At 46.0% G+C, this 461,373-nt stretch carries 378 protein-coding genes and 4 tRNA genes (2 of these 382 running past the window's edge); 191 read left to right on the top strand and 191 right to left on the bottom strand.

Going from position 1 to position 461,373, the window contains the following annotated elements; translation table 11 throughout:
- The 4 genes in view from L0659_RS11955 to L0659_RS11940 are tightly spaced (at most 51 nt apart) and all read right to left on the bottom strand, a layout consistent with a single transcriptional unit that may run on beyond the window.
- Positions 1–630, bottom strand: partial view of a glycoside hydrolase family 18 protein gene (locus L0659_RS11955; protein ID WP_235126249.1) — the 5' portion only. Its footprint begins 495 nt before the window's first position; only the first 630 of its 1,125 coding nucleotides appear in the window; its start codon is at positions 628–630; the stop codon falls past the left edge of the window.
- Between the two features lie 20 nt (positions 631–650).
- Positions 651–1,832 carry a fibronectin type III domain-containing protein gene (locus tag L0659_RS11950; RefSeq protein WP_235126247.1) on the bottom strand — a complete coding sequence of 394 codons (1,182 nt, stop codon included), beginning with the start codon at positions 1,830–1,832 and terminating at the stop codon, positions 651–653.
- Between the two features lie 51 nt (positions 1,833–1,883).
- Entirely contained in the window at positions 1,884–2,786 is a 903-nt protein-coding gene (locus L0659_RS11945; RefSeq protein WP_235126246.1) for a CorA family divalent cation transporter, read from the bottom strand.
- 3 nt (positions 2,787–2,789) lie between these two features.
- On the bottom strand, positions 2,790–4,046 hold the full coding sequence (locus L0659_RS11940; protein WP_235126245.1) for an NAD(P)/FAD-dependent oxidoreductase: 1,257 nt from the start codon (positions 4,044–4,046) through the stop codon (positions 2,790–2,792).
- A gap of 247 nt (positions 4,047–4,293) precedes the next feature.
- On the opposite strand from L0659_RS11940, the gene L0659_RS11935 reads away from it, so the two are divergent.
- Complete coding sequence (locus L0659_RS11935) at positions 4,294–5,151, top strand: SDR family oxidoreductase (RefSeq protein ID WP_235126244.1); 858 nt, start codon at positions 4,294–4,296, stop codon at positions 5,149–5,151.
- A 36-nt stretch (positions 5,152–5,187) separates the two neighbouring features.
- Here L0659_RS11935 and L0659_RS11930 read toward each other — a convergent pair whose 3' ends face one another.
- Complete coding sequence (locus tag L0659_RS11930) at positions 5,188–8,688, bottom strand: PAS domain S-box protein (protein WP_235126243.1); 3,501 nt, start codon at positions 8,686–8,688, stop codon at positions 5,188–5,190.
- Positions 8,689–8,993: 305 nt separating this feature from the next.
- On the opposite strand from L0659_RS11930, the gene L0659_RS11925 reads away from it, so the two are divergent.
- From L0659_RS11925 to L0659_RS11880, 10 genes are all read left to right on the top strand, one after another.
- Entirely contained in the window at positions 8,994–10,328 is a 1,335-nt protein-coding gene (locus L0659_RS11925) for an amidohydrolase family protein (RefSeq protein WP_235126242.1), read from the top strand.
- Between the two features lie 26 nt (positions 10,329–10,354).
- Positions 10,355–10,723 carry a VOC family protein gene (locus tag L0659_RS11920; RefSeq protein ID WP_235126241.1) on the top strand — a complete coding sequence of 123 codons (369 nt, stop codon included), beginning with the start codon at positions 10,355–10,357 and terminating at the stop codon, positions 10,721–10,723.
- 195 nt (positions 10,724–10,918) lie between these two features.
- A complete protein-coding gene (locus tag L0659_RS11915) occupies positions 10,919–11,920 on the top strand; it encodes a hypothetical protein (protein WP_235126240.1) in 1,002 nt (333 codons plus the stop codon).
- The gene (locus L0659_RS11910) at positions 11,920–13,065 is read left to right on the top strand and encodes a glycosyltransferase family 4 protein (RefSeq protein ID WP_235126238.1); all 1,146 of its coding nucleotides are present in this window, start codon (positions 11,920–11,922) and stop codon (positions 13,063–13,065) included. The genes L0659_RS11915 and L0659_RS11910 overlap by 1 nt, the downstream gene beginning before the upstream one ends.
- Positions 13,066–13,101: 36 nt before the next feature.
- Positions 13,102–14,250, top strand: coding sequence for a glycosyltransferase (locus tag L0659_RS11905; protein ID WP_235126236.1), 1,149 nt, complete (start codon positions 13,102–13,104; stop codon positions 14,248–14,250).
- Between the two features lie 59 nt (positions 14,251–14,309).
- On the top strand, positions 14,310–15,236 hold the full coding sequence (locus tag L0659_RS11900) for a glycosyltransferase family 2 protein (RefSeq protein ID WP_235126235.1): 927 nt from the start codon (positions 14,310–14,312) through the stop codon (positions 15,234–15,236).
- Positions 15,193–15,759: a WcaF family extracellular polysaccharide biosynthesis acetyltransferase gene (locus L0659_RS11895; RefSeq protein ID WP_235126233.1), complete on the top strand. Its 567-nt coding sequence runs from the start codon at positions 15,193–15,195 to the stop codon at positions 15,757–15,759. The genes L0659_RS11900 and L0659_RS11895 overlap by 44 nt, the downstream gene beginning before the upstream one ends.
- The gene (locus tag L0659_RS11890) at positions 15,756–16,499 is read left to right on the top strand and encodes a glycosyltransferase family 2 protein (protein ID WP_235126231.1); all 744 of its coding nucleotides are present in this window, start codon (positions 15,756–15,758) and stop codon (positions 16,497–16,499) included. The genes L0659_RS11895 and L0659_RS11890 overlap by 4 nt, the downstream gene beginning before the upstream one ends.
- Positions 16,500–16,650: 151 nt before the next feature.
- On the top strand, positions 16,651–17,859 hold the full coding sequence (locus L0659_RS11885) for an MraY family glycosyltransferase (protein ID WP_235126229.1): 1,209 nt from the start codon (positions 16,651–16,653) through the stop codon (positions 17,857–17,859).
- Positions 17,860–17,953: 94 nt separating this feature from the next.
- On the top strand, positions 17,954–20,224 hold the full coding sequence (locus L0659_RS11880; protein WP_235126228.1) for an NADP-dependent malic enzyme: 2,271 nt from the start codon (positions 17,954–17,956) through the stop codon (positions 20,222–20,224).
- Between the two features lie 200 nt (positions 20,225–20,424).
- Here L0659_RS11880 and L0659_RS11875 read toward each other — a convergent pair whose 3' ends face one another.
- Positions 20,425–22,287 (bottom strand): glycoside hydrolase family 2 protein, encoded by a 1,863-nt coding sequence (locus L0659_RS11875; protein ID WP_235126226.1) that lies wholly within the window; start codon positions 22,285–22,287, stop codon positions 20,425–20,427.
- Positions 22,288–22,401: 114 nt separating this feature from the next.
- On the opposite strand from L0659_RS11875, the gene L0659_RS11870 reads away from it, so the two are divergent.
- The gene (locus L0659_RS11870) at positions 22,402–23,466 is read left to right on the top strand and encodes an isoaspartyl peptidase/L-asparaginase family protein (RefSeq protein WP_235126224.1); all 1,065 of its coding nucleotides are present in this window, start codon (positions 22,402–22,404) and stop codon (positions 23,464–23,466) included.
- Positions 23,467–23,604: 138 nt separating this feature from the next.
- Positions 23,605–24,708, top strand: a complete 1,104-nt coding sequence (locus L0659_RS11865) for a T9SS type A sorting domain-containing protein (protein ID WP_235126222.1) — start codon at positions 23,605–23,607, stop codon at positions 24,706–24,708.
- A 189-nt stretch (positions 24,709–24,897) separates the two neighbouring features.
- On the opposite strand, the gene L0659_RS11860 is transcribed toward L0659_RS11865, so the two are convergent.
- Positions 24,898–25,821 (bottom strand): alpha/beta fold hydrolase, encoded by a 924-nt coding sequence (locus tag L0659_RS11860; protein WP_235126220.1) that lies wholly within the window; start codon positions 25,819–25,821, stop codon positions 24,898–24,900.
- Positions 25,822–26,014: 193 nt separating this feature from the next.
- On the opposite strand from L0659_RS11860, the gene epsC reads away from it, so the two are divergent.
- Positions 26,015–26,845: a serine O-acetyltransferase EpsC gene (gene epsC / locus L0659_RS11855; RefSeq protein WP_235126218.1), complete on the top strand. Its 831-nt coding sequence runs from the start codon at positions 26,015–26,017 to the stop codon at positions 26,843–26,845.
- Here epsC and L0659_RS11850 read toward each other — a convergent pair.
- Positions 26,838–27,431, bottom strand: coding sequence for a TetR/AcrR family transcriptional regulator (locus L0659_RS11850; RefSeq protein ID WP_235126217.1), 594 nt, complete (start codon positions 27,429–27,431; stop codon positions 26,838–26,840). The genes epsC and L0659_RS11850 overlap by 8 nt on opposite strands.
- A gap of 207 nt (positions 27,432–27,638) precedes the next feature.
- The gene (gene ppk1, locus L0659_RS11845; protein WP_235126215.1) at positions 27,639–29,735 is read right to left on the bottom strand and encodes a polyphosphate kinase 1; all 2,097 of its coding nucleotides are present in this window, start codon (positions 29,733–29,735) and stop codon (positions 27,639–27,641) included.
- Positions 29,736–29,878: 143 nt separating this feature from the next.
- Between ppk1 and L0659_RS11840 the strand changes: the two genes are divergently transcribed.
- Positions 29,879–30,901, top strand: a complete 1,023-nt coding sequence (locus L0659_RS11840; RefSeq protein WP_235126213.1) for an aldo/keto reductase — start codon at positions 29,879–29,881, stop codon at positions 30,899–30,901.
- A gap of 64 nt (positions 30,902–30,965) precedes the next feature.
- On the opposite strand, the gene pyrE is transcribed toward L0659_RS11840, so the two are convergent.
- Both pyrE and L0659_RS11830 read right to left on the bottom strand, forming a co-directional pair.
- Positions 30,966–31,607 (bottom strand): orotate phosphoribosyltransferase, encoded by a 642-nt coding sequence (pyrE, locus tag L0659_RS11835; RefSeq protein ID WP_235126211.1) that lies wholly within the window; start codon positions 31,605–31,607, stop codon positions 30,966–30,968.
- A 2-nt stretch (positions 31,608–31,609) separates the two neighbouring features.
- Positions 31,610–32,914: a hemolysin family protein gene (locus L0659_RS11830; protein WP_255727155.1), complete on the bottom strand. Its 1,305-nt coding sequence runs from the start codon at positions 32,912–32,914 to the stop codon at positions 31,610–31,612.
- 101 nt (positions 32,915–33,015) lie between these two features.
- Here L0659_RS11830 and L0659_RS11825 point away from each other — a divergent pair, with 101 nt between their 5' ends.
- Complete coding sequence (locus L0659_RS11825) at positions 33,016–33,705, top strand: NUDIX hydrolase (protein ID WP_235126209.1); 690 nt, start codon at positions 33,016–33,018, stop codon at positions 33,703–33,705.
- A 33-nt stretch (positions 33,706–33,738) separates the two neighbouring features.
- On the opposite strand, the gene coaD is transcribed toward L0659_RS11825, so the two are convergent.
- The 4 genes from coaD to L0659_RS11805 form a co-directional block, all read right to left on the bottom strand.
- Positions 33,739–34,215: a pantetheine-phosphate adenylyltransferase gene (coaD, locus tag L0659_RS11820; protein ID WP_235126208.1), complete on the bottom strand. Its 477-nt coding sequence runs from the start codon at positions 34,213–34,215 to the stop codon at positions 33,739–33,741.
- A gap of 17 nt (positions 34,216–34,232) precedes the next feature.
- On the bottom strand, positions 34,233–35,138 hold the full coding sequence (locus tag L0659_RS11815; RefSeq protein ID WP_235126207.1) for a DUF3822 family protein: 906 nt from the start codon (positions 35,136–35,138) through the stop codon (positions 34,233–34,235).
- Between the two features lie 22 nt (positions 35,139–35,160).
- Positions 35,161–35,664 carry an NUDIX domain-containing protein gene (locus L0659_RS11810; RefSeq protein WP_235126206.1) on the bottom strand — a complete coding sequence of 168 codons (504 nt, stop codon included), beginning with the start codon at positions 35,662–35,664 and terminating at the stop codon, positions 35,161–35,163.
- 68 nt (positions 35,665–35,732) lie between these two features.
- Positions 35,733–36,173, bottom strand: a complete 441-nt coding sequence (locus tag L0659_RS11805; RefSeq protein ID WP_235126205.1) for a CBS domain-containing protein — start codon at positions 36,171–36,173, stop codon at positions 35,733–35,735.
- A gap of 147 nt (positions 36,174–36,320) precedes the next feature.
- On the opposite strand from L0659_RS11805, the gene L0659_RS11800 reads away from it, so the two are divergent.
- Positions 36,321–37,748 carry an ATP-dependent RecD-like DNA helicase gene (locus tag L0659_RS11800; protein WP_235126204.1) on the top strand — a complete coding sequence of 476 codons (1,428 nt, stop codon included), beginning with the start codon at positions 36,321–36,323 and terminating at the stop codon, positions 37,746–37,748.
- 9 nt (positions 37,749–37,757) lie between these two features.
- Here the strand turns inward: L0659_RS11800 and L0659_RS11795 are convergent, their stop codons facing one another.
- On the bottom strand, positions 37,758–38,714 hold the full coding sequence (locus tag L0659_RS11795; protein WP_235126857.1) for an L-threonylcarbamoyladenylate synthase: 957 nt from the start codon (positions 38,712–38,714) through the stop codon (positions 37,758–37,760).
- Between the two features lie 179 nt (positions 38,715–38,893).
- Between L0659_RS11795 and L0659_RS11790 the strand changes: the two genes are divergently transcribed.
- Together L0659_RS11790 and L0659_RS11785 are read left to right on the top strand one after the other, a co-directional pair.
- The gene (locus tag L0659_RS11790; protein ID WP_026630293.1) at positions 38,894–40,633 is read left to right on the top strand and encodes a GMC family oxidoreductase; all 1,740 of its coding nucleotides are present in this window, start codon (positions 38,894–38,896) and stop codon (positions 40,631–40,633) included.
- Between the two features lie 28 nt (positions 40,634–40,661).
- Complete coding sequence (locus L0659_RS11785; RefSeq protein ID WP_235126203.1) at positions 40,662–41,297, top strand: gluconate 2-dehydrogenase subunit 3 family protein; 636 nt, start codon at positions 40,662–40,664, stop codon at positions 41,295–41,297.
- A gap of 76 nt (positions 41,298–41,373) precedes the next feature.
- On the opposite strand, the gene L0659_RS11780 is transcribed toward L0659_RS11785, so the two are convergent.
- The 5 genes from L0659_RS11780 to folP form a co-directional block, all read right to left on the bottom strand.
- Entirely contained in the window at positions 41,374–42,987 is a 1,614-nt protein-coding gene (locus L0659_RS11780; protein WP_235126202.1) for an ABC-F family ATP-binding cassette domain-containing protein, read from the bottom strand.
- Positions 42,988–43,120: 133 nt separating this feature from the next.
- The gene (locus L0659_RS11775; RefSeq protein WP_235126200.1) at positions 43,121–44,401 is read right to left on the bottom strand and encodes a lactonase family protein; all 1,281 of its coding nucleotides are present in this window, start codon (positions 44,399–44,401) and stop codon (positions 43,121–43,123) included.
- Positions 44,402–44,574: 173 nt separating this feature from the next.
- Positions 44,575–44,838, bottom strand: a complete 264-nt coding sequence (gene rpsT / locus L0659_RS11770; RefSeq protein WP_235126198.1) for a 30S ribosomal protein S20 — start codon at positions 44,836–44,838, stop codon at positions 44,575–44,577.
- Positions 44,839–44,943: 105 nt separating this feature from the next.
- A complete protein-coding gene (gene cdaA, locus L0659_RS11765; RefSeq protein ID WP_235126196.1) occupies positions 44,944–45,747 on the bottom strand; it encodes a diadenylate cyclase CdaA in 804 nt (267 codons plus the stop codon).
- 38 nt (positions 45,748–45,785) lie between these two features.
- Complete coding sequence (gene folP, locus L0659_RS11760; RefSeq protein WP_235126194.1) at positions 45,786–46,634, bottom strand: dihydropteroate synthase; 849 nt, start codon at positions 46,632–46,634, stop codon at positions 45,786–45,788.
- A gap of 84 nt (positions 46,635–46,718) precedes the next feature.
- On the opposite strand from folP, the gene L0659_RS11755 reads away from it, so the two are divergent.
- From L0659_RS11755 to L0659_RS11745, 3 genes are read left to right on the top strand one after another with little or no spacing between them, the layout of a single operon-like run.
- Positions 46,719–47,264, top strand: a complete 546-nt coding sequence (locus tag L0659_RS11755; RefSeq protein WP_235126192.1) for a DUF1599 domain-containing protein — start codon at positions 46,719–46,721, stop codon at positions 47,262–47,264.
- Positions 47,265–47,303: 39 nt separating this feature from the next.
- Entirely contained in the window at positions 47,304–48,395 is a 1,092-nt protein-coding gene (locus tag L0659_RS11750; protein WP_235126190.1) for a BT_3928 family protein, read from the top strand.
- Between the two features lie 5 nt (positions 48,396–48,400).
- Positions 48,401–48,904: a shikimate kinase gene (locus tag L0659_RS11745; RefSeq protein WP_235126188.1), complete on the top strand. Its 504-nt coding sequence runs from the start codon at positions 48,401–48,403 to the stop codon at positions 48,902–48,904.
- A gap of 72 nt (positions 48,905–48,976) precedes the next feature.
- On the opposite strand, the gene L0659_RS11740 is transcribed toward L0659_RS11745, so the two are convergent.
- Positions 48,977–50,530 carry a hypothetical protein gene (locus L0659_RS11740; RefSeq protein WP_235126186.1) on the bottom strand — a complete coding sequence of 518 codons (1,554 nt, stop codon included), beginning with the start codon at positions 50,528–50,530 and terminating at the stop codon, positions 48,977–48,979.
- Positions 50,531–50,644: 114 nt separating this feature from the next.
- Positions 50,645–51,916, bottom strand: a complete 1,272-nt coding sequence (locus tag L0659_RS11735) for a hypothetical protein (RefSeq protein WP_235126185.1) — start codon at positions 51,914–51,916, stop codon at positions 50,645–50,647.
- 187 nt (positions 51,917–52,103) lie between these two features.
- Here L0659_RS11735 and proS point away from each other — a divergent pair, with 187 nt between their 5' ends.
- Together proS and L0659_RS11725 are read left to right on the top strand one after the other, a co-directional pair.
- Positions 52,104–53,579, top strand: coding sequence for a proline--tRNA ligase (gene proS / locus L0659_RS11730; protein ID WP_235126184.1), 1,476 nt, complete (start codon positions 52,104–52,106; stop codon positions 53,577–53,579).
- A gap of 72 nt (positions 53,580–53,651) precedes the next feature.
- Complete coding sequence (locus L0659_RS11725; RefSeq protein ID WP_235126183.1) at positions 53,652–54,080, top strand: peptidylprolyl isomerase; 429 nt, start codon at positions 53,652–53,654, stop codon at positions 54,078–54,080.
- Between the two features lie 63 nt (positions 54,081–54,143).
- On the opposite strand, the gene L0659_RS11720 is transcribed toward L0659_RS11725, so the two are convergent.
- Entirely contained in the window at positions 54,144–54,776 is a 633-nt protein-coding gene (locus L0659_RS11720; protein WP_235126182.1) for a helix-turn-helix domain-containing protein, read from the bottom strand.
- On the bottom strand, positions 54,777–55,901 hold the full coding sequence (gene dprA / locus L0659_RS11715) for a DNA-processing protein DprA (protein ID WP_235126181.1): 1,125 nt from the start codon (positions 55,899–55,901) through the stop codon (positions 54,777–54,779).
- 84 nt (positions 55,902–55,985) lie between these two features.
- On the opposite strand from dprA, the gene L0659_RS11710 reads away from it, so the two are divergent.
- Entirely contained in the window at positions 55,986–57,809 is a 1,824-nt protein-coding gene (locus L0659_RS11710; protein WP_235126180.1) for an alpha-amylase family glycosyl hydrolase, read from the top strand.
- Between the two features lie 52 nt (positions 57,810–57,861).
- Here L0659_RS11710 and lepB (L0659_RS11705) read toward each other — a convergent pair whose 3' ends face one another.
- From lepB (L0659_RS11705) to L0659_RS11670, 8 genes are all read right to left on the bottom strand, one after another.
- On the bottom strand, positions 57,862–59,040 hold the full coding sequence (gene lepB, locus L0659_RS11705; RefSeq protein ID WP_235126855.1) for a signal peptidase I: 1,179 nt from the start codon (positions 59,038–59,040) through the stop codon (positions 57,862–57,864).
- Between the two features lie 136 nt (positions 59,041–59,176).
- Positions 59,177–60,313: a signal peptidase I gene (gene lepB, locus L0659_RS11700; RefSeq protein ID WP_235126179.1), complete on the bottom strand. Its 1,137-nt coding sequence runs from the start codon at positions 60,311–60,313 to the stop codon at positions 59,177–59,179.
- Between the two features lie 32 nt (positions 60,314–60,345).
- Positions 60,346–61,059 carry a 4-hydroxy-tetrahydrodipicolinate reductase gene (dapB, locus tag L0659_RS11695; protein WP_235126177.1) on the bottom strand — a complete coding sequence of 238 codons (714 nt, stop codon included), beginning with the start codon at positions 61,057–61,059 and terminating at the stop codon, positions 60,346–60,348.
- Positions 61,060–61,084: 25 nt separating this feature from the next.
- Positions 61,085–61,780 (bottom strand): DUF5683 domain-containing protein, encoded by a 696-nt coding sequence (locus L0659_RS11690; protein WP_235126176.1) that lies wholly within the window; start codon positions 61,778–61,780, stop codon positions 61,085–61,087.
- Between the two features lie 3 nt (positions 61,781–61,783).
- Positions 61,784–62,698: a ParB/RepB/Spo0J family partition protein gene (locus tag L0659_RS11685; RefSeq protein ID WP_235126853.1), complete on the bottom strand. Its 915-nt coding sequence runs from the start codon at positions 62,696–62,698 to the stop codon at positions 61,784–61,786.
- A gap of 27 nt (positions 62,699–62,725) precedes the next feature.
- On the bottom strand, positions 62,726–63,523 hold the full coding sequence (locus L0659_RS11680; RefSeq protein WP_235126175.1) for a ParA family protein: 798 nt from the start codon (positions 63,521–63,523) through the stop codon (positions 62,726–62,728).
- 165 nt (positions 63,524–63,688) lie between these two features.
- Positions 63,689–64,711: an SPASM domain-containing protein gene (locus L0659_RS11675; RefSeq protein ID WP_235126174.1), complete on the bottom strand. Its 1,023-nt coding sequence runs from the start codon at positions 64,709–64,711 to the stop codon at positions 63,689–63,691.
- A 76-nt stretch (positions 64,712–64,787) separates the two neighbouring features.
- Positions 64,788–65,249, bottom strand: a complete 462-nt coding sequence (locus L0659_RS11670; protein ID WP_235126173.1) for an Lrp/AsnC family transcriptional regulator — start codon at positions 65,247–65,249, stop codon at positions 64,788–64,790.
- 183 nt (positions 65,250–65,432) lie between these two features.
- Between L0659_RS11670 and ald the strand changes: the two genes are divergently transcribed.
- The 3 genes from ald to L0659_RS11655 all read left to right on the top strand — a co-directional run bounded on the left by ald (position 65,433) and on the right by L0659_RS11655 (position 69,369).
- Positions 65,433–66,548: an alanine dehydrogenase gene (ald, locus tag L0659_RS11665; protein WP_235126172.1), complete on the top strand. Its 1,116-nt coding sequence runs from the start codon at positions 65,433–65,435 to the stop codon at positions 66,546–66,548.
- Positions 66,549–67,009: 461 nt separating this feature from the next.
- Positions 67,010–68,788, top strand: coding sequence for a DEAD/DEAH box helicase (locus tag L0659_RS11660; protein WP_235126171.1), 1,779 nt, complete (start codon positions 67,010–67,012; stop codon positions 68,786–68,788).
- Between the two features lie 62 nt (positions 68,789–68,850).
- A complete protein-coding gene (locus L0659_RS11655) occupies positions 68,851–69,369 on the top strand; it encodes a DinB family protein (RefSeq protein ID WP_235126170.1) in 519 nt (172 codons plus the stop codon).
- Here L0659_RS11655 and L0659_RS11650 read toward each other — a convergent pair.
- Positions 69,366–70,397 carry a zinc dependent phospholipase C family protein gene (locus L0659_RS11650; RefSeq protein ID WP_235126168.1) on the bottom strand — a complete coding sequence of 344 codons (1,032 nt, stop codon included), beginning with the start codon at positions 70,395–70,397 and terminating at the stop codon, positions 69,366–69,368. The two genes, L0659_RS11655 and L0659_RS11650, sit on opposite strands and share 4 nt — an antisense overlap.
- A gap of 349 nt (positions 70,398–70,746) precedes the next feature.
- Here L0659_RS11650 and L0659_RS11645 point away from each other — a divergent pair, with 349 nt between their 5' ends.
- Positions 70,747–71,151, top strand: coding sequence for a Dabb family protein (locus L0659_RS11645; protein WP_235126167.1), 405 nt, complete (start codon positions 70,747–70,749; stop codon positions 71,149–71,151).
- A gap of 65 nt (positions 71,152–71,216) precedes the next feature.
- Here the strand turns inward: L0659_RS11645 and ung are convergent, their stop codons facing one another.
- Complete coding sequence (ung, locus tag L0659_RS11640) at positions 71,217–71,882, bottom strand: uracil-DNA glycosylase (RefSeq protein ID WP_235126166.1); 666 nt, start codon at positions 71,880–71,882, stop codon at positions 71,217–71,219.
- 150 nt (positions 71,883–72,032) lie between these two features.
- Here ung and apaG point away from each other — a divergent pair, with 150 nt between their 5' ends.
- The 12 genes from apaG (at position 72,033) to L0659_RS11580 (ending at position 83,723) form a co-directional block, all read left to right on the top strand.
- The gene (apaG, locus tag L0659_RS11635; protein ID WP_026630324.1) at positions 72,033–72,419 is read left to right on the top strand and encodes a Co2+/Mg2+ efflux protein ApaG; all 387 of its coding nucleotides are present in this window, start codon (positions 72,033–72,035) and stop codon (positions 72,417–72,419) included.
- A gap of 43 nt (positions 72,420–72,462) precedes the next feature.
- The gene (locus L0659_RS11630; protein ID WP_235126165.1) at positions 72,463–73,239 is read left to right on the top strand and encodes an O-methyltransferase; all 777 of its coding nucleotides are present in this window, start codon (positions 72,463–72,465) and stop codon (positions 73,237–73,239) included.
- Between the two features lie 101 nt (positions 73,240–73,340).
- Entirely contained in the window at positions 73,341–74,312 is a 972-nt protein-coding gene (locus tag L0659_RS11625) for a DUF2157 domain-containing protein (RefSeq protein WP_235126164.1), read from the top strand.
- Positions 74,309–75,454 (top strand): hypothetical protein, encoded by a 1,146-nt coding sequence (locus L0659_RS11620; protein WP_235126163.1) that lies wholly within the window; start codon positions 74,309–74,311, stop codon positions 75,452–75,454. The genes L0659_RS11625 and L0659_RS11620 overlap by 4 nt, the downstream gene beginning before the upstream one ends.
- Before the next feature lie 53 nt (positions 75,455–75,507).
- Positions 75,508–76,485 carry a glycoside hydrolase family 43 protein gene (locus tag L0659_RS11615; protein WP_235126162.1) on the top strand — a complete coding sequence of 326 codons (978 nt, stop codon included), beginning with the start codon at positions 75,508–75,510 and terminating at the stop codon, positions 76,483–76,485.
- Between the two features lie 76 nt (positions 76,486–76,561).
- Positions 76,562–78,607: a T9SS type A sorting domain-containing protein gene (locus tag L0659_RS11610; protein ID WP_235126161.1), complete on the top strand. Its 2,046-nt coding sequence runs from the start codon at positions 76,562–76,564 to the stop codon at positions 78,605–78,607.
- Positions 78,608–78,694: 87 nt separating this feature from the next.
- Positions 78,695–79,753 carry an endonuclease/exonuclease/phosphatase family protein gene (locus tag L0659_RS11605; protein WP_235126160.1) on the top strand — a complete coding sequence of 353 codons (1,059 nt, stop codon included), beginning with the start codon at positions 78,695–78,697 and terminating at the stop codon, positions 79,751–79,753.
- 127 nt (positions 79,754–79,880) lie between these two features.
- A complete protein-coding gene (locus L0659_RS11600) occupies positions 79,881–80,663 on the top strand; it encodes an EcsC family protein (protein WP_235126158.1) in 783 nt (260 codons plus the stop codon).
- A 48-nt stretch (positions 80,664–80,711) separates the two neighbouring features.
- Positions 80,712–81,500 (top strand): ABC transporter permease, encoded by a 789-nt coding sequence (locus L0659_RS11595; RefSeq protein ID WP_233796077.1) that lies wholly within the window; start codon positions 80,712–80,714, stop codon positions 81,498–81,500.
- A gap of 1 nt (position 81,501) precedes the next feature.
- Entirely contained in the window at positions 81,502–82,266 is a 765-nt protein-coding gene (locus L0659_RS11590; RefSeq protein WP_235126157.1) for an ABC transporter ATP-binding protein, read from the top strand.
- A 95-nt stretch (positions 82,267–82,361) separates the two neighbouring features.
- Positions 82,362–83,279, top strand: coding sequence for an MlaD family protein (locus L0659_RS11585; RefSeq protein ID WP_235126156.1), 918 nt, complete (start codon positions 82,362–82,364; stop codon positions 83,277–83,279).
- Between the two features lie 72 nt (positions 83,280–83,351).
- Complete coding sequence (locus L0659_RS11580; RefSeq protein ID WP_235126155.1) at positions 83,352–83,723, top strand: Hpt domain-containing protein; 372 nt, start codon at positions 83,352–83,354, stop codon at positions 83,721–83,723.
- 39 nt (positions 83,724–83,762) lie between these two features.
- Here the strand turns inward: L0659_RS11580 and L0659_RS11575 are convergent, their stop codons facing one another.
- Positions 83,763–84,935 (bottom strand): glycosyltransferase family 2 protein, encoded by a 1,173-nt coding sequence (locus L0659_RS11575; RefSeq protein ID WP_235126154.1) that lies wholly within the window; start codon positions 84,933–84,935, stop codon positions 83,763–83,765.
- 3 nt (positions 84,936–84,938) lie between these two features.
- Positions 84,939–85,856, bottom strand: a complete 918-nt coding sequence (locus L0659_RS11570) for a glycosyltransferase family 2 protein (RefSeq protein WP_235126153.1) — start codon at positions 85,854–85,856, stop codon at positions 84,939–84,941.
- 188 nt (positions 85,857–86,044) lie between these two features.
- Between L0659_RS11570 and L0659_RS11565 the strand changes: the two genes are divergently transcribed.
- Genes L0659_RS11565 through L0659_RS11545 form a run of 5 tightly spaced genes read left to right on the top strand, consistent with a single transcriptional unit; the run spans position 86,045 to position 89,770 of the window.
- Entirely contained in the window at positions 86,045–86,590 is a 546-nt protein-coding gene (locus tag L0659_RS11565; RefSeq protein WP_235126152.1) for a hypothetical protein, read from the top strand.
- Positions 86,587–87,744 (top strand): response regulator, encoded by a 1,158-nt coding sequence (locus tag L0659_RS11560; RefSeq protein WP_235126151.1) that lies wholly within the window; start codon positions 86,587–86,589, stop codon positions 87,742–87,744. The genes L0659_RS11565 and L0659_RS11560 overlap by 4 nt, the downstream gene beginning before the upstream one ends.
- 6 nt (positions 87,745–87,750) lie before the next feature.
- A complete protein-coding gene (locus L0659_RS11555) occupies positions 87,751–88,089 on the top strand; it encodes an STAS domain-containing protein (RefSeq protein WP_235126149.1) in 339 nt (112 codons plus the stop codon).
- Between the two features lie 3 nt (positions 88,090–88,092).
- Positions 88,093–88,659 carry an anti-sigma regulatory factor gene (locus L0659_RS11550; protein ID WP_235126147.1) on the top strand — a complete coding sequence of 189 codons (567 nt, stop codon included), beginning with the start codon at positions 88,093–88,095 and terminating at the stop codon, positions 88,657–88,659.
- 1 nt (position 88,660) lies between these two features.
- Complete coding sequence (locus L0659_RS11545) at positions 88,661–89,770, top strand: acyltransferase (protein WP_235126145.1); 1,110 nt, start codon at positions 88,661–88,663, stop codon at positions 89,768–89,770.
- A gap of 26 nt (positions 89,771–89,796) precedes the next feature.
- On the opposite strand, the gene L0659_RS11540 is transcribed toward L0659_RS11545, so the two are convergent.
- Positions 89,797–91,137, bottom strand: coding sequence for a lipopolysaccharide biosynthesis protein (locus L0659_RS11540; protein ID WP_235126143.1), 1,341 nt, complete (start codon positions 91,135–91,137; stop codon positions 89,797–89,799).
- A gap of 160 nt (positions 91,138–91,297) precedes the next feature.
- Between L0659_RS11540 and L0659_RS11535 the strand changes: the two genes are divergently transcribed.
- The 4 genes from L0659_RS11535 to L0659_RS11520 all read left to right on the top strand — a co-directional run bounded on the left by L0659_RS11535 (position 91,298) and on the right by L0659_RS11520 (position 96,432).
- Positions 91,298–92,170, top strand: a complete 873-nt coding sequence (locus L0659_RS11535; protein WP_235126141.1) for a glycosyltransferase family 2 protein — start codon at positions 91,298–91,300, stop codon at positions 92,168–92,170.
- A 17-nt stretch (positions 92,171–92,187) separates the two neighbouring features.
- Complete coding sequence (locus L0659_RS11530; RefSeq protein WP_235126140.1) at positions 92,188–92,961, top strand: glycosyltransferase; 774 nt, start codon at positions 92,188–92,190, stop codon at positions 92,959–92,961.
- A gap of 22 nt (positions 92,962–92,983) precedes the next feature.
- Positions 92,984–93,751 carry a glycosyltransferase gene (locus tag L0659_RS11525; protein WP_235126139.1) on the top strand — a complete coding sequence of 256 codons (768 nt, stop codon included), beginning with the start codon at positions 92,984–92,986 and terminating at the stop codon, positions 93,749–93,751.
- 62 nt (positions 93,752–93,813) lie between these two features.
- Positions 93,814–96,432, top strand: a complete 2,619-nt coding sequence (locus L0659_RS11520; RefSeq protein ID WP_235126138.1) for a response regulator — start codon at positions 93,814–93,816, stop codon at positions 96,430–96,432.
- 2 nt (positions 96,433–96,434) lie between these two features.
- Here L0659_RS11520 and L0659_RS11515 read toward each other — a convergent pair whose 3' ends face one another.
- Both L0659_RS11515 and L0659_RS11510 read right to left on the bottom strand, forming a co-directional pair.
- Entirely contained in the window at positions 96,435–97,628 is a 1,194-nt protein-coding gene (locus tag L0659_RS11515; protein WP_235126137.1) for a glycosyltransferase, read from the bottom strand.
- Positions 97,629–97,694: 66 nt separating this feature from the next.
- Positions 97,695–98,546: a beta-1,6-N-acetylglucosaminyltransferase gene (locus L0659_RS11510; protein WP_235126136.1), complete on the bottom strand. Its 852-nt coding sequence runs from the start codon at positions 98,544–98,546 to the stop codon at positions 97,695–97,697.
- Between the two features lie 127 nt (positions 98,547–98,673).
- Between L0659_RS11510 and L0659_RS11505 the strand changes: the two genes are divergently transcribed.
- Positions 98,674–99,738 (top strand): acyltransferase, encoded by a 1,065-nt coding sequence (locus L0659_RS11505; RefSeq protein WP_235126135.1) that lies wholly within the window; start codon positions 98,674–98,676, stop codon positions 99,736–99,738.
- Here L0659_RS11505 and L0659_RS11500 read toward each other — a convergent pair.
- The 4 genes from L0659_RS11500 to L0659_RS11485 all read right to left on the bottom strand — a co-directional run bounded on the left by L0659_RS11500 (position 99,725) and on the right by L0659_RS11485 (position 105,423).
- Complete coding sequence (locus L0659_RS11500; protein ID WP_235126134.1) at positions 99,725–101,245, bottom strand: O-antigen ligase; 1,521 nt, start codon at positions 101,243–101,245, stop codon at positions 99,725–99,727. The genes L0659_RS11505 and L0659_RS11500 overlap by 14 nt on opposite strands.
- Before the next feature lie 157 nt (positions 101,246–101,402).
- Positions 101,403–102,581 carry a glycosyltransferase gene (locus L0659_RS11495; protein ID WP_235126133.1) on the bottom strand — a complete coding sequence of 393 codons (1,179 nt, stop codon included), beginning with the start codon at positions 102,579–102,581 and terminating at the stop codon, positions 101,403–101,405.
- Positions 102,578–104,758, bottom strand: coding sequence for an exopolysaccharide transport family protein (locus L0659_RS11490; RefSeq protein ID WP_235126131.1), 2,181 nt, complete (start codon positions 104,756–104,758; stop codon positions 102,578–102,580). The genes L0659_RS11495 and L0659_RS11490 overlap by 4 nt, the downstream gene beginning before the upstream one ends.
- Positions 104,755–105,423, bottom strand: coding sequence for a TolC family protein (locus L0659_RS11485; protein ID WP_235126130.1), 669 nt, complete (start codon positions 105,421–105,423; stop codon positions 104,755–104,757). Before L0659_RS11485 ends, L0659_RS11490 begins: the two co-directional genes overlap by 4 nt.
- Before the next feature lie 111 nt (positions 105,424–105,534).
- On the opposite strand from L0659_RS11485, the gene L0659_RS11480 reads away from it, so the two are divergent.
- On the top strand, positions 105,535–106,152 hold the full coding sequence (locus tag L0659_RS11480; RefSeq protein ID WP_235126129.1) for a DapH/DapD/GlmU-related protein: 618 nt from the start codon (positions 105,535–105,537) through the stop codon (positions 106,150–106,152).
- A gap of 45 nt (positions 106,153–106,197) precedes the next feature.
- On the opposite strand, the gene L0659_RS11475 is transcribed toward L0659_RS11480, so the two are convergent.
- From L0659_RS11475 to L0659_RS11460, 4 genes are all read right to left on the bottom strand, one after another.
- Positions 106,198–107,412 carry a sugar transferase gene (locus tag L0659_RS11475; RefSeq protein WP_235126128.1) on the bottom strand — a complete coding sequence of 405 codons (1,215 nt, stop codon included), beginning with the start codon at positions 107,410–107,412 and terminating at the stop codon, positions 106,198–106,200.
- Positions 107,413–107,424: 12 nt separating this feature from the next.
- Positions 107,425–107,814, bottom strand: coding sequence for a response regulator transcription factor (locus L0659_RS11470; RefSeq protein WP_235126127.1), 390 nt, complete (start codon positions 107,812–107,814; stop codon positions 107,425–107,427).
- A 419-nt stretch (positions 107,815–108,233) separates the two neighbouring features.
- The gene (locus L0659_RS11465; protein ID WP_235126126.1) at positions 108,234–109,247 is read right to left on the bottom strand and encodes a hypothetical protein; all 1,014 of its coding nucleotides are present in this window, start codon (positions 109,245–109,247) and stop codon (positions 108,234–108,236) included.
- Complete coding sequence (locus tag L0659_RS11460) at positions 109,234–109,854, bottom strand: RNA polymerase sigma factor (protein WP_235126125.1); 621 nt, start codon at positions 109,852–109,854, stop codon at positions 109,234–109,236. Before L0659_RS11460 ends, L0659_RS11465 begins: the two co-directional genes overlap by 14 nt.
- 137 nt (positions 109,855–109,991) lie before the next feature.
- On the opposite strand from L0659_RS11460, the gene L0659_RS11455 reads away from it, so the two are divergent.
- Positions 109,992–111,845, top strand: a complete 1,854-nt coding sequence (locus L0659_RS11455; RefSeq protein WP_235126124.1) for a von Willebrand factor type A domain-containing protein — start codon at positions 109,992–109,994, stop codon at positions 111,843–111,845.
- Between the two features lie 14 nt (positions 111,846–111,859).
- On the opposite strand, the gene L0659_RS11450 is transcribed toward L0659_RS11455, so the two are convergent.
- The 4 genes from L0659_RS11450 to L0659_RS11435 form a co-directional block, all read right to left on the bottom strand.
- A complete protein-coding gene (locus L0659_RS11450; RefSeq protein ID WP_235126123.1) occupies positions 111,860–112,444 on the bottom strand; it encodes a DUF4202 domain-containing protein in 585 nt (194 codons plus the stop codon).
- A 25-nt stretch (positions 112,445–112,469) separates the two neighbouring features.
- A complete protein-coding gene (locus tag L0659_RS11445) occupies positions 112,470–112,943 on the bottom strand; it encodes a hypothetical protein (RefSeq protein ID WP_235126122.1) in 474 nt (157 codons plus the stop codon).
- Positions 112,944–113,013: 70 nt separating this feature from the next.
- Complete coding sequence (gene treY / locus L0659_RS11440) at positions 113,014–117,225, bottom strand: malto-oligosyltrehalose synthase (RefSeq protein WP_235126121.1); 4,212 nt, start codon at positions 117,223–117,225, stop codon at positions 113,014–113,016.
- A gap of 73 nt (positions 117,226–117,298) precedes the next feature.
- On the bottom strand, positions 117,299–117,676 hold the full coding sequence (locus L0659_RS11435; protein ID WP_235126120.1) for a response regulator: 378 nt from the start codon (positions 117,674–117,676) through the stop codon (positions 117,299–117,301).
- Positions 117,677–117,997: 321 nt separating this feature from the next.
- On the opposite strand from L0659_RS11435, the gene L0659_RS11430 reads away from it, so the two are divergent.
- From L0659_RS11430 to L0659_RS11410, 5 genes are all read left to right on the top strand, one after another.
- A complete protein-coding gene (locus L0659_RS11430) occupies positions 117,998–119,959 on the top strand; it encodes an alpha-1,4-glucan--maltose-1-phosphate maltosyltransferase (RefSeq protein ID WP_235126119.1) in 1,962 nt (653 codons plus the stop codon).
- Positions 119,952–123,305, top strand: coding sequence for a maltose alpha-D-glucosyltransferase (treS, locus tag L0659_RS11425; protein WP_409018964.1), 3,354 nt, complete (start codon positions 119,952–119,954; stop codon positions 123,303–123,305). The genes L0659_RS11430 and treS overlap by 8 nt, the downstream gene beginning before the upstream one ends.
- A 10-nt stretch (positions 123,306–123,315) precedes the next feature.
- Entirely contained in the window at positions 123,316–125,247 is a 1,932-nt protein-coding gene (glgB, locus tag L0659_RS11420) for a 1,4-alpha-glucan branching protein GlgB (protein WP_235126118.1), read from the top strand.
- Between the two features lie 29 nt (positions 125,248–125,276).
- Positions 125,277–126,074: an SDR family oxidoreductase gene (locus L0659_RS11415; protein ID WP_235126117.1), complete on the top strand. Its 798-nt coding sequence runs from the start codon at positions 125,277–125,279 to the stop codon at positions 126,072–126,074.
- 250 nt (positions 126,075–126,324) lie between these two features.
- Positions 126,325–127,080, top strand: coding sequence for a LytTR family DNA-binding domain-containing protein (locus L0659_RS11410; protein ID WP_235126116.1), 756 nt, complete (start codon positions 126,325–126,327; stop codon positions 127,078–127,080).
- A gap of 1 nt (position 127,081) precedes the next feature.
- On the opposite strand, the gene L0659_RS11405 is transcribed toward L0659_RS11410, so the two are convergent.
- Both L0659_RS11405 and L0659_RS11400 read right to left on the bottom strand, forming a co-directional pair.
- Positions 127,082–127,468: a DUF3037 domain-containing protein gene (locus L0659_RS11405; RefSeq protein WP_310590700.1), complete on the bottom strand. Its 387-nt coding sequence runs from the start codon at positions 127,466–127,468 to the stop codon at positions 127,082–127,084.
- Complete coding sequence (locus tag L0659_RS11400) at positions 127,443–128,240, bottom strand: HipA family kinase (RefSeq protein ID WP_235126115.1); 798 nt, start codon at positions 128,238–128,240, stop codon at positions 127,443–127,445. Before L0659_RS11400 ends, L0659_RS11405 begins: the two co-directional genes overlap by 26 nt.
- Before the next feature lie 416 nt (positions 128,241–128,656).
- On the opposite strand from L0659_RS11400, the gene L0659_RS11395 reads away from it, so the two are divergent.
- The 4 genes from L0659_RS11395 (at position 128,657) to L0659_RS11380 (ending at position 133,649) form a co-directional block, all read left to right on the top strand.
- On the top strand, positions 128,657–129,031 hold the full coding sequence (locus L0659_RS11395) for a hypothetical protein (RefSeq protein WP_235126114.1): 375 nt from the start codon (positions 128,657–128,659) through the stop codon (positions 129,029–129,031).
- Between the two features lie 61 nt (positions 129,032–129,092).
- The gene (locus L0659_RS11390; protein WP_235126113.1) at positions 129,093–130,001 is read left to right on the top strand and encodes a LysR substrate-binding domain-containing protein; all 909 of its coding nucleotides are present in this window, start codon (positions 129,093–129,095) and stop codon (positions 129,999–130,001) included.
- 104 nt (positions 130,002–130,105) lie between these two features.
- Complete coding sequence (locus L0659_RS11385) at positions 130,106–132,757, top strand: HEAT repeat domain-containing protein (RefSeq protein ID WP_235126111.1); 2,652 nt, start codon at positions 130,106–130,108, stop codon at positions 132,755–132,757.
- 43 nt (positions 132,758–132,800) lie between these two features.
- A complete protein-coding gene (locus L0659_RS11380) occupies positions 132,801–133,649 on the top strand; it encodes a hypothetical protein (RefSeq protein WP_235126110.1) in 849 nt (282 codons plus the stop codon).
- Between the two features lie 12 nt (positions 133,650–133,661).
- Here the strand turns inward: L0659_RS11380 and L0659_RS11375 are convergent, their stop codons facing one another.
- Positions 133,662–134,921 (bottom strand): ATP-binding protein, encoded by a 1,260-nt coding sequence (locus L0659_RS11375; RefSeq protein ID WP_235126109.1) that lies wholly within the window; start codon positions 134,919–134,921, stop codon positions 133,662–133,664.
- Positions 134,922–135,080: 159 nt separating this feature from the next.
- Here L0659_RS11375 and L0659_RS11370 point away from each other — a divergent pair, with 159 nt between their 5' ends.
- The 4 genes from L0659_RS11370 to L0659_RS11355 all read left to right on the top strand — a co-directional run bounded on the left by L0659_RS11370 (position 135,081) and on the right by L0659_RS11355 (position 140,153).
- The gene (locus L0659_RS11370) at positions 135,081–136,031 is read left to right on the top strand and encodes a DUF1080 domain-containing protein (protein ID WP_235126108.1); all 951 of its coding nucleotides are present in this window, start codon (positions 135,081–135,083) and stop codon (positions 136,029–136,031) included.
- 510 nt (positions 136,032–136,541) lie between these two features.
- On the top strand, positions 136,542–137,072 hold the full coding sequence (locus L0659_RS11365) for a gluconate 2-dehydrogenase subunit 3 family protein (protein WP_235126107.1): 531 nt from the start codon (positions 136,542–136,544) through the stop codon (positions 137,070–137,072).
- A gap of 43 nt (positions 137,073–137,115) precedes the next feature.
- Positions 137,116–138,846, top strand: a complete 1,731-nt coding sequence (locus tag L0659_RS11360) for a GMC oxidoreductase (RefSeq protein WP_235126106.1) — start codon at positions 137,116–137,118, stop codon at positions 138,844–138,846.
- A gap of 170 nt (positions 138,847–139,016) precedes the next feature.
- The gene (locus tag L0659_RS11355) at positions 139,017–140,153 is read left to right on the top strand and encodes an MFS transporter (RefSeq protein WP_235126105.1); all 1,137 of its coding nucleotides are present in this window, start codon (positions 139,017–139,019) and stop codon (positions 140,151–140,153) included.
- A 13-nt stretch (positions 140,154–140,166) separates the two neighbouring features.
- Here the strand turns inward: L0659_RS11355 and L0659_RS11350 are convergent, their stop codons facing one another.
- Positions 140,167–141,300, bottom strand: coding sequence for a BamA/TamA family outer membrane protein (locus L0659_RS11350; RefSeq protein WP_235126103.1), 1,134 nt, complete (start codon positions 141,298–141,300; stop codon positions 140,167–140,169).
- A gap of 149 nt (positions 141,301–141,449) precedes the next feature.
- Between L0659_RS11350 and L0659_RS11345 the strand changes: the two genes are divergently transcribed.
- Both L0659_RS11345 and L0659_RS11340 read left to right on the top strand, forming a co-directional pair.
- The gene (locus L0659_RS11345; protein ID WP_235126102.1) at positions 141,450–143,552 is read left to right on the top strand and encodes a family 10 glycosylhydrolase; all 2,103 of its coding nucleotides are present in this window, start codon (positions 141,450–141,452) and stop codon (positions 143,550–143,552) included.
- A gap of 31 nt (positions 143,553–143,583) precedes the next feature.
- A complete protein-coding gene (locus L0659_RS11340) occupies positions 143,584–144,057 on the top strand; it encodes a group II truncated hemoglobin (RefSeq protein ID WP_235126100.1) in 474 nt (157 codons plus the stop codon).
- Here L0659_RS11340 and tnpA read toward each other — a convergent pair.
- The 5 genes from tnpA to L0659_RS11315 form a co-directional block, all read right to left on the bottom strand.
- Entirely contained in the window at positions 144,047–144,532 is a 486-nt protein-coding gene (gene tnpA / locus L0659_RS11335) for an IS200/IS605 family transposase (RefSeq protein ID WP_235126099.1), read from the bottom strand. The two genes, L0659_RS11340 and tnpA, sit on opposite strands and share 11 nt — an antisense overlap.
- Positions 144,533–145,123: 591 nt before the next feature.
- The gene (locus L0659_RS11330) at positions 145,124–146,314 is read right to left on the bottom strand and encodes a DUF1624 domain-containing protein (RefSeq protein WP_235126098.1); all 1,191 of its coding nucleotides are present in this window, start codon (positions 146,312–146,314) and stop codon (positions 145,124–145,126) included.
- Between the two features lie 102 nt (positions 146,315–146,416).
- Positions 146,417–147,316, bottom strand: coding sequence for an ROK family protein (locus tag L0659_RS11325; RefSeq protein WP_255727145.1), 900 nt, complete (start codon positions 147,314–147,316; stop codon positions 146,417–146,419).
- Positions 147,317–147,394: 78 nt separating this feature from the next.
- On the bottom strand, positions 147,395–148,639 hold the full coding sequence (gene fucP, locus L0659_RS11320; RefSeq protein ID WP_235126097.1) for an L-fucose:H+ symporter permease: 1,245 nt from the start codon (positions 148,637–148,639) through the stop codon (positions 147,395–147,397).
- Positions 148,640–148,704: 65 nt separating this feature from the next.
- A complete protein-coding gene (locus L0659_RS11315) occupies positions 148,705–149,538 on the bottom strand; it encodes an alpha/beta hydrolase family protein (RefSeq protein WP_235126096.1) in 834 nt (277 codons plus the stop codon).
- Between the two features lie 168 nt (positions 149,539–149,706).
- On the opposite strand from L0659_RS11315, the gene L0659_RS11310 reads away from it, so the two are divergent.
- Positions 149,707–149,871: a lmo0937 family membrane protein gene (locus tag L0659_RS11310; protein ID WP_157486687.1), complete on the top strand. Its 165-nt coding sequence runs from the start codon at positions 149,707–149,709 to the stop codon at positions 149,869–149,871.
- Between the two features lie 92 nt (positions 149,872–149,963).
- On the opposite strand, the gene L0659_RS11305 is transcribed toward L0659_RS11310, so the two are convergent.
- On the bottom strand, positions 149,964–150,650 hold the full coding sequence (locus L0659_RS11305) for an arylesterase (RefSeq protein WP_235126095.1): 687 nt from the start codon (positions 150,648–150,650) through the stop codon (positions 149,964–149,966).
- Between the two features lie 104 nt (positions 150,651–150,754).
- Here L0659_RS11305 and L0659_RS11300 point away from each other — a divergent pair, with 104 nt between their 5' ends.
- From L0659_RS11300 to L0659_RS11285, 4 genes are all read left to right on the top strand, one after another.
- On the top strand, positions 150,755–151,423 hold the full coding sequence (locus tag L0659_RS11300; protein ID WP_026630386.1) for an ABC transporter ATP-binding protein: 669 nt from the start codon (positions 150,755–150,757) through the stop codon (positions 151,421–151,423).
- Positions 151,420–153,966 (top strand): FtsX-like permease family protein, encoded by a 2,547-nt coding sequence (locus L0659_RS11295; RefSeq protein ID WP_310590699.1) that lies wholly within the window; start codon positions 151,420–151,422, stop codon positions 153,964–153,966. Before L0659_RS11300 ends, L0659_RS11295 begins: the two co-directional genes overlap by 4 nt.
- 330 nt (positions 153,967–154,296) lie before the next feature.
- Complete coding sequence (locus L0659_RS11290; protein ID WP_235126094.1) at positions 154,297–157,380, top strand: SusC/RagA family TonB-linked outer membrane protein; 3,084 nt, start codon at positions 154,297–154,299, stop codon at positions 157,378–157,380.
- A gap of 10 nt (positions 157,381–157,390) precedes the next feature.
- A complete protein-coding gene (locus tag L0659_RS11285; RefSeq protein ID WP_235126092.1) occupies positions 157,391–159,085 on the top strand; it encodes a RagB/SusD family nutrient uptake outer membrane protein in 1,695 nt (564 codons plus the stop codon).
- A gap of 70 nt (positions 159,086–159,155) precedes the next feature.
- Here the strand turns inward: L0659_RS11285 and L0659_RS11280 are convergent, their stop codons facing one another.
- The 5 genes from L0659_RS11280 to L0659_RS11260 all read right to left on the bottom strand — a co-directional run bounded on the left by L0659_RS11280 (position 159,156) and on the right by L0659_RS11260 (position 163,684).
- Complete coding sequence (locus L0659_RS11280; protein ID WP_235126090.1) at positions 159,156–159,311, bottom strand: hypothetical protein; 156 nt, start codon at positions 159,309–159,311, stop codon at positions 159,156–159,158.
- Positions 159,312–159,337: 26 nt separating this feature from the next.
- Positions 159,338–159,637: a hypothetical protein gene (locus tag L0659_RS11275; RefSeq protein ID WP_235126088.1), complete on the bottom strand. Its 300-nt coding sequence runs from the start codon at positions 159,635–159,637 to the stop codon at positions 159,338–159,340.
- Positions 159,619–159,789, bottom strand: coding sequence for a hypothetical protein (locus tag L0659_RS11270; protein ID WP_235126086.1), 171 nt, complete (start codon positions 159,787–159,789; stop codon positions 159,619–159,621). Before L0659_RS11270 ends, L0659_RS11275 begins: the two co-directional genes overlap by 19 nt.
- 125 nt (positions 159,790–159,914) lie before the next feature.
- Positions 159,915–162,578 carry a DUF3857 domain-containing protein gene (locus L0659_RS11265; RefSeq protein WP_235126085.1) on the bottom strand — a complete coding sequence of 888 codons (2,664 nt, stop codon included), beginning with the start codon at positions 162,576–162,578 and terminating at the stop codon, positions 159,915–159,917.
- A gap of 74 nt (positions 162,579–162,652) precedes the next feature.
- Entirely contained in the window at positions 162,653–163,684 is a 1,032-nt protein-coding gene (locus L0659_RS11260; RefSeq protein ID WP_235126084.1) for a LacI family DNA-binding transcriptional regulator, read from the bottom strand.
- 127 nt (positions 163,685–163,811) lie between these two features.
- Here L0659_RS11260 and iolB point away from each other — a divergent pair, with 127 nt between their 5' ends.
- The 10 genes from iolB to L0659_RS11210 all read left to right on the top strand — a co-directional run bounded on the left by iolB (position 163,812) and on the right by L0659_RS11210 (position 177,595).
- On the top strand, positions 163,812–164,678 hold the full coding sequence (gene iolB / locus L0659_RS11255) for a 5-deoxy-glucuronate isomerase (protein ID WP_235126083.1): 867 nt from the start codon (positions 163,812–163,814) through the stop codon (positions 164,676–164,678).
- Between the two features lie 33 nt (positions 164,679–164,711).
- Entirely contained in the window at positions 164,712–165,719 is a 1,008-nt protein-coding gene (iolC, locus tag L0659_RS11250; protein ID WP_235126082.1) for a 5-dehydro-2-deoxygluconokinase, read from the top strand.
- A gap of 78 nt (positions 165,720–165,797) precedes the next feature.
- Positions 165,798–167,264 carry a CoA-acylating methylmalonate-semialdehyde dehydrogenase gene (locus L0659_RS11245; protein ID WP_235126081.1) on the top strand — a complete coding sequence of 489 codons (1,467 nt, stop codon included), beginning with the start codon at positions 165,798–165,800 and terminating at the stop codon, positions 167,262–167,264.
- A 48-nt stretch (positions 167,265–167,312) separates the two neighbouring features.
- Positions 167,313–168,341 carry an inositol 2-dehydrogenase gene (gene iolG / locus L0659_RS11240; protein WP_235126080.1) on the top strand — a complete coding sequence of 343 codons (1,029 nt, stop codon included), beginning with the start codon at positions 167,313–167,315 and terminating at the stop codon, positions 168,339–168,341.
- Positions 168,342–168,393: 52 nt separating this feature from the next.
- Positions 168,394–170,007, top strand: a complete 1,614-nt coding sequence (locus L0659_RS11235) for a sodium/sugar symporter (RefSeq protein WP_235126079.1) — start codon at positions 168,394–168,396, stop codon at positions 170,005–170,007.
- 7 nt (positions 170,008–170,014) lie between these two features.
- Complete coding sequence (locus L0659_RS11230) at positions 170,015–170,965, top strand: class II fructose-bisphosphate aldolase (protein ID WP_235126077.1); 951 nt, start codon at positions 170,015–170,017, stop codon at positions 170,963–170,965.
- Between the two features lie 25 nt (positions 170,966–170,990).
- Positions 170,991–172,856: a 3D-(3,5/4)-trihydroxycyclohexane-1,2-dione acylhydrolase (decyclizing) gene (iolD, locus tag L0659_RS11225; RefSeq protein ID WP_235126076.1), complete on the top strand. Its 1,866-nt coding sequence runs from the start codon at positions 170,991–170,993 to the stop codon at positions 172,854–172,856.
- Between the two features lie 3 nt (positions 172,857–172,859).
- The gene (iolE, locus tag L0659_RS11220) at positions 172,860–173,762 is read left to right on the top strand and encodes a myo-inosose-2 dehydratase (protein WP_235126075.1); all 903 of its coding nucleotides are present in this window, start codon (positions 172,860–172,862) and stop codon (positions 173,760–173,762) included.
- A 235-nt stretch (positions 173,763–173,997) separates the two neighbouring features.
- Entirely contained in the window at positions 173,998–175,452 is a 1,455-nt protein-coding gene (locus tag L0659_RS11215; RefSeq protein ID WP_235126074.1) for a S41 family peptidase, read from the top strand.
- A gap of 151 nt (positions 175,453–175,603) precedes the next feature.
- A complete protein-coding gene (locus L0659_RS11210) occupies positions 175,604–177,595 on the top strand; it encodes a gliding motility-associated C-terminal domain-containing protein (RefSeq protein WP_235126073.1) in 1,992 nt (663 codons plus the stop codon).
- 60 nt (positions 177,596–177,655) lie between these two features.
- Here L0659_RS11210 and L0659_RS11205 read toward each other — a convergent pair whose 3' ends face one another.
- Positions 177,656–178,639: an acyl-ACP desaturase gene (locus L0659_RS11205; protein ID WP_235126072.1), complete on the bottom strand. Its 984-nt coding sequence runs from the start codon at positions 178,637–178,639 to the stop codon at positions 177,656–177,658.
- A gap of 141 nt (positions 178,640–178,780) precedes the next feature.
- On the opposite strand from L0659_RS11205, the gene L0659_RS11200 reads away from it, so the two are divergent.
- A complete protein-coding gene (locus L0659_RS11200) occupies positions 178,781–179,518 on the top strand; it encodes a 1-acyl-sn-glycerol-3-phosphate acyltransferase (protein ID WP_235126071.1) in 738 nt (245 codons plus the stop codon).
- Positions 179,519–179,648: 130 nt separating this feature from the next.
- Positions 179,649–180,053, top strand: coding sequence for a hypothetical protein (locus tag L0659_RS11195; protein ID WP_235126070.1), 405 nt, complete (start codon positions 179,649–179,651; stop codon positions 180,051–180,053).
- A gap of 68 nt (positions 180,054–180,121) precedes the next feature.
- Here the strand turns inward: L0659_RS11195 and L0659_RS11190 are convergent, their stop codons facing one another.
- Together L0659_RS11190 and L0659_RS11185 are read right to left on the bottom strand one after the other, a co-directional pair.
- The gene (locus tag L0659_RS11190; protein WP_235126068.1) at positions 180,122–180,574 is read right to left on the bottom strand and encodes a GNAT family N-acetyltransferase; all 453 of its coding nucleotides are present in this window, start codon (positions 180,572–180,574) and stop codon (positions 180,122–180,124) included.
- A 9-nt stretch (positions 180,575–180,583) separates the two neighbouring features.
- The gene (locus L0659_RS11185; protein WP_235126066.1) at positions 180,584–181,942 is read right to left on the bottom strand and encodes an acyl-CoA dehydrogenase family protein; all 1,359 of its coding nucleotides are present in this window, start codon (positions 181,940–181,942) and stop codon (positions 180,584–180,586) included.
- Positions 181,943–182,120: 178 nt separating this feature from the next.
- Here L0659_RS11185 and L0659_RS11180 point away from each other — a divergent pair, with 178 nt between their 5' ends.
- Positions 182,121–182,333: a hypothetical protein gene (locus L0659_RS11180; RefSeq protein ID WP_235126064.1), complete on the top strand. Its 213-nt coding sequence runs from the start codon at positions 182,121–182,123 to the stop codon at positions 182,331–182,333.
- Positions 182,334–182,337: 4 nt separating this feature from the next.
- On the opposite strand, the gene L0659_RS11175 is transcribed toward L0659_RS11180, so the two are convergent.
- Together L0659_RS11175 and L0659_RS11170 are read right to left on the bottom strand one after the other, a co-directional pair.
- A complete protein-coding gene (locus tag L0659_RS11175) occupies positions 182,338–184,116 on the bottom strand; it encodes a glycoside hydrolase family 9 protein (protein ID WP_235126063.1) in 1,779 nt (592 codons plus the stop codon).
- Positions 184,117–184,228: 112 nt separating this feature from the next.
- Entirely contained in the window at positions 184,229–184,642 is a 414-nt protein-coding gene (locus L0659_RS11170) for a Dabb family protein (protein ID WP_235126062.1), read from the bottom strand.
- 173 nt (positions 184,643–184,815) lie between these two features.
- On the opposite strand from L0659_RS11170, the gene L0659_RS11165 reads away from it, so the two are divergent.
- Entirely contained in the window at positions 184,816–185,256 is a 441-nt protein-coding gene (locus L0659_RS11165; protein ID WP_235126061.1) for a cupin domain-containing protein, read from the top strand.
- A 19-nt stretch (positions 185,257–185,275) separates the two neighbouring features.
- On the opposite strand, the gene L0659_RS11160 is transcribed toward L0659_RS11165, so the two are convergent.
- The 8 genes from L0659_RS11160 to L0659_RS11125 all read right to left on the bottom strand — a co-directional run bounded on the left by L0659_RS11160 (position 185,276) and on the right by L0659_RS11125 (position 195,854).
- Positions 185,276–185,431: a hypothetical protein gene (locus tag L0659_RS11160; RefSeq protein ID WP_235126060.1), complete on the bottom strand. Its 156-nt coding sequence runs from the start codon at positions 185,429–185,431 to the stop codon at positions 185,276–185,278.
- A 32-nt stretch (positions 185,432–185,463) separates the two neighbouring features.
- Positions 185,464–185,946 carry a DUF6934 family protein gene (locus L0659_RS11155; RefSeq protein WP_235126059.1) on the bottom strand — a complete coding sequence of 161 codons (483 nt, stop codon included), beginning with the start codon at positions 185,944–185,946 and terminating at the stop codon, positions 185,464–185,466.
- Positions 185,947–186,042: 96 nt separating this feature from the next.
- Positions 186,043–187,080 carry a PmoA family protein gene (locus L0659_RS11150; RefSeq protein WP_235126846.1) on the bottom strand — a complete coding sequence of 346 codons (1,038 nt, stop codon included), beginning with the start codon at positions 187,078–187,080 and terminating at the stop codon, positions 186,043–186,045.
- 21 nt (positions 187,081–187,101) lie between these two features.
- On the bottom strand, positions 187,102–188,442 hold the full coding sequence (locus L0659_RS11145) for a Gfo/Idh/MocA family protein (RefSeq protein WP_235126058.1): 1,341 nt from the start codon (positions 188,440–188,442) through the stop codon (positions 187,102–187,104).
- Between the two features lie 123 nt (positions 188,443–188,565).
- Positions 188,566–189,933 (bottom strand): DUF1080 domain-containing protein, encoded by a 1,368-nt coding sequence (locus L0659_RS11140; RefSeq protein WP_235126057.1) that lies wholly within the window; start codon positions 189,931–189,933, stop codon positions 188,566–188,568.
- Between the two features lie 170 nt (positions 189,934–190,103).
- The gene (locus L0659_RS11135; protein WP_235126056.1) at positions 190,104–191,765 is read right to left on the bottom strand and encodes a RagB/SusD family nutrient uptake outer membrane protein; all 1,662 of its coding nucleotides are present in this window, start codon (positions 191,763–191,765) and stop codon (positions 190,104–190,106) included.
- Positions 191,766–191,807: 42 nt separating this feature from the next.
- A complete protein-coding gene (locus tag L0659_RS11130) occupies positions 191,808–194,990 on the bottom strand; it encodes a SusC/RagA family TonB-linked outer membrane protein (RefSeq protein ID WP_409018953.1) in 3,183 nt (1,060 codons plus the stop codon).
- Positions 194,991–195,464: 474 nt separating this feature from the next.
- Positions 195,465–195,854, bottom strand: a complete 390-nt coding sequence (locus tag L0659_RS11125) for a hypothetical protein (protein ID WP_235126054.1) — start codon at positions 195,852–195,854, stop codon at positions 195,465–195,467.
- A gap of 286 nt (positions 195,855–196,140) precedes the next feature.
- On the opposite strand from L0659_RS11125, the gene alaS reads away from it, so the two are divergent.
- The gene (gene alaS, locus L0659_RS11120; protein ID WP_235126053.1) at positions 196,141–198,798 is read left to right on the top strand and encodes an alanine--tRNA ligase; all 2,658 of its coding nucleotides are present in this window, start codon (positions 196,141–196,143) and stop codon (positions 198,796–198,798) included.
- 128 nt (positions 198,799–198,926) lie between these two features.
- On the opposite strand, the gene L0659_RS11115 is transcribed toward alaS, so the two are convergent.
- From L0659_RS11115 to L0659_RS11110, 3 genes are all read right to left on the bottom strand, one after another.
- Complete coding sequence (locus L0659_RS11115; RefSeq protein ID WP_235126052.1) at positions 198,927–199,409, bottom strand: CHRD domain-containing protein; 483 nt, start codon at positions 199,407–199,409, stop codon at positions 198,927–198,929.
- A gap of 150 nt (positions 199,410–199,559) precedes the next feature.
- Positions 199,560–199,964: a hypothetical protein gene (locus L0659_RS26535; RefSeq protein ID WP_409018951.1), complete on the bottom strand. Its 405-nt coding sequence runs from the start codon at positions 199,962–199,964 to the stop codon at positions 199,560–199,562.
- Positions 199,861–200,961 (bottom strand): hypothetical protein, encoded by a 1,101-nt coding sequence (locus L0659_RS11110; RefSeq protein ID WP_235126051.1) that lies wholly within the window; start codon positions 200,959–200,961, stop codon positions 199,861–199,863. Before L0659_RS11110 ends, L0659_RS26535 begins: the two co-directional genes overlap by 104 nt.
- A gap of 251 nt (positions 200,962–201,212) precedes the next feature.
- On the opposite strand from L0659_RS11110, the gene L0659_RS11105 reads away from it, so the two are divergent.
- Entirely contained in the window at positions 201,213–201,476 is a 264-nt protein-coding gene (locus L0659_RS11105; protein WP_235126050.1) for a hypothetical protein, read from the top strand.
- Entirely contained in the window at positions 201,433–202,101 is a 669-nt protein-coding gene (locus L0659_RS11100; protein ID WP_235126049.1) for a zeta toxin family protein, read from the top strand. The genes L0659_RS11105 and L0659_RS11100 overlap by 44 nt, the downstream gene beginning before the upstream one ends.
- Positions 202,102–202,104: 3 nt before the next feature.
- On the opposite strand, the gene L0659_RS11095 is transcribed toward L0659_RS11100, so the two are convergent.
- From L0659_RS11095 to L0659_RS11080, 4 genes are all read right to left on the bottom strand, one after another.
- On the bottom strand, positions 202,105–203,925 hold the full coding sequence (locus tag L0659_RS11095) for an STN and carboxypeptidase regulatory-like domain-containing protein (protein ID WP_235126048.1): 1,821 nt from the start codon (positions 203,923–203,925) through the stop codon (positions 202,105–202,107).
- A 15-nt stretch (positions 203,926–203,940) separates the two neighbouring features.
- Positions 203,941–204,933 carry a FecR family protein gene (locus L0659_RS11090; protein WP_235126047.1) on the bottom strand — a complete coding sequence of 331 codons (993 nt, stop codon included), beginning with the start codon at positions 204,931–204,933 and terminating at the stop codon, positions 203,941–203,943.
- Between the two features lie 12 nt (positions 204,934–204,945).
- Positions 204,946–205,515: an RNA polymerase sigma-70 factor gene (locus L0659_RS11085; RefSeq protein ID WP_235126046.1), complete on the bottom strand. Its 570-nt coding sequence runs from the start codon at positions 205,513–205,515 to the stop codon at positions 204,946–204,948.
- Positions 205,516–205,632: 117 nt separating this feature from the next.
- Positions 205,633–205,956 (bottom strand): hypothetical protein, encoded by a 324-nt coding sequence (locus L0659_RS11080; protein ID WP_235126044.1) that lies wholly within the window; start codon positions 205,954–205,956, stop codon positions 205,633–205,635.
- Positions 205,957–206,129: 173 nt separating this feature from the next.
- Here L0659_RS11080 and L0659_RS11075 point away from each other — a divergent pair, with 173 nt between their 5' ends.
- Together L0659_RS11075 and L0659_RS11070 are read left to right on the top strand one after the other, a co-directional pair.
- On the top strand, positions 206,130–206,960 hold the full coding sequence (locus L0659_RS11075) for a KilA-N domain-containing protein (protein WP_235126042.1): 831 nt from the start codon (positions 206,130–206,132) through the stop codon (positions 206,958–206,960).
- A 131-nt stretch (positions 206,961–207,091) separates the two neighbouring features.
- The gene (locus L0659_RS11070) at positions 207,092–208,024 is read left to right on the top strand and encodes a hydrogen peroxide-inducible genes activator (RefSeq protein ID WP_235126041.1); all 933 of its coding nucleotides are present in this window, start codon (positions 207,092–207,094) and stop codon (positions 208,022–208,024) included.
- 68 nt (positions 208,025–208,092) lie between these two features.
- Here L0659_RS11070 and L0659_RS11065 read toward each other — a convergent pair whose 3' ends face one another.
- Positions 208,093–209,811: a DNA polymerase/3'-5' exonuclease PolX gene (locus tag L0659_RS11065; protein ID WP_235126040.1), complete on the bottom strand. Its 1,719-nt coding sequence runs from the start codon at positions 209,809–209,811 to the stop codon at positions 208,093–208,095.
- Between the two features lie 172 nt (positions 209,812–209,983).
- Between L0659_RS11065 and L0659_RS11060 the strand changes: the two genes are divergently transcribed.
- The 12 genes from L0659_RS11060 (at position 209,984) to hslV (ending at position 223,721) form a co-directional block, all read left to right on the top strand.
- Entirely contained in the window at positions 209,984–211,255 is a 1,272-nt protein-coding gene (locus tag L0659_RS11060; RefSeq protein WP_235126039.1) for an AGE family epimerase/isomerase, read from the top strand.
- 155 nt (positions 211,256–211,410) lie between these two features.
- A complete protein-coding gene (locus L0659_RS11055) occupies positions 211,411–211,608 on the top strand; it encodes a CsbD family protein (RefSeq protein WP_234612382.1) in 198 nt (65 codons plus the stop codon).
- A 133-nt stretch (positions 211,609–211,741) separates the two neighbouring features.
- Positions 211,742–212,725, top strand: a complete 984-nt coding sequence (locus L0659_RS11050) for a 3-hydroxyacyl-CoA dehydrogenase family protein (RefSeq protein ID WP_235126038.1) — start codon at positions 211,742–211,744, stop codon at positions 212,723–212,725.
- Positions 212,726–212,854: 129 nt separating this feature from the next.
- Positions 212,855–214,168, top strand: coding sequence for a cytochrome ubiquinol oxidase subunit I (locus L0659_RS11045; protein WP_235126037.1), 1,314 nt, complete (start codon positions 212,855–212,857; stop codon positions 214,166–214,168).
- Between the two features lie 19 nt (positions 214,169–214,187).
- The gene (locus tag L0659_RS11040) at positions 214,188–215,210 is read left to right on the top strand and encodes a cytochrome d ubiquinol oxidase subunit II (protein ID WP_235126036.1); all 1,023 of its coding nucleotides are present in this window, start codon (positions 214,188–214,190) and stop codon (positions 215,208–215,210) included.
- A 122-nt stretch (positions 215,211–215,332) separates the two neighbouring features.
- Positions 215,333–216,082, top strand: coding sequence for a LytTR family DNA-binding domain-containing protein (locus L0659_RS11035; protein WP_235126035.1), 750 nt, complete (start codon positions 215,333–215,335; stop codon positions 216,080–216,082).
- Positions 216,083–216,182: 100 nt separating this feature from the next.
- Entirely contained in the window at positions 216,183–217,436 is a 1,254-nt protein-coding gene (gene fucP / locus L0659_RS11030) for an L-fucose:H+ symporter permease (RefSeq protein WP_235126034.1), read from the top strand.
- Between the two features lie 33 nt (positions 217,437–217,469).
- Complete coding sequence (locus L0659_RS11025) at positions 217,470–218,258, top strand: SDR family oxidoreductase (protein WP_235126032.1); 789 nt, start codon at positions 217,470–217,472, stop codon at positions 218,256–218,258.
- A gap of 39 nt (positions 218,259–218,297) precedes the next feature.
- Positions 218,298–219,314: a zinc-binding alcohol dehydrogenase family protein gene (locus L0659_RS11020; protein ID WP_235126031.1), complete on the top strand. Its 1,017-nt coding sequence runs from the start codon at positions 218,298–218,300 to the stop codon at positions 219,312–219,314.
- A gap of 137 nt (positions 219,315–219,451) precedes the next feature.
- Complete coding sequence (gene lepA / locus L0659_RS11015; RefSeq protein WP_235126029.1) at positions 219,452–221,239, top strand: translation elongation factor 4; 1,788 nt, start codon at positions 219,452–219,454, stop codon at positions 221,237–221,239.
- A gap of 137 nt (positions 221,240–221,376) precedes the next feature.
- Entirely contained in the window at positions 221,377–223,086 is a 1,710-nt protein-coding gene (locus L0659_RS11010) for a pyruvate dehydrogenase complex dihydrolipoamide acetyltransferase (protein ID WP_235126027.1), read from the top strand.
- A gap of 95 nt (positions 223,087–223,181) precedes the next feature.
- Complete coding sequence (hslV, locus tag L0659_RS11005) at positions 223,182–223,721, top strand: ATP-dependent protease subunit HslV (protein WP_026630438.1); 540 nt, start codon at positions 223,182–223,184, stop codon at positions 223,719–223,721.
- A gap of 2 nt (positions 223,722–223,723) precedes the next feature.
- On the opposite strand, the gene dacB is transcribed toward hslV, so the two are convergent.
- Positions 223,724–225,196 (bottom strand): D-alanyl-D-alanine carboxypeptidase/D-alanyl-D-alanine-endopeptidase, encoded by a 1,473-nt coding sequence (gene dacB / locus L0659_RS11000; RefSeq protein WP_235126026.1) that lies wholly within the window; start codon positions 225,194–225,196, stop codon positions 223,724–223,726.
- Positions 225,197–225,316: 120 nt separating this feature from the next.
- Between dacB and L0659_RS10995 the strand changes: the two genes are divergently transcribed.
- From L0659_RS10995 to L0659_RS10975, 5 genes are all read left to right on the top strand, one after another.
- Positions 225,317–226,741: an MBL fold metallo-hydrolase RNA specificity domain-containing protein gene (locus L0659_RS10995; RefSeq protein ID WP_235126025.1), complete on the top strand. Its 1,425-nt coding sequence runs from the start codon at positions 225,317–225,319 to the stop codon at positions 226,739–226,741.
- Between the two features lie 34 nt (positions 226,742–226,775).
- On the top strand, positions 226,776–227,729 hold the full coding sequence (locus tag L0659_RS10990) for an acetyl-CoA carboxylase carboxyltransferase subunit alpha (RefSeq protein ID WP_233795971.1): 954 nt from the start codon (positions 226,776–226,778) through the stop codon (positions 227,727–227,729).
- Positions 227,730–227,737: 8 nt separating this feature from the next.
- Positions 227,738–228,373 carry an HAD family phosphatase gene (locus L0659_RS10985; RefSeq protein ID WP_235126024.1) on the top strand — a complete coding sequence of 212 codons (636 nt, stop codon included), beginning with the start codon at positions 227,738–227,740 and terminating at the stop codon, positions 228,371–228,373.
- Complete coding sequence (locus L0659_RS10980; RefSeq protein WP_235126023.1) at positions 228,363–229,565, top strand: site-2 protease family protein; 1,203 nt, start codon at positions 228,363–228,365, stop codon at positions 229,563–229,565. The genes L0659_RS10985 and L0659_RS10980 overlap by 11 nt, the downstream gene beginning before the upstream one ends.
- A gap of 161 nt (positions 229,566–229,726) precedes the next feature.
- Entirely contained in the window at positions 229,727–230,674 is a 948-nt protein-coding gene (locus tag L0659_RS10975) for a phosphotriesterase (RefSeq protein ID WP_235126022.1), read from the top strand.
- Here L0659_RS10975 and L0659_RS10970 read toward each other — a convergent pair.
- The 10 genes from L0659_RS10970 to L0659_RS10925 all read right to left on the bottom strand — a co-directional run bounded on the left by L0659_RS10970 (position 230,671) and on the right by L0659_RS10925 (position 241,358).
- Positions 230,671–231,966 carry a PAS domain-containing sensor histidine kinase gene (locus L0659_RS10970; RefSeq protein WP_235126021.1) on the bottom strand — a complete coding sequence of 432 codons (1,296 nt, stop codon included), beginning with the start codon at positions 231,964–231,966 and terminating at the stop codon, positions 230,671–230,673. The genes L0659_RS10975 and L0659_RS10970 overlap by 4 nt on opposite strands.
- Positions 231,963–233,336 carry a sigma-54 dependent transcriptional regulator gene (locus tag L0659_RS10965; RefSeq protein WP_235126019.1) on the bottom strand — a complete coding sequence of 458 codons (1,374 nt, stop codon included), beginning with the start codon at positions 233,334–233,336 and terminating at the stop codon, positions 231,963–231,965. Before L0659_RS10965 ends, L0659_RS10970 begins: the two co-directional genes overlap by 4 nt.
- 8 nt (positions 233,337–233,344) lie before the next feature.
- On the bottom strand, positions 233,345–233,758 hold the full coding sequence (locus tag L0659_RS10960) for a putative toxin-antitoxin system toxin component, PIN family (RefSeq protein WP_235126017.1): 414 nt from the start codon (positions 233,756–233,758) through the stop codon (positions 233,345–233,347).
- A complete protein-coding gene (locus tag L0659_RS10955; protein WP_235126015.1) occupies positions 233,755–233,976 on the bottom strand; it encodes a hypothetical protein in 222 nt (73 codons plus the stop codon). The genes L0659_RS10960 and L0659_RS10955 overlap by 4 nt, the downstream gene beginning before the upstream one ends.
- 59 nt (positions 233,977–234,035) lie before the next feature.
- Positions 234,036–235,202, bottom strand: coding sequence for an ABC transporter permease (locus L0659_RS10950; RefSeq protein WP_235126013.1), 1,167 nt, complete (start codon positions 235,200–235,202; stop codon positions 234,036–234,038).
- A gap of 90 nt (positions 235,203–235,292) precedes the next feature.
- Entirely contained in the window at positions 235,293–236,537 is a 1,245-nt protein-coding gene (locus L0659_RS10945; protein ID WP_235126011.1) for an ABC transporter permease, read from the bottom strand.
- Between the two features lie 21 nt (positions 236,538–236,558).
- Positions 236,559–237,221: an ABC transporter ATP-binding protein gene (locus L0659_RS10940; RefSeq protein ID WP_235126009.1), complete on the bottom strand. Its 663-nt coding sequence runs from the start codon at positions 237,219–237,221 to the stop codon at positions 236,559–236,561.
- 3 nt (positions 237,222–237,224) lie between these two features.
- A complete protein-coding gene (locus L0659_RS10935; protein WP_235126008.1) occupies positions 237,225–238,670 on the bottom strand; it encodes a TolC family protein in 1,446 nt (481 codons plus the stop codon).
- Positions 238,671–238,675: 5 nt separating this feature from the next.
- A complete protein-coding gene (locus tag L0659_RS10930; RefSeq protein ID WP_235126844.1) occupies positions 238,676–239,920 on the bottom strand; it encodes an efflux RND transporter periplasmic adaptor subunit in 1,245 nt (414 codons plus the stop codon).
- Between the two features lie 175 nt (positions 239,921–240,095).
- The gene (locus L0659_RS10925; protein WP_235126843.1) at positions 240,096–241,358 is read right to left on the bottom strand and encodes an asparagine synthetase B; all 1,263 of its coding nucleotides are present in this window, start codon (positions 241,356–241,358) and stop codon (positions 240,096–240,098) included.
- A 104-nt stretch (positions 241,359–241,462) separates the two neighbouring features.
- Between L0659_RS10925 and L0659_RS10920 the strand changes: the two genes are divergently transcribed.
- The 6 genes from L0659_RS10920 (at position 241,463) to L0659_RS26415 (ending at position 252,041) form a co-directional block, all read left to right on the top strand.
- A complete protein-coding gene (locus tag L0659_RS10920; RefSeq protein ID WP_235126006.1) occupies positions 241,463–242,707 on the top strand; it encodes an ABC transporter permease in 1,245 nt (414 codons plus the stop codon).
- Between the two features lie 115 nt (positions 242,708–242,822).
- Positions 242,823–242,906: transfer RNA gene (locus tag L0659_RS10915), tRNA-Leu, on the top strand.
- Positions 242,907–243,105: 199 nt separating this feature from the next.
- Positions 243,106–247,242 carry a right-handed parallel beta-helix repeat-containing protein gene (locus tag L0659_RS10910; RefSeq protein ID WP_235126005.1) on the top strand — a complete coding sequence of 1,379 codons (4,137 nt, stop codon included), beginning with the start codon at positions 243,106–243,108 and terminating at the stop codon, positions 247,240–247,242.
- Positions 247,243–247,440: 198 nt separating this feature from the next.
- Positions 247,441–251,301 carry a GEVED domain-containing protein gene (locus tag L0659_RS10905; protein ID WP_235126004.1) on the top strand — a complete coding sequence of 1,287 codons (3,861 nt, stop codon included), beginning with the start codon at positions 247,441–247,443 and terminating at the stop codon, positions 251,299–251,301.
- A gap of 22 nt (positions 251,302–251,323) precedes the next feature.
- Complete coding sequence (locus L0659_RS10900; RefSeq protein WP_235126003.1) at positions 251,324–251,626, top strand: phage tail protein; 303 nt, start codon at positions 251,324–251,326, stop codon at positions 251,624–251,626.
- Positions 251,627–251,663: 37 nt separating this feature from the next.
- Positions 251,664–252,041 carry a tail fiber protein gene (locus L0659_RS26415; RefSeq protein ID WP_310590698.1) on the top strand — a complete coding sequence of 126 codons (378 nt, stop codon included), beginning with the start codon at positions 251,664–251,666 and terminating at the stop codon, positions 252,039–252,041.
- Here L0659_RS26415 and L0659_RS10890 read toward each other — a convergent pair.
- Both L0659_RS10890 and L0659_RS10885 read right to left on the bottom strand, forming a co-directional pair.
- Positions 252,022–252,654 carry a response regulator transcription factor gene (locus tag L0659_RS10890; protein ID WP_235126002.1) on the bottom strand — a complete coding sequence of 211 codons (633 nt, stop codon included), beginning with the start codon at positions 252,652–252,654 and terminating at the stop codon, positions 252,022–252,024. The two genes, L0659_RS26415 and L0659_RS10890, sit on opposite strands and share 20 nt — an antisense overlap.
- 101 nt (positions 252,655–252,755) lie before the next feature.
- Positions 252,756–255,872 (bottom strand): two-component regulator propeller domain-containing protein, encoded by a 3,117-nt coding sequence (locus L0659_RS10885; protein ID WP_235126001.1) that lies wholly within the window; start codon positions 255,870–255,872, stop codon positions 252,756–252,758.
- A gap of 349 nt (positions 255,873–256,221) precedes the next feature.
- Here L0659_RS10885 and L0659_RS10880 point away from each other — a divergent pair, with 349 nt between their 5' ends.
- Positions 256,222–257,205: a ScyD/ScyE family protein gene (locus L0659_RS10880; RefSeq protein WP_235126000.1), complete on the top strand. Its 984-nt coding sequence runs from the start codon at positions 256,222–256,224 to the stop codon at positions 257,203–257,205.
- A gap of 32 nt (positions 257,206–257,237) precedes the next feature.
- Entirely contained in the window at positions 257,238–258,206 is a 969-nt protein-coding gene (locus L0659_RS10875; protein WP_310590697.1) for a c-type cytochrome, read from the top strand.
- Between the two features lie 2 nt (positions 258,207–258,208).
- On the opposite strand, the gene L0659_RS10870 is transcribed toward L0659_RS10875, so the two are convergent.
- Positions 258,209–259,366, bottom strand: coding sequence for an NAD(P)-binding domain-containing protein (locus tag L0659_RS10870; protein WP_235125999.1), 1,158 nt, complete (start codon positions 259,364–259,366; stop codon positions 258,209–258,211).
- 185 nt (positions 259,367–259,551) lie between these two features.
- Between L0659_RS10870 and L0659_RS10865 the strand changes: the two genes are divergently transcribed.
- The 6 genes from L0659_RS10865 to L0659_RS10840 all read left to right on the top strand — a co-directional run bounded on the left by L0659_RS10865 (position 259,552) and on the right by L0659_RS10840 (position 270,941).
- On the top strand, positions 259,552–262,668 hold the full coding sequence (locus tag L0659_RS10865; RefSeq protein WP_235125997.1) for a TonB-dependent receptor: 3,117 nt from the start codon (positions 259,552–259,554) through the stop codon (positions 262,666–262,668).
- A gap of 19 nt (positions 262,669–262,687) precedes the next feature.
- On the top strand, positions 262,688–264,145 hold the full coding sequence (locus L0659_RS10860) for a RagB/SusD family nutrient uptake outer membrane protein (protein ID WP_235125996.1): 1,458 nt from the start codon (positions 262,688–262,690) through the stop codon (positions 264,143–264,145).
- A gap of 67 nt (positions 264,146–264,212) precedes the next feature.
- Positions 264,213–265,664 carry a sulfatase gene (locus L0659_RS10855; RefSeq protein ID WP_235125995.1) on the top strand — a complete coding sequence of 484 codons (1,452 nt, stop codon included), beginning with the start codon at positions 264,213–264,215 and terminating at the stop codon, positions 265,662–265,664.
- Between the two features lie 19 nt (positions 265,665–265,683).
- Positions 265,684–267,507, top strand: coding sequence for a sulfatase (locus L0659_RS10850; RefSeq protein WP_235125994.1), 1,824 nt, complete (start codon positions 265,684–265,686; stop codon positions 267,505–267,507).
- Positions 267,508–267,509: 2 nt separating this feature from the next.
- Positions 267,510–269,024 carry a sulfatase gene (locus tag L0659_RS10845; protein ID WP_235125993.1) on the top strand — a complete coding sequence of 505 codons (1,515 nt, stop codon included), beginning with the start codon at positions 267,510–267,512 and terminating at the stop codon, positions 269,022–269,024.
- Positions 269,025–269,033: 9 nt separating this feature from the next.
- Positions 269,034–270,941 carry a sulfatase gene (locus L0659_RS10840; protein ID WP_235125992.1) on the top strand — a complete coding sequence of 636 codons (1,908 nt, stop codon included), beginning with the start codon at positions 269,034–269,036 and terminating at the stop codon, positions 270,939–270,941.
- A gap of 74 nt (positions 270,942–271,015) precedes the next feature.
- On the opposite strand, the gene L0659_RS10835 is transcribed toward L0659_RS10840, so the two are convergent.
- A complete protein-coding gene (locus tag L0659_RS10835; RefSeq protein ID WP_235125991.1) occupies positions 271,016–271,201 on the bottom strand; it encodes a hypothetical protein in 186 nt (61 codons plus the stop codon).
- 72 nt (positions 271,202–271,273) lie between these two features.
- Positions 271,274–272,716 carry a hypothetical protein gene (locus L0659_RS10830; RefSeq protein WP_235125989.1) on the bottom strand — a complete coding sequence of 481 codons (1,443 nt, stop codon included), beginning with the start codon at positions 272,714–272,716 and terminating at the stop codon, positions 271,274–271,276.
- Positions 272,717–273,040: 324 nt separating this feature from the next.
- Between L0659_RS10830 and L0659_RS10825 the strand changes: the two genes are divergently transcribed.
- Positions 273,041–273,313: a hypothetical protein gene (locus L0659_RS10825; RefSeq protein ID WP_235125988.1), complete on the top strand. Its 273-nt coding sequence runs from the start codon at positions 273,041–273,043 to the stop codon at positions 273,311–273,313.
- A gap of 143 nt (positions 273,314–273,456) precedes the next feature.
- Here the strand turns inward: L0659_RS10825 and L0659_RS10820 are convergent, their stop codons facing one another.
- Genes L0659_RS10820 through L0659_RS10805 form a run of 4 tightly spaced genes read right to left on the bottom strand, consistent with a single transcriptional unit; the run spans position 273,457 to position 279,166 of the window.
- Complete coding sequence (locus L0659_RS10820) at positions 273,457–274,173, bottom strand: DUF4198 domain-containing protein (protein WP_235125986.1); 717 nt, start codon at positions 274,171–274,173, stop codon at positions 273,457–273,459.
- A 33-nt stretch (positions 274,174–274,206) separates the two neighbouring features.
- Entirely contained in the window at positions 274,207–275,469 is a 1,263-nt protein-coding gene (locus L0659_RS10815) for a PepSY domain-containing protein (protein ID WP_235125985.1), read from the bottom strand.
- 46 nt (positions 275,470–275,515) lie between these two features.
- Complete coding sequence (locus L0659_RS10810) at positions 275,516–276,763, bottom strand: DUF4374 domain-containing protein (protein WP_235125983.1); 1,248 nt, start codon at positions 276,761–276,763, stop codon at positions 275,516–275,518.
- 33 nt (positions 276,764–276,796) lie between these two features.
- Positions 276,797–279,166 (bottom strand): TonB-dependent receptor, encoded by a 2,370-nt coding sequence (locus L0659_RS10805; protein ID WP_235125981.1) that lies wholly within the window; start codon positions 279,164–279,166, stop codon positions 276,797–276,799.
- Between the two features lie 349 nt (positions 279,167–279,515).
- Between L0659_RS10805 and L0659_RS10800 the strand changes: the two genes are divergently transcribed.
- The gene (locus L0659_RS10800; protein WP_235125980.1) at positions 279,516–280,820 is read left to right on the top strand and encodes a Gfo/Idh/MocA family protein; all 1,305 of its coding nucleotides are present in this window, start codon (positions 279,516–279,518) and stop codon (positions 280,818–280,820) included.
- An 8-nt stretch (positions 280,821–280,828) separates the two neighbouring features.
- On the opposite strand, the gene L0659_RS10795 is transcribed toward L0659_RS10800, so the two are convergent.
- The 4 genes from L0659_RS10795 to L0659_RS10780 are packed head-to-tail and all read right to left on the bottom strand — an operon-like array spanning position 280,829 to position 284,995.
- Positions 280,829–281,857, bottom strand: a complete 1,029-nt coding sequence (locus L0659_RS10795; protein WP_235125978.1) for a glycosyltransferase — start codon at positions 281,855–281,857, stop codon at positions 280,829–280,831.
- A complete protein-coding gene (locus L0659_RS10790; RefSeq protein ID WP_235125976.1) occupies positions 281,857–282,915 on the bottom strand; it encodes a glycosyltransferase in 1,059 nt (352 codons plus the stop codon). The genes L0659_RS10795 and L0659_RS10790 overlap by 1 nt, the downstream gene beginning before the upstream one ends.
- A complete protein-coding gene (locus L0659_RS10785) occupies positions 282,912–283,934 on the bottom strand; it encodes a glycosyltransferase (protein WP_235125975.1) in 1,023 nt (340 codons plus the stop codon). The genes L0659_RS10790 and L0659_RS10785 overlap by 4 nt, the downstream gene beginning before the upstream one ends.
- The gene (locus L0659_RS10780; RefSeq protein ID WP_235125974.1) at positions 283,931–284,995 is read right to left on the bottom strand and encodes a glycosyltransferase; all 1,065 of its coding nucleotides are present in this window, start codon (positions 284,993–284,995) and stop codon (positions 283,931–283,933) included. The genes L0659_RS10785 and L0659_RS10780 overlap by 4 nt, the downstream gene beginning before the upstream one ends.
- 87 nt (positions 284,996–285,082) lie before the next feature.
- Here L0659_RS10780 and L0659_RS10775 point away from each other — a divergent pair, with 87 nt between their 5' ends.
- Positions 285,083–285,991 carry an Rpn family recombination-promoting nuclease/putative transposase gene (locus tag L0659_RS10775; RefSeq protein WP_235125973.1) on the top strand — a complete coding sequence of 303 codons (909 nt, stop codon included), beginning with the start codon at positions 285,083–285,085 and terminating at the stop codon, positions 285,989–285,991.
- Between the two features lie 75 nt (positions 285,992–286,066).
- Here L0659_RS10775 and L0659_RS10770 read toward each other — a convergent pair whose 3' ends face one another.
- The 4 genes from L0659_RS10770 to L0659_RS10755 form a co-directional block, all read right to left on the bottom strand.
- On the bottom strand, positions 286,067–287,401 hold the full coding sequence (locus L0659_RS10770) for an MFS transporter (protein ID WP_235125972.1): 1,335 nt from the start codon (positions 287,399–287,401) through the stop codon (positions 286,067–286,069).
- Positions 287,402–287,428: 27 nt separating this feature from the next.
- The gene (locus L0659_RS10765) at positions 287,429–288,856 is read right to left on the bottom strand and encodes a SusD/RagB family nutrient-binding outer membrane lipoprotein (protein ID WP_235125971.1); all 1,428 of its coding nucleotides are present in this window, start codon (positions 288,854–288,856) and stop codon (positions 287,429–287,431) included.
- 20 nt (positions 288,857–288,876) lie between these two features.
- Positions 288,877–292,173, bottom strand: coding sequence for a SusC/RagA family TonB-linked outer membrane protein (locus L0659_RS10760; RefSeq protein WP_235125970.1), 3,297 nt, complete (start codon positions 292,171–292,173; stop codon positions 288,877–288,879).
- A gap of 211 nt (positions 292,174–292,384) precedes the next feature.
- The gene (locus tag L0659_RS10755; protein WP_235125969.1) at positions 292,385–293,017 is read right to left on the bottom strand and encodes a metallophosphoesterase; all 633 of its coding nucleotides are present in this window, start codon (positions 293,015–293,017) and stop codon (positions 292,385–292,387) included.
- 137 nt (positions 293,018–293,154) lie between these two features.
- Between L0659_RS10755 and L0659_RS10750 the strand changes: the two genes are divergently transcribed.
- Positions 293,155–293,733, top strand: a complete 579-nt coding sequence (locus L0659_RS10750; RefSeq protein WP_235125968.1) for a hypothetical protein — start codon at positions 293,155–293,157, stop codon at positions 293,731–293,733.
- A 3-nt stretch (positions 293,734–293,736) separates the two neighbouring features.
- Positions 293,737–295,863, top strand: coding sequence for a cation:proton antiporter (locus tag L0659_RS10745; RefSeq protein WP_235125967.1), 2,127 nt, complete (start codon positions 293,737–293,739; stop codon positions 295,861–295,863).
- A 48-nt stretch (positions 295,864–295,911) separates the two neighbouring features.
- Here the strand turns inward: L0659_RS10745 and L0659_RS10740 are convergent, their stop codons facing one another.
- The 12 genes from L0659_RS10740 to L0659_RS10685 all read right to left on the bottom strand — a co-directional run bounded on the left by L0659_RS10740 (position 295,912) and on the right by L0659_RS10685 (position 314,573).
- A complete protein-coding gene (locus L0659_RS10740) occupies positions 295,912–296,724 on the bottom strand; it encodes an AraC family transcriptional regulator (RefSeq protein ID WP_235125966.1) in 813 nt (270 codons plus the stop codon).
- The gene (locus tag L0659_RS10735; protein WP_235125965.1) at positions 296,725–297,696 is read right to left on the bottom strand and encodes an aldo/keto reductase; all 972 of its coding nucleotides are present in this window, start codon (positions 297,694–297,696) and stop codon (positions 296,725–296,727) included. It abuts the gene before it with no gap.
- Positions 297,697–297,778: 82 nt separating this feature from the next.
- Positions 297,779–298,345 carry a dihydrofolate reductase family protein gene (locus L0659_RS10730; RefSeq protein WP_235125964.1) on the bottom strand — a complete coding sequence of 189 codons (567 nt, stop codon included), beginning with the start codon at positions 298,343–298,345 and terminating at the stop codon, positions 297,779–297,781.
- 123 nt (positions 298,346–298,468) lie between these two features.
- A complete protein-coding gene (locus tag L0659_RS10725; protein WP_235125963.1) occupies positions 298,469–300,841 on the bottom strand; it encodes an alpha-xylosidase in 2,373 nt (790 codons plus the stop codon).
- 379 nt (positions 300,842–301,220) lie between these two features.
- Positions 301,221–302,387, bottom strand: coding sequence for a glycan-binding surface protein (locus L0659_RS10720; protein WP_235125962.1), 1,167 nt, complete (start codon positions 302,385–302,387; stop codon positions 301,221–301,223).
- Between the two features lie 19 nt (positions 302,388–302,406).
- Complete coding sequence (locus tag L0659_RS10715) at positions 302,407–304,032, bottom strand: RagB/SusD family nutrient uptake outer membrane protein (protein WP_235125961.1); 1,626 nt, start codon at positions 304,030–304,032, stop codon at positions 302,407–302,409.
- A gap of 37 nt (positions 304,033–304,069) precedes the next feature.
- Positions 304,070–307,288: a TonB-dependent receptor gene (locus L0659_RS10710; RefSeq protein WP_235125960.1), complete on the bottom strand. Its 3,219-nt coding sequence runs from the start codon at positions 307,286–307,288 to the stop codon at positions 304,070–304,072.
- A gap of 301 nt (positions 307,289–307,589) precedes the next feature.
- Positions 307,590–311,786, bottom strand: coding sequence for a two-component regulator propeller domain-containing protein (locus L0659_RS10705; RefSeq protein WP_235125959.1), 4,197 nt, complete (start codon positions 311,784–311,786; stop codon positions 307,590–307,592).
- Positions 311,787–311,833: 47 nt separating this feature from the next.
- A complete protein-coding gene (locus L0659_RS10700) occupies positions 311,834–312,787 on the bottom strand; it encodes a hypothetical protein (protein ID WP_235125958.1) in 954 nt (317 codons plus the stop codon).
- 168 nt (positions 312,788–312,955) lie between these two features.
- Positions 312,956–313,690: a subclass B1 metallo-beta-lactamase gene (bla, locus tag L0659_RS10695; RefSeq protein ID WP_235125957.1), complete on the bottom strand. Its 735-nt coding sequence runs from the start codon at positions 313,688–313,690 to the stop codon at positions 312,956–312,958.
- 95 nt (positions 313,691–313,785) lie between these two features.
- Positions 313,786–314,154 (bottom strand): hypothetical protein, encoded by a 369-nt coding sequence (locus L0659_RS10690; protein ID WP_235125956.1) that lies wholly within the window; start codon positions 314,152–314,154, stop codon positions 313,786–313,788.
- Positions 314,155–314,156: 2 nt separating this feature from the next.
- Complete coding sequence (locus tag L0659_RS10685; protein ID WP_235125955.1) at positions 314,157–314,573, bottom strand: hypothetical protein; 417 nt, start codon at positions 314,571–314,573, stop codon at positions 314,157–314,159.
- 173 nt (positions 314,574–314,746) lie between these two features.
- Between L0659_RS10685 and L0659_RS10680 the strand changes: the two genes are divergently transcribed.
- Positions 314,747–315,376, top strand: a complete 630-nt coding sequence (locus L0659_RS10680) for a response regulator transcription factor (RefSeq protein ID WP_235125954.1) — start codon at positions 314,747–314,749, stop codon at positions 315,374–315,376.
- Positions 315,377–315,467: 91 nt separating this feature from the next.
- Positions 315,468–318,479, top strand: coding sequence for a HAMP domain-containing sensor histidine kinase (locus L0659_RS10675; RefSeq protein WP_235125953.1), 3,012 nt, complete (start codon positions 315,468–315,470; stop codon positions 318,477–318,479).
- A 41-nt stretch (positions 318,480–318,520) separates the two neighbouring features.
- Here the strand turns inward: L0659_RS10675 and L0659_RS10670 are convergent, their stop codons facing one another.
- The 3 genes from L0659_RS10670 to L0659_RS10660 all read right to left on the bottom strand — a co-directional run bounded on the left by L0659_RS10670 (position 318,521) and on the right by L0659_RS10660 (position 324,479).
- Complete coding sequence (locus L0659_RS10670) at positions 318,521–320,704, bottom strand: xanthine dehydrogenase family protein molybdopterin-binding subunit (RefSeq protein ID WP_235125952.1); 2,184 nt, start codon at positions 320,702–320,704, stop codon at positions 318,521–318,523.
- Positions 320,705–320,781: 77 nt separating this feature from the next.
- On the bottom strand, positions 320,782–321,708 hold the full coding sequence (locus L0659_RS10665) for an NmrA family NAD(P)-binding protein (RefSeq protein ID WP_235125951.1): 927 nt from the start codon (positions 321,706–321,708) through the stop codon (positions 320,782–320,784).
- Positions 321,708–324,479, bottom strand: coding sequence for a DUF6797 domain-containing protein (locus tag L0659_RS10660; RefSeq protein WP_235125950.1), 2,772 nt, complete (start codon positions 324,477–324,479; stop codon positions 321,708–321,710). The genes L0659_RS10665 and L0659_RS10660 overlap by 1 nt, the downstream gene beginning before the upstream one ends.
- A 275-nt stretch (positions 324,480–324,754) precedes the next feature.
- On the opposite strand from L0659_RS10660, the gene L0659_RS10655 reads away from it, so the two are divergent.
- The 5 genes from L0659_RS10655 to L0659_RS10635 all read left to right on the top strand — a co-directional run bounded on the left by L0659_RS10655 (position 324,755) and on the right by L0659_RS10635 (position 330,924).
- Positions 324,755–325,852, top strand: a complete 1,098-nt coding sequence (locus tag L0659_RS10655) for a hypothetical protein (RefSeq protein WP_235125949.1) — start codon at positions 324,755–324,757, stop codon at positions 325,850–325,852.
- A gap of 24 nt (positions 325,853–325,876) precedes the next feature.
- A complete protein-coding gene (locus L0659_RS10650) occupies positions 325,877–326,935 on the top strand; it encodes a C1q-like domain-containing protein (protein WP_235125948.1) in 1,059 nt (352 codons plus the stop codon).
- 46 nt (positions 326,936–326,981) lie between these two features.
- Positions 326,982–327,989, top strand: coding sequence for a T9SS type A sorting domain-containing protein (locus tag L0659_RS10645; protein WP_235125947.1), 1,008 nt, complete (start codon positions 326,982–326,984; stop codon positions 327,987–327,989).
- Positions 327,990–328,235: 246 nt separating this feature from the next.
- Positions 328,236–328,883 (top strand): 2'-5' RNA ligase family protein, encoded by a 648-nt coding sequence (locus tag L0659_RS10640; RefSeq protein ID WP_235125946.1) that lies wholly within the window; start codon positions 328,236–328,238, stop codon positions 328,881–328,883.
- A gap of 205 nt (positions 328,884–329,088) precedes the next feature.
- Positions 329,089–330,924, top strand: coding sequence for a gamma-glutamyltransferase family protein (locus L0659_RS10635; RefSeq protein WP_235126840.1), 1,836 nt, complete (start codon positions 329,089–329,091; stop codon positions 330,922–330,924).
- On the opposite strand, the gene L0659_RS10630 is transcribed toward L0659_RS10635, so the two are convergent.
- The gene (locus L0659_RS10630) at positions 330,906–331,736 is read right to left on the bottom strand and encodes a GNAT family N-acetyltransferase (RefSeq protein WP_235125945.1); all 831 of its coding nucleotides are present in this window, start codon (positions 331,734–331,736) and stop codon (positions 330,906–330,908) included. The two genes, L0659_RS10635 and L0659_RS10630, sit on opposite strands and share 19 nt — an antisense overlap.
- A gap of 137 nt (positions 331,737–331,873) precedes the next feature.
- Here L0659_RS10630 and L0659_RS10625 point away from each other — a divergent pair, with 137 nt between their 5' ends.
- Positions 331,874–333,172, top strand: a complete 1,299-nt coding sequence (locus tag L0659_RS10625; RefSeq protein WP_235125943.1) for an NCS2 family permease — start codon at positions 331,874–331,876, stop codon at positions 333,170–333,172.
- Between the two features lie 5 nt (positions 333,173–333,177).
- Positions 333,178–333,984, top strand: coding sequence for a 5'-methylthioadenosine/adenosylhomocysteine nucleosidase (locus tag L0659_RS10620; RefSeq protein WP_235125941.1), 807 nt, complete (start codon positions 333,178–333,180; stop codon positions 333,982–333,984).
- 92 nt (positions 333,985–334,076) lie between these two features.
- Here the strand turns inward: L0659_RS10620 and map are convergent, their stop codons facing one another.
- From map to L0659_RS10600, 4 genes are all read right to left on the bottom strand, one after another.
- Positions 334,077–334,841, bottom strand: coding sequence for a type I methionyl aminopeptidase (map, locus tag L0659_RS10615; RefSeq protein ID WP_235125940.1), 765 nt, complete (start codon positions 334,839–334,841; stop codon positions 334,077–334,079).
- 66 nt (positions 334,842–334,907) lie between these two features.
- Entirely contained in the window at positions 334,908–335,441 is a 534-nt protein-coding gene (locus L0659_RS10610) for a restriction endonuclease subunit S (protein WP_235125939.1), read from the bottom strand.
- Between the two features lie 153 nt (positions 335,442–335,594).
- Complete coding sequence (locus L0659_RS10605) at positions 335,595–336,353, bottom strand: LytTR family DNA-binding domain-containing protein (RefSeq protein ID WP_235125938.1); 759 nt, start codon at positions 336,351–336,353, stop codon at positions 335,595–335,597.
- A complete protein-coding gene (locus L0659_RS10600; RefSeq protein ID WP_235125937.1) occupies positions 336,350–337,453 on the bottom strand; it encodes a sensor histidine kinase in 1,104 nt (367 codons plus the stop codon). The genes L0659_RS10605 and L0659_RS10600 overlap by 4 nt, the downstream gene beginning before the upstream one ends.
- A 230-nt stretch (positions 337,454–337,683) precedes the next feature.
- On the opposite strand from L0659_RS10600, the gene L0659_RS10595 reads away from it, so the two are divergent.
- From L0659_RS10595 to L0659_RS10580, 4 genes are all read left to right on the top strand, one after another.
- A complete protein-coding gene (locus L0659_RS10595; RefSeq protein ID WP_310590696.1) occupies positions 337,684–338,091 on the top strand; it encodes a helix-turn-helix domain-containing protein in 408 nt (135 codons plus the stop codon).
- A 249-nt stretch (positions 338,092–338,340) separates the two neighbouring features.
- A complete protein-coding gene (locus L0659_RS10590; protein ID WP_235125936.1) occupies positions 338,341–339,813 on the top strand; it encodes an ankyrin repeat domain-containing protein in 1,473 nt (490 codons plus the stop codon).
- A 5-nt stretch (positions 339,814–339,818) separates the two neighbouring features.
- On the top strand, positions 339,819–340,313 hold the full coding sequence (locus tag L0659_RS10585) for a DUF2271 domain-containing protein (protein ID WP_235125935.1): 495 nt from the start codon (positions 339,819–339,821) through the stop codon (positions 340,311–340,313).
- A gap of 15 nt (positions 340,314–340,328) precedes the next feature.
- The gene (locus tag L0659_RS10580; protein ID WP_235125934.1) at positions 340,329–342,524 is read left to right on the top strand and encodes a PepSY domain-containing protein; all 2,196 of its coding nucleotides are present in this window, start codon (positions 340,329–340,331) and stop codon (positions 342,522–342,524) included.
- Here the strand turns inward: L0659_RS10580 and L0659_RS10575 are convergent.
- The 4 genes from L0659_RS10575 to L0659_RS10560 are packed head-to-tail and all read right to left on the bottom strand — an operon-like array spanning position 342,518 to position 346,340.
- Positions 342,518–343,507, bottom strand: a complete 990-nt coding sequence (locus tag L0659_RS10575) for an FAD:protein FMN transferase (protein WP_235125933.1) — start codon at positions 343,505–343,507, stop codon at positions 342,518–342,520. The genes L0659_RS10580 and L0659_RS10575 overlap by 7 nt on opposite strands.
- Positions 343,508–343,546: 39 nt before the next feature.
- Complete coding sequence (locus L0659_RS10570; RefSeq protein ID WP_235125932.1) at positions 343,547–344,029, bottom strand: CinA family protein; 483 nt, start codon at positions 344,027–344,029, stop codon at positions 343,547–343,549.
- Positions 344,030–344,047: 18 nt separating this feature from the next.
- On the bottom strand, positions 344,048–345,373 hold the full coding sequence (locus L0659_RS10565) for a glycosyltransferase (protein ID WP_235125930.1): 1,326 nt from the start codon (positions 345,371–345,373) through the stop codon (positions 344,048–344,050).
- Positions 345,345–346,340: a glycosyltransferase family 4 protein gene (locus tag L0659_RS10560; protein ID WP_235125929.1), complete on the bottom strand. Its 996-nt coding sequence runs from the start codon at positions 346,338–346,340 to the stop codon at positions 345,345–345,347. The genes L0659_RS10565 and L0659_RS10560 overlap by 29 nt, the downstream gene beginning before the upstream one ends.
- Before the next feature lie 233 nt (positions 346,341–346,573).
- Between L0659_RS10560 and L0659_RS10555 the strand changes: the two genes are divergently transcribed.
- The 3 genes from L0659_RS10555 to L0659_RS10545 are packed head-to-tail and all read left to right on the top strand — an operon-like array spanning position 346,574 to position 350,255.
- Positions 346,574–348,286 (top strand): carbamoyltransferase C-terminal domain-containing protein, encoded by a 1,713-nt coding sequence (locus L0659_RS10555; RefSeq protein WP_235125928.1) that lies wholly within the window; start codon positions 346,574–346,576, stop codon positions 348,284–348,286.
- Positions 348,286–349,266: a glycosyltransferase family 2 protein gene (locus tag L0659_RS10550; protein WP_235125927.1), complete on the top strand. Its 981-nt coding sequence runs from the start codon at positions 348,286–348,288 to the stop codon at positions 349,264–349,266. The genes L0659_RS10555 and L0659_RS10550 overlap by 1 nt, the downstream gene beginning before the upstream one ends.
- Positions 349,263–350,255 carry a glycosyltransferase family 9 protein gene (locus L0659_RS10545; protein WP_235125926.1) on the top strand — a complete coding sequence of 331 codons (993 nt, stop codon included), beginning with the start codon at positions 349,263–349,265 and terminating at the stop codon, positions 350,253–350,255. The genes L0659_RS10550 and L0659_RS10545 overlap by 4 nt, the downstream gene beginning before the upstream one ends.
- A 1-nt stretch (position 350,256) precedes the next feature.
- Here L0659_RS10545 and L0659_RS10540 read toward each other — a convergent pair whose 3' ends face one another.
- The 5 genes from L0659_RS10540 to L0659_RS10520 form a co-directional block, all read right to left on the bottom strand.
- Entirely contained in the window at positions 350,257–351,540 is a 1,284-nt protein-coding gene (locus L0659_RS10540) for an amine oxidase (RefSeq protein WP_235125925.1), read from the bottom strand.
- 36 nt (positions 351,541–351,576) lie between these two features.
- On the bottom strand, positions 351,577–353,412 hold the full coding sequence (locus L0659_RS10535; protein ID WP_235125924.1) for a glycoside hydrolase family 2 protein: 1,836 nt from the start codon (positions 353,410–353,412) through the stop codon (positions 351,577–351,579).
- A gap of 57 nt (positions 353,413–353,469) precedes the next feature.
- A complete protein-coding gene (locus L0659_RS10530; protein WP_235125922.1) occupies positions 353,470–354,546 on the bottom strand; it encodes a glycosyltransferase in 1,077 nt (358 codons plus the stop codon).
- Positions 354,547–354,756: 210 nt separating this feature from the next.
- Complete coding sequence (locus L0659_RS10525) at positions 354,757–355,251, bottom strand: hypothetical protein (RefSeq protein ID WP_235125921.1); 495 nt, start codon at positions 355,249–355,251, stop codon at positions 354,757–354,759.
- A gap of 7 nt (positions 355,252–355,258) precedes the next feature.
- Positions 355,259–356,416 carry a zinc-dependent alcohol dehydrogenase gene (locus L0659_RS10520; RefSeq protein WP_235125918.1) on the bottom strand — a complete coding sequence of 386 codons (1,158 nt, stop codon included), beginning with the start codon at positions 356,414–356,416 and terminating at the stop codon, positions 355,259–355,261.
- A gap of 158 nt (positions 356,417–356,574) precedes the next feature.
- Between L0659_RS10520 and L0659_RS10515 the strand changes: the two genes are divergently transcribed.
- Complete coding sequence (locus L0659_RS10515) at positions 356,575–357,489, top strand: LEA type 2 family protein (protein WP_235125917.1); 915 nt, start codon at positions 356,575–356,577, stop codon at positions 357,487–357,489.
- 45 nt (positions 357,490–357,534) lie between these two features.
- Here the strand turns inward: L0659_RS10515 and L0659_RS10510 are convergent, their stop codons facing one another.
- The 4 genes from L0659_RS10510 to glgX all read right to left on the bottom strand — a co-directional run bounded on the left by L0659_RS10510 (position 357,535) and on the right by glgX (position 361,830).
- Positions 357,535–358,131 (bottom strand): hypothetical protein, encoded by a 597-nt coding sequence (locus tag L0659_RS10510; RefSeq protein ID WP_235125916.1) that lies wholly within the window; start codon positions 358,129–358,131, stop codon positions 357,535–357,537.
- An 82-nt stretch (positions 358,132–358,213) separates the two neighbouring features.
- Entirely contained in the window at positions 358,214–358,900 is a 687-nt protein-coding gene (locus L0659_RS10505; protein ID WP_235125915.1) for a DUF421 domain-containing protein, read from the bottom strand.
- Entirely contained in the window at positions 358,897–359,613 is a 717-nt protein-coding gene (locus L0659_RS10500; RefSeq protein ID WP_235125914.1) for a DUF421 domain-containing protein, read from the bottom strand. Before L0659_RS10500 ends, L0659_RS10505 begins: the two co-directional genes overlap by 4 nt.
- A gap of 15 nt (positions 359,614–359,628) precedes the next feature.
- Complete coding sequence (glgX, locus tag L0659_RS10495) at positions 359,629–361,830, bottom strand: glycogen debranching protein GlgX (RefSeq protein WP_235125913.1); 2,202 nt, start codon at positions 361,828–361,830, stop codon at positions 359,629–359,631.
- 281 nt (positions 361,831–362,111) lie between these two features.
- On the opposite strand from glgX, the gene L0659_RS10490 reads away from it, so the two are divergent.
- A complete protein-coding gene (locus L0659_RS10490; protein ID WP_235125912.1) occupies positions 362,112–362,555 on the top strand; it encodes a hypothetical protein in 444 nt (147 codons plus the stop codon).
- Between the two features lie 108 nt (positions 362,556–362,663).
- Here the strand turns inward: L0659_RS10490 and L0659_RS10485 are convergent, their stop codons facing one another.
- The 8 genes from L0659_RS10485 to L0659_RS10450 form a co-directional block, all read right to left on the bottom strand.
- On the bottom strand, positions 362,664–364,151 hold the full coding sequence (locus tag L0659_RS10485) for a family 43 glycosylhydrolase (RefSeq protein ID WP_235125911.1): 1,488 nt from the start codon (positions 364,149–364,151) through the stop codon (positions 362,664–362,666).
- Between the two features lie 52 nt (positions 364,152–364,203).
- Positions 364,204–365,274, bottom strand: coding sequence for a family 43 glycosylhydrolase (locus L0659_RS10480; protein WP_235125910.1), 1,071 nt, complete (start codon positions 365,272–365,274; stop codon positions 364,204–364,206).
- A gap of 37 nt (positions 365,275–365,311) precedes the next feature.
- Positions 365,312–366,856 carry a RagB/SusD family nutrient uptake outer membrane protein gene (locus L0659_RS10475; protein WP_235125908.1) on the bottom strand — a complete coding sequence of 515 codons (1,545 nt, stop codon included), beginning with the start codon at positions 366,854–366,856 and terminating at the stop codon, positions 365,312–365,314.
- Between the two features lie 31 nt (positions 366,857–366,887).
- Positions 366,888–369,989: a TonB-dependent receptor gene (locus tag L0659_RS10470; protein ID WP_235125907.1), complete on the bottom strand. Its 3,102-nt coding sequence runs from the start codon at positions 369,987–369,989 to the stop codon at positions 366,888–366,890.
- Positions 369,990–370,146: 157 nt separating this feature from the next.
- Positions 370,147–370,629, bottom strand: coding sequence for a hypothetical protein (locus tag L0659_RS10465; protein ID WP_235125906.1), 483 nt, complete (start codon positions 370,627–370,629; stop codon positions 370,147–370,149).
- Between the two features lie 167 nt (positions 370,630–370,796).
- Positions 370,797–371,822: a YsnF/AvaK domain-containing protein gene (locus L0659_RS10460; protein ID WP_235125905.1), complete on the bottom strand. Its 1,026-nt coding sequence runs from the start codon at positions 371,820–371,822 to the stop codon at positions 370,797–370,799.
- 47 nt (positions 371,823–371,869) lie between these two features.
- Positions 371,870–372,298: a YsnF/AvaK domain-containing protein gene (locus tag L0659_RS10455; RefSeq protein ID WP_235125904.1), complete on the bottom strand. Its 429-nt coding sequence runs from the start codon at positions 372,296–372,298 to the stop codon at positions 371,870–371,872.
- A 2-nt stretch (positions 372,299–372,300) separates the two neighbouring features.
- Complete coding sequence (locus tag L0659_RS10450; protein ID WP_235125903.1) at positions 372,301–372,660, bottom strand: YtxH domain-containing protein; 360 nt, start codon at positions 372,658–372,660, stop codon at positions 372,301–372,303.
- Between the two features lie 213 nt (positions 372,661–372,873).
- On the opposite strand from L0659_RS10450, the gene L0659_RS10445 reads away from it, so the two are divergent.
- Positions 372,874–373,296, top strand: coding sequence for a response regulator (locus L0659_RS10445; RefSeq protein ID WP_235125902.1), 423 nt, complete (start codon positions 372,874–372,876; stop codon positions 373,294–373,296).
- 81 nt (positions 373,297–373,377) lie between these two features.
- Positions 373,378–374,670: a sensor histidine kinase KdpD gene (locus L0659_RS10440; protein ID WP_235125901.1), complete on the top strand. Its 1,293-nt coding sequence runs from the start codon at positions 373,378–373,380 to the stop codon at positions 374,668–374,670.
- A 58-nt stretch (positions 374,671–374,728) separates the two neighbouring features.
- Here the strand turns inward: L0659_RS10440 and L0659_RS10435 are convergent, their stop codons facing one another.
- From L0659_RS10435 to L0659_RS10425, 3 genes are all read right to left on the bottom strand, one after another.
- Entirely contained in the window at positions 374,729–375,133 is a 405-nt protein-coding gene (locus L0659_RS10435; RefSeq protein WP_235125899.1) for a response regulator, read from the bottom strand.
- Positions 375,130–377,931, bottom strand: a complete 2,802-nt coding sequence (locus tag L0659_RS10430) for a PAS domain S-box protein (RefSeq protein WP_235125897.1) — start codon at positions 377,929–377,931, stop codon at positions 375,130–375,132. The genes L0659_RS10435 and L0659_RS10430 overlap by 4 nt, the downstream gene beginning before the upstream one ends.
- A gap of 220 nt (positions 377,932–378,151) precedes the next feature.
- Positions 378,152–379,681 carry a SulP family inorganic anion transporter gene (locus L0659_RS10425; RefSeq protein ID WP_235125894.1) on the bottom strand — a complete coding sequence of 510 codons (1,530 nt, stop codon included), beginning with the start codon at positions 379,679–379,681 and terminating at the stop codon, positions 378,152–378,154.
- 432 nt (positions 379,682–380,113) lie between these two features.
- Between L0659_RS10425 and L0659_RS10420 the strand changes: the two genes are divergently transcribed.
- From L0659_RS10420 to L0659_RS10395, 6 genes are all read left to right on the top strand, one after another.
- On the top strand, positions 380,114–380,632 hold the full coding sequence (locus tag L0659_RS10420) for a phage tail protein (RefSeq protein ID WP_235125893.1): 519 nt from the start codon (positions 380,114–380,116) through the stop codon (positions 380,630–380,632).
- 42 nt (positions 380,633–380,674) lie between these two features.
- On the top strand, positions 380,675–381,190 hold the full coding sequence (locus L0659_RS10415; protein ID WP_235125892.1) for a phage tail protein: 516 nt from the start codon (positions 380,675–380,677) through the stop codon (positions 381,188–381,190).
- 49 nt (positions 381,191–381,239) lie between these two features.
- Positions 381,240–381,758, top strand: a complete 519-nt coding sequence (locus tag L0659_RS10410; protein WP_235125891.1) for a phage tail protein — start codon at positions 381,240–381,242, stop codon at positions 381,756–381,758.
- A gap of 40 nt (positions 381,759–381,798) precedes the next feature.
- Positions 381,799–382,302 carry a GNAT family N-acetyltransferase gene (locus L0659_RS10405; protein ID WP_235125890.1) on the top strand — a complete coding sequence of 168 codons (504 nt, stop codon included), beginning with the start codon at positions 381,799–381,801 and terminating at the stop codon, positions 382,300–382,302.
- Positions 382,284–382,592 carry a DUF6916 family protein gene (locus tag L0659_RS10400; protein ID WP_235125889.1) on the top strand — a complete coding sequence of 103 codons (309 nt, stop codon included), beginning with the start codon at positions 382,284–382,286 and terminating at the stop codon, positions 382,590–382,592. Before L0659_RS10405 ends, L0659_RS10400 begins: the two co-directional genes overlap by 19 nt.
- Before the next feature lie 77 nt (positions 382,593–382,669).
- The gene (locus L0659_RS10395) at positions 382,670–387,598 is read left to right on the top strand and encodes an Ig-like domain-containing protein (protein ID WP_235125888.1); all 4,929 of its coding nucleotides are present in this window, start codon (positions 382,670–382,672) and stop codon (positions 387,596–387,598) included.
- Between the two features lie 824 nt (positions 387,599–388,422).
- On the opposite strand, the gene L0659_RS10390 is transcribed toward L0659_RS10395, so the two are convergent.
- The 10 genes from L0659_RS10390 to L0659_RS10345 all read right to left on the bottom strand — a co-directional run bounded on the left by L0659_RS10390 (position 388,423) and on the right by L0659_RS10345 (position 395,801).
- Positions 388,423–388,499: transfer RNA gene (locus L0659_RS10390), tRNA-Ala, on the bottom strand.
- Positions 388,500–388,623: 124 nt separating this feature from the next.
- Positions 388,624–388,800, bottom strand: a complete 177-nt coding sequence (locus L0659_RS10385) for a hypothetical protein (protein WP_169720042.1) — start codon at positions 388,798–388,800, stop codon at positions 388,624–388,626.
- Positions 388,801–388,870: 70 nt separating this feature from the next.
- Entirely contained in the window at positions 388,871–389,398 is a 528-nt protein-coding gene (locus L0659_RS10380) for a PolC-type DNA polymerase III (protein WP_235125887.1), read from the bottom strand.
- A gap of 112 nt (positions 389,399–389,510) precedes the next feature.
- Positions 389,511–390,533: an energy transducer TonB gene (locus L0659_RS10375; RefSeq protein WP_235125886.1), complete on the bottom strand. Its 1,023-nt coding sequence runs from the start codon at positions 390,531–390,533 to the stop codon at positions 389,511–389,513.
- Positions 390,534–390,571: 38 nt separating this feature from the next.
- Positions 390,572–390,925, bottom strand: a complete 354-nt coding sequence (locus tag L0659_RS10370) for a PadR family transcriptional regulator (protein WP_082213318.1) — start codon at positions 390,923–390,925, stop codon at positions 390,572–390,574.
- 97 nt (positions 390,926–391,022) lie between these two features.
- Positions 391,023–391,493 (bottom strand): Lrp/AsnC ligand binding domain-containing protein, encoded by a 471-nt coding sequence (locus L0659_RS10365; protein WP_026630987.1) that lies wholly within the window; start codon positions 391,491–391,493, stop codon positions 391,023–391,025.
- Between the two features lie 453 nt (positions 391,494–391,946).
- Positions 391,947–394,772 (bottom strand): PVC-type heme-binding CxxCH protein, encoded by a 2,826-nt coding sequence (locus L0659_RS10360; RefSeq protein WP_409019073.1) that lies wholly within the window; start codon positions 394,770–394,772, stop codon positions 391,947–391,949.
- A gap of 241 nt (positions 394,773–395,013) precedes the next feature.
- Entirely contained in the window at positions 395,014–395,376 is a 363-nt protein-coding gene (locus L0659_RS10355; RefSeq protein WP_235125884.1) for an iron chaperone, read from the bottom strand.
- 243 nt (positions 395,377–395,619) lie between these two features.
- Positions 395,620–395,693 (bottom strand) — tRNA-Asp (locus L0659_RS10350).
- Between the two features lie 31 nt (positions 395,694–395,724).
- Positions 395,725–395,801, bottom strand: a tRNA-Asp gene (locus L0659_RS10345).
- A 163-nt stretch (positions 395,802–395,964) separates the two neighbouring features.
- Here L0659_RS10345 and L0659_RS10340 point away from each other — a divergent pair.
- The 4 genes from L0659_RS10340 (at position 395,965) to radC (ending at position 400,275) form a co-directional block, all read left to right on the top strand.
- On the top strand, positions 395,965–397,065 hold the full coding sequence (locus L0659_RS10340; protein WP_235125883.1) for a Nif3-like dinuclear metal center hexameric protein: 1,101 nt from the start codon (positions 395,965–395,967) through the stop codon (positions 397,063–397,065).
- A gap of 101 nt (positions 397,066–397,166) precedes the next feature.
- Complete coding sequence (locus L0659_RS10335; RefSeq protein WP_235125881.1) at positions 397,167–397,913, top strand: zinc ribbon domain-containing protein; 747 nt, start codon at positions 397,167–397,169, stop codon at positions 397,911–397,913.
- 63 nt (positions 397,914–397,976) lie between these two features.
- The gene (locus tag L0659_RS10330) at positions 397,977–399,512 is read left to right on the top strand and encodes a tetratricopeptide repeat protein (RefSeq protein ID WP_235125879.1); all 1,536 of its coding nucleotides are present in this window, start codon (positions 397,977–397,979) and stop codon (positions 399,510–399,512) included.
- A 58-nt stretch (positions 399,513–399,570) separates the two neighbouring features.
- Positions 399,571–400,275 carry a RadC family protein gene (gene radC / locus L0659_RS10325; RefSeq protein ID WP_235125878.1) on the top strand — a complete coding sequence of 235 codons (705 nt, stop codon included), beginning with the start codon at positions 399,571–399,573 and terminating at the stop codon, positions 400,273–400,275.
- Here the strand turns inward: radC and L0659_RS10320 are convergent, their stop codons facing one another.
- The 4 genes from L0659_RS10320 to L0659_RS10305 all read right to left on the bottom strand — a co-directional run bounded on the left by L0659_RS10320 (position 400,276) and on the right by L0659_RS10305 (position 403,715).
- Positions 400,276–401,091: a DUF3298 and DUF4163 domain-containing protein gene (locus L0659_RS10320; protein ID WP_235125877.1), complete on the bottom strand. Its 816-nt coding sequence runs from the start codon at positions 401,089–401,091 to the stop codon at positions 400,276–400,278. It abuts the gene before it with no gap.
- A 25-nt stretch (positions 401,092–401,116) separates the two neighbouring features.
- Positions 401,117–401,851, bottom strand: coding sequence for a LytTR family DNA-binding domain-containing protein (locus L0659_RS10315; RefSeq protein WP_235125876.1), 735 nt, complete (start codon positions 401,849–401,851; stop codon positions 401,117–401,119).
- 47 nt (positions 401,852–401,898) lie between these two features.
- Positions 401,899–402,966 carry a sensor histidine kinase gene (locus L0659_RS10310; RefSeq protein WP_235125875.1) on the bottom strand — a complete coding sequence of 356 codons (1,068 nt, stop codon included), beginning with the start codon at positions 402,964–402,966 and terminating at the stop codon, positions 401,899–401,901.
- A gap of 104 nt (positions 402,967–403,070) precedes the next feature.
- Positions 403,071–403,715 carry a histidine phosphatase family protein gene (locus L0659_RS10305; RefSeq protein ID WP_235125874.1) on the bottom strand — a complete coding sequence of 215 codons (645 nt, stop codon included), beginning with the start codon at positions 403,713–403,715 and terminating at the stop codon, positions 403,071–403,073.
- A gap of 85 nt (positions 403,716–403,800) precedes the next feature.
- Here L0659_RS10305 and L0659_RS10300 point away from each other — a divergent pair, with 85 nt between their 5' ends.
- The 7 genes from L0659_RS10300 to L0659_RS10270 all read left to right on the top strand — a co-directional run bounded on the left by L0659_RS10300 (position 403,801) and on the right by L0659_RS10270 (position 414,742).
- The gene (locus L0659_RS10300) at positions 403,801–404,226 is read left to right on the top strand and encodes a hotdog fold thioesterase (RefSeq protein ID WP_235125873.1); all 426 of its coding nucleotides are present in this window, start codon (positions 403,801–403,803) and stop codon (positions 404,224–404,226) included.
- Between the two features lie 45 nt (positions 404,227–404,271).
- Complete coding sequence (locus L0659_RS10295; RefSeq protein WP_235125872.1) at positions 404,272–405,519, top strand: chorismate-binding protein; 1,248 nt, start codon at positions 404,272–404,274, stop codon at positions 405,517–405,519.
- 146 nt (positions 405,520–405,665) lie between these two features.
- Complete coding sequence (locus tag L0659_RS10290) at positions 405,666–406,763, top strand: efflux RND transporter periplasmic adaptor subunit (RefSeq protein ID WP_235125870.1); 1,098 nt, start codon at positions 405,666–405,668, stop codon at positions 406,761–406,763.
- Between the two features lie 38 nt (positions 406,764–406,801).
- Positions 406,802–409,897: an efflux RND transporter permease subunit gene (locus L0659_RS10285; protein ID WP_235125868.1), complete on the top strand. Its 3,096-nt coding sequence runs from the start codon at positions 406,802–406,804 to the stop codon at positions 409,895–409,897.
- A 90-nt stretch (positions 409,898–409,987) separates the two neighbouring features.
- Positions 409,988–411,271, top strand: a complete 1,284-nt coding sequence (locus L0659_RS10280; protein WP_235125867.1) for a TolC family protein — start codon at positions 409,988–409,990, stop codon at positions 411,269–411,271.
- A gap of 176 nt (positions 411,272–411,447) precedes the next feature.
- Positions 411,448–413,853, top strand: coding sequence for a TonB-dependent receptor domain-containing protein (locus tag L0659_RS10275; protein WP_235125866.1), 2,406 nt, complete (start codon positions 411,448–411,450; stop codon positions 413,851–413,853).
- 49 nt (positions 413,854–413,902) lie between these two features.
- Complete coding sequence (locus tag L0659_RS10270; RefSeq protein WP_235125865.1) at positions 413,903–414,742, top strand: S1 RNA-binding domain-containing protein; 840 nt, start codon at positions 413,903–413,905, stop codon at positions 414,740–414,742.
- A 39-nt stretch (positions 414,743–414,781) separates the two neighbouring features.
- On the opposite strand, the gene L0659_RS10265 is transcribed toward L0659_RS10270, so the two are convergent.
- A complete protein-coding gene (locus tag L0659_RS10265) occupies positions 414,782–416,038 on the bottom strand; it encodes an amidohydrolase family protein (protein ID WP_409019071.1) in 1,257 nt (418 codons plus the stop codon).
- A gap of 91 nt (positions 416,039–416,129) precedes the next feature.
- Positions 416,130–419,156 (bottom strand): amidohydrolase family protein, encoded by a 3,027-nt coding sequence (locus L0659_RS10260; RefSeq protein ID WP_235125863.1) that lies wholly within the window; start codon positions 419,154–419,156, stop codon positions 416,130–416,132.
- Between the two features lie 168 nt (positions 419,157–419,324).
- Here L0659_RS10260 and L0659_RS10255 point away from each other — a divergent pair, with 168 nt between their 5' ends.
- The 4 genes from L0659_RS10255 to L0659_RS10240 all read left to right on the top strand — a co-directional run bounded on the left by L0659_RS10255 (position 419,325) and on the right by L0659_RS10240 (position 421,574).
- The gene (locus L0659_RS10255; RefSeq protein ID WP_235125862.1) at positions 419,325–419,612 is read left to right on the top strand and encodes a hypothetical protein; all 288 of its coding nucleotides are present in this window, start codon (positions 419,325–419,327) and stop codon (positions 419,610–419,612) included.
- Between the two features lie 115 nt (positions 419,613–419,727).
- Positions 419,728–420,366: a SatD family protein gene (locus L0659_RS10250; protein WP_235125859.1), complete on the top strand. Its 639-nt coding sequence runs from the start codon at positions 419,728–419,730 to the stop codon at positions 420,364–420,366.
- Entirely contained in the window at positions 420,363–421,106 is a 744-nt protein-coding gene (locus L0659_RS10245; protein WP_235125858.1) for a DUF3307 domain-containing protein, read from the top strand. The genes L0659_RS10250 and L0659_RS10245 overlap by 4 nt, the downstream gene beginning before the upstream one ends.
- A gap of 66 nt (positions 421,107–421,172) precedes the next feature.
- Positions 421,173–421,574 (top strand): DUF4890 domain-containing protein, encoded by a 402-nt coding sequence (locus tag L0659_RS10240; protein ID WP_235125857.1) that lies wholly within the window; start codon positions 421,173–421,175, stop codon positions 421,572–421,574.
- 76 nt (positions 421,575–421,650) lie between these two features.
- Here the strand turns inward: L0659_RS10240 and L0659_RS10235 are convergent, their stop codons facing one another.
- The 12 genes from L0659_RS10235 to ligA form a co-directional block, all read right to left on the bottom strand.
- Complete coding sequence (locus L0659_RS10235; protein ID WP_235125856.1) at positions 421,651–423,246, bottom strand: peptide chain release factor 3; 1,596 nt, start codon at positions 423,244–423,246, stop codon at positions 421,651–421,653.
- Between the two features lie 99 nt (positions 423,247–423,345).
- Entirely contained in the window at positions 423,346–423,957 is a 612-nt protein-coding gene (locus L0659_RS10230; RefSeq protein ID WP_255727121.1) for an inorganic pyrophosphatase, read from the bottom strand.
- A gap of 55 nt (positions 423,958–424,012) precedes the next feature.
- On the bottom strand, positions 424,013–424,981 hold the full coding sequence (locus tag L0659_RS10225) for a glycosyltransferase family 2 protein (protein ID WP_235125855.1): 969 nt from the start codon (positions 424,979–424,981) through the stop codon (positions 424,013–424,015).
- A 60-nt stretch (positions 424,982–425,041) separates the two neighbouring features.
- Positions 425,042–425,764 (bottom strand): tRNA1(Val) (adenine(37)-N6)-methyltransferase, encoded by a 723-nt coding sequence (locus tag L0659_RS10220; protein WP_235125854.1) that lies wholly within the window; start codon positions 425,762–425,764, stop codon positions 425,042–425,044.
- A gap of 7 nt (positions 425,765–425,771) precedes the next feature.
- Positions 425,772–426,407, bottom strand: coding sequence for a viroplasmin family protein (locus tag L0659_RS10215; RefSeq protein ID WP_235125853.1), 636 nt, complete (start codon positions 426,405–426,407; stop codon positions 425,772–425,774).
- Positions 426,407–427,642 carry a peptidase T gene (gene pepT, locus L0659_RS10210; protein ID WP_235125852.1) on the bottom strand — a complete coding sequence of 412 codons (1,236 nt, stop codon included), beginning with the start codon at positions 427,640–427,642 and terminating at the stop codon, positions 426,407–426,409. Before pepT ends, L0659_RS10215 begins: the two co-directional genes overlap by 1 nt.
- Before the next feature lie 36 nt (positions 427,643–427,678).
- The gene (locus L0659_RS10205) at positions 427,679–428,143 is read right to left on the bottom strand and encodes a nucleoside triphosphate pyrophosphohydrolase family protein (RefSeq protein ID WP_235125851.1); all 465 of its coding nucleotides are present in this window, start codon (positions 428,141–428,143) and stop codon (positions 427,679–427,681) included.
- A gap of 41 nt (positions 428,144–428,184) precedes the next feature.
- Positions 428,185–428,754: a MarC family protein gene (locus L0659_RS10200; RefSeq protein ID WP_233795800.1), complete on the bottom strand. Its 570-nt coding sequence runs from the start codon at positions 428,752–428,754 to the stop codon at positions 428,185–428,187.
- An 88-nt stretch (positions 428,755–428,842) separates the two neighbouring features.
- Complete coding sequence (locus L0659_RS10195) at positions 428,843–429,556, bottom strand: NrtR DNA-binding winged helix domain-containing protein (protein WP_235125850.1); 714 nt, start codon at positions 429,554–429,556, stop codon at positions 428,843–428,845.
- Between the two features lie 73 nt (positions 429,557–429,629).
- Positions 429,630–430,688 (bottom strand): aminotransferase class V-fold PLP-dependent enzyme, encoded by a 1,059-nt coding sequence (locus L0659_RS10190; RefSeq protein WP_235125849.1) that lies wholly within the window; start codon positions 430,686–430,688, stop codon positions 429,630–429,632.
- Between the two features lie 6 nt (positions 430,689–430,694).
- A complete protein-coding gene (gene dapA, locus L0659_RS10185) occupies positions 430,695–431,585 on the bottom strand; it encodes a 4-hydroxy-tetrahydrodipicolinate synthase (RefSeq protein ID WP_235125848.1) in 891 nt (296 codons plus the stop codon).
- Between the two features lie 62 nt (positions 431,586–431,647).
- Entirely contained in the window at positions 431,648–433,738 is a 2,091-nt protein-coding gene (gene ligA, locus L0659_RS10180) for an NAD-dependent DNA ligase LigA (RefSeq protein WP_235125847.1), read from the bottom strand.
- A 200-nt stretch (positions 433,739–433,938) separates the two neighbouring features.
- Here ligA and L0659_RS10175 point away from each other — a divergent pair, with 200 nt between their 5' ends.
- From L0659_RS10175 to L0659_RS10095, 17 genes are all read left to right on the top strand, one after another.
- Entirely contained in the window at positions 433,939–434,460 is a 522-nt protein-coding gene (locus tag L0659_RS10175; protein ID WP_235125846.1) for a Uma2 family endonuclease, read from the top strand.
- Between the two features lie 29 nt (positions 434,461–434,489).
- Positions 434,490–435,137 (top strand): ribulose-phosphate 3-epimerase, encoded by a 648-nt coding sequence (gene rpe / locus L0659_RS10170; protein ID WP_235125844.1) that lies wholly within the window; start codon positions 434,490–434,492, stop codon positions 435,135–435,137.
- Between the two features lie 55 nt (positions 435,138–435,192).
- Positions 435,193–436,476, top strand: a complete 1,284-nt coding sequence (locus tag L0659_RS10165; RefSeq protein WP_235125843.1) for a DUF4038 domain-containing protein — start codon at positions 435,193–435,195, stop codon at positions 436,474–436,476.
- Positions 436,473–438,527: an OmpA family protein gene (locus L0659_RS10160; protein ID WP_235125841.1), complete on the top strand. Its 2,055-nt coding sequence runs from the start codon at positions 436,473–436,475 to the stop codon at positions 438,525–438,527. The genes L0659_RS10165 and L0659_RS10160 overlap by 4 nt, the downstream gene beginning before the upstream one ends.
- 78 nt (positions 438,528–438,605) lie before the next feature.
- Positions 438,606–440,474 (top strand): glycosyltransferase family 39 protein, encoded by a 1,869-nt coding sequence (locus L0659_RS10155; protein ID WP_235125839.1) that lies wholly within the window; start codon positions 438,606–438,608, stop codon positions 440,472–440,474.
- Between the two features lie 114 nt (positions 440,475–440,588).
- Positions 440,589–441,416 carry a transketolase gene (locus tag L0659_RS10150; RefSeq protein ID WP_235125837.1) on the top strand — a complete coding sequence of 276 codons (828 nt, stop codon included), beginning with the start codon at positions 440,589–440,591 and terminating at the stop codon, positions 441,414–441,416.
- A complete protein-coding gene (locus L0659_RS10145) occupies positions 441,409–443,403 on the top strand; it encodes an NAD-dependent epimerase/dehydratase family protein (protein WP_235125835.1) in 1,995 nt (664 codons plus the stop codon). The genes L0659_RS10150 and L0659_RS10145 overlap by 8 nt, the downstream gene beginning before the upstream one ends.
- A 78-nt stretch (positions 443,404–443,481) precedes the next feature.
- The gene (locus L0659_RS10140; protein ID WP_235125833.1) at positions 443,482–443,775 is read left to right on the top strand and encodes a type II toxin-antitoxin system HigB family toxin; all 294 of its coding nucleotides are present in this window, start codon (positions 443,482–443,484) and stop codon (positions 443,773–443,775) included.
- Positions 443,776–443,786: 11 nt separating this feature from the next.
- Positions 443,787–443,978 (top strand): hypothetical protein, encoded by a 192-nt coding sequence (locus L0659_RS10135; protein WP_235125831.1) that lies wholly within the window; start codon positions 443,787–443,789, stop codon positions 443,976–443,978.
- A 21-nt stretch (positions 443,979–443,999) separates the two neighbouring features.
- On the top strand, positions 444,000–444,920 hold the full coding sequence (locus L0659_RS10130) for a transketolase family protein (RefSeq protein ID WP_235125830.1): 921 nt from the start codon (positions 444,000–444,002) through the stop codon (positions 444,918–444,920).
- Complete coding sequence (locus L0659_RS10125; RefSeq protein ID WP_235125829.1) at positions 444,917–446,611, top strand: hypothetical protein; 1,695 nt, start codon at positions 444,917–444,919, stop codon at positions 446,609–446,611. Before L0659_RS10130 ends, L0659_RS10125 begins: the two co-directional genes overlap by 4 nt.
- Positions 446,612–446,613: 2 nt before the next feature.
- Complete coding sequence (locus tag L0659_RS10120; RefSeq protein ID WP_235125828.1) at positions 446,614–447,732, top strand: acyltransferase; 1,119 nt, start codon at positions 446,614–446,616, stop codon at positions 447,730–447,732.
- A gap of 76 nt (positions 447,733–447,808) precedes the next feature.
- Positions 447,809–448,552, top strand: coding sequence for a glycosyltransferase family 2 protein (locus tag L0659_RS10115; RefSeq protein ID WP_235125827.1), 744 nt, complete (start codon positions 447,809–447,811; stop codon positions 448,550–448,552).
- Between the two features lie 11 nt (positions 448,553–448,563).
- Positions 448,564–451,248: a DUF3352 domain-containing protein gene (locus L0659_RS10110; protein WP_235125826.1), complete on the top strand. Its 2,685-nt coding sequence runs from the start codon at positions 448,564–448,566 to the stop codon at positions 451,246–451,248.
- 5 nt (positions 451,249–451,253) lie between these two features.
- On the top strand, positions 451,254–452,282 hold the full coding sequence (locus L0659_RS10105) for a hypothetical protein (RefSeq protein WP_235125825.1): 1,029 nt from the start codon (positions 451,254–451,256) through the stop codon (positions 452,280–452,282).
- Between the two features lie 80 nt (positions 452,283–452,362).
- Positions 452,363–453,520: a lipase family protein gene (locus L0659_RS10100; RefSeq protein WP_235125824.1), complete on the top strand. Its 1,158-nt coding sequence runs from the start codon at positions 452,363–452,365 to the stop codon at positions 453,518–453,520.
- 23 nt (positions 453,521–453,543) lie between these two features.
- Positions 453,544–455,274 (top strand): M14 family metallopeptidase, encoded by a 1,731-nt coding sequence (locus tag L0659_RS10095; RefSeq protein ID WP_235125823.1) that lies wholly within the window; start codon positions 453,544–453,546, stop codon positions 455,272–455,274.
- A gap of 6 nt (positions 455,275–455,280) precedes the next feature.
- On the opposite strand, the gene L0659_RS10090 is transcribed toward L0659_RS10095, so the two are convergent.
- Positions 455,281–456,099, bottom strand: coding sequence for a hypothetical protein (locus L0659_RS10090; RefSeq protein WP_235125822.1), 819 nt, complete (start codon positions 456,097–456,099; stop codon positions 455,281–455,283).
- Positions 456,100–456,275: 176 nt separating this feature from the next.
- Here L0659_RS10090 and L0659_RS10085 point away from each other — a divergent pair, with 176 nt between their 5' ends.
- Together L0659_RS10085 and L0659_RS10080 are read left to right on the top strand one after the other, a co-directional pair.
- Positions 456,276–457,418: a DEAD/DEAH box helicase gene (locus L0659_RS10085; RefSeq protein ID WP_235125820.1), complete on the top strand. Its 1,143-nt coding sequence runs from the start codon at positions 456,276–456,278 to the stop codon at positions 457,416–457,418.
- A gap of 2 nt (positions 457,419–457,420) precedes the next feature.
- On the top strand, positions 457,421–457,726 hold the full coding sequence (locus L0659_RS10080; protein ID WP_235125818.1) for a rhodanese-like domain-containing protein: 306 nt from the start codon (positions 457,421–457,423) through the stop codon (positions 457,724–457,726).
- A gap of 114 nt (positions 457,727–457,840) precedes the next feature.
- Here L0659_RS10080 and dapF read toward each other — a convergent pair whose 3' ends face one another.
- Positions 457,841–458,620 (bottom strand): diaminopimelate epimerase, encoded by a 780-nt coding sequence (dapF, locus tag L0659_RS10075; protein WP_235125816.1) that lies wholly within the window; start codon positions 458,618–458,620, stop codon positions 457,841–457,843.
- 110 nt (positions 458,621–458,730) lie between these two features.
- A complete protein-coding gene (gene rplS / locus L0659_RS10070; RefSeq protein WP_233796335.1) occupies positions 458,731–459,093 on the bottom strand; it encodes a 50S ribosomal protein L19 in 363 nt (120 codons plus the stop codon).
- A gap of 131 nt (positions 459,094–459,224) precedes the next feature.
- Between rplS and L0659_RS10065 the strand changes: the two genes are divergently transcribed.
- From L0659_RS10065 to L0659_RS10055, 3 genes are all read left to right on the top strand, one after another.
- Complete coding sequence (locus L0659_RS10065; RefSeq protein ID WP_235125815.1) at positions 459,225–460,721, top strand: NAD(P)H-hydrate dehydratase; 1,497 nt, start codon at positions 459,225–459,227, stop codon at positions 460,719–460,721.
- 71 nt (positions 460,722–460,792) lie between these two features.
- Positions 460,793–461,020 (top strand): DUF433 domain-containing protein, encoded by a 228-nt coding sequence (locus L0659_RS10060; RefSeq protein WP_235125813.1) that lies wholly within the window; start codon positions 460,793–460,795, stop codon positions 461,018–461,020.
- On the top strand, positions 461,020–461,373 hold the 5' portion of the coding sequence (locus L0659_RS10055) for a DUF5615 family PIN-like protein (RefSeq protein WP_235125811.1). The gene runs 3 nt beyond the window's last position; the window shows 354 of its 357 coding nt (coding positions 1–354); its start codon is at positions 461,020–461,022; the stop codon falls past the right edge of the window. The genes L0659_RS10060 and L0659_RS10055 overlap by 1 nt, the downstream gene beginning before the upstream one ends.

Here is a 461,373-nt window from a genome sequence, read left to right as displayed (position 1 = left end):
ATAATCCAGAAATGGCTGTGCAAGTCCCATTTCGGTGTTTTCGACAAACGATTTTGAGCCTCCTACTGCCGTTGTGAGCTGGAAACTCCGGCTTTTTTCCTTTTGCAAAAGATCCAGCTCTTCGCGGATGGCTTTGAACATTAATGTAAAGTTCTGCTTGTCTTCGGGACGGAAAATGTTGCCTTCTTCCCCGCGCATGGCAGGATATTCCCAGTCAATATCCACGCCGTCGAGGTTGAACTGGCGCACAATGTCCACGCTTGACTTTGCAAATTTTCTTCGGGAAGTTTCGGTTAAAACGGCATCCGAAAAGTTTTCACTCCAAGCCCATCCACCGATGGAAATGAGGATTTTAAGATCGGGGTTTTTGGCCGCTTTCATTTCGTTCAGCTTTCGAAAATTTGTTGAATCCGTTGCCAGATTGGTCAGCACGGCGAGGCTGTCCTGCACATTCACGAAGGCGTAATTGATGTGGGTCAGCTTTTCAACGTCAATTTCCTCAGTCTTAACCAAGCCGCGGAAACCGCCTACATAGGCATTTACTATATATTTTTTCTTCTTTTGGGCAAATGTTGGTGCAAGGCAGAAAATAGCGAGCGCGAACGGCAGTAGATATTTGAAGGATTTCATGGGTCAGGAATTGGTATAGTTTAATCAAAAAGCACTATTCTGCGCGATATTACTTCTTTATCTGTCTGAATGCGAACAATATAGATTCCGGTAGCGAGCCGTGACAGGTCTGTTCGGGAATTTGATGTGATTTTAATTTCCGTTTGCTTTATTCCGCTGACATTATAGAGCTGCATTTGAGCAAAAACAGGCCTGTTCAATTCGACAACGAGCGTTCCTTGGAATGCATAAATAATGTGTTCGGCGGCCTGAGGCTCATTTCCAGTAATGATCGTATTTGCTAATACAATCGATATCAGGCTGTAAGGCGAACTTCCACCTGCATTAACAGCCTTGATCCGATAAAAATAATTGGTGTTCGCCAGCGAATCGGTGTCCCGAAATTCCAGCACATTCGGGGCCACTTTTCCGATCTGCACATACTGCGTAGTAACGCCTTGGGAGCGCTCTATGATCACCTCATCGGCATTGGCCGACACCGCAGACCAGCGCAATTCCACCACATCCGGCGCGATAGGAACGGCGGAAAAGTTCTGGGGCATATCCGGGACCGGAATGTTATCCGTGGTTGCCGAACCTACATTACTATATGCCGAAGCACCCGCCGCATTAACGGCACGAACACGGTAATGATACTCGGTGGCAGGCTTTAAGCCGGTGTTTTGATAGGATTTAATGTTCGCCGTAAGGTCAGCAAGCTTTGTAAAGTTAACTCCATCTAATGATCTTTCCAGTTGGAATCCGCTTTCATTCAGCGAGTTATCTTGCCAGCTTATGTTGATTTGGGTTGTGGAAATGGAAATAGCAACGAGGTTTTCAGGGGCATTTGGGGGAACGATGAATGTAGTTGCACTCGCGATGTTGCTATAACCCGATTTGCCAGCGGTATTTTTGGCCAGAATCCTGAACCAGTATTTGGTAGCGGGCGTAAGACCTGTGTTGGAGAAAGTTTTGACATTAACCGTCAGATCGGTGATTTTGACAAATTTCAAACCGTCGGTTGACCGTTCAAGCTCGAAACCTGTTTCATCTGCCGCATTATCAACCCACGTCAGATTGATCTGGGTTGCAGAAATGGCAGTGGCTGTCAGCATCGACGGCGCCCTAGGAACTACTGCAGCCTTCACTTGGAGTTGAAAGAGCAGAACGAAAATGGCAAAAAGGAAGCGGAATGTAAACGTCTTAGTATAAGTAAAATTCATATGTTGAGTATAAAGCGACAGCTTCTTCAATAATATTCATTTATAACACGATCACAACCAGGACTTTTTCTTGAACCAGGCATAAATCCCGACTGTGATAAGGCCCATAACGATCATGACAACCGGGTAACCAAACTTCATCCGCAGTTCTGGCATAAAGTCGAAGTTCATCCCGTAAACCCCGACGATGAATGTTAAGGGCATGAAAAACACCGAAAACAAGGTCAAAACGCGAACGATTTCATTGGTGCGCTGGGATGAAATGGAAAAATAGATCATGACCAGCTGATTCATATTTTCAAAAAGCGTGTCATAAATGTTCTGCATTTTCACAAAAAGGTCCCGCGTATCCCGCGTATAGGCATTAGAATGGTCGGGTGCGTCCATTTTGTCCACAATCTCGTGCGATAGCATAATGATGCGGCGGGTCACTTCTACCCTGCGTCGAAGATAATAAAGCCCTTTGAGCAGCGAAGGTTTGCGGTTTTTGAGAAACATATTTTCCTCATAGAACTCAATGTCGCTCGTCAGCTTCACAGAAGGCGCCTCATAAGTAGCAAGACAGCTCTTAACAATCTCATTTACAAGGTGTAATGTATCTTTGCATTGATGCTGTTCAAGCTGATTTTCGGCTATGTATCCCGGTGCATCCCAGGGTTTCCTGTGTAATGTGATGACTTTCTCGGGAAACATAAAAATGGCGACCTTATCAGTCAGTTCGGGAACTGTATCTGCCTCTTCGCCAACGGTTTCCGAATGCAACCGAAAGATGATGAAGATATAGTCGCCTACTTTTTCATATTTGGGAAGATGGTCGGGCTGCCCCCAGTCCTTAATGGACGATTTATGCAGTGAATGTTTTTCGGTAAGTTCTTTCAACTCTTCCTCATTGGGATCCGTAATATCCAGCCATTCAAATGGATATTTATCTTTCTCGGCAATCGTATGGATCATAATTTATTTGTCGGGCTTTGCATCCATGATGAAGCGCAATGACTGATCTCTGGTAAAAAACCGAACCATCCAGTTATAAAAAGTTTTCACCTGGTTGCGATAGCGGATCAGCGAGAACAAATGTACGACCAGCCACAGAAAGTAAGCTATAAAACCTTTGAAATGCAAGCCGGGCAGGTCAGCAACGGCCTTGTTGATGCTGATAATAGCCATTGTGCCTTTGTCCACATAATGGAAATCTTTGAGCTCCCTGCCATCGGTAAGACGCGGGAAATTGGCTGCCAGATTCTTACCCTGCTGAATGGCAACCTGCGCAAGCTGCGGATGGCCCTTCGGGAATTTTTCGTCGGATGTCATCAGGCAAATGTCTCCCAATGCAAAGATATTCTCAAAGCCGAGCACCTGATTATGCGCATTCACGAGCACACGTTTTCCTTTCCCGAGCGCTTCCTCAGGCAGGCCGGGCAACGCTGTGGCCGTTACGCCGGAGGTCCATATTAATGTAGATGTTTCAATTGTCCTTCCATTCTCAAATGTGACAATGTCGTTCTCAAAATCCTTGACGGCATGGTCCAGGAGCACCTTGATGCCCAGCTTCTGCAATTCTTTCAGCGTTTCTTCCTGCGATTTTTTGGACATGGGATTGAGGACTACGGGCAATGCGTCCACGAGATAGATCTGCACTTCTTCCCGGTCGAGTTCCGGGTAATCCCATTTGAAAATATTTTTATGCATTTCGGCCAGCATTCCCGAAACTTCCACGCCCGTGGGGCCCGCACCGGCTACTACGATGCAAAGGAGTTTTTTGCGCTCATTGGAATCCTGCATTTTCGCTGCTTTTTCTTTATTCAAAAGAATGTGGTTGCGCAGGGCGAGCGCGTCCCGAATGGTTTTCATCGGAACGGCATTCTTCTTGACATTCTCCATCCCGAAATAATTGGTTTCGGTGCCGGTGGCGAAAACCAGGTAATCATAATAAATGTCCCCGCTGTCGGTAGCAATGCGCTTTTCGTCTGGAAAAACTTCCTGAAATGCTCCGAGGCTAAACCTGAGGTTTGGTTTTTCCTGAAAAAATTTCCGGAACGGGTAACTGATATTGGACGCTTCCAGAAAACCCGTCGCGACCTGATAAAGCAAAGGCGGGAAAAAATTGTAGTTGTTTTTATCAACCAGCACGATATCAAACTGCTTGTCTTTGGAAAGCTTCTGCGCAAGATTGATCCCGGCAAAACCACCACCTACGATGACCACTTTTTTCATAGTTATGATCTTTTTACTGATGCCTTAATGTGTGAAATCCGCTATTATAATTGTGCCGACTGCATGGAAGGAAGCATTAAGGGCATTTTTCACGCACCGGCAATGTGCAAAACGTTGCTCATGCACATTCAGATTGTGATGAATTTTAAAAAATAGACTGCAATCCGCGTCAGTCTGTTTCATTGGCACATGGTTTTAGAGGTTGGCCGCATTCACAATAATTGAACACATTAACATTACTAAAACCATGGATTACAACATAGATACGAAAGGACAAACACAAGATTCGCAGCCTGGTATGGAGCACATTATGGATCCGGCTCCTATCATTATCCGTGATAATTATCGCGGAAGCGGCAAGCTGGAAGGCAAATCGGCATTGATCACGGGCGGGGACAGCGGGATAGGAAGATCTGTTGCGGTCCATTTCGCCCGTGAAGGCGCTGATGTGGCGATCGTTTATCTGGAAGAAGATCAGGATGCGCAGGAAACAAAAGCATTGGTAGAAGCTGAGGGAAAAAGGTGTTTGCTCATTCCCGGCGACATTCGGGATGAATCATTTTGCAAAGAGGCGGTTACTCAGGTCGTGAGCGAGTTTGGTAAGCTAAACGTTCTGGTTAATAATGCGGCCGAACAGCATCCCAAAGAGGACATCCGGGAAATTACTGCTGAGCAGCTTCATGTAACATTCGCCACCAACATTTACTCGTTCTTCTTCTTCACACAAGCTGCATTGCCGCATTTGTCCGAGGGCGACAACATTATTAATACAACATCGGTAACTGCGTATCACGGAAGCCCCGCATTGCTGGATTATTCGTCTACAAAAGGAGCTATTGTTGCTTATACAAGATCGCTGGCACTCGCGCTGGCCGAAAAGAAAATCAGGGTTAACGCCGTTGCGCCGGGACCGATCTGGACACCGCTGATCCCTGCAACATTTGATGCGGAGAAAGTTGAAAAATTTGGAAAAGACACGCCTATGGAGCGTCCCGGTCAACCTGCTGAGGTTGCGCCGTCTTACGTTTTCCTGGCATGCGAGGATGCGTCCTACATCAGCGGACAAGTCCTGCATCCGAACGGAGGGCAGGTTGTGAATGGATAATATGAATTAAAAAAGGGGGCAGATTTGCCCCCTTTTTTAATTCAGTTCAACTTCCGAGCGTTGTGAAAGCCACTTCACAATGGTGTCATGCAAAGTATCCTTTACGACAGGCTTTGTAAGATAATCGTCCATTCCGGCGTTGAGGCACTTCTCGCGCTCACCCACCACCGTTCCGGCCGTAAGTGCAATGATAGGGATCCTCCTGCCCGATTCCAGCCTGCGGATTTCCTGCGTGGCTTCATAACCATTGACCTCGGGCATCTGGATATCCATAAATATAATGTCAGGATTTGTCTCCGCGTATAGTTTTACGGCTTCCTTCCCATTCACGGCTTCGATCATGGTTACATTGGAGAGGATCTTTCCTAACATGGTCTTAACCAGCAACATATTGATCTTATGATCTTCGGCAATCAATACTGTAATGGCTTCTGACAATGCCTGCGCACTCATGTTGTTTACATCGACGGTCAATTTGCGGACTTCCTGAATTTTAGGATGAATCCGCGATAGCATTGAAAACAACTGCTTGATTTTTACAGGTTTTACCAGAAAATGCGGAACATTGAGTTCGGACATTACGGCCGTAAGCGTTTCCTCCTCAAAAGAATCGTTAAGCAGGATTATAGGCAGATCTTTCAGGTCCTGATCATTGCTGTTCCGGATCTTGCGAATCGTTTCAATGCCATCCATATCGGGCATCTGGCAATCCATCAGGACAACATCGTATTTTACATTTGAAAATAATTTTTCCAATGCTTCCTGCCCGCTCGACACGTAATCGGAATCTATGTCTTTGTTGATCAGGACGTCCGTCAGGATCTTTCCGTTGTGGATGTTGTCGTCAACCACCAGGACCCTTTTAATATTGTCTGTATTGTCCCAGAAGAACTCATCGCCATCCGGGATGATCTGGAATGTTACGTCAAAAAAGAATGTGCTGCCCACGTTGGTCGCACTGTTGAGCTGCAATCCGCTGTGCATTAATTCAAGCAGGCTGTTTGAAATCGTCAACCCCAGTCCGGTTCCGCCGAAACGTTTGGTTGTAGAAGAATCTGCCTGCGCAAATGCATCGAATATCTTACGCTGGTTTTCCGGCTCGATCCCGATCCCGGTGTCTCTCACCATAAAACGGATCGCTACTTCATCATCGCGCCGCCCCAGCAATGCTATTTTAAGCTCAACCTCACCATTCATTGTAAATTTCACTGCGTTGCTCAGCAAATTGGCCAAAACCTGCTTCAGGCGCAGCGGATCTGCCAGCACATAATGCGGGATATCAGCCGGAATGTTCAAGAGCATTTCCAAATGTTTCTGCTGCGCCTGGTAAGTGAGCATATCCGCTACTTGTCCGCAGATCGTCAGCAGGTCGGTTTTCTCATAACGCAGTTCCAGCTTGCCAGCCTCGATTTTGGAAAAGTCTAAAATGTCATTGATGATTTCCAACAGCGAATTGGCGGAATGGAAAACCATGGACATGTATTGCTGCTGCGTTTCGTCCATGTCGGTCTTCATCAGCAGGTCCGTAAATCCGACCACACCATTCAGCGGTGTCCGTATCTCGTGGCTCATATTGGCCAGGAATTCGGATTTTAATTTACTCGCCGACTCAGCCTGTTCGCGAGCTTCCAGCAATTCCAGTTCGGCCTGCTTCCTTTGGGTAATGTCCCGGATCACAGCCTGAATGATCTGGGAATCATTGACATTGATCAGATTGAGCAGGACTTCTGCCACGAAACTATCCGTTTGCTCCCCGAAGCGCTTGAAAACCCATTCGAAGCTGTGACTGCCCACTTCATAAACAGTTTCCAGGTTCTCCTTGGCAATGCCCGCAAGCTGGTCATAAGTTGTATAAGTCGCCGCAGCGAGTTCTTCATGCGTTTTGCCGATGAGGCTGTCGACGGAATCCAGGTTGAACATTTTGAGCGCAGCGCGGTTACAATCCAGATAACCTTTCCGGTCGAGGAGCACCACTGCGTCACTTGTCGAATCGTACAGGCTTCGAAACTTGGCTTCTGAATCCAGAATTGCCTCTTCCGAGCGTTTCCGGCGGGTTATATCCTGAAATGCTCCGTACACCCGCTCGCAGGCGCCTTCTATCATTTCCGCCTTCCCTATCGATCTGACCCAAATTTCGTTTCCTTTCGAAGTAATAAGCTGTAATTCAACATCCCAGGGCGTTCCATGCGTAAGCCCTTCTAGCACCACTTTGTTGATCGTATCACGACTGCTGCCTTCCTTATAGAATGCGATTGCTGTGCTTGCATCCGGAGAAAAATCCTCCTCTACTTCGTGTATTTGTTTTGTAATCGAAGACCAGTACAGTTCGCCGGTTTTAGCGTGCAGTTCCCAGCCGCCAATCCGGGCAACGCTGTTTGTCTGTTCCAGAAGATCTCTCATCCGCTGCATTTCGTCGTCCGACTTTTTGCGGGCGGTGATGTCCCTTTCTATGGCTATATAATTGGTACAGTTGCCTTCGTCATCAAAAACAGGTGTAATTTTTAAATCCACCCAATAACATTCCTTGTTCTTTTTATAACACAATATTTCAACCTGTATGATCTTTTTCTCGGTGCTGGCCTGGTAAATTTTCTCGATCGTCGCCATATCCGTTTTAGGCCCGCAAAGCAGATCCGCCGGCCTGCGGCCTTTCACTTCTCGCCGGGTATAGCCGGTTTGGTTTTCGTAAGCTTTGTTTACCCAGGTTATTAATCCCCTGTTGTCTGTTATAACAATGTAATCTGTTGTGTTAGAAGCAACAATAGCGAGTTCTTTCAGGCGCTCCCGGGAACGGCGGAGTTCGGTGATGTTGTGACTGGTCAGGATGATCTCGTTTCCCCGGGTATCAATGCTCGCATTGGTATTACTCCACGACCACGTCCCGTTCTTGTGCAGGATGCGGTGCTCAATCCCGCCGCGGATCGGTGCATTGGTTTCAACAACTTTTAATAGCGAAGCCGTGCATAAGTGGAGATCATCGGGGTGTATATAATCTGTAAATGATTGCCCGAGCGTTTCCTTGATCTGATACCCATATACTCTGGTCCAGCTGGGCGAAACATAGGTGAATGTCAGTGTGGGTGATAATGTAAAAAGCACGTCCTGGACATTGGAAACCAATACGGACAGATCCTGTTCTGTTTTGATCTTTTGCGTAATGTCGTAACCCAGGCAAAATATTTCTTTTACCGTTCCCGATTCGTCCGTCAGGGCGGTAAATTCCCATTGGGTTGTGGCGATCGTGTTTTGGCTTGAGCGTTTTCTAAGGACTACTGAATGAGGTTTTCCAGGATTCAAGAGACACATTTCTGCCACTTTCAGGCATTTATCGATATCCTCGGTAATCACACCCATCAAGGAGGATTGACCAAGGACTTCGTCCCGTTGCATGCCGTAGAAATTGCAGAAATAGTCATTAACGAAAACATAATTTCCGTCAAGATCCGTACGGACCACGTACATGGAATGGCTGCCCAGGAAAGTCTGAAATAGCTGAAAGTCGCTTGCGTAATGGGGTCCGCCCTGTTCCTCGGACATAGCGTTACCTGGTGTATTCATTAATCAAATTTCCTTACAATTAAGCGTCAGTGGTACAAACACATATATCCGTACAAGATAGCTTTTATTTAATTACTTTAACGGTTACAACAGGATAGTTTGTAATACTTTTATTAATAAAAGTGAGGTACTTCGACATCTACATGTAGAATGCAGATTTTTGGAATAAAAAGTCGTTTTTTGCGCTTGAAAATGATTCTCCGTTTTATACAAGAGCTGTACCAGCAAGTGGCCGGTCGTTGGGTCGGTACGGTTATAGTGCAATTAATTTAAAAAGCGTCTTTATGAAAAATCAGGTCAATCACTTTTTCTTACTTCTGCTGCTGATACCAGGCTTTTCTGCCAGCAGTCAGCCGCAGTCTGTCATATTGAAAAACGCAACGGTCATTGATGGCACCGGCGAAGAGCCGCGCGACGGAACCGACATTCTGATCATGGACGGACGGGTCGTAGCGGTAGAATCCAATATCAAGCTGAAAGGTGCGAAAGAGATTAATCTGACTGGAAAAACGGTGATCCCATCGCTCATATGTGCGCATGCGCATGTGGGAACACTATTGGGAACCACTTCATCCGCAGACAATTACACGCGGGATAACATTCTCCGTCAGTTGAAAAAATATCAGGATTATGGCGTAGGTGCAGTGCTTGCTATGGGAACCGACCGGCCTTTGATCTTCGATGGCATGCGGGATTCGACAGTGGCGGGCTTACTTCCCGGCGCTCGGCTCTTTTCAGCTGGATATGGGTTTAATACACCCGATCCGAATCCAGGCTCCTGGATGAATTTACTGTTACGCCCGGAAACTCCTGAGGAGGTGCCTGCTATGCTGGATAAGCTTGTTCCGCTAAAACCGACGGTTGTGAAAATCTGGGTGGACGACCATGGCGGCAATGCGCAGAAAATGAAGCCGGAAATATATCAGGCCATTATCACGGAAGCGCATAAACGGAACATCCGCGTGGCAGCACATTTGTTCTACGCTGAAGATGCGCGGCTCCTGACCGAAGCCGGCATTGATATTATTGCGCACAGCATTCGTGACAGGACGGTGGATGCAGAGCTTTTGAATAAAATGAAAGAAAAGAATGTGATCTATATCCCTACGCTGTCGCTGGACGAATATCAGTTTGCCTATGCCAGCGAGCCGGACTGGATCAATGATGATTTTTTCAAAAAATCGCTGGAACCAGGCGTCTTCGAAATGATCACCGACCCGGCTTATGCGGAAAAAATAAGGACATCCGCTGATTATGAACGGAATTCTGCTGCATTTAAAACGGCTTTAATTAACCTGAAAAAGATCATGGACGCTGGCATTACCGTGGCGCTCGGCACCGACTCCGGCGCATTTCCGATCAGAACGCAGGGTTTTACCGAGCATCTGGAATTGGAACTGATGGTCCAGGCGGGCCTTACGCCGGTACAGGCCATAATGCTTGCAACTCAGAATGCAGCAAAAGCGTTAAAAATAGATAATGAGCTTGGAACACTGACACGCGGCAAAAAAGCCGATCTGATCATTCTGAGCGAAAATCCGGCCAATGATATCAAGAATACGCGCAAGATTGAGGCAGTGTGGAAAGACGGCCGTGAAGTGAGCAAAGGCCCTTTGTGAATTTATAAAAATAAAACACTCCTGACATGAAAATTGAATTTGAAAGGCTGAATCACATCATGATTTGCATTCCCAAGGGAGCCGAACAGGCGGCCAGGGAATTTTATGGCGGTGTGCTGGGCCTGGAAGAGCTGAATGATATGGGATACCCGCTCCCGAATGGCGCAATATGGTTTGCAATGGGCGATATTGAGCTGCATATCCGTGCCGAAGAGCCTTCGGAACAATCACAGCGGCATCCTGCTTTTGAAGTAAAAAATCTGGAAGCTGCGCGGAAAATCCTGGAAAAGAACGGGATCGCGATCCGCAATGATAGCCCCATCCCCGATCGGAAACGCTTTTCATTCCGCGATCCGTTTGGTAACCGCATCGAATTAATAGAATTGTTAGCCTGAAACCACATTCCGGTTCCAGGCTAACCGGACATTTCGGTCAGCAGGTGCCAACCCTATCATTATGGACTCAAAGAACTATTCCTGTGTCCCTCACTGGTGTTAAATTATTCCTGTACTGTGTGAAAAAGTCGTAAATGGGAAAAGTAATTCTAAATTTGCATGCGCATTTGCAGCGGACACACAGCGTTTTCCTTGATGTTAAAATATTTTTATAGATTCTTAATCCTCCTGTTGATCCTGGCGATTACCGCGGAAGTTGTGTTAAGATATAAATATGGCTTCTGTAACTCTCCGCTTTACGTATCGGATCAGGATTTTGAATACATATATGCGCCAAATCAGGATGTGAAAAGATTTGGCTACCGCGTGCAGACCAACAGTTTTTCGATGCGCAATGAAGAAGTCCAGCCTTCGGACAGCATTGTGATCCTGCTCATCGGCGATTCGGTAGTGAACGGCGGCAGCCTGACCGACCAGGACAGCATTGCGTCTACATTACTTGAAAGGCGTTTTTTAAAAGATTTCGGCAAACGCGTCCGCGTCCTGAACATTTCGGCCGGCTCGTGGGGACCGGATAACATTGCTGCCTATCTCAAAAAATACGGAACGTTCAAAGCGAGGCTGATGTGCCTGGTTACCAGCAGCCATGATGCGTACGATATCATGTCGCACCAGAGTCCGGTGGGCATTGATCCGGGCTGGCCCGACAAGCAATATAAAGTGGCGCTTTACGAGCTTTGGGACCGTTACCGCTGGATATTCTTTTATTATTTCAATACCTGGTTCTTTGCCCCGAACATTGAACAGAACCCTGAAAAGGCACTTCTGGACTCGATGAAAAAGGATTCTGTAAAAAAAGAAGAACTTAATGACGCCGGGATCAGAAAGCCTGGCTTAACCTTCAATCCGGGTTACGAGCAGATCTACGAAATCTCCAAGAAGGATTCTATTCCGCTTTTTATTTACCTCCACCCGGAAACTTCGGAAATAGAACTCGGGCATTTCAATGATCAGGGTGATGAAATTATGGCTTTCGCTATCCAGCGGAATATCCGGCTTGTGAACGAGTTCAGCCTCGGCATTGATCCGAAATATTACCGGAAGCTGGATGTTGTACATTATAACAGTCAGGGACAGCTTTTTTTGGCAAATAACCTTTATCCATTGTTTCAGGAATATATAAATCTGAAAAAATAATGCGCGTCCTCGTTGTACACAATCAATTATGGGCGCACTATAAGTCGCGGCTTTTCAGCGAAATTCATCGTGCATTCAAGGAAAAATATCCTGAAAGTGATTTCCTGGTGATCCAGATCGCACTTTACGAAGCGAGCCGCAGCGTGATGCAGAGCGACGACACCATTACATACGATTATCCTTATAAGGTGCTTTTTGAGCGGAGTTTGGATGAAGTTGGTTTTAAAGAAAGGCGTGAAGCGCTATTTGCGGCTTTCGATGCTTACAAGCCTACTGTCCTCAACATTACGGGATATTTTGATCCTGCACAGGTTTTGCTCATGTTTTATGCCAGGATGAAAGGTGTAAAAGTTGTGCTTTCTTCCGAATCGTCATCGGCGGATAACAGCCGGTCATTTATAAAGGAATTTTTGAAAAAACTGATCGTTAACCGGGCTAATGCATTTTTCTGTTTTGGCAAAACTTCCGCGGAATATCTGGAAAGCCTGGGAGTAAAACCCGCTCAGATCCCGGTAAGAAATGCGGCCGTAATCGATGAAGAAGTGGTTAGTTCCCGCTATCATGCTGGTAAGCAGGAGAATGTGAATATCGCACGGGTAGCACGGTTTGTTTTCGTGGGACGGTTGGCGCCTGAGAAAAATCTCGAAACATTATTACGGGCCTTTGCGAAGGTTGTGCCTTTGGACGCAGTGTTGTGGCCGTGGGAACTTATGTTTATCGGTGACGGCCCAGAACGGTCCTCGCTCGAAAAGCTAACAAAGGAGCTGCAACTGGAACACAAAGTCCTGTTCATGGGCGGGCTTCCCTGGTATAAGGTTCCTGATATGCTGGTACATTGCGACGTACTGGTTTTACCAAGTAAATCGGAGCCCTGGGGATTGGTTGTAAACGAAGCCATGGTTTGCGGACTGCCGGTGATCGTGTCAAAGAATTGCGGTTGTGTGGCCGATTTGGTTGAAAATGGCGTGAACGGTTTTACTTTTGACCCCGACAGCCAGCAGGAGCTGGAAACTGCAATGGCTTTTTTTATAAGAAATTTAGACAAAATAGCCGTCTTCGGTCAAGCGTCACGGCAGCTTATCGAGCCGTTTTCATCCACCCAAGTGGCGCGGCAAATGGCCGACTGTTATCACACGTTAGCATAACACCTTAATGTTCAGACTTATACACAAAATGCACGCATGCGGATTTTAAATATATGCGCTTACACCTGGGAAATCGGCGGCCCGGCCCGGATTATATATGACCACACCACGGAGGTTTTGAAGCAAGGTCATCAGGTGGATATCCTGAGCCCGATGACGCCGGGGGATGAAATGTATCCCGCCCCAGATGGCGCGCGGCTGTTTCCTGTGGCCCGCACAACGCCGGTCAGCAATTATTACAGGGAATTTTCCATTGAAATGTATCGCTTCCTAAGGCATCATATTCATGAATACGATGTGATCCATATGCATGGCATATGGCATTTTGGAAGTCTGGTGCCATTTTTGATCCCAAACAATGCGGTTAAGGTGATCACCATTCACGGCTTGCTGGACAAATGGGCTGTTGCGCATCACAAATGGAAGAAAGACCTTGTGACGTTGCTTTATCAAAAAAGGATCCTGGGAAAAGCCGATCTGATCCAGATCAATAACACAGACGAAGAAGCTGACGTGATCCGTTACCTGGGTTATCGCCCAAAAAACATGGTGATTGTTCCGAATGGCATGAAGTTGTCGGAATATTCCAATTTGCCAGCAAAAGGCAGTTTCCGCGCAAAGCATCAGGTTCGTGAGGATGAGCAGGTGGTGCTTTTTATGGGCAGGCTGAACATTAAAAAAGGGCTTGACCTGCTGCTTCCAGCATTTAAAAAAGTTGAAAAACAGCTTCCGGATGCCACACTTTTTCTCGCGGGAGGCGACGACGGTTACCAGCAGGAAACGGAAGATTTTATCAGGAAAAATAATCTGCAAAACCGGATCAAACTAGTAGGATTACTGACAGATACAGCTAAAAAAGAGGCACTTGCCGACGCCGATGTCTTCGTCCTGCCCTCCTATTCGGAAGGGTTTTCCATTGCAGTCCTCGAAGCGATGACTTCAAAGGTGCCGACCATCGTATCGGACCGTGTGGGTTTCGGGGATTATATCAAGCGCTATGATGCTGCCTTTCTGACGCCGCTTACCAGCGATGGCGTGGTAAAGGGGCTTCTTAAAATATTACAAGATAAAACCTATGCGCAGGATCTCGCAAATCGCGCTCACAAGATGGTAACGGAAAATTTTGACATCCGTAAGGTGGCTAATCAGTTATTGGAAGAATACAAGAATGTTACGAAAAAGTAATTATCTTTGGCCGTTTCCAATAACCGCAAATTGGTAATTTTTGACTGTTGCTCCCGGGTATGATTGATTTGTCCGTCATCATTTTAACACACAATGAATCGAAGCACATTGCACGTTGCATAGAAAGCTTGCTTCTGGTGACCGATAAGATTTTCATCGTTGATTCATTTTCCACGGACGACACGGTGGCCATTGCCCAAAGCCTGGGCGCCACGGTAGTCCAGAATCCCTGGGTTTCCTATTCTTTCCAGTTCAATTTCGGCATTCAGAACATTCCTTTCGGCACCAAGTGGCTTATGCGCATGGACGCCGATGAATACATTACGCCCGAACTGGCGACTGAGCTGAAAAACACATTGCATCTCACACCTGCGGAAGTTTCCGGGCTGTATGTCAAACGCCGGGTGTTTTTTATGGATAAATGGATCCGTCGCGGGGGCTATTATCCGATCTGGCTGCTTAGGGTGTGGCGAAGTGGCATTGGACATTGCGAAGAGTTGTGGATGGACGAGCACATTAAGCTCAGCAGCGGCACCACCGCCCAGTTACAGCACGACATTGTGGACCATAACCTCAATAACCTGACCTGGTGGACCCAAAAGCATAACAATTATGCAATAAGGGAAGTCATTGATCTATTGAACATTAAATATAATTTTGATAGCAAGGAAACGGTAACCCCAAGCTTCTGGGGAAGTCAGGAACAGCGTACAAGGTTTTTGAAAATCAAATACGCAAGCCTGCCTTTGTTTACGCGGCCGTTCATCTATTTCATTTACCGTTACATTTTCAAAGGCGGCTTTCTGGATGGCATGAAGGGATTGATCTGGCATTTTCTGCAGGGATTCTGGTATCGCTTTCTGGTGGATGCCAAAATTTATGAAGTTTATTATCGCGCAGGAAGAGACAAGCAGGCCATCATAACACATTTTAAGACAGAATATGGAAAAGACCTTAAAAGCCCGAACCGATCTGTCAAAGTATGATAACAGCTGGTACAAGCCGGGCGGTTTTTTGAAACAACTGCTCTGGTATTTTGCCAATCGACTGTTCATCAACACATACTTGCCTTTTCCGATGGCGATCAAACGGTTTGTACTCGAAATGTTTGGCGCTAAGCTCGCCAAAGGCGTTGTGATCAAGCCTAAGGTGAATGTTAAATATCCCTGGTTTCTGGTGATCGGTGAAAACACCTGGATCGGCGAGAATGTGTGGATCGACAACCTCACTATGGTGACAATCGAATCAAATGTCTGTTTATCACAAGGTTGCCTGTTGCTGACTGGAAATCATAACTTTACGAAAAGTACATTTGACCTCATCGTGAAGCCGATAACGATTGAAAGCGGCGCATGGATTGGGGCTAAAGCAACGGTTTGCCCCGGAGTTCGTGTCTATTCCCATGCAGTGTTAACCGTCGATTCCGTGGCCACGTCCGATTTGGAAGCTTATGGGATTTATCAGGGAAATCCGGCTAAATTTGTCAAAACAAGAAACTTGTCCAGTTGAAAGTAAGTATCATCACCGTCGTTTATAATGGTGCGAAGACCATCCGGCAATGCATTGAATCTGTTCTTGCCCAGGATTTTTCCAATATCGAATACATTGTAATCGACGGAAATTCCAAGGATGGAACGCAGGAAATTATTGGGGAATACGGAAGTAAAATTGCAGCTTTTGTTAGCGAACCCGACGGTGGAATTTACGATGCGATGAACAAAGGCATAAAATTAGCAACAGGAGATATCATTGGCATCCTGAACGCGGACGATTTTTACGCGTACAATGCGGCGATCAGCGATGTGGCGGCAAAAATGGATTTTCCTGATATTCAGGGTTGTTATGGTGATCTTGTATATGTGGATTCAGTGAACGAGGTGGCGATCAAGAGGAAATGGATCTCCGGGAATTACAAGGAAGGTGCTTTTCTCAATGGCTGGATGCCTCCACACCCCGCATTTTTTGTAAAAAAAGAACTTTATGAAAGGTTTGGCTTGTTTCGTTTGGACCTGGGCAGCGCAGCCGATTACGAATTGATGCTTCGGTTTATTCATAAGGCGAAAGCAAAAATTGCTTATGTACCAAAAGTGCTCGTGAAAATGCGGACCGGCGGCGTAAGCAACAGCAATCTCAAGAACAGGATTGCGGCGAACAGGAATGATCTGAGGGCCTGGAAGGAAAATAATTTGAAACCACATTTTTATACATTGTGGTTGAAGCCGTTAAGAAAAATCTTACAGTTTCGCTAAAATAGAAAACATAAAACAGCATCCAACCCGCATAATAATTATTTTGATTTACAGCGGGTTAGCTATTTAAAATATAAATATAAATTGCGACTTTTGATTTAAAGGTCGCTAACTACTACAACGTTATCAGGCTATTACATTGGCAGGCACTATGGAATTAAAGTTACCACTACATATATTGAGCGAAGGAAACTTCAACAACATTATTCACCATGATGTTTACCAATGCCTCCTTTCGTTTCTGATCGCCTGTTTCCTGTCTATCATCAGCATTCCGATCATCATTAATTTGTCGAACCTGTTGCATCTGACAGCAAAACCTGGTTTCAGAAGCTCACATGAAACAGAAACCCCTACTTTGGGTGGCATAGCGATATTTGCGGCAACGCTGATCGCTTATTTTTTATGGCCGCATTCTGAAAATATCCTGGATTCCAATCTGATCAGCCTGGCCATGACGGGTGTGATTATCCTGTTTTTCCTCGGTATTAAAGATGATATCCTGGCTGTTGATCCAACCAAAAAGCTGATTATCCAGATATTTGCGTCACTGATACTCGTGGCGATGGGTAATTTCAAGGTGGATAATTTTTACGGGATCTTCGGCATTCATGGCGTTTCTGACTTTATAAGCATTCCGCTTACTGTATTTATTTTCATCGCGATCATTAATGCCATTAACCTCATCGACGGAATTGATGGGCTTGCCGGCGGCATCAGCCTGATCGCAGGGCTGGGCTTTGGGATCTGGTTTATTGCTAATGACCATTTTTCCTTCGGTTGTCTGGCCTTTGCCATGTCGGGTTCGCTACTCGGTTTTCTGCGTTTTAATTTTTCCAAAACAAGCAAAATCTTCATGGGCGACACCGGTTCGCTGATTGTCGGTTACCTGCTTTCTATTTTCTCAGTCGAATTTCTATCCTTGAATGTGGGCTACCTGCACGATCCAAGCGCTTATTTCAATGCGCCGATCATCGTTATGGTTTTGTTGATCGTGCCTATTTTCGATACACTCAGAGTATTCATTGTCAGGATTTTCAAGGGCGGATCTCCATTCGTCGCTGACCGGAATCACATGCACCATATCCTCATCGATAATGGCCTGAACCATTTCTGGGCATCCTGCTCGCTCTGGATGGTAACGATCATGAATACGACGCTGTTTTTTACATTTCACGGCAACATTACCAACACCGCTTCGCTTTACATATACATAGGGATGTTCGGCGCGTATATGATTTTTGCGCACTTCCTTAAAAAGCGTGTCGTGTCTGTAAAAAAAAGGAAGAACCTGGCAAATAGTCCTTCTTTCAATGGGGATGATCTGAGTTCTTCGAACAACATTCTCAGGGATTTGTAAAAATTTGACTTCAAAAACAGCGTTTAATACCGCCGTAAATTCATTGCGTTGCACCTAATGTTTGTACCTTAGCACGAAATAATCGTCAACAGGTATGAATAAAAAGATCAGAAAAGAAGACGCCCTATACTACCACTCAAAAGGCCGTCCTGGCAAGATCCAGGTAATCCCAACCAAAGAAACCAGCACCCAACGCGACCTTTCACTCGCCTATTCTCCCGGTGTTGCTGAGCCATGTCTCGAAATCGCTGCTAATGTTGAAGATGCTTATTTGTATACCGCAAAAGGTAATCTCGTGGCTGTTATCAGCAACGGAACGGCTGTGCTCGGACTGGGCGACATCGGCCCGGAGGCCTCGAAACCAGTGATGGAAGGAAAAGGACTTCTCTTTAAGATATATGCGGACATTGATGTTTTTGATATTGAATTAAATACAAAAGATGTCGACGAATTTGTCAGGACGGTTAAAATCCTGGAACCAACATTCGGCGGAGTCAACCTGGAAGATATCAAAGCACCGGAATGTTTCGAAATTGAGGAGCGCCTCAAAAAAGAACTGAACATTCCTGTCATGCACGACGACCAGCACGGAACGGCCATCATCAGCGCCGCAGCCATGCTGAATGCACTTGAATTGGTTAACAAAAATATTAACGATATCCGTGTGGTGGTTTCCGGTGCGGGCGCTTCGGCGGTTTCCTGCACAAAACTTTACCTGGCGTTAGGCGCGAATCCTAAGAACATTGCCATGTTTGACACCAAAGGCCACATTCACAATGGCCGGACTGATTTGTCAGATATGAAGCGGCAATTTGCAACGGAGGTGGCTTACGAGTCTCTGGAAGATGCAATGGTTGGTGCAGACTTGTTCCTGGGGCTTTCTACTGCGGACATTGTTTCAAAGGACATGGTGAAATCGATGGCGAACCACCCTATAGTGCTTGCTATGGCCAACCCTAACCCCGAAATTCCTTATCCTGATGCTGTTGAAGCACGTGAAGACGTGATTATGGCAACGGGTCGCTCCGATTATCCCAACCAGGTGAATAATGTGCTTGGTTTCCCTTACATTTTCCGGGGTGCACTTGATGTGCGCGCAACGGAGATTAATGAGGCCATGAAACTTGCAGCTGTTCATGCATTGGCTGATCTTGCCAAAAAACCGGTTCCGGACATTGTGAATCTTGCCTACAATGAAACAAACATTGTTTTTGGTAAAAATTATATCATTCCAAAACCTGTTGATCCAAGGTTATTAACGACTGTTGCGCCGGCTGTGGCAAAAGCAGCCATAGAAACAGGCGTTGCCCGTAAAACGATCACAGATTGGGACGCTTACGAACAGGAACTTTCCAGCCGTTTAGGCCGCAACGAGCAAATTTCCCGCGTGATACTGAACAAAGCGAAACTGGCTCCAAAACGAGTTGTTTTTGCTGATGCAGAGAACATTCAGGTGCTTCGCGCAGCGCAACAGGTTCGTGATGAGGGCATTGCGATCCCGATCCTGCTGGGCAGCAAAGACATTGTTTTAAATCTGATCAAAGAAAGCAAGCTGGATCTGGGTGATGTTTCAATTGTTGATCCACGCGCAGATGAGAATGAAGAAATTATCAATACTTATGCCAATTTGCTTTTTGAAAAGCGCAAAAGAAAGGGCTTAACGCCGATTGAAGCGCACAGAAGCATTTATTTCAGAAGCTATTTCGGGTCGATGATGGTGGAAAACGGAGAAGCCGACGCGCTCATCTCCGGTCTTACGCGGACTTATCCGGACACGATCCGTCCTGCATTGCACGTAATCGGCAAAGATCCGGGCGTGAACAAAGTGGCGGGTATGTACATCCTGCTTACCCCAAAAGGCCCATTGTTCTTCTCGGATACAACCGTTAACCTCGACCCAACCGTTGACGAAATCGTTGAAATTACTGAACTGACGGCAAAAGCCGTTGAGCGTTTCAATATTCAGCCTCGCATAGCATTGGTAACATATGCCAACTACGGAAGCGCAGACGGAACAGACGCAGTAAAAATGCGGGAAGCAACGGCCATCCTGAAAAAGCGAAATCCGACAATGATCGTCGAAGGTGAAATGCAAGCGCACCTTGCCTTCAATACAGCGCTTTTAAAAGAAAACCACCCATTCAGCGACCTTGTTGATGGCGGCGCTAACACGCTGATTTTCCCCAATTTGTCAGCAAGTAACATTGCCTACAACTTGCTGAAAGAAGCAGCCGAACTGGAAACCATCGGACCCATCCTGCTCGGAATGAAAAAACCGGTTCACGTATTGCAATTAGGAAGCTCTGTAAGGGAAATTGTAAATATGGTAGCGATAGCGGTCGTAGAAGCGCAGATGAAGAAGTAGACTGTCGTTAACATAAACCCTGTCACACTGAGCGGAGTCGAAGTGCGTTACTGCTAACACTTCGACTGCGCTCAGTGTGACAGGGCATTGTGCTCGTCACTTCGACTCCGCTCTGTGTGACAGGGCGTTGTGCTCGTCACTTCGACTCCGCTCAGTGTGACAAGTGGACGCTCAGTGTGACAAGGCTAATGTAACCTTCCCTACGGCTTCAACTTCACCCATTCTGCGTTATAAAGCGGCATATGGATTGCTTTTAGCTTTGCTTCGGGGAATTTGATCACTTTGCGATCGTAGGTCATCAGACCATTTGTTTCTATCTCAACGTCAGTTGTTTGCGTGTAAACTGCGGCTGATAGGCCTTTTTTGATCAGAGGTTCGAACCTTTTTACGAAAGACTCGTAACGGGCGTAAAGTTCTTCAGGGTTTTTGAAACTCTGATATCCCCAGTTATCTTTTTGCTGCCACACGTGACCGTCGATTGGCAAGCCTAAGCCGCCGAATTCACCGAGTACAATGATCTGTTTTGCACCGAAGATGTCTGGTCGCGGCATCACTGGCGCAGGATAATTGTGCATGTCAATAATGTGGCCGACTGGGAAGAAATTCCCGCCGCTGGCGCTGTTTACCAGGCGACTAGGGTCATATTGCATGGTCCAGTTGGTGATTTCTTCTGTTTTGAACTGTCCCCATGCTTCATTAAAAGGAACCCAGACCACGATAGACGGAAAGTGGTCATTGGCATCCATAATCGCCTTCCACTCGGTTTTATAAATGTTCTCTGATTCCGGCGTGCGCTGCTTTTCTGTTTCATCGCCCGTAATGCCGGGGCGCTGCTCCCAGTTATTGCCCATATCGCCGCTTGGCATGTCCTGCCACACCAGCATTCCCAGCTCATCACAATAGCGATACCAGCGCGCAGGCTCCACTTTCACGTGTTTTCTGATCATATTGAAGCCCATTTCTTTGGTTTTCAAAATGTCGAATTTCAATGCTTCGTCTGTTGGAGCGGTGTAGAGACCGTCGGGCCACCAGCCTTGATCCAGCGGGCCGTATTGGAATAAGAACTTGTTATTCAATGCCATGCGCTGAATGCCGTTGGCATCGGCTTGCATCGAAATTTTACGCATCGCGAAATAGCTCTTTACTTCATCAACCACTTTCCCATTTCGGGTCACTGTAATCAGCAAGTCATACAGGAATGGGTTTTCAGGTGACCATAATTTTGCATTGGCAATGTTCAGCACCGCATTTTCGCCGAATGCGATTTCCTGCTCGGCCACTTTGGTCGGGCCATCCAAAGCAACAACCTTGATTTTGTCGGTTGCGCCTGCATTTTTGAGCGTTGTCGTAACGGTCAGGGTTTGCTTGTCAATGTCAGGAACTTGCTTAAAATCAGCAATATGCGTGGCTGGAACGGTTTCCAGCCAAACGGTTTGCCAGATCCCTGTTACAGGCGTGTACCAGATCGCGTGCGGATTTTTGATCTGCTTGCCTCTCGGCTGCGGGCCGTCGCTGCTCGGGTCCCAAACGCGAACGCTGATGTCCTGCTGTTTTTTCTTCACCAAAAGGTCCGTAATGTCAAAAGAGAATGGATCATAGCCGCCCTGGTGCGAGCCCGCTGGCTTTCCATTAACAAACACGTCACATTTCCAGTCCACAGCCCCGAAGTGCAGGAGCACTCTCTGATCTTTTAATTTTGGTGCAAAATCAATGTTCCGCTGATACCAGAGCACACTATCTTTCCCCACCGTCTTACCTACGCCCGACAATGCCGATTCCACTGCAAAAGGAACCAAAATCTTTCCGTCAAAAGTTGCAGGTTTGGTTTCCGACGCTTGCTTTGGAACAATTGAAAAATTCCATAGACCATTGATATTAACCCAATTCTGGCGAACCATTTGAGGCCGCGGATATTCCGGATGGACATTGGCTGCATTTACCTTTTCCGCCCAGGGCGATACGATTTTCCCTTCAACATATTTCCATTCGGGAGACTTCTGCGCAACCGAGTCGAAGCTCAGGACGCATGATAGTAATCCCAATCCTAGCAGTGCTGTTTTCATTAAATTTGAGTTACTGAACAAGATGTTAATTAAATTCAAATTTAAAAGGTTTGCAGGAAACGGCTCTACTATCATTTTGCTTAGCTTTGAAATAACTCACTCAAAGCCCAACCTATGAAAAAGCTCTTCTATGTGGCTATTTTGCTGCTGACCGGCTCGTCTGCATTTGCGCAGGACTATTCGGATAAAATTACGCTCGTCCTTCACGGCGGGGCTGGCACCATTACCCGTGCCAGCATGTCGCCGGAGCAGGAAAAAGCTTATAAGGAAGTACTTAACACCGCATTACAAAAGGGTTACGGCGTGCTTAAAAGTGGCGGGACAAGCGTGCAGGCGGTGGAAGCAACGATCAGGGTAATGGAAGATTCGCCGCTTTTCAATGCAGGTAAAGGCGCAGTTTTTACCAATGAAGGCAAAAATGAGCTGGATGCTTCGATTATGGAAGGCAAAACCCTGAAAGCTGGCGCCATAGCAGGTGTTACCACGATCCGGAACCCAATCAGCACGGCCATAGCAGTGATGGAAAAGTCCCCGCATGTCATGATGGCTGGTAAGGGAGCAGAAACATTCGCAAAAGAGCAGGGCCAGGCCATTGTCGATCCCTCCTATTTCTACACCGAATCCAGGTTTAAAGCATTGCAGCGCGCCAAAGAGCAGGAAAAAACAGAACTGGATCATGATGCAAAAGAAAAACAGGAAGTAAAAAAAGCACCGAAAACGGGCTCGGTTTTGCATGAGGATCTGATATTTACAGAAGGCAAAAAATTTGGGACAGTAGGCTGTGTCGCGCTGGACAAATTCGGGAATCTGGCTGCGGGAACGTCTACCGGCGGCATGACCAACAAGAAATACGGCCGCATAGGCGACGCGCCCATCATTGGCGCTGGCACATATGCCAACAATGCTACTTGTGCAGTTTCCGCAACAGGACATGGCGAGTATTTTATCCGCTCTGTCGTTGCTTACGATATTTCTGCATTAATGGAATATAAAGGCATGACATTACAAGATGCTGCTAATGAAGTGGTCATGAAAAAACTGGTGGAGCGCGGCGGTGAGGGCGGCATTATTGCAGTGGACAGAAACGGTAATATCGCAATGCCCTTCAACAGCGAAGGCATGTATCGCGGTTATATCAAAAGCGACGGAAAAAGTGAGATCCTGATTTATAAGGACTGATTTGAAGCATTTTCGGCAGTCGGTTTTGCGCCGGTTACAAAAAGGTGTTTTAATGCACTTGTTTCTTATTCCCGTAATACAAAACAGGCGCGTTTCGTCGTTTGGATTAAGTAATGTAACATTCAGCTTCCTTACTCTATGAAATCAGTTTACAAGGTTTTTCTTCTGATCTTACTGGCTTCTCCGCTTTGTTTTGCGACGCATATCCGGGGCGGTGAGATCATGGCTTCGCATATTTCCGGCCAAAATTATAAGATCAAAGTTCGGTTATACTTTGACAGGAACGTCGGTGAAGCAGCTGCAACGGCTCAAACAAATGTGTTGGTGTGTTTTGGTGATGGTTCTACCAAAGAATTTCAAAGATCGAAAACGGAAGCGCTGTCCGGTGATGTGCTGATGTCGGATTATGACGGAACGCACACCTATCCTTCTTCCGGAACATTCCAGATTTCTGTTTCAATGGAAAACCGGTCTCCAGGAATTCTGAATTTGCCAAATTCTCTTGATACGAAAGCCTTTTTCTGGACGGTTATTAACACACAGGTTTCTAATTCCACGCCTGTCCTTCCTAATCTGGTCTTTGAAGCGGGTGTAAAACAGTTATTCAAAATTGATCTCAAACCAACTGTTGCTGATGCCGATAGCATTACCGTAAAACTTCCCAAACTAAGCAAGCCTTCGCCGGGCGAGTGCGGCGTTCGTATGTTGGAACACACTTATATGTATCCCAATGAAGTGAGCAGCACCGGAACATTTAAAGTCGTTCCCTCTGTGAATCAGCTCATTTGGCAGGCTCCTGAGATTTTGGGGAATTACATATTCGCAATGGTCGTGTCCGAATGGCGGGACGGAGTTGCCATTTCTGAATCTTACCGTGAAGGCCTGATTACCGTGGTCGATAAGCCCGGCCCGACTGTTGAGATTCCTCCTTACGAATCGGCGGCCAATGGCGGCCTGATCACTTCAACGCCCAATGTAAAGTCTGCGGAAGTTTCCATGGCCATTGAAGCTTATCCTGTTCCTACTGAGACGTTTATAACAGTAAAAGCATATAGCAAAAAACGCTCTGTCGTAACATTGCAACTTATTGATATCCGGGGAAGGGTTATTAAAGAAATGAAGAGTGGCGGGCCAGTAATTTCAGTTCAGGAGGAATTTGATATGCGCAATCTTGCCAAAGGCATTTATATTATCAAAGCAGCAAACGAAAATGATGCCGTGTCACAAAAAGTACTGCGATAATCTTATTTAGCATTCTTTATTAAATCCTACACTACATTGTAATGGTATAAAACAGAAATTTCGTCTAATGTAAATATGGCTCTTGTATCAAGCATTTGATCTCCGTATTTATCATAGGTTAATTATAATTCAGAAAAATGGCTGATCATATGATCAGCCATTTTCTTTGTATCAATATGTAGTTCGATCTTAATTCGCCGCCTGCCCGGTCGCATTAGACATATCAATTGACGTGATCTTGTCTTCGAACAACTGGCTTTTCAAAAGCATTTCTTTGATCATCGACAAATGCGTATAGGTGATCATATGCCCTGCTTTATGCAGAAAAATGTATTGGGCACGCTTACTTTTAATGTGTTTTTTAGCAAAATCAATGTTAGCCGGATCTGCTATCCAATCGTTTCCCCCTTGGATTACGGTTGTGGGAAGGTCGAGATTATGCCAAACGGGCAACAATTTCCTGAGCTCATCCGAATGGCTGTATTTCTCGGCCGTGGCCGTATTAAATTCACCGGGTAAGAATAACTGTATAAATGAATTCCTGCCCCATTTCGAAAACCAGTAAAATTTCTCTTTTTCCGGATCTATCACAGGCGAAACCATAATCAGTTCCTTAACCTTGTCCGGTTCCAGCGAAACCAGCTTGGCGGCAATGGGTGCACCATAGGACCTGCCCAGCACAGTTACTTTTTCTTTGCTTTTATTTAATTCAAAAACCGGTAAAAGTGCGTTGGCTTGCGTTGCGATGGAAGTTACATAACGGCGCTTTTTCTTCATTTTAAGGCGGGATTTCCCATAACCTACGCGGTCTACGGAAACAATATGAAAACGCTTTTGCAGATCCTCGTCATCCATCAAATTCATATAGCCCCACAACGAACCCGGCGCGCCGTGGATGAGCAGTAACATCGGCAATGTATCCGCCCCGACACTCGCAATACAAAGTGCAAGCGTGTCATTTTTTATAATGCGTTCCTCGGGTTTTACTTTCTTCGCTGCATAATGTTTCCTTACCTGTTTGGCTGAGATAATGTACCGGGAAAAGCAGGAACTTAGCGAAATGGATATGAAAAAAACGACAATTACAGATCGCAAAAATTTAAAACTTGGCATACATTCAGTAATGTTACTGTAATTTATAACTTCACAGGATATTTCAATATACGATTATAATTAGACAAAGTGTGAAATTTAGGACGTGTTTCTTAAAGAACCAGCCTGAACTAAATTTTTCCGGTCAATTATGTGTTCAGTATAAAAATTGATGCCAGGATTCCGGGCTATCTAAGTCAAATTTCTACTGTTGATGACAACCAACCAACAAAACCAGTTCTTCCAGCGCCTGGCAGAGCAAAATGAGCAGTATCGCTATCAGTTACCTTCGAGGCAGGATGCGGGTAAGTTTATTCAGGACCTTATTAATTTCCTTTTTCCGATCAGTAAGGATTGTCCGAGCTGCCCGAGCAAAGACATTGCGATGAAATATGCTGATTTACGCAACAGTCTGAACTGCATGCTGGAACCGCTGCTACCTGAACTGGAAAAAAGCAAGGAAGAAATTTTGGACGATGTGTTTGGACAGATCCCCGGGATTTATGAAAAACTGCTGCTGGATGCCAAATCCATTACGGATAATGATCCTGCTTCGGTGAGCATTGAGGAAGTTATTTCGGTTTACCCGGGCTTTATGGCGATTGCTACTTACCGTTTTGCCAACTCGTTTGCGCTTGCCGGCATCCCACTTTTGCCCAGAATGCTAACCGAGTTTGCACATAGCCAAACTGGTATTGACATTCATCCGAATGCTACGATCGGACATTCATTTTTTATTGATCACGGAACCGGCGTTGTAATCGGCGAGACGACGCACATCGGTAACAATGTGAAACTGTATCAGGGTGTAACATTAGGGGCAACATTTGTATCCAAATCACTTGCTTCGAGCAAGCGCCATCCGACCATTGAAGACAATGTGGTGGTGTACGCCAATGCGACGATTTTAGGTGGAGAAACCGTGATAGGCCACGATTCAATTATCGGCGGGAATGCCTGGCTGGTGCGAAGCGTACCTCCATTTTCGCAGGTTTATCACCAGAGCAAAATAGAGATACGCCAGCAGACACCGTCTATTACATAATACTTCTTATAAATCTGCGAACGCCTTCCATATACACGGGCTCAGCTTGCGGGAACGCATATCTGGGCTGTGTGGTCATGGTAATGCTGATAAAACCGTAAGTAAGGCACCACCATTCATAGTAGGTTTTGGTGACCATTTCGCCCGATCTCGGACGCAGGCTTGCGATCATTTCCCACACCGGATTGCCCTTAATGCTCATGGCTTTTCCGTACACATTCTTGGAATCGCAATAAGCGCCTTCCAGATTGAACATTACCTGAAAAACCTCCGGATTTTCGATAGCGAACACCCAGATGCGCTGCGCTACTTCTGCCAACTGCTTCTGAGGATTGCTGAAATGGGTCTTGATTTTTGAAAACTCCGCCTGTAAAACATCAAAGCCTTCCATGCGGATCGCTTCAAGCAACTTATCCTTGCTCTCAAAATATTCATAGAGAATCGGAGGGCTGTATTCAATCACTTCAGCAATTTTGCGGATAGAGACCGCTGTCCACCCGTCCTCACGAGCTATTTCTTTTGCTGTTTTGACGATATCCGAACGTACCTGTATTCTGAGGCGTTCTCTTCGCTCTACTATTCCCATACTATAATGCTGATTTTAAGATGGAGTCAGAATGATATGCATTCAAATATAAACATATAGTCCTTACCGCTCAAGAGGATTTTGGCCCGTTTATTCAAAAAATTTCCTGTCTTCATTTATTTGTTTCTACAAACACGCCAGATTAAATCTAACAGCGGATTATAAAATTTTAGCGTAAAAAAATTTTTTTAAACGCCTGAAAATGTTTTATTCAGCCCTTTTCGACGGCCCGGTTTTCTCAATTTTTTCGACCAGCCGGTAATTCGATTCCTGCGCGCGAATCTTGCCACGGGAGTCATCGGTGATCCTCAAATTATTCTGATAAAGATCCAGCCTGACCGATTTTTGGTTGTCATTTGCATAGTTCCGGAGTACAAGACGCATTTGATTTTTGAGCGATTCATCCAGGATCGGAAAACATACATCAATGCGGCGGTGCAGGTTGCGGTGCGTCCAGTCGCAGGAAGACAAATACATTTCATCGTTGCCGCGATTGGCAAAATGAAAGATGCGCGTGTTCTCCACATAACGGTCCACGTGGCGGCTGACGACGATGTTATCACTGATCGATGGTAACCCCGAAATGAGCCCGCAACTTTCACTGACGATCACATGCACCGGAACGCCGGCCTGGCCAGCCTGATAGATCTTATCGATCAGCATATGGTCTTGAAGCTGATTGATCTTGATCGTCACAAAGGATTTCAGTCCGGCATTACAATTTGCAATTTCGCGGTCTATCAGATCCAAAAGCCGTTTTTGGAGTGTAAATTGTGTTACAAATAGATTGTTGAATGGTAAATATTTATACTTTTTCGGCTCATCCTGTGTTGACAAATATCCAAAAAGCAGTTCCAGCTCGTTGGTCAGTTCCCTATGGCTTGTTAGCATTGCGTGATCCACAAGTTCCCGGCTGGTAAGCCTGTAAAAACCTCCGGTTCCGAAAAATGCATATCGTTCCCAGCCTTTGTGAACCTTGCGTTTGACCAAAGCAATTTTAGCATGCACTTTCAGGCCCGGCACGCTCAGAATGATCTTTACGCCTGCATCCCGCATCTTTTTTGACCAATGCAGATTCTCCTGAATGTCCAGCTTCGTATTGAGTTCCACATAAGTCGTAACCCGCTTACCATTGCGGGCAGCGCTGATCAGTGAGTTCAGTATAAAGGAATTAGGGCTGATCTTATAAAGCGAAACATGGATTTCCCGCACATGCGGATCAACGGCAGCCTCATTAAAAAACCGGACAATAGGCTCGTAAGAATGGTAAGGCAAATGCAGCAGCTGATCTGCCTTTTGTATGGATTCAAAAACGGAAGTTGTGTCGTCGAAATCGGGGTTCTGGATCGGGCGCTGAACGGGATAATCCAACCGCCGCGATAGTTGCGGAAAGGTCATCAGGTCCTGCATATAAATGTAATGTCCACGCTCGTAAAACTCGTTCATCGGGATCCCGGCCTTGCTGACTAGATATTCCCGCATGTACAACGGCATACCCGACTCATAAAAATACTGGGCTGGCTGAATGAAATTTCGTTTTTCGAGCTGTTTCAATATACGCTGGGCAAGCTGCATCGGATACTCGTCTTCTATCGAAAGCTCTGTGTCCTTTTCAACCCGCAATGCGTAGCTTTCCAAAACATCATAACCCGGAAAAAGCAATGGCAAATTTTCCCTGATCACGTCTTCCAGGAAAGTAACCTGTTTCTTGCCATCAAGTTCCGGCAATTCTACAAACCGTCCGAACGGCTCAGAAGGGATGTTTACAATGGCATACCAATCTTCTTCCGTATCGTCCCTATGCTGCAACCTTACGACCAGATACAATTGTTTGGATTCGAAAAAAGCCATTTTCGAGCTTCTCCGGCTGTCCAGAAAAACGGGTTGCAAATGCCTGAAAAGCTTGTCGACAAAAAATTTCCTGAGAAAATTCAGATGCTCATTCGCAAATGTTTCCCGATAATATAAATGCACGCCCTGCTCATGCAGCGCCGGAAGTATTCCTGTAAGTAAAATGTCGTTGAACTCACGCAGCTGGTTTTCAACCGTTTCGTAAACATGTTCCAGCAATGACTCAGGGAAAAGATTGAGTTTGGTACGGATATCGTTGCTCACCTCCCCCATGGCCAGCAGGCTGGGAACACGTGCGCGGAAGAATTCTTTGGTTTGATATGCGTAAATGCCAAGAAAACGTAAACGTTCCCTCACCGGTACAGTTTCGTCATTGGCTTCCAGTAATAATCGGTAATTATTGGATAGCCAGCTTAGATTTGTATCGAAGTAGGGATAAGCAACATCTATCATTGATTAAGGTAAAAAAGATTCAAAATTTGCTACAATATAAATACATTTGGCCGGTAAGGATCTAACTTTGCGGCACAAAGATTTAACAAAGTTCGGTAAGCATCCGGTGTTATTTCTTTCATTCAAAACTTAATTACAGTACTATGCAATATCAATTATTGGGCCGGTCGGGTTTACGTGTTTCGGAAGTTTGCCTGGGCACAATGACCTTCGGAACTGAGTGGGGATGGGGAGCGGATAAGCATGAAAGCTTTAAAATATTCGAAAGTTTCGCAGGCGCAGGAGGCAATTTTATCGACACAGCCAATCGCTATACAGAAGGTTCTTCTGAAAAATATGTGGGTGAATTCATTGAAAATGACCGTGATCACTGGGTTTTAGCAACCAAATTCACACTGAAAGACCGGAACGACGACCTTAATTTTGCCGGTAACCACCGCAAAAACATGATGCGCTCGGTGAGGGCCAGTTTGAAGCGCCTGAATACGGAATACATTGACCTGCTTTGGGTCCACCTTTGGGATAACACAACGCCCGTTGAAGAAGTAATGCGCGGCCTGGATGACCTGGTTACAAGGGGATTGGTCCATTATGTAGGCATTTCGGACACACCTGCATGGGTGGTTTCACAAGCCAACACCATTGCTGATTTTCGCGGTTGGAATGCATTTGCAGCCATTCAGTTTGAGTATTCACTCATCCAGCGCACGCCGGAACGCGACTTACTTCCGATGGCGAAAGCACTCGGACTGGCAGTAACTCCCTGGGGCACAATTGGTGGCGGTGCGCTTACCGGGAAATATTTGCGTGGAGAAGCCGGCCGCGTTCCGGATCATAGCATTCGCAGAAACGAACATAGTAGCATTATAGCACAAACTGTGGTGGATGTCGCCAGTGAACTGGGCGTAACCCCGGTGCAGGTTGCGATCAACTGGGCGCGTCACAGGGACCAGGTTATGATCCCGATCATTGGTGCTTCAAAAGAAAAACAGCTTACAGATTCGCTTGGCTGCCTATCGTTCAAGTTGCCGGATGATATGATCGCCAAGCTTAATGAGGTTAGTAAAATCGAGCTTGGTTTCCCGCATGAATTTCTCAAATCCGAAGGCGTGAAGGAAGAGGCGTTCGGAGGACTTTATGAAAAGTTAGAGAATCACAGGAATTGAAAATGTGAACATTCGGCCAGTAGTTTTACAACTATGTTAAAGCAAACCCGCTGGCCGAATGCCTTTATTTGCCCCAGCTTTCAGGAGCAAGGCGCCATGCACTCAGACTTTCCAGTTGAGAACTGTCAATGTAATTGTGTTCCAATGCAGTCTCTATCAATGCATTGTAATTGCTTACGGTGCTGAGCTTTACATTTTTCTCCTTGAAATTATTTTCCGCAACTGCGAACCCATAAGTAAAAATCGCAACCATTCCTGCCACTTCAATTTCCGCTTCCCGCAGCACATCCACCACTGTTAAGGAGCTTCCGCCGGTTGAGATCAGGTCTTCAATGATAATCACCGACTGACCTTTTTCCAGTCTGCCCTCGATCTGATTGCCCATTCCGTGCTTTTTAGGCTCCGGACGAACATATGCGAAAGGCAATTCCAAAAGATCTGCTACTAATGCGCCTTGGGCAATCCCGCCCGTTGCAACACCTACAACTGCCTGCACATCAGGATATTCCTTTTTGATCAATGCTGCGAGTGTCTTTTTGATAAAAGTCCGTGTATCAGGGTAAGATAACGCCACACGGTTATCGCAGTATATCGGGGACAGCCATCCTGAGCTCCATTGAAACGGCTTGTCAGGACTTAGTTTGATTGCTTTGGCTTCAAGCAGCAATTCGGCGATTCTTTTGGTAATATCCTGTTGGTTTAGCATTGCTAGTCTTCGGATTCTTCGTTTTTACTATGATTGATTACTAATAATTTATCGATCCGGCTCCGGTCCATATCGATCACTTCAAATTCAAAGTGCTTCCATTTGAACTTTTCACCTGTCGTAGGAATGTTTTCGAGAATGTGAAGCACAAAACCGCCCAGCGTATTGAACCCGACAAACTCACGGCGCTCTGCTTCCTGAATGTTGAGATTGAAATATTGAATAAAATCATCAAATGGCAACTGCGCATCGATCAGGAAGCTGCCATCTTCCCTCCGGATCACTTCGGATGCCTCTTCAATGTCCTCTGAAATATCACCCACAAGCGCATCCATAATGTCGTGCATCGTTAAGACGCCCAAAATGCCGCCGTACTCATCCACTATGATGCCGAAATAAACCCGCTGTTCTTTGAATTTTGCCAATGCCTGATATGCACGGTTGCTTTCGGGCAGGTAAACGGGATCTTTTACAACCGCATTCATATTTGCTAACTGCGCTTCTATATCCGTCGCAATGAGGTCTTTCACATAAACCAAACCCACCACATCGTCGACAGCGCCACGGCAAACGGGATAAATCGAATGTCTTGCATCGAAAATCTTGGCCTTATTTTCCTCAACAGAATCTTCCAGGTCCAGCCAAACGATCTCCTGGCGATTGGTCATGAGTGACGTCACTTTTCTGTCTCCCAGCTGGAACACATTATGCACGATCTCCTGCTCAATTTCCTCAAAAACACCCCCGGAAGTTCCTTCCTGTATCAAACTTTTGATCTCCTCCTCTGTAACTGAGTTTTCGCTTTGTTTGATATTTAAAATCTTGATAATGAAGTCGCTGGAAAAGCCTAGCAATGCGATAAAGGGCGCTGTGGCTTTCGAAAGCAGGTTCATAGGCATGGCCATGAACTTGGAAATGGCTTCGGGATTAGCCATTCCGATCCGTTTCGGAACAAGCTCACCAAGGACTAATGATAAATATGTTATAAACACAAGCACGGATCCAACAGCCAGAGAATGGGCATATGGCATCAGAAACGGAATGGTAGCAATGTATTTTTCGAAATCACTTGTAATGTTGTCACCACTGTACATACCCGTCAACAGACCAATGAGGGTTATGCCGATCTGAACGGTGGACAGAAAACGGGTGGGCGAATTAGCGAGATGAAGGGCGGCTTTTGCACTGGAATCCCCATTTTTTGCAGCAGCTTCGAGACGGGATTTGCGAGATGAAACGAGTGCTATCTCAGACATGGAAAAGACACCATTGAGCAACACAAGAAGTAGAATTATCAGGAGTTCCAAGAACTGTATATTTGATACAAGCACAAATTTATCAATAATAATCACTGTCTAAACTAAACTCTTTACTTAATTTTGGCATCGATTCACGTACCATTTGAAAAATGATCATTTTTTTTGACGACCGTCCTTTGCGAATTGTACGGACCAATCAGCTTTCTGCAACGGAAACTTCCGCCTTCGATCACATTGTAGACCTGAGACTTGATAAGCTGCAAAAAAAGATGCTAACCGGCCACGTGCTCTTCCTGAACACCACTGCGGCATCGGCTATGCAACTCATTGAGCTTTTGGAAAAGGCGGTGCCTGCGGACATGTTGTCGGTGACAATGGCGACGCGCGAAAAGTCGGAAGTGGAGGAAAAAATTAAAGGCAGTTACAAAGTTATCAAGGCCGCGGGAGGCGTTGTTGTGAAAGAAGGCAAGTGGCTCTTCATGTTCCGCCGCAAAAAGTGGGACCTGCCCAAAGGCAAGCTGGATAAAGGTGAAAATTCCAGAACGGCTGCTATCCGGGAAATTGAAGAAGAAACCGGCGTAAAAGCACTGGTTAAGGATAAGATCGTCACCACCTGGCACACTTACAGCCTCAACAACAACCGCATTTTAAAACGGACCAAATGGTATCTTTTTGACTGCATTGATGACTCCAACATGCAGCCGCAGGCCGAAGAGCAGATCGAAAAACTGGGCTGGTATACGCAAAGCGAGGCCAAATCGATCCTAATAAATTCTTACAGCTCAATCCGTTATGTGATTGAAAGCCTCAATAAGACCCACGACATTAAAGAACAATAATATCGCAAGACTTTACATTTGATAAACTCAGCCTTAATGGTTGAGTTTATTCAGTTCAGAAAGGGAATAGGGAAGAAAATCGTCCACCCGCTGTCCATAGCGATGCAAATCGCGGATAATGCTCGAACTGATAGGCGCCAGCATGGGCGATGTAATCAGGAATACCGTCTCAATTTCTTCATAGAGATATCGGTTGACCTGTGAAATGCCGTTTTCATACTCGAAATCCGTCGTATTACGCAATCCTCTCAGCAGGAATGTGGCTCCTAGTTCACGCGCTGTATGCGCAGTAAGGTCATCATAAGTAACTACTTTCACATTGGTCTGATCCGAAAATGTCTTTTCGATCATTTCCTTCATGACATCCAGCGGGAAATAGCGCTTCTTAGTTGCATTGTTCCCGATGCCGATGACCACTTCATCAAAAAGCCGTAATCCGCGTACAACAATGTCTTCGTGCCCTTTTGTGAATGGATCAAACGATCCCGGAAATAGTGCTATACGCTTCATAAGAGCAGTATTTACAATTAAGATGATACGAGGTAGGTATTAAACAGGCCAAAATAACGATGTCCCGGGACATCCGCACATTGCCTGTTGTATTTCAGCGTTGTGGGCCCGTTGCCGATCTGCAAATTGGGGAAAAATCTTGAAAGCTCGGTGTAAGCATCAGCAGAAGATGCGATTTCGCCATAACAAAGCACTTTCATCTCCTCAGGCAGGAAATTAAGCTGACTTAATGTAAACAGGATAATGTAGGCAAGCTCCTGCGTTTTCGAAAACCGGAAACGGTTGCATAGTATGAGTTGCTGACCCTCTGTAATAACCAGCGTAAAATAATCTTTTTCAAAATAAACGGAAACCATCCTGATCTGCTGATGTTCCAGATGGCTTACCAGCGCGCCAATGATCAACGGGCTGGTTAAATGGTAGAATGTAATCTGTGAAGAACCAAAATGGTTGATCATCCAGTCATACCAGATCTGCGGAACGCTGAAAACATTGTGCGCACGGACTAGCGGCAGATCGTGATAAAGTACTTTCTCATCCTTAGGAACCGGGTTACCCAATGCAAATGCCAGATAATCGGCCGCCGAACCTTCCTCAAAAATCAGGTTAGGAATTAAGCTGAATGCATGGGAATTAATCGAAATCCTGACATTTTTCCAGCTGTGCGATGACCAGAGCAAATGTCCCGTAAAAACCTTTTTGAGCCTTTCGAAAATCTCTGTGGGGTTCAAAACGGTTTCAAAGCTGTAATCTTCCAGCCAGATGCACTCCATATTTTCATCGCGGACAATGCAAAACCTGATGCGCCTTTCATCCACTTCAATGCACAATGTGCACAACGGGATACTTGACGCGTCGAATGAGTTATCGCCTACAAGCAGCGTAGGAATAATTTCAATGACCTGGTTTTCAGAATTAGCCACAATAAACGGGTAAAGTTAAAATCTATATTAATGTTTCAAGCTGGGATAAAAACTTGTCCAACCTGAACAGCTCTTCCAGAGATTGCACCCTGCTGAAAATGCTGTGATAGGCGCCCGGCGGAAAACTTCGGATTTCTTCGAGCCGCAGGAACTGCACGTCCTCAATGATCTGGTTTGCTGGCGAAATCTCAGGATCAGCGCCTTTGCTTATCTTGCCACGAACTGATTTTATTCCAAAAAAAAGCTCGATTGCGTGAAGCGGAGGCCTTACATGTTCGTTTACAAACAGGAAATCCCCGATTTCAGCTTCAAGCCCGGTTTCTTCCCGAACTTCCCGTGTCAAAGCCTCCACAGCAGTTTCCCCAAAAAGAATCCCTCCACCAGGCGGGCTCCAAAATGGCTGTTCCTTGCCATATAATGAATGATTCACCAAAAGAACCTGGTCCTGAACAATATATATGCCGCTCACACGGACACGCACATTACCCCCGTACAAATTCTTTACTTCATCATTCAAAGTCTGCACCAGCGCTCACTTTTTTGGAGCGGCAAAGATAACCAACCTCGGAGAATTGACAAGATATAATATAAGGATCAGGAATAAGGACTTCCTGAAATGTAGCTTTCGAGCGTATTAATGTGCTCTTTTTGTTCGTAGATAATAGCCGAAACGATGTCATTGATAGAGATGATCCCAATAAGCTTTCCGTCCTGATTTACAGGCAGATGTCGGATATGTTTGTCAGACATAATCTGCATACATTCCTCAATTTTCTGGTCCGTTTCAACCGTGATCACCTTACTTGTCATAACCTCCCGGATGCGCGTGTCGCGCGAACTCTTTCCTTGAAGAATAACCTTTCTGGCATAATCCCTTTCGGAAAAGATCCCGATCAATTCATTATCTTCAAGAACCAAAACTGCACCGATGTTCTTAGCGGCCATGAGTTCCAGAGCTTCAAACACCGTATTGTCCTGCGTTACCGACCAAAGCGCATTGACAGGCTTGTTGCCCATTACATGTTGTACTAGCATAGATGATTGAGGTTTTGGAGTGTAATTGATAAACTTTGGAAATCTAATATATGCAATTACGCCTTTAAAATGCAATAAATTCTAAGTATATTTTTGTAACTGAGGCACACTTTGATTTTAGTAATCCATGCCTTAGCTTTCGGCATTATGGAAACAGATAAAATTTTACCTTCCCAACTTTTACGCAAGCGTTTTCCTTTCAAACCTACCGAAGGCCAGCTCCGGTTTTTTGAGCAGACCAATGATTTTCTCGTCGAAGAAAAAGGCCTGGAACGTTACCGCGACTGTTTTTTGCTCAAAGGTTACGCCGGAACCGGAAAAACCACCATTATCAGCACATTGATCAAAGTGCTGAAAAATTTTGGCTACAAATCCATCCTGCTCGCCCCGACTGGCCGCGCCGCGAAAGTAATGTCAGGCTATTCCGAAAAGGTCGCATTAACGATCCATAAAAAAATATACAAACAAACCGCCGACTCGTTCTCCGGCAACCTGACATTCCAGCGCCAGAAAAATTACCATGACAATACGCTGTTTATCGTCGATGAAGCTTCCATGATCACCGATGATGCCGATTTTGGTAATAAAAGTCTCCTGGCGGATTTGATTGAATTTGTCTTCGAAAATCCGGGTAACAAGCTCATGCTCGTGGGCGACGTAGCGCAGCTCCCGCCTGTTGGTAAAGAATTAAGTCCTGCTTTGGATGGTGAATACCTGGAAAAGACATTCTATATGTCTGTGTTTCAGGAGGAATTGAAGGAAGTTATGCGGCAGGATGAGCAATCGGGCATTTTGTTCAACGCAACATTATTAAGAAACCAACTGGTCGCCGAAAAACCGGAGATCCAGATCACCACACGCTCCTATCGCGATGTTTTCAAGATGACGGGTGAAAAACTGGAAGAAGGACTTCGCTATGCTTATGATAAATATGGCCAGGAAAATTCCATCATTCTGACGCGCTCCAACAAATCGGCGGTTCAATACAATGAATATATCCGGCGCACCATTAACTTTTCCGAAGAAGAACTGGATGCAGGCGACCGGCTCATGGTGGTTCGGAACAACTACAACATTCTGGACGAAGATTCGCCGGCGGGTTTCATCGCCAACGGTGATTTTGTTGAATTATTGAAAATCCGAAAAACTCAGGAAATGCACGGTTTCCGCTTCGCAGACGTCACATTACGCCTGACAGATTACGAAAAGCAACCCGAATTTGACGCGAAAATCTTCCTCGACACATTGCATTCCTCCTCTCCTTCCCTATCCTCTGAGGATAACAAGAAGCTCTATGAAAGCGTCCAGAAAGATTATTTTGATATCGCTTCAAAAAAAGAAAGAATGGAAGCATTACGGAAAGATCCGTTCCTGAACGCATTGCAAGTGAAATTCGCTTACGCATTAACCTGTCACAAGGCCCAGGGAGGGCAGTGGAGCTCCGTATTTATCGACCAGGGTTATCTGCCTGAAGAACAGATCAATGTTGAATTCATCCGCTGGCTGTACACGGCCATCACCAGAGCAACCGACGAAGTTTTCCTAATGAACTTCCACCAGCATTTTTTTAAATGAAACGGTAAGTTATTCCTTTGCAGCGGCGCGTTGCAGCCGGTCATTGATGGCCAATCCCAAGCCATTCATTGGAACGAATTCAGCATGGATTTGCTGGATTGGCAATGTGTCCAATTCTCTTAGATAGGCGAACAAATTATGCGCGGCTTCCTTCATATCGCCACTTTTGCTTAAAATCCGCTGATACTCGGGATCAATGTTGTCCAAATATTGATCAAAAAGCAAATAGCCCGTCAGCTTGTCTTCACTGGCCGGAAATGTTTCTCTTTTATCGAGATAAAGCGGCTTTCTGGGCGCATAATGGCTTTTTAACATGCCCGGTGCTTTTGGATTTGATGAAGAATGCGGCATGAGTCTCACTTTTCCAACAACCGCCTCTATCTCCTCAACAGCCAATCCGCCGAGCCGATAAACCACAGGCTCATCGTTCTCAAAACCGACAATGGTTGACTCAATGCCCACTTCACTTTCTCCTCCATCCAATATATAAGGTATCTTTTCTCCCAATTGCGCATTCACGTGCGCAGCATTCGTTGGGCTAATGTAGCCGAACGGATTAGCACTAGGCGCGGCAAGTGGAAATGGCAATGCCTTCAAAAGTTCAAGCAGCAAAGGGTGATTAGGAACGCGTACGGCAACATTATCCAACCCGGATGTTACCAGATCCGGAATGATCTGTTTTTTTGGAAGCAATAAGGTCAGCGGGCCGGGCCAGAATTTCGCTGCCAGATGGCTTGCTTTTTCAGGAAAACTTGAAACATAATGTTCCACTTTTTCCAAAGAATCCGTGTGAATGATCAGGGGATCAAAGGCCGGCCGGTTTTTTACCTCGAAGATAGACAGCACTGAACTGTCGTTCAATGCATTACCTGCCAATCCATAAACTGTTTCGGTAGGAATAGCCACCAACTCCCCTTTTATGAGAAATTCTTTTGCAACGTCAATATCAATTCCGGTAATGGCCAAAATAGGAGCTGTTTTTTCAAAATGCAAAAGTACGGCGATGAATGTTAAGAGCAAATGTCGGGGCGCGTCATTTAGATTGTTTTTAAATAACCCTTAAAATTGAGATTGCAGGCTCCTGGTATATAATCCGTGTTTATATTTATTAATTAAATAGCATTTTCTAAACTACCCTTTTACTTATGTTTCAAATCAAAGAACAACCTGCCGTTTTTGACGTCTGCATCATTGGCTCAGGAGCGGGAGGCGGAATGGCAGCACTTCAACTTGCCCAACAAGGAGCTAAAGTGGCTTTATTAGAGGCAGGTGGATATTTCGATCCTGCTGATCCTAAATATATTACACAGCTTAAATGGCCGTACGAGTCGCCACGCCGCGGTGCTTCCAACCACCGCCCGTTTGGGGATTTCGATGCCGCCTGGGGAGGCTGGGAACTGGAAGGGGAACCTTACACAAGAAAGAACGGAACACAATTCGACTGGTTCAGGTCACGGATGCTGGGTGGCCGTACCAATCACTGGGGCCGCATTTCCCTGCGTTTCGGACCAAAAGATTTCAAAAGAAAAAGCATTGACGGACTTGGCGACGACTGGCCAATCGGTTACGACGATGTAAAACCATATTACGACAAGGTTGATAAGCTGATCGGCGTTTTCGGAACGGTTGAGAACATGGACAATGAGCCGGACGGGATTTTCCTTCCTCCGCCAAAGCCACGTTTGCACGAGCTGTTCATCAAACAAGCTGGAAAAAAAGCCAACATTCCGGTTATCCCTTCGAGGCTTTCAATCCTGACAAAGCCCATTAATGATCAGCGCGGCGTTTGCTTCTATTGCAGCCAATGCTCTCGCGCCTGCCAGGCATATGCGGATTTTTCATCGTCATCTGTTCTTTGTATCCCTGCTGTAAAAACCGGCAATGTTACATTGATCAACAACGCGATGGCGCGTGAAGTGCTTACCGATCCGGTTACCGGACTTGCAACAGGCGTTTCTTATGTTGACAGCCAAAAACTTACCGAGCATACCATTAAGGCAAAAGTTGTGGTTCTTGCTGCCAGCGCAGGGGAATCTGCAAGATTGCTTTTGAACTCAAAATCAGACAGACACCCGAACGGACTAGCCAATTCAAGCGGCGTTGTGGGAAGATATCTGCACGATTCAACAGGTGCATCGCGCGGCGCATTCTTACCACATTTGATGGACAGAAAACGTTACAACGAAGACGGCGTAGGCGGAATGCACGTGTACACGCCTTGGTGGCTGGATAACAAAAAACTGGATTTCCCAAGAGGTTACCACATTGAATACGGCGGTGGAATGGGTATGCCGAGCTACGGATTTGGTGCCGGAATTGAAAACATGAATGGTAAATATCCGACAGCAGCAGGCGTTACTAAGCCAGCAGGTGGATATGGTTCATCATTGAAAGAGGATTACCGTCGTTTTTACGGAGCCTATGTCGGCATGGCCGGTCGTGGAGAAGCGGTTCCAAATTTTGACAATTACTGTGAAATTGACCCGAATGTGGTGGATAAGTTTGGTATCCCTGTGCTTCGTTTCCATTACAAATGGACGGATTACGAGATCAAGCAGGCGAAACACATGCATGATACTTTTGAAGAGATCATTCATGCATTAGGTGGTGTTGCAAGCGGAACCAAGCCTGGCGCCGACACAAATTACGGCATTGCAGCTCCTGGTCGTATCATTCACGAAGTAGGAACAGTAAGGATGGGTAACGATCCGAAAACTTCTGCACTCAACAAGTTCTCACAAGCACACGACGCGAAAAACGTATTTGTGGTTGACGGTGGTTCTTTCGTGTCACAAGCGGACAAAAACCCTACATGGACCATCCTTGCGCTTTCGATGAGAGCTTCGGAATACATTACAGAACAGGTTAAACAGAAAAATATCTAATATTTGAACACGGTTTCAAATCATAACTATGAAACGTAGAGATACATTAAAAGCATTAACGCTCAGCTCATTAGGCATTACTGCGCTTAATCCGCAGATTGCTATGGCGGAACAAAGGGAGCTGGAAACGCAGATGCCACCGGAAACCCCGATCAAGATTCCGGGCGGAAGGACCAAGGACGAAGCGATCAGGGACGCGAAATTGATGAAGGAAAAATTCCTTACCGTGGCGGAACTGGCAACGATAAAGGTTTTGGTGGATATTATCATTCCAGCCGACGACAAATCGGGCAGCGCCTCACAAGCGGGTGTTCCTGAGTTTATTGATTTTATTGTTAAGGATATGCCTCAAAACCAGGTTCCATTGCGTGGTGGTTTGAAATGGCTTGATATAGAATCAAATAAGAGATTCACAAAAAGCTTCACATTGTTGACAAAAGCGCAGCAATTACAAATTGTGGACGACATCGCGTATCCTGAAAAAGCAAAACCGATGCACAGCCAGGGCGTTGCATTCTTCAATCTGATGCGCAATTTAACAGCATCCGGTTACTATACATCTAAAATCGGCATCGCTGATTTAGGTTATATGGGCAACACGCCGAATGTTTGGGAAGGTGTTCCCGCAGATGTTCTGAAGCAGTACGGTTTGAGCTACGAATAAGATTTTGTTCTTAATATCAAAAAAGCCCCGGTTACTTTACAGTGACCGGGGCTTTTCCTTTATTATTACTCAGATATCAGTAAAGTTTCTGACGCTGCTGCTTCACAGTTTCGTCTTTCAGGAACTCATCATAAGACATTAATTTATCCAAAATCCCTTTCGGCCCGATTTCAATGATCCGGTTCGCAATGGTGTGCACGAACTGGTGGTCATGGGAATAGAACAAAAGGCAGCCTGAGAAATCGATCAGCCCGTTGTTCAAAGCCGTAATCGATTCAAGGTCAAGGTGGTTGGTAGGGTCATCCAAAATCAATGCATTCGCACCGGAAAGCATTGTTCTTGAAAGCATACAACGCACTTTTTCACCTCCGGAAAGCACTTTCGCTTTTTTCAGAGATTCTTCGCCTGAGAAAAGCATTCTTCCCAAAAACCCACGGATAAAGCTTTCATCTTTCTCCTCAGAATATTGACGCAGCCAGTCAACCAGGTTGAGGTCTACATCGAAAAACGAAGTTGGATCTTTTGTGAAATAGGATTTCGTAATGGTCACGCCCCAGGTGTAATTTCCTTTATCAGCTTTCTGTTCTTCATTAATAATGTCAAAGAAAGAGCTGATAGCCATTACATTACGGCTTACAAATGCGATTTTATCCCCTTTATTTACATTAAAACTGACATTCTCAAAAAGCTTCGTGCCGTCATCAGCGGTTTTCGACAGGCCCTCAACACGCAGAAGCTGATCTCCCACTTCCCTTTCAGATTTGAAAGCGATGTATGGATATTTACGCGAAGATGGTTTAATGTCATCAATGGTAAGTTTATCCAACAGTTTGGCGCGGGAAGTCGCTTGCTTTGATTTGGATGCATTGGCGCTAAATCTCCTGATGAAATCTTCCAATTCCTTACGCTTATCTTCCGACTTCTTATTCTGGTCCTGACGTTGCTTCAAAGCCAGCTGGCTTGATTCATACCAGAAAGAATAATTACCCGAGAACATTTGCACTTTGCTGAAATCGATGTCTACAACATGTGTACAAACTTCGTCCAGGAAGTGCCTGTCGTGAGAAACTACGATCACAGTGTTTTTGAAATCGGCCAGGAAGTTTTCCAGCCAAAGCACCGTTTCAACGTCCAGGTTGTTGGTAGGCTCATCTAAAAGCAGCACATCCGGATTGCCAAAAAGTGCCTGCGCAAGCAAAACCCTTACTTTATCATTGGCATTCAAATCGCCCATTGTGGCCGAATGCTGTTCTTCCGTCAGGCCTAATCCGCTCAATAACTGTGCAGCCTCGGTTTCGGCTTCCCAACCATTCAAGTCAGCGAATTCGGCTTCCAGATCCGCTGCCTTTTCACCATCGGCATCGGTAAATTCTTCTTTTTCATAAATCGCCTCGCGCTCCTTCATGATCTTATAAAGGCGCTCGTGGCCCAGGATCACCGTATCCATCACCGTATATGCGTCGAATTCGAACTGATCCTGTTTCAGGAAAGTCATCCTTTCCCCCGGATTCATGCTTACATTCCCTGTTTGCGGTTCTATTTCGCCTGAAAGGATCTTCAAGAATGTAGATTTCCCCGCGCCATTCGCTCCGATCACACCATAACAATTGCCGGGAACAAACTTTATATTAACCTCATCGAATAATACCCTTTTGCCGTATCGCAATGATACGTTCTGAACCGTAATCATTTTAAAATAAATTTTTTATGAATGAAAGCGCAAAACTACGAAATTCAGAATGAATTCGCATGTTGAACGAACTAAAACAAACGAAGCGGACCGGTGATTACCAGCCCGCTCCATAGAAAATATGTGAATGCGATCAAGGAATAACCCTTAATGTGTGGGCACCTTTTCCCACGCTGATCATCGCTCCCTGTTTTTTGAGCGAAGGTGAGTCGCCTTTTGCAACCGTCCAGAACTCAACTCCGCCATTTCCTGTGCCATAGGCCAGATATTCAAATACAGAAACGGCAATGTTTGAACCATCCTTATCGAACGCTACGCTTTGCGGATAAATTCCTTCAAACGGATAGTCGGCCACTTTGGTCAATGCGCCAGTCGGCGTTGCGACCTTATATAATGTTAGCGAAGCGCCCGTCCCCGACCCTGCTTCTGTCCAGGGCGCACCGCTTTTGCCGGCATTGACAGTCACCAGTATAGAGCCGTCCGGGCTTATTGCGAACGAACCCGAGTTGGTTCCGGCAGGAACCTGAGCCGCTACTTTGTGTTCGATTGCACCGTCCATCGAGAAATTTACAACATGGATCTCGCCGTCGCCCGCGCCTTTCCCAGGCGTTGCCGTTTTCGTATCCAGCACAAAATAATGCTTTCCATCCGGCGAGAACCTGCCAAAAGAAGGCTCCGCTCCTACCTTAACCGGCTTACCCACCATTTCCACATTCTTGAACTTGCCTGCTTCGCGGATTACCTTATAAAGTCCAACTTCATTGGAGTTATCAAGCGTAAATGCAATGAAATCACCCGACGGATGCCAGGTAATGTCAATGATTTTATTGGTGGTATCAATGGCTGCGGGTAAGTTCAGGAAACGCGCCGGCTTGCCATCTGGCCCGGCTTCAATGAATACCAGTTCTTTTCCTACATCATTCGTAGTCAGGATCAGCTCGTTTTTATTTACATCAATGGCATTCGGTTTGCGTCCAACCGGGAATCCAAACTTTGCTTTTGGCGCCGCCAGATTGGTAATGTCTACCACGAACAGTTTTTCTCCCGCAGGAAATTCAGCGGATGCGTCTTTATATTCACTAACACCGTCCTCTGGGCGCAACCTGCTGTCGAGCACGTATGCGAGCGTTCCCGTGGCGGGTACGGCCAGTGTTTTTCCCGAAGCCAGCGCAGAGTTCGAAACCAAAGCGCTGCCTAGCCCTTTACTTCCGCGTTCGACAGGGAATTTAATTGTAGTGAGAAGATCCTTTGCAGTGTTGTCCCTAAATAGCTTTCCATCAACGAGTGCCGATGCCGCCATATCAGCATCCGAAACAACAACCAAACCCCTGGCATTGAAGTTGATAGGTGATTGGGCAATCGTGGGAACCGCTCCCAGCGCCGCCAAACCTGCAATTAATGCGACTTTTTTCATAGAAAAGAATTTAAGTTATAGGTGGTTTAAAAATGAAATGCTTTTATACCAAAAGAAACCTTGTAAAGCATCTTAGCCTTACAAGGTTTCCTCTTGAAAACGCAATATACGATAAAAATAGAAAACCCCGATAACAGTGTTACCGGGGCTAAATTCTTTGTCGCAGGAAAAAATTATGCTGCTACTGAAAGTGAATTAACCAATTTGGCCAATTTCGACTTCTGGTTAGAAGCTTTTTTCTTGTGGATGATGTTTTTCTTTGCCAAACGATCCAACATTGAAGATACAGTTTTGTAAACTTCAACAGCTACTGCCTTATCGGTCGTATCACGCAATTTCTTTATGTATGAACGTGTAGTTTTGTGTTGGTAGCGATTACGCAAACGCTTTGTTTCGTTAGCGCGGATTCTTTTTAATGCTGATTTATGATTTGCCATTTTGTAATGATAATTTTCTCTTCTTCTATTCGGTTTGCAAAAATAGAAATTGCTGGTTGAAATGCCAAATTTAGCTGTAAATATATTTGCTAAACCTCACAATACTTACTTGGGCATACGTTGCACATCCGAATTCAGATATTCTTCAATTCGGTTTTCAAGCTCGGAATAAGGAATGTTGCTATGCAGCTCGCCTTCCACGGCCAGCGAAATCTTGCCTGTTTGCTCAGAAATAACGATCACAATGGCATCCGTCGCCTCGCTCATGCCCATGGCTGCGCGGTGCCTGAATCCTAATGAAGACGGAACATCGACACCATCGGCCACTGGCAAAACACATCTGGCCGCTTTCAAAACGCCATCCACAATAATAATGGCCCCATCATGCAGCTCGCTGTATTGATTGAATAAGGACACAAGCAGCGGCTTGGAAACACGCGCATCCAGCAGTTCACCCGTTTCAACAAATTTGCTCAGGTCATCACGCTTGTTGACGACGATCAGTGCGCCGGTGAAATTGGAAGCAATGGTTTTGGAAGCATCCACGATTTCCCTAAGATTTTTGCCTTTCATATCCAGCACCGAACTGCCCATTACTTTTTTCAGCAGGCCATTATTCGTATAAATCGTGGATTTACCTATAATGAGCAAAAACCGCCGGATCTCCTGTTGAAAAATAACAATCAAGGCCACGGCACCGACGCCCATGAAATATTGAAGGATCGCGGTAAGTAAGCCTAGTCCGAGTCCTTTTACTACCAGATAGAACACGTAAACAAACAAGTAGCCCAGAAAAACCCGGCTTGCAATGCTTCCGCGGACAAGTGTAAAAACCTGATATAGAAGAACGGCCACCAAAAAAACATCCAGGACGTCGGCCCAATTGATGTTTAGAAAACCCACACGCATAAGAAAATCAATATTATTTCGCGACTAAATTACTATTTTTAATTCATACTCGAGGTGGCCATCCACAGTTTCACAACTTCCATAGCAGGCCTTACATCGTGCACCCTAATGATCGAAGCACCTCGTTCCAAAGCCATTGTATTCATTACAGAAGTGCCATTTAATGCTTCCTCTGCCGATACATTCAGCGTTTTATAAATGGTTGCCTTGCGCGAGATGCCGACCAGAAGCGGGCAATCCAACAGGCTGAATTCAGACAAGTGATGCATTAATTCAAAATTCTGCTCCGTGTTCTTGGCAAATCCAAAACCCGGATCCACGATAATGTCTGCAACGCCCAATGATCTCAGCTTATCCAGCTTCCCCTTCAAATCTTTCAAAACATCCGGAACGAGCTGATTGTAAGCGGTCATTGTACTCATCGTTTGCGGCGTCCCGCGCATATGCATTAATATGTATGGAACGCGCAATTGACCGACAACTTCAAACATCTGATCATCCAAAGTCCCACCGGAAACATCATTAACGATGTGCGCACCTGTTTCTATTGCACGCCGCGCCACTTCGGACCGAAATGTATCGACAGAAATAATAAGTTCAGGGAAATTCTTATTCAATGGCGCCACCGCCGACTCTACCCTGTCCGACTCTTCGGCTGCCTCCACTTCCCGTGCTCCGGGACGCGTGGAATATCCGCCAATATCGATCATTGTAGCGCCCTCGGCCAGCATTTGGCCCGCTTTCGTGATCAACTCATCTTCCGACCGCATCCGGCTTCCTTCATAAAATGAATCGGGTGTAATGTTGAGAATTCCCATCACGACCGGTGTGGACAGATCAAGGAGTTTGCCCCTGATGTTGAGCGTTTTTTTGCTAACTTGCAACATAAAATCTTGTTAAATCCAGACAAGGAAGTGATTATCAAACCGTTTGATTTTCTTGTCTATTAAGCAGTAAACCAATTTTACGCAGTGAAATCCACAGAATCGGAATATCAGGAAATCATTCAGTATTGCCAAGATCTTTTCGCAAAAAAAAATAAAGATTACGGGACGTCGTGGCGCATTTTACGCATCCCTTCCCTTACCGACCAGATATTCATCAAAGCGCAGCGCATCCGGACCATTCAGGAAAAAGGCATGCAAAAAGTGGATGAAGATGTTTCCTCGGAATTCATCGGCATCATCAATTACTGCGTAATGGCATTGATCCAGATCGCCTCTATTGAGCAGAAGCAGGAAATCAATGACGCCGAACTGACGACATTATACAATCAGCAAGTGAACGAAGTAAAGGAATTGCTGTTTAATAAAAATCATGATTATGGTGAAGCCTGGCGCGATATGCGTGTTAGTTCTATGACGGACATCATCCTCATGAAGTTATTAAGGATCAAACAAATCGAAGATAATCAAGGATTGACCCTTGTTTCTGAGGGCGTAAAGGCTGGATATCAGGACATTATCAATTATTCTGTTTTTTGTTTGATCAAATCCAATTCCTTGCAAACCAATTGATCCAATATCGTCGTCACTGGCATTCCTAAAATTTTTGAAATGAAAATCCTTGCTCAGATCTCACGCGTCATTGTTGGCTTACTCTTCATTTTTTCCGGTCTGATCAAACTGAACGATCCCGTTGGAACGCAATACAAACTGGAAGAGTATTTCGAAGTCTTTGCCATGGACCTGCCCCAGTTTCACGACTTCTTTATGGCGCTTGTCCCGCTGGCGCTTTACTTTTCCGTATTTTTGTGTACGGCCGAAGTGGTTTTGGGCATCGCATTGTTGGTCGGTTATAAACCCAGGACCATAGCCTGGTCACTGCTGCTGATCATTGTTTTCTTTACATTTCTGACATTCTATTCTGCTTATTTCAATAAGGTTACGGACTGCGGCTGCTTTGGGGCGGCGATTAAACTTACGCCCTGGACTTCTTTTGGAAAGGACATTTTCCTGCTCGCATTGATCCTGATCATCGTTTTTTACCGAAAGAAATTCAAAGCGCTGCCCACCGGCATTATCGTTGTTATTTCAACCGTTGCTTCACTGGGCATTGCCGTTTACGCATTAAGACATTTGCCGATCCTGGATTTGCTGCCTTACCGCGTTGGGGCCAGCATTCCTGCGCAGCTTAAACCTTCCGAGCCGTTGCGCTATCTGTATATTTTTGATAAAGGTGGAAAAGAAGTGGAGTTTGAAAAATATCCCAGTGATACCACATTGGTTTTCAAAGAAATGGTGGTGCTGAATGAAGATGCCAAACCAAAAATCACGGATTACAAAGTCTGGAACGACGCGGGCGATTATACGGAGGAAACATTCAAAGGCACAAAGCTTTTCCTGATCATTAAGAACCTCACCGACATTAATACGGCTGCGTTACCAGACATTAACAAGCTCATTAACAGCGTTAGAACAAAGGGCGTTGAACCCATTATCCTAACTTCAGGGAATAGCGAAGAGATTGTTAAATTCCTTTCAGCACACCAGCTCAATGCACCTTACTATTACGTGGATGCGACGGTTTTAAAAACGATTTCCAGGTCAAATCCGGGTTTATGGCTTTTGAAAGATGGCGTTGTAAAGGGAAAATGGCATTATAATGACACGCCGGAAGCAGCGGAAGTAATTGAATTGGTAAAATAATGAGCATGAAGAACGTCATCTTGGTCGGTATGATGTCGTCCGGCAAATCAACATTGGGTAAAAAACTGGCAAGGCTTCTTAATTACAAGTTTGTTGATTTGGATAAATTGATTGAAAAAGATCAGCAAAGCGACATTCCTGCATTGTTTGCGCATAAAGGTGAGCCCTATTTCCGCGAAGTAGAAAGTAGACTGTTGAAAGAACAGTCCTCTCAGCAAGGCATTGTGCTTGCATCGGGCGGTGGCACACCTTGTTTTCATGATAATATGGCATTTATTAAAACAATGGGGATCAGCGTATTTTTGGACGTTCCCGCCGCGAATCTTGCCAAACGGATTCGCAGCCACGGTAAGGACGACCGGCCGATCCTCTCGGGAGCGCCGTCACTTGAAGAAACATTACAGAGCAAAATCAATGAGCGCTTACCTTATTATTCGCAAGCCGACATTGTCATAAAGGGCGAAGTTGAAGCCAATCATTTGCTTGAAATGCTGCACCCGTTATTGTAAGAGCTGCTAATAAAAATGCCCTCAAAAGCGGTTCGCTGATTGAGGGCATTTTCATTGGCATTAATATGCTTCTTAAAAATTCACGCCGAATGTCATCACCACATTAACCGGCTTATGCGTCACTTCGACAGATGCATAATTCGCAGGGTTGTTTAAAACATAAGGTGTGTAAATTGATTTGAATGTGCTCATCGTCCCGCTCAGGTCTGCAAAAAACCTGTCTTTCCGGATGCCCACCCCTGCCGAGAAAAGCAACTTATCTCTTTTAAAACCAACATTCTCCTTATAAGGATCGCCAATGTAAGCAGCCCCAAGCCTTGCACGGAACAGATTCGCCCGGAACTCCCCGCCTAACCTGAAATTATAGGAGCTATGGAATGTGTCATTGATTTCCGCTTTTGTATTTGACTTGAAGGCAGAGTTGTCGCTGCTGCTCAGGTAATTGGTACGAACACTCATGATGCTGTAATCCTGATACTCGACCGAACCGGTTATAAAACCTCTGTCACGCACAAAGAACGTCGCGCCAACATTGGCTTTCAACGGACTTCTGAGTGAATACACAAAATCGTTAGGGGCAATCGGCAGGGTCAAATATGGTGGCTGGATCAATGTTCCATCCGGACCGGTTACCAGATCATCCACGAACTCAGCGTTAACATTCTGCGTAAATGTTTCTTTGATAGAGCTGAATGTCGGACTGGTAATGACGCCTCCCAATTGAAAAATTGGATTAACCTTATAAATAGCTCCTAATGCAAAGTTGATCCCATTGCCGCTAACTGTTAGTGCCTCATTTTGCTGGGTATAGATCAGTTCCGGGCTGTTCACATAGCTGTCCCGTAATGTGCGGTCGTACGTGTATCTCAATCTGCTAAAACCGAAATTGGCGCCAATGTATAATTTGTCGTTGTAGTTTCCAGCGTAGGCAATGGTCCATTGTGTATTTGCACCTGTTGAGGTATAAGTTCCAAACTGATCCACGACGCTGTTTTTATCGAGTGCGCTGTAAGGAGGGCCGGCTGCTGAGGATGGGTTGATGAGATACATCCTGTAATAAGCTGCTGGCAAGGAGTAAGCCATCGGTCCTCCATTGGCAGGAGCGGCTTCAAAATCTGCATCAAGCTGTTCGACAGAAACACCGTCGAAGTTGGCATCCTGAATGACTTTATCTACAAATGCACTTTTGTCATTCGGACCCGAGAATGTGTAATGATCACGGAATGACTGTTGCCGCGAAAACGAAATCCCTATTGAAGAGCGTTTCCATTTGCGCTGGAACCCGGGCTGGCTGGCTATGACCAGCGAAGCCTGTGCAATGTTAAGATTCCCTTTGTTTGCAGAGTTGTTATCACCCAGATAGCTCGTTTTCGTATTCGTAGGCGTAATTCCCGGACTGAATGTAAATTCGGACCTGTTATAAAATCCTAACCCGGCAGGGTTACCATGAATCGCACTGGGATCACCGCCTAGTGCAGCGTGGTTGCCGCCTAATGCCTGAAACCGCGCCGATCCGGTCTGATCACTTTCTGAATATCGCAAAGCGTCGGTCGCGTATTGCGCGTAGGTTGTTGAGGAAGTTAAAAGAGCACAGAACGCAGCGCTCCAAAGAAGTGGTTTAGTCATGTTTCAAATAAAGAAATGCGACGGTTATTTCAAATACTAAGTAAACGAAAACCCTGCAAAATTATGACATCTTGCAGGGTTTGAAATTCATTTTAAGCGCAATTATAGAAGCAATTATCTTGGTCCTCTTGAAGAAGAACGAGTTGCCCCGCCACCACCGCCGCCGCTGCTTGCAGGCGCGCTGTAACTTCTGGATGGCGCACTATAACTTGGCTGGCTGTATGTTCTCTGAGGAGCTGTATAAGACTCACTTCTGCTCGGTGTTGAATAATTTCTCGACGGAGCTGTATAGTCTGACTGGCTTCTGGTAGGCGCAGTGTAAGAACTGCTTCCTGAACCTCTCGAAGACCTTGGCGATGTATTGTAACTTCTTGTGTTCACGCCATCAGAAGAATAATTGCTTCCGGTGCTTGCACGTGGACGAGAGTAATATACATTATTGCCTTCGCTTGATCCTCTGCTGCTGTTGTAAGATGATCCGGCTGCCGTTCTGCCACCTGCGTCCGCAACGCCTGTTCTGTTACCAGATCTTGAAGAGCGTGGAGAAACGTAAGTGTCGTTCGCTGAAATCGTGCTGTTTGCTGCACTTCTGCCAGATCTGTTGCCTGATGTATTGCGTGGAGATACAACGTAATTTCCGCTACCATTCGAGCGGCTATTGCCTCTTGAACTCGTTCCCGCAACAACACGCGGACCCGCTGTCCTGGTTAAACCTCTGCTTTCATAATTGTTAACCACAACCACCGGACGGCTGTAAGCCCATGGATTATAACCATAGCCACCGCCGTAGAAACTGTCGTAACCGTAACCATACATGCTGTTATATCCCCATGGAGAATAACCGAACCCGTTGTATCCGAATGGATCATAGCCGAATCCGTACATGCTGTTCATCCCCCAGGGCGAATAACCATACCCCATCATTGAACCCATTCCGTATCCCATTCCCAAGCCCATGTAAGGACGAATCCTGCCGTATCCTAATTGGAAACCAACACTCATCATGCTACCTGGCCAGTAAGAACCCAAGCCTCCAAAACCGTAAGGATTAGCAAACCGGGACGCGCCGCGATCGTAACCGTCAGCAAATCCGGCATTATAACCCGGATCCGGCGACAAAGCACGGTTTACACTTCGTGAGGACAAATAAGATTCGTCGTAATAGTCACTTGTTCCCTCATCCGCATTGCCTGTGTAGGCATAGTCGGGATTGTCTGAGCGGGAAATATCTTGATCTGCACCCTGGTCTCCTCTCACTATGCCAGGGCCGGTGTTATTGCCGTAGAGGTCATCATAACCGCCTGATCGTGAAACATATTGATTTGTGGTACATCCCCAAGCTCCCAGCAACACTAGCAAAGAAAGATATTTTGCTTTATTGATCATCGTCATGGCTTTTAAGGATTAAAAGTTTGTTGCTAATATATATAAAAATCCGTTCCTAATCACTAAGTAAACGTCCGTTACAATACATTAATTCCAAAGTTAACATAAAAAACTATCTTTGCAACTCTTGAAAAAACAGGGTGAGCATAACGATATACTCCTTTTCATTTATCAAATAATCCTAATAATGAGTAAAGCCTTACCAACCCGTAGTGAAAATTACTCCGAATGGTACAATGAGTTAGTAAAAAGGGCCGACCTGGCCGAAAATTCCGCGGTGAGAGGCTGTATGGTGATCAAACCGTATGGTTATTCGATCTGGGAAAAAATGCAGCGTGCATTGGATGATATGTTTAAGGAAACAGGCCATTCCAATGCTTATTTCCCGCTTTTTATACCCAAATCGTATCTGAGTAAAGAAGCTTCCCACGTGGAAGGCTTCGCCAAGGAATGCGCTGTTGTGACGCATTACCGACTCAAAAATGACCCCAACGGAAAAGGAGTGATCGTAGATCCTGATGCGAAACTGGAAGAAGAACTGATCGTTCGTCCGACCTCGGAAACGGTCATTTGGAGCACTTATAAGAACTGGATCCAGTCCTACCGCGACCTTCCTTTGCTGATTAACCAGTGGGCGAATGTGGTGCGCTGGGAAATGCGTACGCGGCTGTTTTTACGAACTGCGGAATTTCTCTGGCAGGAAGGACATACAGCGCATGCAACCTCCACCGAGGCCATCGCTGAAACCGAACAAATGCTGGATATCTACGCACAATTTGCCGAGGAATGGATGGCGCTTCCGGTTGTAAAAGGCGTTAAAACAGCCAATGAAAGATTTGCAGGCGCAGTGAACACGTATTGCATTGAAGCATTAATGCAGGACGGAAAAGCATTGCAAGCCGGAACTTCACACTTTTTAGGACAGAATTTCGCGACTGCATTTGATGTGAAATTCCAGGATAAGGACGGTAAACTGGAATATGTCTGGGGAACTTCCTGGGGTGTAAGCACGCGTTTAATGGGCGCATTGATCATGGCACATTCAGATGACGCCGGATTGGTTTTGCCTCCTAAACTGGCGCCTATCCAGGTGGTCATCGTTCCGATTTATAAGAATGAAGAACAACTGAATTTAATTTCAGAAAAAGCAGGCGAAATTTCAAAGGCACTTAAAAAACTGGGGATCAGTGTGAAATTTGACAACAATGATGCCTACAAACCTGGTTATAAATTTGCCGAATATGAACTGAAAGGCGTTCCGGTTCGTCTTGCTATGGGCGCTCGCGACCTTGAAAACGGAACGGTGGAGGTTGCACGCAGGGATACGAAAACGAAGGAGACGGTTTCATTGGAAGGCATCGCCGAGTTTATCCAAACATTGCTGAATAATATCCAGGAGGCCATTTACGACAAAGCGCTGGCATTCCGAGAAGAAAATACAACGAAGGTAGATTCCTTCGAAGAGTTTAATAAAGTGCTTGATTCCAAAGGCGGGTTTATCCTCGCACACTGGGACGGCACATCAGAAACTGAGGAAAAGATCAAAGAAGAAACAAAAGCCACCATTCGCTGCATTCCATTGGATCAGGTGAAGGAGTCGGGCATTTGTATTTACTCAGGAAAGCCTTCGGAGGGAAGAGTGGTTTTCGCCCGGGCATATTAATTTTATTCAATCCGAAAGCAGTCAATTATTCCGCTGTTAGTAAGGCATTTTTAACCATTTAAGATTTACAAGATGAAGCAGGCGCAGGCAGGTGACAATGTACAGGTCCATTACAAAGGGACTTTGACAGACGGACAACTTTTTGATTCTTCGGAAGGACGCGATCCCCTTAATTTCAAGCTGGGAAGCGGTCAGGTTATCAAAGGTTTTGATGACGGTGTTACAGGCATGGAAATCGGCGATAAAAAGACCATCCACATTCCTAACGCAGAAGCTTATGGCCCTGTGAACGAGGATATGGTCATCAATTTCGAACGCTCACAGATTCCGGCTGATATTCCCCTGGAAGTTGGCGGAACGCTTAATATGCACCAGGACGGCGGACAGGTTGTTCCTGTTGTTGTAAAAGAAGTTACAGAACAATATGTAATCCTGGACGCAAATCACCCACTGGCAGGTCAGGACCTGATCTTTGAGCTGGAACTTGTCGGGATTAACTAAGGAGTTTAAAGTTTAGAATTTTTTAGAGCAGAAAGTCGAACGAATGTGTTTGGCTTTCTGCTTTTATTTTGCCCATTTTAAACTGAATGCTTCGGGCTTATGCCTGTTAAGTTTAAGCAGCACCTGTTTCTCTGCCAGATCATGCAGCATTCTTTCGGCTCGTTTTTCGGAGATATTGATGATTCTTGAAAAAACTTTGGCTGTTACTGAATCCTGTTCCCTCAGGTAGGTGATCAGTGTTTTTACATGCCGGGATGCCAGCAGCTTTTCAAGGTCTGCGTCCGTTTCCCCTTGCATCAGAAGTTTTGGGATCGGGATGCTTTTGTCTTTCATGCGAATGTAAATGATCCTCATATCCTTTTCATTCACAGCATAATGCGGCTTATCAGGACTTTCGTCAATGTCAATTTGCATCACTTTCAACCCATCCAATAAGACCGACTTGATTTTCACCGTCAGCACGGGTTCAATCAACTTGCTTGTTGCGGTTTCGAGTTTTTTCAGTTCCGCCAGCTCCGACGAAACGCCTATAATGCTGCCCGCGTCGGAAATGCCGATCAGCAGGCTGCCACCCGAGGTGTTCGCAAACGAGACAATGGTTTTGGCAATTTTAAAAGGGCTGTCAATCGTCCTTTTGAATTCGGTCGTAAGCCCCTCCCCTTCTTTGATGATTTGAATAATGCTTTTTTCCTGCATTTAAATTAATCCATATTTTTTCCCCGGCAACGACCGCACCATTCCCTGAAATTCCAGGTTAAGCAGCAATGCCGCAAGCTTGTTCAAGTGCATCCCAGCCTGCCACGAAAGTTCATCCACTTGCATGACGCCTTTTTGTTTCAGCAAAGCCAATATCTGGCCTTCATCCTGCGTAAATCCTTCAAAGCTCGTCTGCATCTGGATCGGGCGGACTGGTTTAGGGTCACTTCCGCTTTGTTCCCAGCCCATCGCCGCCGCCATATCTTCAACAGAGGTAAAAATGGAGGCTTTGTTGTCCCGAATCAAAAAGTTACAGCCTTCCGAATGCACGCTGCCCAGCATTCCAGGCACCGCATAAACATCCCTGTGGTAATTCTGAGCAAACTCAACTGTGATCAGGCTGCCGCCTTTCCGCGCCGACTCTACAACAATAGTAACATCACTCAGCCCTGCAATGATTCGGTTACGCGCCGGAAATCTCATAAAATCAGGTTTGGTAGCCAGCGCATTTTCTGTAACCAGGCCGCCGTTTTCCTGCATTTCGAATGCAGTTTTTTTGTGGGAAAACGGATAGATAACGTCCAGGCCGCTGGCCATCACACCAATGGTTGGCATATTATGCTTTAAACAAGCGCGGTGCGCCGTAATGTCGACACCAAATGCCAGCCCGCTTACTACCAGCACATGATAAGTTTCGAGCTCCTTGATAATTGTCTCTGTCACCGATTTACCATATTCACTCACCTGCCGTGTCCCAACAATACCTACTGTCCGGCCCATATTAAAGTCGAATTTCCCTCGCGAGTAAAGGACGATAGGTGAATCGTATAGTGATTTCAGTCTGGCCGGATAAGCCGGGTCTGTAAAAAAGTGGAGATTGGTTGCGGTGTTGCTGCAGTTGCGGAATTCCTTTTCGGCCATTTCAAGCGATTCCCTGTTCAATATAGCCCTGGCTACTCTTTCGCCTACGCCGGGAATGTGGATGAGCTTCCGGTAATCGGCACGGAAAACTTTATCTGCGCCTCCGCAATGGCTGATGAGTTGTCTGATGGTGACAGCGCCGACTCCTGGGGTGTGTATAAGCGCAAGCGTACAGATCTTTTCGTTCTCTGTTAATTCCGACATGATAGTGTGTTTTAAAGTGGCATGCGATTTGCCAATATACGTAATGAATATAAATCAAAAATAACAATAATCCTTAAAGGGAATATGGATAATTTACAGACGGCTGAAACAGAACCGGTTCAGAGTTTTGAAGGAATGGGTGCGATCTGCCACCCCGAAGGAGTATATTACAGAGTATGGGCACCACATGCAGAAAGTGTTAGTGTAATTGGAAGTTTTAATGACTGGAAGGAAGACGCAAATCCCCTTTCACCGGAAGAAAATGGGCATTGGGGCGCGTTAATTGAAAATTCAAAAGAAGGTGATGAGTATAAATTTTTATTAAAAACACCATCCGGAGTTCTGCACAGAAATGATCCCTATGCATTGAAAGTGACCAACTCTGCAGGAAACTGCGTGGTTTACAATCACGCAAGCTTCGATTGGCAGGACGTTGGTTTCCAAATTCCGAGCTGGCATGAACTGGTTATTTATGAGCTGCACGTAGGCACTTTTAATGTTAAGGAAGAAGGGCAAGTCGGCACATTATACACCGCCATTGAAAAGTTACCTTATCTAAAAGAAATGGGCTTCAACGCTGTTGAATTAATGCCCTGTTCTGAGTTTCCCGGATCACGCTCATGGGGATATAATCCCGCAAGTCCTTTTGCGATAGAATCCGACTACGGCGGCCCCGACGGCTTGAAAGCATTTGTAAAAGCAGCGCATGAGGCTGGTATCGGAGTCATCCTGGATGTAGTTTACAACCATTTTGGCCCTTCCGACCTCGATATCTGGCAATTTGACGGCTGGCATGAGAACGACGGCGGCGGCATTTACTTCTACAACGACTGGCGCGCAGAAACGCCCTGGGGAAGCACACGCCCGGATTATGGCCGCGGGGAAGTAAGGCAGTATATTCATGATAACGCGCTAATGTGGCTTCGTGATTATCATGTAGACGGGCTGAGAATGGACATGGTCCCATACATCCGCAATGTAAAGGCAGACGGCAACCCTGGAAACGACATTCCGGAAGGAATTTCATTAATGCAATGGATCAATAAAGACATCCGCGACTGCTATCCAAACTGCATTACTATTGCAGAAGATATGCATTCCCTGGATTTCATTACCGACTCGGTTGAAGATGGAGGCCTGGGCTATGGTTCTCAGTGGGATGCCCGGTTCGTTCATTCGATCCGTGAGGCCATTATCACAGCCAATGACCAGGATCGCAATATGGAGGATGTTGTTGAAGCGATTACACATCGTTATAATGAAGATTCATTTCAACGCATTATTTATACAGAATCACATGACGAAGTGGCCAATGGTCAGGCGCGTGTGGCCGAAGAGATTGCGGATGGCGATGTAAATAATTGGTATTCCAAAAAACGCGCTGCCCTGGGTGTTGCGCTGGTACTTACTTCACCAGGCATTCCAATGGTATTTCAGGGACAACCATTGCTAGAAGATAAATGGTTTTCCGACAGTGACCCGATTGACTGGTCAAGACTGGAAAAATTCAGTGGATTCGCGACTTTACACCGTGATATGATCCATATGCGTCGGAACTGGTTCGGTGTGACAAAAGGGTTGCAAGGCCAGAATGTCGAGATCATTCGGGCTGACAAAGACAAGAAAGTGATCGTGATGCATCGTTGGAGTGAGGGCGGGCCAAAAGACAGCGTTATTGTGGTATTGAACTTTTCAATTGAAACATTCCATGACTATAAAGTCGGTTTTCCAAGAGCCGGCAAATGGAACCTGAGATTCAACAGCGACAATGAACAATATGATCCGGAATTCTCACATTTGGGCGTATTTGACATTGAAACAATGGATGGTGAATTTGACGGTTTGCAGGCTTATGCCACATTGCAAATCCCGCCCTATTCAGTGCTTGTATTCTCCCAGGAAGATTAAAAACAGACCTATGATAATAGCAAAAAGACCGGCTCATCACCGGTCTTTTTTGCTATTCAATAATCCTGAAAATCCTGTCCCACCGAATTTTATTCAAAAAACTGACCGGATCAGGATCCAGCGACATCCATACAAAAACTGCTTTCCCTACAATGTGGTCTTTGGGCACAAACCCCCAATATCTTGAATCGGCCGAGTTGTGGCGGTTATCGCCCATCATGAAATAATAATCCTGGCGAAATGTGTAGCTCGTAAGCACCTTGCCGTCTTGCAGGATCTTTCCATCCTTCATTTCAATGTTGTCATTGCCCTCATAATTTTGGATAACCTCACCGTAAAGCGCAATGTTTGCCGCCGTAAGAGTGATGGTAACGCCTTCTTTCGGAACATTGATCGGCCCGTAATTATCCTTGTTCCAATACAATGCATCAGACGCAGGAAACAGATAGGGATCCTTTAAACCCTTGCTGGTCAGAACGGGCTCAATTCTCTTTACAAAATCAAAACCCTTTATTCTGTCAACAAGCGCGCTGGTTGTTTTGATGATATAGCCCGACTCGTCATTGGCAGCAATTGTGTCGTTAAAGGTCTCTGTGAATTGTGCAAAATCTGTGATGCCGTTTTTATGAAACACATTCTGCTCGTTCACGGACGTCGTGGTAGAAACAAAATACTCACTCTGCATACGCGGCGGATTTTTTTGCTCCACCCCATTCACAAACACCTGCCCGGCCCGAACTTCAAGCTTATCGCCAGCAACGGCCACACATCTTTTGATATAATTTGAACGGAGATCCAGTGGGTGCGGATGCAGATCGGGCAAGACTGAACCATATTTATTGTAAGCATTGGGATGTTCGACTGGCAGGTTGAACACGACTACATCGCCGCGTTTGACATCACTGAAACCCGGAAGTCGGTATTGCGGCAACTGTATCCAGTCGAGATAGGAAGGAATGCTGGTTCCCCAGATTGTCTGATGCGTAAGCGGCACCTGCAAGGGCGTAACGGGCGTTGTAGTGCCGTAATGCAGCCTGCTAACAAACAAATAATCGCCTACCAAAAGCGAATTCTCCATCGAAGGTGTGGGAATAACAAAGGCGCTGAAAAACAGCCAACGGATCAATGTAGCCGCGATTACAGCAAACAGCACCGAATCCAGCCATTCCCGGAACCCGGATTTTTTAGGTTTAACTTCTTGCGGTTTTTTAAGAATAGAAGTGACAGACATCATGCCGGTTTATTAATTTCCAGCAATATAATGTTTATCTTAATACCAAACGAACAGTGATATGATGTTTATTTATATATAAAAAATAAGGAGCACTGTTTGCGCTCCTTATCAATTTAAATAATGCCTGGCCAGCTTAGTTGATCACCCGGAATAACCGGTTCCATCTGATCTTGTTGAAGAAACTCGTTGGACTTGGATCAATGGACATCCATACAAAAACGGCTTTCCCTACAATGTGGTCCATAGGCACAAAGCCCCAATAGCGTGAATCCGCCGAATTATGACGGTTATCACCCATCATAAAATAATAATCCTGCTTGAATGTATAACTCGTAATTGCTTTACCAGCAACCTTGACAGATTTTTCATCCACTTCAACAAGTTCAAGTCCTTCGTAATTTTTGATAACCGGACCGTAAGTGGCAATGTTTTCCGGCGTTAGTTGGACAGTCACACCTTCCTTCGGAACGGTGATCGGGCCGTAGTTATCGCGATTCCATTTGAAAAGGGATGAATTAGGATACAACATCGGCTCACTAATGTCCTTTGAAGATTTAACCAATGTAATGCCTTTTACAAAATCGTAGGTTTTCAGTTTCGCAGCAATTTCAACGGTCGTGAAAACCAGGTAACCCATTTGATCGTTGGATGGGATTGTATCATTAAAGCTCTCAGTATAAGCATTGTATTCCGATACGCCGTTTTCTTTAAATACTTTTTCCTCATTTACGGAAGTTGTAGTCGCTACGAAATATTCATTCTCCATCCGAACGGGATTTTCGACTGCCGTACCATTGGCATAAACTTGCAAGTTCCTCACTTCCAGCTTGTCGCCCGGCAATCCCATGCAACGTTTAATGTAATTAGTTTTCAAATCAACAGGATGCTGCAACTCAGGCGGGTAATTAAATACGACAACATCCCCCCGTTTCACTTCACTGAAACCAGGCAAACGATATTGAGGCAATTGAATGGCATCGCTATAAGAAGGAATGCTGGTCCCCCAAATGGTCTGATGCGTCAGAGGCACTTGCAGAGGTGTTTTGGGCGTCCTGGTGCCGTAATGCAGCTTGCTAACAAATAAGAAATCACCTACCAGAAGGCTGTTTTCCATAGAAGGCGTCGGGATCGTAAATGCTTCGAAAAACAACCAGCGGATCAGGGTTGCGGCAACAACAGCAAAAAGTATGGAATCGAACCATTCCCTGACCGGCGACTTTCTTTTGCCGGAGTGAGCAGTTCGGGAAGTCATTTCTTTATTAATAGCCATGCTATATTCAATTGATAGTTAAGAGTTTGTATTTAAATTTTCAGGAGGTCATTCATGCTAAAAACACCGTTTCTGCCCGGAAGCCATTCCGCGGAAACGACCGCGCCCAGGGCAAAACCTTTGCGGCTATGTGCGGTATGTGAAATTTCAATGGTATCCACCTCCGATTCGTAACGGACAATGTGCGTTCCCGGAACCTCTCCCTCTCTTTTCGAGATGATTTGCAGGTAACCGGTCTCATTTTCAGGGGCTAGTTTCCAGCCTTCAAGGTTATCGATTTCGTCTGAAATGCCTTCTGCAAGTGTGATAGCAGTTCCGCTGGGTGCATCCAGCTTGTGAATGTGGTGAATTTCGGTCATGGATTGCTGGTAACCGTGGCCGTTCATCAACCGGGCTAGCTGGCGGCTGAGACGGAAGAAAAGGTTTACACCAATGCTGTAATTGGAAGCATAAAAGAAAGCGCCGTTCTGTTGTACGCAAAGATTTTCAATTTCTGCGCGGTGTTCGAGCCAGCCGGTTGTGCCGCTTACGACAGGCCATCCTTTTTTCAAACATTCTGTAATATTGTTATAGGCAGCTTCCGGGGCGCTGAATTCTATGGCAACATCCACGTCGCCCGGTTGCAATGCATCCAATTCCGAACGGTTATTGACATCTATCTTACCCACGATCGAATGCCCTCTTTCAATGGCAATATTTTCAATCGTCTTTCCCATCTTTCCATAACCCAGTAATAAAATCCTCATCAAGCGTAAATTTATTCGGTACTTATTATTTTAAGTTAAAAACAAGCCTTAATCCGGGTGTAGGCGTCAGCATGGCAGGCTGATTCAGTTTTGGCTCAACACGCAATGTCAGGTCGTCCGACAGATCAAATGTCTTTAAATGTGCCGCAACATTCGCTTCAACAATAGACAACGTATAAATCAACCCGGATACAATTAAAGCGAACCCGCGGTTACGCCGCCAGTAATTTTTCCCTCTTGCCGCCTGGTCTCTTTTGGTAACCGTGTAAACACTATTTGTATTCAACAGATTGCGAACCCTGATTGTCCGCGTTGAGTCTGGCGTGAGCCCCGCTTTTATATTTCCATAATTGGGACTGTCCGGATTCAAATCATAGAAACTTCTGTATGCATCCAGGTAATCGTGATATTTCAATGAGTTGAGATAATATGCGTACAACCCACCTCCAAATGCAATGTAAACAATGGGAAGTTTCCAGTAATCCCGGTTGTAAATCTGTCCGCCGCCCGGAATCAATGCAAGTCTGGTTGCCGTTTTAGGAACCGGGAAAAACTTCTTCTCCTTTTTCTTACCGGTCAAAGAATCCACTGCCGAAATAATGGTGCTGTCCGCCGGAATAACCTGAACTTGACCCTTTTGTAATGAATCCTTTGCTGTTTGTTGCGCTATGGCCTCCTCAGAAAACAACACAATGACGATAAGCCAAAACCAGTTTTTCAATTGTTATTTAAATTTCAGTGTTTCCAGAATCTTTTTCAGTTCGTCCTGCGATCCGAAAGGAATTTTAATTTCCCCTTTGTTGTCATTATTACTTTTCACGGAAACCTTTGCCCCGAAAAAGGACGATAATTGAAACTGTAACGACTTAATTTCTTGATTAATTGTTGCCTGTTTTTTGCTCGCAAACGAGATATTACTCATCATTCCCAGCTTTCTGACCTCCTCTTCCACTTTTCGCACCGACCAGCCCTCTTCAATTATTTTGTTAAAAATCTTTAATTGACTCTGATCGCTGTTAATGGTAATAATAGCCCGGGCATGTCCCATACTAATCTGGTTATCCCGAAGCGCAGCCTGGATTACCGGCGGCAGTTTCAGTAACCTTATATAGTTGTTGACTGTCGTGCGATTTTTACCAACCCGGACGCCCAATTCTTCCTGTTTGAGATTACATTCTAAAATCAGCCGTTGATAGCTGAGCGCAATTTCAATGGAGTTGAGATTTTCACGCTGAATGTTCTCGATCAGCGCCATTTCCAGCATTTGCTGGTCATTTGCAGTCCTTATATAAGCAGGGATTGCGGTCATCCCAATGGACCGGGAAGCCTGCAAACGCCTTTCTCCGGAGATCAGCTGATAGCTGTCTTCTGATAATTGTCTTACGGTAATGGGTTGGATAATGCCCTGAACCCGAATGGAGTCCGCAAGTTCCTGCAATGATTCCTGGTCAAATTTCGTGCGGGGCTGGTAAGGATTGGCCTCAATCTGGCTGACATCTATCTCGCTCATCGAACCGACCACATCTGTGGAAGACGGCCGTTCTTTTGTCCTGTGCGTATTTACTTTTTCAGAATCCTGAAGAAGCGCTCCAAGGCCTCTCCCCAATCCTGTCATTTTCTTCGCTTTGCTGTTCTCCATTGCTTTCTCGCTATTCAAACCATTTATTTAGTTTACACCCAGCTGTTTATCAGAAGATAGCAAACCGTTTTTACTCAGAATTTCCCGGGCAAGATTTAAATAGCTCACCGCTCCCTTACTGTCTGCATCCTGCGCCATAACAGGAATTCCATAACTTGGCGCCTCACTGATACGTACATTTCGAGGGATAATGGTGTTGAAAACAAGTGATTCAAAGTGGCTGGTCACCTCATTCACAACCTGGTTGGACAAGCGCAAACGCAAATCATACATCGTCAGCAAAATGCCTTCGATGATCAGCCCGGTGTTCAGCCTGGATTGGATAATGGTGATGGTATTCAAGAGCTTACCAAGTCCTTCTAATGCAAAATATTCACATTGAACCGGAATAATGACCGAATCGGCCGCAGTAAGGCTGTTGATGGTGATAAGCCCGAGTGAGGGCGAACAGTCTATAATGATAAAGTCGTAGTCGTCACGGATCTCGGCAATCGCATCTTTCATGCGCTGCTCGCGGTTTTTGAGATTGATCATCTCTATTTCAGCGCCTACGAGATCAATGTGTGAGGGTAATAAATTTAAATTCGGGAAATCGGTTTCCAGGATAATATCCGCCGTTTTGGCCTGCTCCACCATGCATTCGTAAATGCTGTTTTCCATCTCCTGCGGATTAAAACCAAGCCCGGAAGTTGAATTGGCCTGTGGGTCCGCATCGATGATCAGCGTGCGGAATTCAAGCGCGGCGAGGCTTGCCGCAAGATTAATGGCAGTTGTCGTTTTCCCTACTCCTCCTTTTTGGTTTGCAATTGCAATTACTTTGCCCATGTATTCATTTGAGTTACCCAAGGTCAAATTTCTATTATTCGGGGCAATTCACCAAAAAATGTTCCACGGAGTTTTAAATAAATCATTTAAATGACTAGTATTCAGTTACTTATTTAAGATTATTATTTAATTAAAAATAAAAACGATGCCTTTTTTTGAAGTGTTTCACGCCCAGACCTGGGTTCCTTCAGTGCAGTTTTTGCACATTTCGATCTCGGATCGGGAACGGATCAATGACGCCCGGAAGTCGCTATACTTTTTGCCTTTCCAAAGCTGACGGAATGTTTCCCGCTTCATATCACCGAGCTGATATTCGGCGTCTTTATCAAAACAGCAAGGCACCACAGCACCGTCCCAGGTGATGACACAGGAGTGCCACATTTTCCAGCAATGGTCTACAAATTTATTTTTGATAGAATAGCGCCCGGTTTCGGCTTTTTCGTAGCGGGAATATTTTTCAATGGTCGGGATCAAATCCGAGCCTTCTTCGTAATCATAGATCTGCGCCGTTTTCAAGCCCACTTCATCCACGCCCATTTCCTCAGCCAACTTCTTCACATCCTCAATCTGATGTTCATTGGGTTTCACCACCAAAAACTGGAAGATCACATGCGGCGTAGCCGATTTCAGTTCTTTTTTCCATTTGATAATGTTGCGCGTTCCTTCCAGAACCTTTTCCAGATTGCCGCCAATGCGATATTGCTGGTAAACGTCCTGCGTAGTGCCGTCAATGGAAATAATCAAACGGTCCAAACCGGACTCAACTGTTTTCTTTGCCTTTTCGTCCGTCAGATAATGTGCATTGGTTGAAGTGGCTGTGTAAATGCCCTTATCATGCGCATACTGAACCAGTTCAAAGAATTTGGGATGCAGATAAGGCTCTCCCTGGAAGTAAAAAATCAGATATAATAATGTATCGGCAAGTTCGTCAATGGTCTTTTTGTATAATTTCTCTTCCATCATCCCCGTCGGGCGCGTGAATGAGCGCAGGCCGCTGGGACATTCGGGACAACGTAAATTGCAGGAAGTGGTGGGCTCAAATGAAATGGCGATCGGCATGCCCCAATGGACCGGGTTACCTGTTGCTTTTGAATAAAAATAGCTGCTCAATATCTGGATGGCATTCCAGGCCCTTTTGGGTGTAACCTTGGACATCAGGTTAAGGCCATCTTTAAAATTTTTATTCATTATCTGTGGCTTTGGGCAATTCGCTGATGCTAGCCGCCTATTAATCAGGAAATTCAAAAATACGCTGGCAGTAAACTTACACCACCGAGATTCCCGTTGTGTACTTGATTTCGGAAATTACGAAATAACTGCTGATGTGTAACACACTTTTAAGGGCAGAAAGTTTGTGCTGGTAAAATTGATTGTAAGCTTCGGCATCTTCCACGATCACTTTCAACATATAATCGAAGTTCCCCGAAACAACCGAACATTCCAGCACTTCGCTCATTTTCACAATGGCCTGATTGAAATCTTCAAAGCTTTCTTTTCGCTGTTTATCCAATGTAATATTGCAATAAACGACCAGCGCTTTTCCCAGTTTGCGGCGGTTAAGCAGGCAAACATATTTATCAATAATTCCCTCTTTTTCCAATTTCCGGATGCGTTCGTGGACCGGCGTCACCGACAAATTGATCCTGCTCGCTATCTCCTTGATTGTCAGCTGGGAATCCGCTTGCAGCAATTCCATTATTTTACGGTCTGTGAGATCGGGCTGCATAAAGTATTTTTTATCGGCTGTTTAATATTAAGAAGAATGTATGCCGAATATTTTTTTACATATATGACCAAAAATAGTTTTTTTTCCTGTCCTTACGGGAAGACATAGCATCTTTTTTCTACAAAAAGTACTTTTGTCAACTTCGAAAATTAAAATTCCTACACATCACAAACTGACTATCCAATGATCATTGGTGTTCCCAAAGAAATCAAAAATAATGAAAACCGCGTTGCCGTAACGCCCGCCGGAGTAACAGAATTTCGCAAGCACGGACATACTATATATGTGCAGGCAGAAGCAGGCAAAGGCAGCGGTTTCAGCGACGAACTATATGCAGAAGCCGGTGCAGTGATCCTTCCAACCATTGAGGAAGTTTACGCCATCGCCGAAATGATCATCAAAGTAAAAGAGCCGATCGCCAGCGAATACGGACTCATTAAAGAAAACCAATTGCTGTTTACATACTTCCACTTTGCTTCTTCCGAACCATTAACGCATGCCATGATCGAGCGAAAAGCCGTTTGTCTGGCCTACGAAACGGTTGAAAAGACAGACAGAAGTCTGCCATTGCTCGTTCCTATGAGCGAAGTTGCGGGCAGAATGGCCATTCAGGAAGGCGCCAAATATCTGGAAAAACCAATGGGCGGTTTTGGGATCCTTCTCGGCGGCGTTGCGGGCGTTAAGCCTGCTAATGTGCTCGTATTAGGTGGCGGGATCGTAGGAACTCAGGCTGCAAAAATGGCCGCCGGCCTGGGTGCCAATGTAACAATCGTTGACATTAGTTTGCCTCGGTTAAGATATCTGGAAGACATTATGCCTGCGAATGTGGACACGGTGATGTCCAACGAATACAACATTCGTGAGCTGATCAAAAGCACTAACCTGATCATTGGTGGCGTGCTGATCCCGGGCGCCAAAGCGCCGTCGCTGATTACACGTGATATGCTTAAATTGATGAAGCCCGGCACGGTGATGGTGGATGTGGCCATCGACCAGGGCGGATGTTTTGAAACATCCAAAGCAACAACCCACGAAGATCCGATCTATGAAGTTGACGGCGTCGTACATTATTGTGTGGCCAACATGCCCGGCGCAGTGCCTTACACATCTACCCTCGCTTTGACCAATGCAACATTGCCTTATGCGCTGCATCTTGCCAATAATGGCTGGAAAAGTGCCTGCTCAACAAATGAAGAGCTGCGTAAAGGATTGAATGTGGTGAATGGAAAAGTGGTTTTCAAAGGTGTTTCCGATGCCTGGAACCTTCCGTACACCGATGTGAAAGAAGTATTTCAATAACAAACCTAGCTAATATGACCTGGCTGGCTGAAAAGCCGGTCAGGTTTTTTCGTTTCCCGAAATATTACAATTATTTTGACGCCAGCATTGTTATTTCGAAACATTTCCTTACTTTTGCATAAAATTTGAACGAACATCCGTTCGTCTCTCTGCTTCTTACACGGTTTAGCACTTTTAGATTCGCTACCAACCTTAAAATTCGCCCGGTTGGCTCACACCGTTCTCATGCAGGACCCCACGGATGGTTTGTGGTGGGCTTTGCGCAATCCCCTTTTGAATTAGTTTAAAATTTGGCTTTGAGTTTTTGGTTATGGGACAATTTTATTGTTTCTGGCTTCAACCCATCGAGCCTGTTGACCTACGATACGTTTTCTGTTACGGCGATCCGGAGCAGCATTCAAATAACCGTAACAATTTGACTATCTTTTATTTACCCAAGAATTAATACAAAAATAAATATAATGACTACTGAAAATTTCGAAACTTTCGAAGAGCTTGGCCTCTCAGAAAACATCCTTAAAGCCCTTACTGAAATGGGTTTTACTAAACCCTCACCCATACAGGCACAAGGAATTCCCGCAGTAATGCAGGGATCTGACGTGATCGGACAAGCACAAACAGGAACCGGAAAAACGGCAGCGTTTGGTATTCCCGTATTGGAAAGAATTGACGTATCTAATAATGCCGTTCAGGCACTTGTGCTTTGCCCTACCCGCGAATTGGCGGTGCAGGTTTCCGAAGAAATTGGCCGTTTGGCTAAATATGTAAAAGGACTTAGAATTGAAGCAATCTACGGTGGCGATTCTATCGATCGTCAGATCCGCTCGCTTAAAAAAGGCGTTCATATTGTTGTAGGAACGCCTGGGCGTGTAATGGACCATATGGAACGCAAAACTTTGAAATTTGACGAAGTGCGCATGATGGTGCTTGACGAAGCAGATGAAATGCTTGACATGGGTTTCCGCGAGGACATCGAAAGCATTCTGGCCGATATGCCATCTGACCGTCAGACGATCTTGTTCTCAGCAACAATGTCCAAGCCGATCATGTCGATCACAAAACGTTTCCAGACTGATCCTATTTTGATCAAAGTGGTTCGTAATGAGTTGACTAACGTGAACATTGAGCAAGTTTACTTTGAAGTGAAGCCACAGGCGAAAGTTGAAGTAATGACGCGCCTGATCGACATGCACCATTTGAAATCACTGCTTGTTTTTTGTAATACCAAAAGAAAAGTGGATGAAATCGTTGAAGATCTTCAATTGAGAGGTTATGCTTCGGAAGGAATCCACGGCGATTTGCGCCAGCAGCAGCGTAGCAATGTAATGAGCAAGTTCAAGGCGGGTGTAACAACCATTCTTGTGGCTACGGACGTTGCAGCACGCGGAATCGACGTAAGCGGACTGGATGGTGTGATCAACTTTGACATTCCATTGGACGAAGAATATTACGTACACCGTATCGGCCGTACTGGTCGTGCCGGATTGTCCGGAAAAGCATTCTCACTGGTTGCCCGCGATGAAAAATATCGTTTGAAAACCATTGAAGGCTTTACCAAAGTAAAAATTGAAAAAGGAGTAATTCCTTCTTACGAAGATATCGTAGGTGTGCGTAAGGCACGTTTCGTTGAAAGCATTTCTGCATCTATCAAAGAAGGCGACGATCAGGAGCTTTTTGGCGATGTGTTGGAAATGTTGCACCACGCAGGTTACTCTACCGAGCAGGTTGTAGGCGCTATGGCTAAGCAGATCATGGGCGTTCAGAAGAACGAATATGCAGATGCTAACCTGGCTTGGGAAGAAAGACGCGGCGAACGCGACGGACGCAGAGAAGGCGGCAGCAGTGACAGGTTTGAGCGTCGCCCATCGAGCGGTGGCCGTTTTGGAGATCGCAGAGAAAGCGCTCCACGCGGAAATGACCGTTATGCACCCGCAGCTCGTGGTGAATCACGTCCAAGATTTGAAGGCAGCCGCGACGAATCAAAACGTTCTGCAACACCGGAAGCAGGCATGACTCGTTTGTTCCTGAGCCTAGGCCGTAAGGATCACATTCTACCAAAAGATATCGTAGGAGCCATTGCAGGCGAAGCGAACATTCCTGGTAAAACGATCGGAGCAATTGACATTTATGACAAATTCACATTTGTAGACGTTCCTGAGCGTGATGCCCGTGCGGTTTTGCGTGCGATGGATGGCAACACCATTAAAGGAAAGCCGGTACAAATTGATATCGCTAAATAATTTATAGCAACAGATGGAAAAAGGGACTTGTAACAAAGTCCCTTTTTTTGTTACTTTTCGCGATGCAAATTCACCCAAAACCCGAAGTCTGGCTCAGAGGTCCGCTTCCTGAGATCTCCGATTATCTGCAACCCGTGGCCCACGCACTCATGCAGGCCCAGGAAGAAATCAATGCAGGGCTCAGCGATTTTCCTGTTGCATCGTTATGGGAACGCCCGGCTGATGTGGCTTCCGTTGGCTTTCATTTACAACACCTTACCGGAGTGCTCGACCGCCTTTTCACTTACGCCAGGGCAGAATCTTTAAGTGAAAATCAGCTTGCATACCTGAAATCCGAAGGTCAGCCATTACCAACAGAATCAGCTTTGACCGAATTGCTGGACACATTTAACAAGCAAATTCAAATCGCATTGGTTCAGCTTAAACATACTGATAAAGAAACGCTTACACATATCCGTTATGTAGGTCGGGCCATGTTGCCGTCCACACACCTGGGTTTGCTTTTTCACGCCGCCGAACACACGCAAAGGCATACGGGCCAGCTGCTGGTAACCGCCCGCATTTTGAAATCAAACCGTTAATCTTCACTTTCCGGCCGGATATGCAACAGACGTCTGATCCATGACTGGCTTTCGGTCTGCTGGTCCTGCTTGTCTGCTTCCGGAGAAGAATCTTTCAATGTGCCCAGGTCCGGCTGCCCGGCATTGATCCAGCACGTGAACCAGATATCGGCCACCATTTTTACAGAAGCTTTCATGCGCCGCTCGACTTGCCGGTTGAGCATTTCATGATATCGGGTTGAGAATTCAAGTGAATAGGTTCGGGTAAGGACATTGTTGCGAAGTTCGTAGCTAAACTTTTTGTCAGCAGCAAACGAAGCACTAAGCTGCTTCTCAAACAAAAAAACCGAATCTGTGGCAGCATGCGAGTCGGCCACGGTTTGCCAGGCCGCATTGGCGACATTGTCCTGATATATTGCCTTGCCGACCCATAGGTCGTAATTTTCAGCAAATAACTCCGGCAGCCTCGATTCCCAGAAGCCATGAATTCCTTCCTGACCGGTGAGTTGTCCGTTATAATTCCGGGTTGTGTGCAAAGGCACGTGGGCATCCGCAATGTAATGTCCCAAGTCGGCTGATATTCTTAGGATCCTGCGCGCATCTTTTTCCTTGAACGCCTCAGTCAGTTGATATGCGCCGGTTTGAATGTACCAGGGAACAATGCCATGCTTGCGCAAACTATCCTCACCCACGCGCTTCACCGCCTCGTTCCAGAATTTGGGCAAGATTTTGAAAGCGCTGTCGCCATAAACATCCAGATCAATGTAATGCCGCTCGGCCTCTCCTACCACGGCGTATCTCCGGCGATCGGGGTTGACGGCATTTTCTGTTATAAAATCAATGTTCTTTTTATAAAACACCTGCATTTCCGGCGGCAGTCGGAACACGGCCAGACGATTGATCCGCTTATGCGCCCAGAATCCCCAATGCGGTTTAGCAGAGATCAACAAGAGAAAAGTAAGTGTCCCCAAGCCGATTTTCAGCCGGATTCTTCGCCAAAAGGCATTTTTTTCTAAAAAAACTTTTTTACCACCAGATTTTGCTTCCATATAAAGTTTTGAAGGGCATTTTTAGCCCCTGTAACCTCTTTATACGGTTTTTGCAAAAAATAGTAACGCAGCGAAGCTTTTAGAGTATGACGATCATTACCATTCTTCAAAATTGACCGGAAAGTAACCTCAGTTACATCTGAATTTGTAACAACCGCAAATCTTACGGTAGTGATAGGCTCCAAAGAAAATTCTGCATTCAGGAGATTGGGATAGCATTCGTTTTGCTAATCAATCTAAAATCCAAAGAAGTTATATTTTATATATAAATAATACAATTATTGATTATTGCTTTATCTTTGTATCAAGGTATCAAGAAAATTTAGAATGATTATTAGATTTTGAAATAATGAAAACCAGAAATAAAACATTAGGATATTTAATACCCGTTTTTGCATTATGCGTGTTTATGCTTGTGATTTACGGCGCGTATGTTCCACACAAACCAGCTGAAATACAGCGCGTTGTTTGTATCAAGTTCAAGCCTGGAACAACTAACGAAGATGTTGAAAAACACTTACGCGATTTTGCTTCTATGAAAAATGCGGTGAAGGATGTTGTTGCTTACTCAGCAGGACACGTTCAGAAACTGGCAGGAAGCGAAGAGCAGTTTGATGTGATCCATTACCTGACATTCAGAACCAAAGAAGGCGCAGCACAATATGCCGCCAATGCCGACCGCAAACAATTTGTGAAGGCTAATGAAGGAAATTGGGACAATGTATTGGAAATGAATTCCAACATTGAAAAGTAATTGAAGATAGTAATAGGAGTGAAAATCTTAAAAAGAGTCGGGTATCCCGGCTCTTTTTTTCGTTCCTACCAATTGATCGGCTCCAAGCCCTGGCTTTGCAGATATGCATTTGTTTTGCTGAAATGCGCATTGCCAAACCAACCTCCCCCGTTTGCAGACATAGGCGACGGGTGTTTTGATTTCAGCACATAATGGTCGGCCGCTTTTATAATGCTGCCTTTATCCTGTGCATAGCGCCCCCAAAGCATAAAAACCACATGCTTTTTTTCATCGGACACACATTTAATGACGGCATCGGTGAAGCGTTCCCAGCCTTTGTTCTGGTGCGACCCGGCTTTTCCGCTTTCCACTGTTAATGTGGCATTCAGGAGCAATACGCCTTGTTTCGCCCACCTTTCCAGATTACCGGAATTGGGAACGGGCTTGCCGAGGTCACTGTTGATCTCCTTGAAAATATTGACCAGCGAAGGCGGGATACGAACCCCGTCATTCACCGAAAAACAAAGTCCGTTGGCCTGTCCGAAACCGTGGTAAGGATCCTGGCCGAGTATCACCACTTTGCAGTCGTCAAAGCTGCAATAATTGAATGCATTAAAGATTTGTTTAGCAGGCGGAAAGATCTGTTTTGTGCTGTATTCCTGTTTTACAAAGTTCACGACCTCAGTGAAATACGGTTTTGCAAACTCAGGTTCCAGCCTCTTTTTCCACGATTCCTCTATTTTTACGTCCATCTCATCGTTTTTAATTCCAAACCCAAATTATATTATTTTGTTTTGGTTTTATCAGTAATTGATTGTTATTTTCGTTTTAGCAGAAGTAATGCAAATACAGCTCCGGCTGCTTCCCCATACAACGCAAAACGCCCAAACACCCTCATCCATATGGTATCCAAAGTGACAGATGGTGTGAAAGTCACCGTATTAACTGAGTATCAACCCGATTATTCCAACCCGGGACAAGATCATTTTGTATTTACATATAAGATCCTGATTGAAAATCACAGCGAGCACACCGTCAAACTTTTAAGAAGGCACTGGCTCATTTACGATGCAAACGGAACCGTACGCGAAGTGGAAGGGGCCGGGATCGTGGGACTGCAACCGATCCTGGAACCGGGGGATGTGCATGATTATGTATCGGGATGCAACCTGCGGACAGACCTCGGCAAAATGGCCGGAACGTATTTGATGGAACGTGTGCTCGACGGCCGCCAGTTCCGCGTGATCATTCCTGCATTTTCACTGATCGCACCTTACAGAATGAACTGATAACCGGCCCGATTGCGGTTTCGGTTTACTAAATATCTTACCATTGATTGCTGCCTATTTAAAGTATTTGCTCCGCTCCGGTAACGAGCATTCCATTCACTCGCCTTTTCTTTTTGAACTTTACACGCAGGTTATTGCGGCTAAAAAGGATCAGAATCCGGATTATGCTGCTTTGAAAAAATTGCGTAAAGAACTGCTGGCATCCCGAGAGCAGATCAACATTCTGGATCTCGGTGCGGGCTCCCGCGTGAATAAATCCAACCTCCGAAAAATTGGTACCATTGCGAAGAATGCCGAAAAGCCCGAAAAATTCGGGAAGCTTTTCAACCGCCTCGTGCAAAGATTTCAGCCAAAAACAATCCTTGAACTGGGCACCTCGCTTGGTTTAACAACATTATATTTATCAAAAGCCAAGCCGGATGCGAAGATCCTGACTTTCGAAGGCTGTCCGGCTACGGCAGAAGTTGCGCAACAAAATTTTGCAAAACTGGATGCTGAAAACATCGATATCATTCTCGGAAACATTGACCAAACATTGCCGGAAACATTAAAAAAGCTCAATCCAACCCTGGATTTCGCCTATTTCGACGCGAATCACCGTTATGAGCCAACGGTCCGATATTTTGAGGATTGCCTTCCTTATATGCACAATGATTCCGTCTTTATTTTCGACGACATTTACTGGTCAGATGAAATGACACAGGCCTGGGAATTTATTAAGAAACATCCTCGGGTAACAATAACAGTGGACTTGTTCTGGATTGGGCTGGTTTTTTTCAGGCAGGAGCAGGTTAAGGAGGATTTTATACTGAGATTTTAATAAAACTACAGCATAAACCACCTGCTCCGCTGAATAAATAAGCAATGATCTTGTAAGCAATCTTCTTATTATTGCCGGCACTACCCATCCTTTTTCACGGAATGAACACACAAACCATCTTGAAAGCCTTTGTCGACAGGGCCGTTATATCCGACGAACAAGCTTCGATCATAGCCGATTACGAGAAAAAAAAGGCGTTTTCACTACATTGGGAGCTGCGCTCGATCCTTTATCTGGGAATCGTTCTTTTCAGCTCCGGCATCGGGGTTATTATTTATGAAAATATTGATACCATTGGGCATCAGGTAATTATCGCCCTAATTGCCGCTTTTACCGCCTGGTGTTTTTATTACACTTATAAACATGCGCTTCCTTACAGCCACCAAAAGGTAAACAATCCCAGGAAACTCGCGGATTACGTTCTACTGCTGGGATGCACCACGTTCCTGATCCTCGAAGGCTATCTGCAATTTCAATACAACATTTTTGGAACACGTTACGGGCTTGCGATCATTATCCCGACACTTATTTTCTTTTTCTGTGCTTATCGTTTTGATCACAAAGGCGCGCTTTCACTGGCCATAACAGGGCTTGCATCCTGGCTTGGACTTACTGTGGCGCCGCTCGCTGTGCTTTCTCAGAATGATTTTACAGACAGCCGGTTACTTGCAACCGCCGTGATTCTTGGCTCGATCCTGTGCGTCGTTGGCTGGGCTTCTGAAAAAAAGAACATTAAACCACATTTCGCATTCACCTACATATTTCTGGGGGGCAATCTGGCGGTACTGGCTGCAATGACCGGAATTTTCAGCGACCGGGCAGAATTCATTTACATGCTTTTGGGACTTACCCTTTCTGCATTTTTCGTTCAGCGCGCACGCCTCACCCAATCATTAATTTTTCTGCTGATGGGCGTGGTTTATGGCTACATTATCATCACGCATCTCATTTTCTCTAACATCGTTTCAGCAGATGCATCCGTTGTCTTTGGCACTTTTTATTTCACATTTACGAGCATAGGCGTCGTCTATTTTCTGCTTCACTTTAAAAAATTCCTGGGGATCAAAAAATGAAAAAGGCCTACAACGAAACCTGGATAGAAAATCTGCACATTCTGAACAAAGCGGAACATTGGTCAGCTAAAAAACTGCTTACAAAAGAGCAGCTCGAACAGGTTGAAAAAGCATTTCCACAGCATTTTTACCGGCCAGGTATTTTCGTGAAAATCGGGCTTTTTATTTTTACACTCATCGCCTGCTCTTTTGCTTCCGGATTCATTTCAATGTTTATTATTGGTGACGGTGGTCAGCAAAATATTTCCATTATCAGCCTTTTTTGCATGACAGGCTTCATTTTCTTCCTCGAATTTCTGATCAAAAGCAGGGGCTTATATCATTCCGGGACCGACAATGCACTGCTTTATGCTGCCATGGGCGCGGCGGCCATCCCTATCCTATCATTTTTTCCTGATATGCAAGTTTGGCAATACTGCATGCTTTCCATTGCTGTTTCCTTTGCGGCGACGCTTCGTTATGCAGATTTATTAGCTGCGGCGGGCTCTTTCCTCGTGCTCATTTTAATGTTAGGCGATATCATGATGAAATTTCCGATTGGTAAAGCAATTCTTCCTTTCGCGGTGATGATCCTCTCAGCATTGGTTTATATGGTTGTGAGACAAATCAAAAGCACATATTACTACGATTGCCGAAAATTGATCGAAATTTTGTCGTTGGCAACATTTTATCTGGGCGGCAACTATCTGGTTGTCAGAGAAGGCAACGCTTTGCTGAATGACCTGAATCTTCCTTTTGCGCCGCAAATCCCTTTCGCCCCGGTATTTTATTTCCTTACACTCGGCATTCCTATTGCTTATATATTTTTCGGATTAAAGCGACACGACCGGATTCTGCTCATTACCGGCCTACTCGCCTTCGCATTATCCGTTTACACTTACAAGCATTATTTTAGTCCGTTTACACCTGCGCAAGAATTGGTAATGGCCGGAATCGCCATGATCATCCTTTCCGCAGCAATGATCAAATATCTGCACACGCCCAAACACGGATTGTCGGATGAACAGGAAGGAAAGCGCAGGCTGGGGAATCTGGAAGCGATTTTGGTAGCGCAACACCTTGGGCAAACGCCTGGTGACGACGGGAATGTGGAATTTGGCGATGGAAATTTTGGCGGCGGCGGCGCGGGAGAGACCTATTAATTGGGCAAAAATTCAGAACTTAGCCCGATTCTTTTCTTGCTTAGTCCTAAAAAATGAAAACTACTATTTTATCCATTGCACTGCTTTTATGCAGCGTCAGCGTTTTCGCTCAAACCATTCAAAGAACCGCCGGCAACCCTGTATTTCCAGGATGGTATGCTGATCCCGAGGGGATTATCTTAAACAAAAAGTTTTACATCTACCCCACATTCTCAGCTCCTTACGAAAAGCAGGTTTTCTTCGATGCTTTTTCATCCGAGGATATGATCACCTGGAAAAAACATCCTGCTATCCTTGATACGGCAGCCATAAAATGGGCTAAACGGGCAGTCTGGGCGCCTTCTATCATTGAAAAAGACAAGAAATATTACCTCTTTTTCGGTGCCAACGACATTCAGAATGATCAGGAAAAAGGCGGGATCGGCGTTGCGGTTTCAGACAGTCCGGAAGGTCCTTTCAAAGATCATTTGGGAAAACCGCTGATCGACAAATTCCACAATGGTGCGCAACCTATCGATCAGTTTGTATTCAAAGACAAAGACGGTCAGCATTATTTGTTTTACGGCGGCTGGAAGCATTGCAATGTAGCGAAGCTCAACAAGGATTTCACAGGCTTCATCCCTTTTGAAGACGGCACGATTTTCCGTGAAATCACCCCCGAAAACTATGTAGAAGGCCCATTCATGTTCATCAGAAATGGAAAATATTACTTCATGTGGTCGGAAGGCGGCTGGACAGGCCCTAACTATTCCGTTGCCTACGCCGTTGCCGACTCTCCTTTCGGGCCTTTCAAAAGGGTTGGTAAAATATTACAGCAGGATCCCAAAGTCGCAACCGGAGCAGGGCATCATTCTGTTATTCAGATTCCCGGAACCGAGCAATATTACATCGTTTACCACAGGCGGCCATTAACGGAAACCGACGGTAACCACCGTGAAACCTGCATTGATGTGATGACATTCAATGATAAAGGTGAAATTAACCCTGTCAAAATCACCAAAGAAGGCGTCGGCCCTGTTAATTTGAAATGATTAAATCGACTTTAAGTTACTAATCCACAGCGCAACTGACTATATTTGCTTATTACCAATAAAAAGTCAGTTGCCTGTGAAATTGAATGTTCTGCCTCAAAGAATTCTGAGACCACTTTCTCTTTTTAAATTCCAGTTCCTTCTATTTCTTGCTGTAACCTCATTATCAGGCAACATTGTATGGGCGCAACGCTTCTCTTCCGTTGTTTTCAGCAAACTTCCACAGGATTTACAGCTATATCCCCGCAATGCCCAAAGCGAAGCTGCGATCCCGATCTCAGGCTTTACAGAAACTGCTGGTTATAGTTATGTTTCTGTGCAGGTTTTCAGAAATGACGCCTTGCAAAAATACCTGCGGAGCGATCTCAAATATGACAAAGGCTTTGGATCCTTTTCCATTGAAGCGAAAATTAAGGCCGAACTTGCCAATTATCATTTCAAAATATTCCTCTGCAAAGCCAACGACTCCACATTGGTTGTAGAAAGAAAGAATGTCGTCAGCGGCGATGTGTATGTGCTTTCCGGACAGTCTAATTCAACCGGTTTTTTTACTGAAACAGACACCAGCACTTTTTCCCGCACCTTTGGCAAAATAACGACCAATCTCAACACAGGCACCTATGATCAGGCAGACACCCTATGGGCGTTTTCCAATCAGCATCATTATGATTATGGTGTGGGAACCATGGGACTGGAAATCCAGAAACAGCTGATCCTGCAATCCGGTGTCCCTAACTGCCTCATTAATGGAGGCTTTCACTGGTCCTCGGCTTTCGCACATGCACAAAGAACCGAGAGCAACCCGGCTGACCTTAACAATGGTTACGGGCGAATGCTTTACCGACTCCAAAAAGGCGGCTTAGCCAACTCTGTCAAAGCATATATTTTTCGCCAGGGCGAAACAGAAGCTTACCACGAAGGCGGAAACTGGCCCGAAAACTTCGCCGTGCTTCGCAGCAACTTAAAAAAAGACCTGCCTGACCTGTCAAAAATTTACGTATTCCAGATCGACGTGATCTATTTTGCTTCCTCTGTGGGTGCAGAGGTGAGGGATTACCAGCGCAGGCTGCCGGGCATTTACCCCGAACTTCGCTCCCTGGCAACGGTGGGCACGCTGGAATTCGACGGACTGCATTATGGAAGAGAAGGGAATAAGCAGGGTGGCCAGGAATTATCCAGGTTAATAGCCCGGGATTTTTATGGGTTAAAAGACACGGCCAACATTAACTCGCCAAACATTCAGAAGATATTTTATAAAACAGCAGAGAAAAAGCAAGTGGTTTTGGTCTTCGATGAAGGCCAGGATCTTCTATATCCCGAACCCTACAAGCCCAATGGCCAGGTTACCCTGGACATGAAGGATTTTTTCTATTTCAATGGTGAATCCGGGTCTGTTGCTTCTGGAAAAGCCGACGGCAATCGCATCATTCTGGAACTAAGAGCTCCCCAGCAGGCGACCACCATGGATCTTATGCCCATGTATACGCCAGAAAAAGGCCCTTACTATCCGCTAAATGGCCCTTTTATTAAAAATACTTTGGGCATGCGCGCATTTACTTTCTTCAGAGTGCCCATTGGGGAAAGCCTCGCTACGCCTGAGTTGGCCGCAGCATTGCAAGCCGATGGCGGTGTAAAACTTACCTGGAAAACAGTGGATGCAGTTTCTGAATATGTGCTGGAAAGAAAGCTCGAAGGCGAGCCTGATTACAAAATGATCGCACGGCTGGACAGCGCTACTGATGTTTACGTTGATAAAAATTCGTCCGACGCCCAAAAAGCTTATTTCAGGTTAAAAGGTATAAGCAAATCTTCTGAATCAGCGGATTACGGTTATGCAGATATTGAAAAATCGGTTGTTACAGGCGTTGAAAAGAATGCAGAAATCATGTTTACGGTGTTTCCTAACCCTGCCCGCAAAGGCGAACAGGTGACCGTTCAGATGAAAAAGCCGGTTGAGGGAACATTGTCAATGTTGAATGTCAATGGCCAGTCAATGAGCGAAGCGCGGATCTTGCACAGGAATGAAGCATTTATCCGAATTCCTGAAAATGCGGCGGGTTATTATTTTATCAGACTGAAGGCCGGAGACAAGACTTGGTCTAAAAAAGTGCTCGTACATTAGCCTGGCCAGGAAATGGGTGTTGCAGGCACAACAATTTGTTTGTGGGAAATTAAAAACGATATTTAGAAAAATTTTTTGCACCCACAAATGCACTCTTTAAAATACGCACTGGAAATCCTTGGCGTTATCATCGTCTTGTTTTCCATTATCCCGCTCATTCGCAACGACTTCTGGGCATTTCGGGTTTTTGAATATCCCAGGATTCAGAAACTGTTCCTTAACCTGCTGATCGTTATCCTCTACGTTTCGCTATTCCAGATCCGCGGCAATTTTGAAAAAATTTTTACCGCTGTTATCAGTGCAAATGCGGTTTATTTGATGTACCAGATTTTTCCGTTCACATTTCTGGCCAAAAAAGCACTTCTCAAAGTATCCAATCAGGATCAGGAAAACCAGATCAGCATCATCTCATCCAATGTTTTTCAGGACAACAGAAATACTGCCGGATGCATCGCCATGTTGAAAAGATACGACCCCGATCTCATCCTTTTGCTGGAAACGGATCAGTTCTGGAACGATGGAACGCAGGAATTGAAAGAAAAATATCCCCATCAGGTGCTCGTGCCTTTGGAAAATACCTATGGTATGCTGCTATATTCCAAACTGGAACTGGTAGGTCCGAAAGTCCAATATCTTGTTGATGAAGAGATCCCGTCCATTAAGACCCAGGTAAAACTTCCGTCCGGAAAACTGGTCCAGCTTTACTGCGTACACCCTACCCCGCCAGTTCCGGGCGAAAACATGTATTCCACCGAGCGCGACAAGGAATTGCTGCTGGTGGCCAAGGAAGTAAAAGGCAAAAAGGACCCGGTCATAGTCGTGGGGGACCTTAATGACGTCGCCTGGTCGTATACTACGAATTTATTTACCAAGATCAGTGGATTGCTGGACCCGCGGCGTGGAAGAGGTTTTTTCAATACGTTTCATGCCAAATATCCTTTCCTCAGATTCCCGCTCGATCACGTTTTTTGCTCCACGGATTTTAAGTTACTGCACCTGAAAAGGCTTGAAAACTTCAATTCAGATCATTTCCCCATCCTCATTGCATTGCAGTATGAAGCAATCGCGGATCTCCAGCAGGAAGAGCCAGAAGCAGATCAGGAGGAAAAAGAGCTTGCCGAAGAGAAGATTAATAAGCCTACTTGAGCGGTGGTCGCCCATGCGGGAGTGGGTAAAATCCTATTCTGCCAGGATTGGAATGATTTTTGTAACGCTACATCAAGATTACAAAAAGTACAATTCCCTTCTATCCCACTTTAATCTTTGTTGAAATATGCATTATCAGACATATGAGGAGACAATAACGCCTGAATTGCATAAATGGCAGCAAAAGATGCAAAAGCGGCCAAATCTGGTAGATCGGACATCAAAAGCGGTGCAGGACAAAATCAATGATATTATTCCGGATAGGGTCCACGCTGTAATTACTTCCACAATTAAGCAAATGACGCGGGCCGTGCTCACGGGCGCAGAATTTACCACATCGCTTCCGGCACCAAAGACTTCGCTGGAAGAAATTGAAAGGGAAGTCATCAAACGCATTGAATTTTACAAAAAAGCCGGAGCGGCAGAAGGCGGCATTATCGGTGCAGGCGGGTTTGTACTCGCATTAGCTGAATTTCCGATCCTGATCGCCATTAAGATGAAATTGCTGTTTGAAATTTCCGCATTATACGGACATTCCGCAGAAGACTACCGGGAACGGCTTTTTATACTGCATATATTTCAACTGACATTTTCCAGCCAGAAACAACGCCAGAAAGTGTTCGAGCAGATCATCCAATGGCAGGAAAAGAGCCAGGAACTGCCTACCGACATTCACCAGTTTGACTGGAAAACATTTCAGCAGGAATACAGGGACTACATTGACCTGGCCAAAATGGCGCAGCTTATTCCGGGGATCGGAGCCGCTGTGGGGGTCATTGTAAATTACAGGCTTCTAAACCAGCTAGGCAAAACGGCCATGAATGCATATCGTATGCGCTGGTTTGAGGAGCGGACATTGCAGGCTGCTAAAAGACAAGAACAATTGCCGTCACCGGCTCACAATCAATAAAGTATACCAATAAGAGTTACCCTTTGATCCACTTTGCATAAAAATTGAATGAGCGCCAATCAAAAGGAAAAAGTTTATACAAAAGGCCTGGATTCGGCTTTACTGGCAGTTTACAATGGTTACATGTTTTTCCTGCGTTTTTTCCGGGAAGCCTTTCGCGGCCGGATGGAATTTCAGGAACTGGTCAAACAATGTTACGCGATCGGCAATAAATCATTGTTGCTGATCGGGCTTACAGGCTTCATTACCGGGATGGTATTTACCAAGCAATCCCGCCCGTCACTGGCCGAATTCGGCGCTGTTTCCTGGCTGCCGTCACTGGTTGCGATCGCCATTGTGCGTGCCCTGGCCGCATTGGTTACAGCATTGATCAGTGCAGGAAAGGTTGGGTCCAGCATTGGCGCCGAGCTGGGTTCCATGCGCGTGACCGAGCAGATCGACGCTATGGAGGTTTCGGCTGTTAACCCTTTCAAATTTTTGGTCGTAACCCGCGTGCTCGCATCCACGATCACGATTCCAATCCTGATGTTTTATTGTACGGGCGTAGCGCTTATGGGTGCGTTCCTGAACGTTACATTGAACGAGGGAACGAGTTTCAGGGCGTTTTTTGAAAATGCTTTTGAACAGATCACCTTCCTGGATGTAGGAACGTCGCTCGTAAAAGCGATTGCTTACGGCTTCACAATCGGAATTGTGGGTTGTTACCAGGGTTACAATGCGAGCAAGGGAACGGAAGGCGTGGGTAAGGCTGCAAATTCAGCGGTTGTAATCTCCATGTTCCTGATCTTCATTGAGGAGGTCATCATTGTTCAGGTATCGAATTATTTCAGAATATAAAATGGCAGAAATCAATCCAAACGAAGAACCGGTCATTGAGATCAAAGATCTTTACAAATCATTTGGTGATCTGCACGTGCTTCAGGGAGTCAATTTGAGAGTGGATAAAGGCGAGAATGTCGTAGTTCTTGGCCGGTCCGGAACTGGTAAGTCGGTTTTGATCAAGATCATAGCTGGGTTATTAAAGCAGGATAGCGGAATGTGTAATATGCTCGGCAGGGAAGTGGCCGAACTGAACCAGAAAGAGCTGACGGACATTCGTCTGAAAATCGGCTTTTCATTCCAGAACAGCGCATTGTACGATAGTATGACGGTGCGGGAAAACCTGGAATTTCCGCTGGTAAGGCACGTGAAGAATCTTTCGAAGGCAGAAATTAACGAGCAGGTGGAATATGTGTTGGATGCTGTCGGCCTTTTGCAGACCATTAACCAGGTTCCTTCGGAATTATCCGGCGGGCAACGGAAGCGGATCGGGATTGCCCGGACGCTTATTCTCAAACCGGAAATCATGCTTTACGATGAGCCTACGGCTGGACTTGACCCCATAACCTGCCTCGAAATTAATGAGCTCATCAATGAAGTGAAAGAAAAATACCACACCAGCTCCATCATCATTACCCACGACCTGACCTGCGCCAGAGAAACCGGCGACCGGATCGCGATGTTGCTCGACGGCAAGTTCCTGAGACAGGGCACATTTGAAGAAGTATTTGCCACAGACGAAGAAAGAATCAAGAGTTTTTACGATTATAATTTTATTCAATAATGGAAACATCAGCCAGAAAACGCTCCATAACAGTCGGACTTTTTGTTATAATAGGCTTAATTATCTTCATAGTAGGGATTCTGACAATCGGAAGTATGAAGAAAGTATTTTCTTCGACCATCTCCGTAAAAACGTTGTTCGATGACGTGAACGGATTGAAACAAGGCAACAATGTCTGGTATTCCGGGGTGAAGATCGGGACGGTGAAAACCATCCGCTTTTTGTCTAATTCCAAAGTGGAGGTGATCCTGCACATTGAGGAAAAGTCACAGGAATTTGTCCGTAAGAATGCCAAAGCAAAGGTCAGCACGGATGGGCTGATCGGTAATAAGATCATTGTCATTTACGGCGGAACACAGAAAGTGCCTTCGATTGAAGATGGTGACGAGCTCGTAGTGGAGAAAATGGAAAGCACGGAGGAAATGCTGGCGGTGTTGTCTGAAAACAACAAAAACCTGCTGGGCATCACGAGCGCTTTTAAAACGATCAGCAAAAATATCCTTGAAGGAAAAGGAACGGTAGGAATGCTTTTGAACGATGAGCGACTATATAATGATGTGGATCAAACGCTTGCCGCCCTGAAAAAAGCTTCGGTAAATGCACAGACTATGACTGCTTCCTTATCCGGGTTTACAGAAAAATTAAACCAAAAAGGCGGCTTGGCCAATGATTTCGCAACAGACACAGTCATCATGCGGGATTTGAGAACCACTATTGGCAGACTGAATGAAACAGTAACTTCTGCCAACGGAATGGTCGACAATCTGAAAACGGCCAGCGAAAACCTGAACTCAAACAGGACAAGCCCGCTAGGCGTGCTGCTACACGACGAGGCTACTGCGACCAATCTGAAAGGAACATTGCAGAACCTGGAAAGCAGTACAGAAAAGCTTGATGAAAATATGCAGGCGCTCAGATCGAATTTCCTATTCCGCAGGTATTTTAAGAAAAAAGCGAAGGAGGAAGCAAAACAACCTGAAAAAGAGGCGGTAAAAGATTCAGTAGGTCAATAAATAATTTTTATATTTTTGTACAGATATTTCGTAAACCACAGCTCAAATTGAAACAGCTATAACCTCTATTTAATGGACTTACAACTTAACCCTGCTCTCGATCTAACTTACATTGACCAAGTTTACGGAGACGACCCCGTTATTCTGTACATGATATTTGACGCTTTTCTGAGCGATTCCGTGCCTCGCTGGCACACTTTACGCACTGCGCTGGAAAATGTGGATTTGAAGGAATCTGCAAGCATTGTACATGGATTGAAACCATCGTTCACCATGGCCGGACTTACTTGGATCCGCCCGAAAGTAGAAGTGCTCGAAAAAGCCATCAAGGAAAATGAAACGCCGGAAAACCTAATGGAAATGTACAAGTCTATTTCAGCAGAACTGAATGAGTTGCTGCCGATCATCGAACAAGAATCGGAGCGGTTAAAATCGATTCAATAAGATAGAAAAGACCTTTAATTGACGAGCGTGTGGCATTTGCTACACGCTTTTTCTTTTGGATTTGTCCCATGCCGCGCTCTGGGTTCCTTTGTAGAAGCGGATAATGCCGGCAATTACGGCATAGTTCATGATACAAAAATAGTAGGGAACAAACAATGCCTTGACCTTGATCTTTCGCTTTTCGAGCAGCCACCCGGCCAATGCTGCGGCGTAAAATGCAACTTGTGCAAAAAGAATCAGCCCATATAATGCATTGCCGGAATTGACCACAATGATGACATTGAGTATAAATGCCAGGATCATCAGGAAAGGAGTAACCGTCCAGCGCAGCACCCTGTGGCTGATGTATTGAAATGACAACATTGGAAAATGGAACGGGTTAAGCAGTTTTTTCAGCCGCAAAATCGATTGAATCCCACCCGCCGCAATCCTGACTTTCCTCTTTAACTCCTCCTTAATGTTCTCGGACGAAAGCTCCGAAGCATAAGCCTCAGGCTCATAAATGATGCGATAACCTTGCTGCGCAATGAGCATGGAAATCATAAAATCATCGAGGATCGTGTCCGGTTCCACCTGCCTGTAAAGGGAATGTCTCACACTGAAAAGTTCACCCGCGGCGCCCACCACCGAATAGAGTTCCGAGTCCCATTTTTTGAGCGTCGATTCGTATTTCCAGTAAAAACCCTCCCCTGCCGTGGCGTCCGACACGGCATCTTGCATGACTCTTTTTTCTCCCGACACCGCCCCTACTTGCGGGTCGGCGTAATGTCGGGCAATGAGTAACAATGCGTCCGGGTTCAGGTAAGTGTTTGCGTCGGTAAATACAACGACTTCCGTATCAACCTCATGCATGGCGCGGTGCATAGCCAGGATTTTTCCGCTACGCACGGGCGTATGCAGTAATTTGATCTGGCTGTAAGCGCTCACCAGCTCCGGCGTGCGGTCCGAGGAGCCGTCGGTAACGAAGATCAGGCGGAGCTTGCCGTGTGGATAGGAAAGTGCCAGCGTATTTTGGATTTTTTCCTCGATAATGCTTTCCTCATTATAGGCCGCAATGATGAGCGTTAATGTAGGCATTTGCTGTTCCAGCGACGGAACGGGCCGTTTTCCTTTTACCGCACGTCGTATCCTGACTAAAATGTACAGGACGATCCCATAACCCAGGAATGTATAAAAAACGATGAAGAGACTGAGCCAGAAGAGTAATTCCATAAATTATCGGGTCAGGGGAAAGCCCAGGTTATCACTATCCGCCTTGTTTGTAAAATGCCAGGTGATTGCTTTGAGAAAAACAGGGATGAATTTGTATTCTTTATTCCGAATGTATTGTATCAGATTTCTCGGCACTACTGCGAGCGTGAAATAGCAGCAAAAGATCAGAAACTGAATCGCTGAGCCATTTTTACGGATAAACAAAATGCGGTTGCGGTTCATAAAAAACTCTTTCAATGCAGATCTTTTGCCTACAGCGACGGACTCTTTATGGTATATCAATGCAGAAAGGTCCACATGGATTTCGTAACCCGCTTTCCGTATCCGCTCACACCAGTCGAGTTCCTCGTAATATAAAAAGTAGTTTTCGGCCATCACGCCTGCTTTTTCAAGCGCTTCTCGCCGAATCATCATAGCGGCCCCGTGCGCATAGCCCGTGACACCACTCAATGAATCATACTGACCGCTGTCCTGCTCAAATTGACCAATGCAAGCATTCCGCGCCGTGTAGTAATTCATAGGCGTATAACCCGTGTATTGCAACATTCCAGGCTGATCGAAATAGTGTATTTTGGGGGAAATCATGCCAATTTTCGGATTGGCATCTATGGTAGCGACGAGTTTACCGATCAGCCCGGCAGTTACTTCCGTGTCGTTATTGATCAGAAACAAATAGTCGCCCGCAGCATATTTTAGGCCGATATTGTTGCCTCCTGCAAAGCCCGTGTTTTTCTCTGATCTGATAAATTTAATGTCAGGATACCGCACAATCCAGCCGGGAACCGGATCAGGCTTGCTTCCATTGTCCACCACAATAATTTCCAGGTTCGGATAGGTGTTAACTTCTTTCAGTGACCTTAGTAAATCTTCCGTAATCCCAGGCTGATTAAAATTGACAGTTACTATGGAAACACTTTTCATCGGTTTGGAGCTGGGCACTTGGAAGCAGTCTGAATTGAAGGAATATTTGTATCAACTTGTAGAACTATTTCAAAATTAACAATTTAAATATAGCTTTAAACAAAATGTAATTTTTGCGCTTACAAATTGTTGACAGCCTTATCAAAAGCCGCGACTATATAACTAAAATCTAATTCGATATTTATAAAGTGAAAATAACGCGTCTGTTAGATATTAAAAAAGTTTCCCACATTCCCGACGCTGCCAAACTTTCTCCGGAAAGCCCGCTTATCAGAAAAAAAGTGGATGAATTGATTGACATTATTGCACAGTCGGCCGTCAACAACACGCAGGCCAGTGCCTATCAGCAGGAAATAGAAGAAGCTTTCAGACGCTCAGCAGTTAAAGCCAAAGCGGTAGCCCCTTTCCGGGCGCTGGACCAGGATAATAATCTTTCGCGTGAAGAGCTTTTGGAAGGACTGGAAAAACTGCTTTCCGAAAACAAGATCGACAGCAAGATCAGCAGCGCGCATTTAAGAAGGAATGCCGCCCAAAAAGCAGTCATGTTCATTCTGGCCATTTTACTGATCGTTGTTGGTTTCGCAATGATCATTATGCCTGCTCCGCCGAGCTTTGAGATCTTTACCGTTTATTATTTCAATGCAAATGACGGCGTCACGATCATGGATCTGGTGTCGTTACTCATTATTTTTGGCGGAGTGCTTTTATTTGTGCTAAACTTCAATAAAAAATGATCTCGTTTTCCGAGCCTCCGACCAACGTCAAAAAAATCTTGCTGGTAGAGGATAACCTTATGTTTCGAAGGGTTTTCGAAGCGTCCCTGATCAAGGCAGGATATAGCTGCATGGCTTGCGAGTCGGGTACGGAAGCATTGGCATTGCTGGTAGACGAAACCCCGGATCTGATCCTTTCCGATTATGATATGCCCATCATGAACGGCTTTGATTTCCGGCAGGCCATTTTGCTTAATCCTAAAATCAGCGACATTCCGTTCGTGTTTCTCACATCTTTCACAGATAACTCCCTGATACTGGAAGGTTTGAGCATGTACGCCATTGATTTTATCAATAAGGAAACACCCATTCCGGTGATCATTTCCAAGTTGGGCAACATCATTAAGTCACTTCAAAACGAACATGTCAGGTCCGTTCGCGAGCTAAGAGTTGCGGCCGAAACGCTCAATGTGAAGTCGATACCCACACACAGTCCTACGGTGCACGGCTTTCGCCTGCATTACTGGCATAAGGGCTATCTGGGTTACCCTGGCGGCGATTTTATCGACTTTGTGCAGGCCGATCAAAGGTTCTGCTTCGCCTTTCTGGGTGATATTATGGGAAAAAAGTGGACGGCATGGTTCTTCACTTTCGGTTTCCTGAGCTACATCCGCGCCGCCATCCGCTTTTGTGTCCTCGACAATGATCTGACGCTCGATAACATTGTCCAGAAAATCAATAAGCTGATTTGTATGGATGAAAGTTTACAAAATATCCTGTCGAGCCTGTCGCTGCTCTTGCTGGATAGTGAAACCGGTGAGGTTCATTATACAGGAGCGGGCGATCTGCCGCTGATCAGTTACAGCCCGGAAACCGGGAAAGCGACAACGGTCCTTTCGTCGGGCTTGCTGTTGGGCTTAATGGAAGAAGGATTTTACGATAAGCAGATTATCCGGATGAAAACGGGCGATCAGCTGGTCATTTTTACGGATGGCATGATCGACATTCCTTCGGCCGGCTCGAAAAAGAGCGACTATCCATTTTTTGTTTCCAAAATCACGCCCTATCTGGGTGAGGACGAAAGCTTTGAGCTGATCAAAACGAATGTCCTGGAAAGCATCAATGACACCAATCAAATGGATGATGCAAGCATTATTTTTATTGAAAAAACATAATCCCTCATGATACTAAGAGTAAACCAAATTGATCACGTAGCGCAGGCAACGATCTTGCCGCAGGAGGCAAGCCTTGCCAACGCCGAAATGTTTAAAGAAGAAATGATCACCCTCGTAGCCAATGGTGCGCGGCTGATCATGGTGAGTTTCGAAAATGTAAATTATATCGACAGTTCATTTCTCGGCAGCCTCGTTGTGGCGCTGAAATACGCGATGCCCAGGAATGTCGACATTTATCTCGTTGCATTAAAACCAGACGTAAAAAACCTGCTCACGCTAATCAGGATGGATAAAGTCTTTAAAATCTTTAAAGACTTCGAAGAAGCAATGGAGGCATCCCAATAATCTATGGAGCACGATCGGATAAGAATTCAATTTACCAGCAACCGGGAAGAAATTCCCGGCATTTTAAAGATTTGCCTGGACCATGTCGTGCAAAACACAAAAAACACATCCCTGTCCCCGGAAACATTTTCCAAAATAAAATGGGTCATTACCGAGCTTTTAACCAATGCGGTAAAACATTCAGGAACAGGACATTGCACACTGAACATTAAGGTTGACAGCAACCAGCTTATTCTTGAAAAGGAAGACCAGGGGAATCCATTGTCGCTTTACGAGCAAGAGACTGGGACAATATTCACCTGGCCCATAGCAGATCTTACAGGCAGGCTAGAGTTCCAGATTTATCACAATGGTGTCGATTCACTGAATGTAAGATCAGACGCTGCCCATCTCGCAAAATTCTATATAGAGGAACTGAAAGGCATGGAAATTCCGGGGCTGCTGCTCGATACCAGCGAACATTTCGGCTTGTTGATCCTGACCAAAGCATCGGACGAATTTTGGTATGAATATGATCCAAAAACCAGGGTTAACCGCTTTGTGAGCCTGTTTAATCTTCAAAGTAACTAGCATGAAACACCGGTTCGAAGTCCTGGATATTTTTCGTGGGTTGTTTGCAACATTAGTCTTTGCGTTTCACCTCCTGCCCTTTGCAAACACGCCAATCCTCAACAACCAGTTTGTTGAAAACTCCGATATGTTCGTGGATTTCTTCTTCGTACTCAGCGGTTTCGTGATTGCTTACAGTTACCAGTCGCTTTCGGACGGCCCGCAGCTTAAATTGTTTTTGACCAAAAGGGTTTACCGGGTCTATCCACTCCATTTCGCCATGCTAATTGCCTTTTTGGGAATAGAAGTTGCCAAAAATATACTCAGCCCCTACATTCAGGTGAATAATCTTGTAAATCCTTCCAACAATGTTTTCACTTTTTTCACTTCATTATTTCTCGTAAACTCAACGCCTGTCCCGGGGGTCAGGGATGTGAGCTGGAACATTCCAAGCTGGTCCATCAGTGCTGAAATGATCGCTTATGTGGTGTTTGGATCGCTGCTGGTTTTCATTCATTCTTCCGGCCAGTTTACAAGGCGGAATTTCTATTATGCGCTGGTCATTCTGGTTTCCCTCACGGGACTTTGGTTCGTTTCCAATAGTTTTCAGATCAATTACAGCTTTGACTACGGATTTTTGAGAGGCATTCTGGGCTTTTTTACGGGCGTGCTTTGTTTCAATCTTTTCAGTAATACACACACGTTTGTGAGGACAAAACCTTCCTGGCTGTTCTCTTTGGGGGAATTGCTGACGCTGTCACTGATCGCCCTTGCCATTTACTACGGCGAAGCAATGAAACCTTGGGGTGCTGTTTTTGAAGTTTTGTTTTTCGCCTGCATTTACACTTTTGCATTTGAAAAAGGCATTATTTCTGCCGGAATGAAGCGCGTTGGCCTTTTTCACAAGCTAGGCCAGTATTCGTATTCTATTTATATGACACACGCTTTGCTCGTGAGTCTTTTCAATGTGCTTTTTATCAGGATTCTCAAATTCCAGCCGGAAGATTACGCGTATCTGGTGTTTCTGAACTTCTTACTGATCTACATCGTGTCGGCCTGGACTTACAAAAATATTGAAACGCGCTTTCAGTATAAATCCAAAAAAAAGGCAGTAACCGAGGAGGTGAAGTAAATAAGTTGTTCTGACTTAGAACGTATCTATTTGACGGCAAGTTTGAGCCAATAAGTTCTTAACAGGCCAATTGCCTCCGCATAACCCACCGCAAACACGCTGAAAATGCTGAACGGATGAAAACGGTTCAGTCCCCAGTAACCAATGCTCACGGCAATTAATGTAGGCACAACACCTGCGATGGCCACTCCGTAGATGTTTCCAGTGATGTAAATACCTAAAAATGATGCCGAAACGCTTCCTACCAGCATGATCAGCACTTTAATAAAGTTGATTTTAGGCTGATGGATCACATCCAGGGTCAGTGCGAAAAACCGGTCAAGCGGGTATAAAAGCGCGAAGGTCATAAAGAGCCGCATAATGTTGGCTGCCTCGGAATGCACATATTTACTGCCTCCAATGATGCTGATGGCAACATCTGCAAAAATTACGGCCACAATGCAGGCTGGCAATAAAGCCATGGTAATGAGCCCCGTATAACGTTTCATCGTCATGATCACCTTTTCGCGATCACCCGCATTATAAGCTGCCGAAAGTTCGGGCATACCCGTTGCAGCGAAGCTTCTGAGCGGGATTTCTATGATCTCCATCAGCCGTTGCCCCAGATTGAAAACAGCCACAGCGGCTGGCCCGAGCATGAAGTTGATGATCATGGTGTTGGATGTGCCGAAAAGGTTGGAACTCAGAGTAGTGCCGACGCTATATTTGCCAAAATGGAAAATTTCGGTGATACACTTCCAGGTCCGGTTCTTGAAATCGGGCAACCGTGCCCAGCCGGTGATAATGGTAAAAAGACTGGTAAAACCAGCCCCGGCGAGGTAAGCGTAAATAATGTTCTGCAAACTGGCCGTTTTGGTAACAGCCATAATGATCACAAAAAGGATAAAAACGCCCTGGCTAAGAAATCGGATGCAAAGCAGCTGGTCAAACCGCTGCTCAGCTTGAACCACGCATGAAGCGATAAAGTAAGGAAGCGACGCGATATATATGATCCCAAACCATTCCAGGAAAAGGACCATTGAAGGATTTTCAAAATAAGACGAAAACAAGAATGCCGGAATGTTGATCAGCGCTAAAATGGCGGTGATAGCTCCTCCTATGAACCATGCGGAGCCCACAACTTCGGCTTTCCTTTCCGGGCTCGCTCCTGCGTAAAACTTGATAAATGCCGTCGTGAGAAAACCGGAACGGAATGTATCAACCAGCAAAAGGATCGATAAAAAAAACACCCACATCCCAATGCTGGCCACCGGCAATGCGCGGTAAAGGATGATCATATTCAACATGCCCAAAACGGACATGATCCCATTTCCGGCCAGTGAGAGAAAATGTTTGTTCTTTACCTTTTGTAGAAGCTGAAATGCCATTAATGTTTTTGCCAGATAAAATCTATCTGCGATAATAGAACTAATTTTACAATTTTTTGCGCAAACCCGGATTAAAGTTTTAACTTTCAACCGGAACCGCACTTGCAGTGACAGCACATTATTTCATTAAAGCGTATCGACTCCACTTTACTATCTGGACATGAGTTTATTTGGCTTGCCGAAATGGATTTTTCCCCATCTTTTCACAAACAAGCGGTTTCAGGATCTTACCGGCGAAGAAGTTGAACGTCTCCGGACGGCCATCAGCCGCTTTAAAGAAGAAAGCCCGGATGTATCCGTGGTAATCCCCGCCTGGAACGAGGAAAATAACATTTACCGCACGCTTTCGTCGTTATCGGCCAGCAAGAGCAAATACAAGGTTGAAATCATCGTCATCAATAATAATTCGACCGACGGCACGCAGAAAGTCCTGGAAACGCTGGGCGTCCGCACATATCTGCAAACCATTCAGGGAACTCCTTTTGCCCGGCAAATGGGCCTGGAACTGGCCCGCGGCAAATATCACCTTTGCGCCGATTCCGATACATTTTATCCGCCCGACTGGATAGACCTCATGGTTGCCCCCATGGTGAAGGACGCCGGGATCACGGGTGTTTACGGAAATTATGCTTTCATTCCGCCAGAGAACCAGGGACGCTTCGGACTCTGGATCTATGAAAAATTTGCAGGCATAATGATCCGGATCAGGAAGAAAAACCGTGAATATCTGAATGTCTACGGCTTCAATATGGGCTTTGTCACGGAAATAGGCCGTGCTATGGGCGGCTTTAAAGTGAGCGGGTCCCGCGTTTACGCCAACATTGTCGGAAGCGATTTTCAGAATGAAGCAGAAGACGGCCGTATGGCCCTGAACCTTAAAAAAGCCGGAAAACTGGCCATGGTAGCCGATTCCCGGGCGAAGGTTTTCACTTCTCCGCGCAGGTTACTGGATGATGGAAGCATTACCAACGCCTTTTTCAACCGCGCCAAAAGACAGTTGCAAGGAATGCGTGACTATCTCTCGATGTTTTGACAAAATACCATTATCCTATGCATATTTTTCCTGATACTACGCTGCTCATTACCCATTACAACCGCAGCAGTTCCCTTGAACGACTTTTAAAATCATTTGAAGACCTGAATTGTCAGTTCGGAGATATCGTCGTTTCCGATGACGGCAGCAAGCCCGAGCATCTCGACAGAATCAGGGCCATGAAAGTCCGTTACCAGTTTAACCTCGTGACGACGCCTGTGAACCGGGGATTAGGCGATAACATTAACAAGGGGCAGGAAGCTGTGAAAACGCCTTACACACTTTATGTTCAGGAGGATTTTAAACCAAGGGAAATTTTTCCGGCACATTTTGAGGATGCGCTGGCATTTATGAACGAAGATCCGCAGCTGGATATAGTCCGTTTTTACGCCTATTTCTCCTATCCCAACCTGAAACCTTTTAAAAAGGGTTTTTCAGAAATGGTTTATTCGTTCTGGGACATGAACCACATCAAATTCTACTATTACAGCGATCACCCGCATTTAAGGAGAAGTGATTTTCTTCAAAAGTTTGGAAAATACCCGGTGGGACTGAATGTGAATGTCACAGAATTCAAAATGGCGCTCAGCTTCCTGAAAAAGAAAGGTAAGGGCTTGTTTTTCAATGAATTTACAACATTATTCGACCAGCTGAATTCCTCTCAGGAACCCAGCACATTTGCCCGGGCGGACTGGAAGCTCAGCTCAAATCCTTTTATCAAATTGAGCCGGCTTGTATATCTTCGCTATCGCTGGTTAAAAAATACGGTCGATCTGATGTTAACGAAATAACCGGAATGCGCAGCCACGGCATATGAAAAACGATTACTTTTTTAAAGATGTAACATTGCTGGTTACACATTACAACAGAAGCCGGTCACTGGAACAGCTGCTGAAATCCTTTGCCGACCTGCATTGCAGCTTTGAAGACATTGTCGTTTCCGATGACGGCAGCAAACCCGAGCATATCGATTACCTGCACGCATTGCAGTCACAGTTCAGTTTCAGATTGATCACAACGCCCAAAAACAAAGGGCTTGGCAATAATATCAATAAGGGCCAGGATGCGGTAAAAACGCCCCTCACATTATACGTGCAGGAAGATTTCACGCCGGCACCTATTTTCCCTGAGAAGTTCCGGCATGCATTGCAACTCATCAACACCAGACCGGAGCTGGATATGGTGAGGTTTTACGCCTATTTTGAATATCCCTATCTTATAAATGCCGACAATGGATTTTATGATATGGACTTCAATGTGTGGAAACCGGGTTACCGGAAATTTTACATGTACAGCGACCACCCGCATTTACGGCGCACGAGCTTTTTCCAGAAGTTTGGCCGATACATTGAGGGCCAGAAAGGGGATTTTACGGAATACAGCATGATGATGTCATTCCTTAAAAAGAAAGGAAAGGCCGTTTTTTATAAAGATTTTACAGCTTTGTTTACCCAAAAAAACTCCGAAATCGAGCCGAGCACCATGACGCGGGAAGACTGGCGGCAAAGCGAAAACTTTTTTCTTTCTAACCTGAGGCATCTTTACCGGCATTTAAAATTTAACTTTGATTACCTTACCTGATTTCCTGCTTATCAAAAGCGGATACCCAAGATCAATTACAGCGCCCCCAATTGTTTAAGCTCATGCCAACTTCTTTAACAAAAGACACTTTTCGGTGGTATTATGCTTGCATTTACCTCGGCCTTGCGTTGATTTTTGGTTCTCAATATTTTACTTACAAAAACGTCCGCGACCTTTCCCTCAATAACGAACGCCTCAACCGCACGATCGGCGTTCTGAACCAGACTGCGAATTTTGGGCTGGTAACAAAGGATTTTCAGTCCAATATGCGTGGTTACCTGATCACGCAGGACAAAAACCTGCTGGCCGATAATTACAATAAAAAAATTGCGCTGATAGGCATTACAGACACGCTTTTTAACCTTGTAAAAAATGATGCAGCCCAGACCGTCAAGGTGCGTCAGCTGTTGTCCATATCCAGTAACATTGTTGCTTACACACAGGGGATTGTCACCATTAACAGGACGATCGGCTCCGACAGCGCTTTTGCAAAAATCCGGGAAGGCGAAGGCATAAGGCTTAATAACTCGCTGACCAACAAGATCAAAGAGATTGAATATCACGAAAACTACAATCTGAACCTGCGACGGATGCTGGTGGCGCGTACGCAGAAAAACTCCGTGCTGTTTATCATTGTTACCGGCGTAGTTGGCCTCTTCCTCACCGTGCTTTCCATTGTTTTCCTGAACCTCGACAAGCAAAAACAAATCCTTTTACAAACGGAGATCAATGAGAAAGAGCGGCTCGTCACGCAGTATCTTGAAGCCATTCCGGACGGTGTGATGGTGATCAATAAGGAAAAAGAAATTGTGTTTCTGAACGGGTCCGGCCGGGAGATTTTAGGGTTCAAACCAGGCAATCGAATCACACTCGAAGAAGAGCTAAGCCAGGTCACTTTGCTTGATCCTATGCGCTCCCACGAGCGCTTCACGCCAGACACATTGCCCGTTGCGCGCGGTCTGAAAGGAGAAAAGCTGGCCAGCAATAAAATTGACCTGATCAAAAACGATAAAATTTATCACCTGGAAACCAATGTTCAGCCTGTGATCGGGATGGATGGCGAGATTTCCAGCGCAATCACCGTTTTCAGGGACATTACCGAGCGGGCGAATTATGAAGCTACGCTTGAAAAAGCAAGGGCGCTTGCCGAGAAATCCGTGCGCGTGAAGGACATTTTCCTGTCGAATGTGAGCCACGAGATCCGTACGCCGCTGAATGCCATCATTGGTTTCACCAACCTGCTTGTAGGAGAAGTAAAAGTGCCCAAAAGCATTGAATACGTAGAATACATCCAGTATGCAGGAAGGAACCTGCTGGAACTGATCAACGACATTCTCGATTTCTCCAAGATCGAAGCGGGCCAGGTGCATCTGGAAAAGACCACGGTCTCGCTCAAAGAAGTGGTTGATTCCGTGTCTGTTATCGTAAACCAAAAAGCCGTTGAAAAAGGTATCTCTTATCAGCACAAGCTAGCCGACGACCTGCCAGAATTTGTGGAGGCCGACAAGCTCAGGCTTACGCAAATCCTGCTTAATGTGTGTGGTAATGCGGTTAAATTCACCGAAAAGGGCAGTGTTACCCTACACGCCGCCCCGATCCGCGAAGTGATCAATGGCGTACAAACCGTCCGCATCACCGTAACCGACACAGGAGTCGGCATTGCCAAAGATAAGCTGAATGATGTTTTTAACCGCTTTGTGCAGGCGGCGGAAAGCACCACGCGGATCTTTGGAGGAACCGGGCTTGGCCTGAGCATTGTAAAATCGCTCGTCGAGCTCTTCGACGGAACATTGAAGCTGGAAAGCGAGCTCGGAAAAGGCACTACTTTCACAATGGATTTCCCATTCCAGATCATGCAGGCTCCCGCCCAAACCACGGAAAAGGAACTCGTAATCGATCCCAAGCAATCCATTTCATCCCTCAAAGTGCTTGCCGCTGAGGACAACACATTAAATCAGAAATTACTGCATGCTATATTTGAAAGATTGAAGATACCTTTGCGCATCGTTAACAATGGTCAGGAGGCGCTGGACAAGTTAAAGGAAGAAGACTTTGACATTGTTTTAATGGATATCCAGATGCCCGTCATGGACGGTTATACTGCAATCAAGGAGATCCGCAAATCCATTTCGAAAACAATCCCGATCATTACCATGACGGCCCATGCAATGGTTGGGGAAAAAGAAGAATGCCTTAGCATTGGCGCTAACAGCTACATTTCCAAGCCTTTCAAGGAAAGTGAATTATTAAATACAATCGCATATCTGGGAAACAGAGGCAATATGAATCCCAACATCACAACACCACAAAACACAGAAGTAAATCCTCAACAACGGAACGACATGGCAGATAGTTTGCTTAATCTTGAATACCTGGCAGAAATCACAGGCGGTGATATGGAGCTTCGCGGGGAGCTGATTCAAATGTTTGAAAACGACAGTAAAACACAGTTGCAGGCCATTGAAGAATCATCTGCATCCGGTGATCTTGAAAGGCTGCGCCAGTCCATTCACAAATTCCGCTCGTCCCTCTTTTCAGTTGGAATGCTCGCAACAGCCAACCAGTACAAAGAGCTGGAAGCTATTCTCAAACAAGGAAACTGGGACAATGCGCTGAGCCAAAAGCTGACACTTCTGAAAGCGGAGTCCGAAGCGGGGCTTGTCCAGCTGAAATTATTGTAATGCTAATGGGTCCTGCCGGACCCTGACAAATCGATTGCCTTGTAAATTTCGGCGACGCTATTCTCCCAGGTATGTGAGCTCGCAAATTCCCTGCGGGCCGCAACCCGCGCTTCCGAGTTTTCTGAAAGTGCCTGCGCGATCAGGGAAATGTAATCTTCCTTCGTTTTTCCCAGATAAACATGCTCTGCAAAAACGCTCATCGCATCGGTTCTAGTGGCCACTACCGGCTTTCCCACAGCCAGATATTCATCTATTTTCCTAGGATAATTTCCAATGGTAACTTTATTCAAAAGCTGCGGATTAATGCATACGTCAAACGAATTGATATAAGCGGGCAAATCACTGATATCACGTGACCCGGTGAATTTCACATTCGGCAGCTGGTGTAATGTGCTGGCCAGAAACGCATTGTCTTCCGGCCCCACCAGGATAATGTTCCAGTCGGGCCGCGTTGCTGCAATGTGCTGCAACAGGTCCATGTCCAGCCGGATGCTTTGCAGCGCTCCCACATAGCCTATACGCGGACGAGGCACATTGCGCATATCGTCTGGTTCGGAAGTCTTGCTTCCTTCAAGGAAAATTTCCAGATCGCAGCCTTGCCCCACATAAAAGGAATTGGGATTGAATTTCCGGCAATAATCCGCCAGATAGGTTGAGTTCGCTACACAAATGTCACTCTTGGCAATAAGCTGTGGTTCGAGCAGATCGCCATGTTTTTTCCAGTAATCCACAGCCCGCATGTAATCCCGGGAATAGTAAATCGACAATTTTGGTTGGAGCAGATCTTTGAGATAAAAGCTCCGGAACATGTCATTGTCATTGAAATGAATGATATCCCGAAAGCCCAGCTTGTCAGCCGAACGCCGGATACTGTCAGCAAAAGTTTTATTATTACGCTTATTAAAAAAACTGAAAATGGCGTCGGAAGGGATCCAGTTTATCGATTCTGTGATTTGGTCCGGATAGAGCACCCAGAGGTTTTCTTGTATTTTTTCCAGGCCATCGCGCTTTTTTTTGATCACTTCCTGGCGCTTCACAATCTTCGGGTCGCTGCTGCTTCTGAACAATGTGGCACGGTCGAGGGCAGAGTTGACGTATAAAACACGATGCTGTTTGCTGAATTCCAGTGCAATGTTTTTGCAATTGCTCCCAATTTCCACATCCCAGGCCTGTTGTCCGGTAATGATAATGTCCATAAATGATTTACCGATAGATTAAAAAAGTTTTCTGCACGTGTTTGCGGAAATACTGGGAATTGAAAGCTAAGTAAGATTAAGTATTTGTCTGTCGAGCCGGTCTAATAATCCGGACGACTTTGACGGATCCATTTTTCTGGCAAAAAAAGCCCCGGAGTTTAACAGATCTTCCAAATCATTTTTAGTCAATATTTCAGGACTCGCCTTTCCTTCCAGCCATTTGGTGTAGCGCAGATTGGAATTCACCATACTTGCCTTCATATTGGAATTATATAAAATGGTCTGGAAAATGATCTCATCAGGCGCCCACGTGTGCTTGAAAAATCGCACAACCTCGGGATGCGTGTCCAGATATTGCAGAATATACCTGACCGCATCCATTGTCAGGCTCATCCATTGCGAACGTCCGACCGGGATCAGATGATCCGGCATTTGCCTTGCGGGCAGTATTCTGTTCATCCATTTCTGGACAAAATATTTACCGGGAAATGAGTAATTGGTTAAATGATAAGCTGTTAACCTGGGTATCGCCTCTTTCCATTCCTCCATCACCAGCTCATAATGCATGAAATTCTGGCCCTGATGTTCCTGAAAAAACCGGTTCATTTCCGAAGGATCTTTCAACGGATAGTCCGAACCGCTTAACAGGTTAACGTAGTCAATGTCAAGTCCCGAGTTGGCTATCGCGCGGAAACCGTTGATCGTCGCCTGCACAATGCTGTATGCGCCCCACCCTACTTTTATACGGTCATTCACAAAATGCACGCGTTCCTGAGTGCTTAAAAATAGGAACGGATCCAATGTCTTTTTGGCATCGATATGGAGAAAAATGTAAGCATCAGGATGTTCAAGAGCGCGAATGAGCCGCGCCAGTTGCCCGGGTTCGGAGTGAGCCAGAATAAGATGGGCAATTTTCATAAACTTATTTGATGCATAGCGTTTTCAGTTAATTTTTTTCCTCAGGATATCTGTATTTGCATGACTTAAAGATCGCATAATTTAATATTTTTGTACAAATAATTTTACCCAGCTCCCTCAATTTATAATGACTAAATCGTCGGTAAGGATTCACTCCCTTGATTATTTGCGTGGCCTCGCAGCACTTGGAATCATGTTATACCACATGCACCTGCTCAATTTTGGCGAAACCGATTCCTCATCCCCTCTGGCTGTCATCAAGATCTACGCAGTAACGATATTCTTCATTCTGAGCGGCTTGACATTGTACAAGGTTTATTATCACAGCCTTTCCTACGAAACCATCAGGATCTTTTTCATCAAAAGGGTTTTCCGGATCGTACCGCTTTTATGGCTCGCTACGCTGCTGACATTCCTGCTGTCCGAAGAGGCGTATACACTTAAAAAGATGGCGGTTAATATGCTGGTTTTGCCTGGCATCCTGAAACCGGAGACTTTCATCGCCAATGGTGCCTGGTCCATCGGGAATGAGCTGGGATTTTACCTTTTTTTTCCGCTCATTATTTTGCTTGTCCAAAGGAACGTCAATTACCTGATCGCCCTGTTCCTCGGATCATTGGTCCCGTTTTTATATTTCACCTATTTTGTGCTGGACCCGGAAGTCCCGCTCGGTCTGCAATGGAGCCGTTATGTGAGTCCGTTTAACCAATTCACCTTCTTTCTGGTGGGAATGGGATTGGGCGCATTAAGACAAGCCCCGGCGTCACTCGTTCGTGCAGCGCCTTATCTTTTTCTGGTGACGCTGGCGATGCTTTTCGCTTACCCTGTTTCCGGTGAACCCATTCACCTTACATCCGGCAACAACAGGATAGTCCTTTCCATATTGACCACATTGCTCTGTTACTTCATCTACATTGCCGATTTTTCATTCCTCCCATCGGCCGCACAATGGGCGCTATCTACATTAGGCGAGATCAGTTACTCGGTTTACCTGATCCACCCCATCGTATACGCCTTGATCCGGATTGCAATGGGTGAGGCCGCAGTTTCACAGCCTTATATCCTGATTGCGAGCACCGTCGTTGCGTCATTGGTTGTAAGTTATTTTGTATATCAATACTTCGAAAAGTACTTCATGAACCTTGCGAAATATTTCAATGTCAGCAAGAAATCGACTGTTACTGTGAAATAGCGGCCTCTTTCATGCGTTTTTCCTCCTCTTTATCGTCGATCCTTTTGGTGATATTAATGACCGCTACAACGAAATAGAAGTAAATGTTCGAAGGGAATTGCACCAGCGCTTCCTGAGGGTAATTACCAATGTTATAGGCAAATACAATAAGCAGCATGGCCATGCAATAGGTTTTCAACTCGGGATTTCGGATCGAAAAGTAGTTGTTAATCCCTTCCCTCAAAATAAAGAACATCAGTAAACAGAAAATGGCAAGGCCGATCCAGCCCAGCTCTACCGCAATCCGGACATAACCGCTGTCTGGCGGGAAACTGGCCAGATATGACTGTGGCGCAAAGCGTTGTCCCCACGCGCCGGTTGCACCCAGGCCACCGCCCATGGGATGGGTTAAAATGTAAGGCTGTATCCTTTTCTGGTTGTTTTTCCGCGCCTGAAACGAAATGTCTTCATTGGGTTTGAATGCAGTTTGAAAGCGGACAATGTTCGAATTACTTGTGGGGACCAGGATCAGAAACAATATCCCCACGCCCGCGATAGCTGTTCCGATAAGCACCTGCCTGCTGAATTTTAAGATAACAAACAGCACCATTGCGGCCGGAAGCAACACATATGCGCCCCGCGTACCGGAAAATAGCATTGCCGTAAACATGATAATGGTAAGCCCGCTCAAAACGTACTTTTTCCATTTCTGCTTCACATAAGATAGCAATGCAATGCACAGAATGCTGCTCACGACCATATTATAGGAAAAAGCCACAGGGTCGGAAAAGATCGAAAACTTACGCCAGTGCCCGGATATAAAAAGCAGTTCTTTGATATTAGGGTCAGAATACAACCATGCTTCTTCTGATGCTGAAAATCCTATAAACTCCTGTTTAAAAGCATACAAAGCCGCAAAAGCCGCCAGTCCGATCCACATTTTCAACAAAAACCGGATCTGCTGCACAGTTTTGATCTGATACATAAACACAAAATAAGTGAGCATCACAATCGCCACCGCCCTGATCGTATACACCCAGGCCAATCGGGATTCGGCAACCGGGTTCGCCACCTGAGCCATGTTATAAGCGATCCAGATCAGGATCAATGTCCCGATCGGCCCTCTGAACATGGTCCAGTCGGGGTTGCGTTTCTGGCGGATGAAGAATCCCAGAATGAGCAGTCCCTGGATCCCGTCCATAACCGTCCCGAGCGGGAAGTCGATGCCGAGCCGACCTACAAAAAAAAGCAGGTAAGCAAGCATCAACAATACGGTAATCCCAAACTGCGGATAAGCCACAATGGCATAAACAAAAGGCGGCCCGATCATCAGCACAAGGATCAATGCCCCTGCCAGGATGCCCTGGTAGGCGATTAACGCGCCAATTCCGGCAGAAAGTATGAGCAGGATGATCAGCCCCGTGGGACTGCTGAGCTTATCGACCAAAAACAATTTGCGGAGCTTGCCTTTAAAGGTCTGCTCAGCCGCATTGCTGTTGGAAATGAAAAGTTGTAAATCGTTCTCCATCAAAAGAACAGGATTTTAAAGAAAAAAATAAATGTGCTTACCAGGGCCAGAAGCAAGGCAACCTGCCGCGTTTTTTTTTGCAGCGGCGAAAGATGATCAAATGTCTCCTTCTTTTTTATCTCCTTCTTAACCGGATAAATCTTCATGGTGCAGCAGGCTAAATCTGTTTTTGGTCTGTCTGGCTACTTCGTGTTGCCACAGAAATCTGATTGGCCTTCCGTGCATTCAGCAGGGCGAGCAGTTGAAAAGCAATGAATTTGGGAATGTTGACCAGCGAATGGTAAATTTTCGGGTCCGTATGAGATCTTTTTAATGAAATATAAAATCCTATGACAAACACACACAAACCCAGGAACCAGGTAACCGCCACAGGAATGGAAATGAACAGGTTGATCAGCATGAAAACCACCGACAGGATCAGGAAAATGAACAACGGCGGCCTGAGCAGCACAAGCCCGAAAATCGTCTGGTTCCAGTTGAAACTTGTCAGGCCATTGAAAAAGATCTTAAACCCAAGTGCAAAATATTTGAACCAGGTATTGATCCAGCGCGCCCGCTGTTTTACCAACTGATCGCTTCCGGTCGTTTTTTCATCATATACAATAGCCTTTTCAGCAAATGCAATGCGGTATTTCCGGCTAACGATCCCTTCCTGCAACACTTTATCAAAACCCGCCCCGGTAACATCCAGATGCCCCAGGCATTCTTGATACAATGCTGTTGTAAAGGCCATGCCCGATCCCGCTAATGTTGCAGAAGAACCCGCACCGAAAAGCACTTTTCCATCATAAAAATGGTAATAAATGTCCCGAGCGGCATCCAGGCAAGCGTAAGTGCTATCCAGGTTTTTAGCCTCCCGTACGCCCTGAACGGCCTGAAATCCAGCTTTGAAATAAATATTCAGTTCATTCAGATATTGCGGGTCTGTAAGGTTATCACTGTCTATAATGGTCAAATGGGAATGAGGCCTGATAAAATTCTGGATTGCGTAGAAATGCGAACGGGTGTTACTGCCCAGCACCTGGGGCGGGCGGAGCAATGAAACCCGGTCTGTTGGAAAATGCAGGCCGGTAATGTCGCATTTATCCGCAACAACATAAATATGAAAGCGCTGATAATCTAATGCTAGCAGCGAGCTCACCACCGCAGGAAGCTGCTGCGTGTATTCATAAGCTGTAACAATAATGGCGTAATCCGGTAATTCTGAGCCTGATGCATTGCCTGCTAACTTATCCTTACCCCGGATGCCGTAAATTATAAGCAGCAACACGGGAAAGACCAGGTTATACCAGATCAGGAACTGAATCAATAGCCAAAGCGCTTCCACTATTTTCATGCTTCTACCGGTTTGCCAATTTTTCCAGCTTGTTCCGGAATGTCCTCAGTGTTGGTAAGCACCCATCCGGAAAACTTGTCATCCAGACTATTCAGATACTGAATTTTAGACTGGTCATCGTCTGAAATAGATCTTCCCGCTGCAAAAACCGCTACAACGCGATCAGAAAATGTGATCCATTCCTTCGCCTTATTCATAGCTGTGAGGGAGTCGGCTTCAACCAGTATGATATCAAATTGCGTTTTCAGCACTTGCAAACGGTCACTTACTGATTTTTCGTCTGCCAGTTCGAGTAGGGAAATGTCCCCGCCTTTATTGCCCAGGATGCGGATCTGTCCCGCGCTGGCTTCAAGTACTGCATTGCTTTTCACAAAGTTCTCAATCAGGGTCGTTTCCGGGTTTAGTTTTGAGATATCAGGCTGCCCGAAGTTTCCGTCAATGATCAGGACGGATTTATTGATTTTAGAAAAAGCCCACGCAAGCGCAACCACAAAAGACGTCTTTCCCACTCCAAAGGAAAGGCTGGTAACGGCAATGATCTTGGGATCATCAATCTCATTATCAAGCTCATAGCGAATCGAGCGGACCAGATTTTTGTAAAGTCTGGTGGACTTATCATCCGAAGCATTCATCCCCGACAAGCTCAGGTTTGCGCCTTTGTCCAGCACATTGAGATAACCCAGCACAGGGCGTTCGGTGGCATTGGCAAGCTGCATGGGGTAGCGGATGGATTTGTCAAGATAAAACAGGATAAAGAACACGAACACGCAGAATACCAAGCTGATAACACCTGAAAGAATAACCAGGACCATTTTTTTGGAAGCCTGCACTTCACCCGGCATGGCTCGCTCGATCAGGCGCAGGTAAACCGGAAAACTAAATTCCAGACTGGCCTCATTATAGCGTTGAAGCGCCTCAATGTATTCTTTGCTCGCAATGTCGATAGAAGTTTCGTATTCCTGGATCGTGGCTTCGTTGGGCACCAGTCCGTCGAATTTCCTGTTCAGCCTGTTCAGCTCTCCCTGAATCGACGCAACGCTGTTTTTCGCCAGTTCCAGCGAAATTTCCATAGACAATTTTTGTGTTACCAGGTCCTGTTTAAGTGCCATCGGATTGTAGGCATACTTATCCGTTGCCTCATCAATTTCTGCCGTGAGCTGGTTTCTCAGCGAATCGAGGCTGAATTTAATGCGCTGATCGAAGTTGCTTAGCACATATCTTTCGTTCAATGCCCTCAGATTATTTTTCGAGGCAATGATCTTCTGATTAATGCCCGTCAGTGCGCTTTCGAAATATTTGCGCTCGGTTGGGTCAAACTTCTTGTCAATGTTATTGATCGCCGCTGCCAATGCAATGATATCCTTCTGCGCAACTTCTCTCCTGGTCTCATAATCAGCCATTTGACCGTAAATACTCTTTGCCTGCTCATTCAGATTCAAAACCCGGTTCTGGATCTTGAAATTTCTCAGCGTATTCATCCGGCTATTCAATGCGCCCAGCTTTTGCAGCATGAATGTTTGCAGGAAATCAATTGTCTTTTTATTGTTGCCGACCACACGCGACGAGTTGTCGGAAATGAACTCTTCACTGAGCGTATTGATCACATAAGCAGCCAGTTCGGGATTTTCTGCTTCAAATTCAATGTCGATATAATCACCTACACCGGTTCGGTAAATGATGAGTTTTTCGCGCAGTGTATTGGCTCCGTAGCCCATATCCACGATAATGTCGTTCAGATCATTTTCATAAGGTTTTGATAAAAACAGCTCCTCACGGTTCTTGTGCTTCTGCGTGATCAGGGCAATGGCTTTGGCTTTATCGGCTTTGCTCATTTTTTCCAGCTCTTTCACAGGCTCGCGCCATGTGGAATCTTTCACGCCTTTCAAATGGTTCAATATCAACCTATAAGACACCTGGTCAATGGTCCTCTTCAAACGCATTACCTGGATCAGGCTTTCAAACTTACGGGCGATCTGCTGCTCCTGTTCGTCTTTGGCTTTGGTCACGACCTGGTCCGTTTTATCGACAAGCCCGGTTGCAATACGCGCGTGCGATTCAAATGTGTCCGGCAAGCGCCTGACCAGAAAATAGCAAAGGATAACGGTGATCAGCGGGACCAGGATCAGCGTCACTTTATTGCGTTGCAGTAATCTCAGAAATTGTACAAACTCGCTCATTTTATATCTTCTAATTTTTGTCCCAACAATTCTTCCAGGCTGCTTTTCGCGATCAGAATGTCGCTTTCTGCATTCAGCAGGTTTTGGTAGTGGTCGGTCTGCATGACCAGTGTCTGATTATATTTTTCCAATGTCTCCTGTCCCATTTCAAACCGCTTTTTTACACTGGAAACCATGCTTTCAACATCCAGCGCCGCATTGGACCGCACTTTAAAAACCGCGCGCTTCTGGATGAGTGTGAAATACCGCTTTTTCACTTCCGCAACCATACTCAGGTCAAATGCTTCCTTGTCATGCTGTGTCACCGAAAGCTCTCCCTTCGCTTGCTTGATCTGGCTGGGCTTTTGCAGAATAGCACCAATGTTTACAAAGAAACCAAGCTGATAACCGCTCAGCAATGTTGGCGAAATGGTTGCGGTGTTGTTGTTTGGACTATACAGGTAAGAAAAATTGAAAATGTCGAAATAGGAAAGCTTGGCTTTTTTGATCGCATACTCGGCCACTACAACCCGGTCCTCGTACATTTTGATCTTGGGATAGTTCGCTCTGGTAATGGCAATAAGTTTTTCGAGATAAGCATAGTCTACATCTTTGCTCAAAGACTCCTGTGCGTGGGTTGTGAGGGTAATCAAAAACAGAGGAATTAAAAACACTGCGTATCTCATTGACATTAAATTTTTTAAAAAAATAGTTATTTAAAATGAATTTTGCTTGATTATGTAGTTATAGGAAATACATTTGACCAAAATTACTTCTACTTTTCTCTGCCCTACCCAATGGCATTTTCAGACCAGATCAAGAGCAACCCCCGTTTAAAAAAATTTTTTCACTGGCTCCTTATCCCTACCAATCAGGCGCGACCAAGACTTTGGGTAAGGGTGATACTGAACCGCTTTTATCATCAGAAGGGTAAAAATGTCATTATCAGGAGCTGGGTCAGAATGGATGTGCTGCCATTCAATCCCTTTTCAATCGGAGACAATTCTATGATTGAAGACTTTACTACGGTTAATAATGGTGTGGGGGAAGTAAGGATCGGCAATAACTCGCTGATTGGATTGGGCAATGTCATTATTGGCCCTATTACGGTCGGTAATAATGTGATCCTTGCGCAGAACATCGTCGCCAGCGGATTGAATCACAATTATTCGGACATCGGGCAACCTATTCACCAGCAAGGGGTCAGCGTGGCGCCGATTGTGATTGAAGACGATTGCTGGATTGGCGCTAACACGGTTATCACGGCCGGGGTTACCATTGGTAAACATTGCGTCATCGCCGCTGGGGCCGTTGTTACTAAAAATATCCCTCCTTACTCTGTCGCCGTGGGCAATCCTGCCCGGGTTATTAAACAATACGACGCGTCTCGCAATGAATGGATCAAGACCATTTAACATAAGCGTGTAAAAGTAATTTCAATAATGTTATAGTAAGGTGGGTTAAACGTTTTCTGATTGCAAGAGGGCCGGGAATGTTTTCAGGATAATCTGCATATCCATTTTGAAGGAAAATTCCTTCGCGTAAGTAATGTCCAGCTGGGTCCTTTCCTCTTCCGACATGTCTGCTTTTCCCTTTCCGCGTTTGGTCACCTGCCACAGGCCGGTAAGGCCCGCCGGGCCTGCAAAGCGAAGGATTTTATCGTCAGTAGTCATTTTTTCGGCTTCGTAAAGCGGCAACGGACGGTTACCCACCAGCGACATATCGCCTTTCAGAATGTTGATCAATTGAGGCAACTCGTCCAGACTGCTGTTTCTTAAAAACTGTCCGAATCGGGTGATCCGCGGATCATTCTGGAATTTCATAAAAGCTGCTTTCTGGTCTTTCTGAAAGTGATAGAGCTTTTCACAGATCTCCCTTCCGTCATGGAACAGCAAGCTTTTGCATTGGTTCCCCGCCATACATTCCTCACATAAACCATTGCTTTCAAACTGGTTAACAGGCTCCGCCACCTTGTTATACATGCTCAGCGCCGCCATTTTGCGGATCAGCTGATCGGCATCCGTCCGCATGGTGCGGAATTTATAGAGGTCAAATATCTTGTAACCACTCCCTACCCTTTTGGATTTGTAAAAAACAGGCCCTTTGGAATCCATGCGGATCAGAAGCGCTACCAACAGGAACACGGGAAGAAGCAGGATTACCGCGCCGCCCGTTGTGATAATGTCAATTGTTCGTTTCCAGAGAGGGGTTCGCGTGTTTTCCGCGCTGATTTTTTGAGAAGCTTTGCTGGCCACATACCATTGCCGTTTTTTGAAATAACGTATGCGGGTAATGAGGTCGCCGTCATCGAACCGGACCGAGAAAACGTCATCCGCATGATGCCTGCGTGCCATATCAATCGCCTCACTGCTCAGGTTATCCACCATGAGCACAAAAGGAATGTTCCCAAAACCGGCGCTGCTCCTTATCGTGTCCAATAGTTCAAGGCCGCCGCTTTCGGTGTGGGCCAGGATAATATCTGCGGGGTAATTTTCTTCAAGGGCGCGCAAAACGCCTTCTTTTGAATCGAAATATTCGACCTGCAGCGTATTTGCATATTGCTCGGAAAATTTCAGATATTGTTCCAGATCCTTGTTCAGATAGATTACCCGGAACAAAGCAACATAGGATTTTGACTCAACAACCATTCCTGCGGACGTGCTTGCCAATTCCATATTATATTACGATTAAGAGTAGCGTTTACTTCGGCGAAGGATAGCATTGATCTTGGCGTGAACCTCCATCGGATTAAATGGCTTGACCATGAAATCGTCCGCGCCCAGGTTCAGGCACTGGATACGTTCACTGCTTTCGTCAGATCCGGAAAGAATGATCACGGGAATATCAGCATATAAATTGCTGGCCTTGGCAACCTTTAAAAACTCTTTTCCGCTCAGATTGGGCATATGCAGGTCTGCAATGATCAGGTCGGCCTGATTTCCCTCTTCGAGCCAAAGCATCCCCTCTGATCCGTCACTTTTTATAACAACATTAAAGTCTTTCTTCAAAAAATGCTCCAATATCTTGGTGATGCTGGGTTCATCATCTAAAATCAAAAGATTTCTTCTACTGCTCATAGGTAGAGTAAAATTATTCAAATTATCAGGCTGTTTTAATGTGCTGCCGGTGAGGGCTTTTGCCTGGGTAAAGCTGGATTATTCCTAAACTTATAAAATAATAGCCAATTATTTCGTAGAATTAGTAATAATACTTCCCATTGCAAAATTCATCCGGAAAATTTTTAAGAGAACCCTCATTGCTTCGCTTCCAAATAGAAAAAGCATTAATTATTGGCGTTATCAATGGATTTTTCAGAAGTTACTATTAAGGGTAAATGTTTGACGGGCGTGTGATGCAGATAGTAAAATTAAGTACTACAATCCAATTCACAAAAGATAAAGGTTCTAAATTGGAAAATAATGCAAAGTAGTTCTACGAGAGTAGTGTAACTTCCTGACCCTCTGGGAAGCACCGGGAAACATCCTGAAATTTCGGCCTATTTTTTGAATTGCAACCGGAGCGTTACGGCTGTGCTTAGCGTGGAGTCATTCTGTTTGGCTGGCACCCATAGCGGCCCTCCGCTTATGATGCGGATCGCCTCGGGCTGCAATTGTTTTTTGCCGCTGGCCGTGAAGCCGGATAATGTACCATCCGCGTTCACCCTGAAAGTTACGATCACTTCACCATTGCTCCTGGCGGCGCTCGTTTGCTGATCCAGGTAAGCATTGTATGCGTCCCAGCCCATCAGCGGACTGGCCTGCACAGGTTGCAAGGATTTGACTGCGGCCGCCAATGGCACCAGTTGCCTGGCAGCTGCTGCTTCTGAAAGCTGATAATCGCTCTTCTTATACATAGGTTCTTCACGCACGCTGCTGGCCGCAGGTGACGACCTGACCTGACCTCGCGCCGAATAGCTGCGTGCAGGCTCGACCGTTTGGGCCGGTGCAGGAGCATTCGCCTGATCTGTATTTTCAGCAACCCTGATTTCCTTTTCAATTTCACGTTCTGCCGCTGCGAGATTCGGTTCAGGAACATTGTTAGGCCTTGGTTTTGGCGGAGAATACGGCGCAGGCTGTGCTGCCGACACGGAAACCTCCGGAGCTTTTTCGAGTGTCGGTAGAGGCTCCGACTTTGGCGCCATCAGTGGCTTTTCAACCAGATTTTGACGGGCTTCCCTGAGCTCACTTTTTTTCGGATTTGAAATAAAGACAAGCCAGAATGTGCCGGCTGTGATGATCAGCGAGGCCGCGGCGCCGTAAGCCCATATCGGGATGGTTCGCTGGCGATCAGCCGAAATTCTGCTTTTTAGTTTTTCGGTAAGATCCTTTTTAATGTTTGCAAGATCAATATCATCCTGCTCCAAAGCCATAAATCCCTCATAGGCATCTGCGAGCAAAGGATTTTCAAGCATTTCCTTTTCCAGCAAGTGCCGCTCACGGGGTGACATCTCACCGTTCTGATAGCGGCGAAAATCTTCAAACCCTGATATATCTGATCTACTTGCTTTCATTTTTTTCAATACAAATTTTCAGGTTCCGCTTTCCGTTCTGAATGTAACTTTTGACTTTGCTGACTTCAAATCCCGTTTCTTCGCAGATCTCCTTATAACATTTTTCCTCTATATAAAACAGCTGGATCGCCTTTCGCTGCACGGCCGGGAGTGTCCCTAAACACATTTCCAAAGCATCAAATTTTCTCTCGCCAAAAAGTGGCTCCTCCGGTTCGTAGGCTACAAACACAGACTCAACATCATCATTTTCAATATTTTCGGCTGCCACAAACGTTCTCTTAGCTCGAAGCTGCATCAGGCAGAAATTCCGGCAAACACTGTGGAGCCAGCTTTTGAAATGCTCCACTTCATGGGTTTTCAATTCAACCAATAGTTTTTCAAAGATCTGCATCACCGCGTCTTTGCTGGCATCTTCATCCTGCAAATACTTATAGCACAATGCAAAAACCATATGCATATAAGGTTCATAAAGCGCACCCAATATGCCCGCGTCACCTGCGCCGCGTTCGGCCGCGCCGCGCTCGGCCGAGCGGCGATAGGCAGCGAGTTGCTGTGCTTCCGAAAGCGGTGCCGCGATATCTTTTTTGAATATTTTTAAAAACCCCACATGAGTCGAAAATATGAATGACCTCGGTTTGTTAACCCTTAGATGCCGCTTTTTCAAAATTCCATAAAAAAAATCGTAAAACTTTTATGGAATCTGTGTGGCGCATGCATCCACTCAGCAAACAAATTCTATTAGCCATGAAAATCAAAATTGCATTGCTGCTCATTTTTGCCCTTACTGCATTCTCCATGCTGCCAACCCGGAAAATCACAGGGATCGTAACCGACGAGAACGGAAAACCAATCCCTAATGTGACGGTAATGGTCGAGAAAACAATGATCTCTACCAAAACTGATTCTCTGGGAAAATACGCAATCCAAGTCCCTGCATATGCGTCGACGCTGACTTTCGTTATTGCCGGCTACATGTCTCAAAAAATGACATTAGGAACCTCTCATGTTGTGAACGTAGTTTTCAAAACGGGTCAGGTTGATTTAACAGATGTATTGAGCCAGCGACGGTTTCCCCAACGCAAGGTTACAGGGACTTATGCCAACATGGAAATGGGTACGGCCACCTTCGCGGCCCCTAGCCAGCGTTACCAGCCTCTGGAAACTGAAAATTACAATCCGGTCAACGAAAATGGCTTTCAGGTTGCATCCCAAACGCCGGTTACGACATTCTCGGTGGATGTGGACAGGGCTTCGTACAGCAACACGCGCCGTTTTCTGAATACCGGCCAGATGCCTCCGGTGGACGCCGTGCGCATTGAAGAAATGATCAATTATTTTGATTACGAATACGCCGAACCATCTGGCAATCATCCGATTGCCGTTTCCACCGAAATGACTGATTCGCCATGGAATCCGGGATTAAAGCTTTTGCACATTGGTTTGCAGGCAAAAACTATCCCAATGAAAAATCTGCCTGCTTCGAACCTCGTTTTCCTGATCGACGTTTCCGGCTCCATGTCCGATCAAAACAAGCTTCCCTTGCTAAAACGGGCATTCAAACTACTTGTGGACCAGCTGCGGCCACAAGATAAGATTTCGATCGTCGTGTATGCCGGGGCTGCCGGTGAGATTTTGAAACCTACATCCGGAAGTGAAAAAATGAAGATTAAGGTAGCGCTCGACGGGCTTGAAGCGGGCGGGTCAACGGCTGGTGGCGATGGCATTGAACTGGCCTACAAAATGGCGAAGGACAATTTTCTGGAAAATGGAAATAACCGCGTGATCCTGGCGACCGATGGTGATTTTAATGTCGGCATTTCCAGTGAGGCAGCATTGCAGCGGCTCATTGAGGAGAAACGCAAAGAGGGCATTTTCCTAAGCATTATGGGATTTGGAATGGGAAATTATAAAGACAGTCACGTTGAAACTCTGGCAGATAAGGGCAACGGCAACTATGCCTACATTGATAACATTCAGGAAGCCCGGAAAGAGTTTGTTCAGGAATTTGGCGGAACGCTTTTCACGGTTGCCAAGGACGTAAAAATCCAGATCGAATTTAATCCGCGCCATGTAAAGGCTTACCGGCTGATCGGCTACGAAAACCGCGCGCTGAAAAATGAAGAATTTCATGATGACAAAAAGGATGCAGGAGAAATGGGCTCGGGACATACCGTAACGGCATTATATGAACTTGTCCCTGCGGGCTCGGATAGCCAGTATCTGTCCAAGAATGATCCATTGAAATATCAGAAAACGAATGCTTCCGAAATAGGTAATTCAGATGAAATGCTGACATTAAAGATCCGCTACAAAAAGCCGGACTCCGAACAAAGTACGCTGTTTGATCTGCCGGTCAAAAATGCTTCCAAATCTTTTGCGTCGTGTTCGGAAAACCTTCGGTTTGCCAGTGCGGTCGCTGAGTTTGGCTTGCTATTACGTAATTCGGAATTCAGGGGAAAGGCTGCGTATCAGAGTGTGATTACCCGGGCGAAAACGGCATTAGGCAAGGATGAGGAAGGGTACCGTGCCGAATTTGTCCAGCTTGTCAAAACTGCGGACGCATTGAGTTCAGGAAAAGAGACGGTGAGAAGGGATTAACCATCCGCATTACATCAGGCGGCGCTTAACGCCATATGAATAAGGCGCTTTCCCTCTTCGCTATAATGCAGGGAAAGCGCCATATTTTGGCCCGGCTCACTCATTTTTGCCCAGGTTTTTTGCAAAATGTTGACCATCTTCTCTTCACTCGTCTTGGCAATAAGATCGTCGTATTGATATTGTAAAAAGACAAGGCATAGCGCATTTTCCATGGTTTGCACTTCATGATCGTCTTTGATGCGTTGCTTCCGAATAATTTGCTGGACGCGCTGGATGATTTCTTCCTCATAACCAATCGATTCCAGGATTTCGGCAGCTTTTGAGGCATGGAATTTAGACAGATCCGTGCGCCATTTCAGATAACCTACCCTTCCGTCCGGGTAACTGCTGCGAGCAATTTCCCAGCGTCCGATATGCTGTGCCCGCGATGCCAGTAATAAGCTCTCGCTTGCATCCGGGGCGAGTTTGGTAACCCATTCATGCAACTTTAAAGCGTAAAAGTATTCTGACGGATACTCGGTGCCTTCGTGGATCAAATGCTCCGATGCATTTCGGTTATAGTCGTCAAAAAGTTCAAAAGCTTTTTCCAGGTTTTTCATTTCAAATGGTCAGGATGTGGAGGGTTTACTTTACAGCCATGAATTTCAGTGAAATCCGGGTCATTCGTGGGTAGTCGTAAGCGGTGCTCTGCGTTTTCATGGTGAAGAACCCGGTGCTTACATCTTTTGGATCAATGGTCCACTCTCCTCCCTTTGACACTCCATCAGCCGCTCCGACTGTCAGGTTTGTATCGTTTAGCTTCCATTTCAGAATAAATGGTTTTGCATCACCTTTAAATACACCCGAAAATGTTCCGTCCTTACGCAGCTCCACCGTTTCCATATATCGTTCAAAATCAATCCCGCCAAACTGAGTGGTCATTTTTCCATCCTTGAAAGTAACGGCATCATTGACTGAAATTTCAGCAATTTTCCATTGCTTCACCCCCGTCAGCAATGCAGCCGCATCCGCCGGATTATCAGCCCCGTTTTTACAAGCAGCCAGATTGATCAGAAAAAAACCAGCGAGAAATATTGAGACAACGTTTTTTACAAACATAGAAGCACACGATTGCTGTATTTTACAAATATAACCACAACACAACATTCACAATCATTTTCCCGAAAGCCTAGTCGCGGTTGTACATGGTGGTCAGGTTCAAAAGATATTGCTGAGCCTCTTCCGTGATCTGCCCTGGCGTGAGCCTCCATGACCAGTTGTTTTCGTTCGAACCGGGAATATTCATAATCGCTGTCTCGTCGAGCCGCAACACATCCTGCATCGGCAGTATGGCCGCTTTGGCAACAGAAGAATAAGTCAGGCGTGCCAGCACGTCACAAACATTCTCCTCAGTAACCTCATAGCCAACATACTGCCCCATCAGCTCTTTAATGTCATCGTCCTTCGCCGCTTTGAACCAGCCTAGTGTGGTGTTATTATCATGCGTGCCGGTGTAAGCGTAGAAATTCGAATTGAAGTTATGCGGAATGTGATCCGACTGCGCCATATTTTCACCAAAAGCAAATTGCAGCACCTTCATTCCCGGCAGCTTGAATTTATCCCTTAACTTATAAACCTCAGGGCTGATTTCACCAAGATCTTCGGCAACAAACGGCAAGTCGCCCAGGGCGGACTCCATTTTTTTGAAAAACTCCTCATCAGGCCCGAGCTTCCATTCTCCGCTTACGGCCGTTTTCTCCCCACCCGCAACTTCCCAGTAATCCGCAAACGCACGGAAATGGTCGAGCCGGACAATGTCAAACAATTCGATGTTTTTGGCTAAGCGGTCAACCCACCATTTGTAATCCTGTTTTTTAACCGCGCCCCAGTTGAATACTGGCATTCCCCAAAGCTGTCCATCATCCGAGAACGCGTCCGGCGGCACACCTGCAATGCCCGTGATCTTCCCTTCTTCATCCACACAAAAAAGCTCAGGATTCGCCCAAACATCTGCCGAATCGTAGCTCACATAGAACGGAATGTCGCCCAAAAGCTTAATATCCTGCTCGTTACAATACGATTTCAACTCTTTCCACTGCTTATCAAAAACATATTGCTGCCATTTAATAAACTTCAATTTCTCAGGATCAATCCCGTCCAGCGCACTTGCATCGCGCTTTCTGAATTCCTCCGGCCAGGTGTACCAGGGCTTGCCATCGTGTATCTGTTTCAGTGCAATGTAAATGGCAAAGTCTTCCAGCCACTCTTCATTTTTTTGACAAAAGGCGTCAAACGCTTCATTGGCTTCTGCAATGTCCAGCGCGAGAAATTTTTCGTAGGCTTTGGTTAAAAACTCGTGTTTTAATTTCCCTGCCTGCTCATAATCCGCTTTACCGTTTTGCGGCAGCATATGTTCGCCCAACACTTCCAATTCAAGAAGCCCTTCCTTAGCCAGCATCTCAGGGCTGATCAGCAATGGGTTACCGGCGCGACTCGAAAGCGCGCTGTACGGAGAATTGGACTGCGCGGCTTCAACGGGATTAAGGGGCAGGATCTGCCATAATTTCTGGCCGCTTTTTGCCAGAAAATCTGCAAATGCAAAAGCTTCTGAACCCAGATCGCCTATTCCAAATGGTGAAGCTAGGGATGTAATGTGTAGTAAAACACCAGCTTTTCGCTCGTTATCAGGCTTTTTACCTTTTAAAACGGCAATCGGCAGTCCGTTAAAAATTTCGGACGGTGTTAGTTTACCTTCATATTTCCCTTCTTTTCCGGTCAGCATTTCTGTCCATGCTGCCTCCATGTTATCGGGTAACACTACGGATGTATCCTTCCAATCGAGATCGAAAAAGGCTTTTCCTTGTTCTTTGCAAAGCATTGCGCTGTGCAGGGGAATTGCTACGACAAGAAATTCCTTTTTGTGTTTGCGGGCAAATGCCAGCATGTGCTCTTTATATGCGCCACGGATTTTAAGTGGCACATATTCACCTTCCGAGAAAAGGACAGGATTCGTTTTTCTAAGGTTATAAAGCTGGTGCGTGAGCCAAAGTTTGATCTGCCCGGAATTCCTCGTTTCCCAGAGTTTTTCCAGCAGCCGTTCTGTATCGTAATCCTCAAATTCCTTTAACCAGGTTTTACGAATTTCATAGTCAAAAGGCCTGCGGTTGTCGGGATCCACAAGACTAAGGTCCCAAAGCTCAGTTCCCTGGTAAACATCCGGAATGCCCGGACAAGTAAATTTCAATAGCACCTGTGCCAGTGAGTTCACAATTCCGGCATCTGTAATGGTTTTTAAGTATTCCTGGAAATCCCGGAAGAATGGCGACTGCGGATCGAGCAGGCTGAGCGCGAATTCCTCCGTGCTTTTTTCATACACTTCATTCGGTTCGGCCCAGGTTGTGTCGGTTTTTGCTTCGCGAAGCGCTTTTTTGAGGTAATCGCCCAATCGTTCTGCAAAGTCGCTCGCATCTTCACCCGGCATCGGATAAGCGCCTGTTAATGTCTGGTAGATTAGATATTCATCATTATCGGTCGGGCCGTCCGCCTTTTTCAGGGGCTCATTCAGCTTCCGCCATTCATTAACTTTGGCGATCCATTCTTCGCGCAAATCGGTAAGTACATTAAGCCTTGCGCGCACATCCTCACCCCTTTTCGTATCGTGTGTGGAAGTGGTGTTCATGGATAGCGGCCATTCCTTCTGACGCACTCGCATTTTATGATGAAAGTCTTTAACCGACATGCCAAAGCGGTCCGGAAAATCTCCAACATCATTATGACCTACAAAGCGATTATATGTATACATTAATGTGTCCTCCCCACCCTTGGCCATCAGCGGCCCTGTAAATTGCATCCAACGCTGATAAAATTCCAACGCTTTCGCGTTATAGGCTTCGTCGCCATCAGCCGTTTTAAGCAAAATGGCCTGATCCAGGAGGTCAGCTGCGTCTTTCAGATCGGGATGATGTTCCTTAACCTCTTCCAGTACAGCCCTCACCGCCTCTGTTTCCGTTTGGGACAAAGGCATTTCCTTTCCATAATAGCGATAAATGGGGCAATGGATCAGGAATTCGCCGATGGCCGCTTTGACCTTTTCTTTTCCAACAGATTCCAATTCCTGCAAATCGACCAGTTCCAGATCTGTAAACAACTGATACAAATTATCCAGCTCCCCGCCCATATGGTTATTCAGGATCCCTGATTTTTTCTCCAAAAGTTGCTCCCTGATCGAGTCGTCGGTTTCAGTCAGTTCATGATAAAAGTTTGAAAAGAGCTGCTCGGCATTTGCATTGGTCAGCACATTATTGACATCGGCCAGAAACTCATAACCTGATGTGCCCTGAATCGGCCATTGCGTGGGCATCGACTCATCTTTTTCAAGGATTTTTTCAACAATGATATATGTATCCTGTCCCCCCAGTTCACGGAGCTTATCCAGATAACCGGCAGGATCGTAAAGACCGTCGATATGGTCTACGCGGAGGCCTTGGAAAATGCCTTCATCCACGAGCTGCTTGATAAATTCATGATATTTTTCAAAAACGGCATCACTTTGCATATTTAGACAGATGAGGCCATTCACGGTAAAAAACCGTCGGAAATTGATCTTCGAGTCGGTTTCCTGCCAGAAACAAAGCAAATATTCCTGTCCCTTTACAAGCGTGTTAAGCTTTTCTTTATCACTATTAATAGCGCCCACAACCTGATCGATCCAGCTTTTGATCTTCTCGTTTTTCATTAGAGAAGAAAGTTGAAGCAAAAACTCACTCCAACGCTGCGAAAACACCTTTGCACTTTCGGCTTCATGAATTTCGTTGAGCTGTGTGACCAGTTGATGGATCGTTTCGGGAGCATTATCCTGGTCAGTGCCCAAAATGTTCATGTAAGAACGAATGTTCAACGGAAAGGTCGCCCCTTCGTAATTGATCACCAGCCTGTTTCCTGCGTACTCAACTTTTAGCTGTTCATTATCAATAACCTCGTCCAGCGCAGCGCCCAGAAAAGGAACCATTAATTTGCCCTGAAAGAGCTTGCTGTTCCATGCAATGTCAAAAAATGAAGCATACTCTGACTGCTGCCCTTTTTCAAGCACGTCCATCAACCATTCGTTTTCGGAATGGAATGCCATGTGATTGGGAACAATGTCCTGCAACCAGTCTATATCGAGTTGCTTCAACGTCTCACTAATTTTTTTCAACTGCTCCAAAGTCCCGATTTCCGGGTTGATAATCTCTGGGCTGATGCCGTCGTAACCGTGCGTACTGCCCTTCGTGGCGGCTAAAATAGGAGAAGCGTAGATGGTCCGGACGCCCAGTTTCTGCAAATACGAAATCTGGTTCTCGAAGTCTGAAAAGGAAAAATCTTTATGAAATTGTAAACGGTAAGTAGCTGTTGGATTCTTCATAATGGCTGAATGTTATTTTTCAACCACATTAAATATTGTGCCACCCGAACCGCTTGCGGCGCAGCAAGCCGATTTACTGACTCATAAGCGCGCGTAAAACAGGAATTTCCAGGGGTTTTGAAAGCAGCTGGATCACATAAGGATTGGAACGCACCTTGGCAATGTCGTCCGTGTCCACGGTTGAAGAAATCATAAAGATCTTGATTCGCTGCCGCAAGGCCGGCGAGAGATGGGCATATTGCCGGGTAAACTCAAACCCGTTCAGGCCGGGCATCTGAATGTCGAGCAGGATGATGGTTTCGGGAAAATTCTCTGTTTGTTCTTCAAGAAAATTCATCGCCAGCTGGGCCGAACTAAATGCCTTTACAGAACGCGCCAGACCGCTCTTTAAAAGCAGCTTTTCTTGCGTAAACAAGTCAAAAGCACTGTCGTCTATCAGAATAAACTCCATCGGTCCGGCTGAGAAAATATATGATCAGAAAGAAGCTAAAAATATTAATTCACGCAAAACTCAAAAAAATTAACCATTATAATCAGCATTTCGGCCCAGATATTGCCGGGCCGGATTTGATATAAGAAAAAAGTGGCGGTATATGCATTGAGAAGTCGCTGAAATTTACGGGATTACAATAATTAAACCAAACCGATAACTATATAATAACTGCAATATTAGCAGCTATAATGCTCAATTATAAGGCTCTGAACATTACTCCAGGCATGGTTTTGATTGTTTGAGTAGCCATTCAAGAATGGAAAACTAAAATTCGGATCGATGCATATTCAGGACGGCAGAAAGCGGGTCGTGATTTCCAACGTTACTCCCCAGATTGAAAGTGGCAGATTTCCTGCAAAAAGGGCCATAGGCGAAAAAGTGGTCTTGACAGCAGACATTATTGGGGATGGCCACGACGTGGTAGCGGCAAGCGTAATTTACAAACACGAATCAGCAGCTCTTTGGGAAGAAATTCCCATGAAATACATGATCAACAATCAATGGGAAGCGACCTGGAAGCCCGATCAAACAGGTTTTTACGAATATCGCTTCACAGGCTGGATTGACCATTTTACAACATGGAAAAATGGTTTGGTCAAAAAATTCGATGCGAACCAGGACATTTCGGTTGAAATACTTATTGGCGCAGAACTGCTTGAAGAAGCATTGGCGCTGGCCGATAAGGACGAAAGACCGGCATTCGAAAAATGGATCGACGCGCTGAAAACCGGCTCAAATCCGGAAACTGCGGTGCATTTGTCGGTGAGTGACGAAGTGGCTAATGCCATGAAAAAAATTCGCTACACGGATCGCATTACGGTGTATGAGCATACTTACAAATTGGAAGTAGAGCGCAAGAAAGCGGGTTTCAGCAGCTGGTACGAACTATTCCCGCGCTCTGCCTCCGCATTGCCGGATACGCACGGAACATTCAAAGACGTTGCAAACCTGTTGCCGCTCGTTGCGAAAATGGGTTTTGATACGCTTTATTTCCCGCCGGTCCACCCGATCGGTGAAATGAAGAGGAAGGGCAAAAACAACTCGCTGACGCCATCCGAAACGGATCCGGGTTCGCCCTGGGCAATTGGTAACCGGCTCGGCGGACACAAGGCTATTCATCCGGAATTAGGCACAATTGAAGATTTTGCCGAACTGGTTGCGGAAGCAAAAAACCTCGGCATTGAAGTTGCGATGGACATTGCATATCAATGTGCGCCTGACCACCCTTATGTGAAAGAACATCCACAATGGTTCAAATGGCGTCCGGACGGAACGGTCCAATATGCAGAAAATCCCCCCAAACGATATGAAGACATCCTGCCGTTCGACTTCGAAACGCAGGATTGGCAAAATCTTTGGGAAGAACTGAAAAGCGTGATCGATTTCTGGATTGGTAAGGGTGTTAAAGTTTTCAGGATCGATAATCCGCATACGAAGGCTTTTGCATTCTGGGAATGGATGATCGGGGAAGTGCGGAAAGTAAACCCCGAAGTCATATTTCTGGCAGAGGCATTTACAAGGCCGCGCGTAATGGAGCGGTTGGCAAAAATCGGCTTCAACCAGTCATACACCTATTTTACCTGGCGGAACAGCAAATGGGAGATAGAAAAGTATATGGAAGAGCTCACCAAAACCGGCCAGCAATACTACTTCCGTCCTAATTTCTGGCCCAATACGCCGGATATCCTTCCGCATCACCTGGCAGAAGGCGGTGAGAATGCGCACATTATGCGGCTGATTTTAGCAGCAACATTATCCTCCAACTACGGGCTATATGGTCCCGTGTATGAATATGGGGTCAACAAGCCGCATCCCGGGAAGGAAGAATATACCGATAATGAGAAATACGAGATCAAGCAATGGGACTGGAAACAGTACAGCCGCACCCGTGAGATCATCACCCGCATAAACAGGATACGCAAAGAAAACCCTGCATTACAATCTACCTGGAACATTGATTTTGCAGAAACCAACAATGATATGGTGATCTGCTATCTCAAACAGGATGAGGATGCGAACAATGCATTGCTTATATCAGTGAACCTGGACGTGTTCAACACACAAGGCGCGCACATTAAAGTGCCTATCCACCGTTTCGGCATTCATCCCGACCAGACTTACAGGGTGATCGATATGCTTAGCGGTGAAAAATACTACTGGCAGGGAGAATACAACTTTGTCCAGCTAAACCCATACGAAATGCCTGCGCACATATTTAAAATTGAAACGCTCAATGGATAAAATAATGGAAGACAAAAACGGAATACTCGATAAGAATCTGCATTGGTACAAAGATGCCATCATATATGAGTTGCACATTAAAGCATTTAAAGACGGCAATTGCGACGGGATCGGCGATTTCAAGGGGCTTATGGAGCAACTTGATTACTTGCAGGACCTTGGCGTAACGGCCATCTGGTTATTGCCTTTTTATCCATCACCGCTCCGCGACGATGGTTACGATATTGCTGATTATTACTCGATTAACCCATCTTACGGTGATCTGACCGAGTTTCAGGATTTCCTGAAAGAAGCGCATCAGCGCGGCCTGAAAGTGATTACCGAGTTGGTTATCAACCACACTTCCGACCAGCATCCCTGGTTTCAACGTGCGAGGAAAGCGCCGAAAGGTTCTCCTGAACGCGAGTTTTATGTTTGGACTGACGATCCGAAGCAGTTTAAAGATGCGCGGATTATTTTCCAGGATTATGAGAAATCAAACTGGACCTGGGACAGCGAGGCTGAGCAATATTACTGGCACCGCTTCTTCCATCATCAACCGGATTTGAACTATGATAGTCCACTGGTGCAGGAAGAGATTTTGAAAATTCTTGAATTCTGGTGCGAAATGGGTGTTGACGGCTTCCGCCTGGATGCTGTCCCTTACCTGTTTGAACGGGATGGAACAAACTGCGAAAATCTTCCCGAAACCCATGAGTATTTGAAAAAACTCAGGGCGTATGTAGACGAGCGCTATCCGGGCACATTGCTGCTGGCCGAAGCAAACATGTGGCCAGAGGATTCTGCTGCTTATTTTGGTGACGGCGATGAATGTCAGATGAACTATCATTTCCCGATCATGCCGCGGATGTTTATGTCGCTGCAAATGGAAGACCGCTATCCGATTACGGATATTTTTGACCAGACTCCTGAGATCCCTGAAAACTGCCAGTGGGGAATTTTCCTGAGGAACCATGATGAGCTGACGCTGGAAATGGTTACGGACGAGGAACGTGACTATATGTATAAAGTATATGTCAAAGACCCCAAAGCCAGAATTAACCTTGGAATCAGGCACAGGCTTGCGCCGCTGATGGAGAATAGCAGGAAGAAAATTGAGCTGCTTAATTCGCTGCTGTTTACATTCCCCGGCACACCGATCATCTACTATGGAGATGAAATCGGCATGGGTGACAACTTCTATCTGGGCGACCGTGACGGCGTTAGAACGCCGATGCAATGGAACCCCGATCGTAATGCCGGATTTTCACAGGCTAACCCACAGCGACTTTATCTGCCATTAATTCTGGATCCTCAATATCATTACGAATCGGTGAATGTGGAGTTGCAGGAACGTAATTCTTCATCCTTATTATGGTGGATGAAGAGGGCGATCGCTACGCGGAAAAAATATGATGCATTCAGCCGTGGGGATATTAAGTTTTTGAATTCGGAAAATTCCAAAGTGCTTGCTTTCACAAGAACATTCAAGGATGAAACCATGCTTGTGATTGCTAACCTCTCACGCTTCCCGCAACCTGTGGAGCTTGATCTGGACGCATACAAAGGTTTCCAGCCTGTTGAGATATATAGTAAGAACAAATTTCCGTCGGTTAAGGATAACACCCCGTATTTCTTCACATTAGAGGCTTATGCTTGTCAATCTTTCGTTATGCAAAAAACGCATCCGGAAATCGATCAGAATGAGGAGCTTCCATTGCTTGAACTGAAAGAGTGGAGTGATCTGCTTAAACCGGAAGTCCTGGAAAAACTGGAAAACAAATTCCTGCCTGCTTACCTCATGAAAATGCGCTGGTTTGGCGGAAAAGGGAAAGGTCTGGATAGTATCAAAGTCGTTTCACAGGCCACAATTCCATTGGGACAAAATCCCCCTGCTTACATTCTGTTGCTGGAAATGGCGTATCAGAATGATCTTCCTGAAATGTATCAGCTTCCTGTGGCATACGGCAAAGAGCAATTCTCGAATCGCGTAAAAGAGGACTGTCCGCAAGCCGTGATTGCCCGGATCAAGGTTGGTGATGAGGAGGAAGGTGTGCTGTTTGACGCAATTTACGGACTGGAATTGCAACACGCATTACTCGTTAATATGGGTGAAAATGTGAAGCTGAAAGCCAAAAACAGCGAGATCCATTTTACCGGAAATGCAGATCTGGCTGCGCACATTAAGGAAACAGATAAGTTTAAACCGCGTGTTCTTTCAGGCGAACAAAGCAATACATCCATTACTTACGACGGAAAGTATTTCTTCAAGCTTTACCGGAAAGTAGACAGGGCGATCAACCCGGATATGGAAATCACTCATTTCCTTACACACGAGGCGGAGTTCAAAAATATTCCGGCATTTGTTGGCGCCGTTGAGTGGAAACACAAAAATGACAGCATGGTGCTTGGTATGATGCAGGAAATGGTCGTAAACAGCACCGACGCCTGGGCCAATATGCTGGACAGACTCGATAGTTTTAATGAAAAAATCCTTTCGACCAGCGAAATCCAGCTGCCTACCGAACTTGTGGGCACATTGACAAACCCCGTGGGTTACGAAGACATTCCGGATGCATTGAAGGATTTGCTGGATGTTCCCGTTGCAGAACAGGTTGCACTCCTCGGAACCAGGACAGCAGAAATGCACCTGGCGCTGGCATCAGGCAAAAATAATCCGGATTTCAAGCCTGAAGAATTTTCGCTGCATTATCAGCGCTCGGTTTACTCGTCACTGCAATCACTTGTGCGGGTGGCATTCCAAAGCCTTAACCGGAACACCAAGAAACTGACTCCGGAAGCACAGCAGGAAGCCGCAGACGTGCTGCAAATGAAAGATGAGATTCTCACAGAGCTTAAAAAAGTATATAGCCGTAAAATTGATACCGACAAGATCCGGATCCATGGCGACTATCACTTAGGGCAGGTTTTGTTTACGGGAAAAGACTTCATTATTCTCGATTTCGAAGGCGAACCCGCACGCAGTTATAGCGAAAGAAGGCTGAAACGCTCCGCGCTGAGGGATGTTGCCGGGATGTTGCGGTCATTCCATTATGCTGCCTATGGCAGTCTGCATCTCGACAACCAGGTTCGTAAGGAAGACATTGGGAAACTGCTGCCTTTCGTGGAACAATGGTATCACTATATGAGCGGGTTTTTCATGAAAGCATATCTGGAAACGATCAAAGACAGCCCGATCATTCCGCAGAAAAAAGAAGATCTGGAAGTGCTTTTACAGACCTTCTTATTGCAAAAGGCCATTTACGAACTGAACTATGAGGTCAATAACAGGCCTACATGGGTGATGGTGCCATTAAGTGGTATAAAAGCACTCATGCACAAATCCGAACCCCTGGTAACAGCTTAAAATTTTGACCATGACAGATCAGCGCAGCGATGCATTGCCAATGCTATCCGGATTTGACATTGACTTGTTCAAATCCGGAACACATTATCATATTTATAATAAACTCGGCTCGCACATTATTGAGCGGGACGGGGTTAAAGGAACGCATTTTGCCGTTTGGGCACCCAATGCACAAGAGGTTTCAGTGGTTGGGAATTTCAACGGCTGGAACAGGGAATCACATCCATTAAATAATAGGAATGACGGTTCGGGAATCTGGGAAGGCTTTGTTCATGAAATTGGCCGTGGAGAATATTACAAATATTTTATCCGATCCAATAATGGTTACGAAGTTGAAAAAGGAGACCCTTATGCATTTCACTGGGAAACTCCCCCGCACACCGCAACCGTAGTTTGGGACCTTGATTACCAATGGAATGATGCCCAATGGCTTGAAAAACGCCGCAGCGCGCCGCCGCTCAGCAAGCCCATTTCCATTTACGAAATGCACATTGGTTCCTGGCGCCGGGTGGAGGAAGAAGAAGGCCGGTTTTTAACCTACCGCGAGCTTGCGGCGGAATTGCCCGAATATTGCAATTATATGAATTTCACGCATGTGGAATTTATGCCGGTCATGGAGCACCCGTTTTACGGTTCGTGGGGCTATCAGCTGACGGGTTACTTCGCGCCCAGCAGCCGTTTTGGAACACCTCAGGATTTTATGTTTCTGGTTGACGCGCTGCACCAGGCTGGCATAGGCGTGATCCTTGACTGGGTGCCATCCCACTTCCCTACCGATGAACACGGCCTGGGATATTTCGACGGAACACATTTGTATGAGCATGCTGATCCAAGAAAAGGATTTCATCCGGATTGGAAGAGCTTCATATTTAATTACGGCCGGAATGAGGTGAAGGCATTTTTGATTTCAAATGCTATTTACTGGCTCGATAAATTCCACATTGATGCATTACGGGTGGATGCTGTGGCTTCCATGCTTTATCTGGATTATTCCAGAAATGAAGGGGAATGGATCCCTAACCAGTATGGCGGACGCGAAAACCTGGAAGCGCTTGATTTTTTAAGGGAATTCAACAACGCAGTGCATACGAATTTCCCGGACGTCCTCACCATTGCCGAAGAATCAACGGCATGGCCCGGGGTAACTAGTCCCACCAGCCACGGCGGCCTGGGCTTTGACATGAAATGGATGATGGGCTGGATGCACGACACATTATCCTATTTTCAGCGCGACCCGGTTCATCGGTCGCATCACCAGGGACAACTGGCGTTTAGCATTCACTATGCGTTTTCTGAGAAATTTACATTGCCGCTCTCGCATGATGAAGTGGTTTACGGTAAAAATTCGATGATCAATAAAATGCCCGGTGACCATTGGCAACAGTTCGCCAACCTGCGTTTGCTTTACGGTTATATGTTCGGGCATCCGGGTGCGAAACTGCTCTTTATGGGCGCCGATTTCGCGCAACGGCATGAGTGGAGACACGATTTCAGTTTGGATTGGAATGAAAACAACAATCCATCCCATACGGGCATTCAGTTGCTGTTAAAAGATCTGAATGGTTTCTATCAGTCACAACCTGCTCTCTATGAAAATAACTTTTCACAGGACGGCTTCGAATCGATTGATAATCAGGATGGCGTAAACAGCATTATGAGCTGGATACGGAAAGGACAGAATGAAGAAGACGATTTAATTTTTATCGGAAACTTCACTCCTGTTGTAAAAAGTAACTACAGGGTCGGCGTTTCGAAACCCGGATATTACCAGGAAATTTTTAACACCGATGACCTGAAATATGGTGGATCAGATGTGGTGAATAGGGATGAACAGGAAAGTTATCCTGTCCCAAAACACAGCAGGGTTCATTCGCTTCCGCTCGTTTTACCACCATTGGCCATCGTTGTACTGAAATATGTGCGGGAATTTGAATGGCTGTAAATTAAACTTTCATCAATAAACTATCATTTATGTCATCTGGCGGAAAATATGCGCTGATAACCGGCGCAACAAGCGGCATAGGCTACGAGCTAGCGTTGCTGTTTGCAAAAGATCAGTATAACCTGGTCATCGTATCACGCGATGAACAGCAACTTGCAGTAAAGGCCCAGGAATTCAGGCAGCATGGTGTAGAAGTGATCACCATTGCCAAAGACTTCTTTAACCGGGAAGAAACATTGTCGGTTTATGACGAAGTGAAAAGTAAGGGAATCACCATCGACGTGCTTGTTAATGATGCCGGACAAGGTGTTTACGGATTGTTTCAGGACAACGAGCTGGACAGGGAACTGGACATCATTGAGCTGAACATTTCAGCTGTGGTCATCCTGACCAAGCTGTTCCTTAAAGACATGGTGGCGGCGAATTCCGGAAGGATCCTTAACCTGGCCTCCATTGCGAGCAAAACCCCAGGCCCATGGCAGGCGGTTTACCATGGTACCAAAGCATTCGTGTTGTCTTTCAGCCAGGCCTTACGCGAAGAACTGAGCGAGACAGATATTACTGTAACCGCATTACTGCCAGGCGTAACCGATACGGATTTCTTCAACAAGGCAGATATGAACAGCAGCAAGGCAGTCCAGGATGAAGACGCAAAAGCGGATCCGGCGGGTGTAGCGAAAGATGGTTATGACGCGCTGATGGCAGGAAAAGATAAGGTAATATCAGGGCTCAAAAACAAGCTGCAAATGGGCATAAGCAATATCACGCCGGATAGTATGGTAGCGCACAATATGAATGAAATTCAGAAGCCTGTGGACGAAGAATAATCGATAGGATTCTGATCATAAGGCCATATCATCAATGTGATGATATGGCCTTTTTGCTTTTAGCCTTTAAATAAATCAAACCCGCCTTTAAATGGTTCAAAAATCACATTCTTCTTCTTTTCTCTTAATTATACTTCCGGATTAAACCGGATCGGCGTAGCAAATCTCACAACCAGACGCTCTGTAATTGATGCAGTCTGACGTTGATCATGTTTTCGTATACTTACATCACCTTTACATTGAGAACGTTATGATAAATGCGCTAATTATTGATGATGAAAGAAAAGCCCGTTACATTCTCGCCAATTATCTGGAAACGGTGATCCCGGAAGAAATGACCATCATGCATGCACAATCCGTGGATCAGGCTGTGGAAGTGATGAAAACCTTTAAACCAGGAATCATTTTTCTGGATGTGGAGATGCCTGGAAAATCCGGATTCGATTTGCTTGTTGAACGAAAAAACCCTGATTTCGACATTGTCTTTACAACCGCTTTCAACAAATATGCGATCCAGGCGATCCGGTTCAGCGCGCTGGATTACTTAGTGAAACCCATTTGTGTGGAAGAACTAAAATTTGCCATTAACCGGCATCTTGACAAGGTAAAAGAGAAAAATGCCCGCCCTAAGCAAGTCCTTTTAGATAACCTGATTGATAATATCAAGAAAAAAGACATCAAGGATTTCCGTCTGGCCGTCCCTTCCAGCGAAGGCGTTTTCTTCTTTATGCTCGACGAAATTCTCAGGCTGGAAGCTGATAAAAATTACACTTCCATTCATTTAGTCGGCAAAAGGCCATTCGTTTCCAGCAAAACATTAAAGTTCTTTGACGATATGCTGGGAGAGTTTAATTTCATCCGTACACATAAATCACATTTGGTCAATTCCCGGTATATTAAGCAGGTGACGCACAACAGTCAGTATGTGCTCCTTTCGGACGGGTCGCAAGTGGAAGTATCCAGAAGAAAAAAGGAAGAAGTCCAACAGCAGCTGAACCTGCGCTAAATTACCTTACCATTTGATCAAACAATTTACTTAAACTTAATTCCGGCTCCCGACAAAATCCAGGATGAACTTTCGAACACTGTACAACAGTGCTTCTTGTGGCGGTGAGCCAGCGAAACCGGGAGGCAGGCGGTAGCGCAGCAATGGTGCCGCCTTCTTTTTTGCCCAAACAAATTAACTTCAATGCATTCAGATATGCGCTTACCTCATCCAGATCCAGACTTTCGGAAAGCACGCGTAATTTGGCAGCATTCAACTCGATAACACATTCCAGGAAACGCTTCGACGGACAGAACAAAATAACACCCACATTAACAAATTCTTCGCGCTCGACCCTGGGCACGACGCGAATTACGGCGTACTCAAATAAGTGCTGCTCTTGCATCATTCGCTCCTTTAACAAATATATCCGACACGGAGAGCCGCGACGCTAAAAATTTCACATAAGCCTGCCGGTGATCTTCGGCAGTTTCAAAAGGCGCATCGCGCAAAAGCCAGTCATCCGGGATCAGGGATACAACAGCCTCGATTTTTTCAACATTCAAAATTGATTTGAATTCAATATCAACAGACTCAATTTCAGAGGCAGAGCGAATCAACACGTGGTCTTTTACCTGTGCAAATGGCCGTTTGGCCTGTTCCTCCCAGTTATCCCATGAATGGTGAAAATACAATGCTGCACCATGGTCAATGAGCCACAACTCTTTGTGCCACATGAGCATATTGGTATTTCTGGCAGTGCGGTCGACATTGGTAATGAGGCTGTCCAGCCAAACAATGGCGGATGCAAGCCGCGGATCGACATCTGTTACAACCGGATCGAAAGTAATGGCACCTGATAAATAATGAATAGCCAGGTTCAATCCTGTGCTGGCCCTGAGCAGGTCCTGAATTTCTTCGTCAGGCTCGGTCCTTCCAAACGCTTCGTCCAGATTGGCGAAAACAATTTCGGGCACTTTCAAACCCAGTAACCGTGCTATTTCCCCTCCTATCAGTTCCGCAATAAGCGCTTTGGTTCCCTGGCCGGCGCCACGGAATTTCAGGACATAGAGAAAATCGTCGTCGGCTTCCGCAATTGCAGGCAGCGAACCGCCTTCCCGGAGCGGGGTAACATATCGGGTAACATTTACAGTTCTGGGTTGTGGCGGATGACCATTCATTACATGACGCTAACGATTCAAAGACGTCAATATAGGGATTTTTCAGAAAACAAGTCCCATTCCGGCGCGCAGCCGCGTAAGTGAAAGCGAATCTTATCACCTCGATATTTGTCCCTTAAAATGCGGCAATGAGCCAGCGCCGAATGAGTTTGAAGGTCAATGTTCCGTCAGGGGTAACGGAATAACCGTATGCAAATGCCTCGCAAGTATCTTTTTTTTAAATTAGTAGTCCAAATGTTAGCGTAGATGTACGGTTTTAGCTTAGGTAGTTTTACTGAATTTAGGTTGATTAGCGAGAGGCTCTATTAAATAAAAACAGTTTGTTCAAACGCGACCTGGCTTCTGATAGATGTTGGAACGGTATTTTATGCTTTGTCTTTATATAAAACAAACTAACAACCTAATCCAGGAAGCCGATGAAAACGCTGAAAATATTGACGATCATGATGGTGTTAACTGCACCGACGATTGCTTTTTCCCAATCGCGGGACAACAAAACAGAATCAAAACGATCAGAGCGAACATTCCAGAAAAAGTCATCCCGCGTGAGCTCTACGACAGACACATCCGATGTATCTGCGATCATTAAGGACTCGTCCAATGCAGAAAGCGGGCCTATTCTCAACGACAACGGAACCATAAGCACCAGCGGAACGATTAACGGAAGAAGCAGCACCGGTCGCCCCGATGCCGATACAACCACATCGTACTCAGTAAAACGCAACAAGAAAACAATCCGAAGCGGCGGCGCAGCAATGCCCGACTCTACAAAGCCAAAAAGAAAGCCCTAAGCACATTTGTCTTGCATAGACGCTGTTTTTGAATTTGGACTTTTAACAGCGAACTTGCAATATGGTCTTTGATTTTCGGTTACAGGTTTTTAACACAGTGGCCCGCCGGCTCAACTTCACAAAAGCGGCCGCGGAGCTCTACATTACACAACCTGCCGTAACGAAGCACATCCACGAGCTGGAAAATCAGCTTAATACCAAGCTTTTTGAACGGAACGGCTCGCGGGTAAAGCTCACACAAGCCGGTGAAATCCTGTTGCATCATAGCGAACAGATTTTCGAGATTTACCGCAACATTGAGTTTGAGATCAACAACTTAGCACAGCGCCAAGGCGGGAAGCTGCGGTTAGGCGCCAGCACCACCGCGGCGCAGTACATTCTCCCTCCTATCCTGGCTGCTTTTCACAGGAAGTTTCACAACATTCAGGTAACGCTTACAATCAAGAACACCGAAGAAATTGAGCAAGCGCTTCAAAACAAGGAGATTGACCTTGGTGTGATTGAAGGTTTCTCCAAAAATGCTGCCATTAAATATATTGAGTTTCTAAAAGATGAAATCGTTCTGGTGGCGGCCAGCAAAAACCCTACGGCCGTAACCGGCACCATTTCATCGGAAAAGCTCAAAACAATCCCCCTGCTCATGCGCGAACCGGGTTCGGGCACATTGGAGGTGATTGCACATGCCCTGAAAACGATCGGTGTCAGCATTGCCGACCTGAACATTGAAATGCAGCTGGGCAGCAGTGAAAGCATGAAATTGTACATGTTGCATTCCGATTCCATGGCGTTAATGTCTGTTCATGCTGTTTTGAAAGAATTGCAAAGCAAGGAATGCCGGATTGTGGACGTGGAAGGCCTGAACATTGACCGCTATTTCTATTTTACGATCCTGCACGGGCAGCACGAAGCCTTACCAGACCTTTTTATGAAATTCGCACGCTTTCACAGAGAAGCGGACCGCGCGAAATGAATTGGCCTATTTTGAGTAGTTATTTCGATTATCCCATTTATTAAGTTGAGTTAGTATCCATTTTTCATCTGGCACCCGACGGAATATTTTTCTGAAATTAAATTATGTTAAAGATTACTTTTAGTCTTGTCTCTGCCTTCCTGATTCTCTATTGGAGTCAGGCAGTTACCGATCGCTCCCAACCCGTTAACACTTCATTAAGCGCTATAAAAGCAGATTCTCTGCCCAATGCAGCCGCCTGGCCTGCCGAGCTTAATGTTACCCATTTTGCAGGATCAGATCTGACGCCAAGCCCTGCCTGCCTCGCAGTGGCAGCCAGCGGGGAAGTTTTTGTGGGTGTTGACATGATCGGATCATTGGGTAAAACGCCTGGAAAGGGTCGCATTGTAAGATTAGTCGATTCCGATCATGATGGGAAGGTTGATAAGAACACCACATTTGCAGAGGTCGATAACCCACGCGGCATCATTGCGATGGGTGACCGCGTTTTTGTTTTACACACCACTTTTTCAAAAGAAACACAGAAAGCATCGGGCATGGACCTGGTCGTTTTTGAAGATAAAAACCGGGATGGCGTGGCCGACGGAGGCCCTTCTCCATTGATCCAGAACATCAGCTCACCCAAATTTCTCCAAAGCCGCGGAACAGATCACTCAACGAACGGGATCAGGATGGGGATTGATGGATGGATTTACATTGCAGTCGGTGATTTTGGTTTCCATGATGCCGTAGACAGATCAGGAAAAAAACTGACCCAACTAGGCGGCGGAATCGTGCGTGTCAGGCCCGACGGCACCGAAATGGAAGTTTTCACACACGGAATGCGCAACATTTACGATGTGGCGATTGATCCTTACATGAATATTTTTACAAGGGACAATACCAATGACGGAGGCGGCTGGAACATTCGTTTTAGTCACCAGATTCAATCTGGCGAATACGGCTATCCTGTTCTTTTCAAACATTTTACAGAAGAAATTATTCCGGCACTTGTCGATGTGGGCGGTGGCTCGGGAACGGGTTCTTTATTTATGGATGATCCGAACTGGCCTGCAAAATACAACCAGGTGCCCATGATGGCCGACTGGGGCAGAAACCAGCTTTACATTCACCGTGTAACAACCGACGGGCCATCCTTCACGCAAAAAGAGGAAGAATTCATTAAGCTGGCCCAAATCACTGATATTGATATCGATGCGTCAGGAAGCGTTTATTTATCTGCCTGGGATGGCGCGGGTTATTCCGGAAATCCGGGCAAAGGTTTTGTTGTTCGTGCAGTGCCAAAAAACTGGCAGTACAAGCCATTTGTTGATCTGAAAAAATCTTCTGTAAAAGAGCTGGCTACGCTGCTGAGCCATGCAAGCGCTGTTCAGCGTCTGGCTGCGCAACAGGAGCTGCTTACCCGCAAAACAAAAGATGCTGCGAAAGCATCCTGGAAAATAGCCAGCAACAAACAACTTCCGCTTTATGCCCGTGTCGCCGGCATTTACACTTACGCCCAGGCCGCCGGAAATTCAGGAATTAATGATCTGGTCAAACTTACGGATGACAATGATGTACGGGAATTCGCTTTACGTGCCCTGGCAGACCGCCTGAAAAACGCTCAGGACGTTCCCGTTGAGCCGTTTTTGAAAGGTTTGCAAGAAGGAAATCCACGTGTTCAGCTAGCCGCAACCATTGGCCTGGGCCGACTAGGACGCCCTGAAACAGCCGAAGCCTTATTAAAAGTAAAAGTGCCGGCCTCGTTTGTATCTCCTGCCAAAGGAACGGAAGGGCCGCATGCCACGCCGAACGCTCCTATTATCACACCTCACATCGCCGTAAGAGCGCTTGTTGCCCTTCATGCCGTGGATGCATGTGTGAAAGCTGTGGGCACCGAAAACGCCACGCTCGCACTCTGGGCATTGCGTTATATGCACGACCCAAAAGCAGTGTCGGGGTTGATATCGGCATATGGACAGGCAAAAGATGATGCGTCCAAAAATCAGATCCTGACCACGCTTGCGCGGCTTTACAAAAAAGAAGCACCTTACGACGGCTCATGGTGGTGGAGCACGCGCCCAGATACGCATGGACCTTACTATAAGGCCGTTACATGGGAATCTTCGGATGCGGTCAAAGGTTTTTTAATGGAGGAATGGAAGAAAACGGATGAGAATGGCAAGCAGCGCTTTGCCGACCTGAATGGACGTCTGCGCATGGGAATTACCGAATTTGGTGGTGAAGAAGTGGTTGCAGCGAAAGAAGAAGTAAAGATCGATTTGAATAAAATCCGCAATAAAAAAGGACAGGTCGGCGAATCTTCGATTGAAGATGTAATGCTAGCCATTGCAAAAATAGAAGGCAATCCTGCCCTGGGTAAACAGCTTTTCACCAAGCAGGGATGCATTGCGTGCCACAGCCTGAGCAAAGGAGAAGTCATGAAGGGGCCGTTTATGGGCCAGATCGGTTCTATTATGAATCGCGAACAGATCGCCGAATCAATATTAAAGCCTAACGCATCTATCTCTCAGGGATTTGCGTCCGTATTGATCACAGCGAAAGGCGATAAGACATACATGGGGTTTGTTTCCGAAGAATCTGCCGAGAAGCTTGTGATCCGAGACATTACAGGACAAGTAACGGTCGTAAAAGCGTCAGATATTATTTCCAGGAAAGAAATGGAATCATCCATGATGCCTCCTGGACTTGCCAACGAGCTTTCTTACGAGGAATTTGCTTCCCTGATCACATTTTTGTCTCAGCAACGGAAATAGCGCCTGTCGCTGAAAACCCCAAGCATGCCTAAACATCCCGCTCATGAAAAGACTTCTACCGTTTCTCTTTTTGCTTGTACTGGCATCATGTAAGGATGACGAGAAACAGCCGGTCCCCTATCCGGACCCGGCAGTTTTGGCAAAGCACCAGGCACCTTTTGGGTCGCCGCCGGTGGATGTGAAACTGAAAAAGCTACTTTTTAATGGTAAACTGTTTGCCGAATACATCTATGAGGGCGATCTGCTCCGTGAACAAAAGAAGTTCCTTTTTTTTGATGTTCCGGGGCATTATGAGAGCGGCAATTTTGTGCGGAATGCAGGAGTTACGGAATCTTATGATGTGGTTTCCGCTGAGTGGAATGGCGAGGCACAGTATGTTTCTGACATCTTCAAACCCGCCTATTCAATCAGATTCAATCCACCCGTGAATGACTCATTGCGTGAAGTGACAGAAGAAAACCTGATTTTCCTGGAAATCTTTTATAGAACATATGCCATTGACAAACAAGGCTTTATCACACGCCAGGAATTCACAGAGAAGACCAACACGGCTAACGATTTTTCCATATTCTATATCAGAAACGAGCAGCATAACATTGCTAAAAGCTGGGTTAAATATGCCGCAGAAACGACTTTCGCCAGTTTTGTCACGTATGAATTTGATACTCATCCAAACCCGTTTTTTAAGCTTGGGCTAGACCGAAACGGTCAACTGGCTGCACATGCCATGAGCCCTAACAATGTTGTGAAAGAAACCATAAGTGATAAAAATGGCCCGATCTATTCCATTGACTATAAGTATGATTACGCTTCCAACGGTTATCCCGCCAAAGTCACCGTCGGGTCCGGGAACCCGGCTTTCACACCTTATACGATGGAATTCAATTACTGAATCGGTGTCACATTATACTCTTCCGTGACGGCGGGCGTTGATGGGGATAATGATGGAAAAGGCGGTGCCTTGTCCGGGTTCGGATTCCACTGCAATGCTGCCGCCGTGGTTACGGACGATCTTGCGACAGTAAACAAGCCCCGAGCCATCGCTTTTTTCAAGTTCTTCGTTGATGAGATTGGGAAAAATGTCGAAGATCCTTTCGAGCTGATGTTTCGAAAAACCGGCGCCATTATCCTCGATCGTTATTTCGATCAGCTCCGAATCATTCTGCAATGGAAGCTGGGGCGTATTCTTCTGTGTGATTTCCTTTGAGCCAATTGTGATCTCATGCACTGCGCTTTTTTTCGAATGTTGCATGGAATTGGTGATCAGACTGTAAAATAGCTGCTTCATCTGCGCAAAACTTGCATTAATGACCGGAAGCGGATTGATATGCACTTTCGCATTCTTTTCATCCAGCTCCTCACTCAACTCATCACAAACTTCGGCGACTAATTTTCTCAGATCAACAAGCTCAAAGTCAGTATCATTATATAATTCTGAAAATTCGGATAGCTCCTTTACAAGCTCTGAAAACTTCCTGGCACAGTCATCAACCTTCCCGGCAAGAAACTTAATCTTCTCCACATCTCCCGCTTCGCCTGCCTGCACGAGCATACTGCTGAAAACACGCATTTTTCGCAGCGGTTCCTGCAAATTGTGATTGGAAATATACTTGAACTGGCGGTTTTCGATCACTGAATCCACCAATTTGTGATTCATCTCGTTCAACGCCGTTTTGCTCTGCTCCGCCACCTGTATGGTTTCCAGATGAAATGCGATCAATTCTGCGAAAAGTTTGAACATTCCAATGGTTTTGGTGTTGTTCAGCACCGCTGGCTTGGGATCAATAGCGCATAATGTCCCAAAGAAGTCACCGTTTTTAAGAATAATGGGAATCGAAATATAGCTTTGGAAACCATACATTTTGGGCGTGTGATGGTCTGCAAAAATCTCGCTCATCTGGACATGATCAATGATAACGGCCTGCTGGTTGTCACGGATCTCATTGCATATGGTGGTTTCAATCTGCAATTCTCCGCCCGGCTGTAATCCGAAAGAAATCTCATCGCGTACACTGCACGCAATCCACCTGTCCTGCGTAACCCGCGCAATGGCGGCAAAGCCCATCCCCGTTGATTTACAGATCACTTCGAGCATGGTAGATACGATTGGGATCTTCTTTATATTTTCAATGTCTGATAGTAGGGACGCGTCTGAATATTTCATTCCTATTTGCATTTCGTATCATGTCAAAGTTAGCCAACATATCCAGTATTATGCAAAGTTTTTAATCCCTGCCGCTGCGAGGATTTCGGGCTGTGCATTGCCTGAGCCTTTTGTCAATTTTTATTTTTAAATTGTCGACCCTTAACTTTTATTTAAATCATGAAAAAATTAGTACAAACCTGTCTCCTTGCACTCGCATTAGTGCCTGGCGCTTTCGCAAACCAAACCAATCCGAACCCGTCCGCACCGGCTCCTGCGCCTATCGAAGGGCGCTGGGACATTACAGTGGATATGGATGGTAAAATGGCCCCGTCGTGGCTGGAAGTGCGTCACTCCGGCAACCATACATTGATCGGGCAGTTTACAAGCGTTTCAGGAAGCGCCCGCCCGATTTCAGAAGTGATTTTCAAGGATGGCCAGTTCAATTTCGAGATCCCGCCGCAATGGGAAAAAGGCGATGGTAACTTAAAGCTTGAAGGAGCACTTACGGGAGAAAAGATCGCGGGAAGTGTGAGCACGCCCGATGGCAAGAAATTCAATTTCACCGGTGTTCGCGCACCATCCCTGCGCCGGACCGCTGCGCCTGTTTGGGGCGCGCCGATCAAACTTACCGGCGGTAACGAAATCAAAGGATGGCATGCTGCGGGAGAAAACCAATGGATCGCAGAAAACGGCATATTACGCAGCCCGAAATCCGGCGCCAACCTCATTACTGATCAGAAATTCAATGACTTTAAACTGCATGTGGAATTCCGTATTCCCAAAGGCAGCAACAGCGGCGTGTATTTGAGGGGACGTTATGAAGTGCAGGTTACTGACAGCAAAGGAATGGAACCGTCTCTGGATCAACTGGGTGCGATTTACGGCTTCCTGGTTCCCAGCGAAATGATGGCCAAAGATCCGGGTGAGTGGCAGTCATTCGACATTACATTGGTTGGCCGCATGCTGACGCTCGTGACCAATGGCAAAACCGTGATCACCAATCAGGAAATTCCGGGCATTACGGGAGGAGCGCTGGATAGCAACGAAGGCGAGCCGGGACCGCTTTACATTCAGGGTGACCATGGACCGGTTGAATACAGGAATATTGTAATCACACCTGCCAAATAGGTTCACACATTGATCCTGTCCTTATTGGAATAAACAAAAAAAATGGCGGGGAAAATCCCTGCCATTTTCGCTTACACACACTGTTATGACTTTTACGTCACCTCTTAAAAAGATGCGGGGTTAAGGCATCTGTCTCTTTCGATTATTTAGCTAGGTTTGAAAATACTTTTATATTGAATACGCCGTAAGGCCTGCCTGAATCATTTTGAAAAAAATAACTTTCCTGAAAATCAGGAAAGTTATCTGCATTATTTACTCAACGTTCCTCTATTACTTAACCTTCAAACTTATCCGCCAGATCGAAGAGATCTGACGAATGCCTAAGCCTTGGTTTAGAATATGAATCCAATATGGCATGTTCGAGGCCACCAAGACAAATGCGATGATTAATCGGTGGACCTGAGTGAATTTACGGAAAATTACAGGCCAGAATGGCAAAAATTCTGGACAGGTTGTTATATTTAAAGGTTAATTTTAATTAATTCTATTCCCGACTTAAATCCTTGACTAATGAACCGTAGAGAAGCTGTTCAAAAAATAACCTTCCTGCTTGGAGGCACACTCTCCGCCCCATTAATGGCAGGCATTATGGGTGAAAAACTGAACTTTGGCCCTTCACTTGATATATCCGCCGAACAGGAAGCACTTTTGGCCGACGTGGCAGATACCATCATCCCGGCCACCGGAACGCCGGGGGCTAAGGCTGCGGGCGCAGACAAGTTTATCACCCGGATCATGCGCGACTGCTACGAAATGGCGGATCAGAAGAAATTCTATTCAGGACTGGATAAAATAGATGCGCAAAGCAAAGAAGTGTACAGCAAAGGGTTTTCAGCCCTGGATGCGACGCAGAAAACCGACATTATCAAACGCACAACGGTTTCGGATAAGCCATTTTTCCTGCAAATGAAAGGCTTGACGGTCACCGGCTATTTTACTTCCGAAATCGGCGCAACGCAAGCATTGGATTACTTGCCGATTCCAGGGCGGTTTGACGGCAGCTGGCCGATGCCAAAAGGCCAGAAAAGCTGGGCGCTTTAAACAGACGACTATCCCTGACCAAATCATAAATACTATCCTTATAATGGCGAATTTAAATATTGACGCAGTAAAAGAAGTTACCTACGACGCAATCGTGATCGGTTCCGGCGTATCCGGTGGCTGGGCAGCAAAGGAGCTGACAGAAAAAGGACTGAAAGTGCTAATGCTCGAAAAAGGCAAAAACCTGGAACACGTTACAGGCTACGAAAACGCCCTGAAAGCACCCTGGGAAACGCAATACAACGGCCGGCTAACTGTAAAACAGAAAGAAACGCACCCATTCCTCTCCCGAGATTATCCGTATAATGAAATGACGGAAAAATACTGGATGAATGACATGGACTCGCCTTACGAAGAGAAAAAAAGGTTCGACTGGTTCCGTCCGAATATTGTTGGCGGGAAATCGATCATGTGGGGAAGGCAGTCGTACAGGTTAAGCGACATTGATTTTGAAGCAAATTTAAAAGACGGAGTGGCCGTAGACTGGCCCATCCGATATAAAGACGTTGCGCCCTGGTATTCTTATGTTGAGAAACATGTTGGGATTTCTGGCGAAAAACTGGGGCTTCCTCAACTCCCCGACAGCGATTTCATTCCGCCTATGGACATGTACTTCGTTGAAAAAGAGGTAAGAAAAAGACTTGAAAAGCAATTTCCTGGCCGCAACATGACCATTGGCCGCGTCGCTAACCTTTCACAGCCTACCAAAATCCAGCTTGAAGGGGGCCGTTCTCCGTGCCAGTATCGGAATAAATGCTCATTGGGCTGCCCTTACGGTGCTTATTTCAGTACACAATCAAGTACGCTTCCGCCAGCTGTGAAAACCGGCTTGCTTACCTTGCGTCCGGATTCGGTTGTCCGGGAAATCATTTATGATGGAAAATCGGGTGCGGGAGGCGTTGGTAAGGCAACGGGCGTTCGTGTGGTGGATTCGGTAACATTACAGGAAAAGGAATATTTTGCAGGCTTGATCTTTGTTTGTGCGAGTGCGCTTGCATCCACGGCTTTGCTTTTGAATTCTACATCCGACCGTTTCCCGAATGGAATGGGCAACGATTCCGGCGAACTGGGCCGTAACCTGATGGACCACCATTTCAGGACCGGCGCCAGCGGGGTTTGGGAAGGTGATTTAGATAAATATTATTTCGGACGCCGTGCCAATGGCATTTATATTCCACGTTACCGCAACATTGGTTCCGACAAGCGTGATTACCTGCGCGGGTTTGGTTACCAGGGCGGCGGGGGCCGGCAGGGATGGCAGCGCAATATTGCTGAACTGGCCTTTGGCGCTGATTTCAAAGAAGAATTGACAACTCCAGGCAACTGGACAATGGGCTTTGGTGGTTTTGGTGAAACATTGCCTTACCACGAAAACTACATGTACCTGAACAAGGATAAGAAGGATAAATTCGGCATGCCGGCTGTTGTGTTTGACGCGGAACTTCGTGAAAATGAGAAGAAAATGCGCGTGGATATGATGAACGACGCCGCTGAAATGCTTGAAAAATCCGGCCTCAAAAATGTAAAAACGCACGATAACGGATCTTACCTGGGAATGGCCATTCACGAAATGGGAACAGCCAGAATGGGCCGTGATCCGAAAACTTCCGTTTTGAATGGTAACAACCAGTTGCATTCGGTAAAAAACGTGTTTGTGACAGACGGCGCAGCGATGACTTCGGCTTCCTGCGTGAACCCGTCATTGACTTACATGGCATTAACAGCCCGCGCGGTTGATTTTGCTGTGAAAGAATCGAAAAAGAAAAATATCTGACAAGAACTCACATTAGCATAATAAAACTATCCGGGCTCACCAACGCCGGATAGTTTTTTTTTAACCCACACTCTTTGCAAACAAAATTTGCAATTTTTTGCAATATTTAAATCAGTAATTTCACAAACATTGCATATTATTGCACTTTGATACTTTGAATTAACCGTTTTATGCAAGAAAAAGCAAAAATCAGCGCTGCAAGAAGAGCCGTATTACTCATTTTCCTCGTCTGCGGGATCGGGCTGTCGAGCTGGGCGCCGATGGTTCCATTTGCAAAACTTGCATTAGGGCTCAGTGAGGCCGATTTAGGCATCGTGCTTTTAGCATTGGGAGCAGGTGCGATTTTAACAATGCCTATCACGGGTGTTTTAATCAATAAATATGGCAGCAGGAAGATCTCGCTTCTTTCAGCATTTGTTATTGCTGCATTTTTACCCTTGCTTTTGATGGCAAACACGCCTTATCAACTTGCAGCGGCATTATTTGTCTTTGGGGCGGGCATTGGATCCGTTGACGTGGCCATGAACGCACAGGCCGTTTTGGTTCAGGAAAAACATGGAAGCCACATTATGTCGTCCTTTCACGGAATGTTCAGCGTCGGAGGTTTGCTGGGATCGATTGGCTTGGGTTTTCTGATCAAGGCCGGGCTCTCTCCTACGGTTGCGGCGCTTAGTATATCCGCATTACTCATTGTCATTACCGCCACGCAGTTCAAAAAGCTGCTCCCGCATTCCGAAGAAGCCAAGATCGACAGCGCCACATTCATTCTTCCAAAAGGCCCGGTGCTTATTTTGGGACTGATGTGCTTTATTCTGTTTCTGGCAGAAGGCTCACTGCTGGATTGGAGCGCAGTATTTTTGCAATTCTCCAGGGATTTCGACCCTTCCCTTTCCGGCGTTGGCTATGCGGTGTTTTCTGTCGCCATGGCCGTTATGCGCCTGACCGGCGATGGCCTGATCCACAAGCTTGGGCCTTCTAAGGTTGTGTTTTATGGAACATTTCTGGGGGGAGCGGGCTTCCTGCTCGCAGTAGCAGTGCCCTGGGCACCCGCGGCATTGATCGGTTTCGTTCTGGTTGGTTTGGGTGCAGCCAATGTTGTCCCTATTTTCTTTACAGCCGCCGGTCGTTTTCCTAACGTGCCGCCTTCCGTTTCGCTTCCTGCCGTAACAACATTAGGCTATGCAGGACAACTGGCCGGCCCGGCACTGATCGGTTTTATCGCAGAATTTACGTCCCTATCCATTGCATTAGGCTTTGTAGGCGTGCTTTTGTTCATTGTGGCCTTTACTTACAAGCACAGGGATTGACTTTGAAATAACATTAAAATGCTTCTCCCGTAAAGAGATAAAACCCGGGGCCGTCTTTGGTAAAACCTACATCCAACCTTAGGAAAATGTCCTTTTTAGGAAATAGCAGATAACGCAGCCCTACGCCGCCCGAGGCTCGTATGTGTTTAAATGTGAATGCATTGAGCTTAGGAGCGACAACGGCAGTTCCTGCAAAGGCCACCGCCCCAAAGCGCTTACTGAACCCAAATGGCAGCCAGCGATGCTCCACTTGTCCGGCGAGCATATTTTTGTCGCGATAACGGCCATAGTAGTAACCCCGCATAATCATTTCCCCACCCATCAGTGCAAGCTGGTTGAAAGGCACATTACCGGAATAAAAATTTCCCAAAACTTGCCACGCGAGCACATTGCGCGCGCTCACGGGATGCGATGAACGGACATCCAGGTTTACCCCCTGAAAACTGTGGTTACTTCCCAATCCCGGGCTGTATTTCAAAAATGATATTTCGCCGAAAAATCCTTTGCGAACATTGAGCACATTATGCCGGTTGTCATAAACCAAAGCAGCGCCTAACCCGATATTTCGCGTCCCGTCGCTTCCTAACGGCTTGTCATAGGTGTGGTTATCAGGCTGTTCGAAATTTGTATTATACAATTGCTGATAGTCTATTTCCGGCCCGGCAAAAAAATTGGGCTTGATCTTTCTTAATACACGTTGTTTGAAAAGAATATAATTGGCATCGATCAGTGCAGGATCTTCGCCCACGGTTTCGGGCCCTATGCCGTAATAAAGAAGCGGAAAGCGCTGGAAACGCGTCCTTCCTAAAAAAAACCATTTGTCCTTATCCCCATAGATCGCATTATCAAGCCAGATGCCGTATTGCGCTTCCAATGTCAGGAATGTGAACGCCTGCACTTCGCTTAACCGGTTGAGGGTGTCCTTGTTAGCCTGAAAAATCAGCAGAGAGGACAACCCAAACTCGAAACTAGTCTCCGGGGAATAGCCTAATGTAGGATAGATCCGGAAGCTGGACTCGCCCGGGGCCGTTGTATCAGAAATGGTTTTTTGTACAAATCTTTTAAACCAGCCCTCCTGTGCCTCAGCACAATGGCCCGCCGCCACAAATAGAATCATGAGCAGCACCCCAACTTTGATCTTATCCAATTCCGGTAACTTTTGATGAGAAAGATTTTACATGTCAAGAGATATAAAAACTGCGCCAAATGCCGGTCGCTTATTTCCAAAACGATAGAAATCCGTTCAGTAGATCATAATTACATCATTGCTTTCCCTTAAAACGACAAGATTCCCTGATGAAAAAATTAACGGCACTTATTATACTCCTCTTTTTAACCACCACCCTTTACGCACAAAATAACAGAGATCTCTGGTGGAAAAGGAACAACCTGCGGGTAATCCAAATGAACCTGCCTTCCTATGAGGCCGCGACCATCAATGCCGATTCTATTGTTGCTGATCTTATAACTTATTCAGCCAACACACTGCTGATCAACGCCGGAGGCATTATGGCGTTCTATCCTACCAAGCTTGATTTTCATTACGCCAATCCTTTTATGAAGGAAAATGTGCTGGGTGATGTGATAAGAAAATGCCATCAGAATAACATTAAGGTCATCGTCCGCTTCGATTTCAGCCGCGTCCACGAAAGCATTTACAAAGCCCATCCCGAGTGGTGCTACATTTCTCCAAAAGGCGAACGGATCATTAACACCGATATGTATGTGGTTTCCATCAATGCGCCATATGTCCAGGAAAAAGCATTCAAGATCATTGAAGAAGTGATCGATATGTTTCCGATCGACGGGATTTTCCTGAATATGCCGGGTTACCAGGTTAATAACCCGTACGAAGGAAAATACCACGGCATCGACCAGAATGATTTTGACAAAAAGGCTTTTGCCACATATTCCAACGGAAAAGTGCTTCCTACCGAAGAAAATAAAGCTGACACCCTCTATCAAAAATATCTGGAATTCAAGAAACATACGGTTGAAAACTGGTCTGAAAAATTGCACAAACTGGTTAAATCCAAAAATGAGCAAATCGCGATCTGCACATATTCCGACAAGTTCGTGGACATTATCCGACACGAATCACAGAGCATGACCACCCTGCCCTACTGGCCTTACACGGCCTCCGACAATGTCAGCAATGCAGTCAATTCCTTTCCGGAACACATTATCAGCAATGCCAGCATTCAGCAGATTTCTTTTCAATCGCGTTACAATGCGGTTGAGCCTCAGGAAGTCCAGATCCGTCTTTACGAAAACATCGCCAATGGTTCGGGCCTTGATCTGAGTATGATGGGTGATATGCGGGGATATGAAGACGAGCGGAATTATGAGGTGATCAGGAAGGTTTACGCTTTCCATAAGAAGCACGAGGCGTATTTTGGTAAATATAAATCAATGGCTAAAATAGCTGTCATCGCGCCCGGAGCCTGGCCTAGTGGCGAGCCTATGCAGGAATATCGTGGCATCCAGCTCATGCTCCGCGAGGCACACATTCCATTCGACATTATCGAAGACGGTCAGATCGGAAATTTGTCCGAAAAAGTAAAGAGTTATAAGCTCATTATTCTCCCGGAGATTACTTATCTGAAACCGGAAGCTATAAAAGTGCTGAAAGAGGCCAGTAAAGGCGGCACAAACCTGATTGCCACAAACCGCACCATGTTCGACAGCCCGGAAACCTTGCAGGAATTGTTTGGGGCGAAAATTGAGAAAAAGGACAACGACGGTGCCGGAAATTATCTCGTGCCGGATAACCCGAACATTTTCAAAAGCTTTCCGGGACAAAAAATGCTGTTCTGGAAATTCAACCTGGGGCTTTATGATCTTTCAGGCACGGACGAAAAACTACTTCCTGTTCTGTCTAAAGGCCGCCCCGGCCCGCCCGAGATCATCGGAGGCCACGAGCCTACGGGTTATTATGCATTGGGAATCAAAAATCATGAAAAAAGTAAAGCGCTCATTTTCCCGATAAACCTCGGCCGGATCTATTATATGCACGGTTACCAGGAGCACAGAAATCTGCTTCTGGACGCCATTAACTATGTTTTGCCGGAAGCCAGTCAGGATATCCAAACCAATGCGCCGCAAAGAGTTGAAGTTATTTTAAAGGAATTTTTGAAGAACAACGTCAGTAATAAAGAGAAGACAACAAGCGAGGGATTGATTCTGCATTTGGTCAATCTGACAGGTTTCAGCGGCAACACCTATTTTGAACCATTGCCTGTTTATAATTTGAAATTCAAGATCAAATCAGAGAAAAAACCTGCCAGAATCTTCTCATTAAGCAGCGGAAAACCGATTAAATTCACACACGATAATGCATTCATCAACCTGGAAATGAGCAAATTAGATGGGTTTGATGGTGTTGTAATGGAATATTAAAACGGTAAGAAAAACGAAGCACGATAAGGCCATGGAACAAAAAGTAATTCCAACATTATATGAATGGGCAGGTGGAATGCCCATTTTCGAAAAGCTAACGACTCTTTTTTACACGAAAGTCTTGTCGGATCCGCTTTTGGAACCGGTTTTCAAACATATGTCGCCCAAACATCAGTTACACGTCGCGCATTTTCTTGCCGAGGTTTTCGGCGGGCCGGAAATGTACAGCACGCAGGAAGGGAGCCATTTCAAGATGATCCAGAAACATTTATCCAAACACCTGACCGAAGCCCATAGACAGCGCTGGGTCGCATTGCTGTTGGAAACGTCCGACGAAATCAACCTCCCCGACGACCCCGAATTCCGCTCAGCCTTCGTCGCTTACATTGAATGGGGCACACGCATCGCAGTGCTCAATTCCAATGTTGATGATCTGACAATGAACCCGGACGAACCCATGCCAAAATGGGGCTGGGGCGTTCCGGGTGGGCCGTTTATTGGATAAGTTCATCATTACTGCCACTAATATCCAGAAACAAATATTCCTCTTTAAAATCGATTTTATTCTGGCTTAGTATAGCAACATATTCCTCTCGAAGAGACTTTTTCTTATGATGAGCTTCCTGATTCAAAATGTATCGGACGATAATGTCAAAATTATGATAGTCAACTGAAAAGGCACCATAACCCTCCTGCCATCGAAATTTCTTTTCTGTAAATCTATTTTTATTTACAAACTCTGAGCTGTCGCCTTTCACTAATCTCATGAGCTCAGACAAGGATTGATGTGTGTTAAAGCCAACGAGCATGTGAAGGTGATCAGCAACGGAATTGACAATCATCATTTTATGTCCGTTCCCCTGAACAATTCCCGTAATGTATTTATGAAGCGCATCCTTCCATTCCGGACGAATCAGCGCTTCCCTGAATTTAACGGCAAATACAAAGTGGACATAAATACAAGTGTAGGTGTTAGCCATATTAAACTGAGTTTTTATAGTGATAAAACTCTTAATACGCAGCATCCAAAATTCGGTCACAAAGTTTCCTAAAAAAATATTCCGACTTCTCTGCATCATCACGCATATACAGGTAGCCCCGCCGGGGCAAGAAGGCCAAGAAAGCATCTCGGGGGTAGGTAGCAATAGGTAGTGCCTTTGGCACATTAAATGCCCCAGCGTGCTATCTATCACTGGGAACGAGTAACCAACAAGAACAACGCATGCCCCAGAGGGGCTACCCATTACCAGCAACAAAGCCAACCCACAAGACAAGCGCATGCCCCAAAGGGGCTACCCATCACCAGCAACAAGTCAACCAACAAGACAAGCGCATGCCCCAGAGGGGCTACCCATTACCAGCAACAAGTCAACCAACAAAAAAAACGCATGCCCCAGAGGGGCTACCTATCACCAGCAAAAAGCCAACCCACAAGACAAGCGCATGCCCCAGAGGGGCTACGCGAAAAGTATGTTGATTGATAAACAAAAAACAGACAACAGCGTGTGCGTAATACACATAAAGTGAACAGTTTATGTCGATTTTTGGAGAAAACTAAAATTTAAAAAACGCTATAAATAGCTCAGCCACCATTTTTTGTTCCGCTCCCGGTAATTCCCAAACCACCGGCATGGATAATAAAGGGCGAGGACAATGGAAATCCATATTAAATACACCATTCCCAGGCTATAACCGAAATCGTTCGGGCGGAATTTGAAGAAAAGATCCGGTGCGGTCGCCTGCGCCCAGGTGTAGCCCGAGGACAAAACGGCGATCATTGTAAGCAAGTGAATAAGATAAAAGTGCAGCATGAAATAGAAAAAAGGCACTTTTCCGTAAACAGTAAAAAAACGCGTCAATTTATTGTCGGTATGCTCCGTAAGCGCTAGTAAGATTAGAATAGGGCCGAGTGTCATGAGGGTAAAAATGAGCGAAGGCGGATATTTGGACGCATTCATAAATGATAAAAACGTCCTCATCCCTTCCGATTGCGTGCTCCACAGCGACTGGTCTCCGTAATAATTAACGAAGCGCAGAACCAGGAACAGCACAATGGCGGCAACACCCGATTGCAGCAATATTTTTTTGCGTTTTTGTTCGGGAAATGCACGGTTATAGATCGTCCCCAACCCATATCCCGACATCATAATCCCGGCCCAGGGCAATATCACATACAAGAAAGCAATGTTCCCGCCATCGCCCCTGGGCACAAATCGCCCGGCACCCGTCATAAAAATGCCCAGGAAAATGTCAAGCCCTGAGCCGGGTGCAGCTTTAATCAGATCGAAGAGATTATGACCGAAAATCAGGATCAAACCTGAAATCAAAATGGCTTTGGGAGAAAGGAAACGCACAAACAAGCCCAAAACAAGCATACTGGTCCCCAAAGCCCATAGCACGGCCAGAAAAATGGTTTTGAATGTCACGTCGAATGAAAACGCAAATGTCATGAAAGTCAGCTCAACGAAAATGAGCCACAATCCGCGTTTCAGGAGAAAAGAGGAAGTTTCAGCACTAGTTTTATTTTGGCCGGATAAATAGGCAGAAATGCCGGAGAGCAGCATGAAAGACGGCGCACAAAAATGCGTGATCCAACGGGTAAAAAACAATGCTGCGTTGGTTGTGCCCGGATCGAGCGGATCGGCGGTAAATGCGGTGATGTGAAAATAATCCCGCACATGGTCCAATGCCATGATGACCATAATGAGCCCACGAACCGTATCAATGGACTTTACGCGCAAGGAGATTCCGTTCGTTGACATACAACCAATGTTTCCGGTAAGAGTGATTTGATTCACTAAGAAGCTTCGGAAAGTGCTGGTTTACTGATCCTAACAGTTCGGAATCGCCTTGCTAAGCGTATTTTACAAAAGTGCGGCTCCGAAAACCCCTGCGCTGTCGCCCAACTTTGGTTTAAGGATCGGAGTGGTTACAATGCCCTTGTTGAAAATGTATTTTTTAATTCTTTCGAAACCTGCGGTGTAAAGCAGCTCAACATTCCCAACGCCACCGCCGATCACGATCAATCCCGGATCCAGCACATTGATTAATGTAGAAATGGCGCGGCCGTAGAATTCGAGCAGACGTTCAATCGTTGCTTTTGCAAATTCATCTTTGCCTTCGTGATATCTTTCCAAAATCACCTTCATCGTGAGTTTTTCGCCGCTAACCTGCTCATAATAACGTTCCAATGCAGGCCCGGAAATAACTTGCTCCACACAGCCGGCTTTCCCGCAATAGCAAGGTTCACCATTTTCTTCCAGAATGTTATGGCCCCACTCGCCACCAATTCCATGATGCCCGGCAATGATTTTATTGTTCACCACCAATCCGCCTCCCACGCCTGTGCCCATGATCACACCAAATACAACTTCCGCTTTGGGATAATCCTTTCCGGCACCGATCAGCGCCTCGGCCAACGCAAAACAGTTGGCGTCGTTCGCAAGCTGAACGGGAATGCCCAGAATTTTTTCAAGATCTGCTTTCAAGGGCATGCCATTGAGACAGATCGTGTTCGAGTTTTTCATCAACTGCGAATCCGGCTCCAGGACTCCCGGCGTAGCAAACCCGATCCTGGTCGGCTTCTCTCCCACTTGTTCCGCAACCTGATCGATCAGCTTCTTGATCTGTGATAATATATGTTCATAGCCATTGGCCGATTCCGTCGGAAGTCGCATGCGTACAACCACTTCCAGGTTCCTGTCCGGATCCAAAACGGCACATTCTATCTTTGTTCCTCCTAAGTCTATTCCCCAGAGCTTCATAATTATAGTGCTTCCGGCCAGCGGCTTTCAGCTGTCATTTTTAATATTTATTAATTGATTTAAAACTTCAAGAGCACATTACTGCACCTTATAATATTTGTAGCCAAACAAGAAAATCACTGCATAGCAAATAATCGGCAGATAATAAGCATGTGCCACATCAGACTCCGCAACAGCGCCCATTGCGAACGGGAAAAACGCGCCACCCACAACACCCATCGAAATAAATGAGGAAGCCTGCTGGGTATGTTTCCCCAAGTTTTTCAATCCTAGACTGAAAATGGTCGGGAACATGATGCTGAAAAAGAAGTTAAGCATCAGCAGTGCAATGAACGATGGCCAGCCCAGGCTTTGCGCGATAATAAGGCACATAACAATATTACAAGCTGCGAAAATCGCCAATATCGTGTTGGGAGCGATGAAACGCATCAGGAATGTCCCTACAAAACGGCCTGTAAGCATTAATACGAAGAACAGGATCATATAATTACCGGCTACAACGTCGGTAAAGCCCATTTTCTCGTGACCATAATTGATAAAGAACGCCCATGTTCCAGCTTGTGCTGCTACGTTGAAAAACTGCGCTATCACCGCCCATTTGAAATGCCTGTGGTCAAAAAGCCCTTTTTCAGGATGTGTATCCACATTGGCTGCTGCGGGATCATTAACCACGTGCGGATCAGTAAGGGCAGGCACTTTTACGAATGAGAATAAAACGGCGATCGTGGCAATGACGCTTCCGATCACAATGTATAATGTTTTTACAGACGTAAGGTCCGTGCTTCCTTCCACATTGTTTCTCAACAAAAAGTAAGAACCCACAGCAGGCCCGATGATCGTTCCCAAGGCATTGAAAGCCTGTGCAAAATTGATCCGCATATCACTCGTACGCTGGTCACCAAGCGACGCTACAAAAGGGTGCGCAACGGTTTCCAATGTAGAAATACCGCAACCCAGAATGAACAATGCGCCGCCAAAGAACGGAAATGACGCCGCCGCAGCTGCCGGCACAAACAGGAACGAACCCAATGCAAAAAGCGACAAGCCAAAAAGCACGCCATTTTTATAGCCAAACCGCTTCATGAAAAGCCCTGCCGGAATCCCCATGACGCCATATGCGCCGAAAATCGCAAATTGTACGAATGCTGATTGTGTTTTGGTAAGACTTAATACGTGTTGAAAATGTTTGTTCAAAACGTCGCCCATCGTGATGGCAATTCCCCAGAACATGAACAGGGACGTTACAAAAATGAGGGTTATGAGATATCTGTTTTCAGTGAATCGGGCTTTTGTGGGTTCCACGGTTGAGGAATAGTTGCTCATTTAGCTGAATAGTAAAATTTAATGTAAGGTAGATTCTATTTTTTTGAAATGTAAATTAGAGAAATTTAATTGGAAGGATTTGGCTTTTTACTGAAATAGTTGCTCATAAAAAGCAACTGATATTGTACGGCATTGGTCCAGTAAGGCCAGTTATGCGCTCCCGGACGAACGAGATAATCATGGGGAATATTTCTGTAAACAAGCTGGTCATGCAACTTTTCATTGACCTGAAAAAAGAAATCATCCACGCCGCAGTCGATCATGATCGCGAGTGAATTGGGAGTCAGCAGATGCAGCATATTGATGACCGTGTTTTTTTCCCATCGTTCCGGCTGATCGGCATATTTTCCCAATTTGTCGGCCATGTTCCAGTTGTTGGGAAACGGCCTGATATCCACGCCGCCGCTCATGCTTCCCGCCGCGCCAAAAATATCCTGATGTCTGAATGCCAGGTAAAGCGCGCCATGCCCGCCCATGCTCAAACCGGTAATGCCACGTCCTGTCCGATCTTTTACCGTTTTATATTTTGTATCGATAAAGGAAACCAGCTCTTTGGAAATATAAGTCTCAAACTGTGACTGCGCATCAACCGGGCTATCCCAATACCAGCTGCCATAACCGCCATCAGGACACACAATGATCATATTATATAGGTCCGCAGCCTTTTCAAAACCTTTGGCCTTTGAAATCCAGTCGGCATAATTGCCGCTGTATCCATGCAGCAGATAAACCACCGGATATGTCCGTGCAGCATCATACTGAGATGGCTTGATTACGACTGTTTTAAGGTTTTTTTTCATGATGTTACTGTAAACCTGAACGGTGTCGACAGTGGCTGCCGAGGCGGAATGGCAGATAAATGCGCTAATCAGAAGGATAAACAGGGTGTTTCTTTTCATAAACTTTTGAGAAAAATTTCTACAACTTCAAGCTATACATGATATCAATTGATCAAATATTGTAGAATTCGGGGAATAATAACGCCTTATTCTCCATCTTAAAGGCTGGCATTCTAATTGATAGAACATTCATTATCGCAAATAACTCTAACTCAAAAAATTAAAACAATGGGAAATCTTCTTTATACAATAGCTGTCATTTTGGTCATTCTGTGGCTGATCGGCTATTTTGGCTTTGCCAGCTTTGGAATGGGTAACATCATTCACATTCTTTTGGTGATTGCAGTTGTTGCAATAATTCTTCGATTGATTCGTGGCGACAGGGTTGTGTAAGGAAAACACCTAATGAAGAAAAGGCCCGGAATTTATGTTTTTAACATATTTCCGGGCCTTTTTCTTATTCTTTCATTCTCTCGATCTTCCGATTACAGCAGATCCTTAATACGCACCCACACATTTTCGGCTAGGATTTTATGCCCTTCCTCGGTTGGGTGAATGCCATCCGGCAGGTTAAGCTTGCTTTCGCCACCCACGCCTTCAAGTAAGAAAGGAATTAGCGTAATTTTATTTTTATCAGCAATCTCAGCATACACGGCCTTGAATTCCGATGCATATTTCTGACCCATATTAGGTGGAATTTGCATGCCGGCCAGCACGAGCTTGGCATCAGGATATTTCGCACGCACCTTATCCAGAATGGCTTGGAGGTTTTTCCGCGTTTCGGAAACCGGAATGCCTCTCAATCCATCATTACCACCCAATTCAAGCACAAAAATGTCGAGGGGTTGTTTCAAAAGCCAGTCAATGCGGCTGTTACCGCCCGATGTTGTTTCTCCGCTTACGCCTGCATTGATCACCTTATAGTTGAGTCCGAGGGAATCAATGCGTTTTTGGATTAATCCGGCAAACGCCTGGGAAGGATCGTCGAGTCCGTATCCGGCGGTGAGGCTGTTTCCAAAAAATACAATGGTCTTTTTGGTGGTGGCCGGGGTTTTTGCAGCAGTTGTTACAGAATCCGTCTGTTCGGCAGTTTCTTTATTTTCACTGTTACAGGAAGTCAAAATGGCCGCGAAAAGCAGCATTTTGACCATAAAAACGAAGCGATTAATCATATAATGGTATATTTATGTGCAATCTAAATCCAAAAGAACCAAATTGGAGTAAATCAAGTTGCCCCAGTTCAGCACCGCGGAAAACATAAAATTAAAAACAATTGATGGATACCATACTCGATCTGCAACAGGTTAGTAAAATATATAAAAGTGGCGACCGTTCCCTGACCGTTTTAGATAATATAAATTTTTCAATCGCAGCCGGTTCAACCATGTCGATCGTGGGGCCGTCTGGAAGCGGAAAAACGACTCTTTTGGGCTTGTGTGCGGGATTGGACCGGTCTACATCCGGAACCGTCGAATTGCACGGAACGAGGCTGAATGGCCTGAACGAGGATCAGCTGGCGGCTGTCCGAAACCAGTATGTAGGGTTTATTTTCCAAAATTTCCAATTGCTTCCCACCCTTACCGCGCTCGAAAATGTGATGGTTCCGCTGGAATTGCGAGGCGAAAAGAACATTAAGCCGCGTGCGCTGGATCTGCTTGATAAAGTGGGCCTCGCAGAAAGAAGTCACCATTATCCTACCCAATTATCCGGCGGGGAACAGCAGCGCGTTTCCCTGGCCCGAGCATTTTCCAATAAACCACAAATCCTTTTTGCCGACGAACCAACAGGAAACCTGGATGCAGAAACCAGCGAAAAAGTCGTAAAACTACTTTTCGACCTTAACCGGGAAGCCGGAACGACGCTCGTGCTGGTCACGCACGACCTGGAACTGGCGGCAAAAACGCAACGCATTATCCGTATTAAAGGCGGCAAACTGGTTGAATGATGAATCAAGATAAAATTAATTTTCCCTGGTTATTACAAATGGCGTGGCGTGACAGCCGAAAAAACCGTTCGCGGCTGTTACTTTTCATTTCCTCGATCATTCTCGGCATTGCCGCGCTTGTGGCTATTTATTCCCTGGGCGATAATCTCAGATTAAACATTGATAACCAGGCCGCAACATTAATCGGCGCCGATCTGGCGCTTAACACCGGCAAACCAGTTGAAGGTAAGGCCAAAACGCTTGTAGATTCTCTTGGAAAAACCAGGTCTGAGGAGCGCAGTTTTGCTTCCATGATTTATTTTCCCAAAAATGGCGGAAACCGGCTTGCCCAGGTTAAGGCGCTGGAAGGGGATTTTCCTTATTATGGAAAGTTCGAAACCATTCCCGTTACTGCCGAACAGACATTCCGTTCGCGACAAGAGGCACTTGTAGACCAGAGCCTAATGCTTCAATATCAGGCCAAGGTAGGCGATTCGATCAAGATCGGCAATGTTACTTTTGCTATCGCCGGGATTCTGGAAAAAGCACCGGGTTCAACGGGGCTTACGAGCACGGTTGCGCCCTCTGTTTACATTCCTATGCGCTATCTGACACAAACGGGTTTAATGCAGAAGGGAAGCCGCGTTGCTTATCGTTACTATTACAAATTTGCGCCCGAAACAGATGTCGAAAAGCTTGCAAAAAAGCTGGAACCGCGATTTGAAGCGGGTGATCTGGATTACAAAACCATTCAATCCCAAAAAGAAGACACTGGCAGGTCGTTCAAAGATCTGACGCGTTTCCTGGCATTGGTAGGATTTGTAGCATTACTTTTGGGTTGCATTGGCGTGGCGAGCGCGATCCACATTTACATTCGTGAGAAACTCAATTCCATTGCCATTTTGCGGTGTCTGGGCGTAAAAGGTTCTCAGGCGTTTTTGATTTATTTGATCCAGATTGCGGGAATCGGCATCATTGGTTCCATACTGGGTGCCATTCTGGGCACGACCATTCAGCAATTTTTGCCGATCGTGATCAAGGATTTTCTGCCTTTTGAACTTACTACGGACATTTCCTGGCTTGCGATCGGTCAGGGTTTGGCCATTGGTGTGCTTATTTCCATTCTGTTTGCATTGCCTCCGCTCGTTTCTATCCGCAAAGTTTCCCCGCTGAATGTGCTGCGTGTTTCACTGGATGCGGTAAAAATGGAGAGAGATCCTTGGGCCTGGGTTCTTTACGGCCTGATCGTCCTATTTATTTATGGTTTCGCATTTCTTCAAATGCAAACGTGGATTGAAGCTTTGATTTTCACAGCCAGCATTCTGGCGTCATTTGCCGTGCTTTATGCCTTTGCAAGTTTGCTGATGTGGCTCGTACGCAAGTTTTTCCCGACATCGTGGAGCTATTTATGGCGACAGGGACTGGCAAATTTATACCGTCCCAATAACCAGACTTCCATCCTGGTCGTCTCCATCGGCCTTGGCACCTGCCTGGTTTGTACATTGTTTTTTGTTCAAACGATCTTGTTGAACCGGGTCAAGATGTCGTCAAGCGGAAACCAGCCTAACATTGTCCTCTTCGACATTCAGGGTAGCCAGAAAGAAGCTGTGCTGGCGATTGCAAAAGCACAGAATATTCCTGTTAATCAAAATGTTGCGATTGTAAATATGCGTTTGGAAGAAGTAAACGGAAAGACCGCTTCGGATTTCGAGGGCGACACAACAGCCGAACAATCGCGCCGCATCTTCGGCCGGGAATACCGGGTAACATTCAGGGACTCATTAAGTTCTACAGAGAAACTGACCAAAGGAACATGGAAAGGCACTTACAAAAGCACCGACGGCCTTATTCCCATCTCGATTGAACAAGGGTTTGCAGACCGTAGCAGGCTCAAATTAGGCGACACGCTGATCTTCAACGTGCAGGGAACCATGATGTCGACCACCGTTTCCAGTTTCCGAGAAGTGAACTGGGGCGAAGTGCAGACCAACTTTTTGGTTATTTTCCCAACGGGTGTGCTGGAAGAAGCGCCCCAATTTCATGTTATGCTCACACATGTGCCCAATCCCCAAGCATCGGCGGTTTTTCAGCAGGCCATCGTTCGCCAGTTTCCCAACATTTCGATCATTGATCTGGCATTGGTGCTCCGCGTTTTGGATGATATTTTTAATAAAATCGGCTTTGTGATCCGTTTTATGGCTGGTTTCAGCATTCTCACAGGATTAATCGTGCTCATTGCCTCCGTGTTGATCAGCAAATACCAGCGATTACAGGAAAGTGTGCTGCTCAGAACGCTGGGCGCGAGCCGGAAACAAATATTTTCGATCACGGCTTTGGAATACTTCTTCCTTGGATCGCTGGCCGCATTTACCGGCATCTTACTGTCGCTGATCGGGAGCTGGTTATTGGCAAAATTCAGTTTTGAAGCAGAATTTAAGCCTGAATTCTTGCCCGTGTTAATTGTCTTTTTATTCGTGTCCTTCATGACAGTTTTCATTGGCCTGATCAACAGCCGCGGCATTCTATCCCGTCCGCCCTTGGAGGTTTTGCGCCAGGACGTGTAGGATCTTGCGGCTGATTTAACAATTCCTTAAACTCAAATTGTTTTCACAAGAAGCAATTACAACGACTTTTGCGTGCAATTGCCGATTGTGGCTGTGCGTGGGGTTTTTGATGCTTTTCCTGTTGGTTTCATCCTATAAAATCTTCTTATTTTTTCAAACGTTTGCATAAAATTTCAAACGTTTGCATAGCCTATAAGGGAATTTCTATTAAATATTTTAAAAATACAATTTGTAATCTTGCGTAACCAGAACCCTAAAAATTCCTCATATGCCTGTTCGAGAATGCGCATCCTACCTTTCATTAACAATTCAACCCAATAATTTGATCTCATGAAAAAAACTTTGACTCTATTAGTCAAAACCGGGACACTTAGCATTTGCCTGTTGCAGGGCGCGGCCGTTTATGGCCCCAATGCAACAGCAGCGGCTATTGTACCGGTTTCGGGAAGTTCATCAAAGCTTGTCGGAGCAGACTTGCGTGTAATGCAGGACGTTACGCTCACAGGAAAAGTGCTTACAGACGGCACAAACGACGGGTTACCTGGTGTTACAGTGGTTGTCACACCCGTTTCCGGCGGCACAAAACAAGGCGCTACAACGGATGAGAATGGTGTTTTTACCATTCAAACCCTGCAAACAGGAGTACGTTACAATCTGGAATTCAGCTATATAGGCTTTGAGAAACAATCACTGAACGATTTTTTGCTTACAGAATCCAACGCCAGTTCGATTGAAATTAAGCTGAAAGAATCAACATCCAACCTGAGCGAAGTGGTTGTTGTAGGTTACGGAACAACTGTAAAGAAAGACATTACCGGATCCGTTAAGTCTTTGAAAAGCAGTGATTTCAATACGGGTATCATTAACTCGCCGGAGCAATTGCTGCAAGGTAAAGTTTCTGGTGTGAACATTACTTCGGCGACCGGTGAACCGGGTGCTAAAACCAGCATTACCGTTCGCGGCCCGGGCGGTATCCGTACAGGAAGCACGCCGCTCTTCGTGGTAGACGGAATGGCACTGGATAACAGCGGAACAGGTGGTGATACAAACCCATTGAACTTCATCAATCCGCAGGACATTGAGTCGATGGATGTGTTAAAAGATGCTTCTGCCACAGCTATTTATGGTGCGCGTGGTGCTAATGGTGTCATTTTAATTACAACTAAAAAAGGAAAATCGGGACAAGCCAGCGTGACTTATTCCGGATCACTGGGCATTTCTAAAATGGCACGTCCGCTGGATGTGTTATCAGGCCCGGAATTTCTTACAGAGGCTGCCAAATTGGGCGGCACGGTGATCGACGGCGGTGCCGATACGGACTGGCAGAAGGAAATCTCCCGCAATGCAACCACGCATAACCACAACATTTCGGTAGGCGGAGGAACGGACAAAATGACCTATTACGGATCATTTGGGTCGCAGAAGCAGCAGGGGATTTTGAAAGGAAGCCAGCAAGACCGTTATACCGGACGCATTAATCTGTCCCAAAAGTTGCTGAATGACCGCGTAACGCTTGATTTTAATTTGAATGCAACCAATACGAAAAACAAACGGCCAAACATTCAGGGCATGATCGGCGGCGCTATCACGGCGAACCCGACCTACGCACCCTACGATGATAATGGTGAACCCTTTCAGTATCAGGATGGGACGAATCCATTGATTCCGCTGAAATTGTATAAAGAACTTCTGAACACCAACCGGGTTCTGGCGTCTATTTCGCCTTCCGTAACGATCATTAAGGGACTGGTTTACAAGCTCAATTTTGGTTTGGACAACTCCACGGCAACGCAGGACAAGCAAACATTGCCCAACGCGGTTCCATTCGAGATTGGCCGTCTGGAAAATTATCAGATCAAAAACAGCAACAGCCTGATCGAAAATTACCTGACGTATACAGCAAACAGTAAAAACCACAGTTTCAGCGCACTGGTTGGCCACTCCTATCAACGTATTTCGTTGTCCGGCAAGAATTTCAGCATTAATAAATTCCCGATTTCGGACATTGAGCCTATTAATAACCCTAATCTTGGGCAGGATCTGACATTGATTTTGAACGCACCCGGCGGTTATGCCCGGATCAATGAGCTCCAATCGTTTTTTGGAAGGGTTAATTATGGTTTTAAAGATAAGTATCTGGCTACGGCAACACTTCGTGTGGACGGTTCGTCGAAGTTTGGAGCGAACAACAAGTATGGTTATTTCCCATCATTCTCATTGGGATGGCGGATTTCTGAGGAAGCATTCATGAAATCATCTCCTTTCTCAGACCTGAAACTTCGCGCAGGCTGGGGATCGACAGGAAATCAGGAAATTCCTTCCAAAATCACACAAGCCCGTTTCACCTCGGTGGTCTCACCTACAACAAGTTACCCAATCGGAACAGGCTCGTACCCTGCCGGAACGACCAACACGCGGCTTGCAAACCCAGACATTCAGTGGGAAGTGTCCAAACAAACGGACATAGGACTTGACTTCGGATTGTTCAAAGGCGCATTGAGCGGAGAAATCGATTATTTTACCAAAACATCTGAAAAAATACTCTTGGAAGTAATTCCAGCCGATCCTATTCAGCCAGCAGGGGTTTTCTGGACGAATGTGCCAGATATGAAAATCAAGAACCAAGGGCTTGAAGTGGATCTGAGTTACCGCGAATCGCTGGAAAACGGACTGCGTTATTCATTTGGCGGTAACATTACTTTTATCAAAAACAATGTAACAGGTTCCCCTTATTCTGTAATTCCGTCGGGTTCGGCGCAAGGCCCGGGTCTCACATCCGCGACAATCAACGGATACATTAATAGTCAGCCGATCGGAACATTCTTCCTGAAAGAATTCACTGGCTTTGACGAAAAAGGCATCAGCACGTTCAGGGACGTGGATGGCGACGGAATTGTTACGGATAAAGACCGCATTGCTGCCGGAACTGCCCTTCCTACCCGGATGTACAATTTCAATGGTAATGTGTCCTTCAAAGGCTTCGACCTGACTGCCAATTTCAATGGTGTTGCAGGGAATAAAGTTTACGACAACACAGCCAATTCCAATTTCTTCAAGCTGAGATTGTCCAAAGGATTGAATGTAACACGCGAATCTTTTGCAGACGAAGCTGAATCGGTTAACAATTCAGCGCCTGTTTCCACAAGATATCTGAAAAACGGCGCTTATCTGAGATTGAACAACCTTGCACTGGGCTATAACCTGAACACTGCGAAACTGGGAATCAACAAATGGGTGCAGACCGTGCGCGTGTCGGTTACCGGCCAGAACCTGGTGGTTTGGACCAAATACACGGGTTATGATCCCGAGGTGAACAACGACCGCAATATCAATGAAATCACATCATACGGCGTTGATTATCTGAGTTATCCGAAGGCTAAAACAATTCTTTTTGGTCTAAACATTGGCTTTTAATAAATAAAAGATGAAAAAGAAATTATCACTCATATTTGCGGTTGCGAGCTTACTATTTGTCACAAATGCCTGCACCGATCTAGAAGAGCAGGTTTTGGACGAAACGCTCAAAGCCAATTTATCTCCCGACGAAGCGGCCAACGGCCTTATAGCGCCTGTGTACGCATTGCTTCCCAATTTATTCCAGCATACGACCTATTTTGCCCTTAACGAAATATCCACGGACGAGGCCATCCTGCCCTACCGCGGCGGAACCGACTGGGGTGATAACGGGATCTATCTTGCGCTGCACCAGCACAACACCACCGCCACGGATCCGAATGTTACCAGCACCTGGAACACATTATCGCAATCAATTTCACGGTCTATCACGGCTATCAGCGGTTTAAAAGATTCCAAATCTGCTACTGCGGCACTTTATGCTGCGGAAGCGCGTGGAATGCGCGCCTATTATAACATGATCATGCTGGATATGTACGGCGTTGTATTCGTGAAGGATGATCCAAACGTTGCCTCGGTCATCATAAGAGGTGATGAAGCTGTGAAATACATTGAAAGTGAGCTACTTGCTATCGAACCGGTTGTTCAACCTAAGTCGGCCGTTGGTCCCGGAAGGCTGAACCAGGTGGCTGTTTGGGGACTTTTGGCGCGCTTAAACTTGAATGCAGCTGTTTACCGCAACATTTACGCACCTACATTCGAGTTCCGCGCTGAGGATATGGACAAAGTGATCCAGTATACGGACAAGATCATTGCCTCCGGACAAGCGAAATTATCGCCCGACTATTTCTCCATTTTTGGTAACCAAAATCACTCGAACCAGGAGCTGATCTTCGCAGTGGATCAGCGTTCAGATTTGAACGGGCACAACCGTCTGGCTTACTTTTCAATTTCCGGCGACCAATTCCCACTCGCTGCATTCCCAGCCGCAAACGGAACTGACGGACCAGGCATCACATCCGACTTTTACCAGTCGTGGGTGCAGGCATATGGCTCTGTTGATCCAAAGCGTGATCCGCGTTTTTACCAGGAAAATATGTCTGTGTATTCCAATGCAGCCGATACTTGCGTAAAAGATTCGGATTATAAGATCAATCGCGGCATTTTACGTGGTCAGCAATATGGCGCATTGCGTGTGAATGGTGCATTTTTGAGATGTCCTGATGGTCGTTTGAAAGTGGGTAAATTGGCTTACATTACCCGCAACCGGGCCGATCTACCAGTTAGTTTCGGCGAGCTGGTTGACTTTACGACGGCTGGAAGTAACTATAACACAGGGTTTCGCGTAGCAAAATATGAGTTTGGCAGCGAATCTAACACAGGCCGTAACAAAGGGGATGCAGACATTGTAATCCTGCGTCTTGCTGACATATACATGATGCGTGCCGAAGCCAAATTGCGCAAAGGCAACGACGCCGCAGCAGCATTGGCAGACGTGAACATCGTCAGAGCTTCCAGAACTGCCACCACGCCGCCACCCGCATTAACTTCGATGAACCTTGACCTGCTTTTCCGCGAAAGAGGTTTTGAATTCTACTGGGAAATGCTCCGCCGCAGCGACATGATCCGCTTCGGCAAATACGAAGGCAAATGGACTGAAAAATCGAATGCGGACGTGAAGAAAAGGATCTTCCCAATTCCACAGACTGCTATTGACGGTGCGTCGAACACGCCTGGGTATTTGGTGCAGAATCAGGGGTATTGATGTTTTGACATTTATTTTAAATGCAAAGAGCAGCTGGGTTCCCAGCTGCTCTTTGCATTTAAAATAAATGTTAATTCTTGTTTGTCTTCGCTTCAACTCTTGCAAGTCTGGAAAGTAATCTTTTTACAAAAACCTGACTTTCTCTTTCCAGTTGATCCCTGTATGGAGTACCAATCTTACCATAAACCTCATCTTTTACTTCGTCCCAAGTTCTAATGTCCTTCATGCCAAATTCATTTAGTGTGCTATGTCCTACCAGTGTATTAACCTAGATGGAATGAATTCACAAATATTTAATTCATCGCTCGTTTCAATAAAAACAATCGTATACTTTTTCTTGTACACAATGCATTTAAAGCCCATGAATGCACGATCCGGGTCGCGGCATGTACCAAAGGATCTTTCAAAATGGGCCAATTTTAAAATGAAGTCGTATACTTCGTCTGTAAATTTATCAGCCGTTTGAATAAGTCCCTTAGATTCAATAAATAAGGCAACAGCTGCAATACTCTCACTTACTGACTGACGAATAACTACTTTTCTGAGGCCCATTCGTTAATCAGCTTTTTGCTGTAAACGCGTGCTTCTTCGACGGTAAATGTTTTTTCAGGCTTCCATTTTAACGCTGCATTCTTTTGCAGCTCTTTAAAATTTTCTTCTGGAATGGCGACAAATTTCTTGTCGTCGATGATTAGTTCTCTCATGAGAGTTCTGTTTTTCATAATTCAATTTAGAAAAAAGTTCAGTATTATCAATAGCTTTTTCCTGAACGCAACCCTTGCGTCACCTATTAGACGTCACTTCCAACAAACGGTCACAAAATTTTTTTTCAACTCAGCTCTGAGTCAACATTATCAACAGCTTGCGAAGTTTGGCTGGGTTCATGGATAAGGTTTTCGCCGTAAGTGTTGACGAAGGTTTGTTTTACCCGGGTTGATTTCTGTAAATAAGGAATAATGAGCGCAGCGGTAATGACTTGTCGCACAATATCGCGACCTAATCCATCGCTGGCGGTCGTAACGATGTCACCAAAAAGTAAGCTGGTAACCAGTGAATCAGCAAGGACGAAGAGCAGATTAGCGCCTAAAAAAATCGAGAAAAAGTAGGGAAACGAATCCCGCTTCTTGAAAAATAGGATGCTGATAAACGAAGCAAAGGCGATAAAAACGACATTAAGCAGCATTTCTACTACCAGGAATATTTGATATAAAATCAACGAACCTGAGTCGCCATACCCGGCAATGGCGTTCCATCCTGATTTCGTGAAATACACCCCTCCCAGATTCACTAAGATTGATGCCAGCAGGACAAACGGCTGGACAGCCATCGAAAATGAAATAAAAATCAGCCAGCCACCAATTTCCCTCGCCGGATAATGATACTGACCTGCCAAAGGGGAATATCGGTAGCATTTTCGAAGTGCAACTATGGTTGCTGCCAATGTGAGCAACGCCAGAACGATCATCCACCAGTTTGCGTCATCGCTACCCACATTGCTCACGCTGCTAATCCCCGGATCCGAAAGCTGAAATTCCAGATTATTGGTGAGCTTTTCTATATCCTTCCTGTACTCCGCGGCCTGTGAAAGTGCCACATGATCCTGCAAAGTTTCATAGTCGTAGGACAGCTCCCATACGTTCTCAGCCGCAATAAACTGTGATTTGAACGCGATCCTGTATGCGGCACGCTCAATATTCCAGGATTCGGATGGAACATTCCATGGCCCCGGCATGTGAACGCGGATCGTGTAGGTGTTATGGTAAGGATATTTCAGATGGATAGGGTCTTTGCGCTTTCGGTTTGGTAAGATCGTGAGCTGATCATAAAGTAATTTTCCCAAAACATTGAAATAATACTTTTTCCGAGTGCTATCAAACTGCCAGGCGTTTTTCATGGAATAGCGCTCCACTAACGAGAAATTATTGGCCTCACGCTGATCGTAATATTCCAGCGTATCCGAAATCTCGAACTGCGCATGCTTATAAGTATCACGATAGTAATTCAAATAGTTTTCCTCATTTTCAGCCTGCACACTTTCCTGAAAATAGGAGCGCATCTCATCGGCATCCTTCTGAAAATAAACCGTTTTTGCTTGTATCAAGCCAGTTAACGACGTATCTCCGGGAGCGGGCAGATAAATGTCTTCTATGGCGGTGACATAACCCGGATGTTGCAATGGAACGGACATTGGCTTTTTTTGCCCAGCTTTCAGAAGCAATCCCTGGCCGTAAGCTGGAAAACTGAACGTAGATAATGTGCCGCCTTGCAGCGAAACGGTTGCGTCCGCAAAGATGAATGCGTCGGCATCATTTAAACGCGGGCCCTCGTCCCTGATCCGGATTCGAACAACGACATGGTTGAAGTCGGTTGGCGCAGGCAGATATTCTGATAACCGTGCGCCTTTGTAACTGTCGACCAGAAACGGATCGCATTCAATGGCATTGTAACGCAGGATGGCGCAAAGTAAAAATGCTTTGTCTTTGCAATCGCCATATCGTTGCGCAAACACATCCTCCGGACGGTGCGGCTTGTGGGAATTCTCGCCTGTTTCAATGCCCAGATAACGAATCTCGTCTTGAACAAACCGGATTGCCTTTTCAATAAATTCAAACTTTGTATTGCTCGACTTCTTCCATTCCTCGACCTTGGCTTTCAATGCGCCACCAATAGGAGGTGTTTGGTAAAAGCCAAGTCCCCAATTAACAACTTCTTCCCAGCTTGCAAATTCGCTGATTTGAACAAAAGGTTGTTTATTATACCAGTAAGGCACATAATCATCGTACGGAATGTTCTTTACATTTTTCAGATCCCATTCGTAGACATCATTGTCGCCGCTGGCTTTTACTGTTTTTGCAGGGGGATTATTGAATTCCCGCAAAAAGATTTTTCTCCCTTTTTTTGAAATGACAGCAGCGTGAATGTGTGATGTATAATCGAAACTGTAAAAGCTCAGACTCCCGGAATATTTGTTTTGAAAAACAGGATTCCAACCGATGCGCGAGTAAGAAATCTCAATTTTATCACCCTTACGGATATCTTTCAAAATCAGCGACGCGGCGTAATATCCATTGTAAATAAACCGTTGGCGATCAGTTTCGACGGGAATTACTTTGAAGTCAGATACATTCATTTGCGGAATGCGCTGTCCATTACGTATGACTGCAACATCATGAATATCAATGTGTTCGTAAAGCGGATCGAAAGTCACTGAAAACTCAGAACCGTTCTGGATGCCCGCTTCTGTGACGATTTCCCGCACAAACTTTTGATAAGTCGTTTTCTGGTCCAGGTTGATTTGCGTGTCCACAAAAGACATGTAATAACCACCCGAAACATCTTTGGCCGACGCAGCCTTACCAGCCGGGGTCACAGGCAGCAACCAGGCGGGGGCAGGTTTCACATTTACTGATGGGACGGCAGCCAGATTTAGTCCGGAAATAACAAGAAAAAACGCCAGCAAGCAGGATTTGACAGAGGCAGAGTTGGGTGTCAACTGATAGAAAGGAAGATAGATAAAGGATTTTCGAATGTAGAAACAATTTTACAAAGTTTCAACATTGAATACCTTCAAATCCTAAGCGAACTCTCCCTTATTATCAACTCCGAAGGCAGCACAATGCTTTCATGCTTAAAATCCTCTGCGCCATTCACTTGATTTAAAAACAGCCTCGATGCTTCCATGCCAATCTTCCGGCCGGGGCGGCTTACGGTAGTTAATGATGGAAATGTATATGCAGAAATAGGTGAGTTATCGAAGCCTACCAATCCTACGTCCTGCGGAATGCGGAGTCCTTTGTCTTTTACAACCCGCATCGCTCCGATCGCAACCTGATCATTGACGCCAAAAATGGCATCTGGCGGCATGGCCATTTCCAGCAGCCTTTTGGTAGGAACTATGGCGCTTTCGACTTTGAAATTAGTGTTGATAATAAATTCCTCCTGAACGGGCATGTCATATTTTTTCAGGCAATCCACGTAACCTTTGAAACGTTGCTCGCTCACCGTTAGGCCATTAGGGCCTTTCAAATGCGCAATGTTTTTATAGCCAATGTTGATCAAATGTTCAACGGCCGCAAATGCACCGTGGTAATCGTCAACGGTGGCTCTACTCGTCTCAAAATCCTCATATTCACGGTCAATGAAGATCAATGGTGTTTTTCTCTGGATCACACTTTCCAAATGCTCGTAATAACCTGAGTCATAAGTCTCTTGCGAAACGGATAGAAAAATTCCTTCGGTGCGGTTGGAAAGTAATTTGGCTAAATATTCTTTTTCCAATGCATAATTCTCATTGGTCACACAAATGTTGAGCGTGTAACCCATTGGCTGCAATGCCTGATGAAGGCCTTCAATGACAGCAGTTTCGTAGTAATTACTGATTGTCGGAACGACGACGCCTAGCGAAGCCGTTTTTTTATTTAACAGGCTCAAAGAGACTTCATTCCGCTGGTAACCCACTTCCCGGGCATATTCCTGGATGTTTTTTCTGGTGTCCTCATTGATCGCCGGGTGGTCGTTTAATGCGCGGGAAACGGTGGATGGCGAGCAGCGAAAGCGTCGGGCAATGTCTTTAATGGTAACGGGTCGTGAGGAATTCATTTGTATCATTATGGCAATTAAAACTTTGAAATTTTTTCAAACGTTTGCATTCAATATAAACATATTTACATTTTGTGTTTAATTTATACAACACTATCATTGTGTACAAATGTAACGAATAACCACAATGAGTGACCTGCTAGTTAAACCTGCGCCTGACCAAAAGACCTATCATTCCCTTACGAGCGATCAAGCCGGTTGGACTTACCTGAACTTCGAGGCTAAAATACTGGATGTAAACGAACAAATTTCAGGAAACACGGGCGAATACGAGTATTGCTTCGTTTTGCTGGGCGGAAATTTCAAAGTAGAAGCTGCCGGACAAATCTGGGAAACGAAAAATGGCCGCAAAGATGTGTTCAGCGGAATCGGTCATGCAATGTATTTATCAAGAAATACAGAATATGTTTTAACTGCGCAATCGCCTGAAACGGACATTGCGATTTGCTATGTGGCGTCCGATGAAGACCATCCGCCCCGCATGAAGCGGCCGGAAGAAGCAGCCATTGAATATCGCGGTGGCGACAATGCAAACCGGCAGATTAACAGCTTGTTGGAGCCTGGTTTTGATTGTCACAAGATCGTTTGCGTGGAAGTTTACACGCCATCCGGCAATTGGAGCTCTTTTCCAGCCCATAAGCACGATGTGCGCACGGAAGATGAAAACGGAAACCTGATAGAAGCGAATTTAGAGGAAATTTATTTTTATAAAATCGACAAACCGCAAGGTTACGCGATTCAGCAGGTCTACACCGAAGACAGGTCATTGAATGAAATCGTGCGCGTGCATCATAACGAAGCGGTGCTTGTGCCAAAAGGTTACCATCCCGTTGTTGCCGGACATGGTTACAATGTTTATTATCTCAATTTCCTGGCCGGAAGCGACCAATCTTTGGCCAACACATCAGATCCTGATCATGACTGGATTTACGGAACCTGGAAGGGCTCCGATCCTCGATTGCCGATTGTGACGGCTGAAATGAATGGCCAATAAGTACGCCGCACTCTTCCTTACTAAATCTCCGCAATGAAAAAATATGACTTACTGACCCTCGGCCGCTCGTCTATCGACTTGTATTCGGCCAATGTGGGCAGCCCTTTTGAAAAAATAGAGGCATTCAATGCATTTGTGGGCGGTTGTCCGCTGAATATTGCCACCGGTGCACGCAGGCTGGGGCTGGACACCGCCATCCTGACAGGAATCGGCAATGATCAGGTTGGGAATTTTATCAAACATTTTCTTGATCAGGAAGGCATTGTTACGGATTGGGTTCCTACCATCGAAGGAACGCGAAGTTCAGCCGTTGTGCTGGGCATTGAGCCGCCGGATCGATTTCCCCTTGTTTATTACCGTGAAAATTGCGCCGACATTAACCTGAACCTGGACCACGTTGATGCCATTCCGTTCGGTGATTTTAAGGCTGCTGCATTTTCTGGAACTGCATTCAGCAAAGATCCCAGCCGCACTGCAATGTTTTATGCTTTGGAATTGGCTAAGAAAAACAATGTTACCCGGTTGCTGGACATTGATTTCCGTGCTGATCAATGGTTTGATCCAAGGGCATTTGGCGTCACGATCCGTGCAGCATTGCCCAGTTTCAACATTGTCGTGGGAACGGAAGAAGAAATCCTGGCCACATTCCTGACTGATAAAGAGCAACTGCTCATCAAGCACCAGCAGATTTCCGCTCCTGAAATCCGCGGTAACATTGAAAATGCAATTCAGGAAATCATGCTTTCTGGCGTGGAAACATTGGTTGTGAAGCGTGGGAAAGATGGTGCTTCGATTTTTCAGCCCGGAAAAGAAGAGGTTAAGGTGCCTGGGTTTCCTGTTGAAGTTTTGAATGTATTGGGTGCGGGCGATGCCTTCTGTGCTGGATTTTCTTTTGGATTGCTAAGCGGATGGGACCTTTATCAAAGTGTACGAATGGGCAATGCTTGCGGGGCGATCATTGTGACGCGCGAAGGCTGTGCCAATTTTATGCCGACCCGTGCCGAAGTTGACCAGTTCGTTGCGGCTTACGGCGGCTTGTAATGTTTCAATCCCAAGCAACCCGGTCTTCGATAAACTGGACGTCTTATCAAACTTTTGAATAAATACTTTTTATATAAAATGGAAAAATTACAGAATTATATCAACGGTCAGTGGGTAGACAGTCATTCGGATCATTTCGAGAATGTGCTGAATCCTGCCAGCCAGGAAGTTCTTGCGCGGGTGCCTTATGGCAATGTGCAGGACGTGGCAGATGCTGCGGAAGCTGCGGTGAAGGGATTTCAAGAATGGAGAAGCACGCCGGTTTCGAAGCGCGTTCAATATTTATTTAAACTAAAAACTTTACTGGAAGATAACCTGGACGACATTGCGAAAACAATCGTACTGGAATCGGGCAAAACATTCATCGAAGCCAAAGCCGAAATGGTGCGCGCTATTGAGAATGTGGAAAACGCTTGCGGAATGCCTGCCATGATGCAAGGAGAATTTTCAGAAGACATTGCCAAAGGCATCGACGAATACATGATCCGCCAACCACTGGGCGTTTGTGCGTGCATTGCGCCATTCAATTTTCCCGGAATGATCACATTCTGGTTCCTGCCTTATGCGCTTGCTTGCGGGAACAGTTACATCATTAAGCCATCTGAAAAAGTGCCGTTGACAATGACGAAAATCGTAGCATTGATGGACCAACTGGATCTGCCAAAAGGCGTCCTTAACCTCGTTCAGGGAGCGCGCGAAGTGGTCGATGGCATTCTGGAACATCCTGCTATTAAGGGAATTAGCTTCGTAGGATCTTCCAATGTTGCCAAATATGTTTATTCCAAAGGCGCAGCAAACGGAAAACGCGTGCAGGCACAAGGCGGCGCTAAAAATCCGGTAATCGTGTTGCCGGATGCAGACATTGAAATGACGTCCCAAATCGTCATCGACAGCGTTTACGGTTGCGCAGGACAGCGCTGCCTAGCGGCTTCGACCATCATCACGGTTGGCGATCATAAGGACATTACGGAAAGTCTGGTTGAATCAGCTAAGAACAGAAAAACCGGTTTCGGGCTGGATAGCGAGGTGCAGATGGGCCCGGTGATCACGGCTGAAAGCAAATCACGCGTGCAGACATTGATCGACAAAGGGTTAAGCGAAGGTGGAAGGCTGCTCGTTGACGGTCGGAATGCCAAAGTGGATGGTTATGAGCAAGGTAACTTCATTAACCCGACTATTATCGAAGACATCCCGCTGGATGGTGAGCTTGCCGGAACAGAGATTTTCGGACCTGTTTTGAGCCTGGTTCACATTAACACCATCGACGAAGCGATCCGCTTTATCAACGCTGGGAAATACGGAAATATGGCCTGCATATTCACCAGCAGCGGCTCCAACGCCCGCAAATTCCGCCATGAAGCAGAAGCAGGAAACATTGGCATCAACATTGGCGTAGCTGCTCCGGTTGCGCAATTCCCCTTCTCGGGCTGGAAAGAAAGCTTCTACGGCGACTTGCACGGACAAGGCAAACACGCAGTAGAATTCTTCACGCAAACAAAAGTCGTGATCGAGCGCTGGCTCAAAGAATGGAACAGGAAATTCTAATCACCACCGCCAAACTAACTAGATATCAACCTCTTAGCATAAATTAAAATGACTAGAAAATTAAAGACCGGGGTCATTGGCCTGGGTCGGATCGGGCAGATACACCTGAGCAACCTCGTTCATCACATGCCGGATGCAGAAGTGATCATTGCTTCCGATCTGTCGCCTGCTTCGCATGAATTTGCGCGTAACCTGGGCGTTGCAGAAGTGACAACCGACGCTTACGACGTGATCAATCATCCTGATGTAGAGGCGGTTATCATCTGTTCCCCTACTCCATTTCACGTACCTTACACGGTTGCAGCGGCGGAAACTGGAAAGCATGTATTTTGCGAGAAACCTTTGGACGTAACATTAGAAGCGATTCAGGCTGCTGAAAAAGCGGTTACCGATAACAATGTGAAGTTAATGCTGGGTTTCAACCGTAGGTTTGATGCTAATTTCAGCAATGTTCGCAGCTTGGTGGAAGCCAACAAAATCGGCGATCCGCACATTCTGCGCATCACCAGCCGCGATCCGGCGCCTCCGCCAGTAGAATATCTGAAAATTTCAGGAGGCATTTTCCTGGATATGTCGATTCATGATTTCGACATGGCGCGTTACATTGTCGGCAGCGAAGTGAAGGAAGTTTTTGTAAAAGGCGATGCATTAATCCATCCGGAGATTAAGGAATTCGGGGATATAGACACGGCCGTTATCGTGCTAACCTTTGAAAATGGGGCGATTGGCGTGATCGATAACAGCAGAAAAGCGGTTTACGGTTACGATCAGCGCCTTGAAATTTTTGGTTCAAAAGGCATGGCAAAGGCTGAAAATAACACTTCTGACACGCTGGTGCATTTCGACAGCAACGGCGGGCACATTTCCTTACCACTGCATTTTTTCCTGGAAAGATACGAAACCGCTTATCGCGTATGCCTTAAATCGTTCATTGACTGTGTGTTGCAAGACAAGCCTTCGCCGGTGGATGCGCATGACGGGTTAATGGCCACTGCCATCGGGATCGCAGCCATGAAATCGCTCACGGAAGGCCGCAGCGTGCGAATGGATGAGGTTTTGCAGTATGCGGCGGTTTAAGTTAATTCGTAGAGAAAATCGAAAGCCAAATTTTACCTAACCCTTTACCCGAATGTCCAATACCGGTTTGCAATCGCTGGATTATGTTGTTTTCTTTATTTACTTGATAGGCGTATCTGCTTATGGTTATTGGATTTACAAAAAGAAGAGCTCGAAGGAGGTCAGCTCTACGGACTACTTTTTAGCAGAAGGATCATTGACATTCTGGGCCATTGGCGCTTCTATTATTGCTTCCAACATTTCTGCTGAGCACTTTATAGGCATGTCGGGCTCGGGTTTTGCGATTGGACTGGCGATTTCTTCTTATGAGTGGATGGCAGCGGCCTCGCTGATCGTGGTCGCGCTTTTTATCCTGCCGGTTTATCTTAAAAACAAGATTTACACCATGCCGCAGTTCCTCCGGGAGCGGTATAATCCTACTGTGGCGACCATTATGGCCGTTTTCTGGCTGTTGCTCTATGTTTTTGTGAACCTGACTTCGATCCTTTATTTAGGTGCATTAGCATTGGAAGTGACTGCGGGTCTGGACTTTACGTGGGGAATTATCGGGTTGGGCATTTTCGCCGTTGTGATTACGATTGGCGGGATGAAAGTGATTGGTTATACAGATGTTGTGCAGGTTATCGTGTTGGTTCTGGGTGGGTTAGCAACTACTTATCTGGCATTGGACCTGGTTTCGACGCATTTCAACCGGCCGGGCATTTTCAATGCATTGAGTTTGCTTAAAGAACAGGCGGATTCGCATTTTCACATGATCTTGCCCAAAGAAAACCCTTTCTATAAGGATCTGCCGGGCTTATCTGTCATTATAGGAGCTATGTGGATCAATAACCTGGCTTATTTTGGCTGTAATCAGTACATTATCCAGCGCAGTTTGGGAGCCGATTTGAAGACGGCCAGAAAAGGAATTTTGTTCGCGGCGGTGCTGAAATTGCTCATCCCGATCATTGTCGTGATCCCCGGAATTGCGGCTTATGTTTTGTATCAAAATGGCATGTTTCAAAAGGAAATGCTGGACGGCGTTGGGGTTGTTAAACCGGATCATGCGTATCCTGTTTTGCTCAATTTGCTTCCGGGCGGATTGAAAGGAATGGCCTTTGCGGCGCTGACAGCAGCGATTGTGGCATCTTTGGCCGGAAAAGCAAATAGTATTTCAACCATTTTTACGCTAGACATTTACAAACAATACATTAACCCCAATGCCAGCGAAAAGCAACTCGTGCGAATGGGTCGCTACACGATTTATGTGGCTATGGCGATTGGCGTCATCATTGCACCGCAACTTCGCGCGCTGGACCAGGCATACCAGTTTATTCAGGAATACAGCAGCTTTATCACCCCGGGCGTTTTCGCGATTTTCATTCTCGGAATGTTCTGGAAAAGAACGACTTCCGCTGCGGCGCTTACTGCGGCCTTGCTAACCATTCCGCTTTCAACGGCTGGCAAATTCCTGGCTCCCGACATTCCTTTCCTGGACCGGATGGGGATTATCTTCGTGATTCTTTGTGCTGTGATTGTGGTCATGACATTGGCCGATCCCAAAAGCAAGCACAATCCAAAAGGACTGGACATTGACCGGACCATGTTCGAGCCGGGCAGAAGTTTCGTGGTTGGTTCCATTGTGATATGCGGCGTGATTGCAGCATTGTACACCGTGTTTTGGTAAAAAAAATATGCTTTTAACAACGAAACAGCTTTTTGATAAATGTTATGGCCGCTACGCGATTCCGGCGGTGAATGTCTTTTTCATGGAGGAAATTCATGGACTGTTTGCAGCGGCACAGGAAGCAAATGCGCCTTTTATTGTGCAGACGACGCCTTTTGCAAGAGATTACGCGCACCCGGATATGCTTCTGTCCATGATCAATGCGGCGGCAGGAATCTATCCCAATGTCACCTATGCTATTCACATGGATCACGGCTTTGAAGAGCACATTTTTGCAGCCATTGAAAAAGGCGGTTACACGTCCGTAATGATCGATGCAAGTCATGATGATTTTGACCAGAATGTGGCAAGGACCAAAGAAGTTGTCCGTCGGGCTCATGCGGAAAACATTAGCGTAGAAGCCGAACTCGGCGTCTTGGCGGGTGTAGAAGATGATCTTACAGTGGACGCTGCAAATTCATTTTATACCAACCCACAGCAGGTTGAAGATTTTGTAAAAGCCACGGATTGTGATAGTCTGGCCATTGCCGTTGGCACGAGCCATGGCGCTTATAAGTTTTCGGGCGGACAAGGTTTGCAGTTTCACATTTTGAAAGAAATTCAGGAGCGGCTTCCGGGTTTCCCATTGGTTTTGCATGGTGGTTCTAACGTCATCCCAGAAGTGGTTGAGCGCATTAATGCTGCGGGCGGCAATCTGAAAACGGATGCAAAAGGTGTGCAGGAAGATGAGATTAGAAAAGCCATTCCGTTGGGTGTTTGCAAGATTAACATTGCGACCGACACGCGGCTGCTCTGGACGATGGTGAACCGCGAATTTTTCCGTGACCGGCCCGATGAATTTGCACCAACCACGCCGGGGAAAATCTTTATGGAAGAATATAAAAAATTTATGCTGAAAAAGTTTGACCTCTTCGGTTGCACCGACAAGGCGGGCGATTTCGCTTTGGTTAACGCCTGATATTTCAAGCAAAATCATTCAAAAAATGACCAGAAGACTCACAGTAGCGCAGGCTACGATTACATTTTTAAAGAACCAGTTTATTGAGCGTGATGGCATTGAGCAGCCTTATTTTGGCGGTTGTTTCGGCATTTTCGGGCATGGTAATGTGGCTGGATTAGGCCAGGCTTTGCAGGAATACCCTGACTTTCGCTATTATCAATGTCGCAATGAGCAATCGATGGTGCATACGGCTGTGGCTTATGCGAAGGTCAAAAACCGGCTTGGGGCATTTGTTTGCACAACTTCCATCGGTCCCGGAGCTACGAACATGATAACCGGAGCAGCATTGGCGACCATTAACCGGTTGCCCGTTTTGCTCCTGCCCGGCGATATTTTCTCAACCCGGGAGCCTAACCCTGTTTTGCAGCAATTGGAGAGCGCTTCAACGCAGGATATTTCGGTCAATGATTGTTTCAAACCCGTTTCCAAATACTGGGACCGCATTAATCGGCCTGAACAACTCATTTATTCCCTTCCCGAAGTCATGCGCGTGCTGACTTCCCAAGCGGAAATGGGCGCAGTAACATTGTCGATGCCGCAGGACGTGCAAACGCATGCTTATGACTTTCCTGAGGAGCTTTTTAAGAAAAGAGTCTGGCATATTGGGCGGCCAAGACCCGATTTGACCACATTGCAGAAAGCTGCGGAATGGATTAAATCTTCCAAAAATCCAGTAATCGTTGCTGGTGGCGGAGCGATTTACAGTGATGCATGTGGTGTTCTGGAAAATTTCGCAAGCAAAACCGGTATTCCTGTTGGTGAAACATTTGCCGGAAAAGGCGCGGTGCGCTATGATGCACCTTACAGCATTGGCGGTCTCGGCGCAACCGGGACGAAATATGCCATCGATATCGCTAATGAAGCCGACATTGTCATTGGTATCGGAACACGTTATAGTGATTTTACAACGGCCTCAAAATCAATTTTCAAGAATCCGGATGTCAAATTCATTAACATTAACATCAGCGAATTCGATGCTTACAAGCACGCGGCATTGCCGGTAATTGGCGATGCGAAGGCTGTTTTGGAAGAGTTATCGGAGCTTTTAGGTGATTATGAAGTTGATTCAAATTACCGCCAGCACATTTCGTACATCAATAAAGCCTGGGACGATGAAGTCACCCAAATTTATGCTGACGGAAACAGCACTGTTTCGCCTATCGATCAGGCAGTTGTGATTGGGACATTGAACAGCTTCATGGACGACCGCGATGTGATGATCAACGCATCGGGCAGTGCGCCGGGCGATTTGCACAAACTATGGCGGGCGACAGATCCTAAAAATTTCCATTTAGAATACGGCTTCTCCTGCATGGGTTACGAAATCGCAGCCGGTATGGGCGCAAAAATGGCCGATCCGACGCGTGAAATTTACGTGATCTGCGGCGATGGCGGTTATTTGATGAACAACCACGAAATCGTGACTTCCATCCAGGAAGGTGTGAAGTTCACCATTTTACTTTTGAATAATAACGGTTATGCCAGCATTGGCGGGCTTTCGGAAAGCATTGGAAGCGAGCGATTTGGAACAATGTATAAATATCGGGATGAAAATTCCGGGCAACTTTCGGGTGAATTTTTGCCGGTGGATTTGGCGAAAAATGCAGAAAGTTTAGGCGCTAATGTCATCCGGGCGACGGACCGGGAATCGCTTGAAAATGCGTTAGCGCAGTCGAAAACAGCCGAACGGACGACGGTCATTTACATTGAAACCAGCCTTTACCGCACCGTGAAAGGTTACCACGCCTGGTGGGAAGTACCCATTGCCGAGGTTTCAACCTTCCCGACCGTGCAAAAGGCATTTGAAACATATAAAGAAAATAAAAAAGAACAGCGCATTTTCCTGTAAGTCATGAATTTCGAGAACATTAAACTAGGCGTTGCACCCATCAACTGGACCAACGACGATATGCCCGAACTGGGGGGCGAGAATACATTTGAGCAATGCATCAGCGAAATGGCGCTGGCTGGTTTCACGGGTTGCGAGGTCGGCAACAAGTTTCCACGAGATACGAATGTTTTGAAAAAAGCATTGGAATTGAGAGGCTTGCAAATCTGCAATCAATGGAACAGTTACGAGCTCACCACAAAAACGTTTGCAGAAAATCGCGAAAATTTCACAGCATTGCTTGACTTCCTCGATACCATGGGCGCCAAAGTGATCGGCGGCGGTGAAACGGGAAACAGTTGCCAGGGCCAGATGAATGTGCCTGTTTTTGAAGGAAAAGGCATGTTGAAAACAAAAGAGGAATGGGACAGCTTCACCTTCGGCTTGAATGAACTCGGCAAAATCGCCCGTGACCGCGGCATGAAACTCGCTTTTCACCACCACATGGGGACTTGCATTCAAACAATCGAAGAAACGGATCGCTTATTAAATGAAACCGATCCTGAAAACGTGTTCCTGAATTACGATTGCGGACATTTCCATTTTGCAGGTGAAGATCCTGCCGTTGCGCTTCAAAAATACATTGGCCGCACAGCACATATCCATTTAAAAGACGTCCGCTCAAATGTCCTGCAACGCGTTCACAACGAAAAACTTAGCTTTTTAACAGCCGTAAAAAGCGGCGTTTTCACAGTCCCGGGAGATTCAGAAGGCTGCATCGACTTCCCATCGCTTTTCGCCATCATCAAAGAAAGCGATTACCAGGGCTGGATCGTTTTGGAAGCAGAACAAGATCCTGCAAAAGCAAACCCATTGGAATATGCAATGATTGCCAGGAAGTTCTTTAAAGGATTGACTGGAATCTAAGACAAAAAAGCGCCTCACATTATCGCCACCGGCCCAAGCGGAAGTCTTGATTTTTTGAGATAACCCTTTACCAGTGGCGATAATTTTTTAGTTGACACTGCATTACACTTATTAAATCTCAATTAAATGTACTGATTTCCCCCCTTCACAACGCTTCGCGGTGCCACGAAGTGTTTTTGACATACGTATTAGCGGTATAGTTCGTTAAACAACTTAATTCAACAAACCTGCTAATATGCTAATTCTTAAAAAATTAAACCTTCTTTTTGCGCTTGCATTTGCAGTGCTGGTGGTGGGGTGCAAGGATAAGGAAGTCGAGCCAGACGTCTTAACTGCCGCTGATACAACTTCGGTTTCTGACCGGCAAGCAATTAATTCATGGCTTTATGAGATCATGGAGGATACTTATTTTTGGTATAAAAATCTTCCCGATGAGGCTAGCCTGGATGCTTCTGTGAGCCCTTACGATTATTTTGAAAAACTTGTTTATCAACGGGCAACTGTTGACCGCTTTTCCGCTGTGACGGATGACATTGATGCCTTGCAAAACGAGTTTGATGGCGTCAGCAAAATCTACGGGATCAGCTATTCGCTTTCCTACATTGACGACGGCAAATCTAACATTGCTGCATTTTTAAACTATGTTGTTAAAGGAAGCCCGGCCGCAGCGGCTGGTTTGAAACGGGGCGACATTATACTGAAAGTGAATGGCACGCAGTTGACACAGGCCAATTATGTGTCTCTTTTGAGCAGCAGCGAAACGGTTAATGTGACGCTCGGCGCAGTGCAAGACAGCAAAATTGTGGCAACCAATACCACATATTCCATCACAAAAGCAGAGGTTACCGAAGATCCCGTTGCATTTTCGACAATCATTTCAAAACCAGCGGCGGGCAAAACGATCGGTTACCTGGTTTACACGCAATTTGTGCCTGGAAATGATGCAGATAAAAATAAATATGACAACGAACTCCGCCAGGTTTTTGCTGATTTCAAGGCGAAGGGCGTGAACGAACTGGTGCTGGATCTGCGCCTGAATTCGGGTGGTTACATTAGTTCTGCGAATACACTGGCTTCATTGATCGGTAAAAATATTAGTGCTTCCAAGATCTTTTACAAAGAACAATGGAATGATAAATACATCGCTTACTGGCAAAAAACAAAAGGTGCCAATGCCCTGAACTACAACTTTCAGGCCGAGGCAAGTAACATTGGCAGCAGTCTGAACCGCGTTTTTGTGCTTACTTCCAACGGAACTGCATCTGCCAGCGAGCTGGTGATTAATGGCCTGAAACCTTACATGAATGTTGTTACGATCGGGGAAAATACTGCGGGGAAAAACTTGTTCGGTTCGTTAATCAGCGATGATAAGGAACGCTGGAAATGGGGTGCTTATGTCATGCTTGGGCAAACGGCCAATGCTAACGACGAATCTGACTACGGAACTGTCGATGGCATCACTCCGGATTACATCGTGGAAGATTCGAATGTTCCATATAGTGCCTTTGGAGATGAAAACGAAACGCTTTTTCGTAAAGCTCTGGAAGTGATGGGCGTACCAGCCGTTGCAGTGGGAAGAGTGGCAGCAACTAAAACCGTTGACCCATTCAAAAAACTGCTTCGCGACGACCTTCAATCCAGAAAAAACCTGATGATTAGGGATGGCGTTTTGAAAGCCGATCATCAGTAAAATACGCTGGATTCTATTAGAGTTTGAAAGGTCCCTGTTCCGGGGCCTTTCTTCTTTCCTACAACTCCTGGTGTGAAATAAACCGGATGTAACATCTAATGTGGGGGATTTGACGTAATTTTAGTCTACTTTACTCACGGCCTCGGCTGATATGAAAATACGATTACTGTTACTTTTTCTATGCGCACTCTCCTTTCTGTCAACCTCTTTCGGGCAGACTGTTCAGCATACTTACCGTTTCTATAAGACTTTCGACGTTGCCGCTCCCGACTGCGGGCCTGCGCTTACGCCTGTGCAAGCATTGGGCGCATGTACTGCTCCTGCAACGGATGGCGCTTTTGTCAATGATATTCTGCCTTGCGGTGTGCGACGGATCGTTTATCAAAATAATTTGAACTGGGGTTTAATGTATCCCAATACAGAGGGCGCAATTACAGAAAATTACACCATTCAAATGTATGTTAAGCCCACCAATTGGGGCAGAACCTGGGCGCGGATCATTGACTTTTCAAATGGCGACTCTGATCAGGGGATTTATTTCAAAGACAAAAACGGTTCCGCCGACCGATGCATTGATTTTTACCCTTACGGCATAGCCGGCGCGTGCCCGTTTTTTAATACAAATACTTATTATCTGCTGACTTTTACGCGAAATGGGCAAACGGGCATTATGGATGTCTATGTAGATAATACGCTTTTTGCGTCATATAACGATGCGGATGGCCGATATGTCGGCAAGGCGGGAACACCAATCTATATTTTCAGGGATGACAGGTCTGTTTCCTGTGAATCGGGGCAGGCGAATTTTGGATATCTGTCTTTTACGGATCAGTATTTTACCAAAACAGATGTTGATAAAACGTTCAATGATATTTGTTTTACAGCAAATGTCAATCCCAATGCAGACTTTTCTATATCCCCATCGACTATTTGCAAAACGGATCAAAATGTTGAAATAAAATACACGGGCACAATTCCGGTTTCCGGTGACGGTTTCAAATTTGAGTGGGATTTCGATGGCGCGCAGGTCATTTCGGGAAGAGGAATGGGGCCTTATGAGGTAAGATGGAACAGCACTGGTGAGAAAGATGTACAACTTAAAATCACCAATCTTAAATGCCCAAACGAGATTATCAACATTAAGCAGGTGACTGTCAGCGACCTCAGCATCAAGACCACGCTTCAACCGGGAACTTGCGACGGAACCAGCGAAGGAACCCTTGCGATCACAGGAAACGGGGGCGCTAAGCCGTATCAATATTCCATAGATTCGGTTAACTATCAGGCTGATGCCACATTCAAGCTCTTTCCGGCCAACTACAAGGTGTTCATGAAAGATGGCGATGGCTGCGTCGTTAGCGAATTGGTTCGTGTCGAATTTTCGAGTAATCTCAATGTGAAGACCATTGCTGACACGGTTATCTGTGCAGGCGAATCGGTGCAGCTTTTTACGACGAGTAATGCGCAGACATTTAACTGGGAAACACCGGCGGGCCTGGATAATGCCAGCTTAAAAGATCCGATCGCAAGCCCCTCAACCACAACGCAGTATGTTATAAATGCGTCGCTAGGTGTGTGTAATTTAAGGGATACGGTTACAGTTGAGGTGGCACCGGCCATTGAGGTGCGGACTACACCGGACGCTTTGATCGACATGAATGTTCCCTACCAGCTTATCGCTTCGTCCCCGCAAGTCACAAACCTGAACGACGCCACATTCGTCTGGTCGCCGCCGGATGGGCTGAACAATCCCATGAGCCCCAGCCCGCGCGCCACTTTGCAGGCTGATCAGACTTACACCGTCGCGGTAACTTCCGGGATGGGTTGTACAGGAAAAGCAACTGTGAATCTGCGGGTTAGGCGACGCGAAAATCTGAATGTTCCAACCGCATTCACGCCTGATGGTGATGGTAAAAATGAGATCTTAATGCCGGTGATAAACAACATTACGAGCCTGAATTATTTTAAAATATACAACCGCTGGGGCGAACTGGTGTTTTATACCAAAGACCTGCATAAAGGCTGGGACGGCACTTTTGGAGGAAAACAAGCCATTCCCGGCACCTATGTATGGATGATCGAAGGAATTTCCGATGAGGGCAAAGTGATGAGGAAAAATGGCTCGGTAATGTTGATCAAATAGTTTGTCACGCTGAGCGTAGTTGAAGCGACGACGCTTCGACTACGCTCAGCGTGACAATGCTTATTTAATCCAGCTGAATTCGTATTGCAATTCCGGGATTCTGGTCCGGTCTGCGATTCTTTTTAACCTGTCTGGCAATGCCATCAGGTAATCCCTGGCTTTTTCGGCTTTTTCATTGATATTCCGAACTGCCCCGATCTCCCACTCTATCAATAAGCTATCCAGGATTTCGATGTAATCATTGGTTGTGTAAACGCCAAGTCGTTGTGCTGCGTCGGAGAAATGCGAGAATGTATCGCCCATTTTTACACCCGATTCACGCAGGAAATGTGCGGGCATAACGATCTTTTTACGCATCATATCTTCCAGTGCCAGAAGCAGTTCTGAGGGATCGACCTCCAAAATACGCCTTACAAAGTCTTTGTAAGCTTTCGCATGACGCATTTCATCAGAAGCGATCACACCGCATATTTTGGAAAGATGCGGATTGCCAAATTTCTTGGCAAGCGTCGCCGTTCTTCTGTGAGATACATTTGTGGCCAGTTCCTGGAATGACGTGTATATGAAGTTCCGGTAAGGATCACGGTCTGTCCCAATGTCAAAACCGTCCGCGATCAGGAACTGTGTCGATACTTCCATAGCGCGCATATTTACACGGCCGGATAAGTACAGATATTTGTTCAAAAGGTCGCCATGACGGTTTTCCTCTGCCGTCCATGCACGCACCCATTGCGACCACCCGGATGGGTTATTGACCTGGTCTACACCGATCACATCCATCAGCCACGACTCATAAGTCGGCAACGCTTCTTCGGTAATGGTGTCACCGATCAGCACTGCAATGTAGTCGTAAGGCAATTCCCGGCAGCTCTCCTGCAACAACTTGACTTCGCTGAAAAAATTCTCGTCACTGGAATCTGGCAAAAAATCCGCGGGTTGCCAGTTCTCCTCAATCGGTTTTAAATACTCCGTCATCAACACATTCAGGTCTTTCCCTACATGTTGCATGACTTCGAGTCTTTCAGCTGAAAGTGCGGTATCCATTATATTTCTATTTTAAGCTCTGTTTGTTAATTTACAAATTACGTGAATTTAATGTAAGTTTCGAATGACTTTTATCATTTCACAGCTCACAAATTAGGATAATCAAAGCAGTTTTAAACTATTTTTGCAGAAAAAACCCTGATGAAAAAAATTGTCGACTATGTTCTAAGTGCTATTTACTTAACTCATTTTGGCCTAACCCTTCTCGTCTTTCACGTTTTCCAGGTTATTGCATTTCATGTATTTGGTAAGAAAGCACATAAAGTGGTTGTCGACTGTCTCAATTTCTTCCTCACGTACGGATTGTATCTCACGGGTTCCCGCATTACGCTTCAAAATCTCACTCAGTTGCCTGATAACCGCACCATTATTTTTGTTGCCAATCACCAGAGCACCTTCGACATTCCGGCGATCATTTGGTATCTCAGAAAATATCACCCGCGATTTGTTTCCAAAATAGAACTATCAAAAGGCGTTCCAAGCATATCTTATAACCTGAGAAAAAGCGGTGCGGCATTGATCAACAGGAAAGATGGCAAGCAAGCTGTGACCGAGATCGCGCGGCTTGGAAAACTGATCCACGATGAAAAAACGTCCGCCATTATTTTCCCCGAAGGCACACGCACCGCAAGCGGGATCATGAAACCTTTTGTTCCGGGCGGCGTGGCAACCTTGCTGAAACGCGCCCCGGATGCGCTGATCGTTCCCATCGCCATCAACGGTACGGGCACATTTAACCCCAAAGGAATTTTCCCCCTTAAATCATTTTCCCACCTCTCCTGGACCGTGCTTCCCGGCATTGAGCCTGCCGGAAAGAAGGCAGAAGAAATTCTTGCAGAAGCAAAAGAATCTATCCAGAATTCACTTTCCAAGAGATAAGTATTTCAAAATCAAATCGTCCTGTAAGGCGTTTAAACGGTTGTTTTTTCCTTAACAATCATTAACAAGCGCATTTTAAACCTATGTCATTTGCGGCCCTCTAACCCATGAACTTTAAAATTTTTGGGTCATGAAAAAGATACTTTTTGCCGTCGCATTGCTCACATTAGGATTCACCAGCGCATTCGCCCAATACGGCGCAACCCCTCATTCACAACGCGATCGCGGCGACCGCGGCCGCAACGAATACAGGCATGGAGGCGGATCCGAGATCGATTACTTGCAGCGCGAAGCCCGCCAGCGCATTGCGGCCGGAATCAATCGCGGAACACTTTCATCCCGTGAAGCCAATGCGTTGATAAACCGCTACGAGCGTATCGAAGCCCGCCAGCGGGAGTACAGCCACCGCGGAAGGTTATCGCCAAGAGAAACGCGGATCCTTCGAGAAGATCTTGAAAGATTAATGGCCGACACACGCAGAATGAGCGATCGCCGCGGCGATGGCTGGGCACGCGACCACAGAGGCAGATATTAAGATATCAAAAGGCAGTTGAAGGTTTAGGGTAATTTGGAAATCATCCGGTCGCTTGACCGGATGATTTTTTATTGGTCGTTCTTGAAATAGCGGACCAGTTTCACATGTGATTTTTCAAACCCTTCGCGCTGATAAAACCGGTGTGCCTGCTCCCGGACATTGCGTGAAGTTACTTCTATCTGAATGGCGCCGTTTGTCGTTGCGAACGCCGTAACCTGCTCCATTAATGCCTTTCCAACCTGTTGAGACCGATATTGGGGTTCGACAAACATTTCCTGGATTTCGGCAACCAGTGCCGCATGATGCAATAATGGCTGAATGTGGCAGCTTACCATCCCAACCGCTTCGTCACCGAGCTTTGCAATAAAATAGCTGATGTTCGGATTTTTAATATTGGTGTCAAAAGCAAAATCAAATCTTGCGATGTCCAGGATCATATTTTCCAGACTACATATCATCTTGTAAATGAGCGCTTTGTCAGATTCCGCAGCTCGCCTGATCGTCAGTTTGTCCTTTTCCATAACATTGATTTAAACAAAAGCGCTTTCACCAGTTATTGCGCGCCCGACGATTAGCGAATTAATTTCCTTGGTTCCTTCATACGAATAAATCGCTTCGGCATCCGCAACAAAACGTGCAATATCATATTCCAATAAAATCCCGTTTCCACCAAAAAGCTCACGTGCGTGGTCCACAATCGAGCGCATACGCAATGTGCTGAAAACCTTTGCGAGTGACGCATGCTCGTCTGTGAGCACGCCGCCGTCTTGTAATTGAGAAAGCCGATAAACCAATGTCTGCATGGCCGTAAGATCGCCCAGCATGGTAACCAGGAGATCCTGAACAAGCTGGAACCCCGCAATCGGGCGTCCGAACTGCTTTCTTTCCAATGTATATTTCAATGCGAGTTCATAAGCGCCACGTCCGCATCCAACTGCTTGCCACGCAACACCTGCGCGCGTCATGCGTAACACATTTGCTGTGTCTTTAAAGGAATTCGCATTTTGAAGGCGGTCTTTTTCCGGAACTTTACAATCAGTGAGCGTGATTAATGCATTCTGAACGGTCCGCAGCGCCATTTTATCCTGCATTTTTTCTGCAACGAAACCTGGATTTTCTTTCCTTACAATAAAGCCTTTTACCTGATTATCAGCCAAATCCCTCGCCCAGATAATGGTAACGTCGGAAAACGTAGCATTACCGATCCATTTCTTTTGACCGTTGATAACCCATTCATCACCAATGCGTTCACAAGTTGTGGTAAGCCCGCCCGCGACACCTGAACCCACTTCCGGTTCCGTCAACCCGAATGCTCCGATCACGTCCATCCGCTGCATGATCGGCAGCCAATGTTGCTTCTGCTCCTCCGAGCCGCACAAATAGATCGAGCCCATCGCCAAGCCGCTGTGGACGCCGAAAAATGTGGAAATAGACGAATCCACTCGCGCCATTTCCATCGCGATGAACCCTTCCAGCAATGCTGATTTTCCTGCGCAGCCATAACCTTTATATGTGAGCCCGCAAATGTTCAGTTCAGCCATTAATGGGATAATGTGCATGGGAAAATGGGCTTTATTCCAATATTCATTCGCGATCGGCCTGATTTCAGTTTCCATAAAATCACGCACTTTCAGCTGAATTTCACGATCCTCGCCTGTTAATGTTGCGCTAAGCTCGTAGAAATCGCCATTGACAACCGGTGGCGCCTTCTTTTTCCCAGATCCCGCTTCCATGAACTTCAACATTTTCCCGAGATCTTCCTCACTCATTTTAGACACTACACCCATCATTCTGTTGAGGTCCACTTTTTTGGAAAGCTTGCCCAGCGCATCGAGATCAATGTTTTTAAGTAATGTTCGTATGTCGGAAAATGATTCAAGAAAACCCATAATGCTGATTTTTGGTTGATTGCAATTTAGCTTTTTAAATAAAGGCCCTTTTCCGGAGAATCTATTCCAACAGGAGGAAATCGTTTTGTGCCCGCCAATGTGTAGAATTTAATAATCATCACAAACGTATATGCTCCGGGAATGAAAATTGAGCATTAGCATGAAAAATCAGAACAATATGGCAACGCAAGCAAATAAAGAAGATGTAGAAGGCGGCTCACCCTCGCACGGTGGCCCAAAAGGCAAGGATAAACAAAAAGACGACAGCGAAAAACCTTCGAAAACACTTTCGAAAGAGGCTGCCAGCGAATCAGAGGAAGAAAATATGACGGGCAAGAAAGGTTATAACGAAACGCCTCCGACCGTGCCCGTTGAATCAACCAAGCAATAAGCATTTATTTCATTTCCGATAATGCTTCCAATGCGGCAGAAAGGTAAACCATGGGCGCATTCCAGTTGATCGCAATCTCGTTGGAAGCGTAGGAACAGTCGTCATCCGTGAACGATTCATCCGCAAATTTGCTGGTGTAAGTGGTGCATTTGTCCTGCTGGGCAGGATTAGGGCCACCCGATAACAGTCCCGGAACCGGATCAGCAATGCCATCGGCAACAGACGGCCGATGGTGCGGATGCATGACACGTTTGGAACCGAAACCGGTCAGAAAGCAGTAGCCCGTTGCATTTCTGCCCAGAATATAATCCAGGTTTCCCTGCGCTGCCTGAACATATTTTGCGTTTTTAGTTAGTTTGAAAGCATAAAGCAATGCAATGCCCTGATTGGCAGCCACTGAACTACTTCCCCACGAGTAATCCTTTGCATTTTTGCCCATTACCGTGTGGTAAGGTTGCTTTTCCAAATCAATAAGCAGGTTATCCGCAAAGGCGACAATGTTCTTTTTCAGACTATTAGTTAATGCCGGATCTGTTTTGAGCTCTTCCGCAAATCTGATCATGGTGTAATAGCCCAATGTCTTCACCTGGCTCCATGTTGGCAGAGGCATAGGCTGGTCGGCATTGAAGTTAATGTCTTTCAGGTAATCCTGTTTTTTGGTTAGCGCATACATTTCCGCCGCAGCCCAAACCCACTCGTCCTTCACATCGCGGTCGCCGTATGCACCAGTCACGACGTCGGGATTAAACTTTTTATTCATTTCATCCTGATGATAAAGCACTGCGGGATTCTTTTTTGCCCATTCCCAACCCTTCACAGCGGCAGTAACGCAGGAGTCGGAAAGGCCGGGAAATTTATTCTCAAAATTCTTGAAAATACGCGCCGATTGTGCCATTACCGCAACAAAATCCAATGTTGCAGCAGTGCCTTTCTGAACAACGTAACGTGGATTTTTGCAGGCATCGGGCATGATCATTCCGTCGAACCTGGGATTTGTGAGTTTGTGATAAACGCCTCCGTCAGCAGGATCCTGCATGGTTAGCATCCAGCGCAAATTGTACAATGCTTCGTCCAGCAGATCTGGAACACCATTGTTGCTTTCGGGAATATTGGTGATAAAATTTTCACAAAATGATGGGTAATCTTCGTACAAAGACAGCAGCGTGCCCGTTGTGATCCCCGAATTGACAATGTATTTATTATAATCGCCCGCATCATACCAGCCTCTTGTTGAGCTAATTACGGAATTCTCAACCCTTCCATTCGAAACAGCAGAGGCGTGGATCAAAACTTTATTGTCGGGATGTCCCGCAGGTCGCGCCCATTTTCCAGCAAACTTTTCAGGCAGTTCCTGGGAAGCTCTCTGGTAGTAAAATCCTTTAAGCGAGGCCGCGGCAACCTCTTTATAAACATGATTTTTGATTTCAAATGGTGCAGATTTACCCAGCGAAGGAACTTCCACAACATATTTTCCAGCTTTCCGAATGCTGGAAAAGTCTGCTATCCGGCTAATTTTACCAGAATGCTGATTGGTCCGGGGCTCACTTAATTTCCCTTTAAAAACCGTTTTCCCCGTTGCTGCGTCTTTCAGTTCAAAAGCGGTTTCCTTCTCCCCGAGCACAACGGCAATTTTTTGGGCATTAGGATAGAAACCAATCTGGTTCAGCCGAATTGCCTCCTCAACATTCTGGCCTGAAATGGGCTGCGACAAACCGAAAATTGCGCAAATGATAAGGAGCCTAAACTGATATTTAAAAAGGAAAAATGGGTGCATGGACTTCATCTAAGATCAAAGCGTTTAGTATTAAAAGCAAAAAGGCCAGCTCTTTACCGCTGGCCTGCATAAAATTCGCCTGGATCAGAGCAGTGTTTGTACCGATGCCTGATCTTTGGCTTTACCCAACTTTCTTAGGTCCTACGGAATCGTAAACCACCACTTTTTCCCATAAATGGGCATAATCCTTAACAAATTCAAGGTGTATCGGGTGGGTCTGGTAAATTTCTTCTTCAATTATATTTTTGAAAAAACACATCCATGAAAAGGTGTAGTCCCTTACAATCACCGACCGGTTTGTTTCGGCAGGCTTTCCAATGTGCACATATTGTATTGTCGGCACTTTTGCCAGCTTGTTCAACCCTTCCAATAATTTCGCCTCATCCTGCGCGTTATGAGGGTCTTTCAGGTAAAAATACACGTGATGGATAAATAATTCCTTCACTTTTTCCGGCTCAGCCGCCAGCGGGGAAATTGAAGCGATCGTGGCCAGTCCGGCATTTTGCAAGAACTTCCGTCTTGATTTGTCTTCCATATTATTAAGCAAGTATCCCAGTTCTGATCGGGAAGGATTTATAAAAGTTTTTGATTCCAATGTTAATCAACACCAAGAATACGACTTCTTTCTAATCTTTTCAAACCAGACGTTCATGGTAAGATGCAAAAATGGCGGTCTTTAAGTTAAACATTACTAAACCTGCTTACATCATGTACATTACGAAAAGAGATTTGGGCATTGCTGCCTTCACAGCCTGCGTCACGGTAACCTGCATATTCGCTGCTTCTCCCAAAGCCATCCTCGACTCATCCATCTTTGACTGGAACGATATGGAATCAAAAACCACTAAAACCGGGGCCGTAAGAACTGTGTTCCGCTCACAAACAGCCACATTGAAAGAGCTGGAATGTCATATCACAACATTGAATCCCGGCGACAGCTCGCACCCGCCGCACAAACACCCAGAAGAAGAAATCATTATCATTAAAGAAGGGACCGTAGAAGCGCTGGTCAACGGCAAAATGAAGCAAGTAGGCCCCGGCTCCGTCATTTTTCAAGCTTCAAACCAAATGCACTCAATCAAAAACGTAGGCACCACACCCACGACATATCACGTGTTCAGCTGGCATTCGGCTGGGATGGGGAAGTAACTAGGTGATTATCGGATTACTACTTCTTTAACAATTTTTCAGGGACAGGGTAAGCTTCCAAAAGTGCCCGCATCTTTTCTGATTTCTTCTCGAAGTGGGCAGTAATTATTTCGATTTTTCTTGCAAGTGCCTTTTCTACCTCGGCGTCTTTTGTTTTTTCAAGTGTTGTGTCCATAGTTATTACTTTTTTTAAGTAAAAATATAAAATCATTTGAGGGATAGCAAAAAAGCGTCGTAATTCACTCCTGGTTCTAAATTTTGCCATTCACCCTGCCAGTCGGGAATAGCTCCGATACGTGCATCGGGAGAATGTATGTCCAATACCAAACCCTGCACTTTGTAAGTTTCTTTTAAATCCCTTAAATGTTTGTTGATACCCATTTGGTATTTCCGGGTTCGCATTGGGCAGCTGCCAGTCGCGTAAATATTAGCTTCGGGAATTTCACTAAGAAAATTCAGAGTTGTATGAGCTACAGTTCCAAGAATCTTGTCCGTGTCACCATTACGCGTTTCAATGGAATCATCGACTTTCTCGAGTAACTCATTCCAAACACCAAATCCTAGATTGTAAGCATTGTCGCGTAGCGGCGTAAAAATAATTATCATTTCAATGTTCCCACGAACACCATCGCTATGGAACTGATAGATACGCGCAGTTAGCCTCTCGACTTGATAATTCTCAACCTTCATAAAAAATCATAGTGTGTAATGAGCCACAATAATACCAAAAAAGCGCCACAGAATACTGCGACGCCTTTTTTGGCAAGAATAAATTAATGGACTATACTACTTCGTCTTCGCATAATCTGCTGCTATGGCGTTGATAGCCTCGTCCTTCAAGTGTTCGGAAGCGATTACCAGGCGATAGCGGAATGTAGTGGATTCGCCTTTTTTTAGTTTGAAATTCAGCGTTTCTTTTCCGTTGCTCAGGGCTTTCATCCCTAATGGATTTACTGCGAAAAGACCGTAGCCGCGGGCGTGCCAGTATGCTGGGTAACCTACGTTTTTCGGGTGATCGATCATAGCGACGCTGATGTTCTCGTCTTTGATCTTTCCTGTGAGGTTGCACCAGATGGCGCGCTTGCCCCAAACATCCTCTCCTTCTACACCGTTGCTGTTGCGGTAATTTCCGCTGATTCCTTCATTGTTCATGACAGGAACTTTCGTTGCTATACCGCTTGCATCGGTGAAGATTTCCGGTTTGTTGGAAGGCAATTCCAGTTCGCGCGCGACACGGATGGCGAACATTCCGTCCTTAATGTCGGGCATGGCCACTGTGTCCAGCACGGCGGTTAATGTTGTGGAACGGTCGATGATGCGCTGGTCGCCTTTGCCGCTGAAATGATAGGTCGTGGTTTCCTTCAATGTGAGTACGCCGTTTTTATCTTTCCAATCGGCTGTTACCGTCAACTCACCTTTGTCTTTTCCACTTTTCATGGATTTGATTCCGGTGTGGATGATGGTTCCGTAAGCGCGTTTTGCGTGGTCAACGGCATCGGAATTGTTCCAGTAATCGTTGCCATTCACATCCTCATAATTAAGCCAGATCCCTACGTGGTGCGGATGGTCAACACGCTCCCCCGGTCTCGGATCAAGCGGCCAGCCTCTTGTAATGAGCGTTCCTTTGGCCGTTTGTACCGGATAAAGCACCGCTTTTTTCAATTTAACTTCACCCGGATAGAAATAAGAAGTGAAAGCTTTGCCGTCGATTTTGACTTCAACTTTCTTTTCCTTCTCATTATTAACCAGATCCACTTTTTGAGCTTGCACCAATCCGCCTGCTGCAAATACAGAAAATGCGGTTGCCGCAATGCCCTTCGTTATAACATTCACGTTCAATGTCGGTTAGCTTAAAACAATGTCTTTCTTCTTCGGATCCCAGCTCACGCGCTTGCCTGTATGAAGTGCCTGCGTTGCCATAATGTTCGCTACCGAGTGATTGAAACCAACACGCGCCGGCGCATTGCTTTCTTTACGGCTGCGGATACATTCCATCCAGTTGCGCATGTGCAGCGACGTCATCGGATCTCCGCCGGTGTTTGCGTCTGTCGCAATTTTATCACCTGCTTTCAGCGACATTTCCGTCAGCAGGTTTGCTTCCATTCCCATTCCTTTGGCATCTTTTGCTTTCAAACCACCTTCGGGAGTAATCTTGTTCGTGTCAAGATTGATCATTCCACCATTCGAGTAATAGTATTCCTTCACGCCGCCAGCTTCGTTATTGAAACGGGATGAATAGATCACCTGGAAGCCTTTTTCTTTGTTATCAAAAGGCCCGTATTCGAAAGCGGCGCTGAAAGTATCCACATTTGTACGGCCATCCTTCCAGGTATAAACGCCGCCATTTGCCACAACATTTCTTGGCGCGTCAAGTCCTGAGAACCAGTGCACTGTGTCAATTTGGTGCGCCATCCATTGTCCCGGTATACCGGAAGAATATGGGTAAAACAAACGGAATTCCAGATAGAATCTTGGGTTCCAGGCCACTTTTGGACGGTTCATTAAGAAACGGTCCCAATCTGTATCTTCTTTTCTGATCTGAGAAACCAGCTCCTTGCGTCTCCAACGACCCGGCTGGTTCACATTCCAGGTCATTTCAACCGTGGTAATGTCCCCGAATTTGCCCGATTTAATGTATTCATAAGCAGCCCAATAGTTGGGTGCACTGCGACGCTGAGAACCAACCTGAACGATTTGTTTCGAAGCTTCAACCGCTTTCAAAGCAACTTTTGCATCTTCCAATGTCTCGGCAAATGGTTTCTCCACATACACATCACGACCCGATTTCACAGCTTCTGCGCAATGCAATGCGTGCTGAAAATCTGCCGTGCTGATAATCACAGCATCTACATCCTTACGGCCCAGCAATTCTTCATTATTTCGTGCTTTTGCAAATTCGGCAGACGCGTAAGGCTTCCCTTTCATAAATGCCTCAGCTTCGTCACGGCGGCGGTTCCAGAGATCGGATACGCCCATAAACTCAAAGTTCAATTCTTTTGCATGATCAGAAAAGCTGGGGGCCAGCGAGCTGCGGAAACGATCGGAAAAACCAATAATCCCTACACGTACGCGGTCATTCGCGCCCAAAATTTTCCGGTAACTTGCTGCGCTAAAAGCATTTGAACCAACAGCAACACCCGCCGAAGCCAGCGCTGCATTTTTTATAAAATCCCTTCTGCTTGTCATGATATTGATCTTAAAAAAGTTAATTTTCAGTTAATGTGCCGCGAGTTTGGCGGGCAATCAGTTGTAAAAAACCTCTGGACTTTTATCTACTCTAAAAAATGTTCTTTTTTGAACCGGAGCACATTATTTTATCTCCTTCACTTTCAAGCTACGGAATGAAACATTGTCCCCGTGATCCTGCAAAAGCAAATTGCCCTGCTGAGAAAGGCCAAATCCTTCGAAGCCTTTATACTTGGATTCCGCTACAAAATCTTTGAATTGCTGCGAACCACGCACATATTCCACCACTTTATATCCATTCAAAAAGTGCTGAACTGTTCCGTCTTTCTGAACGACGATCCGTCCCTGGTGCCACTCGCCGATCTTCTTGACAGCGTTTTTCGGCCTGTCAGCAGGGATCACATCGTAGAAAGAGGCAATGGTGCGGTTTCCGTTTTTACCCAGTTTTGCATCCGGATGTTTTTCATCGTCAAGCACCTGATATTCACAGCCAATGCCCGATTTTCCACCCGAGCTGAATTTCCGATCTACAAAGTATTTTACACCACTATTAGCGCCTTCGGTAAGTTTAAAATCAAATTCAAATTCAAATGCAGGCCCGTATAATTTCTTGGTCACAATGTCATTTCCAGTTTCAGAACCGTCTGATTCTGAGATTGTAATGGTCCCATCGGCGTAATTCCAACGTTTGGAAGGAAATTCAGTTCCACCATATGAACGCCATTGATCAGCTGATTTTCCATCATATAGTAAGGAATAACCCTGTGCTTTTTCAGCGTCATTCAGGGAGTTAGGGATCAGGTTTACAATGCGAATGGTGGCAGCCGGACTTGGTTTCAGATTCGTCGTCTTGATCCGCACATTTTTCCAGCTTACCTGCGTTCCTTCAAGGTCTTTGCTGCCGACGGCATGCACTTGCAGACAGATAAATCCGCTCGGCGTCATATCATCAATCACGTGCGCAACGGGCACGCCGTTCAGGAATGTTCGGATGGACGTTCCGATGGCTTCAATGCGGCATTTGTTCCATGCGTCTTTCTTGAATGCTTTTTTAGCTTCCGGGTTCAGGTCCAGCGGATAAAGCCAGCCGCGGCGTGCTTCGTCATACAGTCCGGCTGAGTAAGCTCGGTCGCTCGGATCGATCTCAACCTGGTAACCATGCACGCGGCCGTTCTGATATTCTGGCTTTGACAAACTTCTGATCTGAATTCCGGAATTCAGTTTATTATCCACTTTTACATCACATTCAAAAATAAAATCACCGTAATCCTTCTCCGTTGTCAGGAAAGAGTTGGGCGTATCGGTGACAGAGGTTCCAACGATGGCGCCGTCTTTTACTTCATATTTAGCTTTTCCATTCAATTGTTTCCAGCCGGTGAGGTCTTTTCCGTTGAAAAGGTTCTCCCATCCGTCTTTCGATTTTTGCGCATTCGCTAATGTCAGGGTGACCAAAAGAAGCAGAATGGTCAGCGGTAATCTTTGTTTTTTCATTTTAAAAAGGAACTCTGTTTGATAAATGACCTTGGTAACGGACTCAATTGGACTTCCGTACATCATCAATATAACGACATTTTACTCACATTACCCTTACAAAACGTACATTCCCACCACACAAGGACTTTTTGCGTGATGGGAATGCGCATTTTATAGCTGCTTTAAAGTTAGTAACCCGGATTCTGAGGGAATGCTGCTGCACCGCCCTCCGTTCTGTCGATCTGTGTTTGCGGGATCGGACGCAGCAAGTGTATCGCTTTTACGTTCGGAGCTGCTTGCGGGTTGTAGTTCTGAACCCTTTCAACCAGGTTACCCCAGCGTTTCAGGTCCATCCAGCGAATTTGCTCACCAAGCAACTCACGTCCACGCTCCTCCATCAGCATTTCCATGTTCATATCCGCCTGCTTAATCTCCATAGCAGCCGCTTTTCCAGGGAATGCAGCCCGGCGACGCACCATATTAATAGCCTCAGTCGCTTCTTTCACCTTGCCAGTAAGCAATTGTGCCTCAGCAAGTAACAAGTAAGTGTCTGCCAACCGGAAACACATATAATCGCGACTTCCCGGTTCGTAAGTACGGTCCGGACGAAGCGGATCGAGGAACTTTCTGTTTGTCGGGAACAGTGCTTCATCATAACGGCTTGGTACCAACACCTGATAGGGCTTTTTAGCGCGTTCAGCCAAAGGCATTTCATAACCCGGAATGAAGATCGCTGTATCGCCTGCTTTGAATGTGACCTCTGTTTTTGAGTTGTCAAATACGTTGGTAAACTTACCCGGGTTGTTTGCTATCCACGTGTCTTTGAATGTCTTTTTATAACGTGAATCATTTACACGATCCGCAAACACAGTTTCAAGACAGTATTTCGTCGGACGCATGCGTTTGAAAGGACGACCATTCAAAATATCCCGGACCATTCCTGCCTGCACATCATACTGCATTCCAAAATAAAGGTGCAAGCTGTTTCCAGTGCTGTTTGTCAGTGGATCCATGGTATACTGGACAGCGAAAACAACTTCATCATGAATCTGATTTCCCTGGTCAAAAACACTCGCAAAATCGGGTAACAGTTTGAATGTGTAATTGTTGATCACATTGGAAGCATAAGTTGCCGCTTTGGAATAATCATCTGCTGCTTTCGAAGTGGAATTGCCTTTTGCCAGATAAACCATAGCCAACAAATGTTCCGCCGCAGGCTTCGTTGCCCGTCCGTAATCTGTTGCTTTTGATTTGGCTTCAAGGTCCGGTAATGCAGATTCCAGGTCAGAAATAATGGTTTTGTAAATCTCCGATTCCGGTGCGCGGGAAGTTTTCTTGGTTGGCAAAATGGTTTCTGTTAACCTCAGGTCCACGCCGCCATATTGCTGCATTAAAAGGAAATAATAATGAGCACGTAAAAACTTCATTTCAGCAACGCGCGCTTTTTTGATGGCGTCCGTAACAGTTGCCTCAGGTGCACGTTCAATGACGGCATTACATACATTAATCCCGCGGTAAGTTTCGTCCCAGATCGTCGCCAGGTAATCCACTGTAGGCTGCAACTGCGCATCGTAAAAGTGGAAACCTTTGTACCCGCCATCGGCGCCTGTCGCATAAAGGTCTGTGCCGAATTCAGTAATGGTAAGGCCCTGCTGCGTTCCATAATAGTTTCGCAGGGAGGAATAAGCTGATTTCGCGGCATCTTCAAAGCCTTTTGGCGTATTAATGTAGTCATTGCCAATGCTTGAAATAACTTTTTCTTCCAGCAGGTCGCTGCACGACTGGCCCATGAGCATCAGTGCCATTAAGCCAATATATTTGTATGATTTTTTGATGTATTTAAATGTCATTTTCGTCAATATTAAATGATGTTAACAAACCTCTCATCATGCTCAGAACTTTACATTAAGGCCGATCGTAGATACGCGCGTGGCCGGCGTTACGCCTGACCCGATGGTTGTGTCCGACGTTTCTGGATCCACGCCATTGTATTTTGAGCGGTATTTTGACCAGATCTTAGGCTGCTGGATACTTGCAAACAAGCGAAGCGACTCCATGCCCAGTTTCTTGGTCAGGCTGTTACTGAAAGTGTAACCGAAGTTGATGTTTCGGATTTTCACAAACGAGCCATCGTAATAGATAATTGCCTGATTGTTAACCGGAAACTCCTGGTCTTTGTTGGGCTGAGGGAACTCGTTGGTTGGATTGTTAGGCGTCCAGTAATCCACATACATTTGCTGGTAACGGCCGGCCAATGCATTGTTGTCCCTGTGGAAACCGCTGATGATCATTTGTCCTTGTCTTGCATAAATGAAGAATGAAAGGTCAAACCCTTTGAAATTGAAACGGTTGGTAATACCACCACTCCAATCCGGCACATCCGAACCCAATTTCTGACGGTCATCTGCATTGATTTTTCCATCTGGCTGTCCCGTCAACTGTCCGTCTGCACTGCGGCCGTTCACGTCTGCAACTTTAATTTGTCCCACACGGCTTCCGTAAGATTTCGCTGCATCCGCTTCGTTCGTCTGCCAAATTCCTGCTTTTTTGTAATCAAAAAACTCAGACAAAGGATAACCGATAAACCACTTGTTACCCAAATCATCTACGGCACCATTGTAAAGCGAAATGATCTCTTCGGTATTTTTGGTGAACTGGAAATCTGTGGTCCATTTAAATCCATTTTTCGCATTGACGTTAATCGTGGAAACGCCCAGTTCAATTCCACGGTTACGTGTTTCACCTACGTTACGCGTCACAGCATTAAAGCCGATAGAGGCAGGCAGCTGATCAGAAAGCAGCAAATCCGTTGTATTTGTTTCATACAATTCAAGAGAACCCTGAACGCGGCCTTTAATGAAACTGAAATCGATACCCACGTTTTTGGTAGCGGAAGATTCCCATCTTAAATCCGGGTTACCGATCGTGTTGGGGCGATATCCGTAAGCTGGCGTGTTATCCCAGGAGTAAATGGTCCTTCCGAGCAAACCTTGAGTTTGATAAGGCGCCACACCCTGGTTACCCACAGATCCGTAGCTTACGCGCAGCTTCAAAAGATCTAGCCAGGAAACACTTTTCATGAAAGGCTCATTTGAAATATTCCAACCCAAGGCAACCCCGGGGAATGTTCCGTATTTTGTGTTTACACCGAAACGGCTGGACCCATCGCGACGGGCAGTGACTGTCACCAGATATTTGTCGTTGTAATCATAGTTTATCCGCGCCATGTAGGAGTTCAAAGTCCAGGGTATTAGCACACTACCGACACCCAGCACAGCATTTGCATTCCCCACACTATAAAATTGCTGGGTTTCTGCGGGTACACCCTGAACTGAAATTGTGTTGGCTTCGAAATTCTCACGCTGCACCGAGTGAAGGGCAGTGATGCCGAGATTGTGTTTGGCTGCAAAGGTTTTGTTATAAGTAACAATGTTTTCCAAAGTCCAGTTAAAACCGAACTGATTGTATATGGAAGCCTGTGGATCTCCGCCTTTTCTTGCATTGGTTTGTGCGCCAATAAAGCGACCACCGCGCTCAACGGCAAAGTCGGGGCCGAAGTTAATGCGGTATTTCAAACCTTCAATGATCTTAACCTCAGTGTAAAGGCTATTGAAAATGCGGTATTTTTTGCGTTCGTCCACCTGTGCGCCTGGGACAATTTCCGCCAACGGGTTTGTCAGCAACGCATCGTTTGTAGGTGCAAAAATGATTTTACCCGCATCATCGTACGCCCTTCCCAGGGGATTTTGGTTCAATGTAAATGAGTATGGGTTCAAATCTTTGCCGTTTCTGATGGAGTACATCAGGTAGGAAGAAATTCCGACTTTCACGCGGCTGTTAATGTTATGGTCAATGTTTGCTCGCAGGGAAGTTCTTGTGTAATCCAATCCTTCCGAAATCCCCTTATCCCTGAAAAAGCCTCCTGAGATATAGAATTGCGTTTTCTCATTTCCACCCTGCACACCCACTGAATGGTTTTGCTGAAAACCCTGACGCAGGATCATATCCTGGTAATCTGTCGTGCGGTTTTTTGCAATCCCGTCCAATTCAACGGCTTCAAACAATTTCGAATCTGCAAAGGCATCAACCTGGCCGGTAGGGACCGGGTATCCATTCGCATCTTTGTAAAGGCTTCCCGCAGCAATCCCGCGACGTGATTCGCGCATGTATTCTGCAAATTCAGGTCCTGAGAAAAGACGGATTTTGTCCAGCGCGTCCGTTACACCCACATACGTATCATAACTTATCGTGGTTTTGCCTTTGGTTGACTCCCCTCTTTTCGTGGTAATCAGCACAACACCGTTGGCGCCCCTTGCACCGTAAATCGCAGTTGCCGTTGCATCTTTCAGGATTTCCATGGACGCCACGTCATTCGGGTTCATATCTTCATAACCTCCCGACACAAAATCAAAAGGCCGAACCGACATTAATTCATTCCGGTCACCTGCCAAAGGGATTCCATCCACCACATATAATGGATTGTTACCTGCATTGAATGAACGTCGGCCGCGGATCAGGATCTTTGGTGTAGATCCCGGCTTACTTCCCGACTGGGAAACGTCCACCCCGGCCACGCGGCCCTGCATCGCCTGGCCAATGTTCGTAATAGGCATTTCGCTGATCTGCTTGGCCGAAACAGACGAGATCGCTCCCGTTGTCTGGCTCTTTTTCTGGCTTCCATAACCCACAACCACAACCTCCGAAAGCGCCTTCATATCCGCTTCCAGTTTAATGTCGACGATGCTTTTTGCACCCACTGCAACTTCCTGAGTAATAAAACCCACCGATGAAAACACCAGTGTTCCGCCAGTATCCGGCACATCAATTTTAAATTTCCCATCTACATCTGTATTCGTCCCGCTTCTGCTCCCCTTCAAAACTACCGACACCCCGGGAATTGGTGTATTGTCTTCTGATGAGGTGATTTTTCCGGAAACAGTTTTGTCGATGGAAAAAACGTGGGTAACGTTAGGCCGGTTCAGTGAAAATGCCTCGGCTGTAAAGCCCGACACCATCATCGCTGCCATGGTCAGACGCAAAGCGCCTCGACCAGTACTGGTAAATTTTCTTTTCATACGCATGGATTGGTGATTGATAAAGTTCTGAATGCTTACTGCTGGACGAAGTTTTCTAAACTTACCCCTAAAAAAATTATATTTATTATTAAAAAAGTTTTAAAGTATATGACCGGTTACAAACTTTCGGTTACATAAATGCAAATCAAAGAGAGGTGATGGAAGTGTTGAGAAAGTTGCCGTGCATTTGCATGCCGTTTTAGAATAATTCCTATAACAACATTTTTTGTACATATAGTACAATTTCAAATGTGGAGTTGAGAATAGTGATAAGTGCCTGAAAGCGGAAGTAAATGCAGCTTTTTATTTATGCAAACGTTATCGGGAACGTTGCCAGAATATTCACGATCAAATATTTTATTGTAAAATATTACCAAATCAATTGAATAAATAATGCAGTTAGAGTAAATGCAATGCATTCAATTTTGCACTATACTAATATTGGTAATGCAGATACGCCGGAAGCCGCAGGCGCTAGTTGATAATTGAGAAGAAAAAGAAAGCAAGCAGAATGAGGAGTGCCATAGAGATAACGCCGAGTACAATGCTGCTGGACGCCATTGGTTTTTTGAACGTACCAACCCCCGCTTGTCCGGGATCACGCTCGGTAATGATATCCAATGAACTCCTGATCCTTCCCCAAATTGAATTAACCTCCTGATTTGAAAGGGAATCGGGCTTCCAGTCGGATGCGAGCAACACAAGTTCCCTGGCTTTGGCGACGGTCTCTTTCATGGCAGGATATTTCACCATCCAGCCTTCCCAAAAAGTGCGGATAGGTGGATCATCAGGAAACCGGACCCATCTAATGAACAGGTTTTCCATCGCTAACTCTTCCGCCGATAACTCCGAAAACGGTTTCATTTCAAGCACATTATTAATTCCAAAAGGCACATTCCCTTTGGTAGAAAAATCGAAAATCCATTTGCAAAAGACCGCACAAACAATAACAGCCCGGGATCAGCGAATTTTATAAATAAGAGAATCCGGGCGGGTTTATACTCAAAAAGGCTTCTTAAAAGACTAAATGATGATCACGGTTATTCCAAATTCTAATTTCGGAGATGAGGCTGGCTGACGGGCAACTAAACGCATTTTTTCCGTACATTTGCGGCCTGTTTTGTTGACTATAAGGACCAAAATATATCCAATGACCTCGCATCAAATACGTCAGGCTTTTCTTGATTTTTTTCGGAGTAAACAACATTTAATTGTGCCTTCGGCACCTTTGGTGGCTAAAAACGACCCTACCCTCATGTTTAACAACTCGGGTATGGCGCAGTTTAAAGACTTCTTTCTGGGCAATGGCACGCCTCCTTCCCGCCGCATTGCAGATACTCAGAAATGCCTCCGGGTTTCAGGAAAACACAATGATTTAGAGGACGTTGGATTTGATACTTATCACCATACCATGTTCGAAATGCTGGGTAACTGGTCTTTTGGTGATTATTTCAAAAAAGAGGCAATTACCTGGGCGTGGGAGCTTTTAACAGAAGTTTACCAACTTCCGAAAGACCGGCTTTATGTCTCTGTTTTTGAGGGCGATTCCAAAGATGGCGTTCCTTTTGACCAGGAAGCCTGGGATCTTTGGAAACCGATCGTGGGTGAAGACCGCATTATTTTAGGAAATAAAAAAGACAATTTCTGGGAAATGGGCGACACAGGCCCTTGCGGTCCGTGCTCCGAAATTCATATTGATTTGCGTCCTGCTTCCGAAGTGGCCGAAATCTCCGGAAAATCGCTGGTTAATAATGATCATCCCCAGGTTGTGGAGATCTGGAACCTGGTTTTCATGCAGTTTGAGCGCAAAGCCGACAGCTCACTGGTGCCGCTTCCCGCTACACACGTGGATACGGGAATGGGCTTTGAACGCTTGTGTATGGCGGTTCAGGCTAAGACTTCCAATTATGATACAGACGTTTTTCAAAACACAATTCAGGTTTTGGAAACATTATCCGGCAAAAGATACGGAGCTGGCGATGAGCCATTTGCAGACATTGCTATGCGCGTCATTGCCGACCATATCCGGGCAGTAGCATTTGCGATCACGGATGGTCAGCTGCCTTCCAATAACAAAGCCGGTTACGTGATCCGCCGGATTTTGCGTCGCGCGGTTCGTTATGGTTATTCATATCTTGGTTTCCAGGAGCCGTTTTTCTACAAGCTGGTTGCGGTTTTGGCGGATCAGTTCAAAGATGTATTCACAGATCTGAAATCGCAGGAAGAATTTGTGACGCGGGTGATCCTGGAAGAAGAAAAGAGCTTTTTGAGAACATTGGAATCCGGTTTGAAGCGCCTTGATGTCATTGTTAATTCACTAAAAGAAAAAGGCATTAATACGATTGCTGGTGATGAGGTTTTTGAATTGAGCGACACATTTGGTTTCCCGGTTGATCTTACTGCCCTGATTGCAAGGGAAAAAGGCTTTCAGATTGATGAACTTGGCTTTCACGACGCATTAACCGCACAAAAAAACCGGTCAAGACAGGATGCTGCGAAAGAAGCAACGGACTGGATTGAGTTGCGTGAAGCAGATGGCGTTGAGTTTTTGGGTTATGATTTTGAAGAAACGCACAGCCAGATCATTAAATACCGGAAGGTAAAAACGAAAACGGGCGAGGAATATCACATTGTCCTGGACCGCACGCCGTTTTATGCTGAAATGGGCGGCCAGGTTGGCGACTCGGGCGTCCTGCTCCTGGATAACGGTCTGGCGGATGGCAAAAAGACGATCCGGATTATTGATACCAAGAAAGAAAACGACCTTTTTGTACATATTTCCCAGGATAAAAACCTGGACGATGCATTGCAAAATGCAGGAATCATTGTCGCTAAAATCGATAGCGACCGCCGTGAAAAGATCAAGGCAAACCACTCGGCCACGCACTTGATGTTATCGGCGATGCGGGAGGTTTTGGGCACGCACATAGGTCAGAAAGGTTCTTATCTTAATGATGAAGTGCTCCGGTTCGACTTCTCGCACTTTACGAAAGTGACTGACGAGGAACTGCAAAAAATTGAAGATCGCGTCAATGAAAAGATCCGCGAAGACATTGCATTGGATGAAAGAAGGAATGTGCCGATCAAGCAGGCATTAGAACAGGGTGCAACGGCAACATTTGGTGAAAAATATGGCGATTTCGTTCGTCTGATCATTTTCGACCCGAATTACTCCTTTGAACTTTGCGGTGGAACCCACATTCCGTCAACTGGCCAGATCGGTGTTTTCAAATTTGTTTCCGAAGGATCGGTTTCCGCTGGCGTACGGCGTGTGGAGGCGGTTACGGGTGCGAAGGCGCTCGAAATTATGCGCGAGCAAGAAGCAACTTTGACCAAAATCGAAGATTTGCTCAAAAACCCAACAGATCTGATCAAAGCTGTGGAGAGCCTGCTAGACGAGCGCAATGCTTTGCAAAAAAGGATTGTTTCCCTTGAGAACGAAAAGATCCAGTCGCTGAAAACGACATTGATCGATAACATGAAAAAGCACAGCACATTCAATCTGATCGTTGAGAAAGTGGATGTGCCAAACGCTGACTCCCTGAAACAATTGTCTTATGAATTACGCGATCAGATCGAGAACCTGATTGCTGTTTTCGGAACAGAAATCGCTGGTAAGCCGCAACTTTCCGTGTTTATTGCTGAAAATATTGTTCAGGAAACGGGTTTGAATGCGGGTAAGATCGTGAAAGACCTTGCGAAAGAAATTCGTGGCGGCGGCGGAGGTCAGCCATTTTTTGCAACGGCTGGCGGTTCGGACGCAAGCGGACTGGACGCAGCATTGGATAAGGCAAAAGGACTTTTCTAGTCAGTAATATGTTTTAATTTTTAAGGTGTTAGGTTATTAAACACCTGATTTTAAGATACAGAATACAAAAAGAGCGATGCCAAAATTGGCGTCGCTCTTTTGATTTAAGGACTATAATAAGAACCTAATTACTCCTCAGCTTTCAATTGTCCCCTGATTTCTCCCTGAGGATATTTCGCCGAGTGAATGTTCACGTAATACAAACCAGCTTTCAGGTCGGCAACCTGGGCCTCGGTTAATGTGTCTTTAAATGCAAAGGGTGAGGTAAAAGTTGTTCCGAAATCAATCACAACCGCTCCTGCTGAATCGGCCGGCGCTTTGTGAATGTGCCATGCTGTTGGCGTAAAAGTGGAATCTGTCGAAGTGGAGTCCGACGAAGCAGAATCGCTGTACATAATGTTCAAGCTTAAAATCCTGCTTTCCTGATCTAACGTACCATCTACTGAACCGGTCGCGGTTGATGGGTTAGCTGGGACTTCGTTTGCCCCGGAAAGTGTCGTGCTCACTTTCAGTTCGGGCAATACGGGAGTCGGGTCTGTTACTTCATCGTCATCACTACATCCTACCATCGCGGCGATAAAAAACACACCCAAAAATGCTAATTTTCTCATAATGCTTTGTTTTCGTAAATAATTGGTTTGGCTGCTTATATTAAAAACCTGCTCCTGCCAAAACATCCGCTTACAAACTACTGACTATGAAAAGATTACAATTTTACATCTAATATGAAAATTGGGGACTAACTCACACCATTTGCTGAATTATACAACATTTATATGCTTTTTTGTGGGTAAAGTTGCAGGAAAACCAAATTTCCATCGGTTATGAGACCAAAGCCATAACTCCGGCTGATGCCTGATATTCTTTTCCAACTCTGTATAATACAATTTCATTATTTCCGTTTCAGACATTTTTGCTGCATCTTTTACAAGCAGATTGAAACGGAAATTGTATCGGTTCACGCCCTGTTTTTGTACATTCAGATACACCACAGCACTATTTCGCCGGATGGCCATCCGCGCCGCACCTGTTTGTATATACGTATTGTAATTATATTCCGCATTATAATATAAACTGAATACCGGTGTTGAATCCGAGATGAACACCCTGGAAGTCTTTCGAACTGTCGTTTTTCCAGATGTATTTTTTGACAAGATCAAGATCATTATCCCGTTTGTAATTCACGTAGTTAATGGTCGGGCCCGCGAAGATTTCGAGTTTGCTACCAATTTTATAAGCCGGGATAATGCGCAGAGAGTTCTTGAAGTAATGGGCCTTTTTGAAGTTAGAAAGTGAATGGCTCACAGCTTCGAGATTAAGCCTGACATGATCAGCCAGCTTAATGTGTGCTCCTAAACCTGCTTCTACTGCATACAAATCATGTTTACTATCTTTCAAGTTATAACCAACCCCAGCAATCCCATACAAAACGCGGCCACCGGAACGGAATGAGGCAATGGTCGTCATGGATTCGTCAACCGTTAATGCAATGGATTTTTCACCGCTTTTGATAAAATTAAAAATGGCGATCGGATAATCGCTGGTGTCGGCAATGTTGACTAAACCAGCGAGCTGGATGCCTTTTACATTCTTTGCAATGTTAGCAAAACCAGCAACCTGCGCGTTCACATTCTTGCCCTTGTTCATAAATCCGCTAAGCTGCAAGCCTTTTGCGTCATTGCGCGAAATGTTCGCAAAACCAGCCATTTGCACTGATTGCGAGCTTCCTGCCAGATTCATAAAACCGGCGATTTGCGCGCCTTTTGCTTCATTTTTTATAATATTTCCAAAACCCGCCATCTGGATCCCGTCGGCATTGTTGCCGATAATGTTAGCCCCTCCCGCGATCTGAATTCCTTTTGCATTGTTTGAAATCAGGTTCACCGCGCCAGCCACTTGCAAGCCGGAAGCATCTTGGTTGATCAAGTTGGCTGCTCCGGAGATCGCCACACCTGTTTCTGATTTGGAAAGTCCCGCTATGGCGTGCAGTGAAAAACGGTTTGTATAGGAAGCAGCGTTCTTGCCATTGGTACTCAGCGGATAAATAAATCCAACATGCACCACCGATGTAGTGTCGTTTTGACCAAAAGAAACAAATGAAACGCCGAATAAAAATATGCCGGTAAAAAGCGCCTTAGCTGCCAAAAAACTTAAATTTTTCATGGGAATGTATTTAAAAAAGAAATCATTTAAACACATACAGCCCTCAGGAACCCAAAATTGCAGGCCTTCAATCCGGTCCCATTGCCGTATGCAAAGTACCGACAACGTGAAAGGGGCTTACCCTAGAAATTTGAAAGAAAAATGTTTTAAGAACGGTATTAAGCTTATAAAACTCTTTTTGGTTGATTCTGCTTTCATGGCATAATTGATTTTGCTATTTTTGGTTATAATCGGGACACTATAACATTAAGATGATGATGACTACGGAAGAATTGCGTTTGAATGGGCATTTGAAGGATCTTCGTTTGGAAACATTTGAGAAGGGATTTCCATTCATGCTTCAAGATTCAAATATTACTAGCGAGGGCTTCATCTATGAGTTTGCTGACGGTTCTATGAAATTAATGACCCTGGCAGACGATATGCAAACGATCGTTGAGGTAAGAGCATTAACAACCGGCGAGATTGCTGGTGTTCGAAAAAAGCTCGATCTGCCTGCATTTCAGTATGCCTGAGCTTTTCGTTATCACTGGCCCAAACGGTGCCGGAAAGTCCTCAAACGCAAATGTTTTAATTCCAAAACCAACGGTCTCTCCTGTTTTTGACGGTGATAAATTATTTTATCACCTGCTGGACAAGCATTATAAGGTGACTAAAGTTGCCAAACAGGCGCGCGAATTGGCAGAGGATGAACTTCAATTAATCTTTGCCGAACAGGTTGGTAAGGCGATTTCAGGAAATTTGGATTATGCTTACGAAGGACATTTCAACACAGAAAACTCCTGGCAAAATATCCGAAAGTTCCGAGAAGCAGGATATAAAATTAATATGACTTTTCTGGCACTTGACAATGTTAACACATCTTTGCAGAGAGTTGCTGTGAGGGTGTCGCAGGGCGGACATTATGTTGCGCCCGCCCATATTTACGAGAACTTTTATGGTAATATCAAGTTCCTGGATCAAAATTTATCCCTGATAGATCAGCTCACTATCATCGATAACAGTTCCATAAATTCCGTTCATATTCTGACATTAGAAAATGCGAAAATCAGTTTCATCAGGAAGACTAAGTTGCCGGCGTGGATGAAAAACGATATGCCAGAGCTTATGAAGATAATAATGCATTGCGACAAGAATTAACAATTACAACCTTCCATAACGCCAGCTCAAACCGCCTTGCCAGCCGATCCAGGACGTCATGTTTTTGTTGCCCATTTTGAAGTTTGGGTAACCTTTCGGAGGGAAGGTTTTGTAGCCATTTTCGGTTTGGAAGCCGTCGCTGTCGTATATTGTGAATGATGGGCCGGCGAAGAACATCAGGCGTTTATTGAGCTTGTACGTGAGGGCCGTTTGGAGGCGGTAAATGAATGGCAGCTCGTCCCAGCTGGTGGTGTAAATGTTCTGGTTGAGAAGCTCGGTGAAGAAGCCAAGCTTTTTGAATGGAAAAAACTCCCGCCCTATCCCTGCGCCAAATGTCAGGACTTTATTCTGTCCGCCCGTGGTGGTGCCGATCATGAGCATGCTGTAAAATTTGTGCGTACCCATCTTCCAGGCCACATTAATTGGCGCGACTTCATTGGCATAAACAGAAATATTGGAAGTGCTTCTTTTAATAATGTTGATCAATCCCAGACTCAATCCTGAAGAACTGTCTGCAATGTTAACAATGCCCAGCTGCGTTCCGTGGAGGCGTTTGGCGACATTGATGGCCGCCAACTGAAACCCGCGCACCTCATTTTTAACAATGTTAATCCCGCCGGTGATCTGACCGCCTGACAAATCCCCTTTCACAAAATTAACACCACCAGCAACCTGCACGCCGTTGAAATCTTCCGCAGCGTGGTTGTATGCGCCGGAAATCTGCGCGCCGCTCGATTTGCTCCCAAGAATGCTCATTGCACCCGAGACCTGCACACCATGCAATGGCCCTGCGGAACGACTCAAAAAACCGCTTACCTGCGCGCCACGAACGTTTTTCTTCACAATCCCAGCAAATCCGGAAACCTGGGCTCCACTCAGCGAGTCAAGAATGTGATTCAGAAATCCCGCGACCTGAGCGCCTTTTACATCACCTGATACGACATTGAAAAGCCCCGCGATCTGGGCATAACGCACATCCTGCTTTGAAATGTTGAAGCCTCCTGCTATTTCTGCACCATTCACGCCAGCCGTATAGCCGCCCAGCAAATTGAGGGAAAATTTATTTACGACCTGCGAACTCATCCTGCCATGCGTCCCTAACCCCGGCGTTAATGATGCCTGGTAAGGCAATGCAACGAAGAACCGGCCAATGTTACGGCTTTGTGCCCGAAGTTTAGCAGAAAGGAAAAACCGGCCAAGCCAGGTAGATTCGCCTTCGGAATAGCGGACGATGAGCGGGTCCAGGTCAACGGCTTTTTGCAAAATATTAATTCGCAGATCTGCACTTTCCTGGTTGATCACAATTGTAGTATCGCCATAGCCTACTTTACTGATTGACAGATTCAAAGGCAAGCTCCGGTCCTTAATTCGAATCCTGAAATGTCCGGCGTCGTCCGTCAATGTTGAAACCAGTAACTCCCGTGAATAAACGCTGGCATAATCAATGGGCGCATTTGTCTCCTGATCAAAAAGATGACCGCTGATATAGAACACTTTTTCCTTTGCCGCAGGAAGGATAATCAGGTAATCGCCCTTTTCCCTGTACTGATATTTATTGGCGAATAACTGATCTAGAACCTGCTTAACCGATTGATTTGCAGGACTTAATGTAACTAAGCTGTCACCGGAGATAATGTTGCTGTTATAGGAAAAGTAAAATTTCCCCTGATCACTGATGTTTTTTAGAACTTCTGAAACGGGCTGTTTTTTTGCAGATATGGTTACGGTTTTATTCAGAATGCCCTGTGCGTAGGCTGCACAGGGCATAATTAGCATGACGATGATGAATTTTATCGTATTGAGTAGCGTAAAAGTCTGATTCATTCCGAAAGATAAGTCCTATTTCAAAATGATCTGCTCTCCCCTATGCTCAACTTTTATTGTTAATGTTTCACCGATCAGGCTTAATGTGCTGTCCAGCGATTTTTTATCAAATGTTGTATTGATAGGCATGTTGTTCAGTCGTTCGTTTCCTATCATAATGTTGGCGGCGTACGTTTCATTCAGGATTTCAACCAGTCTCCACAAAGGTGTGTCGTTGCAAACGAGCTTGTTTGTCCTGTAATATTGGTAAAAATCATCTTCCGTTTCATCCTTAACCAATGCGGGACTGGCTTTGATAACCGTTGCTTTTTGTTTCGGACTAATGCGCACAAATTCATTGTTTTTCGTCACTTCTACCAAACCGGTTTCTACGATCACCTCAGTTTTCTTTGCATTATCTTTTACATTAAAACTAGTCCCCAAAACCTTCACTGTCATGTCGTTAACAGAAATTATAAATGGTTTTGCTCTGTCTTTCGTAACCTCAAAAAATGCTTCCCCAGTCAATGCAACTTCCCGTTTTCTGCCAGTGAATTCAGCAGGATAAGAAATACTTGATTGTTTATTCAAAGTCACAATTGAGCCGTCGGGTAATGTATCGGTTACGGTTTGCGCTCCTGATCGAACTGTCAGCATCTGACTCTCTGCATTTTGCCCCAAAAATAAATACGCAAGCCAGCCTGTACACAATGTTGAGGCGATTAGCGCTGCAACTCTCCGGAAAGCAAACGACTTTTTCGGTTCATTAAGCGGGATAACCGGCATTTCTTGCCTTTCCTTCTGCGTCCGTTTGCGGAATCGCTCCCAGGCTGCATTTTCATCAATTGTGCTTTTTGCCGCCAGATTCTTACTCTGGTTCCAGATCATTTCAAATTGCTCAAAATACCGCTGGTTATCGTCACTATCGGACAACCATTGGTTAATCTCGATCTGTTCTGCGACGCTCGCCTCGTCAAGCAATGCCTTGACAAGCAGGTCGTCTATATTGTAATTCAGTTCTTTATGCATGACTGACACGGATTAGCTGAGGAGAAATAAAAGGATTGATGCGGGCAAGAAATCAACCAGTTTCAGGCGCAGAAGACGCAGCGCCTTACCCATTTGATTTTCTACTGTTTTTAATGGCAATTGCAGGCGATCGGCGATTTCCTGGTATTTCAGCTCTTCGAAGCGGCTCATCTGGAAAATCGTTCTGCACTTTTCGGGTAATTCTTTGAGGGCCTTGTCCAGACGCTGTTCAAGCTCTTTCAGTTCCAGCGGATGGGATGTGTTGTTGCTGTGTTCCATTTGGTGCATTGCGTACGTTTGATAGGCGTCCCTGACTTTCAAATGCTTGATATAATTAAGGCTTTCATGATAAACCGAGCGATACAGATAGCCGCTGACGGATTCTCTGATTTCAATGTGGTCCGTTTTTTCCCAAAGGCGGCAAAAAACATTTTGCACCATTTCCTCGGCCATAATATCATCCCGCAGAATGGTGCAGGCATAAGCGTGGAGGCCCTTAAAATGTGCTTTAAACACCCTCTCAAACTCCGCTTCCCGATCCCTGCTTAAAAATGTCACGTGATCCGCGATGGCTACGTTCATTGCATTGATTGATTACTGATAAAAAATAAGCGCCCGACTCAGGCTGTTCATTGGAATGACAACCAGTCGGGCGCTTACCCTAAATTTTCCGGAAAGTATTTCCGGTAGTAATTTGATCTATTGCTTTTTAGACGCTTTTAGCGAGTCGGCTTTATTGCTTTTGTAACGTTTGTCAGGCGTGCCGTCTTTTTTCAGGTTTTTGTTTTCACTGTAACGCTTATCCGGCGTGCCGTCGGCTTTAAGTTTCTTGTTTTCGCTGTAACGCTTGTCGGGCGTTCCGTCGGCTTTTACCTTGATAGTTGTTTTGTCGTTCCCGGTCTGCTTGGTCGACACGGTTGTTTTTGTGGTCGCTGGTTTTTGAGCTGGTGTTGCGGTTTGCGCGAACGAAGGCGCAGCAACCGCCATAAATGCAACCAGGATCAATGCTTTCAAGTTTTTCATTTTCATCGGATTAAAGTGTGACAAATGTGGATCATAATCATAGCAAGTAATAAAAAAATCCAGCCAGAGATGATCGAAGAATTGAATTTAATGATGATTTAATCCAAAAAATTTCCTAACGACCGTTACCATTTCTAAAAGCTGACGTCTCAATAGCATTTAAATCAAATGCTATGACAACAAAAAACACATCCATCCAAGTAGCAGGCCAGGAGATCGCCCTGATTAACATTAATGATAGTGATTTCATATCACTGACTGACATTGCCAAGCACAAAAATATGGAATCTGCGGGTCAGATTATTTCTAACTGGCTCAGGACCAGATTCACAGTTGAATTCATGGGACTTTGGGAGCAACTACATAATCCAGATTTTAAACTACTCGAATTCGAGGGGTTTAAAAATGATGCGGGAAGCAATTCATTCGTTTTATCTCCTAAACTATGGATCGATAAAACGGATGCTATTGGCCTAATTTCCAGAAGTGGAAGACACGGAGGAGGCACATTTGCGCATAAGGATATTGCCTTTGAATTTGCGTCCTGGATCTCTCCTTCATTCAAACTGTATTTGATCAAAGAATTTCAGCGCTTGAAACTGGATGAAAGCACTCGGTTGAACCAAAGCTGGAACTTGCAAAGAACGCTGGCAAAAGTTAACTATACCATTCATACTGATGCGATCAAAGCGAATCTTATCCCAAAATCCCTCACCAGGGAACAATTTGCCGCCATATATGCAAGTGAAGCTGATCTGCTTAACATGGCGCTTTTTGGAATGACTGCAAAAGAATGGCGTATCCAAAATCGAGGCATCGCGGGCAATATGCGAGACCATGCTTCCATTGAGCAACTAGTCATTTTGTCAAATTTAGAGAGCATTAATGCGATGCTCATTCAGCAAGGATTTAGTGCGTCTCAGAGATTAGCTCAACTGAATCAAATTGCTATTACCCAAATGCAGTCGCTCTTGAATTCTTCGCATTTGAAAAAATTAAAATGAGTGTTCGATAAATTAAGTGAGATACTGATATAGGTAATCCCATTCAGCCCATAGAGAACAACATTTAAATTGTATTTTTGTATAAACAAAATCTATTGACCTGCGAGGCGTGCGGGTGTTAGTTTATATAAATGAATATTCAACAGTTAGAATACATTGTGGCCGTGGATAATTACCGGCATTTCGTCCAGGCTGCGGAACATTGTAATGTGACGCAGCCTACGCTTTCCATGATGATCCGGAAATTGGAGGAGGAATTATCTGTGAAGATTTTTGACCGGACCAAACAACCTATTGTTCCAACGGGCATTGGCCGTAAAATTATTGATCAGGCCAAAACTATTTTGCGCGAAGCGTCGCGGATGAATGAGATCGCCAAACATTTTAATGGGGACTTATCGGGCGAATTGAGGATCGGGATCATTCCTACTATTGCGCCTTACTTGCTGCCGCATTTTGTGAATCCTTTTATTACCAATTACCCGGATATCAAACTGCACGTTTCCGAAATGATCACGGAACGCATCATTAGTGAACTAAAACTGGGTAATCTGGATGTTGGGATCATTGCGTCGCTGTCCGAGGAAAGCAGCTTGCAGGAAATTCCGTTGTATAAGGAACGCTTTTACGCATATGTTTCGGAAAATACCGACTTGTATGCCAAAGAATACATCTTACCAGCAGATATCGAGCCCAACGAGCTGTGGCTTTTGGAAGAAGGGCATTGCTTTCGCACGCAGATCCAGCGACTTTGCGAGTTAAGCCGGAATAGTCAGTTTGGCAGCAGTTTTAGTTACCGGTCGGGCAGCATCGAAACATTGATCCGGATGGTGGAAAAGAACGGCGGCATTACCATTCTACCCGAAATGGCGGTTATGGAGCTTTCCGAGGAGCGAAAAAAGCACATTCGGAGCTTCCAATTTCCTGAGCCAGCGCGTGAAGTTTGCTTGCTCGTAAACCGCGAACAAATGAAATCTAGACTCATCGACGCTTTAAAAACCGGCATAACCGCATATTTGCCACAGGAAATTTTTGAGTCAAATAGGGAAATACGGATTTTGTGACAATTAGCATTGATGATATGCAGAAGATTCCTAGGATTTTGGCTTCGGTTTTTGGAAAGCGCTAGTTGTTATACAATCAGCGCCAACCTGCTCTTCAAATACTTCTCCATCCTACCCAAATCAAACGCATTAAACGTCATATCCTTCGTCAAACCTCCTTTCCTGGCTACGGCGACGCCGTAATGCATGTCGAAATAGCCTTCCTTTGAATGGGCATCCGGGTTGATGCTGAGCAGTACGCCTTTTTCCATGCAGTATGAAATCCAGCGCCAGTCGAGGTCGAGGCGCCAGGGGGAGGCATTGATTTCTATGACGACCTGGCGTTCTGCACACGCGTCAATGATGGCTTTGTGATCGATCGGATAGCCTTCTCTTGAAAGGAGCAGACGGCCGGTTGGGTGGCCCAGAATGGTCGTATATGGATTTTCGATGGCTTTGAGCAAGCGTGTGGTCGCTTTTTCGAACGACATTGTGAGGTTACTATGCACGGATGCGACAATGTAATCGAACGACGCCAGGATTTCGGTTGGGTAATCCAGTGAGCCGTCGCCTAAGATGTCGGATTCTATTCCTTTTAAAATCTTGAATGGCTTTTCCGGATTTTCGGCAGCGAAACGCGCATTTAGTTTTGCAATTTCATCATGCTGGCGGATAACATCTTCAATTTTCAGACCTTGTGCATAAGTGGCAGTTTGCGAGTGATCGGCGATTCCCAGATATTCAAAACCCAGTTCACGGCAGTACAGTGCCATCTGTTCCAATGTATGCTGGCCGTCAGAATAAGTGCTGTGGTTGTGTAAAATCCCTTTCAGGTCGTCCCAAGTAATAAGCTGATCCGCAGAATGCGTCTCGGCCCAGGTGAATTCGTTGGCGCCTTCCCGCATTTCCGGGACAATGTATGGCAGCCCTGCTTTTTGATAAATAACTTCCTCATTCTCTGCCTCTTCATAATAAGCCTGCCGCCAGATTGTGCTGCCGGATGCCGTCGGGTAACCCAGGTGCAACGCGTCCGAGGTTTCAATAAATAATTCATTTACAATACGTTCCGGCTTAGCGGCGACGATTTCAATATCCACCGCCACATCCTGCACATTCCCGCGCCACACAAAAGGCGACGACCGTTTTTCGTCCTGGACCAGGATTTCTATGTCACCAATAAATGTCTGCAACAAAGCCGGCGAATCCGTTCCGACCAGAATTTTGATCGTATCTACGATCTCCGCCCTGCGCCGGATATCACCAGCGACTTCCACTTGCTCGAAGCTCTTTTTCAGCTCCCTAACGATCATTTCGGAGATTACTTCCGCCTTGTCCATCCGCAATTTGCCTGCCTGGTCTTTCAGGAATGCAAGCGAATCGATGATCTTCTGCTGAATGTTGCCGCCAAAACCTTTCAGCTTGGCAACGGAACCATTCAGGCAAGCCAGTTCAAGCTCGTGCAGGTTATCAATGCCGAGTTCCTGCCATAGGACGGCGATTTTCTTAGGCCCTATCCCTTTGATATTAAACATTTCCATCACACCCAGCGGCGTGTTGCGAAGGAGTTCTTCAAGCTCCGGGAATGTGCCCGTTTTGGCAATTTGAACAATTTTACCGGCAGTGCTTTTACCAATTCCCTGCAATTTGGTCAGCTCCTGCTCCGTCATATTTTGAAGCTCTCCTTCCTTATATTTATCCAGGTAAAATGCCGCGATGGAATATCCCTTGATCTTGAAAGGGTCTACACCGTGCAGTTCCATCAATTTGGCGGTTAATTCCAGGATCTCTACAATTTCAGGATTGCTCATATTATTTCTGGTTAAAGAATTCTTTGCGAATTACGAAGTATGTCTCAGCATTTGCAAATATCGCGCAAGTAGTCCATTTTTTCCTTTAAGTAGTTATAGTATCAGCCTGTCTTAAATAGAAAAAACTTTAACCAAAACAGCCCTGCCGGGGACATAAAATAAGATTACCAAAATGAGCCTGAACCAATTAAAAAATTACCGGAACGAAATCCACAATCATTTAACAACTGAATTGCTTCCTTTTTGGGAAACCAGATGTGTAGACAAAGAAAATGGCGGCTTCATCACCCATTTTGACAATGCTGGAAATGATTCCGGCGAAGATGAAAAGTCGCTTATTGCCCAAACCAGGACTGTTTTTACATTTTCTTCTGCGCATAGGGCGGGTTATGGCGACGGTCGTTATGCTGAAATCGCAAGCCACGGTGTAGATTTCCTGATCAACAAAATGTGGGACGAGGAAAATGGCGGATTTTACTGGTTGATGGATCGCAAAGGGAATGTGAAGATTGATGAAAAGATCGTTTACGGCCACAGTTTCGCGATTTACAGTCTGGCCGAATATACATTGGCTACGGGCGATCCACGCGGTTTGGAATATGCTGAAAAGGTTTTTGATTTATTACAAATTCACGGCGCAGACACTTACTATGGCGGTTATTTTGAAATGTTCCACCGCAACTGGGAGCTCAAAGGCAACGGCCCGGCGGGCGGCGATCGCAAAACATTGGATGCACACATGCATTTAATGGAGGCGTTCACAACATTATACGAGGCGAGCCGGAAACAGGTGCATAAGCGCAAGCTGATGGAAATTATCGAGTTGCTTTTACATAAAATCATGCACCCGACATATAAAACCGGCATCCCACAATTTTGGGCTGACTGGACGGTTGCGCCGCAAATCAAGTTTGACATTATCTGGGGCTGGGACCGGTTTTCGGAGGATGGCATGAAAAGCTCCGCAGAAGACAACACAAGTTATGGCCATAATGTGGAATTTGCGTGGCTGCTCATGCATGCACTGGACATTGCGGGTGTGCCATATGACGCCTATCAGGAACAGCTTTTGGCTTCTTATGATCACGCAGTGGAGCATGGCATCGACTGGGAGTTTGGCGGTGTGTATGTGGAAGGTTCGCATGCAGGCGAAGTTTATGATCGCGAAAAAGAATTCTGGCAGCAGGCTGAGGTGATCATTGGTATGCTGGACGCTTACAGGGTTTATGGCGATGAAAAGTATCTGAAAGCTTACGATGCAACTCACCGCTTTGTTTTTGATCACATGATCCATCATGAAGTGGGCGAATGGTTGCCATTGCTGACCCGCCAGGGCGAGCCGATCTGGAAGCATATGAGCCACTCATGGAAGGTTAATTACCATTCTGTGCGTTCGATGGTGCAGGGGATTGTGCGGCTGGATAAGCTGATTTCACAAGGTTAGCAGGGTTTTTAAGCAAAGAATTGGACACTTTCGGGAAAAATCTTGCACAAAATCATTTAAAACTTGCTGGAATCTAATTGGAATGATTGTTGTCCATGTTTAATTAGTCGCATGCTTTTAATTAAGCATATTTTTTAATTTAAATTGATGAAATCATGAGTGCTTTCACACAACAAGTAAAAGGAAACTGGAATGAACTGAAAGGTAAATTCAAGCAACAATATGCGGATTTGACCGACGACGACCTGTTATATGAAGATGGAAAAGAAGACGAACTTCTTGGAAAGCTTCAAAAGAAACTAGGTAAGACCCGTGAAGAAGTGGAAAGTGAAGTAGATAAATGGTCAAGATAGACCCAGTGTTTAAATACTGAGTAAATAATAGGTTAAGAGCCCTGGAATTACGATTCCAGGGCTCTTTTTTTGGTAGTAGGAAGCTTCGAAATTCTCCTTTTGATCTCATCTTTCATATAAAAATGTTCTTCAAATGAATCCAAATGAAATACCGGTCGGCATAGTGGGTTTGGGATTAATGGGTTGCAGCATTGTGACGTGCCTGCTGATCGCCGGGCACCCGGTGGTTGCCATTGCTCCTATCAGCGCGGATCTGCTCCATGCGGAAAAGAGGATTCGGGAACATTTGGAAAATGCAAAGGGGAAGGGACTAATAGAAAATGATCCTGAATTTTACTTCAAAAACCTGATCATCACGGAGGATTACGCTCAGCTGAAAACGTGCAAAATCGTTAATGAGTGTACCATTGAAAATATTGATATTAAAGAATCTGTATATAAAAAAGTTGAAGCGGTGATTGCGCCGGATGCATTGTTATCGAGCAACACTTCTGCGATCCCCATTAGTCAGCTGCAAAAATTAACGCTTCATCCTGAACGCTTTCTGGGGTTGCATTGGACCGAGCCGGCGCATACAACTCGATTCCTGGAAGTGATCTGCGGCGATGATACAGACATTAAAAACGGGGAATACCTGTACGAGCTTTCGCACAAATGGGGCAAAGAACCAATCCTGGTTAGAAAAGACATTGCCGGGTTTATCACCAACCGGCTCATGTACGCCATGTATCGCGAAGCCATCAGCCTCGTTGAAAACGGTTACGCGACTATTGAAGACGTCGACCGCTCCTGCCGCAACAATGCGGGTTATTTCATGACATTGGTTGGTGTATTCCGCTGGATGGATCTCACCGGTGTTCCTGCCTATCATACCGTTATGAAAAACCTGCTCCCAACATTAAACAACAGCACCGAAGTCCCCGAACTCATTGATAAAGTAGTCCGCGAAGGCGGCCGCGGCATCGCCAACTCCCACGGTTTCTACGACTACGAACCCGGCGAAGCCGAAGTCTGGGAAGAAACATTCAAGGAATTCACCTACGAAATCCGGCAGCTTGCATTGAAATATCCTGCGGATGTTGTGAAAAAACGTTTGGCTGAGAAGCATAAACGTTAAGTCATACCAGTGATCTCTTTTTACCAAAAAACTGGTTCTTCAAGTAGGACTTTGTTAGCTTTGGAGGGGTGGCTTTTAGGCTGCCGGGAGCTCTGGATGCTTCCAATTTTTTAGTAAAATAATTCCACAATGGATGATTTTATAGCTGCCCGATCTCAGATGGCCCTGTCGCTGGGCTTTCATATTATATTTTCGTGTATTGGCATGGTCATGCCGTTTTTTATGGCCGTAGCACATTACTACTGGCTCCGGACGGACAACATTGTTTACAAAAACGTCACAAAAGCATGGAGCAAAGGCGTTGCGATTTTTTTCGCAACGGGCGCCGTCTCTGGAACGGTCCTTTCGTTTGAACTCGGACTTTTATGGCCGGAATTCATGAAACATGCTGGCCCAATTTTCGGAATGCCGTTCTCGCTGGAAGGAACGGCATTTTTTATTGAGGCCATTGCACTTGGATTTTTTCTTTACGGCTGGGACAGGTTCAATAAATGGTTTCACTGGTTTACGGGCGTCATTGTGGGTGTGAGCGGACTTGCATCCGGGATCCTCGTGGTGGCTGCGAATGCGTGGATGAACAGTCCGGCTGGTTTTGATTTTGTCAACGGCCAATACCTGAACATTGACCCTATCGAAGCAATGTTCAACGATGCCTGGTTTTCGCAAGCACTCCACATGACCATTGCTGCATTCGTGGCTACGGGTTTTGCAGTTGCTGGCGTTCATGCATTGATGATCCTGAAAGGGGAAAATGTACTTTTTCATACCAAATCTTTCAAAATCGCGGCGATTTTCGGATGCGTTGCTGCGATCCTGCAACCATTAAGCGGCGACATTTCGGCCAAAGACGTTGCCATCCGCCAGCCGGCCAAGCTAGCGGCAATGGAAGCGCATTTCCATACCGAAAAATCAGCGGCCCTGATCGTCGGCGGGATTCCGGATGAAGAAAATAAAAAGGTAGATTATGCCATAAAACTGCCCGGGTTTCTGAGCTTCCTGGCCCATGGCGATTTTGAATCAGAAGTGACAGGCCTGGACAAAATTCCTGAAGAAAACCAGCCGCCGGTGGCCATTACGCATTATGCTTTCCAGACTATGGTGGGCATGGGCATGGCGATGATGCTGGTTGCTGTCCTTTATTTTCTGGCGCTTTGGAAAAAGAAATCCTGGCTATCAAGTCCCTGGCTTTTGAAATTATTCGTTGCCGCAACGCCCCTGGGCTTCATCGCCGTAGAAGCTGGCTGGACCGTAACAGAAGTGGGCAGGCAACCCTGGATCATCCATAATGTCATGCGAACCGCCGACGCCGTAACCCCGATGCCCGGCATCGCCTACTCGTTTTATCTGTTCAGCGCCGTCTACGTCTCGCTGGCATTCGTAGTGATATTCATGCTTTACCGGCAAATAAAAATGGTCGGAACACTGTATGATAAACAAAACTAACATCATTAAAAATTAACACATGCTCTACATAGTCATCACTTTCCTCTGGACTTCCATCCTCCTTTACCTCCTGCTGGGCGGTGCGGATTATGGCGCGGGGATCATTGAGCTTTTCACGTCAAGGAAAAATAAAGCAGTGACCCGCAGAACATTATACGGCGCCATCGGGCCGATCTGGGAAGCGAACCATATGTGGCTGATCATTGCCATTGTGATCCTGTTTGTAGGTTTTCCGGTTATTTATTCAACCATGTCGGTACACTTGCATATCCCGCTTACTATTATGCTTTTGGGCATTATAGCACGCGGAACTGCCTTTACATTCAGACATTACGATGCGGTTGTGGATGATATGCAGTATTTATATAACACGATCTTCGCTGTTTCGAGCTTCATAACGCCCCTATTCCTGGGCATCATTGCAGGAAGTGCAGTTTCGGGGCACATTGATCCGCAGGCCGACACATTTCTTTCGGCTTACATTTTCAGCTGGCTGCATTGGTTTGCGGTTTCGGTGGGCATGTTCACCGTTGCGATCTGCGGCTTCCTGGCTTCCGTTTATCTGATCGGTGAAACGGATAATGATCAGGACCGGCTGCGATTTGCGCACAAGGCGCAGTTTTTTAACATTGCCGCCGTCATTTGCGGTATGCTTGTTTTCGTTGCCGCTTATATTGAGCACATTCCATTAATCGACTGGGTTTTTGGTAATTGGGTCGGGCGGATCGCCATTGTTTCGGCTACGCTTTCACTTGTCTGGATGTGGTCGCTGCTTTACCAGGGCAGGCTTACATTACTCCGACCGCTTGCCGGCTTCCAGGTTACAATGATCTTGCTCACAACCACTTACAAGCACTTCCCAAACATTGTGATCTTGAAAGGAGGAGGATATTTGTCGCTTCTGGAACACAGCGGCCAGGAAAAAACCATGGAAGCTCTCGCGCTTGCATTACTGATCGGCAGCGTCTTTATTCTGCCTGCATTATTTTACCTGATTTACAGTTTTCAGAAAAAACCTTTGGAATACGGGGCTGAACATTAGCCTATGAATCAACCATAGCGGCCGTTTGCACATCCGAAAGGCGCCCTTTTCTCAATAACCAATACTTTGGAATGCGAGAAAATTGCAATAGGCTTTGCATTAAAGTGCCTCGCGCGCCTGGTATGATCAAAGTTTTAATTGTTGATGATGAACAGAAGGCACGGAGGTTCCTGCATCGGCTGATCATCGAGTTCGTCCCTGAAATATCGGAAATACGCTTTGCCGCCTCAGCAGCAAAAGCGCGGGACATATTGATGGATTTTGAGCCGGATATTGCCTTTCTGAATATAGAAATGTCTTATCAAAATGGTTTTCAGCTGCTGATAACCTTAAAAAATCCGCAGTTTGACGTCATTTTCACAACCCATAATACAAAATATGCCATTCAGGCACTCCGGTTCAATCCGCTGGATTATCTGATGAAACCCATTGATCCGAAAGAATTGGTTGCAGCCATACAACGCTATCTTACCATTCGCAAAACGAAGCCCAAAAGGCTGAAAACATATGAAAATTTCATCAGCAGTGTTGAGAAGAAAGACGTGAAGGAATTCAGGCTGGCAGTCAGTTCTTCCAAAGGGGTTTTCTTTTTTCTGCTTGCCGAGATCATCCGCATCGAGTCGGACCGTAACTACTCGGTTATCTATTTCACCGATCATGCAAAACCTTTTATCGCCACCAAAACGCTCAAATATTTTGAATGCATTCTTGAACAATTCAAATTCATTCGCACTCATAAATCCCACCTGGTTAACGCTGAGCACATTATACGCACTTCCAATGGCAATGATTTCGTAGTGCTTTCCGACGGAACAAGGATAGACGTATCGCGTAGAAAAAGAGATGTCCTGCTAAGGTTGCTGAATATTTGATTGGATCATAAATTGCCAAAAGAATTCGACCCTGGTCAAGTAGATACGCGGCGAAGCGACGTTACTATATCTTGTTATTAATTACTAACTACGGACCTCTATGACCGATCGTAAAACGCGGCTGGCTATCATTTTAATCACTTCTCTGTTTTTCCTTTGGGGTTTTGCCCTGAATCTCAACCCGATCCTCATCCCACATTTAAAGAAAGCTTGTCAGCTCAGTGACTTTCAATCAGCGCTCATCGACTCAGCTTCTTATATCGCTTACTTTTTGATTGCCTTACCGGCAGGGCTTTTTATGAAAAAGTTCGGGTACAAAGCGGGGATCACATTGGGGCTGCTTCTGTTTGCGTTCGGCACATTCCTATTTTATCCGGCTGCCGAAATGAGGCATTTCGGCTTTTTCCTGTTTGCATTATTTGTCATTGCCAGCGGCTTAACATTGCTGGAAACGGCTGCGAATCCATACATTACCGTTTTGGGCGACAGTGAATCGGCTACACAGCGGCTCAATTTTGCGCAGTCATTTAATGGTCTGGCCGCGTTTTTAGCGCCGTTAATGGGTGGGACTTTTATTCTTTCAGGCAAAACACTGTCTGAGCAGGAAGAGCAATCCATGTCTGCGGATCAGCTAAACAGTTATCTCAATGCCGAGGCTTCTTCGGTTCAAATTCCTTTTCTGGTTATTGGAATTGTGGTTTTGCTGGTTGCGGTCATGATCTGGCGCACGCAATTGCCCGAAATCCAGGAAGAGACGGACTACAGCGGTAAGATCAGCGGCTCAATCTGGTCAGAAAAAAACCTTATTTTGGGTGTTATCGCACAGTTTTTCTATGTTGGCGCGCAGGTTTGTATCAGCAGTTTCTTCATTCGTTTTTCGGATAAAGTGGCCGGGATTGATGAAAAAACGGCCGCGTATGTGCTATCTGGAGCGTTTCTGAGCTTTATGATCGGACGGTTTATCGGCACTTACCTCATGCGATTTGTTGCTCCGCCGCGTCTGTTGGCGCTTTACAGCATTATTAATGTAGCATTGCTTATCCTGGCCGTTGTTACGGAAGGCATGATGGCGGTTTATGCATTGGTAGGCGTGCAATTTTTCATGTCTATCATGTTCCCGACGATTTTTGCACTTAGTATCCGTGGCCTTGGGGAAAAAACCAAGATCGGGTCATCGCTGGTTATTATGTCTATCGTTGGCGGGGCCATTTTTCCGGTGATAATGGGTCAGGTTTCTGATGTTTCATCTATCCAAACAGCCTACATTGTTCCGGCGGTTTGTTTCCTGGTGGTCCTTTATTTTGCAATCAAAAACAACTCAATTAAACACGTGACGCTGGGTGCTTCCCATTAAAAGTCGTCCGCAATTTTGTTAACATTCTCTATTATGGATTTACAATTGAAAGATAAAGTCGTTATCGTAACAGGTGGCGCAAAAGGGATTGGCGAAGGCATTGTGCATGTGCTGGGCAACGAGGGTGCCATTCCGGTGATTGTCGGCCGCAATGCTGAAGATAACCAAAAAGTGGTTGACGAACTTTCAGCCAAAGGCATTTCCGCATTTCAGGTGGTTGCGGAGCTGACCAGGCCGGAAGCTTGTGAGCAGGCTGTGGCGGCGGTTTTGGAAAAATTCGGCCGTATCGACGGACTGGTCAACAATGCGGGTGTGAATGATGGAGTTGGGCTGGAAAATGGTAACTATGAGGCGTTTATGGCGTCCCTGCATAAGAATGTTGTGCATTATTATCTGATGGCACAATATGCGTTGCCGGCGCTCAAAGCTTCCAAAGGTTCAATAGTGAATATCAGTTCAAAAACGGCGGATACGGGCCAGGGAGGCACATCTGCCTATGCTGCATCCAATGGCGGGCGCAATGCGCTTACCCGCGAATGGGCGGTAGAACTCCTGAAATATGGCATCCGCGTCAATTCGGTGATTGTGGCTGAATGCTGGACGCCGCTTTATGAAAAATGGATTGAAACATTGCCTAATCCGCAGGAAAAATTGGCTTCGATCACGGCGCATATTCCATTGGAAAACCGGATGACGACGGCCGAAGAAATCGCCAACATGACCGTTTTCCTGCTGTCGCAACGTTCAAGCCATACAACGGGTCAGCTGATTTATGTGGACGGCGGCTATGTGCACCTCGACCGTGCGCTGGCTAATTCTTAACATTCTCAACATCTAAAATTAAATTAATTCCATTCAACTATGGAGGTTTTGGTTTGTACAACACCCGGGGAATTTGCCTATCAGCAGGCAGAAAAACCAGCATTAACCCCGGGAAATACCATTATAAAGATCAAAAGGATCGGCATATGCGGGACGGATCTGCATGCATTTGAAGGAACGCAGCCTTTCTTTAATTATCCGCGTATTCTCGGTCATGAACTGGCAGGTGAAATTGTCGAAACGGACGGAGCGCCGGGATTTTCCGTGGGTGAAGCGGTTACTTTTATTCCTTATTTCAATTGCGGAAAATGCATTGCCTGCCGAAACAACAAGCCCAACTGCTGCACCAGCATCCGCGTTTCAGGCGTCCATATCGATGGCGGAATGTCGGAATATTTATCGGTTCCCTCCTACGCACTTGTACATGGAAATGGTCTGAGTTTTGACGAACTGGCGCTGGTCGAAATGCTATCGATTGGCGCGCACGGGATCAGGCGTGCCAATGTGGAGCAAAATGAAACAGTGCTGGTCGTTGGTGCCGGCCCGATTGGACTTGGAACGATGGAGTTTGCACGCATTGCCGGAGCAAATGTCATCGCGCTGGACATTAATGATGGAAGATTGGCCTTTTGCCGCGAAAAACTAGGCGTTGCGCACACGATTAACGCATTGAATGACAATGTTTTGGAAAGATTAATGCAGATCACGAATGGCGACATGCCGACGGTGATTGTGGATGCGACCGGCAATTTGAGAGCGATAAACACAGCATTCAGTTATCTCGCGCATGGCGGAAGATATGTGCTCGTTGGCCTGCAAAAAGGGGAGATCAGTTTCAGTCACCCGGAATTTCACAAGCGCGAAGCCACTTTAATGAGCAGCCGGAATGCAACCCGGGCCGATTTTGAACATGTGATCAGCAGTATGAAAAACGGGTTTATTGATCCCACCACATACATTACACATCGCGTGACTTTTGGTCAGGTTAAGGATGAATTTGAAGGCTGGCTTGATCCTGCCAATGGTGTTATTAAGGCGATGGTCTCTGTGAATTGAGTCATTTTCGGGCGGCTATTTGTGCTAAGTTTGAACTTCAATGAGAAAAGCTGTTGAAATATTAATTACCCTCGTAATTTTGCAGGTGTTTTGCCTCAGACTTTTACGAGCCAAACATTGGAACAGTAACTACTTTCATGAAGAAAATCCGTAATTTTTGCATTATTGCCCATATTGACCACGGGAAAAGCACACTGGCAGACCGATTGCTGGAATTTACAAATACTGTAAGCAAACGCGAAATGCAGGCCCAGTTACTCGATAACATGGACCTGGAACGCGAGCGCGGCATCACGATCAAAAGCCACGCTATCCAAATGACTTATCCTTACAAAGGAGAAGAATATACTTTTAACCTCATCGATACGCCGGGCCACGTTGACTTTTCATACGAGGTTTCGCGCTCCATTGCGGCTTGCGAAGGCGCATTGCTGCTCGTGGACGCATCGCAGGGAACAGAAGCCCAGACGATTTCCAACTTATATCTGGCGATCAACCATGACCTGGTGATCATTCCGGTTTTGAATAAAGTAGATCTGCCTGGCGCTATGCCTGAGGAGATCAAAGATGAAATGGTGGATCTGCTCGGTTGTGAGCGTGAGGACATTATTCCGGCGAGTGGTAAGGAAGGAATTGGGATTAAGGAAATTCTTGATGCGATCGTTGAGCGAATCCCTGCACCAGTTGGCGATCCGAAAGCGCCGTTGCAAGCATTGATCTTTGACTCGGTTTTTAATTCATACCGCGGGATCGAAGTTATTTTCCGGGTTAAAAACGGGACGATCAGAAAAGGCGACCGCGTTAAATTCATGGCTACGGGCAAAGAATACATTGCCGACGAGATCGGAACATTAGGCTTAGCGCAAATCCCCAAACAAGTGGTAGAATGCGGCGACGTAGGTTACCTCATTTCAGGGATCAAGGTCGCTAAGGAAGTAAAAGTAGGCGATACATTCACGCACATTGACAGACCGGCAAGTGAAGGAATCGTTGGTTTTTCAGAGGTTAAGCCAATGGTTTTTGCGGGGATTTATCCGGTTGACACCAGCGAATTTGAAGAACTTCGCGAAGCCATGGAAAAGCTGCAACTGAATGACGCAGCGCTGGTTTGGGAACCGGAAACGTCTGCGGCATTAGGCTTTGGGTTCCGTTGCGGATTCCTTGGGATGCTGCATATGGAGATCGTTCAGGAACGTCTGGAACGTGAGTTTGACATGACTGTTATTACGACGGTCCCTTCGGTTCAGTTCCGTGTTTTAAACACCAAAAACCAATTACTGAATATCAGCGCGCCTTCGGAAATGCCTGATCCTAACCACATTAATTCGATTGAGGAGCCATATATCAATGCACAGATCATCACGAAGTCCGATTACATCGGCGCGATTTTGAACTTGTGTATGGACAAACGTGGAATCCTGAAAAACCAGGTTTACCTGACTTCGGAACGCGTTGAACTACAATTTCTTATTCCGCTTGCGGAGGTGGTTTTTGATTTCTTTGATAAACTAAAAACCATATCACGCGGTTATGCGTCTCTGGACTATGAACTGGCGGGTTACCAGGAATCGGATATGGTGAAGCTGGACGTTATGTTGAATGGCGAGCCTGTTGATGCGCTTTCTGCCATCGTTCACCGTTCAAAATCCTACGAATGGGGCAAAAAGCTTTGTGAAAAACTGAGAGAACTGATCCCGCGCCAGATGTTTGAAATTGCGATCCAGGCGGCAATTGGTCAGAAGATCATTGCGCGTGAAACAGTGAAAGCGATGCGGAAAGACGTTTTGGCGAAATGTTATGGCGGTGATATTTCCCGTAAAAGGAAGCTTTTGGAAAAGCAGAAAAAGGGTAAAAAACGCATGCGTCAGGTTGGTAATGTGGAAATTCCGCAGGAGGCATTTATGGCCGTGTTGAAAATCAATTGATTAATCCGGAATTGTTCAGCCGAGCGCTGTCCTGGTCAATTTTATGGCGTGAAAGGCGACACCTATTCGCGTTTTGTTGTAATTTTGACTGAATTCTAATTTTTAGACCAAGAAACTAAAATACCTTAACAAGCGATATGGCAGAAGTAATTCGTATGCCCAAGATGAGCGACACCATGGAAGAAGGTGTTATCGCAGAATGGCACAAAAAAGTTGGCGATAAAATAAAATCAGGTGAAATCATTGCTGAGGTCGAAACAGATAAGGCAACAATGGATCTTGAGTCCTATTATGACGGCACTCTTCTATACATTGGTGTTAACAAGGGCGATGCGGTTCCGATAGACGGCATTATGGCGGTTGTTGGTTCCGAAGGCGAAGACTATCAATCACTGCTCGAAGGCGGTTCCTCTAATGGCGCTTCTAATGGAGCGAGCGTTGAAGAACCAGCTAAGGAGGAACCAAAATCTGCTGCTCCTGCCGTAGAAACAGCTACGCCTGAACCGGCAAAAAAACCGGCACCAGCTGCTCCGGCCGCCGCCGAAAAAATCAATGCTGTTGTTGTCAGAATGCCGAAGATGAGCGACACGATGGAGGAAGGAACATTGGTTGGCTGGCAGAAAAAGGTTGGAGACAAAGTGAAATCAGGTGACATCCTGGCCGAAGTGGAAACTGACAAGGCAACGATGGAACTGGAAGCGTACGAAGACGGAACGCTTCTATATATTGGAATTAAAGACGGTGAATCTGTTCCTGTTGACGGCATTATCGCTGTCATTGGTGAAGAGGGCGCTAATGTGGAAGCATTGCTTGCCCGTGAAAACGGCGAGGGCGGTGCGGAAGTGGAGAACATTGAAGCAACAGACGAAGGCAAAGCGGCTCCTGCTGCTGAGTCAGGTTCAAATGGTGCTGAACAATCAGTTTCCGTCGCTGATTCTGGTGACAGGATCAAGGCTTCACCATTGGCAAAACGTCTTGCAGACGAAAAAGGAATTGACCTGAGCCAGGTTGGCGGTAGTGGCGACAATGGCCGTATCGTGAAACGCGATGTGGACGAATTTAAACCAGCTGCTGCGAAAACCGAAGCTCCTGCTCAGGCGGCATCTGCCCCAGCACCCGCTGCAAAAGCAGATCAGCCTGCTGCTACAAGCGCGCCTGCAAATGGTGACTTCACAGACACGCCAATCTCGCAAATGCGTAAAACCATTGCACGCAGATTGAGCGACAGCTTGTTTACAGCGCCGCACTTCTATGTGACCATGGAAATCAACATGGATAAGGCAATGGCATTGCGTCCGCAGCTGAATGAGGTGAGCCCTGCTAAGATCTCTTTCAATGATATGGTGATCAAAGCATGTGCAGTGGCGTTGAAGCAACATCCTGCTGTTAACTCAGCTTGGTTGGGCGATAAAATCAGAAGATACAATTACGTAAATATCGGCGTTGCGGTGGCAGTGGACGAAGGTTTGCTGGTTCCGGTAATCCGCGATGCTGATAAGAAAACATTGTCAACAATTTCTGGCGAAGTGAAAGATCTTGCCGGTAAAGCGAAAGACAAAAAATTGCAGCCTAAGGATTGGGAAGGAAACACATTCTCGATCTCAAACCTGGGAATGTTTGGCGTAGATGAATTCACAGCAATCATTAACCCGCCGGATTCATGTATCCTGGCTATCGGCGCGATCAAGAAAGTGGCAGCTTTCAAAGAAGATGGAACGGTTTATCCACAAAACATCATGAAGGTAACCCTTTCCGCTGACCACCGCGTAGTAGACGGAGCATTAGGCGCTCAGTTCTTGCTAACAGTGAAAAAGCTGCTTGAAGAGCCGATGAGCATGTTGGTTTAAAAGAGCAATCTTAATAATACGTACAAGGTGTCAGGTTTTCCGACCTGGCACTTTTGTTTTGTGAGGGGTTTGACGAATTAGTATAAAATCATTTTATGGAAAAAATACATGCTACCACCGTTTTGGGGGTGCTTCATAACGGAACGGTTTCCCTGGGCGCAGATGGCCAGGCTACAATGGGTAATACAGTTGCCAAAAGCAATGTGAAAAAGATCCGCACATTAATGGGCGGTAAGATCCTGGTTGGATTTGCAGGATCGACAGCAGATGCTTTTACGCTTCTTGAAAAATTTGAAGAAAAATTGAATGCATATGGCGGCAATATGAAACGCGCTGCTATCGAGCTTGCAAAAGATTGGCGGACAGATCGTTACCTGCGCAAATTAGAGGCAATGATGATTACGGCCAATAAAGAGGAAATCCTCGTAATCTCAGGAACCGGCGATGTGCTTGAGCCTGAAAACGGCATTGCTGCGATTGGATCAGGTGGCAATTATGCATTATCCGCTGCACAAGCATTGAAAAAACATGCGGGCCATCTTACCGCAGAAGAAATGGTGCGTGAAGGTTTAACTGTTGCAGCCGACCTCTGTATTTATACAAATCATAATCTCGTGATCGAAAAAGTTCAGTAGGACTATAATTCAGCCATTAATGTCATGATTTTTACCAATGAATCGGAGATCATGCGGTTGCTGCCCGGCATGTATTTGTGGGCAATGATTGAAAAGCTGAGTAAGGATCCAGATTTGGATGTGACATAACCGGCATAAGCGCGGGTTCCTTCAATGGACCCGCTCTTTACATGCATATTTCCGGCTGCTTTGGAGCCTTTACCAAGATTCCGGACTGTGCCGTTCATGCCAAGGACCGCAATGCTTTTGTAAAAATCATTAAAACTGGCATCCTTATTGGCCACGATTAAAATGTCCGTCAGGCTGTTCGTTGTGACTGAGCCGGAAGGTGACAGACCACTGCCATCTTTGATATAAAACCCTCTCAAATCTGCTCCCTTGCCTGACCAGTAAGCGGTTATCGCTTTCGCCGCATCATCAAATGCTGATTGTCCTGCCAACCTTTTTCCGGCCTGTTTGAAAAGCGCGTCGGCATAAAGGTTGACACTCCAAAAGTTGGTCTGCTGGCAAAGATCTAGCAAAGGCGGTGACTCGTATTTGTCCAGCACGGTTTTGGGATTGGCAGACGCAGCGGGCACTCCGGGTTGTGGCACATTGCTCTCTCCTATTCCTATTGCCGCATTTACCAAACTATTTTTCAATGCAAAGGCCACATATTCAGCGGGATTGGGGATTGAACCCTTCACTGTAAACACGGGCGGGCCGACAGGAACCGTGCCGGTAAGCACGACTGCATTGCCCAGCGGACTACTGTAAACAATGGTCTTATCGCCTGATCCTTTTTCACCTGTGGTAACTTTATTTACAAAAGTCAGATAAGGAATGGCTGGTTCAATACCCAGAAATGTGGTCGGGTCACCAAAATCGGCGCCGGGCTTGAATTTGATTTTGTATAAATTTTCGTTAAAATTCAATCCTGAAACGCCTGCGCCGTAATAATTGCCCATATCGCCCCAGATCCAGGTGCTGGCAATTGTTTCGGAATCAAAAAAGGAGGCGTCCGGAATGATTTTCCCTCTGATATAATGAATTCCTGTCTTTTTAACTGCTGCGGCCCAACGGTTAATGAGCTCATTTGCTGCCGGATAACCTTTGAAACGCTCACTTCCCAGGGATGGATCGCCGGTTCCATGAATGTATAAATTGCCAATTAATGTGTCGTTTCTGATCACCCCGTCGTGTTCGAGGAATGTTTGGAATTTGAAATCACCGCCAAAAACAGCCAGTGCCGTTGCTGTGGAGACTAATTTCAATGTGGAAGCGGATGGCAACGAGCGCTCTGTATTTAATGCAAAGACATTGGAAGCGTCCTTTACTTTTTTTACACTCACAGACAGGGAACCGCTTCGCATCAATTCGCTGTTTTCGAGTTCCAGCACGGCATCGCGGAGGTTATTGAGCGCGGTGCTGTCTATATTTTGAGCATTGACATTAAAACAGAAAGAAAGAAAAAACAAAAACAGGCCGGATTTCATATTAGCTTAGCAGGGTGACTTTCGCATTGAAAGAGAAGATACCAAATCTAAACTAGTAAGTAATCTCCAAATCTCAGCCGGTTTTTGGTACTTTTGTAAGATACACCCCATTTCCAACGTATGAAATTGACATTTTGGGGAGCTGCGCAGCAGGTGACAGGTAGCATGTTTCTCTTAGAAACAGACGATTACCGTATTTTAATTGACTGCGGCTCTGACTTTGACTTAGACGAGATCGGAAGAAAAACCAGGTATGAAGAGCAAAAAAGTGTATTCCCATTTGATGCGAGTTTAATCAATACAGTCCTTTTAACACACGCTCACATTGACCATTCGGGCAACATTCCGAATCTGTATAAATATGGATTTGAGGGAAGGGTTGTTTGTACGGAGCCTACATTAGCGCTCACTTCACTGCTCTTGCGGGACGCTGCCAACCTGCATCAGAAACGCCTGAATGCCCGCATGAACGGTTCTTCCAAGAAGAGAGGCAAGAAAAAGAAGGAAGTTCCGATGGATTATTTCGTGGAGAAAAACGTAACCGAAGCATTGGACAACTTCGTGTCTGTGGCTTTTGGACAGCGCTATCGCATTGCTGATAATGTTACGATCGTTTTTTATGCTGCCGGGCATTTGCTGGGCGCCGCGCATATCGTGCTGGAAGTTTACGAAGATGGCGAGAAAAAGCGAATTTGCTTTTCAGGTGACATAGGCCGGAGCAATTATCCGCTGCTGATCGATCCGCAGGAAATTCCGCAGGTTGATTATTTAATTTGTGAATCTACTTACGGAAACCGTCTGCATGAAGACCAGGGATCGCCCGCGGAAGCATTAGCGGATGTGATCAAAAGGACTTGCATTGACATTCCGGGCAGGTTAATCATTCCTTCGTTCAGTGTGGGCCGCACGCAAGCGCTCCTTTACACATTGAACAAGATCTATATGGATCATTCTTTCCCGAATTTAAAGGTGTTTTCGGACAGTCCGCTGGCGCATAGCAGCACGAAAGTGTACCAGCGCCACGTGCGATTGCTGAATAAGGAAGCACGTACTTTTCAGGACGATAATGATATGCTTTTTGATTTTGATAACCTGATCTATCTTGAAAGCTCGGACGCAAGCAAGGCCGTTTCCAACTATAATGAACCCTGCATTATCATTTCCTCTTCGGGAATGGTCCAGGGCGGCCGTGTGGAGCAGCACGTGGAGGCCAATATTGGCAATCCCTATGCCACGATCCTGATGATCGGATATGCTTCTGAGGGAACATTGGGATGGCGGCTACTGAACGGACAGGACACGATTTCAATTCGTGGAAAGCAGCTGCCTGTCTTGGCTAATATTGAAAAAATTGACGTATTTAGCGGCCACGGAGATCAGAATGACTTATTGAAATTCATCAAAATACAAGATCCGGAAAAGCTGAAAGGCATTTTTCTGGTGCACGGAGAACAGCAAAGCATGGCTGATTTCCAAAGTAAAATTCAAGAAAACGGCTATAAATCGGTAGAAATACCATTAAGGGGACGCACTTACGAACTTTAAGCTGCCCTAATGCCAACCAAATAAGAACCTGAATATGAGAACATACCTGGATTTCGAAAAACCTATGGCCGAGCTCGAACGCAAGCTCGAAGAAATGAAAACATTGGCGCAAAATAATAATGTGGATTTTTCTGGCGCCATTTCCTTATTGGAAAACAATATAACAGATCTTCGAAAGGAAATATTTGAGAACCTTACGCGCTGGCAGCGTGTACAGCTCTCGCGCCATCCGGACCGTCCATATACGCTCGATTACATTGAGCTGATCTGCGACGAGTTCATCGAATTACACGGTGATCGCCAGGTTCGGGATGATCCGGCTATTATTGGCGGACTTGCCAATGTAGGCGGGCAATCTTTCATGCTCATAGGACAACAAAAAGGCCGTAATACGAAGCAAAGGCAGCACCGGAACTTTGGTATGCCCAATCCGGAGGGCTATCGCAAGGCATTGCGCCTGATGAAACTTGCCGAGAAATTCAACAAACCTATCATTACGCTGATCGACACACCCGGGGCATTTCCAGGAATGGAAGCAGAAGAACGCGGTCAGGGTGAGGCGATTGCCCGCAACCTGAAAGAAATGTTCATGCTGAAAGTGCCGGTAATATGCATCGTGATCGGTGAAGGCGCTTCGGGCGGTGCGCTTGGAATTGCGATCGGTGACCGTGTTTTAATGTTAGAAAATACCTGGTACTCAGTGATTTCACCTGAAAACTGCTCCGCGATCCTTTGGAGAAGCTGGGATTTTAAAGAGCAGGCAGCCGAAGCGATGAAAATCACGGCGAAGGACATGAAAAAGAACGGGCTTATCGACGGCATTATTCCGGAACCATTGGGCGGTGCACATCTGGATCACCACTGGATGGCTGAAAAACTAAAAATGGTTATTCTGGAAAACATCAACGAACTGGCAGCGATTGAGCATCAGGACAGGATTGACCAGCGCATTGAGAAATTCTGTGCAATGGGTGTAGTTGTTGAATAACCGGAACGATGAAGAATAGCAAGATAAAAAATATCATTTTTGACCTTGGCGACGTAATTCTCAACATTGATGTGCCAGTCGCGTCAAAATCATTTGCAGAACTAAGCGGCAGGGAACAAGCAGAAATCCTTGAATTATTCAGTAAAAACGCGCTTTTCAGACAATTTGAAACCGGCGAACTGGACGAAGCGGGTTTTCGGAACTATGTGCGGGAAATTCTTGAATTTTCTGATCTTTCTGATGAAGCTATTGATACGGCCTGGAACAGCCTCCTGCTGGACCTTCCTCCCGAGCGCGTGGAGCTGCTTCAAAAACTTTCAAAAAATTACCGGCTTTTCCTGCTCAGCAACACAAGCTCGATCCACATTACCCAGGTTAACAAGATCCTCGAAGCTTCAACCGGGATAAAGAAACTGGACGAACTTTTTGAAATTGTTTTCCTTTCCTATGAAATGGGTTTGATGAAACCGGATCCAAGGATTTATCAAAAAGTGTTGGAACAAGCCGGTCTGGAAGCAGAAGAAACGCTTTTTCTGGACGATAACCGGGACAACATTGAAGCCGCGTCAAAATTAGGGATCGACACCATTCACGTCCAAAAACCAGTAACCATTTTGGAATATCTCAAAGACTATGCAGTCTAACACACGCACTTACATCACCCAGGCAGTTCTTTTCATTCTGACGATCATTACCACCACAATGGCTGGTGCGGAATGGATCTACGGCAACATTTTTTCATTTGTTTACGACTTCGCCTATATGCTGATGGGCAGCGGTGCAGAAAAACCTGTCGCCGATGAAACTGTCAAATTTTTGGGCTGGCCCGAATTCAAGCAGGGCTTTCAATTCTCGATCCCCTTTCTGGCCATTCTGACCATTCATGAGTTCGGACATTACTTTGTCGCTAAAATGCATCGGGTGAAGGTTACGCTCCCCTACTACATTCCGCTTTGGTTTGGTATTTCAAACAGTATCGGGACAATGGGCGCATTTATCCGCATTAAATCTGTTGTCCGTTCCCGGTTAAAATTCTTTGATATTGGCATAGCTGGTCCGCTGGCAGGTTTTATAGCTGCTTTGGTGGTTCTCTGGTATGGCTTTACCCATTTGCCTCCTCCCGAATACATTTTCACGATTCATCCCGAATATGCGCGATTTGGTTTGAGTTATCCGCAATTTGCATATGAAAATGCGTCTGGTAACATTGCATTAGGTGATAACATTCTGTTTTGGATGTTCAAAACCTACATAGCAGATCCCGCGCGCTTGCCGCATGCCTACGAAATGATTCATTATCCATACATTTTTGCAGGTTATCTGGCACTTTTCTTTACATCACTTAATCTCATTCCAATCGGTCAGCTGGATGGCGGACACATTCTTTATGGCTTGATTGGCAAGAAAAAGTTTGACATTGTAGCACCGATCCTTTTTGGATTATTCGCTTTCTATGCAGGCTTAGGCCTTTTCACGGCAGAGTCGTTTGCGACGGGAAGCAATGCTGTTTTCTATGAACGCTTCTTTTATCTGGCGATCTACATTTATTTCCTTTATATCTGTTTCAAAAGAGCCAGCGACAATCCGATGACGGGCCTGATGTTGAGCCTGATCGTAGTAGTAGGCCAATTCGCCATTTCCTACATCCGTCCCGACTGGCAAGGTTCGACCGGATTCCTGCCATTCATCTTCATCCTGGGCCGCTTCCTCGGCATCCGCCACCCCGACACCGACGAAAACGAGCCCTTAGACGCACCCCGCATCATCCTCGGCATCTGCGCATTGATTATCTTCATCATATCATTCAGCCCGACTCCGTTTATTCTGATTGAGTAGCTTTTGTGCTGGGTTAGTGATGGGAGATCCCGCTGGGATCTTTGTTTTGTGATGTGATTCCTTAGTTGGCTTTATTTTTTGTATATATGATTAGTCTTGATTTACTGGCTCAGTCAATCTTCCGGCGGCAATTCATGGCTACTTGTGCAAGTTTGCCGTTTGTGTCAGATTCTCTTATGGATGACCAATATACGAATAGCGTTGCCGGCAAAATCAATGTTGGTAAGTTGGGTATGACGCTTATTCACGAGCATGTTCTCGTCGATTTTATCGGGGCGGACAAGATCAGGCCTGATCGGTGGAATCATGACGAGGTGATTACGAAAGTGCTTCCCTATCTGCTTGAAATTAAGAAAAAGGGCATCGAAAGTTTGGTTGAATGTACGCCCGCTTATCTTGGAAGGGATGTTTTATTGCTTCAAAAATTATCTGAAAAGTCGGGATTAAATATCTTGACGAACACCGGTTATTATGGTGCTTCGGATAATAAATATTTGCCTTCAATTGCTTTCACCGAAACCGCGGAACAACTTTCCAAGCGCTGGATTGCTGAATTTGAGAACGGCATTGACGGGACTAAAATAAAACCGGGATTTATTAAAACCGGAGTCAATGGAGGCCCGCTTTCTGAGATTCATCAAAAACTGATTAAAGCAGCTGCCCTTACGCATTTAAAAACCGGATTGACAATCTGTTCTCATACAGGACCAGCGCTTCCAGCCGGGCAGGAAATTGAGATATTACAGAAAAATAATGTCAGTCCTTCGGCATTTGTTTGGGTACATGCCAGCGGAAGCAACGAAGATTTTGAAAAGATTGCAAAAAATGGTTGCTGGATTAGTCTGGACGGTGTGAATGAAGATAATGTTGACAAAATTGCCACGCTAATTCTATTCTTGAAAACGAAGGGTTTCATCAAACAAATTCTCCTGTCGCATGACGCGGGTTGGTATAAACCGGGTGAACCTGATGGCGGGAATTTCCGAGGTTATACAACCATTTCAGACAAACTTTTACCTTTATTGAAACAGAAAGGGTTCAGCGAGCCAGATATCAGCCAGATTATGGTCGCTAATCCGGCCAATGCATTTGCAATTCGTATCCGCTAGCCTTCAAATTCAATGCGAAACGCTGTCCAGCCGTCTGGATTGGTTTGCAGGGAAAATGTGAATCCGTGGTTGATTAGGATTTCCCGGGTTAATGTCAGGCCGATGCCCTGGCCATCGTGCTTGGTGCTGAAAAATGGGTTGAAAAGCTGCGCCCCTACTTCGGTTTCGATGGGATTGCCGTTATTTTTTATCACCAGCTCATTTTCCGAAACATCAATTCTGATCTCATTTCCACCTTCGCAAGCTTCGATTGCGTTTTTCACAACATTAACAAGCACATGCTCCATTTGGCCCACATCAAGGCTTTTATAAACGGTATTCACTGGCAGCGATGTCTGAATTGAAACGCTACGGTGTGCCGCCGCAGGCTCCATGAAGACGGCAATATCCTTAATAAATTTATTCAAATCCGTAGGAACAGGCGCTGGTGCTGGAAGCCGGACGACATCGGCAAAATTTCGCATGAACTTCGTGAGCCGCCTGTTGCGCTCGGATGCAATTGTAAGCGCTTCCCTAAGCTCCGTGTAAGAATCGTCCGAAAGAATGTTGGTTGTAGTCTGCAAGATAGAATCAGTGGCCCCTAATGTGTTATTAACCTCGTGCGCCATCATACGGATCACTTTGCCATATGCATTCTTTTCCGATTCAAGTATCTCATTGGTAAGCTCTTCGATCATCAGAAACGAGCGCCGGAAGCCCTGATCCATGAAATGCGACCGCTGCACTTTGAATGTGACCACACCATTTGTCTTCACAATTTTTGATTCCCCATCCTGAATATGGGCCAGCTCCGTGAGCAATGGGTGATTTGTTTCCTGTAATAACAGCCCTTTTAAACCATCTGCCTCAGCTTTGAAATAGTCTTTTGCTTTGACATTAAACGATTCTATTCTTTCATCAAAATCGAGGATAATGATGGAAATGGGTGATGCGGCGATCAGTTTTTCGAGAAAAAAATGCTGCTCATGCAGGCGCGTCCGCTCCTCGCGAAGCTGGTCAATCATGAGATTATAGACTTCAATTAATGTATCGACCTCGCCCTTCCCCGTAGGGACGAATTTGATGGAAAAATCTTTGTCCTTAATGGCCTCAATTCCCGATTTCACAAATTGGATAGGTTGCATAAAATTCTGGTAAATCTGAATGGAAACAATGGCGGAAAGCAACAGAAACACCTCAAAGCCTATGAACAGCAACTTGTCCTGATACAAAATTTTGTACACCAGGAAAACCAGGACAATGTGCAATATCAATATGTAAAGGATATATTTGGCCTTTGTCGATAATCTCATGCGTCCTCCGATTCGTAGGAAATACCATATTTTTCCAGCCTGCGATAGAGTGCAAAACGCGTGATTCCCAGCGATCTGGCTACTTTGCTTACTTTGTTCTGATGAAATTGCATGGCCTTCGTGATCATCTGATATTCCATCTCCTCCAAAGTGATCGCGCCGACTTCCGGAAGATTTTTTTGCACTGTCGGCTGCGCGCCACCACTCAGATTTCGTTGTAAATCAGCTATATCCAGTATATCTGAGCCTGAGAGCAACACCGTGCGCTCAACAAGGTTTTTCAGCTGGCGAATGTTTCCCTGCAACTGCAATGTGCGTAGCCATTTCATCGCAGCCGGACTCAATCGCAGATTCGGGCGTTGGTAAATGATTTTAAGGTTATTCACAAAAAATTCAGACAGCAACGGAATGTCGTCCGGCCTTTCCCGAAGCGCTGGCAATTTCACTGTGATCAGGTTAATGCGGTAGTAAAGATCTTCGCGGAATGTTCCCTGCGCCACCATTTCTTCCAGATTCCGGTTTGTAGCACAGATCACACGGACATCAACCGTCCGGCTTTTACTGCTCCCCAGCGGCTCAAATGTGCGTTCCTGCAACACACGCAGCAATTTTACCTGACTAGACAAATCCAGTTCGCCTATTTCGTCCAGAAAAATCGACCCCTTATGCGCCATTTCGAAGCGGCCAAGCCGATCCGTTTTGGCGTCCGTGAAAGCGCCGCGGACGTGACCGAACAGCTCACTTTCAAATAATGTTGAAGAAATCCCGCCCAGGTTAACCTTCACAAACGGCCGTGATTTTCGCTTGCTGTTCATGTGGATCGCTTCGGCGATAAGCTCCTTACCCGTGCCGCTTTCGCCTGTAATAAGCACCGCCGCATCCGTTGAAGCCACGCGGCCGACCGTTTCCAGAATGTCAAGCAGTTTGGGATCCTGCCCGACAATATTTTCGAATTGGTATTGCTGTTCCAGCTTCTTCCTGCTGCCTGAAAGCGGCAATGTTTGTGTCAAGTTCAGGATCGTCCGCACCGATTGCAGCAGATGATCGTTCTGCCAGGGTTTTGTAATAAAATCAATCGCTCCTTCCTTCATTCCCCTCACAGCCAGATCAATAGTTCCCCAACCAGTAATCAAAATCAACGGAATGGCCGGATAACGCTTCTTAATTTGCTGCAAAAGCTGCATTCCCTCTTTTCCCGAAGTTTCGATTGAAAAATTGAGGTCCAGCAGGATCAGCTCCGGCGTCACTGTCTTCAAAATATCAAAAGTTTCATCCGGCGACCCGACACCCCTCACCTCAAACCCCTCCTTTTTAAGAAGCAGGATCAAAGAAGCCCGTATCGCCAAATCGTCATCAACTATTAAGAGCATGCGCAACTTTATTTTTCCGTGTTAAAAAATTGCTCAAACTCTGACAAGCTCATAATTCGGACCTTTGGAAATTCTAACGTTTTCACGACATTGAAATGGTTGTCCTCAGTTACAATGCAAACGGCTCCGCAAGCAACGCAGCAGTCCACAAACTTATCGTCATCCGGATCGGATTTCACGGCGAACCACCTGAAATGTCGTGTGATATACTCGATGTTGGGAAGATTGTCAAATGTACTCAGCACCGCCTCAGATACGGCATGTCCCAGCTTCCTGTCAATAATTTCAGCGTATTCTTCAAGGATCTCATTCGTGACACACAATGTCAGTTTACCTTCCAGAATATTTTTAAAAATCCAATGAGAGGAAGATCGGCTGGATATGGAAACCCATAAAATGTTGGTATCAATTACAACCTTCAAAGCCCTGTTGATGTTCGGTTATGCTCCTGTGAAAGATGCTGAGTATCATCTGATTTCCATCCATTTTTCACCCAGACTTCATCTGCTATCCGTATGGCCTTTTCTGCAAAATATGTAGCGAGCATTTTGCGGATTGCAATTACATCTTCATCTTCGATTTGCCTCGAATAAACTTTCAGCAATTCCAGTTGCAGGTTTGAAAGAGATTTCGCTTCCATTTTATTGAACATTTAATTTCTAACAAATTTCACTTAATGCAAGTTACGCATTAGTTTATTTACTCCTCATGCAACGCCACTGCCGGATGGATTCGGGATGCTTGCTTGCTGGGGAGCCAGGCGCAGAGGGTAACGATGATGTAAATTACGGCAATGGAGGCGAAAATTGAAGTGATATAAATTTCACTGTCCAGATCAAACACATTCATCAGCGGAAATTGGACGGCGAAAAGCAACCCGATGATCAGACTGAATGTCGCAATCACCCATATTTCTCCCAAAAACTGAATGGCCACTTTCCCTTCCGTGGCACCCATTGCCCGGCGAAGCCCGATCTCATTTTTCCTGCGCGAAATGTTAAGATTCAATATTCCAAAAAGTCCAAGCGCAACATTAGTAAGCAAAAAGGCACTGATAATCAAAAAGATAATCACAGGGACAAGTGTGAGATTATGACGGTTGAGACGTGATTCTTTTAAGTAACTCACCTCAATTCCCCATCCGGGCAACATCATGGCAATGTCTTTTACAAGCTTTGCCTCAAAGTTCGCGTCCGTGCCGCCCTTGGTTTTAATCAATACATTGGAATTCCAGGTATCATCTTTGGCAAGCATTTCAAAAAGCCCCGGGTTATCAGACATAAATTCGCCTTTGGCTTTGAACTTATCGATAACGCCAACCACTTTATAGGAGCTCTTATCGTCGATTTTAATCACCTTATTCAGTGATGTTTCATTTAAAAAGAGCTTGTCTTCCAGCTTTTTATTGATCACAATCGGAATAAATTTCGCCACCCGATCACCTTCCCTATACCAACGTCCTTTCAACAGTGGCAGATCGAGCGTTTTATTGAAATCAGGGTCAGTATAGTAAAAGTCTGCGCCGACCGTTACTTTATTATAAGTCATGGAACCGCTGACCTGATTTGCTGAAAACGGCGTATTACTGCTCATTCTTGTGGCCGTTTCCACCTCTTTATACGACCTGATCCGCTGCATAACGTTCGCTAGCTTACGGGACACATCCACCGTATCCTGGTTGCTGGCCAGATCTATATTCCACACCTGTGCATACTCAAAACCAATGGGTTGCAAATAATTTCTTGCATTAAAAACAATCAGGGAGAGCACCCCAAAAAGCACCAGAAACGACGCGAAAATTTCGATGATAAGCAGGGAATGCGTCCCCTTCTTATTCCATATTAGTTTGAATAGGTGTTGAAGCATAATGGTCGATTTTTAATGAGTGAATGAGTGAGTGACTGAATGAGTGAATTCTTCGTGATCAATAATATTCACTCATTCACTCATTCAAAATTAAACTTTTAGCGCGTCTACGATTTTCAACCTTGACATTCTAAAAGCGGGTAAAACGCCGGATAGGAGGCCGAAAACAAGGCAAACACCCAGACTAATCACGAACACAGGCACATTGATCGTGAGGTCTGCGTAGGCAATCCAGCCGCTGGAATTGATCAGGTAAATGATTAGGTACGACAGCGCCAGCGCAAATGCACCTCCGATAAACGTGATGAAGATATTTTCGATAATAAACTGCCAGAGCAATGCCGCAGACGGAGCTCCAAACGCTTTTCTTACACCAATTTCGGATGCCCTTTCCAAAATCCGGCTCACATTAACATTCACCAGATTAATGGCAGGCAGCCCCATAAACATGAGGATCACAAAACTCACAACCGTATAAAATAAAAACCGTTTCGTGCTGTCCCGTGCAAACGTGTTGACAAAATGATCAAAATAACGATCCGCTTTCACGTCCAGAACTGTCAGATTTTTATCTGTATGAATCTCGGAATAAGGAATACGTGAAATGTTGCTGTTAAATTCTGACTGGATTGCGGGCATTTCGGAAGCGTCTTTTGCAGTAACAATTGCAATGTAACGACCCCTTAATCCTTTGTTTTCATAGTTGCTTTTAGGTGCCGTGTAAGGAAAATAAATATCCGAATAACTGTAAATACGCGTGGGCGGACTGCCTTTCACTACGCCGATCACGCGGTAGTTAATGTTTTCAACTTCAATATTCCGTCCTACTACCGACTTGCCGCCAGTTTCAAAATACTGATCGCGCAGCGCATCTGTAATAACCGCCACATGATCCGAATTCCTGATGTTATTGTCATTATAGGGCTTTCCTTCGAAAAACTGAAAACCCATCACCTCCCAAAACTCTGAGTCCGTGTATTTGGTATTCAACTTGATCCTTTTACCATTGACATACGTGTTAGAAAAACTAAAATTGGACATGATAGCCACCTGGTCAGCTGATTTGAGTGACTTAACATGTTTGGTCAAAAAATCGAAAGTCGCAGGCCCGGAAGACATTGACGTGTGAGCCGAATCGGTCTGGATAACCGTGGCGACATACAATGAACGATCACGTTTAATTTCCGGATAATGTGTCCCGAACAAATGATCCAGAAAAGAAGTTAGCACCATTAACACAGTGAGCGTAAGGCTAATGCCGAAAAGCGTAATAAATGTATAGAAAGGATGCCGCAGCAAAACTTTCCAGGCGATTTTGATATAATTTAAAAGCATAATGTTTAAAGTTTGAAGGGTTTATAGCACCTGCGTGCCGTCAAACAGCCTGATCAGCCTGTGCGTGCGTTTGGCCATGGCGTCGTCGTGGGTCACCATGACGATGGTGGCGCCGCCTTCATTCAGGTTTTGCAGAATGCTCAGGATCTCATTGCCCATGGCACTGTCGAGGTTCCCGGTTGGTTCATCGGCGAGGATAATTTCCGGCTTGCCTACAATGGCCCTTGCAATGGCTACGCGCTGTTTTTGCCCGCCAGAAAGTTGTTTTGGGAAATGTTTCATCCGGTTGCTCAGGCCTACTTTCTCCAATGCTTCCTGCGCCAGCTCGCGGCGTTCTCTGGAAGAACTATTCCGATATAGAAGCGGGATTTCAACATTATCGATTACCGAAAGGTCATTAATAAGGTGAAAACTTTGGAAAATGAAACCCAGTTTCTGATTGCGCAAATGTGCCAGCGATTTGTCGGTATACTTCTCGACTTTGCTGCCGTCGATTTCAATGTTGCCTTTACTGGGCGTGTCAAGCAGGCCCATAATGTTCAGTAATGTGCTCTTTCCGCATCCCGAAGGCCCCATAATGGAGACGAATTCGCCTTTTTTAACATGAATGTTAATGTTGTTGAGCGCTAATGTTTCAATGACGCTGGTGCGGTAGACTTTTTCAACGTTTTCGAGTTTGATCATGGCTTAGTATGCTATTTTTTTGTTTTGTTCAAAATCATATAATGTTAAGATTCTCAGGCTGTAATAGGATTGCCAGTAATCCCGTAATGCTAAAATATAGTCTCTGCGGGCAATGTCCTTTTCCTGCGTTGCGATGCCCAGGTCCGTTACGCTGAGGTCGCTCAGGATAAACCTTTCTTTGGCGATCTGATAACGGTCTGCGGCAATATTATCGGCTAATTTGGTGAGCTTAACCTGCTTTTGTAACATCTGCAAAAGGGTAACCTGCGTAAAAATCTCCTGCTCAAACGTCAGCTTCTCCTGCTCCACCGACTGTTGTGCAAACTCCTGATTTGCTTTCGCCACTTCCGTCCGCGCCTTATTACGGCCCCATGTCATGATCGGCAATGTGAACTGCAACTCCACAAACTCACGATCCTGCGGGCTCCTGTATACGTCCGAAGGCCGGGCCCCCTGGTTTGATAACCCAAAAGTCGCATTCAACGAAGCATTCAAACCGTTTTCCTTCCTCGCAAATTGCACTTCACGCTCCGCTTCAAGCAACTTCCGGCGAAAACCGACAGCCGCGGATCGATTGGCAAACGCTTCATCCAATGCAAGTTGTGTGTTAATTGCAAATTCTGCAGCTTCCAAAGGAATTTCAAGTTCCAGCACTCTTTCGTCCCGCGAACCCATGTACATTTTCAGTTTGAGAGAAGCCACTGCGGCGGCTTGCTGGGCCGATGCAAGATCTTTCTGCGCAGTCAAAAGTCCCATTTGAAGTTGCAAGAGGTCATTTTGAGATATTTTCCCTAACATTAATTTCTGCTGCGCAATTTTGTACAGCGTATCATTATTGCTCCGGTTCTTCTCTGCGATCTGCAAATTCACCTGTGCAACCAGCAGCTCGAAATAAAAACCCGTCGCATCCAGCGAAACCTGTTCTAATGACTGGATAAACTGTTGATTGCCTTCCTGATATTTCAAAGGCTCAATTTTCCGGTCCCATTTCAATGTATTGAACCTGAAAAGCGGCTGGGTAATGCCAATTTCAAATGGAATGCCATTATAGCGCGTGTTATTCCTGGCAAAATCGTCAAAACGCTGCGTCTGCTGCTGCACATAAACAGTCCCGCCGGTAAGCGCAATGCTCTGGCTCAAAGACAGGTTCAGCAAAGAATTGTTATTTGAAACCTGCTCAAAAGAAATGGTCCCATCCGGCTGTCTCACTTCAATGTAAGATCTTGTAAATCCCGGAATCGTACCATTCAAGCTCAATTGCGGCCGGTAATCTGCCTGAAACGATCGATACTGCCAATAATTGGTTTTTCTGGCCGTAACCGCCTGTTTGGAGGCGATCGATTGCTCCCTTGACATTGTCACAACATCTTGCAATGACAAAGTTCTGACTTGCGCAAATGCCGGAAAAACAATAAAGCAGGCGAAAGTGAGGGTAAAGAGGTTTTTCATAGCATTCATTGAATTGAAATTTCCTCTAGATGCTCATAAGCGTTCAAATCCGTCAGGATCACTTTCTCGCCCAATTCCAGCCCGCTTTTGATCTCGATAAAATCAAAATTCGAAAGCCCGGTTTCCACTTCGCGGCGCAGAGCTTTGTTATTTTTCAGAATATACACGAATTGCTTTTTCTTGCCGGTAAATGCCGGACCATTGGCCACACGCAATGTATTCGAACTGCTGCTGGTCACCACGTAGACTTCCACTTTCATGTTAGGCCTAAGCGACTCACTTTTGGCATTGTCCAGCTGGATCACAAACCCGATCACGCCATCTTTCACTGCTGGTTTCACCTGCGTAATCAAGCCTCTTAGTGTCACTTCATTCAGTTTGATGATCACATTCAGGCCCGCTTTCACCTGATCTGCATAAATGTCCGAGCAACTTCCTTCCACCCTGAAACTGCCCAGATCCGCCACTTTCGCGAGCATTTCGCCTTCATTCACCGACGAGCCAATGTTTTCATTTACCCAGGTCAAAACCCCTTTCCGGTCGGCGACAATGTCGGCCATTCGCAGCTTGTGCTGCAATTCTTTTAAGTTCTTACTTTCAATTTGTGCACCCAGTTCAGTTTCTTTCAGACTTGCGCCCATCGACTCCCGATTGTATTTCAAATCATTTTCCAGCTGCTGTTTTTCCAACTCGGCAATTTTCAATGCATTTTCAGCCCTGGTAATGTCTTCCGCGGTGCCTCCTCCTACTTTTTGAAGCCGTTTTGCATCTTCAAAATCAGCCCGCAGTTTGTTAATGTTCAGAGATTTAATACGGTCATTAATTTCCGCGTCGTACAGATCTTTGTTCAACTTCATCCGCAGCTGCTCAATGCTGTTCTGCTTTAATTTCAGCTGGTCTTCGTAACGTTCGGATTCGATTTCCGTAAGTGACTTATCCAGTTCCACAATGGCCTGTCCGGGTTTTACCTGCGTTCCGGGCGTCAGCAGAATGCGCTTGATGCTGGCGCGGATCGGGCTTGTAAAAATTTGTTCATAAGCCGGGATGACTTCTCCCGACGCGGTTAATGTGTTTTCAACATTCCCTTTTTCAACCGTTCCGGTTCGGATCCGGGCACTTTCCAGGGTGCTTCCCAGCGACTGACGAAAAAAGTAAAGCAAGGCTGCCGTAAGGATAATGCCCAGCGCGATGAACAGCCATCGTCGGTTCCTGGTGGTTTTAATTTGTTCCGGCGCAACTTCGCGATCCATTGTTTTTGTTTGAAGGTTAGATGTGTTCATGGCTAATGTGCTTATCATTAATCCATTTTTATGCCAATACATAACACATTCAAAACCAATCTCTTACACAAAAGTTAAAAACAAAAAACCGTGCGGTTGCGCACGGTTTGTGTGATTTGGAACAGGAAATTTTATGCTTTGAAATCTACGTTTTCAGTTTCTTCTTTTTCGCAGCCGGGAAAAGAATGTTGTTGAGAATCAGCCGGTAACCTGCTGAATTCGGATGCAGGTTCAAGTCCGTAGGTTCTTCGCCTACCCGGTGCTGGTAATCTTCCGGATCATGGCCGCCATAAAAGGTGAAAAAGCCCTTGCCGTGCGTGCTATGAATGTAACGCGCCTCTTTGGCCGTTTTATTTTCAGCTAAAATAATCACCTCAGGCTTGATCAGACGGTTTTTAAATGCAGTTGTCTGACCTAAAAATCCTTTGATAATGGTCTGGTGATTTTGCGTAAGCATACTGGGCACCGGGTCCCATTTGGCCGAAAACTGGAACAAGGAGAAAAAATCGTTAGCCTCCGTCAAACCGCGCTCTTCGGGCTGGTTATCAATGTCCGAGAATTCCACTTCATAAGGATAGGAAATGGTTTTGAAATCTTTGAAAGCGAATGTGTTGTCGTAATTAAGCTTACCATTTGCAGTCGGGTCAACAGGCGTGCCGTCGTACATCGCCTCCACAATATCGAGGCCGTCGGCTGCAAGTGTAATGTCAAATGTATCGGTCGCATTGCACATGGCAAACATATAACCGCCACCAGTTACGAATGCAGAAATCCGTTTGGCAACGGCGAGTTTCATCTGGGGCACATTGCCAAACTGGTATTTATTGGCCGTTTCTTCCGCCTCGCGCTTTTGCTCACGATACCAGGGAAAATCTTTGTATTGATAAAACTTGCCGAACTGACCTGTAAAATCTTCGTGGTGCAAATGCAGCCAATCGTATTCCGGCAGCTTGTTATTCAGCACTTCATCATCATAAATCACATCATAGGGAATCTCCGCATAAGTCAGCACCAGCGTCACAGCGTCATCCCAGGGAAGCTTTGATTTTGGAGAATAAACCGCGATTTTGGGCGCTTTTTGCAATTTCACCGCGTCCATATTTACGTCCGGTGCGCTGATCTGGCTCAGGATCTGCCCGGCTTGCCCTTCTGAAATCACCTCAAAACTCACCCCACGAACCGTCATTTCGGACGCAAACTGCTGATTATAAGCGATCATGAAGCTGCCTCCGCGGTAATTGAGCAGCCAATCCATCTCCATTTCAAAGTTTTTCAGGATCCAGTAAGAAATCCCGTATGCCTTTAAATGGTTCTTCTGGCCCTCATCCATCGGGATCAGCAGCCTGTTGGACATGCTATTAAATGATATTGTTAAAAAAATGATAAGCGGGATAAACAAGCGTATCACTGGTTTGATTCTTTCACGTTTCATGCGCAGCTTTACAATTCGGATTTATTAAATATAGAAAGAAAACGATATAATTCACATTATGGTGCACAAGCTCTAAAACCATGAACATCAGGGAAAATATCGACGAAGGCCTCCGCTCCATACAAAGTAATCTGCTCAGAACCGTGCTCACCGCGCTGATCATCGCCATCGGAATTACATCCCTGGTCGGCATTCTGACCGCCATAGAAGGCATTCAGAATTCGGTAAACAGCAGTTTCGCCGATCTTGGCGCCAATACATTTACCGTCAAAAACAAAGAAGACGACAATTTCCGGAATGGCGGCCGCCGAAGCAAACAGTATCCGGCGGTAACCTATCGCGAAGCCCTTACATTTGCCAACAAATTCAAAGAATCCTATGCAGCAACAGCCTCACTATCAGCAGATATAGGTGGTGCGGTGCAGGTCAATTTTCTTTCTGGAAAGACCAATCCGAATAGCAGCGTCGTTGGCTCTGATGAGCAATATTTAGGAATCAATGGCTACAAAATTGATCTCGGTCGCAACCTCGACAAGAATGATATGGAAAATGCGATGAATGTTGCAGTAATCGGTCAGGAAATTGCCAAAAAACTCTTTCAACGCGTTGATCCGCTCAATAAGGACATTACTTTCATGGGCAGCCGCTACAAAGTTGTGGGTGTGCTGCAAAAGAAAGGATCGCTCGGCGGACAAAATGACGCCGACCGCATTATCCTCATTCCCCTCGAAAACGGACGCGGACTTGCCGCAAACCGTGCATTGACTTACAACATTACTGCCTCTGCACCCAACATTTCGGATGGGGATTTCATCGTAGAAGAAGCGCGCGGGATCATGCGCCGGATCCGAAATGACGCATTAGGAAAAGAGGATTCCTTCACCATCGACCGCGCCGACGCCGTTGCAAAAGATTTTGAAGAAGTTACCGGTTACCTGCGCATTGGCGGTTTCGGCATCGGCATTATTACATTATTAGGCGCTTCCATCGCGCTGATGAACATTATGCTCGTTTCTGTCACAGAACGGACGCGTGAAATCGGCATCCGCAAATCGCTTGGTGCAACGCCAGGAGTTATTCGTTTTCAATTCCTGATAGAAGCCATCGTGGTTTGCATATTAGGCGGAATCGCCGGCCTGATTTTAGGGATCATCATCGGCAATGTCATTTCCGGCCTCATCAGCTCCGACAGTTCATTTGTGGTGCCGTGGATCTGGATGGCGATGGGGATTCTGGTTTGTGTGGTCGTGGGCGTTCTTTCAGGAATTTACCCAGCCATTAAAGCATCCCGCCTCGATCCGATAGAAGCATTGCGTTATGAATAAAGGAGTTATGGATTAAAAGCTGCTTGCAGCGATTTTTTCCAATGATTTTTTCAAAATAACGCTTGCTTAATATATTTTTCTACATACTTTTGCACTCCCAACAAGAGAGATCAATGCCCAGATGGCGGAATTGGTAGACGCGTTGGTCTCAAACACCAATGAGGTTACACTCGTGCCGGTTCGACTCCGGCTCTGGGTACGTAAAGAGCATAAAAGATTGAAAATCAATCATTTATGCTCTTTTTTTTATTCCCTACCTACCAAAGTCAGCACTTTATAAAGGCGAAAAGCTGCGTGCGAACTTTTTTTTTAATCTAGCAAAGAATATACGTCACGGTATTTTCAAATGAAACCTGGTTCTTTACAGAAACTTGTAAACTCCTCTATTTCTTTCGCGTATGCATTCAACTCTACTTCCTGCAACAAGTAAGAATTCCCTATTATTTAGCTCTCTGCAAACATCAGTCATTGGGTTACTTTTTTTGCTTATCACCGGCTTCTCATCCGGTGTTTTTGCTTCAACATTTTACGTTAAAACCACAGGCACAGGAAATGGGTCGGGCTCATGGGCAAATGCCAGCAATGATCTTCAGGCGACCATCAATGCGGCCATCGCAGGCGACGAAGTCTGGGTGGCAGGGGGCACCTTTCAGCCTCCGGCTTTTACGTACTTCTTCATGAAGGAGGGCGTGAAGATTTATGGTGGCTTTGCCGGAACGGAAACAAATCTTGCAAGTCGCGACTTGACTATCACTGCTAATACAAGCGTTTTGCGTGGCGTGCCAAGTTCTGTCAATACGATCCGAAATTCAGGGAACGGGCTTACAACGGCTGCTTTGCTCGACGGTTTTACGGTTTCAGGAGAAACCAGCGGCATTTTTAATGACAATTCATCGCCCATGTTTGTCAATGTAACTATTACAGATAATGGCCTTAACGGAGCAGGTATGAGAAATGAAAATTGCTCTCCCGTTCTGGTAAACTGCTCTATAATCAGAAATTCGGGCGTTGGTATGGAAAATGTAGCCGCCTCTCCGATACTGACGAATTGTACAATTGTAGATAACATACCTTCTGGTCAGACCGCATCCGGTATGCGAAATTCGTCTAATTCTTCTCCTCAAATTCGGAACAGCATCATTTTTGGGAGACTTGGAATCCCCAATGGCGTACCCGGGATCTTAGATGAAACAGGTTCCAGTGCAGTGATCAGATATAGCATGGTGCAACGTGTAAATGATGAAAACCCCGATAACCATAATGCCTCAGGCGCGGTTGATCCGTTATTTGTGAATGTAGCGGAGGGTGATTATCGGCTGCAACAATGCAGCCCTGGTGTGAACAAGGGTAACAATGGCTATTATGCCAGCGGCCAAACGCCGAATTTAACTACGATCACAACCGATCTTGCTGGTAATCCACGTATTTATGGTCAGGGAACGGCAGATATGGGCGCATATGAATTTCAGGGTGCCACGCCTGTGGGTGTTCCGGGCGTTTGGTATGTGAAGGCAGGCGGAACCGGCTCCGGAGTTAGCTGGGAGTGCGCTTCCGGCAGCGTACAGCTTGCAATAAATTCAGCTGCGAGCGGTGAGCAGGTATGGGTGGCCGGAGGAACCTTTTACCCTGATCAGGAACAGGAGATTAATAGAAGATTCATTATGAAGGAAGGCGTGAAAATTTATGGTGGCTTTGCAGGGACAGAAACAAATCTGACCGATCGCGACCTGACCATCACTGCTAATAAAAGCATTTTGCGTGGCGTGCAAAGTTCTCTTTATACGATCAATAATAATGGAAACGGACTTACGACTGCGGCCTTGCTGGACGGTTTTACGGTTTCAGGATTCAACGCTGGCATCTTAAATTCCGGTTCATCGCCGATGTTTGTAAATGTTACCATCACAGAGAACGGTATTTACGCACCTGGTATGAGAAATGAAAATTCCTCTCCTGTTTTGGTAAACTGCTCCATCGTTAGAAATTCTGGTGTTGGAATGGAAAATTCAGCAGCATCTCCGATACTTACCAACTGCACAATTGCCGATAACAAACTCGATGAGAATCCGGCAGCAGGAATAAACAATACGAATAACTCATCTTCAAAAATCCGGAACAGTATCATCTTTGGAAATGATTTCGGCATAGTCAATGAGGCGGGTTCCAGCTCATTCATTCAGTACAGTTTGGTGCAAGGTGAATTCAGCACATCCGATGGCAACATTCCAGGCTATAACAATCCGCTTTTTCGTAATGTCACCCCTCGTGATTACGTGCTGCAGGCTTGCAGTCCGGCTTTGAACAAGGGAAGCAACTCCTACTATGCCAATAGTCAAACGCCGAATTTGTCTGCGGTTTTGACCGATCAGAATGGTAATAGCCGTTTTTATAACGATGGTGTTGTAGATATGGGTGCTACTGAATTCCAGGGCAATCCGGGAAGGCCAGGTGTTGCGGGTGTTTGGTATGTAATGGCCGGAGCGACCGGGGCGGGTAAAAGCTGGGATTGCCCAATGGGTGACCTGCAGCTTGCTATTAATACGGCAAAGAGTGGCGAGCAGGTATGGGTAGCAGCCGGTACTTATCAGCCGGGAAGCGGCCCGCGTTTCAGTATGAAAGAGGGTGTCAAAATTTATGGCGGGTTTGCGAGTACAGAAACAAGCCTGGACCAGCGGGACCTGTTCGTGACAGCCAACAAAAGTATCCTGAATGGGGACAACGGACCCGGCGTGCTAAGTAATTCCGGTCTGACACTGACAAGCGCTGCTGTACTGGACGGCTTTACCATCAACGGTTCAAACGGTGCACCTGCCATTCAGAACGGTTCCGGATCGGCTCCGATGCTGGTCAACCTGACGGTTACCGGAAATAATTTTACAGGTATGTACATTACCGACTCCTCACCAGTATTGATTAACTGTACTTTTAGCGGCAATATTTCAAATTCGCCAGGCGGTGGCATGCTGATAGCTGGCGGCTCTCCAAGGCTGATCAACTGCTTAATCAGTAATAATTCAAGCAATGCCAATGGCGGGGGAGTCTTCATTGACAACTCGACTGCAAGCATGATCAATTGCACAATTGCAGGCAATACTGCTTCTGGCCAGGGAGGCGGCATATTCAACCAAGGAAATGTATCGCCAATACTCTACAACAGCATTGTTCACGGCAATAATTCCGGCATTTATGAACTCGGATCCAGGCTTGATATCCAGTACAGCCTCGTCCAGAAAGACCCTATCCCCGGCGGTCCGGCAACTGCGAACATCGATCCGCTTTTTGTAAATGCCGCCGACGGAAATTATCGTTTGCAGCCTTGCAGCCCGGCCGTGAACGCAGGTTTTAATTACTTCAGTTCTGGAAGTACACCGGATTTGTCCAGCGTTACAACCGATCTGGACAACAAATCCAGACTGCGCGAGCACGTCGTAGATTTAGGTGCCTACGAGTTTAGTGGCACAACACGTGGGCTGGCAATTGATCTGGACGAAGCCTCCGCTAATATTACCAGAGATTATGTGCTGACTTCATTTAATTCAGATTGTCGGCTAGTGGCCTATTTGAATCCAAGCGGCGTTGTGAATGGCACGGGTGCCGTTTCCGGGCCGATATCGGCAAAAGTATGGGTCGCAAGTTCCCAGCCTGCAAACTTCGTAAAACGGCACTACCAGATCACTCCCCTGGACAATGCGGCAAATGAATCTTCAAAAGTCACCCTGTTTTTTACTCAGCAGGAATTCACCGATTTTAATGCTGTAAATTCTGTCAAATTGCCGGTTGATGCCGCGGACCTGGAAGATAATAAAGCGAACCTGCGCATTGAAAAACGTCCGGGTGTGAGTAGTGACGGCTCGGGGCTTCCGAATTCTTATACCGGCACTATCTCCACATTCAATCCTTCGGAAGCCAATGGCAAAGTTGAGTGGAATGCTGACGCACAATATTGGGAAGTAACTTTTGATGTAACCGGTTTTAGCGGATTTTTTGTAAAAACAACAGAATCTGCGCTACCGCTGAATTTGATCAGCTTTACCGCAACGAAAGAAATTGGAAGCAATTTGCTTCAATGGAGCACGACCGACGAAGTCAACACCGACAACTTCGAAATTCAGCGTAGCGGCGATGCCAAAAGCTTCATTAAGATAGCGACTGTGGACGCGGCTGGCAGTGGAAATAATCATTACAGCTACCACGATCAAAACAACTTTGACGGCACCATTTATTACCGTCTGAAAATGTCAGATCGCGCAACAAACGATCTGGACGGGAAATTTACCTACAGCAAGATCATTTCCTTACATGGCGAGGGCGATCTGAATGCGATTTATCCAAACCCAGCAGGCGAAACAGTTACATTCCAGGTTAGTGATGCGTTGCTAAAAACATCTGCCAATTTATATGATATTACCGGTCGCCACATTCAAAGTCTTAACATTACTGCCAATAAACAACAGATCAGTGTAAAATCGCTGCCCATTGGCCTTTACATTCTCAAATTTGCTGATGGTACAACCGAAAGATTTGTAAAAAAGTAATTGGTGACTTCTCCAAGAAAATGGTTGAACATTTGTTCCGCTGCGGGTACAAAAGCCCTTCAACGAAAGTTGAGGGGCTTTTTCCATTTAAGCTTGTTACACACAGCCACTTGGAGCATGGAGGGATAGCAATTATTTGCTATTGTGCAAGGTGTGTAGTTTACTGTTTTTTGTATAAAAGACCTTAACTACGTTCGGATGAAAATCAAAAAACTTTACTCAACATTTCTAATAATCCTTTTGTGTATTGCCAGCAGCAGCATTCAGGCGCAAAGCTATTGCAGCTCTGCCGGTGGTAATGGCCAGAGTATATTTAATGTAACGATTGGCACTTTAAACAATTCTTCGAACTGTAATCTAACGGGTGGCAGCGGGTCTGTTTTAAATGATTATGCAAATTATACCGAGGTGGCAGCTCCGGATCTTTTACAACTAGCGCCGCTTCCTTTTTCTATCGGCATCGGTATTTGCAGTGGTTACGGACAATCCACGACATCGATCTGGATCGATTATAACCATGACGGAGCGTTTGATGGGCAGGGTGAACTTGTGTATCGCTCAGCTGGATTTTTCAACCCGTCATATACGGTAACAGGTTCAATCGTTATTCCTCAGAGCGCCCTGCCAGGCCCAACCCGGATGCGGGTTATCAACTCCAAGGAATCGAATGTAGATCCTTGCGGAAATTATAGCGGAGGTGAAACAGAAGATTACACCGTAAATATTTTAAGCACCACTGCGTGCACTGGCCAGCCTGCACCAGGAAATACCATAGCAAGTGAATCCATTACCTGCTTCAATCGCACCATTGATTTGTCGTTTTCATCCGCTTCCGCACTCAACAGTGTCGATGGTGCGGGCTTCACTTACCAGTGGTTTAACAATGCGGGTCCGATTTCCGGTGCGACCAACCCGACATACACGGCAACCATTACAAACGCAGACAATTTTTATTGTGAAGTCACCTGTACGGTGAGTGGCCAAATTGGTCAATCCACTCCGGTTGCCATTAGTTTAAAACCGTTTGACCAATGCTATTGTGCTTCTATCGCTGCCAGTGCCGCGGGGCTGGACATTTTCAATGTAACAGCAGGGACGCTCAATAACACTTCTGACCTTTCCCCGGCAGGCGGCCCCGGATCAGTTACAAACAGATATGCCGATTATACCACGATGGTCTCACCGCCGGTCTTTAATCAGTTGGCGGCAATTCCATTTTCCGTGCAAATAGCTGAGAACACCGGTCCTGCCGCCACGTCTGTTTGGATCGATTACAATCAGAACGGCATTTTTGAAGCTCCCGATGAAAGAGTATATCAAACAACAACGCCAACTTCCGGAAACCAAACGCTTACCGGCTCTTTTATCATTCCATCCGGTGCGTTGACGGGCACAACCCGTATGCGGGTAATTACAAATGCTGGTCAAAACCCGGTAGGCTCTGCCTGCGATAGTTATGATCAGGGCGAAACGGAAGATTATCTGGTCAGCATCGAGCCGCCGCTGGTGTGCAGCGGCGCCCCGGCACAGAGCAATACAATCGCTACACAAGAGCAGGATTGCGCGGAAGGAAGGTATACATTTTCGCTGAGCCCTGCGGTGACGACGATCGGCAATACGTTTCAATGGTATAATAACGACGGACCCATTGCCGGCGCAACAGGCGAGACTTATAGTGCAAAAATTACAAGAGAGGATGTTTATTACTGTGATGTATCATGCGCCAACGGCGAAACAACGACGAGATCGATTCCGGTTTCTGTTGCTCCCTGCTATTGCAAATCCTACGCTCGGGACCGGGAGGGATTAGAGATCAGTAATGTGACAGTAGGGACGCTCAACAATTCAACCGCCTCCCTTCAACTCGGTGGGCCGGGATCTGTGTCAGGTGCTTATTCTGATTTCACAACCCTTGTGGATGCGCCTGTCTTGAATCAATCAGCCACGATTCCATTTTCAATATCCACTGGCGGAAGCGCTTCTTTCTTTAATACAATGATCTGGATTGACTACAACCGCAATGGTTCCTTCGAAAGTCCGGGTGAATTGATATTTCAAGGTCGGGGTGAAAGTAATTTTACTGGCACAGGCTCATTTATAATACCTAAAAACGCACCTACAGGTACTACCCGTATGCGGATCATTTCTGCCCAGAACCTTGGCCCGAACCTGTTTACTTCTGTATGCGGAGAATATTTTAAAGGAGAAACAGAAGATTATCTGATCAACATTGTACCGCCGCCATCTTGTAGTGGCAGCCCTGCCCAAACAACTACTATTGCGACCCAAGACCTGGTTTGCCCCGAGGTAAGTTTTACTTTTTCGCTGAGTCCGATCATCACAACGGGCAACAACACTTATCAATGGTACAATAATGCGGGTCCCATTGCCGGTGCTACCGACGATACCTACACAGCCACCATCACCGGTCCCGACAATTTTTATTGCGCTGTAACTTGTCCAACCGGCGAAAGCACAACCCTGTCAACACCCGTGGCTGTTCAGCGCCCCTCCCTTTATTGTGCCTGTACTTCCATTTCAGGAGATGCCAATTCTGCTGACATTGCCAATGTGACGATAGGCGAATTAAACAACTCCTCGAATTGTGGTCAAACCGGCGGACCGGGCTCAGTGCTAAGTCGGTATTCGGATTACACCCGGGTGATAGCCGCCACTAACCTTACAGCAGGCACCACCATTCCGATCTCTGTATCAATGACTTCTTGTGGTCGATTTGGTTTCAGTTCGACATCTGCCTGGATTGATTTTAATCATAATGGAAGTTTTGATGCACCGGGGGAAAGAGTTTTTTCCGCACCAGATAACCTTAGGGCCGAATACACTTTGACAGGTTCCGTTTCCATTCCGGAAGGGGCGCTGCCTGGTCTGACACGTATGAGAGTCATATCCGGAAGCGGAGATGTCATTAATTCTGCTTGCGCAGACTATCAATTGGGCGAAACGGAAGATTACTTTGTCAATATTATTATTCCTTCTTGTGATGGAAGGGTATCGCTCCCGACAGCTGCAACGACCAGCACACAAGACGTAGCCGCTACGCCGCTAATTGCCAATGGCTGCGAATATATAGCCAAAGTGGTGCCTACAAGCGGGTTTACGGAGGCTACTATCAAAAGCTGGCTTGACACAACACCGCCTTTCAGCTATGTGCCGCGGCATTATGAGATTACACCGGGCACCAATGCAAACACCGCCACCGGCACGGTAACTTTGTACTTCTCACAAGCCGATTTTGACGCCTATAATGCAGCGATTACTGCTGGCCTTTTACCAACCGGCCCGAATGATGTCTCAGGTATCGCCAACTTCCAGATCGTTAAATTTGCTGGGACCAGCCCGACAGGCCTCAACTATCCGGGGACGCCAACCTATATCCCTAGTGGATCAGACTCCTGGAATGCAGGAGATTATACTCTAAGTTGGAATGCAGTCAATTCCATTTGGGAAGTAACATTCCCTGTATCAGGATTCAGTGGTTTTATAGCAAAATCAATTGAACACCCGTTGCCCGTTACATTGATTTCTTTCACTGGGAAACCCGTAGAGGAAAGCAATGAGCTTACCTGGAAAACAAGCTCGGAAGTTGATTTCAGTCATTTTGAGATCCAAAGGAGTTTGAATGGAAAAACATTTGAGAAAATAGGTGAGCAAGCACCCGATGAGGCAAGAATTTACACTTTTCTTGATCTCAATGCACCTGCTGGAATAGCATATTACCGCCTGAAAATGATCGATCTGGATACCAAATATGCCTACTCAAAAATAATTGCGTTGGGAAGCGATACAGAAAAATCACTGGTCGGAAATTTTTATCCAAATCCTGGTAATGGTAAAGTATACATTAAAATTAATGCAATCGAGAAAGGCCTTTGGAACATTACCCACTATAATGTAACAGGGAGAGTACTGTCTCATAAAACCAAGATATTACAACCCGGGCCGAACATTATTATGATAGACAAATTGTCTCCTGGCTTAAACATTTTGAAGTTTGACAACGGCAGTATTTCCGAAACCCGGAAAGTAATAAAAGAGTAGCGAAAGAATAAGCGTCCTTGCCATGGATTACCCTTATGTTGGCGAAATCAAAATGTTCGCCGGGAAATTCGCTCCCGAAGGCTGGCATCTCTGTGATGGGACACTGCTTCCCATCGCAGAGAACCATTTCCTTTTTCATGTGCTGGGAACCGCATACGGCGGCGATGGAATGATAACATTTGGCCTTCCTGATCTCAGAGGTGAGATGCCGGTACACCAGGACGAGGGCCCCGGCGGCGGGGAAAGGCCTTTCGACAGCAGCGAGGCCTATATATATGTCAACTACATTATTTCACTGTATGGGATATACGCGCCAAAAAGTTGAGCGAAAATGTATCCCTGTTTGCCCCTAGCTGATCGTCATGAGAGAACCTTTTCTGGCAGAAATAAAATATATTCCGACTCGGAATGTACCCGAAGGCTGGGCCAGATGTGACGGCCGGCAACTGGGCATCGCAGCGCATCCAGCTTTGTTTGCACTGTTGGGAACGACGTTTGGCGGCGACGGTCAGTCAACATTCGCACTGCCTAACCTTGCGGGGCGCAAGCCTGTGCAGATTGAATTGCATGCTGAGATGCTTTCACTGGCTAATCAATCGTCGCGCCCGCTGGGCCTGGAAAGAAGTGTCCGGCTGCAATCCGTTGCGCCCGATTACGAATCGACTAATTTTTGCATTGCATTGAAGGGCATTTACCCATCAAGCAATAACACCCGGGAAATCAGACCAGCCTTTCCCTGATCGCCAGACTCACCGCCTCGGTGGCGCTGTTTACATATAGCTTGTCGTAGATGTTACGGATGTGGTTATTGACTGTATTGTAAGCAATATTGCATTCGGCGGCGATTAATTTGTAACTGTAACCTTTAACCAAAAACCCCAATATGTGCTTTTCACGCTCCGTCAGGTGGTAATCTTTTTTGGTTGCCGTTTCAGCGGAAAAGTAACGCAGCACTTTGGTAGCAATGCTGCCAGTCATGGGCGCACCGCCTTCAAGCGCCTCTCTCAAACTCTCAATAAAGCGCTCAGGACTTGTTTTCTTTAACAAATATCCATTGGCACCCGCTTGCAGACTTCCAAAAATCCGTTCGTCTTCTTCGAAATTTGTTTGGATCAGCACAGGCAATGCACCAAAATGCCTTCTGATGAGAATGGTTGCATCTATGCCGTTTATTCCGGGCATATCAATATCCATGAGCACAAGGTCGGGTTTCGATTCGGTGATATTGGCCAAAAGGTTATTGGCATTGGGAAAAGTTCCGGTGCACAAGAAACCATCAGAAAGATTGAGGAGCATGGAAACGCTGCTCAATCGCTCCTGATTATCGTCGAAAATAATGATCCTTGACGCCATACGCTGAGTCAATAGCAATGATAAAACTTTTAAATAACATCCTACAAAATTAGCACCGAATATCTTCTACAATATAGCAAATACTAGTCATCTTTAGCGGACTAGAATAGCAGCGTAATAGTTGTGCCCTCATCAATGACAGAATGGATCGTAAGCAGACCATTCATTTGTGCCGCACGCTGATGCATATTGGCCAGCCCATTGCCTTTTCTGATAAATTCGGGGTCAAATCCGTTGCCATTGTCACGGATGATCAGCTTTGTCTGGCTACCCTCCCGCGTTGTAAATACCGAAATGGTGCTCGCATTGGAATATTTGGCCGCATTGTTCATCGCCTCTTTGAAGATCAGATACAAGTTCTTTCGCGTCTGCATATCCAATTTCAGGTTTTGCATTTGGATATCCGCATCAAAACGGAAAGCAAACCCTTTGGATTCTGCCAATGTGCTGCCGAATTGAAACATGCGTGCAAACACGTCCTCGATCTGGTCGCTGCCAGCTTTCACACTCCATACGATATCACTAAGCCCTTCCTGAACCTGCTGGGCATTTTCCTTTATTTTCTGGACCACCTGCTGATGTTCCTTCTTCTCCATTTGCATCAGCAATGCCTGGCTATAAAAAGTAATGCTGCTCAGCGTGCTCCCGATCTCATCATGCATATCTGCGCTGATCCCGTTGCGGATTTTCTGGATATCCATGATCTGCCGGAGCCGGTTTTGATAAAAGAGATAAATCAGCAAGCCGATGCCCAGCAAACTGAATATATAAAACCAAACCGATTTGTACCAGGGCGCAAGCACCCGGATCGATGATTTCCATTCCTGGCTACTCCAATCCGCACCTCCCACAGAAACCTGCACTTTAAGCATGTAATCTCCCGGCGGCAGGCTGTTGAAGAGTAACTTATTGCCATTTTCAAACATTTGCCAGCGATCATCCCCCCACCCTTCCAGCTTGTAGCGGAAGCGGTTTAATGAAGTATTCTGATAATCCGGGCTCATAAATGCGAAAGCAAAAAAACGATCACCGGGGTTGAAAATGATCTGCTGACCGGCCTGATGGGTAGTGATCGTGTCGGTCTTGTTCCGGCTGGCATCGAATTTAGCATAGGAAATAAGCTGCAATGCGCGCTCTTTTTTTGAGCTCAAATCAAGCTGTTCCGGGTTGAATGCAGCAATGCCGTTCAGGCCACCGAAGTAAAGTGTGCCGTCTCTCGCTTTCAGATAGGAACCATGGTTGAATTCAAGGTGAGGCAGGCCGTCAGAAATTCCGTAGTTATGGAATTTCCTGGTTTTTGTATCAAACCGAGACAAACCTTTGTTGGTGCTCAGCCAAAGATTCCCGCGCTCGTCCGGCAAGGCAGCGTAGATATTATTGTCAGGCAGGCCGTCGTGCGTGGTAAAAAGCTGTGTTTTTTTGCTATCTACGTCAATGCGGATCAGCCCTTGCCCGGTTGCCGCCCACAGTGCATTTTCAAACCACGCGGTGTGAAAAATTTGTAAAGCCGGAAGTTTGATCCTGTCTCCGGCTGTCTGTCCATAATGTTCAAAAATGCTTGCATCCTGATTCAGCACATATAACCCATTTGTAGTGCTGACTAAAACCCGGTTGTTCCTCCATGGCATAAAGTTGTTGATACGTTCATTTTTGATGTAACGCCCGGCTTTATCATTTAAAAGAACAGGTTTCAGATCCCGCGTACTGATGACTCCCATCCCGCCCCAGGTTCCTGTCCAGAAAGTGGAATCATTGAGTTTATAAAAAGAAGTAAATCCACGTCCGCTTACAAACGGAAAATCGACGGCATGATAAGCTTCGGTCTCAGGATTAATTTTGAGAAATTCTATGCCATCCGTTACCGCATAAACCTCGGTTTTGGTAAAAAGCACCTTATAGGGAATCACCATGCTATTTGAAGGTGTGGTCTGGCTGTGCAGCTGCATATGCCTGCTCCGATGCTGCGCGGGATCAATCTGATGAAGCAGATATTGTAAACCATCCCGGTTATACCCATAAGAACATGCCCAGATCATTCCTGAACGATCCTCAGTGATGCCTCTCACGCTGCTCCCGATATCACTTGTTTTTTCCAGCGGCACACTCATGTATCTTCTGAAAATTTCTTCGGTGAGCGTAACCTTGATAAGCCCGTTGACGCCCGAAACCCAAAAACTGCCATCCGTGCTCAGATAGGCCCCGAAGAAAAAAATATCGGCACCCGATTTTTGCAAAAGGAGTGTTGTCAGATTCGTGAACTGACCGGTCTTTTGATTTACAAAACCAATCTCTTTTGAAGATTTATACCACTTGTAACTGTTTTGATAAGCATAGATAAAATCGGGGGCTATCGGAGAAGCCATGTCCGTGAGCGGGCCGAACGTCCCTGTTCCGAAGGCGTAATGACGCATTTGGAATTTCTTGCTAGTCTTATGCTTGTAATATATTTGCAACGTGTCAGCGCCGGACTGCACAACATTGAAGACACCATATTGCCGGGAATCAATGTCCTGACCCAACAAATTAGTCCTCTTTAATAAATGTCCGTTTCCATCCATTTCATCCAGAAACGTGCTGTCACTATACGCGTATCGCCGATTTTTGTTAATAACAAAAAGTTTGGTCACCTGACTTTCAATGGGCGACGCATGCCCGGCTTCTGTTGGCGGCGTGTACAGGGCTTCGGGGAGGTAATCTGCATTGACTTTAATAAGCTTCCCACGGGGTATCGACACCCAGCCATTCTGATCCCTGTCGAAAAAAACATCCAGATGCTGTTTTGAATCAACACTTTTAAAAGAAGCGGAAGGATTAATGGTCTTGCAGGTCAGGTTAAGGGGATCAATAATACTGACGCCGATATTGTGCGCTACCCAGATCTCGCCCTTTGGCCCGGTCTTGATTTGGTTGATCAGGGTTCCGCCACCGATGGAGCGGGTTAGCATTCCCGTAAAATTCTGAAAGCTATACCCATCATATCGCCAGAGCTCCTGGCCGGTGGCCACCCACATGAATCCCCGGCCATCCTGTGTCAAGGAACGCGTATTGCGGCTGGGCAAACCTTGCTCCGGACCAAGCAATTGAATATTTACACGCGTTTGCGGTGCCTGGGCAAGACAAATGTCCGTGAAAATCAGGAATAGGAAAGGCAGCAGACCATACGAGTGGATTTTTATGCAAGACAAATTCAACAGGAACCGTAAAAGTCTGCGCAGCATGAAGAGACAGAAGTGTTTAGGACGTATGTAACTGTATACTCAATATGTAACTGTATACTCTAAAAGTAGATTTTTAGATTAAAAAACTAACAATCTTTTTTCTAACCACCTGCCACAACGGCGATTTGGAGGATTAAATCGCCTGATATAGCAATAATTTGCTATTGTGCATTGGCGCGCTCCTATCGTCTTTTGCGCTACGATTTTACTCAACGTTATTTCTTTAATCAGCATGTCAAATTCCGCGGGCTGTGAAAATGCTTCACCAGCCTTTCTTTCCGGTTTTCATTGCCCGCACAATCCAAAACGCCAAAATCATCGTCCATAAACAGCCTTAATTTCAAAAACAATGAAAAAGTTAATTTACTCACTTTCAACATTACTGGTTTTCACTTTCGTCCTGGCTTGTACAGATCACGACATTTTCGAGCCTGAACCGGAAACCTTGTCTTCGGAAATATTTATAAGCGGATTGAAGTATCCGATCGGACTGACATCAGATGACACGGGAAACCTGTGGGTGACCGAAGCAGGATCTGGCAAGGGCAATGATGGCAGCGTTTCCATGATCACTCCATCGGGCGTGAAGACAACATTTGTAACTGGTTTGCAATCCCTGATGCGGGAAGGATCAATAGAAGGAATTGCCCATTTGGCTTACCGCGCGGGAAAACTATATTTCTTGCACGGCTCCAATGGAATCCTCTACACAGCAGATGTGTCGTCTTTCAAATCCGGCGATAGCCCCGTTGCGCTGGACGATATTGACTCTGTAGATATCGGAAGCTATGTCAAAAGCCTGTCTTTGACCGACCCGATTAACTCAAACACATATCATTTTACATTTGGCCCTGACAATCATATGTACATCGTTGACGCCGGAAGCAATGCCGTTATCAAGAGAGATATTGCGACGGGCGCATTGAGTTTGTTTGCTAAAATACCCAATGTTGCGGCAGGCGTAGAGGCTGTGCCAACGGGCATTGTTTACGATGGAAGCAAATTTCTTATCAGCACATTAACCGGCTTTCCTTTTACACCAGGTGATGCCAAAATCTTTCAAGTGAGTGCATCAGGAGGGGTAGATGTGTACAAGTCTAAATTTACAACACTGACCGGTATTACACTTTCAGCTAACAAGAAACCCATCGTCATTCAGCATGGTGTTTTCGGCGCAATGGGATTTGGTGCCAAGTCCGGCAAAGTGCTTAATGAGGACGGCAAGATATTGCTTGAAGGTCTTTCACGTCCTACCGACATTATCCGTGGAAGCGGCCAGACCTTCTATGTGCTAAGCTATGAGGACGGTTCAATCAGCAAGTTGTCGTATTAATATCTTTCACTTATCCTACAAAGACCATTCAAGTGAAAGCAATTAAAATCATTGGCAAAATACTTGCTGGCTTCATCTTCATTATTCTTGCAGGTATCATTTATGTAAAAACTGCACTTCCCGATACGGGCCCCGCGCCTGACATTAAAATTGAACGGACTGCGGGCCGCGTGGCGCGGGGAGAGTATCTCGCTAATCACGTGACAGTTTGTATGGATTGCCACAGCACCCGCGACTGGTCGCGCTATGCCGGACCGCTTTCGGGCGGATTCGGGGCGGGCGGCGAGGCCTTTACGCAGGACATGGGCTTTCCGGGCAAGTTTTATGCACCCAATATCACACCCTATACACTGGCCGGATGGACGGACGGAGAAATTTTCCGCGCCGTCACAACCGGTGTCAATAAAGAGGGAAAAGCACTATTTCCGGTCATGGCCTACCACCGGTTCGGCCAGCTCGACCAAGAGGATATTTACTCGGTAATCGCCTACATTCGCGAATTGCCGGCCATAAAAAAGGATATTCCGGAGTCAGAACCTGACTTTCCGGTCAGCATTCTGATCAATACAATGCCTGCAAAGGCCTCGCTCACCAAGCGTCCGTCGGAATCGGATCAGGTGGCTTATGGCAAGTATCTGATCACCGCGACCGGTTGTGTGGATTGCCATAGTAAAACCGAAAAAGGAAGTGTCGTTGCCGGAACTGAATTTGGAGGTGGAATGGAATTCGCTGGCCCAAACGGCATTATGCGCTCTCCAAACATTACCATGCATAAGCAAACAGGAATAGGTAACTGGACAAAAGACGCCTTTGTTGCCCGTTTTAAGGCATACGTTGACAGCAATTATGTCTCTCCAAAAATGGCACCGGATGCCATTAACACACCAATGCCCTGGACCATGTACGCAGGTATGAAAGTAGAGGACCTGAATGCGATCTACGCTTATCTAAACACAGTGAAACCGATCGAAAATCAGGTCGTAAGGATGGAAAAAAAGTAGTTTTACGCCAAGCCCAAAGTGGCCATTAATTCACGGGCCGCTACGGGCCCGGCGCGATTTGCTCCTATCGTGGACGCAGACGGACCATATCCGGGTAAATGGATGCGGGGTTCTTTCGCAACCATAGTCGCCAACCGGCCCGACATGATAATGCCGCCAGTTTCTTCCCTGGGCAGAACGGATTTCAAATGATCCAACGCCCCTCTGAAGCCCGTGTTCCATAGAATCACATCCGCCTTTTCCTCCCTGCCATCTTCCCATTTGACACCGTTATTAGTGATCTCACTGAACATAGGTAAACGATTCAGTACGCCTCTCCGTTTCATATCTACAACTTCCGGCGAAAGCGGCAGGCCCGTAACGGAAACAACAGATGAGGGCAGCAGGCCTTTCCTTACCCTGTCTTCCACCATAGCAACGGCATTGTGCCCTGCTGCATCATCAAAAGGACCTTCTCTAAAAACAGGTGGACGGCGGGTAACCCAGGTAGTGGTCGTCACTTTCGAAACCTGATCGAGTAAATGGATGGCAGATATACCACCGCCAACCACAACTACATGCTTTCCCTTAAAATAATCGGCATTCTTAAAGTCCTTTGTATGCAGCTGTTCGCCTTTGAAAAGACCAGCACCGGGGTAGGTCGGAATGTAAGGGTTTTCCCAGGTTCCGGTGGCGTTAATGATTCCCATTGCAGAAAATAGTGTTTCCGAGGAATCGATATAGAACCGATCGTTATGGAGATAAACATTTTCCACTTTCACCGGACGATAGACCCGTATATCGAATTTTTGCTCGTAAAGCTCATAGTAATGGGGCACAGCAATGCTCGCTTGTACGGCCGCCGGGACGGCCGCCGGGACGGTCGCCGGGACGGCCGCCGGGACGGTCGCCGGGACGGCCGCCGGGACGGCCGCATTAGTTTCACCAATAGTTTCCTCGAATGACATTCCGGGTAGATCATGGATTCTGTTTACAGTACTCAATGTAAGCGATGGCCAGCGAAATTGCCATGCACCACCCGCTGATGGAGCGGCGTCGAGTACGATAAAATCCGGCCCTATCGCCAACCCCAGTTTCTTTAAATAATAAGCTGCGGATAAGCCGGCCTGGCCGGCACCAATGACCATGATCTTTGTCTTATATCGAATTTTATCTGACATCCGGAACGTTTTTTCTGCGCCGTTCCAATTATAATCAATTATAGGTTAAACGGAATAAATGCGCCAGCGAATTTGTAAATTAATTTTCAATAATCTTACTTTGTCTATCAATTAAGTAGAATATCACTTGTTAACCACCAGCAAGTGACTTCGACGCACTCCCAATTCAATTTTAACTAGCTAATATGATGCTACAACTACGATCGCTCGCCTCCGGCGGGTATGCCTGGTCTGTCTTGCTCCTGGCATTTTTGTCTTTTCAATCGGTTGCCCAGTCCGTGGTGGTAAAGGGTAAGGTGATTTCTTCCGCTGATCAGGGTGGTGCGCCCGGGATCAATGTAATTCTGAAAAGCACAACAAACGGCACGACGACCAATGCCAATGGTAACTACGAGATTCAGGCACCGGAAGACGGCGTGCTGGTGTTTTCAGGGATCGGTTACCAAACGAGTGAAGTGCCTGTAAATGGGCGCAGTAACATTGACATTACGCTCTCTGTGGACACCAAACAGCTCAATGAAATTGTGGTGGTGGGTTATGGAACACAGAAAAAAAGCGATGTGACCGGCGCAGTAGGATCGGTCAAAATGGACCGTGAAATTACCAGCCGGCCAATTGTAGAGTTGGGACAGGCTTTATATGGCAAAATCCCGGGAGTGCAGGTTTTGAGCAGCAACGGCCGGCCCGGAACCTCGTCAACCATTCAGATCCGCGGAATTAATTCGGTTTCGGCCAGCAGCTCGCCTTTGATTGTGATTGACGGAATGCCTATTCCCAATTACGATCTTAACCTCCTGAGCGCGAATGACATTGAGTCGATGGAAGTTCTGAAAGACGCCTCATCAGCTGCGATTTACGGATCACGCGGCGCGAATGGTGTTATTTTGATCACCACAAAGAGCGGCAAGGAAGGCAAGACCAAATTCAATGTCAATTATTCCTACGGTTTTCAAAAAGTCATTGATAAAATCAAGGTCGTGAACTCGCAGGAATATGCCCAGGCTTCCATAGACGCCGCACAAAATGGCTGGATCGAAAGCGGCGGCGACCCGAGCGCGCCCAACACCATTGAAGCCAGAAAACAATATAAATACACCTGGCCTACTGCATTTAACAACCCCGAAAATCTTGAAAACACCAATTGGCAAGACTTGATTTTCAGAACGGCGCCGATGCAGAAAATTGAGCTGAATGCGAGTGGCGGAAATAGCAAAACGAATTTCATTGTGTCGGCCGGCTATGTGAAGCAGCAAGGCATCGTGATCACTTCGGATTACAAAAAATACACATTTAACATTAAAGCCAATTCGCAGATTAAGAACTGGTTGCAAGTGGGCGGCATGCTGAATGTAAGCTACGACCACGAAAATGAGCCTTTCAACCGAACCGTAGAATGGGCCGTTCAATATCCGAACATTTATCCGGTTTACGGAAATAATGGTTTGCTCGGCGCACCTGCAAACACGCCGGGTTTTGAAAAATACGATGCCATTTTGTTCAGGCCGAAAAACGGTCACCCGCTGTATCAGATCACGGATGACATTCAGCACAGGCAGTTCAATAACCTGGGAAATGTGTTTGCCCAAATTGATTTCCTGCCCGGACTACGCTTTAAATCAGCGCTTAACTTCTTCTATAACAGAGGTGACCACAACAATTACCAGGCGGTTGACCATAACCTCGGACCCACCTATTACACAGAAGGCGTAATGACCGTGAACCAGGTGCGGACATTAAATTACACCTCTCAAAACCTGCTGACCTACGACAAAACCTTCAAGGAACATTCGTTTTCGGCATTGTTGGGGATGGAGTATAACAACAACGATTATTACTACACCAACCAGGAACGCAGGGGTTATGACAATGATCTTATTAAGGCATTAAGTGCTGGAAAAACCGTTTTCCAGGCAGAAGATGACAAGAACAAGAGTATTCTGATCTCCTACTTTTCCCGTTTAAACTACACATTTAAAGGACGTTACCTGTTATCTGCGAGCATTCGCCGTGATGGTTCTTCACGGTTTGGGCCTAATAACAAATGGGGCGTTTTCCCATCCGTTTCGGGAGGCTGGATCGTGTCGGATGAGGCGTTTTTGAGTGCTGTGAAGCCTATTAACAACTTGAAACTGCGTGCCAGCTATGGATTTACGGGCAATGACCGTTTTGCCGATTACAAGTGGATCGGTGCGATGTCGCAGGGACGCATTGCTTTTGGAAATAATTTAAGTACAACTTACTATCCCGGCAGCATCACCAATCCCGACCTGGAATGGGAACGGACACAGCAGTTTAATGCGGGTGTAGATCTGGGTTTGTTCAGCAACCGGATCGTTTTTGAAGCCGATTATTACATTTCAAAATCAGACGGTTTGCTCCTGGACGTCCCGATTCCGATTGTGTCCGGGTTTAATAGTGTTTTCAAAAACATTGGAAAATTACAAAACAAAGGACTTGAACTCAACCTCACCACGCATAACCTGAAAGGCGCATTGGGCTGGACCTCGCAGCTAAATTTCTCCCGGAATCGCAACAAAGTGCTCGCGCTCGGCAAAGACAATGCACCTATGATTTACCAGCCGGGTTTTGGGATGGAATCCATCAATAAAGTGGGTGAGCCGATATTCAGTTTCTACGGTTACCAATATGACGGCGTGTATATGAACCAGGGCGAAGTGGACGCCGATCCGTCGCATTATGCTTCGGCCAAGCCGGGTGACGGGCGTTATGTAGATGTGAATGGTGATGGGGTTTTGAATGCCAAAGACCGCACGATCATTGGCAATTATACACCGGATTTTATTTGGAGTTTTACCAATAATCTGACTTACAAAGGATTCGATTTCAGCATGTTGATCCAGGGCGTGCAGGGAAGCGACGTGTATGACAACAACATTCACCGCGCCATGCTTTACCACGAAGGCCGCAACTATTACAAGGAAATGACTAGCCGCTGGCGTTCCGAACAAGAGCCGGGCGATGGCTATCATTACAAGCTGACGGTGGATCTGGACGGTTATGAAAAAACGGCTTCGAGTTACTGGATCGTGGACGGTTCTTATTTCCGGGTGAAGGCTTTGACGTTGGGCTACACATTTCCCTCGGCCATTCTTTCCAGGTTAAAGCTTGAATCCCTGCGCATTTATGCCAATGGTCAAAATCTTTTTACACACAAAAATGCGCCGATTTTTGATCCGGAAAACTTCAATGGAAGTGCCACCAGCGCCACGGCACGCGGGGTTACGCACTCGCCCTACCCTTCTGCAAAGGTTTACACATTTGGCGTCAACATTGGTTTTTAAAATTCTAATTCCCAGAGTAATGAAAAGATTTAGACAACATATAATATACATTTTGCTGGCCGCAACCGGCTTTTCATGCAGCGAAAGCCAGCTTGACCAATATCCTGAAACGCGGCTGACCGAAGGCAGTTTCTACACCTCGGAAGCACAGATTGTGCAGGCGGTCAATGATGTTTACCGCCAGTTGAACCGCACTTACGCAGCCAGCGGCATCGTGGACCTGTACGGCGAAATGTATTCGGACAACACATATATCGAGTTTTCTGGCGGCGCGACGACGTTTGAGGATGACATTAAAGCATTCCGTATTCAGCCTAATAACGGCCTGATTCAAACGGCCTGGAACAACAGCTACAACTCGATTTACATTTGCAATAATGCCATTGAGCAGCTTGAAAAGACAACGGTCCAATTCGGCAATCCTGCGCTGAAAGACAGGCTGAAAGCAGAAGCCACATTCATCCGTTCGCTGCTGTTTTTCAACATGACGCGGGTTTGGGGTGACATTCCGTTGCCATTAAAAGTCGTGAGTGCGGACGAGAGCTACACTTATTTGCGTGAGAAAAGAGATGTGGTTTACCAGCAGATCATTGCGGATTTAAAAGCGAGCAAGGCCGCGTTACCAGCCAGTTATTCAGGGACAGACGTTGGCAGAATTACAAAATATGCCGCCGCAGCCGTGCTGGCAGAGGTTTATTTGACCATCAATGACAAACCCAATGCTGCAAAAGAGCTGAAAGAGATCATTGACAGCAATGTGTACTCCCTCGATGCCAACAAAGACGGTGTGGTAAACAGCGCAGATTATGCATTCAACTTTTTGCCCGAAACGAAAAACTCGAAAGAATCCGTTCTCGAATTGCAGTTCCTGGCAGGCCAGAATGCGGTAAACAGCAATTATCAGCAAACTTATACGCCTTACCACTGGGCTTTTCATTTACCTGGCAGCACCGAAACATTCCGCGGCAGCGGCCTCAACAGCCCGACGCCCGATTTGACCAATGAATTTGAAACGACAGACACAATCCGGAAGAACATTTCGGTTTACCCGGGTTATACAAATCTGGAAACGGGTGCATTTATCAAATATCCTTTTACCCAAAAATATTACGATCCCAACTGGCGCTATCCGGGACAGAATGTGGAATTGACCCGTTATGCGGACATTCTGCTCTCCTATTCCGAAGCCACGGGCGATCCTTCGTATCTCAATCAGGTTCGGGCACGGGTGGGACTTCCGGGTTTTGGGAAAACGGGTTATCCTGCCAAATATCCAACGCTTGCGCTTGCCATCGAGCATGAAAGAAGAACAGAGCTGAGCTTTGAATTCCATCGCTTTTTCGACCTTGTCCGGACCGGCCGTGCTGTTCCGGTTTTGAAAGCGAAGGGTTACAACATTACCGAAAGCAAGCTGCTCTTCCCCATTCCGCAGGCGGCGATTGACGTAAATCCGCAATTGACACAAAATGCATATTAGAAAAAACGGCAAGTGATGTTTTGATAGCATCGCTTGCCGTTTTGATTTGAAACCAAACCCATTCCGCATGAAGAGATTATTCCAACATCTGTTGATTGCATGCTTAGCGGCATTCAGCTTTATAAAAGCACCCGCTCAAAGCACGCCTAACATTATTTTCATCATCGGCGATGACATTAGCTGGGACGACATTGGTGCTTATGGAAATACCAAAGTAAAAACGCCAAACCTCGACAAGCTGGCTAGGAATGGACTCAAATTCACCAACATGTATTTGACTGCAAGCTCATGCAGCCCGAGCCGCACGAGTATTCTGACCGGCCGATATCCGCATAACACAGGCGCGGCGGAACTACATTCGCCCCTTCCCGCACACCTGAAATTTTTCCCTGAACAGCTGAAACAAAAGGGCTATTTTTCTGCCCTAGCAGGCAAATGGCATGAAGGCCCGGCAACCGAAAGGGCTTATGACACATTGCTGGTTGATAAAAAAGCAAATGGTGAAGGCGGGGAATTGCAGTGGGTTAACCTGCTCAAAACCAGACCTAAGAACAAGCCATTTTTCTTCTGGCTGGCTCCTTATGATGCGCACAGGCCATGGTCGGCCAAAACGGAAGGACCTCAACATGACCCGGTTGGGGACATTATGGTGCCGCCGACATTGGTGGATACTAAGGAAACGCGGGAGGATTTGAGATCTTATTATAATGAAATCGCGCGGCTGGATCATTATGTGGGTGACCTGGAAAAGGAACTGGAACGGCAAGGCATTGCAGAAAATACGCTGATCATTTTCACGGCAGATAACGGCCGCCCGTTTCCCGGAAGCAAAACGAGATTGTATGATGCGGGTGTCAAAACGCCTTTTATTGCCAAATGGCCCAAAGGAATCAAAGCCGGGCAAGTTTCTGAAAGTCTGGTGAGCGCAATTGACATTGCTCCTACGTTGCTCGAATTGGCTGGCGTGACACCAGCCGAAACAGTTCAGGGAAAAAGCTTTGCTTCGATTTTGAAAACACCTGAAAGGGCATTCAGAAAATATGTTTTTGCTGAACACAACTGGCACGATTATGCTGCCTACGAACGCTCTGTCCGCACCAACGACTTTTTGTATGTGATCAATAAGAGAACGGAATTCGACAACGGCGGACCGATTGACGCCAACCAAAGCGCTTCTGCCAAAGCTTTGAAAAGTGCGAAAGCGAATGGCAAATTGACTTTATTACAAAACGACGCCCTCCTCACGCCCCGCCCTGCGGAAGAGTTTTTCGACAACTTCAAAGATCCGCTGCAATCCAGGAATGAGATTAAAAATAAAACATTCGCCACCCCCATCGCGGAATTAAGAAAAGTCCTCAAACAATGGCAGGACGAAACCGGCGACACCGAGCCTGCGAACCTCACACCCGACTGGTATGACCGCGAAACCGGAGAACCGACTGCGGCCAAAGACAAGCGCGGTGAAATGCCGGGTGCTGCAAAAAAAGCAGATTATATCAATGCCAAAGGGCCATTTTAAATCACATTAACCCATTCTGATGAAGCATATTTTATTATTTATCCTGTTGATCATTGTTTTAAAAACAAAGGCACAGCAGCAAGACAGGCCCAACATTCTGTGGATTGTAAGTGAAGACAACAGCCCTTTGCTGGGTTGCTATGGCGACGCATTTGCGACGACGCCGAACCTGGATAAGTTTGCCAAACAAGGTGTTTTATACAAAAATGCATTTGCAACCGCGCCCGTTTGCGCACCCTCGCGCTCGACGCTGATCACGGGAATGTATCCGCCTTCGATGGGCACGGAGCACATGCGCAGCACTTATCCGGCGCCAGATTACGTGAAATTTTTCCCGCGTTACTTCCGCGAAGCTGGTTATTACACAACCAATAATGCCAAAAAGGACTACAACACCGTAGACCAGCTCGAAGCCTGGGACGAATCGAGCGCAAAAGCGACTTACAAAAACCGCAAACCCGGACAACCATTCTTCGCCGTTTTCAACCTCAATGTATCGCACGAAAGCGGCATTCACACTTCCGTCCCGATTGAAAAGCTGAAACACGATCCTGAAAAAGTAAAGCTCCCGCCTTACCATCCCGCCACGCCCGAAATGAAGCACGACTGGGCGCAATATTATGACAAGCTGGAAGAAATGGACCGCCAGGCCGGAGCGCTTTTGAAAGAACTGGAAGCCGAAGGATTAGCTGAAAACACCATCGTTTTCTATTACAGCGACAATGGTGGCATCCTGGGCAGAAGCAAACGTTTCGTTTATGAATCCGGACTACGCGTGCCGTTGATCATTCGTTTTCCTGAAAAATTTTCTGGCCTCGCACCCGATGCGCCTGGCTCGGTTACCGACCGCATCGTGACATTCAATGACTTTGCACCGAGCGTAATGAGTCTGGCAGGTTTGGACATTCCAACCTACATGCAGGGCAAAGCGTTTTTGGGCAAAAAAGAAGTGAAAGAGCGCGCCTATGCTTACGGTTTCCGCGGCCGGATGGACGAGCGAACGGATCTTTCAAGAACGGTTCGCGACAAGCAATTCCGCTATATCCGCAATTATATGCCGCACAAAATTTACGCGCAACATCTTGAATATCTGTGGAAAGCACCATCCATGCCATCCTGGGAGGCAGAGTATAAAGCAGGCAGACTGAATGCGGATCAAAAGCGATTTTGGGAAGAAAAACCAGCCGAAGAACTATTCGACATTGCAACTGACCCGCACAACATTCACAACCTCGCCGCCGATCCAAAATACAAAGACGTGCTGCAAAAACTCCGCAAAGCAAACCACGACTGGCTGATCGAATCCAAAGATGTAGGCTTCATTCCCGAAGGATTGCTGAGCAAAATTTCCGAAACAACGCCTCTGCGCGATTATGCAGAAAGCGGAAAATATGCATTGGAAAAGGTCATTCAGACAGCGGAAATTGCTTCATCTCGAGAAAAATCGCAGTTGAAAGAATTGATGAAAAGACTGGGCGACAAAGATCCGGTAGTTCGATATTGGGCGGTGATCGGAACCATTGTTTTGAAGAACGATGCGATTGCTGCCAAGCCCAAATTACAAACGCTGCTGAACGACCCGGAAGTGACCGTGCGCATTGCTTCCGCAGAATCTTTGCTTGCATTCGGCGAAACGGATGCGCCTGTGGAAACATTAAGCGAAGCATTGAAAAGCGAAAATCAAATGGCGCGTGTGCAGGCTTTGAATGTGCTGGAAACGATTGGCGCGAAAGCGCAGCCTGCATTTGAAAATGTGCGTGCGTTATTGAAGACGGATCAGCAGGATTCTGACTATGATGTGAGAGCGGCAAAGAAAATTCTGGAAGTGGCTGAAAACAAATGATTATGCTGAATTTAAAGTCGTTAATCGGCCTGTTTGCCCTCGCAATGTTCAGCATTGCCGCGGTTTTCAAACCACTGCAACAAAGAGAGAAGCGCCCGAATATTCTTTTTGTCATTTCCGATGATCAATCCTATCCCTATGCAGGCGCTTATGGGGATAAGGCTGCAAAAACGCCGAATTTTGACCGCATTGCTAAGGAAGGAATTCTTTTTACCAATGCATTTGCTGCCTCACCGGGATGCAGTCCTTCGCGTGCTGCATTGCTGACGGGCCTAAACTGCTGGCAGATCAAGGAAGCCGGAACGCATGCCAGCAGCTTTCCAAAAGAATTTGAGGTGTTTCCGGACTTGCTTGAAAGGGCTGGTTATGCCGTCGGCTTTACCGGAAAAGGCTGGGGACCAGGCGATTTCAAGGCTTCGGGCCGCGATAGGAATCCGGCTGGAAATGCTTTCTTGTCCAAAACATTGGAAAGTCCGAAGGGCGTTTCGGACGTGGATTATGCGGAAAACTTCAAAGATTTTTTTGGTCAAAAACAAAAAGACAAGCCCTTCTTCTTCTGGCTGGGCACGCATGAACCGCACCGGACTTATCAAAAAGGGATTGGCGCTGCAAATGGATTTGACATGAACAAAGTGACCGTGCCGCCTTTCCTGCCAGATGTGCCAGAGGTTAGAAATGACATTCTGGATTATTTGTTTGAAATACAATGGTTTGACACACAGCTCGGCAAAGTGCTGGCACAGCTTGAAGCAGCCGGTGAGCTGGATAACACGCTCGTTGTGGTGACTGCCGATAACGGCATGTCCTTTCCGCGTGCGAAGGCCAATGTTTACGAATATGGCTTCCACGTGCCGCTTGCAATCCGCTGGGGAAATGAAATCCGGAAGGGCATCGTGGCGGCTGATTTGGTCAGTTTGATTGATCTTTATGCCACGTTTTTGGAAGTCGGAAAAGCGGAAACGCCTTCTTATCAAGTTGAAAGCAAGAGTTTGATTCCACTATTGAAGTCTGGAAAAAAGCATCGTGATGCCGTGTTTTCATCCCGCGAGCGGCATTCGTCTGCACGTTATAATAACTTGGGTTATCCGCAGCGTGCGATCCGGGATGCGCAATTTTTGTATATTAAAAATTACAAACCGGAACGCTGGCCAGCTGGCGATCCGCAGAAATATGACAAAGACGGCAAGCTGGAACCCGCAAACACCGCCTTCCACGACATTGACGAATCGGCTGACAACATTGTAATCCGCGAATGGCAAGATCCTAAAATTGCGCCTTACTTTCATCTGGCAACGGACAAGCGGCCTGCGGAAGAGTTTTACGACATTGTCAAAGATCCGGGTTGTTTGAAAAATCTGATTCAGGATCAACATTACAAAAGCCAGATCGCATCGTTGCGTGCAAAAATGAAAACTTATCAAATCGCGACAAAAGATCCGCGTGAAACGGGCAATGGCGATTATTTGGATTCCTTTCCAAGACTTAATGGAGAAATCCGCAACTTTCCCGCTCAATAACCGAACCTTATGAAAAAGGCTTTCCTGCTTCTTTGGCTCTTTGTGCAAGCGTACATTTCATCTGCACAAAAACCAAACATCCTCTGGATCACCATCGAGGACACTTCGCCGGAATTCATAGGTTGTTATGGAAATAAAAATGCAAAAACGCCTGTCATTGACCAGCTTGCGAAAGAAGGCATTAAATTCAGCAATGCATTTTCGACGGGCACGGTGTGTTCGCCCAGCCGCACGTGCCTCATCACCGGCGTCAAAACTTATGAAGCTGGCACTGGAAATCACCGCAGCAATTATCCGCTTCCAAAATTCATCCACGGTTTTCCGCATTATCTGAAACAAGCTGGTTACCACACTTCGAACAATGCCAAAACCGATTACAATGTGGCTAATCTGGACGCATTCATCGCAGATGCCTGGGACGAGAGCAGTGGGAAGGCGGGTTGGTGGAATCGGAAGGCGGGACAGCCGTTTTTTGCTGTTTTCAATTACAATGATTCGCACCAATCGCGGACGATGACGGACCCTTATGAGAAATATCAGAAAGACGTTTTAAACGAGCTGCCCGAAGCAGACCGGATTGCTGAAAACGATTTTGAAATGCCGCCGATTTACCGCGACAGCCCTGAAATGCGGAAGCAATTTGCAAGGGTTTATAACTCGATTAAGCTGACTGACAACAAAATAGGAAAACTCTTAAAGCGTCTCGAAAATGACAAATTGCGCGACAGCACCATCATTGTCTTCTTCGCAGACCACGGCGAAGGCATTCCTCGCGGCAAAACCAATGGCATTGATCTGGGTTATCGGGTTCCATTTGTGATCTGGTTTCCGCCGATGTATGCACATTTGTCGCCTTGGGGCAAGAATGGCGTTGTTACAGAGGAATTGATTGATTTCAATGACCTTGCCCCTACTTTGATCAGTTTGGCGGGTGGTAAAATTCCGGATCATATGAAAGGCAGAACGTTGATCGGTCCGGGGCGTGGGAAGCCTGTTGATCATTTGGTGCTGTCTTCGGATCGGTCTGATAATGGCATTGATATGGTGCGGACGGTGACAGATGGGCGGTTTATTTATTCCAAAAACTTTATGCCCTTCATGCCCGAAGTCCGTTACATCCGCTACATGGAAATTGGTGCAATTAAGCAGCAAATGCGCAAAGATTTTGCGGATGGGAAGCTCAATGATCTCCAACGACAAATGTTTCTCGACCGCCCGGGTGAATTCCTTTTTGACACAAAAAATGATCCTTGGGAAACCAAGAACTTGATTAACAATGCTGATTATAACTCGGTTGCACAGCAATTCAGAAAACAATTAGAACAGGAAATGCTTGCTGCCAGGGATGTAATGTTGCTGCCGGAATATGAAATTGCCGCACTTTCCAAAACCACAACGCCTTATGAATTCAGATTAAAGGAATCAGATTTTCCGGTTAATCCGATTTTAGAAGCTGCTTTATTGTCTGGGAAAAGAGGAAAGGTGATTGCTTCGCAACAAATGCAGTTGCTGAAAAGTCAAAACAAGATCGTGCGTTACTGGGCTGCATTAGGGCTGCGTTCGCAAAATGCGGATGTTTTGAAATCCTTTGAAAAAGAACTCGTTACTTCACTGAATGACGATTATCCGCCTGTCTCGGTAACTGCTGCTGCCATTTGTTTCGATATTTTCAAAAATCAGCAAGCGGCTGAAACATTGAAGGAACATTGTAATGCATACAACGCAGAGATTGCGCTGATGGCGGTGAATTACTTGCTCTATATTGATGACAAAACGCCTTTTATTGACACTATTAAGACAGTCCAAACTGCGAGCAGTCGTTATGATGATGTTTATAAAAGTGCAGCTTATAAAGTGAAGTCTGCTTGTATGGATTTTCTGGGGATTTTGCGGCTTGTTTCAAATGAAGAAAATTGATTGTCGTCTCAAAAATTCGAACTTATTATGGTCGGAAGCCGCGGAATAGGCAAAGACAAGATGTTTTGTCAACATTAACTTCTATCGAACTTACGCCCCCTCAACTCCGCTTCCTGCAACAACGCAATCACAATTGCCTTAACCTGTGCCTCGGGCACATACTTGCTTTCCAATGCCATGCTACCAATCACAGATTCAGTGATCATTGAAGTAACGTAGGCTTTCTGGCGCAGTTTTGCGTATTTTTCGAAGAGCTTCATACCCTCTTGTAAATAATATTGTAGGGAATAGTAAGAACCTCATTACTCTCGCAACAAGCAAGTAAACTAGTATTAATTATCTTCATCGTCTTCGTTAGCAACGTCTTCGCTTAATGCCTTTTCTATTTTTTCTTTTCTGGAATTCAGCCTTTTCTTTGATTTACTTTCAAGAATTGCTGCAACTTTTCCTAATCCAGGAACTCCTTCTAGTTTGTCAATAGCTATTTGAAACTTATAACTTTGTTCAAGAGCTTCCATGATAGGATGGTCGGAGGTTTCATAATTTGATATTAACTTACCAGGATTCTCTGACGTTACTTGAAGGAAATTAGAAAGTAACTTAAAACGTAATTCTTCTGATTGTTCCTTATCCCCGATACTAGCAATTTGGGTAGATAGGCCTTCATAAGTTTTACTAAGAACTTCTTTGTGCGCATATTCTTCAATTAGTCTTTTTGAAAGATTTAGTTTCTTATTTGCAGAAATTGTAAACCAAAGGACAGGAATATACATCGGAATTATTGCTAAAACCAGTCGTGGAATTCTTCGAATCACCTCCGCTAAATCTATTCCTTGAGCCAAAAATGTAACGCTGATAATTACTGGAATTAGGCTTACTATCATTAAGAAGTATATACCCCGGTTAAAGTTGCTTTGTAATTCTTTCGAAGCTTCGACCTCATTTTCTTTTTTTGTAGAAAATGCAGCACTTAATCCAGCTGTCAAAGCATTTGGCAACAAACTTCTGATTTCCTTATTTATACTTTCGTAATTTTGTTTATGTGTTTTTTCAAAATTCGAATATTTATCTAAATATTCAGTGTTTAGAGTTTCTAGCTTTTCGGTGGCATCTTCCAGGTTTTCCGACAACTTTCCGTATGTGCTCTCCAACTCGTCACGTAGCCCCTCAACTTTAGTTATTCCGCCTGAGCTGTTAGTTTCAGAATAGCCGAAAATTTCCCTATACAAATCATCTATATCTTTTTTTCTCTTATTTGCTGCGGCTAAACTTACATTCGATTTCTCTAAATTATCTTCTATTGATGAAATGAAGCTGTCTACATCTTCAAGCTTAGACGCGAGGTCGGGATATTTTGCTACGAATGCATTAATTTTCGAAATCTTCGATTCTAGTATATTGATCTTTTCCCTTAGCTCGCTCTCAGTTTGATTAATTTCCTCCTTTATCTCGTCAACTTCTTCCTTTTTGGTTACAGCCTCGTCATGAGTTCTTTGGACATCATTTTTTAGCTTCGTTGCTGATTCATATTCAGAATCAATTTTCACGAGAAGAGCAACAGCCTCTTCGAGCCGCTGCTCAGTTTTATTTCTAAATTCCGCAGCTTTTCTGGATGCTTGCGCGGCATCTGCTGCGGACTCAGAGGCTGTTCCTGTAATTTTTTTATCCAGCTCAGAAGTACTTTTCTCAATACTGGTGATACGTTTCCATAACTCCTTTCTTTCCTGTTCAAGATATTCGAGTTGCTTGGATTTGGAGCCATCAAGAAGTCCCATATATTTAGTCGGTTTACACTGCTTGAAATTATATCTTTTAGCAGTAAATCCCAATTCACTAAGGTTAGAATTTGAATAAGCACCAAAAGATAGATTTCTGGAAAGTCGATGCCGCTTCACTCTCACCGTTAGAAAATTCCCCCACCTCCAATTTGTTCTGCACCATTTTTCTTCCCAATATAGCAGTCCCAAAAAGTATACAATTATGAAAAAGATCAAGAATATTGCCCTGTTATGGTGTGAGGTCGGCGAAAGCTCCTCGAGTGTGGTATACTACACTGGGACACCTTAGGCAGGGCAAATTTTTTAACTATCCCAAATAGTATGCAGAAGTATAACAAACAAATCGACAGCGAGTCCGCTGACGCACAGTCAGACGACTCAACGTGTATGGCCTACGGTGAAAAGGTTAAGGAATTGCTGAGTGCCAGCTCGCCGGAAGCATGGTGTGATCATCTTTGGGCAATGTATGGCGGATATGTTGTTGCCCAGAAGGAGTTGGGTTACGGTCCCGACGCTCCAAATATCTTCTGGTCGTTCCGCGATCTGCTGTTTTTCTTTGAGAGTTTTAGGGAAAAGGAACGAGCTCAGGCTTGAATGATGAGTGTTTTTGCCTATTGAAGTATATTATTTAATCTCGTTCCTCATTATGACTCTTTTACATAGATCCGCAAAAACAAAAAGACCGCCAGGGCATTAACCGGCGGTCTTTTGCTTTTTTATTCCTAAAACTTTCCTCCTTACTTATCAACGCCAACCAACAATGTCGCGCAGCGCCAGATAGATTTGTAGGGCTTGCCGAAATGGTCGCCTTCGGTTTTTTCCGTTGTCGAAGCTTCAAGCTTGTAAGTGCCTGGCCAGGCAGGCGTGAATTCTGCAACGCCATTTGCGCCGGAGCTTACATTGCGGTTCCAGCCACTTGGTGATGAGACGCTTACATGCAGTTTTTCAGCTGGTTTTCCTTTCAAAATCGTGGTCAGCTGCGCTGTTTGATTTACTTTTAAAGTCTTAGCTGCATCTGCAAAAACGCTGATTTCGTTGCCATTCGCAGCAGCTTCATTGCCAGCCAGCGACTTGCCTACTTTTACAATTGCACCTGCATTGAACTGATAGATCGTCGATCCGCCCAGATCTTTCGCTGCTTTGCTGATGGATAATGTGTAAACGCCATCTTTCTCAGGCGTGAATTCCGATGTGAAATGATCTTCGCCGGCAGTGACTGGAAGTTTTACTTTTTGCTTGTCGGGAGTGGTTAGCCACAGCTCGAATTCTTTTACGTCGGAATACCAGTCTGCCAGTTTTTCAGGTTTGTCGTCTGGCTCGGAATAGACGATTTTTATGCTTTGCTTTTGGCCTGCTTTTCCGGTTGTGCTGGTTTCGATCCAGAGTGCATGTGCGAATAAATTTGCAGCACTAAACACCATGATTGCGGCAATGGATATAAGTTTTTTCAACATAATTAATGATTTTGAAATGAATAAATAAATGCCTTAGGAAACCTTATCAGCTGGTTTTTGCATTCTTGGCTTGAATGTTCTTTTCTCTGCAATTGCCTCGGTTACCAATGTATTTTCTGCCATTTTCATGTTTTTCACTTTCGGCTTTTTGCCTTTTCCACTACCAAATCCTTTGCGGTTCCACCAAACGATGAACCCTGTCACCGGAAGCGATGCCCCGATCAGCGTTGCCAGAAATGCGAGCACTTTACCCGGAAATCCAAGAATGGAACCGACGTGAATGTCGTAATTCATGCGTCTGAGTTTGGCACCAAAACCGGCTTGCTCGAACGGCGTTCCGTAGACCGGGCTTGCGGGCAAAAGCTTTGCGGTGTGCTGGTCAAATGTGTGACTGAGCGAATTGTAGAACTGTCCGGTGCTTGGAAAAACGGTCACAAAAATCGGTGAGGACGCTTTTGCTGTGTCCGGGAAGCTATAATAGAAACCTTTGGAATCGGGATATTTTGTGAGCACGGTGAGCCAGGCTTTGTCGATGGCTTGCTCGGGGGTAAAAAATTTGTTGACATTCAGCGAGTCGGAATGGGCCCGATCGCGCTCGTTGAGCGTTTCTCCGCCGGTTGTGGCCCAGTAAAGTCCTTTGCTATACCATTCGATTCCGTAAACCATGCCGGTTAATGCGATGGCAAGCAGGAAAAGCAGCGAATAAAAGCCCAGCACATTGTGCAGATCGAGGTTAATGCGCTTCCAGGTGCCGTTCCATTTGATCTTGAAACTTTTGTCCCGCGTGCTTTGCGACCATTTTTTGGGATACCACCAGATTAACCCTGTGATCAGCAGAATTACAAAAATCAATGTGCCGTAATTGACAACCGGGCGGCCGATTTCGAAGGGAAGCCATAGGAAACGGTGGCCATTCAGCACCCAGCGAAAAAAATCAGCTTCGCCCTTTTTATGAACTTTTTCACTAATCACTTTTCCCGTGTATGGGTCCACGCGCAAGGTCACATTAGGGCCGCGGCGCTCGCCAATGCCCAGGTAAATCGCCCTTCCCTGCTGGTAAGTGGCGTAGGAAACCTTCAAACCAGGATGTTTTTCGTTCGCCATTTTCATCAGCTGCGAAGGCATGATCACGGCTTTGTCCTGTTTTTCGATCCTCGTCTCCGGTTCCATCAGGCCAAGGATTTCATCATTAAAAACCCAAATGCAGCCTGTTATGCAAACAATGAATACGATGATCCCGGAGATCAGGCCCAGCCAGAGATGCAGCCAGTTGTTGATTTTTTTGAAAGTAGACATGCGATGTCCTGGTTTGAAGGTGAAGAATTATAGGGTTGGAATCGGACTATTCGTAGCTAAGCATGTTGATCGCCGTGATCACGCCGCCTTCTACTTTCAAGCCGCGTTTTCCAGTTGCTGCAACTGCGTCGATTTCATATACATAGCTTGCGCCATCCGTTTGCGTGATGCCGATGTAACCTGCTTTGCCGTCTTTTGGCGTGTAGTTTGTCGAGGTAACATTGGCAATGGTTGCAGGATCGGGCATGCCATCCACCCATTTGAATGACTGATCGTAAACATTCACTGCTGCGAAGCGTTTTCCAAGGGCATATGCACCTTTTTCAGCAGGGCTGGTCATGGTCAGAATGAAATTTCCTTTGCCTACATAAAGCTGTGCGCTGATGTTGTAGCCGCCCGCTGCTTTTTCAACATTGAACAAATAGCTTTTGTCAAACTCCGTTGTTCCGGCCTTGATACGCACGATAGACGAAGGTTTTGTAGAAGTGATTTTGCCGCTGCTTGTTCCAACCGAAGCGGAATATGCGTAAACATCACCTTGCTCATCCACCGCCAGTCCGTTGTTGAAATAGCGACCGATGAAGCTAATGCGGTCATCCTTAATGACTTTTTCAACCGTCAAACCAGGATAAGAAAGCACGGCAATCCATGCGCTGTCTGCATAGCTCGTTCCGAACACGTCCGGCGCAACGCCTTTGATGCTCATATAAGGTGCGTAAACTTTGTCGCCCACTTGTGTTGCCCACGTAAAATGCGCGCGCTCGCCGTTTCCAGCCAGTCTTACAATGTTAACTTGTGCTTCACCCACGATTTTGGATTGCTCAGCATTGATGCGATACAAAGAAGCGCTTTCGTTTCCTGAACGAGGCACTTTAATGGTCAGAACGTCATCTGCAACCGGTGCAAAAACCTGAACGGTTTCTGCCTGGAAATCGGAAACTTTGTTCAGTTCACCTTTGCCGTCCAAGTTGTAAGTCGTTACGGCGCCAGGGTTGCCTTGTCCGTAAAGGAGGCTGAAAAAGCGGTTTTTGTGCGTTACATAATAGCGGTAAGTTCCGTCTTGTTCTTTGCCATTTCCTACTGTAGAAACCGTTCCAGAAGTCAGGCTTTCTGCTGTTAAAAGATAATCTGCAATGCCTGTTGAACCCACTGGCAAGGCTGAAATTACATATTTCGCTTTACCCGTTCCACCGCCTTCACCTGGCGTTGGAGTTACATTGCTGTCACTGCTGCAAGCCGTTAGGAATATGCCAAGGCCTAAACCCAGCGTGAGGTTTTTTATTGAGCTTTTCATTTTTTGAGTTATAAAAAATTATATGAATTGAAGTTATTTACTGATGAAATAGCGGAGCTTGGCGTAGAATCCGCGGCTGGGTTTTTGCAAGCTGAAATTGTCGTAAAGCTTGGCATCGAGCATATTTTTACACTCTATCGACACATTGTATTTCCCGTTGGCCATGGCGTACACAATGTTCACATCGTGGCTCAGCTGGCGTGGAATGTCGAGCTTGTCGCTGCCCAAACTTGGCCAGTATAAATAGTAAGCATGGACAAAAAGCAGGTTGTAGCCAAGTGTCAATGTGTTTCCTTTTGCGCCAAAATCTTTGAAGAAAACGGATGCATCCGCATTGCCAAACATGAAGGGCATATTTGGAATCCGGTCACGATAAAGCGGGCTTTCGGTGGTGTAGCCGTCTTCAAAGCGCGTATTGTTGCGCAGGTCCTGGTAAGTCATGTTAACCCCAGCCGTAAAGAGCTGTTTGAATGAATATCGCACTTCGCCGTCGACACCGAAGTTGGTCACATCCGCCAGGTTGTCCATAACCTGTTTGGTCTGATTCGCATTCAGTTTAGGGCGGATAAAGCCTTTTGCATTGCGATATAAAATGTTGGCATCCACGCTGAAACGGTGGATTTTGTTCAACTGTGCTTGGTAACTGAAACCCAGATTGTAGTTGTCACTGCTTTCAGGGTTAAGGTCAATGTTGCCTTCCAAATTCAGTAAATCACCGAACAATTCATCCGTTTCCGGCAGGCGGTAACTCTTTTCGTAGGAGCCCTTCAGTTGTAAGTTTTTGAGTAAAAAATACGCGGAGGCAATGCCATAACCAAACTTATCAAACCGGTTCTTCTGGATCCTATAAGCCACATCGCCGTAGTTGCCGGTGGGGTTATAGGTGACCGAAAATTTATTGAACTGTGAGAATTGTTTTAGAAAAAGCGAAGTGCTCCACCGGTCGCTGTAATCGAATTTGTAGCCTAATCCGAGCACATTTTTGGTGTTGAAACGCGGCTGTTCGTAGCGGTCAGCGTCGGGATAAAGCTCGTCGCGGCCTTTTCTGTTGAAAGTGTTATAAACGTTGTTGATTGTGATGGCGTGCCGGTCGTCCAGCTGGTAAGTGACATTGGCGGTTACGAGTCCGTTGTTGTTACGGAATTTGTAAAGCGAGCGTTCGCGTTCGCTGCCCAATCCTTCATACTGTTTGAACTGCTGGAACCAGTTGTAACGGCGGTAAACGGTGTCTACATTTTGCTCCTGACCTAAGTTATAATTGGCAGAAAGGTTGACGCTCAACCCTTTGACAAACAAATCCTTCTTCTGGTATTTCAAGCTCGGCATCACAATGTTGCCTTTCCGATGCCATTGCCCAAAAACGCTGACCATGCGCGCACCCGTCTGGATTTCGGCGCGGTTTTGGCCTAATGTGATGCCCAGCAGCAATTTATCCGCAAACTTTTTCCCAACAACGCCCACATTCGCGATCAGTGTCTCATTGTGATACGTGTCGTGAAAACGGCGCAGGCGCTGGTTACGGAAATATTCGCCTGTGTTCACATCGGCCACATCTACATTGATCCAGTAATTGTTATCCGAATAATTCTGGAAAGCATTGACCTGAAAAGTGAAGCCCGATTTCCCCGTAAATCCTGCATTGATTCCCGTACGATGCGTGTTGAATGATCCATACGAGTAGGATGCATCCAGATAACTATTTTGCCGTGATCCCGTTACAATGTTCACAGCCCCGCCCAATGCATCCGAACCAAGCCAGATCGGGACCACCCCTTTGTAAACTTCCACCCTTTCGGCAAGGTTAATGGGAATGTTATTCAGCTGAAATGACGACCCGAAATTGTCCATCGGGACGCCATCCAGAAAAAATTTCACCTGGCGGCCGGTAAAGCCATTAAGCGAAAAATTCATATTAGAGCCCAGTCCGCCACTTTCCCGCACCCTTACACCCGAAACACGGTCGAGTGCGTGGGATAAATCTAATGTTGAGTTTTGCAGTTTTTTAGCATCAATAGCAGTAACATTGTAAGCTTGCCGATTGACTTCCCTAGCTTCCGACCGGCCGATCACCGAGACGGATTCGAGCTCTTGGGTGTTGGCTTTCAGACGAAAATTTTCAGTTTTGTTTTCGCCTGCTTTTAATGTAAAATGCTTTGTTTCGGGATCATATCCGAGGAAGGAAACGACGAGTGTACAAGCACCGAAAGGCACGTTTTCAAGGGTAAAATGCCCTTTTGCATCGGTGAAAGTGCCTTTGGATACACCAGATAAGGTGATTGCTGCGCCGGGAAGAAGCTCGCCGGCATCAGACCGGACCGTTCCTTTCAAAACGGCCGTTTGCGCAAAAATTGCGCTCGTACAAGCACATAATATGCCTGTAATCAAGATTTTTATAAATTGCATTACTTTTAATTTTTGACGACTTTAAAAGTGAACACGCTCGCGTGTTTTGGCCGTACGGTTGGCGCCGTGCGGCCTTTTTTATTTGGTATTAGTTTCTATTGCATAGAGTCAGTTTGAAGTGGAACAGAAAGACGTTGAGCAAGCATATTTTATTTATTCCGAGGTAATTAAGGCACACGTGTTACTATTTAGACTAATTATAATTTGTGCAAATGTAGACGCCAATTTTTCAAAATCAAATTATTATTTTTCTTTTTCTTCAATCTAATTGCTTGGAATAATTTTGGCAAAAGATGCTCGGTAGCATTATATTTCTATACATTTAGAATATTCTACTATTCCTATCCTTATGCTGACTTCCAGGAGAAACTTTATTCGTACAACATCTGCAATGGCTTCGGGCATTGCAGTTTTGCCAACTGTTTCATTTTCAGACTCATTTTCTCCTAAAATTGTTTCCCCAGCCGAAACCATCCGCGTGGCGGCCATTGGCATTAACGGAATGGGCTGGGCGGATTTGAATGCAGTGCTAAAAAATCCGGATGTGACTTGCGTGGCTTTGTGTGATGTGGATAAAAATATGCTGGATAAGCGGGCGGCTGAGCTTGCAGCAAAAGGAATGCGTGTCAAAACTTATGGCGATTATCGTAAGCTGCTGGAAGATAAGGACATTGATGCAGTCGTAATCGGCTCGCCAGACCATTGGCATTGCCTCATGATGGCGGAGGCTTGTGAAGCGGGGAAGGATGTGTATGTGGAAAAGCCGATTGGAAATTCCATTGCAGAATGCCGGAGCATGGTGGCTGCACAGGCGCGCACGAAGCGGGTGGTCCAGGTGGGGCAATGGCAGCGCAGCCAGAAACATTTTGCGGATGCGATTGAATTTGTGCATTCGGGTAAGTTGGGGAAGATCGGTTTGGTTAAAGTTTGGGGACATTTCAATTATGGAACACCGCTAACCGACTTGCCAGACGCGCCTGTCCCTGCTGGCGTTGATTATAATATGTGGCTTGGACCTGCTCCAAAAAGACCTTTTAACCCAAACCGTTTTCACGGAAAATTCCGCTGGTATTGGGATTATGCAGGCGGCATCATGACCGACTGGGGCGTGCATTTGCTTGATTATGCATTGCTTGGCATGAAAGCCAGCACGCCCAAAAGTGTCATGGCATCTGGCAATAAGGTCCTTAATTTCGGCGTGGATGCGCCGGATACGATGACAACCGTGTTCGAATTCGACGGCTTTAACATTCAATGGGAACATGCAATTGGTTATGGCGCAGGAATTTACGGCCGGGAACATGGCATCGCATTCATGGGTGCCAACGGCACGCTCCTACTCGACCGAAACAGCTGGGAAGTGGTGCCGCAAGGTCAGAAAATGGAAGCGGTGGCTGTTCAGAAAGCTTCTGATAATGGCTTAGACATGCACACCAAAAATTTCATTGAAGTAATCCGATCCAGAAAACTGGAAGATCTGCACGCGCCGATCCAGGTTGGTGCCGACGTTGCTATCGTATCTCAAATGGGCAACATCGCTTTCCGAACCGGCAAAAAACTGATTTGGAACGCTGAAAAAGGAAAGTTCGATGACTCGGATGCCAATAAGCTGATTGAAAAAGATTATCACAATGGTTACCGGATTCCCGGATAATACTGAATTCAGGCATACCAGCTTTTCATTTTTTGCGCGATTTCCTCCGGTGCTGATGCATTCACTAAATTTTGGTAGAAAGGAGTAAATTCTTTCGCTTTTTGCAGCAGATATTGCCACTGCCCAGCACTGAAATTTTCCTGCGCCAACAGCGCAACATTTTGATCAGCTAACATATTCGCATGTACTACTTGCTCATTATACGGTCTGGGTTCAGGCAGCAGGATCAGACGTTTATTAAGCGACAAAAGCTCCGCAATCGTGTTTTGGCCAGCTGCTGAAATGACTACTTCTCCAACAATAGCTTCGCTAATGTCTTTAACCAGGCCGAGCTGTTTACAATTTTGACCTAAATCATATTTCCGATTATTACCGATAATGGTGAACCGTGTATCTTGATCACATGTCATATTTTTAAGCACCGATTCATCGTAATTATCGTAGCCTAACAGCACTGTTATATTATCATTATCTGAATGGTTTCTGCGGCTTGACTCACGGTTGGAATACTTGGAAATGTATCCGCTATAATAGGTTTTGGATGCAAACAAATAATTCGCCTGTTCCAGGGAGGATGGAAAATGAGCTACGATTTGATCCGCCAGTTCATGCGCAAAAACCTGTGTCGGATCGCCCATGACATTTCCGGGCAGGTGGACCAAAACGACCGGGACACCCATGCCCCGCACCATAATGGCCAACTCAGGAACACCGTCGCAATAGAAAGCTTTTGGGTTGTATTGGGCTATTGCTTCGGCCAGCGCTTGTGCCCGCTTCGCAGGCTCGATCGCATACGGTGTAACTTCAAAGGCTTTTGAAAATGTATGCGCTGGTATTTCATAGTCAGCCGGATACTTTGGAGGCAGTTCCAGCACTTGAACGTCGTGGTTTTTATGCAAATACCTGGTTATGTCGCTGTTCGTAGTGATCGCGATAACCTCAAAATAGACTGACAATGCCGGATACAACATATTGAATGTTGCCCTATGGCCATTCCCGTGTGCATGTACAAAATAGAATATTGCTGGCTTCTTCATCACCCGACTTTTTTCGCAATGCGTTCATAAACCTTTACGTAAGCTGCGGCTGTTTTTTTCAAATCAAAAGAGGCTGCAAAGTCTCTGCATGCTTCCGGCTCCGACTTTTTAGCAATTTCTAATGGCTCGACAAGATCGCGCCAGTCATGTGAATCAACTGCTATGGACACTTTTTCGTGGCGCAATTCAGGAGGAATGGCGGTATTGAACCCTACGACGGGTAAACCACTTGCCAGCATCTCAACCGTGCTCAGGCCGAAAGGCTCTTCCCAGGTAGCCGTTGCCAAAAATGCCGAAGCGCCCGCCACAAGTTTACTTAATTGATGCTGCGTGGCGTGTGAAATGTATTCAATCCTTTCGTTTAGCTGCGGCTGGACATGTTCAAGGAAATATTTATTGTCAAATATGGGGCCGACAATTTTAAGTGGCAGTTTTAAGTGATTGGCCAGCTTTATAGCGGCTTCAACGTTTTTTTCTTTGGCGATGCGCCCGCTCCATAATAAATACCCGTCAGCATTTCGGGCATGTAACTTCCACTTTTCAAGTAATATTCCATTTAAAATCACCTCCACATCTCTGCCGAGAAATGCCTTCCATTGTTGGCTCATCCGCTTCGAAATACCGATCGGCAAGACATTAGCATGCTTAATAAAAAATTTATACATCAGTACAAATTTTTCTGTTGGCGGCAGATGCAATGTAAGCACGCTCGGCGTTTTGTGAAGTGCACCAACGGAATAGATTTCAGGTATAAACGAATTATAATGAATGACGTCGTAGTCACTAACATCAAACATTCCATATTGTAATGTCTGATAATGTTGCTGTCCGAGCACTTCCGAACACGGCCGGTATGCATCATCTTTCATGCTAAGCGGGCTCTCATGAAACTCAATCACATTAAACAGATTTTTCTCATCCGCGTCCCTGGCGATCACATCCACCGTATGCCCCAGACGCACCAATGCATTGGCATGCTCAACGATGAACGCTTCCGTGCCTCCATTGTATGGTTCACGCAGCGAGATGAATGGTCCGGCAACAAGGAGTATTTTCATAGCAGTGCTTCAAAGTAATGTACATAACGCTCTGCCATTGTTCTTAAAGAAAATGTTTCCGCATGGCGCCTCACTTTGTTGCTTTCGAGTGGTATCGCAGATGTGATTGCTTTGGCAAGCGATTTTACATTCTTTTGCTCCGCAACAACGCCGCTATCAACGTTGATCAATTCCCGAAAAGCACCGCGGTCAAATCCGGCTACCGGCACGCCCGACGACATGGCTTCTATATTGGTGAGGCCAAATGGCTCCTCCCAGCGGACGGCGTTCACGATCGCGGATGCCCCTTTCATATGCAATCGAATATCAGATTGTTTTAAATGACCAAGATAGATATCGTTCTCCGTCATACGCGGGCTGATTTGTTCATCAAAATACCTTTGATCATCGAGCGGTCCCGCAAACTTTAAGGGCATATTGAGTTCGTGGGCTGCGTCTATCACAATATCCAGACCTTTTGCATGCACGATCCTTCCAAACCAAAACAGATAATCCGGGCTTTCGCGCACGAGCGGCCACTTAATAAGATCTACACCATTATAAATGACCATTGAACCATCATTCAAATAAGGTTGCCACGTCGCTCCAAAGGATTTTGAGGGTAAAACGAAATGCAGATTTTCAGAACCCGAGCAAATCTTAATCGCTGCTTTTAATTTGCTGATGGGAGGCGTATGGATGGTTGTGACCACCGGAACCGGAGCCTTCACACCCCATAGTATCGGCAGCTCATGAGTGGAATTGTTATGAACGACATCAAAATTATTTTGTTCAATATCTTCAAGTATCGAAAGATATTCATCGGTCTCATATATTTCGAAATACTCGTTTTCCCGATGTTCATCGGCGTAAAAACCTTTTACATTCAGTTCTGGGTCGCTATCTGCATGCGCATACAAAGTGATTTCGTGACCGAGACTTATGTACTCTTTACATAATGCGTGGGTAAACGCTTCCAGGCCTCCCCGAAATGGCTCAGCGATCGGTAGTCTGGTCTTGGCTATAACAGCAATCTTCATATGCTGATCTCCGATATGGCTTCTTCACCAACCTCTTTTTGCAACAACACTTCTCTATATAGCTTTACGTAGTTCGAAGTCATATTTTGTATGTTCATGCTTGATGCAAATCCCTTACATGCACCCGGACTGATTGCCTTACTCTTGCTAACCAGCTCTACCAAGTCTTGCCACTGTAAAGATTCAGTTGTTAATACACTTTCATGCTGCCAATCTGGCGGCACAGCAGTCTTAAAGCCAACAACTGGCACACCGCTCGCCAGCATTTCCAAAGCAGCCAAACCAAACGGCTCCTGCCAAGTTGCTGTTGCGAGATAAGCAGATGCTTTTTGCGCCAAGCTGCTCAGTTCGCGCTGTGTCAAATGCCCGACATACTGGATTCGATCATCAAGATGCGGTTTAACCTGCGCATCAAAATAATGTTGGTCAACAATTCTACCAGCAATTTTCAGCGGCAGCTTCATCTGTTTTGCTACGGAAATCGCAGCTGCAACATTCTTTTCTTCATTAATTCGTGCCGACCATAGCAGATAATCACGGTTCTTCGCGCTTTTTGTTGGCCAAAGATCCATGTCTATACCATTGTTTATGAGCGGCATATCCATATCAAGCGCCCGGTCCCATTGCTGTTTGATCCTTTCTGATATCGCTACGAATGTTACATCGCTTTGCTGCGAAAGCTTTTGATATGCTGATATTCGGTTGCTGTCAGCCGGAGAATGTAGGGTTAAGACAGAAGGCTTATTAAAAAGCAATCCCGCCTGCAACAGATGCGGGTAGAACATGTTGTAGTGAATGACATCATATGCATTGACATCCAGATTTCCGAACTGATGCTTTTCTTTTAAAAGTTTAGAAAGGTCAGGTTCCTCTGAAGAAAATGCGGTAAACGGGTTGACGAGCGTAAATCCAGCGCTAGCTTCCGCCTGCTCCGCAACAACATCCACAGCATGCCCTTCCTCAACAAGTTGATTGGCAAACGAAACTATGAACGCCTCTATACCGCTGTTGTAAGGCTCTTTTAGTGATATACCAGGACCGGATACGAGTAAAATATTCATGATAACCATAGTATCCAATCTTCATGCCAGTAATCTGTTGGTAATAAAAGGCTACATATAGATGCACCAAACTTATATCTTTGGCGCATGGACAAACACACACAAAAACATGATACCTTCATCCGGGCTATCATGAGCAACCAGCAAATCGCGCTGGACTATTTTCGGGCATGTATCCCGCAAAACATTCAGAATCTCCTCGATTTTTCCACACTCCAACAACTTCCCGACACATACGTTTCCAAAGACCTACAAAAATCCATTTCGGACATTGTGTACACATGCAAGAGAGCCGGTGGCAAAGGAGAAGTGAAAATATCGCTGCTCGTCGAGCACAAAAGCTACGTAGACAAATACGCGCCGATCCAGATTGGTAGCTATATCTTTTCGGGACTTCTGAAACAGATCGGCAACAAGGAAAATCCCTCGCTGATCATTCCGATATTACTCTACCACGGCAAGGATCGATGGGAATACAAGACGCTAATCGATCTCTTCGGAGACCTGGAACCAGCATTGCAGAAATTCGTGCCTGATTACCAGTACATTTTCCATAATCTGGGTCAGATATCTGACGACGAGATTCAGGCGGTTAATAATAATTTTCTGGCCGCATCGCTGCTGGCTATGAAGTATAGTGCGTTTAAAAAGCAGCTGAACGCATTACTTCCGACCATTTATACACTGATTAATGAGATGGACAAGAACTTGCTAAACACTTTGATAGTTTATATATTAGAGGGGAATCCACTTGGAAGGGATCAATTTCTACAGATGATTACATCGTTACCACCATTTCCAAATAAAGAATCGATCATGGACACTTTGGAACAATTCGTTGAAAAAGGCCGCGAAGAAGGTAAACTGCAAAAAACTCGTGACGCGGTGAAGAGTCTGATCGAGCAGTCGGTACTTACCGATGAGCAGATTGCTTCTGCTATGAATGTAGATGTGAGTTTTGTTGTGGATATTAAGAAAAGTATAGCTGCCCAGTAATTCTGTACTTTTGTAAAAGCCAAACAGTCGTTTTTCTGCGGAAGTGGGCTAGGGTGAGTTTGATGTGATGTGTGGTTATACCACCACAACCGCCTCCTCCATCTCCTTTTGCTCAAAGCCCTCAATCTGGTTCGTCAACTTTGCTATATCCAACACATACATAATCACCCACGCAAAGGCGAGCAGGACGACGAACAGGAAAAATGTCACGTCCCAGCTAAAATTTTCTTTCATGGGCCCGATCAAAGTTGCTCCTGCCATCGAACCTAGTGAGCCTAATGTCATGTAGAACGTAAATTGACTGGCTGACACTTTCTTTGAACAACATTGCATGGCAATAGCGTAGACACCGATTTTGGCAAATGCATTGAGCCACCGGTATGTAATGATGAATCCATACAGGAATGTGCTGTTTTCCCAAAACGACTTTGACAAAATCAACACGCTGGTGATCAGCATGATGAGAAAAAAATAAATGCCGATCATGCGCTTTTTCCCAAACCGTTCTATCAGATAACCGCCAATGAGCAGCCCAGCAATCCCGCCGATTAAATCTGCCGTCGCAAATGCTTGTGAATACAATGTGTTGGTCCAACCGGTGATTTTGACTGCGAAAAGCGGGAGCAATGTTTCAAAATAATTGTAGGAACCCATGGACACAAACATCAAAGCAGCCACCAACATGGAATCCCGTAACCTGAAAAGGCTGTAAAGCGATTTCATGATCGTTGACCATTTGGAAACCTGCATGGTCTGATTTTGCACAGAGGCGATGCCGGCAGTCCAGGGCAGGATTTTCTCCTCCGGCTGTTCTCTGAGCAGAACCGGCACAAAGGTCATCAGGCCGATCATGGTCGAGATAGCAAGAATTGCTGCTGTAAAACCATGCACATTCAATATCCAGCTTCCGACGGCCAGGGCCAGCGAGCTTCCGATCATTCTGGCGCCGCCCATGAAACCGTTGGCACGCGCCTGCTGATGATCTTCCAGCACATCCACGGCCATGCCGTCCGTGGCTGCATCCTGCAAAGCACCGCAAAAGGAAGCGACAAATGCTGCTATGTTCAATATACCCAGGTTCAGAAGTGGGTCAGGCACAAAGGCCAATGCGACAAAGCTAGCCGTCAAACCCAATTGCGCACCAATTACCCACGGCCGTTTTCGACCCATCGGCAAATAAGCATAACGGTCCATCAGTGGCGCTGCTACAAATTTGAATGTCCACGGAAGCGAACACGCAACAGCAAAGGCACCGATTTCGGTAGGCGTTTTTCCCTGCATCGCCAGCCACGCCGGTATGCCCACGAAGAGCATGCCCATGTGCAAGCCTTCTGCAAAATACAAGGCAATGAAATTGGCATATCTCAGATTTGTATTTTCAGACAGCGCAGGTAATTTTTTGCTACTCATAAGGCTTGGCTAATCGGAGCGGTCATTTTAAAAAATGGTCGTATTGGTGAATTGGTCTGGCAGAGGTGACGGAACATTCGGGTTGGTGGCGATTTCACTTTGCGGGTAAATGAAGCGTTGTGGTTTTCTGTTTCCCACATATAAAGGAATGGGTAACTGCACAACAGGCGTTGCCTTTGCCAAACGCCGATAATCATTAAACGCCTCATATTGCATAAGAAAAATGATGTAACGCTGCGCGATGATTTCGTAAAGCAATGCTTGCTGGGTTGTTGCCGCTTTGGATGGGTTAGCAATTCCATTTGCTGAAAAATCATTCAATGCATATGGCTCATATTTTCTTCCCGCAGCTGGCAATGTTGCCCCGTGCAGATAACCTCCCGCCAGCCCTGCCCGGACTGCATTTAATGCAATCAGCGCTTCATTCGATGTGTTTTTCCTTGCTTGTGCTTCGGCGATGATGAGCTCATTTTCGTAGTAAGTCAAAATGGGATGCGGAGAGTTAGCCATGAAAGCGCCATCCGTTGTGTTGGCGTCCAGGCTTCCTGGCGCAATGATCCCTGTTTTGAAATAATGATTATAAAGTGCAGTTTCGTCCGTTTTGCTGTTGGCCGAGGCAATGCGCGACTGCATTAATTTGGGCAAATAAGCGCCGTCAAAACCTGTGTCGCCGGCACGGTTCACACGGAAAAAATCATAGTTCTGGTTCATATCGACACCCAGACTACTCCCATGCGGGATCAGCATGTCTCCGACTTGGCTTCTGATGCCTTTGGCTGCACTTGCTATCGCATTGTCATATTCCGCACTGTGCAGGTAAAGTCTGGCTTTCAATGTGTTGGCCGCAGCTTTCCATTTGGTAACATCTCCTTTATACAAAAAATCCTGCTGGGTAAATGCAAGTCCCGCTGGTGCTGAAAGGTTCAGGATGGCATTATCCAGTGTTACTTGAAGCGCTTTGTAAACGTCAGCTTGTTTGTCGAAAACAGGTGTTGGAAAATTCGTTTCATCAAATGCCTGACTATAAGGAACATCACCATACAGCGAGGTCGCTTTTGCAATCACCAATGCTTCCAAAACCTGACCGACGCCTTTTGTCCATTTGTCCCCGACCGCATCGGCCTTTACCTGGATCAACCGCGCCTGGCTGGCAACCGGATACAGCACATTCCAGCTGAAACTCTGGGAAGAAACAATGTACTGACCAAATCCCTGATGCGCCCTTGAAAGTCCCGCCAGCTCGCCCGCCCACATGGAAGCAATCCGCACATCCGTATCCTCATGCAGCATGGACACGCCCAGCATCGTGCCCGCCAGCAGCGTTGGGATATTCACGTCTGTCACGGCATTGGGATTATTCTGGATGTCAGGCTGATCAAAACTTTGCTCACAGCTTATTAAAAACTGCATGGCCAGGAGTGCGATGCCTATTTTTATCTTAAATATTTTTTTCATGTTGAGTTCTAAATTGTCAATTAATACATCACCCGCACGCTGAACAGTATCGACTTTGTATTGGGATTTGTAAACCAATCCTGCCCGCGCGACAAGCCTGCGCCCGAAATGTTCACTTCCGGATCGGTGCCTGTATATTTGGTCCAAAGCACCAGATTGCGGCCGGTTATGCTGAAATCAACATTGGATAAATGTGTGAAACGGCGGAATGCAGCACTTTTCAAACTATATGTAAGCGTTACTTCACGCAAACGAGTCGCACTTGCATCCTCTACAAACTGCTTGTAAGAAGCAGAAGTGGAAGCTGTTCCCCGCCCCTGCCACCAGGCCTGATTAATTGCAACCGGCCCGCCGCCAAAATCCTTGATCTGGCCCTGGAAGGAAGTGCCTTCTGCAATGGTGTTCCCGTTCACATCTTTGAGTCCGCCAGCCGGTGCTACAACCGTATGTCCCTGGTCGCCGTGTGTGCCGAAATTGTAGAGCGAGCCGCGCGTTCCGTTGAAGAAATCATTTCCGGCAATGCGGTCGAACAATACGAAAAGGGATAAGTTTTTGAAGGCAAATGTGCTGCCCAAACCGCCGCGCCACTTTGGATTCGGATCACCAATGATCTCGCTCTGTGTGCCACCTTGGGGGAAACCATTTGCATCAAGTGCATAAGCTCCTGATTCATTTTTCTGGAAATCAGTGGAGTAAAATATGCCAAATGGCTGACCGGGAATCAGTGAGGAATTCTGCATATAACTGTCGGGCAATGTATAATTGGATGCGCCGGCAAGCGAGACAACATTGCTGCGGTTCAGCGAGAAGTTAGCTGATAAATTCCAGTTAAAATCACCTTTGGAAAGCACATTAGCACTTGCGTCCAGTTCGAGTCCTTTGTTGGAAAGCGCTGCGGCATTCACATTGCGGATGGTGTAACCTGTTCCGCTGGGCACATTCAATGCCAGGATCACATCCTTCGTGCGGTTGCTGTAACCAGTGGCTGAGAAAGTGATTTTATTATTCAAAAAGCGCAGGTCCACACCGATTTCAGTCTCCGATTTCCGTTCGGGACGCAGGAAATCATTGCCTGCTGTGGTGCTGCGCACATAGCCGCCTCCATATAATGTGCTGGCTGAGCTCAGTCCGCGTGTGAATGTATCCTTATCCCCGTAAAAAGCCGGCCCGAAAGTGGTGAAATTCTGGTAAGGCTGCGGCTGGATGCCCACTTGTCCCAAGGTCAGGCGCAGTTTCCCGAAGCTCAGAAAATCATTGTCTGCCAATGCATTCAATTTTGTAAACTGCCACGCTAATGCGGCAGATGGAAAAAAGAAGCTGTTTTTGGTTTTCGATCCAAATGTAGATGCACTTTCACTGCGGCCGGTTAATGTCAGGAAGAGCATATCATATGCCTGCAAATCGGCCTGTGCATAATACGCGTAAGTGCGGATCAGGGAATTGTAGTTGTTTGCGCTGAGGTTGGAATTTAATGCATTGGTCAGAATATCCGGTGCTGAGGGAACGATGAGGTTACTGATGGCACCAGAAAGCGTCGCCCGTCTGCGGCTGTTGTAATTCACACCCAGCAGTAATGATCCACTAAAATCGTTGTTAAATGTGGTGTTGGCAACGGCAAACACATCGGTGTTGAACTGCTTTTCGGAAATCCAGTTTTTGGATAAAAAACCATTGGTATAAAGCGCGGAATTCCTTGAAAAGCGTTCGAGGCGATTATCTGTGAAGTTGTCCACGCCGGTGCGCCCGGTAATGTTCAGCCAGGAAACAGGCGTAATGTCCAGTTGCAGCGTCCCGATGAGCCGGTCAACGTCGCTGGTATTTTTGTTGTTATTAATGTTCCAAAGCGGGTTTGAATAAATCGTGCTCAGATCCTTGCCCAAAGGATTCCGGTAAGAAACATGCGCGTCGTTAAAAACTTGCCCGGCCGGATTCGTGAATGTCCCGGTGGATTTGCTGTTGTCAAAATCGGGCGGTGTACGTAATCCGCCCAGCATAATTCCGTCCACATTATCACCCTCCTGAACCCTGGAAGACTGCACTTTGGTATAACCCACATTAGCCGAGGCCCGCAGCCAGGTCGTAAACTGGCTCCCCACATTCACCCGCGCAGTATTCCTTTTGTAATTGCTAAAAGCCTTGATAACACCATCCTGATTCAGATTGGAATAACTAACCAGGAATGTCGACTTACTATCTCCGCCGCTGATGTTCAAGCTGTTGTCTGTAAAATGGCCGGTTTGAAAAACATCCTTTGTATGATCATAAGTGCTCTGATCATTCTTGCCACCATGCGGATAAGCGGCCGTTCCCGGTGCGATTGCGTAACGGCTTGTGCCATCCGGAAACACCACCACGCCCTGGTAACCTGCCGCCGAAGGATCGCTAGTGTAAGTATCCTGTCCACCCGAACGGTCGGAAATCAGATCGCCGAAGCTGTTCCTATTGCCCTGCTGATAAAGCCCGCCTAAACCCTGCCCGTAAGTGCGCTGCAATGCAGGCATTTTGTTCACGCGGTCAAATGAAATCGTGGATTTGAATGTAATGTTGACCTTACCATTCGTATTCTGGCCCTTTTTGGTGGTAATCACGATCACGCCGTTCGCAGCGCGCGTTCCCCACAGAGCCGCAGCGGACGCGCCTTTCAAAACTTCCATCCGCTCAATGTCCTCGGGATTAATGTCGTTGATCCGCGATTGCTGGATAATGCCGTTGTTAGCGGCCGTTCCCGCATTGTCGCTCGCATTGCTGACGGGCACGCCGTCAACGATGAACAATGGTTGCGCACTGCCATTGATCGTGTTTTGTCCACGGATCTGAATGTAAGCGCCTGCTCCCGGATCTCCGCCGTTACGCGTGATCAATACGCCCGAAGTTTTGCCGCTTAACCCGGTCAGCAAGCTCGTTTCTCCGCTTCGGGCAATGGTTTTTCCTTCCAATGTGGAGACTGAGGAAGCAAATTTGTCGCGCTCACCTTTGATGCCAAGGGCGGTGATGATCACTTCATTCAATTCCTCCGAATTAGGGTTCAGCGAAATGTTAATGACATTTCGTCCGGAGATCGCCTCTTCCACAGTCTGCATGCCTATTGCAGAGAAAATCAATGTTGTAGCAGATGACGCAGCGCTGATTTGAAAGGCTCCATTTGCATCAGAAATGGTGCCTATTTTTGTTCCTTTAACCTGAACGGTTACACCCGGAAAAGCTTCACCCGTTTCGCTTGCTGTAACATTGCCGCTGATCTGGCTACTTTGCTGGGCATAAAGTGGGGTGGAAAAACTGAGGAAAGAAAGTAAAATGAATAGTAAGGTTTTATTCATAAATCTTGACAACTGGTTTTGGTGAATAAATGCCGCAGTTGCAAGAATCAATTCCTTTCAATTTAGAACAGATTGTGAATGATTGAACAAGCTGACAAATAATATACAAGAGTCATCGTGTATAATTATCATGCCTGATAACTAACATTGTAGCTGATGGTGGCTGCTACACCTAGCATTGAAATAATGGTCAGGCTGAACGGCAATCGAGTTAATTGGTAAACTCGTCATGATGTGATTCCAGAAATGCGGGCTTCTTCTTGCAAATATCATATGCCTCTTGCAGCGATATGGGGGCATACTCGTGCTTCAATTTGAATATATTATCTATTCCTACATCCAGGGATTTACCCACATTCTCGTACGATCCGTGGACATGTCCATAAAACAGCGGCACGTTGTGGTGCGACTGGTGCCAGATGGCCATGGGATAATGCGCGCAGACAAATTTGATGGACTCAACCTGGTAAAAGCCTATCTGTGAAAATTCTATAAATAAATTCTGCGGACCTGCATGCGCCCGGGAAATATGATGATCGTGATTGCCTTGAAGCAGGATCACATTTTTACAGATAATCTTCTTCCTGAATATCTGGACATTATCTTTTCCTCCAAACGACCAGTCGCCACAATGGATCAGCAGGTCATTCTTGCCAACCGTTGTATTAATGCCGTTGATAATGGCATCATTCATATCCTCAATGAGCGGGAACTGGCGGCATCCTCCCGCATGGTCTTCCGGCCATGTAGTTGTTCCCGAGCAAATGTTTTTGTGCCCGTAATGTGTGTCAGAGGTCAGATAAACCTGGCTGATTTTGAATGGTAAATGTTTAAATGGTATCATTCTATTCTTTGTAAAAATCTCATTCCCGGAAGTTTTAAGCCATACACGATGTTGTAAGAAAAACACATTTCGGCGGAATTCGTGCTTGGCTGCTAAGTAAAGGACTTATAAATTGCGCCCACATCAACCCGCACGCCATGCTACGACTTCCAACCCTTCTGCTCAATTTTTTAATAAGCTGTGTTTTCCTGACCGCCTGCCAGAATGACCAAAGAGAAAAGCATCTTGCTGAGCGTGAGCAGGCTATCATTAAAAAGGAAAGCGAATTTGCGCTGAAAGAGGCGGACTATAAATCACTGGTAAAAATGCGCGACAGCTTACGGACTAAAAAAGATACAGTCATCATCCAAAGCTGGCCTGAGACCATTGCGGGCGTTTGGAACAGCAAGTCGGTTTGCCGGGAATCCAATTGCAGTGAATATGTGATCGGGGATCAAAGGGCCAATTTCTGGGAGTTTATCAGCGATTCGACTGGATTATTTACGCGTGTGCTGGACGCCAACAACCAGCTGGTCCGCGTTTATACTGCCCAACTCGATAGCTCTGGCATAAAACTACATTATCTCAGTGACTCTTCGGCAGCCAAAAAACTGGACATGAATTTTGATCTGAGCCAGTTCGGTCCGGAATTAATTAAGGGGACGCAGGCTGTTACGATCAACCAGGCTTGTAATGCAAAATTCTCCGTAGAACTTACCCGCACAACGACACGCTAAGCCATGCATTTACTAAACATCCATATTGGAAGCCTGCCCATTGAGGACCCGGTTTTAAAGTTTCTCCTCGAACTGGTGATTATTCTGAGCGCGCCCCTTTTACTTAATAAAATTAAAGTCCCGCATTTGCTGGGATTGTTAATCGCAGGCGCGGTTGTTGGTCCTAATGGCCTGAACCTGCTTGCCCGCGACAGCAGCGTGGTGGTTACGGGAACAACCGGGCTGCTCTACATTATGTTTCTCGCAGGACTGGAAATTGATCTTGGCGATTTTAAAAAGAACAAGTGGAAAAGCATCACATTTACCGGATACACGTTTGCAATGCCGTTTATCCTGGGTTTTCTGGGAGGTTTTTATCTGCTTGATTTTTCTGTCCTGACTTCCGTGCTCTTCGCCAGTTTGTTCTCTTCCCATACATTGATCTCCTATCCGCTGGTTAGTAAACTGGGGATTGCCAAAAACCTTTCCGTCAACATTACCGTAGGCGGCACCATGATCACCGATGTGCTGTCGCTGCTGGTGCTGGCAGTCTGCGTCGGGATGACCCAAGGTGAAGTGAACACGGCCTTCTGGACCCGCCTAACCTTGTCAATGCTGGCATTCAGCCTCACCGTCCTTTTTGTATTTCCAATTATAGGAAGATGGTTTTTCAAGAAAGTGGATGACAAAATCTCCCAATACATTTTTGTACTTGTGATGATCTATCTGGCGGCAGTCCTGGCTGAGCTTGCCGGCATAGAAGCGATTATTGGCGCATTTTTTGCAGGCCTGGCCTTAAATAAGCTCATCCCCCACTCTTCCGCCATGATGAACCGGGTGGAATTTGTCGGAAGCGCTATTTTCATTCCTTTCTTTCTCATCAGCGTCGGCATGCTGATAGACTTTACAGTATTTTTCAAAAGTATAGAAACCCTGGTCGTTGCTGCGGTCATGCTGGTTGCTTCTATTGGTGGAAAATATCTCGCGGCTATTTTAACCCAAAAGACATTCCATTTAAGCAAAGACGAAGGAATGCTGATCTTCGGGATGAGCTCTGCATCCGCTGCGGCTACGCTTGCTGCGGTTTTGGTGGGTTACAACATTATCGTTTCCGAAACGGCCAATGGTGAGTCTGTCAGGCTCCTCAGCGAGCATGTATTGAATGGAAGTATCCTGCTCATACTGGTTTCCTGTACGGTTTCTTCTTTTGTATCCATGTCGAGTGGCCAGCGCATTGCGGAGGCTGACCGGGAGGATACCGCGTCGGGCATTAACCGTGAAAATGAAAATATTTTGCTGGCTGTAAACTACGAACAAACAGTAGAAAAGCTCGTTAACCTGAGTCTGCTCGTAAAAGCTAAGCATAACGACGACCGCCTGTGGGCATTGAATGTGGTCAATGATGAAAAGAACGAATCCTCAATCAAAAACGCTAAAAAAAACCTGCACATTGCTGTCGATACGGCTGCTGCCGCTGATGTGAAAGTGCTCCCACTGACCCGGTATGACAATGATGTAGCAACGGGAATAAGCAATGTGATCAAAGAACAGGACATTACCGACCTGATCATCGGATTACAGCCAGGAAAAGGTTTTACACCTTCATTTGTATACAATCTGCACAATGGATATCTGCAAAATGACAGTGTAAATACGCTGATCTATCACGCCGGACAACCCATTTCTACAGTAAAGCGTTACGTGGTCCTGATCCCCGAAAGAGCCGAAAAAGAAGCTGGATTTTTCAGCTCACTGCTCCGGGTGTGGAACATTGCTAAAAATTCAGGCGCCGAAATGAGCTTTTATGCCAATCGGTCGATTATAGATATTTTGAAAAGAGTGGTCAGTAAATCCGCTATCGAATTGTCGCTGCATCCCATTAACAACTGGCAGGAAGCCGAAAAGGCTGCCATTGGCCTGGAAAGTGACGAAGCCCTGATTGTGTTCATGGCCAAGCGCGGAATGATTTCTTATTTTCCACAAATGGGCTCCATACCCGATTTTCTGAACCAGCATGTGGAAGAAAATAATTTCCTCTTGATCTATCCTTATCGCGACCTGGCCGCAGGCCAACTCGAAAAGCGGTCGGTTAACAACCACGATGACTTTGTAGAGATCGGAAAAATTATCGGAAAGGTTTTCGCACGATGAAGAAAGTTATATTCTGACCTTAATTCAGGCAATGCAGAAATTTGACGACTACAAATGCAAGGCCGTGGGTGCCATGCCGTATTTTTTCTTGAAGGAACGTGAGAAATGAGAGAGGCTTTCAAAACCCAGGTCCAGATAAATGGCCGAGGGCTTTCCATGTTTGGTTTCGATAAGGTGCTTGGCTTCGCTCAGCCGTTTGTCCTGCAACCATTGACGGGGTGGAACACCGAATGTTTTTTGAAAATCGCGTTTGAATGCGGCCAGACTGCGCCCTGTCAGCTGCGCGAATTTTTCAACCGGAACATTAAAATGAAAATTACTCAGCATGAACCTTTCCAGGTCGATTTTATAGGGTTGAGAAAAATCGAATAGAAAGTTGACGAGTCCGGGCAGGGCTAGTAAAAGCAATTTGATGCCCTCTTTCACTTTAAGAATGCCCATTTCGTCTGTCATGGCCGCTCCCGAGTTTCGGGCGTAGGGAACAATGGATTGGAAATATCCTTGCAGGAATTCGTTTGTCGGGACCAGCAGATTTGGCGGACCGATGTATTTTCGTTCTGCTTCCAATTTCTCTTCCAGCACGATCCTGCGCAACAGATCTTCCTGCAAGGATATTACAATGGTTTCATAATGGCCGCCGGGCAGCGGCGTCTTGGTGAGCGTACCCAGCTGGTTTCTGCCGATCAGCAGCATTTCTCCCCCCGTCATCGAAATGGTTTGCTCGGAAGTTTCCAGGGTAAACTGCCCCGAAACCTGCAATATCAACGTATGGTGGTTCCAGAAACAAACTTTCTCTTTCCGCTCGGCCGAGAGGTAAGAATAAAAGATCACACCGGGAAGGATTTCTGCTGGACTGGTCATTTAACGTTCTAGATAAGTGCCGCCAAGAATAGCACCTGGTGCAAAAGTAGTATTTAAGATGTTCATTTCTTCCGGCGTAAATTCAATATCCATTGCCGCGATATTTTCAGGCAAACGCGACCTGCGGCTCATGCTTACCAAAGGCATTACAAGATCTCCCTGCGCATTCACCCAAGCGATCGCAAGCTGCGTTGGCGTGCAGCCTTTGCTCGCGGCAACCTGCTTCAAAACCTCCACTTTTCGGAGATTATTAACCAAATTTTCACCTTGAAAACGTGAGAAATGGTTGCGGTAATCGTCCACGGCAAGCGGCGCTTTCATGTCGCCGGACAGCAAGCCCTCGGCCGTATTGGCAAATGCCACGATGCCAATGCCCAGTTCTCTGGCTGTTGGAAGGAGCTCACTTTCAGTCTGACGGTCGGCCAGCGAATAACCGATTTCCAATGCGCTGATGGGATGAATGCTGTTCGCTTTCCGGAGTTGGTCAGCTGTAATTTCCGACACACCAATGTGACGCACTTTTCCTTCCTTGACCAGGTCCGCAATTGTTCCGATAATGTCTTCCACCGGCACGCTGTTATCCATGCGGCTAGGTTGGTAGAGATCAATGGTTTCAATGCCCAGGCGGGTCAGCGAATAGTTGATAAAGTTCTTGATAGCGAGCGGCCGCAGATCCATTCCCAGCCATTGACCGTTGTGAAAGATAGCACCGAATTTGACGCTGATAAATGCATCGTCGCGCCTTCCTTTAATGGCCTTGCCAATCAGCATTTCGTTATGACCGGCGCCGTAGAAGTCTCCGGTATTTAAAAAATTAATGCCGCTGTCGAGGGCCTCATGGATCGTCGCAATGCTCTCTGTTTCATCGGGTGTCGGGCTGCCCCAGATGGAGGACATGCGCATGCAGCCTAAACCAAGTTTGGACACATGCGGGCCGTCTTGGCCTAATTGAATTGTTTTGATATTTTTCATGTACAAAGGTCACAATTTGAGAAGAGACAGAAGTTGTCTCTGCGGCTCAAATGTTTTGCTTGTACGGCTCACTCAAAGAACACTATTGATTTACGTAATGCAGTGTAACGACGCCCGAACCCAGTGTTCTTGATTCCACTAACTTTAAATTGCTCAGCTGAGCCTTCCCGTCGAACAGGCTGTTGCCTTTTCCTAAAATGATCGGATGCAGGGTCAGTTGATACGCATCGATCAACCCCAGATTCATCAGACTTTTGGCAAGACCGGGACTGCCAAATATCACCAGATCTTTGCCAGGTTGTGCTTTCATTTTGCTTATTTCTTCTGCAATGTTGTCTTTGATCAGAGTAGTATTATTCCAATCCGCGCTTTCCAATGTCGTCGAGAAAACGATTTTTGGAATTTCCTGCACCCATTTCGCGTGTGCCAAGGAATGCTCGTCGGCATTCGGATCATTCAAAACCGTAGGCCAGTAACCTTCCATCAAATGATAAGTATTCTTGCCATACACCGGCGCACCCACTGTTTTGACCACCTCATCCGCAAATTGCTGCAGCTCTTCATTATAAGTCAAAAACCCCAGGCCACCATCCGCATCCCCAGCAAACCCATCCAAAGACATATGCGCAAACAAAACCAGCTTTCTCATTCTAAGAGTTTTATGTTTTTGATAAAAGAAGAATTTGAGACGAAACTATCACTGGCAGGGTAGAATATTTATGGGGGAATGGGACAATTGGAGGGGGTGTTGGTGACAATGTTAGAATAATGGTCACTGTGTCGCGCCTGAAGCCTCCTTACTCATCACCAGTTTTCCACCTTTTTTGACAACCAAAACATCCTTTACCTCGCTTTCGCCTGGCAGGAAGAGCTTTATAGTCGTTTTTGCGCTGTTTACATTGAACCCAACTAATTCGATATTTTTCCAATCAATCTGATCCGTTGACTGCGCTACTTTGACGTGCGGTAAAACGGCGCCTTCGCGGACTAACATCACCACTTCCAGTTCTCCGGCAGCGATATCGTGCCACCCGCCATCATACACTTTGCGGGTTTGGTAATCCACCCATTTTCCTTTTGGCAAATAAACCTGCCTGGTTTTACCATTTTCAAAAAACGGCGCGACCAGGATGTCCGACCCCAACATGTATTGATTATCCACCATCCAGGCTCCCGGATCGTCCGGAAATTCGACCAGCAATGCGCGCACCATGGGTAGGCCTTGTTCGGAGGCAAGTTTGGATTGGGTATAGATGTACGGCATAAGCTTGTATTTCAGCTCCACCGCTTTGCGGAAATAGTTTTGAAAATCCTCCCCATATTCCCAGGGTTCTTTGGGCGCTTGTCCGTGTGTGCGCGTATGTGAGCTCAGGAGGCCCATCAGCAGCCAGCGGCGGTAAAGATCTTCGGGCGTTTTCATGGTGAAACCGCCTATATCGTGGCTCCAAAATGTAAAGCCCGACAGTCCCAGCGACAATCCGCCCCGCAGCTGCGCTTCCATTCCCTTGTTGGTCGTTTCGGCGTCGCCCCCCCAATGGATCGGGTAACGCTGGCTCCCGGCCCAGGTGCTTCTGGCCCAGATAATGTTGTCACCGGTCAGCTTCTTTGTCAATTCCGAAACGATCTTATTGTAGCGCAACGGGTAAAGGTTATGCTCATAAAATCCTGTTCGGCCGGAGGCATACACGCCAGACAATGGCGCAGCTTCACCAAAATCAACTTTAATCGCGCCTACGCCGAGTTTCAGCAGGGCGGAAATTTTATCTTCATACCATTTAATGGTGTTGGGATTTGAAAAATCAAGCACGGCATCTTCGTAAGGAATGCTTCCGTTTGCATTTTTTACAGCCAGACCTTTGTCAACAATTTCAGGATACAATGTGTTTTTTGGGACAAAATAAGGCAACTGCCATAGCGAAGTGCGGAACCCTTGTTTTCTTAGGTCGGAGATCATGCCTTGGGGATTTTTGAAGCGGCTTGGCGCAAAGTTGTAATCGCAACGCCAATCGGTTTCAAACCAGCCTGTATCGAAATGGATCACGTCGGAAGGAATGCGGTTTTCGCGCAGTTTGGCCGCAACATTGCGGCCGTCCTGTTCGGAAAAGTAGGTTATGCGGCTCATCCACAGACCAAATGACCATAATGGCGGCATAGATGCCTTTCCGGTCAGGTTTGTGTATTCATCCAAAATGTCCTTGGGCTGACCTAAAAATATGAACAGGTCAAGATTTTCGTCGCCGATCTGCATGGCATTGGATTCTCCATATGTCGCCCCAAAATCGCAGGTAATCGGTGAAGTTGTGTGCATAAACATGCCATAACCACGCGAGCTCATGTAAAACGGAATGGGCTTGTACATCGTCTGTGTTTGAACACCATTCGGGTCGTGCGTCCACAAAACAACCTTTTGACCATTCTTATCTAGACGCGTAAACGACTCACCGCAGCCAAAAATTTTTTCATCCGGCGAAATCGAAAACACGGCTGCCACACTCCTTGAATAATCGGAGGCCCTGCGGACAAATGAAAACGGCAATGTCGGTGTATAGGACGATCTGCCATCCGCCTGTCCCCGCGTCTGAGTAAGCAGTTTTCCACTCGCATCCCGGATCAGGATCTTCCAGGGATTTTCATAAATCGTAACAGATCCGTGTACATTCGTGTATTCGTGGCCACCATTAATTTTTTTATACTTCCAGGACCTATCCTTAACCGGCTCCTTAACCAGCATCAGCGACATTTCTGAGGAAGGTCCCTGTGCACCCGTATTCGCCCGGATGCGGACGGTGCGTGGCGATGTAAATTCGACTGAAAATGGCAAAACAGGGTCCTGAGCGTATTCGATCGACGGAAACTCATTGCTGTAAGAGCGCTTGTAACTCAGCATGGAGTTATCAAAATTATGCGCAGCAAAAGCCTCATGCCGCTTCCATTTTATCTTCCCGGCACCAGTTGCCGGATCAAATGCAGCCAGACTGTCCGCAAAGTAAATCGTGTTTGAAAAATCCCTGAAATCACCACTGATATCAACCGGATCATTCACAAGCTTGCTCTGCTGTGCAGAAACAGGATTGGCATTAAAAATCAGCGAAAGCAGCAGGAGCAGCAATGCTGTTTTTTGTAAATGTTTAAAATGATACATCATGAAATTTGTGTTGCCCTAGAATTAATGGGCGATTGTTATTGGCTGGGGGGTGGGAAGCTGGGTTGACCTGTCCCGAGCTGGCTGGGTTGTCCTGTCCTGAGGTAGCTGGGTTGCCCTGTCCTAAGCGGCTTGGTTGCCATGTCACCCCGAGCCGCTGATGCCCTGTCACCCTGAGCGGCTGCCCGCCCTGTCACCCTGAGCGGAGTCGAAGGGGCGCTACTGGCTAGGCACGACGCTTTTTGCATCGTGCTCGTCCCTTCGACTCCGCTCAGGGTGACAGGGGCGGAGAGCCCCTCAGGGTGACAGGGCGGGAAAGCCCCTCAAAGTGACCTGGCCAGGCGAGCCGCTTCGCGGCTGGCCTGGCCAGATTACCATACTATCACTTCTTCACAATCCTAAAATTATCAACACTCCCATTAAACGAAGCAATTGCAACGTCGGGGGTGCCGAAGGATACTTTCAGGTCGCTTACTTTGGATGCGTCGGCGATGGTTCCGCCGGAGGCGCTTTTGAACTCGGAAAGCTCTATGACGGCCGTTCTCCATCCATTGGTTTGGTAACCGGTTGCGGTGAATTCTGTGGAATTCCAGGGCTGGAAGGCGTATACGAATTCGGTGCCACCTGCTGTGATGGTGATTTCATATCTACCTGCTTTCCAGGGTTCTGCAATGTTGTGTTCGAATTTAAATTGCCTTTCAGCTGCGGCGCCTGCCGCCAGCTTAAAGTCGAAACTGCAAGTGGAGAAAACCCATGCGTCGGCGTAGCCGGTTGCAGGTAATTTGGTTTGCTTGATCCTGGAATATTTACCCGAGATAGCGGCCGGATCGGTTGCAGGCAAAATCGCTGCAGCTCCCCAGCAAACTTCTGATCCCCAGGTTGTTGCAGGCACGTCGAAATTGACCATATGCCCTTCCATGCCATTCACTTTGAAGGCCGTTTTCACAGTTCCAAACTCCCCCTCAACGGTAACAATGTCCGAAACAGCAGTAGCTGGCATTTTTGCGGTGATCTGCTTCACGTTCGTGCTCAAAATCTGCAAGTTGGTGGCGCCTACTTTTACTGATTTTATGTTGTAAAAATAATCTCCATTGATGACCAGCGTTCCTCCGGGTTTCACAAACTCGGAGTACAACCCTGTAAGAACTGGCATTGGCGCTGACAATACGAAGTCGTAAGTAGCCTCTCCGCCCCTGGTCTGCACTTTGATCTTGTTAGAAACTCCCGCGTCCACGGCCTTGGTAGGCGCATTGGCAGGAATGGTCACGATCAGATTGGAGTTGCTTCCCAATGCAGCATTGAATGTGGCTTCAAAATCATTGAAATACACTTTCATTACACTGCCCAGGTTCTGGCCCTGGATCACGATCAGGCTGCCCGGCTCTGCGGCATTCAGCGAACTGTCTGCTTTGGTCGGGTCGAGCAGGCGGACGTTGGTGATGGCCGGAGCGCCGTCCACATCGTCATCGTTACAGCTCTGGAACGAAAGCAGCATTCCCGCCGCCAAGCACATTCCCAGCGCTGTTCTATATATACTTTTAATGTTCATTGTTGGTCAAAGATTAGGGTTAGTCAACTAATGTGCTGAAATCAAAAGGAACCGGTTCGCCTTTCAACGAAGGTGCATTGACAAGCTCTCCCTCAGGAAACGGGAGATAAAGCGTGTTTTCCGACAGCGGATAATACTCAGCCGGCGAATACGTCACCGTGTATTTCTTCGGATTGGTAGAACCAGGCACGTAAGTCATTGTATAATTCTCCCTGCGTTGTGCAGCCGTGTAAGCAATTGCTTTGGCAGGATTGAAATAATACCACCGCACCACCTCATTCCAGGAATTCCCTTCGAACACGGTTTCAATTCTTCTTTCCTTGAAAATATCCTCGAAAGTCAGCGATGTTTTAGCCGCCAGACCCGCTCTTTTGCGCACCGCATTATAGTATTGCAATGCTTTGGCATCATTGGTTGTAGCCGCATTGCCTAAAACTGCATCTGCATAAATCAGGTAAACTTCTGCCAGACGCAGCATATAGGAGTTGATATTGGCAGCCATGAATCCGCCCAAACCACCATTATCTGCCGGTGAGCCCACAATGTATTTTTTAATGGCCGACAATTGCGCAGGCCTGTTGTATTTCAAACCGCCGGTCGCTTTCTGAATGTTTGGATAAACATCACTGTCAAACATCGCGATGGATTTTCTGCGAAGTGAATCAGCAGGGTTTTCTACAAAGTATTTCACCAGATCGGCCGACAAACCCTGCGCCGCGCCCCAGCCATCACCCGTTGTGGTAATGTTGGCATCATAGGCAAAATACGCCTGGAAAGAGTTGTTAACCCCCCACGGACTGCTCACTGGCATCCATTGCAGCGAGAACAGACTTTCAGCATTGTTTTTGGAAGAGTTGTTATTGGCACTTTCAAAAAGCTCCCCATAGGTTGGCGCCAGCGTGCGGCCGCTTTTCGTGATCACATCTTCTGCATAATATTTTGCACTGTCCAGATCCGACTGGTTACGCGTTCCGTTCTGGTTCAAGCCGGCGCGCATCAGGTACATTCTGGCCAGCATTCCTTCGGCTGAATATTTCGTCAAACGTCCCTGATCGGCATTTACCGGAAGGTTTTCTGCTGCAAAGCGATAATCCTGGATCAACAGCTTCCACACATCTTCAATGCGGTTTCTCACCGGAGGCGTGTTAAGCTGTGCTACGTTGTCATACACAATGGGCACTGCGCCCCAGTTGGTAACCAGGTAATAGTAGGCTGTTGCACGCATGAAACGGCATTCACCCAATCCCTGCGCTTTTACAGCAGCCGAAGCAGTGCTTCCTGTCGCTTCTTTGATCGCCTTATAGGCATTGTTGCTTTGCGCAATGATCTTATAAAAAGATTTATAACCCGGCAAAAGCGTATTGACATCCGTAGACGGAACCGCGTGCTTCACGTAAGCCGTGCGGTCGTTGGAGTTGAGGTTACCGGCGCGGGCTTCCTGAAAAGACATATTGGCTTTATCATTGAAATCGAACCACACAATGTTGTAAAGAGGCGCCGTTCCAGCCATGATTTCGGCATCGGTTTTATAAAAATTACCCGAAGTAAGCGCGTCCAGAGGCGGGCGGTCCAGGAATTCTTCGCTGCATCCCTGCATAAGCATCAGTGCGCTGATTGCTGCCAGGAGTTTGATTTTGAATTGCATATAAAAATTTCTTTTAAAATAAATGGGATCAGATCGATTAAAAATCAGCCATCAGACCGAAAGAATACATACGAACAGAAGGATAGCGCCCTGTGTCGATGCCTGCCATGACCGTTCCGCCATAGCTCACCATTCCAATCTCTGGATCGTAGCCTTTGTATTTGGTAATGGTAAACAAGTTTTGCGCGCCTACCGAAGCCTTCAATCCGCGGATAAAAGTGTCTTTCAGCAATGATTTAGGGAAGTTGTAGCTTAATGTGATGTTTTTCAAACGCACGTAGCTGCCGTCCTCAATAAAATTGGTGCTCATCCGGTTGTTACCATTCGGGTCGCCCGGTGCAATACGCGGAATTACGTGGCCCGGGTTGGTAAGCGTCACCGTTTCTGCATCGCCTACTGCATAGCTGCTCGGACGGGCATAGTTGGCCACCGATTTCCATTGGTTTCCAAAAACACCACCATTACCCGGCACTTCTGCACGATAACGTGGATAATTAAGGATGTCATTCTTGAAACTTCCCGTCATGAATGCGTTCAGCTCGAAGTTTTTGTAGGTCATATTGTTATTGAAACCCAATGTAAACTTCGGCCATGGGTTACCGATCACGGTGCGGTCTTCTGCATCAATGACGCCGTCGCCGTTCAGATCTTTGAATTTCGTGTCCCCTACCCAGCTGCCTGTCAGCGGGTTGATGGTCAGCTCACCGTTTGATGTCTGTATCGCATGGCCTTTGATGTCCGCTGCATCCTGATAAAGTCCCTCAGCAATGTAGCCGGTAAGCATACTGGCTGGTTGTCCGACTTCCGTTTTGAAACCAACCGAAGTTGCATTCCAGATCGGTGTGATCGGGTTCAGAAGTGAAGTTACCTTATTGCGGTCAAACGAAAGGTTGATGCCTGTTCTCCAATAGAAACCAGCTTTGTCGATGTTCACTGTGTTCAGCGTAAAGCCCACACCGCGGTTTTTCATAGAACCCGCATTGACGGCCGGCCAGCTCAGGTAACCTGGTGAGTAAGCAATGTCTCCGCCATAAGTGAATGGATATGAGTTCACTGTGATAAGGCTTGTAATGTTCTTAATGTACGCATCTACAATTAACTCCACACGGTTGCTGAACATATGCAAGTCTAAACCGGCATTGATCACGTCATCTTTTTCCCAGGTCAGGAATTCATTGGCAAAGTTGGAAGCCAAAAAGCCTGTTCCCCAGCCGGTTGGAACTGTTTGAAGTGTTGAATAAATAGCATTACCGCCACTTCCCTGGTTGCCTGAGCGACCGATTTCAAACCTCAGTTTCAAGTCGTTGATTGCATTGACACTTTTCAGGAAAGGCTCTTCCGAAACGCGCCATGCCACCGAAACGGCCGGGAAATTACCCCAGCGACGTCCCTCACGGAATGCCGAAGAACCGTCCATCCGGTAAGTTCCCTGTAAAAAATAACGCTCATTAAAGCTATAATTTACCCGTGCAAAATACGATTCACGTGATCCTGAGCCCTTGCCGCTGTTGTTGCTTACATTGGAAATAACCGATGCATCACCGCCCGAAAGCTCCTCAATGGTGTTGGTAATGAACTTCTTACGTGTTCCACTCAGGGATTCATATGTAAATGCCTGTGCCTCATGACCAGCCATAATGTTCACACCGTGAAGGCCTAATTTCAAGTCATAAGTCATACGGCTGTGCAAGCTCCACCAGTTATTGGTGTTCACCGAACGCGTCGAAGTCGCTGCATCTTGCGACACCACATAACCGCCGATTGTATACGAAGGGTGGAATGAATAGTATTTCAAAAACTCAGAGCTTCCGTTCACTTCCGTGTGCCACGTCAGGTTTTTCAGCAGCTTCACATCCGCAAAGAGGCTTCCCAGGATCGAAGTCCGGCGGTTGTAATCATTGTAAATTTTGGAGATCATCACCGGGTTGGTGAACTGGAACTGCGTTGAAACAGGTCCGCCCCAGCTTCCGTCCGGATTCGTTACCGGCACACTTGGGTTTTGGTCCAATGCAAGCTGGATAATACCGCCATTGTTTGTATTCACTTTTTCCTCGGTGATACCAACGCTCATATTCGCGCCGATTTTCAGCCAGTTACGCGTCTGGTTTTCCAGGTTCAAACGGCCATTATAACGCTTGAAACCGGAACCTTCCACAATTCCTTTCTGATTAAAATACTCACCTGAAAGATAGTAAGTTGATTTTTCCGTGCCGCCGCTCAATCCAACAGAATACTTCTGCAAAGTGGTCGGGCGGAAAAGCGCACTCTGCCAGTTCGTACCTTCGCCCAGGACAGAAGGATCTGCAAATTGCGGTTCCGTAGCCGTGCTACCCACAGCCGCCGCCTCATTCCTGAACTGCGCATATTCACGCAGGTTCATCACATCAATGTGCTTAGGCTCCGATTGCAGCGTAAGCAGCGAGTTGAAAGTAATTTTCGCTTCGCCCGCCTTACCGCGTTTGGTGGTGATCATCACAACACCATTCGCTCCTACCGCACCATAAATCGCTGTGGCAGAAGGGCCTTGCAAAACGTTGATCGTCTCGATATCGTCCGGGTTAATGCTCGAAAGAATGTTTGAAAAACCCGTTGGCCGGTTATTCGGATCATCCTTCATATTATCAGGTTTGATCTGCACACCGTCAATCACATATAATGGTTGCGTTGTGCCTGTTAGCGAGCTCAAACCGCGTATCAAAACGGAAGGCGCCGCACCCGGCTGGCCCGAATTCTGCTGCACCATCACGTTTGCCGCACGACCTTGCAGACCTTGTTCCAGCGATGTATTAATGGTTTTGCTCAGATCTTTGCCCGAAACCGTTACCTGGGAGCTGGAAACATCCGTTTTCTTCATTTCTCCGTATCCTACCACAACCACTTCGTCCAGGGCAGCAATGCTCTCCTGTAATCTGATGTCAATTTTTGTCTTGTTTCCTACCGGAATTTCCTGCGTCACGTACCCGATAAAGGAAATAACCAATGTATTTCCCGAAGCCGCCTCAATCGAAAATTCGCCCGCAGTATTCGTAGTTGTTCCATTAGAGGTCCCTTTCACCACCACGCTCGCGCCTGGAATTCCGTCATCGCCATCTACCGAAACCACTGTACCGGTAATTGTTTTTTTCGCATCGCCCTGCGCAAAGGCACCCAGCCCAGCGCCCATGATCCCCAATGTTAAAAGAAGAGGTCGTAGCAACCCGGCGAGGAACTGCAAGCTGCGACTTACCCGCCTTGTTTCGTACAAATTTTGTTGCATGTTGTTTGGTTTTATAAGTGACTATTTGTTCACTTCCGATTTAGACTTTTCCGATACGCCTGGGTAAAGCACCGTATTTGGTATAAATCGAATGAATAGTTGGACAAATGTGCCTTTAAAAAACAATCAGCAGGGGATCCAAATGTTTACAAATAGGGGTTCATTTGTAAACTCAGACAGAAAATCACCCTATTTTTTCGCCTGTGAGTACATTTTGAGGGGTATATTTCAAATGGGCGATTGAGAAAGTAATGAGCAAGTGAATGCAGGGGATATGTTAGTATCAAAATGATCTTTTGTACTATTCCTGGCCGAGGTGCTCTTTGCGATAGGCTGTGGGAAGCATATTATACTCTTCTTTAAAGAGTTTTGCGAAGTATTTCGGGTTGTTGAAACCGATCTGATAGGCGATTTCGGAAATGGATAGCTGGCTTTTTTCCAGCAGGCTCGCCCCTCTGCGGATGCGGATAATGCGGATGAATTCAATGGGCGTCTTGCCTGTCAGAGAAAGGATTTTTTTATACAAATACATGCGGCTCATGGACATGGCATCGCTCAGTTCTTCTACGGTGAATTCCGCATTGGGCAGGTTGGCTTCCACCACTTTCACCGCGCTGTTTACAAATTCCTCGTCCAGCGAACGGATCGCCACTTCGCTCGGACGGATCTCCACGTGCTGCTGAAATTCCTGCTGCAACTGCTCGCGCTGGCGGATCAGGTTAGCGATCCTGACTTGCAGAATGTCCAGCCGGAAAGGCTTGGTCACATAGGCATCGGCGCCAGTCTGGTAACCCTGCAATTGCTGCTCTTCCTCCGCCCGGGCCGTGAGCAGCACTACCGGAATGTGTGAAATGCGCCGGTCGGTCTTAATGATGCGGCACAGCTCGATCCCGTCCATTTCGGGCATCATGACGTCGCTTACGATCAGGTCGGGGATTTGTTCCAAGGTAATTTCCAGTCCTATTTTCCCGTTGGCCGCTTCCAGGATGTCGTATTCTTTTTGAAATACTTCTTTTAAATACACCCTGAACTCATCATTGTCCTCCACGAGCAGCACGAGCGGCTTGTTTTTCACGGACTTTTCCGCAGGAAGCTCTATTTCAACGTCAGTTTGGATCGCTGTTAATGTTTCTGCCGCTGGCAATGCATGCATACGCGATGCGCTTTCCTGCAATGGTAACGTGACTGTAAATGTGCTCCCTCGTCCCACCGCGCTTTCCAGGTCAATGGTGCCGCCGTGCATCCTGACAAATTCCCAGGCAATCGCCAGCCCGATCCCGCTGCCCTGGTTCATCATATTGTCGGGCATCGGATGCTGGTAAAACCTTTCGAAAACCTTGGCCTGGGCATCAGGCGGAATCCCGATCCCGGAATCTGCCACACTGATCTCCAAAGCCTCGTTATCATCCTGATCCACAATGCGCAAAGTCACTGTAACGCGGCCATTTTCAGGCGTGAATTTGAATGCATTCGAAAGCAGGTTATACATGACTTTGGACAATTTATCCTGATCAAAATCGGCATAACGGGATGTCAATTCACTTTCAAACCGATAACGAATGTGCTTATGCTCAGACAGATCCGAGAATGTTTGTGCGATTTGCCGCAGAAAACGCACAATGTCACCACGCTCCGGCCGGAACTGCGTTTCCTCCACTTCCAGCTTTTTGAAATCGAGCATTTGGGTTACCAGATTAAAAAGCCGCTGCGCATTCCGGTGGACCAGCGACAATTGCCTGTGGACGGCATGATCCGAGCGAATGCTTTTCAACAAGTTTTCCAACGGAGTAAGCATCAGGGTAAGCGGCGTACGGAATTCGTGGCTTACATTGGTAAAAAAACGGATCTTCATCATATCCAGCTCGTGCAATTGCTGGGCATACTGTCGCTCCTGTTCGAGTTTGAAGTTCATGCGCTCCCGCTCGATCAGGATCCATCGCGCGACCATCAATGCGCCGGCCGCAACCAGGAAATACAACAGATAGGCCCAGGGCGTCCGCCAGAAAGGCGGCAGGATCACCACGCGCAGGCTACGCTCGGTTGACGCGCCGCCCTCTTTCATTCTTACTTTAAAAACATAAGTCCCCGGATCGAGGTTGGTGTAAGTTACCTTGCGCGTATTGTCGGCTTCAAACCACTGTTCGTTAAACCCTTCCAATGTATACTGGTAATGGTTTTTTTCGGGATGGAGAAAATTTAGCGCGGCGAATTCGATCGTGAACACGTTTTGGCTGTATTTCAGCACAATGCGGTCTGTAAGCGAAATGGATTTGGTTAGCACGGCTTCTCCATCGAAGCGTTCGCCAGGTTGAATGCTTTTATTGAAGATCTGAAAATCGGTAAGCATGACCGTTGTTGCGGTGCGCTCGTTTGTAATTTGTTTTGGGTCAAAAATGGAGAAACCGTTGGCCCCGCCAAAAACCATTTCGCCCGATTGAAGCCTTAGCGCTGCGTTTTCATTGAATCCCCTACCCTGCAAACCATCAACTTCATTAAATGTACGCACCTGCAATGTCAGAGGCAATCCACCGGAACGCCTGGAAATATTCACATTGACCAAGCCTTTGGGCGTACCAAGCCACAAGTTCTGCATTCCGTCGACGGCCACCGTCAGAACCGAATTATCCGGCAGGCCGTGACGCGTGTCATAGGCCACGAATGCATTTTTTCGCGCATCGTAGCGGTTCAGCCCTTCCGAAGTCCCGATCCAGATGTTTCCGAAATTATCCTCTGCGAGCGAAGTTACCGCATCGCTGCTCAGGCTTTTGGGATCCCCGGCTTTGTAGGCATAATGTATAAAACGCCCCGTTTGCCGCATTAAAACGTCGATCCCGTTTGCGGTTCCGATCCAAATATTGCCCTGCTTATCTTCCAGCATAGCCGAAATGTAATCCGAGCTGACGGAGTTGGGAGCCAGCCTCTGGTAATGCCGGAATGTCTTTTTGTTCCTGTCAAATAAATCGAGCCCATCGGCCAGCGTTCCTACCCAAAGGCGTTTTTGCGAATCTTCGAAAATTTCCCAGACGCGGTCGTCGATAAGGCTCGTGGAATCGGCCGGATCGTGCAGGTAACGTGTGAATGTTTTGCCATCAAAAGTGTTGAGCCCGCCGAAATAGGTTCCTATCCAAAGCACATTGCTTTTATCAAGACATAAGCTGACAATCACATTGTTACTCAAACTGGCGGGATCACCCGGGATGTTTTTGTACTGCCTGAAAGTGTTGTTTTTACGATCAAAATAAACTAGCCCTCCCCCGTTCATACCCAGCCAGAGATTTCCTTTTTTATCCTCCACAAACATATTCACATCGTCAAAAGGCAGGCTTCGCGGGTCGCCGGGAGCATGTTGAATAAGCGAAAATTTGAAAATATTCTTATGATAACTGCAAAATCCTTTCTTGAACGTCCCGGCCCAGATCATGCCCGTAGGGTCCTTATACAACGCCTGAATGCTGTTTTGGCTGATCGTTCTTGGATCTCCGGGGTTGAACAGCATCGTCGAAACCGTCCCGCGCTTTTTATCCACCACATTAATGCCGCCATGGTCTGTGCCCATCCAAACTCGGCCGTCCGGGCCGGTGACCATTGAGCTTACTGTATTATTGCTGAGACGGAAATCTGCGCCCGCGGTGTTGGCAATGCGTAATGTGTTGTTTTTGAAATCAAAATAAAAAGCGCCTAATGCAGCTTTCACGACATAAACCCAGGGTTCGCCATCATCATCCACGAACACCTTATGATTGGACAAATTACCAAGGTTCCTGTTCTGCAACATAGCACTTTGCACGTCCACAACGTACGTGTTCGCATGTACGCGCGCGAGGAAACCATCATCACACACCACCCAAAGATTGCCCTGCGCGTCCTCATCGAAGTCGGAAATCAGGCGCTTGGCGGGTTCGGATGAGTCTTCGGAAGGACTGAATTTGACCTTAACCAGCTTTTTAGAGCGCGTAATGAATTTCACCAATCCCAGCCGGTTGTGATTGATCCAGTAGTCGCCGGAGCGGGTTTTAAAAATGCGGCTGAAATTGGCATCGGGCAGTCCGAGCCTTTTGGCTGCTAAGTCTGCATTATGGTCAATGCGCTCGGAAATAGGGTCATATATGTCAAACCCCACTTGTGTACTGATCCAGATATAACCCTGCGGATCTTCAAATATGGCATTGATGCGGTGATTCGAAATGGTGGTGGAATCGCCTTGAATGTGCTTGAAAACACGAAATGCATATCCGTCGAAGCGGTTAAGGCCATTTGCCGTGCCGATCCATACAAACCCGCGGCTGTCTTTCAGGAAGCAGTTAACTTCATTGTGGGATAAACCGCGTTCGGTGTTGTAGCGTGCAAACTGGTATTCATTGGATTGAGCCATGCCTCTTTCCACCCCACCCAGCACGATGGCTATGACCCAACAAAAACACCAAAAGCAATTTCGCATCACGCAAAAAAACGAATCTTTTGCCTGAATTCTTACAAATTCTTCAATGCGAATGTACATGCGATCCAGGGCGCGCAAACAATGTTATTGCCACGCAACCATCACTATCAGATCTTCCTGCTAAAACTTAGCCCTACCCCAGCCTGATTGTTACCAGCCGGAAAGCCGTAAATGTTCCAGGATGTGCGTTTTTGCTCCATTTTTTTCTGCCTTAATAGATTCCAGCTGCTTAGTAGAATGGTAGTGGTGCCAATGCCTATATTGAACAACGAAAGGCGGCCCTGGCTGGTGAATTGAGGCGAATTGTCATATTTGGTCAAACGCCTTTCGCGAGAAAAACCAAAAGCACCCATCGTCACCTGGCTCGTTCCCGCCAGAAGCCCGAGGACCGGGGCCGTTTTTGAGTTACCACCCCTGGCGATATCTGCAACATTGATCACATTAAAAGTGGCATTTGCCCCCATCAAGACCGCTGAACTGATGGCATACATGGGCTTAACCCGGTTCGACGCTTGATCCGGATAGGGATAAGAGCCATAGGTAGGCTGAATCATCGCACATTCTTTCTTGGTCAACCCGCTCGAAGCTATCCAGCTATCAACTGATTCGCTATCCATATCCAGAATGTCGGCATACTGGTAATCCGCGTTAATAAACTCTGCTGTGCGCCTGCCCGCAGTCTGTTCAACCAGATAACCTACCGCGCAAATGTTCTGGTCTTTGTCTATGAAACAGGGTTTGCGCTGCCCTTGATAGTCGTAGTTTTTCGGATATTTCCCAGCTTGTGCATAGCTTCGGAGCAGGTTGAGCAGATGTGTCCGCCGGGATCTGTATTCATTGCTGAGGTGCGAAACATCCTTTTTTCGTAGAAGGCGCTCCACGTAAAGGAGGTGCGTTTTGATCCGAAGCTCATTATCTATGTCCTCATCAGGTTCAAATCCAAATTTCTCAACAAAACTGATGTTGCCGATGACCGGGTTTACCAAGTCTGGATTGTGATGGTTACAACCGGCGAAAATTGCCACAATAATCAAGCAAACTAATAGGGAAACAGCGCGCATAGGTCGTTGATGGTTAGGTAGATTGATATGTTAAATGTCCTTCTAGTTACTTAGAAACATCCTAATAAAAAATGGTTGGAAACAATTTTTCCGGATAGCGCGGGTTATGTAGAATTCGACGCAAAACGGCCACATTAAACCCGGTCAAATCACTTAAATCCGATTGATTTATTTCTTTTCAAACAACTTGATCGTATAGTCTAGCAGCGCAGTGTCGCCTGATTTTCCATGCCCCGGAATGACGACCTCGACGTCGGGATACCGCTGTTTCAACTTGGTAACCGTTGCGGGCCATGCGCTTTCGTTCGCGTCTTCCAGGTTCCCTTTTCCTGCCCCAACTTCCTTAATGAGGCATCCGCCAAACATTACTTTTTCGCTTGGGAAATAGCCTACAACATTGTCTTTCGTATGTCCTTCGCCAAAAAATTCAGTAACCACATCCCTGTTGCCGACTTTCAATGCAAGCTTGTTATCAAACCCTTTTTCAGGAGTCGGGAAATTTTTGAGCCTGGCTGAAACGATGGTCCTGTTCTCGGCGTAGGAAGGAATTCCGCGGCTGTGGAAAGCTTTGAGCCCGCCTACGCAATCTTCATGAAAATGGGTTGCAATGATGGCAACCACCTTACAATCAAGACTATCCTGAACCCAGCTGATGAGTTGCGATGATGTAGAATCATCAACCGGCGTATCAAAAATAATGGCTTCCCCTTTATCAAACACAACCATCCCGTTACAAGGCACTTTACCAAATGTCTCGCTCTGGAAGTAAGTAATGTGCCGGTAAACGTTTGGCTTTACCCGCTCGACGATAATGTCTTCTTTGGCAAAACTTTTGTCAGAGATCTTGGCAGATTTACAGCATGCAAGAAAAAATAGAAGGCTTAATAACAGGAGTTGTTTCATCGTTGCGCATCGTTGATTATGATTTAGTAAAACAAAATGAATTCATTTGTTTAAACAAATCTTACGCGACAATTCGCCCCGATCAACAACAAATATTATCTGGACGCAGCTGAATCGCGGTTTGCAGCTGCCGAACTGTCCCGCTCTTGCACGGCATTGCCTGCCTGTGAACTATCTGCGGGAGCCTTTTGCTTTGGACGTGTTGCAGTTCTGGTTTGCATCCTTCTTTCCCTTTCGCCAGCGCCTACACCACTCGTTTCCCAGCCGGTAAGCGGCGCTGGGCCTTCGGCCGGATCATACAGATCGGTTTTGATCTCCCTTTTAATGTAAATGCTGGAAGGGTTTGCCCGATGGGCCCTGATTGCGATCACATCGTTTTGTTTGTCGTGATTTAATATTAAAACACAAGCCCCCAGAAGCGATAGCGTCATGAAAAGGCCTAATAGCCGCCATTTAACATTCATAACTACAATGGATATACGTTCGTGGAGTTTTTTATTTCGTCACACAGATATTTATCACCCTTGATAACCGTGTTAATGCACGTGACGAGTTCGTTGGGATGATTGGTTTTCAGTAAATAGCCACTAACTCCCTCATTCAGCAGCGAATTGGCCAGCTCACGTTGTAATTTTCCTGCATACACTACAAATGACGATTCAGGATATTCATGCATAATGCGCTTTAATGCAACCTTATCTACGCTTTCCGCTTCCTCGGTCATGCCGATGATAATAATGTCAAACGTGTGCTGTTCCTCACATTTTTTAAATGATTGCAAACACGATGTTTGAAGCATTGTGAGGTTTTGGAAGTGTTCCCTGAGGAAGATACGCATGCCCGAACGAAGGACCGGGTGCTGGTCTATTAACGCAATTTTCATGGTGCAAAACTATTACGTATAGCTGTTAGCGACACAGGAGATAATTGAATTGATCACTAAAAAATGTTATTTGAGCATTAAAAAAATTAAATACCCCACCAAATTAATTCTATGACAATTTTTTCTAACTTGTTTGGTGAAAATGCCAGTTGTCATTCATACTTACGTTCCTCATGAGCATTCAGATTATTGTGGCTGAGGACCATCCTCTTATTTTGATGGGGATTCAGCATTTGTTGATGGAACATATGCCAGGGGCAGTGGTAACCGCAACAGGCGATTTCAATAAGGCGCTGGCTTTGCTGGAAAAACAGCCGTATAACTTGCTGATCATGGATATCAATTTACCCGGCGGGGATAAGGTTGGCATGATCAATTCTGTCCGGATGAAGCAGCCAAAAATTCCGATCCTGGTTTGTTCGAGTTATGACGAACAACTTTACGCGCTCCCGTTTTTGAAAGCCGGGGCCAACGGTTACATATCAAAAACGGCGCTTAATGAAGAATTCAAGCAGGCCATTGATACTGTGATCAGCGGAAAAATTTATGCAAGCCCTTCCGTTATGGAACAGGTTTTCGGACAACTTTTTAACAAGGGCAGCCAGGATTTAGTTACGGACAAGCTCACGGACAAAGAACTGGAAGTTGCCAAATTGTTATCCAAAGGACTGTCTACCAAAGCCATAAGCGAGCACATTCACTTGTCATCCTCTTCGGTAAGCAGTTATAAAGCCAAGATCTTCGAAAAACTGGGCGTAAGCAATGTCATCGAGCTTACGAGATATTTTGAATTGAACGGGTAACTTCCCGCACCGGCATTCTCTTAATTTGAAATGTGTTATTGACGCCCGAATGAGAATGTGTCAGGTCATCGTTTTATGGTGCTTTCTTTGCATGATGCTCGTTGCCTTTCATACAGAAGCGCAGCCGCAACCTGGAAATTCCTCGTATCTTCTGCAACATTTCACTGATGAAAACGGGCTTCCGCAAAACAGCGTCAAGGCGGTTATGGAAGACAAAAACGGCTTTTTCTGGCTCGCCACAGAAGTAGGCGTCGTTCGATTTGACGGGCAGAAATTTCTCACTTTCGACAAGTCCAATGTAGCTATTGCCAGCAACCGGATGCGTGGTTTCGTTCCTGCGCTTCCGAGTCCGCAGGCCGATCCTGCCTATGAATTTTACGGCCTCACCGAGGATAATCAATACATGGGCATTCAGGATAACGGTCTGGTGAAATCTGACACAGCATTTTATAAAAAATACACGCAGACGGACCCCTTCACGAGTAAGCTCATCCGGCATAACAGCATGCTCGGAAGCGTGCCGTCGCAATATCCGAACAGGCCCATGAGCGAGCATTACTTCATCGCTTCGGACAGCACGACTTTTTACATTTGGAGGCAAAATACCATTTCCGGCTATAAAAACGGAAAGCGAATCCACACATCCAGCGGCTCGTTTCGTGACTTTTTCCTGATCGGCCCACAACCATTTGCCATCGACGCATTGGGCAGGATTGTCAGAATAAGGAGCGGGAAAAATAATGAAGTGGTTTCAGTAATTGGTGACATTGTCCGTAATCCCCAGTTTATCAGGGATAAAAACAACTTTAAGCTGTACTGGAACAATGTCGCCAAAAGTGCTTTTCTGTATATCAATAATGCTTTCTACTCCCTCAACCTGTCTTCAAATGGTCGCTTGACTACAAAGCTGCTTTTAGAAAATTTTGATTTTGAAGATCTTGATATTGTTTCGGCACATTACAGCAAATCCACGGGCGCACTGCTGCTGGGCAGCACGACGAAGGGTTTATTTTTAATAAAAAACAAAAATTTCCAGACGCTAAAAATGGCTGGTAAGGACGCCGATAATGCTTACTATGCCCAAAAACCAGCCGGACAACATGCTGTAATTGCTGCCCAGGGTTATCTGCTGGGAAGGAATACACCGGGTTCGCCGTTTTTTGCAGGCAGGGTTTCTGCATTTATGGAAAAGTTTGCCTACAAATTTTCCATGCCTATGAACCCGGACAGTTCTTTCTGGTTTGGAATTAGTAATGAACTGTTTAAACTGGATAAAACGGCTAGAAAAGTGCTCTTGCGCCTAACATTCCAGGAGAAGTTTATGTCGCTCTTTATTGATAAACAACACAGGGTCTGGGTGGGTGGTGAAAAGAATACGTTGCACGAACTGGTAAGTTCCGGCGAAAGCCACCGCCTGAAATTGTTTTTGAAAGCAGATTTGGGAGGCGTTTCGATCATTGGCCAGGAATCAGCCGATGTTCTGCTTATAGGTGCTACAAAAGGTTTTTTCAGATACAATGTCCGCTCTCGAATGCTCCAAAAGCTGACCAATTTCAACAATATGGGCATCCGGAGTTTTTATACGACACAAGAAGGGACCTGGATCACGACTTATGGCAACGGCTTTTTTCTGTTGAAGAATGATAAATTGATCCACTTTCCGCTGGATAAGGACCGGTTTCTTGCCTTCGCGCATTGCATTAGTGAAGATGCTAATGGCTTTTTCTGGATTACTACAAACAGAGGTTTGTTTCAGGTCGCAAAACGGCAATTATTGGATTATGCCAGGAACAGCAACAATCTGGTTTACTATTTATATTACGACCGGAGCCAGGGTTTCGCTACAAATGAATTCAATGGCGGGTGTAATCCATGTTCCGTCAAACTGGCCGACGGCACATTATCACTTCCTTCAATGGATGGCCTGGTGTGGTTTGCTCCGAATAAAATGAAGCCTGAGCTGCCATCAAGAGGCATTTTTATCACTTCTGTCAATATGGATGGAAAGGATATGCCGGTGCAAGACACGCTTATTGTTCCCGACAATGCGGAACAACTCCGTCTGCAAGTTACAACGCCCTATGCGGGACATGTGAATAATATTCAAATGCATTATTCCTTGTCGGGGAAAAGAAGGAAGGAAAAGTGGTTCCCGGTTGATCCCGACTTTGTTATATCCATCCCAAAGATGTCTCACGGGCACTATAATCTTAAAATCAGGAAGGCAAATGGCTTTCTGACAAATGATTACATGTACAAGACGATTGTTTTACGCATTTTGCCTGCCTGGTATGAAACGTGGTGGTTCCGGGTGCTTTTGTCGCTGGTCATGCTGGGATTGTATTTCATGGCAGTGAAATGGCGGGCGGGTTATCTTGTAAAAAGGGAGCGGAAAGACAACCTCGTCCGGCATTATCGCGTCATTAGCCAGATTGTGGCCGCCGTTAATCACGATATCCAGACGCCTTTGCATTATATAGGTTATTCGCTGCGGCATATCAATGCTTATCTGCACAGGCAGGAAAACGGTAATCCGCTGATAACCAAGATGAGCGACGAAACGCTGAACACTTCCGAGCGCATCGGCACGCTGACTAAGAATTTGCTGGATTACATCAAGATTCAGAACAAAAACAGCTCGTCCCGCACACAAATGGCCCAGGTAGAGGTTCGGGAAATGGTCGACGGCATTTGCGCACTTTTTTCAGCTATCGCCAGTTCCAGGGGCGTGATTGTCAAAAATAATGTGGAGCCGGGGTTTCAGGTATGGAGCGATCCTAGTCTGCTATCGATAATCGTGCATAATTTATTGGACAATGCATTGAAAATCAGCGCTTCGGAAATTACGATTTCGTCAGGCATTCAGGATGGCAGGAAGCAAATCATCATTGAGGACAGCGGAACAGGCATGCCGGAAGATCTCATCAAATGGCTCAATAAATCCTATCGTTCCTACGAAGAATGGCTAAAAATTTCTCTATACCCCGAACAAAAAGGCATCGGACTCGTCATCGTAAAAGACCTGAGCGTCCTACTCCAAATCCGAATCACTGCATCCATCAATGCCAAAAACCACACCATTGTGCGGTTGGTTTTTGAATAGCAGAAAGGTTGAGCTTTAACGGAAAAATTAGCTTTCCCACCTCAAACCAACTTCTCAACCGTTATCGGTAACTCCCTAACCCGCTTTCCGGTGGCGTGGAAGACTGCGTTGGCGATGGCGGCGGCTACGCCTACGATGGCTATTTCACCGAGACCTTTTGAGCCGATGGGATTGACGACCATATCAGGCTTATCGATATAAATTACGTCGATTTGCGGAGTATCTATATGGACCGGAAGATGATAACTTGACAGATCATTGGTCACGTATCGGCCGTAACGGTGGTCCATAACAGCGGCTTCCATGAGCGCCATGCCAATACCACCTACGACGCCGCCAATCGATTGGCTCCGGGCGGTTTTATAATTGATGATCTTGCCAACATCCGCGCAAGTAACGACGCGCTTGACACGCACTTCAGCCGTTACCGGATTCACCAGCACTTCCACAAAATGACACCCGAAAGAATACATTGAGTACTGGTCTCGCTCCGGGCCGGATTTGGATTCTTCCATGACCTCGATCTGCGGCAAGTTGTGATATTTCAAAATGTCGGCATAGGAAACGGTTTTGAAACCAGCACCGGGCATTGCGGCGGCCAGTTCCGACAACTTCGTTTTCAGCGCTTCGCAGGCAACATGCACTGTGGAGCCGACGCTCGGAATCGTGGAAGAGCCATTTTGTCCAGGTGCATCCGGCAGGCTGGAATCGCCCAGGTCAAACCTGATTTGTTTAGGGCTGATGCCTAACACTTTGGCTGCAATGCTGGTCATGGCAGTCCCTGTTCCCGGGCCAATATCCATGGTTGCGCTTTGCACAATGACCGATCCGTTGGCAAGCATAATCGCTTTTGCCTTGCTTGGATGCCGGTGAAAACCATAGAGGCTTGAAGCCAGTCCATAGCCAACGAGCATTCCGTCTTTTTGCATAGCTCGCGTTTCTAATGGTCGATTTTTCCAACCAAACTTGTCTGCACCCAGCTCATAACATTCCCTGAGCCCCTTTGCAGACCACGGCAGATTTCGCTCCGGATCACTTTCGGCATAATTGCGCAAACGCATTTCGAGCGGATCTATTTTCAATGCATACGCCAGCTCGTCCAATGCTGATTCCAATGCGAACATTCCTGTTGCATCTCCCGGGCCACGCATCCATGTGGGCGTGTTCACGTCCAGTTTCAAAAGTCTGTATTTTGTAGACACATTCGGGCAGGCGTACATGGCGCGCGATGCGAGGATCGTTCTTTCCAAATGTTCTTCATAAGTGGAGGTCTGCCCTACTCCTTCATGCACAATAGCTGAAAGCAAACCCTGCTCATCGGCAGCCATAGCCACTTTTTGAACTGTATAAGGACGATAACCGACGGACGTAAACATTAATTCACGGGCTAAAACCAGCTTAACCGGCCGGTTCAATTTCCTGGCTGCCAGCACCGCTGCCAACGTATGCGGCCATACGCGGATGCCTGACCCAAAAGCCCCGCCAATAAATTGCGCATTGACTTTTACATTCTCCCGGGGCAGGTTGAATGCTTGCGCCAAATTCCCCTGCGCCGATTTAACCCCTTGATTTTTATCATAAACGGTCAACTTATCTTCCCCTTCCCAAACGGCAATGATCGCATGCGGCTCGATGGGTTGGTGGTGCTGTGTTGGGATCGTGTAAGTGGCCTCGATTTTTACCTTCGCATCATGAATGGCATCCGGATTTCCTCTCGAATAATCCTGGAAAGGTGAATTTTTATTTTTCTGAACACCCTCGGCCATGACAGCATTCTGAATATTTTCCTCAAAATTGGTCTGATGAACTTCCTTTTGATATTTGATTTTAACGAGTGAAGCCGCATGATTTGCCTGCTCCAAAGTCTGGGCGACGACCATAGCCACGGGCTGCCCGCTAAAATAGATCAGGTTATCAAAAAATACACGAAATGCTGTTCCGATAGGCGCTCTTTCTGACGGCTGTTTCACTTCACCATACCCGGGAACGCCAGGAGAATTCAAATGGCTGATCACCGCCAGGACGCCGCGCGCAGCTGCTGCTTTTTTTGAATCAATGCTTAAAATGCTTCCTTTCGCTATAATGCTGGTAATCAGGACAGCATAAGCCATATTTGGAAAGTCATAGTCCGCCGAATAAGTGGCAGCTCCCGTAACCTTCACCCGCCCATCCACGCGATCGAGTGACAGGTCCGGCTCAGAAGATTCAAAAAATGGCTTTATCACTTATGATATGGTTTTGGACCCGCATAGTCTTGTTCAACTGCTTATATAGTTCCAAAAAGCGCTTCCTGACCGGAAGTCTACCCATTTTCACGGCGCGTTGCCAGCACCTCGCGTATGGATGTCCAGCGGATGTCCGGGTAGCGGTCATTGTCCAGCGGATTTAGTTTTGGCTTGCCGCTCAACATGTTATGAAGATATTGCATGCCCTGCCAGGGCGGAAAGACTTCGTCATTATTCGGGGATAATGTGCGTGTAAGTTTGATCATTAAACCAAGAAAACCAAGGCTACCCGCACGCAATGTCCCGAACTTTTCACCCGTTGCTTCCGAAGCCGCGCGCTGAATATCCCGGATGGCAGCCACTTCTCCCGCGATCCGCAGATAACGCGGCGTGGCAGGATCCATTGCCGCAGCGGCAGTATAAGCAGCTGTGTCCCTTGTGGTTGTGAAATCCATTAGCTGGTCCGCGTCTCCCCAGTAGAGCACGCGTTTTATCTTAAACAAAACCACCGGCGCCTGACCAGTTAGCAGATCTGTAAACATTCCATTAAGAATAGATGTGGCGGCAATGGGCGCATCATTCAGCTTCCTGCCGAATTCCCGCCGAAGGTCCAGGTTGCGGTTACTGCCTTCAGGCAGCTTGGTGAAATCAATGCTGTAATCTGAGGGAATAAACCGCGGAACGCCTGCTTCAACAGCGGCATGTAACAAACGCGACTGCATGTCCACAATCACGTCCCTAAGACCTGACAATGCTGAAACTACGCAAGTTCCGCCGGAGCAGGCCGTTGTCAGCTCCGCAACATTTGCAAAATCCACTTCAATGATCTCCGCGCCCAGACGCCGAAGTTCCGAAACACGCGGGTTACCGCTGCCTTTTCTGACAAGCGCCTTGACAACGCCTCCTCGCTCGATGATGAAGCCTGCAATCAGAAAACCCAGTTCGCCAGTGGCACCAGCCAGAATGATTGTCCCGGGATCAGGCAACCTTGTTATGTCAGTCATTATTTTTTCAAAGATTTAATGAATAAGGTCACAGATTCAATGTCTGGTTCAGTCAGGATTCCGACGAACGAAGGCATTTCTTCATTATATCCTTTTACGATTTTAACTCCCGGTTTGAGAATGGATTCTTTTATATACTTTTCGTCCGCAACCGCGCTTGTCCCATCTTCAAAAATACGTTTGGAACCGTACAAATTCTGAAAGGGCGGGCCATACATTCCATCCGTTTTCAAACCTTCGGAATGGCAACCGGCGCAGGCCATTTTTTGAAATATTTCCCTTCCATGCGCTGCTGAAACCACAACCTTTTTTTCAGACTTTTCTGCAATCACCGGCTCTTTAACATCGAGAAGCGCAAGATCAACATTGCTGAAACTATTGGATTTCAGATCCATATCTTCCGCTTTGTTCACTGTAAACCAAAAGCTGTCGTTCATCTTTTTACCATCTGCCGCAGTCAGTTTATAAGAAACTTCCATTTGCATGACCTCGGCCATTCCCGGAACCAGGAGCAAAATTCTCTTACGGTCTGCCGACAAGTAGGCAGCTGCTGCAGACAACGTTTCTTCCCCGGACGTTCCATCCATTTTGAAATGACCGGATCCATATTCTTCGGTGCGCTGATAATTCCATCTTTTCACTGCAAAATTAGCCGCATCAGCAGCGGATTTTGGATCTAATTCTGCGTCAAAACCAATGATAACACCCTGTTTTCCAGCTTTAAACTGATTGGGAAGATAACTTGGCTTACCGGTGTAGCGGAGGCGCAGCAATGCACTGATTCCCGTTGAAGTTGAACCCCACAAATTAAATCCCGCCACATAAAGCTGCCCGTCAACCGGATGGACAATGCCTTTGGAAGTCGGCGCAGGGTAATTCGCATGAATAACCGAAACCCCACCCTGAAATACGCTGGAAGAACTATCAATCAGAACACGGAACAAACCCGGCCGGCCAAATGAGAAATGGATCAAACTGCCACTCAGCGGGCCCATTTTATTGCCGGTAATCCATGCCTGGCTAATGCTCGAACGGTCTACTCTATGCGGGATCCAGGTCAGCGGAGGCGCTATTTCCGGATTGTCGGAACGGTGCGCAGTCGGTTGAACGCCATAATAATCCCCTTTTTTGATTAAATAAATGGGGGTTGAAGGGACAAAGTTCCCTTGCTGATCGGAAGCGGTAAGAGTGCCCTTTTCAGGATGGATACCAAGATAAGGCCCCCGCAAACCTGTCGCAATAACCTCTGATTTCAATCCATCTCGGCTTATTTTTAGTATTGTACCATTTTGCGATGAACCTGATCTGAAACCCTTTCCGGTTTTGGAAGTCATTCCCGGCCCATTATCCAGACTTCCGCCTTTTGCAATGTAGAAACTTCCATCCGGAGCTGTCACCATATCCCCGGCCCATTCCCTCGATTCCGGCGATTGCTTCATAACATTTGAGAAATTCTCATAGAAATCAGCAACGCCATCCTTATTAATATCGTGCAATTTCACAATGCCTTCCCTTCCGAATATGTAAACCTGCTCATCAACGATCTCAATGCTCATCGGCTCGTGAAAACCCGACGCAAATCGGGTCCATTTCAGGTTTGGAAGATTTTTATCAATTCCCTCGATCATCCAAACGTCGCCCTCAAACGTCACTACGCTTGCACGCCCATCTTTGAAAAACCCAACATCCGCTACACGCACATTGCGCTTCCAGGGATTTGGCAATGGTAAGGTTAGTTGATCCGTGACGAATGCCGCAGTGTCCGGCGAGAGTTGACCTTTGGTAACGACAGTTTCTTTCCATAATGCCGGCCCTCCTTTTTTGTAATCAGGAATCGCAACTTTGCCTTTTTTACAATAATTTTCAAATGCCTTTCTAAGCCTGGCCGGCCCTTTCCAGATCACAACTGTCTCGTTAATAACCTTTTGAGAAGCGGGAACTTTAACTGTCAGGAATTGATCACCGGTAATTTGAGGCTGCAATGAACCTCCCTTACCCAAAATTCCAACCGCTGTTACCGTATCCTTGTTCGCACCGTGATATAGGTAAGCGATTTTGCCTTTCACCTCCGAACCTGTTGCATTGCGGACTTCTGCTGCTGTCAGGAAGATTTCTTTTGCATTTTTATCAATTTGAAACGCTCTTGTAAAAGCCGTTTGATCTTCAAATTTTGTGCTACCAGGTAACTCAGCAACCTCCGCATTACCCACGGAATAAGTGAGAACAGCTTGATTTCCATATACATAAACGCCTTTCCATCGCCCTTGCTCAGCTGGCATAGGCGCCCAGGTGGGCTGCTTTATTTCATTAATTTTTGCTAAATCTCCTGAAAACGGCTTTTCCAACGTCCAGCCTGGATAAAGCCCTGTCGCCATTTTCGCATCTCCCGTGAGCGCAGCGATTTTGTTATTTTTATTAAAAAAGTCTTTGTACGAGATCTGCGCCATCAAAACCATTGGCAAATACTTCCCTGTCCACGCCACCGACCAGCGTAAAAGATCGGTGTCAAAACAGGCATAAGTGTCATTACCGAGCTGCAAAGCTAATGTCCGCGCCGCCATATTGTCCTGCGGATAAGCCGGCCCAAGCTTGCGCGCATCCACAGATGTGGAAATGTATGGAAAACCCGATTCGATAAACGAACCCAGGTCCAGTGAATCTTTGTCGTTGGCAACAACCGTTTTGTTATCCGTGTAGCCAGTCAGAAAAATGGATCCCAACGTCAAAATACACATCCAGACAGCTCCAAAGTGTTTACGGCAATATTTCAAAATAAGCATGGTAAATGGCATGGTAAAAAGAACATGATCAAAAGCCTGGTGTAGTTAAAAAGTTACTTGAAAAAGTATTTGAAAAACGGAAAGAGCAGCGGCGCACTTCTGGAAACAGGACGCAAAAAACGAGGTCAAAACCTGACCGATTTACCTTAAAATAACTGAAACCGTCTCCTGGCTCATTGGATTGCCAAATAATTCAGAATCTCCGCAATTTTTATCAGACGCATTAAGGAAACGCGCCATTTCAACTTTGTAAACCTTACTATGTTATGAAGAAAATTGTTTTACTTTTTTCCCTACTCTGGTTCCAGCAAAAACTCTTCGCTCAAACCAACGAAAGTGTCGGAATCAACACATACACCCCAGATCCCAGCGCGGCGCTGGATGTTCAGGCTACGAACAAGGGGGTGCTGCTGCCGAGGGTCTTTTTGCAAACTATGGCAGATAAACTGACCATACCTAATCCCGAAAAAGGCTTGCTCCTTTTTAATACAAATCCAGGATTAGCAAAAGGTGCCGGTTTTTATTTTAATGCAGGATCTGACGCAAATCCCTTTTGGCAAAATGTTGATTCAGATTTGACGCTACCTTATAGCCAGACATATGGAAGCTCGAAACCGCTATTCGTGGTAAGTAATAATGCAACAACGGTAAGTGCGACGGCTATATGGGGCTATTCTGATTATGGACAAGCCATGAAGGGTTTTTCTACCATTGGAACGGGGATTTGGGGGTTTAGCAATGATATCGGAACGGGGGTTGTGGCCTCATCCCTTACCGGTCTGGCCATGCAAGTTGATGGTAGGATCAAAATTTCGGGAGCTAATGTAGACCCCGAAAACGGCAGGGTTCTTACTGCTCTGGATGCAGTCGGCAATGCTCACTGGGCTACGCCTATCAACGAGTTCGACAATATTTTCAACGGGTTTCATTCTAGTGGAGTTCTGCAAGGTGGTAATCAGAATATGTCTGAAAGCGCATTTGTAAAAATCGCTTTCGCGAAACAGAACTATGACATCGGTACGAATTACAATGATGCAAACATGGCACCGCACAGCTCATTTATTGCACCTAAACACGGGATTTACCATTTTGATGTAATGACAAGATGGGAAAAGGCAGACACAGAAGTTTTTTTCGGGCCAACACTTAAGTTAGTCAGGATCAGGGGCGGCGTAACGACTGAGCTTTCTGAAAACCGTGCCCGGGCAACCAATGGTTCTCACACTTCACATATAGCAATCGATTGTGAATTACAGCAGGGCGATGTAATCAATGTAATTGCGAGGGCTTATGCACCGCAGGTTGCACTTAGCGTCGAGGATAGAGACGCAAATTTCACCGGACACCTTGCTATCGAACTTTAATCATTCAATCTAACACAATTAACTATGAAAACTATTCTCTCGTCCCTATTGGTAACGTTGTTGCTTTGGCACCATGGATTTTCCCAAAGTGTTGGAATAAACACAAATTCTCCAAATCAAAGCGCAATATTAGATATTCAAAGTACAAATAGAGGAGTTTTGCTACCAAAAATTGCGCTGCAATCGACATCAGATAAGAGTACAGTCCCTAGTCCCGCGAACGCTTTACTGCTCTATAACACAAATACCCAAGTTGGTCCTGAGGGATTCTACTTCAATGCAGGAGATCAAAATAATGCCATCTGGAAAATGATCGGAGCAAGGTTAAATGTACCTTTTAATCAAGTTGGAAGCAGTAATGGTGCCCTATTCTTTATTAATAACTCTGATAACTCTCCAAATTCTATTGCTATTTCAGGACAATCCGAAGTTATAGGTGTAAGGGGCGCTTCCGACGCTGGAATTGGTGTTTTCGGAACCAGTACCAGCGGTATCGGCGTGCTAGCAAAGAGCGCTCTTGGATTAGCTCTACACGTTAACGGAAAGCTCAAAATAGCAGGAAGTGGACAATCTCCCGCGGAAGGGAAAATACTTACTTCTGACGCAGAAGGCAATGCTACCTGGCAAGCTCCTGCTGTGAATATTATAGCCTTTTCTGAATTGGGCATCAGTGGTGGAGGTAATATAAATTCAGGAGGAGGCCTGGATTTTGTCACGGTTAATTTCGGAAATATCGCTTACAATCACGGTGGAGATTACAACCCTTTCGCCGACAGCTTTGTTGTACCATTTAACGGGATTTATCACTTTGACGCGATGGTTGAATGGACTCACGGAGATGCCAATCTCGAATTTAGTCCTTCTTTGCAGTTGGTGAGATTCAGAGGAAACGACCTAACAGAACTTGCTTTAGACTTCAAATACAAGGTAAGTTCAAAGTACACCTCAATAATATCAATCGATTGCCAATTGCAGCAAGGTGACGTTGTATTTGTCAGAGGCAAATCAGGAGTGAACGGCATCGCGCTCGAAACTTCCAATTCTACTGCCCATTTTAATGGAAGATTATTGCAGAAACTTTAATGCTCTCACAATTATAAATTTTCACTTTATTTAAGATTACCCATTTATGAAAACAAAACATACCTTAATAGCACTACTAGGCTTCACAGCCGCTTTTGCTGATGCACAGGCGCAATTGAAAACTGGCGCGAACAGCTTTTTTATATCGCCGGGAACAACCGTGACGGTAAGTTCTTTGTCTTTGACGCCAACCGAGGCTACGAATTTGAACAACAATGAAATAACGCATTCGGATGTCGCCATTGCAGGTAAGCCTACCGGCAGCATTAATCGCGTTTACAATTTGGCAAACCCACTTTCTTTTAAAGGTAAAGTGCTGATTACATACCTTGAATCTGAATTGAATGGTAACAATGAGAATGTGCTGCAAATTGCTCACGCAGGACCAGATCATATTTACACGATCCCCACGAACAAAAGCACACCGGATCCAATATTGAACAATGTTTCAGAATCAGGAGATTGGACGAACGTCAGCATAGTCACAGCGACAGAATCAGGCAGCGCGTTACCGGTCACACTGGTAGATTTCGTTGCTGCGCAGCAAGAAAATAATGTCGTGCTGACTTGGAGTACGTCCTTTGAGGCCAATAGTGATTTTTTTGAAATACAGCATAGTACGGATGCAAAGAACTGGATCGCATTGGGAGAAGTGAAATCAAATGGAGAGAGCAAAGTTGAACGTACCTACTCCTACGTACATGAGCGACCGTTAGCAGCTGAACATTACTATCGGTTACGAATGGTTGACAATGATGGAAAATTTGCATTCAGCCGGATCAGGAACATTCGGGTGGCAAACGACCTGGCTATTTCATTTCATCCAAATCCAGTAGTAGATTGGCTTACCATTGAAATGCCCAATGCACAGCAACCGGACCATGTAAAAATTGTCAGCAAATCGGGTCGTGTAGTGTACGAAGCGAATAAGAATGAGCTACAAAAGCTGCCGGATGGTGCCATTAATGTCAAACAGCTTACAACAGGCATTTATGTAATACAGGTTCGGGAGCAGGATGGAACATTGCATTCATCCAAATTGATTAAGAACTGAGTAGTTACAAACCAGACTATCGAATTTTGTAGATAAGAAAGTAAATCGTTCTCTCCGTAACGGCGTAGCTTGGACAATGTCCCGGCTGCGTCGTTCTTTTTTAGGGTAATGCGTCCTAATATGCGCCAAAATAAGCCCTGTCAACAGCTTACAAAAAAATATTCAGATATTTTTAGTGTCAAATGTTTGATATTTAAAATAACAATATTATTTTTACATCAAGGTTACACTTCATCAGCAAAATTTATGAAACGGGTTCACATCAACAACAACCATTGGAATACACTGGCCAGCATAAGGCACCACATGTATGAATATCTCCTGGTATTTTCGTGTGATAAGGTGACAGAAGCATTGCTTCATAATGTGAAGCGCTATTTTGAAGAAAATTATGGCTGCGCATACGCGGCCAATCTTGTACCGCACCTCACGCTCTTCAAATGTACGATTCATGAAAATAAGGTGGATCGCATTATCCAGGGATTAGAAAAGGTCGCCCGGCACGCATCTCCACTATCTATTTCGCTCACACAGTTTAAAAAATACGAATACGGAAAATTTTATGTCGATCTGGAAACGGGCGCATCCGATCAGGTGCTTGATCTGGCTGGGAAATTAAAATTGGAAATAGGCCGGCACGTGCGGCAATGGGCACCGGGAGAGAATCATTTTTGTGACGATCCGCATTTTACAATTGCAAAGAATATGAGCGCTTTGCAAACCGCCAAAGCAGTGATAGATTGGCTTTACCGAGAGTTTCAAGCGTCGTTTCAAGCCAGCGAAATGATCCTTCTCAGACGGTCATTGGTCAATGGCGCACAATACGAGCAAATTGCAAACTTCCCACTTCTGGGACTTCCAGGAGGCAGTTATACACAAGGTTCACTGTTTTGAATGTAAGTTTCATGGCGTGCAGGGTGTCACGTCATGAACGACATTCAATGTAAGGGGTAAACAAAATTCAAAAGCAGGCGGCTCAACAAGGAGTAAATGTTTTAAATTGCGTAAAGGACAACAGCGTATCTGAAAGGCTGTTGACCTTTCAAATCCTGAACCAGCTACGCTTATGAAATTAAGTTTCTTATTCAAATCATTCATCATGAGCATTGGTGCTTTTGCAGCGAATGGTCAATCTTTTAATAACTTTCCGGTCACCACGCAGAAGCCTCCTTTGCATGCTAAACATTGGATCGGGGTTACCGGCAAACCACTGGCTGCCACGGCGGGAGCAATGATCTTCAGCAAGGGCGGAAATGCGATTGACGCTTCCTGTGCAATGTTGGCGGCAACCTGCACCATGTGGGATGTATTGAGCTGGGGAGGCGAGACGCAGGCGCTGATCTATAATCCGAAAACAAAAAAAGTGATCGCAATCAATGCGATGGGTGTCGCTCCGACAGGGGCGACGACTGACTTTTTCAAAAATAAAGGCATGAATTATCCGCCGGAATATGGCCCACTGGCTGCAACAACGCCTGGAACGGCCGGTGGTTTAATGACAATGCTCGCGGAATACGGCTCCATGTCCCTGAAAGAGGTGCTCGCACCAGCAATGCAGCTTGCAGAAGGATATCCGATTGAGGCACAGACGGCCAATGCGATTGAGCGGGATAAAGCAGAAATCAAAAAGTGGCCTTACTCTACAAAAGTTTTCTTGCCACATCTTGGCTCGAAGAGGGAAGCGCCGGATGCCGGTGAAATATTTGTTCAGAAAGATCTGCTGGCAACATTGCAAAAACTGGTTGATACGGAGCAGCAAGCATTGAAAAAAGGCAAAAGCCGGAAAGAGGCGATCTATGCAGCTTATGACCGATTTTATAAGGGTGACATTGCCAAAGAGATTGCCAGGGGAACGCAGGAGCAAGGTGGCCTGATCACGGAACAAGATATGGCCAACTGGAAAGTCAAGATCGAAGAGCCGCTGATGACATCTTACAGAGGGATCGATGTTTACAAAATGCAGCAATGGACGCAAGGACCTGTGTTGTTGCAGACGTTGAATATGCTGGAAAATTTTGATCTGAAAAGCATGGGTTACAATTCTTCACGCTATGTGCATACTTTGTACCAAACGATGAACCTCGCTTTTGCTGACCGGGATTTTTATTATGGCGATCCGGCTTTTGCACCCGAAGAGCCGATGAAAGGTTTGCTCTCCAAGGAATATGCTAAGGAGAGAATCAAGCAGATCAATTGGGAAACAAATGATGCCAAAGCATTACCCGGAGATCCGTACCCATTTGAAGGAAAGAAAAACCCTTACGCAGATCAAATTAAATCCTGGGGGAATTTCCATGCTTCGCTAAACCGGAACGCCAACGGGTTGGATAATGAATACATGAAAGAATTTACGGCTGGCACAACCTCAGTAGAAGCTGCGGATGAAGAAGGCTGGGTTGTGAGCATTACGCCTAGTGGCGGCTGGGTGCCCGCGTGTATTGCTGGCAATACGGGTGTAGGATTAAGTCAACGTATGCAGTCCTTCGTTCTGGATGCGAAGGAAAACCCTTTTAATGTTGTTGAACCGGGAAAAAGGCCGCGTGTGACATTGACGCCAAGTCTTGCGCTGAAAGATGGAAAGCCGTTTCTCTCATTTGCAAAGCAGGCTGGGGATGAACAGGACCAGTTGCTGCTCCAATTCTTTCTGAATATGGTGGAGTTTGGAATGACGGTGCAGGAAGCTACCGAAGCACCAAGTTTCAAGACATTGCAGATGTATGCAAGCTTCGGGGCACATGACAAAGAACCTGGCGGACTTATTCTCAACCAGGCAATGCCGGACTGGTCCCGAAAAGAACTTGCCAGAATGGGATACAAGCTTTACTATCAGCCCAGAACAAGCGGACCGATCAATGCGATTTACTTTGACTGGCAGCACAAAAGCTTCTGGGGCGGATCCAGTAACCATGGCGAAGATTATGGCATAGGCTGGTGATCCCGGTCAATGACACGGATCATGCCGAATGTGGGTGCAAAGTCGAACTGCTGGTAGAATTTAGCCAGATGCTCGGATGAGTAAAGTGCGACCAGTGCTTTGTTTGTGGCATTTTCATCAAGCCAGCGTGTAAGTTCCTGCATGAGCGCCGTGCCTACACGCTTACCTTGCCAGGTTGGGTGGACCATGACGTCTTTTACATAATAAAAACTAAAACCGTCTCCCAGCAGTAAAGCACACCCGATGACGTCACCATTTTGCAGATTCTCAGCGATAACAATGGTCTGCATAAAATCCAGCTGCGCCTGCAACATTTCATCGGTCGCGGCGGTGGACCAGCCTACGGATTCGAATAAGTTGCGGTACTGGGATACCGATGGCTTTTTTATGAGAATTTGAATGTTTTCAGGCAGGATTGAGGAATGTCCCTTTTTGAAGTTTGTAGGAGTAGCAAAAGTTATATTATAACCATTTAAGTCCTTGACAACATATTCAGTGAGTCCATAAATCTGCCTCGAAAGCGGCATGATGATCTCAGCCTTACGATCCTGGTGCAATTGATAAAGCGTTTCAATGTTGCGAACACGGATCCACATCGAATGACCGTGTTTTTCGGCGGCCAGAGTTGGATTAAGAGCAAACTGGACAGACGCGCCGTGCCACGAAACGCCACCGTGTGTCGGAGGCTCGCCCCAGGTCCACTGGTTTGGGAAACCAAGTGTTTCTTGCCAGTATCGGATAGACTCACTCACATTATGAACCGTAAGCACGGTTTCTGCATGTGATATGGCTGGTTGGAGGCTGTTTTCCATATGTTGCAAATGAGTTATACAGGCATATTTACTGTTTTATCTGTCTGAAAAGTTTAAAATAGTTACCATTTTGCGACAATCGATTTCATTTTTAAAAATAAAGTGTAATCAATATCTTTGAAATAAACCGATATGACATGTTTTCCGCTGCCGAATTAAAGAAGAACAACACTTCCATTTCCACTGAAATCCTGGCGGGAGTCTCCTCATTTCTGGCAACAGCGTACATTATCGTCGTAAATCCATCCATATTAAGCCAAACCGGCATGCCGTTTTCGGCTGTGCTGACGGCCACAATTCTGGTTGCGTTTTTTAGCAGCCTAATGATGGGTTTGTATGCAAACAATCCGATCCTTGTCGCGCCGGGCATGGGGTTGAATGCATTTTTTACATTCACAGCCGTCTTTACTGAAAAACTGAGCTGGCAAGTCGCGCTGGGGACTGTTTTCTGGTCGGGTGTATTCTTCCTTTTATTGTCGTTTTTCAATGTTCGCGCCTACATTGTAAAGGCAATCCCAAAATCACTGCGGTTTGCCATAGCAGCCGGAATTGGCCTGTTTATTACATTAATAGGGTTCGCAAATGCAAAATTTATCGTAGCGCATCCCGCAACGATGGTAGGATTGGGTAAATTGAATGCTTCCTCACTTACCTTCGCTGCAGGATTGCTGATTACGGTGGTTCTATTAATTAAAAATATCAAGGGAAGCATTCTGATTGGCATCGTTTTAACGAGCTTAATGGCTTGGCCGATAGGCCGCTGGTGGGGCGGAACGGAGACCATTATCAACATTGACACGCTTGTGTCGCAGCCTGATTTCAGCCTGGTTTTTGAGTTGGATTTGATTAATTCACTGAAATGGAGCCTTGCCCCTATTATCCTTGCATTCGTTTTTACGGATATGTTCGACAGCCTTTCCACATTCGTAGGACTGGCGGAAGCGGCCGATTTGCTGGACGAGCACGGCGAACCGAGGAACATTAAACGTTCACTCATTACCGATGCATTTTCGACAACAATCGCAGGTTTGGTCGGTAGCAGCCCCGGCACCGCCTACATTGAATCCGCTGTGGGCATTGAGCAAGGTGGAAAAACCGGCCTTACCGCGGTTGCGGGGGCAATTTTGTTTCTCCCGTTTCTTTTTTTATCTCCATTGTTAAGCGCCATTCCGGCTATTGCCACCGCTCCGGCGCTGGTTCTGGTCGGCGTTTTTATGATGAAACCGGTTGTTAAAATCAACTGGGGTAACCTGAGCGAGGCGTTTCCGGCATTTTTTGCAATGGTGCTCATTCCATTTACTTACTCCATTACGCAGGGGATTATCTGGGGATTTTTGAGCTGGACTGCGTTGCACATTGCTACCGGCAAGATCCGGGAAATCAGTCTCGCACTTTGGATTATTGACATTTTTGCCATCCTGGCACTCATTCTTTAACTTTTATGAAAAAATCACTCCTTCTTTTTCTCCTTTTATTTTTACAAATCACAAACATTCATGCACAAAGTGTTACAGGGATTCTCGGCGCTTTTCCACCTGAACTTGTTCTGCTGCAAAGTAAAATGGAGGAGAAACAAGACACGATCATCCAGCAGATCCGGTTTACAAAAGGCAAATTGAATGGACGACAGATCGTATTGGCGCAAACCGGCATCGGGAAAGTGAATGCTGCGATCACAACAACCTTAATGATCGAGCATTTCAAGCCACGCGAAATTGTATTTTCCGGAATCGCTGGCGGCATCGATCCAGCGCTTCATCCAGGCGATATTGTGATCGGCACGCACGTTACTTACCACGATTTTGGGATGGCCGAAGACACCGGCATGCAATATTGGTCTACCAAAAACCCGGCAACCATGCTCGAAAACCCGAGATCGTTTATTTGTGATAGTGCACTGGTTAAGAAAGCATTAGCTGTATCAACAGGTTTAACATTCTCCAAAATCAAGCGTAAGAACGGCAGTTTCGAACCGGCTGTAAAGCAAGGCATCATTGTTACCGGAGATGTTTTTGTATCTTCTGAAATTATCACGCAACGGCTTCGTAAAGAACTAAACGCTGCTGCGACGGAGATGGAAGGCGCGGCTATTGCCCAGACTTGTTATCAGCAAAACACACCTTTCCTGATCATCAGAAGCCTGAGCGACAATGCGAATGACAAAGCGCAAAACGACATTATGACATTCTACGACATTGCCGCCCACAACGCCGCCACGCTCGTTATGGCAGTTGTTGGGAAAATGTGAATTTGATGGTTGCGAAGCTAATACGGATTATATGAAAGGATTACCACAACGGTAATAACATACCAAAGCGATAATCCTTTGCCTGAATAGCATTATGCCCAAATATCGTTGCTGGCTGTTAAAATGATTGGGGCACCATCGGTGACTACGATCGTATGCTCATGCTGGGCCATGAAACCGCCTTTGTCCCCAACTGTCGTCCAGCCATCGCCAGTTTCCACAGCAAGTGAAGAATGTGTTGAAATAAACGTTTCAACGGCGACGACCGAATTTTTCCTGAAACGCTTTGTATTGAAACGGTCGCGATAGTTGGCGATTTCGGAAGGTTCTTCGTGCAGATGCCTGCCGATTCCATGACCATTCAAATTTTTGATCACCTTATAACCGCGTTTTCTGGCTTCTGATTCTATTAAAAAACCGATGTCCGAGATTCTTACTCCACCCTTAATGTTACTGATCGCTTTTTTCAAAATCTGTTTGGACGCTTCCACAAGCTGCTGATGGCCGTTTGTATCAGGACCCAACACAAATGATCCGCCGTTATCAGACCAGTAACCACCCACCTCTGCGGAAACATCAATATTTACCAGATCACCATCACGCAGGATCGTTCTATCCGTTGGAATGCCGTGACAAAATTCATTATTAACGCTGATACAGGTCCATCCGGGAAAGCCATATGCCAGATTTGGCGCCGATTTTGCCCCAAATTCCTTAAAAAGTCCTGCTCCGAAATTGTCGAGTTCCTTGGTGGTCATTCCCGGTTTTGCAAACGCCGTCATTTTTTTCAAGATCACAGCAACCACTTCGCTTGCACGCTGCATTCCCTTCAATTCTTCTTCTTTGGTAATCGACATATTTCAATTTTAAAAAAATCCTTTATTCATACTTTGCCCCTAACATAAGCAGACAAATGTGCTTAGTCAAGCGCGGAAGTGAAAATCCAGCAATTGTTTCTGGTCTTCAATGGTGGGAACAGGGATTTTTAATCTTTTCAAATCGTCGATAAGCATGTAAAAAACATTGCCTTTTTGTTTTGCAATGCTGTGAAAACTGCCTTCCAAACGCAAGTTATTCAGCATGAGCAGCAAGAATTGGCTATTCATGTGCTCATTGGTTACCAGGCGCAGATATTTTGTATGCAAAACAAAGTCGGGCAGATCGAACAGCGTGCATTTGCCAAGCTGGCCGGAACTGCTGTTATGGGTCAATATAATGTCGCCGCTGTGGAATCCAAACTTCCTCTTCTCGCGTTCCGAAACGCGCATGTATTTCGGGTCACTCAGGATAATGCTGTCGCCAATTAATTTTTCAATCAGCGAAAATGGCTGTAAATCTTCCTCAGGCCATTCAAATTGCGGATATTGACACCCCGAACTGATCGTTACCACAGCGCCCAGCTCCATATCTTCGCAGTCTGCTAAGTCAAAATAATGTATGGGTTCCAGTATTTCCATTGCCCTTTCTCAATCTTCAAAATGTATCCGCCCTTACATTAAAGCGAAACAAAAGATAGCCCGATAGGCAAAAGAATGGAAGAGGGCAACGGCTGAATGACCGGAATTTCGGCCCGAATGACGATTAATTTGAATGGAAGGAATACCAGGAAGTCACTTACCCAGCCAATCCTTAAATGCACCGATCCGGTCCAGGCTTACAATGACCTCAGCACGCGGCGCCGGTTCCATTTCAACCACCATTTTCCCCATAGGTTGCTGATTGACAGAGCTGATGGCGTGTAAAGAAACAATGTGTGACCTGTTCACCCGGAAAAATTGCTTCGGGTCAAGGTGTTCCAGAAGTTTGTCGAGGCTGTAATCCAGGCTGTAAAATTTCCCTTCCAATGTGTTCAGAAGCGTGGTTTTGCGCTCATAGGAGAAATAAGCGACCTGGGAAACAGCAACGCTTTGCAATCGCGTTCCGGCCGTGACCATGAACCGCTCTTTATAGGTTGATTCTTTATAGTTTTCCAAAAACTGATCGAACCTGTCTTTGGGCAAAGCAGGTTTTACAATGGTTTTAAACTTGTCGATGGCATCTGAAAGCTCCTGGTAATCAATTGGTTTTAATAAATAATCAATACTAAATGTTTTGAAAGCCCGTAACGCATATTCGTTGAAAGCCGTGGTGAAGATGACCGGAATAGTGAGTTTCAGCTCTTCCAAAATCCGGAATCCGAGATCATCTTCCAGGTGAATGTCCATGAAAATCAGATCGGGAAGGTCGGCGTTTTGTTTTCCAAAATAGGCCATTGTTTTCTCCACTGATGGAATTTTATCGAGTACGCGGATCGTCTTGTCATACCTGTGAATGAGGTTTTCGAGGCGTTCAGCGGTTTGGCCTTCATCTTCAATAATTAATACTTTCATGACAGCAGGGGAATTTTTACAACGAACAAACCATCTGTATCCGAGACTATTACGGGTTCTTTGGTAAGCAGCCCATATCTGCGGACAATGTTGGATAATCCAATTTCTGCCGAAGCAGGCACGCCGTTCCGCTTCCTGACCGGGTTGCTGATAACGAGCTGTAAACCGGTCATTTCGATATTGATATGCAACGGATTTTCCAGCGACATTTGATTGTGCTTCACTGCATTTTCAATGAGCAACTGCAATGTAAGCGGAGCGATTTTGAATTGATCATGAGCCGTTTCCGGAATTTCGATGTGCACATGCATTTTTTCCTCAAATCTCGATTTCAACAAAAAAACATAAGCGCCAACAAAATCCAGCTCGGTTTTTAATGTTACCGATTCCAGATCGGAATGGTCCAGGATATAGCGGTAGGATTTGGATAACCTATTGACGTACAACACCGATTGCTGCGGATTTTTTTCAATGATTGAAGTGAGAATGCTCAGGCTATTAAACAAAAAATGAGGGCTGAGCTGGCTTTTCAACGCCAGGAACCGGGTTTGCAGATTTTCTTTTTCCAGTTGTGCGGCCCGCAGGCTTACTTGTTCGAGCTGTTCGTTGCTGCGCTTGACCGACACCATGTAAATCGTCGCAAGCATGGCCATCACCGTCAGGCCAGTATTGGCCTTCGCCTTCTGCTGGCGGCTGAAAGGCTGCAATTCCTGTTCGGTCCTTTTGATGACGATTTGCATTTGGTCCGCCAGCAATCTTTCCATATCCCGCCAAAGGAAAATGAATGCAAAATTGAAAAGAACCGCCAGGATCAGGCCAACAGCATAAGTAAAAACCCGTCTCGGAAACCTGAATGTAAATGTGGCATTGAGCTTTCCGGAGGAATACCGGATAGCGCCGATAATGGCAATCCATACCCTAAAAAACAGCAAATTAACAAGGAATTCCGCGATCCAGAGGGGCATTTTATTCAAAATGGTTTCTCCGTCCAGCGCTACGTTGCTTACAAATATCCGTACAGGCAGATAAATGCAAACGATCCCGGCCGCAAGTTGCCATGCCTGCTTTGAAAATATTTTAGACGTTGAAATCAATCGCATCAGTAAGTATAAATATTTATTGCCTTAACCGGGGCTGCCGAATCGAGATATGTGTAAAATAATCTTCCCTGCACGCTATTCACCGTGTACTCGGCACGTACAAGCGTTCCACATTTGAATTTCAAAATATTTCTCAAAATCATGTTACTTCCATCCTGATACGACGTCTAAACCACAAGAGCGAAGCCGTACGCTTGTTTCCTGATTAAGAAACTTTTATTTTTGAGACATTGGAGAAGAAATTTAATGTGGAGCTGTTACCGGATGCTGTCACGTTTCTGGAAGGCCTAAATGAAGACGTTCGTGAGAAAATCTACTATAACATGAAAAAATCGAATAAAGTGCTTGAAACGGTGTCTTTGGATACAATGATCGATAAGCATATAGGTGTGATCGGCAGTGAGAAACGGGATGCTTTCGAAAATGAACTGCGGATCGATCTGCTGGGAAATGCGATCAAAACGGCGCGAATTGAACGCCAACTTACGCAAGAACAACTCGGAGAATTGGTAGGCGTCCAAAAAGCACAAATCTCGAAATTAGAGAACAGTGTTACCAATGCAAGATTGGAAACAGTCTTGAAGGTTTTCACAGCATTGGGGGCGCGTCTGCATTTCCGGGTCGAAATGAATGCATAATCGGATGTACGCTAGCCACCTCAGCGAGCCGGGTGCCCAGCGCTTTGCCCGCGAGCTTTCAAAACATATTATTTAAGGCGGGCGGATAAAATGATTCGTTTTTGAAAATTGTATTTCAATCCAAAAACTGGTTGCAAAAACTTGCTGCAAATCCATATTTAGACCAATTATCAATTAACTTTGTGCATCTTGACTCTTGAAACAGGGTAAATGCACCTGTTAACCCGCTATTTTTTAATTCGTCTTTTTATGAAAAAACTTCTTATTGCTGCCTGTGCATTCTTTTCATTTGCTGCTCAGGCCCAGCAGAATGTGCTTCTGGAACAATCGTTCTGGAAAACCTCCCCGGATGTGAATGCAGTAAAAGCAGAGATTGAAAAAGGAAGCAATCCTGCTCAGTTCAACAACAATATGTTTGATCCGGTCGTCATGGCAATCAATGCCGGAGCGCCTAATCCTACTATTGAATATCTTCTTTCCCAACCCGGCAACACCGTTGATAAAGCAACTCACGACGGCCGCATTTACTTGCACTGGGCTGCTATGAGAGGCAATGTTGAACTGATGGAATATCTGGCTGCCAAAGGTGCGAAAGGAAATTATGTAGATGGCCATGGCGCTACGCCGATCAACTTTGCAGCGGGCGGCGGTCAGCAGAACACCAAGGTTTACGACATATGCCTAGCACACGGCGCAGACCTGAAAAAAGACCTCAACAATGACGGCGCAAATGCATTGCTGATCGCTGTGGCAAATGATAAAGACCTTGCTCTTACCAATTATTTTATTTCAAAAGGCCTGGACTTGAAAAGCACTGATGCTGCGGGAAACAACGCATTCAGCTACGCTGCGCGCGCGGGTAAAATCGACGTGTTAAAAACGCTTTTGGCCAAAGGTGTCCCTGCTCATTCGAATGCGATTTTGATGGCAGCGCAGGGCGGACGCGGCAGTGCAAACTCTATTGAAGTGTACCAATATCTGGAAAGCCTGAAACTGAAACCAACGGTGATCGGTAAAAATGGCGAGAATGCTTTGCACGCCATTGTACGCAAGCCGAAGCAGGATGAAATCATCAAATATTTCCTGAGTAAAGGGGTTGATGTAAACAAAGCGGATGAAGATGGCAACACTGTTTTTATGAATGCGGCGGCCAGCAATCGGGATACGGCGACCATTGGAATATTACTTTCCACTGTTAAAAACATTAACCAGTTGAATGAAAAGGGCGTTAGTGCATTGGCAATGGCCGTTCGGGGAAATTCTCCTGAGGTAATCGGTTACCTGATCGGCAGAGGCGCAGATATTAATATGACGGATAAGAACGGCGATAACCTGGCATTTTATCTTGCACAATCCTACAATGGAAGGACGGCCGGCGAATTTGAACCAAAAATAAAAGTATTGCAGGACAATGGTTTTAAAATCGCTGCACCTGCAAAAAATGGTAATACGTTATACCATATCGCAGTGGCGAAAAACGACCTGTCACTGGTGAAACGTCTTGAAGCTTATCAGATTGATGTGAATGCGAAAAATAGTGAAGGCATTACTGCATTGCATAAAGCCGCTATGGTTTCCAAAGACGATGCAATGCTGAAATATCTGCTTTCTATCGGAGCGAAAAAAGAGATTGAGACAAACTTCAACGAAACTGCTTTTGACCTGGCGGGAGAGAATGAGTCACTGTCCAAAAACAATGTAACTGTCAATTTTCTGAAATAATTTTCATGTCTGATTTAATTAAAATAACACTCCTTTTCCTGACACTGACCATTGCCCGCCCATCGACTGCGGTTGCACAAACTGCCGGAACCAGCAAATACAAGTGCATGATCCAAATGACGAATTACATGGGCGAAGGCGCTTACATTGTGATCTCGCTAATCAATGGCAAGGGTGCCTACGAGAAAACATTGTATGTGCTGGGGCCGGATAAAAAGTGGTATAACAGCATGAAGGAATGGCATAAATTCCAATCCAAGCAAAAGGCCAACATCAGCGCGATCACCGGCGCATCCGTAACGGGAGGCGACCGCAGCGTGAATGTGTTTGAGATTGACAATGCTAAAATCAATGCTGGATATAAGATCCGTTTTGAAAGCGCCGTGGAAGATAAGGAATACCATGTGAAAGATCTGGAAATCCCATTGACCACCGAGTCACTTTCTGCGAAAAACGAGGGAACGGGATACATCCGTTACGTACGTTTCAGCGCCAATTAATGTTTTGAGTGCCTTATGACCATTTCTGTATGGAGATACAGCCATCTTGCATTGGCTGTATCTTCTTTTCTTTTACTGACCCTTGCCTCTGTTACGGGCATTATACTGGCTTTTCAGCCGTTATCCGAAAAAGTCCAGCCTTACCGCACCGAACATTTCAGCGAAACGACGCTTGCTCAGACATTGCCCGTTTTACGAAAACAATATCCGGAAATCAGCGAGCTTACGGTTGACAAAAATGAGTTTGTACAGATCAAAGGCAGCGATGCGGAAGGAAAAAAGCTCCAAGCCTACATCGATCCGCAAACTGGCGCAATTCTGGGTTATCCGACGCCAAAAAGCGAATTTTTCGAATGGGTAACCGCTTTACACCGCTCCCTTTTTATTCACGAAACAGGCCGGTTTTTTATCGGATTGACGGCTTTTCTATTGCTTCTGATCACTATTTCAGGCACAATGCTGATCATTCAGCGACAGCGCGGTCTGAAACGATTTTTCACCCGCATTGTCAGGGATAATTTTGCGCAGTTTTATCACGTGGTGCTCGGCAGGCTGTCGCTTATTCCGATTTTTATTATAGCATTAAGCGGCACATATCTGTCACTGGCCCGTTTTGGATTAATTGAAGCACCAAAAACATCAGCAGAAGTAGATTTTGATGCGATAAAATCGGAACCTGTGAAGAACCCGGCTGATTTTGAAATTTTTAAAAAGGTCAGTTTATCAGAAGTTCAAACCATTGAATTTCCATTTTCCGAAGATCCCGAGGATTACTATACACTAAAACTTGCCGACCGGGAAATTACCGTGAACCAGATAAACGGCGACATTTTAAGCGAGGTTAAGTATCCGACAGCGGCAATGCTTACCGAGTTGAATTTGGATCTGCACACAGGTCGCACCAATGCAGTTTGGGCCATTGTACTTGCGATTGCTTCGGGTAACATTCTGTTTTTCATATACTCCGGCTTTGCGATGACATTCAGGCGCAGGGCCAATCGGGTAAAAAATAAATATAAGGCGGACGAAAGCGAGTTTGTGATCCTGGTGGGATCTGAAAACGGAAGTACTTTTGGTTTTGCCAATGCGATCCACAAGCAGCTGATTGCAGGAGGGAAATCGGCCTATGTTACTGAGTTAAATAATTATAAAGTCTTTCCAAAAGCGTCGAACATCATTGTCATGGCCGCCACTTACGGCCTCGGTAACCCGCCCACCAATGCTGCAAATTTTGCAGCACATTTGGAAAAACATAAACAGCCCCGCCCCGTGCGTTATTCTGTTGTAGGCTTCGGTTCACATGGTTATCCCGATTTTTGCAAATTCGCTTTTGAGGTTGATAACCTTTTTGCTAACCAGGATTGGGCAATTCCCGCGCTCGAAATCCATACGGTCAATGATAAGTCCCCTGATGAGTTCAGCCAGTGGGCTGCAAGCTGGTCACAGCAGGTCGGCGTTGCGCTTACCGTGTCGGCCGATTCCCTGACTACACGTCATGAACCCATGCAAAAGCTCACGGTGGTTCACAAAACGACTGTTTCTGCCGCAGGTGAAGCATTTCTGATCAGCTTTGAGGCAAATGATCATACCGATTTCACATCCGGCGATCTGCTGGCGATTTATCCCGCGAACGATCACCGCGAGCGGCTTTATTCGATCGGCAAGGTTGGGAACAACATTCAGCTGAGTGTAAAGCTGCACGATCGTGGGCTTGGTTCGGATTATTTGTATAAACTAAATCCGGGAAGTGGGATCCGTGCCCGGATTGTCGGTAACCAGCATTTTCATTTTCCCGAGGGCGCGTCTTCTGTGATCATGATCTCCAACGGGACCGGTATTGCACCATTCCTGGGCATGATCGATCAGCAGAACGCACAGGTGGATTGTCGTCTATATTGCGGATTCCGGGATGAAGCGTCGTTCTCGCTTTACAGGAATGCTATTCATAAAAATTTGAAAGACAGAAAGTTAGATAGTTTGCAAATTGCTTATTCACGGGAAGGTGCGCGAGAATATGTAAAGGACTTGCTGGCGCGGGATGAAGCTTTGGTAGCCGATACACTGGCGGGCAACGGGGTTATCATGCTGTGTGGTTCATTGGCCATGCAAAACAATGTGATCGCATTGCTGGACCAGATCTGCCAAAGCCGACTTGGTAAAAACATAAGCTATTACCAGTCGCACGGAAAGGTGTTAATGGACTGTTATTGAGGCTGATATTTTGAAATATCGAAGTTTTTTGAAGTGATCACGTCGCCTTCATCCGTAATCATCACACAGCTGAATTCAGGGAAATTGCTGAGCAGTTTTAACCCGGCCTCTTTCCCCATTACCATCAGCGAAGTGCTGAAACCATTGGCCCGTTCAGCACCGGGGCCGAACACGGTCACACTGGTGAGCCCGGTAGCAGGGTAACCCGTGGTGGGATTGATAATGTGAGCATAACGCCTTCCATTGATCATCACAAACCTTTCATAACTGCCCGAAGTTACCACCGCGCCCTGACGAAGCGGTACCACCGCGAAAAGTTCTCCCTGATGCCCGGGATCTGTGATGCCGATCACCCAATCGCTGCCGTCCGGCTGCTTCCCCCAGGCACTCATATCGCCGGAACCATTCACAATGCCAGCCTTAATCCCTCTTTTTATCATCATGTCACGGCACCGGTCCGTCGCATAACCTTCGCCCAAGGCGCCGAAACCTATCTTCATCCCTGTCTTTTTCAGAAAGATGGTGCTGTGTTCTCTATTTAGGATAATATTCTGATAACCAACATGCTCAACCGATTTTTTCACGGCGTCGGCCGTGGGCATTTCCGTCATAGAGCCGTCGAATTTCCAAATGCGCTCCATGGCAGCAAAACTGATATCGAATGCGCCGTTGGTCAATTTTGAAAGTGCAATGGCCCTTTCTGTCAACGCAAAAACCTCAGCATCCACTTTTACAGGCTGGATACCCGCCTGGGCATTCACTTCTGAAACCTGGGAATCGGGCTTCCAGTCGGAGATCAGATTTTCAATCCGTGTGATCTCGGCGATCACCGCATCAATGCCTGCTTCTGCGGCGGCGGAATCTTTTGCCACAAGCGTAATATCAAACCGGCCTCCCATGAGCATGGTTGTCCTTTTGCGCATGACCTGTGCCTGCGCCGTAAAGCAGAATAATAGGAAAATAATGGCAAGGCTATTTCGCATTCCGGGAGACATCTATGCAAAGATAAGCCCAAATCCTAGTTATAATGTTGCCAACTCCTGGCTAACCGTCTTGGCGGCCAGGTCAGCTGCCAGGAGCACAATTTCTTCCGGGGAGCCTTCAAATACATCTCTTACGGCAATGGAACGCTCGTTGATGAAGACATGAATGAAGATTGTTCCGACCGGTTTTTGCGGCGTTTCGCTTCCGCCGGGCGTAGTGAGTCCCGTTACCGCAACTTGTATGTCGGATTTGATCAGGTTTTTCAGGCGAATCGCCAGCTCTTTGGTAACCTCCTCCGATTCAGGCGTAAACTCCTCAATAAACGCGGGATCCATACCTAAAACATCCACTTTTACTTCTGCGTCATAGCACACAAGCCCGCCTTTCAGCACACTGCCTGAATCTTCTGTTAACGAAAATTCAGCAGCCAGCCGACCGGCCGTAGCGCTTTCCGCGAATGCAATGGTTAATTTCTTTTCTTTTAAAATCTTACTACAATCAATGATCTGTTGTGAAGGCATATTTTCTTAATGGTTTAATCAGGAAACTGCATAGGTTGCGGCTGGTAAGCCGTAGTGGCGGGCGCGTTTCCTTTGTGCCCGCTTATAATGAAAAAGATATACAGGTTTCTTCGCTGTAACGACACTCAACCTGCAATATAGTTGATGTGCCTTTTGCGCTACATAAGTCCAGGTAAAATTCTCATTGACCCGCTTCAATGCATTTGCACATAATGCCTGGTATTTTTCCGGGCAAGACAAGCCTTCCAGCAATGCATCGGCCAGCGCCTTTGGATTATGCGGAGGAACCAGAAACCCTGTTTGTTTATCTAACACTGTATATTTAATCCCGCCTACATCAGAGCCTACCACCGGCGTGCCGCAGGCCATGGCTTCCAGCGGGGTTATGCCAAAGGGTTCGTACCAGGGCGTGGATATGAAAAAATCCGCTGCCTGATAATAATACCGCAGCTGCTGCCTGTTCCGGCGGCCTACAAACTCGACGGCTCCGGCTACTTCCTCCACCTCGGCCACTTCTTTGAGCCGTTTGAGTTCAGGATCGTTTATGAAATCGGGCTGTTCATCCGCTCCACCCACCACAAGCAATTTGATCTTCGGGATGTGTTTCAGGAACCGGACTGCGCGGATTACATTATCAATGCCTTTCCGCGGAACGACCCTGCCCAGCTGCAATAGCACGACGTCATCTTTTTGCAAGCCAAGCGCACGTCTCGCCTTTTCTTTGGGATAGGGATAAAATTCTTCGGAGCTGAACCCGCAGGGAATGATCGTGATGCGGGAAGGATCTGCGTTATAATGTTCGACCAGGTCCTGTTTGTCCTGAGGACATTCGGCAATCACGAAATCGGCATCATTGACAAGCATTTGCTCAATGTCCATTCGCGCTGCCGGAAATGCGTCCTTCTCTTTCTGGTGGATCATGCGGATCTTGCCCAGGGCATGGAAGGTGATCACGTAAGGAATACCCAGTTGTTTTTTTACTTCCGACGCCACCAGGCCAGACATAAAAAAGTTGGCATGCACCAGATCATACTGAAAATCCTGGTCATTGATAAAACGGATCATACTGCCCGTGAATTCCTCCATATATCCCAGCAGCATTTCCTTCGGCACATCGTGTGCAGGACCGGCATCCATGTGCACGACGCGAATATTAGGCAGCCAATGGACGATATGCGACAAATCCTCCTGATCTTTTCTAGTAAAAATGTCAATCACATAACCCAGTTTAGCCAACGATTTGCATATTTCGGCCACGTACACATTCTGGCCCCCACTATCCACTCCGCCCAGGGTTGCCAGCGGCGAAGCGTGCTCACTGATAAATGCTATTCTTTTTGTCATGATTTTGGATCGTTTGTCTGAAGATATTTTCCCATTCGCTGGTAAACCGGTCAATGCCGAATTTTTCCAATGCCGTTTGCTTCGCGCTCGTCCCCATAGCAGCAGCCCTGGCGGGTTCTGCAATGAGTGAATTCATTTTATCAATCAGCTTTTCAATGTTGGTATCGATAAAACCTGATTCGCCGTCTTTGATCACGGTCACATACTCTGTGGTGGCCAGCGCAACCACGGGCATACCGGTCATCATGGCTTCGCACACTGCCAGGCCAAAGCTCGTATAGCGGATAGGGTTAAAGAAAAAACGGTAATGGCTTATAAATTCCGGAAGCTGCGGGTTCAGCACCTCGCCCAATCCGCCGGATTCCGATGTCCCCATTCCGATCAGGTCCAGCGGAACATGCTTTCTAACTTCATCAAAAACATCCCAGCCCGTAATCCGTCCACGCTGCTCAATATGGTTTATCACCACAATGCCGCGCGGGATATCGCCTTTATAAGTAACCTGCGGAATGCATACACCATGCTCGATCACACGCACATTAGGGATCCCGGTGCTGTCCCACATCAGTTTATTGAAATGCGTCACGTGCACCAGCGTCACTTCCGGATCGGTCATCACATGCCGTGTGTTGGTCGGATGTTTTTCCGGGGTGTTGTGCTCAACATATACCCGCGGCAGTTGTTTTTGCCAATCTGCAAGAACCTCGTGCTGATCAATTAGAAAGTTGCGTTCAGACTGAAACAGGATGGCGTCAAACTGCATATTCCTCACCTCCTCTGCCGGTATCTCAATCACATTCGGGCCAAAAGGAAACGTTTCTCCCCTACCGTAATAGCCTTCACTTCTGCCTTCCGTAGTAGGTATATAAATGTCGTAGTTACCCTGTGAAAGGTAATACAGATAGCTTCCGTGAATGTGCCAGGTAAAGATTTTCAGCCTCGGATTTGTGGTCGTGATATGGTGCATAGGTCAGCGATTTCGGTTAAGGACAGAACGGCGCTATAAAAACAATGCCATTCAGGACAAAACGCTTCCCTAATTATCAAGGAGTTACGAAACATGCTCATTGTGAGCACGAAACGATTTTATTAGCAAACTAATTTTAAAGATCTCTCCATCTTGCAAGCAATAACTTCCACACTTCCGGCTGGCACTAAACTTGTAAGCAAGCCGCTGCATTTTAAACCAGACCACTGCTTATGTATATCCTTGGAATCAATGCTGCGTTTCACGATACTGCGGCAGCACTCGTGAAAGACGGCAAGATCATTGCTGCCGCCGAAGAAGAGCGTTTTACGCATATCAAGCATGGCAAACGTCCTGTTCCCTTTTCCACCTGGGAGCTCCCTTTTCATGCCATTGATTACTGCCTCAAAACGGCAGGCATTAACATGAAGGATGTGAATCACATCGCATATTCGTTTGATCCGGATGGTGTAAGCGAAGCAGCTGTATACGAAGACGACCTGCTTTCCGGCTCCAATGTGCTGGAAGCTGCCGATGTGTACAATGGCTGGGATACATTATTTCTGAATTACATTCGCAAAGCGCCCGATCAGCTCCGGGACGGTTATCCGCACCATTTGCAAAAACGCTTTGCCGATGCCGGGGATCTGAATACAAAATGGACTTACATTAACCACCACAACGCACACGCAGCCAGCGCATTTTTTCCGTCACCGTATGAAGAGGCAGCCGTACTGACATTGGATGGGCGCGGCGAAAAGGCTACGACAGGTTATTTTACCGGAAAAGGAAATTCCCTCACACAGCTGGCTACGGTTGACATGCCGCACTCGCTGGGTTTGTTATATGAAAAGATCACGACTTACCTTGGCTTTTTGCAATCTTCTGATGAATACAAAGTCATGGCGCTGGCGTCTTATGGAAAGCCGGTTTATATAGAAGATTTCCGCTCGGTGATCCATGTTGAGGACAATGGTCAATATACGATTGATGAATTTGACCCGGAACAATGGTGGGGGCCGGGCCGCAAAAAAGACGATCCATTTGACCAGCTGCACCATGACATTGCGCATTCCCTGCAAAAAGCATTGGAAGAAACTGTTCTGAAACTGGTATACTGGCTTCACGGACAAACCCATTCTGAAAACCTGTGCATGGCAGGCGGCGTGGCGCTGAACTGCGTGATGAATGCGGTGATCCGGGATCATGGCCCGTTCAAAAACGTGTGGGTACAACCAGCTGCCGGGGATGCCGGCACAGCACTGGGCGCGGCGCAATGGCTGGACGTTGCATTGAATGCGCAGGATGATGCCCGCTATACTGCTGAAATGAACCACATTTACTGGGGCCCGGAATATACCGATGACGAGATCGAAAAATTTATGATCTGGGCTAAAATGCCTTACAAAAGACTCTATAATGTTGCCAGCGAAACGGCTGCGATCCTTGCGCAGGACAAGATCATTGCATGGTATCAGGGCCGCATGGAATTCGGGCCGCGCTCGCTGGGCAGCAGGTCCATCCTGGCGTCACCCATTCATCCGAATATGCAGGCGAGGCTGAACGATATCAAGGATCGGGAAGATTTCAGGCCGGTCGCCCCTGTGGTTTTGGAAGAAGATGCACCCGAATGGTTTGAAAAGGCGACTGTTTCACCATTTATGCTTTTTGTATATCCTGTCAAAGATGATAAGGCGGACCGCATTCCGGCTGTGCGACATACGGATGGCACGGCACGCGTGCAGACCATTAATGCGCAACAGCATCCATTGTATTATAACCTGATCCGTGAATTCAAAGCGCTTACTGGCGTGCCGGTGCTGGTGAACACTTCGTTCAATACGCGCGGAGAACCTATCGTCTGCTCGCCTCGGGATGCCATTGAATGTTTCTGGACATCTCCGTTTGATGCGCTGATCATTAATTCTTTTATCCTGGAAAAATAATGGCAGACCCTGTTAGTGTAGTGATCCCAACTTACCGGCGTCCGACACTTTTGCGAAAATGCCTCGAAGCAATTGCCCTGCAAAAGTGCCGGGGCTTTTCCTTCGGGGTTATTGTTGTTTCGGACGGGCCCGATCCGGCGACAAGCCTGCTTGTTGAGCGTATCCGGGCTGAGTACCCGCATTTACAGATCTCATTTTTTCCGCTGGAACAAAAAAGCGGCCCGGCTGCGGCCAGGAACTTCGGCTGGAAAAGCAGCATTAGTCCGCTGATCGCATTTACGGATGACGACTGCATTCCCGCGCCGGACTGGCTGGAAGGATTCTGGCAATGTTACCAAAATCAAAATGAACAGGTGGTTGCATTCACAGGCCGCGTTGAAGTTCCGGTTCCGGAGCGGCCGACGGATTATCAAAAGAATGTCTCGCATTTATCTACGGCTGAGTTTATTACGGCCAATTGCGCTTGTACGCGGGCCGCATTGGAGCAGGTTAATGGGTTTGACGAATCATTTCCGGCAGCCTGGCGTGAAGATTCGGACCTGCAATTCAAATTTTTGAAAAATAAAATACCCATCATCAGGGTTCAGGAAGCGCCGGTTTGCCATCCTGTACGCGAAGCTGGTTGGGGATCGAGCATTCGTGATCAGCAAAAAAGTATGTTTAATGCACTGCTGTTTAAAAAGCATCCCGACCTGTACAGGGCCAGAATCGCCAGCGGGCCGGTCTGGAATTACTATACGATCATATTAGCAACCATTGTTGTTTTGCTTGGAGTGCTTCTGGAAGCAAAATGGGTCCTGGTCATCGGACTGGCAGTGTGGCTTATTTCAGTAACGCGTTTTATTTTGAAACGGCTGAAAGGAACCGATGTAAGTTGGTCGCACCGGCTGGAAATGATCATTACTTCACTCCTGATCCCCTACCTTTCCGTATATTGGACATTGCGCGGGGCGCTGCGTTATAAAGTCTTTTTCCTATGAAATTTTCTCCTGATTCAACACATAAGATCGCCATATTCAGGGCATTGCAACTGGGTGATATGCTCTGCACGGTTCCGGCATTGCGGGCGCTGCGGAATAGTTATCCGGATGCGGAGATAACATTGCTGGGATTGCCGTGGGCCGCATCTTTTTGCGAACGGTTTGCCAGGTATGTCGACCGTTTCATTCACTTTCCCGGCTATCACGGTTTATCGGAACAACCATTTGACCAGGCAGCCTGGGACGCTTTTAGTGGGCAAATGCAAGCGGAGCAATTTCACCTGATCCTACAAATGCAGGGAAACGGAAACATTGTAAACGAAATGCTCGAAAATCTGAACGCCGGACCAGTCGCGGGGTTTCATAGTGCAGGCAATTACAGGAATAAAGCTTTGTTCCTGGAATATCCCAATGGCATTTCAGAAATTGAAAAACATCTCAGGATGCTCGAAAATCTGGGAATTCCTTCAAAAGGCACCGAACTGGAATTTCCGATCTCAGCGTCGGAAAGCGAACATTTGCAACAGTCCGTTTCGCTGCCTGATGGACATTACATATGTGTGCATCCAGGGTCACGCGGTGCGTGGCGGCAATGGCCTCCTGCGCATTTTGCCCTCCTGGCCGACCATTGCGCTCAACAGGGCTATCACATCATTATTACCGGCACAAAAGATGAGGCACCCATTACTGCACAAGTGATTGCACTAATGAAATATCCTGCTGTTGACCTTACGGGGAAAACGGGTTTAGGTGAAATTGCTGCGCTGATCCACGGAGCAGATTTACTGATCAGCAATTGTACCGGGGTGTCGCACATTGCTGCTGCCACGCGCACCCGCAGCATTGTCATCAGTATGGACGGAGAGCCTGAACGCTGGGGGCCGCTGAACAAATCACTGCATTGTACAATCGACTGGACCAAGGATACATCTTTTGAAAAGGTCCGTCTGGCGCTGGAAACCCTGCTGGATAGCAATCCCGCACATTAATTTAATGATAAGATAAACCTTCCGGATCGAAGTCGTTCGTTTGGTAGGACAAATCCTCGATAACTTCGCCATTCCGTTGAGCGGCGGGCTTTGTATTTGCTTCCAGCGCTTTTGAAATGCGCATTTGCGCAGCCATAAGCGCGTTTTTTGACTCTTCATGCAAAACCCTGCTGTGCTTACTGGTAAAATCCGTGTCCCAAAGCCCTGAATGATGCCAGATATGAAGCTGGTCCCAATCGGGACGGTCTATGATAGGATACAAACACACGCCGAACAACGGAACGCCGCGGTTGATCACGTCCGCACATTCCGCCGCGATCATATTGATCCATAGCGGCCTGTCTTCTTTGGGGTGACTGGTTTCGGATATGATGATCGGCTTGTTATAGCGCTCATAACCGGCTTGCAAAAGATCTGCTAACGGTTTCCAGCGGGGATCGGGCACGAGATCGTTCCAGCCCAGGAACTGGTATCCTCCGATGATCCATTGGTTATTGTAGTAAAAATTGAAACCGATCACATCTACCAGATCCTCGCTGCCCCCAAGTTCGGGACATATCCGTCCGCACAGCATATCAACGGACTGAAATTGCTGTTCGTTCTGCGCGGCGGCCGCGGCAAGGTCTTCCAATTCCGGGTCAAAATCAGGCACCATATTCACGAGCGGCTCCGTAGTCACAATCCTGACGAGCTCGCTTCGCTGCTTCATGGCTTTTGCGCCTGCAATGTATGCGCGCATTAATGCATACTTCAATTCCCAGCCATTTTTTGTACAGTAAGGCACCGTCCCGGCCACTTCCCCACCGAGCCATGAAATAAAGCTCACTTCATTTATCGGTGTTACAAATAATTCCTTTCCAGGATTATTTTTGATATAAAAATCCACAAATGCTTCGCATAATGCTACAAAACGAGGAGTGAATTTCGGATGAAAAGGGCTCAGATCATCCGGGTAACCAAAATGGCAAATGTCCCAGATCTGCTGCACATCGTGCTCGTTAGCAGCATGCATCATTTCCAGAACAGGACTGAAATCATACTGATAGGGCGCCGGCTCAACGACGGTCCAGCGGATGCCTTCGCGCACCGTTGAAATCCCGAGTAAAGAAATGCGTGCATAGTCTTCCCGCACCAGGTCCAGGTGGCCGGTCATTTCGAGCAGGTCCACCCGTTCGCCGCTGTTGTTCAGCTGATCTGTGCATTCAAAACCTCCCATCCAAAATGTTTTAAATGGGTTTTCAAAAGCCTCTTTTGATGCAGTTATTATATTATTTTCACTCAGCATTTCTTTCTTCTGGTTTTAATCTTTACGGATGCAATGCTATTGCTCCGGATCGGGTGAGGAAGTCAGTAATCCGGCTGGAACAGTCAGTTCGCCGGTTTCAAAGTCAATCAGTCCGTTGCGCTCGTCTTCAATGTTGGTAGCTTGTGTATAAACGTCTCCCGAAAAAGACCGTTTTCTTAGCTCTTTCTTAAAAAGGGCAATCTGGCTGGCCCGCGCTGAGTCATCCACCGGTCCGCCGTAATTTTCAAATCCAAAACCTCCCCATTCACTCACGATCAGCGGCACTTGTTTTCTGTAAAAAAACGGATCGCCAACGACAAGCGGAAAGGCTGCAACCGAGTTGAGATTCCCGGCTGTTAACTCATCGAGCATCCATTTCCAGTGTTCAAGGTCCGGTGTGTACAAATGAGCCGTCAGCAGATCGGATTTCAATCTTCCTTCGAAAGAAATATGCTGCCAGCCATCATTATCAACCACTAAAAATTGCGGATAGGCAATTTGCATGAAATGATACATATTAATGATGTACTGGCGTGTATCCGCATTCAAGGCAATGTCCTGAGCTCCCCAATCTTCGTTATAAAGGCTCCAGATCACAACGGAAGGATGCGTCCCGATCAATGCAAGCATCCGCATGAGCTCGGCGCGGTGGTTATCCCGGCTTTTCTGAGTGGACTGGTGCGGGCTCGGAACTTCGACCCATAACAGCATCCCGATCTTGTCGGCAAGCTTATAGATACGCGGGTCCACACCGGCAATGTGGATCCTGACCAGATTGCATCCCAGCTCTTTCATGGCGATCAAATGCTTTTTGATCTGATCATAACTTGCATTTCCAGGCTGGTAAAGAATGCCGTCCAGGTAAACCGGCAGATTATTGAGATAAAGGCGGCTGCCCCGGGCTTCAAATTTCCTTAGCCCGAATTTTGTCTCAATTTCAGAAATGGCACCCTGGTCGTCAATCAGCTGCGCCACCAGCCTATATTGGTTTGGCGTTTCAGGCGACCATAGCAAAGCATCGGGCACGTCCAGGACGAGCCGCTGCGCTTTCTGGCCGGCTTCGAGCACCAGCTCAAATTCATCTTCGGCCACAAGCTTGTCGTATTTGCCCTCCTCAGCGCCAAAAACCAGTAATTTGATCTTATATCGTCCCGGGTCGTGAATACGCGTTGTCAGTGTGAACCGCACCAGATTATCCTCTATAATGCTCACCACGCCTACGCGTGACCGCAACCGGTTCCGCTCTACTCTTTCAATCCATATACTACGGACTGCGCCGGTAAATGTCTGGTACCAGATCCCGCCACGTTTGTAAACGTGAGATTCCTGCTTGCCTCTCGGAATATCAGCATCCATACTGCTCGCAACACGAACGGTAAGCTTATTGACCGGCCTGAGCACTTCCAGTTCGTATGAGAATGAAGTGTATTCGCCCATATGGACTTGTTCACCTTCAATGGTCGATAAAAGATGGCCGTTCAGCCAAACCTGCGTTTCATAGCCGCAAGCGCCAAAAGTCAGCTGCAAAATGCTATCTGTATCGTGCTCGGCCAGGGCTTCGTCGGAGAGTTTGAAATCACGTTCGTACCAGACTACGATTTTATCTTTCCAGGAAGCGTTATCAAGCTGGGATGCAGCCAAATGCTGCTCTACACTCCCGGGCCATTGCGCGGTTTGGGAAAAGTCGTGCCGGATATACCAGTTTTCAATGATCCCCTGATCGTTCGGGTCTACTGCAAATTTCCACTCACCGTCGAGCAGCACATATTCATTGGGCCGGAGCACCGCACGCGGCAGATCGTCCTGAAAAGTAGTTTCCTCGACATTCGCTTCCCGGCTTTTAGAAGAGCCGTAATTTGTATGGTTTTGCATGGCTTTTATTTTGAATTCCGCCTCCGTATTGTTCGTTCATGCTGAACCGCTCTTATGCTAACTCGCACTTTTGAGCTCTCTTGTCAGCACAACCGGCGTTTCCTGCTTTTTAACCGAAAGCATTAAGCGCTGCATAGCGCTAAAAGTGTGTTCCCAGGATTTGTCGGCAAGATACTCGTCCACGGCCCGCAGCCATTGTGCGTTCTCCTGATTGGTAAGCTCATGCTCAATAGCAGTAATAAAAGTATCTGCATCATGTCCGATACTCACCAGCCCTGATTTTGCATAAGGAAATACCACATCACGGATGGCCGTAGACACCACAGGCTTGCCCGCAGCCAGATATTCCGGAGTTTTGGTCGGACTGATAAAACGGGTGGATTCATTGAGCAGGAACGGAATCAAGGCTACATTCCAACCAGACAGATAGTATGGCAGCTCCTGGTAAGTTTTGCTTCCTAAGTAATGAATGTTCTCTGCAACAGGCAATTCAGCCATATCGATCTTTACAACAGGCCCGATCAGCATCAAATGCCAGTCTGGCCGTTTGCGGGCAATTTCCCGGATCAGCTGCTGATCAAAACGCTCATCGATCACGCCATAAAAACCAAGTTTTATGCCTTGTACAGACGCCTGGTCCGTGGGCTCAGCTAACTGTTTTCTGGCTGCCTGGAAATGTTCCTTATCAATGCTGCTTGGGAATGGATGAATGTTGTGATGGGCAGCCTTTTTGGCTTCGTACAAACTTACCCCACCTGTGAACACAACATCGGCCTTGGCCAGAAGCTGCTGTTCCACAAATTTCAGACGGGGCGGCGCAAACTTGAATGCCGACAGCTCGTCCATGCAATCGTAAACGATTAAGCCCGGTGTAAATGTTCTTGAAAATTCGAAGGCAACAGGTGTGTAATACCAAAATACAAAATCCGAACAATCACGCTCCTCGAAGAACGATTCCAGAAGCATTTTAATCTGCGCATTGGTCTGCTCCTGGGTGCAGCCGGCCGGAAGATGCGGCACGCAAACCCATAGTCTCGAGAGTTTTTGATTGATTTCAAGATATGCGCCGTTGGGAGCATCAAAAAATGGCTCTTCCAGGTAATACACATTCCCGTTTTGGGCAAAGCGTGTCATTAAATGTTGAGGACGCTGAAACACGAAGTCCCACCTGAGGTGGGAAAAACATAGTAGGTCTTTATGAAGTCTGCTGGTCATAGGATAAAGGTGTCGAATTGAAAAAAAAACTCCCATTTAATAAGAATTGTGCCAGACAAGATTGGTCATGAAAAAAGACCCGCCTGCTGTCAGTGCGGATCTTTTTTAAATTTGAAAAATATGAGCTGGTCAGTCGTCGTCCCGCGAGCGCGACTTCATCAGCAGAACGGCCACCGTAATGACTGCTGCGCCGGTAAGCACCTTTTTTGCCAATCCTATTTTGTTGAATTTCAGCTCGGATTTCAATCCGTGCTCGGCGATAAGGTCCGGTATGTGACCGTTTTTCAGATCTTCACCTATTCCTTCCATCATGTTGATCCGGTCGGCTACCAATAGCGCCAGCCAGTGTGTCCAGGTGGATTCGCTGTATCTGAATGCAAAGCGCCGCAACTGCCCGCTAAGGCCTGTCGGCGGATTGGGTGTGCCGAATACGGCTGTCAGTCCCGGGCGTTCGTTGGAATGTAGTACTTCAACCAACGCGGGTTGCTGTGCCGGGCGCTCCCAGACCATTCCTTTGTTGTCGTTTTCGTTCCGTTTCTTGATCGGATAGTTTGGCACGTCCAGCGGGTCCGCATCAATGCCCCATCCGTTAATGTGGCTGTAATCACTTGCTGTCTTTTTCATATCGAGCTTATTTTCTGGCTGATGGTGGGATAAGAACTGTTTTAATACAATTATCAAGTTTCGCTGAGAAAATGTGGTAGGCATCTCCTACTTCTTCCATCGGAATCCGGTGGGTAATGATCCCTTTCGGATCGAGGCGTCCAGCCTGCACGTGCTCGATCAGCCTTGGAAGTAACCGTTTCACAGACGCCTGATTGGCCCTGATCGTGATTCCTTTGTTTACCACATTACCGATCGGGATCAGGTTGCCCGTAGGACCATACACGCCCACAATGGAAACAATCCCGCCTTTTTTCACTGAATTAATTGCCCAGTGCAAAGCGGTAGCAGAACCAGCCTGGAGCATTAACTTACGTCCTGTAATGGTCTGCAAGGCATCTCCTGCCGCTTCGCAACCCACAGCATCGATACACACATCGGCTCCGATCCAGTCGGTTGTTTTCTTGATAAAAAGCACAGGATCTTCCAGTGAGCGGAAGTTATACGCTTCGCATTGCGCATATTGTTTTACAAATTCCAACCTGTATTCAATGTGATCAATGACTATCACCCTGCCTGCACCAAACAGCCATGCCGATTTCGCTGCCATGATCCCGATTGGACCTGCACCGAATATCACAACTGTATCACCGGGTTTGATCCCACCCATTTCAGCAGCCTGATAACCTGTGGGCACTACGTCGGTCAGAAGCACCGCGTCGTCATGGTCCATGTCATCCGGGATGAGCGTTGGGCCAAAGTCTGCATAGGGAACGCGGACATACTCCGCTTGCCCACCATCAAAACCGCCCGCCGTATGCGAGTAACCGAAGATCCCGCCCACCGCAGTTGCCTGTGGATTGGACTCGTGGCAGTTTCCATATAAGCCCTGCTGGCAAAAAACACATTTTCCGCAGGCAATGTTAAAGGGAACGAGGACTGAATCACCTACTTTCAGGTTCTGTACTGCGTCGCCCACTTCTTCAACGACGCCGATGAATTCATGGCCAAAGGTTGTCCCGATCCGTGTGTCGGGCACCAATCCATGATATAAATGCAGGTCTGAGCCGCAAATACAGGAGCGGGTAACCCGCACGATTGCGTCACTGGAATGCTCAATCTCAGGCATTGGCTTATTCCGGTCTGCTCTTACGCGGTAAGGTCCGCGATAATTCATTGCTAACATATTTTGTTTCCTTTCTTAGTTAGTGATGATTAATATTCTGTTGATCCGCGCCTTACTAAAAAACCATTCCTCAGAACATTCGTTGAATGGACGGCAAATCACTGATGGCATGAGAATTATAGAGCGCGGGGGTAGCGTACTATCTAAATTTTGTACTTATGCGGGTCAATAAATGGTTAATCGTTTTGCTGGTGTTGGCAATCCTGGCGGGAGTGGGGATCTGGTGGTGGAAGTCTCCTTCTTCCGAAAAAGTAAAAGAGCAGGCAGCAGATAAGGTGATGCCTACCATTGGGGTGGCTTCAACGAACATTACCGACATTGATGCCGAACGGATCAAAATGAGCAGTAAGGTCATACTTCATAACCCGCTTCCGGTGGATATCAAGACAAGCCGTCTCAACTACATGATCTACATTGATTCGGTGAAGGTGATTGAAGATGCCTATGAGAAACCCATCAACATCCGTTCGTCGGACAGCACCACGCTGACGATGCCGATGGAACTGCTCGTCAAGCCCATGACCCGCGTGCTTAAATATTTTGATGATAATAAAATCGATAGCGCGGATTATGCAATGAAAGCCTCTTTTGAAGTGGATGTGCCTATTGCCGGCGAACGCCAGTTTACAATGAATGTTTCGAAAAGGTTACCCGCATTAAGGATACCCAAAGTAAAAGTGAAGCATGTGGATTTGAATGCGCTTGCGTTGAAAAGTAAGGGCATGGATATCGAAGTGGAAGTGTTTAATCCCAATTTGTTTCCCCTCAAACTGAGCGACGGGAAATTTGAATTCAAGATTGAAGATGCACTGCAAATGAATGGAGTACTGGAAAAGACCATTTCAATTCCCGCAAAAGGCAGCCAGAACATTTCCATGCATGCAAAAGTAACCGACGGGAATATGCTCAAAACCGGCTGGAAAATGCTGACGGATAAAAACGACACGCCGTTTGCATGCAAGTTCGCGGGGACGGTCGATTCTGAAAACAAAATGCTTAATAAAAGCAAAATGGTCACAACCATAACCGGCACACTCGATGAAATTCTGAATGCTGTAAAGAAAGCGGACTAAGCTAAATAGCTATTCCCTTCAAACATTCCGCTGGGAGTAAAATCATTATCTCAATAAAGCTATCAACCGATGCATGTCATCCATTTCGCTTCTTTTTTTGCTGATAGCCGTTTCGATGATCGTGTCGAGCCGGTTGTTAAATGTTGTGAATTCTGATTGGAGCGATTCGTAGCAGCGTTGCAGACCCGCTGCATATTCCTGATGTGCCGCAAGTGTCTTTTTGGGATACTTCTCATACTCCATATACTCGACACTGATTTGATGACTGAGCGAATCTGCCTGCCACTCCCCTATTGGCTCCGGCACTTCCACCGGCGGACGGCAACCCAGGAGATATGTCTGTCCCGCAAAAGCATAATGGACGATCAGAACGGAGACGCGGACCTTTGATTTATTGTTCCGCCCGGGCTGATATACGGAAACCGGGTAAATCCGTTCGCACAGATCATGCCGACCATTCAAAAAGTCCAGCTCTGGCAAAACGAGCTGCTGATTACTTTTTAAGGCACTAATATGGGTGTCAATCTGCTCGGCAGCAAAATAAGCATCCGGCCATTCTTCGATCAGGTCATTTACCTCGTTTGTTTTTTTGAGAAACAGCGCGTCGAGGTCATATTGGGAAAATAATTGTATATTTTTCATGGGTAAGGATCGGATATAGGTCTATATCTTTTTCCTTAAAAAATTAATGCCGCATCGCTGATTCTGCCAGACGATTTTCAATCTATTTTACTGCATAAATAAAAGCCTTGCTGTCGCAGTTTTTACATTGCTGATCCGTCGCATTTCCCTCAGGCGCAGTTCCACATAGTTCGCAGACAAAATCATCGGCTTCTTCACTGATTTCCTGCTGATATTCTTTGTCCCAAATGGGCAAAACAGGCAATCCGGGCACTTCGTCATATCTCCTCATCAGGGTAAATGTGCCCCCTGCTTCGAAATACAATCTTTTTACCTGTCCTAAATGCCGGATGCTTTTGCTGCGAAGCTGGGCAAAGGCCCTTTCCCTGGTTATGCCCACTTTTTTCATGTTGTGTAAATTCAGCCGGGAGTCTTCGATCAAAGGGGTAATGTCCCCTTGCGTGATTGTTTCCAGTGTTTCACTTTTGGTGGAAAGCTTCGCAATTAGCTGCTGAACAGAAACGACAATGATGGCTATCACCACAGCCGCCAGAATTCCCCGGTCTGGCGATTGCAGCGGAACACCGATGGCCGCAGCTAGGGACACCATCGCAACCATTTCATTGCGGCTTAGCTGAGAGGCCATCCGCTTGCCCATGAGCCGCATGGAAACCATAAGTATGAGGTAAATAATGGCAATGCGTAACACCACTTCCAGGTAAAATGCCGGAGGCACATCCCCGATAAATATGCGCTGCCAGTCATTGATGTGGATATCTTCTGGTTTCATGAATCGGCAAGTTGGGATTTAATGGAAATGGTCGCCGATATCCATGTTTTGGCATTACAAACGTCGCATACAATGTCTGGATCCGTAGAATCTGTAACATGGCCGCAGGTTGCGCATGCGCGGCAATCCGCTACTATTTCCTGCGAATAGCAGTTCACAGCTTCATCACTGGGAGGAAAAATGGGCAGGCCGGCGGCGGGCTCCTCTGTTTTGTAAATACTAAAAATGCCACACGCCTCCAAATATACACGGCCGATATCACCCAGATTATAGATATTCTCACTTCTCAGCGCTGAAAACAGCTGCTGCCGTGAAACCTTTGCTATATCCATTTGATCCAACAGAATACGGCCATTCTTGACGAGAAGCTGTGTCTCTCCCTGGCTTATCTTTTCAAATGCTGGGCTTTTGGTTTCCGTGATGTTCAGGCCGCGCTGAAATATCAATGCACAGATCAGGATCATAATGCCCATGAGCACGCCGAGTTGCGGAATCTGCATGGCCGGCGAAACGATGGCCCCGAGGGTAACCATAACGGCCAGCTCCGAAACAGTAAGCTGGCCGCCCATTCGTTTTCCCATCGCCCTGACAATGATGAGCAAAGCCACGTAAATGATAAACGTTCTTAAAAAAACTTCCACCAGGAATTCGGGAGGCGCTTCTCCGAAAAGTATGCGCTCCCAATCCCAGGGCTGTATATCTTCTTTCTTCATTATTTCAGATAAAATCTAGACGCAAGTATTTTTCCTTATTCCCGCATCCGGGCATTTCAGCACCATAACTGAGCTCGCCGGCACTGACATTATATCACCGGGCTTGAAATCATCGCCAGACTCGGCAATCATTCCTGCATTAGTGTCAATCACAATGCACCACCCGTCACCGCATTCGTCTGATGGCAATACAAAGTCAAGTGCTTCTTTGGAATTGTTGAAAATGAGGAAAAAACTGTCGTCGACAATGCGCTCGTTATCCATATTCACGCAACGGATCCCTTTTCCATCGAGGTAAACGCCTATCGCGCCAGCGCAGTTGTTCTCCCACTGTTCGTCACTAAGCTGGTTTCCATCAGGCATAAACCACATAATGTCCTTCGCCTCGGAACCATGAAGCGGCAAACCCTGAAACCACCTGCGTCGCCGGAAAGTCGGATGTTCTTTGCAGAACCGGATGAGGGATCTGGTAAAATCAAGCAGCTGATTATCCGCCTTCTCCCAGGAGATCCAGGATATTTCATCATCGTGGCAATAGCTGTTGTTATTGCCTCCCTGTGTACGGCCCAGTTCGTCTCCCGCAACCAGCATAGGAACGCCCTGCGACAGGAACATGGTTGCCAGGAAGTTTCTTTTTTGCTTGTTACGGAGGTCTATAATGGTTTTGTCATCCGTTTCACCTTCTACACCACAGTTCCACGACCTGTTGTTATCGGCTCCGTCCTTGTTATCCTCACCGTTGGCCTCATTGTGCTTTTCATTATAAGAAACCAGGTCATGGAGCGTGAAGCCGTCGTGGGCTGTAATGAAGTTAATGCTCGCAGTTGGCCGGCGGTAATCGCCCCGGTAAAGGTCGGGGCTGCCTGTAAAGCGGTTGGCAAATGCGCTTACATCCAATTCTTTGCCACGCCAGAAATCCCGGATCTGATCACGGAACATATCATTCCATTCCGCCCAGCCCGGAGGAAATTTACCTACCATATAACCTTTATCACCAATGTCCCAGGGCTCAGCAATGAGTTTAACACGTGAAATGATCGGATCCTGGTGTATGATATTGAAAAAAGAACTCAGATTATCAGTCTCATGCAGGGTCCGCGCGAGGGTGGACGCCAGGTCGAAGCGGAAACCGTCTACGTGCATTTCGGTGATCCAGTAACGCAGGCTGTCCATGATCAGGGCAAGTACATTGGGCAGCTGCACATTCAATGTGTTTCCCGTTCCCGTGTAGTCCATATAAAACCGCTGATCTTCCGGGATCAACCTGTAATATGAAGCATTATCAAAGCCTTTGAACGAAAATGTGGGGCCGAGATGGTTGCCTTCTGCGGTATGGTTGTACACCACATCCAGGATCACTTCGATCCCCGCTTTATGAAATGCTTTCACCATATTTTTGAACTCGATCACCTGCTCCCCATTGTGTCCGCTGCTGCTGTAACGTGCATCAGGCGCAAAAAAATTGAGGGTGTTATAGCCCCAATAGTTGGTAAGGCATTTTTCCAGTAAATGCCTGTCGGCCACAAACTGGTGGACGGGCATCAGCTCAATGGCGGTGATTCCCAGCGAAGTAAGGTAGTCAATGATAACCGGATGCGCCAGTGCTGCATAAGTCCCCCTAATTTCTTCCGGAATGTCCGGATGCGTCATTGTCAGCCCTTTGACATGCGCTTCGTAAATGATCGAATCGCAATAAGGAATGTCCGGGCGCGTATCGCCTTCCCAGTCGAATTCACTTTCAACAACCACGGATTTGGGAATAAAGGCTGCGCTGTCGGATTCGCTGAAACTCATATCTTCATCCTTATGTCCGATAACGTAGCCAAACAATGCATCGTCCCATTTCAGGTCTCCCGCCAAGGCTCGGCTGTATGGATCTACGAGCAGTTTATTGGGATTAAAACGGTGCCCTTTCTGAGGCTCAAACGGCCCTGCAACCCGATAGCCATACAACTGGCCGGGTTTGATATCGGGTATGTACACATGCCAGATGTGGTGTGTAACTTCTTCTATCTTGATCTTAATGTATTCTTCCGTATCGTCTACGGATTTAAACAGACATAAATCAACTTCCTGCGCATTTTCTGAAAATACTGCGAAGTTGACCCCTTTGCCGTCAAAAGTAGAGCCAAGTGGGAATGGATTTCCTGGTAACACTTTAAGCCGCCTGGATTGTGGCGCTTTAATCAATTCGTTTTCTATGTGTCTGTCCGCCATGTTGTTGTGCGTGATGGATTAAATTTTAATTGTCCTCCTGAAACATCATTATAACCATATTGAGGTAATGTTTCAATGTTGGAAGCGGTTGTTGTAAACTAAGCTCAACCTTGCGCCGAATTATAAAATGTATGCCAAAGTCCCTTGCGTTATTCCAGGCGGGAATATATTACCTGACTTCCAGCCTGATTTGGGCGGCGGTATAATCTTTGTAAGCATAAAGGCCATCGTTCACGGCACATTAACCCGTGGCGCATAAACCCATCACAATAAAAGATTACATGATGAAACCAGCCACCAAAACGCTTCTGGCTGCCGCGACGGCCACATCCGCCATGACGCTTTTCAGCTACATTGCTTCGCACAAGGAGGATGAAAATTTCAGCGAACCCGCATTGCTTGCTACACTCCTGGAAAGGTCTCTTGACATTAAAAAGGAAGCCTCTCCCCCGCTCGGATGGATCACGCATTACCTGATCGGCGCCGGGTTTGGGGTCGGTTACAAGTTGTTGCTCAAATTGGGAAAAATACCAGCCTCACCACAAAACGGACTTCTGTACGGGGCCTTTGGCGGTGCGGTAGGGATACTTTGGTGGAAAACCATGCTCGAGAACCATCCGAATCCACCAAAAACACACCGAAAAGGATATTACACCCAACTTATGATTGCGCACATGATCTTCGGGCTGACAATGTCTGCCTTTAAGGATAAGCGGATTGTGTAAGGAAAGCTTGGATCACTAATGCGTCCGCTGGACACGATCAGGAGGGGACTAGTATCAGATAATTCAGGAAGCCCACCGTGCGTTTGATAGACACGGTGGGCTTTTTTATTAGTTGTTCTTAAAGACGAATTTCTCCACAACCGCCACTTCACCTGCAACCCCTTTGGCAAGGATTCCCGTGCGCACTGCCCGGTCCCACGGAGGCAGGAATGTGATATCAGGATTGGCGATTTTCAAATCGGTAAAAGCAGATCCGTTGAGGCTGTAATGGAAACTGATTTCAGTATTATTCTTTACGATCATTTTGATAAATACATTCTTACCCTTCGTTGCAATCGGAAACTTGCCCAGGCTGCTCTTCGCGCCATCTTTTACAATGGTAACACCAATGCTATCCTGCTTGGCAACCGCGTAGATCAGGTTTTTGTCATCACCGATCAATGCTACGCCAGCCAGTGCACTTTTAGCGGGAATGGTCTCCACAGTTGCCTCATAATTAGGACCTTCTATCCTTCTTGCAATGAACAGCTCGCGATCATCTTTTAACTGCAAACCGATCCGTCCTTTTTTCAGCTCAAACGCCGGCTTATTGAAAACTGACCAGCTCCATTGCAAATCGAGTTTTTCGTTGTTGAAATCGTCCGTTACCGTGAATGCCTTCGGGCTGTCCGCCGGGGAAAGATATTCGTCTGTAAAGCGAAGCCAGTTATCCGGAGTGAATTCAAAACCGCGTACCAGTGCCTGACGGCCTGTATATTTGTTCGAAGACTTATCGTAAGCGTGATACATGAAGTAGTTTTTGCCCTGATAGGTCACAGCGGTTCCGTGCCCCGGACACATCCACTCCCCCTGCCCGGTCAGGATCGGGTTTCCCTGATATTTCTCCCAGGGGCCCATCAGGTTTTTGGAGCGTGCGATACCCGTTGCGTACGTGCACCCAGGCCCGCAGCAGCCAGCCGCCGCATAAATTGCATAGAAATAGCCATTGTTTTTAATTACTGAAACACCCTCTACAAGATTCGCTTCCCAGGGCGTATCATTTCTGAAAAGTTCTTTTTTCTCGCCTATGAGCGCAGTCCTTTCTTCATTGATCTCCTGGATCCAGATCGGCGTTGCTTTTCCTACACTATTGCCGTCCTCTTTCCAGATCAGGTGCAGCTTGTTGTTCTCGTCCCTGATCGGGAAGCCGTCGATAGAGCCTGCTTCCTGGCAGACCAGCGGGCCGTGATCTTTGAATGGTCCTTCGGGTGTATCGGCACTGGCAACCCCAACACACAGGTTACCACCCTTTTTATGTGCAGTATAATAAACATAAACTTTGCCGTTCTCGTAATTCAGCTCGGGAGCCCAATAGTAATAGTCGGCCCAGGAGGTCAGGTCGGGGAAGATAGATCCGGTCTGTTTCCAGTTTTTAAGGTCACTGGATTTCATCACCGGAAAGCCCGGTGCCCAGTTGGAACTGGTTCCCGCCGCATAATATGTATCTCCAACTTGAATGACCGAAGGGTCCGCGAAATCGCCGCGGATTACTGCCTGCTGTGCATGGGCAATGTGTACGAATGCCAATAACAGCAGGCTAATGCTCAATTTTTTCATAAACGACTTTTAAATGTAAACTGCTTTTCCGGCCCAAATATAAGCCAAATCGCTATTCCCCCGAGGGAACGGTGATGGCTTGTCCCGTTGAAACAGGTTCTCCAAAGCTTGGCAGGCCGTCGGCAGTCCAGGTAAATTTCTGCATCCTGACATTCCGTGAACCGCCGCAGCCCTGCCCTGAGGCTGAATTAGCATGGTAAATGATCCAGTCTTCCTTACCGTTTTTTGATTTAAAAAAACCATTATGACCCACGCCGAATGCATTGGCCGAAGCCAGGCCTGTGAAAACCGGATTGGCCACCTTTGTCCAGCTTGCCGGCTTTAATGGATCACTTCCTTCCTGCAAACGCATAAGGCCCAGTGAGTAACGGTCGTCACCGCAGTAACTTCCTGAATATACCAGAAGCGTCTGTCCAGCCGGATTTTTAAGGATTTCGGGACCTTCGTTCACAGGAAACCCTCGTTTTTCCCATTCAAACTGCGGATCGGCTATTTTAACCGTCGGTCCGGCAAGCGTAAATGGGTTTGCCATCCTGGAAATGTATAGGTTTTGCGTCAAATCAGTGGTTCCACCCGCAAAAGGGCGTCCTGACCAGACCATGAACATTGTGGTATCCTGCTGAAAAACGGTCGCATCAATGGACCAGAGATCAGCCGGCTGCGTTTTGAGCTGGCCTTTATCCGTCCACGTTCCCTGCGTCGGATCTGCATTTGCATTTTCCAGCACCCACATGCGGTGGGTACGGTCATCTCCATCCGAGCCGGTGTAATAGATATACCATTTACCGTCCAGAAAAAACAACTCCGGCGCCCAAATATCCCGGGAATTTCCGCCAGATGCAGGCGGATTGAAGACAGTAACCGGCGTCACATCTTTCAAACGGCTCATCTTACCTGTTTTCCATATCTGGATCCTGTTGCCCAGCGTATGCAGATAATAGTACGTTGTATCCTTCTGAAAAACCCAGGGGTCGGGTGCGGCATTCAGTAAGGGGTTCGAAAATGTAGTTGCCTGCTGCTGCCCGGGCTGCGGGCTCTTTGCTTCCTTTTTGCAGGATGCACTGATAAATAGAAATGAAAGGCACCAGATAAGGACTGGTTTGTACCATGTTTTGAATGTCATAACGCTGGTTTAAATGCACATTTATTTTTTCGAATGATCAATAACGCGGGTTCTGCGTCAGGTTGGGATTTAAATCGATATCCGATTGTGGAATGGGATAAAATTCGTTCCTGCCTTCTTCGAAATTAGTAAATTCCGGATCACGTACGGCAAGTTCCTTCCCTAAGTCGCCCCAGCGCTGCAAGTCGGCAAACCGCCAGGTTTCACCTGTCAGCTCGGTAATGCGTTCGTGCTTGATCTGGGTGAGAAACTGTGCTTGCGATAAGCCTGGCCGGGCTTGGGAAAGCGGCCGCAAGCCTGCACGCACGCGCACCATGTCTACGTAAGGATAAGCCTGCGTTGTCTGCCCCTGTGCATTGAGCGCCTCGGCATACATCAGCAGAATGTCGGCATAGCGCAGCAAGCGGTGGTTATTGGGCGAACGGAAACCTTCTTCGGTCCGGCCTGCTTCATTATCATTCAGTTGTTTTCTGAACCACACAGCACTGCTTTCGCCTGTATTAGTGCCGTAACGGCTGGCAAATGTTTGTCCATAAACCATTGTAAAATTAGGCCCGCGAACGTCCGTCGAGTCGAACAGCAATGTTGCGGCAAGTCTTGGGTCCCGGGTGCCCAGGGCGGTATTCTCTTTTTTGAACTCCCCTACCAGCCAGCGACGCGCACCACCATCTGAGAAGCCAACACCCCGCGGGGCATAAAACTGGGCAATCGAAGTCCCGGTGTTATTGATCCGGGTTTCGTCCACGTCGTCGTCTGTGTTTTCGTTGGGATTAAAGCGGAATTGTATTTCAAAAACGGATTCGCTGTTATTCTCTGTGGAAGCTTTGAAATTGTCCTGATAGTTGGCTGTAAGCGTATATAAGCCTTTTCCCTCACCTGTAATAAACCACGCCAATGCGGTCGCCGCTTCCTGATTTTTGTTTTGCTGCAAATACGCTTTTCCCAGCAAGCCCATTGCCGCACCGCGCGTGGCCCGGCCCAGGTCGTCGCCTGTGTAGCTCAGTGGTAATGCTGGTGCCGCTTCTGTCAGGTCTTTTACAACCTGTGCCCACGCCTCTTCACTGGTTGCATTAGACGGACGGTCAGTTGGTTCGGAAGGTTCAAGAATGATGGGCGGCCTTCCAAAATAAAGTGTCAGGTTAAAATAAAACAGCCCGCGCATGAATTTCGCTTCACCGATAATTCGGCTTTTCAATGCTTCATCCATCTCGATCCCAGGAACATAAGCCAGCACCTGATTGGCCCTGAAAATGCCGATAAACAAATTCTGCCAGGTGCCGGCGGTTAGTCCCTCATTATAGTTGGTCTGGTTGAAGCTCATGACATTGTTCAGTGTAATGTCGCCGCCTGAGCCATAGCCTTCGTCCGAGCGCAGCATGCCGTGATAGAACAAAAACCGGGAATACAGTGTGGCAGTCCGGTGGAATGTGCTGTAAACCGCATTGATCCCCTTGATAGCATCGGCCTGGCTTTTCCAGAAAGAGGCAATGGTTGGGTTATTTGGATTAGGCTGATCAAAGTCACGGTTACAAGCCGTAGTTACCATTAAAATGATTGAAGTAAGCAAAAATATCTTTTTCATGTTGATGTCTTTTGAGATAAATGGCTGCTGATCAGAAACCCAGGTTGAGACCGAATGAGATAATGCGCGACGATGGATATCCACCCAGGTCGACGCCCGGTTCCAGGTTGAAATTCGCTCCTACCACATCAGGATCGAGGCCGGTATATTTGGTGAAAGTCAGCAAGTTCTGAGCGCTCACATAAATCCTCGCATTGCTCAAAGCTAGTTTCGTGGTGACAGCTTCGGGAATGGAATAAGAAAGCTCCACATTTCTCAGCCTCAGATATGAGCCGTTTTCGAGCCAGCGGTCCGTATTGCCGCGAACATTGGAAACAATCCCGCGATCGGCACTGGCAGGGTCGCCTGCCGCTCCCGTGGAATAAGAAACACCCAGGCGGGGAAAGTCAGTATCCGTATTTTGCGGAGTCCAAGGGTTAATATCGCGGCGATAGTTGGAATAACCCATTCCATCGATATCCCTTCTAACATCATTGTAAATTTTTTGCCCGAATGCACCGTAGAATTGGACATTCAGCGACAAGCCCGACCATGAGCCATTCAGGATCAAACCGGAAGTCAGTTTCGGCCAGGGACTGCCTGCAAATGTGCGGTCGCGATCATTGATATCATCATTGGTTCCCTGGTCAATGCGATTTACGTAGCGGACATCGCCTGGTTTTGCATATGCTGCCTGCGCTCTGTGCGCCTGGATCTCTTCGTCGTTCTGGAACAGACCGTCTGTTTTGATCAGATAATATTCCCCAATCGAACGGCCAACCTGCGAACGCGTGTTGCCCGACTGAATGTAATTCCGCGGCTCTCCGGTTTCCTCATCCACGCCCAGGTTACCCAGTTCAAGCACCTTATTACGGATCAAACTAAAATTGGGTGCAATGCTCCATGTAAATGGTCCTGATGTATGGCGATAAGCAAAATCCAGCTCAATGCCCTTATTCTCAATGGAACCGATATTGACCAACGGATCGCCTTGCAGATTACCTATATAAAGAGGCAGCGGTAAGGATAGCAGAACGTCTTTGGCCACGGAGCGGAATGCATCAATGGTAATGGCGAGCTTATTATTGAACAGCACCAGATCGGCCCCTATGTTGGTCGTTGCCTTTTGTTCCCACTTGATATCTTCATAAACCAGCCTGGCTTGCGTAGCGCCCGGAAACTCCGTTTGCCCCGATCCGAAAACTGCGCGCGGCGCCTGGTTCAAGAAACCGGTAAACTGGTAGTTGCTCAAATTTGCCGATCCCAGGACACCATAGGATCCTCTCAGTTTCAGTTCATTGACAATGTCGGATTTGAAAAATTCTTCATTGCTGATTTTCCAGGAAGCGGCTGCTGACGGGAAATATCCCGTGCGGTGCGCAGGCGAGAAACGCGAGTCCTTATCGGCCCGGAAAGTGAATGTGAGGTAATATTTCTCTGCAAAATTATAATTCAACCTGCCCAAAGCAGAGTTAATGAGCGTTTGCGAACGGGTTCCGGTTGCGGTCATCCCGCCGCTGGCTGAATTAATGGTCGTAAAATACTCCCCGCCATACACGCCAAGCTGCAAACGTCGCCCGCCAACGTCATCATTGCGAATGGTTTGCTGGGTATAGCCTACTACACCGTTTAAATTATGTTTGTTAAATGTAAAATTGAAGTTTAATGTATGCTCAAACAAATAGCTCAGAAACTGCGCCCGGGTCTGCCCTACGCTGCTGAATTCAGGCGACTGGTTCCAGTACCAGAGTCCTTCCTTTCTGATACTATTGGTTTTGTCAAAACTGGTTTCCAAACCTGCGTTGAAGCGGTAAGTGACGTTTTTGAGGATCTTATAATCGATGAAAGCATTACCCAGCACTTTGAAAAAATTGGAAGTCGAGCGGGTAATGTCGTTGATGGCAGCCTGGTTCCTGGAAAACGAACGCGCATTGAACGAGCCGTAACCCCACCCACCCGGATTGGAAGTGCTTTGCAGGTCGGCACTTTGAACCGGGATGATCGGCAGGCTGGTCCAGATGTCATACCACGCATTTCCCTCCGCAAATCCGCCCTGAAAAGGCGAATTGCGCTCAGTGCTGGACACCATCAGGTTTTCCCCGAAAGTAAATTTATTACGCGTTGCTTCCGTATTGATCCGCATAGAACCGCGTTTAAAATCCCTTGCTTTGAGCACACCTTCGTCGGCGAAATACGAACCGGAGATCAGGTATTTACTATCCTTCCCTCCACCGGATAAGCTTACATTATAGTCCTGAATGCTTCCCGTTTGCAGGAGCTCATCGGCCCAATTTGTATTTACAGTCCCATTATAATCGACCACAGATGGCTGCAATGCGTAACCTGCCGCCTGGTAAGCGCGGGTATTTGTTGCCACATATTCCTGTGCATTCATCATATCCCACCTTTTGGGAAGCGACGAGAGCCCAAACCGTGCAGACGCATCCACTTTCAGTGCGCCTTCTTTTCCTTTTTTGGTAGTAATAATGATTACGCCATTAGCAGCCCGGGAGCCGTAAATGGCGGCCGCCGAAGCATCTTTCAGGACCTGGATCGTTTCTACATCATTGGGGTTAACCGTCGTGTTGGCATCGGCCAGCATCCCGTCGATCACATAAAGCGGACTGGCATTTCCAAACAATGTACTCAATCCGCGTATATTTACAACCGCTTCCTGCCCCGGTGCACCGCCGTTACGGACAGCAACGCCCGGGGTCATTCCCTGCAATGCTTCCGGTACGGAGCGGGCAATCCGCTTGTTTGTATTTTGGGCATCTATAATTCCCGTCGCACCTGTCAGATCCGAGCGGCGTACCGACTGGTAACCAATCACCACAAACTCTTCCAGATTTTGCGCATCCTCAGCGAGCTGAATCGTGTAGCTGGTCTGATCTGTAACCGGCACTTCGGCAGGCAGATAGCCTATAAAAGTAACGCGGAGTGTCTGGCCGTTCTGGGCTGTGATTGTGAATTTTCCGTCAGCATCTGTAATGGTAGCTGCGTTCGTCCCGGTGATAACGACCGTTGCGCCAGGTAATGATTCGCCCGTTGCGGTCTGCACAACTCCGGTTACATCTCTGCCCTGGGCGAGGGCAATGTGAACACTGGAAAGGATGATAAAGAAGATTTGAAACAGGGTATAATAATAACGCATAGCTGATGGGTTGATGAAATTAGAAAATTGTACCTATTATATAAAAATTATGCCAATTTCAAGGTATTACTTGTAACGACAATAGCACTGAGTACTCGGTCCTATCACGGCACTCAATGCTATTTTCATAAAAATATAAATGCGCTTTGACCACCGATTATGGCTTGCTATTATGCTTTGTCGCTTCGTTTTTGTAGTTATTGGTTTTCCCTGTATGGTTCTTCACATTCTTCGGCGCAGAACCACTGCCTTTTTTCATCGTAGTATCCGATTCAGTAAGGTTTTTCTTGCGTTTGGCGACGGCTTCTTCCGAGTTTAGAAGCGATTTTGAATCTTCACTTTTTGAGTATTTACCCACGTCATTCGCATTGTCATTCGCGGCGCCGCCAGGGCGTGCACTCGATTTTACGTCAGCATTGTTTGCGCTGCTTTTGCCCTCTGGTTTTGGATTGGATGGAGTGGCAGCCGGTTTGCTGCTCTGGCTTTGATTTTTACTGGAAGCGGCAGATTTCTGAGTGGCAGACTGTCCTTGCTTGCTCTTATGGGTAGATTGCCCGCCGGAAACAGTTGCATTTTGCGAATAGGATATGGTTGTTGCAAATAGCATAGCAGCAAGAAACGAGATTATTGGCTTTTTCATAATTGTTAATGTTTGATGATATAATGTTGTGGCATCGCGCCATTCCAGGCGGATGATATTATAAAAGGCATGCCACTCGGCTAAGATTAATCACCAAACCATTTATTCCGGGCACAAAAAAAATAGGCACCTGTAAAGGTGCCTATCTGATATGCTCAATATACGCGTTACAAATCCAGGCCTGATCTTCTCAAACGCTCTTCGTCTGTAAGGTCTTCTGTTTCAACTTCGGTGTGACGCAATGTTTCGTTGATCAATTCATCGCGCTCTTCCACGGTTTTGTTTAAGCTAACTTCCTCCACAACCCGCGCTTCCTTACTAACAACCGGAATTTCTGTGAATTCTTTCATCTCGATTGTGCCTTCCGTGAATGTATTGAAGTCAGAATCCGTGGCAACACGGTCCACCGGAGTTCTGTTTACATTCACCTGTTCCTGACGCAAACGAATGCTTTCCTGAACCGGGCGTTCGATAATGCGGCTTCTCAAACGGACACCGCCCGTTTCGATTTCACGTTTACCCACCTGCAATTCTTCTTTGATTACCGGCAAGGATTCAGATTGATTGTCACCTACGAATTCATCGTCTCCTACAAATCGATTATCTCCTACAAATGAGTCATCTGTTAAGCTGGAATCATTTGTGATGCTGGTATCGTTGGTAACAACATCCAGTGATCTGTTTGGATATGGATCAACCGTAGTGTCTGTATAAGGATTTACCGGAACCTCGGTTACATCCTCCGAGTATCTTTCGCTACCTGCATATTTTTCATCTCCAGTATAAGCCTGGGTCGACCCAAAGCCTGCATTAGCAACATAATCCGGATCTACTTCATTTTTCGCTGCCAGATCATTCACATCAACAGCGCCGTATTGATCCAGGATGGCAGCTGCTTTTTCCGCTTCATCTGCGTCCGCTGCGTGTACTGTTACAATTGTTCCGCGCCTGCCTGCTTCTGTGTAGCGTTTTGTTTCGTCTTCGTCCCCATCAAACAGATCTTTAAAGAAATTTCCGATGCGGTCCATCACATCATCATTATCATCATTGATCGTCGATGTTTCCTGGTCCGATTTGTACGATGCTGTTTTGATATCTACATCTCCACCTGCGAACCCATTTGCCAGTAAATAGTTTTGCGCTTCCTGCGCATCACTTTCATATTCAAAAATTCCAACTACTGTATTAGCCATGATTTCTTATTTAAAAAGGTATTGGTTTGTTGATTAGCCGCCCTCTCTTAAATTTCCATGCCTGAAGCGTCCCGGCAAACCGTGACTTCTTCTTTTCGCAGTATTTGTGAAAATGTTTTCTGATCCTGGTCCTGGTGTTTTGTAATATGAATTTCTTCAACGAGCATCAGCCGCTTTTCGACTACCAAAACCTCCTTTACGACCGAAAAAATGGTAACGTCCCCTTCCTGCCTGACGGCTGGGGGGGCCGAATCCACATACTGGTTGATCTCCTTTCGTTCTACAGTCAACACATCGCTGGTAACCGTAGCGTCCACAAAGACTTCTTCCTCCAAAACTTTTTTAGAAACAGAGACAGTGCCTGTTTCTATGAGTTTGGAGGAAATCATCAGCTTTTCTTCGATAACCGGGATCTTCTGCGTTTCCCCGGAAGAAAACACATGACCGGCCCCGGCATCATCGATGTTGGAAGACATTATTATGAGTTCTGGAATTTATCCACAGTCTCTTTCGTCTCATCGGCAAGATGTTCAGCGGAACCTTTCGCCTTGTCAGCATATGAATTTGCTGCGTCTTTGGCCTGATCTGTCAGTGAGTTTAATTTCTCTTTTGCTGCACCAGCTACGTCGGCTGCTTTGGCTTTTGTTTCTTCCCATTGGTTTTTCAGTTTGTCTTTTTGCTGATCTGCCAGGTCTTTAATTTGCTGACGTGTTTCTGCGCCGGATTTTGGGGCAAAAAGCATAGCTGCCAATGCACCAACCGTTGCTCCTACAAGCACACCGATGACAAATCCACCATTGAAATCTTCCTTGTCTTCATAATGATATTTCGAGCTCATGACATTATTGTGTTTAGTTGAGCCTCGTGTACTGCTAAAAATGTGCCAGGGGAAAAGTCAGGCATAATGCTGCATAAGAATGCGGCCTGAACTTGCCAAGTTATTTGCAGTTACTCCTTGATTTAACATTAAAGCTTTTTAGCTTTGGCAAATTACATGCTGCGAAAGTATGTTTGTGATTCCATTGAATTCTTCGCTTCACAATTATATAGCATGAATAAAAACGGCCCTATTGTCATCATAGAAGACGACCTGGATGACCAATTTGTATTAGAAGAAGTTTTTAATGAGCTGGGATATCCCAATCCGAGAATGTATTTTTCGGATGGTCAGACGGCCTTACAATATCTTTATACGGTTGAAGACCGGCCCTTCATCATCATTTCAGACATTAACTTACCCCAGCTTAACGGGCTGGAACTGAGAAGGAAAGTGCAGACAGACGCTGAACTTAGTCTTAAATGCATTCCTTACGTTTACTTCACCACGGCGATCAACCACCAGGTTGTGATCGATGCGTACAGCACATCAGCGCAAGGTTTCTTTGTAAAGCCCGGCGAATTCGAAGAAATTAAGGAGACTATCAAAGTAATGATTGACTACTGGAAAAAATGCGCTGCCCCAAATAATTTCTGACCTTAATATAGAAGCTGGCTCTGTAAAACCCCGTTCGTAAAATTGCCAAGCCACTTCCGTGGTGTTTACAAATTTTTCGCTTTGAGTATCCTTTCAACGTCCTGGTTTAAATTACAGTGGGAACGACTACCCGGTCATGCTGATGACTTTCCCCTGCAAAGCCGAATTTATCATTTCGTTTGCCTGGCAACCATTGCCGCAATGCTCTACGTGCTGTTTTACAGTATATCCGTACAGATGGTGGCATACGCATTGGTCACCGCGATTCTGATCCCGCTGCAAATATTCCTTTTTTATATGTCGCTGTTCAGGAACCGCACGGCATTGTCCATGAAAATTTACATCCTGATCATTCACGGATTTTTCTTTGTAGGTTACCGTTTGGGCGCTGGCATTGCAGGTTCTACGCTGTTATCGTTTTGCATTGTGTACTTTTTATCAATGTCAATCCTGCCCCGGAAAGAGTACGCATTGCTTACCATCGTCAACCTGGGCACAGTGGCGGCATTGCTCGTCGCAGAATTTAATGATCCCGGTTTTGTGCTGGCCCGGTTCACCGACCGGAGCGAACATTTCATCGACATTGCGTCCACGTATGCCGTTAATATTATCCTTATGCTCGTCGGGTTGGGCTTTATTCTTCGGAATTATACGCAGGAAAGGGATAAGGCAGAAGAAAGGGCGATGCTACTTGATGATCTGCACGAGGAAAAAGCCCGGCTGATCTCGGTCATTTCACATGATTACCATACGCCGCTTACTGCATTAAAAAATTATCTGAATGTCCTTGAAAAATATGAATTAAGTGGTGACGAACTCCGGACACTCACTACGGAAATGCGGCACTCCATTGTGAATACACAAAGTCTTTTGAAGAACCTGCTGGACATGACCAAAGAAGCGACCGAGCCTGCGGACACAGCAAACCGGACAACTTTCCCGGTCCTGCATACGGTTGATCAAACATTAAAAGTGTACGCCGATATAGCCCGTTCGACTGGTCAAGCTTTAAATGTAACGATCCCGGAAAAGCTGGTCATTAACAGCAACCCGCATTTGTTTGCCATTGTAATAAGAAACCTGATCAATAATGCGGTCAAATTCTCGGGCCCCGACGCCATAATTTGTTTTTCTTACGAAGACCAGAATCCTGATCATTTATTCTGCATTGCAGATTCCGGCCCGGGAATTCCGGATCTTAAGCAAAAGGAAATTACAGAAAGCTGGGAACATACACACAGGAATGTGTCGCGTTCCGGGGCGATGGGCCTTGTCCTGGCGAGAAAGTACGCAGCAGCATTGGGCGGGCAGTTATCCTTTGAGACGGAGGTTGGTAAGGGAACGACATTTACCCTGAAAATTCCGAGAAACTGATTGGACAAATAAAGATAGAAGCCCCAATTTTCTCCCTAATGCTTAAAAAGGCCTGCTTTTATTCACTCTTTGTATAAATCTTCCCAAACACTTCCTTGCTCAGCGGCTTGGAATAGTAGCCTTGTACAAGCGGATGCTCCTCCGCGCTCTTGATGTCCTCCGGATCGATGGATGAAGAAAGAATATAAATATCAATTTGTGAACGCACTTCACCTGGAAACAAACTGACCTCGTTCAGAAATTCCCAGCCGCTCATTGTGGGCATATTAATATCAAGAAAGAGAACAGTTTCCCCATAAGCCGTTGATTCGCTGAATGTTTCTTTTATAGATGACAGGGCTTTTTCAGGATCGGTAAATAGCTGGATGCTGGCTGCGGGCGCAACGTTGGCGATCACATATTTACAGACCATGTTGTTGATCGGATCATCATCGACGACGATAAATTGAGCAGGTAAGTTCATAGAATTGGGTTTTGACACAAATCCGAATGAAACTCAATTCTGAATTCGGTGCCTTCATTTACATTACTATTCACATGGATCTTTCCTCCGAGCATTTCCACCTGTGTTTTGACCATAAATAATCCCAGTCCTTTTCCTTCCACATGCTGATGGAAGCGCTTATATAAACCGAATAATTGAGAGCCTTTCCGGGCAAGATCAATTCCCATGCCATTGTCGCGGATGCATATATTTACCCGGCCTTCGTCCAGGCTGCTGCTGATGTCAATGACGGGCGGGAGATCGGGCTTGCGATACTTGATGCTATTGATGATCAGGTTATAAAAAATGCTGTACAGGTAAGTTTTAAGCGTAAACAATTCCTGCACGGCCCTGAAATCGGTGTGAATGGTAACCTGTTCTTTATCAATAATATTTTGAAGGCTCGACCTGATATTATCGACCAAATGCTGCAAGTTCACCGGTTCTTTGCTTTCGCTTACTTCGCGTTTGATCCGCAGGATTGTGTTGAGATCTGAAATGACATCGTCCAGCCTTTTTACATTCAATAAAATACCTTCTAAAAATTCTTCCTTTACTTGTGCAGGATAAAAATCCTGGCTTATAAGCTCACCCAGGCCGATAATGTTCGCCACCGGCGCACGCAGGTTGTGCGAAACGATGTAGGCAAACTGGTCAAGACCTTTGTTGGATTCCGTAAGCTCATTGGCATAGTTCCGCAAATTTTCGTTGAGCTCGCGTAGCTGAGATTCGGATACTTTACGCTCTGTCACATCCCTGAAATATGCTGAAAGCCCGTTGGCGGAGGGATATGCCGTGATTTCAAACCACGCATTGTCCATTTCGTAGTAAAACTCAAAATGCTGGATCGTGTTAAGCTCAACCGCCTTGTGATACGCCTTATAAATGCTTGTATCGATGATGTGCGGAAACACGTCCCACAGGCTCCGACCGAGTATTTTTTCTTTTGGAAGGTGCAGCAGGATCTCAGCTTCTTTGTTCCAATAATTGACGACCCAATTCCTGTCCAATGCATAAAATCCGTCCCCTATGCTTTCCAGGATCACTTTCCTTTCTTCAAGCGCTTTGATTACCTTTTCGTCGGCCCGTTTTTGCTCGGTCACATCGTGCAAAACACCATATATACGCACCGGTTCTCCCAGGCTGTTCTGCTCGATCTGGGCCTGCACGTGCAAATGCCTGACCTGCCCGTCCTTCCTGATAATGCGGTGGTGGTAATCCGCTGGCTGCCTGGAATCCAATACGAGCTGATTGCTTTTAATCACGTGTTCCAGGTCATCGGGATATACAAACGATAACCAGGATCCGGTAGACTGAATGTTATTATTACTGCCGAGGCCGTAGATGCTGCATGCTTCATCGGACCACACACTCATATTTGTGGTCAGGTCCGTTTCCCAGCTGCCCAGATGCGCAATGGCCTGGGCCTGACTCAGACGCCTTTCTTTGTGTTTGAGCTCCTCATCGGCGATCTGTTTTAACCGTTCCTTTTCAAAAAAGTCAAGTGAATGGGAAATTTCCATCGCCGCTTCCTCCAATAGCGTGATTTCAGCTTCGGTGAAAATATCTGGTTGTGATGCGTAAAGGTTGAATGTCCCTACAATTTCCCCCGATCTTTTTATAGGCAAAACCATGCACGACTGGTAACCTGCCAATGCCGCCAGCGTCTTCCACGATTCAGAAATAAAGTCATCCTGCGTGTTGTTCGTCACATAATAGGGCTGAGTTTCCAGAACCGCACGCAGCAGCGCTTGTTCCTCCGCTGCATCTGCAAAGCCAGACAAATATTCCTCCGGCACGTCCTGTTGTTCTACAACATTGAGTTTTTCTGTTCCACCCATGTACATTCCGACCCATGCTCCCTGAAATTTCCCGGTTTCACAGGCAATCCTGCAAACTTCCCTGAGAACAGTCTGAGCATCCTGCGCGTGTACCACCGTGTGATTAACCTGGCTTAAAAATGCGTATAACCTGTTGAGATGCAGGATTTTTTCTTCGCTGACCTTCTGCCTTGTGATATCCCGGAAATTATCCACAATCCCATTCACCGCGGGCTCATGCAAAAGGTTGGTTACCGTAGCTTCTATCCAGCGCCAGGTGCCATCCTTATGAAGCATCCGACCGGTGTGTCCTGGTATGGCCGTCCCGGGGTTAGCGAATACTTTGGTCATTGTTTCCGACAATCCGGCCAGGTCGTCGGGATGGGCCTTGGAGAAAATGTCCATATTCAGAACTTCTTCGGCGGTATAACCCAGCACATTCTTTACAGCCAGCGATACATATGTGGGCTGCGCTTCTTTATTAAGGATAACCACCGCATCACTGCTATTTTCAACAAGGGTCCGAAAACGCCTTTCACTGTTGGTAAGTTGTTGCAGCAGCGCCTGTTGCTCACGCTTCACCTGATATTTTTCAAGGGTTTTATGAATGGCAAACGGCAGGCGGCCGGTCTGGCTTTTTGTAATGTAATCGTCAATGCCGACGGCCAGCATTTCGTCGGCCATTGCGTCGGATATGGCATCGGAAATGATCATGAACGGGATCGTAAGGTCCAATGTCCGGAGGATTTCCAGAGCCTGTACACAATGAATGCCGGGTAAGCTGTATTCAGCGAATATAATGTTGGGAGAAGATTCCGTAACGGCCGTGATGAATTGTTCGCGGTTGCCAGCCACTATTATTTCCGGAAACAGTTGGGCTTTGTGCAATACTTGTGCTACAATGTCCGCTTGATCCTGTGAATTTTCCAGATAAACTATTTTCAGACTACTCTTCATTTTGAACCCATTGGGATGTGTGCAAACGGCCGGAACCCGATTTAAAAAGAATCATTCTTGCCTGCAAGTGTTAAATGAAGTTTCAACCTATTGCAATGTCGAATTATTTTGAATTAAATATACGAAGTTAGATTCGCCATAAGTATGTTCAGGCGTTATTGGAAAGGATCTAAATTGGGCATCTGATTTAAATGGGAAAGTCAGGATTTTCTTTCGCACCTCAGAGCGCTACGTGGTAATTGGGATCGTCGATGATATTCACCTCAATGACGTCATTGGCATTCGCCAGCAACCTGCGGCAATCGGGGCTTAGATGTTTCAGATGAACTTGTTTGCCTGCTTTCTGATATTTTTCAGTGATCTTGTTAAGGGCTTCAATGCCGGACATATCGGCGACACGGCTTTCTGAGAAGTCTATAATGACTTTTTCAGGGTCGGTTGCAATGTCGAATTTTTCGGAGAAAGCCGTCACGGAGCCGAAGAACAGCGGGCCGTAAATTTTGTAATGCTTCAGGCCGTTATCATCGGTCATTTTTTGCGCCCGGATCCTTTTTGCACTTTCCCAGGCAAATACCAATGCTGAAATGATGACGCCGATCAGGACCGCCAGGGCGAGATTGTGCAGGTAGATGGTGATCGCCGCAACGAGGATGCCGACAAAAACATCCTGTCTGGGCATTTTATTAATAATCCGGAAACTAACCCATTCAAACGTCCCGATCGCGACCATAAACATGACACCGGTAAGTGCGGCCATAGGAACAAGCTCTATAACCGGCGCCCCGAACAGGATGATCACCAGGATCGTTAGCGAAGCAATAATTCCTGATAACCTGGCTCTTGCGCCTGCGGAGAGGTTAACAAGCGTCTGCGCAATCATGGGACATCCGCCCATTCCGGTAAAAAAACCATTCAAGATGTTCGCACTTCCCTGCGCAATGCATTCCCTGTTCCCGTCGCCCCGGGTGCCTGTAATTTCATCCACCAGATTCAATGTGAGAAGTCCCTCAGTAAGCCCTACAGCGCCCATCACGAGTGCATAGGGGAAAATGATCTGTAATGTGGAGAAATTGAGTGGGATATCCGGAATGTGAAAAGGTGGAAACCCGCCGCTTACGGAAGCAATGTCACGGACAGTTTTTGTTTCAATTCCAAATCCCAGGACAACGAACGAAACGACAATGATAGCGACAAGCGATGGGGGGATTGCTTTTGTGAATTTTGGAAAAAGAATGATTATACCAATCGTGAGCGCTACCAAACCAGCCATAATAAACAAGGGAGCGCCTGTTAACCAGGAGGTTTCTCCATTTACAACCGTTTTGAACTGCTCCAATTGCGACATAAAAATGACGACGGCCAAACCATTCACAAAACCATACATAACAGGCTGTGGCACCAGTCGCACAAACTTTCCAAATTTAAAAACCCCAACGAGAATCTGAAAAACGCCAGCCATTGCGACGGCTGCAAAAACATATTCTACGCCGTGCGATTGCATCAGCGCAATTAAAACAATCACCGTGGCACCCGCACCACCCGAAATCAAGCCTGGCCGGCCACCGAAAATGGAGGTGACCAGGCCCATAATAAATGCTGCATAGAGCCCTACCAACGGTGAAAAACCCGCAAGAATAGCAAATGAAAGCGATTCTGGCATCATTGTCATCGCGACGGTCAGTCCGGCTAAAATCTCATTTTTATAGTTTACTTTTTGCGTAAAATCGAAGAGGTTAAGAAAGCTTTTCATTGATAAATTTACCGTGGAAACAGCAAAAGTATAAGAAAGATATTCATAAACCCGGGAAATGCCTGATTTTAAGGCGAAGACTAAAAATGGTTCGGCGCTGCGAAGTAGTTTGCCCGGTTCATTTATCTGGCCTACGATCGTAGAATAAATTTTACCGCTAAATAAGTTATTTCCAATTTTTTTTTGTATATTATTAATATTGCGGTGAGAGAATACTCCGATCCCAACTTCCTAACCTCTATGACAATGAATGCTATCCCCTTTCACGTTACTGCGATTATCACTCTGCTGCATCCTGAGTAGCAGGTTGGCTGGTTTGATCCCGGTCTTTCAAAAATCTTTCCGACACACGCACTTTGCACCGAGCCCGCTGTTGCCAGCCGGGAATGGATGCGCTACATCAAGTTTTTTAATCCTTTAACCAACCTTTAAATGGCAGAACCATTTCTATCAGAAATCCGAATGGTAACTTTCAATTTCCCTCCGAAAGGCTGGGCATTTGCCAGCGGACAGTTGCTTCCTATCAACCAAAACCAGGCGTTGTTTGCTTTGTTAGGCACCACTTTTGGCGGCAACGGACAAACAACATTTGCATTGCCCAACTTCCAGGGCAAAGTTCCCATTCATGTGGGAAACGGTTTTACACTGGGTCAAACCGGCGGTGAAATAAATCACACGATTACGCAGCAGGAACTCCCGCAGCATAGCCACCAGCTACAAGCGCTCGACACGGGTGATGCGGGTTCGAACACCATTAATCCGACCGGCAATTCATTTTCAAACTCGCAACCCAGTAACCTGTATTCCAACGCCGTCAATGATAATCTGCTGGCCCTCAGGCCGGGCACGGTTACATTTACCGGGGGAAGTCAGGCGCACAACAACATGCAGCCTTATTCGGTGATCACTTTTGTCATAGCGCTGCAGGGAATTTTCCCAAGTCAAAATTAGTCCCTCAGTGTTCCAGTCGATCACATTAAATACAGAAGATACATGGCACAACCATATGTTGGAGAAATAAGAATATTTGCGGGTAATTTTCCACCTGCTGGGTGGGCGTTCTGCGAGGGGCAACTTTTGCCGATCTCCGAAAACGAGGTCCTTTTTCAATTAATAGGCACTACTTACGGCGGCGACGGCGAGTCGACTTTCGCAATTCCCGATATGCAGGGCCGTCTGCCCGTCCATATGGGCAATAATCAGGGCACGACCTTCATCATCGGAGAAAAGGCAGGCACCGAGGCAGAAACGCTCAATACCAATCAGATCCCTAGCCATACGCACGATTTCCAGGTGACGACTGACATTGCGAACGTTCCCAGCCCGAGCGGCGCCATCGTAGGTGTGTCCACAAAAGCGAAAGTTTTCTTTGAAGATCCCCCTATTGTCAATTTTAATCCTAACGATATCGGGCCTGCCGGGGGAAGTCAGCCGCACAATAATTTTCAACCGTACCTGTGTCTAAATTTTATCATTTCTCTCTTCGGGATATTCCCCTCTCCGACCTGAAATCCGGCAAGAAAGACGGTGTATAAAATTTTAACCACAAAAAAATATCATGGATCCATTTGTAGCAGAAGTCAGAATATTCCCATTCAATTTTGCGCCCAAGGGCTGGGCTTTTTGTAACGGCCAGTTACTGCCGATTTCGCAGAACACTGCATTGTTCTCGCTGCTAGGCACAACTTACGGCGGCGACGGCAAGTCGACATTTGCATTGCCTGACCTCCAAGGCGCGGCGCCTATGCATCCCGGGCAGGGACCAGGCTTGTCGCTGCATGACCTGGGGGAGACATCGGGAAGCACATCAGTAACGTTGCTTCAATCGGAAATGCCATTCCATAATCATCAGCTGCGCGCGGCCAGCGATGTTGCGGAAACCGCTACACCCAGCAACACAACCACATTTGCACTGGCAGACGAAGGAAGCGTGTATATCGCAGGCACCCCAGCCAACCCAATGGCATACAATTCCCTGAAAGAGACAGGCCAATCATTGCCGCATAACAATATGCAGCCTTACCTGACCTGCTACTTCAATATTGCTTTGCAAGGAGTATTCCCGCCGAGAGGCTGATTAACAACCACCTGATTACTGATTTTTTTGAGTTACCATCATGACTTTGCGTTTTACCCACCCCGATCTCCAAGTACGGCCCATCGGCCCCAATGATATGGCATTCCTGCTCGACACCTACGCAAGTACGCGGGCGGAAGAAATGGAAAGGGTCCCGCAATGGACCGATCTGATGAAACGGGAATTTATAAAAGGGCAGTTTAACGCCCAGCATGATTACTATCAAAAAAACTACGTCGGGGGCAATTTCTGGGTGATTGAAAATAAAGGAAACCATATCGGGAGGCTTTACCTCCACGAAAACTATCAGGACAAGGGTATGCGGATCATTGACATTACGATTTCCCCAGTGCACCGGAACCGCGGCATAGGAGAATCAATTTTGAAAGACCTGATGCAAAGGGCTGCCCAACTCGGACGGCCGCTGAGCATTCATGTGGAAACTTTCAATCCTGCAAAGAATCTGTATACCCGCCTGGGTTTCAAAACTGTGAGTGAAACAAACGGAGTTTATCATTTAATGGAATGGACGCATACGACCTAAGTACAATGACGGCTGATGATTTCAGCCAATACAAGGACCAGACGCTCGACGTCTATTTTTCGGAAACGCAGATAGTACCCTCGGTTTTAACGAGAGTAACCCGGCTGAGCAGCTACACGCCACTCGAACGCGGGCCTTTTTCGCTGGAATTCCAAACCAGCGGAGATCATTCCCACCGGCCCCAGGGAATCTACAAGATCGCTCATCCGGATATCCGGAACATTGAGGTGTTCCTGGTGCCGATCGGGCCAGACGCGAAAGGGATGCGGTACGAAGCCGTATTTTCCTGAAATGCTCTTCAACGAATTAAGACAACGCTTTATGAAACTGAAAAAATACTCCTGGCTACATCAAACAAACTAGCTGCATGAAAAATTTTTACCTATATCTTACGGGGCTGGTGCTTTTGGTGTCCGGCATCGAAATGGCCGACCGGCTCGTTGCCGACAGCAACCCAAAGGAGCAACTGGCCCTGAGTCAGAAAAACCGGGTGCACGTTACAGAAGCGGCACCTGTAAAAATTCCTTTTGTGAGGCCCCGTGCCATAACAGCGGGATCAAAAATGATGCTTGTACCCGGCATTTCGGCTACCAACAGCTATGTAATTTCCAATGATACCGGTCTTAGCGGAGGCTCTGCGGGTGATGAAATCACTTATGCGGTCACCATCAGCAATGGCGGCACGGATGCTACTGGGGTCGTATTCTCGGAAACCCTTGACGAAAACACCACCCTGGTGCAAGGCTCGGTAACCGCAAGTCCGATTGCCGTCAACGACTCATATAATACGATCGGTAACGTGGGGCTCACCATTCCGGCAGGTATCGGCTTGCTTAGCAATGATGTCAGTCCTGACGGGGCGGCTCTAACCATTACCAGCTCAGCAACTGTGACCACTACCCAGGGAGGAACCGTAACACTTGACCAGATCAGCGGTGAATTCACTTACGACGCACCTGCGGGTTACACCGGATCAGATACATTTGAATACACCATTGGAAACAACTCAGGTACGACTTCCACGGCGACCGCAACCATCACTGCAACAGGTGCTATCTGGTTTATTAAAGCCGACGCGCCGGCAGGCGGAACAGGAACGCTTTCGAAGCCATTCAACTCCCTGAACGCTTTTCAGTCCATCAATAACAATACGGGCCTGAACGCTAAAACAGGACATCTCATTTTTATTTACACAGGTAGTTATGACGGCAGCATAACCCTGCTGGCCAGCCAGAAGCTGATCGGCCAGGGCGCAGGAGAAAGCATACTTTCCCTTGGCGGGTTCGCGACACCAAGCGGTGGCGATCTTTTGCCAGCGACCGGCGGCACGCGCCCAACGGTCACTTCTTCCGGCACCGCGGTCACACTGGCAGCGGATAATACGATCCGGGGTTTCAACATTGGCAATACCACTGGTTCCAAACTTGCCGGCACATTCACGGGCACGCTGACTGTCCGTGAAATGGCCCTTAACGGAAGCGGGCGGGCAATGGCGGTATCAGGAGGCACTTTCGATGCTGTGTTTTCCGAAGTTTCTTCGAGCTCTACTACAGGAGGCGAGTCGGTCACGATCGGAGCCGGAAGCGGTTCGGTCACAATCCCGACAGGGACGATCAATGCAACGAATGCAGGCGCGATCAAGATTTCGGGAAGTTCACTGGCCCTTAACGTCACCTTCGTTTCTGTTTCAAGTTCTGGCACGTCAAAGGGCGTTTCTGTTTCAGGTACAACCGGCACATTCCAGATTACCGGTAGCGGAACAACAGACGGATCCGGCGGCATAATCCAGAATATCAGCGGCAGGGGCATGGAGTTCATTTCAGCAGCAGGGATAACGATCAAGAATGTGAACATGGTTAATGCCAACACCACAGACGGAACTTTGCCATCCGCCCTCGACAATTCAAATGCCAATGCGGCAATCCACGCGAATTCAGTTGCAGGATTGTCACTGGACAATGTAGAGATTACCGGCACTGTGTCGCAGGAAGGTATTAACCTGAGAGGTGTCAGTAATTTTAATTTTACCAATGGAACAATAGCAAATGGCGGGACATTAGGCACAAGCGAAGAAGGCTGTATCTATGCCATCAATACGAGCGGCACCTGCACGATCACCAATTCTGCATTTGTCAATCCGGGCGGACGTGCTGTGTATTTTGACAATACAAATACAAACCTTTCCAAGCTTACCGTTTCCGGTTCGTCTTTTGATAATGCGGACAATGGTTCGGGTTTGCAAACTTATGCCCGCGGAAGTTCAGCGATGAACCTTCGGGTTATCAATTCTCAGTTTACCAGATGCCGTACGGCGGGTATTGAATCTTATGCAACCGACAATGCCGTGATCCAGGCTGACGTGCTGGACTGTATTATTAATCCAACCGACAACGTAGGAACCGGGATAGATATCGCCAGTTCAGGCAGTGCAACTGCAAAGTTTAATGTAAGTAATAACACCGTATCTACGTGGAATGGCCCGGCCTTGAACTTCTTCACGACCGGCAACGGCTCACTGGAAGGAAATGTTACAGCCAATAATTTGACAAAAACCGCCCAGGCAGGTTCCGGGATCCGTGTGAGCAACAACACGCCAAGCGCAAGCTCAACCGTACTGATCAGGGACAATGTAATTAATAACTGGTCCACCGGAAATGGTATTGCGGTAGAAGCAACATCCTCTACGAACACGCTGAGCAATGTTACGATTGACAATAACACAATGGCAATGACCGGAGTGGACGCACTTTACGGGATTGACGTGCTTACTGCCGGCGGCGGCACGAACAATGCAAAAATTTGCGCCAACATCATTAACAATGACGTAACTATTTCGCCTGTTGTTACCTATGCAGCAAGGGCCAGGTCAGGTGTAGCCGGCTCAACCGAAATACGCTTGCAGGGAATAGGAACGACCTTTGAGGAAACCTGGAACAATGGGGGAAATTCACCAGGAGCCGGACCGGTTAACCAGAGCGGTAGCGGACCATTCACAATCGGTGCGGGCGTAATTTGCACGGTACCTTCTGTGCCGTTGCTGAATGCACGCATGAGCGCGGAAGAACAGGAAACAGCTAAAATCACACCCGAAGAAAACCCTCCGGCAGCGCTGCGTGAGTCCGCTGAAAACGTGCCAGCCACAAAGCCTGTTGTGCAAATGGCACCTGCTGTTAAGGCAAGTCCTGCGCGTATGGAGGCTGCACAAGCCGGTGAAACGGTTACAATCAATGGCGGCGGCAGCGGTTTCAATATTCCGGCTGGTAAAAATGTGATCATTACTTTCAGGGCTATCATTAATTCCGACATACCAACTGCTGTTTGCCAGGTATCAACCCAGGGAACTGTTTCGGGAAGCAATTTTGACAACGTACTGACCGACGACCCAGCCGTTGCCGGAAGTAATAACCCAACCGTTACGCCGGTAGTATCTGTGCCTGTGATCACGTCCTGCCCTGGTGACCAAACCGTATCCCCCGACGCTGGCACCTGTACTTCTACACAAACACTCGCCGCAACCGCAGATGCGTGTCCGGCTGCGACCATTGCTTATAGTGTCAATGGAAATCCGATTACTTTCCCGTACGAATTCCCCGCAGGTGCAACCACGGTGCTGGTAACAGCTTCAAATGGCATTGGGACGGCTCCTACCTGCTCATTTACTGTGACAGTAACCCCTACCCCCGCGCCTCCTATCACGGATGAGCCTGATGCACAGACGATTTGTGCGGGTGCCGATGCTTCCTTTACCGTGGCTACGTCTCAGGGTGATGTTACTTACCAATGGCAGAAAAAACCTTCCGGAGGTGCGTATGCGGATATTGATGTGGCATCTAACCCTACGGCTGACGACGCGACGCTGACGCTGACCAATGTGCCTGCTACGGATAACCAGTCGGAATACCGGTGCATTGTTTCAAATCCTTGCAACAGTTCGACTTCTGAGGCTGCAATTTTGACGGTTAATGAGATCACAAGTTCCTCTTTAACGGGAACAACCAGTGTGAATCAGGGAGCTGCGGCGCCGGTTGTTACCTTCGGGGCAACGGGAGGCACATTGCCCTACACATTTACTTACACGGTGAACGGAGGCAGCAATCAGACCGTTTCAACGACTGGCACCGAAACAACCGCAACATTGAGTCAGCCAACAGATGTTGTTGGTGTATTTAATTATGAACTTGTGAGTGTAACCGATGCGCTATCGTGTTCGCTGACGCCTTCCTCTGCACAGACCGCCGTTGTAACCGTCGCTAACGACCTTACCGCAACTATTTCGGGCACAGAGAGCGTTTGCCAGAATGCAACGCAACCTGTCATCACATTCACAGCGGTCAACGGAATTGCGCCATTCACATTTACCTACAACATTGATGGTGGAACTGATCAGACGGTGTCAACCACCGGTACAAGTACGACCGCAACGGTGAACGCGCCAACATCCGCTACCGGAACATTCGTTTACAACCTGACAAATGTGAGCGGCGCAGGCGATGCTACGACGCCGGTTGCAGCACAAACCGTCACTATCACGGTAAACGCTGCGCCCACAATTGCTCTCACCGGTGAGCAATACGAATGCACGGTTGATCTCAATAGCTATACGGTATTCTTCACGGCGTCGGACGGGGCTGTAATTACTTCGGATAAAGGCGTAGTAAGCGGCAACACCGTTACAGGCATTCCAACGAATGAAACCGCCATACTGACGGCTACGCTCGGCACCTGCTCCACTACGTTATCGGTTTCCAAGGACTGCTCTTTGCCGGTAACCCTGATCGACTTTAATGGTTCCAATGTGGAAAATACTGCTGTCCTGACTTGGAGGACCGCGGAAGAAACGAACAGCGAGCGGTTCGATATTCAACGCAGCACCGACGGCAAAGACTGGCGAACAGTCGGCACCGAAAAATCCCATGGTGAAAGTTATGTAGTGAAATCTTATTCATTCGTGGACAAAACACCTGGCGTGGGAGACAATTTCTATCGCCTCAAAATGATCGATCTGGACAAGACATTTGCTTACAGCCGGGTGATCCAAGTGCGCTTGGCCAATCATGTTCTGAATTCAGAATTTTATCCAAATCCGGTTTCGGATGTGCTAACGCTGTCAAGTACAAACTGGAACGAGGTAAAATCGGTTGAAATCCACAATATGATCGGAAATTCTGTTTATCGATCAGGGGAAAAAGTATCGAAAACCATATCAGTGAAAGAATTCCCGGTTGGCATGTACATCCTGACCATTACCCACTCGAATGGTGACACAGTAAGCCGTAAAGTATTAATCAGTCATTAAAAAGCTGATTTCTATATTTAAATGCTGGATTCAGATTTAAATAGTTTAGAAATTTAGTAAGCTGACCAAACATTAAAAGCCCTTTCTTAACTGATGTGAAGAAAGGGCTTTTATGTATTCAGAGACAATTCTTCCTTGTAGATCTTTTCGTCAAGGAACAAGAACTTCACCAATGTTGATGTATCGAGATATCGCTCTCCGTTGGAAACCTTTAAGACACAGGATACCAGTTCACTTATGATTATCGTCGGAAAATAAGAACTGAATGTTCAACTGCTCAATTTTACCGGTAAGATAGTCTCCCAACAATTCTGAAAATTGTTTGTATTCGTCGACAATCATTACTTTCATAAGCACACACATTTATTACCAAGCCATTATGCTATTCGATCTTCGTCAATTATCAATAAGCAAGTGTGTTTACTCACTTAATTTATTAGATATTATGGCCTATTTGAAAAACGTAAATTTAATTTACCCGATTTGAAGAATCGCGCGTCCATACTGTACAAACCACTTTGTATGGGATGTACCAGCACATTTTCGGATGTTTAGAGCCGAAAGCTAAAAAGAATTTTAGATTCCCGATTCTACCGGAAGCATGGAGTTTGCGGCCTAACTGCACATCTTTTTCCCTTTTCCAAGTTTTTATAATGTTTTCCCGTGGTTCAGAGTGTACAGAATGGTTTGTACGAAATGGATAATCTGCTCGGAGGCATAAGCCATTGTTTTTCTCTTTTAGCTTTAAGGGAAAGGTTGGGGCAGCTGCGATTTAGCTAAACAAAAAAACCACCTACAATTTCAATTGTAAGTGGTTGATTATGTGGTGGAGAATATCGGATTCGAACCGACGACCTCTTGCATGCCATGCAAGCGCTCTAGCCAACTGAGCTAATCCCCCATTTCAAAGGATGCATTTCCCCTCCGTTTGAAGGGAGTGCAAAGATGAAACGGAGAAAGCTTATAAGCAAGTTTGTAGCAAACTTTATCTTTTTGGCTAAAAGAGGTCGTTGCAAATCGAATTGTTACCGACGTCCGCCTCCGAATGCTTTTGACAATGCCCAGATTACGATTGCAATCACCGCAACCACAAGAATAACGCCTGTCCAGACGCCTCCTTTGAAAATGCCGCCTACAACTTCACAGCTGGTAAGTGTTACGGTCAATAGCAAAACGATGAGGAAGTTGATATACGCTTTCATATGCTGGTAAAATTTAGGTTAGTATTTTCCAACATTATCTAAAGAATCGTTCCAAGCGTCCCAATCGCACTTATTTCAGCATAAAATCCATGGGGATCAAACTATTCCGGTCGTTAAATAGCAGTTTTTCAAATAGTTGAACCGTCGCGGCTGCATCACCGTGAGCGCGGTGGCGATTCTCGATGTTGATTTCCAGACTTTCGCACAGCTTTCCCAAACTGTAAGATTTTAGTCCCGGGAAAATTTTTCTGCTCAGCTGAACGGTGCACAATAAATCCCGCTGGAAATATTCATCCAGCGCTCCGAATTCTCTTTTGATAAAACCATAATCGAACTTCGCATTGTGGGCAACAAACCAGGCATCTTTGGTCAATGCACGCACAGAGTCCTGCACATCGTAAAAAGTGGGTGAATCTTTCACCATGGCATTGTCTATCCCCGTGAGGCGGGTGATAAACGGCGGAATGTAAATTTCGGGATTGATCAGGGAATGGAATATATCGACGATCTGCTGGCCATCGTGCCGGAAAACGGCAATCTCGGTAATGCGTGCTGCTCCTCCCCCACCTGTTGTTTCAATATCTACGATTGCGTACATTAACCTCCTGCCTTCCTGTTTTGATTTGAATACAAAAAAACAAAAAAATCCCCGGCAAAGCGAGGATTTTTTCAATAACAGGGAGGCATTTACGCAATGCCGTGAGCAACCTTTAATTTAACTGAAAACTAATAGGCAATGTAAAGCGGACCTTCACGGGGACTCCGGCTTGTTTACCCGGCGCCCAGTTTTTCATCAGTTTTACAACGCGTACTGCCTCTTCGTCACAGCCAAATCCAATTCCTTTGATTGCAGTTACATTTTCAACTTTTCCATCAGATGCAACGGTGAATTCAACAAATACCTTTCCCTGAATTCCAGCTTGCGCTGCGGGGGCCGGGTATCTCAGGTTTTTTTGGAGGAATGCACCCATTTCCGCCAGTCCGCCTTTATATTGGGGCGCTTGTTCAACGCTCCTGAATATTTCTTCTTTTCGCGGTTCCAATCCTGCGGTTGCGGGCTTCGATGAAGCGGCTTCCGGTGCGGGCGGAACAATGATCGTTATCTCTTCAAGGCCATCCAGTGTTTTTTCGGCAGGCTGCGCATTTTCCAATTCTTCAATGGCTGGCGGCAGATTTTCAATGGTAACCTGCTCGTCTGGCAGAACCACCGGCGGCAGCGAGCGAACTGTTTTAGGTGCAGGTGCCACTTCTTCTTCAACCGGCGGCTTGGGTAATATTTCCGGTGTAATGTCAATCGGGTTCGCTTCAACGATATACGCAATGTCGTCCGGCTTGGATTCGGGAACGAGACGTGCGTAAAGGTTTGGGAACATAACCAAAAGCAAAAACAATGTTACCCCCATCAGCACAGAGCGCTGAATGGTTTGCCCGTAACTTTTTCTCAAATCATAAGCTCCGTAAAGTTTGTTGCGGCCCTCGAAAACGATGTCATTCAATGATTTTTTCATGGCTAACAGATTTTGGTGATCGACACTCAGGTTCAGGAGCGATTGCGGATCAGCGGTTTCCATCATATTATGATAGATCTGCTCAAACGGTTTTCCATCCCAAAGACGCTCTTCTGCTTCACAAGCCAAATGGTCCAGGATTTCGGGTAGCAATTCGGGATCCAGTTTGCTTGATTGCAAATATTTATTAATCAAATCAATGCGATTTTCCTGAAGGCGTTTCATCGGATTATCTGTTTAGATATGAGCCATGTAACAAGGTTTTACTCAGTTGCCAGACTTTTCGGAGCCAGTAATAATCTTACTGCATCTATAAAACGTTCAAGGTCATTGGTTTTATTACGGGCAGCCTCATTTCCGGGGGTTGTCAGTGAATAATATTTTCTCAAACGCCCGTCCACCTCAACCGACTCGGTGATCAGCATGCCTTCCTGTTCCAATTTATGTAAAACAGGATACAATGCGCCAAATGTCAATGCGATGGCGCCGCCTGTTCTGTCTTTTACCTCCTGGGTTATCTCATATCCGTACATCCGGTCATGCTCAGCCAATAGGTTTAAAACTATGGTCTTTAATGTACCGCGTACGTACTCGTTGCTCGTTGCGTTATTCTCCATGAGTGATTTTGTTTCTAAACAAATATATATAAGTTTTTTATATATACAATACAAATTTATCAGATTTATTTTACCCTGCAAATGATTCGTTCAAATTTTAACTTTCAGCCAGCGGAATGGACCGGTTAATGCGTTCTTCGAGGGAAATAAAGGTTTCTGTTCGCTGGATGCCGTTGACTTTCTGAATTTTGTCGTGCAGGATTTCACGTAAATGGCCTGTGTCACGGCATACGATCTTCAAAAATATACTGTAAATGCCTGTCGTATAATGAATATTGACAACTTCCGGAATGCCTTCCAGCTCGGTTGCAACTTGTTCGTACAGCGAACTCTTATCCAGGTAAATTCCTAAAAATGCACTGATATCCCAACCCAGTTTTGCAGGATCGATGACGAGTTGAGAGCCTTTGACAATGCCCATCTGTTCGAGCTTTTTCATGCGAACGTGTACGGTACCGCCGGAGACAAATACCCTTTTTCCGATTTCTGTGTAGGGCAGTGCCGCATTTTCGATAAGCAGGGAAAGGATGCGTAAATCAGTGCTGTCTATATCTGAATATTTCTGCATTTAAGATTGAATGTTTGAATTTTTCACAATAATCCTATCCAAATTATGAAACAATTGTAAATTTTAACAATTTTAAATGAAAATATTTTATATTTAAGTCCAGAAGTTTTAGTTTTGCAGAACCAAAGTATGAGGTGTATTTAATAAATGCCTCTTGCAATGAGAAATGTCACATTGTAGGGTGATGAAATTGGCAGCCATGCCCTCCTGTCTCGGGGGTGGTGAATAAGGGATAAACGCGGCATAATGCCGACGCAAGTCGACTGGGGTGGACCACCAACAGTATTTGTACCGTAGCTAACCGCACCGTGGGTGGTTCGAATCCCCCTCCTACAGCAAAAAAAACTTGACAAGCGAATTTTTTCGTATTAGTTTTATTTGGTTTTTAGTTTGTTGATGAAGTGTAATTTGACACGCGGGTTCATTTTGAAACCTGCGTGTTTTTTTATACACCTACTTCTCATCCAGCACCTTACCAATCAGCATCTGGCTTTCATGGTTCTCATGCGAGCCGCTTTGTCCCAGCTTTTGATTCAAGTCCTTCAAAACCTTTTTAGAATCCTCCGTACCGATAGCTGCTACACGCTGGATGGTATAAGGCAGTATCTTGGGCAGTTTCGCTTTCTCGGCCATTTGCAATGCGCGTTTCATATCCAAAGCCGCCAAAGGTTCGGCTGCATACCAGACCATTAACGGCAGGTTATGGTCGTCTTTATCTTGCTCTTTCTGCATTAAGGCTTCGACGACATCCCAGCGCTGCGCGGGATCGAGCCTAAGCATTCCCAAAGCCAGGTAAAGCCTTACCAAGGCTGAATTGTCTGTCTGCGCCATTTCTGCAAACTTTCTTAATGTTTCAGGTGAAACCTGCTTGTCTTCCGTCAGCAGTTGAACGGACCAGCTTCTGATATATTCATCTTCGTTTGCCAGCAGCTCCATCAGGTCTTTCTCTTCCAATCCTTTGGTTACGTGCAGCGTCCATAATGCACGCAGCTTGCGGGTTACGTCCGGGTTTTTGGCCAGGATTTCCTTTAATGCTTTGTGAACTTTCTTGTTTGCGCCGCGCTCTTGGAGAATGGTGCGGGCTTGTCTAACATAATAGTCATTATCATTCAACTGGTAATTAACCAGTTCCATATCAGAGGCTTTGGTCAAATCCACTTTCACCCACTTGTCGTTTTCGTGCGTGATTTTGAAAATCCTTCCCATAGTCTTGTCGTGCACGTCGGGATTTGGGCTGTGACATTGGTTTTTATCATACCAGTCAATCGCCCACACCGAGCCGCTTGCGTCGTATTTGAAATTCAGCCACTGCGACCAGGAATCGTTCATAGCCAGAAAATCAGGCCGGTGCTGCGCCACATAACCTGAGCCTTTCTTCTCGAAATGGTCCACATTCAGGCGGGAACCATTGATGTTGTTCATGAAAATCTCATTGCGATATTCCTTCGGCCAGCTGTTGCCCAGATAGATCATCGCCCCGGCATGCGCATGCCCGCCGCCCGCAGCGGCCGAACGGAAGTTACCAGCGTGCGGACCGCGTTCTCCCAGCCAATGCACATGATCGCCTATGGTTTTGATATCGTCGTACGTGTATGGATTAAAGTGCTTACCGGCTTGCCGCTGGTAACGCGCACCCTGAATGACATGATACATATGCGGGATCACGCAAACGGTGATAAACGGATGCCCGTAATCATTGAAATCAATGCCCCAGGGATTGCTGACCCCTTCTGCAAAAACCTCAAACTTGTGTAACGTTGGGTGGTAACGCCATACGCCGCCGTTGATCTTGGCCCGGTCTGCCTCAGGCGTCCCGGGTTTTCCTACCACCGAATGTGTAAAAACGCCATGAGTCCCGTAAAGCCATCCATCCGGGCCCCAGCGCAAGCTGTTCAGCACTTCATGCGTGTCGTGCAATCCCCAGCCGTCGAGTAAAATCTGTTCAGGACCGGCAGGTTTATCTGTCTTTGGGTCAATAGGGATAAACAACATATTGGGTGCAGAGCCCAGCCATACACCGCCCATACCCACTTCGATCCCGCTGATGAGGTTCAGGTTTTCTGCAAAGACCTTCTTACTATCCAATGTCCCGTCACCATTGGTGTCTTCCAGGATCAGAATACGGTCCCTACCCTTGCCTTCCGGCGCGCGAACCGGATAAGTATGCCCTTCCACCACCCATAACCGGCCTTTGGCATCGATTGTGAATGCAATCGGCTTTACAACTTCCGGTTCAGACGCTGCCAGAGTTACTTTGAAACCTTTTGGAGGTGTCATCGCGGCAGCAGCCTTTTCACCGGAAAGCCCTGCATTCAGAACCGGATCTAATGGCGGGAGAACGATAATGTCCTTTTGTTTGAGCTCATTGGGAAACTCGGGACGGATTGGATAAAAGAGGAATTCATCAAAATTGATGTGTGCCCATTTATCGTCTGCTATGTAGGGAATTTGAGAGATACCCGTCTCATTATCAATGATCCGGATGAAAATTTCCTGGTTTATATATTTCTCTAAATCCACCACGGCAGGCTGCAATGTGGCCCGGCCTTGTCCGGTAATGTGGTAAATAATGCTGTCGGTCCCTGCTAAAACCAGCTCCACGCGCGTGTCCAGCAGCGCGCCGCCGGATACTTTAAATGCTGCAAATGATTGTGTGATTTTGAAAGGTGCGGAGGTTAATGTTCCTGTCAGTTTGTAATTGGTATTTCCGCCGCTGCTCAGGAAATATTTTCCATCAAAACCAATTTTCATATCCTTCTCATGCAGAGGCGATGGGTCCGCATTGAGCAGCGGATTGGCGAATGCATCACCCTTTGCTGTCCAGTCTTTTAATGTTCCTGATTCGAAATTCAGGTTCAAGGGCTGGCCATCTTTCATCGGCAACTGCCCGGCAACTGTTTTTCCGTTCACATCGCCTTCCACCACTTCAAAACTCCCCACCATTCCGGCTACCCTATGCCCTGGCACCGAACAGAAGTAAGTATCACTTTCCTTAGCTACAAAATTAATGCTCGTGCTCGATCCCTTTTCCAGGATAACCTTGCTTTTGATCCCCAACTTTTCCAAAGCAATATCATGCGTCATCAACTCACCGTTGGTGATCTTGATGCGGACTTTGTCGCCTTTATTGGCTTTCAACGTCGGGTTTCGCGCGCCGTCGGGGGCGAAAAAACCCAGCATTGTGGCTTCCAACGCGTATTCCCGGTCGAACTTTCCGGTATCCGCTTTGGCGGTCGGGATCTTTGACTTTTGGGCCGAGAGCTGCCCCTGAACGCCCATTAGAGCGACAACAAGAAGCAGGATCATTGATCTTGGGAATGTGGACATAGGACTTTTATGAATTGCTTAGGAATATTGCCTTTAAAATTAGGAAAAAAACATGATGCATAGCATACGGCAGTTGAGCGAAGCCCTACTGATCGATGATTATGCAAAAAATTAAAGGAGGTGTTAGAAAAAAGAAAGGGGCAGCAATGTTATACTGATCATCGCACAAGCTAAAAAGCAAGGTTAGAATTTATTAAGACTGGCTTTGTTCGCCAAGTCGCCATGCAACAATTTTTGCAATCAGATCCAGGGGCATCGGCTTGTCCAACGGTAAGTGAACGGATCCTTTTGTGCCTTTATAACTGGAGAGCTCATCCTTCAAGGAATCTGCTATTGCTGCAGAAACCGGATACAATGCAATGTGTTTCTTCCAGGCCGCGAAATAAATCAGATATGAGCCATTGACATTAAATGTAGGCATATCATAAGAAATAGTTTCCTCCGCCATCGGCGCAGCTGCCCTGATTGCTATTCTGATCTGCTCCAATGCATGCTGAACATCCGCAGGGAATTTAGCAATGTATTCGTCGATGGTTTTAGGTTTTGCAGTGGGCATGTCGAGGCGTTTAAGAAACTCTAACTTAAATCTGACCAAAAAAACTTGTAAATGGAAGGCCTAAACCCCTGAAAACGAAAAAAGCCCAGATTTCTCTGAGCTTTCTGCGGTCTGGCGGGGCCGGCCTTCCGGCGGGACTCGAACCCGCGCCCCATGCGTGACAGCCTGCGCGGCCCGGGCATGTATTCTAACCAACTGAACTACCTAAAAACGAAAAAAGCCCAGATTTCTCTGAGCTTTCTGCGGTCTGGACGGGACTCGAACCCGCGACCCCATGCGTGACAGGCATGTATTCTAACCAACTGAACTACCAAACCAAAAAAAAGAACTTCAAACTTAACTTGTAACTGGCGGTCTGGACGGGACTCGAACCCGCGACCCCATGCGTGACAGGCATGTATTCTAACCAACTGAACTACCAAACCAGATTACAATTTCACAGCACTTTTCTGTAAAACGTGGTGCAAAACTAGTACTATTATTTTCCGTTGCAATACTTGGGACACCAATTTAGTTATTTTATTTGCAAATTAATAGTGCCGAAATAATGAAGAATCTGAAAGTGAAACAGTTGTAGCTAATATAAAAATGACATTAATAAAAGAAGTTATCCAGGTTCTCGAGCAACTCGCTCCGCCGGCATACCAGGAAAGCTACGACAATGCCGGACTTATCGTAGGATCCGGGCAAATTGAAGCAACAGGCGTGCTATTGACATTAGATGTGACGGAGGAAGTGATCGCGGAGGCCATTGAGCGGAATTGTAATCTTATAGTTGCGCACCATCCGATTGTTTTCAAAGGGCTCAAAAAACTAAACGGCAAAAATTATGTGGAACGCACCGTTTTGAAAGCCATAAAAAATGATATCGCTATCTATGCCACACATACCAACCTCGATCATGTAACCAATGGCGTCAACTGGCAGATTGCCAATCTGTTGGGACTGGAAAACATTCGCGTTCTTGCACCAAAGAAGCAGATCCTTTCTAAACTTACATTTTTCTCACCCGTCGAAAATACGCAATCGATCCTGAACGCCCTTCACGAAGCTGGCGCCGGGAACATTGGCAATTATTCCAATTGCAGCTTCCGTACGGAAGGAACAGGGACGTTTTTGCCGAATAGTGCGGCTAATCCGGTCATTGGTGAAAATGGAAAACAGGAAGAGGTCAACGAGCATCGCGCTGAGCTTATTTTCCCTTCATATCTGGAATCAGCGGTTGTTAACACCTTGAAAAAGGTGCATCCTTACGAGGAGGTGGCCTATTATCTCCAATCGCTGGAAAATGAAAATCAGGACGTGGGGGCTGGCGCTGTTGGTGAGTTGCCGGAACCAATAGAAACGGATGATTTTCTGCGGTTACTTAAAGACAAAATGCACTTGCAAGTCATTAAGCATACAAAACCGGTCAGAGACAAGGTTCGGCGAATCGCCGTTTGTGGCGGCGCCGGGAGTTTTTTGCTGCCAAATGCCATTGGATCGGGCGCTGACGTTTTTGTAACTGCCGATTACAAGTATCATGAATTTTTCGACGCCGAAAACAGCATTGTGATTTGCGATATCGGTCATTATGAAAGCGAAGTGTTTACGAAAAATTTACTGTATAACTATTTATCGGGAAAATTTCCTAATTTTGCACTCTGTTTGTCAGAAGTCAATACCAATCCGGTACGATATTTTGTTTAAGAAAGTAATTTCGTCAACTTATTATCTGATTTACTGTTGTAAAATATACGGCTGACTACCTTCACTTATTACGCATTGAAACAAGTCCATTAAAGACATACATGGAAAACACAATCGCACAAAAATTAGATGCTCTCCTGAAATTGCAGGAAATTGATTCAAGCCTTGACGAAATACTAAAAACGCGTGGTGATCTTCCTGAGGAAGTCCGGGATCTGGAAGATGAAATTATCGGCTTTGAAACACGTTTAGGCAAGTTTAGAAGCGAAATTGCCAACCTGAACACTGAGATCGACAATTTCAAAAATGCTCAGAAAGAAGGCGAAAAACTGATCAAAAAGTACAAGGATCAGCAAATGAATGTTCGCAACAACCGTGAGTATGATGCGATCACCAAAGAAATTGAATTGCAGGAGCTTGATATGCAATTGGCTGATAAGAAGATCAATGAAGCCAAAGCCCGTATCCGCCTGATCGAAGATGACGCTAACCGTGCGGAATCCGTTCTGAATGAAAGAAACGAAGATCTGAAAGCGAAAAAAGGCGAATTGAACGTCATTACAAGCGAAAGTGAAGCTGAGGAAAAAGGACTGATTGCAGAGAGAGATAAGCATGTCAAGAAAATCGAAGACCGCTTATTGAAATCGTATCAGAAAATCCGTGATAACTCAATGAATGGTCTGGCTGTCGTGCACGTGTCACGCGGTGCTTGCGGCGGATGTTTCAGCATTGTTCCTCCACAACGTCAGGCTGACATCCGTGAGCGCAAAAAACTGATCGTTTGCGAACATTGCGGACGTATCCTTGCAGACGTTGAAAGTGTTGAGCCTGTTCATCAGCGCAGATAACATTTCATATAAAAAATTAAGAGGTTGTCTTACCCGGACAACCTTTTTTTATGTGCTTAAAAGATGATTTGGAAAAGTAACAGGCATATCCCTGCACTTGCATTTGCGAGACAAGCCATCCTGGCTCTGCTGCTTGCGATTACTTTTTCCGTGGACGCCGATGATCTCCACTATGACGTCATCTTTACGCCAAAGCTCCAAAAGGCTTATTTTGACATTCAAAAATTAAAGTTACCATCTGCAAGGGCATTGATCGATGCGGAGCGGAGCACTGAAAAAACCAATGCGTTTATCCCCTATCTGGATAACTATGCTGATCTGCATTATTTGCTGATTTCCGAAGATAAAAAGGCTTATAAGGAACTATCGCAACTGGAAAACCCACGTCTCGAGGCCATTGGAAATTTACCGGATAATTCTCCATACAAAAGATTCCTGCAAGCTGAGATCAGAATGCACTGGGCATTTGCTAAACTGAAATTCGGAAATGAAGTCAGCGGGTCGTGGGAAATCATTAAGGCTTATAAGCTGATGGAAGAAAACAAAAAACGCTTTCCGGACTTCTTACCAACATTAAAATCCCTTGGGCTTCTGCATGTCCTGATCGGTTCTATTCCTGAAAATTATGGCTGGGTTACAAAGATACTTGGTTTGAAAGGCAACATTCAAAATGGCATTGAAGAGCTGCGCATTGTAGAGAAGGAAGTGCCTTTTTTCAGGCAGGAAGCAGAATTGATTGACTTATTACTGCACGCCTACACACTACAACTCTCCCCTACCCAGCAATCACGCCTGAGGCAATGGCCCAAGCAGCAGCCGGACAACCTGCTCATCCACTTCTTTGCTACGACAGTGTTGATGAAGGAAGGACGAAGCGACGAAGCAGCACATTATCTTGCCGAGGCGCCATCCGGAGATTCCTACATTTCTTTTCCGTTTTTAGAATATTTAAAAGGAGAAATTAATTTACAAAAAGGCAGTTATGAGCAAGCTGCCGAACATTATGCACTGTTTTTGAAAAAATATAATGGCTTCAATTATATCAAAGACAGTAATCTTAAACTATTTATGTGCCATTGGCTTAATGACAAAGATCAGGAAGCGAACATCTTCATTCAAAAAATCAAAACAACCGGCAGTGCAATCATTGAAGCGGATCAGCTTGCGGAACGGGTTGCCGCAGAATTTCTTTCCGGAAAAATAAGTGCGCGACAAAAAGTCCTGTACAAAGCACGTTATGCAACGGATGGAGGCTATCTGAAAACTGCGGCAGCGCTCATGGAAACGGTTACCGAAAAATCATTCGTATCAACCGAAGAGAAAGCGGAGTTCAATTATAGAAAAGGAAGGATTCTTCAAAAATCAGGTCAGCCAGCATCTTCGATTCCTTATTACAACCGCGCGTTGACCATTGCGAAACAAGAGGCTGCGGGCTTCGGAGCGGCCTCTGCGTTGCAACTGGGCTACATTTCACTAGATAAAAACGACAAGCCGAGCGCCGTTGCTTACTTCAAAAAAGCAATGTCATTTAAAAAGCACGAATACAAAAACAGCATTGACAACAAAGCCCGCGCCGCGCTCACAACATTGGGGCAATAAATTTTTTGTGACCATTTTCATGGAACCGCGTCTAAAAGGAAAAGCCATTATTTCCTTTATGTCAAAAAACGGATACAAAAACCCTCTGAAAATTTTAAGCTGGTCTGAGGAAGACCGCCCGCGCGAAAAATTCACACGCAAAGGCCGGACCGCATTGTCCGATGCGGAGCTAATCGCCATTCTCATCGGATCGGGAACGCCCAGCATGTCCGCTGTGGACCTGGCCAAGATCATTATGCAAACCTGCGGCGACAACATCAACGAACTCGCGAAGGTCTCTGTCAACGATTTGAAAAAACATCCCGGAATAGGCGAAGCAAAGGCGATCACGGTGTTGGCGGCATTAGAACTCGGCCGTCGGCGAAATGACCTCATCGGAAAGCAAAAACGGAAAATTACGAGCTCGAAAAGCGTTTATGAGGAAATGAAGCAGTATTTGCTGGATAAGCCCAATGAGGAATTCTGGATAATTCTGTTGAATAGGGCGAATCAGGTTATGCGGTGTGTTCAGATCAGTGTGGGTGGCGTTTCGAGCACGTCGGTTGATGTGAAAGTGATTTTCAAACTGGCTGTTGATAACTTGGCGAGCTCGGTTATCTTGGTCCATAATCACCCGTCCGGGCAGCTTGTGCCGAGCACGGCGGATTGCGCGCTCACGACGCAAATAAAAGAGGCAGGCCAATTGCTCGACATGCCTGTTTTGGATCATATGATCTTTACCGATAATGGTTATTACAGCTTCATGGATGAAGGCGCAATGTGATCAGAAAACCTTATCCCGGTCAATCACACCACTCAGCTCTGCATAAGGAATTGTAAAATGAATGGCCCCGCGTGCATAGGCAGCGATTTCGTAAGGATTATAATAAAACAAAATACCAGCAGGCGTGAAGACATAGGCCACAGGCAGCACAAACTTGTGATTAAGCAGGAAATAACCGGCCTCTTCCAGGTCGGTTTCTGCGCTTAGCTTTTCTGTTTTTCTGAATGCTTTGTCAACCAGACTTAGCAGCTTCGTGGAATCGGAAATAAAGTCCTTCATCTCGATTTCTTTTCCTGTTTCGGTGCTGAACGCATGATAGGAACGGAATGTGTTGGGATGCGCGCCGCCCGTGAATGCGTAATGATCAAGCTGGTAGAACAATACTTTTGGAGTAGAATAAACCGTATCGCCTTTTAACTCTACTTCCCAGCAGCCCGGTGCATCCGGATAGTCCTTTTTGAAGTCGTTGTAATTTTTCTCAAAAACTTCAAAAGCACTTTTGATACTCCTGCTGGCTTCCGGATGCGCAGCAATGCTGGCAGAATCGCCGTAAGAATTGATTCGCAACAAGGATTTCTGTGTCAAAACGGCACGGATCTCTTTTGAAAGTTGTGACGAATCGGTCGGCTCCCAAAGATTGATTTTAATGGACACTCCTTTGTTTCCGATAGTATCACAGCCTCCGAAGTCAGTTTTACTTTTGCTGCCCGACAACTTCACCGTTCCGCTTTCCGCCCGTTCCTTATCGCCGGAATTTTTACAAGCCGCGAACAATGACATTGAAAGCAGAAAAAGACAGATTTTTGATAAACGCATATATTGTTGATAAATGAACATTGAACTACAAACTCATCAGCTCCTTGAAACGGATAGCCTGACGACGCGAAATCTCGATTTTGTCACCTCCTTGCAGCGTAACAAGCAATCCGCCGCTAAACCAGGGCTCAATTTTTTCGATCCAATGTAAATTTATAATGTGCTTGCGATTGGCGCGGAAGTAAGTGTTGGGTTCCAGGCGCTCTTCAAGATTGTTCAGTGATTTCAGGACCAATGGTTTTTGATCATCAAAATGCAGACGAACGTAATTTCCCATGGATTCAAAAAGACGGATCTTGCCTAATTTGACAAACCAGCATTTCTCGCCGTCCTTTACAAAAACCTGATCATTTTCGCCAAGCACTTTTTCTGCGCGCTCGTGCGCTTGGGCAGGTGTTTCCGGCTGCGCCTGATTTTCTTCAATGCGATGGATCGTATCCTTTAAACGCTCTGAATCAATTGGTTTTAATAAATAATCTAACGCATTGAATTCAAATGCTTTGATCGCGTATTCGTCATAAGCAGTTGTAAAAATCACTTCCGGGGTTTTTCCCTCGATGGACGAAAGCAGCTCAAAACCATTTTTACCCGGCATTTGAATGTCTAGAAAAAGCAATTCTGGCTGTAATTCTTCGATCATTACCAAAGCTTCTTCTGCATTGGCGGCTTCCCCTACAATGTCAATCTTGGTATAAGGTTCCAGTAATCTTTTCAATTCGTTTCTTGCAAGGCGTTCGTCGTCGACAATAAGAGTCCTCATAACAGGTCAGTTAGGAATTAAATGAAGTTTATAATTGATGTAAGCTGTCAGTTGCGTTTTCCTGTCTCCTCACCCACCATCATCACGCCTTCCGACAACATTGGAATCCTTACTTCGGAGCAAACCACGTCTTGTTTCTCCTGAAAAATGCGGAAGGTTGCGCCCTTACCATATAAAATAGACAACCGCTCGGCCGTATTTTTTAAACCAACGCCTCCTGAATCCGTGTTACCCAAATTTCCGGAATTCAGAATGGTTATGATCAGCAGTTCGTTTGCAATTTCCGATTTTACATCGATAAATCCACCACCCATTTCCTTTGAAACGCCATGCTTAATGCCGTTTTCAACCAAAGTTTGCAGCATCATAGGCGGGACTTGCCAGTAAATGGCTTGCGGATCTGTGGCTATGGAATAACGCAAACGATCTTCATAACGCACTTTTTCGAGTTCCAGATAATCCTCAACAGTTCTCAACTCTTCTTGTAAGTCAACTGTTTTGCGCCGATCAGCCAGCAAAGAATTCCGTAAAATGTTGGATAACTGGGTAATACTGAGCTGCGCTTTTTTGGGATCTTCATACACGAGCGCCCGAATGCTGTTCAATGCGTTGAATGTAAAGTGAGGGTTCAGCTGCGAACGTAAAACCTTGGCTTCTGCCTCGCGCATAGACATTTTAAGCATGATCTTCTCATAACCCGCTAGCCTGGTTTGTTCTATATAATGATAAACTGTGTAGGACAGGATCCAGGCAAGTAGGTTTTTGCACCAATTGGCGTAGTAACCCCAGAAAACGAGCGGCTGATTAAGCAAATTCTGTTCAAGCACTTTCCGGTCCATTGGCTGGTTGACCAGCGTCATGATCAACCCCAACAATAACACTGAACCGATCACGCGTAACGCAAGCCTGGGAAGCGGCAATGAGGACCAGTTCCACTTCTGGATTACAAGCCTGTAAACATGTGTGAGACAAATGCCAAGAAGAATGTTCGCCAATGCCGTGTAAAACACACCAGCCTCAAAACCGAATTCGAGCGCATAAGGTACATACTCGAACATGATCAGTAAAGTCCAGCCGAGAATTTGTAACGTCCAATAAGTACGTTTTTTGGACATAAAGTTTTTTCTGTTGTGCGGTTTGAACTTTGGCAAATGTATCCGTGTGAACTGCTGCTCAGTTCATAAATACACCAAAGGAAACGAATGTACACAAACGGTTTTTACAAAGTTTGAGGAATTTCGAGAGACAACAGGTGGGTAATGTTGTTGGCCACTTCGAGCTCAAACTTCCCTGTGTCGTAAGAATAGTTGATTTTATATAAACACAGGTTACTATGCTCGTAATCATCCATATTAATAAGGGGCTGATTGAAAAGCGTGGTAAGCAGCACCCGCATGGCGCGGCCGTGCATGGCAATCAGGATATTTCTTTCGTGCGGACGGGAAAGAATGGTCTCTATCACCGGGATCTGGCGCTCGCGCACGTGCAAAGGGCTTTCGCCTTCCTCTGCTGCAAGGTCAACCTGACCGTTTTTCCAGGCGGTCACCAATTCGCGGTAATAGTTGTTATCGCCTGTATTTGGTTCGCGGCCTTCGCGGTTTCCCCAGGAGATTTCATTAAGCCCCGCATAACTTTCGTGAGGGATACCAAGCCTGATGAACCCACGAACGGTTTGATGTGTTCGTTTTAAATCAGAGGTGTAAATTTTGTCAAAAGGAACATGTTGGTAAGCATTAAAAAAGGCGGCAGCCTGGGCTTCGCCCCATTCATTCAGCAAGGAATCAACACCACTTCCCTGAACCACTCCCCTGCGGTTAAAATCCGTTTCGCCGTGACGAATGAGGTAGATAGACTTTCTTTTCAAGATAATAGGATAATTTAAATATTAATTTTGCAAATACCTTGTTATTAGCCTTTATAGCAAATACAAATTTATACATTTTTTAGATATGTTCACCAGATCCATTACGCTTGATGCACTTCATTCTTTCAGTCAGAACACAATCTCTGATCATCTCGGAATTGAGTTTACGGAGATCGGGAATGATTATATAACTGCAAGAATGCCAGTGGACAAGCGTACACACCAGCCATTTGGAATTTTACATGGCGGCGCATCTGTTGTTTTGGCAGAGACACTTGGGAGCATTGCATCATTTCTATGTTTGCCGGATCCAGAGAAACAACATGCGGTGGGTTTGGAAATCAATGCAAACCACATCAGGTCTGCAAAGACAGGATTTGTGTATGGGACTGTGAGGCCGATCCATCTGGGCAGAACGACGCACATTTGGGACATTAAAATAACCAATGAAGAAAGTAAGCTGGTATGCATCAGTCGCTTGACAGTTGCTATTGTGAATGCCGACCGCTGACATTATTTTGCAGGAAAATAACCTAACGATTAGATTAAACACTAAATGCTTTCAGTACAAACCGACACACGATTTTCCGTATTTGAGGGATTACAGGTTGAGGAACTTTGGACAGCATCCAGACAATTAGGATTTCCGTCGGCATTATGGCGATTGCCGCACAGGAACGAAATCCAGCTGCTGATCTCGGTCCGGGAAGGAATACGAAAAACCCAGCCGGAGCTTGAAAAACTCTCGCCGGGCTTCGTTGTGAGCAATTTTCACTGGGAAACGAACGAGGAAGTGCTGTTTCTGGAAGGCGACATTATCCTGACTTTTTCCGAAGACAACAATTTAGAGGACATTGAAAACAATATCAGCGAGGAACATCCCGATGTTATAAAACTGGTAAGCCTGGCCGCCGAAATTGCAAAGGACGCGAACCCGCAAGCTTATCACAATGCCATCCCTATTAAGGAATTATCGGATCTGAGTGCTAGTGACCGTTTTAAAAGGACTGTTGAACTCGCCGTGAATGCCATTCGGCAGGGGCAGTTCAAAAAAGTAGTTTTATCCAGAACAAAAGACTTAGCCTATTCTGAGAACTTTCAGCCTGCCAAAGCATTCTGCAAGCTGGCGAAAGTATATCCGCATGCATTTGTTTCACTCGTTAACCTGCCCGATCACAATGAGTTATGGCTCGGCGCGAGTCCGGAAGCATTGGTGCGCCAGGATTCCAATGGCATTTTCAGAACCATGTCGCTGGCCGGGACACAGAATGCGCGTAATGAAACGGGTGAGCTTATCCCGAAGTTTGACATCCGTTGGGGTGAAAAGGAGATTGAGGAACATGCGTTGGTAAGCCGCTATATTGTTGAATGTTTCAAGAAAATCCGTTTGCGGGAATATACAGAAACCGGCCCTAAAACGGTGCTGGCTGGCAATTTGTACCATTTAAGAACTGATTTTGAAGTAGATACAGCGGCGCTGAATTTCCCCGAACTCGCCTCTGTCATGCTTAAACTGCTACATCCTACCTCAGCAGTGTGCGGCGTACCAAAACTTCCGAGCCTGAAATTCCTTACTGAAATCGAAGGTTACGACCGCTCTTTTTACAGCGGCTTTATCGGCCCTGCACAAGTCGGCGGAGATACTAATCTTTTTGTAAACCTTCGGACGGTCAGGTTTAAAGAAGGGAAAGCTACATTTTTTGCAGGTGCCGGAATCACCGAAGATTCCATTCCTGAGCGCGAATGGGAAGAAACGGAGATGAAATGTGATACGCTTCTGAAAGTAATTGCCCAGGAATTCTAAAAATATATTTTCTGCTTTTAAACTTTTATAGTAGAAAAAAGTCCAATAGGTTTTAGATTAATATATAATTTTGGGAAAGACCCGAATTTCGATATTATTCTCAACAAACGACCCCTAAACCAAAAGCTCTGGAATTAATATTTTTTATGAATTCAAACACCAAGTCTGTTTTTCAGAAAATACCAAATCTGAATAAAACCCTCTCATTTGTCATCATCTCGGGTACGCTCCTCTTCACATTTTCATGCAAGGAAAAAAAAGACACTTTTCAGGCGAAAGGTGGCGGTGGACCAACAATTGTCGACGTCATCATTGTCAAGTCTGATAAAGTAAGCGATAAGGTTGAAGTCAACGGAACAATTGTTGCTAATGAATTTGCCGAACTCAGACCAGAGGTAAGCGGGCTGCTCACATATCTGAATGTTCCTGAGGGCCAGACGGTTTCCAAAGGCACAGTTATAGCAAGGATCAACAACGCCGATCTGCAAGCACAACTGAACCGCACTAAGGTGCAGCTTGAACTGGCGGAGACGACTGAGAAACGGTTGAAACAGCTTGTAGCCGTGAACGGCATCAACCAGGCAGATTATGACCTGGCTGTCAATCAGGTTAATACATTTAAAGCCGATATGGCTTACACGCAGGCTTTGATCGACAAAACCATTGTTCGTGCGCCATTTACAGGGGTAATAGGTTTAAGAAAAGTAAGTGAAGGTTCTTTCGTGACGCCAACGAACATTATGGCTACAATGCAGCAGCTGGCTAATTTGAGAATAGACTTCACGATCCCGGAAACGTATCAAAAATATGTCCGGAAAGGCGCAAATGTGGAAGTGCTCCTGGACCAGAATTCAGGAAAAAGGGAAAGTGCAAGAATTATCGCACTGGAACCGCAGGTTAACCAGTCCACTAGGAACATTACCGTGCGTGCTGTGCTGAATTCCGGCTCAACCAGCCCGGGTTCTTTTGCCAAAGTATATTTGAATGCGAGTACGAATAAGGCCAGTATCCTGATCCCTACAAACTGCATTATCCCGGAAGCAATGGGCAAAAAGGCGGTTACCGTGAAAGGCGGCAAAGCGGTTTTTGTGGACATTCAGACTGGTGACAGACGTGAAGAAGTGGTGGAAGTGACGAGTGGCCTGAGCGTTGGGGATACCGTAGTTGTTTCGGGCGTGTTATTTGCCCGTCCTGATGCTCCAGTGAAAGTGAGAAGCGTAAAAAGCTTGAATGTTGTGAAGTAATTACGGCGGTAGAACAACTATTTCCTTGAACCTGACCTATGAACATTTCTGAATTATCATTAAAACGGCCCGTTCTGGCCGTAGTCATGAACCTGCTCATCATCCTTTTTGGTGTTGTAGGTTATAACTTTCTCTCACTCCGCGACTATCCTGCCATTGACCCGCCGGTTGTAAACGTCCGTACGAGTTACACTGGCGCAAACGCCGACATCATTGAAAGCCAGATCACTGAGCCACTTGAAAAAAGTATCAATGGTATTCCCGGCATTAAAAGTATCAGCTCATCCAGCCAGATTGGTTCCAGTAACATTACTGTTGAATTCAACCTGGAATCGGATCTTGAAGGCGCTGCTAATGATGTTCGTGATAAAGTAAGCCAGGCTCAGCGTAACCTGCCTCAGGATGTGGATGCCCCGCCGGTGGTGAGCAAAGCTGATGCGAACAGTGATTTTATCCTGCTGCTTGCCGTTCAAAGTCCTTCCAAAGGTCTATTGGAATTGAGTGAATACGCAGAAAATGTATTGCAGCAAAGCCTTCAAACGATTGACGGTGTAAGTGCCATTAATATTTTCGGGCAAAAGCGTTATGCCATGCGCATTTGGCTGGATCCTGATAAAATGAGCGCCTATGGCATTTCTTTCAATGATATTTCAACAACATTAAGCTCAGAGAACGTCGAGTTGCCCGCCGGAAAGATCTATGGTGCCAACACCGAGCTGACGATCAGGACGATGGGCCGGCTTACGAGCGAAAAAGAATTTAGTGACTTGGTTATCAGGAATGACACCGCCGGCATTGTGCGCCTTGCGAATGTCGCCAAAGTGGAATTGGGCCCTGAGAATGAGGAACAAAGCTGGAAATACAATGGCATGTACGCCGTAGGGCTTGCCGTAATTCCACAGCCGGGTGCCAATTATGTGGAGATTTCGGATGAGTTTAATAAAAGACTTGCCGAAATCCAGAAGTCAAATAAATCGGACATTACATTCAATATCCTGCTGGATAATACGAGACTGGTTCGCCAATCTATCCTGGAAGTTGAGGAAACCTTGCTAATCGCGTTTTCGCTGGTGGTAATCGTTATCCTGTTCTTTTTCAGGAGCTTCGTCGTAGCCATCCGCCCGCTGATCGACATTCCGATCTCGCTGGTCGCGACCTTCTTTATCATGTATCTGTTTGGGTTTTCCATCAATATATTAACCCTGCTCGGCATTGTACTGGCCACCGGACTTGTGGTGGATGATGGGATTGTAGTCACGGAAAACATTTTCCGAAAGCTCGAAAGCGGCCTTCCGATAAGGCAGGCTGCATTGGAAGGAAGCCGTGAGATCTTTTTTGCCGTTATTTCGACATCGCTTACCCTTGCCGTTGTGTTTCTCCCGGTAATTTTCCTCGAAGGTTTCGTCGGGAGTTTGTTCCGGGAATTTGGTATTGTAGTTGCCTCTGCGGTTTTGATCTCTGCATTCGTTTCGCTTACGATCACTCCGGTTCTGAATGTGTTCTTGAATCGCAAAGGAGCTGGGCACGGCTGGTTCTATAATAAGACAGAACCATTTTTCACAGGGATGGAAGATGGATATAACCGGTCATTACGCGGTTTTATGAAAGCGCGCTGGATTGCCTGGGTGCTTGTTGCAGCTTGTGGTGTCCTCATTTATTTTACCTACACCAATCTGCAAAGCGAGCTTGCACCGATGGAAGACCGGAACAGCATCCGCTTTAACCTGTCCGCACCGGAAGGAACTAGTTTCGACCAAATGCAGCAGGTTTCTGACCAGCTTTCCAACTTCCTGAACGACTCTATTCCCGAAAAAGCATTTACATTCTCTGCAACGCCCGGTTTTGGCGGCGGCGGCGTCAACAGCGGCACGGCGCGGATTGGTCTGGTGCCGGCAGGTGATCGCAAGAAAAGCCAGAATGATCTTGCACAGGAGATTAACAAGAAGCTGGCCCGTTTTAATGATGCAAGAATTTTTGCAACACAAGAACAAACCATTGCGGTAGGCCAGGGTTCAAGAGGTGGCTTACCCGTTCAGTTTGTGCTTCAAAACCTTGATTTCAATAAGATTTTTGATGTTTTACCAAAATTCCTGGAAGAAGCACGGCAAGACCCGACATTCCAGAATGTTGACGTTAACCTGAAATTCAATAAACCGGAGATTAGGCTTACAATTGACCGCTTGAAAGCCAGAGATCTTGGCTTGTCGACGACAGATGTGGCTGGTGCGATCCAATCTGCATTCAGTGGAAGACGGCTTGCTTACTTCATCATGAATGGCCAGCAATATCAGGTAATCGGACAAGTGGAGCGTTCTGAGCGGAACAAGCCTGCGGATATTTCCAAGTTGTATGTCCGGAACAATCGCGGTGAAAATATTCCTTTGACAGCAGTTGTACAAATGAAGGAAGAAAGCGGCCCTCCGACGATCTATCACTATAACCGTTACAAAAGTGCAACCGTTTCGGCCTCATTGGTAGAAGGAAAAACCATCGGCGATGGTGTAGCCGCCATGCGCAGGATCGCCGCGAAACTGCTGGACGAATCATTCCAGACTTCCCTAACCGGCTCTTCGCGTGACTTTGAAGAAAGTTCTTCCAACACAAGCTTTGCATTCGGGCTGGCCTTACTCCTTGTATATCTGGTTCTTGCAGGACAATTCGAGAGCTTCACCGATCCATTTATTATCATGATCACGGTGCCGCTCGCATTGGCGGGAGCATTGTTAAGCCTTTATCTTTTTGGGTTAACCATCAATATTTTCTCCCAGATCGGGATGATCATGCTCATTGGGCTGGTTACCAAGAACGGAATTTTGATCGTAGAGTTCGCTAATCAGAAACGGGAACAGGGCATGGGACGAATGGCGGCGGCAGTGGAATCGGCCACGCAGCGCTTACGGCCTATCCTCATGACGAGCCTTGCTACGGCTTTCGGTGCGCTACCGATTGCAATGAGCCTGGGAGCTGCTGCTACGAGCCGGGTTCCGCTGGGCGTGGTGATTGTGGGTGGTTTAATGTTCTCGCTGATCCTGACATTATTCGTTATTCCAGCAGTTTACACGTTCATTTCACCGAAAAACCATAAAATGACCGAGGAACAGAAAATGGCCGAAGAGCTCACGGTTCAACATTAACAGCCATTTTTCCTGAAATTTTTATAAATCAACTATTGTCTTTGCATGAACCCGCTCCTGATTTTGAAATGTAAGAAAAACCTTTTATTAATGCTCTTGCTGGTCAGTAGCAGCGCATTCTCGATGCAGGCAGACAGCCTCACGATCACCTTGGAGAATGCGATAGCGACGGCGCTGAAAAACAATTATGAAATAGAAATTGCTAAAAATAACGTCGAAGCCAACACGCTGCTTAATAATTATGGTGTAGCGGGAGGCTTGCCGCTGGTAACAGCCCAGGCTTCAAATACGGAGCAGATTACGCAGATCAACCAGAAACTGACGGACGGAACTGAAATCAGCCGGAATGCGGCAGCGGGTAACAACACCCAGGCAAGTTTGAATGTTGGGATTCTGCTTTACAATGGAAAAAGGGTTGTTTCGACAAAAAAGCGCCTCGCTGAACTTCAAAATCAAAGTGCAGAATTGCTTAACTCTCAGATCCAGAACACCATTGCGCTCGTTATGACGAGTTATTATGATGTCGTTCGGCAACTAAGCTATTTAAATACTGTAAGAACCTCGATTCAAGCATCCGAAAAAAGGCTGGAAATACTGAAAGTGCGTAAGGAAGCAGGTATGGCGAACAATGCAGACCTTTTTCAGGCAGAAATTGATTTAAATACATTGAACCAAACTTTTCTGGACCAGCAAATGGTCGCCCAGGTTGCCAAAACAGAATTGCTGCGCATCCTCACCCTCGATCCCAAGGTTGCCGTAACCATTAAAGACACCATTACGGTCGACAATAACATGAAGCTGGAAACGGTCATTGATCGGATCGCGGTGAATGCGGACGTTAAAGCGGCGGACCACCAGATTCGCATTAATGAATTGATTGTGCGGGAAACGGCAGCATTAAGATATCCTACTGTGCGTTTTAACACAGCCTATAACTATTCCAGAAACCAAAATGCGGCGGGTTTTACATTGCTAAACAGGGCCGTTGGTCCTAATGCCGGCCTTTCGCTGGTTGTTCCCATTTATAACGGTTCGGCATTTAAGAGGCAGCAGCAGGTGGCCGAAATCAATACGGAAAGCGCAAAGCTGCAACGCAGTTCCATTGTACGCGACTACAATGCGGGCGCAGTGAAAATGTATCAGACTTACCTGAGCTCACTTCAACAGCTTGAAACTCAAAAACTGAACTATAACCTCAGCAAACATCTGCTCGATCTGACATTGCAGCGTTTTGAATTAATCCAAGCCACGATCATCGACGTGCGTGAGGCGCAGCGGAGTTTTGAAGATGCAGGATATCGGATGATCAATCTTAATTATGCGGCCAAGGCAGCGGAGATTGAGCTGAAAAGGCTTAGTAACACATTGGAATAGAATATAAATCACTTTTAGTAAAGGGCTGGCTATCAAATAGTCAGCCCTTTCTTTTTGAGCTGTAAGGAGCGTTGTTGGCATAGGTTTTTCTCCATTTCATTTATCAAGATTAAAAAGAGATTAAACCTTTCACGTTTTCACTCATCTAACAAACTTACTTCCTTCAACTTAACGTCATGAGAAATTTCCGGCTCCCCTTTTTCCTATTGCTTTTGGTTAACCTGCAAAGCTTTGCACAAGAAGAGCCGGCGGAGACTTTCTCAATTAAAGGCAAATTGGAGGATGGGGACAAGAATCCGGTTTTGTTTGCGAATGTTGCGCTTTATTCAGCCAAGGATTCGACGCTCTCCGGGGGCATTGCTTCTGATGACAAAGGCTTTTTTGAATTCCCTGCTGCACCGGGAAATTATTTTCTCAAAATCACGTATCTCACTTTGGATGAGAAGATTGTCCCCAATGTAAATGTTGCCAGCCAGAACCTCGATCTCGGAATAATTTCACTTAAATCCAATTCAAAAGTTTTGGAAGAAGTGCTGGTTCGTGGTGAAAAAAGCCAGATGGAATTGCAGCTCGACAAGCGCGTTTTCAATGTTGGAAAAGACCTGAGCAACATCGGCAGTAATGCGTCGGATATCTTGAATAATATGCCTTCTGTGACGGTGGATGTGGAAGGAAATGTGGCATTAAGAGGAAGCCAGAACGTGCGGATCCTGATCGACGGTAAGCAATCCGGGATGATCGGGTTGAACCCGGCGGAAGCATTGCGGCAAATTCCCGGCGACCTGATCGAAAGCATTGAGATCATTACGAACCCTTCTTCCCGCTACGATGCGGAAGGTGAAGTAGGGATTCTGAACATTGTAATGAAGAAAAATATACGCTACGGTTTAAATGGTTCCTTCACCGCAACAGGCGGTTATCCAGCCAATTTTGGCGGATCATTCAATCTGAATTACCGTAGAAAAAAGGTGAATTTGATCGCAAATTATGGTCTCATGTATCGTGAAGGGCCTGGACGGGGCAATTCAAGGCAGGAATACAACAGCGCAGATACGAGTTTTGTGTACGAGCAAAAAACAGCAAGAACACGATCAGGAACATCGAACAACTTCATGGTTGGTCTGGATTATTTTCTGAACAATTTTAATACGATCACTGCCACGGTTTCATACCGTAAGTCCATGAATAACAACAGGTCGCAGTTGGATTACATGGATTATGATTTCAACAATGTGCTGACACAAACTGTCACCAGAACCGAGCGGGAAACAGAGCCAAGAACCAACATTGAAGCAGCATTGAACTATGAAAAGAAGTTTGACAAAAAAGGCCAAAGCCTGACATTCAATTCCAAATACATTATCAGCGACGAAACGGAATCTTCCCGCTATCACGAGTTTTCGAATCTGGATCCGGCAGGGATTATGCAGCGTGCTTTCAACACCGAAGATGAAAGAACTTTCCTTGCGCAACTCGATTACATTCAACCTATTGGGAAAGATGGTAAAATAGAAGCGGGGCTTAAAACATCGATCAGGTTGCTTGACAATGACTTTTCCGTGCATCAGCAGGATGAGCGGATGGACTGGATTATTCTGGATCAATACGACAACCGGTTTGCCTACGACGAAAAAATTCATGCTGGTTATGTGATGGCCAGCAATCAGTTTGGAAAAGTATTCCTGCAAGCTGGGTTAAGGGGCGAATATTCGGATATTACCACCGAACTTAAAAAGACCGATGAGCGTAACCACCGTGGATATTTCAATTTATTCCCAAGTGTGCACATGTCTTACAAATTGCAAGATGCCCAAACCGTGCAGCTGAGTTACAGTTACCGCCTGAGTCGTCCCAATTTCCGGGATCTCCTGCCCTTCTCAAATTTCAGCGATTCCAGGGTCTTCAGAGCTGGTAACCCGTTGCTTAACCCCGAGTTCACACACTCTTTCGAAGCCGGACATTTATTAAATATGCCGAAAGGATCATTGCTTTCGAGCATTTATTATCGCCACAGGCTTGGCGTTGTGGAGAATATTACCTCCGTAGACTCAACAGGTTTTACCACAGTTACGCCTGTAAACCTTTCCACCGGCGATTCTTACGGTTTCGAATTTAACCTGACTTACGATCCCGCCCCGTGGTGGAAACTGACTGGTAATGCCAACATTTTCCGTGCAATCAATGAAGGTTTTTACAATGATAAGGTTTTAAAAAGTGATACATATTCCTGGACAAGTCGGTTTTCTTCACGCTTAACACTTTTCAAATCTGTTGATTTCCAGTCATCATTCAATTACCGCGCTCCCCGGAGAACCACTCAGGGACGTGACCTGGCGATTTATTTTATAGATCTGGGGTTTTCAAAAGACATCTTGAAAGGCAAAGCAACCGTTACAGCGAGCGTGCGCGATTTGCTTAATTCCCAGAAAAGACGCAGCATTGTTGAAAACGCCGGTTACTACTCGCGCTCTGAATTTCAATGGCGCGCAAGGCAGTTCCTGGTAACATTTGCCTACCGCCTGAACCGCTCGAAGGAAAAGGAAAGAATGGATAACAAGGGTGGAGAAGGTGAAGAAGACTGATTCTACGGCTGAAAGCATTACATTTGCGCAAACTTTTGTACCATAGCGAATGCTTTTTATAGGAAAATACAATAATCTCACGATTGAGCGCCTCACCAGCGTCGGCATGTTCCTGAGTGATGTCGAAGGCGAAGAAGTGCTTTTGCCAAATCAATATCTGACGGATGAAATGCAGATCGGCGACACTATTAAGGTGTTCGTTTACCTGGATTCCGAAGACAGGCCGGTTGCGACAACGGAAACGCCCAAAATCATTCGTAATCAGTTTGCATTTCTGGAAGTTACCGACGTTACCGAGCATGGCGCGTTCATGGAATGGGGCCTGATTAAAGATCTTTTCGTGCCTTTCCGCGAACAAAGCACGCCTATGCAGGTGGGAGAATGGCACGTCGTTTTCCTTTATCTCGATCAAAAGTCTTCCCGATTGATCGCTTCTACGAAAATCGACCGGTTCCTGGAAAATGAAAGGCTGACCGTTGCCGAAGGCGATCAGGTGGATTTATTGATTTTTTCCAAATCAGATCTGGGTTACAATGCCATTGTAAATCAGTATCATAAGGGATTGATTTATTCCAATGAAGTTTTCCGTGAAATCAACATTGGCGATTCATTAAAGGGTTATGTCAAAAAAATCAGGGAAGAAAATAAGCTGGATCTGAGCTTGCAAAAGACGGGTTATGAAGTTGTTGAACCAACGGCGCAGTTTATTCTGGATGAATTAAAAAAGGCGAATGGTTTCCTGAACTTGTCGGATAGCAGCTCGCCGGAGGACATTTATAAGAAATTACAAATCAGCAAGAAAGTCTTCAAGAAAGCGATTGGCGGGCTTTATAAGCAAGGCCTGATCAAAATCTCCGATGACGGGATCAGTTTGGTAAGTGAAGATTAAATTAAAAATGCCGGCTCGCGACCGGCATTTTTGTTAACATTATTTCTTTCCGTATTTCACTTTATATTTTTCGTAGAGTCGTTTCTGTTTGTCGTCCAGGTTTACTTTCCCGCCTTTGATAAACGCCATCTGGATGATGTTACCGCGCATATCAAGCATATCGCCAGCCGTCACCAGAAACGAGGCATGTTTTCCTTTTTCCAATGTTCCTACCAGCTTGTCGGCTCCGATAATTTCAGCAGCGTTTTTGGTAACAAATTGCAAAGCCTCTTCCGGCGTCACATTACCAAATCCTGACGAAGTTCCCGCCAGAAACGCAAGGTTACGTGTCCGCCACCATTCATCCGCGTAAGTGATCGCCACTTTCACACCGGCTTTGTGCAGCATTCCAGGTAATTCGTAAGGCATATAAACATTCTCATCAACACGGCCAGGCAAGCGGTGCGTCGGGTTCAGGATTACCGGAATTTGGTTTTCTTTCAGGAATGATGTCACTTTATAAGATTCGTCCCCGCCTACAATGACGATTTTTTTCACACCGTTTTCCTTAGCGAAATTGACAGCTTCAATAATATCCTTGCCATATTCCGCACGAATGTACAAGTTTGCCGAGCCGTCGAAAAGTGGTTGCATCGCTGCAAGACGCAGGTTAACAGGACTTGGCGATTTGGTTTCAGCATAGGCCTTCGCATCCGAGAATGTGGAGCGAAATTTGTTAATTACCTCCTGGCGGTTGTCATTTCTTTTAACCGAAACAGTAAAATCTTCGTAATTAAAATTGCTGGCCAAAAACGGCGGCCAGCTCAGCCAGATCCCATCATTTTTGGCCAGCACGGCATCTTCCCAATTCCATCCATCCGAATAAAAAACCGAAGAAGAACCTGAAATAATGCCGCCTTGCGGAACTGCCTGTGAAAGCAAAATGCCATTGCCGCGCAATGTAGGGATCACTTCCGAATCGGTGTTATAGGCAACCAGCGCCCGCACGTGCGGATTGATCTCACCTACTTCATTATAATCCAGAGTTGCCCTTACCGAAGCAATTTCTTGCAAACCAACCGTCGTATTGAGCGAAATAATGCCTGGGTAAATGTGCTTGCCTTTGGCATCGATGATCTCCGCACCGTTTGCGCTCGTAACCGAACCTGAGGCTCCTACTCCTGTAATAATGCCTTTATCAAATGCAATAACCCCATTCTCAATCACTTGCCCGTTTCCCACGTGAATGGTCGCACCGGTTACAAGGATTGATTTGGATTGGGCAACTGCGGGTGCAGGATTTTGCGCATGGCTCATGGGAATGAGCACAAACCAGCTCAGCACCAGGCTGGTTAGCGGAATAATGGTTTTATATTTTATCATAACAATGAATTGGAATCTGGATGAATTAATGTCCCGTCTCGTGTTCAGTGTGAACGCCAACAATGTCTTCGCAGTGCCACATTTTAGGCTGCGTAGCCTGTGGTTTCTGCGTTGGCTTTCCTTCGGCTTTATCGCCCAGCATCTTCTGGATCAAGCGCTCACGTTCAACAGCCATTGTTTTTTGCTTTTCCTCATCCTTTTTCCGGTCAAAATACACAGTGCCTTCGATCATCGTAAATTCCGGGCGGGCGTAAATCGACAGCGGATGTGCGTTCCATAGCACCAGATCTGCATCTTTGCCAACTTTCACACTTCCAAGGCGATTGTCCACATGAAGCAGTTTTGCAGGATTAAGCGTCACCATTTTCCATGCTTCTTCTTCCGGTACAGCCCCATACTCGACCGTTTTAGCTGCTTCCTGGTTCAATCGGCGCGCCATTTCAGCATCATCAGAGTTAATGGCAACCGTTACGCCTTCGTGATACATTAATGCCGCATTGTATGGAATTGCCTCTTTCACCTCCATTTTGTAAGCCCACCAGTCGCCGAATGTCGAGCCGCCTATGCCGCGTTTCGCCATCTTGTCGGCCAGCTTATACCCTTCCAGAATGTGGGTAAATGTATTGATCTTAAAATTCAGGGAATCAGCCACATGCATCAGCATATTAATTTCCGACTGCACGTATGAATGGCATGTTATGAACCGTTCACTGGCCAGGATTTCTGCTAATGCATCCAGCTCAATGTCACGTCTTGGTGCATTTGCAGTCTGCTTTTTGGAACCCGTGTTATAGGTTTTCCATTGTGCAGCGTAATCTTTTGCACGCAGGAAATGATCAAAATAAACCTGCTCCACGCCCATTCTCGTTTGCGGAAAACGTGTTCTGACAATGTCGCCCCAGTTGGATTGTTTCACATTTTCTCCCAAAGCAAACTTGATCGTTTTCACCTCCGGGATCAGCATTTCCGATTGGCTGGCACCCCATTTTAATTTTATCAACGCACTTTGACCACCGATGGAGTTCGCGGAGCCGTGCAGCAAATGAGAGGTTGTGACCCCGCCAGCGAGTTGTCTGTAAATGTTCACGTCATCCGGGTTGATCACATCACTCATCCTCACTTCCGCAGAACTGGTTTGTCCGCCTTCGTTAATGGTGAACAGCGCAATGTGCGAATGCTCGTCGATAATGCCGCTGGTCAAATGCTTCCCGGTTCCGTCGATTGTTTTTGCTCCCGAAGGTGCAGATAAAGAGTTACCAACCTTCGCTATCTTTCCATTCTGAACGAGCACGTCTGCATTTTGTAAAATCCCTTCTTTCTCATTAGTCCAGATGGTCGCATTTTTAATCAAAACCGTTTCTGCAACGGGTAATGTTTCATTTCCAAAACCAACAAAAGGATAATAAACCGGTCCGGTTTCCTTCACTTTCGCGACGGTCGTGTCTTTTGCCGCCGTCGGCTGATATTTTTCTGAAAGCGTTGCCGACCAGGGAACAACGTTTCCATTTGGCAAACTGCCTTCGCCAGCCAGGTTTGGTCCGGTTAGCCAGCCCGTCAGGCGCGTCGTTCCGGCACTTTTATCAGGCTGGTAAGTCATTGTCAGCAATTTGTCAGAAAGAATGACTTTGGGCGTTATTTTCACCGAATCCTGCACAGTAATCTTATATTCCGGCTTATCCAATGCACCGGTAATTTGCAGCTTGCCAGCAGGCTGATTGTTCACCGACAATGCATAAGTCCCGCGTACATCCGGCGCATTCATGGCAGACAAAACAAATTGCTTTCCCTGGATCCAGTTTTCATAAATCACATTATCCTTCCCAAAAAGATCCCCGGAAGTGATGATAAAATTGGCGAGCAACCCGCTTTTCAAGCTTCCAACCTGCCCTTCCGCCTTGATCAGGCTCGCGGGAATGGTCGTTAATGCTTCTAATGCCTTTTCTTTTGGTAAACCGTATTCAATGGCGGATTTTATATTTTTCCAAAAATCAGCCTTATTTTTCAAGCCTGAAATTGTGAATGCAAATGGGATTTCAGCCTTAGCAACCTCGGATGGGTTCTTAGGTGCCATTTCCCAATGTTTCAGCTGCGCTACACTCACCAGATCCGCATCCCAAGGATCGGCGACGTCGTAGGCTTCGGGAAATTGGAGGGGCAAAATCAATGTGGCTTTTGTGGCCTTAATCTCCTTTATACGTTGATATTCATCGCCGCCACCTTTGATAATGTATTGGATCCCAAATTCATCACCCACCTTATCAGCACGCATAATGCTGTATTTATCATTGGTTTCAAAAAAGGAAGGAAGTGTCTTGATCTGGTTGAATGCTTCCAGCGAAAGATTCGTTTCCTTGGCCTTTTCTGTTTTGGCATACCAATCGGCATCATAATAATTTTGTCTCAGCAACGCCACAACGCCCATTGTGGACGATGGATAGGTCTGGGAAGAAGAGCCTTTGCTGAATGAAAAATGGGCGGAAGCTTTTCTCTTTAATAATGCTCTGTTGGCGGCCTCGTCGGTTAATGTGACTACTGCGCCGTTTCCACGCACAATGCCGTCATGCGGATGAATGAGCACAGTTCCAAAACCGATTTTGCGAAGTTCTTCTGCCTTCTTCGCATCCGGCGTAAACATTAAACTGGCGTCGTTTTCAGGCTGAATGGCCTGGTTCCAGCCAAATGCTCCTTTTTTATTCGATTCAAGCTGAGGCGTTTGCCTTCCGCCAGCCGGTCGGTCCCTTCTTACCTCCGGCATTCCATAATCCGAATCCAGGTCGATCAGGGAAGGATAAATGTATTTTTCTTTCAAATCCATCACCACGGTGCCGGCGGGGATTTTGACTTGCTTGCCCACTTCCCGGATAATCCCGTTTTCAATGAGCATAGTCCCTTTCAGGATTGTGGTTTTGGAATCTACGACGATGTTTGCGTTCGTAAATGCATAGCGCCCGGATCTTTCGTCATAGGCTCCGTTTTGAGGGAAAGTCTCCTGCGCATGCGCGATCACACCGATCGTGAGACAGGTCAGCAGGGCTGATAATTGTTTAAACATATGGTGTTATTTGATTGCAGTTCGGAACTACAATATACAAGTAAAAATGAAAAATCAGCCCGGAAAGGGCATTTTCACAGGAAGTTACAATTGGTGAAGGGAATTGTTATGTTGCCTATTTTTTGCAACTTGTCAATACATTTCTTCATTCTTATCAAGTTTTATAAAATGGATTATAACGATTTTAAAGCGTCGCTTTCTCAAAACTCACCGCCTGAAACGATTTCTGAGCCTTTAAAAGCCCTTTGGTATGCTGCGAAAGACGATTGGGAAGCAGCCCATAACATTGCGCAAAGCAAGGAAGGAACGCCTATTTATGATCATCTTCACGCTTACCTGCATCGGGTTGAAGGAGACAGCTGGAATGCCGGATATTGGTACAAACGTGCCGGAAAACCGGTTTTTAAGGGATCATTGCAGGAAGAATGGGAAGCATTAACCGCATCTTTGCTTTAAAAAATATAAGGCTTTTTCCTTATATTCGGTTGATATAAGGTTTTTGCCTTATATTTGCTTGATATAAGGTTTTTACCTTATATTTACCCATTATAAGGCTAAAAGCTTATATTCCATGAAGAAGAATCACGCTGTAATCACTGCTGATATGGTCAATTCGACAATTTTCACACGAGAAAAGACCACAGAATGGCTTAGTGAAATGATCGATTTGCTGCGAGAAAATCCGGCCTTTGACTGGGCACTGAAACCTGAAATATATCGGGGAGACAGCTTTCAGGGGGTTTTGAAGAACTCCAACGAAGCCATGCACGCCGCTATTCTCGCGCGCGCATCCATGCGCGCACACGCCAAAAACACCGATTTACGTGTTGCCATCGGCATAGGAAAAACAGAACAGCTCACCGACCGTGCAGGTACATCCGATGGTGAAGCATTTCGCTTGTCGGGGCATTTGGCTGATAATATCAGGAAGCAAAAAGCGCGGATTGGCATTGCCTTACCAACGCCTTCTGAACCGCTAAGTGCGACATTGGATCTTTTGGAGACACTTATTGAGAACTGGACCACTTCCCAAAGCGAGGTCATCGTAGCGCTGCTTCTGAAAAAGAACATTAACCAGATTTCCGAGCAACTCGGGATCAGCCAGCCTGCCGCCAGCCAGCGCGTTGCTTCCTCGAAATGGTGGGCGATTGAAAATTTTCTTGCTACCTTTCCCAAACATTTATCACTATACACAAAACAAAAATCATGATCGAGTTTCTGCAACTATTGCTCGCACACATTCTGGTTGATTTCTATTGGCAACCCACAAAATGGGTCATTGAAAAAAGAGAAAAGTCCTTCCGCTCCAAATATTTTTATCTCCACATTGCGCTTGTTATAATAGTTTCTTACGTAGTGCTGGGTTATTGGTCCAATCCTGTCCCCGCACTCGCATTAGGTGTTGCGCACGGCATTATCGACATTGTGAAAATCGCATTTGATAAAAAGGGAACATTGATCTGGTTTGTTGGCGACCAAGTAGCACATTTGATTAGCATTGCGCTTACCGCGCTCATCATTACCAGCGCTTTACCAGCAGGTGTGGAAGTTTTTAAAACCTGGTTATTCACAACAAAAACGCTGGCAATTTTCACCGGTGCGCTGGTTTCACTCTCTCCTATTTCCTTTTTTGTAGGCATCCTCACAAAACCGTGGCGCGAAGAACTTGCTAAACTGGCCCCCAATGCGGATGATAACCTGGCGAATGCCGGACGCTGGATCGGGATGTCGGAAAGGCTGCTGATCTTTGTTTTTGTGTTGGTAAGCCAGTTTTCGGCTATTGGTTTCCTCATTGCTGCGAAGTCGCTTTTGCGTTATAATGACAAATCGGCCAGCGGGGAAATTTCGGCCGCTTACATTAGCAAAAAGTCGGAATATGTGCTTGTGGGCACATTAATGAGCTATACATGCGCGATCGCGGTGGCATTGGTAGTGAAAACATTGTATTAATATTTCCAAGCGATTAAACCTTCCTGCCACAATTGCCTCTAACATGCGTATCTAAACTTGATAACCATGAGAAAGACAATGTTGGCCATGATAATGGCTCTTTTTAGCATAGCAGCCTTTGCCCAACGCCAGGATTCTGATGTGACGCCGGAAAAACGCGCAGAAAATCAGACCAAACAAATGACCGAAAAGCTGAACCTTTCCGAAGACCAGCAAAAGCAAATCTACAACCTGACGTTAGCAAGAACGCAGAAAATGAAGGAGTTGAGGGATGCGCAAACCAATGACCGGGAGCAAATGCGGGCATCAATGGAAACTTATAACAACGAAGTAGCAAAATTACTGACTGTTGAACAGCAGGAAAAATATAAAACCATGCTTGAAGACCGCCGTGGAGGCGACCGCCGCGGAGGCAATGGAGGCGGTGGAGATCGTCGGAGCGGCAGCAGAGGCCCGCGAGAAAATTAAGCTCTCTTTTATCAGGAAATGAAAAGGGTTGGTATCGCAAGATATCAACCCTTTTTCAATGAATGCCATTACAAACTTAAATCGCCATTTCAGTCTTAAATTCCGACGTAAAATGGAAATGAATTGCGGGATTATTCTCCCGGTTCATGCGGATCATCCATTCCGATTCGGCCAGGAAAACCGGATTTCTATCTTTATCGTAGGCAATCTGGTTTCCTTTTAAGCGGACAAACTGGTCCATAGCAGGCTTTTCATCAGCAGTAAGCCAGCATGCACGCGTTATGCTCATCGGAACCCAGCGGCATTTTGCGCCATATTCGTGTTCGAGACGATATTGGATTACATCAAATTGAAGTTCACCAACTGTTCCTACAATTTTACGATTTCCCAGATCCAATGTAAAAAGCTGCGCAACACCTTCATCCGTAAGCTGTTGAATCCCTTTTTCCAATTGCTTGGATTTCATCGGATCAAGGTTGATCAATTCTTTAAAGATCTCAGGCGAAAAACTTGGAATTCCGGAAAATTGAAGATTTTCACCTTCCGTCAATGTATCGCCAATCTTGAAACTTCCTGTGTCATAAAGCCCAACCACGTCGCCTGGGAAACCTTCGTCCATCACACTTTTAGCCGATGCCATAAATGTGAATGGTGAAGAAAAACGGACATCCTTGCCCATTCTGACGTGCTTATAAAATTTCCCACGCTCAAATTTCCCTGAACAAATGCGCAAAAACGCAATGCGGTCGCGGTGCCGTGGATCCAGGTTTGCGTGTATTTTAAATACAAAACCTGTGAACTTTGGCTCCATCGGTGACACTTCCCGAACATCCGTTGGCCGTGGCTGAGGAATGGGCGAGATTTCGCAGAATGTATCCAAAAGCTCTTTTATACCAAAGTTATTAATGGCGCTTCCGAAGAAAACCGGCGCTAACTGGCCTTTTTGATAAGCTTCTTCTGAAAATACGTCATAAACGCCCTCCACAAGCTCCACGTCCTCGGTAAGCTGCGATGCATCCCTTTCGCCAAGCAAATCCACCAGATTTTCATCTTCCAGACTCACCTTAGCAACGTCGCTCTCGATCTTCGTTTTATTGATTTTGAAGAAATACAACATTTGCTCGTACAAGCTGTAAACGCCTTTGAAATTAGCGCCCATGTTGATCGGCCACGTAAGCGGGCGAACGCGGATGCTTAGTTTCGTTTCCAGCTCGTCCAGCAGTTCGAATGGATTTTGCCCTTCCCTATCCAGCTTATTGATGAAAACAATAACGGGCGTGTTGCGCATCCGGCACACTTCCATAAGCCTTTCCGTCTGTTCCTCAACGCCTTTCACGCAGTCAATGACCAGAATTACACTATCCACGGCGGTTAATGTACGGTAAGTATCTTCTGCAAAATCCTTGTGACCAGGCGTATCAAGAATGTTGATCAGCAGATCTTTATATTCAAAGGTCATTACCGAAGTAGCGACCGAAATTCCCCTTTGCTTCTCAATTTCCATGAAATCGGAAGTTGCGGTCTTTTTAATTTTATTGGATTTTACCGCGCCCGCAGTTTGTATCGCACCTCCAAAAAGCAGCAGCTTTTCGGTAAGCGTCGTTTTCCCAGCATCTGGGTGACTGATAATTGCGAATGTGCGCCGCTTCTTGATTTCTTCTAAATTACTCATATCTAAAATTTGCACAAAGATAAGAATAAACAAAAGCCGCCCCTAACCGGGACGGCTCTAAATTATCTTGCAAGGAAACGATTAATGGTAAACCGGATCTCAGTAAAATGAATGCTTGTAATCTTCAACAGAAGTCATGATCACCTCATGTGCTTCTTCTCTGCCGTATACATTGGTAATTTCAATGTGCGCTTTTTCACCTGGCAAATTCTTGTAAGTCAGGAAGTAATGTTTCAAACGCTCCACAATTCCTTCCGGAAGCTCTGCCAAATCTGAAAAACCGCCGTAAACTTCGTCGCCTTTCAAAACTGCAATAATTTTATCATCTGCTTCACCACCGTCGATCAAACGAATTCCGCCGATTGGCTTGGCTGTGCAAAGAATGTCCCCGTGTGAAATGATCTTCTCGCAAAGAACTAGAATATCCAGCGGGTCACCATCGCCTTCCGTCACGTCCCTACCCGAACGCTCGCGCGCTAGTGCCGCAATCTTTTCTGAGCAATAAGTTTTTGGGATAAAACCGTAAAGTGCAGGAACAATGTTCGAATATTTCTGCGGCCGGTCGATCATCAGATAGCCGGTTGCTTTGTCTATTTCGTATTTTACTGTATCAGTCGGAACAATTTCAATAAAGGCGGTTACGAGATTAGGTGCATTGTCTCCCATCGGGATCCCGTGCCAGGGATGTGCTTTGTGTACGTTGGCGATCATTATTTGTGTAATAGTAATAACTTGAAATGGATATATTTAATAACGTTGTGTTGGGTCACCCTACCTTTTCCGAAATGTTATAATCCCCTGTTTTGGAGACCGATTGTTTGACAAATAATTCCCCGAGAAAACCCGCGAGGAACAATTGAGAACCAACCATAATAGCAACCAAGGCGAGAAAGAACAACGGGTTTTCCGTCACATTCCGATAAGGCTGCAAATTGTAAATATTGTAAATCTTCTTCCCTAATAACCAGAAAGCTATAATGGTTCCCAGAAAAAACATAAGGGTTCCCAGACTGCCAAACAAATGCATAGGTCTGCGCCCAAACTTATTCACAAAGGCAATCGAAAGCAAATCCAGAAAGCCAAAAATGAAACGTTCGAGACCAAACTTGGTCGTGCCGTATCTCCGCGGACGGTGCTGAACAACCTTTTCGCCGATCTTCGCAAAACCGTTCCACTTGGCAATTACCGGAATGTAACGGTGCATTTCTCCGTAAATCGTAATGTTTTTGACAACTTCCTTTCGGTAAGCTTTCAGCCCGCAATTGAAATCATGCAGCGAAACTCCTGAGATGCTGCGCGTAGCTGCATTGAATATTTTGGTAGGAACAGTCTTGGTAATAGGATCATAACGTTTCTTTTTCCAGCCCGAAACGAGATCGTAACGATCTTCTTTGATCATTTTATAAAGCTCCGGAATTTCGTCGGGGCTATCTTGCAGGTCCGCGTCCATGGTGATGATCACATCGCCCACCGCTGCCTGAAAAGCCGTTTGTAATGCAGCGGTTTTGCCATAATTACGCACAAAACGCAGGCCGCGAATGTTCGGGTTTTCCTGAGAAATGCTTGAAATAACGTCCCAGGAACGGTCTTTACTGCCATCATCGACAAAAATCACTTCGTAAGAGAAGCCATTTTCATTCATTACCCGCGCAATCCATTCACTGAGTTCTGGCAATGATTCTTCCTCATTGTAAAGCGGAACGACAACGGAAATCTGGATAGCTGAATGAGTCATGAATGTATAAAAGCAAAGCCCAAAACCGGGATTACCGGGCAAAGTTCGTGTTTTTCCCGATCAAAATATCATATAAAAATCTTTCAGTAATGCCTTAAATGTTTGGGTATAGGTTGTACCATCCGGTTCATGAATGTAAAGTTCTTCTGTAATATCCAGAATATGAACCGGTTCCGTGCGCTGAAACGTCATTAGCTGGCGAAATGCCTTTTTCCCAGCCTGGTGAAACAATGTCATTTTACGGCTCAAAATCCATCCCGATTCCAATGCTTTATTCAAGAATTGCTTTCCTTCATCAACTGGAAACAGAATGTTAAACTTTCCCGTATCCGATAAAAGCGTATCGATTGCGGTTAGCAATTCAGCAAAATCCAGCGATTTGGCGTGATGTGCAATGTTCTTTTTATCAAGTGGAGAAAGCAGATCGGATTGAAAAAACGGGGGATTGGTGACAATCACATCATACTTATGCTCCGAGGTAAACTCCTGAACAGCAGAATGAAAAAGGTTGATCCGGTCGTGAAACGGGCTATTTTCCACGTTTTCGCCAGCTTGGTAAAATGCCTCGGCATCGATTTCAACAGCATCAATAATGCCATAGGAATTCCTCTGCGCGACCATTAACGAGAGCAAACCCGTTCCCGCGCCGATGTCCAGAATGTAATCGGCGTCCGTAATGTCAGCCCAGGCGCCCAATACGCAGGCATCCGTGCACACTTTCATCGCGCATTTGTCTTGCTGCACCGTAAAATTCTTGAAGCGAAAAGAGGAATTTCTAGCCATAACCGTTCTATTTTCTGCCAAAGTCAGCCGGGTTTTCACCCCAGTATTCGGTTTCCCATTTTAGGATCTTATTCAGAAACTTATTGGCTGCAAGCCAGCGCTCGGCGCGTTGCAGCATTTCAAAAACAGGTTTATTCCTGGGGGTCAATGCCAGTTTGGTATTCGCATGCTTCTTCTTGATCCAGGCGATAGCTGTTCTCGAATCGCTATAAATCGGCAAATCACTTTCCTTTTTTTGTAAATAGGCCAATGCATGCACGATGGCCAAAAATTCGCCTATATTATTGGTCGCATCCTTGAATGGTCCTTGCAAAAAAATCCTTTCACCGGTTTGGTAATAAATGCCCTGATATTCCATGTCGCCGGAAGCCGTGTTCCAGGCCGCGTCCACGGCAATGCTGTTTTTTATGGGCTTGCCAATGTTCGCCGGAATGTCCTTTGCTATGGCGGGTTTATTTTCTTTTTTCGCTACAAATTCCCAGTAATTACGCTGAATGGCAGCTTCCGCTTCTTGTATGGATTCAAAAGACTTGTAACGAGCGTCCTCAAAACCCTTAATCTGCGCCTCACATTCTTTCCAATCCGTAAAAACGCCCGTTTTCCTTCCCTGCCAGACGACGTAGTATTTTGTTTTCTTCGCCATTAAGCTTTCTCTTCCCAGATTTGGGCAATGTTTACGATAACCTCTACTGCTTTCTCCATGTCCTGCACCGAAACCCATTCCAGTTTCGAGTGGAAAGCATGTTCTCCTGCGAAAATATTCGGACACGGTAAACCCATGAATGATAACCGTGAACCGTCCGTTCCGCCCCTTATGCTTCTTTGAAGTGGGTTTAGACCCGCTTTTTTCATCGCCAGCAATGCATTTTCAAGCACTTGGGGATGCTGGTTTAATATTTCCTTCATATTACGATATTGCTCCGTCACCTTGAAGTCCATACTCGAATTAGGATAACCTGCCAGCACATTCTCTGCAATTTCTTTCAATTTTGCTTCCTTTTCCTGTAAGCCAGCAACTGTAAAATCACGGATAATGAAGCCTAATGTTACTTTTTCCTGAATTCCTTCGATTTGGGTGGGATGGATAAAACCTTCTTTTCCTTCGGTAGTTTCTGGTGATAATGAGTCCTTTGGCAATGCTGCTAGAATTTCTCCGGCTATTTTTAATGCATTTTCGAGCTTGCCTAGTGCATAACCCGGGTGCGTGCTGACTCCGTGGATTGTTATTTTTACGCCGTCGGCTGAGAATGTTTCATCTTCCAATGTGCCAACTGCCTCGCCGTCAACGGTGTAACCGAAATCCGCGCCCAGTTTGGCAATATCTACTTTCTCCGTTCCGCGTCCAACTTCTTCATCGGGTGTGAAAAGAATTTTGATGGCTCCGTGCTTGATTTCGGGATGTGTTACCAGATATTCTGCCGCAGCCATGATTTCGGCAACGCCTGCTTTGTTATCTGCGCCTAAAAGCGTGGTTCCGCTGGCTGTTACGATATCATTACCAATTTGTTGATCGAGATCGTGCAGCTCACCGATCCGTAAAACTTGTGTTGTATCATCGGGTAAAACAATGTCAGACCCGTCCCAATTATCATGCACAATAGGCTTTACGTACGCGCCGGAAACGTCCGGGGATGTGTCCACGTGTGAGCAGAAACAAATGACCGGAATGTCCGTTTTTTCGGAATTGGAAGGAATGGTTGCGTAAACATAGCCATGCTCGTCCAAATGCGCATCTTCAATCCCAAGTTCCTGTAATTCAACGACAAGCTGGTTGCTCAGATCACGCTGCTTGGCCGTGCTTGGAAAACTCTCCGAATTCGGATCCGACTGCGTATCGATCTTCACATACCGAAGAAAACGTTCCAGAACAGATGTCATAACACCAGCATTTAATTTATGAAATTACCCTATTGATCAGTTGAGGATTGAAGTTAGATCAGCGGGTGAATAGTTGATATTTTTCAATGTTTTATCATCTGATTTCCTGTAAACCAGATATTTACCATTGTCTTCCTTATAATAGCAATCTGTTCCTTTGGCTTCATAATGTGCCACCGTAGCCTCGGCTTCCTCAATGCTAAGGCATGCCTTCGACATATTCGAACGCTGCACTTCATCGAACAAATCCCTGAATTTTTCGCCTAATCCAAATTCCAGCACAGCACCCGACAACACATATTGCAGGTCACAAAGCGCATCGGCAATTTCCACAATGTCCTTTTCCAGAATGGCAACCTCTAATTCCTTTAATTCCTCCGCCAGCAAAGCGACTCTCAGTCGGCTGCGTTCTTCGGAAGGAATCGTAGGGGTTTCAAGGATAGGGTGTTTAAATGTCTTGTGAAATTCAGCGACCTGGTTAAGGCTGTCCAATTGTTGCATATGATTTTGTATTAAATAACTTTTGATAACATTAATATTCTCTAAATCACCAGGTTGGTCTTAAAAAGCTTAATCGCAATCGCGAGTAGAATGATCCCGAAAACCTTCCTTAAAATGTCCGTTCCGCCCTGCCCAAGTTTCTTTTCCAACCAATTGGAGGATTTTAAAACCAGATATACAAAGAATAGATTAAGCATTATGCCAACTAAGATATTCTCAGTCTGATAAGCCGAACGCAGCGAAAGCAATGTGGTCATGGTGGCCGCTCCGGCGATGAGTGGAAACGCAATGGGAACGATCGAAGCAACGCCCACATCCAGATTGTCGTGCTTGAAAATGTTTCTTCCCAAAATCATTTCCATACCCAGCAAAAACAGGATAATAGCACCCGCAATGGCAAATGAGGCGACATCAACGCCAAACAAGCTCAGCAATCTTTCTCCCAAAAACAGGAAAAGGACCATAATGAACCCGGCAGCCAAAGTCGCTTTTTCAGATTCGATTTTGCCCAGCTTTCTGCGAAAATCCACAATCACGGGCAAAGAACCCAGGATATCAATAACCGAGAAAAGAATGAGTGTTACGGAAACGATTTCCTTAAAATTAAACATGGGGCCGGGCCTGGTGATCTGTCCGCAAAGTTGCTTAAAACCCACTGCTTACACAACCCTTAATGTTATCTGCGCCAAAATTTGCACATCAATTAGCGCTTCCAGGCAGGAAATTCAGGAATGTGTTGAACTGCTTTTTATATTTTTCCTCATCAATTTTATAAAAGAAAGCGCCCTTTTTCGAAAAACCCTTTTGCTTTTCATCCAGCTTCACTAATAAGTTGGTAGAAAGCAGCTTACGTGAAAAATTCCGCTTATCCAGCTCCGTGCCGAAAATAGCTTCATACAATTTCTGCAACTGGGGGATCGTGAATTTTTCGGGAAGCAATTCAAAACCGATCGGATGCTGGGAGGCTTTATATCTTAAATGCTGAATGGCCATTTCCACCATTGCGCCGTGGTCAAAGAGCAATTTCGGAAGTTCCTGGATTGGGAACCATTGCGCTTCGAAGTTTTTAGAAAGCTTATTTTCGTAATCTTCCACATTAATCAGTGCGAAATAGGCCACCGAAACGGTCCTTTCGACCGGGTCACGCTGCGGGCTTCCGAATGTGTGAAGCTGTTCTAAGTAAATGTCGGTGAGGTTGGTAAGCTCAAAAAGAATGCGGGTCGATGCGCCTTCAAGGCTCTCGTCGGGCTGCACCCAGCCACCCATCAACGACCACGTATGATGCTCTTCTTCGATGCCTCTTTTTACAAGCAACAATTTTAATTCTTCGCCGTCAAAACCGAAAATAATGGAGTCCAGAGCGACCAGACATTTAGTTTGAGCCTGATATTGTTTTAATATATCTAATCGCACAACTTGATACTGCGGGAGTGAGTAAGTTAATATTTAGTTAATAAAGCAAATCGCCCCTATTACTACTCATTCGCTATTTTGATGAGAAGGAAACCAGAAAATTCTTCAATCTTTGGATCTCCACATCTGTGATCGCCGGGAAGTTTGCGATGCGAAAACTGGTTTCTTTGTCCTTTCCGTAACCATTCCCAAGCACAATGCCTTCCTGCAAAGCAGCCTTTTTGATCAATGCAATCCGCTCTTTTGTGTCCTTGACCGCAACAACCGTTTTGGATCGAACTGACTCATTTTCAACCAAAATTTGGTAACCGTTTTTGGGCAAAAATGAATACCAATTTTGTGCTCTTTCCAGCGTTTGCTGCGCAACTGTTTCTATTGGTGAAACTTGCTGCATCACCTTGTCCATCAAGTAAATACCCAATGTATTGGGCGTGTAAGGCGTCTGGAATTTCAGAAAATTGTCACGGATAAAAAGTAGGCTGTTATAATGTGACCGGTTTCCGATGGCTATGGCGCGTTCCACAGCTTTTGGAGAAACAATCATGACACCCATTCCCGCAGGCAGGCCAAAGCACTTCTGAACGGATGCATACCAAACGTCGGCACTTTGCCAAAGAAGTTCGACGCCAGCCATGGAAGAAGTCGCGTCCACTGCGATAATGTTTCCAAATTGAGCGCGTAATGTGTTCAGGAATTCAGAAGGCAGCGCGGTCCCGTTGGAAGTTTCATTGTGCGTAATGCAAATGATGTCATTTGCAGAAAGATTGATTTTTGCATTTAAAACCGGCTCTTCGTTGGTTTCAAAAGAGAAAGATCTAGCTATGCTGGTCAACTTTTGGGTGTACTCCATCCATTTTTCGCCAAACGCACCATTGTAAATGTGCAGGCTGCCATCCGAAATAAGGTTTTCGGCAATGATCTCCCAACATTCTGTCGCCGATGAAACGAAGTAAACTTCATAGTCAACGGGCACATTCAGCTTCGTTTTCAGGTTGCCAATCGCATTTTCCAGCATTTGCATAAAGGCTGAGCTCCGATGATTGGCGCTGATGACGCCGCTGTCAAATGCTTCCTGCAAATATTGGCCAACCTCGTCGTAAACTTTGGAAGGACCGGGATAAAAGGTTATCATTTTTGATCAGATAAATCCTTCGCGAACCATTGCTTTTTCCAGCTTTTCACCCAATTCCTGGGAAGCTTTCAACAATGGTAAACGCACTGCCGAACTGCAAATTCCTTTGATTTCGAGGCATTTCTTAATGCCAACAGGATTGGATTCAATGTATAGCAAGGTGTCAAATTCAAGAAATGCAAGCTGTAACTTCGCTGCTTCTTTAAAACTACCTTCCAGTGCATGCCAGGTCAGTTCACCAAATTCCTTTGGAAACGCATTGGCAATCACGGAGATAACACCGTGCCAACCTACGCTAACCATCGTGGTTACCAGGTTATCATCACCAGAAAGCAGCAAGAAATCATCAGGCACGCGGGAAGCAAGCTCCATGCTCTGCTCAATGGATCCGCCAGCATCCTTAATGCCGATAATGTTGGCATGCGCAGCCAGCGTAATGATCGTGTCCGGCTTCATATTGATCACCGTACGGCCGGGAACATTATATAGCAGCACAGGAACCGGGGAAGCATCTGCAATGGCAGTGAAATGTGCGATGATGCCTTCCTGAGTCGGTTTATTATAGTATGGACAAACCGAAAGAATGGCGTCAACACCAGTGAAATCGGTTTCTTTCATACAATCCAGAACAGATTGCGTGTCATTACCGCCCAATCCGTAAACGATAGGAAGCGATTTGGAGTTATTCTTTATCGTAAATGCCAGGATTTCACGCTTTTCGCGGGAGTTTACCGTAGGCGATTCGCCGGTTGTTCCCTGCACCACAAGGTAATCCGATCCACCTTCCGTAACGAGGTCGATCAATCTTTTCAAACCCGTATAATCAATTGCATTCTGCTCATCAAAAGGTGTAATCAGCGCCGCTCCTACCCCTTTGAAACGTTGGTCCAATGGCATTATTTACTTATATAATTGGTTGAAATTTAAAACACAAAGTTAGCTTTCTGAGCCGTTTTTCTTCACTTATTCTCGATCATCGCTAAAAATTCTTCCTCGCTCAAAATGGTAACGCCCAACTTTCTCGCCTTTTCCAGTTTGGAAGGCCCCATATTCGCACCTGCCAGCAAATAATTCAGCTTACCCGAAACGCCACTCAGGACCCGACCGCCATTGACTTCTATTTTCAATTTGAGATCATCTCTTTCAAAATTTTCAAAAACGCCCGATATCACGAAAGTTTTGCCTTCCAGCATGTCACTTTCCAGTTCAACAGGCTTTTCATCACTTTCCATTTGAATGCCTGCTGCTTGCAATCGCGCTACTAACTGCTGATTTTCAGGCACATCAAAATAAGAAGCAATGCTCTCCGCAATCCGTCCGCCAATCTCAGGAACGGCAATCAACTGGTCATAAGTCGCCAGCCGCAATGCATTCATGGATTTAAAATAAGCAGCCAGCTTTTCAGCAACTGTTGCGCCTACAAACCGAATCCCGAGCGCGAAAAGCACATTTTTGAAGGGAACCGTTTTCGAAAGCGCAATGCCGTTCAGAATGTTCTCCACCGTTTTTTCACGAAAACTGATTTTCTTAACCTTACCTGTTTCCTCATTCAGGATATTTTTTTCAAGACCAAGAAGTGTTTCGGGAGTTAAATCATACAAATCGGCAGGCGTCCGCACGAGTTCCAAATCAAATAGCAATTCTATTTTTCCCTCACCCAGACTTTCAATGTTCATCGCTTTCCTATGAATGAAATGCTCGATCCGGCCTTTTAGCTGCGGCGGGCAATGGCTGTCGTTCGGACAGAAAAACGCAACTTCACCCTCATTTCGCTGCAATTCGGAACCGCATTCCGGGCAATGTGTTGGGAAAATCAATGGTTCGGTCGGGAATTTTTCGCGCTGGGAAATATCCACGCCAGTTATTTTAGGAATGATCTCGCCGCTTTTTTCAACAAAAACCGTATCCCCGATTTCCAGTCCGAGCCTAAGCAGTTCATTGGCATTATGCAATGTGGCCCGCTTCACGCGCGTGCCGGACAGGTGAACGCCTTTCACCTGGTTATAAGGCAATGCGCGCTCGCTAATGTCGCAAAGGTTTGCCACCGGCGTCACCGCTCCCGTGCGCCCGACCTGATACGTGACCATGCGCAGGATGGCGGGTTTATTTTCAGCTTTATATTTAAATGAAATGGCCCAACGGGGACTTTTGGCAGTGAAGCCAAGCTCGCGTTGCTGTTCAAAAGAATTGATCTTAACCACAATTCCGTCCGTTGCTAGCGGAAGTGTCAGGCGTTTTTCTTCCCATTCATGGATAAATTCCAAAACCTCATCAATGGTCTGCACTTTTTTCCAGCCTGGTGAAACATTAAAACCCCAAGATTTAAGTCCTAACAAGCTTTCTTCGTGGCTTTTGAAAAACTCTGTATCAGTCAAAAATGAGTAAAGGTAACAATCCAGTCCGCGCCGCGCAGTTTCCGCTGAATCCTGCAATTTGAACGATCCGGAAGCTGCATTTCGTGGGTTAGCATATTGATTTTCACCCAAAGTGTCCATTTCCTCATTCAGTTTTTGAAAAGAAGTATTGGGCATAAAACCTTCGCCACGAATTTCAAAAACCGGTGGAACATTCTCAGCCTTAACCCTTAACGGCAATGAGCGGATCGTTTTTACATTGTTCGTGATCTCATCCCCGCGCGTGCCATCGCCACGTGTAACGCCACGCGCGAGCACGCCGTTTTCGTAAGTAAAACTGAGCGAAATGCCATCAAATTTCAGCTCGCAAATGTATTCATAAGGCTCACCATCCAATCCACGCCGCACGCGGTCATCGAAATTCCGAAGCTCTTGTTCATTGTACGTGTTATCCAGCGAAAGCATTGGATAACGGTGATAAACCGTGTTAAAATTCTTAGTGATCGTGCCGCCTACCCGCAATGTGGGAGAATCTTCCTGCCGCAGTTCAGGATATTGATCTTCAAGCTCTTTTAATTGTTTCAGCAGCTGATCAAATTCAAAATCCGTGACCTCGGAAACATTGTCCTGATAATATCGATAATTCAAATGCTGCAGTTTGTCTACAAGCTCCTGGATTTGCTGTTCTGGATTCATGGTAAGGCGGCTAAAAAGGATAGTGCCCAAATTTAAGAAGCGTTCGCGCCGATTTCAAATGCTGCCGGCATTCCCGTTACTTTTTCTAAAATCCCCGTATCAATAAAAAAAGTACTGAATTGAATGTCTGATTTTACCAAAACAACACTAAATGAATCTCTTAAAAAATTTGATTATTTTCGTAAAAACGAACTATGCACATGAAAAGCACAGAAACAATTATTTGGCAGGACTGGGATCTTTCTCAGATCATAAACGGGGAGGAAATCATGTCTCCTAGTCCGAAAACGCCACACCAGAAGGCGTCGCGCAAATTGCAACGCATCTTGGAAGACTACGCTGACGATCATAACCTCGGTGAGGTTTGGGATGCGCCGATGGACGTAATTTTCGAAGAAAATTACAATCGTTTGCAGCCTGATCTTATTTTTATTTCAAAAGAAAAAGAAGAAATCGTCCAGGAATGGATCCGCGGCGTGCCGGATATGGTAGTCGAGATCGTTTCCAAAAGCACCATTAAAATGGATACGGTTGTCAAGAAAGAAATCTATGAGCGCTATGGCGTGCAGGAATATTGGCTTTTGAAACCCGAAAAGCGGCTTTTAGAAATTTACGTGTTAAATAATGGTCGATACGAAATGTACGCTTCGTTCAGCGAAAATGACGTGGTTAGCTCACCATTATTTCACGAATTGGCCTTCAAGTTGAACATTATATTCTAATTTCGGCCTGTACTAATATTTTAAAATTCATGGCTGAAATTGCCCCTTCCATACTTGCTGCCGACTTTGCCAATATTCAACGTGATGTAGAAATGCTGAATGCGAGTCAGGCGGATTATATACATGTTGATATTATGGACGGCATATTTGTGCCGAATATTTCTTTTGGAATGCCCGTTTGTGAAGCTGTTCATAAGCACGCAACAAAACCACTGGATGTTCATTTAATGATCGAGCAGCCCGACCGTTATCTTGAAGCATTCAAAAAGGCGGGTGCAGACATCCTTACCGTGCATTATGAAGCTTGCCCGCATTTGCACCGCACCATTCAGCACATTAAGGAACTCGGCGCATTGCCGGGCGTTGCATTGAACCCGCATACACCTGTGGAAGCGCTTTCTGAAATCCTGGGTGATGTTTCTTTGGTTTTGATTATGTCCGTAAATCCCGGCTTTGGCGGTCAAAAATTCATTCAGAACACGTATCAAAAAATAGCCAAATTGCAGGCTTTGAAAGAAAAATTTGGCTATACATTCAAGATTGAGGTGGATGGCGGCGTTAATCTTGACAATGCGCCATTACTTGTAAAGGAAGGCGTGAATATTCTGGTTGCAGGAAGCTTTGTTTTCAGTTCGGCCGATCCGCTGAAAACCATTGCCGACCTGAAAGCCAGCTGATTTTCAAGGTTCCGAAACACCCCGATATGTTAAAATATTTTTCCCGACCAAGACTATGAAGTGGCTTAGATACTTCATTTTTATCCTTTTGGCGGCATCCGGCCTCGCTGCCGTGAATGTCTATCAAAAACCGGGACTCGCTGTTGCTAAATTTCCATTGAAGATCAGCCCCAATGGTCGTCATATCACCGACCATAATGGCGTTCCGTTCCTGATGGTGGCCGATGTGGCCTGGCAGATGCTTCGTAAGCTGAGTTATAATGATGCCATTCACTATATGGATGCGCGCAAGTCCCAGTCGTTCAATACATTCCTTGTTCAGCTTTTGCCTGCTCTTCCTAATCAGCGGAATTTTAATAAAACCCTTCCTTTCCTGGATAATGATATTTCAAAACCCAATAAAGCGTACTTCGACTATTTTGATAAGATTATTTCGGCAGCAAAGGAGCGTAACCTCGTCGTAGGCATCGTAGTTTCCCGCAAAAGCTGGAACGCACTTTTTGACGCACAGAATCCGACAGTCTGGAAAAATTACGGGACTTACGTTGGTAAACACTTTGCCAAATATGACAATGTGATATGGATCGTCAGCGAAGAGGAATATCAGAACGCCGCTCAATTTGAGGCCATTGCCGACGGAATACGTGCAGTTTCCGAAGGACAAATTCTTGCTTCACTCAGCACCTGCTCGCCTACGAGCGTGAACGACAGTTCCAAAGTCAGGTCAGATCTTAAATTTATTATTCCAGATTCAACCGTCACGCCTGCTGAGTACGCAGCGCTGGCCAATTGGCAGAAAAATTCAGCGGAAGTGGCATTAAGGCCATTCTTAATCGCTAATTCGGAGTTTCCCAAAGAGATAACGGACCAGTCTGTATTGATCAGGAACCAGGCTTATCAATCGATCATGAGCGCTGCGGCCGGCTTTTGCCATATGAGCACGATCAAAAATTTTAACCCCACCTGGAAAGTCAACATTGATAAGGACGGCGCAGAGTATATTCACGAACTCGTCAAGATCCTGAAAGGCATTCCCTGGGAATACATGCAGCCCGAAAATATCTCGGAATTGCTCCCTGATTCGACGGATAAGGCTGAGATTGGCATTGTTTCTTTATCCAATAAAAAAATGTCCATGCTCTATCTGCCGGAATCGAGGCCGGTCCGGCTTAATCTTAACTATCTCAATGGGAAGGATTTTGCAGCCGTCTGGTACAGTCCGCGAACAGGAAAAAGATGGTCGGGCGGTGAGTTCAAGGCCGCCCCGGAAGCGGTTGTGCAGCCACCCGATTCGCAGCCGGGATGGGATTGGATACTCTTAATCGGAGCAAAAAAATGAATAAAACATTACTCTTCAACGTTTTTCTGCTGCTTTCGGCAGCTTTTATACATAAAGGATACAGTCAGCAAATTTTGTGGGCCAATAAAGTGCTGGGTTATTCTTCCGAAAACCGGCCAGCCCAATATGGCCACGCCTATCGTGCCAAACAAATTCTCGGCATTCCCAACAAGCTTCCTGATTTCGGCAACAGTCCATGTGCGTGGATGCCTGCCGATCCCGATGGCCGGAATGAAGAATGGATCAAAGTAGGTTTTGAAAAAACAATTCCGCTGAAACAGGTTGCTATCGCAGAAAATTTTAATCCGGGCGCCATTGCCCGTGTGTATGCCTATGACGAGTCTGGTAAGGAATTTCTGATTTCCGATACTCCGGCGGCGCAGCTCAATGTCAGGGGAAGAATGTTCAGGATTTTTCCCAAACAACAAAATATCCTTGCTAATGCGATCAAGATCGTGCTGCAACCCTCCAAGGTTTCCGGGGCAAATCAAATCGACGCAATAGGGATTTCGGACGACATCAGGCCCATTGAAGCAGTCATTAACATTGCGAAAGGGCCGCTTTTGAAAACCAAACGCGAAAATATGGGGCCGGCCATTAATAGTCAGGGCCAGGAAGTTGCGCCTATTATTTCTCCCGATGGCAAAACACTTTTCTTTACGAGGGGCAATTTCTCGGGCAATGTCGGCACGTCCGAAACACAGGACATTTGGTATTCCACATTGAATGACAAAAATGTCTGGGGGGCAGCGGTAAACATGGGCCCGCCGATTAATAATGCTGCGGATAATGCTATAACGAGCATTTCGGCCGATGGAAAAACAATTTACGTCATCAATGTTTATCGCCCGGACGGTTCAATGGAGCTGGGATTGTCGCGCTGCTTTCAGACCAAAACAGGCTGGACTTTTCCAAAAGAATACAAAATCAATAACCTGCGGGAAAGCATTACGGCGAACAACAGAATGAAACAGGTCGAAAGCATGGAAACGACGGTTTCGCCGTATGGCAATGTGATGATCATTTCGGTTGAACGCAGCGATACGGAAGGAAAAAAGGACCTTTATGTATCGTTTCTTCAATCGGGCGAAATCTGGTCGGAGCCGTTACACCTTGGTAATGTGATCAATACGGCCGATTATGAAGGAACCCCTTTCCTGGCATTGGACAATAAAACGCTATATTTTTCGTCCCACGGCCACAGCGGCTACGGAGCTGGTGACCTGTTCCTGACGCGACGGCGGGACGACACCTGGATCAACTGGTCGAAACCGGAAAACCTGGGCCCGGTGATTAACACTTCACTTTGGGATGCTTATTTTAATGTTCCTGCAACGGGCGATTACGCCTATTTCAGCGCGAGTGAGAAGGTTTCGGGGCAGGAAGATATTTTTAGGGTAAGGCTTACTCCTGAAACCCGCCCGGATCCGGTGGCCATCATTTCCGGAACGATCCTGGAAGCAGAAACGAATAAAGCTGTGCGTTCCGAGCTTATTGCGCAAATTAAAAAGAACAATGATGTTTTTACCAAAGCAACATTCGATCCGGAAACCGGCGAGTACCGGCTGATTTTACCATTAAAAGAAATTTACCGCATTACGGCTTCCGAGAAAGGCTATTTTCCTTTCACTGAGGAAATTGATCTGTCCAAAGACACTACATTAAGGAACATTCGCAAGGATCTTTATCTGCAACCGATCAGAGCCGGGCAGCAGATCAGGCTGAGCAGCACCATGTTTGCACAAAGCAGCGCGGAAGTGATCCGCTCTTCGTATCCCGAGCTGGACAGGATCGTTTCGGCTATGACAAATTATCCGGCGATGGAAATTTTGCTGGAAGGACACACTGACAATCAGGGCGAAGTCCAAAAAAATGTGAAGCTTGCGGAAGACCGTGTGCAGCAGGTCAAAAAATATCTTTTATCCAAGGGAATTGACGGCAAAAGGATCCAGACAAAAGCCTGGGGACCAGCTAAACCCATTGCCAGCAACCTCACCGAACAGACCCGCCAGAAGAACCGGCGCGTGGAGTTTACCATTCTTAAAATCTAAAAAATATCCTATAAAGGGAAATTTGCTTAATTTCGCGGCAAGTCGATTTCAAACATCCGCGCACATCAACTTTCTTCAATGTTTTCAAACCGTACGAACGAAACCCCGAGAACCTGGCTCATTTTGGCTGTCATTTTAATCGCGGGAATCGCTTTAAGGCTTCACAATCTGGATCGTTACAGTATTTTCTTTGATGAAAGAAGCACGATGGTGATTAGCCAGGGTGTTGTTTTGGAAGGAGCTAATCAAAAGGAAGTTTTTTCAAATCTTAAATTATCCAATTCGGGTTTTTGGAAAACGCCGGGATTCAGTCTGAGTCCGCCGAGAGTCCTGCGTTCTTTTACCTATAATGAACATTATTCTCCCCGCGCTTTCACCCCCGCAGAGTTCTGGGCACCCAAGACGATCGAAGATTATTACGAAGCCAATAACAGGAGCGACATTGGAAACAGTCCTTTCTATTATCTGCTTCTGCACTTCTGGATGGAGGTTTTCGGCCTTTCGGACTTTTCTGCCCGGTCCCTTTCGGTTGTTTTCAGCGTGCTCATCATTGGATTGACGTATCTTTTTGGAAGGCGTTTTTTTAGTGTCAATACAGGGTTAATCGCCTCAGCTATTGTGGCTATCGAACCGTTTTTCATTGGTTATAGCCAGCAGGCTCGAAGTTATTCACTAATGTTCTTCCTAACATTACTGGCAACTTATTTCTTTTTACAAATCATTGAAAATGAAGCTGCCAAGCGGAAAACGACAGGACTATACATTGGCTATGTCATAGCAGCGGGGTTAAGCATTTTGTCGCATTTCCTATCTATTGCTGTGCTATTGGGCCACGCCTTGTATGCTTTGTTTTTTCTCAGGAATATCAAAGGCTGGATAAAAATGGCCGTTTCTGCCGTGGCGGCTTTGTATGGCGTGGCGTGGTGGATGATTTATGGCGGCGGAACGTATACACTCCATACGCTCAATTACCAGGCTGCCCTTTACAAAAGAATGGCGGAAACCCGGCCTTACGACAACCCTTTCGGGATAATTTTGCCTGCCACCATTAGTAACGTTTTCACAAAAGCGCTGCCGCTTTTTTCAGACATCGTCATCTTCACGAATGGCATGACGGATGCCCTTGCCGGCAGAAAAAACGTGATTGTTTCCATATCAATTGGCGTGCTGCTGATCATCTGGTATCGTTTCAGGAACTACATTAAAATGCCTGAGGGACTGAAAGCGGCTGTTCCTTTCGTGCTTGCTATTTCCGGTGCTGCATTTTACTCAAATCACAAGCTGCAATTCATCATTCTTTCGATCAGCATTTTTGCACTTTCATTCATTCCGGATGTGCATAGGCAGGCTGACAAGCAGCACAGAAGGCGGCTTTTGATGGTTTACATTATGGCGCTGTTTCCAACCATCTTTTTAATTATTATGTCGTTCAAAAACGGTCATACATATGGATTGATGCAGCGTTATTCAGGTTTTTCTTTTCCCTATGTGATCATATTCCTGAGTCTTTTGCTTCAATATTATAATACTATTAAGCTGGAATTCAAGGCTTTGATATTTATTGGCCTGGCTTGTCAGTTATACTTTGTTTCGTTAAGGCTTGGCGAATTTTACGCAGACCGTTCGGTGAAATACGGATATTTCTCAACACCACGGGCTCCTAATCCATATTATGAGGCCGCCCAAAAGATCAAGGGAATGTATCAGGAAGGGGATACGATTTTATATCCGGCCTCCCGTTACCCGATCCTGTCAGAAATGGATAGGACATTCCTTCCCTACTCGGTTCAGGATGCGCAGGTGACGAATTTGTATTTACCCAAAGGCGCGCAATATGTGCAGGTCATGGACACGACGCAGACTACGCATATTTTACTAAAAAAAGCAGGAAATCCACAGCCGGTGGTGATCAAGAAATTGAAAGGGCTACGTTACGGATTGGAGTAAGCAATGTGTGCTTATATCAAAAGCCGACAAATAAGATTTTGTATATTGCACTCTCAAAATCGAAGATTTGACCTTTATTAGTGAGATTTTCTTAATATCGACATATACACAGGCATGACCGCAGAAGAGATATTGAATGACCCAAAGCAGATAAGCGGAGAACTTCGGCTTAAAATTCTGGGCCTTTACCATAAAGCAAACGCCGGTCATATCGGCTGCTCATTAAGCTGCATTGATTTGATGATCGCTGTTATTTTTCTGCAAAAATCGGAAGAGGACACCTTCATTTTGTCCAAAGGACACGCAGCCGCTGCGTTATATGCCTGCCTGAATGTTACCGGCGAAATTACCGACGAAGAACTGGATACTTTTTACCTGGACGGCACCTCGCTCCCAGCCCATCCGGCCCCAAGACAATACAAAGGAATCCCTTTCGCAACCGGCTCGTTGGGTCACGGCTTGCCCATCGCAACCGGGATCGCACATGCTGCCAAAGTTAGTGGTGAAGAAACCTATTCGTTCGCATTGCTTTCAGATGGAGAAACCAATGAAGGAACAACCTGGGAAGCAGCACATTATGCCATTCAAAATGAATTGGACAACCTCTTTATGATCGTTGACAAAAATGGTTTGCAGGGTTTTGGTCCTACGGATAAAGTTTTAGGAGAAACTGCGTCCGTTGAGAAATGGAATGCGATTGGTTTTGAAACAATTGAGGTTGACGGCCATGACATTCATGCTGTAAGTCAGGCTATTGATGCATTGAAAACGCATAAGAATGGGCTTCCTAAGGCCATTATTGCCAACACTGTGAAGGGCAAGGGAGTCTCTTATATGGAGAATAAATTAGAGTGGCATTATTTACCAATGAACAAAGACCAATACGAGCAAGCCACGCTGGAAGTAAAGGAACGCTACTTTAATGAATTGACGAATGCATGACCAATTGCCGGTTTTCCGCGATAAAATAGAGAGTTTAAAAGGGCCAGTTTTTGTTTTTGGTGCAAGCGGCTTCATCGGGGCCAATCTTTTCAACGAAATTTTTAAGATCCGCAAGGACTGTTACGCGCTTACACACGACGCGACGAAGGCATGGAGGCTTAAATTGCTGAATGTTCCTTTCGAGAACATTGTCCACTGCGATATCCTTTCCAATAATTCGGTTCAGGAAGTTTTTGAAAAATATAAGCCGCAAACGATCTTTAATCTGGCGGCATACGGTGCTTATAGCAAGCAAAATAATGTAAACCTGACCTATGAAACCAATGTCATCGGAACGGTTAACATTCTGCAAAACTGTAACACGGAAATGGTTTACATCCATGCCGGAAGCAGTTCGGAATATGGGTTTAACTGCACTTCTCCAAAAGAAACCGACCGCGTAGAACCGAACAGTCATTATGCGGTTTCCAAGGTTTCGGCGGCATATTTGCTGGAATATTATGCCAAAGTTTTTAATCTGAAAACGCTTAATCTCAGGCTTTATTCCATTTACGGATATTGGGAAGAGCCGGACAGGCTGATCCCAAAATTGATCGAGAACGCAAGAAAAAAACAGCTTCCCTCACTGGTGTCGCCGGATATCAGCCGCGATTTTGTTTTTATAGAAGATTGCGTGGAAGCGTTTCTGGATGCTGCATTAAAGATCAGCAAAGAGACTTCTGGCAGATCCTACAACATTGCAACGGGCCGCAAAACCACTATGGGCGACCTTGTTGATACTTCAAGAAGAACATTCAACATCACGCAGGAGCCACAATGGGGCAGCATGTCCAACCGGAAATGGGACCTTGCGGAATGGTTTGGTGACCCATCAGCATTCGAAACGGACTTCGGCTGGAAAGCCAGGACTTCCCTGGAAACCGGGCTTTCAAAATACAGTGACTGGCAGGCGCAAATCAAATATGAAGACCGTGTTATCCCCGCATTTGAAAACCCAAAACTGAATCCGATCATTACGGCGATTATCGCTTGTTATAAGGATGCGCAGGCCATTCCGTTCATGTACGAGCGGCTTGTGAAGACATTCAATGACCTGAAAGTGCGCTATGAGATCATTTTTGTGAATGATAATTCGCCTGATAATCAGGAAGAAGTGATCAGCCAGATTTGTGACAAAGACCCTAATGTGGTGGGAATCAGTCACTCACGCAATTTTGGTTCGCAGTCTGCATTTTTGAGTGGTATGGAGATCGCGACGGGTGATTGCGTGGTTTTAATGGATGGTGATTTACAGGATCCGCCGGAAATTATTCCTGCTTTTTATGAAAAATGGATGGAAGGATTTGATGTCGTTTACGGCGTTCGTGTGCAGCGGGAAATGAAGCCTCATATTCACTTTTTCTATAAATCGTTCTATAAAGTATTTCAAGGGCTCAGCTACATTTCTATTCCCCGCGATGCCGGCGATTTTTCAATGATTGATCGCAAGGTTGTGAAGGAATTAGTAGATCTGCCTGAAACTGAGCAGTTTCTGCGTGGATTGCGTGCCTGGGTTGGTTTCAAGCAAACGGGCGTTCCATATGTGAGGCCGGAAAGAATGTTCGGCGTTTCTACAAATAACTGGACAAAGAACATCTGGTGGGCGAAAAAAGCGATCTTCTCGTTTAGTTTCGCACCATTGGAATTGATGAGTTACGCAGGTTTTGCACTGACCGGTTTTTCAATTTTAGGGATTATTTGGCAAATCTTAGCGAAATTCGTGTTTTTTAGGGATACGCCGCAAGGGATCAGCACCGTTATCGTTCTGGTCGTTTTCTTCGGCGGATTAACTATTCTCGGCATTTCGTTCTTAGGAGAATACATCGCCAAGATCTTTGAAGAAACCAAAAAACGACCCAAATACATCAGGACCAGAATCCGCCGCGGCTCAAAATCATACAAAACCGCCGACGAGATCAGGACGTTAGTGAAGCAATTGAGGAAGTAATATAATGTTTTAAACAAGCTCAACAACTTTTGAAATCTCAAATGAAATTGGATAAATTCAAATTAAGGTTGAAGCTTAATGGTTATTATCAAACAAAGGACATTACACAACTATTGCGTTAAATACCCGGGGGCCAAAACAGCAATTGCTGAATGGGCAGATAAGACAGAATTGGCGGACTGGGCAAACTTCATGGATGTCAAATCCGTTTTTAACAGTGTCGACTATGTGGGCGATAACAGGTTTGTCTTTAACATTAAAGGAAATCAATATCGCATGGTGGCCATGATATTTTTCAGTGTTCGGACGGTCTATATCCGCTGGTTCGGATCGCATAGCGAATATGATAAGATCAATGTTTCAAAAATTTAAAGAACATTGCTATGAAACTTTCGACTGAACAAGAATATAATGAGGCTTTCAGAATTATCGATAATCTGATAGCTGAGAATTTTGAGGAAGACGTCAACAAACAACAGGAGTTTTTGGAGGTTGCCAAAGCGATTCAGGAATACGAACGGAAAATGTATCCGCTTCCGAAACTGGAAACTGCTGTCAGAATAAAAAGTGCTTAAAAGCATCATCATACAAACTGAATGAGAAAAGAATTTTCAAACGCTATGGAGCAGTTGGCAGTGGAGGATGACTCCATTGTTTTCATTACTGGCGATCTTGGCTATAATGCATTGGAGAATTTGCAGGCCAAATTGGGTAAAAGATTTATAAATGCTGGTGTGGCTGAGCAGAATATGGTCGGTGTGGCAGCAGGATTTGCACATAAAGGTTATAAAGTTTTTTGTTACAGCATTGCCCCGTTTATCGTTTATCGTTGCCTCGAACAGTTTCGTAATGACGTTTGTTTCAACAACTTACCGGTTTTCCTGGTTGGAAATGGCGGCGGCTATGGATACGGGATCATGGGAAGCAGCCACCATACCATCGAAGATCTGGCCTGCCTGAGCGGTCAGCAGAATGCTAATGTCTGGGTTCCTGCTTTTGCCGATGAAGTTGAGCCTATGATCCAGCAAATTGTCTCTGACGCGCGTCCCGCTTACCTGCGTCTTGGCGCCGGGAAAACAACTCCGGATAACAGCTATATTTCTGGTTCATTCAAAGTAATCCATGCGCCTGAAACAGCTGAAATCACGGTTTTTGCATTAGGACCGATTGCTAACAATGTCATGACAGCCCTTTCACTTTCCGAAGATCTTGCAACAAAGGTGAATGTAATTACGGCCATGCATTTTCCTTTGCACATTACGGATGAAGTGGAAACACTCATTAGGAAAGCCCCTGCACTTCTTGTAGCGGAAGAACACATTAGTATCGGCGGATTGGCGCAGCAGCTCTCTGTTCAGCTTTTAGAGAAAGGCGTTTTCCCCCGCGCTTTCAAAAGCCTTAGAGCAGAAGGTTATCCAAATGCCCGTTACGGAAGTCAGACTTATCATCAGAAATTATCCGGCCTGGATCCCGATTCTATCGTTTCCCATATTGGTCAATTAATGATTCCGGCATGACGAAAAAGGCTTTAACTATCATTCTGAGCCTGATCTTGCTGCTACCGGTCCTGATTTATTTTATGGTCTGGAATTATTATGCCATTAACATTCCGAAATACGACGATCACGCTTTAAAGGAATTTATCCTTTACTATTCGCAAGCATCGACCTGGAAAGAAAAGATCTGGTTGCTGTTTAAACAGCATAACGAGCACCGGATTTCTTTAACACGACTCATTTCCTGGTGGGATTACTCATTATTCGGATCGTTGAATTACCGTCACTTAATGACCGCCGGAAATCTGCTGCTCCTGGCTGTCATCCCGCTTTGGTACGAACTCTTAAAAAAGAACAAAAAGCCTTTATCAGCATTATTACCCGTTCCTTTTCTCTGGCTTACGCTCGCATTCTGGGAAAATATGTATTGGGGAATGGCCGCGATCCAGAATTTCGGTGTCGTTACATTGACCGTCGGGACGTTGTATTTGTGTATCAATTTTAAAACATTACCCTTTGCTATTTCGCTCTTGCTGACGGCGGTAACGATCCTGACAAGCGGGAATGGTTTGCTGGTCCTTCCACTGGGCGCATTACTGTTATTTTTAACAGGCAACAGAAAACGCTTTGCGTTGTGGCTAGTTGTCAGTGCGGTGGAGATTTTCTGTTATTTCAATTGGTATACCAAACCAGAATCAAATCCAGAATCCAAAGCGTCCATTTTCCAGTTCATTAAGGGTTACATGGCGTTTTTAGGATCGTTTGCAGAATCCTTCCCGGTTGCGGACCACATTAAGGTTTGCTTTTTCATGGGGATCATTTTGTTTCTGGTCGCTATTTCAATTGTTTCCACCACGCTGTTTCGCATTGTCAGGAATAAATACAGCCAGAAGTTTGAACGCATTACGGATCTTTTTTGTCTCGGAACCATTCTTTTTATCCTCGCAACTGCATTGATCGTTGTTTACAGCCGGGCAGGATTTGGATTTGACACGCTGGTTACCAGCCGCTATAAAATTTACTCTGTGCTGTTGCTGCTTGTCGCATATCTGTATGTGGTCATTCCCATTCGGGGAAGTTTTCTTTCTCCTTATGTGACGTCGATTGTCTTCCTGGGCATTGTATTCAACATTTTCAGCTATCATTATCACTTGGTTGACGCTTATAATCTGCGCAAAGAATTGACGACGTCCCAGTTTAACTGGACTTTTTCAAACAAGGAACTGAAATATCCCGAAGACACTTCGTTCGCTGCTAATATCGTCGAGAAGACCCCGGTTTTCTATGAAAAGCTGCTCCCGCTCATTTCCGTTGCCGACCGGCAAACTTACGCCGGAAACTCACGTGGCCTGACCGAGTTATACGATCGCACTACATTTAATGCGGGCAAGGAAAACCTGACCATTGAAAATAATACATTTACCAGCCAGCGATTGCAGGACAGCGGCATTTATATTTTGCTTAGTTCAAAAGATCGCTATTATCTGTTTCCAGCATTGAGAACACGGAATACGAGCCGGAAAGAGCTGTTTTTAAAACAATATTACTTTGCACCGGGATTCAGGGCAAATATTCCTTTCTCCGAAATGGACAAAGGACTTTATGATGTTGCATTAATCAGGCAGCAAGGAGATCAGACGGGCATTCTGTTTCAAAATCAGAAGGTTAAGGTGAACGAAACAAAGAAAAAAGAAGTAAAGGTAAACTGGTAATTATGCGCACGACATCACAGGGACACATAATTCAACTTGATGGAATCCGCTTCATTGCCATTGCGCTGGTTCTGATCGAACATCTTTTTGTAGAGATCAACACGGTTCCCGTTGGTGCGACGGGCGTGACGATCTTTTTTGTATTAAGCGGCTTTTTGATTTCCCGGATCCTCCTCAAAAGCAAAGAGAAAAACTATGAACTGGAAGGCGGATTTAAAAAATATCTTAGTAAGTTCCTGATACGCCGGACGATAAGGATATTCCCGGTTTATTACCTGACCATTTTTCTGCTTTACGTCTTTAACGTGCCTCCGGTGAGGGAAAAGCTCGGTTGGCTGGCGCTTTACGGGACCAATATTTACATGGCCTGGAATAAAACCTGGATGGGTTCCATGGATCACTTATGGTCGCTGGCTGTTGAGGAACAGGTTTATCTATTCTTCCCTTTCCTTATCTTTTTTATTCCAAAAGGTAAACTGGTGCCGGTTTTGGGCGTGATGGGCCTGCTAAGCCTTGCATTTCGTTTTTACTATTTCTACACCAATCCGGACTTTGCAATCGACGACTGGATCGTTACTTACGTGAGTACGCCGGCTTGCCTGGATTCATTTGCACTGGGTGGATTGCTTGCCTGGTTGCAGCTTTACAGGAATGATTTTTTTGAGAAGCTATTTAGTAAATCATGGCCCGTTTTGCTTGCATTTCTGGTGTGGGTCCTGCTTCAATTCTGGTCAAAAACATTCGATAATCGTTTCAACGTATCATTTGTTGTATTGGACAGAACGATATCTTCCATTTTCGGCTTTTTCCTGATCGGGCGGGGCGTAATGGGCTATACGGGAATCATGGCTGCTTTTCTGGAAAATCCGGTGAGCATTTATCTGGGAAAAATCAGTTACGGCTTGTATCTCTATCACAATTTTGTCTACAACCACTTCCATAGTGGCCCTATGCATCCCACCGTCCGGATTTTTCGAAAAATTTACCAATATGTGCCTGAGCTGAAAGGCTCGGTCGCATTTGAAGCGCTGGTTGTGATCACATTAACGATTGCTGTCGCCGCCGTTTCCTGGCACTTTTTTGAGAAGCCTATTAATGCTCTGAAAGACAGGTACGCTTAGTAATTTATCATCACCCATAGCCCGGTTACAGGCTTTATTTATTAATTTCGCGCAACCATACCAAATAAGTTTCTGCATGTCGTACCTTCTTAGTATAGTAATGCCCGCATACAATGAACAGGATTGTATCGAAAAGGTAGTATATAATTGGACTAATTTCTTAAAAAATAAATTTCCCAACGACAATACAACACTGATTGTAATCAATGACGGTTCGAAAGACAATACAAAAGTGCTTTTGGACAAATTACAGCAAGAGGTTACCAATCTGACAGTGATCAATCAGAAAAACGGTGGTCATGGCAATGCAGTCGTAAATGGCTATCGCAAGGCGCTGGAACTGAATTCGGAATATGTTTTTCAGACAGACAGCGATGATCAGTTTGTTTCTGATGACTTCGATAAACTTTGGAACAAACGCAGCCAGTCGCAGTTTATTCTGGGTTACAGACAAGTAAGGCACGATGCCGGCGTAAGGTTGTTCATCACGAAATTCCTTCGTGGCACGATCTCGACGGTTTATGGCACATTCATTATGGACAGCAACATTCCTTTCCGTTTGATAAAAGGAACATTTTTGCAAAAACTGATGAACCAATTGCCTGATCCTGAACCTTTCGCACCGAACATCTTCTTGTCGGTGATGGCCAAAAAATCGGGTCAGGAGTTATTTGATATCCCCATTACACATAAAGACCGTGAAACCGGAACGGTTTCGATTGTGAAGTGGAACCTCTGGAAGGTTTGTATACGCAGCTTTAAAGAACTGTTGCGGTTTCGCTTAGAACTCAATAACAAAGTGAGAGCGATCCGTGCTTAACCATTAGGCTTGTGTCGAAAAAATACATTTTTGGTATCCTGCTCGCTGCTGTCATTGCGGCAGCAGGATATTTTCTGTTCAAATATTCAAGAGGCTCGGCTGCTGCGTGGAAATTCATCCCGTCCAGCGCGCTCGTCGTCATTACCAGCGAACATCTCCAGGATTCACTTTACGTCGCTACGGACGCCAACCTGGATGTAAAAAGGTTGCCATTGCTGGACGTCGCCAGCGATAATTTATCGCTCCTTAATCTTTTCACAAAAGACCAGAAAAGACTAAGTAATTTCCTCAAAAACAAGGCTGTATCTTACTCCTATCATCCCCGCACCAGCACAGAATGGGGTGTGATCATGTACATACCCATCGCCAGTGAGGAAGAATCAAAGTGGCTGAGCACGCCGCAGAATCCCAACATTCGCGCGCTGCACCATAACTTTCAGGATCACCGCATTACAGACATTATTGATGCCAATTCGCGGCCGCTTTTTTCCTATCTTATTGAAGATCATTATTTAATTGTAAGCTATTACGGTGACCTGATTGAAGATGCCGTTCGGGCTTCATCGATCAACATTGAATCATTCAAGCTTAAATCACGCTTTTCCAATATTAACGATTCTGATTACGGGACGAGCATTTACTTGCGCAATGATGCCTGGAAATCAGTCATTTCCGGTGATAATATCAACGGCAACTTTTATGAGTTCGGCCGAAATTTCCCGACATTCCAGGATTTTCACATTGAAGAAGCGAAGACAAAAGGTGGCCTTTCATTGAAATCAACAGGAACGGATGCCCCGGATTATTATCTTACCAACATTATCAAAGACATTCCCGGTGCCCCATTCACTGGCCACAAACACATTTCCCAGCAAACGTCCTTTCTTTACAGATCAGCAGTTGTAGACCGTGCTGCATTTCAAAAGGAGTTTAAGAAATGGCATAAAAAATACAAGTCCGAATCCTGGAACAAGCTTGCCTATTACATTGGAAAAGAAAGCGATCAGCTGATTGACAATCTCGGCGCGGAGTTGATTTTGTGTCAATTAGAAGAAAATAACAGCATTAGCGACGGCAAAATTCTGCTGGCTGAGTTTTCCAATTATGAAAAATTAAGACCTGTGCTGCAAAAGCTGGCCCGCCTGGCGAATGAAGAAACCAATGTTTCCATCGACCAATATCAGGGTTACGACATTTATTCTGTGCCCATTCCCGAGCTGCCTTCGGGCCTTTACGGCCCTATGTTTACGGGCTTCCCGCGCAGCTACATTACGTACATTGCGCCTTATCTGGTAATTAGCAACAATTCTCAGGTTTTGCAGAATTACATTGTCGACTATGAGAATCAGATTACCTGGAAGCAATCCCCGGAATATGACAGCATTCTTACGGCAGCGAAATCAGAAGCACAACTTTCGTTGATCGTTAATCTCCGCAAAGCGCAAACCCGGGCCGGAGACGGAGGGATTAAGAAATATAATGATCTGGTTTCCAAGATGGAATCGCTTGTATTTCAATGTAAATATGAGGATGGTGATGCATTTCCTCAGATTACGCTGACTCCCAAAAAGCGCCAGACCGCCAATAAAGTGCTGAACCGCACATTCCTGAACATTGACATTGAATGGCCGGACATCTACGACACTCAACTGGCCGCATTGCAAAATCCGATCGATGGAAGCTCCGAGATATTATTAACGGATAAACAAAATAGTTTACTCAGAACCAACAACTTACGCGAGGGAAAAACAGAAACCATCGCCAAACTGAACGGCCCGATCATCACATCTGCTTATAAAGTTGACTTCCTGAACATTGGAAGGCAACAACGCATTTTTGCGACAAAAAGCACGGTTTATGCATTGGATGAAGACGACTCCACAACCGTAACAACATTTACAGGTTCATTGCCTTCCGGGCAGGACATTGCTGCGTTGTATGCCATTGATGGCGGTGACGACGGCAGTAACCGGTTTATTGTAAAAAACACGGCGGAAGAGCTTTTTCTTTGGGAAAGCGTCACAAAGCCGATCAGGCGGCTCAACCATTCGGTTCAATTTGAGAACATTCAAAGTCCGGTTGTTGCATTGAATCAGATCGGGAATCGCGGATTTATTGTTACGCAGAAAAATGGTAAAATTTTCCTGTTAAAAGAGAACGGAACAGTTCGTCAGGGCTTTCCTGTTGACATTCTTACCCGCGCAGAAAGTGCATTTACCTGGACGCAAAATCCTTCTACTGGCCAGCCTGAACTTGTGGGTGTGAGTGTTTCGGGCGAATTGGTCCGCATAAGTCTCGATGGCAAAATCACATCCCGGAAACAGTTGTTAAGACCCGAACCCGGATCGAAATTCAAGACATTATTTGACCGGAATTCACTCGACTGGATCCTGGTCAGGTCGCTGAATTCCAAGACGGCGATCATAACAAAGGATGGGAATGACCTTTTTGAAATCAAGGACATTCTTCCCAATTCCGTCATTCAATATCATTTCTTTGGCGTTGATAATCGTTTTATTACCATTAAATCAGGAAGTTACACGACGGTTTTTGACATGACCGGCAAGCGGTTGGGCGATAAGGCCATTCCTTCCGAAATGCCCGTGCAACTCACTTATCAACCCGGATATTACAAATTGCTTATATTCAGCCGTTCGGAGAAAAAAATCCAGGTCTGGTCTATTAAGCTTCGTTAGCAGTTATGAAGTTTTTAAAATACGCGGTTTTAGTTTTGGGATGCATTGTCTGGGCCAGCGGGCTCAGTCCTACCCTGTTAGCTTTGGTTGGGAAATACAAATTGATCACCGACGGTTATCAGTATGGTGACCTTTACCGCATGGCTAACCTTTCTGCATTCAAAGATCCAAGACAAGAATGCCCGGAATACACACCGCCTGCCCGGAAGAATGCTTCTAAAAAAGTCCATTTATACATTGTAGGTGACAGTTTCACCGAAGCGCAACGAGTTGGAAAGAGTGATTTTGCAATTGATCAGTATATATACGTGAAGTGGGCTGATGTGCTGCATATCAAACTCGACACGTCGGCGACCAACATTCTATTGCTCGAATCCGTAGAAAGGCATTTCAGACAGCATTTGGCAACGCCCGTCACGTCTGTTGTTCCTGATTCCGCTACATTCACCCAAGTCGTTTCATCATCCAAATTCATGCACAAACTGGATGCTGCATTTAACGGCAAACAGGCCCAGGATCGCTTTGAAGCACTTTTGTTTCAAAATGAAGCTTTTTTAAAAGTAAAAGAATGGAAAGCCGATTTTACTTATCATCTTTTTCATCGCGTCAATACAAGCGTCGCGCTGGTTGATAATGACCGGGCTGTGGTTTCGCATATGGACACAGACACGCCGAATGTTACATCTTCTTTCTCCGAAGTCCGTGATTCCGAACTGGATACACTCGTTACAAATCTGAAATTGACAAAAGATTCGGCCTTAGCAATGGGTTTTGACTTCGTTGCATTAGCCATTATTCCTAACAAGGTTTCTGTTTTACAGCCAGATTATGGCATTTATAATCAACTGATTGAGCGCGTTTACCAACACTCGAAGCTGCCGGTTCCCTACATTGACGTGCTTGCTGATTTCCGAAAAATGGGCGCTGCTTCTTACCTGAAAGGCGATTCCCATTGGACCTGCGAAGCGCAGAATCTTTGGCTTAACAAAGTCAATGCATTGATTAACACGCTTGTTGATCAGGAAAATATTTAAGCACCTGCCTGCTTATTAGCCGGGATTTTCTACATTTAAGTGAACAAATGTTGCGTTCACGCTTTTTAAGATTTGGTCGTATGTCAGAAAATCATCCGCGCAGCTTATACTGTCAAACAAAAGGACTTTATCGGTTCCTGTTTGCATTTCTAATCCTTCTCAGTACGATTTCTGTCAAAGCACAAAACAGCCAGCTCAAACCGGGTTTTGATAAAGAGGAATATCTTGAATTGCTCAGGATGCATGTTTTGTTATACGACTCTGCGAAAGTTGACTCTTCCAAACCAAAATCTGCAATTACGAAACCAACCCTTTTCACGAATGTCTACAACTCTGCAATTGTTGGCCTGGACAATAAATGGGGGTTGTGGATCAGCAAAAATCACCCTGTCGCCGTTCTGAATGTCCGTGGAACGACCTTGAATCCAGTGGGTTGGTTAGAAAACTTTTACGCCGCAATGGTGCCCGCAAAAGGTGAAATTAAGTTGACAAACGACTACACATTCCAATATCATTTGGCCAATAATCCAAATGCTGCCGTGCACATTGGCTGGCTGGTCGGGATGGCTTTTTTAGCGAAAGATATAATTCCGAAGATTGATTCCTGCTACAAGTCGGGCATTAAGGAGTTCTTGATTATGGGCCACAGCCAGGGAGGGGCCATTACTTTTCTGCTTAATTCCCATCTTTATCAATTACAAAAAGACAAGAAGCTGCCCGCAGACATCCGTTTCAAGACCTATGCAAGCGCCAGCCCGAAAGCCGGGAACACATATTATGCTTATGAATACGAGAGCATGGTTGATGGCGGATGGGGTTATAATGTGGTAAATGCCGCGGATTGGGTGCCAGAGCTCCCTTTTTCCGTGCAAACCCTGGATGACTTCAACAAAACGAACCCATTCAGGAACATTGACCCGGTTATAAAAAAACAGAAACTGTTAACCCGCGTGGCCTTGAAACATGCCTATAAGCAGATGAGGAACCCGAGTGTTAAAGCACAGAAAAATTACCAGAAATACCTGGGAAATTATGCTTCAAAGTCTATCAAGAAAGTGTTGCCGGAGTTTCAGGCACCGGTTTATTTTAAAAGTGCCAATTACGTCCGCATAGGACCAACGATTGCATTAATCCCGGATGCAGAATATTACAAATTGTTCCCTGACTCAGATACACAGGTTTTTGTACACCATTTGCCTGATCCGTATTTGCATTTAATGCAGAAATACAAACATTAATCCCAACAAGTTTCAACCCAGATATGCGTTTATTTTTTTACTCAATTTTCTTCTTTTTTACTTTATCAGTCCAAGCCCAGTATACAACCCGTTTTGAAAGCAGCGGCGGCAAACAAACGCCAACTTATGAGGAAGGGATTGCCTTTTACAAACTCCTGGCAAAAGACTTCCCGCAAATTCAGATCACCGAAAAAGGACTTACCGACAGCGGGCATCCGCTTCATCTGGTTTTGTATTCCAAAACCAAAATATTTGATATTAAGAAACTAAAATCGCAGCAAAAAGCCATCCTGCTGATCAATAACGCCATTCACCCCGGAGAATCTGACGGTGTGGATGCGTCCATGATGCTGCTCCGCGACATCGCCGTTAACCCCGGAAAATTCCCTGAGCTTGACAATGTGATCATAGCCGTTATCCCCTTTTATAACATTGGCGGTGCCTTGAACAGGAACAGCACAACACGCACAAACCAGGCCGGGCCGGAGGAATATGGTTTTCGAGGCAATGCGCGGAATTACGACCTGAACAGGGATTTTATCAAAAGCGACACCAGAAACGCAAGGAGCTTCGCAGCCATTTTTCATGAACTTGATCCCGATCTTTTTGCGGACACACACGTAAGCAATGGCGCTGATTATCAGTATGTGATGACATTGGATTATGCACAAAAAGATAAACTGGGCGGAAAACTGGGCTTCTTCAATGATAAGGTTTTTTTGCCTTATATGTACAAGCATTTAAAGGAAGCGGGATTTGAAGCAACGCCCTATGTCAATTCTTGGGGCCAGACGCCGGACAAAGGTTTCGTGCAGTTCCCAGACTGGCCTCGCTATTCAACAGGTTACGCAGCATTATTCCACACGATCGGTGTTATGACCGAAACGCACATGTTGAAGCCTTATGATAAGCGGGTTGCAGCAACTTACGCTTATTTATTAGGTAACATTAAATTCCTGGCCAGAAACCGCAGAGAGCTCCTTAAACTCCGGAAGGACACCAAGGAGGCTGTGAAAAATCAGGAGAAATTTGCCGTTTCATGGGAAGTTAACAAAGTTAAGAACACGCAAATCGAGTTTAAAGGCTTTGAACCTGAATACATTACAAGTAAAGTGAGCGGAGCGCAAAGGTTATCTTACAACCGCTCCAAGCCATTTACAAAAAAAATCCCGTTTTACGACACTTATGCACCTTTGGACGAGGTTATCAAGCCCGTGGCATACATTATTCCGCAGGGATGGCACAACATTATCGACCTGATGAAGCTGAATGGCGTCGACGTAAAGCAACTGGAAAATGACACCGAAATGGAGGTGGAAACGTATTATATTCAAGACCTGGAAACGCCCAAGCAGCCATTTGAAGGCCATTACTGGCATACGCGCGTGACCGCAAAAACGGTTAAGCAGCAAATTAAATTCAAGAAAGGTGATTGGTATATTCCTGTAAACCAATGGACTAACCGGTACATTGTCGAAACGTTGGAACCGAAAGGCGTTGATTCTTTTTTCAAATGGAATTTCTTTGATACGATCCTGCAAGCCAAGGAACATTATTCCGCATACGTTTTTGAAGATCTGGCCGCAGAGTTGCTTGCCAAGGATGTCAGTCTGAGGATCAAGCTGGCAGACAAGCGTAAAAACGATCCTGAATTTGCGAAAAGTGCCAGCGCGCAACTGGACTTCATCTATGAAAATTCGCCTTACAGCGAAAAGGAATATATGCGCTATCCGGTGTTCAGGCTGATGAAATAATTGCGCTTAAAAACGCACGCCCAGACTGAAATTGAATTCGCCTGTAATGTTAATGCCACCTTCGTTCGATCTGGTGTCATTATAGGTTTCCCGGTCTATATAACGGGAGCCTAATCCGCCGTTCAGGGTGATCTGAAAGTGGTCTGAAATCTGGAAATTCACGTAGTTGTTGACGATTATTCCAAACCGAAAGATCGTGCTTTCCGATCGGGTTGTTGGATACGTTCCGGTGTTGGGATCATAATAGCCGTCATTGCGCATCTGCTTGCCGAAGCCTGTAAAGACGCTCGGCCCAACGGCATAAGTAACCCTTCTTTGTCCGAAAGGATATATTTTCAACCCGGGCGAAAAATAGAATGCTGCTTGCTGGTCGCCATAACCATTGAACAAGTCAAAACGATCCGGGAAAATGATGGAAACAGGCAGTGCGATTCCGAAATAACCTTTTCTGTCTGCCAGGATCTCATAGCTCAATCCCAATCCGGGGCCGGCATCCAGCGCTTTGAATGGTGAAAAATTGACCATATGCCTTCCGAAAAGATTGGAATTGCTTGCCGGATTAACCGGGCGCTTGCCGGGAATATTTCTTTCATCGATGAAAATGGTTTGTCCGTTTGCAAACTCAATTCGGTTCAACTCATTTTTTCTGATAACAAAACTCGCACTTCCATCCTCCGAACTGATCTTATAAGAAACGCGGTCGATTCCAACCTCCGTCACCTTGCCCTCAATGGTCGAGCCGTTTTTCTTAACGAGAACATCCTGGCCGTTTGCAATCAGGAATACTGCTGATAATAATACAGTTAGCGCGAATGATCTGATCATAATGGAAATGAGTTGATGAATGTCAACCAAATTTAAACAATCCTGGATACTTTTACGGAGTATATGGACTGAACGTTTAAAAATATACTACTGTTATACCCTTGGCTTACAAGGGCCTTTATATTATTCAGGCTGTTTTTATATTAATATAAAGGACAGCCATTTAAAAAAATCAAATGACATTTCAAGATTTAAAGCTCATCGAGCCTATTGCTAAGGCTCTGCAAGAAGAAGGATACACCACCCCCACACCCATTCAAGCCAAAGCGATCCCCATTATCCTGGATCAACAAGATTTACTAGGCTGCGCGCAGACAGGCACAGGAAAAACGGCAGCATTTGCGATTCCAATGCTTCAATTGCTTCATAACAATCCTGTTGGAAAGTTTGAAAAAAGCCGCATACGCGCATTGATCCTGACGCCAACACGCGAACTTGCCATCCAGATCGGTGAAAGTTTTGCTGCTTATGGTCGTCATACGGGCGTTAAACATACAGTTATCTTTGGTGGAGTTGGTCAGAAACCACAAACGGATGCCCTGCAACGAGGCGTAGACGTGCTTATTGCAACACCAGGTAGATTGTTAGACCTTATTAATCAAGGTTTTATCAAACTTAACCAGCTCGAATTCTTCGTTTTGGATGAAGCGGACAGAATGTTGGATATGGGTTTTGTTCATGATGTTAAAAAAGTGATCAAGCTGCTTCCTGCAAAAAGACAGTCTCTGTTTTTCTCAGCCACAATGCCGCCAGCGATTGTAACATTGGCTAACACTATTTTGAGAAATCCGCTGAAAGTGGAAGTTACGCCTGTTTCATCCACTGCCGACACCATTCGCCAGTCTGTGTTTTTTGTAGATAAATCAGACAAAAATTCGCTTCTACTGCACATTTTGAGAGATGAATCCATTGCAACTGCATTGGTATTTACGCGCACAAAACATGGTGCAGATAAGGTTGTAAAGGTTTTGAGAAAAGCAGGTGTGAGCTCCGAAGCGATTCACGGAAATAAATCCCAGAATGCCCGTCAGAATGCGTTGAAAAACTTTAAAAGCCAGACTACCAGAGTTTTAGTAGCAACAGATATTGCTGCAAGAGGAATTGATGTGGATGATCTAACGCACGTGATCAACTATGAAATCCCTAACATTCCTGAAACTTATGTTCACCGCATTGGTCGGACAGGACGCGCAGGGGCGAAAGGAATCGCATTTTCATTCTGTGACCTGGACGAAAAAGTATATCTGAAAGACATTCACAAACTAATCGCAAAAAATATCCCGGTTGTAAACGACCATCCGTACGCAACGGGCCGGTAACAATGACAAGGAATACTTACACCGACATTAACCTTCAAGAGGCCAGGCAGTTACGGGATCAGCCCGATGCCGTATTAGTCGATGTGAGGGAAACCTGGGAATTTGAAGAATTTAATGAAGGAGGAATTAATATTCCTTTGGCCGAGATCCGCGAAAGAAGAGCGGATCTCGTTCCATATAAAAGCATTATCGTAATTTGCACCAATGGCGTAAGAAGCAAAGTGGCTGCCATGGACTACTGCCGCGTGCCGGAATGGCTCGACAAGCAAATTTTTCACGTACAAGGAGGGATTATAGAAGTGGAATAATGGTGTTGCTTGTCTTTGTAGAGCTGTCACTGCCCCTGTCACGTTGAGCGTAGTCGAAACGACGTGCAAGCCGTTTCGACTACGCTCAACGTGACAGGTCTTAATAGCACCTTCTTAATAAGCCTCTAAAGTCCCCTCAAAAACCCGAACCGCCGGGCCTATTAAATGAATGTTGTCAAATCCGGCCTGCGTTTCTTCGAAATCAACTTTCAAAGTCCCTCCAATTGTTTCAATGGTAATGGGCCCGTCAAATCCTTTGCGTAAATGTGCGGACAGTGCACATGCAGTTACACCCGTTCCGCAAGAGTAAGTTTCGTCCTCAACGCCACGCTCGTAGGTCCTGACGCTTAAATGGTTGTCCTCAATCACTTCGATAAAGTTTACATTAGTCCCGCCTTTTGGCCCGTACACAGAACCATAACGGATCTCACTTCCAATATTAACCACATCCGTTCCCGACACATTATCCACATAAGTCACATAGTGCGGTGAACCGGTGTTCATAAAATCAAACTCTTCGTAGCGCTCCACATTGCTTACCGGAGACATTTTCAAGCTGATCACATCGCCCGTAACCGTGGCTTCATGCAAACCATCAACGGCTATAAATGTCGTAGAATCAGTAAAAAGCCCGAGATCATGCGCAAAACGCACGACACAGCGTCCGCCATTGCCGCACATGCTGCCTTCACCCCCATCCGCATTAAAATACACCATCCTGAAATCGTAACCAGGCTCATTTTGCAAGAGGATCAGCCCGTCAGAACCAATGCCGAACCTGCGATGGCAAATGGACGCGATCAATTCTTTTGAAACAGGAAATGACAGGTCGCGGTTATCGATCATCACAAAATCGTTTCCTGTTCCCTGATATTTATAAAAAGCAATATTCATATTGAATGATATTTACCCGCCGGCTTAAGCCGACGGGTATTTTAAAAACAAAACCCTGCAAGAAATGATCGCTTGCAGGGTTTAAAATTTTTGTCCGAAGAAAATTTATATTACTTCGATACTTTAAGCTCTTTAATACGAGCGGCTTTACCCTGACGGCCACGTAAGAAGAACAGACGCGCACGACGCACCTTACCGCGACGAATCAATTCGATTTTAGCGATACTTGGTGAAAGAATTGGGAAAACACGTTCTACGGCAATGCCGTTTGAGATTTTACGTACTGTGAAAGTTTCACCGCTTCCGCTTAGGTTACGACGTTGCATAACCGTGCCCTGGAATTGCTGAACACGCTCTTTGTTACCTTCACGGATTTTCACGTGTACGTTGATCGTGTCGCCTGAAGTAAATTCAGGATACTCGGATTTACGATTTTCAATCGTAGCTTCTACGAGTTTAATAAGTTCGCTCATGACGAATGCTTTTTTGGATTTAAAATGATAGCTTGCTTCCAGCGGATGAGGTGACGCCCCTTCATTCAAAACAGCTCTTGCGAAAACGAGTGCAAAGCTAATATTTTTTCTTTGTTTGTAAAAGCATTTACATGAAAATACTAAATGTTCAACAGATACGTGAGCTGGATGCATACACGATTAAGAATGAGCCGGTTTCGTCTCTGGACCTGATGGAGCGGGCTTCCACTGCCTTCGTCAGATGGTTTTGTAACCAATTTGTCAACACCCGGCCTGTTGCTATTTTTTGCGGAAAAGGAAATAATGGTGGGGACGGACTGGCGATTGCCCGGATTCTGAGCACGAACAATTATGATGTCCAGGTTTTTATTGCTGAATATACAGACAATGCAACGGTAGATTTCACAGAGAACTTGACGCGATTAAGGGATCACTTACAACCTTGTAACATTGCTGAAAATAACAATTTCCCAATATTAGCCCCCCATGTAATTTGCATCGATGCATTGTTGGGATCAGGCTTATCCAGGCCTGCGGAGGGACTTTTGGCTGACACCATTCATTTCTTAAATGGACTCCCAAACAAGCTTGTTTCCGTTGACATTGCAAGCGGATTGTACGCTGACAAGACAAATCAAAAAGATAATCCGATTATAGAGCCCAATTTTACCGTGTCATTCCAGCTTCCGAAACTCGCGTTTATGATGCCTCAAAATGCGAAGTTTGTGGGTTCGTGGCATTTGGTAGATATTGGTTTAAGTGAGGATTTTATTAAAAAAGTTGAAACGCCCTACCATTATACCGACAAGCGCGCAGCAGAGAAATTGATTAAACCAAGAGACAAATTCTCCCACAAAGGCACTTTCGGGCATGCATTGCTTATGGCTGGAAGCTACGGCAAAATGGGCGCGGCATTCCTGTCAGGAAAGGCTTGTCTGAGGTCAGGCGTAGGCTTGCTAACCATGCACGTTCCGTCCTGCGGATACGACATTATCCAGATTTCCCTTCCGGAAGCGATGACCGTTACGGATCAGGATGCAAAGCATTTAAGCGAAGTAACAGATCTTACATCCTACTCAGCCATCGGCATCGGCCCGGGCCTTGGCAAAGATCTCGCGACTGTTAATGCATTAGAAAAACTATTAGATCGCATCAATACCAGCGACGTAAAAGCAAAACTGATCATTGATGCGGATGCACTTAACATTATATCCGAAAACAGGCATTTACTGGATAAATTGCCCGAAAACACCGTCCTAACCCCACATCCCAAAGAATTCCAGCGCCTGGCCGGGGATAGCAAGGACGAATTTGAACGCTTACAAATCGGCATTGATTTTGCCAAAAAACACAAAGTAATCATCTGCTTAAAAGGAGCTAACACAGCCGTCATTCTCCCAAACGGCGAAGTGCATTTCAACTCAACGGGCAACCCCGGCATGGCCACAGGCGGCACCGGCGACGTGCTAACCGGCATAGTAACAAGCCTCCTGGCCCAAAAATATGAACCCGCCCAGGCAGCAATCCTGGCAGTACACGAACACGGCCTCGCAGGCGACCGCGCCGCCGAACAACGAGGCCAAAGTGCGCTGATTGCTTCGGATTTGGTGGAGAGTTTGGGTTGGTAGAGCAGTTTGAGCCGCTCTGCACTGCCAAGTAAACAAAAAATGTTAAATTTGACTACTAATGATAATGTGATATGCAATACCTCGAGAGAATAACAATTGACCCTGCGATCTGCCATGGTAAACCTTGCGTGAGAGGGATGCGTTGGCCTGTTGAAGTAGTAATAGATATGCTTGGTTCCGGAATGTCAATAACCGACATACTGGCGGATCATTTAGAACTGGAAAGAGAAGATATTTTTGCTTGCCTTAACTACGCGAAACTTTTAGTTTCTGGCCGACTAATTAACGAAGCAGCTTGATGCATTTTCTTTGCGACGTCCATATTTCAATTAAGGTTGTCAAATATTTAGCAACGCAGGGACATTCAGCAATTCATGCCAATCATTTACCATCTAAATCGTTTTCGACAGACGCTGAGATTTGTTTGCATGCCGATCGTTACGAGATGATCGTGATAACAAAGGATGAAGATTTCAGAAATTCATTTTTACTTCGGCAAACGCCAAAAAAGCTTGTCCGTATTACACTGGGAAACATCTCCAATCAGACCTTAATTGAGTTACTGGAACGTAATCTTCCGTTAATATCGCAACTTGACAGTGAGAAGGGATTTTACCTCGAACTCGGTGGTTCGGCAGTAGTTTATACTTTG

This window comes from Dyadobacter sp. CY347 (genome assembly GCF_021502655.1).
In the GTDB taxonomy this organism is placed as follows: domain Bacteria; phylum Bacteroidota; class Bacteroidia; order Cytophagales; family Spirosomataceae; genus Dyadobacter.
The sequence above is the reverse complement of the archived record's forward strand: the minus strand, read 5'-3'. Positions and strand labels throughout refer to the sequence as shown.

Excerpts from the sequence above, each read along its gene's own strand:
- L0659_RS10505 (WP_235125915.1), bottom strand. The coding sequence starts at position 358,900 with ATGAAACCAGAAGATATCCACATCAATGACTGGCAGCGCATATTTATC.
- L0659_RS10085 (WP_235125820.1), top strand. The coding sequence starts at position 456,276 with ATGACATTTCAAGATTTAAAGCTCATCGAGCCTATTGCTAAGGCTCTG.
- lepB (WP_235126179.1), bottom strand. The coding sequence starts at position 60,313 with ATGGCTATTAATAAAGAAATGACTTCCCGAACTGCTCACTCCGGCAAA.
- L0659_RS10730 (WP_235125964.1), bottom strand. The coding sequence starts at position 298,345 with ATGAGAAAGCTGGTTTTGTTTGCGCATATGTCTTTGGATGGGTTTGCT.
- L0659_RS11365 (WP_235126107.1), top strand. The coding sequence starts at position 136,542 with ATGAACCGTAGAGAAGCTGTTCAAAAAATAACCTTCCTGCTTGGAGGC.
- L0659_RS11540 (WP_235126143.1), bottom strand. The coding sequence starts at position 91,137 with ATGGCATTTCAGCTTCTACAAAAGGTAAAGAACAAACATTTTCTCTCA.
- L0659_RS10880 (WP_235126000.1), top strand. The coding sequence starts at position 256,222 with ATGAAAAAGTTAATTTACTCACTTTCAACATTACTGGTTTTCACTTTC.
- L0659_RS10205 (WP_235125851.1), bottom strand. The coding sequence starts at position 428,143 with ATGCAACAATTGGACAGCCTTAACCAGGTCGCTGAATTTCACAAGACA.
- L0659_RS11530 (WP_235126140.1), top strand. The coding sequence starts at position 92,188 with ATGCATATTTTTCCTGATACTACGCTGCTCATTACCCATTACAACCGC.
- lepB (WP_235126855.1), bottom strand. The coding sequence starts at position 59,040 with ATGTCTGTCACTTCTATTCTTAAAAAACCGCAAGAAGTTAAACCTAAA.
- L0659_RS10900 (WP_235126003.1), top strand. The coding sequence starts at position 251,324 with ATGGATTACCCTTATGTTGGCGAAATCAAAATGTTCGCCGGGAAATTC.
- L0659_RS10740 (WP_235125966.1), bottom strand. The coding sequence starts at position 296,724 with ATGACCAGTCCAGCAGAAATCCTTCCCGGTGTGATCTTTTATTCTTAC.
- treS (WP_409018964.1), top strand. The coding sequence starts at position 119,952 with ATGGATAAAATAATGGAAGACAAAAACGGAATACTCGATAAGAATCTG.
- L0659_RS11135 (WP_235126056.1), bottom strand. The coding sequence starts at position 191,765 with ATGACATTTAAATACATCAAAAAATCATACAAATATATTGGCTTAATG.
- L0659_RS10320 (WP_235125877.1), bottom strand. The coding sequence starts at position 401,091 with ATGCGTTTATCAAAAATCTGTCTTTTTCTGCTTTCAATGTCATTGTTC.
- L0659_RS11515 (WP_235126137.1), bottom strand. The coding sequence starts at position 97,628 with ATGGACATTATCATTACCGGACAACAGGCCTGGGATGTGGAAATTGGG.
- L0659_RS10555 (WP_235125928.1), top strand. The coding sequence starts at position 346,574 with ATGTATATCCTTGGAATCAATGCTGCGTTTCACGATACTGCGGCAGCA.
- L0659_RS11520 (WP_235126138.1), top strand. The coding sequence starts at position 93,814 with ATGCCAACTTCTTTAACAAAAGACACTTTTCGGTGGTATTATGCTTGC.
- L0659_RS10100 (WP_235125824.1), top strand. The coding sequence starts at position 452,363 with ATGTCAGAAAATCATCCGCGCAGCTTATACTGTCAAACAAAAGGACTT.
- L0659_RS10425 (WP_235125894.1), bottom strand. The coding sequence starts at position 379,681 with ATGAAAAGCTTTCTTAACCTCTTCGATTTTACGCAAAAAGTAAACTAT.
- L0659_RS10805 (WP_235125981.1), bottom strand. The coding sequence starts at position 279,166 with ATGCAATTTATAAAAATCTTGATTACAGGCATATTATGTGCTTGTACG.
- L0659_RS11355 (WP_235126105.1), top strand. The coding sequence starts at position 139,017 with ATGCAAGAAAAAGCAAAAATCAGCGCTGCAAGAAGAGCCGTATTACTC.
- L0659_RS11725 (WP_235126183.1), top strand. The coding sequence starts at position 53,652 with ATGAAGCAGGCGCAGGCAGGTGACAATGTACAGGTCCATTACAAAGGG.
- L0659_RS10965 (WP_235126019.1), bottom strand. The coding sequence starts at position 233,336 with ATGCTCTTAATAGTTGATGACGATTTGGCGATACGGGCTTCTTTGATC.
- L0659_RS11680 (WP_235126175.1), bottom strand. The coding sequence starts at position 63,523 with ATGGGCAAAGTAATTGCAATTGCAAACCAAAAAGGAGGAGTAGGGAAA.
- L0659_RS10700 (WP_235125958.1), bottom strand. The coding sequence starts at position 312,787 with ATGCGCGCTGTTTCCCTATTAGTTTGCTTGATTATTGTGGCAATTTTC.
- L0659_RS11670 (WP_235126173.1), bottom strand. The coding sequence starts at position 65,249 with ATGCAGCCCGATCTCACAGACCGTAAAATAATGGAATTGCTGCAAGCG.
- L0659_RS10565 (WP_235125930.1), bottom strand. The coding sequence starts at position 345,373 with ATGACAAAAAGAATAGCATTTATCAGTGAGCACGCTTCGCCGCTGGCA.
- L0659_RS11850 (WP_235126217.1), bottom strand. The coding sequence starts at position 27,431 with ATGGGAATAGTAGAGCGAAGAGAACGCCTCAGAATACAGGTACGTTCG.
- L0659_RS10535 (WP_235125924.1), bottom strand. The coding sequence starts at position 353,412 with ATGCAAAACCATACAAATTACGGCTCTTCTAAAAGCCGGGAAGCGAAT.
- L0659_RS10590 (WP_235125936.1), top strand. The coding sequence starts at position 338,341 with ATGAAAAAACTTCTTATTGCTGCCTGTGCATTCTTTTCATTTGCTGCT.
- L0659_RS10780 (WP_235125974.1), bottom strand. The coding sequence starts at position 284,995 with ATGAATATTTTACTCGTATCCGGTCCTGGTATATCACTAAAAGAGCCT.
- L0659_RS10735 (WP_235125965.1), bottom strand. The coding sequence starts at position 297,696 with ATGAAAAATATCAAAACAATTCAATTAGGCCAAGACGGCCCGCATGTG.
- glgX (WP_235125913.1), bottom strand. The coding sequence starts at position 361,830 with ATGGCGGACAGACACATAGAAAACGAATTGATTAAAGCGCCACAATCC.
- L0659_RS10785 (WP_235125975.1), bottom strand. The coding sequence starts at position 283,934 with ATGAAGATTGCTGTTATAGCCAAGACCAGACTACCGATCGCTGAGCCA.
- L0659_RS11805 (WP_235126205.1), bottom strand. The coding sequence starts at position 36,173 with ATGCTAGTACAACATGTAATGGGCAACAAGCCTGTCAATGCGCTTTGG.
- L0659_RS11445 (WP_235126122.1), bottom strand. The coding sequence starts at position 112,943 with ATGTTTGTAAAAAACGTTGTCTCAATATTTCTCGCTGGTTTTTTTCTG.
- L0659_RS11645 (WP_235126167.1), top strand. The coding sequence starts at position 70,747 with ATGAAAACCAGAAATAAAACATTAGGATATTTAATACCCGTTTTTGCA.
- dapA (WP_235125848.1), bottom strand. The coding sequence starts at position 431,585 with ATGCCATTGGACCAACGTTTCAAAGGGGTAGGAGCGGCGCTGATTACA.
- L0659_RS10340 (WP_235125883.1), top strand. The coding sequence starts at position 395,965 with ATGACATTAATAAAAGAAGTTATCCAGGTTCTCGAGCAACTCGCTCCG.
- L0659_RS10165 (WP_235125843.1), top strand. The coding sequence starts at position 435,193 with ATGAAGTGGCTTAGATACTTCATTTTTATCCTTTTGGCGGCATCCGGC.
- L0659_RS10520 (WP_235125918.1), bottom strand. The coding sequence starts at position 356,416 with ATGTTAGCAATGAATTATCGCGGACCTTACCGCGTAAGAGCAGACCGG.
- L0659_RS10145 (WP_235125835.1), top strand. The coding sequence starts at position 441,409 with ATGCATGACCAATTGCCGGTTTTCCGCGATAAAATAGAGAGTTTAAAA.
- L0659_RS11510 (WP_235126136.1), bottom strand. The coding sequence starts at position 98,546 with ATGAAAATTGCCCATCTTATTCTGGCTCACTCCGAACCCGGGCAACTG.
- map (WP_235125940.1), bottom strand. The coding sequence starts at position 334,841 with ATGTCGATTACCAAAGAAGAAGAATTGAAGGGAATGCAGCGTGCAAGC.
- L0659_RS11590 (WP_235126157.1), top strand. The coding sequence starts at position 81,502 with ATGGCAGAAATCAATCCAAACGAAGAACCGGTCATTGAGATCAAAGAT.
- L0659_RS10435 (WP_235125899.1), bottom strand. The coding sequence starts at position 375,133 with ATGAACTTACCTGCTCAATTTATCGTCGTCGATGATGATCCGATCAAC.
- L0659_RS11860 (WP_235126220.1), bottom strand. The coding sequence starts at position 25,821 with ATGCCAAGTTTTAAATTTTTGCGATCTGTAATTGTCGTTTTTTTCATA.
- L0659_RS10690 (WP_235125956.1), bottom strand. The coding sequence starts at position 314,154 with ATGAATGTTAAATGGCGGCTATTAGGCCTTTTCATGACGCTATCGCTT.
- L0659_RS11825 (WP_235126209.1), top strand. The coding sequence starts at position 33,016 with ATGATCATTTTTTTTGACGACCGTCCTTTGCGAATTGTACGGACCAAT.
- L0659_RS10220 (WP_235125854.1), bottom strand. The coding sequence starts at position 425,764 with ATGGCTAGAAATTCCTCTTTTCGCTTCAAGAATTTTACGGTGCAGCAA.
- L0659_RS26535 (WP_409018951.1), bottom strand. The coding sequence starts at position 199,964 with ATGATCTTGATCTTGTCAAAAAATACATCTGGAAAAACGACAGTTCGA.
- L0659_RS10750 (WP_235125968.1), top strand. The coding sequence starts at position 293,155 with ATGCTACGACTTCCAACCCTTCTGCTCAATTTTTTAATAAGCTGTGTT.
- L0659_RS10125 (WP_235125829.1), top strand. The coding sequence starts at position 444,917 with ATGACGAAAAAGGCTTTAACTATCATTCTGAGCCTGATCTTGCTGCTA.
- L0659_RS10515 (WP_235125917.1), top strand. The coding sequence starts at position 356,575 with ATGCGGGTCAATAAATGGTTAATCGTTTTGCTGGTGTTGGCAATCCTG.
- L0659_RS11145 (WP_235126058.1), bottom strand. The coding sequence starts at position 188,442 with ATGACAAGCAGAAGGGATTTTATAAAAAATGCAGCGCTGGCTTCGGCG.
- L0659_RS10575 (WP_235125933.1), bottom strand. The coding sequence starts at position 343,507 with ATGCGAAATAGCCTTGCCATTATTTTCCTATTATTCTGCTTTACGGCG.
- L0659_RS10370 (WP_082213318.1), bottom strand. The coding sequence starts at position 390,925 with ATGGAGAATAACGCAACGAGCAACGAGTACGTACGCGGTACATTAAAG.
- L0659_RS10140 (WP_235125833.1), top strand. The coding sequence starts at position 443,482 with ATGGTTATTATCAAACAAAGGACATTACACAACTATTGCGTTAAATAC.
- L0659_RS11315 (WP_235126096.1), bottom strand. The coding sequence starts at position 149,538 with ATGAAAAGAAACACCCTGTTTATCCTTCTGATTAGCGCATTTATCTGC.
- L0659_RS11065 (WP_235126040.1), bottom strand. The coding sequence starts at position 209,811 with ATGAGCAATCCTGAAATTGTAGAGATCCTGGAATTAACCGCCAAATTG.
- L0659_RS11105 (WP_235126050.1), top strand. The coding sequence starts at position 201,213 with ATGATGATGACTACGGAAGAATTGCGTTTGAATGGGCATTTGAAGGAT.
- L0659_RS10245 (WP_235125858.1), top strand. The coding sequence starts at position 420,363 with ATGATCGAGTTTCTGCAACTATTGCTCGCACACATTCTGGTTGATTTC.
- dapF (WP_235125816.1), bottom strand. The coding sequence starts at position 458,620 with ATGAATATTGCTTTTTATAAATATCAGGGAACAGGAAACGATTTTGTG.
- L0659_RS11555 (WP_235126149.1), top strand. The coding sequence starts at position 87,751 with ATGATACTAAGAGTAAACCAAATTGATCACGTAGCGCAGGCAACGATC.
- iolG (WP_235126080.1), top strand. The coding sequence starts at position 167,313 with ATGACTAGAAAATTAAAGACCGGGGTCATTGGCCTGGGTCGGATCGGG.
- L0659_RS11790 (WP_026630293.1), top strand. The coding sequence starts at position 38,894 with ATGTTTCAAATCAAAGAACAACCTGCCGTTTTTGACGTCTGCATCATT.
- L0659_RS10605 (WP_235125938.1), bottom strand. The coding sequence starts at position 336,353 with ATGAAAGTATTAATTATTGAAGATGAAGGCCAAACCGCTGAACGCCTC.
- L0659_RS11605 (WP_235126160.1), top strand. The coding sequence starts at position 78,695 with ATGCACTCTTTAAAATACGCACTGGAAATCCTTGGCGTTATCATCGTC.
- L0659_RS10600 (WP_235125937.1), bottom strand. The coding sequence starts at position 337,453 with ATGCGATTGATTTCAACGTCTAAAATATTTTCAAAGCAGGCATGGCAA.
- L0659_RS11290 (WP_235126094.1), top strand. The coding sequence starts at position 154,297 with ATGAAAAAAACTTTGACTCTATTAGTCAAAACCGGGACACTTAGCATT.
- L0659_RS11190 (WP_235126068.1), bottom strand. The coding sequence starts at position 180,574 with ATGGAAAAGGACAAACTGACGATCAGGCGAGCTGCGGAATCTGACAAA.
- L0659_RS11875 (WP_235126226.1), bottom strand. The coding sequence starts at position 22,287 with ATGAAAACAGCACTGCTAGGATTGGGATTACTATCATGCGTCCTGAGC.
- L0659_RS10460 (WP_235125905.1), bottom strand. The coding sequence starts at position 371,822 with ATGGCTAATACAGTAGTTGGAATTTTTGAATATGAAAGTGATGCGCAG.
- L0659_RS10270 (WP_235125865.1), top strand. The coding sequence starts at position 413,903 with ATGCTTTTTATAGGAAAATACAATAATCTCACGATTGAGCGCCTCACC.
- L0659_RS10395 (WP_235125888.1), top strand. The coding sequence starts at position 382,670 with ATGAAAAATTTTTACCTATATCTTACGGGGCTGGTGCTTTTGGTGTCC.
- L0659_RS11940 (WP_235126245.1), bottom strand. The coding sequence starts at position 4,046 with ATGAAAAAAGTGGTCATCGTAGGTGGTGGTTTTGCCGGGATCAATCTT.
- L0659_RS11925 (WP_235126242.1), top strand. The coding sequence starts at position 8,994 with ATGAAAAATCAGGTCAATCACTTTTTCTTACTTCTGCTGCTGATACCA.
- L0659_RS11895 (WP_235126233.1), top strand. The coding sequence starts at position 15,193 with ATGGAAAAGACCTTAAAAGCCCGAACCGATCTGTCAAAGTATGATAAC.
- L0659_RS11400 (WP_235126115.1), bottom strand. The coding sequence starts at position 128,240 with ATGAATGGTCATCCGCCACAACCCAGAACTGTAAATGTTACCCGATAT.
- L0659_RS11160 (WP_235126060.1), bottom strand. The coding sequence starts at position 185,431 with ATGGACACAACACTTGAAAAAACAAAAGACGCCGAGGTAGAAAAGGCA.
- L0659_RS10360 (WP_409019073.1), bottom strand. The coding sequence starts at position 394,772 with ATGGGCGTTCAGGGGCAGCTCTCGGCCCAAAAGTCAAAGATCCCGACC.
- L0659_RS11205 (WP_235126072.1), bottom strand. The coding sequence starts at position 178,639 with ATGGATACCGCACTTTCAGCTGAAAGACTCGAAGTCATGCAACATGTA.
- L0659_RS11050 (WP_235126038.1), top strand. The coding sequence starts at position 211,742 with ATGAATCCAAATGAAATACCGGTCGGCATAGTGGGTTTGGGATTAATG.
- L0659_RS11500 (WP_235126134.1), bottom strand. The coding sequence starts at position 101,245 with ATGGAGAACGATTTACAACTTTTCATTTCCAACAGCAATGCGGCTGAG.
- L0659_RS11585 (WP_235126156.1), top strand. The coding sequence starts at position 82,362 with ATGAAGAAAGTATTTTCTTCGACCATCTCCGTAAAAACGTTGTTCGAT.
- L0659_RS10840 (WP_235125992.1), top strand. The coding sequence starts at position 269,034 with ATGAAAAAGGCTTTCCTGCTTCTTTGGCTCTTTGTGCAAGCGTACATT.
- L0659_RS11080 (WP_235126044.1), bottom strand. The coding sequence starts at position 205,956 with ATGAAAAACTTGAAAGCATTGATCCTGGTTGCATTTATGGCGGTTGCT.
- dprA (WP_235126181.1), bottom strand. The coding sequence starts at position 55,901 with ATGTCGGAATTAACAGAGAACGAAAAGATCTGTACGCTTGCGCTTATA.
- L0659_RS11175 (WP_235126063.1), bottom strand. The coding sequence starts at position 184,116 with ATGAAGTCCATGCACCCATTTTTCCTTTTTAAATATCAGTTTAGGCTC.
- L0659_RS11235 (WP_235126079.1), top strand. The coding sequence starts at position 168,394 with ATGTCCAATACCGGTTTGCAATCGCTGGATTATGTTGTTTTCTTTATT.
- L0659_RS11935 (WP_235126244.1), top strand. The coding sequence starts at position 4,294 with ATGGATTACAACATAGATACGAAAGGACAAACACAAGATTCGCAGCCT.
- rplS (WP_233796335.1), bottom strand. The coding sequence starts at position 459,093 with ATGAGCGAACTTATTAAACTCGTAGAAGCTACGATTGAAAATCGTAAA.
- L0659_RS11595 (WP_233796077.1), top strand. The coding sequence starts at position 80,712 with ATGAGCGCCAATCAAAAGGAAAAAGTTTATACAAAAGGCCTGGATTCG.
- L0659_RS11685 (WP_235126853.1), bottom strand. The coding sequence starts at position 62,698 with ATGGAGAACAGCAAAGCGAAGAAAATGACAGGATTGGGGAGAGGCCTT.
- L0659_RS11910 (WP_235126238.1), top strand. The coding sequence starts at position 11,920 with ATGCGCGTCCTCGTTGTACACAATCAATTATGGGCGCACTATAAGTCG.
- L0659_RS11780 (WP_235126202.1), bottom strand. The coding sequence starts at position 42,987 with ATGATTACGGTTCAGAACGTATCATTGCGATACGGCAAAAGGGTATTA.
- L0659_RS10090 (WP_235125822.1), bottom strand. The coding sequence starts at position 456,099 with ATGATCAGATCATTCGCGCTAACTGTATTATTATCAGCAGTATTCCTG.
- L0659_RS11750 (WP_235126190.1), top strand. The coding sequence starts at position 47,304 with ATGAAAATCCTTGCTCAGATCTCACGCGTCATTGTTGGCTTACTCTTC.
- L0659_RS10755 (WP_235125969.1), bottom strand. The coding sequence starts at position 293,017 with ATGATACCATTTAAACATTTACCATTCAAAATCAGCCAGGTTTATCTG.
- L0659_RS10560 (WP_235125929.1), bottom strand. The coding sequence starts at position 346,340 with ATGCACCATATCACGACCACAAATCCGAGGCTGAAAATCTTTACCTGG.
- L0659_RS11140 (WP_235126057.1), bottom strand. The coding sequence starts at position 189,933 with ATGAAAAAACAAAGATTACCGCTGACCATTCTGCTTCTTTTGGTCACC.
- L0659_RS11415 (WP_235126117.1), top strand. The coding sequence starts at position 125,277 with ATGTCATCTGGCGGAAAATATGCGCTGATAACCGGCGCAACAAGCGGC.
- L0659_RS10685 (WP_235125955.1), bottom strand. The coding sequence starts at position 314,573 with ATGAAAATTGCGTTAATAGACCAGCACCCGGTCCTTCGTTCGGGCATG.
- L0659_RS11535 (WP_235126141.1), top strand. The coding sequence starts at position 91,298 with ATGAGTTTATTTGGCTTGCCGAAATGGATTTTTCCCCATCTTTTCACA.
- L0659_RS11405 (WP_310590700.1), bottom strand. The coding sequence starts at position 127,468 with ATGATGCAAGAGCAGCACTTATTTGAGTACGCCGTAATTCGCGTCGTG.
- L0659_RS10285 (WP_235125868.1), top strand. The coding sequence starts at position 406,802 with ATGAACATTTCTGAATTATCATTAAAACGGCCCGTTCTGGCCGTAGTC.
- L0659_RS11625 (WP_235126164.1), top strand. The coding sequence starts at position 73,341 with ATGAACACACAAACCATCTTGAAAGCCTTTGTCGACAGGGCCGTTATA.
- L0659_RS11485 (WP_235126130.1), bottom strand. The coding sequence starts at position 105,423 with ATGAGATACGCAGTGTTTTTAATTCCTCTGTTTTTGATTACCCTCACA.
- iolD (WP_235126076.1), top strand. The coding sequence starts at position 170,991 with ATGACCAGAAGACTCACAGTAGCGCAGGCTACGATTACATTTTTAAAG.
- L0659_RS10260 (WP_235125863.1), bottom strand. The coding sequence starts at position 419,156 with ATGTTTAAACAATTATCAGCCCTGCTGACCTGTCTCACGATCGGTGTG.
- L0659_RS11600 (WP_235126158.1), top strand. The coding sequence starts at position 79,881 with ATGCATTATCAGACATATGAGGAGACAATAACGCCTGAATTGCATAAA.
- L0659_RS11070 (WP_235126041.1), top strand. The coding sequence starts at position 207,092 with ATGAATATTCAACAGTTAGAATACATTGTGGCCGTGGATAATTACCGG.
- L0659_RS10610 (WP_235125939.1), bottom strand. The coding sequence starts at position 335,441 with ATGGAAATACTGGAACCCATACATTATTTTGACTTAGCAGACTGCGAA.
- L0659_RS11410 (WP_235126116.1), top strand. The coding sequence starts at position 126,325 with ATGATAAATGCGCTAATTATTGATGATGAAAGAAAAGCCCGTTACATT.
- L0659_RS11905 (WP_235126236.1), top strand. The coding sequence starts at position 13,102 with ATGCGGATTTTAAATATATGCGCTTACACCTGGGAAATCGGCGGCCCG.
- L0659_RS10990 (WP_233795971.1), top strand. The coding sequence starts at position 226,776 with ATGAGAACATACCTGGATTTCGAAAAACCTATGGCCGAGCTCGAACGC.
- L0659_RS11260 (WP_235126084.1), bottom strand. The coding sequence starts at position 163,684 with ATGAATTCCTCACGACCCGTTACCATTAAAGACATTGCCCGACGCTTT.
- L0659_RS11435 (WP_235126120.1), bottom strand. The coding sequence starts at position 117,676 with ATGGAGTTTATTCTGATAGACGACAGTGCTTTTGACTTGTTTACGCAA.
- glgB (WP_235126118.1), top strand. The coding sequence starts at position 123,316 with ATGACAGATCAGCGCAGCGATGCATTGCCAATGCTATCCGGATTTGAC.
- hslV (WP_026630438.1), top strand. The coding sequence starts at position 223,182 with ATGGAAAAAATACATGCTACCACCGTTTTGGGGGTGCTTCATAACGGA.
- L0659_RS11370 (WP_235126108.1), top strand. The coding sequence starts at position 135,081 with ATGAAAAAATTAGTACAAACCTGTCTCCTTGCACTCGCATTAGTGCCT.
- L0659_RS10080 (WP_235125818.1), top strand. The coding sequence starts at position 457,421 with ATGACAAGGAATACTTACACCGACATTAACCTTCAAGAGGCCAGGCAG.
- L0659_RS10585 (WP_235125935.1), top strand. The coding sequence starts at position 339,819 with ATGTCTGATTTAATTAAAATAACACTCCTTTTCCTGACACTGACCATT.
- apaG (WP_026630324.1), top strand. The coding sequence starts at position 72,033 with ATGGTATCCAAAGTGACAGATGGTGTGAAAGTCACCGTATTAACTGAG.
- L0659_RS11310 (WP_157486687.1), top strand. The coding sequence starts at position 149,707 with ATGGGAAATCTTCTTTATACAATAGCTGTCATTTTGGTCATTCTGTGG.
- L0659_RS10455 (WP_235125904.1), bottom strand. The coding sequence starts at position 372,298 with ATGTCTTCCAACATCGATGATGCCGGGGCCGGTCATGTGTTTTCTTCC.
- L0659_RS11840 (WP_235126213.1), top strand. The coding sequence starts at position 29,879 with ATGCAATATCAATTATTGGGCCGGTCGGGTTTACGTGTTTCGGAAGTT.
- L0659_RS11570 (WP_235126153.1), bottom strand. The coding sequence starts at position 85,856 with ATGAAAAGTGTTTCCATAGTAACTGTCAATTTTAATCAGCCTGGGATT.
- L0659_RS11660 (WP_235126171.1), top strand. The coding sequence starts at position 67,010 with ATGACTACTGAAAATTTCGAAACTTTCGAAGAGCTTGGCCTCTCAGAA.
- L0659_RS11900 (WP_235126235.1), top strand. The coding sequence starts at position 14,310 with ATGATTGATTTGTCCGTCATCATTTTAACACACAATGAATCGAAGCAC.
- dacB (WP_235126026.1), bottom strand. The coding sequence starts at position 225,196 with ATGAAATCCGGCCTGTTTTTGTTTTTTCTTTCTTTCTGTTTTAATGTC.
- L0659_RS11180 (WP_235126064.1), top strand. The coding sequence starts at position 182,121 with ATGGCAACGCAAGCAAATAAAGAAGATGTAGAAGGCGGCTCACCCTCG.
- L0659_RS10910 (WP_235126005.1), top strand. The coding sequence starts at position 243,106 with ATGCATTCAACTCTACTTCCTGCAACAAGTAAGAATTCCCTATTATTT.
- L0659_RS11615 (WP_235126162.1), top strand. The coding sequence starts at position 75,508 with ATGAAAACTACTATTTTATCCATTGCACTGCTTTTATGCAGCGTCAGC.
- iolB (WP_235126083.1), top strand. The coding sequence starts at position 163,812 with ATGAGTGACCTGCTAGTTAAACCTGCGCCTGACCAAAAGACCTATCAT.
- L0659_RS11075 (WP_235126042.1), top strand. The coding sequence starts at position 206,130 with ATGACAACAAAAAACACATCCATCCAAGTAGCAGGCCAGGAGATCGCC.
- L0659_RS10385 (WP_169720042.1), bottom strand. The coding sequence starts at position 388,800 with ATGAAAGCGTATATCAACTTCCTCATCGTTTTGCTATTGACCGTAACA.
- L0659_RS10240 (WP_235125857.1), top strand. The coding sequence starts at position 421,173 with ATGAGAAAGACAATGTTGGCCATGATAATGGCTCTTTTTAGCATAGCA.
- L0659_RS10625 (WP_235125943.1), top strand. The coding sequence starts at position 331,874 with ATGTTTTCCGCTGCCGAATTAAAGAAGAACAACACTTCCATTTCCACT.
- L0659_RS11525 (WP_235126139.1), top strand. The coding sequence starts at position 92,984 with ATGAAAAACGATTACTTTTTTAAAGATGTAACATTGCTGGTTACACAT.
- ung (WP_235126166.1), bottom strand. The coding sequence starts at position 71,882 with ATGGACGTAAAAATAGAGGAATCGTGGAAAAAGAGGCTGGAACCTGAG.
- L0659_RS10225 (WP_235125855.1), bottom strand. The coding sequence starts at position 424,981 with ATGACTCATTCAGCTATCCAGATTTCCGTTGTCGTTCCGCTTTACAAT.
- L0659_RS11560 (WP_235126151.1), top strand. The coding sequence starts at position 86,587 with ATGATCTCGTTTTCCGAGCCTCCGACCAACGTCAAAAAAATCTTGCTG.
- L0659_RS10430 (WP_235125897.1), bottom strand. The coding sequence starts at position 377,931 with ATGAAGAGTAGTCTGAAAATAGTTTATCTGGAAAATTCACAGGATCAA.
- L0659_RS11380 (WP_235126110.1), top strand. The coding sequence starts at position 132,801 with ATGAAAAGACTTCTACCGTTTCTCTTTTTGCTTGTACTGGCATCATGT.
- ppk1 (WP_235126215.1), bottom strand. The coding sequence starts at position 29,735 with ATGATAGATGTTGCTTATCCCTACTTCGATACAAATCTAAGCTGGCTA.
- folP (WP_235126194.1), bottom strand. The coding sequence starts at position 46,634 with ATGTTGCAAGTTAGCAAAAAAACGCTCAACATCAGGGGCAAACTCCTT.
- L0659_RS11395 (WP_235126114.1), top strand. The coding sequence starts at position 128,657 with ATGAAAACGCTGAAAATATTGACGATCATGATGGTGTTAACTGCACCG.
- L0659_RS10060 (WP_235125813.1), top strand. The coding sequence starts at position 460,793 with ATGCAATACCTCGAGAGAATAACAATTGACCCTGCGATCTGCCATGGT.
- L0659_RS10550 (WP_235125927.1), top strand. The coding sequence starts at position 348,286 with ATGGCAGACCCTGTTAGTGTAGTGATCCCAACTTACCGGCGTCCGACA.
- L0659_RS10130 (WP_235125830.1), top strand. The coding sequence starts at position 444,000 with ATGAGAAAAGAATTTTCAAACGCTATGGAGCAGTTGGCAGTGGAGGAT.
- L0659_RS10475 (WP_235125908.1), bottom strand. The coding sequence starts at position 366,856 with ATGAAAAAGATATTTTTGCTTACTTCAATCATTTTAATGGTAACTACG.
- L0659_RS10745 (WP_235125967.1), top strand. The coding sequence starts at position 293,737 with ATGCATTTACTAAACATCCATATTGGAAGCCTGCCCATTGAGGACCCG.
- L0659_RS10365 (WP_026630987.1), bottom strand. The coding sequence starts at position 391,493 with ATGCAGAAATATTCAGATATAGACAGCACTGATTTACGCATCCTTTCC.
- L0659_RS10870 (WP_235125999.1), bottom strand. The coding sequence starts at position 259,366 with ATGTCAGATAAAATTCGATATAAGACAAAGATCATGGTCATTGGTGCC.
- L0659_RS11295 (WP_310590699.1), top strand. The coding sequence starts at position 151,420 with ATGATGAATCAAGATAAAATTAATTTTCCCTGGTTATTACAAATGGCG.
- L0659_RS10655 (WP_235125949.1), top strand. The coding sequence starts at position 324,755 with ATGAAGAAAATTGTTTTACTTTTTTCCCTACTCTGGTTCCAGCAAAAA.
- L0659_RS10905 (WP_235126004.1), top strand. The coding sequence starts at position 247,441 with ATGAAAATCAAAAAACTTTACTCAACATTTCTAATAATCCTTTTGTGT.
- L0659_RS10955 (WP_235126015.1), bottom strand. The coding sequence starts at position 233,976 with ATGGAAGCGAAATCTCTTTCAAACCTGCAACTGGAATTGCTGAAAGTT.
- L0659_RS11305 (WP_235126095.1), bottom strand. The coding sequence starts at position 150,650 with ATGATTAATCGCTTCGTTTTTATGGTCAAAATGCTGCTTTTCGCGGCC.
- L0659_RS11880 (WP_235126228.1), top strand. The coding sequence starts at position 17,954 with ATGAATAAAAAGATCAGAAAAGAAGACGCCCTATACTACCACTCAAAA.
- alaS (WP_235126053.1), top strand. The coding sequence starts at position 196,141 with ATGACCTCGCATCAAATACGTCAGGCTTTTCTTGATTTTTTTCGGAGT.
- L0659_RS10230 (WP_255727121.1), bottom strand. The coding sequence starts at position 423,957 with ATGATCGCCAACGTACACAAAGCACATCCCTGGCACGGGATCCCGATG.
- bla (WP_235125957.1), bottom strand. The coding sequence starts at position 313,690 with ATGAAACAACTCCTGTTATTAAGCCTTCTATTTTTTCTTGCATGCTGT.
- L0659_RS11165 (WP_235126061.1), top strand. The coding sequence starts at position 184,816 with ATGTACATTACGAAAAGAGATTTGGGCATTGCTGCCTTCACAGCCTGC.
- L0659_RS11245 (WP_235126081.1), top strand. The coding sequence starts at position 165,798 with ATGGAAAAATTACAGAATTATATCAACGGTCAGTGGGTAGACAGTCAT.
- pyrE (WP_235126211.1), bottom strand. The coding sequence starts at position 31,607 with ATGCTAAACCAACAGGATATTACCAAAAGAATCGCCGAATTGCTGCTT.
- L0659_RS10480 (WP_235125910.1), bottom strand. The coding sequence starts at position 365,274 with ATGACATTCAAAACATGGTACAAACCAGTCCTTATCTGGTGCCTTTCA.
- L0659_RS10810 (WP_235125983.1), bottom strand. The coding sequence starts at position 276,763 with ATGAAAAGCTCAATAAAAAACCTCACGCTGGGTTTAGGCCTTGGCATA.
- L0659_RS10725 (WP_235125963.1), bottom strand. The coding sequence starts at position 300,841 with ATGATGTATCATTTTAAACATTTACAAAAAACAGCATTGCTGCTCCTG.
- L0659_RS10950 (WP_235126013.1), bottom strand. The coding sequence starts at position 235,202 with ATGCTTCAACACCTATTCAAACTAATATGGAATAAGAAGGGGACGCAT.
- L0659_RS10105 (WP_235125825.1), top strand. The coding sequence starts at position 451,254 with ATGAAGTTTTTAAAATACGCGGTTTTAGTTTTGGGATGCATTGTCTGG.
- L0659_RS10820 (WP_235125986.1), bottom strand. The coding sequence starts at position 274,173 with ATGTTGAAAAAACTTATATCCATTGCCGCAATCATGGTGTTTAGTGCT.
- L0659_RS10770 (WP_235125972.1), bottom strand. The coding sequence starts at position 287,401 with ATGAGTAGCAAAAAATTACCTGCGCTGTCTGAAAATACAAATCTGAGA.
- L0659_RS11300 (WP_026630386.1), top strand. The coding sequence starts at position 150,755 with ATGGATACCATACTCGATCTGCAACAGGTTAGTAAAATATATAAAAGT.
- L0659_RS10765 (WP_235125971.1), bottom strand. The coding sequence starts at position 288,856 with ATGAAAAAAATATTTAAGATAAAAATAGGCATCGCACTCCTGGCCATG.
- L0659_RS10935 (WP_235126008.1), bottom strand. The coding sequence starts at position 238,670 with ATGAAAAACCTCTTTACCCTCACTTTCGCCTGCTTTATTGTTTTTCCG.
- L0659_RS11340 (WP_235126100.1), top strand. The coding sequence starts at position 143,584 with ATGGAACAAAAAGTAATTCCAACATTATATGAATGGGCAGGTGGAATG.
- L0659_RS11025 (WP_235126032.1), top strand. The coding sequence starts at position 217,470 with ATGGATTTACAATTGAAAGATAAAGTCGTTATCGTAACAGGTGGCGCA.
- L0659_RS11280 (WP_235126090.1), bottom strand. The coding sequence starts at position 159,311 with ATGAAGGACATTAGAACTTGGGACGAAGTAAAAGATGAGGTTTATGGT.
- L0659_RS10790 (WP_235125976.1), bottom strand. The coding sequence starts at position 282,915 with ATGAAAATACTCCTTGTTGCCGGACCATTCATCTCGCTGCGTGAACCA.
- L0659_RS10120 (WP_235125828.1), top strand. The coding sequence starts at position 446,614 with ATGCGCACGACATCACAGGGACACATAATTCAACTTGATGGAATCCGC.
- L0659_RS10215 (WP_235125853.1), bottom strand. The coding sequence starts at position 426,407 with ATGGCGAAGAAAACAAAATACTACGTCGTCTGGCAGGGAAGGAAAACG.
- L0659_RS10250 (WP_235125859.1), top strand. The coding sequence starts at position 419,728 with ATGAAGAAGAATCACGCTGTAATCACTGCTGATATGGTCAATTCGACA.
- L0659_RS10065 (WP_235125815.1), top strand. The coding sequence starts at position 459,225 with ATGAAAATACTAAATGTTCAACAGATACGTGAGCTGGATGCATACACG.
- L0659_RS11325 (WP_255727145.1), bottom strand. The coding sequence starts at position 147,316 with ATGAAGCTCTGGGGAATAGACTTAGGAGGAACAAAGATAGAATGTGCC.
- iolC (WP_235126082.1), top strand. The coding sequence starts at position 164,712 with ATGAAAAAATATGACTTACTGACCCTCGGCCGCTCGTCTATCGACTTG.
- L0659_RS10635 (WP_235126840.1), top strand. The coding sequence starts at position 329,089 with ATGAGCATTGGTGCTTTTGCAGCGAATGGTCAATCTTTTAATAACTTT.
- L0659_RS10680 (WP_235125954.1), top strand. The coding sequence starts at position 314,747 with ATGAGCATTCAGATTATTGTGGCTGAGGACCATCCTCTTATTTTGATG.
- L0659_RS10200 (WP_233795800.1), bottom strand. The coding sequence starts at position 428,754 with ATGTTTAATTTTAAGGAAATCGTTTCCGTAACACTCATTCTTTTCTCG.
- L0659_RS10190 (WP_235125849.1), bottom strand. The coding sequence starts at position 430,688 with ATGATAACCTTTTATCCCGGTCCTTCCAAAGTTTACGACGAGGTTGGC.
- L0659_RS11870 (WP_235126224.1), top strand. The coding sequence starts at position 22,402 with ATGAAAAAGCTCTTCTATGTGGCTATTTTGCTGCTGACCGGCTCGTCT.
- L0659_RS11275 (WP_235126088.1), bottom strand. The coding sequence starts at position 159,637 with ATGGGCCTCAGAAAAGTAGTTATTCGTCAGTCAGTAAGTGAGAGTATT.
- L0659_RS11390 (WP_235126113.1), top strand. The coding sequence starts at position 129,093 with ATGGTCTTTGATTTTCGGTTACAGGTTTTTAACACAGTGGCCCGCCGG.
- L0659_RS11785 (WP_235126203.1), top strand. The coding sequence starts at position 40,662 with ATGAAACGTAGAGATACATTAAAAGCATTAACGCTCAGCTCATTAGGC.
- L0659_RS11010 (WP_235126027.1), top strand. The coding sequence starts at position 221,377 with ATGGCAGAAGTAATTCGTATGCCCAAGATGAGCGACACCATGGAAGAA.
- L0659_RS10525 (WP_235125921.1), bottom strand. The coding sequence starts at position 355,251 with ATGAAAAAGACAGCAAGTGATTACAGCCACATTAACGGATGGGGCATT.
- L0659_RS10800 (WP_235125980.1), top strand. The coding sequence starts at position 279,516 with ATGCTGACTTCCAGGAGAAACTTTATTCGTACAACATCTGCAATGGCT.
- L0659_RS11915 (WP_235126240.1), top strand. The coding sequence starts at position 10,919 with ATGTTAAAATATTTTTATAGATTCTTAATCCTCCTGTTGATCCTGGCG.
- L0659_RS11550 (WP_235126147.1), top strand. The coding sequence starts at position 88,093 with ATGGAGCACGATCGGATAAGAATTCAATTTACCAGCAACCGGGAAGAA.
- L0659_RS11720 (WP_235126182.1), bottom strand. The coding sequence starts at position 54,776 with ATGCAGGAAAAAAGCATTATTCAAATCATCAAAGAAGGGGAGGGGCTT.
- L0659_RS10405 (WP_235125890.1), top strand. The coding sequence starts at position 381,799 with ATGACTTTGCGTTTTACCCACCCCGATCTCCAAGTACGGCCCATCGGC.
- L0659_RS10280 (WP_235125867.1), top strand. The coding sequence starts at position 409,988 with ATGCTCTTGCTGGTCAGTAGCAGCGCATTCTCGATGCAGGCAGACAGC.
- L0659_RS10815 (WP_235125985.1), bottom strand. The coding sequence starts at position 275,469 with ATGTCTACTTTCAAAAAAATCAACAACTGGCTGCATCTCTGGCTGGGC.
- lepA (WP_235126029.1), top strand. The coding sequence starts at position 219,452 with ATGAAGAAAATCCGTAATTTTTGCATTATTGCCCATATTGACCACGGG.
- L0659_RS10160 (WP_235125841.1), top strand. The coding sequence starts at position 436,473 with ATGAATAAAACATTACTCTTCAACGTTTTTCTGCTGCTTTCGGCAGCT.
- L0659_RS11650 (WP_235126168.1), bottom strand. The coding sequence starts at position 70,397 with ATGGAAGCAAAATCTGGTGGTAAAAAAGTTTTTTTAGAAAAAAATGCC.
- L0659_RS10265 (WP_409019071.1), bottom strand. The coding sequence starts at position 416,038 with ATGAGCCATGCGCAAAATCCTGCACCCGCAGTTGCCCAATCCAAATCA.
- L0659_RS11040 (WP_235126036.1), top strand. The coding sequence starts at position 214,188 with ATGCTCTACATAGTCATCACTTTCCTCTGGACTTCCATCCTCCTTTAC.
- L0659_RS10980 (WP_235126023.1), top strand. The coding sequence starts at position 228,363 with ATGCAGTCTAACACACGCACTTACATCACCCAGGCAGTTCTTTTCATT.
- L0659_RS10500 (WP_235125914.1), bottom strand. The coding sequence starts at position 359,613 with ATGAAGAAAGAAGATATACAGCCCTGGGATTGGGAGCGCATACTTTTC.
- L0659_RS11285 (WP_235126092.1), top strand. The coding sequence starts at position 157,391 with ATGAAAAAGAAATTATCACTCATATTTGCGGTTGCGAGCTTACTATTT.
- L0659_RS10920 (WP_235126006.1), top strand. The coding sequence starts at position 241,463 with ATGAACATCAGGGAAAATATCGACGAAGGCCTCCGCTCCATACAAAGT.
- L0659_RS10890 (WP_235126002.1), bottom strand. The coding sequence starts at position 252,654 with ATGGCGTCAAGGATCATTATTTTCGACGATAATCAGGAGCGATTGAGC.
- L0659_RS11465 (WP_235126126.1), bottom strand. The coding sequence starts at position 109,247 with ATGAAAGCAAGTAGATCAGATATATCAGGGTTTGAAGATTTTCGCCGC.
- L0659_RS11330 (WP_235126098.1), bottom strand. The coding sequence starts at position 146,314 with ATGTCAACGAACGGAATCTCCTTGCGCGTAAAGTCCATTGATACGGTT.
- L0659_RS11155 (WP_235126059.1), bottom strand. The coding sequence starts at position 185,946 with ATGAAGGTTGAGAATTATCAAGTCGAGAGGCTAACTGCGCGTATCTAT.
- tnpA (WP_235126099.1), bottom strand. The coding sequence starts at position 144,532 with ATGGCTAACACCTACACTTGTATTTATGTCCACTTTGTATTTGCCGTT.
- L0659_RS10415 (WP_235125892.1), top strand. The coding sequence starts at position 380,675 with ATGGCACAACCATATGTTGGAGAAATAAGAATATTTGCGGGTAATTTT.
- L0659_RS11110 (WP_235126051.1), bottom strand. The coding sequence starts at position 200,961 with ATGAAAAATTTAAGTTTTTTGGCAGCTAAGGCGCTTTTTACCGGCATA.
- L0659_RS11740 (WP_235126186.1), bottom strand. The coding sequence starts at position 50,530 with ATGACTAAACCACTTCTTTGGAGCGCTGCGTTCTGTGCTCTTTTAACT.
- pepT (WP_235125852.1), bottom strand. The coding sequence starts at position 427,642 with ATGACATCTGTTCTGGAACGTTTTCTTCGGTATGTGAAGATCGATACG.
- L0659_RS11375 (WP_235126109.1), bottom strand. The coding sequence starts at position 134,921 with ATGAAATATTCAGACGCGTCCCTACTATCAGACATTGAAAATATAAAG.
- L0659_RS11035 (WP_235126035.1), top strand. The coding sequence starts at position 215,333 with ATGATCAAAGTTTTAATTGTTGATGATGAACAGAAGGCACGGAGGTTC.
- L0659_RS11345 (WP_235126102.1), top strand. The coding sequence starts at position 141,450 with ATGAAAAAATTAACGGCACTTATTATACTCCTCTTTTTAACCACCACC.
- coaD (WP_235126208.1), bottom strand. The coding sequence starts at position 34,215 with ATGAAGCGTATAGCACTATTTCCGGGATCGTTTGATCCATTCACAAAA.
- ald (WP_235126172.1), top strand. The coding sequence starts at position 65,433 with ATGATCATTGGTGTTCCCAAAGAAATCAAAAATAATGAAAACCGCGTT.
- L0659_RS11060 (WP_235126039.1), top strand. The coding sequence starts at position 209,984 with ATGAGCCTGAACCAATTAAAAAATTACCGGAACGAAATCCACAATCAT.
- radC (WP_235125878.1), top strand. The coding sequence starts at position 399,571 with ATGTCAAAAAACGGATACAAAAACCCTCTGAAAATTTTAAGCTGGTCT.
- L0659_RS10155 (WP_235125839.1), top strand. The coding sequence starts at position 438,606 with ATGTTTTCAAACCGTACGAACGAAACCCCGAGAACCTGGCTCATTTTG.
- L0659_RS11775 (WP_235126200.1), bottom strand. The coding sequence starts at position 44,401 with ATGAAAAAAGTCGCATTAATTGCAGGTTTGGCGGCGCTGGGAGCGGTT.
- L0659_RS11125 (WP_235126054.1), bottom strand. The coding sequence starts at position 195,854 with ATGAAACCGTTTTCGGAGTTATCGGCGGAAGAGTTAGCGATGGAAAAC.
- L0659_RS11495 (WP_235126133.1), bottom strand. The coding sequence starts at position 102,581 with ATGAAAATAGTGGAAGCGCTTTGGCTATTGATTCAGTTCCTGATCTGG.
- L0659_RS10445 (WP_235125902.1), top strand. The coding sequence starts at position 372,874 with ATGAATAAAAACGGCCCTATTGTCATCATAGAAGACGACCTGGATGAC.
- L0659_RS10580 (WP_235125934.1), top strand. The coding sequence starts at position 340,329 with ATGACCATTTCTGTATGGAGATACAGCCATCTTGCATTGGCTGTATCT.
- L0659_RS11710 (WP_235126180.1), top strand. The coding sequence starts at position 55,986 with ATGGATAATTTACAGACGGCTGAAACAGAACCGGTTCAGAGTTTTGAA.
- L0659_RS10485 (WP_235125911.1), bottom strand. The coding sequence starts at position 364,151 with ATGAAAAAATTGAGCATTAGCCTGCTGTTATTGGCATTCGTACACATT.
- L0659_RS11230 (WP_235126077.1), top strand. The coding sequence starts at position 170,015 with ATGCTTTTAACAACGAAACAGCTTTTTGATAAATGTTATGGCCGCTAC.
- L0659_RS10275 (WP_235125866.1), top strand. The coding sequence starts at position 411,448 with ATGAGAAATTTCCGGCTCCCCTTTTTCCTATTGCTTTTGGTTAACCTG.
- L0659_RS11575 (WP_235126154.1), bottom strand. The coding sequence starts at position 84,935 with ATGGAATTACTCTTCTGGCTCAGTCTCTTCATCGTTTTTTATACATTC.
- L0659_RS11095 (WP_235126048.1), bottom strand. The coding sequence starts at position 203,925 with ATGAATCAGACTTTTACGCTACTCAATACGATAAAATTCATCATCGTC.
- L0659_RS10705 (WP_235125959.1), bottom strand. The coding sequence starts at position 311,786 with ATGTACATTCGCATTGAAGAATTTGTAAGAATTCAGGCAAAAGATTCG.
- L0659_RS10930 (WP_235126844.1), bottom strand. The coding sequence starts at position 239,920 with ATGGATCGCGAAGTTGCGCCGGAACAAATTAAAACCACCAGGAACCGA.
- L0659_RS11085 (WP_235126046.1), bottom strand. The coding sequence starts at position 205,515 with ATGAACGTAGCCATCGCGGATCACGTGACATTTTTAAGCAGGGATCGG.
- rpsT (WP_235126198.1), bottom strand. The coding sequence starts at position 44,838 with ATGGCAAATCATAAATCAGCATTAAAAAGAATCCGCGCTAACGAAACA.
- L0659_RS10620 (WP_235125941.1), top strand. The coding sequence starts at position 333,178 with ATGAAAAAATCACTCCTTCTTTTTCTCCTTTTATTTTTACAAATCACA.
- L0659_RS10720 (WP_235125962.1), bottom strand. The coding sequence starts at position 302,387 with ATGAACATTAAAAGTATATATAGAACAGCGCTGGGAATGTGCTTGGCG.
- L0659_RS10795 (WP_235125978.1), bottom strand. The coding sequence starts at position 281,857 with ATGAAGAAGCCAGCAATATTCTATTTTGTACATGCACACGGGAATGGC.
- L0659_RS10675 (WP_235125953.1), top strand. The coding sequence starts at position 315,468 with ATGATGCTCGTTGCCTTTCATACAGAAGCGCAGCCGCAACCTGGAAAT.
- L0659_RS11130 (WP_409018953.1), bottom strand. The coding sequence starts at position 194,990 with ATGAAAAGAAAATTTACCAGTACTGGTCGAGGCGCTTTGCGTCTGACC.
- L0659_RS10985 (WP_235126024.1), top strand. The coding sequence starts at position 227,738 with ATGAAGAATAGCAAGATAAAAAATATCATTTTTGACCTTGGCGACGTA.
- L0659_RS11920 (WP_235126241.1), top strand. The coding sequence starts at position 10,355 with ATGAAAATTGAATTTGAAAGGCTGAATCACATCATGATTTGCATTCCC.
- L0659_RS10290 (WP_235125870.1), top strand. The coding sequence starts at position 405,666 with ATGAATTCAAACACCAAGTCTGTTTTTCAGAAAATACCAAATCTGAAT.
- L0659_RS10710 (WP_235125960.1), bottom strand. The coding sequence starts at position 307,288 with ATGCAACAAAATTTGTACGAAACAAGGCGGGTAAGTCGCAGCTTGCAG.
- L0659_RS11505 (WP_235126135.1), top strand. The coding sequence starts at position 98,674 with ATGACTAAATCGTCGGTAAGGATTCACTCCCTTGATTATTTGCGTGGC.
- L0659_RS10530 (WP_235125922.1), bottom strand. The coding sequence starts at position 354,546 with ATGACACGCTTTGCCCAAAACGGGAATGTGTATTACCTGGAAGAGCCA.
- L0659_RS11020 (WP_235126031.1), top strand. The coding sequence starts at position 218,298 with ATGGAGGTTTTGGTTTGTACAACACCCGGGGAATTTGCCTATCAGCAG.
- L0659_RS10650 (WP_235125948.1), top strand. The coding sequence starts at position 325,877 with ATGAAAACTATTCTCTCGTCCCTATTGGTAACGTTGTTGCTTTGGCAC.
- L0659_RS10420 (WP_235125893.1), top strand. The coding sequence starts at position 380,114 with ATGGCAGAACCATTTCTATCAGAAATCCGAATGGTAACTTTCAATTTC.
- L0659_RS10630 (WP_235125945.1), bottom strand. The coding sequence starts at position 331,736 with ATGGAAAACAGCCTCCAACCAGCCATATCACATGCAGAAACCGTGCTT.
- L0659_RS10825 (WP_235125988.1), top strand. The coding sequence starts at position 273,041 with ATGCAGAAGTATAACAAACAAATCGACAGCGAGTCCGCTGACGCACAG.
- L0659_RS10940 (WP_235126009.1), bottom strand. The coding sequence starts at position 237,221 with ATGATCAAACTCGAAAACGTTGAAAAAGTCTACCGCACCAGCGTCATT.
- L0659_RS11580 (WP_235126155.1), top strand. The coding sequence starts at position 83,352 with ATGGACTTACAACTTAACCCTGCTCTCGATCTAACTTACATTGACCAA.
- L0659_RS10175 (WP_235125846.1), top strand. The coding sequence starts at position 433,939 with ATGAAAAGCACAGAAACAATTATTTGGCAGGACTGGGATCTTTCTCAG.
- L0659_RS11215 (WP_235126074.1), top strand. The coding sequence starts at position 173,998 with ATGCTAATTCTTAAAAAATTAAACCTTCTTTTTGCGCTTGCATTTGCA.
- L0659_RS10830 (WP_235125989.1), bottom strand. The coding sequence starts at position 272,716 with ATGGGACTTCTTGATGGCTCCAAATCCAAGCAACTCGAATATCTTGAA.
- treY (WP_235126121.1), bottom strand. The coding sequence starts at position 117,225 with ATGAAGAATCCAACAGCTACTTACCGTTTACAATTTCATAAAGATTTT.
- L0659_RS11475 (WP_235126128.1), bottom strand. The coding sequence starts at position 107,412 with ATGGAATTGGCAAGCACGTCCGCAGGAATGGTTGTTGAGTCAAAATCC.
- L0659_RS11270 (WP_235126086.1), bottom strand. The coding sequence starts at position 159,789 with ATGAGAGAACTAATCATCGACGACAAGAAATTTGTCGCCATTCCAGAA.
- proS (WP_235126184.1), top strand. The coding sequence starts at position 52,104 with ATGAGTAAAGCCTTACCAACCCGTAGTGAAAATTACTCCGAATGGTAC.
- L0659_RS10970 (WP_235126021.1), bottom strand. The coding sequence starts at position 231,966 with ATGAGATTATCGACAAAGGCCAAATATATCCTTTACATATTGATATTG.
- L0659_RS11385 (WP_235126111.1), top strand. The coding sequence starts at position 130,106 with ATGTTAAAGATTACTTTTAGTCTTGTCTCTGCCTTCCTGATTCTCTAT.
- L0659_RS10760 (WP_235125970.1), bottom strand. The coding sequence starts at position 292,173 with ATGAATAAAACCTTACTATTCATTTTACTTTCTTTCCTCAGTTTTTCC.
- L0659_RS11170 (WP_235126062.1), bottom strand. The coding sequence starts at position 184,642 with ATGGAAGACAAATCAAGACGGAAGTTCTTGCAAAATGCCGGACTGGCC.
- L0659_RS11950 (WP_235126247.1), bottom strand. The coding sequence starts at position 1,832 with ATGAATTTTACTTATACTAAGACGTTTACATTCCGCTTCCTTTTTGCC.
- L0659_RS11430 (WP_235126119.1), top strand. The coding sequence starts at position 117,998 with ATGCATATTCAGGACGGCAGAAAGCGGGTCGTGATTTCCAACGTTACT.
- L0659_RS10865 (WP_235125997.1), top strand. The coding sequence starts at position 259,552 with ATGATGCTACAACTACGATCGCTCGCCTCCGGCGGGTATGCCTGGTCT.
- L0659_RS11620 (WP_235126163.1), top strand. The coding sequence starts at position 74,309 with ATGAAAAAGGCCTACAACGAAACCTGGATAGAAAATCTGCACATTCTG.
- L0659_RS10410 (WP_235125891.1), top strand. The coding sequence starts at position 381,240 with ATGGATCCATTTGTAGCAGAAGTCAGAATATTCCCATTCAATTTTGCG.
- L0659_RS10860 (WP_235125996.1), top strand. The coding sequence starts at position 262,688 with ATGAAAAGATTTAGACAACATATAATATACATTTTGCTGGCCGCAACC.
- L0659_RS10540 (WP_235125925.1), bottom strand. The coding sequence starts at position 351,540 with ATGCTGAGTGAAAATAATATAATAACTGCATCAAAAGAGGCTTTTGAA.
- L0659_RS10295 (WP_235125872.1), top strand. The coding sequence starts at position 404,272 with ATGCTTTCAGTACAAACCGACACACGATTTTCCGTATTTGAGGGATTA.
- L0659_RS11480 (WP_235126129.1), top strand. The coding sequence starts at position 105,535 with ATGGCATTTTCAGACCAGATCAAGAGCAACCCCCGTTTAAAAAAATTT.
- L0659_RS10465 (WP_235125906.1), bottom strand. The coding sequence starts at position 370,629 with ATGAAAAAGCCAATAATCTCGTTTCTTGCTGCTATGCTATTTGCAACA.
- epsC (WP_235126218.1), top strand. The coding sequence starts at position 26,015 with ATGACAACCAACCAACAAAACCAGTTCTTCCAGCGCCTGGCAGAGCAA.
- L0659_RS10355 (WP_235125884.1), bottom strand. The coding sequence starts at position 395,376 with ATGCCCACTGCAAAACCTAAAACCATCGACGAATACATTGCTAAATTC.
- L0659_RS11210 (WP_235126073.1), top strand. The coding sequence starts at position 175,604 with ATGAAAATACGATTACTGTTACTTTTTCTATGCGCACTCTCCTTTCTG.
- L0659_RS11090 (WP_235126047.1), bottom strand. The coding sequence starts at position 204,933 with ATGCATAAAGAACTGAATTACAATATAGACGACCTGCTTGTCAAGGCA.
- rpe (WP_235125844.1), top strand. The coding sequence starts at position 434,490 with ATGGCTGAAATTGCCCCTTCCATACTTGCTGCCGACTTTGCCAATATT.
- L0659_RS10235 (WP_235125856.1), bottom strand. The coding sequence starts at position 423,246 with ATGAGTAATTTAGAAGAAATCAAGAAGCGGCGCACATTCGCAATTATC.
- L0659_RS10835 (WP_235125991.1), bottom strand. The coding sequence starts at position 271,201 with ATGAAGCTCTTCGAAAAATACGCAAAACTGCGCCAGAAAGCCTACGTT.
- L0659_RS10095 (WP_235125823.1), top strand. The coding sequence starts at position 453,544 with ATGCGTTTATTTTTTTACTCAATTTTCTTCTTTTTTACTTTATCAGTC.
- L0659_RS10470 (WP_235125907.1), bottom strand. The coding sequence starts at position 369,989 with ATGCGTTATTATTATACCCTGTTTCAAATCTTCTTTATCATCCTTTCC.
- L0659_RS10850 (WP_235125994.1), top strand. The coding sequence starts at position 265,684 with ATGAAGCATATTTTATTATTTATCCTGTTGATCATTGTTTTAAAAACA.
- L0659_RS11735 (WP_235126185.1), bottom strand. The coding sequence starts at position 51,916 with ATGATCAATAAAGCAAAATATCTTTCTTTGCTAGTGTTGCTGGGAGCT.
- L0659_RS11545 (WP_235126145.1), top strand. The coding sequence starts at position 88,661 with ATGAAACACCGGTTCGAAGTCCTGGATATTTTTCGTGGGTTGTTTGCA.
- L0659_RS10510 (WP_235125916.1), bottom strand. The coding sequence starts at position 358,131 with ATGAAAAATATACAATTATTTTCCCAATATGACCTCGACGCGCTGTTT.
- L0659_RS10775 (WP_235125973.1), top strand. The coding sequence starts at position 285,083 with ATGGACAAACACACACAAAAACATGATACCTTCATCCGGGCTATCATG.
- L0659_RS10885 (WP_235126001.1), bottom strand. The coding sequence starts at position 255,872 with ATGCTGCGCAGACTTTTACGGTTCCTGTTGAATTTGTCTTGCATAAAA.
- L0659_RS10330 (WP_235125879.1), top strand. The coding sequence starts at position 397,977 with ATGATTTGGAAAAGTAACAGGCATATCCCTGCACTTGCATTTGCGAGA.
- L0659_RS11490 (WP_235126131.1), bottom strand. The coding sequence starts at position 104,758 with ATGAGCGAGTTTGTACAATTTCTGAGATTACTGCAACGCAATAAAGTG.
- L0659_RS10645 (WP_235125947.1), top strand. The coding sequence starts at position 326,982 with ATGAAAACAAAACATACCTTAATAGCACTACTAGGCTTCACAGCCGCT.
- L0659_RS11360 (WP_235126106.1), top strand. The coding sequence starts at position 137,116 with ATGGCGAATTTAAATATTGACGCAGTAAAAGAAGTTACCTACGACGCA.
- L0659_RS10255 (WP_235125862.1), top strand. The coding sequence starts at position 419,325 with ATGGATTATAACGATTTTAAAGCGTCGCTTTCTCAAAACTCACCGCCT.
- L0659_RS10845 (WP_235125993.1), top strand. The coding sequence starts at position 267,510 with ATGCTGAATTTAAAGTCGTTAATCGGCCTGTTTGCCCTCGCAATGTTC.
- L0659_RS11455 (WP_235126124.1), top strand. The coding sequence starts at position 109,992 with ATGAAAATCAAAATTGCATTGCTGCTCATTTTTGCCCTTACTGCATTC.
- L0659_RS11200 (WP_235126071.1), top strand. The coding sequence starts at position 178,781 with ATGAAAAAAATTGTCGACTATGTTCTAAGTGCTATTTACTTAACTCAT.
- L0659_RS11470 (WP_235126127.1), bottom strand. The coding sequence starts at position 107,814 with ATGAGCAGTAGAAGAAATCTTTTGATTTTAGATGATGAACCCAGCATC.
- L0659_RS10375 (WP_235125886.1), bottom strand. The coding sequence starts at position 390,533 with ATGAAACGCCTTCAGGAAAATCGCATTGATTTGATTAATAAATATTTG.
- L0659_RS11450 (WP_235126123.1), bottom strand. The coding sequence starts at position 112,444 with ATGAAAAACCTGGAAAAAGCTTTTGAACTTTTTGACGACTATAACCGA.
- L0659_RS11865 (WP_235126222.1), top strand. The coding sequence starts at position 23,605 with ATGAAATCAGTTTACAAGGTTTTTCTTCTGATCTTACTGGCTTCTCCG.
- dapB (WP_235126177.1), bottom strand. The coding sequence starts at position 61,059 with ATGAGGATTTTATTACTGGGTTATGGAAAGATGGGAAAGACGATTGAA.
- L0659_RS10545 (WP_235125926.1), top strand. The coding sequence starts at position 349,263 with ATGAAATTTTCTCCTGATTCAACACATAAGATCGCCATATTCAGGGCA.
- L0659_RS10715 (WP_235125961.1), bottom strand. The coding sequence starts at position 304,032 with ATGCAATTCAAAATCAAACTCCTGGCAGCAATCAGCGCACTGATGCTT.
- L0659_RS10115 (WP_235125827.1), top strand. The coding sequence starts at position 447,809 with ATGTCGTACCTTCTTAGTATAGTAATGCCCGCATACAATGAACAGGAT.
- L0659_RS11055 (WP_234612382.1), top strand. The coding sequence starts at position 211,411 with ATGAGTGCTTTCACACAACAAGTAAAAGGAAACTGGAATGAACTGAAA.
- fucP (WP_235126034.1), top strand. The coding sequence starts at position 216,183 with ATGACCGATCGTAAAACGCGGCTGGCTATCATTTTAATCACTTCTCTG.
- L0659_RS11885 (WP_235126229.1), top strand. The coding sequence starts at position 16,651 with ATGGAATTAAAGTTACCACTACATATATTGAGCGAAGGAAACTTCAAC.
- L0659_RS11655 (WP_235126170.1), top strand. The coding sequence starts at position 68,851 with ATGCAAATTCACCCAAAACCCGAAGTCTGGCTCAGAGGTCCGCTTCCT.
- L0659_RS10300 (WP_235125873.1), top strand. The coding sequence starts at position 403,801 with ATGTTCACCAGATCCATTACGCTTGATGCACTTCATTCTTTCAGTCAG.
- L0659_RS10135 (WP_235125831.1), top strand. The coding sequence starts at position 443,787 with ATGAAACTTTCGACTGAACAAGAATATAATGAGGCTTTCAGAATTATC.
- iolE (WP_235126075.1), top strand. The coding sequence starts at position 172,860 with ATGAATTTCGAGAACATTAAACTAGGCGTTGCACCCATCAACTGGACC.
- L0659_RS10855 (WP_235125995.1), top strand. The coding sequence starts at position 264,213 with ATGAAGAGATTATTCCAACATCTGTTGATTGCATGCTTAGCGGCATTC.
- L0659_RS10995 (WP_235126025.1), top strand. The coding sequence starts at position 225,317 with ATGAAATTGACATTTTGGGGAGCTGCGCAGCAGGTGACAGGTAGCATG.
- cdaA (WP_235126196.1), bottom strand. The coding sequence starts at position 45,747 with ATGCGTGTGGGTTTTCTAAACATCAATTGGGCCGACGTCCTGGATGTT.
- L0659_RS10570 (WP_235125932.1), bottom strand. The coding sequence starts at position 344,029 with ATGCCTTCACAACAGATCATTGATTGTAGTAAGATTTTAAAAGAAAAG.
- L0659_RS11185 (WP_235126066.1), bottom strand. The coding sequence starts at position 181,942 with ATGGGTTTTCTTGAATCATTTTCCGACATACGAACATTACTTAAAAAC.
- L0659_RS11115 (WP_235126052.1), bottom strand. The coding sequence starts at position 199,409 with ATGAGAAAATTAGCATTTTTGGGTGTGTTTTTTATCGCCGCGATGGTA.
- L0659_RS26415 (WP_310590698.1), top strand. The coding sequence starts at position 251,664 with ATGAGAGAACCTTTTCTGGCAGAAATAAAATATATTCCGACTCGGAAT.
- L0659_RS11800 (WP_235126204.1), top strand. The coding sequence starts at position 36,321 with ATGGAAACAGATAAAATTTTACCTTCCCAACTTTTACGCAAGCGTTTT.
- L0659_RS10310 (WP_235125875.1), bottom strand. The coding sequence starts at position 402,966 with ATGTCCAAAAAACGTACTTATTGGACGTTACAAATTCTCGGCTGGACT.
- fucP (WP_235126097.1), bottom strand. The coding sequence starts at position 148,639 with ATGAGCAACTATTCCTCAACCGTGGAACCCACAAAAGCCCGATTCACT.
- L0659_RS10945 (WP_235126011.1), bottom strand. The coding sequence starts at position 236,537 with ATGCTTTTAAATTATATCAAAATCGCCTGGAAAGTTTTGCTGCGGCAT.
- L0659_RS11945 (WP_235126246.1), bottom strand. The coding sequence starts at position 2,786 with ATGATCCATACGATTGCCGAGAAAGATAAATATCCATTTGAATGGCTG.
- L0659_RS10315 (WP_235125876.1), bottom strand. The coding sequence starts at position 401,851 with ATGAGGACTCTTATTGTCGACGACGAACGCCTTGCAAGAAACGAATTG.
- ligA (WP_235125847.1), bottom strand. The coding sequence starts at position 433,738 with ATGAATCCAGAACAGCAAATCCAGGAGCTTGTAGACAAACTGCAGCAT.
- L0659_RS10640 (WP_235125946.1), top strand. The coding sequence starts at position 328,236 with ATGAAACGGGTTCACATCAACAACAACCATTGGAATACACTGGCCAGC.
- L0659_RS10490 (WP_235125912.1), top strand. The coding sequence starts at position 362,112 with ATGATGAAACCAGCCACCAAAACGCTTCTGGCTGCCGCGACGGCCACA.
- L0659_RS10665 (WP_235125951.1), bottom strand. The coding sequence starts at position 321,708 with ATGACTGACATAACAAGGTTGCCTGATCCCGGGACAATCATTCTGGCT.
- L0659_RS10380 (WP_235125887.1), bottom strand. The coding sequence starts at position 389,398 with ATGTACGCAATCGTAGATATTGAAACAACAGGTGGGGGAGGAGCAGCA.
- L0659_RS10150 (WP_235125837.1), top strand. The coding sequence starts at position 440,589 with ATGACCGCAGAAGAGATATTGAATGACCCAAAGCAGATAAGCGGAGAA.
- L0659_RS11745 (WP_235126188.1), top strand. The coding sequence starts at position 48,401 with ATGAAGAACGTCATCTTGGTCGGTATGATGTCGTCCGGCAAATCAACA.
- L0659_RS10335 (WP_235125881.1), top strand. The coding sequence starts at position 397,167 with ATGGAAAACACAATCGCACAAAAATTAGATGCTCTCCTGAAATTGCAG.
- L0659_RS11195 (WP_235126070.1), top strand. The coding sequence starts at position 179,649 with ATGAAAAAGATACTTTTTGCCGTCGCATTGCTCACATTAGGATTCACC.
- L0659_RS11675 (WP_235126174.1), bottom strand. The coding sequence starts at position 64,711 with ATGAATAAAAATTTTAAAGATGGCCTTAACCTGATGTCCAAGGTTACA.
- L0659_RS10400 (WP_235125889.1), top strand. The coding sequence starts at position 382,284 with ATGGACGCATACGACCTAAGTACAATGACGGCTGATGATTTCAGCCAA.
- L0659_RS11045 (WP_235126037.1), top strand. The coding sequence starts at position 212,855 with ATGGATGATTTTATAGCTGCCCGATCTCAGATGGCCCTGTCGCTGGGC.
- L0659_RS11930 (WP_235126243.1), bottom strand. The coding sequence starts at position 8,688 with ATGTCCGAGGAACAGGGCGGACCCCATTACGCAAGCGACTTTCAGCTA.
- L0659_RS10450 (WP_235125903.1), bottom strand. The coding sequence starts at position 372,660 with ATGAGCTCGAAATATCATTATGAAGACAAGGAAGATTTCAATGGTGGA.